This is a genomic window from Stenotrophomonas sp. 22DLJC03, from assembly GCF_056861405.1.
Genome location: NZ_JBSPUG010000002.1, coordinates 597,422 through 1,054,915, shown reverse-complemented (window position 1 = coordinate 1,054,915; position 457,494 = coordinate 597,422). Strand labels below are relative to the sequence as shown.

406 protein-coding genes, 2 tRNA genes and 5 pseudogenes are annotated in these 457,494 nt (G+C 66.4%); 212 read left to right on the top strand and 201 right to left on the bottom strand.

Going from position 1 to position 457,494, the window contains the following annotated elements; genetic code table 11:
* The coding region (locus tag AC13GA_RS10735) for a transposase (RefSeq protein WP_482998086.1) at positions 1-405 on the top strand (405 nt) is incomplete at its 5' end.
* A 55-nt stretch (positions 406-460) separates the two neighbouring features.
* Here AC13GA_RS10735 and AC13GA_RS10730 read toward each other — a convergent pair.
* A complete protein-coding gene (locus tag AC13GA_RS10730; protein ID WP_482998085.1) occupies positions 461-835 on the bottom strand; it encodes a hypothetical protein in 375 nt (124 codons plus the stop codon).
* Between the two features lie 282 nt (positions 836-1,117).
* Here AC13GA_RS10730 and AC13GA_RS10725 point away from each other — a divergent pair, with 282 nt between their 5' ends.
* The 9 genes from AC13GA_RS10725 to AC13GA_RS10685 all read left to right on the top strand — a co-directional run bounded on the left by AC13GA_RS10725 (position 1,118) and on the right by AC13GA_RS10685 (position 11,140).
* Positions 1,118-2,146: an alpha/beta hydrolase gene (locus tag AC13GA_RS10725; protein WP_482998084.1), complete on the top strand. Its 1,029-nt coding sequence runs from the start codon at positions 1,118-1,120 to the stop codon at positions 2,144-2,146.
* A 122-nt stretch (positions 2,147-2,268) separates the two neighbouring features.
* Positions 2,269-3,645, top strand: coding sequence for a YncE family protein (locus AC13GA_RS10720; protein ID WP_482998083.1), 1,377 nt, complete (start codon positions 2,269-2,271; stop codon positions 3,643-3,645).
* A gap of 51 nt (positions 3,646-3,696) precedes the next feature.
* Positions 3,697-4,743, top strand: coding sequence for a heme/hemin ABC transporter substrate-binding protein (locus AC13GA_RS10715; RefSeq protein ID WP_482998082.1), 1,047 nt, complete (start codon positions 3,697-3,699; stop codon positions 4,741-4,743).
* On the top strand, positions 4,740-5,783 hold the full coding sequence (locus AC13GA_RS10710; protein WP_014037165.1) for a FecCD family ABC transporter permease: 1,044 nt from the start codon (positions 4,740-4,742) through the stop codon (positions 5,781-5,783). The genes AC13GA_RS10715 and AC13GA_RS10710 overlap by 4 nt, the downstream gene beginning before the upstream one ends.
* The gene (locus tag AC13GA_RS10705; RefSeq protein WP_482998081.1) at positions 5,780-6,541 is read left to right on the top strand and encodes a heme ABC transporter ATP-binding protein; all 762 of its coding nucleotides are present in this window, start codon (positions 5,780-5,782) and stop codon (positions 6,539-6,541) included. Before AC13GA_RS10710 ends, AC13GA_RS10705 begins: the two co-directional genes overlap by 4 nt.
* A gap of 64 nt (positions 6,542-6,605) precedes the next feature.
* Positions 6,606-7,355, top strand: a complete 750-nt coding sequence (locus tag AC13GA_RS10700; RefSeq protein ID WP_482998080.1) for a hypothetical protein — start codon at positions 6,606-6,608, stop codon at positions 7,353-7,355.
* Positions 7,356-7,758: 403 nt separating this feature from the next.
* A complete protein-coding gene (fusA, locus tag AC13GA_RS10695) occupies positions 7,759-9,795 on the top strand; it encodes an elongation factor G (RefSeq protein WP_253078840.1) in 2,037 nt (678 codons plus the stop codon).
* 206 nt (positions 9,796-10,001) lie between these two features.
* The gene (locus tag AC13GA_RS10690; protein WP_006366874.1) at positions 10,002-10,274 is read left to right on the top strand and encodes a hypothetical protein; all 273 of its coding nucleotides are present in this window, start codon (positions 10,002-10,004) and stop codon (positions 10,272-10,274) included.
* A 110-nt stretch (positions 10,275-10,384) separates the two neighbouring features.
* A complete protein-coding gene (locus tag AC13GA_RS10685; RefSeq protein WP_046982972.1) occupies positions 10,385-11,140 on the top strand; it encodes a SapC family protein in 756 nt (251 codons plus the stop codon).
* On the opposite strand, the gene AC13GA_RS10680 is transcribed toward AC13GA_RS10685, so the two are convergent.
* The 11 genes from AC13GA_RS10680 to AC13GA_RS10630 all read right to left on the bottom strand — a co-directional run bounded on the left by AC13GA_RS10680 (position 11,141) and on the right by AC13GA_RS10630 (position 22,304).
* The gene (locus AC13GA_RS10680; RefSeq protein WP_482998079.1) at positions 11,141-13,468 is read right to left on the bottom strand and encodes an ATP-binding protein; all 2,328 of its coding nucleotides are present in this window, start codon (positions 13,466-13,468) and stop codon (positions 11,141-11,143) included.
* Positions 13,465-14,091, bottom strand: coding sequence for a LuxR C-terminal-related transcriptional regulator (locus tag AC13GA_RS10675; RefSeq protein WP_253078837.1), 627 nt, complete (start codon positions 14,089-14,091; stop codon positions 13,465-13,467). The genes AC13GA_RS10680 and AC13GA_RS10675 overlap by 4 nt, the downstream gene beginning before the upstream one ends.
* Positions 14,092-14,261: 170 nt before the next feature.
* On the bottom strand, positions 14,262-14,795 hold the full coding sequence (locus AC13GA_RS10670) for a lipocalin family protein (protein WP_482998078.1): 534 nt from the start codon (positions 14,793-14,795) through the stop codon (positions 14,262-14,264).
* An 8-nt stretch (positions 14,796-14,803) separates the two neighbouring features.
* Complete coding sequence (locus AC13GA_RS10665) at positions 14,804-15,877, bottom strand: SAM-dependent methyltransferase (RefSeq protein ID WP_482998077.1); 1,074 nt, start codon at positions 15,875-15,877, stop codon at positions 14,804-14,806.
* Positions 15,874-16,659, bottom strand: coding sequence for a DUF1295 domain-containing protein (locus AC13GA_RS10660; RefSeq protein WP_482998076.1), 786 nt, complete (start codon positions 16,657-16,659; stop codon positions 15,874-15,876). The genes AC13GA_RS10665 and AC13GA_RS10660 overlap by 4 nt, the downstream gene beginning before the upstream one ends.
* Complete coding sequence (locus AC13GA_RS10655) at positions 16,656-17,204, bottom strand: DUF2878 domain-containing protein (RefSeq protein ID WP_482998075.1); 549 nt, start codon at positions 17,202-17,204, stop codon at positions 16,656-16,658. The genes AC13GA_RS10660 and AC13GA_RS10655 overlap by 4 nt, the downstream gene beginning before the upstream one ends.
* A gap of 1 nt (position 17,205) precedes the next feature.
* Positions 17,206-18,465 (bottom strand): class I SAM-dependent methyltransferase, encoded by a 1,260-nt coding sequence (locus AC13GA_RS10650; RefSeq protein ID WP_482998074.1) that lies wholly within the window; start codon positions 18,463-18,465, stop codon positions 17,206-17,208.
* Positions 18,462-19,229: a DUF1365 domain-containing protein gene (locus AC13GA_RS10645; protein WP_253078833.1), complete on the bottom strand. Its 768-nt coding sequence runs from the start codon at positions 19,227-19,229 to the stop codon at positions 18,462-18,464. The genes AC13GA_RS10650 and AC13GA_RS10645 overlap by 4 nt, the downstream gene beginning before the upstream one ends.
* Positions 19,226-20,503 (bottom strand): NAD(P)/FAD-dependent oxidoreductase, encoded by a 1,278-nt coding sequence (locus AC13GA_RS10640; RefSeq protein ID WP_482998073.1) that lies wholly within the window; start codon positions 20,501-20,503, stop codon positions 19,226-19,228. The genes AC13GA_RS10645 and AC13GA_RS10640 overlap by 4 nt, the downstream gene beginning before the upstream one ends.
* 1 nt (position 20,504) lies before the next feature.
* The gene (locus tag AC13GA_RS10635; RefSeq protein ID WP_482998072.1) at positions 20,505-21,455 is read right to left on the bottom strand and encodes an acyl-CoA desaturase; all 951 of its coding nucleotides are present in this window, start codon (positions 21,453-21,455) and stop codon (positions 20,505-20,507) included.
* A gap of 81 nt (positions 21,456-21,536) precedes the next feature.
* The gene (locus tag AC13GA_RS10630) at positions 21,537-22,304 is read right to left on the bottom strand and encodes a hypothetical protein (RefSeq protein WP_482998071.1); all 768 of its coding nucleotides are present in this window, start codon (positions 22,302-22,304) and stop codon (positions 21,537-21,539) included.
* Positions 22,305-22,434: 130 nt separating this feature from the next.
* On the opposite strand from AC13GA_RS10630, the gene AC13GA_RS10625 reads away from it, so the two are divergent.
* The 3 genes from AC13GA_RS10625 to AC13GA_RS10615 are packed head-to-tail and all read left to right on the top strand — an operon-like array spanning position 22,435 to position 24,440.
* Positions 22,435-23,058: a sigma-70 family RNA polymerase sigma factor gene (locus AC13GA_RS10625; protein ID WP_482998070.1), complete on the top strand. Its 624-nt coding sequence runs from the start codon at positions 22,435-22,437 to the stop codon at positions 23,056-23,058.
* Positions 23,055-23,735 (top strand): ChrR family anti-sigma-E factor, encoded by a 681-nt coding sequence (locus AC13GA_RS10620; protein ID WP_046982939.1) that lies wholly within the window; start codon positions 23,055-23,057, stop codon positions 23,733-23,735. Before AC13GA_RS10625 ends, AC13GA_RS10620 begins: the two co-directional genes overlap by 4 nt.
* Positions 23,736-23,756: 21 nt before the next feature.
* The gene (locus tag AC13GA_RS10615; RefSeq protein ID WP_482998100.1) at positions 23,757-24,440 is read left to right on the top strand and encodes a Rossmann-fold NAD(P)-binding domain-containing protein; all 684 of its coding nucleotides are present in this window, start codon (positions 23,757-23,759) and stop codon (positions 24,438-24,440) included.
* Positions 24,441-24,469: 29 nt separating this feature from the next.
* On the opposite strand, the gene AC13GA_RS10610 is transcribed toward AC13GA_RS10615, so the two are convergent.
* The 4 genes from AC13GA_RS10610 to AC13GA_RS10595 all read right to left on the bottom strand — a co-directional run bounded on the left by AC13GA_RS10610 (position 24,470) and on the right by AC13GA_RS10595 (position 28,388).
* On the bottom strand, positions 24,470-24,955 hold the full coding sequence (locus tag AC13GA_RS10610) for a TspO/MBR family protein (RefSeq protein WP_482998069.1): 486 nt from the start codon (positions 24,953-24,955) through the stop codon (positions 24,470-24,472).
* A 72-nt stretch (positions 24,956-25,027) separates the two neighbouring features.
* A complete protein-coding gene (locus tag AC13GA_RS10605) occupies positions 25,028-27,223 on the bottom strand; it encodes an AsmA family protein (RefSeq protein WP_482998068.1) in 2,196 nt (731 codons plus the stop codon).
* A 316-nt stretch (positions 27,224-27,539) separates the two neighbouring features.
* On the bottom strand, positions 27,540-28,160 hold the full coding sequence (locus tag AC13GA_RS10600; RefSeq protein WP_482998067.1) for a helix-turn-helix domain-containing protein: 621 nt from the start codon (positions 28,158-28,160) through the stop codon (positions 27,540-27,542).
* A gap of 15 nt (positions 28,161-28,175) precedes the next feature.
* Positions 28,176-28,388, bottom strand: a complete 213-nt coding sequence (locus AC13GA_RS10595) for a hypothetical protein (protein WP_482998066.1) — start codon at positions 28,386-28,388, stop codon at positions 28,176-28,178.
* A gap of 89 nt (positions 28,389-28,477) precedes the next feature.
* Here AC13GA_RS10595 and AC13GA_RS10590 point away from each other — a divergent pair, with 89 nt between their 5' ends.
* The 3 genes from AC13GA_RS10590 to AC13GA_RS10580 all read left to right on the top strand — a co-directional run bounded on the left by AC13GA_RS10590 (position 28,478) and on the right by AC13GA_RS10580 (position 30,717).
* Positions 28,478-28,939, top strand: coding sequence for a DUF6265 family protein (locus AC13GA_RS10590; RefSeq protein WP_295380820.1), 462 nt, complete (start codon positions 28,478-28,480; stop codon positions 28,937-28,939).
* Positions 28,940-29,150: 211 nt separating this feature from the next.
* The gene (locus tag AC13GA_RS10585; protein WP_315974298.1) at positions 29,151-29,273 is read left to right on the top strand and encodes a hypothetical protein; all 123 of its coding nucleotides are present in this window, start codon (positions 29,151-29,153) and stop codon (positions 29,271-29,273) included.
* Between the two features lie 1,009 nt (positions 29,274-30,282).
* Positions 30,283-30,717 carry a hypothetical protein gene (locus AC13GA_RS10580; RefSeq protein ID WP_482998065.1) on the top strand — a complete coding sequence of 145 codons (435 nt, stop codon included), beginning with the start codon at positions 30,283-30,285 and terminating at the stop codon, positions 30,715-30,717.
* 149 nt (positions 30,718-30,866) lie between these two features.
* On the opposite strand, the gene AC13GA_RS10575 is transcribed toward AC13GA_RS10580, so the two are convergent.
* Positions 30,867-31,382: a LysR substrate-binding domain-containing protein gene (locus tag AC13GA_RS10575; RefSeq protein WP_482998099.1), complete on the bottom strand. Its 516-nt coding sequence runs from the start codon at positions 31,380-31,382 to the stop codon at positions 30,867-30,869.
* Positions 31,383-31,506: 124 nt separating this feature from the next.
* Positions 31,507-31,662 (bottom strand): annotated as a pseudogene (locus tag AC13GA_RS10570) (helix-turn-helix domain-containing protein); the annotation flags it as partial.
* 132 nt (positions 31,663-31,794) lie between these two features.
* Between AC13GA_RS10570 and AC13GA_RS10565 the strand changes: the two are divergent.
* The 6 genes from AC13GA_RS10565 (at position 31,795) to AC13GA_RS10540 (ending at position 35,898) form a co-directional block, all read left to right on the top strand.
* Positions 31,795-32,172 (top strand): YybH family protein, encoded by a 378-nt coding sequence (locus AC13GA_RS10565; protein WP_482998064.1) that lies wholly within the window; start codon positions 31,795-31,797, stop codon positions 32,170-32,172.
* 10 nt (positions 32,173-32,182) lie between these two features.
* A complete protein-coding gene (locus AC13GA_RS10560; protein WP_482998063.1) occupies positions 32,183-33,169 on the top strand; it encodes a zinc-binding dehydrogenase in 987 nt (328 codons plus the stop codon).
* 26 nt (positions 33,170-33,195) lie between these two features.
* Entirely contained in the window at positions 33,196-33,684 is a 489-nt protein-coding gene (locus AC13GA_RS10555; RefSeq protein ID WP_482998062.1) for a YybH family protein, read from the top strand.
* 173 nt (positions 33,685-33,857) lie between these two features.
* Positions 33,858-34,613 (top strand): tetratricopeptide repeat protein, encoded by a 756-nt coding sequence (locus AC13GA_RS10550; RefSeq protein ID WP_482998061.1) that lies wholly within the window; start codon positions 33,858-33,860, stop codon positions 34,611-34,613.
* 457 nt (positions 34,614-35,070) lie between these two features.
* Positions 35,071-35,427 carry a hypothetical protein gene (locus AC13GA_RS10545; RefSeq protein ID WP_482998060.1) on the top strand — a complete coding sequence of 119 codons (357 nt, stop codon included), beginning with the start codon at positions 35,071-35,073 and terminating at the stop codon, positions 35,425-35,427.
* A complete protein-coding gene (locus tag AC13GA_RS10540) occupies positions 35,428-35,898 on the top strand; it encodes a hypothetical protein (RefSeq protein WP_482998059.1) in 471 nt (156 codons plus the stop codon).
* A gap of 17 nt (positions 35,899-35,915) precedes the next feature.
* On the opposite strand, the gene AC13GA_RS10535 is transcribed toward AC13GA_RS10540, so the two are convergent.
* The 4 genes from AC13GA_RS10535 to AC13GA_RS10520 form a co-directional block, all read right to left on the bottom strand.
* Positions 35,916-36,647 carry a hypothetical protein gene (locus AC13GA_RS10535; protein WP_482998058.1) on the bottom strand — a complete coding sequence of 244 codons (732 nt, stop codon included), beginning with the start codon at positions 36,645-36,647 and terminating at the stop codon, positions 35,916-35,918.
* A 61-nt stretch (positions 36,648-36,708) separates the two neighbouring features.
* Complete coding sequence (locus AC13GA_RS10530; RefSeq protein ID WP_482998057.1) at positions 36,709-37,806, bottom strand: hypothetical protein; 1,098 nt, start codon at positions 37,804-37,806, stop codon at positions 36,709-36,711.
* 140 nt (positions 37,807-37,946) lie between these two features.
* Positions 37,947-38,423 carry a nuclear transport factor 2 family protein gene (locus tag AC13GA_RS10525; RefSeq protein ID WP_482998056.1) on the bottom strand — a complete coding sequence of 159 codons (477 nt, stop codon included), beginning with the start codon at positions 38,421-38,423 and terminating at the stop codon, positions 37,947-37,949.
* Positions 38,424-38,484: 61 nt separating this feature from the next.
* Complete coding sequence (locus AC13GA_RS10520; protein WP_482998098.1) at positions 38,485-39,054, bottom strand: TetR/AcrR family transcriptional regulator; 570 nt, start codon at positions 39,052-39,054, stop codon at positions 38,485-38,487.
* A gap of 168 nt (positions 39,055-39,222) precedes the next feature.
* Between AC13GA_RS10520 and AC13GA_RS10515 the strand changes: the two genes are divergently transcribed.
* Positions 39,223-40,176, top strand: a complete 954-nt coding sequence (locus AC13GA_RS10515; RefSeq protein WP_482998055.1) for an alpha/beta fold hydrolase — start codon at positions 39,223-39,225, stop codon at positions 40,174-40,176.
* A 44-nt stretch (positions 40,177-40,220) separates the two neighbouring features.
* Here the strand turns inward: AC13GA_RS10515 and AC13GA_RS10510 are convergent, their stop codons facing one another.
* On the bottom strand, positions 40,221-40,850 hold the full coding sequence (locus AC13GA_RS10510) for a cation efflux transmembrane domain-containing protein (RefSeq protein WP_482998054.1): 630 nt from the start codon (positions 40,848-40,850) through the stop codon (positions 40,221-40,223).
* Between AC13GA_RS10510 and AC13GA_RS10505 the strand changes: the two genes are divergently transcribed.
* Positions 40,849-41,340 carry a MerR family transcriptional regulator gene (locus tag AC13GA_RS10505; RefSeq protein WP_482998053.1) on the top strand — a complete coding sequence of 164 codons (492 nt, stop codon included), beginning with the start codon at positions 40,849-40,851 and terminating at the stop codon, positions 41,338-41,340. The genes AC13GA_RS10510 and AC13GA_RS10505 overlap by 2 nt on opposite strands.
* Positions 41,341-41,443: 103 nt before the next feature.
* Here the strand turns inward: AC13GA_RS10505 and AC13GA_RS10500 are convergent, their stop codons facing one another.
* Positions 41,444-42,484, bottom strand: a complete 1,041-nt coding sequence (locus tag AC13GA_RS10500; protein WP_482998052.1) for an alpha/beta hydrolase — start codon at positions 42,482-42,484, stop codon at positions 41,444-41,446.
* Positions 42,485-42,789: 305 nt separating this feature from the next.
* Entirely contained in the window at positions 42,790-45,441 is a 2,652-nt protein-coding gene (locus AC13GA_RS10495) for an excinuclease ABC subunit UvrA (protein ID WP_482998051.1), read from the bottom strand.
* Positions 45,442-45,644: 203 nt separating this feature from the next.
* Between AC13GA_RS10495 and AC13GA_RS10490 the strand changes: the two genes are divergently transcribed.
* Positions 45,645-54,356: a glycoside hydrolase family 94 protein gene (locus AC13GA_RS10490; protein ID WP_482998050.1), complete on the top strand. Its 8,712-nt coding sequence runs from the start codon at positions 45,645-45,647 to the stop codon at positions 54,354-54,356.
* Positions 54,357-54,817: 461 nt separating this feature from the next.
* Here the strand turns inward: AC13GA_RS10490 and AC13GA_RS10485 are convergent, their stop codons facing one another.
* From AC13GA_RS10485 to AC13GA_RS10460, 6 genes are all read right to left on the bottom strand, one after another.
* Positions 54,818-54,976, bottom strand: coding sequence for a hypothetical protein (locus AC13GA_RS10485; RefSeq protein ID WP_169050314.1), 159 nt, complete (start codon positions 54,974-54,976; stop codon positions 54,818-54,820).
* 1,815 nt (positions 54,977-56,791) lie between these two features.
* Positions 56,792-57,121: a hypothetical protein gene (locus tag AC13GA_RS10480; protein ID WP_253077978.1), complete on the bottom strand. Its 330-nt coding sequence runs from the start codon at positions 57,119-57,121 to the stop codon at positions 56,792-56,794.
* Between the two features lie 75 nt (positions 57,122-57,196).
* A complete protein-coding gene (locus AC13GA_RS10475; protein ID WP_482998049.1) occupies positions 57,197-57,490 on the bottom strand; it encodes a hypothetical protein in 294 nt (97 codons plus the stop codon).
* Between the two features lie 46 nt (positions 57,491-57,536).
* Positions 57,537-58,370: a S1 family peptidase gene (locus AC13GA_RS10470; RefSeq protein ID WP_046985534.1), complete on the bottom strand. Its 834-nt coding sequence runs from the start codon at positions 58,368-58,370 to the stop codon at positions 57,537-57,539.
* 131 nt (positions 58,371-58,501) lie between these two features.
* Positions 58,502-59,371: a methylenetetrahydrofolate reductase gene (locus tag AC13GA_RS10465; RefSeq protein WP_136638024.1), complete on the bottom strand. Its 870-nt coding sequence runs from the start codon at positions 59,369-59,371 to the stop codon at positions 58,502-58,504.
* Positions 59,371-60,285, bottom strand: coding sequence for a LysR family transcriptional regulator (locus tag AC13GA_RS10460; RefSeq protein ID WP_482998048.1), 915 nt, complete (start codon positions 60,283-60,285; stop codon positions 59,371-59,373). Before AC13GA_RS10460 ends, AC13GA_RS10465 begins: the two co-directional genes overlap by 1 nt.
* A gap of 176 nt (positions 60,286-60,461) precedes the next feature.
* Here AC13GA_RS10460 and msuE point away from each other — a divergent pair, with 176 nt between their 5' ends.
* From msuE to AC13GA_RS10445, 3 genes are read left to right on the top strand one after another with little or no spacing between them, the layout of a single operon-like run.
* Complete coding sequence (msuE, locus tag AC13GA_RS10455) at positions 60,462-61,043, top strand: FMN reductase (RefSeq protein ID WP_253077983.1); 582 nt, start codon at positions 60,462-60,464, stop codon at positions 61,041-61,043.
* Between the two features lie 58 nt (positions 61,044-61,101).
* The gene (locus tag AC13GA_RS10450; RefSeq protein ID WP_426353446.1) at positions 61,102-62,079 is read left to right on the top strand and encodes a DUF1852 domain-containing protein; all 978 of its coding nucleotides are present in this window, start codon (positions 61,102-61,104) and stop codon (positions 62,077-62,079) included.
* A 40-nt stretch (positions 62,080-62,119) separates the two neighbouring features.
* A complete protein-coding gene (locus AC13GA_RS10445) occupies positions 62,120-63,154 on the top strand; it encodes a methionine synthase (RefSeq protein ID WP_253077984.1) in 1,035 nt (344 codons plus the stop codon).
* Here AC13GA_RS10445 and AC13GA_RS10440 read toward each other — a convergent pair.
* A complete protein-coding gene (locus tag AC13GA_RS10440) occupies positions 63,111-63,668 on the bottom strand; it encodes a hypothetical protein (protein ID WP_253077985.1) in 558 nt (185 codons plus the stop codon). The two genes, AC13GA_RS10445 and AC13GA_RS10440, sit on opposite strands and share 44 nt — an antisense overlap.
* Positions 63,669-63,757: 89 nt before the next feature.
* Positions 63,758-63,970 (bottom strand): hypothetical protein, encoded by a 213-nt coding sequence (locus AC13GA_RS10435; RefSeq protein WP_046985540.1) that lies wholly within the window; start codon positions 63,968-63,970, stop codon positions 63,758-63,760.
* Positions 63,971-64,215: 245 nt separating this feature from the next.
* Here AC13GA_RS10435 and AC13GA_RS10430 point away from each other — a divergent pair, with 245 nt between their 5' ends.
* On the top strand, positions 64,216-65,463 hold the full coding sequence (locus AC13GA_RS10430; protein ID WP_482998047.1) for an arsenic transporter: 1,248 nt from the start codon (positions 64,216-64,218) through the stop codon (positions 65,461-65,463).
* A 37-nt stretch (positions 65,464-65,500) separates the two neighbouring features.
* On the opposite strand, the gene AC13GA_RS10425 is transcribed toward AC13GA_RS10430, so the two are convergent.
* The 5 genes from AC13GA_RS10425 to AC13GA_RS10405 form a co-directional block, all read right to left on the bottom strand.
* Entirely contained in the window at positions 65,501-66,934 is a 1,434-nt protein-coding gene (locus AC13GA_RS10425) for an OprO/OprP family phosphate-selective porin (protein ID WP_482998046.1), read from the bottom strand.
* A gap of 131 nt (positions 66,935-67,065) precedes the next feature.
* Positions 67,066-67,842, bottom strand: a complete 777-nt coding sequence (locus AC13GA_RS10420) for an ABC transporter permease (RefSeq protein WP_006367989.1) — start codon at positions 67,840-67,842, stop codon at positions 67,066-67,068.
* Positions 67,826-68,659, bottom strand: a complete 834-nt coding sequence (locus tag AC13GA_RS10415) for an ABC transporter ATP-binding protein (RefSeq protein WP_482998045.1) — start codon at positions 68,657-68,659, stop codon at positions 67,826-67,828. The genes AC13GA_RS10420 and AC13GA_RS10415 overlap by 17 nt, the downstream gene beginning before the upstream one ends.
* 14 nt (positions 68,660-68,673) lie before the next feature.
* Entirely contained in the window at positions 68,674-69,732 is a 1,059-nt protein-coding gene (locus tag AC13GA_RS10410; RefSeq protein ID WP_482998044.1) for an ABC transporter substrate-binding protein, read from the bottom strand.
* A gap of 76 nt (positions 69,733-69,808) precedes the next feature.
* Positions 69,809-70,930, bottom strand: a complete 1,122-nt coding sequence (locus tag AC13GA_RS10405) for a 4-oxalomesaconate tautomerase (RefSeq protein ID WP_428710492.1) — start codon at positions 70,928-70,930, stop codon at positions 69,809-69,811.
* Between the two features lie 109 nt (positions 70,931-71,039).
* Here AC13GA_RS10405 and AC13GA_RS10400 point away from each other — a divergent pair, with 109 nt between their 5' ends.
* Complete coding sequence (locus AC13GA_RS10400) at positions 71,040-71,942, top strand: LysR family transcriptional regulator (RefSeq protein ID WP_006367996.1); 903 nt, start codon at positions 71,040-71,042, stop codon at positions 71,940-71,942.
* A gap of 50 nt (positions 71,943-71,992) precedes the next feature.
* On the opposite strand, the gene AC13GA_RS10395 is transcribed toward AC13GA_RS10400, so the two are convergent.
* Positions 71,993-73,645 carry an ABC transporter ATP-binding protein gene (locus AC13GA_RS10395; protein ID WP_482998043.1) on the bottom strand — a complete coding sequence of 551 codons (1,653 nt, stop codon included), beginning with the start codon at positions 73,643-73,645 and terminating at the stop codon, positions 71,993-71,995.
* 113 nt (positions 73,646-73,758) lie between these two features.
* On the opposite strand from AC13GA_RS10395, the gene AC13GA_RS10390 reads away from it, so the two are divergent.
* Genes AC13GA_RS10390 through AC13GA_RS10375 form a run of 4 tightly spaced genes read left to right on the top strand, consistent with a single transcriptional unit; the run spans position 73,759 to position 79,695 of the window.
* Complete coding sequence (locus tag AC13GA_RS10390; RefSeq protein ID WP_482998042.1) at positions 73,759-76,149, top strand: TonB-dependent receptor plug domain-containing protein; 2,391 nt, start codon at positions 73,759-73,761, stop codon at positions 76,147-76,149.
* Positions 76,150-76,156: 7 nt separating this feature from the next.
* Positions 76,157-77,620 carry a DUF3526 domain-containing protein gene (locus AC13GA_RS10385; RefSeq protein ID WP_482998041.1) on the top strand — a complete coding sequence of 488 codons (1,464 nt, stop codon included), beginning with the start codon at positions 76,157-76,159 and terminating at the stop codon, positions 77,618-77,620.
* Entirely contained in the window at positions 77,617-78,972 is a 1,356-nt protein-coding gene (locus AC13GA_RS10380; protein WP_482998040.1) for an ABC transporter permease subunit, read from the top strand. The genes AC13GA_RS10385 and AC13GA_RS10380 overlap by 4 nt, the downstream gene beginning before the upstream one ends.
* Positions 78,973-78,984: 12 nt before the next feature.
* Entirely contained in the window at positions 78,985-79,695 is a 711-nt protein-coding gene (locus AC13GA_RS10375) for an ABC transporter ATP-binding protein (protein WP_046985546.1), read from the top strand.
* On the opposite strand, the gene AC13GA_RS10370 is transcribed toward AC13GA_RS10375, so the two are convergent.
* The 3 genes from AC13GA_RS10370 to AC13GA_RS10360 form a co-directional block, all read right to left on the bottom strand.
* Positions 79,692-81,533, bottom strand: a complete 1,842-nt coding sequence (locus AC13GA_RS10370; protein ID WP_482998039.1) for an asparagine synthase-related protein — start codon at positions 81,531-81,533, stop codon at positions 79,692-79,694. The genes AC13GA_RS10375 and AC13GA_RS10370 overlap by 4 nt on opposite strands.
* Positions 81,534-81,546: 13 nt before the next feature.
* A complete protein-coding gene (locus AC13GA_RS10365) occupies positions 81,547-82,248 on the bottom strand; it encodes a lasso peptide biosynthesis B2 protein (RefSeq protein ID WP_482998038.1) in 702 nt (233 codons plus the stop codon).
* A gap of 75 nt (positions 82,249-82,323) precedes the next feature.
* Positions 82,324-82,485: a hypothetical protein gene (locus AC13GA_RS10360; RefSeq protein WP_169050313.1), complete on the bottom strand. Its 162-nt coding sequence runs from the start codon at positions 82,483-82,485 to the stop codon at positions 82,324-82,326.
* A 204-nt stretch (positions 82,486-82,689) separates the two neighbouring features.
* Between AC13GA_RS10360 and AC13GA_RS10355 the strand changes: the two genes are divergently transcribed.
* A complete protein-coding gene (locus AC13GA_RS10355) occupies positions 82,690-83,616 on the top strand; it encodes a hypothetical protein (RefSeq protein WP_482998037.1) in 927 nt (308 codons plus the stop codon).
* A 302-nt stretch (positions 83,617-83,918) separates the two neighbouring features.
* Positions 83,919-84,767 carry an AraC family transcriptional regulator gene (locus AC13GA_RS10350; protein WP_482998036.1) on the top strand — a complete coding sequence of 283 codons (849 nt, stop codon included), beginning with the start codon at positions 83,919-83,921 and terminating at the stop codon, positions 84,765-84,767.
* 49 nt (positions 84,768-84,816) lie between these two features.
* On the opposite strand, the gene AC13GA_RS10345 is transcribed toward AC13GA_RS10350, so the two are convergent.
* Positions 84,817-85,821 carry an extracellular catalytic domain type 1 short-chain-length polyhydroxyalkanoate depolymerase gene (locus AC13GA_RS10345; RefSeq protein WP_482998035.1) on the bottom strand — a complete coding sequence of 335 codons (1,005 nt, stop codon included), beginning with the start codon at positions 85,819-85,821 and terminating at the stop codon, positions 84,817-84,819.
* 198 nt (positions 85,822-86,019) lie between these two features.
* On the opposite strand from AC13GA_RS10345, the gene AC13GA_RS10340 reads away from it, so the two are divergent.
* From AC13GA_RS10340 to AC13GA_RS10325, 4 genes are read left to right on the top strand one after another with little or no spacing between them, the layout of a single operon-like run.
* Positions 86,020-88,218, top strand: a complete 2,199-nt coding sequence (locus AC13GA_RS10340; protein WP_482998034.1) for a TonB-dependent receptor — start codon at positions 86,020-86,022, stop codon at positions 88,216-88,218.
* 32 nt (positions 88,219-88,250) lie between these two features.
* Positions 88,251-89,129, top strand: a complete 879-nt coding sequence (locus AC13GA_RS10335; RefSeq protein ID WP_046985553.1) for an alpha/beta fold hydrolase — start codon at positions 88,251-88,253, stop codon at positions 89,127-89,129.
* A complete protein-coding gene (locus tag AC13GA_RS10330; RefSeq protein ID WP_482998033.1) occupies positions 89,126-89,611 on the top strand; it encodes a MaoC family dehydratase in 486 nt (161 codons plus the stop codon). Before AC13GA_RS10335 ends, AC13GA_RS10330 begins: the two co-directional genes overlap by 4 nt.
* A gap of 36 nt (positions 89,612-89,647) precedes the next feature.
* Positions 89,648-92,983, top strand: coding sequence for a hybrid sensor histidine kinase/response regulator (locus AC13GA_RS10325; RefSeq protein ID WP_482998032.1), 3,336 nt, complete (start codon positions 89,648-89,650; stop codon positions 92,981-92,983).
* Between the two features lie 4 nt (positions 92,984-92,987).
* On the opposite strand, the gene AC13GA_RS10320 is transcribed toward AC13GA_RS10325, so the two are convergent.
* The gene (locus AC13GA_RS10320) at positions 92,988-93,662 is read right to left on the bottom strand and encodes a response regulator transcription factor (RefSeq protein ID WP_046985556.1); all 675 of its coding nucleotides are present in this window, start codon (positions 93,660-93,662) and stop codon (positions 92,988-92,990) included.
* A gap of 129 nt (positions 93,663-93,791) precedes the next feature.
* Here AC13GA_RS10320 and AC13GA_RS10315 point away from each other — a divergent pair, with 129 nt between their 5' ends.
* Both AC13GA_RS10315 and AC13GA_RS10310 read left to right on the top strand, forming a co-directional pair.
* Positions 93,792-95,432: a fatty acid--CoA ligase gene (locus tag AC13GA_RS10315; protein WP_482998031.1), complete on the top strand. Its 1,641-nt coding sequence runs from the start codon at positions 93,792-93,794 to the stop codon at positions 95,430-95,432.
* Between the two features lie 346 nt (positions 95,433-95,778).
* Complete coding sequence (locus AC13GA_RS10310; protein WP_482998030.1) at positions 95,779-96,558, top strand: S1 family peptidase; 780 nt, start codon at positions 95,779-95,781, stop codon at positions 96,556-96,558.
* 53 nt (positions 96,559-96,611) lie between these two features.
* Here the strand turns inward: AC13GA_RS10310 and AC13GA_RS10305 are convergent, their stop codons facing one another.
* From AC13GA_RS10305 to AC13GA_RS10295, 3 genes are all read right to left on the bottom strand, one after another.
* Positions 96,612-96,872 (bottom strand): hypothetical protein, encoded by a 261-nt coding sequence (locus AC13GA_RS10305; RefSeq protein ID WP_478473332.1) that lies wholly within the window; start codon positions 96,870-96,872, stop codon positions 96,612-96,614.
* A complete protein-coding gene (locus AC13GA_RS10300) occupies positions 96,873-97,616 on the bottom strand; it encodes a FadR/GntR family transcriptional regulator (RefSeq protein WP_046985559.1) in 744 nt (247 codons plus the stop codon).
* A gap of 102 nt (positions 97,617-97,718) precedes the next feature.
* On the bottom strand, positions 97,719-100,610 hold the full coding sequence (locus tag AC13GA_RS10295; protein WP_482998029.1) for a TonB-dependent receptor: 2,892 nt from the start codon (positions 100,608-100,610) through the stop codon (positions 97,719-97,721).
* A gap of 313 nt (positions 100,611-100,923) precedes the next feature.
* On the opposite strand from AC13GA_RS10295, the gene AC13GA_RS10290 reads away from it, so the two are divergent.
* Genes AC13GA_RS10290 through AC13GA_RS10265 form a run of 6 tightly spaced genes read left to right on the top strand, consistent with a single transcriptional unit; the run spans position 100,924 to position 108,875 of the window.
* Entirely contained in the window at positions 100,924-102,291 is a 1,368-nt protein-coding gene (locus tag AC13GA_RS10290) for a polysaccharide lyase 6 family protein (protein ID WP_482998028.1), read from the top strand.
* Positions 102,288-104,522 (top strand): oligoalginate lyase, encoded by a 2,235-nt coding sequence (locus AC13GA_RS10285; RefSeq protein WP_482998027.1) that lies wholly within the window; start codon positions 102,288-102,290, stop codon positions 104,520-104,522. The genes AC13GA_RS10290 and AC13GA_RS10285 overlap by 4 nt, the downstream gene beginning before the upstream one ends.
* Complete coding sequence (locus tag AC13GA_RS10280) at positions 104,519-105,823, top strand: MFS transporter (RefSeq protein ID WP_482998026.1); 1,305 nt, start codon at positions 104,519-104,521, stop codon at positions 105,821-105,823. The genes AC13GA_RS10285 and AC13GA_RS10280 overlap by 4 nt, the downstream gene beginning before the upstream one ends.
* 60 nt (positions 105,824-105,883) lie before the next feature.
* Positions 105,884-106,636: an SDR family NAD(P)-dependent oxidoreductase gene (locus AC13GA_RS10275; protein WP_482998025.1), complete on the top strand. Its 753-nt coding sequence runs from the start codon at positions 105,884-105,886 to the stop codon at positions 106,634-106,636.
* Positions 106,637-106,657: 21 nt separating this feature from the next.
* Entirely contained in the window at positions 106,658-107,845 is a 1,188-nt protein-coding gene (locus AC13GA_RS10270) for a GDSL-type esterase/lipase family protein (protein ID WP_482998024.1), read from the top strand.
* Positions 107,846-107,855: 10 nt separating this feature from the next.
* The gene (locus tag AC13GA_RS10265; protein WP_482998023.1) at positions 107,856-108,875 is read left to right on the top strand and encodes a sugar kinase; all 1,020 of its coding nucleotides are present in this window, start codon (positions 107,856-107,858) and stop codon (positions 108,873-108,875) included.
* A gap of 17 nt (positions 108,876-108,892) precedes the next feature.
* Here AC13GA_RS10265 and AC13GA_RS10260 read toward each other — a convergent pair whose 3' ends face one another.
* The 6 genes and pseudogenes from AC13GA_RS10260 to AC13GA_RS10235 form a co-directional block, all read right to left on the bottom strand.
* Entirely contained in the window at positions 108,893-109,753 is an 861-nt protein-coding gene (locus tag AC13GA_RS10260) for a retropepsin-like aspartic protease (RefSeq protein WP_253078008.1), read from the bottom strand.
* 154 nt (positions 109,754-109,907) lie between these two features.
* The gene (locus tag AC13GA_RS10255; RefSeq protein ID WP_482998022.1) at positions 109,908-111,359 is read right to left on the bottom strand and encodes a S41 family peptidase; all 1,452 of its coding nucleotides are present in this window, start codon (positions 111,357-111,359) and stop codon (positions 109,908-109,910) included.
* Between the two features lie 87 nt (positions 111,360-111,446).
* Complete coding sequence (locus AC13GA_RS10250; RefSeq protein WP_136637997.1) at positions 111,447-113,021, bottom strand: S15 peptidase family protein; 1,575 nt, start codon at positions 113,019-113,021, stop codon at positions 111,447-111,449.
* A 155-nt stretch (positions 113,022-113,176) separates the two neighbouring features.
* Positions 113,177-113,416, bottom strand: a pseudogene (locus tag AC13GA_RS10245) (YadA-like family protein); the annotation flags it as partial.
* Positions 113,417-113,707: 291 nt separating this feature from the next.
* Positions 113,708-114,271 (bottom strand): annotated as a pseudogene (locus AC13GA_RS10240) (YadA family autotransporter adhesin); the annotation flags it as partial.
* Between the two features lie 242 nt (positions 114,272-114,513).
* Positions 114,514-117,873 carry a S8 family serine peptidase gene (locus AC13GA_RS10235; RefSeq protein ID WP_337302418.1) on the bottom strand — a complete coding sequence of 1,120 codons (3,360 nt, stop codon included), beginning with the start codon at positions 117,871-117,873 and terminating at the stop codon, positions 114,514-114,516.
* A 520-nt stretch (positions 117,874-118,393) separates the two neighbouring features.
* Here AC13GA_RS10235 and AC13GA_RS10230 point away from each other — a divergent pair.
* The gene (locus AC13GA_RS10230; protein ID WP_482998021.1) at positions 118,394-119,134 is read left to right on the top strand and encodes a DNA/RNA non-specific endonuclease; all 741 of its coding nucleotides are present in this window, start codon (positions 118,394-118,396) and stop codon (positions 119,132-119,134) included.
* Between the two features lie 111 nt (positions 119,135-119,245).
* Positions 119,246-119,941 carry an HAD family hydrolase gene (locus AC13GA_RS10225; protein ID WP_046985571.1) on the top strand — a complete coding sequence of 232 codons (696 nt, stop codon included), beginning with the start codon at positions 119,246-119,248 and terminating at the stop codon, positions 119,939-119,941.
* A 7-nt stretch (positions 119,942-119,948) separates the two neighbouring features.
* Here AC13GA_RS10225 and AC13GA_RS10220 read toward each other — a convergent pair whose 3' ends face one another.
* Genes AC13GA_RS10220 through AC13GA_RS10205 form a run of 4 tightly spaced genes read right to left on the bottom strand, consistent with a single transcriptional unit; the run spans position 119,949 to position 121,996 of the window.
* Positions 119,949-120,179 carry a hypothetical protein gene (locus AC13GA_RS10220; protein WP_046985572.1) on the bottom strand — a complete coding sequence of 77 codons (231 nt, stop codon included), beginning with the start codon at positions 120,177-120,179 and terminating at the stop codon, positions 119,949-119,951.
* On the bottom strand, positions 120,176-120,601 hold the full coding sequence (locus tag AC13GA_RS10215; protein WP_046985573.1) for a VOC family protein: 426 nt from the start codon (positions 120,599-120,601) through the stop codon (positions 120,176-120,178). The genes AC13GA_RS10220 and AC13GA_RS10215 overlap by 4 nt, the downstream gene beginning before the upstream one ends.
* Positions 120,602-120,611: 10 nt before the next feature.
* The gene (locus tag AC13GA_RS10210) at positions 120,612-121,073 is read right to left on the bottom strand and encodes a helix-turn-helix domain-containing protein (protein WP_482998020.1); all 462 of its coding nucleotides are present in this window, start codon (positions 121,071-121,073) and stop codon (positions 120,612-120,614) included.
* A complete protein-coding gene (locus tag AC13GA_RS10205; RefSeq protein ID WP_482998019.1) occupies positions 121,070-121,996 on the bottom strand; it encodes a LysR substrate-binding domain-containing protein in 927 nt (308 codons plus the stop codon). Before AC13GA_RS10205 ends, AC13GA_RS10210 begins: the two co-directional genes overlap by 4 nt.
* A 91-nt stretch (positions 121,997-122,087) precedes the next feature.
* Here AC13GA_RS10205 and AC13GA_RS10200 point away from each other — a divergent pair, with 91 nt between their 5' ends.
* The 4 genes from AC13GA_RS10200 to AC13GA_RS10185 all read left to right on the top strand — a co-directional run bounded on the left by AC13GA_RS10200 (position 122,088) and on the right by AC13GA_RS10185 (position 124,912).
* Positions 122,088-123,128 (top strand): hypothetical protein, encoded by a 1,041-nt coding sequence (locus AC13GA_RS10200; RefSeq protein WP_482998018.1) that lies wholly within the window; start codon positions 122,088-122,090, stop codon positions 123,126-123,128.
* Positions 123,125-124,006 carry a TolB family protein gene (locus AC13GA_RS10195; RefSeq protein WP_426353425.1) on the top strand — a complete coding sequence of 294 codons (882 nt, stop codon included), beginning with the start codon at positions 123,125-123,127 and terminating at the stop codon, positions 124,004-124,006. The genes AC13GA_RS10200 and AC13GA_RS10195 overlap by 4 nt, the downstream gene beginning before the upstream one ends.
* A 62-nt stretch (positions 124,007-124,068) precedes the next feature.
* Positions 124,069-124,611 (top strand): GFA family protein, encoded by a 543-nt coding sequence (locus tag AC13GA_RS10190; RefSeq protein WP_482998017.1) that lies wholly within the window; start codon positions 124,069-124,071, stop codon positions 124,609-124,611.
* Positions 124,604-124,912, top strand: a complete 309-nt coding sequence (locus AC13GA_RS10185) for a DUF6958 family protein (protein WP_006368465.1) — start codon at positions 124,604-124,606, stop codon at positions 124,910-124,912. The genes AC13GA_RS10190 and AC13GA_RS10185 overlap by 8 nt, the downstream gene beginning before the upstream one ends.
* On the opposite strand, the gene AC13GA_RS10180 is transcribed toward AC13GA_RS10185, so the two are convergent.
* Positions 124,913-126,268: a sigma-54 interaction domain-containing protein gene (locus AC13GA_RS10180; protein ID WP_136637986.1), complete on the bottom strand. Its 1,356-nt coding sequence runs from the start codon at positions 126,266-126,268 to the stop codon at positions 124,913-124,915.
* A 396-nt stretch (positions 126,269-126,664) separates the two neighbouring features.
* On the opposite strand from AC13GA_RS10180, the gene AC13GA_RS10175 reads away from it, so the two are divergent.
* The 15 genes from AC13GA_RS10175 (at position 126,665) to AC13GA_RS10105 (ending at position 136,435) form a co-directional block, all read left to right on the top strand.
* Entirely contained in the window at positions 126,665-127,198 is a 534-nt protein-coding gene (locus AC13GA_RS10175) for a hypothetical protein (RefSeq protein ID WP_482998016.1), read from the top strand.
* Complete coding sequence (locus AC13GA_RS10170) at positions 127,195-127,812, top strand: hypothetical protein (RefSeq protein WP_430766120.1); 618 nt, start codon at positions 127,195-127,197, stop codon at positions 127,810-127,812. Before AC13GA_RS10175 ends, AC13GA_RS10170 begins: the two co-directional genes overlap by 4 nt.
* A gap of 43 nt (positions 127,813-127,855) precedes the next feature.
* Positions 127,856-129,172 (top strand): hypothetical protein, encoded by a 1,317-nt coding sequence (locus AC13GA_RS10165; protein WP_012511147.1) that lies wholly within the window; start codon positions 127,856-127,858, stop codon positions 129,170-129,172.
* Between the two features lie 99 nt (positions 129,173-129,271).
* Positions 129,272-129,976, top strand: a complete 705-nt coding sequence (locus tag AC13GA_RS10160) for a C39 family peptidase (RefSeq protein WP_046985579.1) — start codon at positions 129,272-129,274, stop codon at positions 129,974-129,976.
* Positions 129,977-129,989: 13 nt separating this feature from the next.
* Positions 129,990-130,739 (top strand): hypothetical protein, encoded by a 750-nt coding sequence (locus AC13GA_RS10155; RefSeq protein ID WP_482998015.1) that lies wholly within the window; start codon positions 129,990-129,992, stop codon positions 130,737-130,739.
* Positions 130,740-130,785: 46 nt separating this feature from the next.
* Complete coding sequence (locus AC13GA_RS10150) at positions 130,786-132,078, top strand: transporter (protein WP_482998014.1); 1,293 nt, start codon at positions 130,786-130,788, stop codon at positions 132,076-132,078.
* A gap of 301 nt (positions 132,079-132,379) precedes the next feature.
* Positions 132,380-132,670, top strand: a complete 291-nt coding sequence (locus tag AC13GA_RS10145; protein ID WP_005416648.1) for a RebB family R body protein — start codon at positions 132,380-132,382, stop codon at positions 132,668-132,670.
* A 43-nt stretch (positions 132,671-132,713) separates the two neighbouring features.
* Positions 132,714-132,983 (top strand): RebB family R body protein, encoded by a 270-nt coding sequence (locus AC13GA_RS10140; protein WP_046985582.1) that lies wholly within the window; start codon positions 132,714-132,716, stop codon positions 132,981-132,983.
* 26 nt (positions 132,984-133,009) lie between these two features.
* Positions 133,010-133,276, top strand: coding sequence for a RebB family R body protein (locus AC13GA_RS10135; protein WP_006446865.1), 267 nt, complete (start codon positions 133,010-133,012; stop codon positions 133,274-133,276).
* Between the two features lie 60 nt (positions 133,277-133,336).
* The gene (locus AC13GA_RS10130; RefSeq protein ID WP_005416651.1) at positions 133,337-133,609 is read left to right on the top strand and encodes a RebB family R body protein; all 273 of its coding nucleotides are present in this window, start codon (positions 133,337-133,339) and stop codon (positions 133,607-133,609) included.
* Positions 133,610-133,679: 70 nt separating this feature from the next.
* Entirely contained in the window at positions 133,680-133,916 is a 237-nt protein-coding gene (locus AC13GA_RS10125; protein WP_046985584.1) for a RebB family R body protein, read from the top strand.
* The gene (locus AC13GA_RS10120; protein ID WP_482998013.1) at positions 133,913-134,497 is read left to right on the top strand and encodes a RebB family R body protein; all 585 of its coding nucleotides are present in this window, start codon (positions 133,913-133,915) and stop codon (positions 134,495-134,497) included. The genes AC13GA_RS10125 and AC13GA_RS10120 overlap by 4 nt, the downstream gene beginning before the upstream one ends.
* A 47-nt stretch (positions 134,498-134,544) precedes the next feature.
* Positions 134,545-134,892 (top strand): hypothetical protein, encoded by a 348-nt coding sequence (locus AC13GA_RS10115; RefSeq protein WP_014037265.1) that lies wholly within the window; start codon positions 134,545-134,547, stop codon positions 134,890-134,892.
* A gap of 20 nt (positions 134,893-134,912) precedes the next feature.
* A complete protein-coding gene (locus tag AC13GA_RS10110; RefSeq protein ID WP_295377208.1) occupies positions 134,913-135,992 on the top strand; it encodes a hypothetical protein in 1,080 nt (359 codons plus the stop codon).
* Positions 135,989-136,435, top strand: coding sequence for a hypothetical protein (locus AC13GA_RS10105; RefSeq protein ID WP_482998012.1), 447 nt, complete (start codon positions 135,989-135,991; stop codon positions 136,433-136,435). The genes AC13GA_RS10110 and AC13GA_RS10105 overlap by 4 nt, the downstream gene beginning before the upstream one ends.
* A 59-nt stretch (positions 136,436-136,494) precedes the next feature.
* On the opposite strand, the gene AC13GA_RS10100 is transcribed toward AC13GA_RS10105, so the two are convergent.
* Positions 136,495-137,988 carry a helix-turn-helix domain-containing protein gene (locus AC13GA_RS10100; RefSeq protein WP_482998011.1) on the bottom strand — a complete coding sequence of 498 codons (1,494 nt, stop codon included), beginning with the start codon at positions 137,986-137,988 and terminating at the stop codon, positions 136,495-136,497.
* 410 nt (positions 137,989-138,398) lie between these two features.
* On the opposite strand from AC13GA_RS10100, the gene AC13GA_RS10095 reads away from it, so the two are divergent.
* From AC13GA_RS10095 to AC13GA_RS10075, 5 genes are all read left to right on the top strand, one after another.
* Positions 138,399-139,283, top strand: a complete 885-nt coding sequence (locus AC13GA_RS10095; RefSeq protein WP_482998010.1) for an NAD(P)-dependent oxidoreductase — start codon at positions 138,399-138,401, stop codon at positions 139,281-139,283.
* Between the two features lie 101 nt (positions 139,284-139,384).
* A complete protein-coding gene (locus AC13GA_RS10090; RefSeq protein ID WP_482998009.1) occupies positions 139,385-140,524 on the top strand; it encodes an SPFH domain-containing protein in 1,140 nt (379 codons plus the stop codon).
* Between the two features lie 21 nt (positions 140,525-140,545).
* The gene (locus tag AC13GA_RS10085; protein ID WP_046983344.1) at positions 140,546-141,898 is read left to right on the top strand and encodes a membrane protein; all 1,353 of its coding nucleotides are present in this window, start codon (positions 140,546-140,548) and stop codon (positions 141,896-141,898) included.
* Positions 141,895-142,152, top strand: coding sequence for a hypothetical protein (locus tag AC13GA_RS10080; RefSeq protein WP_046983345.1), 258 nt, complete (start codon positions 141,895-141,897; stop codon positions 142,150-142,152). The genes AC13GA_RS10085 and AC13GA_RS10080 overlap by 4 nt, the downstream gene beginning before the upstream one ends.
* 276 nt (positions 142,153-142,428) lie before the next feature.
* Complete coding sequence (locus AC13GA_RS10075; RefSeq protein WP_482998008.1) at positions 142,429-144,093, top strand: tyrosinase family protein; 1,665 nt, start codon at positions 142,429-142,431, stop codon at positions 144,091-144,093.
* Between the two features lie 53 nt (positions 144,094-144,146).
* Here AC13GA_RS10075 and AC13GA_RS10070 read toward each other — a convergent pair whose 3' ends face one another.
* Together AC13GA_RS10070 and AC13GA_RS10065 are read right to left on the bottom strand one after the other, a co-directional pair.
* Positions 144,147-145,043 (bottom strand): tyrosine-protein phosphatase, encoded by an 897-nt coding sequence (locus AC13GA_RS10070; RefSeq protein ID WP_482998007.1) that lies wholly within the window; start codon positions 145,041-145,043, stop codon positions 144,147-144,149.
* A 17-nt stretch (positions 145,044-145,060) separates the two neighbouring features.
* Positions 145,061-147,349, bottom strand: a complete 2,289-nt coding sequence (locus tag AC13GA_RS10065; RefSeq protein WP_482998006.1) for a TonB-dependent receptor — start codon at positions 147,347-147,349, stop codon at positions 145,061-145,063.
* Between the two features lie 123 nt (positions 147,350-147,472).
* Between AC13GA_RS10065 and AC13GA_RS10060 the strand changes: the two genes are divergently transcribed.
* From AC13GA_RS10060 to AC13GA_RS10035, 6 genes and pseudogenes are all read left to right on the top strand, one after another.
* A complete protein-coding gene (locus AC13GA_RS10060; protein WP_482998005.1) occupies positions 147,473-148,117 on the top strand; it encodes a TetR/AcrR family transcriptional regulator in 645 nt (214 codons plus the stop codon).
* Between the two features lie 139 nt (positions 148,118-148,256).
* Positions 148,257-148,538, top strand: a pseudogene (locus tag AC13GA_RS10055) (AprI/Inh family metalloprotease inhibitor); the annotation flags it as partial.
* A gap of 73 nt (positions 148,539-148,611) precedes the next feature.
* Complete coding sequence (locus AC13GA_RS10050; protein ID WP_046983350.1) at positions 148,612-149,571, top strand: cation diffusion facilitator family transporter; 960 nt, start codon at positions 148,612-148,614, stop codon at positions 149,569-149,571.
* 71 nt (positions 149,572-149,642) lie between these two features.
* On the top strand, positions 149,643-150,269 hold the full coding sequence (locus AC13GA_RS10045) for a DNA-3-methyladenine glycosylase (protein ID WP_136638063.1): 627 nt from the start codon (positions 149,643-149,645) through the stop codon (positions 150,267-150,269).
* 116 nt (positions 150,270-150,385) lie between these two features.
* Complete coding sequence (locus tag AC13GA_RS10040; protein ID WP_046983351.1) at positions 150,386-152,095, top strand: sensor domain-containing diguanylate cyclase; 1,710 nt, start codon at positions 150,386-150,388, stop codon at positions 152,093-152,095.
* 103 nt (positions 152,096-152,198) lie between these two features.
* On the top strand, positions 152,199-153,362 hold the full coding sequence (locus AC13GA_RS10035; RefSeq protein ID WP_136637972.1) for a M23 family metallopeptidase: 1,164 nt from the start codon (positions 152,199-152,201) through the stop codon (positions 153,360-153,362).
* 134 nt (positions 153,363-153,496) lie between these two features.
* On the opposite strand, the gene AC13GA_RS10030 is transcribed toward AC13GA_RS10035, so the two are convergent.
* Both AC13GA_RS10030 and AC13GA_RS10025 read right to left on the bottom strand, forming a co-directional pair.
* Positions 153,497-155,440, bottom strand: coding sequence for a MacB family efflux pump subunit (locus AC13GA_RS10030; RefSeq protein ID WP_337302410.1), 1,944 nt, complete (start codon positions 155,438-155,440; stop codon positions 153,497-153,499).
* 2 nt (positions 155,441-155,442) lie between these two features.
* Positions 155,443-156,624 carry an efflux RND transporter periplasmic adaptor subunit gene (locus tag AC13GA_RS10025; RefSeq protein WP_046983354.1) on the bottom strand — a complete coding sequence of 394 codons (1,182 nt, stop codon included), beginning with the start codon at positions 156,622-156,624 and terminating at the stop codon, positions 155,443-155,445.
* 235 nt (positions 156,625-156,859) lie between these two features.
* Between AC13GA_RS10025 and AC13GA_RS10020 the strand changes: the two genes are divergently transcribed.
* The 4 genes from AC13GA_RS10020 (at position 156,860) to AC13GA_RS10005 (ending at position 160,405) form a co-directional block, all read left to right on the top strand.
* Positions 156,860-157,429: a hypothetical protein gene (locus AC13GA_RS10020; protein WP_482998004.1), complete on the top strand. Its 570-nt coding sequence runs from the start codon at positions 156,860-156,862 to the stop codon at positions 157,427-157,429.
* Between the two features lie 53 nt (positions 157,430-157,482).
* Positions 157,483-158,199: a response regulator gene (locus AC13GA_RS10015; protein ID WP_208043489.1), complete on the top strand. Its 717-nt coding sequence runs from the start codon at positions 157,483-157,485 to the stop codon at positions 158,197-158,199.
* Between the two features lie 3 nt (positions 158,200-158,202).
* Positions 158,203-159,279: an ATP-binding protein gene (locus AC13GA_RS10010; RefSeq protein ID WP_482998003.1), complete on the top strand. Its 1,077-nt coding sequence runs from the start codon at positions 158,203-158,205 to the stop codon at positions 159,277-159,279.
* Positions 159,280-159,478: 199 nt separating this feature from the next.
* Positions 159,479-160,405: an ABC transporter six-transmembrane domain-containing protein gene (locus tag AC13GA_RS10005; RefSeq protein ID WP_046983356.1), complete on the top strand. Its 927-nt coding sequence runs from the start codon at positions 159,479-159,481 to the stop codon at positions 160,403-160,405.
* A 94-nt stretch (positions 160,406-160,499) separates the two neighbouring features.
* On the opposite strand, the gene AC13GA_RS10000 is transcribed toward AC13GA_RS10005, so the two are convergent.
* Positions 160,500-161,114: a TetR/AcrR family transcriptional regulator gene (locus AC13GA_RS10000; RefSeq protein WP_482998002.1), complete on the bottom strand. Its 615-nt coding sequence runs from the start codon at positions 161,112-161,114 to the stop codon at positions 160,500-160,502.
* 170 nt (positions 161,115-161,284) lie between these two features.
* Here AC13GA_RS10000 and AC13GA_RS09995 point away from each other — a divergent pair, with 170 nt between their 5' ends.
* The 5 genes from AC13GA_RS09995 to AC13GA_RS09975 all read left to right on the top strand — a co-directional run bounded on the left by AC13GA_RS09995 (position 161,285) and on the right by AC13GA_RS09975 (position 166,729).
* Positions 161,285-162,121: a siderophore-interacting protein gene (locus tag AC13GA_RS09995; RefSeq protein WP_482998001.1), complete on the top strand. Its 837-nt coding sequence runs from the start codon at positions 161,285-161,287 to the stop codon at positions 162,119-162,121.
* Between the two features lie 196 nt (positions 162,122-162,317).
* Positions 162,318-164,495: a TonB-dependent receptor gene (locus AC13GA_RS09990; RefSeq protein ID WP_482998000.1), complete on the top strand. Its 2,178-nt coding sequence runs from the start codon at positions 162,318-162,320 to the stop codon at positions 164,493-164,495.
* Positions 164,496-164,547: 52 nt separating this feature from the next.
* Positions 164,548-164,847: a DUF3649 domain-containing protein gene (locus AC13GA_RS09985; RefSeq protein WP_482997999.1), complete on the top strand. Its 300-nt coding sequence runs from the start codon at positions 164,548-164,550 to the stop codon at positions 164,845-164,847.
* Positions 164,844-166,454, top strand: coding sequence for a PepSY-associated TM helix domain-containing protein (locus tag AC13GA_RS09980; protein WP_447781636.1), 1,611 nt, complete (start codon positions 164,844-164,846; stop codon positions 166,452-166,454). The genes AC13GA_RS09985 and AC13GA_RS09980 overlap by 4 nt, the downstream gene beginning before the upstream one ends.
* Positions 166,451-166,729: a DUF3325 domain-containing protein gene (locus AC13GA_RS09975; RefSeq protein ID WP_046986480.1), complete on the top strand. Its 279-nt coding sequence runs from the start codon at positions 166,451-166,453 to the stop codon at positions 166,727-166,729. The genes AC13GA_RS09980 and AC13GA_RS09975 overlap by 4 nt, the downstream gene beginning before the upstream one ends.
* Before the next feature lie 88 nt (positions 166,730-166,817).
* Here the strand turns inward: AC13GA_RS09975 and AC13GA_RS09970 are convergent, their stop codons facing one another.
* Both AC13GA_RS09970 and AC13GA_RS09965 read right to left on the bottom strand, forming a co-directional pair.
* Positions 166,818-167,930: a DNA glycosylase AlkZ-like family protein gene (locus tag AC13GA_RS09970; RefSeq protein WP_482997998.1), complete on the bottom strand. Its 1,113-nt coding sequence runs from the start codon at positions 167,928-167,930 to the stop codon at positions 166,818-166,820.
* Positions 167,931-167,983: 53 nt separating this feature from the next.
* Positions 167,984-168,598, bottom strand: coding sequence for a TetR/AcrR family transcriptional regulator (locus tag AC13GA_RS09965; RefSeq protein ID WP_046986479.1), 615 nt, complete (start codon positions 168,596-168,598; stop codon positions 167,984-167,986).
* Between the two features lie 239 nt (positions 168,599-168,837).
* Here AC13GA_RS09965 and AC13GA_RS09960 point away from each other — a divergent pair, with 239 nt between their 5' ends.
* Entirely contained in the window at positions 168,838-171,084 is a 2,247-nt protein-coding gene (locus AC13GA_RS09960) for a TonB-dependent receptor (protein ID WP_482997997.1), read from the top strand.
* Between the two features lie 170 nt (positions 171,085-171,254).
* Here AC13GA_RS09960 and AC13GA_RS09955 read toward each other — a convergent pair whose 3' ends face one another.
* A complete protein-coding gene (locus AC13GA_RS09955) occupies positions 171,255-171,920 on the bottom strand; it encodes a TraX family protein (RefSeq protein WP_482997996.1) in 666 nt (221 codons plus the stop codon).
* Positions 171,921-172,034: 114 nt separating this feature from the next.
* Here AC13GA_RS09955 and pip point away from each other — a divergent pair, with 114 nt between their 5' ends.
* The 8 genes from pip (at position 172,035) to AC13GA_RS09915 (ending at position 180,193) form a co-directional block, all read left to right on the top strand.
* Complete coding sequence (gene pip / locus AC13GA_RS09950) at positions 172,035-172,982, top strand: prolyl aminopeptidase (RefSeq protein WP_482997995.1); 948 nt, start codon at positions 172,035-172,037, stop codon at positions 172,980-172,982.
* Between the two features lie 309 nt (positions 172,983-173,291).
* Positions 173,292-173,591 carry an EF-hand domain-containing protein gene (locus AC13GA_RS09945; RefSeq protein WP_253078050.1) on the top strand — a complete coding sequence of 100 codons (300 nt, stop codon included), beginning with the start codon at positions 173,292-173,294 and terminating at the stop codon, positions 173,589-173,591.
* A 293-nt stretch (positions 173,592-173,884) separates the two neighbouring features.
* Complete coding sequence (locus AC13GA_RS09940) at positions 173,885-174,184, top strand: hypothetical protein (RefSeq protein WP_099481573.1); 300 nt, start codon at positions 173,885-173,887, stop codon at positions 174,182-174,184.
* 62 nt (positions 174,185-174,246) lie between these two features.
* The gene (gene mgtA / locus AC13GA_RS09935; RefSeq protein WP_428708856.1) at positions 174,247-177,006 is read left to right on the top strand and encodes a magnesium-translocating P-type ATPase; all 2,760 of its coding nucleotides are present in this window, start codon (positions 174,247-174,249) and stop codon (positions 177,004-177,006) included.
* 31 nt (positions 177,007-177,037) lie between these two features.
* The gene (locus AC13GA_RS09930) at positions 177,038-177,775 is read left to right on the top strand and encodes an MgtC/SapB family protein (protein WP_012511185.1); all 738 of its coding nucleotides are present in this window, start codon (positions 177,038-177,040) and stop codon (positions 177,773-177,775) included.
* A 186-nt stretch (positions 177,776-177,961) separates the two neighbouring features.
* The gene (locus AC13GA_RS09925) at positions 177,962-179,017 is read left to right on the top strand and encodes a sensor histidine kinase (protein WP_046982554.1); all 1,056 of its coding nucleotides are present in this window, start codon (positions 177,962-177,964) and stop codon (positions 179,015-179,017) included.
* Complete coding sequence (locus AC13GA_RS09920; protein ID WP_046982553.1) at positions 179,010-179,651, top strand: response regulator transcription factor; 642 nt, start codon at positions 179,010-179,012, stop codon at positions 179,649-179,651. The genes AC13GA_RS09925 and AC13GA_RS09920 overlap by 8 nt, the downstream gene beginning before the upstream one ends.
* A complete protein-coding gene (locus AC13GA_RS09915; protein ID WP_136637957.1) occupies positions 179,648-180,193 on the top strand; it encodes a DUF1697 domain-containing protein in 546 nt (181 codons plus the stop codon). The genes AC13GA_RS09920 and AC13GA_RS09915 overlap by 4 nt, the downstream gene beginning before the upstream one ends.
* Positions 180,194-180,255: 62 nt before the next feature.
* Here AC13GA_RS09915 and AC13GA_RS09910 read toward each other — a convergent pair whose 3' ends face one another.
* The 3 genes from AC13GA_RS09910 to AC13GA_RS09900 form a co-directional block, all read right to left on the bottom strand.
* Positions 180,256-180,690 carry an EamA family transporter gene (locus tag AC13GA_RS09910; protein ID WP_253078052.1) on the bottom strand — a complete coding sequence of 145 codons (435 nt, stop codon included), beginning with the start codon at positions 180,688-180,690 and terminating at the stop codon, positions 180,256-180,258.
* A gap of 87 nt (positions 180,691-180,777) precedes the next feature.
* Positions 180,778-181,950 (bottom strand): low temperature requirement protein A, encoded by a 1,173-nt coding sequence (locus AC13GA_RS09905; RefSeq protein WP_482997994.1) that lies wholly within the window; start codon positions 181,948-181,950, stop codon positions 180,778-180,780.
* Between the two features lie 9 nt (positions 181,951-181,959).
* The gene (locus tag AC13GA_RS09900; protein ID WP_208043479.1) at positions 181,960-182,226 is read right to left on the bottom strand and encodes a hypothetical protein; all 267 of its coding nucleotides are present in this window, start codon (positions 182,224-182,226) and stop codon (positions 181,960-181,962) included.
* A 203-nt stretch (positions 182,227-182,429) separates the two neighbouring features.
* On the opposite strand from AC13GA_RS09900, the gene AC13GA_RS09895 reads away from it, so the two are divergent.
* The 3 genes from AC13GA_RS09895 (at position 182,430) to AC13GA_RS09885 (ending at position 186,300) form a co-directional block, all read left to right on the top strand.
* The gene (locus AC13GA_RS09895) at positions 182,430-182,954 is read left to right on the top strand and encodes an RNA polymerase sigma factor (protein WP_136637954.1); all 525 of its coding nucleotides are present in this window, start codon (positions 182,430-182,432) and stop codon (positions 182,952-182,954) included.
* On the top strand, positions 182,951-183,802 hold the full coding sequence (locus AC13GA_RS09890) for a FecR family protein (RefSeq protein ID WP_430766098.1): 852 nt from the start codon (positions 182,951-182,953) through the stop codon (positions 183,800-183,802). The genes AC13GA_RS09895 and AC13GA_RS09890 overlap by 4 nt, the downstream gene beginning before the upstream one ends.
* A gap of 71 nt (positions 183,803-183,873) precedes the next feature.
* Positions 183,874-186,300 carry a TonB-dependent receptor gene (locus AC13GA_RS09885; protein WP_482997993.1) on the top strand — a complete coding sequence of 809 codons (2,427 nt, stop codon included), beginning with the start codon at positions 183,874-183,876 and terminating at the stop codon, positions 186,298-186,300.
* Positions 186,301-186,356: 56 nt separating this feature from the next.
* Here the strand turns inward: AC13GA_RS09885 and AC13GA_RS09880 are convergent, their stop codons facing one another.
* Positions 186,357-188,228, bottom strand: a complete 1,872-nt coding sequence (locus tag AC13GA_RS09880; protein WP_482997992.1) for an amidohydrolase — start codon at positions 188,226-188,228, stop codon at positions 186,357-186,359.
* Positions 188,229-188,298: 70 nt separating this feature from the next.
* Between AC13GA_RS09880 and blaL1 the strand changes: the two genes are divergently transcribed.
* A complete protein-coding gene (gene blaL1 / locus AC13GA_RS09875) occupies positions 188,299-189,171 on the top strand; it encodes a L1 family subclass B3 metallo-beta-lactamase (protein ID WP_482997991.1) in 873 nt (290 codons plus the stop codon).
* Between the two features lie 135 nt (positions 189,172-189,306).
* Here blaL1 and AC13GA_RS09870 read toward each other — a convergent pair whose 3' ends face one another.
* Entirely contained in the window at positions 189,307-189,846 is a 540-nt protein-coding gene (locus AC13GA_RS09870) for a DUF411 domain-containing protein (RefSeq protein WP_482997990.1), read from the bottom strand.
* Between the two features lie 477 nt (positions 189,847-190,323).
* On the bottom strand, positions 190,324-192,609 hold the full coding sequence (locus AC13GA_RS09865) for an FdhF/YdeP family oxidoreductase (RefSeq protein WP_295381511.1): 2,286 nt from the start codon (positions 192,607-192,609) through the stop codon (positions 190,324-190,326).
* Between the two features lie 243 nt (positions 192,610-192,852).
* On the opposite strand from AC13GA_RS09865, the gene fdhD reads away from it, so the two are divergent.
* A complete protein-coding gene (fdhD, locus tag AC13GA_RS09860; protein WP_482997989.1) occupies positions 192,853-193,701 on the top strand; it encodes a formate dehydrogenase accessory sulfurtransferase FdhD in 849 nt (282 codons plus the stop codon).
* A 38-nt stretch (positions 193,702-193,739) separates the two neighbouring features.
* Here the strand turns inward: fdhD and AC13GA_RS09855 are convergent, their stop codons facing one another.
* Entirely contained in the window at positions 193,740-194,276 is a 537-nt protein-coding gene (locus AC13GA_RS09855) for a carboxymuconolactone decarboxylase family protein (RefSeq protein WP_430766091.1), read from the bottom strand.
* 106 nt (positions 194,277-194,382) lie between these two features.
* Here AC13GA_RS09855 and AC13GA_RS09850 point away from each other — a divergent pair, with 106 nt between their 5' ends.
* Positions 194,383-195,264, top strand: a complete 882-nt coding sequence (locus tag AC13GA_RS09850; RefSeq protein ID WP_482997988.1) for an AraC family transcriptional regulator — start codon at positions 194,383-194,385, stop codon at positions 195,262-195,264.
* A gap of 91 nt (positions 195,265-195,355) precedes the next feature.
* On the opposite strand, the gene AC13GA_RS09845 is transcribed toward AC13GA_RS09850, so the two are convergent.
* The 8 genes from AC13GA_RS09845 to AC13GA_RS09810 form a co-directional block, all read right to left on the bottom strand.
* Positions 195,356-195,913, bottom strand: coding sequence for a TetR/AcrR family transcriptional regulator (locus AC13GA_RS09845; RefSeq protein ID WP_482997987.1), 558 nt, complete (start codon positions 195,911-195,913; stop codon positions 195,356-195,358).
* A gap of 4 nt (positions 195,914-195,917) precedes the next feature.
* Positions 195,918-197,450, bottom strand: coding sequence for an MFS transporter (locus AC13GA_RS09840; protein ID WP_482997986.1), 1,533 nt, complete (start codon positions 197,448-197,450; stop codon positions 195,918-195,920).
* Between the two features lie 182 nt (positions 197,451-197,632).
* Entirely contained in the window at positions 197,633-198,382 is a 750-nt protein-coding gene (locus AC13GA_RS09835) for a hypothetical protein (protein ID WP_430766088.1), read from the bottom strand.
* Positions 198,382-199,002 (bottom strand): DUF3299 domain-containing protein, encoded by a 621-nt coding sequence (locus AC13GA_RS09830; protein ID WP_482997985.1) that lies wholly within the window; start codon positions 199,000-199,002, stop codon positions 198,382-198,384. Before AC13GA_RS09830 ends, AC13GA_RS09835 begins: the two co-directional genes overlap by 1 nt.
* Positions 198,992-199,519, bottom strand: coding sequence for a DUF3299 domain-containing protein (locus tag AC13GA_RS09825; RefSeq protein ID WP_480982425.1), 528 nt, complete (start codon positions 199,517-199,519; stop codon positions 198,992-198,994). The genes AC13GA_RS09830 and AC13GA_RS09825 overlap by 11 nt, the downstream gene beginning before the upstream one ends.
* A 26-nt stretch (positions 199,520-199,545) precedes the next feature.
* Positions 199,546-200,799 (bottom strand): ABC transporter permease, encoded by a 1,254-nt coding sequence (locus tag AC13GA_RS09820; RefSeq protein WP_482997984.1) that lies wholly within the window; start codon positions 200,797-200,799, stop codon positions 199,546-199,548.
* The gene (locus AC13GA_RS09815) at positions 200,792-201,487 is read right to left on the bottom strand and encodes an ATP-binding cassette domain-containing protein (RefSeq protein ID WP_046982533.1); all 696 of its coding nucleotides are present in this window, start codon (positions 201,485-201,487) and stop codon (positions 200,792-200,794) included. Before AC13GA_RS09815 ends, AC13GA_RS09820 begins: the two co-directional genes overlap by 8 nt.
* Positions 201,484-202,017 (bottom strand): ZrgA family zinc uptake protein, encoded by a 534-nt coding sequence (locus AC13GA_RS09810; RefSeq protein WP_046982532.1) that lies wholly within the window; start codon positions 202,015-202,017, stop codon positions 201,484-201,486. Before AC13GA_RS09810 ends, AC13GA_RS09815 begins: the two co-directional genes overlap by 4 nt.
* A gap of 32 nt (positions 202,018-202,049) precedes the next feature.
* On the opposite strand from AC13GA_RS09810, the gene AC13GA_RS09805 reads away from it, so the two are divergent.
* A complete protein-coding gene (locus AC13GA_RS09805) occupies positions 202,050-202,526 on the top strand; it encodes a MerC domain-containing protein (protein ID WP_136637943.1) in 477 nt (158 codons plus the stop codon).
* A gap of 57 nt (positions 202,527-202,583) precedes the next feature.
* Here the strand turns inward: AC13GA_RS09805 and AC13GA_RS09800 are convergent, their stop codons facing one another.
* Positions 202,584-204,716 (bottom strand): TonB-dependent receptor, encoded by a 2,133-nt coding sequence (locus AC13GA_RS09800; protein ID WP_482997983.1) that lies wholly within the window; start codon positions 204,714-204,716, stop codon positions 202,584-202,586.
* Positions 204,717-204,904: 188 nt separating this feature from the next.
* Here AC13GA_RS09800 and AC13GA_RS09795 point away from each other — a divergent pair, with 188 nt between their 5' ends.
* From AC13GA_RS09795 to AC13GA_RS09775, 5 genes are all read left to right on the top strand, one after another.
* Complete coding sequence (locus AC13GA_RS09795; RefSeq protein WP_482997982.1) at positions 204,905-205,759, top strand: helix-turn-helix domain-containing protein; 855 nt, start codon at positions 204,905-204,907, stop codon at positions 205,757-205,759.
* 111 nt (positions 205,760-205,870) lie between these two features.
* Entirely contained in the window at positions 205,871-206,248 is a 378-nt protein-coding gene (gene copC / locus AC13GA_RS09790; protein ID WP_046982528.1) for a copper homeostasis periplasmic binding protein CopC, read from the top strand.
* 10 nt (positions 206,249-206,258) lie between these two features.
* On the top strand, positions 206,259-207,143 hold the full coding sequence (gene copD / locus AC13GA_RS09785) for a copper homeostasis membrane protein CopD (RefSeq protein WP_482997981.1): 885 nt from the start codon (positions 206,259-206,261) through the stop codon (positions 207,141-207,143).
* Positions 207,144-207,188: 45 nt separating this feature from the next.
* On the top strand, positions 207,189-207,887 hold the full coding sequence (locus tag AC13GA_RS09780) for a heavy metal response regulator transcription factor (protein WP_006370165.1): 699 nt from the start codon (positions 207,189-207,191) through the stop codon (positions 207,885-207,887).
* On the top strand, positions 207,884-209,251 hold the full coding sequence (locus AC13GA_RS09775; RefSeq protein ID WP_482997980.1) for a heavy metal sensor histidine kinase: 1,368 nt from the start codon (positions 207,884-207,886) through the stop codon (positions 209,249-209,251). The genes AC13GA_RS09780 and AC13GA_RS09775 overlap by 4 nt, the downstream gene beginning before the upstream one ends.
* Positions 209,252-209,316: 65 nt before the next feature.
* Here the strand turns inward: AC13GA_RS09775 and AC13GA_RS09770 are convergent, their stop codons facing one another.
* Positions 209,317-210,255: a LysR family transcriptional regulator gene (locus AC13GA_RS09770; protein WP_482997979.1), complete on the bottom strand. Its 939-nt coding sequence runs from the start codon at positions 210,253-210,255 to the stop codon at positions 209,317-209,319.
* 106 nt (positions 210,256-210,361) lie between these two features.
* Between AC13GA_RS09770 and AC13GA_RS09765 the strand changes: the two genes are divergently transcribed.
* Entirely contained in the window at positions 210,362-211,105 is a 744-nt protein-coding gene (locus AC13GA_RS09765) for an SDR family oxidoreductase (protein ID WP_482997978.1), read from the top strand.
* A gap of 68 nt (positions 211,106-211,173) precedes the next feature.
* Here the strand turns inward: AC13GA_RS09765 and AC13GA_RS09760 are convergent, their stop codons facing one another.
* The 3 genes from AC13GA_RS09760 to AC13GA_RS09750 are packed head-to-tail and all read right to left on the bottom strand — an operon-like array spanning position 211,174 to position 216,661.
* Positions 211,174-214,248, bottom strand: a complete 3,075-nt coding sequence (locus AC13GA_RS09760) for an efflux RND transporter permease subunit (RefSeq protein ID WP_482997977.1) — start codon at positions 214,246-214,248, stop codon at positions 211,174-211,176.
* Positions 214,245-215,417, bottom strand: a complete 1,173-nt coding sequence (locus tag AC13GA_RS09755; RefSeq protein WP_426353399.1) for an efflux RND transporter periplasmic adaptor subunit — start codon at positions 215,415-215,417, stop codon at positions 214,245-214,247. Before AC13GA_RS09755 ends, AC13GA_RS09760 begins: the two co-directional genes overlap by 4 nt.
* Positions 215,414-216,661, bottom strand: coding sequence for a TolC family protein (locus tag AC13GA_RS09750; protein ID WP_482997976.1), 1,248 nt, complete (start codon positions 216,659-216,661; stop codon positions 215,414-215,416). The genes AC13GA_RS09755 and AC13GA_RS09750 overlap by 4 nt, the downstream gene beginning before the upstream one ends.
* Positions 216,662-216,723: 62 nt before the next feature.
* On the opposite strand from AC13GA_RS09750, the gene AC13GA_RS09745 reads away from it, so the two are divergent.
* Both AC13GA_RS09745 and AC13GA_RS09740 read left to right on the top strand, forming a co-directional pair.
* Positions 216,724-217,398 (top strand): response regulator, encoded by a 675-nt coding sequence (locus AC13GA_RS09745; protein ID WP_049399744.1) that lies wholly within the window; start codon positions 216,724-216,726, stop codon positions 217,396-217,398.
* Complete coding sequence (locus tag AC13GA_RS09740) at positions 217,391-218,770, top strand: sensor histidine kinase (protein WP_482997975.1); 1,380 nt, start codon at positions 217,391-217,393, stop codon at positions 218,768-218,770. Before AC13GA_RS09745 ends, AC13GA_RS09740 begins: the two co-directional genes overlap by 8 nt.
* A 129-nt stretch (positions 218,771-218,899) precedes the next feature.
* On the opposite strand, the gene AC13GA_RS09735 is transcribed toward AC13GA_RS09740, so the two are convergent.
* The 3 genes from AC13GA_RS09735 to AC13GA_RS09725 form a co-directional block, all read right to left on the bottom strand.
* Positions 218,900-221,245 (bottom strand): GH92 family glycosyl hydrolase, encoded by a 2,346-nt coding sequence (locus tag AC13GA_RS09735; protein WP_482997974.1) that lies wholly within the window; start codon positions 221,243-221,245, stop codon positions 218,900-218,902.
* A 105-nt stretch (positions 221,246-221,350) separates the two neighbouring features.
* Complete coding sequence (locus AC13GA_RS09730; protein ID WP_295381417.1) at positions 221,351-221,674, bottom strand: thioredoxin family protein; 324 nt, start codon at positions 221,672-221,674, stop codon at positions 221,351-221,353.
* Positions 221,675-221,679: 5 nt separating this feature from the next.
* Positions 221,680-222,096, bottom strand: coding sequence for a baeRF12 domain-containing protein (locus tag AC13GA_RS09725; protein ID WP_136637933.1), 417 nt, complete (start codon positions 222,094-222,096; stop codon positions 221,680-221,682).
* A gap of 163 nt (positions 222,097-222,259) precedes the next feature.
* Here AC13GA_RS09725 and AC13GA_RS09720 point away from each other — a divergent pair, with 163 nt between their 5' ends.
* The 3 genes from AC13GA_RS09720 (at position 222,260) to proP (ending at position 224,450) form a co-directional block, all read left to right on the top strand.
* Entirely contained in the window at positions 222,260-222,487 is a 228-nt protein-coding gene (locus tag AC13GA_RS09720; RefSeq protein ID WP_046984635.1) for a hypothetical protein, read from the top strand.
* 85 nt (positions 222,488-222,572) lie between these two features.
* The gene (locus AC13GA_RS09715) at positions 222,573-222,701 is read left to right on the top strand and encodes a hypothetical protein (protein WP_430766074.1); all 129 of its coding nucleotides are present in this window, start codon (positions 222,573-222,575) and stop codon (positions 222,699-222,701) included.
* Positions 222,702-222,962: 261 nt separating this feature from the next.
* On the top strand, positions 222,963-224,450 hold the full coding sequence (proP, locus tag AC13GA_RS09710) for a glycine betaine/L-proline transporter ProP (RefSeq protein ID WP_428708807.1): 1,488 nt from the start codon (positions 222,963-222,965) through the stop codon (positions 224,448-224,450).
* 84 nt (positions 224,451-224,534) lie between these two features.
* Here the strand turns inward: proP and AC13GA_RS09705 are convergent, their stop codons facing one another.
* The 11 genes from AC13GA_RS09705 to AC13GA_RS09655 all read right to left on the bottom strand — a co-directional run bounded on the left by AC13GA_RS09705 (position 224,535) and on the right by AC13GA_RS09655 (position 236,679).
* A complete protein-coding gene (locus AC13GA_RS09705; RefSeq protein ID WP_482997973.1) occupies positions 224,535-225,155 on the bottom strand; it encodes a hypothetical protein in 621 nt (206 codons plus the stop codon).
* A 79-nt stretch (positions 225,156-225,234) separates the two neighbouring features.
* On the bottom strand, positions 225,235-225,855 hold the full coding sequence (locus AC13GA_RS09700; RefSeq protein ID WP_253077735.1) for an ATPase: 621 nt from the start codon (positions 225,853-225,855) through the stop codon (positions 225,235-225,237).
* 3 nt (positions 225,856-225,858) lie between these two features.
* Entirely contained in the window at positions 225,859-226,200 is a 342-nt protein-coding gene (locus AC13GA_RS09695) for a type II toxin-antitoxin system prevent-host-death family antitoxin (RefSeq protein ID WP_012511227.1), read from the bottom strand.
* Positions 226,201-226,270: 70 nt separating this feature from the next.
* Positions 226,271-227,857 carry a PAS domain-containing protein gene (locus tag AC13GA_RS09690; protein ID WP_482997972.1) on the bottom strand — a complete coding sequence of 529 codons (1,587 nt, stop codon included), beginning with the start codon at positions 227,855-227,857 and terminating at the stop codon, positions 226,271-226,273.
* 9 nt (positions 227,858-227,866) lie between these two features.
* A complete protein-coding gene (locus AC13GA_RS09685) occupies positions 227,867-228,271 on the bottom strand; it encodes a response regulator (protein ID WP_046984629.1) in 405 nt (134 codons plus the stop codon).
* A 136-nt stretch (positions 228,272-228,407) separates the two neighbouring features.
* Positions 228,408-229,862, bottom strand: coding sequence for a surface lipoprotein assembly modifier (locus tag AC13GA_RS09680; RefSeq protein WP_482997971.1), 1,455 nt, complete (start codon positions 229,860-229,862; stop codon positions 228,408-228,410).
* 90 nt (positions 229,863-229,952) lie between these two features.
* Positions 229,953-230,717, bottom strand: coding sequence for a Slam-dependent surface lipoprotein (locus AC13GA_RS09675; RefSeq protein WP_482997970.1), 765 nt, complete (start codon positions 230,715-230,717; stop codon positions 229,953-229,955).
* 54 nt (positions 230,718-230,771) lie between these two features.
* A complete protein-coding gene (locus AC13GA_RS09670; RefSeq protein WP_482997969.1) occupies positions 230,772-233,894 on the bottom strand; it encodes a TonB-dependent receptor in 3,123 nt (1,040 codons plus the stop codon).
* A gap of 182 nt (positions 233,895-234,076) precedes the next feature.
* Positions 234,077-235,033 carry a FecR family protein gene (locus AC13GA_RS09665; protein WP_482997968.1) on the bottom strand — a complete coding sequence of 319 codons (957 nt, stop codon included), beginning with the start codon at positions 235,031-235,033 and terminating at the stop codon, positions 234,077-234,079.
* A gap of 82 nt (positions 235,034-235,115) precedes the next feature.
* Positions 235,116-235,619 carry an RNA polymerase sigma factor gene (locus AC13GA_RS09660; RefSeq protein WP_006370408.1) on the bottom strand — a complete coding sequence of 168 codons (504 nt, stop codon included), beginning with the start codon at positions 235,617-235,619 and terminating at the stop codon, positions 235,116-235,118.
* Positions 235,620-235,752: 133 nt separating this feature from the next.
* Entirely contained in the window at positions 235,753-236,679 is a 927-nt protein-coding gene (locus AC13GA_RS09655; RefSeq protein ID WP_426353392.1) for a LysR family transcriptional regulator, read from the bottom strand.
* 150 nt (positions 236,680-236,829) lie between these two features.
* On the opposite strand from AC13GA_RS09655, the gene AC13GA_RS09650 reads away from it, so the two are divergent.
* From AC13GA_RS09650 to AC13GA_RS09635, 4 genes are all read left to right on the top strand, one after another.
* Positions 236,830-237,696, top strand: coding sequence for a pirin family protein (locus AC13GA_RS09650; RefSeq protein ID WP_482997967.1), 867 nt, complete (start codon positions 236,830-236,832; stop codon positions 237,694-237,696).
* Positions 237,697-237,767: 71 nt separating this feature from the next.
* Positions 237,768-238,448 (top strand): hydrolase, encoded by a 681-nt coding sequence (locus AC13GA_RS09645; RefSeq protein WP_482997966.1) that lies wholly within the window; start codon positions 237,768-237,770, stop codon positions 238,446-238,448.
* 56 nt (positions 238,449-238,504) lie between these two features.
* On the top strand, positions 238,505-239,146 hold the full coding sequence (locus AC13GA_RS09640) for a hydrolase (protein ID WP_136637924.1): 642 nt from the start codon (positions 238,505-238,507) through the stop codon (positions 239,144-239,146).
* Positions 239,147-239,230: 84 nt separating this feature from the next.
* Positions 239,231-239,629, top strand: coding sequence for an OsmC family protein (locus AC13GA_RS09635; protein ID WP_482997965.1), 399 nt, complete (start codon positions 239,231-239,233; stop codon positions 239,627-239,629).
* A gap of 98 nt (positions 239,630-239,727) precedes the next feature.
* Here AC13GA_RS09635 and AC13GA_RS09630 read toward each other — a convergent pair whose 3' ends face one another.
* The 6 genes from AC13GA_RS09630 to AC13GA_RS09605 form a co-directional block, all read right to left on the bottom strand.
* Positions 239,728-240,057, bottom strand: coding sequence for a hypothetical protein (locus tag AC13GA_RS09630; protein WP_046986976.1), 330 nt, complete (start codon positions 240,055-240,057; stop codon positions 239,728-239,730).
* Between the two features lie 97 nt (positions 240,058-240,154).
* Positions 240,155-241,900 carry a putative porin gene (locus AC13GA_RS09625; protein WP_046986977.1) on the bottom strand — a complete coding sequence of 582 codons (1,746 nt, stop codon included), beginning with the start codon at positions 241,898-241,900 and terminating at the stop codon, positions 240,155-240,157.
* A 42-nt stretch (positions 241,901-241,942) separates the two neighbouring features.
* Positions 241,943-242,608, bottom strand: coding sequence for a TonB family protein (locus AC13GA_RS09620; protein WP_136637921.1), 666 nt, complete (start codon positions 242,606-242,608; stop codon positions 241,943-241,945).
* Between the two features lie 39 nt (positions 242,609-242,647).
* Positions 242,648-243,061, bottom strand: a complete 414-nt coding sequence (locus tag AC13GA_RS09615; protein WP_005409874.1) for an ExbD/TolR family protein — start codon at positions 243,059-243,061, stop codon at positions 242,648-242,650.
* Positions 243,062-243,071: 10 nt separating this feature from the next.
* Positions 243,072-244,856, bottom strand: coding sequence for a DUF2341 domain-containing protein (locus AC13GA_RS09610; protein ID WP_295377834.1), 1,785 nt, complete (start codon positions 244,854-244,856; stop codon positions 243,072-243,074).
* A gap of 38 nt (positions 244,857-244,894) precedes the next feature.
* Positions 244,895-246,511, bottom strand: coding sequence for a ShlB/FhaC/HecB family hemolysin secretion/activation protein (locus AC13GA_RS09605; protein ID WP_482997964.1), 1,617 nt, complete (start codon positions 246,509-246,511; stop codon positions 244,895-244,897).
* Positions 246,512-246,712: 201 nt separating this feature from the next.
* Between AC13GA_RS09605 and AC13GA_RS09600 the strand changes: the two genes are divergently transcribed.
* Positions 246,713-247,048 (top strand): hypothetical protein, encoded by a 336-nt coding sequence (locus AC13GA_RS09600; RefSeq protein WP_482997963.1) that lies wholly within the window; start codon positions 246,713-246,715, stop codon positions 247,046-247,048.
* 90 nt (positions 247,049-247,138) lie between these two features.
* Here the strand turns inward: AC13GA_RS09600 and AC13GA_RS09595 are convergent, their stop codons facing one another.
* Positions 247,139-247,591: a general secretion pathway protein gene (locus tag AC13GA_RS09595; protein WP_253077748.1), complete on the bottom strand. Its 453-nt coding sequence runs from the start codon at positions 247,589-247,591 to the stop codon at positions 247,139-247,141.
* Between the two features lie 115 nt (positions 247,592-247,706).
* On the opposite strand from AC13GA_RS09595, the gene gspH reads away from it, so the two are divergent.
* Genes gspH through AC13GA_RS09580 form a run of 3 tightly spaced genes read left to right on the top strand, consistent with a single transcriptional unit; the run spans position 247,707 to position 249,123 of the window.
* Positions 247,707-248,153 (top strand): type II secretion system minor pseudopilin GspH, encoded by a 447-nt coding sequence (gspH, locus tag AC13GA_RS09590; protein WP_317233317.1) that lies wholly within the window; start codon positions 247,707-247,709, stop codon positions 248,151-248,153.
* On the top strand, positions 248,150-248,512 hold the full coding sequence (gene gspI / locus AC13GA_RS09585) for a type II secretion system minor pseudopilin GspI (RefSeq protein WP_136637916.1): 363 nt from the start codon (positions 248,150-248,152) through the stop codon (positions 248,510-248,512). The genes gspH and gspI overlap by 4 nt, the downstream gene beginning before the upstream one ends.
* Entirely contained in the window at positions 248,509-249,123 is a 615-nt protein-coding gene (locus AC13GA_RS09580) for a prepilin-type N-terminal cleavage/methylation domain-containing protein (protein WP_253077751.1), read from the top strand. Before gspI ends, AC13GA_RS09580 begins: the two co-directional genes overlap by 4 nt.
* Before the next feature lie 393 nt (positions 249,124-249,516).
* Here the strand turns inward: AC13GA_RS09580 and AC13GA_RS09575 are convergent, their stop codons facing one another.
* From AC13GA_RS09575 to AC13GA_RS09500, 16 genes are all read right to left on the bottom strand, one after another.
* Positions 249,517-261,912, bottom strand: a complete 12,396-nt coding sequence (locus tag AC13GA_RS09575) for a filamentous hemagglutinin family protein (RefSeq protein WP_482997962.1) — start codon at positions 261,910-261,912, stop codon at positions 249,517-249,519.
* A gap of 206 nt (positions 261,913-262,118) precedes the next feature.
* Positions 262,119-263,306, bottom strand: coding sequence for a substrate-binding domain-containing protein (locus tag AC13GA_RS09570; RefSeq protein ID WP_295381370.1), 1,188 nt, complete (start codon positions 263,304-263,306; stop codon positions 262,119-262,121).
* Between the two features lie 98 nt (positions 263,307-263,404).
* Positions 263,405-264,598: a substrate-binding domain-containing protein gene (locus AC13GA_RS09565; RefSeq protein ID WP_049403384.1), complete on the bottom strand. Its 1,194-nt coding sequence runs from the start codon at positions 264,596-264,598 to the stop codon at positions 263,405-263,407.
* A 254-nt stretch (positions 264,599-264,852) separates the two neighbouring features.
* Positions 264,853-266,052, bottom strand: a complete 1,200-nt coding sequence (gene gspF, locus AC13GA_RS09560; protein ID WP_482997961.1) for a type II secretion system inner membrane protein GspF — start codon at positions 266,050-266,052, stop codon at positions 264,853-264,855.
* A gap of 7 nt (positions 266,053-266,059) precedes the next feature.
* Complete coding sequence (gspE, locus tag AC13GA_RS09555) at positions 266,060-267,493, bottom strand: type II secretion system ATPase GspE (protein WP_136637913.1); 1,434 nt, start codon at positions 267,491-267,493, stop codon at positions 266,060-266,062.
* A complete protein-coding gene (gene gspD / locus AC13GA_RS09550) occupies positions 267,490-269,871 on the bottom strand; it encodes a type II secretion system secretin GspD (protein WP_482997960.1) in 2,382 nt (793 codons plus the stop codon). Before gspD ends, gspE begins: the two co-directional genes overlap by 4 nt.
* The gene (gene gspM, locus AC13GA_RS09545; protein WP_136637911.1) at positions 269,868-270,395 is read right to left on the bottom strand and encodes a type II secretion system protein M; all 528 of its coding nucleotides are present in this window, start codon (positions 270,393-270,395) and stop codon (positions 269,868-269,870) included. The genes gspD and gspM overlap by 4 nt, the downstream gene beginning before the upstream one ends.
* Positions 270,392-271,555 (bottom strand): type II secretion system protein GspL, encoded by a 1,164-nt coding sequence (gspL, locus tag AC13GA_RS09540; RefSeq protein ID WP_482997959.1) that lies wholly within the window; start codon positions 271,553-271,555, stop codon positions 270,392-270,394. Before gspL ends, gspM begins: the two co-directional genes overlap by 4 nt.
* Complete coding sequence (gene gspK / locus AC13GA_RS09535; protein ID WP_482997958.1) at positions 271,552-272,457, bottom strand: type II secretion system minor pseudopilin GspK; 906 nt, start codon at positions 272,455-272,457, stop codon at positions 271,552-271,554. Before gspK ends, gspL begins: the two co-directional genes overlap by 4 nt.
* A 9-nt stretch (positions 272,458-272,466) precedes the next feature.
* Positions 272,467-272,904: a type II secretion system major pseudopilin GspG gene (gene gspG, locus AC13GA_RS09530; RefSeq protein WP_482997957.1), complete on the bottom strand. Its 438-nt coding sequence runs from the start codon at positions 272,902-272,904 to the stop codon at positions 272,467-272,469.
* Between the two features lie 57 nt (positions 272,905-272,961).
* The gene (locus AC13GA_RS09525; protein WP_136637907.1) at positions 272,962-273,546 is read right to left on the bottom strand and encodes a hypothetical protein; all 585 of its coding nucleotides are present in this window, start codon (positions 273,544-273,546) and stop codon (positions 272,962-272,964) included.
* A gap of 120 nt (positions 273,547-273,666) precedes the next feature.
* Positions 273,667-274,218: a hypothetical protein gene (locus tag AC13GA_RS09520; RefSeq protein WP_295381342.1), complete on the bottom strand. Its 552-nt coding sequence runs from the start codon at positions 274,216-274,218 to the stop codon at positions 273,667-273,669.
* A gap of 58 nt (positions 274,219-274,276) precedes the next feature.
* Positions 274,277-275,257 (bottom strand): FecR family protein, encoded by a 981-nt coding sequence (locus AC13GA_RS09515; RefSeq protein ID WP_482997956.1) that lies wholly within the window; start codon positions 275,255-275,257, stop codon positions 274,277-274,279.
* Positions 275,258-275,326: 69 nt separating this feature from the next.
* Positions 275,327-275,857, bottom strand: a complete 531-nt coding sequence (locus AC13GA_RS09510) for an RNA polymerase sigma factor (RefSeq protein ID WP_006370838.1) — start codon at positions 275,855-275,857, stop codon at positions 275,327-275,329.
* A 16-nt stretch (positions 275,858-275,873) separates the two neighbouring features.
* Entirely contained in the window at positions 275,874-276,554 is a 681-nt protein-coding gene (locus tag AC13GA_RS09505; RefSeq protein WP_317233316.1) for an STN domain-containing protein, read from the bottom strand.
* 564 nt (positions 276,555-277,118) lie between these two features.
* The gene (locus tag AC13GA_RS09500) at positions 277,119-277,583 is read right to left on the bottom strand and encodes an Lrp/AsnC family transcriptional regulator (protein WP_005409896.1); all 465 of its coding nucleotides are present in this window, start codon (positions 277,581-277,583) and stop codon (positions 277,119-277,121) included.
* A 127-nt stretch (positions 277,584-277,710) separates the two neighbouring features.
* Here AC13GA_RS09500 and AC13GA_RS09495 point away from each other — a divergent pair, with 127 nt between their 5' ends.
* The 6 genes from AC13GA_RS09495 to AC13GA_RS09470 all read left to right on the top strand — a co-directional run bounded on the left by AC13GA_RS09495 (position 277,711) and on the right by AC13GA_RS09470 (position 282,498).
* Entirely contained in the window at positions 277,711-278,442 is a 732-nt protein-coding gene (locus tag AC13GA_RS09495; protein ID WP_136637903.1) for an AzlC family ABC transporter permease, read from the top strand.
* Complete coding sequence (locus AC13GA_RS09490) at positions 278,439-278,753, top strand: AzlD family protein (protein WP_005409898.1); 315 nt, start codon at positions 278,439-278,441, stop codon at positions 278,751-278,753. Before AC13GA_RS09495 ends, AC13GA_RS09490 begins: the two co-directional genes overlap by 4 nt.
* Positions 278,754-278,973: 220 nt before the next feature.
* A complete protein-coding gene (locus tag AC13GA_RS09485) occupies positions 278,974-279,555 on the top strand; it encodes a hypothetical protein (RefSeq protein ID WP_136637902.1) in 582 nt (193 codons plus the stop codon).
* A gap of 380 nt (positions 279,556-279,935) precedes the next feature.
* Positions 279,936-280,409, top strand: coding sequence for a hypothetical protein (locus AC13GA_RS09480; RefSeq protein WP_482997955.1), 474 nt, complete (start codon positions 279,936-279,938; stop codon positions 280,407-280,409).
* 134 nt (positions 280,410-280,543) lie between these two features.
* Positions 280,544-280,972, top strand: a complete 429-nt coding sequence (locus AC13GA_RS09475) for a PAS domain-containing protein (RefSeq protein WP_005409905.1) — start codon at positions 280,544-280,546, stop codon at positions 280,970-280,972.
* Entirely contained in the window at positions 280,969-282,498 is a 1,530-nt protein-coding gene (locus AC13GA_RS09470; protein ID WP_482997954.1) for a diflavin oxidoreductase, read from the top strand. The genes AC13GA_RS09475 and AC13GA_RS09470 overlap by 4 nt, the downstream gene beginning before the upstream one ends.
* 249 nt (positions 282,499-282,747) lie before the next feature.
* Here the strand turns inward: AC13GA_RS09470 and AC13GA_RS09465 are convergent, their stop codons facing one another.
* The 11 genes from AC13GA_RS09465 to moaA form a co-directional block, all read right to left on the bottom strand.
* Entirely contained in the window at positions 282,748-283,416 is a 669-nt protein-coding gene (locus AC13GA_RS09465) for a sulfate/molybdate ABC transporter ATP-binding protein (RefSeq protein ID WP_046986198.1), read from the bottom strand.
* On the bottom strand, positions 283,406-284,089 hold the full coding sequence (gene modB / locus AC13GA_RS09460) for a molybdate ABC transporter permease subunit (RefSeq protein ID WP_253077772.1): 684 nt from the start codon (positions 284,087-284,089) through the stop codon (positions 283,406-283,408). Before modB ends, AC13GA_RS09465 begins: the two co-directional genes overlap by 11 nt.
* A gap of 3 nt (positions 284,090-284,092) precedes the next feature.
* Positions 284,093-284,836 (bottom strand): molybdate ABC transporter substrate-binding protein, encoded by a 744-nt coding sequence (modA, locus tag AC13GA_RS09455; protein ID WP_482997953.1) that lies wholly within the window; start codon positions 284,834-284,836, stop codon positions 284,093-284,095.
* Between the two features lie 22 nt (positions 284,837-284,858).
* The gene (locus AC13GA_RS09450) at positions 284,859-285,635 is read right to left on the bottom strand and encodes a helix-turn-helix domain-containing protein (protein WP_428708757.1); all 777 of its coding nucleotides are present in this window, start codon (positions 285,633-285,635) and stop codon (positions 284,859-284,861) included.
* Positions 285,636-285,703: 68 nt separating this feature from the next.
* The gene (locus AC13GA_RS09445; RefSeq protein WP_482997952.1) at positions 285,704-286,069 is read right to left on the bottom strand and encodes a hypothetical protein; all 366 of its coding nucleotides are present in this window, start codon (positions 286,067-286,069) and stop codon (positions 285,704-285,706) included.
* Positions 286,066-286,614, bottom strand: coding sequence for an NTP transferase domain-containing protein (gene mobA, locus AC13GA_RS09440; RefSeq protein ID WP_046986193.1), 549 nt, complete (start codon positions 286,612-286,614; stop codon positions 286,066-286,068). The genes AC13GA_RS09445 and mobA overlap by 4 nt, the downstream gene beginning before the upstream one ends.
* A gap of 33 nt (positions 286,615-286,647) precedes the next feature.
* The gene (locus AC13GA_RS09435; protein ID WP_482997951.1) at positions 286,648-287,148 is read right to left on the bottom strand and encodes a molybdenum cofactor biosynthesis protein MoaE; all 501 of its coding nucleotides are present in this window, start codon (positions 287,146-287,148) and stop codon (positions 286,648-286,650) included.
* Between the two features lie 3 nt (positions 287,149-287,151).
* Complete coding sequence (locus tag AC13GA_RS09430) at positions 287,152-287,412, bottom strand: MoaD/ThiS family protein (protein ID WP_032128145.1); 261 nt, start codon at positions 287,410-287,412, stop codon at positions 287,152-287,154.
* Complete coding sequence (locus AC13GA_RS09425) at positions 287,412-288,665, bottom strand: molybdopterin molybdotransferase MoeA (protein ID WP_482997950.1); 1,254 nt, start codon at positions 288,663-288,665, stop codon at positions 287,412-287,414. Before AC13GA_RS09425 ends, AC13GA_RS09430 begins: the two co-directional genes overlap by 1 nt.
* Complete coding sequence (gene moaCB, locus AC13GA_RS09420) at positions 288,662-289,660, bottom strand: bifunctional molybdenum cofactor biosynthesis protein MoaC/MoaB (RefSeq protein WP_482998097.1); 999 nt, start codon at positions 289,658-289,660, stop codon at positions 288,662-288,664. The genes AC13GA_RS09425 and moaCB overlap by 4 nt, the downstream gene beginning before the upstream one ends.
* 8 nt (positions 289,661-289,668) lie before the next feature.
* Positions 289,669-290,649, bottom strand: coding sequence for a GTP 3',8-cyclase MoaA (gene moaA, locus AC13GA_RS09415; RefSeq protein ID WP_482997949.1), 981 nt, complete (start codon positions 290,647-290,649; stop codon positions 289,669-289,671).
* A 565-nt stretch (positions 290,650-291,214) separates the two neighbouring features.
* Here moaA and AC13GA_RS09410 point away from each other — a divergent pair.
* Entirely contained in the window at positions 291,215-291,589 is a 375-nt protein-coding gene (locus AC13GA_RS09410) for a hypothetical protein (protein WP_482997948.1), read from the top strand.
* A 94-nt stretch (positions 291,590-291,683) separates the two neighbouring features.
* On the opposite strand, the gene AC13GA_RS09405 is transcribed toward AC13GA_RS09410, so the two are convergent.
* Entirely contained in the window at positions 291,684-292,694 is a 1,011-nt protein-coding gene (locus AC13GA_RS09405; protein ID WP_482997947.1) for an alpha/beta hydrolase family protein, read from the bottom strand.
* 88 nt (positions 292,695-292,782) lie between these two features.
* On the opposite strand from AC13GA_RS09405, the pseudogene AC13GA_RS09400 reads away from it, so the two are divergent.
* Positions 292,783-293,145 (top strand): annotated as a pseudogene (locus AC13GA_RS09400) (alpha/beta fold hydrolase); the annotation flags it as partial.
* A 35-nt stretch (positions 293,146-293,180) separates the two neighbouring features.
* Here AC13GA_RS09400 and AC13GA_RS09395 read toward each other — a convergent pair.
* Positions 293,181-293,975 carry an AraC family transcriptional regulator gene (locus tag AC13GA_RS09395; RefSeq protein ID WP_482998096.1) on the bottom strand — a complete coding sequence of 265 codons (795 nt, stop codon included), beginning with the start codon at positions 293,973-293,975 and terminating at the stop codon, positions 293,181-293,183.
* Between the two features lie 70 nt (positions 293,976-294,045).
* Here AC13GA_RS09395 and AC13GA_RS09390 point away from each other — a divergent pair, with 70 nt between their 5' ends.
* The 10 genes from AC13GA_RS09390 (at position 294,046) to AC13GA_RS09345 (ending at position 302,250) form a co-directional block, all read left to right on the top strand.
* Positions 294,046-296,016: an FUSC family protein gene (locus tag AC13GA_RS09390; protein WP_248298388.1), complete on the top strand. Its 1,971-nt coding sequence runs from the start codon at positions 294,046-294,048 to the stop codon at positions 296,014-296,016.
* A 4-nt stretch (positions 296,017-296,020) separates the two neighbouring features.
* Entirely contained in the window at positions 296,021-296,230 is a 210-nt protein-coding gene (locus AC13GA_RS09385) for a DUF1656 domain-containing protein (protein WP_136637884.1), read from the top strand.
* A gap of 1 nt (position 296,231) precedes the next feature.
* Positions 296,232-297,116 carry an HlyD family secretion protein gene (locus AC13GA_RS09380; RefSeq protein ID WP_136637883.1) on the top strand — a complete coding sequence of 295 codons (885 nt, stop codon included), beginning with the start codon at positions 296,232-296,234 and terminating at the stop codon, positions 297,114-297,116.
* The gene (locus AC13GA_RS09375) at positions 297,113-298,549 is read left to right on the top strand and encodes an efflux transporter outer membrane subunit (RefSeq protein ID WP_482997946.1); all 1,437 of its coding nucleotides are present in this window, start codon (positions 297,113-297,115) and stop codon (positions 298,547-298,549) included. Before AC13GA_RS09380 ends, AC13GA_RS09375 begins: the two co-directional genes overlap by 4 nt.
* 133 nt (positions 298,550-298,682) lie before the next feature.
* Complete coding sequence (locus tag AC13GA_RS09370) at positions 298,683-299,030, top strand: RcnB family protein (protein WP_136637881.1); 348 nt, start codon at positions 298,683-298,685, stop codon at positions 299,028-299,030.
* A gap of 868 nt (positions 299,031-299,898) precedes the next feature.
* Positions 299,899-300,093, top strand: a complete 195-nt coding sequence (locus tag AC13GA_RS09365; protein WP_136637880.1) for a hypothetical protein — start codon at positions 299,899-299,901, stop codon at positions 300,091-300,093.
* Positions 300,086-300,532, top strand: a complete 447-nt coding sequence (locus AC13GA_RS09360; RefSeq protein WP_482997945.1) for a YbbD-related protein — start codon at positions 300,086-300,088, stop codon at positions 300,530-300,532. Before AC13GA_RS09365 ends, AC13GA_RS09360 begins: the two co-directional genes overlap by 8 nt.
* Before the next feature lie 35 nt (positions 300,533-300,567).
* Positions 300,568-301,098 carry a Cif family virulence factor gene (locus tag AC13GA_RS09355; RefSeq protein ID WP_337302757.1) on the top strand — a complete coding sequence of 177 codons (531 nt, stop codon included), beginning with the start codon at positions 300,568-300,570 and terminating at the stop codon, positions 301,096-301,098.
* A gap of 50 nt (positions 301,099-301,148) precedes the next feature.
* Complete coding sequence (locus AC13GA_RS09350) at positions 301,149-301,775, top strand: hypothetical protein (protein ID WP_480982733.1); 627 nt, start codon at positions 301,149-301,151, stop codon at positions 301,773-301,775.
* Between the two features lie 82 nt (positions 301,776-301,857).
* A complete protein-coding gene (locus AC13GA_RS09345) occupies positions 301,858-302,250 on the top strand; it encodes a diacylglycerol kinase (RefSeq protein ID WP_426353368.1) in 393 nt (130 codons plus the stop codon).
* Positions 302,251-302,290: 40 nt separating this feature from the next.
* On the opposite strand, the gene AC13GA_RS09340 is transcribed toward AC13GA_RS09345, so the two are convergent.
* Entirely contained in the window at positions 302,291-303,211 is a 921-nt protein-coding gene (locus AC13GA_RS09340) for a M14 family metallopeptidase (protein WP_046986179.1), read from the bottom strand.
* Positions 303,212-303,356: 145 nt separating this feature from the next.
* Here AC13GA_RS09340 and AC13GA_RS09335 point away from each other — a divergent pair, with 145 nt between their 5' ends.
* From AC13GA_RS09335 to AC13GA_RS09310, 6 genes are all read left to right on the top strand, one after another.
* Entirely contained in the window at positions 303,357-304,010 is a 654-nt protein-coding gene (locus AC13GA_RS09335) for a DUF3348 family protein (protein ID WP_046986178.1), read from the top strand.
* Positions 304,011-304,020: 10 nt separating this feature from the next.
* Positions 304,021-306,285 (top strand): DUF802 domain-containing protein, encoded by a 2,265-nt coding sequence (locus AC13GA_RS09330; RefSeq protein WP_253077802.1) that lies wholly within the window; start codon positions 304,021-304,023, stop codon positions 306,283-306,285.
* The gene (locus AC13GA_RS09325) at positions 306,282-306,920 is read left to right on the top strand and encodes an OmpA family protein (RefSeq protein WP_046986176.1); all 639 of its coding nucleotides are present in this window, start codon (positions 306,282-306,284) and stop codon (positions 306,918-306,920) included. The genes AC13GA_RS09330 and AC13GA_RS09325 overlap by 4 nt, the downstream gene beginning before the upstream one ends.
* Entirely contained in the window at positions 306,850-307,287 is a 438-nt protein-coding gene (locus tag AC13GA_RS09320) for a DUF2894 domain-containing protein (RefSeq protein ID WP_482997944.1), read from the top strand. Before AC13GA_RS09325 ends, AC13GA_RS09320 begins: the two co-directional genes overlap by 71 nt.
* Before the next feature lie 331 nt (positions 307,288-307,618).
* Positions 307,619-309,937 (top strand): TonB-dependent receptor, encoded by a 2,319-nt coding sequence (locus AC13GA_RS09315; RefSeq protein ID WP_482997943.1) that lies wholly within the window; start codon positions 307,619-307,621, stop codon positions 309,935-309,937.
* Between the two features lie 21 nt (positions 309,938-309,958).
* Positions 309,959-311,419: an esterase-like activity of phytase family protein gene (locus AC13GA_RS09310; protein WP_482997942.1), complete on the top strand. Its 1,461-nt coding sequence runs from the start codon at positions 309,959-309,961 to the stop codon at positions 311,417-311,419.
* A gap of 64 nt (positions 311,420-311,483) precedes the next feature.
* Here AC13GA_RS09310 and AC13GA_RS09305 read toward each other — a convergent pair whose 3' ends face one another.
* The 10 genes from AC13GA_RS09305 to AC13GA_RS09260 form a co-directional block, all read right to left on the bottom strand.
* On the bottom strand, positions 311,484-311,930 hold the full coding sequence (locus AC13GA_RS09305) for an REP-associated tyrosine transposase (protein WP_482997941.1): 447 nt from the start codon (positions 311,928-311,930) through the stop codon (positions 311,484-311,486).
* A gap of 149 nt (positions 311,931-312,079) precedes the next feature.
* On the bottom strand, positions 312,080-312,838 hold the full coding sequence (locus AC13GA_RS09300; RefSeq protein WP_482997940.1) for a 2,3-dihydro-2,3-dihydroxybenzoate dehydrogenase: 759 nt from the start codon (positions 312,836-312,838) through the stop codon (positions 312,080-312,082).
* Positions 312,829-316,719, bottom strand: a complete 3,891-nt coding sequence (locus AC13GA_RS09295) for an amino acid adenylation domain-containing protein (protein ID WP_482997939.1) — start codon at positions 316,717-316,719, stop codon at positions 312,829-312,831. Before AC13GA_RS09295 ends, AC13GA_RS09300 begins: the two co-directional genes overlap by 10 nt.
* On the bottom strand, positions 316,716-316,973 hold the full coding sequence (locus tag AC13GA_RS09290; RefSeq protein WP_046986169.1) for a phosphopantetheine-binding protein: 258 nt from the start codon (positions 316,971-316,973) through the stop codon (positions 316,716-316,718). Before AC13GA_RS09290 ends, AC13GA_RS09295 begins: the two co-directional genes overlap by 4 nt.
* The gene (locus AC13GA_RS09285; RefSeq protein ID WP_046986168.1) at positions 316,973-317,605 is read right to left on the bottom strand and encodes an isochorismatase family protein; all 633 of its coding nucleotides are present in this window, start codon (positions 317,603-317,605) and stop codon (positions 316,973-316,975) included. The genes AC13GA_RS09290 and AC13GA_RS09285 overlap by 1 nt, the downstream gene beginning before the upstream one ends.
* A complete protein-coding gene (locus AC13GA_RS09280) occupies positions 317,605-319,257 on the bottom strand; it encodes a (2,3-dihydroxybenzoyl)adenylate synthase (protein WP_482997938.1) in 1,653 nt (550 codons plus the stop codon). Before AC13GA_RS09280 ends, AC13GA_RS09285 begins: the two co-directional genes overlap by 1 nt.
* Positions 319,254-320,447: an isochorismate synthase gene (locus AC13GA_RS09275; RefSeq protein ID WP_482997937.1), complete on the bottom strand. Its 1,194-nt coding sequence runs from the start codon at positions 320,445-320,447 to the stop codon at positions 319,254-319,256. The genes AC13GA_RS09280 and AC13GA_RS09275 overlap by 4 nt, the downstream gene beginning before the upstream one ends.
* Positions 320,444-321,640, bottom strand: a complete 1,197-nt coding sequence (locus AC13GA_RS09270) for an MFS transporter (RefSeq protein ID WP_426355724.1) — start codon at positions 321,638-321,640, stop codon at positions 320,444-320,446. Before AC13GA_RS09270 ends, AC13GA_RS09275 begins: the two co-directional genes overlap by 4 nt.
* Positions 321,641-321,793: 153 nt before the next feature.
* Positions 321,794-322,105, bottom strand: coding sequence for a DUF3817 domain-containing protein (locus tag AC13GA_RS09265; protein ID WP_136638053.1), 312 nt, complete (start codon positions 322,103-322,105; stop codon positions 321,794-321,796).
* Between the two features lie 153 nt (positions 322,106-322,258).
* On the bottom strand, positions 322,259-323,194 hold the full coding sequence (locus AC13GA_RS09260; RefSeq protein WP_136637864.1) for a TIGR03571 family LLM class oxidoreductase: 936 nt from the start codon (positions 323,192-323,194) through the stop codon (positions 322,259-322,261).
* Between the two features lie 66 nt (positions 323,195-323,260).
* Here AC13GA_RS09260 and AC13GA_RS09255 point away from each other — a divergent pair, with 66 nt between their 5' ends.
* The 5 genes from AC13GA_RS09255 to AC13GA_RS09235 all read left to right on the top strand — a co-directional run bounded on the left by AC13GA_RS09255 (position 323,261) and on the right by AC13GA_RS09235 (position 327,225).
* Positions 323,261-323,710: a GNAT family N-acetyltransferase gene (locus tag AC13GA_RS09255; RefSeq protein ID WP_046986162.1), complete on the top strand. Its 450-nt coding sequence runs from the start codon at positions 323,261-323,263 to the stop codon at positions 323,708-323,710.
* Between the two features lie 147 nt (positions 323,711-323,857).
* The gene (locus tag AC13GA_RS09250; RefSeq protein WP_482997936.1) at positions 323,858-325,369 is read left to right on the top strand and encodes a thioredoxin family protein; all 1,512 of its coding nucleotides are present in this window, start codon (positions 323,858-323,860) and stop codon (positions 325,367-325,369) included.
* A gap of 319 nt (positions 325,370-325,688) precedes the next feature.
* Positions 325,689-326,318, top strand: a complete 630-nt coding sequence (locus tag AC13GA_RS09245; RefSeq protein ID WP_482997935.1) for a superoxide dismutase — start codon at positions 325,689-325,691, stop codon at positions 326,316-326,318.
* A complete protein-coding gene (locus tag AC13GA_RS09240; RefSeq protein WP_482997934.1) occupies positions 326,315-326,890 on the top strand; it encodes a flavin reductase family protein in 576 nt (191 codons plus the stop codon). Before AC13GA_RS09245 ends, AC13GA_RS09240 begins: the two co-directional genes overlap by 4 nt.
* A complete protein-coding gene (locus AC13GA_RS09235) occupies positions 326,890-327,225 on the top strand; it encodes a tetratricopeptide repeat protein (protein WP_046986158.1) in 336 nt (111 codons plus the stop codon). The genes AC13GA_RS09240 and AC13GA_RS09235 overlap by 1 nt, the downstream gene beginning before the upstream one ends.
* Positions 327,226-327,230: 5 nt before the next feature.
* On the opposite strand, the gene AC13GA_RS09230 is transcribed toward AC13GA_RS09235, so the two are convergent.
* A complete protein-coding gene (locus AC13GA_RS09230) occupies positions 327,231-328,379 on the bottom strand; it encodes a fatty acid desaturase family protein (RefSeq protein WP_046986157.1) in 1,149 nt (382 codons plus the stop codon).
* 12 nt (positions 328,380-328,391) lie between these two features.
* Positions 328,392-329,462, bottom strand: a complete 1,071-nt coding sequence (locus tag AC13GA_RS09225) for a ferredoxin reductase (protein ID WP_046986156.1) — start codon at positions 329,460-329,462, stop codon at positions 328,392-328,394.
* Positions 329,463-329,554: 92 nt separating this feature from the next.
* Between AC13GA_RS09225 and fabR the strand changes: the two genes are divergently transcribed.
* The 3 genes from fabR (at position 329,555) to AC13GA_RS09210 (ending at position 333,195) form a co-directional block, all read left to right on the top strand.
* A complete protein-coding gene (fabR, locus tag AC13GA_RS09220; RefSeq protein WP_005409961.1) occupies positions 329,555-330,211 on the top strand; it encodes an HTH-type transcriptional repressor FabR in 657 nt (218 codons plus the stop codon).
* Positions 330,212-330,488: 277 nt separating this feature from the next.
* Positions 330,489-332,645, top strand: a complete 2,157-nt coding sequence (locus AC13GA_RS09215) for a TonB-dependent receptor plug domain-containing protein (RefSeq protein WP_046987067.1) — start codon at positions 330,489-330,491, stop codon at positions 332,643-332,645.
* Entirely contained in the window at positions 332,635-333,195 is a 561-nt protein-coding gene (locus AC13GA_RS09210) for a thioredoxin-like domain-containing protein (protein ID WP_136637858.1), read from the top strand. Before AC13GA_RS09215 ends, AC13GA_RS09210 begins: the two co-directional genes overlap by 11 nt.
* Positions 333,196-333,263: 68 nt before the next feature.
* Here AC13GA_RS09210 and mntR read toward each other — a convergent pair whose 3' ends face one another.
* On the bottom strand, positions 333,264-333,734 hold the full coding sequence (gene mntR / locus AC13GA_RS09205; RefSeq protein ID WP_014037494.1) for a manganese-binding transcriptional regulator MntR: 471 nt from the start codon (positions 333,732-333,734) through the stop codon (positions 333,264-333,266).
* 116 nt (positions 333,735-333,850) lie between these two features.
* On the opposite strand from mntR, the gene AC13GA_RS09200 reads away from it, so the two are divergent.
* Entirely contained in the window at positions 333,851-335,182 is a 1,332-nt protein-coding gene (locus tag AC13GA_RS09200) for an Nramp family divalent metal transporter (protein ID WP_482997933.1), read from the top strand.
* Between the two features lie 61 nt (positions 335,183-335,243).
* Here the strand turns inward: AC13GA_RS09200 and AC13GA_RS09195 are convergent, their stop codons facing one another.
* From AC13GA_RS09195 to AC13GA_RS09180, 4 genes are all read right to left on the bottom strand, one after another.
* Positions 335,244-335,570, bottom strand: a complete 327-nt coding sequence (locus tag AC13GA_RS09195; protein WP_180866554.1) for a thioredoxin family protein — start codon at positions 335,568-335,570, stop codon at positions 335,244-335,246.
* On the bottom strand, positions 335,542-336,009 hold the full coding sequence (locus AC13GA_RS09190; RefSeq protein WP_482998095.1) for a flavodoxin: 468 nt from the start codon (positions 336,007-336,009) through the stop codon (positions 335,542-335,544). Before AC13GA_RS09190 ends, AC13GA_RS09195 begins: the two co-directional genes overlap by 29 nt.
* A gap of 25 nt (positions 336,010-336,034) precedes the next feature.
* Positions 336,035-337,075, bottom strand: coding sequence for a ribonucleotide-diphosphate reductase subunit beta (locus tag AC13GA_RS09185; RefSeq protein ID WP_024957408.1), 1,041 nt, complete (start codon positions 337,073-337,075; stop codon positions 336,035-336,037).
* 109 nt (positions 337,076-337,184) lie between these two features.
* A complete protein-coding gene (locus AC13GA_RS09180) occupies positions 337,185-339,548 on the bottom strand; it encodes a ribonucleoside-diphosphate reductase subunit alpha (protein ID WP_482997932.1) in 2,364 nt (787 codons plus the stop codon).
* Between the two features lie 431 nt (positions 339,549-339,979).
* On the opposite strand from AC13GA_RS09180, the gene AC13GA_RS09175 reads away from it, so the two are divergent.
* Positions 339,980-340,957 carry a zinc-binding dehydrogenase gene (locus AC13GA_RS09175; RefSeq protein ID WP_482997931.1) on the top strand — a complete coding sequence of 326 codons (978 nt, stop codon included), beginning with the start codon at positions 339,980-339,982 and terminating at the stop codon, positions 340,955-340,957.
* 249 nt (positions 340,958-341,206) lie between these two features.
* On the top strand, positions 341,207-343,834 hold the full coding sequence (locus AC13GA_RS09170) for a TonB-dependent receptor (protein ID WP_482997930.1): 2,628 nt from the start codon (positions 341,207-341,209) through the stop codon (positions 343,832-343,834).
* 80 nt (positions 343,835-343,914) lie between these two features.
* Here AC13GA_RS09170 and betT read toward each other — a convergent pair whose 3' ends face one another.
* Positions 343,915-345,894, bottom strand: coding sequence for a choline BCCT transporter BetT (gene betT / locus AC13GA_RS09165; protein ID WP_482997929.1), 1,980 nt, complete (start codon positions 345,892-345,894; stop codon positions 343,915-343,917).
* Positions 345,895-346,089: 195 nt separating this feature from the next.
* Positions 346,090-346,470: a VOC family protein gene (locus tag AC13GA_RS09160; protein ID WP_006372781.1), complete on the bottom strand. Its 381-nt coding sequence runs from the start codon at positions 346,468-346,470 to the stop codon at positions 346,090-346,092.
* 145 nt (positions 346,471-346,615) lie between these two features.
* Between AC13GA_RS09160 and AC13GA_RS09155 the strand changes: the two genes are divergently transcribed.
* The 3 genes from AC13GA_RS09155 to AC13GA_RS09145 all read left to right on the top strand — a co-directional run bounded on the left by AC13GA_RS09155 (position 346,616) and on the right by AC13GA_RS09145 (position 351,093).
* A complete protein-coding gene (locus AC13GA_RS09155) occupies positions 346,616-347,134 on the top strand; it encodes a sigma-70 family RNA polymerase sigma factor (RefSeq protein ID WP_136637854.1) in 519 nt (172 codons plus the stop codon).
* On the top strand, positions 347,131-348,075 hold the full coding sequence (locus tag AC13GA_RS09150; RefSeq protein ID WP_136637853.1) for a FecR family protein: 945 nt from the start codon (positions 347,131-347,133) through the stop codon (positions 348,073-348,075). Before AC13GA_RS09155 ends, AC13GA_RS09150 begins: the two co-directional genes overlap by 4 nt.
* 69 nt (positions 348,076-348,144) lie before the next feature.
* A complete protein-coding gene (locus AC13GA_RS09145; protein WP_482997928.1) occupies positions 348,145-351,093 on the top strand; it encodes a TonB-dependent receptor in 2,949 nt (982 codons plus the stop codon).
* 152 nt (positions 351,094-351,245) lie between these two features.
* Here the strand turns inward: AC13GA_RS09145 and AC13GA_RS09140 are convergent, their stop codons facing one another.
* Together AC13GA_RS09140 and AC13GA_RS09135 are read right to left on the bottom strand one after the other, a co-directional pair.
* Complete coding sequence (locus tag AC13GA_RS09140) at positions 351,246-351,569, bottom strand: DMT family transporter (RefSeq protein ID WP_136638069.1); 324 nt, start codon at positions 351,567-351,569, stop codon at positions 351,246-351,248.
* The gene (locus AC13GA_RS09135; RefSeq protein WP_136638070.1) at positions 351,569-351,922 is read right to left on the bottom strand and encodes an SMR family transporter; all 354 of its coding nucleotides are present in this window, start codon (positions 351,920-351,922) and stop codon (positions 351,569-351,571) included. Before AC13GA_RS09135 ends, AC13GA_RS09140 begins: the two co-directional genes overlap by 1 nt.
* A gap of 160 nt (positions 351,923-352,082) precedes the next feature.
* On the opposite strand from AC13GA_RS09135, the gene AC13GA_RS09130 reads away from it, so the two are divergent.
* Positions 352,083-352,934, top strand: a complete 852-nt coding sequence (locus AC13GA_RS09130; protein WP_428708702.1) for a LysR family transcriptional regulator — start codon at positions 352,083-352,085, stop codon at positions 352,932-352,934.
* Positions 352,935-353,002: 68 nt separating this feature from the next.
* Here the strand turns inward: AC13GA_RS09130 and AC13GA_RS09125 are convergent, their stop codons facing one another.
* The gene (locus AC13GA_RS09125) at positions 353,003-353,923 is read right to left on the bottom strand and encodes a M14 family metallopeptidase (RefSeq protein ID WP_136638072.1); all 921 of its coding nucleotides are present in this window, start codon (positions 353,921-353,923) and stop codon (positions 353,003-353,005) included.
* A gap of 131 nt (positions 353,924-354,054) precedes the next feature.
* On the opposite strand from AC13GA_RS09125, the gene AC13GA_RS09120 reads away from it, so the two are divergent.
* The 3 genes from AC13GA_RS09120 (at position 354,055) to AC13GA_RS09110 (ending at position 358,790) form a co-directional block, all read left to right on the top strand.
* On the top strand, positions 354,055-356,136 hold the full coding sequence (locus tag AC13GA_RS09120) for a TonB-dependent receptor family protein (RefSeq protein ID WP_482997927.1): 2,082 nt from the start codon (positions 354,055-354,057) through the stop codon (positions 356,134-356,136).
* Positions 356,137-356,198: 62 nt separating this feature from the next.
* Positions 356,199-357,971, top strand: coding sequence for a chloride channel protein (locus AC13GA_RS09115; protein WP_337302746.1), 1,773 nt, complete (start codon positions 356,199-356,201; stop codon positions 357,969-357,971).
* A gap of 102 nt (positions 357,972-358,073) precedes the next feature.
* On the top strand, positions 358,074-358,790 hold the full coding sequence (locus AC13GA_RS09110; RefSeq protein ID WP_046986984.1) for an MgtC/SapB family protein: 717 nt from the start codon (positions 358,074-358,076) through the stop codon (positions 358,788-358,790).
* Between the two features lie 15 nt (positions 358,791-358,805).
* Here the strand turns inward: AC13GA_RS09110 and AC13GA_RS09105 are convergent, their stop codons facing one another.
* Complete coding sequence (locus AC13GA_RS09105; RefSeq protein ID WP_046986985.1) at positions 358,806-359,213, bottom strand: MerR family transcriptional regulator; 408 nt, start codon at positions 359,211-359,213, stop codon at positions 358,806-358,808.
* A 63-nt stretch (positions 359,214-359,276) separates the two neighbouring features.
* Here AC13GA_RS09105 and AC13GA_RS09100 point away from each other — a divergent pair, with 63 nt between their 5' ends.
* The gene (locus tag AC13GA_RS09100) at positions 359,277-360,104 is read left to right on the top strand and encodes a class I SAM-dependent methyltransferase (RefSeq protein WP_482997926.1); all 828 of its coding nucleotides are present in this window, start codon (positions 359,277-359,279) and stop codon (positions 360,102-360,104) included.
* Between the two features lie 81 nt (positions 360,105-360,185).
* On the opposite strand, the gene AC13GA_RS09095 is transcribed toward AC13GA_RS09100, so the two are convergent.
* The 4 genes from AC13GA_RS09095 to AC13GA_RS09080 form a co-directional block, all read right to left on the bottom strand.
* Positions 360,186-360,449, bottom strand: coding sequence for a DUF6959 family protein (locus tag AC13GA_RS09095; RefSeq protein ID WP_248298412.1), 264 nt, complete (start codon positions 360,447-360,449; stop codon positions 360,186-360,188).
* A gap of 147 nt (positions 360,450-360,596) precedes the next feature.
* Positions 360,597-361,433 carry an OmpA family protein gene (locus tag AC13GA_RS09090; protein WP_253079513.1) on the bottom strand — a complete coding sequence of 279 codons (837 nt, stop codon included), beginning with the start codon at positions 361,431-361,433 and terminating at the stop codon, positions 360,597-360,599.
* A 61-nt stretch (positions 361,434-361,494) separates the two neighbouring features.
* Positions 361,495-366,876 (bottom strand): ESPR-type extended signal peptide-containing protein, encoded by a 5,382-nt coding sequence (locus AC13GA_RS09085; protein ID WP_482997925.1) that lies wholly within the window; start codon positions 366,874-366,876, stop codon positions 361,495-361,497.
* Positions 366,877-367,111: 235 nt separating this feature from the next.
* Positions 367,112-368,092, bottom strand: coding sequence for an AraC family transcriptional regulator (locus AC13GA_RS09080; protein WP_482997924.1), 981 nt, complete (start codon positions 368,090-368,092; stop codon positions 367,112-367,114).
* Between the two features lie 694 nt (positions 368,093-368,786).
* Here AC13GA_RS09080 and AC13GA_RS09075 point away from each other — a divergent pair.
* From AC13GA_RS09075 to AC13GA_RS09015, 13 genes are all read left to right on the top strand, one after another.
* Positions 368,787-368,981 carry a Flp family type IVb pilin gene (locus AC13GA_RS09075; RefSeq protein ID WP_136638080.1) on the top strand — a complete coding sequence of 65 codons (195 nt, stop codon included), beginning with the start codon at positions 368,787-368,789 and terminating at the stop codon, positions 368,979-368,981.
* A gap of 67 nt (positions 368,982-369,048) precedes the next feature.
* Positions 369,049-369,594: an A24 family peptidase gene (locus AC13GA_RS09070; RefSeq protein WP_482997923.1), complete on the top strand. Its 546-nt coding sequence runs from the start codon at positions 369,049-369,051 to the stop codon at positions 369,592-369,594.
* Entirely contained in the window at positions 369,591-370,067 is a 477-nt protein-coding gene (locus AC13GA_RS09065) for a TadE/TadG family type IV pilus assembly protein (protein WP_136638082.1), read from the top strand. Before AC13GA_RS09070 ends, AC13GA_RS09065 begins: the two co-directional genes overlap by 4 nt.
* A gap of 23 nt (positions 370,068-370,090) precedes the next feature.
* Positions 370,091-371,128 carry a Flp pilus assembly protein CpaB gene (gene cpaB / locus AC13GA_RS09060; protein WP_482997922.1) on the top strand — a complete coding sequence of 346 codons (1,038 nt, stop codon included), beginning with the start codon at positions 370,091-370,093 and terminating at the stop codon, positions 371,126-371,128.
* An 18-nt stretch (positions 371,129-371,146) separates the two neighbouring features.
* Positions 371,147-372,505, top strand: coding sequence for a type II and III secretion system protein family protein (locus AC13GA_RS09055; protein WP_136638084.1), 1,359 nt, complete (start codon positions 371,147-371,149; stop codon positions 372,503-372,505).
* 27 nt (positions 372,506-372,532) lie between these two features.
* Complete coding sequence (locus tag AC13GA_RS09050) at positions 372,533-373,789, top strand: CpaE/TadZ family protein (RefSeq protein WP_482997921.1); 1,257 nt, start codon at positions 372,533-372,535, stop codon at positions 373,787-373,789.
* Positions 373,774-375,123 carry a TadA family conjugal transfer-associated ATPase gene (locus tag AC13GA_RS09045; protein ID WP_136638086.1) on the top strand — a complete coding sequence of 450 codons (1,350 nt, stop codon included), beginning with the start codon at positions 373,774-373,776 and terminating at the stop codon, positions 375,121-375,123. Before AC13GA_RS09050 ends, AC13GA_RS09045 begins: the two co-directional genes overlap by 16 nt.
* 2 nt (positions 375,124-375,125) lie before the next feature.
* The gene (locus tag AC13GA_RS09040; RefSeq protein ID WP_136638087.1) at positions 375,126-376,082 is read left to right on the top strand and encodes a type II secretion system F family protein; all 957 of its coding nucleotides are present in this window, start codon (positions 375,126-375,128) and stop codon (positions 376,080-376,082) included.
* Between the two features lie 28 nt (positions 376,083-376,110).
* Positions 376,111-377,046 (top strand): type II secretion system F family protein, encoded by a 936-nt coding sequence (locus tag AC13GA_RS09035; protein ID WP_136638088.1) that lies wholly within the window; start codon positions 376,111-376,113, stop codon positions 377,044-377,046.
* On the top strand, positions 377,046-377,939 hold the full coding sequence (locus AC13GA_RS09030) for a tetratricopeptide repeat protein (RefSeq protein WP_482997920.1): 894 nt from the start codon (positions 377,046-377,048) through the stop codon (positions 377,937-377,939). Before AC13GA_RS09035 ends, AC13GA_RS09030 begins: the two co-directional genes overlap by 1 nt.
* Positions 377,936-378,394, top strand: a complete 459-nt coding sequence (locus tag AC13GA_RS09025) for a DUF3613 domain-containing protein (RefSeq protein WP_482997919.1) — start codon at positions 377,936-377,938, stop codon at positions 378,392-378,394. Before AC13GA_RS09030 ends, AC13GA_RS09025 begins: the two co-directional genes overlap by 4 nt.
* A gap of 8 nt (positions 378,395-378,402) precedes the next feature.
* A complete protein-coding gene (locus tag AC13GA_RS09020) occupies positions 378,403-380,568 on the top strand; it encodes a TadG family pilus assembly protein (RefSeq protein ID WP_136638091.1) in 2,166 nt (721 codons plus the stop codon).
* Positions 380,569-380,667: 99 nt separating this feature from the next.
* The gene (locus AC13GA_RS09015; RefSeq protein WP_482997918.1) at positions 380,668-381,378 is read left to right on the top strand and encodes a DUF2968 domain-containing protein; all 711 of its coding nucleotides are present in this window, start codon (positions 380,668-380,670) and stop codon (positions 381,376-381,378) included.
* Between the two features lie 69 nt (positions 381,379-381,447).
* Here the strand turns inward: AC13GA_RS09015 and AC13GA_RS09010 are convergent, their stop codons facing one another.
* Positions 381,448-381,843, bottom strand: coding sequence for a hypothetical protein (locus AC13GA_RS09010; RefSeq protein WP_482998094.1), 396 nt, complete (start codon positions 381,841-381,843; stop codon positions 381,448-381,450).
* Between the two features lie 185 nt (positions 381,844-382,028).
* Here AC13GA_RS09010 and AC13GA_RS09005 point away from each other — a divergent pair, with 185 nt between their 5' ends.
* Complete coding sequence (locus AC13GA_RS09005; RefSeq protein ID WP_482997917.1) at positions 382,029-382,853, top strand: alpha/beta fold hydrolase; 825 nt, start codon at positions 382,029-382,031, stop codon at positions 382,851-382,853.
* Positions 382,854-382,966: 113 nt separating this feature from the next.
* Here the strand turns inward: AC13GA_RS09005 and AC13GA_RS09000 are convergent, their stop codons facing one another.
* The 7 genes from AC13GA_RS09000 to AC13GA_RS08970 all read right to left on the bottom strand — a co-directional run bounded on the left by AC13GA_RS09000 (position 382,967) and on the right by AC13GA_RS08970 (position 389,746).
* The gene (locus tag AC13GA_RS09000) at positions 382,967-384,616 is read right to left on the bottom strand and encodes an MFS transporter (RefSeq protein WP_482997916.1); all 1,650 of its coding nucleotides are present in this window, start codon (positions 384,614-384,616) and stop codon (positions 382,967-382,969) included.
* Positions 384,610-385,893 carry an alginate export family protein gene (locus AC13GA_RS08995; RefSeq protein WP_482997915.1) on the bottom strand — a complete coding sequence of 428 codons (1,284 nt, stop codon included), beginning with the start codon at positions 385,891-385,893 and terminating at the stop codon, positions 384,610-384,612. Before AC13GA_RS08995 ends, AC13GA_RS09000 begins: the two co-directional genes overlap by 7 nt.
* Positions 385,872-387,719 carry an amidohydrolase gene (locus tag AC13GA_RS08990; protein ID WP_482998093.1) on the bottom strand — a complete coding sequence of 616 codons (1,848 nt, stop codon included), beginning with the start codon at positions 387,717-387,719 and terminating at the stop codon, positions 385,872-385,874. The genes AC13GA_RS08995 and AC13GA_RS08990 overlap by 22 nt, the downstream gene beginning before the upstream one ends.
* A 119-nt stretch (positions 387,720-387,838) precedes the next feature.
* On the bottom strand, positions 387,839-388,264 hold the full coding sequence (locus AC13GA_RS08985) for a DoxX family protein (protein ID WP_482997914.1): 426 nt from the start codon (positions 388,262-388,264) through the stop codon (positions 387,839-387,841).
* 2 nt (positions 388,265-388,266) lie between these two features.
* Positions 388,267-388,923 (bottom strand): hydrolase, encoded by a 657-nt coding sequence (locus tag AC13GA_RS08980; RefSeq protein WP_482997913.1) that lies wholly within the window; start codon positions 388,921-388,923, stop codon positions 388,267-388,269.
* Entirely contained in the window at positions 388,920-389,363 is a 444-nt protein-coding gene (locus AC13GA_RS08975) for a helix-turn-helix transcriptional regulator (protein ID WP_482997912.1), read from the bottom strand. Before AC13GA_RS08975 ends, AC13GA_RS08980 begins: the two co-directional genes overlap by 4 nt.
* Before the next feature lie 50 nt (positions 389,364-389,413).
* Positions 389,414-389,746, bottom strand: coding sequence for a hypothetical protein (locus AC13GA_RS08970; protein WP_482997911.1), 333 nt, complete (start codon positions 389,744-389,746; stop codon positions 389,414-389,416).
* Positions 389,747-389,842: 96 nt separating this feature from the next.
* On the opposite strand from AC13GA_RS08970, the gene AC13GA_RS08965 reads away from it, so the two are divergent.
* The gene (locus AC13GA_RS08965) at positions 389,843-392,872 is read left to right on the top strand and encodes a sensor histidine kinase (RefSeq protein WP_482997910.1); all 3,030 of its coding nucleotides are present in this window, start codon (positions 389,843-389,845) and stop codon (positions 392,870-392,872) included.
* A complete protein-coding gene (locus AC13GA_RS08960; protein WP_049445872.1) occupies positions 392,865-393,518 on the top strand; it encodes a response regulator in 654 nt (217 codons plus the stop codon). The genes AC13GA_RS08965 and AC13GA_RS08960 overlap by 8 nt, the downstream gene beginning before the upstream one ends.
* Before the next feature lie 587 nt (positions 393,519-394,105).
* On the opposite strand, the gene AC13GA_RS08955 is transcribed toward AC13GA_RS08960, so the two are convergent.
* Positions 394,106-395,299, bottom strand: coding sequence for an MFS transporter (locus tag AC13GA_RS08955; protein WP_088480985.1), 1,194 nt, complete (start codon positions 395,297-395,299; stop codon positions 394,106-394,108).
* A gap of 93 nt (positions 395,300-395,392) precedes the next feature.
* Here AC13GA_RS08955 and AC13GA_RS08950 point away from each other — a divergent pair, with 93 nt between their 5' ends.
* Positions 395,393-396,322, top strand: a complete 930-nt coding sequence (locus tag AC13GA_RS08950; RefSeq protein ID WP_049445876.1) for a LysR family transcriptional regulator — start codon at positions 395,393-395,395, stop codon at positions 396,320-396,322.
* Positions 396,323-396,409: 87 nt separating this feature from the next.
* Here the strand turns inward: AC13GA_RS08950 and AC13GA_RS08945 are convergent, their stop codons facing one another.
* A complete protein-coding gene (locus AC13GA_RS08945) occupies positions 396,410-397,867 on the bottom strand; it encodes an amidohydrolase family protein (RefSeq protein ID WP_049445916.1) in 1,458 nt (485 codons plus the stop codon).
* 52 nt (positions 397,868-397,919) lie between these two features.
* The gene (locus AC13GA_RS08940; protein WP_482997909.1) at positions 397,920-398,618 is read right to left on the bottom strand and encodes an ankyrin repeat domain-containing protein; all 699 of its coding nucleotides are present in this window, start codon (positions 398,616-398,618) and stop codon (positions 397,920-397,922) included.
* A gap of 121 nt (positions 398,619-398,739) precedes the next feature.
* Here AC13GA_RS08940 and AC13GA_RS08935 point away from each other — a divergent pair, with 121 nt between their 5' ends.
* Positions 398,740-399,621: a LysR substrate-binding domain-containing protein gene (locus AC13GA_RS08935; protein WP_100434859.1), complete on the top strand. Its 882-nt coding sequence runs from the start codon at positions 398,740-398,742 to the stop codon at positions 399,619-399,621.
* A 166-nt stretch (positions 399,622-399,787) separates the two neighbouring features.
* A complete protein-coding gene (locus AC13GA_RS08930) occupies positions 399,788-400,225 on the top strand; it encodes a DUF3806 domain-containing protein (protein ID WP_136638100.1) in 438 nt (145 codons plus the stop codon).
* A 49-nt stretch (positions 400,226-400,274) separates the two neighbouring features.
* Here the strand turns inward: AC13GA_RS08930 and AC13GA_RS08925 are convergent, their stop codons facing one another.
* Complete coding sequence (locus AC13GA_RS08925) at positions 400,275-401,435, bottom strand: amidohydrolase family protein (protein WP_136638101.1); 1,161 nt, start codon at positions 401,433-401,435, stop codon at positions 400,275-400,277.
* Between the two features lie 183 nt (positions 401,436-401,618).
* Between AC13GA_RS08925 and AC13GA_RS08920 the strand changes: the two genes are divergently transcribed.
* Positions 401,619-402,260: a hypothetical protein gene (locus tag AC13GA_RS08920; protein WP_253079060.1), complete on the top strand. Its 642-nt coding sequence runs from the start codon at positions 401,619-401,621 to the stop codon at positions 402,258-402,260.
* Between the two features lie 221 nt (positions 402,261-402,481).
* Here AC13GA_RS08920 and AC13GA_RS08915 read toward each other — a convergent pair whose 3' ends face one another.
* Together AC13GA_RS08915 and AC13GA_RS08910 are read right to left on the bottom strand one after the other, a co-directional pair.
* Positions 402,482-402,916 carry a hypothetical protein gene (locus AC13GA_RS08915; RefSeq protein WP_482997908.1) on the bottom strand — a complete coding sequence of 145 codons (435 nt, stop codon included), beginning with the start codon at positions 402,914-402,916 and terminating at the stop codon, positions 402,482-402,484.
* A gap of 110 nt (positions 402,917-403,026) precedes the next feature.
* Complete coding sequence (locus tag AC13GA_RS08910; RefSeq protein WP_482997907.1) at positions 403,027-405,753, bottom strand: TonB-dependent receptor plug domain-containing protein; 2,727 nt, start codon at positions 405,751-405,753, stop codon at positions 403,027-403,029.
* Between the two features lie 219 nt (positions 405,754-405,972).
* Between AC13GA_RS08910 and AC13GA_RS08905 the strand changes: the two genes are divergently transcribed.
* Positions 405,973-406,572, top strand: a complete 600-nt coding sequence (locus AC13GA_RS08905) for a GNAT family N-acetyltransferase (RefSeq protein ID WP_253079063.1) — start codon at positions 405,973-405,975, stop codon at positions 406,570-406,572.
* Here the strand turns inward: AC13GA_RS08905 and AC13GA_RS08900 are convergent.
* Positions 406,569-407,348 (bottom strand): CDP-diacylglycerol diphosphatase, encoded by a 780-nt coding sequence (locus tag AC13GA_RS08900; RefSeq protein WP_253079064.1) that lies wholly within the window; start codon positions 407,346-407,348, stop codon positions 406,569-406,571. The genes AC13GA_RS08905 and AC13GA_RS08900 overlap by 4 nt on opposite strands.
* A gap of 68 nt (positions 407,349-407,416) precedes the next feature.
* Positions 407,417-408,076 carry a decarboxylase gene (locus AC13GA_RS08895; RefSeq protein ID WP_482997906.1) on the bottom strand — a complete coding sequence of 220 codons (660 nt, stop codon included), beginning with the start codon at positions 408,074-408,076 and terminating at the stop codon, positions 407,417-407,419.
* 171 nt (positions 408,077-408,247) lie between these two features.
* Between AC13GA_RS08895 and AC13GA_RS08890 the strand changes: the two genes are divergently transcribed.
* Positions 408,248-408,544, top strand: coding sequence for a hypothetical protein (locus AC13GA_RS08890; RefSeq protein ID WP_046986524.1), 297 nt, complete (start codon positions 408,248-408,250; stop codon positions 408,542-408,544).
* Between the two features lie 106 nt (positions 408,545-408,650).
* On the opposite strand, the gene AC13GA_RS08885 is transcribed toward AC13GA_RS08890, so the two are convergent.
* From AC13GA_RS08885 to AC13GA_RS08855, 7 genes are all read right to left on the bottom strand, one after another.
* The gene (locus tag AC13GA_RS08885; RefSeq protein ID WP_136638107.1) at positions 408,651-409,535 is read right to left on the bottom strand and encodes a hypothetical protein; all 885 of its coding nucleotides are present in this window, start codon (positions 409,533-409,535) and stop codon (positions 408,651-408,653) included.
* 132 nt (positions 409,536-409,667) lie between these two features.
* Positions 409,668-411,374: a D-lactate dehydrogenase gene (dld, locus tag AC13GA_RS08880; protein ID WP_136638108.1), complete on the bottom strand. Its 1,707-nt coding sequence runs from the start codon at positions 411,372-411,374 to the stop codon at positions 409,668-409,670.
* A complete protein-coding gene (lldD, locus tag AC13GA_RS08875; RefSeq protein WP_010485059.1) occupies positions 411,371-412,510 on the bottom strand; it encodes an FMN-dependent L-lactate dehydrogenase LldD in 1,140 nt (379 codons plus the stop codon). Before lldD ends, dld begins: the two co-directional genes overlap by 4 nt.
* A 4-nt stretch (positions 412,511-412,514) precedes the next feature.
* Positions 412,515-413,279 (bottom strand): transcriptional regulator LldR, encoded by a 765-nt coding sequence (lldR, locus tag AC13GA_RS08870; RefSeq protein ID WP_012480578.1) that lies wholly within the window; start codon positions 413,277-413,279, stop codon positions 412,515-412,517.
* Positions 413,280-413,332: 53 nt separating this feature from the next.
* Positions 413,333-414,988 (bottom strand): L-lactate permease, encoded by a 1,656-nt coding sequence (gene lldP, locus AC13GA_RS08865; protein WP_482997905.1) that lies wholly within the window; start codon positions 414,986-414,988, stop codon positions 413,333-413,335.
* 280 nt (positions 414,989-415,268) lie between these two features.
* Positions 415,269-415,718, bottom strand: a complete 450-nt coding sequence (locus AC13GA_RS08860) for an MgtC/SapB family protein (RefSeq protein WP_032129616.1) — start codon at positions 415,716-415,718, stop codon at positions 415,269-415,271.
* Positions 415,719-415,847: 129 nt separating this feature from the next.
* Positions 415,848-416,606 carry an SDR family NAD(P)-dependent oxidoreductase gene (locus tag AC13GA_RS08855; protein ID WP_046986517.1) on the bottom strand — a complete coding sequence of 253 codons (759 nt, stop codon included), beginning with the start codon at positions 416,604-416,606 and terminating at the stop codon, positions 415,848-415,850.
* Positions 416,607-417,051: 445 nt separating this feature from the next.
* Between AC13GA_RS08855 and AC13GA_RS08850 the strand changes: the two genes are divergently transcribed.
* On the top strand, positions 417,052-418,005 hold the full coding sequence (locus tag AC13GA_RS08850) for a helix-turn-helix transcriptional regulator (RefSeq protein WP_482997904.1): 954 nt from the start codon (positions 417,052-417,054) through the stop codon (positions 418,003-418,005).
* Positions 418,006-418,127: 122 nt separating this feature from the next.
* Here the strand turns inward: AC13GA_RS08850 and AC13GA_RS08845 are convergent, their stop codons facing one another.
* From AC13GA_RS08845 to AC13GA_RS08835, 3 genes are all read right to left on the bottom strand, one after another.
* Positions 418,128-420,038, bottom strand: coding sequence for a CocE/NonD family hydrolase (locus tag AC13GA_RS08845; protein WP_482997903.1), 1,911 nt, complete (start codon positions 420,036-420,038; stop codon positions 418,128-418,130).
* 202 nt (positions 420,039-420,240) lie between these two features.
* Positions 420,241-420,627 carry a DUF4440 domain-containing protein gene (locus AC13GA_RS08840; RefSeq protein ID WP_482997902.1) on the bottom strand — a complete coding sequence of 129 codons (387 nt, stop codon included), beginning with the start codon at positions 420,625-420,627 and terminating at the stop codon, positions 420,241-420,243.
* Positions 420,627-421,985, bottom strand: coding sequence for an MFS transporter (locus AC13GA_RS08835; RefSeq protein ID WP_482997901.1), 1,359 nt, complete (start codon positions 421,983-421,985; stop codon positions 420,627-420,629). The genes AC13GA_RS08840 and AC13GA_RS08835 overlap by 1 nt, the downstream gene beginning before the upstream one ends.
* 105 nt (positions 421,986-422,090) lie before the next feature.
* Between AC13GA_RS08835 and AC13GA_RS08830 the strand changes: the two genes are divergently transcribed.
* Positions 422,091-422,996, top strand: coding sequence for a LysR family transcriptional regulator (locus AC13GA_RS08830; RefSeq protein WP_136638112.1), 906 nt, complete (start codon positions 422,091-422,093; stop codon positions 422,994-422,996).
* 102 nt (positions 422,997-423,098) lie between these two features.
* Here AC13GA_RS08830 and AC13GA_RS08825 read toward each other — a convergent pair whose 3' ends face one another.
* Positions 423,099-425,894 (bottom strand): beta-glucosidase family protein, encoded by a 2,796-nt coding sequence (locus AC13GA_RS08825; protein ID WP_482997900.1) that lies wholly within the window; start codon positions 425,892-425,894, stop codon positions 423,099-423,101.
* Between the two features lie 338 nt (positions 425,895-426,232).
* Between AC13GA_RS08825 and AC13GA_RS08820 the strand changes: the two genes are divergently transcribed.
* Both AC13GA_RS08820 and AC13GA_RS08815 read left to right on the top strand, forming a co-directional pair.
* A complete protein-coding gene (locus AC13GA_RS08820; protein ID WP_014037567.1) occupies positions 426,233-426,667 on the top strand; it encodes a VOC family protein in 435 nt (144 codons plus the stop codon).
* Positions 426,668-426,957: 290 nt separating this feature from the next.
* Complete coding sequence (locus AC13GA_RS08815; RefSeq protein WP_482997899.1) at positions 426,958-427,662, top strand: helix-turn-helix domain-containing protein; 705 nt, start codon at positions 426,958-426,960, stop codon at positions 427,660-427,662.
* 9 nt (positions 427,663-427,671) lie between these two features.
* On the opposite strand, the gene AC13GA_RS08810 is transcribed toward AC13GA_RS08815, so the two are convergent.
* A complete protein-coding gene (locus AC13GA_RS08810; protein ID WP_482997898.1) occupies positions 427,672-428,562 on the bottom strand; it encodes a sterol desaturase family protein in 891 nt (296 codons plus the stop codon).
* Positions 428,563-428,741: 179 nt separating this feature from the next.
* On the opposite strand from AC13GA_RS08810, the gene AC13GA_RS08805 reads away from it, so the two are divergent.
* The 7 genes from AC13GA_RS08805 (at position 428,742) to AC13GA_RS08775 (ending at position 437,430) form a co-directional block, all read left to right on the top strand.
* On the top strand, positions 428,742-429,647 hold the full coding sequence (locus tag AC13GA_RS08805; protein WP_482997897.1) for a LysR family transcriptional regulator: 906 nt from the start codon (positions 428,742-428,744) through the stop codon (positions 429,645-429,647).
* Positions 429,648-429,739: 92 nt separating this feature from the next.
* Entirely contained in the window at positions 429,740-430,390 is a 651-nt protein-coding gene (locus AC13GA_RS08800; protein ID WP_482997896.1) for a DsbA family oxidoreductase, read from the top strand.
* Between the two features lie 35 nt (positions 430,391-430,425).
* A complete protein-coding gene (locus AC13GA_RS08795; RefSeq protein WP_110712689.1) occupies positions 430,426-431,433 on the top strand; it encodes a cyclase family protein in 1,008 nt (335 codons plus the stop codon).
* A gap of 258 nt (positions 431,434-431,691) precedes the next feature.
* On the top strand, positions 431,692-432,306 hold the full coding sequence (gene imuA / locus AC13GA_RS08790; RefSeq protein ID WP_426355693.1) for a translesion DNA synthesis-associated protein ImuA: 615 nt from the start codon (positions 431,692-431,694) through the stop codon (positions 432,304-432,306).
* Between the two features lie 9 nt (positions 432,307-432,315).
* A complete protein-coding gene (locus AC13GA_RS08785; RefSeq protein WP_482997895.1) occupies positions 432,316-433,725 on the top strand; it encodes a Y-family DNA polymerase in 1,410 nt (469 codons plus the stop codon).
* 6 nt (positions 433,726-433,731) lie between these two features.
* Positions 433,732-436,842, top strand: coding sequence for an error-prone DNA polymerase (locus AC13GA_RS08780; protein WP_482997894.1), 3,111 nt, complete (start codon positions 433,732-433,734; stop codon positions 436,840-436,842).
* Between the two features lie 81 nt (positions 436,843-436,923).
* Entirely contained in the window at positions 436,924-437,430 is a 507-nt protein-coding gene (locus AC13GA_RS08775; RefSeq protein ID WP_046984666.1) for a hypothetical protein, read from the top strand.
* A 67-nt stretch (positions 437,431-437,497) separates the two neighbouring features.
* On the opposite strand, the gene ptsJ is transcribed toward AC13GA_RS08775, so the two are convergent.
* Positions 437,498-438,784 carry a MocR-like B6 salvage transcription factor PtsJ gene (gene ptsJ / locus AC13GA_RS08770; RefSeq protein WP_253079081.1) on the bottom strand — a complete coding sequence of 429 codons (1,287 nt, stop codon included), beginning with the start codon at positions 438,782-438,784 and terminating at the stop codon, positions 437,498-437,500.
* 76 nt (positions 438,785-438,860) lie between these two features.
* Between ptsJ and AC13GA_RS08765 the strand changes: the two genes are divergently transcribed.
* The 9 genes from AC13GA_RS08765 (at position 438,861) to AC13GA_RS08725 (ending at position 446,718) form a co-directional block, all read left to right on the top strand.
* Complete coding sequence (locus tag AC13GA_RS08765; protein ID WP_253079082.1) at positions 438,861-439,634, top strand: YggS family pyridoxal phosphate-dependent enzyme; 774 nt, start codon at positions 438,861-438,863, stop codon at positions 439,632-439,634.
* Positions 439,631-440,332: a glutamine amidotransferase gene (locus AC13GA_RS08760; RefSeq protein WP_430766000.1), complete on the top strand. Its 702-nt coding sequence runs from the start codon at positions 439,631-439,633 to the stop codon at positions 440,330-440,332. Before AC13GA_RS08765 ends, AC13GA_RS08760 begins: the two co-directional genes overlap by 4 nt.
* The gene (locus AC13GA_RS08755) at positions 440,329-440,553 is read left to right on the top strand and encodes a hypothetical protein (RefSeq protein WP_253079084.1); all 225 of its coding nucleotides are present in this window, start codon (positions 440,329-440,331) and stop codon (positions 440,551-440,553) included. The genes AC13GA_RS08760 and AC13GA_RS08755 overlap by 4 nt, the downstream gene beginning before the upstream one ends.
* 69 nt (positions 440,554-440,622) lie before the next feature.
* Positions 440,623-441,129 carry a hypothetical protein gene (locus AC13GA_RS08750; protein WP_482997893.1) on the top strand — a complete coding sequence of 169 codons (507 nt, stop codon included), beginning with the start codon at positions 440,623-440,625 and terminating at the stop codon, positions 441,127-441,129.
* 127 nt (positions 441,130-441,256) lie between these two features.
* Positions 441,257-441,766: an RNA polymerase sigma factor gene (locus AC13GA_RS08745; RefSeq protein ID WP_482997892.1), complete on the top strand. Its 510-nt coding sequence runs from the start codon at positions 441,257-441,259 to the stop codon at positions 441,764-441,766.
* A complete protein-coding gene (locus AC13GA_RS08740) occupies positions 441,763-442,689 on the top strand; it encodes a FecR family protein (RefSeq protein ID WP_482997891.1) in 927 nt (308 codons plus the stop codon). The genes AC13GA_RS08745 and AC13GA_RS08740 overlap by 4 nt, the downstream gene beginning before the upstream one ends.
* Before the next feature lie 64 nt (positions 442,690-442,753).
* Positions 442,754-445,225, top strand: a complete 2,472-nt coding sequence (locus tag AC13GA_RS08735; RefSeq protein ID WP_482997890.1) for a TonB-dependent receptor — start codon at positions 442,754-442,756, stop codon at positions 445,223-445,225.
* Positions 445,212-446,012, top strand: a complete 801-nt coding sequence (locus tag AC13GA_RS08730; protein ID WP_482997889.1) for a ChaN family lipoprotein — start codon at positions 445,212-445,214, stop codon at positions 446,010-446,012. Before AC13GA_RS08735 ends, AC13GA_RS08730 begins: the two co-directional genes overlap by 14 nt.
* Positions 446,005-446,718 carry an energy transducer TonB family protein gene (locus AC13GA_RS08725; protein ID WP_046984676.1) on the top strand — a complete coding sequence of 238 codons (714 nt, stop codon included), beginning with the start codon at positions 446,005-446,007 and terminating at the stop codon, positions 446,716-446,718. Before AC13GA_RS08730 ends, AC13GA_RS08725 begins: the two co-directional genes overlap by 8 nt.
* A gap of 197 nt (positions 446,719-446,915) precedes the next feature.
* Here the strand turns inward: AC13GA_RS08725 and AC13GA_RS08720 are convergent, their stop codons facing one another.
* The 7 genes from AC13GA_RS08720 to AC13GA_RS08690 all read right to left on the bottom strand — a co-directional run bounded on the left by AC13GA_RS08720 (position 446,916) and on the right by AC13GA_RS08690 (position 456,357).
* Complete coding sequence (locus AC13GA_RS08720) at positions 446,916-447,818, bottom strand: cation diffusion facilitator family transporter (protein ID WP_482997888.1); 903 nt, start codon at positions 447,816-447,818, stop codon at positions 446,916-446,918.
* 28 nt (positions 447,819-447,846) lie between these two features.
* Positions 447,847-450,135, bottom strand: a complete 2,289-nt coding sequence (locus tag AC13GA_RS08715; protein ID WP_428710530.1) for an Orn/Lys/Arg family decarboxylase — start codon at positions 450,133-450,135, stop codon at positions 447,847-447,849.
* A gap of 20 nt (positions 450,136-450,155) precedes the next feature.
* The gene (adiC, locus tag AC13GA_RS08710) at positions 450,156-451,508 is read right to left on the bottom strand and encodes an arginine/agmatine antiporter (RefSeq protein WP_426355685.1); all 1,353 of its coding nucleotides are present in this window, start codon (positions 451,506-451,508) and stop codon (positions 450,156-450,158) included.
* A 76-nt stretch (positions 451,509-451,584) separates the two neighbouring features.
* Positions 451,585-453,018, bottom strand: coding sequence for a DcaP family trimeric outer membrane transporter (locus tag AC13GA_RS08705; RefSeq protein ID WP_478473582.1), 1,434 nt, complete (start codon positions 453,016-453,018; stop codon positions 451,585-451,587).
* A 513-nt stretch (positions 453,019-453,531) separates the two neighbouring features.
* The gene (gene dsbG / locus AC13GA_RS08700) at positions 453,532-454,374 is read right to left on the bottom strand and encodes a thiol:disulfide interchange protein DsbG (RefSeq protein ID WP_253079094.1); all 843 of its coding nucleotides are present in this window, start codon (positions 454,372-454,374) and stop codon (positions 453,532-453,534) included.
* 30 nt (positions 454,375-454,404) lie between these two features.
* Positions 454,405-455,208 carry a redoxin family protein gene (locus tag AC13GA_RS08695; protein ID WP_046984682.1) on the bottom strand — a complete coding sequence of 268 codons (804 nt, stop codon included), beginning with the start codon at positions 455,206-455,208 and terminating at the stop codon, positions 454,405-454,407.
* 81 nt (positions 455,209-455,289) lie between these two features.
* Positions 455,290-456,357, bottom strand: coding sequence for a GlxA family transcriptional regulator (locus AC13GA_RS08690; protein ID WP_482997887.1), 1,068 nt, complete (start codon positions 456,355-456,357; stop codon positions 455,290-455,292).
* Between the two features lie 186 nt (positions 456,358-456,543).
* Between AC13GA_RS08690 and AC13GA_RS08685 the strand changes: the two genes are divergently transcribed.
* The 3 genes from AC13GA_RS08685 (at position 456,544) to AC13GA_RS08675 (ending at position 457,246) form a co-directional block, all read left to right on the top strand.
* The gene (locus AC13GA_RS08685; protein WP_046984684.1) at positions 456,544-456,942 is read left to right on the top strand and encodes a heavy metal-responsive transcriptional regulator; all 399 of its coding nucleotides are present in this window, start codon (positions 456,544-456,546) and stop codon (positions 456,940-456,942) included.
* A 103-nt stretch (positions 456,943-457,045) separates the two neighbouring features.
* Positions 457,046-457,121: transfer RNA gene (locus tag AC13GA_RS08680), tRNA-Ala, on the top strand.
* Between the two features lie 49 nt (positions 457,122-457,170).
* Positions 457,171-457,246: transfer RNA gene (locus AC13GA_RS08675), tRNA-Glu, on the top strand.
* Positions 457,247-457,494: the final 248 nt, after the last annotated feature.

The window sequence follows — 457,494 nt, the reverse complement described above, 5'->3', positions numbered from 1 at the left end:
TGCCCTAAAGCTGACCCGCTACGTACCGCCAGCGGCTTGGCAGCGCCGTCTGGGGGAGCTGTGCCAGCGACGTTGATGGCAACCCTGGCCTGCGAGCTCCCGGAGCTGGGCAAGCTCAGCGGGAAAGCCATCTCGGCCTTGGTAGGGGTTGCCCCCATGAACCGCGAAAGCGGCACCTGGAAAGGGAGACGGAGCATTAGCGGTGGCCGCGCCGTTGTACGCGAAGCGCTCTACATGGCGGCGCTGACGGCCAAACGCTATGAGCCTCGGCTCAAGGAATTTTTTGAATCCCTCGTCAAGCAGGGCAAGCCGGGCAAGGTGGCTTTGGTCGCGGTGATGCGCAAGATGCTGGTGATCCTCAACGCCCGCAAAAGGGATGCGGAGGCCCAGATGGCCTCCGCCTGACAAGACAGTTGCTACAGAGACAAAGAGAAGAAGCCGGCGTTCGCCGGCTTCGTCTTTATTTGACGGCGCAGTCACCGAACGACAGATAGTCCGAGCCAGAGCTGAACTGCAGCGTGCAGCTGGCGGTGAAGGCGGCGCCTTCTTCCAGTGCGCTGAGCTTGGCGGCCTGCTGCGCGTCGTCGGTGGTCAGCCGGGCCAGGACATTGCCCTGGTCATCGCCGGCCTCGATCAGCGGCTCGCCCTGCAGGTTGCTGGAAACGCCCAGCGCGACGGCGGTGAAGGTCACCGTCTGGTTGAGTTCTTCCATGCTCAGCGTCGAATAGCCGGCCTCTTCATAGGCCTGGTAGAGCGTCGGCAGATCCTGCGCGGCATGGGCGGCCAGCGGTGCGAGCAGGCCGAGGGAGAGTGCGATCAGGGTGGTGTGCTTCAAGAGAGTCTCACGATCATGGGATCCAATCCCATGGCGGTCATGGCGCGGATGAGCGCGACCGGATCGACGGCAGACTAACTGCCCTCCGTGGCCGCGCTGTAAGCGGGGCGATCCAATGCCCCGGTGGCCAGCAAAATAGGGGAAATGCCGTGCCCAGCGCAACCGGGTCATCGCGCGCGTGATACACAGCGTGACGTTCGATCGATGTGATAATCATTCGCGTTTAAGGTAGACTGCGGTCCCTTGTGAACCGGCGGCCCTGGGCCGCTTCTGCCGCCGCTGATGAAGCATTTCGTCCTGCCTTCGCGCCGTGGTCCGCTGGCCCGCGGACTGGCCGCCTTGATGATGGGTCTGCTCCTGGCCACCCCGTACGCCCACGCCCAGCAGCGCAATCCGCTGCAGAAGATCGGCCACACCGTGCTCGACGAGCCGGCGGCCAGCTATCGCTTCGAACATTTCGTGGTGGACAGCCCCGACCAGCAGCGCCGCTGGCGGGTGAATCTGGCGATTCCGGCCAAGGCCGGCAGGACGCCGTTGCCGGTGCTGTACGCGCTGGACGGCAATGCGGTGGCGATGGTGCTGGACCAGCCGCTGCTGGCCGAGCTGGCCGCGCGCAAGACGCCACCGGTACTGGTACTGATCGGCTACGACAACGACCTGCGCATCGATTCCAAGGCGCGCACACGCGATTACACCGCGTGGATCGATCGCGCAGACGACGAGAGCGGCAGCACCCAGGCGGTCGGCGGTGGCGCTGCGGCCTTCCTTGATGTGATCGAGCGCCGCATCAAGCCCGAAGTCGAGCGTCGCGCACGCATCGACGCGCAGCAGCAAGCGCTGTGGGGCCACTCACTTGGCGGGTTGTTCGTGCTCAATGCGCTGTACACCCGTCCCGCCTCCTTCCAGTCCTACCTGGCGGCCAGTCCGTCGCTATGGTGGAGCCAGGGTGCGGCACTGGGTGATCCGGAACAGCAGTTCGTGCAGAACGCGCATGGCCAGCCGGCGAAGCTCTGGCTGATGCTGGGTGGCGCCGAGCGCGTCGGTGATCGTGGCAAGCGCGACATGAACAATCCGCGCGTGGTCGCGCACCTGCGCCGTATCGGTGGGGCCACCCCGGATGCTGCCATGCAGCTGTCCGAGCGCTTGGGCAAGGTGCCGGGCATGCGCGTGCAGTACCGCGAGTTCCCCGGCCTCGGCCATGGTCCGATGCTGCCCGCGTCGTTCCACGCTGCGCTGCACGAGCTGTATGGCGTGACCGACCGCAGCGCCGATGACGGCGCGCCCAACGGTGGTGACAACGCCGCCGAATGAATCCCTTCGCATGCCAAGGCATGCGACCCCACTACCCAGGCGAGGCTGCCGATGTGCAGCGGCCCAGGCAACCGATGAATCCCGCGTCACGTGGCGCGGCCTACGTGTGCAAGGAGCCTTCCATGTCGTTCCGTCCGTCTTTCCGTCTTACCTCTCTCGCCGCTGGCCTGTTGCTGGCCGTGACCGCCACCGCACAGCCGGTGTTCGATCAGCCGGCCAACGCCACCTTCAAGGGCGAGGTTGTCTCGCGCGGTGAGAACGTGGTTCCCGGCAGCACTGCCGACGTGGTGGGTCGCGGTTTCGTGCCGGGCCAGAAAGTCAGCCTGCTGCGTGGCGACAGCGTGCTGAACACGCAGCCGCTGGTGGTCGATGCTGATGGCAACTTCAAGACCCAGCTGAGCATTCCGGCCGATGCGGTGCCGGGCACCCATCCTGTGGTGGTGCGCGCCAGCCAGCCGGCTGCAGCCACCGTGCTGAAGCTGCGCGTCTCGCCGCAGTTGCCGCTGTCCGGCCAGGCGCAGTTCGCCACCCAGTCCAACAAGCTGGTGCCGGGCCTGTACCAGTCCGCCTACAGCGCCGCCAGCAACGCGGTGTTTGTGACCTCGGCCGTGGGCCGCCCGCCGGTGACCCAGTCGCAGCTGCTGAAGCTGGACCCGAAGTCGCTGAAGGTGACCAAGGCGATCACCCCGGCGCAGGTGCCGGGCAGCACCAATGGCGCGGTCTACGCGGTCTACGGTGTCGGCGTGGATGACACCAACGGCAATGTCTGGGTCACCAACACCCGCCAGAACTCCATCGCGGTCTACCGCCAGAAGGACCTGTCGCTGGTCCACCAGTTCCCGGTCGATGCCGTGCCGCATGCGCGCGACGTGGTGGTTGATGGCACCCACGGCAAGGTGTTTGCCTCGGCCACGGGTGAGGACCACCTGTCGGTGTTCGACGCCAAGACCCTCAAGGAGCTGCCGGCGGTGACGCTGGAGTCCGGCGTGGACGACGGCAAGTTCACCCCGATGAGCCTGGTGCTGGACGAGAAGGGCGGCAAGCTGTTCACCGTCAGCATCGGCACCCCGGAAGCGGCAGTGATCGACGTGGCCAGCGGCAAGGTCGAGAAGGTCATCGACCTGGGCAATTCGATCAGCGCCTCGGGCGTGGCCTTCGACGCAGCGCGCAACCGCCTGTACGTGGCCTCGCAGGGCACTGACAACCTGCTGATCGTCGATGTGGCCGCCGGCAGGGTGCTGCATGACGTGCCGGTGGGCGCCGGTGCGCTGAACGTCGCCTTCGATGATGCCTCCGGCCTGGCCTACGTCAGCAACCGTGGCGCTGGCACGGTCACCGTGGTGAACGGTGACGGCAAGGTGGTCGCCAACCTCGACGGCGGTACGCTGCCGAACCACGTCCGTGCCGATGGAAAGGGCAACGTGTTCGCGGTGAACAAGTCGCGCGGCGCCGAAGACCCGAAGGGTGACCGCATCACCCGCATCACCCCGAAGCAGTAAGTCACACGGCAGGGCGGCGTGCGCGTCGCCCTGCCAGCAAGGAGAACGAGCATGAACATCGCGTCCCGTCTGCGCCTGTGTGCGCTTCCGTTGGCTGTCTCGCTGGCACTGGCTGCCTGTGGCGGTTCATCTACGCCCTCGGACAGCAGCAAGCCGGTTGAGCCCGCCGCCGCAACCGCGCCTGGCGAAGTTGCGTTGCCGGCTGGCTGGCAGCGCGTGGCTGGCACCGATATGCCGGTCGTGCGCGACCAGAAGGCTGTGCTGCCGGCCAAGGTGCATTCCGATGACGGCGCCGACGTCGAGGTGGCCGATACCAGCCGCATCATCGCCGGTGGTGACGACGTGATCGCGGTGATCGAGGCGCTGGGACTGAACAAGCAGGTGTTCGCCGCGCCGACCAACACCACCACCCAGGCTGGCCTGGCTGCCCCGCACCAGTTCCTGTTCAACCGCACCACTGGCGTGGAGGGCGTGCTGAGCCTGCAGGGCTCGCTGTTCCTCGGCAACAGCCTGCGTCGGCACACCGAGCTGGCGAAGAAGCTGCGTGAGGTGGGCGAACCGGCGGTGGTCATCGACGATCTGCAGCCGGCGCCGGACAAGGTGCGCAAGGTCGCCGCCGCACTAGGGCTGGCCGAAGCAGGGCAGGCACTTGCCACGCAGGTGCAGCGCCAGCTCGATGAGGCTGCAGCGATTGGCAAGGGCCTGGGCCATGCGCCACGACTGGTCCATGTATCGGCCACCGGCGCCGGAGGCTCGCCGACTGTTGCGGGTGCCGACAGCGCATCGGCGCAGCTGATCGCACTGGCTGGCGGCATCAACATCGGCACCGAGGCAGGGGTGAAGAACTACTCGCAGCTGAGCAATGAAGGCGTGGTCGCGGCGGCACCGGAGGTGATCCTGGTGACCGAGCATGACCTGCAGCTGTTCGGTGGTGCCGAGGGCCTGTGGAAGGCGTACCCGACGCTGAAGCAGACCCCGGCCGGGCAGGCCAATCGGGTCTGGGTGATGCCGGATGTGCAGCTGAAGTACACCAGTGTCGGTTCCGGTGCTGGCGCGCTGGCGCTGGCCAAGGCGCTGGCGGCGTTGCCGAAGGCATGAGTCCGGCGGATCGGCGCCGCCGTCGCGGGCGGACGATGTTGCTGGTGGCGTTGCTGGCACTGCTGGGAGCGGTGCTGGCCTCGTTCGCCGTGGGCCCGCTGCGGTTGCCGCCGCTGGAAGTGATGCAGGCGCTGGCGGTGAAGCTGGGCCTGCTCGATCCGCAGGCGGTCAGCAGCCGCGACCTCGCCGTGGTCTGGCAGTTGCGTATTCCGCGTGCCCTGTTGGGCGCAATGGTCGGCGCGTCGCTGGCGATGGCCGGTGCCAGCCTGCAGGGCCTGTTCGGCAACCCGCTGGCCGACCCTGGCATTGTCGGTGTCAGCCAGGGCGCTGCGCTGGGTGCGGTGGCCGCCATCGTACTCGGCGCTGCCGGTGCGGCCGGCTGGCTGGTGCCGGTGGCCGCGTTCGCTGGCGGCGCACTGGCAATCGGCCTGACCTACGCATTGGCCCGGCCCGGCAAGGGCACGGGCAACGCCACGCTGCTGCTGGTCGGTATCGCGATGGCCGCGTTCTGCTCGGCACTGATCGGTTTCCTCACGTACATCGCCAGCGAAAGCGAGCTGCAGTCGCTGGTGTTCTGGCAGATGGGCTCGCTGGCGCGCGCCAACTGGGCCGATGTGGCGGCCGTGGTGCCGTTGTTCGCCATCGGTGTGTTCGCGCTGCAGCGATTGGCCACGCCGCTGGACATGCTGGCGCTGGGTGAGCGCCAAGCGCAGCACCTCGGGCTGGATGTCACCCGCACGCGGCGTCGCCTGGTGGCGTTCAGTGCGCTGCTGGTGGGGGCTGCGGTGGCGTTTGCCGGTTCGATCAGTTTCGTTGGCCTGGTGGTGCCGCACGTGGCGCGCCTGCTGGTCGGCCCTGGTCATCGCTGGTTGCTGCCGTTGTCCGGCCTGCTCGGTGCGCTGCTGATCGTGGTGGCCGACACCGCGGCTCGCACGCTGGATCCGCCGGCGGAGATTCCTCTGGGCCTGTTCTCGGCTGCACTGGGTGCACCGTTCTTCCTCTGGCTGGTGCTGCAGCAGCGCCGCAAGGCCGCGCCATGAGCGTGTTGTTGAAACTGCACGAGGTGGTGGTGCGTCGCCAGCAGCGCGAGATCCTGCACGGCATCTCGCTGGCGTTCGAACCGGGTACGGTGACCGCGCTGGTCGGCCCGAACGGCGCGGGCAAGTCCACGTTGTTGGCGGTCGCCGCCGGCGACCTGCGCGCTGACGCGGGCGAAGTCAGCCTGTTGGGTAGGCCGCTGGCCAGCTACAAGGCCGGGCCACTGGCGTGCGAGCGTGCGGTGATGCCGCAGGAGCATGGCGTGCGCTTTGCCTTCAGCGTGGAGGAGGTGGTAGCGATGGGGCGCTTGCCGCACCCGCCCGACCCTGTAGTGGATGATGCGCAGGTGGAAGCCGCGATCGATGCCGCGGAACTGCAGGCGCTGCGCCTGCGTGAGGTGCAGCAGCTGTCGGGCGGTGAATCGGCACGGACCACGTTCGCGCGCGTGCTGGCACAGGACACGCCGTTGCTGCTGCTCGATGAGCCGACTGCAGCGCTGGACCTGCGCCACCAGGAGCGCACCCTGCGCAGCGTGCGCGCCTGCGCCGAGGGCGGTGCGTGCGTGATCGTGGTGCTGCACGACCTGAATCTGGCCGCCGGTTATGCCGACCGCATCGTGCTGCTGGAGCAGGGCAGGGTGGCGGCCGATGGCACGCCGTTGCAGGTGCTCACCGAAGACAACCTGCAGCGGGTTTACCAGCAGGATGTGGTGGTGCTGGAGCATCCGCGGCGCGGAGTGCCGTTGGTCGTGGTGACCTGAGCATCAAACTGCTCTGCCAGGCGACGTATCATGTGCGGTTCGTTCTCTTCAAAGGACTGATGCAATGATCCGTACTGTTTCACATGGCGTGCTGCTCTCGGCAATGGTCGCCTCTGTATGCGCCGTCAGCACCGCGTCCGCATCCTCGGTCTCCCTGATGAAGGCCGCCGAGCAGGCCTCGCGGATCGAGAGCCGGTATTCCACCGGCGGGAGCGCTCCGGTGGTTCCGGTGACGACCCGCTATTTCGCCAATGATGAAGTGCTCATCAGCTGGGATGACCAGCGGGTGCTGATGCTCTGCAGGGAGGCGGTGTACCTGCAGATTCCTGCCGGCAAGGCAGGTGACGTTGCGCTGGCCACCGAACAGCGGCAGATGATTGCCTACCAGGCGCTGATGTCGGGAATGGGTTCGCTTGCGACAGTGGCCGAAGCGGCAGGTGATTCCGTAGTGGTGGCAGACGACGGTAGCGAGCCCCGTCGCGCAGGTGAGAGCAGCTGGGCCTATGGGGTGGAACGCCATGACATCACTACCCAGCGCATGGCCGATGGCGCGCTGCGGATCCGGGCGCGCAAGACCGAGACCGTGAACAAGGCCAAGCCTGCGGAGCCGGACGACATGTTCAGTACCGAAGACGACCAGGCGGCGCGACTGTCGGAGCTGGCGCCGGTCGGCAGCTGGACCGAGGTGGTGGTCCATGGCGGCCCGCGCCAAGCGCAGGTGGATCCGGCGATGTCGCTGAAGGGATGGATCTCGATGGGGGACGACCAGGCTGCGACCGTGGCTGAGGCCCGCAAGCTGCATGAGTGCAAGTAAGGCGGGGTAGGGGTCAGAGCCCTTTGCTGTGGCAAAGGGATCTGACCCCTTTCATTGTCGGCCTCATCGTTCCATTTATGTGCTCAATATTCACTTGCGCGCCAGATTGGCAGGTCTAGAATGCGCCCCATGAACCGGATGCCGCTCCTGAAGTTTTTCACCCTGACCCGCGCAAGCGCGGAACGGGCGTATCTGCCTGGAGCCCCACGAGGCCGTTGAGACGGCCATCGCTGGACCTTCGACAGAGCGCCCTCCGGGGCGCTCTTTTCGTTTCACCCATCACCCGCTGTACCGCAAGGAGAACGTGCCATGCACCAGATCGCCGAGACCGAACGCTAGCCGCGCGCCCTGTCGCCAACCGGGGTGCGCGGCCCTCGAAGTTGGCTTTGCAGGAACCTTTCTCATGAACACCCAAGTCCTTTCCCGCCGTCGCAACCTTGGCATCATTGCCCACATCGACGCCGGCAAGACCACGCTGACCGAACGCCTGCTATGGAAAAGCGGCGAAATCCATCGCGTCGGCGAAGTGCACGACGGCAATGCGACCACCGATTTCTCGGCGATCGAGCGCGAGCGTGGCATCACCATCGGCGCGGCCGCCGTGCAGGCGCAGTGGGCGCCGCGCGACCTGCCGCCGCATCGGCTGACCCTGATCGACACTCCCGGCCACATCGACTTCGCCATTGAAGTCGAGCGTTCGCTGCGCGTGCTCGACGGTGCCGTGGCCGTGTTCTCGGCCGTGGACGGCGTGCAGCCGCAGTCAGAGACGGTGTGGCGCCAGGCGCGTCGCCATCGTGTGCCGCTGATCGCGTTCGTCAACAAGATGGACCGCGTAGGCGCTTCGTTCGAGCGTGTGCTGGAGCAGCTGCAGGACAAGCTGCAGGCGCGGCCGTGGGCGCTCGGTATGCCACTGGGCAGCGAAAGCGATTTCAACGGCTGGGTCGACCTGGTCGATGAGCGCGTGCTGCACTGGCAGGATGGTGCCGTAACCACGGTGACCCCGTGGGACGACGCGGCGCGCACCCTGTGGCAGCCGCAGCGCGACGCGCTGGTTGAGGCCGTGGCCGACCACGACGAACTGCTGGCTGATGCCTGGCTGGAAGGTCGCGCGATCGATGCGGAACTGCTGCGTGCGGCGATCCGACGGGCGACGCTGGCCGGTGCAGGCGTGCCGGTGCTGGCCGGTGCCGCGTTCAAGGACAAGGGCATCGAAACCCTGCTGGATGCGGTGGTCGATTACCTGCCGTCGCCGCTGGATCGTCCTGCCGTGACCGCCGAGAGCGAAGACGGCGACGTGGTGCTGCCGCCGGATCCGGACGGTCCACTGGCCGGCCTGCTGTTCAAGATCACCCACCAGCAGCACGGCGCGCTGAGCTTCGTGCGGCTGTACTCGGGCACCTTGAAGGTCGGCGATGCGGTGGCCAGTTCGCAGCATCCGCAGGGGCGGCGTGTCAGCCGCCTGGTGCGGGTGCAGGCCGACCAGACCCACGACATTGAACAGGCCGTGGCCGGTGACATCGTCGCGGTGCTGGGCTGGAAGGATGCGGTCAGCGGCGAAACGCTGAGCGACCGCGCGCAGCCGCTGCGCCTGGAAAGCATTCAGGCACAGGCACCGGTGCTGGCCTGGCGGCTGGAACCGGCACGCGCGGCCGACCTGATCCGGATGGCGCAGGGCCTGGCCAGCCTGGCCCAGGAAGATCCGTCGTTCCGTGTCGAAACCGATCGCGACACGGCGGAGACCCTGGTCTGGGGCATGGGCGAGCTGCACCTGGAGGTGATGGTCGAGCGCCTGCGCAGCGAATGGAAGGTAGACGTAGGCGTAGGTGCGCCGCGTGTGGCCTACCAGGAGACGCCGATGCGTGCGATGGCCGGGGTTGTGGGCCGGCTGGTCAAGCAGACCGGCGGTCAGGGCCAGTTCGCGCACGTGGTGCTGGATGTGTCGCCGCGCGAAGACGGCCAGGTGGTGTTCAACGATCGCATCGTTGGTGGCGTGGTGCCCCGCAGCTTCATCAGCGCAGTGGAGAAGGGCGTGCGTGCTGCGCTGTCTGAAGGCCCTCAGGGTCATCCGGTGGTCGGTATCGAGGTCAGTCTTGTCGATGGCCAGACCCACGCCAAGGACTCTTCGGAAATGGCGTTCCATCGCGCCGGTGCCGAGGCGATCAAGGCGGCGCTGGCCGAAGGTGGCACGCAACTGCTGGAGCCGGTGATGGCAGTGACAGTGCATTCGCCGTCGGCGTCGGTGGGAGATGTGGTGGGCGACCTCAACCGTCGCCATGGCCGTATTGCCCGCATCGAAGACCAGGAGGGTCGCGCCGAAGTCAGCGGCTTTGCGCCGCTGGCGCAGCTGGTGGGCTACACCACTTCGCTGCGTTCGCTCAGCCAGGGTCGGGCGAGCAGCGAGGCGCACCTGCACGGCTACGAGCCGGTACGCGCTGCGTGAGGAAAGGTGAGGGGAGCCCGTAAGCGGGCTCCCTTTTTTTGTGGGGGTTGATGGCGTTCCGTAACCACGCTGGCGTGGATGAATCCGCATCAGCACGCGAGTATTTGCACTGCATTGCAACAAAACTGCAGAAAAAGCTGGATTAAAGTGATGCCTCACGATAAATTGCGCACCCCCCGTTGCTCGCCGCCGCCCGCACCCCTCTCATGCGTGATGACAAAGACCCCGGAACCCTGGAGCTGACCCTGCCGCGCAAACGCGGCCGTCCGCCCAAGTTCGGGTACGCAATGAGCGACGCACAGCGGGCCGCGCGCTACCGGGCGCGCCGGGCAGGGCAGGCCAACCACGCCGATGTGCGCGCCTGCAGCGACATGGTGTTGCTGGACAAGATCCGCGCTGCGGTCAGCGCCCGCGACACCGAGCTGGCCGGCTTTCTGGTCCACGTTCTCTGGCAACGCTACCCGCTGCAGTTGAAATAGGCCGCCGGTGGGGTGGCCGTTGTCATCGAGCTTGTTGATAATGCGGGATTCAGGTTGTTCCCGCTGGCGCGCCCGGGATGGCAGGCGCGCATGATCGAACGGTTCCCAAGATGACCACCACCAGCGACACCACCACCGAAGCGGCGCCCGCCGGTACCCCCCTGTTCTACACCCGTCCGGTGCCGCTGCAGGCCGATGTGCACGCCGACCTGCGCATCCTGCCGGGCAGGCTCGAGTTTGCCGCTGGCAACAACGCCATTCCGCTGGTGCTTGGCGAGTTCTCGCTGGCCCTGCATCACTTCCCGATCCTGTTCGCCGGCCCGACCGCGGTGCCGATGGCGGCCGTCGGCGTGTCGGAAGAGAACCTGTTCATCAAGGACGGCCTGTGGGAAGACGAGGCCTACATCCCGGCTTACCTGCGTCGCCACCCCTTCATCTTCATCGACACCGGCGCGGATAACGATTTCCTGCTGGGCATCGATGAAGAGAACCCCCGCGTGGTCAAGGGTGGCGACGAAGGCCAGCCGCTGTTCGTCGATGGCAAGGCCACCGAGATGGTGCAGCAGGCGCTGGAGTTCTGCGGCCAGTTCACCCGCGAGCACGAACAGACACAGGCCTTCTCCAAGGCGCTGATCGAGAACGGCCTGCTGGTCGAACGCAACGCCACCGTGCGTACTCCGGACGGTCGCGAGTTCAACCTCAACGGCTTCCAGGTGGTCGATGTCGAGAAATTCGTCGCACTGCCGGAAGCCACTGTGGTCGAATGGCACCGCAGCGGCTGGCTGGCGTTGATCCACCAGCATCTGATGTCGCTGGGTCGCTTCAACGACCTGACCCGTCGCCAGGTCGAGCGCCTGGCGGCCTGATCAGGCCGATGGTGCGGCTTCCGCCCTGCGGGAGCCGTGCCACTGCTGCAATCCCTGCAGCAGTCGCCGCGCCTTGACCCAGTCAGGCGCGGCCTTACGCCCAAGCTCCCACAGGTCGGCCGCGATGCCGGCTTGCGTGGTTGCGCCGCAGATCTGCAGCGTACCCTGCAGGCGATGCGCGTGATGGCGCAGCGCATCCGGGGCGGCGCCGGTAACGGCGCGCTCGATGGCGGCCAGTTCCATGCTGATGTCGGCCACATAGACGGAGTCGATGTGAGCCGTGCTGGCAGGTGCAACGTGGCTCCCCAGCGCTGGCAACGCCAGTACCTGCAGCAGCTTGGCGATCTGCAGCGGCTTGGTCAGCACCGCGTCGAATCCTGCTGAGCGACAACGCGCTGCATGGCGATGGCCCGTGCGTGCCGACAGCGCGATCAGCAGCAAGGGCGTGTGCGCCTGCGCACGCAGCCGGCGCGCGAGCGCATAGCCATCCATGTCGTGGAGCTCGATGTCGAGCAGCACCGTGCCGCGCGGCCGTCGCGCCTGTTCTTCCATTGCACCGCTGGCATCGGCAAGCGCATGCACATCCGCACCCAGGCGCCGCAGCTGGGCGGCCATGAGGCGGCGGTTGAGGCCATGGTCTTCGACCAGCAGCAGATCCAGGCCGGCGAGCGGCTGCTCACTAGTGGCCACGCTTGTAGTCGGCGGGCGGTCCCTGGCGATCCGCACCGGCAGGCGCAGGGTGAAGCGGCTGCCGCGTCCGTGGACGCTGTGGACAGTCAGATCGCCGCCCATCGAGCGGGCCAGTTCACGTGCGATCACCAACCCCAGCCCGCTGCCGCCGCGCTGCAGCCCGTCCTCGCCCTGCTGGAATGGGTGGAACAGGGATGTTGCCTGCGCAGCAGAGATACCAATGCCGCTGTCGATTACATCCAGCAGCAGCTCATGCGGTCGCGTTGGTGGTCGCAGCTGCACGCGCAGGTCGATGCCGCCGACATCGGTGAACTTCAGTGCATTGCAGAGCAGGTTGTCGACAATCTGGCGCAGCGCATCGGGATCCAGCAGGACCAGCGGCGCCGGCGCTGCATTGCAGTCCAGCCTGAGCTCCAGGCCTTTCCTGCGTGCGGGCGGGCGGATCGCATCCAGCGACTGGTTGCACAGCAGTGCGACGTCGCAGGCTTTTGGCTGCGGCGCGAAGCCACCACTGGCGAGGCGCGAAAAATCCAGCGAGCGATCCAGTAGCCCGCGCAGTGAGCGTCCTGCTGCAGCCATCGCCGCGAGTAGTTCGCGGCGGCCCTCCGCAGAATGCGCCTGGTGCAGCGGGGTGATCGAGCTCAACAGCGTCTGCGCGGCATTGCGTACCTCATGGCTGATCATGCCGAACGCGCGTGCACGGTCGCGTTCGCTGCGGCGGAAGCGGTGCCGTAGCGGATTCCAGAGAAGCGGGAGACCGGCCAGCGCGGCGATCAATGCCAACAGCCAGGCCGGCGGCGGCGACCGCACCCGGTCCAGCGCTTGCTCCACCGATGCTGGCAGCGCCTGCTGCGCCCAGAGATGCAGCAGGCCAGCGTGTTCTTCCAGCGTGATGTCGCGCAGGCCCCGGTCGATGCGCTCAAGCAGGTGCCTGTCCTCCCGACGAGCGAGCAGGTGCAGGTCGGTGGAGAAATCGCTGCTGATCGGCTGCAGCAGCAGATCGCCGCTGAAGTAGCGGCGGATCATTGGCCGCAGCGTCGTATCCATGCCGATCGCCGCATCCGCTGTGCCGGCAATGACCGCTTCAAGTGTCGCGTGCCGATTGGAAAGGGAATGCAGGCGAATCTGTGGATGATGCGCGCCCAGCCAGCCGGCGTAGGGGCCGCCCTCAACCACGGCCAGGGTCCGTCCATCCAGCTCCGCCAGGCTGCGTGGCAGCCATTGGCCGGAACGCCCGGCAAGCACCGTCCTGCCGCCACGAAAGGGGGCGGAGGCAATCAGATCCGGGCAGGGCAGCTGCAGATGTGCGGCGCCACCCACCACCAGCACCAGATCGGCATCGCGGCGACACACGGCAGCCACAGATTCTGTAGTGGTGGGGTGGGGCAGGTCGCGGAAACGCAGTTGGGCATGCCGCGCCACCAGGGCTGCATAGCCGTGGGCGAGCGTGGGCAAGGGCGTTGTTTCTGCAAGTGGGGCGGGTACCGGGCGAAGGGAAGGGGCCGTTGCAACCCGTACCTCGCTGCCCGGCCCCCAGCGTTGTGATAGGACATCTTCCGCAGATGCCGCCGGCAGCAGCAGAAGAACCAGCAGCAGGGCCAAGGAGGTGCGCAGGCGCGAGCGGTCCGGCCTGCTCATGGCGGACTCGCGTGTGGGCGCATGGCGTAGATCTCGGCGTCGTTGCGCAGGCCAAGCTTGCGCAGCGCGGCAACCTTCTGGGTGCTGACGGTCTTGACGCTCCGGTGTCGGCGCAGCGCGATCTCGGACACGGTGAGCCCGGTGAGCAGCAGTTCCAACACCTCGCGTTCATTGCGGCTGAGTTCACTGCAGTCGGCAGGCAGGATGAAGTCAGGTGGCAGGCGGCCGAGCCCCTGATGCACGCGCACAATTGCCTCTGACAGCATCGGCAGTGGTTCGGCCTTGCCCACGATGCCGCTGACGCCGGCGTTGATCAGGTGGCTGAGGTTGGTCGCGGGTGAGAGCGTGGCGAAAACGAGCAGCGGAATGCTGGGGAAGGTATCGCGCAGCAGGGGGATCAGCTCGGCGCTAGCGCGGTCGCCGGGGGCCAGGCCCAGGTCGATGATCGCCACATCGACGTGCAGCCGATGCAGGGTGGTGATGAGGTCTTCGCTGAGGGAGTGGCTGGCGACGATGCTGAAGCGGCGGTCGCGGTTGAGGTGCAGGGCGATGCCGCGACGGACGACCTCATGGTCGTCCAGAAGCGCCAAGCGCAGCCGGCGCGGTGCAGGATGTCCATTCATGCGCAGGGAGGTGATCAGCGCCCCATGGGCGTGGTCATCATTTTGGCGTCACTGTCACGCCGGGCATCGGATTTCCGGGATTTTTGCGATTATTCCTAAGAATCGATGTGCTGCGCGCATCGGTTCCGCGAACGTCATTGATGTAGTGGATGGAACTCATCGACACCGGATCAGCGGACCGACTGCGGCACCCGCCTCAACCTGGCAGTGTCGTAACCCATCGCTGCAATGCGCTGCACCGCCTGCAGGTAGTCGCTTTCCGAGACCTGTGGCGTACGCGCCATGTACCAGACGTAGTCGCGCTTGCTGCGGGCCACAATGGTCTGGCGGTAGCCATCATCGAGCCAGGCGATGATATATTCGGCCTGGATCGGCCAGATGAACTGCATGCCCCAGATCGCACCGTTTCCTTCTTTCTCCACCCGGCCGATCGGATGCATCGACTTCTGTGGGGCATCGAAGCTGCCCTTGCGATAGGTGAAGGTAGTCTGGATGCGTCCATCCGGCCGTAGCGCGTAACTTTCCACCGCATCGAAGGCCTCGCGTTCCGGGCGCGATGGAATGTGTGCGATCACATACCAGTCGCCCATGAATCGCGGCACATCCACCGATGGTGGCCGCGGCAGGGGCCGGGTGTCGCTGGAGCTGCAGCCTGCACCGAACAGGCCGGCTGCGAGCAGAGGAAGCAGCGGGAAAATGCGCATGTCACACCTCAGCGTGGGCGGAACAGGTAATGGGCCACCAGCCACTGCTGGCCGTTGTCGTAGCCGAACAGCTCGGCACAGGCCATCCAGAACATCCGCCAGCGCTGCCACCAGATCTTTGCCGCGGCCTGGCCGTAGGTGGCGACCAGTACAGGCATGACCTCTTCGCGGGCGGCGTCCTGGTTGGCCAGCCAATGATCAGCGGTGCGCTGGTAGTGGCTGCCATCCAGCAGCCAGCGCTGTTCCAGCCGCAGGTCGCGCTGGAAATGCAGCAGGGTGTCGGCGGCGGGCATCAGCCCACCCGTGAAGAAGTGGCGGCCCATCCAGTTATCGCCGCCGCTGGTCTCGAACGGATACATCAGCGTGCGGTGGGCGAAGATGTGCACGAACAGCGCGCCATCCGGTTTCAGCCATCGTGCGATGCCTGCCAGCAACCGCTCATAGTTGCGTACGTGTTCGAACATCTCCACCGACACGCAGCGGTCGAACTGTGCCGTTGGCAGTTCAAGCTCGTTGACGTCGCAGGTCAGCACCTCGACGTTGCCCAGGCCGCGTGCCTGGCACTGCGCCATGATGTGCCTGCGCTGGCTGTGCGAGTTGGAGACGGCGGTGATATGCGCCTGCGGAAAGCGTTCGGCCATCCACAGCGTCAGTGAGCCCCAGCCGCAGCCGAGTTCAAGGATCTGCTGGCCGTTGGCAAGGCCGGCGCGTTGGCCGTACAGCGCCAGCATGGCGTCTTCGGCCTGATCCAGCGTTTCGCGGCCAGTGGGGTAGTAGCAGCTGCTGTACTTCAGGCGTTTGCCCAGGCAGGCCTGGAAGAAGGCCGCGGGAACTTCGTAGTGCTGACGGTTGGCCACTTCGGTATGCAGCGCGAGTGGGCTGTCGGCCAGCTCGGCGATGCGCCGGCTGAAGCGTGCCGATTGGCCTTCGATGCCGCCCTCGCTTTCCTCATGCAGGCGTTGCGCGCACAAGCGGCGGATGCCCGCACGCAGCGCCGCATCGGGCACCAGTCCGCGTTCGGCCCAGGCGATCAGCCCGGTTTCCGCATCTTCGACCGGATTCAGTGACGGGATCGCGCTCATGCGGAATGCTCCTTGGAAGAACGGGGGAACCAGGGAAAGAACATCGACGTGCTGCGCTGGTACTCGCGGTAGTCTTCGCCGCGGCTACGCAGAGCCTGCTTCTCGGTGAACGGAATGCCGCTCAGATAGCGCAGGAATACATACATCAGCAGCGGGCCGGACCACGCCAGCCACCACAGTGGTGAGCCCACCGCCAGCAGCACGTAGCTGAACCAGTGCAGCCATTCGAAGAAGTAGTTGGGGTGGCGCGAGTAACGCCAGAGTCCTTGGCGGCAGGTCAAGCCCTTGTTCGCCGGGTCGGCCCGGAACCGGGCCAGCTGCCGGTCGGCCAGCGCCTCGCCGCCGACGCTGATCAGCCAGACGCCCGCGGCGGCAACCACCCACAGCGACAGCCCCGGCCTCGGATTGGCCACCACGGCGACGAAGGGCAGGGCAAACAGAACGATCAGCAGCGCCTGCGCCATGAAAAAGCCGAAGATCTTTCCCTGGTGGCCGTGCCAGTGTTCCCGCAGATAACGGTAGCGGCCGTCCTCTTGTTCGTGACGGACCCGGTGCCAGAGATGCAAGGCCAGGCGGCTGCCCCACAGCCCACCCAACAGACCCAGCGCGAGCCGTGGCATCAGCGCGCCATCGCCCAGCAGTGCCAGCAGCAGCGCCGATGCACCCACGCCTTTGGCCCAGAGCACATCAACCACGCCGATGTTGGTGTGGCGACGCTGCCAGGCCCAGCCCCAGCTCATCACCACTACTGCGTACAGCAGCACCCACCCTGGATTGATCATGACGATGCTCCGGCAAGTGGTGGATGATCTGAAGGCCGGGACCAGCGACGGGCCGCGGCACACAGCAGCGGCAGGGCGATGCTCCAGCCCAGACCGAGGACCAGCAGCCCCTGCCAGGCGGGCGCCCGGAACTGCACCGCATCGAAACCCCGGGAGGCCGAGAGATAGGCCAGTGGCGCGAGCAGCAGGCCGAACAGGATCGGCAGTGCGGGGTGCCGCAGCAGGAAACGCATCGAAGTAGTCAGCGTCATCGCGAACGCGGCCCACAGCGCCATGATCCACGGCGGTGGTGCCCAGCCGAGCGATGCCGCCGCATAGCGCACCATGCCACTGGCCGCTGCGCTGGCATCCACCAGCCAGGCGCAGGCCAGCGCAACCAGCAACAGGCGAAGGTCCACGCCCGGCTTGGGGGATGTCAGCAACTGGCTGGCCACGTAGAGGCTTGCCGCGAACAGCGCTGGCCACTGCCAGCCACGGCCGGCACCGGCCACCGCGCACAGCCAGACCAGCTGGTTGCCGATGAGGTTGGCCCAGAATCGGCGCATTTCAGTGGCCATCGCTCGCCGCCGCCATCGGCCGATGGCCCGGACGCGCCAGCAACAGATGCGACACGCCGATCGAACGCTCCAGGAAGCCCCCCTCGCAGTACGCCAGATAGAACTCCCACAGACGGCAGAAGCGCGCGTCGAAGCCCTGCGCATGCACCGCAGGCAGCTGGGCGAGGAAGCGATGGCGCCATGCACGCAGGGTCAGCGCGTAGGAATGGCCGAAATCCTGCTGTGCGATCAGCTGCAGGTCGCTGGCCCGGGTCTTGGCCGCCATGATCGCGTTGATCGAGGGAATGAAGCTGCCCGGGAATACGTAGCGCTTGATGTAATCAACACTCCGTCGCGCCTGTTCGTAGCGCTGGTCCTCGATGGTGATGGCCTGCAGCAGTGCCACGCCGTCCGGCTTCAGCAGGCGCTGCAGCGTGGCCATGTAGGTATCCAGGTATTCGGCACCAATGGCTTCGATCATCTCGATCGACACCAGCTTGTCGTAGCGGCCCTGCAGGTCCCGGTAGTCCTGCATCAACAGGGTGACGCGCCCCTGCAGGCCGGCAGCCTTAACACGTTCCGTGGCCAGTGCGTGCTGCTCGGCGGAAATGGTGGTGGTGGTGACGTGACAGCCATAGTGCTGGGCCGCATGCACGGCGAAACCACCCCAGCCGGTGCCGATCTCGACTACGTGGTCGCCGGGCTTGAGTTGCAGCTGCTGGCAGATGCTGTCCAGCTTGCGTCGCGACGCCGTCTCCAGCGATTCACTGTCATCTGCGAACAGGGCAGAGGAATACATCATGTCCCGCGACAGGAACAGCGCGAAGAAGTCGTTGCCGAGGTCGTAGTGCGCCGCGATGTTGCGGCGACTGCCTTCACGGCTGTTGCGGCGCAGGCGGTTCCAGCAGCGCAGCAGCCAGCCGCCCACGCGGGCCGGGCCGTGCTCCATGCTGTCGAGCAGATCGCGGTTGCGTACCAGCAGCCGCACCAGTGCCACCAGATCATCACAGTGCCAGTCGCCGTGGATGTAGCTCTCGCCAGCGCCGACGCTGCCCTGTGCAGCCACTTTTCGATAGAACGTCGGATCGTCGATGGTGACCGTGACCTGCAGGTCGCCGCGGGCTTCACCCAGCCAGACCTCACCCAGCGCATCGCGCACGCACAGACGGCCGTCGCGCAGGGGCGCCAGCTGCGCCAGCAGGCGCCTGCGCAGGAAAACGTCGAGCGTGCCCGGCTGTGGCAGGGCTACCGAGGGATTTATCTCGTTCATCGTGGTTTCTCGGCAAGGGAGGGGTGGTCGTGAACCGGGTTACGCTTCAGCCACAGGCGCAGCGCATGCCAATGAATGGCGGCCACCACCTGGGTGGTCATCAACGGATAGCAGGCGAGGACGCGCGCAAGGCCGCGTCCGTCCAGCGGGCGCCGCTGCATGGACTGGGTGGCGTCGAACTGGCGCACGCCGTCACGCCACACCTGCATGTGCACGCGCAGGTCCTCGCCGGGTGCGTTGAACCGCCAGTCATAGCGGCAATCCATCGGCATGAACGGCGAGACGTGGAAGCACTTGTCGAACTGCCAGCGTAGTGACGCGCCCTCATGGAGCGCGGTCGATACCGGCAGCACGTATGCGTGGCGTTCCTTCCACGGGGTATTGGTGATGTCGGCGACGATGCAGTCCAGCGTGCTGCCGTCAGCCTGGTAGCAGTAGTAGAAGCTGACCGGGTTGAACACGTGGCCGGCAAAGCGCAGGTGGGTCAGCAGGCGCACGGGCCCGCAGGGGCGGTGGCCGAGGGTGTTGGCGGCGTGGTCGCGCACGGCATCGGCGAGTGGTTGCGCGGGATCACCGAAGTAGTCGCTGCGCCGGAACTCAGCCATATTGCGTCGGTTGACCGACCATAGCCAGCGTCGTGCGAACACGGTCTCCAGTTCATCAAGATCCAGCAGCAGCTGTGCGACCGGATAGCGGAAGGCATGCGGATGCGGGTGATGGCGCCGATGCATCACCTGTCCGGTATAGAGTGCGCTGGCACTCACGCGGCGACCTCGCCGAACGCCGGCGCCAATCGATGCGGTTCGCAGGCACGCAGTGCGTCGACCACGCGTCGGGCACTGCGGATGCCGTCTTCATGGAAGCCCCAGCCCCAATAGGCGCCGGCGAACCAGGTATGGCGCCGGCCCTGCAGTTCGCCCCAGTGCTGCTGCGCGCGTACTGCGGCATGGTCATGCACCGGGTGCGCGTAGTGCAGCGTACGCAGTACCTTGGCCGGATCGATCGCCTCGCTGCGGTTGAGGGTCACTACCAGCGGAGTGTCACCGGGCAAGCCCTGCAGCAGGTTCATGCAGTAACTGACCGTGCACGGCGCCGCGGGGTCACGCGGCACGTGCGCGTTCCAGGCGGCCCAGGCCTTGCGGTCGTGCGGCAGCAGTGATGCATCGGTGTGCAGCACGGCTTCGTTGGGCTGGTAGCGGATGGCGCCGAGCACCTCGCGCTCGATGGCATCTGCGTCACCCAGCAGCGCCAGCGCCTGGTCGCTGTGGCAGGCGAGGATCACCTCGTCGAAGCCTTCCACGCCGGCCGCACTGTGCACCCGCGCGCCCCAGGGCGTGCGCTCGACCGAATGCACCGGGCACTCCAGTCGTTCGCGCACCTGCCAACGGGCGCGCAAGGCTTCGACATAGCGCGCCGAGCCGCCTTTGACCACCCGCCACGGCGAACGCCCGGTCATCTGCAGCATCTGGTGATTGGCCATGAACTGGGCCAGAAAGCGGGCCGGGAAGTCCATCACGGTGGCGGTTGGCGAAGACCACAGTGCCGAGGCCATCGGCAGCAGGTGTTCTTCGATGAAGGCCTCCCCATAGCGCTGGCTGCGCAGGTACTGGCCGAGCGTGGGACCCTGGTCTTCCGCCAACAGCAGCGGCGCGTCGCGGTAGAAGCGGCGCAGGTCGGCCAGCATGCCCCAGAAGCGTGGCGACAGCAGGTTGCGGCGCTGGCAGAACAGGCCGTCCAGCGAGGTGGCGTTGTATTCCACGCCGCTGCGCTCGCTGTGCATTGAAAAACTCATCGTGGTTGGTTGCGAGGCCACGCCCACCTCATCGAACAAGGCGGTCAGCAGCGGATAGTGCAGCGGGTTGAACACGATGAAGCCGGTATCCACGGCCATGCGCCGGCCGCCCACCTGCACGTCATGGGTGTGGGTATGCCCGCCCAGGTAGTCATTTGCTTCAAACAGCGTGATTTCATGTTCGCCGTGCAGCCACCAGGCGCTGGCCAGGCCCGCAATACCCGAGCCGATGATCGCGATGCGCATGTCAGTACCTCGCCTTGGCCAGTACCCATTCGGGAATCGGCTTGAGTCCTTTGACCAGGCCGACTGCGGACATCGCACGCAGCCCGTACCAGGTCAGATCGATCTCCCACCAGCGGAAGCCCTGCCGGACTGTGCCCGGGAAGAAGTGGTGATTGTTGTGCCAGCCTTCGCCAAAGGTGAGCAGTGCCAGCCAGAGGTTGTTGCGGCTGTCGTCGCGGGTTTCGAAGCGGCGGCGGCCAAACCGGTGCGCCAGTGAGTTGATGGTGACCGTAGCATGGAACAGCACCACGGTAGAGATGAAGAAGCCCCAGACCAGTAGCTGCGGTCCGGAGGTATGCAGGCCGGGTGCCCCGCGTTCAAGCGCGGCACCCAGAGCATAAAGGCCGACAGCCAGCAGCACCGGCACCGCGGTATCGAAGCGGTCCAGCCAGCGAAGTTCCGGAAAGCGGGCGAGATCGGGTACGCGCGAAAGATCGGTGGCGAAGGCTTCACGGGTCAGGAACCAGCCCATGTGGCTGCGCCAGAAACCCCCTTCGCGGGGTGAGTGCGGGTCCAGGGGTTGGTCGGCATGGCGATGGTGGTGGCGGTGATGGGCGGCCCACCACAGCGGCCCGCGCTGCACGCTGGCGGCACCGATCACCGCAAACACGAACTGCACTGGTCGCGACGCCTGGAAGGTGCGGTGCGAGAAGTAGCGGTGGTAGAACGCGGTGATCGCGAACATCCGCACTGCGTAGAGTGCAACGGCCACGATCACTGCGGTCCATGAGATGCCGACCCAGATCACCGCCAGGCAGGCTACGTGCATCAACGCGAATGGCACCGCACGCAGCCAATCAATGCGGCCCGGCTGGCCCGTGCTGGCATCGGTGCCGCTGCCGCTGTCGATCCAGCGCATCAATGTACGCAGGAGACGACGGCTTCGGCGGGGAAGGGGCGCTACAGAGGCCATGACGGATCTCGGCTGGATTCGTGTCTTCCTCTACGCACCAGGGCGCGCAATGGATGCACCGCCGTGCAGATCACGTGGGATTCACCTGGGCGTCACGGCGCAGTCGGCAACGAGTGGCTGCGTCCATGCCCGTTGCCACTCGGTCGCAGCGCTCTCACGAGGCGGGGAAGCAAACCGCACCACCACTTGTGGGTAGCCGCCCCGCGCATCGCGAAGATTGCTGGTACCACGAAATTCCAGCAGCCGCCGGTCTGCGCTCGCATAGACAAGCGACAGGCGGGGTGCGATGCCGCCATACCAGGTGTCCAGGCTGACCTCGATGGACTGGGCATCGATACCCTGCCAGCGTAGCGGTCCGCTGCGCACCACCTGTACCGGGTAGAAGCGTTGCCGCGCCGGAACCAGAAAAGGCAGCGAGACGCGCTCACCACGCATCAAGGCAGGCCAATGCAGGCGCACTGCCGCATCGAATCCGGCGTCGATCACAGCATCTGCCGGCAGGGTGAGGCGACGCTGGCGCCGTGCGGAGGCGGCGGCTTCCTTCCAGCCGACCACGACCGTTCCGCCGTCGGCCACTACCTCCGCCGCCTGGCCGCTGCGCCTGTCCTCCAGGGTGTAGCCGCGCGCCTGTGCCTGCAAGGTGGCGGGCAGGTGCTTGCGTGCGAAGGGGCGTCCATCCGGACATTGGTACAGCACCCAGCGCTCGGAGCCGTCCTGGGCGGAGCGCTGCCAGTGCAGTTCCCGATAGGCGGCAGCCCCTTGCGGCGTGGTGGCAACACCTTCGATGCGCAGCCAAGGGCTGGCCAGTGCGGTGCAGGGCAGGCAGAGCAACAGCCAGATGGTGCGCATGAGGGACAACCTGTAGGGGGGCTCAAGGCTTACGGTGCAGAGGCGCGGCTGGATGCGCAGCCTGGCTGCATCCAAACGCTGCCCCCAGCCGTAGAGACAACAGACCTTCACCTGCCCGCCGCGAATGCAGATGTACCCTGACGCCGCCAGCCCTGCCTTCAACTTCGATAGCGTACGCATTGTGTCCAGTTCCCAGCAGCCGAGCAGCGAGCCGACGAACTGGGCCGGTGACATGGACGGTGTGGCGCGGCTGCGCGACCGCGATTGCTTCATGCGCATCTACGATCATTTCATGCCGCGCCTGTGTGTCTATCTGCGCGGTCTGGGTGCGCCCGAGGCAGTGGCCGAGGAGCTCGCGCAGGAGTGTCTGCTAAGGCTGTGGCTGCGCGCAGCCGACTACGACCCTGCGCAGGCAGCGTTGAGTACCTGGCTGTACCGCATCGCGCGAAACCTGCACATCGACCGGGTACGGCATGAGCGCAGCTGGATGCAGGTGCAGGCTGCGGTGCAGTACGCAGCGACGGCAGACGTGGTCGAGCGCAGCAGCGCCGAGCAGTTCGCCGACCAGGCCCGGCTGCGCCAGCGCATCAACGAGCTGCCTGCGGTGCAGGCGCGACTGGTCCGCATGTCCTATTTCGAGGCCAAGAGCCACGGCGAGATCGCAGAAGCGCTGGGTATGCCGCTGGGCACGGTCAAATCGCATCTGCGGCGCGCGTTCCTGCAACTGCAATCCAAGGTGGGAGGCGCGCTGTGAATCCGCACCACCACCTTCACGAATCCACCCTGATGAGCTATGCCGCGGGCGCGTTGCCGGCGCCGCTGAGCATTGTTGCCGGCACGCACCTGGAGCAGTGCCCGCAGTGCCGCCAGCGGCTGCGCGATGCCGAGGCGATCGGTTCGGCGCTGCTGGAGCAGACACAGCCGCCGCAAGGCGACGGTGATGCGCGTCGGGATGTAATGCGAGAGGCGATGTTGCGGCGCCTGACTACGGAGTCGCCGATCAGTGTTGCAGCGCCGGCGCGTCCAGTACCGCCAGAGCGGCCGGAAGCGGATCCCGATCATCTGCCGGCATCGCTGCATCCTTACTTCGGCACCTCGCTCAGTGGCCTGCGCTGGCGCTGGATGGCGCCGGGGGTGCATTGCATCCGCGCCGAACAGATGCCTTCACTGATCATGCTGAAGATCGCGCCCGGCAAATGCCTTCCCATGCACAGCCATGGCCGCAGTGAGCTGACCCAGATCCTGCGTGGCTCCTACAACGATGCCCTCGGGTTGTTCGCGCCGGGCGACGTGGCGGATCTGGATGAGGACGTGGAGCACCAGCCGGTGACCGCGCCGGGCGTGCCCTGCATCTGCGTATCCGCACTGGACGCACCGCTGGTGTTCAGCGGCTGGCTGGCGCGGAAGATCCAGCGCTTCGTGAAGCTCTAGCGGGGTGCTGCGATGAGCGAGATGAGGGGAATGCGCGTGTTGCTGACCGGTGTCGCGGGGCTGGTGGGGCAGGGCGTGGCCAAGGCCTGCCAGACTTCGCCAAGGGTTGCCAGCCTGACCGCTCTGGTACGGCATCAAGGCAGCCTTGCCGTCGCCGGTGACGAGCTGGTGGTGCCGGACTTCCTGCGCATCAATGAGCAGCGCGATGATCTGGTTGGCTACGACGCCTGCCTGTACTGCGCAGGCGCGCCACCTGTGGGCACTGCCGAGGCTGAGTACCGGCGGGTGACCCTGGATACCACGCTCGCCGTCGCGCGCGCCTGGGCCGCTGCGAACCCCCGCGGTTGCTTCCTGTATGTGTCTGGCGCAGGCGCGGACCCGCAAAGCCGGATCATGCCGCTGCGGATCAAGGGCGAAACCGAGCAAGCATTGCGTGCGTTACCGATCCGGACAGTCATGCTGCGCCCTGGTGGCGTCCGCCCGGTGGCGGGCACCGGTACCCGGCATGCCGTGCTGAAACCGTTGTACTGGGGTGGTGCACCGCTGATGAAACTGGCAGGGGTGATTACCCCTGGGCTGGTGACCAGCAATCTTGCACTGGGCCAGGCGATGATCGCGCTGGCCGGCATGAGCAACCCGCCCGCGACGGTGGAGTGCGCTCAGATCAACCGGATCGCCGCTGGCGAAGGCGACCCGGTGGCCTGATTCCCGCAGGCCTGAGGCAAGCGGAGCGATTACAGTGCAGCGGGATTGGCCTGCCAGACCGAGAAGTTCAGCGCCGAGGCAAACGAAATCCAGGCCAGGTAGGGCAGCAGCATCACCGCGGCACCGCGATGGATGCGCGCGAAGGCAACGATTATCGTGCACACCAGCGTGATCAGTACCAGGATGTCGGCGAAGGCGAGCGCGCCAAACTTCCAGCCGAAGAACAGCCAGCTCCATAGTGCATTGATGGCCAGCTGCAACAGATAGAGCGACAGTGCTGGACGGGCCCCGCGCCAGCCGCGTTCACGCCAGACCAGCCACGCCGCAATGGCCATCATCGCGTAGAGCAGGGTCCACACCGGACCGAACACACGGGCCGGAGGCGCCCAGGAGGGCAGTACGAGGTTGGCATAGAAGCTGGCGGCTGACGTCGAGGCCCAAGCGCCCAGCGCAGCAGCGGCAAACGTGATCGCGATCCAGCCCATCAGGCCAACTCCTTGCGTGCTCCTCTTCATTGCATGAATCTCCTGAATACGTATACCGACGCATACGCACAAGCGCGGCAGATGGATGCGGTACGGGCGCCTTCAGTCCGAAGACCTGGCGGCGCCTGTTCCCTGGCTCGTCGGCAACAGTGAAGGCTGCTGATCGAACCACTCGCGTGCCTTGGCCAGATGCCACTGGCGATGGTCGCCATCCAGCTCGATGCCGGCGCCGAGCAGTCCCCAGCGCAGGTAGAGATCGCCACGCTTGCGCTGTTCCAGCAGATCCAGCCGCGCACGCACCGAAAGACGATCGTTCTCGGCCTGCAGGCCGTCGATCACCAGGTGACCCGGGCGCCAGCGCAGCGTGGCCTGCGCATCGATCTGCCCTGAATCCAGCAGGGACAAGGTCCAGCGCGGGTAGTCGGTGCGTTCGGCAAACAGTGCCAGCAGTGGCCGTGCGTCACTCAAGGTCAGGTCGGTGGTGGCATCCACCTGGAACGGCGATTGCGCATCGATGCGCCCGCGCTTGAAGGCGGCGCGTCCTTTCCACGCCGTAGTGCGCTCGCTGCCCGCCACCTGCACATTGCGCAGTTCCACCGTGGTTCCGGACAGATCGAAGTGGCGCTGGTTGAAGTCGCCGCGTCGAAGCGTGGCATTTACGTCGAGGTCGCCGCCCATGTCCAGGCCCGCAACCTTCGCGCTGGCATTGCGGCCCTGCAGGCGCGCGGTGCCGTGGCCAACGCGGCCGTCGGTGTCGAGCGTGGCGTCACCGCTGAGGCTGCCGGTGCCGCGCAGCAGCCGCACCTGTTGAGAGCCAAGGTAACGGTTGTAGGCGGCCAGGTCCGGGATGGTCGCTTCACTGAAGCGCAGCCGCGCGCGAACGCCCTTGCGCAGTTCCTGCAGGCGGCCGTCGCCGGTAAGGTCCACGGCCAGGTCGCGGCCATCGAACAGCCGCACGTTCCTGGCGTCGCTGGAGCGCGCGGTGAAGCGCGGCAGCCGGATCGCCAGCTGTGCCTGAGTGGGTGTCCCGGCCTTCAGCTCGCCATGCGCGCTGGCTGTGCCGGCCAGACGCACGCCGGCCACTTCGGCCACGGCTGCGGCCGAGGGAATATCCACGGTGCTGCCTTCGATCAGCTCACCATTGCGCAGGCGTAGATCCGCCTTCAGCGTGCCGCCGCCATCCAGCTGCAGCCACGGTTTGCGTACGAACAGGGCAGGGATCCAGTTGAGCGAGGTGAAGGTCCATTCGCCGCGCACAGTGCCGGAGCTGCGTTCCAGCAGCTGGGCAGGGTGCTGGAATGGAATCTCGCGCCCGGTGATGTACAGGTCGGCATCGATGCCGGCGGCCGAGTCCGGGCGTGGCGGCAGGCGTGCCTGCAGCCGCATGTCGTTGGCCACATTGAGCTGCAGGGCCAGCACGCCACGATCTGGCGCGCCGTCGCCGAGGTAGAGCGGAACCTGCCAGAGCGCATGGTCACCAGGTTGCAACTGGCCGTCCAACAGGTGGACCGCCAGTTGCAGGCGACCGGGAACCGGCGAGCTGGAGATGCGGGGCGTCTGCGCGTCCGTATCCATGCGCAGGCCCTGGCTGCGCGCGTCCACATCAAGTTGTGCATGCAGCAACTTCAACTTTGCAAGGCCGGGCGCCTGGTCGCGATAGTGGCGCGGATAGCTGAAGCGCGCGCTCAGATCCATGTTGCCCAGCAGCTGCACGCCGTCATAGCTGGTGTCTGCTTTGCTGAACGAGACCTCGGAATCGAACAGTTCGGACGGGCCGCCGCGCAGCTGCTTGAGGAAGCCAACCGTGCCCTGGCCCTTGCCGATGATCAGCAGCTTGCCGAGACGGGCACTGCGGATGCTGTCGCTGTGGATGGCGTCGAAGCGCAGGGTCCAGCCCTGGTCGCTGCGTGGGGGCGACGGAATGGCGTCCTCGACACGACTGATCTCGGCAGACACGCCTGTGGCCTGCAATCGGGGAACCCTCACTTCGCGGCGGAACAGGGGCAGCACGGCCAAGCGAGCGCTGGCACGCTCGGCGTGCAGCACGTAGACGGTGTGGTTGACGTGGCCGCGCATGTGCACGTTCCAGGCAATGACGTGGCCGGGCAGCAGCGTGATGGCCGGGCCGGTAGTCATCACGAACTTATGCGGCTTGCGGTTGGTGACCTGGTCGAACAGTGGGGTGTTGAGGAAGATGTTGCCGGCCAGCAGGTAGAGCAAGTACACGCCCAGCAGGCTGTAGCCAGCGACGCGCCATCGGCGGAACCGGTGTGGAGTGCGTGCGGGAGTAGGGGGCATGTACTGCTCTAGAGGCCGGAATCTGCTCAACTATTGCGGAACTGATGGCGGTGGCGCGTGAAGCAGGCACGACCGCAGCGCGGTTCTGCTGGTGTCCGCCTTGATTCTCACGCCAGATCTGCAGGAGTCGCATGGAGATCCGAGCTGCCATCGCGGATGACTTCGGTGCCATGTGGGCGATCTTCAAGACCGCCATTTGCCGGCCGCTTCCAGGCCGGGATCTTATGCTGCCGGCGGCGTTCCGACATCGGTAGCTGGGCCTGGTCGATGTATATGTGATGCACAGGTGTCTGTAGGACGACGTGGAGCAGGGGGCTCACAGTGAGCGGCCGCCACTGGTTCCGCGCACGAAGGCGGCGGCCAGCCGCAGCGCATCGTCGCTACCGCGATCGCCCCGCAGCGCGTGGACCAGGCGGGCGGGCGTGACACCCGTCCAGCGCACCAGATCATGCGTGGCATGGGCCTGATCGCTGTAACCGTGGCGCGCAGCGGCGGAAGCGATGGTCATGGTTTCTCCATCCAATGTGCGCAGCAACGCCTGCAGGCGGCGCACACGGGCGTATTCCTTTGGTGTCATGCCCACGGCGGCCAGGAAACGGGATTGCAGGCCGCGCAGGGACATACCAAGCTGCCGTGCCAACTCGGCGATGCGCAGATCGCCCTCCGTCGCATCCAGCTCCGCAACCGCTTGTTCGACGCGCTCGTCCAGGGGGAAGCTAGCACACCGATCCCGCAGGAGCTGCCAGAGAGGCGCGGGTGTATTGGTCGCCGCGCTGGCGCGTGCGGCGGCACTGAAGATCTCGGCGAAGGAGGCATCAAGTGTGTACAGATCTGGCGCCTGGTCGCGAAGTCCAGGCAAGCAGGTGCCGGCAACCAGGGCGCTCGCGGCCGGCTGCAGCCGCACACCAACACAGAACACCGCACCAGCGGCCTGCAAACGGATAGGCCCTGACTACTGTGCCGCGAAACAGAACGGCAGATCGGAACGGATCCGGCCATCTGCGCCATGCAGCTGCAGCGGCACGCCAAGTTCGGCCAGCAACTCGCACCGGCCATCGGGATAGATGACCTGCACGTCATTTCCGGGAGCGTCGTCCTGCAGCCACCAGATGCACTGGACGTGACGGCGGAGGTCGTCGGGGGCCGGGTGTTCGCAGTAGTCCATGCGGCATCGGACGCCATCCTGCGCGTTTTTACAAGCGCCCCAAGTGCCACGCCGCTAAGCTGCGGCCAACCCATCCAGGAGGCCAGGGCATGTTGAAGTCGAAGATGGTTGTGCTGGGCGCAGGATTGGCGTTGGGAAGTGGCGCGGCCGTGGCGGCGCCGGCCGAGTTCGACTGGCTGGCCGGGCATTGGTGTGGCGGCTCCGAGGAGCGCAGGCTTGATGAGGTCTGGCTGCCCGAGGCCGGTGGCGCCTTGCTTGGCATGTCGCGCACGCTGAACCACGGCGACATGGAATCATTCGAGTACATGCGTCTGGTGTCTGCAGGCAAAGCGGCTGGCCTGCACGTGCAACCCAATGGCGTGGCGCCGACGACATTCGTTATTGCCGGGCATGGTGAGGACTGGGTGGTCTTTGAGAATCCGCAGCATGACTTCCCAAATCGCATCGAGTACCGGCGGGATGGCGAGTCATTGCAGGCGAGCATCTCTGGACCGGGCGAGGATGGGAAGCTGCTGCGGATTCCGTTTGACTATCGGCGCTGCGGAGAGTGAGTGGGAAGGCTGTCCAGGGCTGAGGTCCGGGATCTCAGGGCCGGGGAGGCTCCCGCCTGCTGGGCGGCAGTTCTGATTTGAACATAATATACATTATGCGAAATGCTGTATCGGGCGTGATCCGGTTCGTGGGCTCCGCTTGGCAATGGTTCCGACTCTGGCTTGGCTCTTGCCTCCCTGTTGGCTCCCCCAACAAGGATGAGATTGCAGCATGAGCAAGATCGATCCCCATGATCGCATCGAACTGACCGGCCCTTGGGCCGGTTTCGGATTCCAAGCTGGGCACATGTTCACCCCTGAGGGTCATCAGTTGGAGCCTTGCGACATGACCTGATGGTCCCTGACCTGCAACATCGCACGGGAATGGCGTCTGATGATGGCTGAGGCGGCTCCCCGGACCTCAGCTTCACGGGAAGCTTCGACCACGGCGAAATCCAGCGTCATCTACCTAGCCGAAGCTCTCAGAATTCGCCGAGAGCGACGGTTCGGCGTACGTGATCCCGGCTCCGACGCCGAGGCATCCAATGTGGTCTACATGAGTCGTGGGCCGAGACCGCGCCAGCGCGTGTAAGGCGCTTCCGTAGGGGCGCTGCCCCTGCAGTCTGGACGTGATTGGGGGGCGTATGGAGCGCGAACGGCCTGAGTACCTTCCGCCGATTGAGCGAAGGCGCTGGAATTTCCCGTGGCTGATCACCGGATTTTTGACTCTGGTGAGCCTTACAACCATCGGCGTGCTTACGCTTGGCCGGACTAACAGTGCCTGGAGTGAGCGTTTTGAAGGTGTGCGGCGATCTATCGAGGCCACTGAGCAGTCGTCGACGGCGAGGCCTGAGCGGTCGACAGCTGTCAGTTCGACGCCATCGACGCCTCCCGAACGCCTGCAGGCACAGCCACCCCAGAAAGCGCAGGGTCTGCGCTGTATCAATGGGATGTTCTTCCGTCGAATTGAAGGTGGGTGGGAGAACCTTCCCGGCTCTCGGTGTGGCGACCTCCCGGCCAGTGCTGTGCAGTGCTTTGCTGGAAAGCCATACAGACAGATGGATGCTGATGGGGGCTGGGTCCTTTCGCCGCGAGATCGTTACCCGTGATGCGTCACGTTAATCAGAAGCTCGCCGGGTTACGCAGACGATGTGGATGGGCGTGCTCGAGAGCTCGATCTCATTGCCTACAGGACTGTTACAAATAAAGACTTGGAGGTGGCCTCGGTCGTGCTCGCAAGCTGCAAGAAGGATATGGAGTCTTTGCCGAACAGGGCAAAGAACAAAGCGGCTGTATCACTTCACCTTGCTGTCCATCGTGGATGCTCCCTTGGTTGATGTCTTCTACAGGGGAATTCGCCGACTGTGACCGAAATAGACGGGATCACGCATCTTTCCCGCTATATGGTCAATCGAAGAGAGCTGTCCGCCTTGGTGCACTTTGTTCAGGCGAGCGCCCTGCCCCAGTACTTGAAGTGTCTTACTGAGTCGGCAGCTCCCTCGGCGGAGTTCTTCACCGCTTTGGTGGAGCGCTCCTTCGAGGCAATCAAGTCAAATGTGCATGTCCGCTCCCATCTCTCAAAAGCAATGAAGGACATGCTGCTCTGGCGGATCAATGACTCACTGCGCCGCTTGACTGGGGTGCACGGTGAGGTGTCTTCCGTCGAGCTAGGCTATAAGGACGAATTCCTGGAGATCGAATTGGATGAAGATCAATTCACTATCGATCTGCTGAATCAGGATTCACTGCTCCCGGCAGCGGAGCCATTCACCGGGTTCTACCCCGATAAATCTTCCTAACCTCCTGCCCCGCTGATGTCCGCTTCTGGCCAATAGCGGACACGACGAACGGATCGGCCTCAAGTCGTGCCCTCAGAGCTACTAGTGTGCCCGCCCACCTTTGGCCGTTAGACAGGTAGTCGCTGCAACCCCTACTCACATGGGATAGATCAGGCACGTACCTCTCCTTGCTGCAGCCAGTCCTTGCTGAGCAATGAGATCTCGGCCTGGCAGAAGTCCAAATAGGTTCTGATGATTGACGAAGGATGCCGATGCGAGGGATACAGCAGGTGAATCTGCTGCTGGGGCAATGGACACTGAGGCAACAGTTCCACGAGGTCACCCGTGCGAATTGCATCTGCCGCCAGGAAGGGGGGCAGCTCGGTCACGACGTCTCCGGCCAGAGCGCGGCTGCGCAGATGTGCATAGTCGTTCGTGGCGAGGACACTGCGAGGCTCAACGTCGTGCCCCCCGATTAGCCAACGACCCCGTGCATTTGCACCTAAGACCCAAGTGGCGCACGGGAATTGATGAAGATCGTCGATCGATCCCGGAACCCCAAGACGCTCTATCAGTGCTGGAGACGCAACCAGCAAATGGCGATTCGGTGGTGTGCACCTGCAATTGAATGTCCGGGTATTGCAGCTGGAACCGCGACAGCAGCTCCCACCAAGGCTCGAACGCAGGTGGAAGTGACAACCTCAGGCGTCCCTTCAGGCGCGCCTGGTCACTGACCACGGATTGCTGTGCCTCGGCGAGCAGTTCAATCCCGCGCACCGCGTGCTCGTACAAGCGTGCGCCGGCGTCGGTCAGGCGGGTGCCTCGAGCCGACCGCTCCAACAGCTGAACGTTCAACTCGCGCTCAAGCTCCCGAACCCGCCTACTCACGGTAGGCAGAGGCAGCTGGAGTCGCTCGGCTGCAGCCGAAATGCTTCCGGCCTGCACCACTGCGACAAACATCTGCACGGCGTTCAAGTCCACGATCTAGCCTCTCATTTATGGCAGGAGCGATCTCAAATATGAGGATTCTATCTCATTTGTGAAACCCGCAAAGTTGCTCCACGCCACCGATCCCCGGTGAGCCAACTGGAACATCCCATGTCTATTGCAGCAGTTCTCAAGTCCTACGAAACCGCCCTGAATGGCAGAGACACCGACACCATTCTGAGTCTCTATAGCGCCGAACCGGTCTTCATGCCGCAGAACGCGCCTGCTCTAGAGGGGCGTGAGGCCGTACGTGCGGGCTATGAGCTGGTATTCGCCACCATCAAGCTCAATGTGACCTTCGACATCCACGAAGTCGTTCATGTTGGCGAGTGGGCGTGGGTGCGCACGAGCTCGGCCGGCCGCACCCGAATCCTGGCCGCCGGCGTCGAGGTGACTGAGGGCAACAACGAGTTGTTCGTGTTCCGCCTGGAGGCCGGCGAGTGGAAGATCCATCGCTACCTGTTCGCCACCAATCAGCCGCGCTCCTGAGGAATCCGTCATGAAGGCATATGTGATTGAACAGGCCGGCGGCCCAGAGGTTCTGCAGCTGCGCGACATTGGCGCACCCGAGAGCAACAACGATGAGGTGCTCGTCAGGGTCCGCGCATTCGGGTTGAATCGTGCCGAGGTCTATCGACGCCAAGGCAAGATGGGCCCGATCGATAGCCCCGTTGTACCCGGTATCGAGGCCGTGGGTGAAGTCATCCGGGATCCGAGCGGCACCTTCCGCACGGGACAGCGGGTCGCAACGGCGATGGGCGGACTGCAGTTCAGCCGCCCAGGCAGCTATGCCGAACAGGTGAGCGTGCTTGCGCAGAATCTCATCTCACTTGACGGTATCGACCTTGCCTGGGACGAGCTGGCGGCACTGCCCGAGTCCTATCTGACAGCCTGGGGTGCGCTGGATCGCAGCCTCCGGATCCAGAGCGGGCAGACCTTGCTGGTGCGAGGTGCCACGTCGGCAGTCGGCATGGCCAGCGTTGCTTACGCCAAGGCACGTGGACTGAATGTCATTGCCACCACGCGCACGGTGAGCAACGAAGCGCGGCTGAAGGACGCGGGTGCTGACGAGGTCATCGTCGATACCGGAGAGATCGCGGCCCTGGTTCGACGGTCGATCCCGGTCGGCGTGGACGCCGTGCTGGAGGTTGTCGGCGCAGCGACGCTGCGAGACTCGGTCAAAGCGCTTCGCCCCTTTGGCGGAGCATCGGTCATCGGCCTTCTGGGGGGTGCACCGGTACTCGAGTCGTTCCACCTGATGCAGGACCTTCCTGGCGCGGTCCATCTGAACTTCTTCCCGAGTGGACTGCTTGGAACCGCAGCATTGCCGCTGAGCGAATCCCCGCTTCGCTGGATTGCGCAGGAGATCGCCGCCGGCCGGATCCCATCGTTGCGTACCAGGACCTTTGATTTCGACGACGTCCGGCAGGCCCATCGACTGATGGAAAGCAATGCGGCCGTCGGCAAGTTCGTCGTACAGCTTTGACCTCTCACAGATAATGGAGAAATCCCATGCGTACCTATTTCGCCTCACTCGCCGTTCTACTGGCTCTGTCTCCTTTCGCAGCTCTGGCCTCTGGCAAAACTGCCATGCCAAGCCCGGACACCACGGCAATCACCCGCCAGCTTGAGCGCTATGAGCAGGCGCTCAACAGCTCTGACGTCGACGCGGTAATGCGTCTCTACTCGGACAATGCGGTCTTCATGCCGCAGCACAGTCTGCCGGTCGCGGGAGCCGGAGCAATTCGATCTGCCTATCAGCAGATCTTCAAGACCATCCGGTTGAGCATCGACTTCACCATTGATGAAATCCAGCCGCTATCGCGTGACTGGGCATTCGCCCGCACGCGTTCCAACGGAACGGTAAAGGTACTGGCCAAGGATGGATCGGCGGGGGCGGAAGCCAATCAGGAAATCTTCCTGCTGCACCGTGGCAAGGATGGGCAATGGAAATTCGCCCGTTACATCTTCTCCACCACCAATCCTCCGCGTCAGCCGTGAGCCATGAGCATGAACACTTCTCTTCAATCCCTTACCCCGTGGTGACATGCAGCGCTCTGCACCGCAGAGCCCGCCCCATTAACGTGACGCGTCACGCCCGATTGGCACCACCCCATTGGCGCCCCACCCCTCCCCCACTATAGTGCCAACCCCACAAGGACGAGGCGGCACACATGCCCTATATCGGAATCGGACTCCACGTACTGGCGGCCATCTACTTCGCGGTGCACGCCATCCGCTCGGGCCAGAGCCTCTACTGGCTGATCCTGCTGTTCTCGTTCCCGCTACTCGGCAGCGTCGTCTACTTCCTTGCGATCTACTTCCCGGAAGCCCGCAACTCGCGCGGCGCACGGCAGGCAATCCGCTCCGCCAAGCAGCTCATGGACCCGGGCCAGGGCCTGCGTAACGCACGCGCTGAGTTGTCGCGAACGCCCACCGTGCAGAACCGGGTTCGCCTCGGCATGACGCTGCTGGATGCAGGCCAAGCGGAGGAAGCCAGGACCCTGCTTGAGCAGGCGGCCAGCTCGCCACTGGGTGACGACCCCTACATCCTTACCGGTCTGGCGCGCGCCCGCCTCGAGTCCGGGCACGCCGCGCTTGCAGTTGAGACGCTGGACGGCCTGTTCGCCCGTCATCCAGATGCGCGCCGCAAGCCGGAACAGACCCTGCTCTATGCACAGGCACTGGCCGCCGCCCAAGCAACTGGCACCCGCGCCGCGTTCGAGCGCGCCGTCGAATGCGGAAACGATGCGGCCGCCCGCTGCCTGTATGCCGAATGGCTGATGACACAACCGCAGCCCGCCGACCGCGAGCAGGCCCGCAGTCTGTTCGCCAGCATCATCGACGATGCCCAACACTGGTCGCGCCACGCGCGCAGCCACAATGCCGCTTGGCTGGAGCGAACCAAGGCCGCGATGAAGAGCTACTGACGTCTGGCAGCCTTTCAATCCTGTCGCATCCGCCTCGCTCATGACCTCGCCGGGCGGATGCCGACAGTCCGCAGGCCTGCGCCACCGATAGCGCCGAAAGCATTGCAGCGCAAGGCGGCTGCCCCCTCGTGCCGCATGCAACGATTCTGAAAATGTTGAAAGTAGTGACGGCATCGGCCTTACTGCATTGGCAACGCACACAACCGAGCGTATTCCTTCTGATGCCACCAATACATCGGTGGCCGGGGCTCGAAATCCCGGTAACGCGACTGTAGTTTGCGCTTGCCAGCCGGCACCAAGCTTTATGGTGCCGGCTGGCAATCCGTCGGCCGGTTATGGCGGGCGGTGCGTGGGGGCCTTGTGCCCACCGGTCATAGTCGCGTACCGGATTTCGAGCCACGCACCGTCCGCCACCTTTATCGGTGGCGGCTTCTGCATGCACGCAAGGAGCCCAGCCATGACCCAGCCCCACTCCCCTGCCCCACACCCGATCCACGACGTGCCCGCCAACGGCTCCGCACTGGATCCGAACACGCTCATCGCCCTGCTGCACAGCATCGGCTCCGGCGCTGCCTCCGATGGCCAGCCCTGGCCGGAGCGCCATCAGATGCCCGGGCGGCGCATTGCCCTGGCGGACGCCGATTGCTCCTTGGCCGGCCTTCGGGTGGTGCTGGAAATCCTGCTGGCCGCACAGCGTGCCCGCGAGAACGGCGAGTTGGAGCAATACGTTGGCCCGCGCGTCATAGAGGGGCTGATCATGGCTGGGCTGGGACTTACGGCGCACGCCAGCACACGAGTACGGCCGGACGACTGAGTGGCGCGGTACTGCTGGGCGGCCACTGCGCTGTGCCTCGTGGCGGTGGTTGCGGCACAGACGCGGTGGCTGGTGCCCCCACTGCCATCTCCCATCGGGTTCCAAAGCATCAACGACGATCGATTCTCACAACTGCGCCGCCAGGCGATGCAGTTGGTGGAGTCTCGGCCACGACAGGGCTTCCAGTTCGTCGAAGAACATCGGGATGCCTCGTTCCAGATTCACTGCAAAGGCGTTCCGGTGCTGTGGCTGGAGAGGCGCTCGCCGCATGTGCTGTTGCAGGCATCACTGGATGCGAAGCAGCGGGCGCCCGCAGTTCTGCAGATGCGGGCAATCCACCAATGGCAGTTGGAGCCATTGGATTATCTGGAACAGGTGCTGGCTGGTGTGCCGGAGCCTGTTCTGATGGATCGGGTGCTGCAGATTTTCGCCGCCAAGGTGCCTGATGCGTCGCGATGCGGCCCGCAGTAGTCGAGCATGACTCGACTCTACAGAGGTGCGGGTTGCGACTGCTCCGGTTCCTGGATGGATCCTTCCAGCAAGGCCACGTAAGTGTCCAGGCGTGTGCGCATGCTGATCAGCATCCAGCCCAGCAGGTACAGCAGCACCATGGCGAAGATCAACAATGCGCCGACAAGGCTGACGTCGAATGCGCCAGCCCAGTCACCCCATTTCCATCCCCGGAACTGCAGATAGAGCGCAATCAACAGTGGAAACGGCCCAAGCCGCTGCAGGCCGCCATACATCATGCCCATGCGCTCGATCATGTTGGTCCGCAGCGTGCTGACATAGCGAAGGCGTCGCTCGCGCTCGACACGGGGGAAGTCGCGAAGCTCGGTAACCACCGTTTGCCAGTGGGCGAAGTCGCCGTCCATTTCCTTGGCGTGCGAGAGACGTGGCTGGCTGAACTGACGAATGCCTCTGCGGGCGGCCAGGGCGCCTCCAACGACGAACCCACCGATCTCGATGGCCAGGCACGCAACAACCACTTGCAACACCACACTGACGGGTAGCCACCGATCAGGCAACTGGCCACAGAGAATGCCAACGATCGCGGCGGCCAAGCCAACGCGAAACGCCCACGTCTCCACCCTGCCTGCCTTCGGGTAGATGCTGTGCTCAACCAACCCCTGCACCCGCTGGTAAAGCCAGTGGAAAGTCAGTTCCTGCGAATCGGCCTTTGCCGGCGAATCGAGTCCGCCCCCTGCCTGCATGTCCATTGCGTCCCCTGCCCCCGGCTACGATACCGGCCGTAGCATCGTAGCCGACGCGCAGCAGCTTTCAGAAATAGAACCCGATATTGAGGTTCAGCCGCGAATGCCAGCGCGACGGGCCGCCACTGTTGATGCCAATGCCATCGCCGCCGGCAAACCACATGTTGCGGCCTGCAATCCAGTCAACATAGGTGAGCATCACGCCCTTCTGTAGGCTGCAGCCGGTAACGTTCTGCCAGGAGTCGCGCACCCCGCTGCTGTGCCCCACCGGGTGCGTCATGCTGAGGTTGTTGTAGCAGGTCAGGTCGTCCAGCCAGCCGCGCGGGCCAAAGGAATAGGCGACGTTGGCGCTGGGCACATCGGCCTCGGCCGCGATTTCAAACGGGGCCTGGAACGCCGACAGCGCGATGCGCTCGCCGGGCACGTTGTAGCGGTACCGCGCCCATTGCAGCTGGGTGGTCCAGCCATCGCGCTTCCACTGCGCGTGCACGGCGGCGGCCTGATGGTCGTGATGGCGGCGGCTGCGGGTGTTCTGCACTTTTCCTGCGAAGGCCGATGCGCCGACCAGCAGCTCGCCGCCTGCCCAGTCGCGCGATTGCTCGACGCGTACATTGAACCGCTGCCGTTCGCGATACGGCAACGCATCGGTCTGCGCCACATCGAAGGAATAGCGGTCGTAGCGCGCCCCGGTTCCGTATTCGTCACCCGAGAACCAGCCGAGGTGCCAGGTGGTCTTGCCGGCCTGGTGGAGCACCACAACGCCGGGGTCGTAGTCGTCCTCGATGCCCAGGTAGTACCCGGACCCGAACCAGAAACTCTGCGAGACCGTGGGCAGCAGCCCGAAAGGTACCTGCTGGATACCAGCCTTCAGCTGCGTGGCGTCGGTGAACTGCCAGCCTGCGTAGGCATGGTGGATGGCATCGAAGCCGTCGTACCAGCGGTACTGCGCGGAGAAGGAGAAAGGCCCGCTGCCGGCGTCGATGTCGGCGCGAAGCAGCTCCAGCTGCAGGCGGCTGGTGGGCCCGTAATCGAGCCAACCATAGTTGAATCGAACGGCGCCACCGAGATCGAAATGAGGCGCTGTGTTGCGGTCTTCGCTGGCCGCGCGCGCTTCGAGCGATGGCGCGGCCAGTGCTGCTGCGATGATGATGGGAACTGCCTTCACGGTCGCGTCCTGCCTCCTGTTCTGCGAGTGAAAACACTCGATTCCAGCCTTGGTGCGCGTTATGCCTCAACGTGAGGCATGACGTGCTGCGGCGTGCAGGTTACGCAATGGAGGGTGAAGCGAACGTCGGTCAGCCGTGCTCACATGCCCAGATCAGAGAGCCCTGGGTGATCATCCGGGCGACGCCCCAGCGGCCAATGGAACTTGCGCTCGCCTTCTTTGATCGGCATGTCGTTGATGCTCGAGAACCGATGCTCCATCAGGCCATCCGCTCCGAATTCCCAGTTCTCGTTTCCATAGGAACGGAACCAGTTGCCGGAGTCGTCGTGCCACTCATAGGCGTAGCGCACGGCAATACGGTTGCCGCTGAAGGCCCAGAGTTCCTTGATCAAACGGTAGTCCAGTTCCTTCTTCCATTTGCGGGCCAGGAACTGCCGCGCTTCCTCGCGGCCGTGGGTGAACTCGGCGCGGTTGCGCCAGCGGGTATCGAGCGAATAGGCCAGCGCGACCTTGTCGGCATCGCGGGAGTTCCAGCCATCCTCGGCAAGGCGCACTTTCTCGATGGCCGATTCAAGGGTGAACGGCGGCAGCGGCGGACGGGGTGCTTCAGTGGACACGGTGGAGCCTCCAATCAAGTGGATGAACGGGGTGCTTCGACGGGTTTTGATGACTCAGGCGTCAGCGCCTGGCCTGCTCCAACAACACCTTTGCAACATCCCTTGCAGTGTCTGCGGCGGTGTAGTCGCCCATCACGCGCGAAACGGTGATGGCGCCCTCCATGAGAACCAGCAGCTGCCGCGCCAGTGCTTCCGGCTGCTTGATATCCAGTTGCGTGGTGAGCTCCAGCGTGTAATCGAGCAGCTTCTGCTTGTGATGTTTGGCGATGTGGCGAATCGGATCGTCGGGATCGCCAACCTCGCCCGCGGTATTGATGAAGGCGCAGCCGCGATAGCCCTCGGACTGGAACCAGCCCTTGAGCACGGTGAACATGCTGAGGATGCGCGCTTCCGCGGTGTCGGCCTTGTTGCACTCGTGCTGGAACCACTGAAGCCAACGAGTATCGCGCGCGCTCAGCGCAGCTGCGGCTACCTGGTCCTTGTTTTCGAAGTGGCGGTAGATGCTCTTCCGGGCAACGCCGGAGGTTTTCACCAGCAGGTCCATGCCGGTGGCATGGATCCCGTTCTGGTAGATCAGCGCCTCGGCCGTGGCCAGGATCTTCTGTTGGGTATCGGTGGTGATTGTGTTCACGATGCCAAGGTAGAACGCTCGTTCCACCTTGTCAACAGGCAATGGGCGGCGTTTCGGGTGCACACATCCATGCAAGACGATCTATCAAGAAATGCGTACATTCCATCATCCAGACGCCCGATTTAGGTCGCAAAGTACGTCTCACCACCCAACCATGAGACGCCCTGCATGAACACTTTCGCCCGCACCCTGGCCATTGCCGCCCTCGCCCTCCCGGTCCAGGCCGGCCTGTCCGCCCAAGCCGCCGAACCGGCCAAGTCGGCGCCGATCACCAGCATCGCGCGCACCGCCAGCTACATCACCACCGCCGATGGCGTGCAGCTCTACTACAAGGACTGGGGCCCGAAGGACGGCCCGGTCGTCACCTTCAGCCACGGCTGGCCGCTGAACTCGGACAGCTGGGAATCGCAGATGATCTTCCTGGCCAACCACGGCTACCGCGTCATTGCCCATGACCGTCGTGGCCACGGCCGTTCCAGCCAGCCGTGGGACGGCAACGACATGGATCACTACGCCGATGACCTGGCCACGGTGATCAACACGCTCGATCTGCATGACGTGACGTTGGTGGGCTTCTCTACCGGTGGCGGCGAAGTGGCGCGCTACATCGGCCGCCATGGCACCGGCCGGGTGAAGAAGGCCGTGCTGATCAGCTCGGTGCCGCCGCTCATGCTGAAGACCGCCGACAACCCGAACGGCCTGCCGATCGAAGTGTTCGATGGCATCCGCAAGGCGCAGATGGACAACCGCGCACAGCTGTACAAGGACATCCCGTCCGGCCCGTTCTACGGCTTCAACCGCCCAGGCGCGAAGGTATCGCAGGGTCTGATCGATGCATGGTGGGCACAGGGCATGCAGGGTGGCCACAAGAACACCTACGACTCCATTGCCGCGTTCTCGGCCACCGATTTCCGCGCCGACCTGAAGAAGTTCGATGTGCCCACCCTGGTCATCCACGGTGATGACGACCAGATCGTGCCGATCGACATCTCCGGCCGCCAGTCGGCGAAGCTGATCAAGGGCGCCAGGCTGATTGTGTACCCGGGTGCGCCGCACGGCCTGACTGACACGCACAAGGATCGCGTCAACCAGGACCTGCTGACGTTCCTGCAGGAAAAGTGAGTCCCCTGGGGCTCTGGCATCTCGCCGGAGCCCTTTCCATCACCTCACGCTTTCGCAGCCGCACGCCACGCGGGCCACGCTTCGCTGATGACGCCAATCGCGGACTTCAGGAACAGCAGCGCGATGACCACGCCCGCCGCGATATCCGGCCAGCCGCGTCCGGTCAGCGCAACGCCACCGGCAGCCACCAGTACGCCGATATTGGCGGCGACGTCGTTGCGCGAGCACGCAAAGGTGCTTTTCATGTTGATGTTGAGCGCGCGGAACCGCCACAGCAGTGCCAGGCACACCAGATTGGCCACCAGCGCGATGGCTCCGAACCCCAGCATCAAGCCACTGGAAGGCGGAACGCCGTGGGCCAGCTTGCCGACCACCTCCACCACGATGAACACGAAGAAGCCCAGGATCAGCAGCCCCTTGGCGAGGGCTGCGCCGGCCTCCCAGCGCGCTCCCCGCTTCACTGCCCACAGGCTCAGGCCGTATACGATCGCATCGCCCAGCATGTCCACTGCATCGGCCTGCAGGGCGCTGGAGCGCGCCACGATGCCCGCGCCGAACTCGATGAAGAACATCGCCAGGTTGATGATGAGTACCGCCACCAGTACGCGCCGCTGCGCACTGTGGAGGGCCAACGCTTCCAGTTCCCGGCGCTTGTGGCCGCAGCAGTGGTCCATGGATGACTCCCGCCAGGCTGTGGCCGGGCTTGAAAAAGGTTGGGATAGTCGTTATCAACCCTGTAGCCACTACAAGGTCAAGCCCGTGTCCGCCCACCTCACCATCGGCCAGCTGGCCCGCCAGACCGGCACCAAGGCCGAAACCATCCGCTATTACGAAAAGATCGGCCTGCTTCAGCCACCGCTGCGGTCGGACGGCAACTACCGCTATTACAGCGCCCAGGACCAGCGGCGTCTGTCATTCGTGCGCCGCGCCCGCGAGCTTGGCTTCTCCATCGAGCAGATCCGCGAGCTGGTCGCCTTTGGTGAGCAGCGCGAACACGAATGCAGTTCGGTGGACGACGTGGTGAAAGCGCACATCGCGGATATCACGCGCCGGATCCATGACCTGCAGGCGCTGCAGGGCGAACTGAAGCGAATGATCGGCAATTGCCCGGGCGGTCGCGTGGCCGATTGCAGGGTGCTGGAAGCCCTTCAGCCGCAGCCATGACCCTGCTGCCCCATCCACATCAGAACGAAACCTGCGCTCGCACGCCGACGGTGTTGCCGGAATCCGGCCCTGCGCGTTGCCGACCTTGTTGACAGTGCGCGGCTCAGTCGCCCGCGCCGTCATCGTCCAGCGAGCGCGGTGGCTGAGCTGCAGCCGTGGGTATCGCGTTGGCATCGTGCGGCGGCAGCCGCGCAGGCGGCGGCCCGAGGTAGCCGTGGCTGCGTGCCCAGTTGGCGAAAAGGCGCGGCCACTGCGCGACCAATGTCCCGGGCTTGCCCAACCCCCAGCTGTGACCTCCGGCTTCGAACAGGTGCAGCTCCACCGGAATGCCTGCCGCATGCGTGGCCTGGTACATGGCCACGCTGTGGCCGACATCCACGGTGCGATCATCCACGGCCTGGGCCAGGAACACCGGCGGCATGTCCTTGCGCACGTGCTGTTCGACCGAATAGGCCTGCTGTGCGTCGTCCAGACTCGCCAGCTCCCGCTTCGACCGGGTCTGGTCCAGCGGCGCGCGCATTGAAACGACCGGATAGATCATGCCAAGGAAGTCAGGGCGCGCGGACAGCTGGTCGGCTGCATCCACCGGCGGATACAACGGGGCATCGAAGCGCGTGGCAACGATACCGGCGAGATTGCCCCCCGCGGAAAAGCCCAATGCGCCGATGCGCTCCGGATCGACCCCCAGGCTTGCCGCCTGCGCGCGCAGCAGCCGCATGGCGCGCTGGCCATCCTGGAAGGGCGAGACCGGTGCCCACCCATCAGCGGGCAGCCGGTAGTAGACCACGGCGGCCGTGACACCCAGCGACTGCAGCCACTGCGCCGTCGGCTTGGCAGCGCTGCCGATCTGGATGCGGAAGTAACCACCACCGCCGAAGATCACCACGGCTGTCCCGTTCGGTTTCAGTGGTCGGTAGATCTCCATGCGCGCGTTACTGATTCCCGAGACAGCGCCCTTTGCGCTGCCCTCGATACCGATCCGTTCCGGGCCACGTGCGCGTTGCTGCCAGTGGCCCTGCGGCCACAGCGGAACCACCTCGGGTGCCGGTGCGGGCGGCGCTGCCGGCAGCGCGCCCGCGAGCAAGGGATTAAGCAGGAACAGAAGCACTGCCAGCCCGCGCAGTTTCCCCACATGCAGACTCATATCACGCCCTCCCGTCGGCCTTTACGTGGCGAAGTGTGCGTCGAGTTGCGTTGGCGACCTATAGCCGGATGGGACTAGCTGGACCGTGTTTTTCTGTGTGCACTGCAGCATCAAAGTGGACGCCTTTGGCTGGAGAGTCACCAGAGGATTCGCCATTGCACGGTTTCGTCAGACTTCCTTGTTTTCTCGCCTCCTCCCGCTCCGGCAACTGGCTCTCTGCTGGTGATGGAGGCGCTGCTGTCCATGGCAAGCGACTGGCTCGAGGGTCGAGCAGAGCATGGCTCGGCTTTACAGAACCAATGGCTTCACACGCGCTGCCCCAGCTCACGCACAAGGAACGGCGCCGTCCTGCTGCCCTTGGCTCGAGCCACTTGTTGCGGCGTTCCCTTCGCCACGATGGTGCCGCCCGCAGCCCCTGCGCCAGGCCCAACGTCAATCACCCAGTCCGCCTGCACGACCGCGCGCATGTCATGCTCGATCATCACCACCGTATTGCCCGCGTCCACCAGTCGCTGCAGCTGCACCAGCAGCCTGTCCGCGTCCGATGCATGCAGGCCGGTGGTGGGTTCGTCCAGTACGTAGAGCGTGCGCCCGCGCTGGCTGCGCTGTAGCTCGGTCGCCAGCTTGATGCGCTGGGCTTCACCGCCTGAAAGCTCCGTGGCCGGCTGGCCCAGCCGCAGATAGCCCAGGCCGATCTCCTGCAGCAGCTGCAGCGGGCGGGCAATGGCCTCTTCCTCGATGAAGAACGCGTGCGCCTGGTCCACCGTCATCTGCAGGACTTCGGCGATGTTGCGGTCATTCCACAGCACCTTCAGCGTGGCCTCGTTGTAGCGGGCGCCATGGCAGGTGGGGCACGGCGCATAGACGCTGGGCATGAACAGCAGTTCGACGCTGACGAAACCTTCGCCTTCGCAGGTCTCGCATCGGCCCTTGGCCACGTTGAACGAGAAACGGCCGGCATCGAAACGCCGACGGCGCGCGGCGGGCGTAGCGGCGAACAGCTTGCGCACGTGGTCGAACAGCCCGGTATAGGTGGCCAGGTTGGAGCGTGGGGTGCGGCCGATGGGCTTCTGGTCCACCTGCACTACCCGCTGGATGGCGTCCACATCGCCAGCCAACCGGCCTCGGGTCGCTTCGATCACGGTCGGCGCGTCGGTGGGCGCATTCTCGGCGCTGTTGTCCTCGGGCTCATGCCCCAGGTGCAGCAGCACCAGCTCGGGCAGTGCCTGCGCCATCAGGCTGGATTTGCCCGACCCCGAAATGCCGGTCACTGCGGTCAGCAACCCCAGCGGCACCTGCGCATCCACACCCTGCAGGTTGTGGCGGTGGATGCCCTTCAGCTCCAGCCAGCTGCTGGCGCTGCGCTGCCGGCTGGCAGGCGCAGGCACCTGATCGAACAGATACAGGGCCGTGCGCGACTCCTGAACCTTGCGCAGGCCGTCGGGCTCGCCACTGTAGAGGACCTGGCCACCGTGCTCGCCCGCCTCTGGCCCAACATCCACCAGCCACTGCGCGCGGCGCATCAACTCCAGGTCATGTTCAACAACGAACACCGAGTTTCCGCCGTCGCGCAGCCGCTCCAGCGCGTCGTACAGCGCTTGGCTGTCGGCGGGGTGCAGGCCAGCCGAGGGCTCATCGAGCACGTACAGCACACCAAACAGCAAGGAACTGAGCTGGGTGGCCAGCCGCAGGCGCTGCAGTTCGCCAGCGGACAGGGTTGGCGTGGCGCGATCCAGCGAGAGATACCCCAGGCCCAGGTCACGCAGCTGGCGTACCCGCGCCATCACACCGCCTGCAAGCCGCTGTGCGGCCAGTCGCTTCTCTTCGGACAATGCCGAGGTCAGCCGGACGTCGGGGGCGCCCTCGTGGGTCGCTTGGCCACTCGCGGCCCTCCGGGCGCGATCACGTGGTGTTGCGCTCCTGCTGGTGCGAGTGCCCTTGGTGTGCGCGCCGAAATCACCTTGTGCGATGGGCCCGAGCAGATCCGCCAGTTGATCCAGCGGAAGCCGCATGAACTCGCCGATATCCACGCCGGCGAAGGTGACCGAGAGTGCCTCCGGCTTCAGCCGTTTTCCGTGGCAGGACGGGCACAGCTTGCCTTCCATGTAGCGCGAAACACGCTTGCGCATCAGTGCGCTCTGGGTGTTGGCAAAGGTGTGCAGCACGTAGCGGCGCGCACCGGTATAGGTGCCCATGTAGCTGGGTTCCAGCTTGCGCTTCAGTGCGGCACGGGTCTCTGCGGGCGTGAACCCGGCATAGACCGGCACGGTTGGCGTTTCCTCGGTGAACAGGATCCAGTCGCGGTCCTTCTTCGGAAGCTTCTTCCACGGCACATCGATGTCGTAGCCCAGCGTGACCAGGATGTCGCGCAGGTTCTGGCCATGCCATGCCGGCGGCCACGAGGCGATGGCGCGTTCACGGATGCTCAGCGACGGGTCCGGAACCATCAGCGCTTCGGTCACCTCGTACACATGTCCCAGGCCGTGGCAGGAGCTGCAGGCGCCCTGCGGTGTATTGGGCGAGAAGTCCTCGGCGTACAGCATGGGCTGGTTGGCCGGGTACGCCCCGGCGCGCGAGTACATCATGCGCACCAGGCTGGACAGCGTGGTCACGCTGCCCACCGAGGACCGTGCATTGCTGGCGCCGCGCTGCTGCTGCAGGGCAACCGCAGGCGGCAGCCCGTCGATGGCATCCACATCGGGCACGCCCGCCTGGTCGATCAGGCGCCGCGCGTATGGCGCTACGGACTCGAAGTAACGCCGCTGCGCCTCAGCAAAGACCGTACCGAAGGCCAACGACGACTTGCCCGAGCCCGACACCCCGGAGAACACCACCAGTGCATTGCGCGGAATGGAGACATCGACATTCTTGAGGTTGTGCTCGCGCGCGCCGCGCACCTCCACGCAACCGCTGGCTGCGGCAGCGCATGAGGATTCACCGAAAGGGTTGTTGGACATCGTTACGTTCCTGCAGGCAGTGAGCGGTGCGCCTCAAAGCGAACCGAGGGATGCATTTTCGCTGCTGCGAGGTGAATGTGGTGAGGGAGTTCCGTCCTCGGGGCTCAACTCCGGCCTCACGGGCCGACAGCCCAGCCTTCACGGCTACCATGGCACCTGCAATGCAACTATGCAGGACGCGCCCTCCCTCCCCTCGGTAAACCATGACCCACCTTCGCCGTCTGTTTGGCCGCTGGCTGCGCCTGCGTCGTCGCGTGCGTTGGCGTTGGCGTGAGCGCCAGGCTTCAGCACCGGCCATCGAGGCCACCGAGGGCCCCCTGCGTGCGGCGCTGTACAGCGTTGAACAGATGGAGGTGTACGGCCGCGCGCTTGCGCGCCAGCATCGGGTACGGATGCGGCCTGGCGCGGAGCGCCTGCTCGATCGCCTGCAGGCCAACGAGCGTGTGCTGGAAGACGCCAACACGCTGCTCAGCAGCGTGGTGCGTGAGCAGCGGCCGGTCACCCCGGCCGGGGAATGGCTGCTCGACAACTACTACCTGATCGAAGAACAGATCCAGACCGCACGGCGCCACCTGCCACGCGGCTACAGCCGGCAGTTGCCGTCGCTTGCCTCCGGCCCCTCGGCCGGATTGCCGCGTGTGTACGAACTGTCGATGCAGGCCATCGCGCACGGCGACGGCCGCATTGACGCCGACACGCTGGGCCGGTTCATCGCCTCGTACCAGTCGCTCGCGCCGCTGAGCCTGGGCGAACTGTGGGCCGTACCCATCATGCTGCGGCTGGCGCTGCTTGAGAATCTGCGGCGTATGGCCGCCCGGGTGATGCGCGATGGCACGGACCGAAGCCTGGCTGCACAATGGGCTGACAATCTCAATCTCGCGGCCTCCGACACCCCTACTGATGTGGTGTTGGTGGTTGCCGACATGGCACGGTCCGCGCCGCCCCTGACCGGAGCGTTCATCGCCGAGCTGACGCGCTCGCTGCAGGGGCGCGGCGGCGCGTGGGCCATGCCCATCGCCTGGCTGGAACAGTGGGCGGCAGCGGCCGGGCAGCGCGTCGACGAGCTGGTCGCCGCTGAAGGGCAGCAGCAGGCGGCCGATCAGGTATCCATCGGCAACAGCATCGGCAGCCTGCGCTTTCTCTCCACCATGGATTGGCGCACCTTTGTTGAAGACATGAGTGTGGTGGAGCGGCGGCTGCTGGAAGACCCGATGGGCGTCTATGCCCAGATGGATTTCGCCACCCGCGACGCCTATCGCCACGTGGTGGAGAAGATCGCCCGCGGGAGCCGCATGGCAGAGGAGCGCGTTGCAACCATCGCGCTGGACCTGGCACGGGCGGCTACGCCGCCGGATGGGCAACGCACGCACGTTGGCTACTGGCTTGTCGGCGAAGGCCTGCACGCGACCGTTGAAGCGGTGGCCGAGGCAGCACCGCGCCACCGCAAGGCACGGCAACTGGCGCATCGCGTGCCGCTTGCACTGTACCTGCTGCCGATCACCCTGCTGGCGGTGCTGGCCACCGCTGGCCTGTTGGCAACCGGCAGTGGTTCGGCCCCTCTCTGGTTGGCCACGCTGCTTGGGCTGCTGGTATTCAGTGAGCTGGGCATCGTGCTGGTGAACTGGACCGCGACGGTGCTGGTCGCACCCAGGCCGCTGCCCAGGCTCGACTTCGGCGAGGGCATTCCTGCCGCCTGCGCCACCGTGGTCGCGGTTCCCTCGATGCTGTCCAGCATCGAGGGAATCGACATACTGGTCGAAGCGCTGGAGGTCCGCTTCCTGGCCAACCGCGATCCTCAGCTGCGCTTCGTGCTGCTGACGGACTTTCTCGACGCATCGGCAGCCACGACGCCGGTGGACGACACTCTGCTTGCACACGCCGTTGCGCGGATCGAGGAGTTGAACGGGCGTTACGCGCCCGAGCGCGGCGATCGCTTCTACCTGCTGCACCGTCCCAGGCAATGGAACCCGGGTGAAGGCGTGTGGATGGGACACGAGCGCAAGCGTGGCAAGCTGGCGGCGCTCAATGCCCTGCTTCGTCTGGGCGATGCAGCCGCGTTCATGCGCATCGTCGGTGACGCGGCTGCGCTGATCGGTGTCCGCTACGTCATCACGCTGGATTCGGACACGCAACTTCCGCGGGATGCGGCACGCGCGTTTGTCGCCACCCTGGCGCACCCGCTCAACCGCCCGCGCTTCGATTCGACGCTGCAACGCGTGGTGGAGGGTTACGGCATCCTGCAGCCCAGCGTCGGCACCAGCCTGGGCCGGCGCCGCACCTCGCGTTTTGCCCGGATGTTCGGCAGCGAGCCCGGCATCGATCCGTATACGCGCATGGTATCGGACGTCTACCAGGACCTGTTCGACGAAGGCTCGTTCGTGGGCAAGGGCATCTATGACGTCGACGCCTTCGAGCATGCACTGGAGGGGCGCCTGCCCGAGAACCGCATCCTCAGCCACGATCTGCTGGAAGGCTGCTATGCGCGCGCCGGTCTGGTCAGCGATGTGCGACTGTACGAGGACTATCCCGAGCGCTACGCCGCCGACGCCAAGCGTCGTGCACGCTGGATACGCGGCGACTGGCAGTTGCTGCCCTGGTTGATGCCGTGGACCCCGCGTCCGGGCCTGGGATGGGAACGCAACCGGCTCAGTCTGCTGTCACGCGGCAAGCTGCTGGACAATCTGCGCCGCAGCCTGGTGCCGATCGCTGCCCTGGCTTTGCTGTTGGTGGGTTGGCTGTATTCCGCAGACCCCGCCGCATGGACGGCGTGGGTGCTGGCGCTGTGGTTCGCGCCACCGCTGATAGGAATGCTGCGCGATGCCCTGAGCGTGCCCGACGACACGCCGCTGGAGGCGCATTACATCAAGGTCGGGCGCGGTACGCTGCAGTCGTTGCTGCGCGCGTCCACCCAGGTAGCATGCCTGCCCTTCGAAGCATTGCTGGCTGGTGACGCGGTGCTGCGCACGCTCTGGCGCATGGCGGTCACACGCCGCCACCTGCTGCAGTGGAACCCCTCCAGCGAAGTCGAGCGCCGGCTTGGTAGTGACCGCGGCGCGGAATGGCGGGTGATGGCACCGGCCTCTCTGCTGGCACTCGCACTGGTGGCTGTGGTGGCCAGCGTGCGTCCGCAGGCGCTGCCGCTCGCCCTGCCCTTGCTGTTGGCGTGGACCTTCGCGCCGGCGTTGATGGCATGGCTGGGCCGGCCGCCGGCCGCGAGCGTGGCGGAGCTTTCCGTTACGCAGCGGGCGTTCCTGGGCCAGCTGGCGCGGCGCACCTGGTCATTCTTCCAGGCCTGGGTGCGCGAGCAGGATCATTGGCTGCCGCCGGACAACATCCAGGAGCATCCGTCGCTGGTGGTGGCGCGGCGCACCTCGCCGACCAACATCGGCCTGTCGCTGCTGGCAAATCTGTCGGCGTGGGATTTAGGCTATCTGCAGATGGACGCGGTTGCTGAACGTACCGCCCTCACCTTCGATACGCTGGACCAGCTGCCGCGCCATCGCGGTCACTTCCTGAACTGGTACGACACCGAAACCCTGGCGCCGCTGCCGCCGCGCTATGTCTCCACCGTGGACAGCGGCAACCTGGCCGGCCATCTGCTGACACTGCGCCAGGGCCTGATCGCGCTGGTGGACGCGCCAGTGCTGGCACCGCACACGTTCGACGGCCTGGCCGATACGATCGGCGTGCTGGAAGAGGAACGGCAGCGTCATCGCCCCGGCGATGCACCACTGGTCGGGGCGCTCAACCACCTTCGCCAGCGTCTGGCGTCAACGCGCATCGACCGCCCCGTCGGAACGGCGGAAACTCTCGCCCGCTTGCAGGAGCTGGCCGGCTTGGCTGACATCGTGCTGGCACTGTGGCCGGCACCGCCATCGCCCGAGGAAGGCGAACTGCATTGGCCGGCCCTGCTCGCCGCCGAATGCCATGCCGCCCACGCGTCGCTTGCCGACCTCCCTGCCGATGTAATTGCAGACGACGAAGCGCCGGTGCCCAGCCTGCGCCAGCTGGCTGCCCTGTCCGGCAAGGCCGGCGCGGATGCACGCGCGCGCATCCAGCAGATGCATGCCCTGGCGCACCGTGCCGGGCAGTTCTCGATGATGGAATACGGGTTCCTGTTCTACCGCACCCGCAACCTGCTCTCGATCGGTTACAACGTCGACGACCATCGCCTCGACAACAGCTTTTACGACCTGCTGGCGTCCGAAGCACGACTGTGCGCCTTCGTCGCCATCGCCCAAGGCCAGTTGGCGCAGGAGAGCTGGTTTGCGCTCGGCCGGATGCTCACCGAGGTCAACGGCATGCCGACGCTGCTGTCATGGAGTGGCTCGATGTTCGAGTACCTCATGCCGCAGCTGGTGATGCCCAGCTATCCGGACACGCTGCTGGACCAGACCGCGCGGCATGCGGTCGAGGCCCAGATCGTCTACGGCCGCACCCTGAACCTGCCGTGGGGCGTGTCCGAGTCCGGCTACAACGCTGTCGATGCGCGCCTGAACTACCAGTACCGGGCGTTTGGTGTGCCGGGGTTGGGGCTGAAGCGCGGTCTGGGCCAGGACCGTGTCATCGCGCCCTATGCCAGCATGATGGCGCTGATGGTGGCACCGGAAGCGGCGTGCCAGAACCTTCAGGTGCTGGAAGGATTGGGGTTCGCCGGGCGCTTCGGCATGTACGAGGCGATCGACTACACCCCTGCCCGCCTGCCACCCGGGCAGGATCACGTGCTGTTGCGTTCGTTCATGGCCCACCACCAGGGCATGGGCCTGCTGTCGCTGGATTACCTGTTGCGCGACCAGCCGATGCAGCGCCGCTTCCTTGCCGACGCCGAGTTCCAGGCCACCCTGCTGTTGCTGCAGGAGCGTATCCCGCGCATCGGCGTCTTCCATCCGCACGAAGTGGAAGCGCTGGGCGAGCACTCCACCCTGGCCGAGCACGAGACGTCGCTGCGCGTGCTGCGGGACCCGGGTGGCCCGCGCCCGGAAGTGCAACTGCTGTCCAATGGACGCTACCACGGCATGCTGACCCACGCCGGCGGCGGCTACAGCCGCCACGGCGACCTGTCGCTTACCCGCTGGCGCGAGGACGGCACCACCGATGCCTGGGGGTCGTTCTGCTACCTGCGTGACGTCGACAGCGGCGAGTTCTGGTCTGCCGCGTACCAGCCGACGTGCGTGGCGGTGGACAATTACGAGGCGATCTTCTCGGACGCCAAGGCGGAATTCCGTGGTTCGCGCCGCGGCTGCGAGAGCCACCTGCAGGTCGCCATCTCCGCCGAGGACGACATCGAGCTCAGGCGCCTGCGCCTGACCAACCGCAGCCGTCGCCCGCGCACGGTGGAGATCACCACCTATGCCGAAGTGGTGCTGGCACCTGCGGCGGCCGACGATGCGCATCCGGCCTTCAGCAACCTCTTCGTGCAGAGCGAAATCCTGGCGGCCAAGCAGGCGGTGCTGTGCACGCGTCGGCCCCGTTCGCACGACGAGGTGCCGCCGTGGGTGTTCCATCTGGTCGCGGTGCATGACGCGGAGGTGGTGTCTATCTCATACGAAACCGACCGCGCACAATTCCTGGGCCGTGGCAACACACCGCGGACGCCGCAGGCATTGACTTCCGATGCCGAGCTTTCCGGCACCGATGGCTCGGTGCTCGATCCGATCGTGGCCATCCGCGTCCGCGTGGTGCTTGAGCCAGAGCAGACTGTGCAGCTGGACATGGTGTATGGCGTCGGCGCCGACCGCCCCGGTTGCGAGGTGCTGGTGGACAAATACCGTGACCGCCGTCTGGCGGACCGCGTCTTCGATCTGGCCTGGACGCACAGCCAGGTGGTGCGTCGGCAGATCAATGCCAGCCAGGCCGAGGCGGCGCTGTACGAGCGCCTTGCCAGCCACGTGCTGTATGCCGGCCCCCTGCTGCGCGCGGGTGCCGGCGTCCTCCTGCAGAACCAGCGCGGACAATCCGGGCTGTGGAGCCATGCCATCTCGGGCGACCTGCCCATCGTGCTTCTCAAGGTCACCGATGCGGACAATGTGGAACTGGTCAGGCAACTGGTGCAGGCTCACGCCTATTGGCGCCAGAAGGGACTCAACACCGACCTGGTCATCTGGAATGACAGCAAGGCCGGCTATCGGCAGGAACTGCAGGACCAGATCCTGGGCATGGTGGCCGCCAGTTCGGAGACAGGCCTGCTTGATCGCCCCGGCGGCATTTTCGTGCGGCCGGTGCAGAACATGACCCACGAGGACCGCATCCTGTTGCAGGCGGTGGCGCGGGTGGTGATCAGCGACGAGGACGGCACCCTTGCCGCGCAGGTCGGCCGACAACCGCTGCCCCCGCGAAGGATCCCGCCCCTGTTGCCGCAGGCAGTGCAGGAGGAACTGGTGCTCTCGATGGAGTCGGCTCCCGGGTTGCCCATCGTCGCCGACTCGGGCCCCGACGTCGGGTTGCCCCCGGGCGCCGGGCACGATGAAGAGATGGACGACCCGTGGCCTTTCCTTCCCCATCGCGGCACCGGCCAGTTCGACAACGGTACCGGCAGCTTCAGCGAGGACGGTCGCGAGTACGTCGTAGTGCTGCGGGAAGGGACGCCGACGCCAGCGCCCTGGGCAAACGTGATCGCAAACGCCCGCCTGGGCACGGTCGTCAGCGAGAGTGCGCCGGGCTACACGTGGTTCGAGAATGCACACGAATTCCGCTTGACGCCCTGGCTCAATGATCCGGTGTCGGACACGGGCGGCGAGGCGTTCTACCTGCGCGACGAGGAGACCGGTCATGTCTGGTCGCCGATGCCGCTGCCGCGAAGGGGCAGCGGGGCGTACCGGACACGGCACGGATTCGGCTACACGGTCTACGAGCATGTCGAGGACGGCATCGCCAGCGAGCTGTGGGTATTTGTCGACGTCACCGCGCCGCTGAAGTTCTCGGTCCTGCGCTTGCACAACCTGTCGGGCAGTACACGGCGGCTGTCGGCCATCGGCTACGTCGAATGGGTGATGGGTGACCTGCGGGCGAAGTCGCGCATGCACGTGGCGACCGAGCGCGACCACCAGAGCGGGGCGCTGCTGGCGCGCAACGCCTACAACACCGATTTCGGCGGCCGGATGGCCTTCTTCGACACCGATGCAGACGGCTGCGGCTGGACCTGTGATCGCCTGGAGTTCATCGGCCGCAACGGCAGCCTGCAAGCACCTGCGGCGCTGCGGCGCGAACGCCTGGAGGGACGCCTGGGTGCGGGCCTGGATCCCTGCGCGGCGATCCAGGTACCGCTGGAGCTGGCCCCGGGCGATCGCAGTGAAACAACATTCCGCCTTGGCGCGGGGCGCGACCGCGAGGAAGCGCTGGCGCTGGCACGAAGCCGCCAGGGGGCTCAGGAAGCCATCGACGCGCTGGACGCGGTACGCATCCACTGGCGCAATGTGCTGGCCACGGTGCAGGTGCGTACACCGGACCCGGCGTTGGACGCATTGGCCAATGGCTGGCTGGTCTACCAGACACTGGGTTGCCGCTACCTGGCGCGCAGTGGCTACTATCAGTCAGGCGGAGCATTCGGCTTCCGCGACCAGCTGCAGGACGCGCTCGCCCTGGTACACGCCCGCCCGGACCTGACCCGCGATCACCTGCTGCTATGCGCTGCACACCAGTTCACCGAAGGTGATGTGATGCACTGGTGGCACCCACCGCAAGGGCGCGGCGTGCGCACCCGCTGCTCGGACGATTATCTCTGGTTGCCCCAGGGCGCGTGCCGCTATCTGGAAGTCACCGGCGACTCCAGCGTGCTGGACGAAGTGGTCGGTTTCATCGAGGGGCGTGCGGTGACCGCGGAAGAGGAAGGGTATTACGACATGCCCACACCCTCGACGCAGCGCGGCACACTGTACGACCACTGCATCGTTGCGCTCGAGCGTGGTTGCCGGTTGCTCGGCGAGCGCGGCCTTCCGTTGATGGGAACCGGTGATTGGAACGACGGCATGAACCGCGTTGGCGACCAGCAGCGCGGAGAAAGTGTGTGGCTGGGATTCTTCCTGCATGACACGCTTCGTCGCTTCATCATGCTGGCCAATGCCCGCGGCGATGCAGCCCGTGCGCAGTGGTGCCAGGAGCAGGCCGAACGCCTGCGACGGAACCTCGAACACCATGCCTGGGACGGGGCGTGGTATCGCCGCGCCTGGTTCGACAACGGGACCCCGCTGGGCTCGTCACAGAACGAAGAATGCCGCATCGATTCGATCTCGCAGAGCTGGTCGGTGCTGTCAGGCGTCGCCGCGCCCGAGCGCGCCTCGCAGGCGCTGGATTCGCTGTACACGCACCTGGTGCGAAAGGACGCCAAGCTGATCCAGCTGCTCGATCCGCCCTTCGACCAGACCCCGGAGGACCCCGGCTACATTCGTGGATACGTGCCGGGCGTGCGCGAGAATGGCGGCCAGTACACCCACGCGGCCGTGTGGGCGGCGATGGCATTCGCACAGCAGGGCGATGCGGTACGTGCCTGGGAGCTGGCCGGCATGATCAACCCGCTCAGTCACACGCTGGACCCGGAGGCGATCCAGACCTACCGCGTCGAACCCTATGTGCTGGCGGCGGATGTATACGCCGTGCCTCCGCACGTCGGGCGAGGCGGCTGGACATGGTATACCGGGTCGGCCGGCTGGATGTATCGCCTGTTGGTCGAATCCCTGCTCGGCATACGTCGCGAGGGTGATCGTCTGTCGCTTGAACCGTGTCTACCCGATCATTGGCCGTCATTCGAATTGAGCTACCGCTTCGGCCGCAGCTTCTATGAATTCGTGGTGACCCGCAGTGCGCAGGGCCGGCCGACGCTGCATGTGGATGGCGCGCTGCAACCGGATCTCAGCGTGCTGCTCCGCGACGACGGTCATCACTACCGCATCGCGCTTGACCTGGGGGCGGCGCCAGGATGAACGTTCGCCCCGAAATGCAGTTGCCGCCTGATGTACCTGCTCATCTCCAGGCGGCGATGCCAGCTGTTCGAGGCCGCCTGCGATGCTGGCAAAGCGCTGCGGGCGGCAACAACTACCTCGTAGAAACCCTCCGTGCGTAGCGCAGAACCGTTTCCTCATCCTGCATGGCAATCTTCGCCGAAGACAGCCACCTGCTGGCTGCGCCCTGATTCTCGATAGCCCTCGCAAGATCGTCACACAGACAGTTCGCACAAAGGTAGCCTCCAGGGCTCGGCCTGCGGCATCTCTTGCAAGGCAGCAATGTGGTCTCCGAGGGACTTCGGAGCTGATAGGCAATGCGTACCATAAGGGCCTCCGCGTCCGTGCTTCTGTCATTCAACCTGCTCACACCCGTTACTCCTTCCACAGAAAGGGGGCAGCGCAGGCCTGCGCCGCCCTCCTCCAACTACCTGCAGCCGAGATTACTTGTTCGGCTTGTGCGATCCATCCTTGTTGGCATGGCGGTCCTTGGACTCCTTGTCCTGAAGTTGCTGTGCCTGCTGCTGCTTCTGCTTCCCAGCGTCCGGTTCGGCAACCGCGGGCTTGTTCGAGTTCGAGGCGTCACGTTTAAAGTCATTCATGGTCTACTCCATCGCGATGGATTCACCGCATGAGCAGCATGCGCCCACCCCTGTTGTTCACAGGTCGCTTTCAGAGCGGAAAATGAACACCCCGCATGAACACCCCGTCGCCGCCAAAGCTCCAATGCATCCATGTGATGGCAATCCGAGTGGCATGCCTGGCAATGCAGGTCGCCGGACGTGGTTTGATCAACCGTTAACCTGCAGGTGCCACACTGCTGTCTCACGGCTCTTCCCAGGCGCGAAATGCTTCGCCCCTAAGTCCAGCCCCCAGACGGCTCGGCACATGCATCCTCCCAATGCCTTCAGGATCCACACGATCCAACTTCTTCTCGCGCGCAATGATGCAATCGTCCACCTCGAGCAGGTGCGATCAACATGCAAGAACTGTGGGCTGCGGTCCTCAATGACCGAGAACGCGGGGCTCAGAGCGGGCCCGACAGGCATGACACTGACATGCCCAGCTTGCGGGGCTACAGGGCTGATGGATGAAATGGAGATATGGCACCACTGGCTCGAGCAATGCCGGCGCCAATGATCTACCCGTCGCCCGGATGCCTTCCAGCCAGCGACCCCATCGTAAAGGCGTAACCTGCCTGTTCCAGAAGCGCCCTCATGCGCAGCTCAACACCGCGGGGTGAGCGCAGGCCGTTCGGTGCATAAAGGGCATACACGTAGCCAGCACCGTCAATGGTCTCGCGGCGTACAGCGCACTCGTTCGATTCAGCAGCTTCGCACCAGACGGACATCAGCCTCGCGGGACTGATCGACTGCCCGCTGCGAAGACGAAAGAACAGCCAGCGCACCCCTGGCGGTCGAGCTTGATCCAGTCTGGCCATTGCGATTCCCGGATTCCTCTGCATGGATCACTGAGAACTCAGGGTCCAGACAAGTGTGCGCGGCTTTGGAGGAGCACAGTAGATCCGTGCCCTTGGAAGCCTCAAGCATACGCTCAGGCAATGTCAGCTCCGAATGCGACGCCTACCACGCTGACCCGTCGACTTTCCTCGCACATAGAAAAACGTGCATCTCTTCTTCCTGGACAGCCCTGAACGATTCCAACCAACTGAACGCTACCCCTCGATTCCCGATGGCTGCACCAAGTTTCTCAGTCAAGCACCGTGCACACTCCATTCCGCCGTGGCTGGGCGCACAACAGAATCGGCAACACGCCATGGTCGTCGTCTTCTCTGGACGACACTGGAACATGATCTTCGTCATCAGACTCACAGCCTGGGACCGGGAGGACATGCCATTCCCCAATGAATGCGGAAGTAGCCGCGCCGAGCGCGACCTCTTCCTATGCCTTAGTGACGGATGTCACGGCCGGGATCACTCGGTTTCCCATGCCCGGAACTTGACTTGTCATGCTCATTGTCACCCTGCTGCGGTTGACAGTGCCCATCCATCCGTTATTCCGACGTGCGCAGATCCCTCCCGGATGAACGAGCGCCATGAACAGGCCTGGCCTGCGAAGGGGTGTACAGTGATCTCCCTGAAGGAGAACAGCAATGGAACGCACAAGAAGCAGGCACTACGTCGACGTAGACCGTGAACTCACCCACTGGGAAACCGCGTTCAACCTGGGCGCGCTACCCGCAGTCAATTTCCGGCACGAGGTTGCCCCGGTCATTCGGCTGGCGTGTGATATCTATGTCAGGAACCCTCATGGAACACGCTCAGCATGGCTCGAGGATCTGCAGGAACGGCTCGCCAAGCGTTCAAGCCTGCGCGGTAATCCCGGCGCGGCAGAAATCGCCACTGGATGCTGGATGCTTCTGTCCGTAACCGAGCCGTCCAATCGAAATGGCAACCTCAGGCATCGCCCTGTCGACTAGCCACATCATTTCCTTCTCGCATCAACTGGTCGTTCAGTACGTGCACAATGGACATGACTGCGCTTGCCAGTCCGCGGGCGTCGCTGATTGACCCATAGAAGAAGATCTTCGAGCCCTCGACACGGACTTCGGCCAGTGAGAGTTGAGATGCCAGGGCTTCGCACTTCATGACGAACAGCTCCGTCCATCGCGCACCGGGCTCCAGATCCAGCAGAGCGGTAATTGCTTCGTCCGCGGACAAGTCCACATGCTCACGTAGTTGTGGCACATCGAAGCCGATGATTCTGGGAAGCATCGAGGCGCTCAAGCGTCGGCCCTCTGGTTGATCATCCTGAGTATCCGCCAAGTGGTGCCTGCCAGGTAGGCCCTCGGAGTGAACGGTTCATCCCCCTCGTCCATGCACCAATGTCCTGGCTTGGCGCTTGACGAGACGCGTCACGGCCAGATCATGCTCAGCCTGCGGCCTCCAGCCCATTGCCCGCTGCGTCCAGTCGCCACGAAGCCAGGTGGCGGCACTACTTGCCAGTAACACTTCGCCCGGCTTCATGGCGGCGATGCCGCGCGTGACAAGAATGGCGGGAAGCAGCCAGACGCAGGTCGGCGTCTGCGAGGCGAGTTGCTGCGGCATGTTCACGGCCAGTCCCCTTGGTAAGTGGCGGTGCGGCGTCATCGCCATGGCGCTCACTATTCGCACTCACGCGCCCTGCAGCCAGTGGCAGCTGTCAGTCATTGGGGGTTGCTGGGCGGTAACCGGGCGCACCGAGGGTGCTCTCGATCCAATCCACATAACGCGATACCCGGACGTTGTGCACCACCTGGCCATAGAAGCCGGCTTCAAGGGCATGCTCGGGAACAGCGGTGATCCAGGAGCCCAGGCCAACCAGTTGCCAGACGCCGTGATCCTCGATCACCAGTGGACCGCCGCTATCGCCGCTGCCCAACACGCCTTCAAGTGGCAGACCTTGCGGCGGGGCATCGAACCGATACCAGAGATAACGATCATTGCCACCGGTAATCGCGTTGTATGCCCGACGCAGCGTGGTGCGGTGCGGTCCGCCCGGTACCAGTCCCATCGCACCGTTGCCGGTGGCGCCCTTTCCGATCAAAGCGGCGACCTGCGCGACCTCGGCACTGCCGCGATACAGCACGACGGGCTGCACATCGTTCACGGGCGCTGCGAGCCGGATCAGTGCAATGTCATCCGATGTGGCCAGGAACGCGTGTATCTTCGCCGGGCTCCCTGTCGCCAGCGCCTCCTTGCCCAATGCGTCGGGCATTCTCCTGTAGCCGGGATGCACGACCACGCGCTCCACGCTGTAGTCCTTGCCATTGATGGCGATGGTCTGCCCCATCCCCTCCATCGGTGCGGCATGCGCTGCCGTCAGCACCCACTGCGACGCGATCAGAACGCCCTGCCCTTCGCCCGGCATGTCGGCCAGGGCAGGAAACTCGGTTCCATCGATCCGGTATCGGGCATCGTCCACATCGTGACGGATGACCACCGCTCCAGCAGCGAACGGCAGCGCGGCAAGCGCCAGGAACAGCCAGCGAACCATGGGAGCCTCGTCCTTGCGGTCAGTTGCTGCAAGCCTAGTTGAACACGTGGATGCTCAGCAGGCCATGTGACCAAGGCCCCGTACTGGACGACGAACACAGGGAAACTGGTTGCGGAACCATGTGCACGGCATCAGCGGCCGGTGACAGAGGCACGCCGCCGGTACTGCTCAATCCACTCCAGCGACGGCACAATGCCACCAAAAGGGAACAGATGCGGGCTGACCTGGCCATGGGTGTTCTCCAACCCATTTACCAGCCTATCAACGAAAACCTCTGGTCCTGCCGTTCCCAGCAGCCGGCCGATCGAGATGCCGTACCGGGCCAGCATCGATGCGCTGGCCCCCACGCCGCACATCGCGGCGTAGCGCAGCAGCCGCGCGATACTCGCTGGCCCCGGCACGCCGACCAGCACCGGAGCGGTGATGCCGCGGGCACGCAGCGCATCCAGCCAGGCCAGAACGACACCGGCATCGAAGCCGAACTGGGAGATGATCAGCGGCGCCATGCCCCGCGCCTCGATGGCCTGGCACTTGCGTTCCAGCACGCGCCACCGATCCTCGGCGTTCATCACCGGATGCCCTTCCGGATGCCCGCCCATGGCAACAACCTTGATGCCGCAACGCTCAAGAAGGCCGGTTTCGATGATCGAAGTACTGTCGGCATACGGCCCGGCGGGAGTGGAAAGATCACCCGCGATCAGCAGGCACTTCGCTACCCCGGCTTCGCTGGCGGCACGCTCCATGAACCGCTCAAGCGCTGCACGCGACCCGATGCGGCGGGCAGAGAGATGCGGCATCGGCTCGAAGCCAAGCTCGCGCACCGTGCGTGCCGCCGCCAGCCGGGCATCGTCGTCCTCGCTCGCCAGATAGGGGATCGAGATCGTCGTTCCGGGGGCGATGCGGGCCGCCTCGGCGCGCAGTGCCGGCATGGTCTTCGCGCTCACTTCCAGCGAAAACGCGTTGATGAAGGCCTCCGCGCGGTCAGGCGTGCGTGCAGACATCAAGCGCCCCCGCGCGCGTTGTTGGCAACCGGCGTGCTGTTACGAGCCAGTTCGACGAAGGCTTGCAGGTAGTCGATACCCGTATCGGCCTCACGCGCGCCCAGGTAGATCTGCTTGGGGATGCCTTTCGCACCCAGGCGCACCGGCACCACGTCCATGCGCGCGGCATACTCCTCCACCAGCCAGCGCGGCATGGCAGCCACGCCGCGACCGCTGGCCACCATCTGCATCATGATGTCGGTGGTTTCGATGGTCTTGTGGCGCCGCGGCGTGATGCCCGCCGGCAGCAGGAACTGGTTGTAGATGTCCAGACGCTCGAACGGCACCGGGTAGCTGATCAGCACTTCCTGGCCAAGCTGGCGTGGTTTTACGTGATCCACCTTGGCCAGGGCGTGGTTCCTGGCCACCACCAGAACCTGCTCGTAGTCGAACACCGGCACGAACTTCAGCCCCGGCTTCAGCAGCGGGTCCGGCGTGACCAGCAGGTCGATCTCGTAGCCGAACAGCGCGCCGATGCCGCCGAACTGGAACTTCTGCTTGACGTCCACATCCACGTCCGGCCACGCGGCCAGGTACGGCGAGACGATCTTCAGCAACCACTGGTAGCAGGGATGGCATTCCATGCCGATGCGCAGTGCACCGCGCTCGCCCTGGGCGAACTGGCCCAGCCGCTCTTCGGCCAGGTCCAGCTGCGGCAGCACCCGATTGGCCACCGCCAGCAGGTATTGCCCGGCCTGGGTCAGGCGCAGGCTGCGGCCTTCGCGCAGCCAGACATCGGTGCCCAGCTGCTGCTCCAGCTTCTTCATGCTGTGGCTGAGCGCCGACTGGGTCAGGTTGAGTACACCGGCCGCGGCGGTGAGCGAGCCCTGCTGCTCGACCTGCTGCACGATGCTGAGGTGGATCCGTTCCAGCATGACGATGAATACCGCTCATGGATTGGTGAAGTAATACCATTTTACGTCATGGAAGGGCGTGACTAGGATCGGGTCATGCCTTCGGTTGCCTGCCAGCCCGGTCACCTCGCCGGCCAGCAGGACTGCGCCCCCGCAGATCGCCCGAAGGAGCTCCCTCCCCTGCTGAAAGCGAACAGATGACCCGCCCCCTCCGTATCGTCGCCGTTTCCGGCGGGCTGCAGCGCCCCTCCAGGGCTGCGATCCTGGCTGAGCACCTGCTGGACCTGATCGGCGAGGACGTTGCCTGCGAGCCGCACCTGATCGAGCTGGGCGAACTGGCGCCGCAGCTGGCCGGTGCGCTATGGCGCTCGCAGCTGCCCGAGGGTGTCGAGCGGCAGCTGGTGGCCGTTGAACAGGCAGACGTACTGGTGGTTGCCACGCCGGTCTACCGCGGCTCGTACACCGGCCTGTTCAAGCACTTCTTCGACTTCATCCACCAGGATGCGCTGGTCGACACCCCCATCCTGCTGGCCGCCACCGGCGGCAGCGAGCGCCACGCACTGGTGATCGACCACCAGCTGCGGCCGCTCTTCAGCTTCTTCCAGGCCCGCACCCTGCCCCTGGGCGTGTACGCCACCGACCGTGATTTCGCTGATGGCCGCGTGCACAACGACGCCCTGATCCAGCGCGCACGGCTGGCGGTGCAGCGGGCGATGCCCCTGCTTGCCCTGTCCCATCGCGCAGCGCCTGCCACTGCCGAGGCCGCTGCAGCCCTTTGAATGCCGAATGCCAGCGACCCGCATTCGGATGTCACCCCCGCAACCCGGAACGCCGCCCATGACGACCGAGAACTTCACCTTCAGCATCACGCGCATCCCCTTCAACGAGGACTACCAGCCCGCTGACGGTACGCGCATCACCACCAACTTCGCCAACCTGGCTCGCGGCGAGTCCCGCCGGGAAAACCTGCGCAACACGATCAGCATGATCAACAACCGCTTCAACGATCTGGCGCACTGGGACAACCCGAGTGCAGACCGTTACGCTGTTGAGCTGGACATCATCTCGGTGGAGATGCACATCGATGGCGGTGATGGCAGCGATCCGTTCCCGCTGATCGAAGTGCTGCGCCCGACCATTGTCGACACGCGTACCGGCGCTCGCACCGCGGGCATCGTCGGCAACAACTTCTCGTCCTATGTGCGTGACTACGATTTCAGCGTGGTGCTGCCGGCCAGCAACGAGGGCAAGGCCACCTTCGGCATTCCGGAAGGCTTCGGCGACCTGCACGGCAAGCTGTTCCAGCACTTCCTGGAATCGGAGGCCTACCGTGCCAACTTCAGCAAGGGGCCGGTGATCTGCATCAGCGTCTCCAGCAGCAAGACCTACCATCGTACCGAGAACCACCATCCGATCCTGGGCGTGGAGTACCGCCAGGGCGAGTTCTCCCCCACCGACCAGTACTTCGACAAGATGGGCCTGCAGGTGCGCTACTTCATGCCGCCGGGCAGCGTCGCGCCGCTGGCGTTCTACTTCCAGGGCGACCTGCTGGGGGATTACTCGAACCTGGAACTGATCGGCACCATCAGCACGATGGAGGCGTTCCAGAAGATCTATCGCCCGGAGATCTACAACGCCAATTCCGTGGCCGGCAAGGTCTACCAGCCCAGCCTGAAGCACCAGGACTATTCGTCCACCCGCATCGTCTACGACCGCGAAGAGCGCAGCCAGCTGGCGGTCAAACAGGGCAAGTTCACCGAAGAACACTTCATCAAGCCGTACCGCGCCGTGCTTGAGCAGTGGGCTGCCCGCTGATCCATCGATTTCCCATTCGCCCCTCAGGACACAAGACGCAATGTCGACGAAGAAACTGCTCCCCACCTCCACCGCCGGCAGCCTGCCCAAGCCCTCCTGGTTGGCAGAGCCCGAAAAGCTCTGGTCGCCCTGGAAGCTGCAGGACGAAGGCCTGACCGAAGGCAAGCAGGATGCCCTGCGCCTGTCCCTGCAGGAGCAGCAGCACGCCGGCATCGATATCGTCAGCGACGGTGAGCAGACCCGCCAGCACTTCGTCACGACCTTCATCGAGCACCTGAACGGCGTCGATTTCGAGAAACGCGAAACCGTGCGCATCCGCAACCGTTACGACGCCAGCGTACCAACCGTGGTCGGCGCCGTGAGCCGCCCGAAGCCGGTGTTCGTGGAGGATGCGAAGTTCCTGCGCCGGCAGACCACGCAACCGATCAAGTGGGCCCTGCCCGGCCCGATGACCATGATCGACACCCTGTACGACGCGCACTACAAGAGCCGCGAGAAGCTGGCCTGGGAATTCGCGAAGATCCTCAACGAGGAAGCGAAGGAGCTGGAAGCCGCTGGCGTCGACATCATCCAGTTCGACGAGCCCGCCTTCAACGTGTTCTTCGACGAAGTGAACGACTGGGGCGTGGCCGCGCTGGAACGTGCAATCGAAGGGCTGAAGTGCGAGACCGCCGTGCACATCTGTTATGGCTACGGCATCAAGGCCAACACCGACTGGAAGCAGACCCTGGGATCGGAATGGCGCCAGTACGAGGAGTCTTTCCCGAAGCTGCAGACCTCCAACCTCGACATCATCTCGCTGGAATGCCACAACTCGCACGTACCGATCGATCTGATCGAGCTGGTGCGCGGCAAGAAGGTGATGGTCGGCGCCATCGACGTGGCCTCCAGCAAGGTGGAGACGGCTGAGGAAGTGGCCAACACCCTGCGCAAGGCGCTGCAGTTCGTGGATGCCGACAAGCTCTACCCGAGTACCAACTGTGGCATGGCACCACTGGCGCGCGAGGTGGCACGGGGCAAGCTTCAGGCGCTCAGCGCAGGGGCGAAGATCGTGCGCGAGGAGCTCTCGGCGTAGCCCCGGCCGGGAACACCCTCCCATCCGGGCGTCGGGTTGACGGAGCCTGGCCTGGTATCGGCCAGGCTCCACCCCGCCCCGGCACCTCGGCCTTGGTCAGCATCACTGAGGGCCTCGACGCCAGCGCCTCCTTGATCCGGCCCATCTCGTGCGACCCAGCCTCGGCCAGGCGCCGCGCCTGCTGCCGCTGCTGCCGCGTGGACGTCATTGGAAGTGGAGTAACGGCATCTACCAGCCGCGCCACCGCATCGCGCAACCGCAACTGCGGGCAGAGCCGGGCGGCGCACCAGCGCTCGGCGTAGCGCTTGGCCTGCCGAGCATTCGCGGCGGCCACCACCTTGGGCTGGGGTGATTTCCGCACGTCCAGGAGCAGGCGGAAACCCAACACGGCATGCGGCACGATGATGGCCACGGAACGGCCGTTCCACCACAGATCCCAGCGGTCACCGCTTTGCACCCAGCCAGAGGGCCGGGTGGCCGTCATGAAATCTGCAGGGTCGGAAGGCGAATGCATGGCCGGAAGAATACGATTGGCCGTCGCACGGACTGAGATTGCGGGTGGCCGAAGCAACGCCGCAGCTTCAGCTCCCAGCTACGGCCTCTTCACCACTGCGGCCCTAGCAGCTTCGCCACCTCGGTTTCGAGCTTCTTTGCGGCTTCGGCCTGCGAGGCCACCTTGATGCACAGCCCGGACTGCGCGGGACCCGGAGTCAACTGGTAGCGGTTGATGGTGCCGCCGCCGTCGCCATCCAGCTCCACCCGGGCCACCAGGGTTCGGCCGTTGGCATTGAAGATCCAGTCCCGGTACTCGGACATCGTTGATTCCACGCGTGACACCTTGAGTGGCCTTCACTCTAAGCGGAGCGACGGTGAAGAGCGCCCGAAGAAAACGTTCGCGGAGCGTGGGTGCCGGGCGCACGCGGCAAGCAGCCGAGCATGGGCTCGGCTCTACAGCTCGGGTGCACCTCACGGAGTATGATGCGGCCTTCCCCGAACTGCCGTGATTGCAGCGGGCGCGTTCCTGCGAGGTACGCGTCGGCGCCGTTGAGATACCCCGCCCGATGCTCGCTTCCTACTCCTCTTTCCTCATCTGGGTGGCCGTGGCCGTTGCCACCGTAGGCCTGCTGTTCCGGCCATTCCGCGTTCCTGAGTACGTGTGGGCACTGGGGGCTGCGCTTCTGCTTCCACTGCTGGGAGCGGTGTCGTTCGGCACGACCTTGCACGCGGTGGCCGAGGGGCGCGATGTCTATCTGTTCCTGGCCGGCATGATGGTGCTGGCCGAGCTGGCCCGCCGCGAAGGCCTGTTCGACTGGCTGGCGTTGTACGCGGTCCGCCATGCGGGTGGCTCGGGGCGACGCCTGTTCGACCTCGTGTTCCTGGTCGGCACGCTGGTGACCGTGTTCCTTTCCAACGATGCCACGGCGGTGGTGCTGACCCCGGCGGTCTACGCCGCCTGCAAGGCCGCCCGCGCCAACCCCCTGCCCTATCTGTTCGTCTGTGCGTTCATCGCCAATGCGGCCAGCTTCGTGCTGCCCATTTCCAACCCGGCCAACCTGGTGGTGTACGGCCAGCACATGCCCCCCTTGATGCAGTGGCTGGCACAGTTCGCGTTGCCGTCACTGGCCGCGATCGGCGCCACCTATCTCGTGCTGCGCTGGGTGCATCGGCGCGAGATCGCGCAGCCGCTGGTGGCGGCACCGGCACATCGCCCGCTGACCGAAGGCGGGCGGCTCAGCGCACTGGGCGTGCTGTTCACCGGCACCGTGCTGCTGGTGACCTCCGCACTGAACGGCCCGCTCGGCCTGGCCACGTTCTGCGCAGGCACGCTGAGTGTGGCAGTGGTGGCGATGCGCCAGCGGCGCAGTCCGTTGCCGCTGCTGCGCCATGTGTCATGGGGCGTACTGCCGCTGGTGGCCGGCCTGTTCGTGCTGGTGGAAGCGGTGGCCCAGACCGGTGTCATCCAGACGGCGGCCAGCGCGCTGCAGGCCGTGGCGCAGGCATCGCCACACCGGGCCAGCTGGCTGGCCGGTGGCGCGGCGGCATTGCTGAGCAACGTGGCCAACAATCTGCCGGTCGGCCTGGCCGCAGGCTCGCTGGGCCAGATGGCCGATCTGCCGGCACAGACCCGCGCCGCATTGCTGGTCGGCGTGGACCTGGGCCCCAACCTGTCGGTGACCGGCTCGTTGGCCACGATGCTGTGGCTGGTGGCGCTGCGCCGCGAGGGCGAGCATGTCAGCGCGCTCGACTTCCTGCGCGTCGGCGCGCTGGTGATGCCGCCTGCGCTGATCGGGGCGCTGTTGCTGCTCTGATCCGCGCAGGCGGCACACGGGAATCGGCACGCAGGCGCTAGAAGGCCACCTGCAGGCGGGTATTGAAGGTGGTCCCTTCGTCCCTGCCCTGCCCGGTGCCACTGCGATTGTGGGTCTGCCATCGGATCGCTTCGAACATCACGCGGCTGAAATCGTTGAGATACCAGTTCGCGCCCAGCGTCCACGCATGCCCCGTTCCGCCGGTGGGCAGCTCGGCATAGTCCACGTCCTCATAGCGGCCCTTCAACTCCCACGCGCCGGCACCGCCGCGGGTGACCGGATCGGCCACCTTCACCCGGCCCCATGTACCGGCCTTGCCCGAATAGGCCGGCATCGCACCGGCCAGGAACCAGCCGGCCGAGATCGCCCAGGCCTGATGGTCCAGATCGTAACGGCCGCTGGCGTCGGCGCCGCGCAGGTTGCGCGTGCCCCATTCGCCGGTCGCCCAGGCCGGGCCAAAGAAGCCGGCAAGCTCTGCGCCGTAGGCGGTGCTGCGATCAGCCCCCGACAAGGTGCCCGGCGCGATCTTCACCAGGTCGTTGAAGTGCCCTGCGATGGCCGAGCTGCGAACGACGCCACTCGGGCCTGCGGCGATCTCCTCGTGGAAGGCCCAGGCGCCCAGGTGTACGGTGGCGCGGTCGCTGGCCACGGGATTCCAGTGCACGCGCGTGGCCCAGGTCTGGCTGTCGTTGTCGGTGCCTGCATTGTTGAGGTCATTGCCGGCCACCGACAGGCTGGCATGCCAACCCTTGCCGTAAACACGTTCAGTCAGGCCCACGCCGAACAGGCCGCGTTGCGGCAGCATCAACGTGCCCACGACGTTGCGGTCCTGGAACGGCGTGTTGGATGTGCTGCTGGAGCCGTCGATGCCGCGGTCGTTGAGGCGGTTGCCGACGGTGAGGTCGGCTGGCAACCCGAACAAGGTGTGATCCAGCGTGGCATAGACCGACTTCCAAGCCACTGCGTTGTCGGCGAAGTCGCCCTCCACCGCCCAGCCGAGGATGCCGTAGCGCCCTTCCGCACCCAGGCGCACCGAACGGATCTCGGTACCGGAGATGTTGCGATCGCCCACGGTGGAGCCGTCGGTACTGGAGGCATCGACGAACAGGCGTCCACGTGGGCGGAAAGCCACAGTGCCGTCAGCACTGCTGAATTCCGGGGCGCCCTTGGACCACGACATCTTGGGCAGCCTGGACTGGCTGGACTCCAGTGCGGCGACCCGCGCCTCCACTGCAGGCTCGGGCGGGGCGGGCCGCATGGCCGCAATGCCCTGCTCGCCCTCCACTGCCCGCAGGCGCGCTTCCAGGTGTTGGATCTGCAGTGCCTGCTGCTGCACCAGGCGTGACAGTTCTGCCTGGCTGAGGGGCACCGGCGGGGATGACACGGCCTGTGCACCTGCAGGGCCGCTGGCCAGCAGCAAGCCGAGCGCGACCGATAGCGCTGCGCGTGGCAGCACACTGGAATGTTTCATGGCTCTCTCTCTCCGGCCAGCCGGCCCCCTGGTCTGGCGCTGGCCTGTTGCGGTGATGCGGGGGAATGACGGGGAGGTGCGCGCCGCCGGATCAGGCCGGCGGCGCGACAGGCAGGCTCAGGCGGCCGTGCTCAGCTGGTGGCCTGTGCCTGGGCGTTGGGACGCCAGGTGATCAGCTTGTTCTCGACCACGTCCAGCAGTGCGTCGATGACCAGCACGAAGGCGGCCAGGATGATGATGCCGGCAAACACACCTACGGCATTGAAGTTGCCCTCGGCCTGAGCGATCAGGTAGCCGAGGCCGGCCGAAGCACCGAGGTATTCGCCGATGATGGCGCCGACGACGGCGAAGCCGACCGATGTGCGCAGCGAGGACAGGATCCAGCTGGCGGCCGCCGGGAAGTACACGTGGCGCAACAGGTCGCTGCGTCCGGCACCAAGGATGCGCGCATTGGCCAGCACCACCGGATTGACCTCGCGCACGCCCTGCATGGCGTTGAAGAACGTGGTGAAGAACACCAGGGTTACGGCCAGTGCGACTTTTGACCACAGACCAAGGCCCAGCCACAGCACGAAGATCGGCGCCAGCACCACGCGCGGGATCGCATTGAAGCCCTTGATGAAGGGATCCAGGATGCGTGCCGAGCGCCGGCTCAGGCCCAGCCAAACACCGCCGGCCACACCCAGCCCGGTGCCGATGATGTAGCCCAGCGCGGTCTCGGTCAGGGTGATGTAGACATGCTGGTAGAACGAGGTGTCGGACAGCCAGGTCCAGGCCTGCTGCACGATGGCCGTTGGCGACGGGAAGAAGAACGGATCGATCACGCCGAGCGCGATGCCGCCCTCCCAGCCACCGAACACGGCGACCACCAGGGCCAGTTGGATGAACTTGTCAGTCTTGGCGTGCATAGCTCTTCTCCACTTCACCGCGCAGGCAGGCCCAGATGTCGCGGTACAGGTCAGTGAAACGGTCATCCAGCTTGATCTCTGCGACGTTGCGCGGGCGTTCCAGATCCACATCGAAGCTGCGCACGACCCGGCTGGCCGGCCCGGACGACAGCACCACCACGCGGTCCCCCAGGGCAATGGCTTCTTCGAGGTCGTGGGTAATCAGGATCACCGAGCGCCGATCCTCCTGCCACAGGCGCAGCAGCTCGTTCTGCATCAGGTGGCGGGTGTGGATGTCCAGTGCCGAGAACGGTTCATCCATCAGGATCACCTTCGGCTCCACGATCAGTGCCTGCGCCATCTGCACGCGCTTGCGCTGGCCACCGGACAACTGGTGCGGATAGCGATGCTCGAATCCGGTCAGGCCAACCTTGGCCAGCCAGGCATTGGCCTTGGCATTGCGTTCGGCTTCGGCGACGCCGCGGAAGCGCAGGCCCAGTTCGACGTTCTGGAATGCGGTCTTCCACGGCAGCAGTGCATCCTGCTGGAACAGGTAGCCCACCGATTCCTGCACGCCGCTGACCGCGCGGCCGTCGATGCTGACCTGCCCGGAAGAAGGCTTCAACAGGCCGGCCACGGAATTGAGGATGGTGCTCTTGCCGCAGCCGGTGGGCCCGACAATGGCGAGGAATTCGCCATTGCCCACCTGGATGTCGACATCACGGACGGCAGTGAATTCACCGAAGGACATGGTCACCTTGTTGATGGCGACCATGGTCTGTGCGGGCTCCAGCTGCGGCGCGCCGTTGAACTGGCGCACGGTGGCATTGAGGGCCATGGGTATACCTCCGCTTACGGTTGGGTTGCCGGCGCCGCAGCGTTGGCTCGCTCGACGAAGGCATTGGTGTAGGTCCTGGAGAGATTGATGTTGGCGTTGGCCACATCCGTGTTGAACTCGCGCAGTACCTTCAGCGGTGTTTCCAGGTCGGCGGGGGTGAATCGGCCATCGCGGGTGAAGATCGCGCGCGCATTCTCCACGGCGCGTGCATAGGTGGCGCGGTCTCCAGACACGTAGCTGTCCGGCAGTGCTGCAACGATGTCCTCGGCGCTGCTGTCGGCGATGAACTTCAGTGCCATCTGCTCGGCGCGGGCGATCTTCTCCGCCGCCTCGGGGCGCTTGTCGAGGAAGCTCTGGTTGGCGTACATCACCGAGGTCGGATACAGGCCGCCATAGACCTGGCGGGCACCGTCGTCGCTACGGGCGTCGATGATGATCCTGCCGACCTTGCGCTCGATGATCAGCGTGGCGGCAGGGTCGTAGTTCACCAGCAGGTCGATCTTGCCCTGCTCCAGTGCGGCAACGGCTGCGGCGCCGGAGCCGACGCCGATCAGCGAGATGCTGTCGACCGGAATATCGTGTTGCGCAAGGAAATGGCGAACGAAGAAGTCCGACGACGAGCCGGGCGCGGTGATGCCCACCTTCTGGCCCTTGATGGTCTCCGGGCGTGCTGGATCGAAGGTTGCATTCTCGCGTCCCGCCATCACCAGGCCGGAATTGCGCGAGAGCAGCACGAAGGCCACCACGTCCTTGCCCTTGGCCTGCATCTGGATGGTGTGGTCGTAGAAGCCGACCGCCACGTCAGTGGAATTGGCCACCAGCGCCTGCAATACCTTGGAACCGCCCTGGGCGAAGTTCTCGGTCTTCACTTCGAGGCCGACGTCCTTGAAATAGCCCTTGGCGTCGGCGATGAAGAACGGCAGGTTGTTGAGGTTGTAGGAGCCGACGCTGATGCGCACCGGTGCGTTGTCAGCGCTGCCTGTGGTCGCACCTTCGGCGCGGCCGCTGTTGCTGCACCCGGCCGCGGCCAGGCCGGCCGCGCACAGCGCGACCATCAGGAACTGCTTGTACATCATCCCTCCCAGGAGTGAAGCATCTACGTTGTGGTGGCGGGACAGGCACGCCTGTGCCGACCCAGCCGGTTTCAGATCATGCCGCTGACGTCCATTGGCGGTCTTGGGTGGTACTGGCCGTGGCGTGCGCGGGCGAGGTTGCATACACCCGACCGTCGAACAGTCGGCGTGCGGTGCGGACCACGCTGGCAATCACCGGCGTATCGTCCGAACTGCCACTGAGACCCACCTCCAGGGCCCCGCTCGGATGTTCGAGGGTAATGCTGCCGGGAACGGACAGGCATCCGACCAAAGTGTGGGCCAGCGTGCCCGGCGTGACGGCGGCGGTGGCCAGGCCGACCGCACCGGTGATTGCCAGCGCGGTGTGGCATTGGTGCGGCATGAAATAGCGCACCTGCAGGTCGCCCCCATGTTGTGGCGCCGACAGCAGCACCGGCTTGGGGATGACCGTGTTGCCGGCGTTGGCGATGCCCATGCGGGCCCCCGCCTCGATGCGCAGCGCTTCCAGCCGGCGCATGAACGCCGCGTCCGCGTTCAGTTCGGCGGGCGAAGCATCACCACGTACGCCCAGGTCTTCGGCACGCACCAGCATCATCGGCATGGCGCAGTCCACCAGGCTGACCGGCACGCCATTGATGGATTCCTGCGCGTGCCCGCTGGGCAGCAGCTTGCCGGTGCGGGCGCCCGCGGCATCAAGGAAGGAGAGCCTGACCGGCGCGGCCGAGCCCGGCGCGCCGGCAATGCGCGTATCGCCGCGGTAGACCACGTTGCCGCCCGGCGTTTCCACCGTCGCGATGATCAGCTTGCCGGTGTTGACGTTGTGGATGCGCACCTCGGTCTGCGGATCCTGAGCCTGCACCAGCCCCCGCTCAATGGCATACGGGCCCACTGCCGCCAGCATGTTGCCGCAGTTGGGGGACGTGTCCACCACCTGCTGCTCCACCCGTACCTGGGCGAACAGATAATCCACGTCGGCGTCCGTCCTGCTCGAGCGGTCGATGATCGCCACCTTGCTGGTCAGCGCGTTGCCACCGCCGATGCCGTCGATCTGCAGCGGATGGCCCGAGCCCATCACTTCCACCAGCAGGCGATCGCGTTCGGCGGTGTCCGCCGGCAGGTCGCTGGCCAGGAAGAACGGGCCCTTGGAGGTGCCGCCGCGCATGAGCACGCACGGAATGCTGAGCAGATCGTTGGTCATACGTGTGCTAGATTGATGCGTATAGGGGATGAATGACCCCTCTGTGATTCGATACTGGCATGACCTCAATTGATCTGTGAATTGCTGATTTTTGGATGATTGATACCCAATGAGCATCAATTGCGAAATCCTGGATCTGCGCGCATTCCAGCTGGTGTCGGAGACACGCAGCTTCCACCGCGCCGCTGAAATCCTGCACGTCTCCCAGCCGGCGCTCAGCCGACGGATACAGAAGCTGGAGCAGGCCGTGGGTTCGCCGCTGCTGGAGCGCACCACGCGCAGCGTCAGCACCACCGCCGTCGGCGAGAACCTGCTGCCGCTGGTGCGTCGCATGCTGGAGGAATTCGACGGATCACTGTTCTCACTGCGGGGCCGGGAGGACACGCGGGGCGCTACCGTCACCATCGCCTGCCTGCCTACGGCGGCGTTCTACTTCCTGCCCAGTGTGATGGCGCGCTTCCACGAAGCGCACCCCAACGTGCGCTTCCGGATCCTGGATATCCCGGCGACCGAGGGCCTGCAGGCGGTGGAACGTGGCGAAGTCGAGTTCGGCATCAACTTCATGGGCGCCAACGATCCGAATCTCGATTTCGACGTACTGGCCGAAGACCCGTTTGTGCTCGCTTGCCGACGTGACCACCCGCTGGCCCGCAAGCGCAGGGTGGACTGGGCCGACCTGGCAGAGCATCAGCTGATCACCGTGCATCGCACCAGCGGCAATCGCACGCTGCTGGACGGCGCCCTGGCGCGCGAGAACCTCAAACTGAGCTGGCACTACGAAGTGACGCACCTGTCCACGTCGCTGGGCATGGTCGAGGCAGGTATCGGCGTATCGGTGCTGCCGAAGATGGCCACGCCCGATGGTGATCATCCGAGTCTGGTGACGCGTTCGATCGGCAACCCGGTGGTGTCGCGCACGATCGGCATCGTGCGCCGGCGGGGCGCCCTGCTCTCGCCCACTGCCGAGCGGTTCCTGCGGATGTTGATGAGCCAGTGGCGCGGCGATGCCTGAGCACGACGGCGGCCCTTGAACCCGCAGGAGACCCGCATGCCGCCGCTGGCTCAGCGATCACTCTCCAGCTCGATCACCCGGTCAGTCGGGCTCACGATGCCGCGCCGATGGGTGATGGCCACCACGGTTACATCGTTCGAAAGTGCGCGGATGTGGTCCATGATCTCGCGCTCGGTGGCTTCATCCAGCGCGGAGCTTGCCTCGTCCAGGAACAGGATCGCTGGCTCGCCATACAGTGCACGGGCTATCGCGATGCGCTGGCGCTCGCCGCCGGACAACTTCAGGCCACGCTCGCCCACCGTCGTTTCAAGGCCCTCGGGCAGCGCCTCGATCAGCGGCAGGATCGAGGCCTTGCGTGCGGCATGCCGCAGCCGATCATCGTCACGCGCGCGCCCCAGCAGGATGTTGTCGGCCAGGCTTTCGTTGAGCAGGATGACATCCTGCGGAACCACTGCGACGGCGGCATGCCACGCCGCACGGTCGATCCGGGACAGGTCAACACCATCGACCAGGATCCGGCCACGCTGGGGATCGATCGATTTCAGGGCAAGCTTGAACAGCGTCGACTTCCCTGCCCCGGTTGGCCCGATCAGGAAATTGATGCCGCCACGTCCGGCCTCGAAGGAGACATCGCTTACCCCGCGACCGTTGCCATAGCGGTAGCTGACCCGCTCGAACGCCAGCCCGCCGCTTTCACCCGCAAAGCGCTGGGCATCGGCTGCCTGTCGCTCCTCGGGCGCTGCCCAGAGGGTGGAAAGCGGGGCCAGCATGCTCCACGAGCGCGCGACGTCATCGATCGAACGGGCGATCATCTCGAACGGCATGTTGAGCTGGAGCAGCAGCAGGTTGAACAGGACGATGTCGCCGACGCTCAGGCCGCCGCTCTGGTAGCGCGGCAGCAACAGGTGGAAGGTAACGATGAACTCGACCGCCAGGCCGATGCCCAGCAGCGCAATGAAGCCGATCCGCTGCAGTACATAGGCGCGCCAGCTGTCGCGCACCTCCTGGGCCTTCTGCTCGAAGCGCTGCACCATCCAGGCGCTGCCGCCGAACTGGCGCAGCGTCTCCATGGCATTCATGGCATTGCCGACGAAGCGCGCGTTCTGCTGCCCGGCCTCGACCGCCGTTTCGCGATGGATGCGGGCACGCCGGGTAGCAATCGCGGAAACGGTGACAGCCACCGTGCCGTAGACCAGCACGATCAGCACCACCTGCAGGTTGATCAGCGCGCCCAGCGTGATCAGGGTCAGCACAATCTGCAGCGCACTGGGAATGAAGGCCACCAACCCCAGCTGCACCACGATCTTCAGCGCGCCACGGCCTTTCTCCCCTGCTACTTGCAGCTCGGCGGCGTTGTAGTCCAGGAAGAAGCTGTTGGTCTTCTTCAGCAGACGGGCGAAGTAGCGGGTACTGGTGATGAAGCCGAGGTTCTCGCCGCTGAGGAACGACAGGTACTGCACCGTGTTCTGCAGGGCGCTGGCCGCGCCCAGGATGATGGCGTAGAGCAGGAATCCCCCCGCCAGGGCGCTGGCCCCGTCGATGGGCAACCGGTCGATCAGGCGCGAGAAAAGGTACGGCGCAGCAACGCTGGCCAGGCTGGACAGCAGGACACTGCCGGCGATGAGCAGCAGCAGCCTGCGGTCAGCCTTCCAGTACGCGCCCAGGATCTCAGCGACGGGTGGCGGAACAGCAGTCTTCTTCATCGGCCTTGTTCCGGCGTGGATTCAACCCTTGAATGATATGCTATAACATATCTATTCAGGAGCGGCGTAGCCACGTCGCAGGCCACTTTCGGATGGGATCGATGGATCGGGGAATGACGAACGTATCCGCTGCCGCGCCACGCGCACTCATGGCCCTCAGCATTGCCGCTGCACTGCTGGCCAGCCTGCCCGCACTGGCCCAGAACTCCGGCAATGACCGCGGTTCGAAAGCGGCAGGCGCAGCGCCCCAGGCACCGACTGCGACCCTGGACCAGGTGCTGGTGGTCGGCAGCAACATCCGCGATGCCATTGGCGGCGGCGCATCCCCGATCATCGTGATCGACAAGGAGGCCATCGACCGCACCGGCGTGGCTACCGTGCAGCAGCTGTTCGAGAAACTGCCGCAGAACTTCGGCGGTGGCGCCAATGGTGCCAACGTCGCCAACCTTGGCGTCGACCGCGATACCGGCAACAACTTCGGCCAGGGCACCGCCATCAACCTGCGCGGCCTGGGAACCGGCACCACGTTGACCCTGATCAACGGCCATCGCGTGACCTCGTCGAACCGCTACCAGTACGTGGATGTCTCGCTGATACCGTTGAGCGCGGTGGAACGCGTTGAGATCCTCACCGATGGTGCCTCGGCCATCTATGGCACCGATGCGGTCGGCGGTGTGGTCAACATCGTCCTGCGCCGCGACTTCACCGGGTATGAAACTGCTGTGCGCTATGGCGCCGTCACCGCCGGCGGCATGGAAGAGTACCAGGCATCGCAGTCGGCAGGCTGGTCATGGGATGGCGGCCATGTGCTGGCCAGCTACGAGTTCCTGAAGCAGAGCAACCTGCCGGCAGTCGACAAGGATTTCTCGAAGAACGTGCGGGTCAAGCCGTACGACCTCTACCCGGGATCCAAGCGCCACAGCCTGTATGTGGACGGTGTGCAGCAGCTCAGCGATGTGCTGACCCTGAACATGACCGGCTCGTTCGCCAAGCGCGAGATGGATGCCACCATTTCCGGCACCGCCGACGAAACCCGGTTGTTCCCGCACACGCGGCAGTTCGACCTGTTCGCCGGACTCACGCTGGATCTTCCGCGCGGGTGGCAGGCGCGCCTGGATTCGGGGTTCGGCAGGAGCGATGTGTCCTACCAGCGCACGACCATCACCGGCAGCTCGGCCAGTACCGCACCGCCCACCAATACCAACTCCGAATCGCGCTACCTGGACCTGGTCGCCGACGGCGAGCTGTTCACCCTGCCCGCCGGTGGGGTCCGCGCGGCATTCGGCGCGGGTTACCGCCGCGACGGCTATGAACTGATCGATCACCGCGGCCTGGAAAAGCCACTCGACCTGCAGCGCACCGTGAGGTCCGCCTTTGCCGAGCTCAACGTTCCGCTGCTGAAGGATCTGCCGGGCGTGCGCAGCCTGTCCCTGACCGCGGCAGCGCGCTACGACGACTACAGCGATTTCGGTTCCACGCTGAATCCCAAGTTCGGCCTGCTGTGGGAGGCGACCCAGGGGCTTTCGTTCCGCACCAGCTATGGCCGTTCCTACCGGGCGCCGGTGTACCAGGACATGCAGCTGAACAACACCGTGGTGGTGGCGAATGTGCCCAACCCAGGCGCGCCCGGTGGCAATACGATCCTGATGATGCTGTCCAACGGCAATCCGGATCTGGGGCCTGAGCGTGCCAAGACCTGGACCGGCGGCTTCTCGTTCGCGCCGCCGTCCGTGCCCGGCCTCAAGATCGACGCGAACTACTACCACATTGAATACGCTGACCGCATCGGCAGTGGTTTCGGCGGCAGCTTCCCGTCGCTGTTCCAGCAGTCAACCGCACCTTATGCAGACATCCTGACCACCAATCCCACGCAACAGCAGATCCAGCAGGCACGCCAGCTGGGCGTGTCTGGCCTGGGCCTGTTCGTCTCGCGCGTGGGGCCGTACGCGTTGCCGCCCGGCATGGACGAAACCAACAGCCAGGTGATCCTCGACAACCGCTTCCGCAACAACGCCTTTACCCAGCAGCGTGGTGTCGACTTCAGCGGATCCTATGGGTTCGACGCCGGCCAGATCCACATCGCGACGAGCCTGGCCGGGCAGTACATCATCGAATCAAAGCGTCGTGTGACCAGTACGTCACCCGAGGTGGATGCGGTGAATTCGGTGTACTACCCGGTGGACCTGAAGATGCGTGGCGGTGTCGCGCTGAGCCGGCAGCAGGCCGCGGCGGGGATCTTCGTGAACTACGTGGACAGTTACCGCGACCTCGCCAATGTCGCCCGGCCCCACGTCAGCTCCTGGACGACGGTCGATCTGAACCTCGCCTACCACTTCGGTGCATCGGCGGACCCGCAGCGTGGCACCTCGCTTGCGTTCAACGTGCAGAACCTGTTCGACCGGGATCCGCCGTTCGTCGTCAACAGCATCAATACCGGCTACGACCCCACCAATGCGACAGCGCTGGGCCGCTTCCTGTCCATGTCGCTGACCCACCGCTGGTAGGCCCCGCATGCGCGCCGACTCCCCTGCCCAGTCGCGGTTCGTAGTCGCCATCCAGCAGGCGTTCGCTGTCGCGGCAACCCAGCTCACGCTGATGTGGCGAGAGCGGCGCGTGCTGTGGCTCGCCCTCGCCCTCTTGTTCATTGCAGGTGCGTCGGTGCTCAGCGGTGCTGCACGCCTTACCCTGCAGGCGCAGGAGCGCCAGGCAATGAGCGAGGAAGAGGCGCGGCTCTGGGACAGCCAGGGCACGATCGACCCGCATAGCGCAGCACATGTGGGGCGTGCCATTGCTGCCCCGGTGCGGCCCCTGGCTGCACTGGACCCGGGGCTGACGGATTACCTGGGAACCTCGGTGTTCATCGAGGGCCACGCACAGAGCCCGGCCAGGCACCGCGCCGTGGATGGCGGCACCGCACTCAGCCGCTTCGAGGGTTTCTCTGCGGCGTGGGCGCTGCAGGTCGTGGCGCCGCTGCTGATCATCCTGGCCGGGTTCGCCACACTGTCCGGCGATGTGGCCCGCGAGACGCTGCGCCAGGAACTCGGTACCGGCGCCTCGGCCGGCGTGCTGATCTCTGGACGCTTGATTGCCCTGGCGGCCGCCTCGCTGCTGCTGGTGATGGCCATGCTGCTGATCAGTCTTCCGGGGCTGTCCATCCAGTACGGCGGCGCCACGGATCTTGCCGCCCTGCTCGCACTGGCTACCGCCTACCTGCTCTATCTGCTGGTGTTCTGTGCACTAACCGTGGGGGTGTCCGCACTTGCCGGCTCGGCACGAACGTCACTGGTCGTGCTGCTGGGCTTCTGGGTGGTGTCCACGCTGCTGCTGCCGAGGGTGGCGCCTGCGGTCGCCGAATCCCTGTACCCGACCCCTTCGGCACCGACGTTCAGGACCGGCGTGACCGAGGAAGCGGAGAACGGCGCGGATGGCCATGACCCGGCCGACAAACGCCTTGATGCCCTGCGCGCAGCGTTGATGGCACGCTACCGGGTCGACAGCGTTGACGACCTGCCGCTGAACTTCCGCGGCGTGGCGCTTGAGTTTGCCGAGGCCAACTCGACGCGCGTCTACAATCGCCATTTCGAACGCCTGCATGCCACCTACCAGCAGCAGGACGCCATCCAGCGCCTGTTTGGCCTTGCCTCGCCGACACTGGCGCTGCAGTCCTGGTCGCGCGCCATCGCCGGCACGGATTTCCCGGCGCATCTGGTATTCCTGCGCGGCGTGGAGGACTACCGCTATCGGTTGATCCAGGCACTCAACCAGGAAGTAAAGCTGCACAAGGCACCACAGGGCGGGAAGCACGTGGCCGACATCGCCGGCATCACCCGGTCGGTGCAGTACCGGCCACCACAGCAGATCCTGGCTGGCATCGCTGCCGCGCAAGGCGTGAATCTCGCCATTCTGCTGGCCTGGCTGCTGCTGGGTTGCGCGGTGGTCGCCCTCTCGGCGCGGCGGCTGGGGAGATCGCCATGAGCGTTGCGTCGATTGCACGCTACGAGATCCGCCGATTGCTGCGTGATCTAGCGCTGCCGGTGCTGCTTGTCCTGCTGCTCGGGCTGGGTGCCTACGCCGCGTGGAACGGCCGCGCATGGGTGGACCAGCGTGAGGCGGCCATCGCCCTGATCAAGCAGGAAGAGCAACAGACGAAGGAGCGCAGCCGGGCATTCGTCGGCAAGGCGCCCTCGGTGCTGCCCCGCGCCCAGCCGGTGCTTCCGCCCGGCGCCATGGCAGCGCTGTCGATCGGCCAGGCAGACGCCTATCCGTACACCGCCGATGTGGTCGCGCTGGGCGATCCGACCCAGCTGCTCAAGCACGTCTGGGCCGACATCGGCAATCCGGCAGCACGGGCTGCGGGACGGTTCGACCTGGCGTTCGTGATCGTCTTCCTGCTGCCGCTGGTCATTCTCGTCGTCACCCATGATCTGTGGTCCCGCGAGCGCGAGCGTGGCATCGCTGCGCTGGTGCTGTCGCAGCCGGTGTCAGCAACACGGCTTCTGGTGGTCAAGTTGCTGGCCCGTGGCCTGGCGGTGCTGCTGCCCGCACTGGCCATCATCCTCGCGGTGGCGATCGGGGCCGGCGCGCACAGTCCTGCGGGCCTGGCCGTGCTGGCGCTGACCGTCCTCCTCTACGGCGCGTTCTGGCTGGCCCTTGCACTGCTGATCGGTTGCCTTGCCCGGCGCACCACCGAGGCGGCCATCGCCGCTGGCGCGCTATGGCTGCTGATCGTGGTCATGGCACCGTCGCTGACCCTGGCCACGGTGAACCTGATCGCGCCGCCGCCGTCACAGATGCAGTTCGCCACCGAAGTGAAAGCGATGCAGTCCGATATCGCCAAGCGCCAGCAGCGTGAGCATGCGAACTCGGTGCCACTGGCTTCTTCGTCATCGCTCATCCCCGATACAGTGCGCCAGGCGTATGCCGACCGCGTTGCGGCTGACCGGGAACTGGCCCACCTGATTGCTTCGCATGCTCAGGCCGAGGCCGCACACCGCCAGCTTCTGGACCGGCTGCGGCTGCTGCTGCCGGCCGTGGCAACGCAGGACGCACTTGACCGAATCGCAGGCTCGGATGCCGACCGCGCGCTCGACTTCCAGCATCAGGTCCACACCTTCTGGCAGGCACGAAGGCTGTTGCACAAGGCCTATCTGGACCGTGACGCGCCGCAGGCCCTTGAAGAGTACGACGCACTGCCCCGCTTCCAGTACCGCGAGCCCGTGGGCGTCGTCCGGTCCGGTGTCATGGCCGATCTTGCTGCCTTGATCATCGCCACCCTGCTTGTCCTGCTTGCGGCCGGAGCACTGCGCAGCCGGCTGGCAACGCCCTGAGGAGACGTCCACATGCTGTCTGCAAAAAGCCTGGTCATGGAACACGGTGCACATCGGGCGCTGGATGATGTCAGCTTCGAGGTGCGGCCCGGCGAGATCTTCTGCCTGCTGGGCGCCAACGGCGCCGGCAAGTCGACGACCATCAAGCTGTTCCTTGGCTTTCTGAAACCCACCTCCGGTGCGGCCGAAGTGGACGGTCTCAGTGCGCAGCAGCGGCCGCAGGAGGTACGCCGACGGCTGCTGTACATCCCCGAGACCGTGGCGCTGTACGACGAGCTGACCGGCTACGAGAATCTGGACTATTTCGCCCGCCTGGCCGGTGTCGAGGAACGCTCGCCTGCGCGACTGAAGGACGCACTCAGGTCCGCCGGCCTGGCGACCGACGCATTCGGGCGACGCGTGGGTCTCTATTCCAAGGGCATGCGGCAGAAGGTCGGCATCGCACTGGCCATCGTCAAGGAAGCCAGGGCACTGCTTCTCGATGAACCCACCTCGGGCCTGGATCCTGCGGCGTCAGCCGAGTTCCATGAGCTGATCGTGCGGCAGCGCGATAGCGGCACGGCGATCCTGATGGCCACCCACGATCTGTTCCGCGCCCGTGAAGTCGCGACCACGATTGGCCTGATGCAGGCCGGGCGCCTGCGCAGGACGCTGGATGCCAGCGCGATCACCGCGAACGATCTTGAGAATCTCTATCTGGAAGAGATGAGCCGGAGCGCCTAGGCGGCTCCGGCAACCGGCTCGCCTGCGTGGCCGGACCAGCGCCGCAGCCACGCCTCGATGTTGATCTGAGGGCCGAAGATGCCCAGCACCTGCGACGAGTGATCCGGACTGACCTGCTGGATACCCGTATCGGCCAGCGCGCTGTCGAGATAGCCGCGCTTGGCCAGCATGCCGTCAACCAGCAGATTCCTGATGAACCGCTGGTGCCCCTGGGTGACCGCCACGGAGTGATCATCCAGATAGGATTTTACCTTCCGCGACAGCAGCGCATCCGGCAACAGTCCCTTCATTGCACGCCGCGCGATGGTGCGGTCTTCTGCGTCCGCGATGAGCAGGTGCAGCGGGATGCGCGCGAACAGTTCAACAAGCGGCTGAGCACTGATCGGCGATACACCATGCCAGTGGCCGGCGCCTTCGAACGGATCAAGGACGCTGGTCGGGAATACCATCCGGCCGATATGGGCCAGCTTGTAGGGTGATACGAGATGGCCCTGCGCCTGCGCATGCCGCAACCAGGCCGGCTGCATGCCATCCTGTTCGGCGCGGTCCACCCGCACCCATGGGCAGGGCTTGCCCCAACGGCCATTGATGCTGCCCGGCCGCTTCAGCAGGCCATGCACGGCCGCGTCCTTCAGTACACCGTACAGAGAATCGCCGGACTGCGCGGTTTCGAACGCCACGCGAAAGAACGTCCGGTCGATGCCACGTCGCCAGGCGTAGTCGATCGCAGCGGCGTTGCCCTTGAAGCGCAGGAACACCGCGTCGCCGCCGACGCCGGTGAACTGCACGGTGTTGCCGTCGAAGTCCACGTCACGGCGATGGAGCAGATAGCCGGAGCAATGCGCCGGCCGGGCCGTGCGCGGGAAGGCCATGATCTCTTCCAACGCGCAGTGTGGCTGCCGCCGGTACTCGATGAATTCGCAGTTCTTGCCCGACGATTCACGGACCCCTGCCACGGCCATGCGTGCGAACAGCCGTTCATCGGCACCGATGCCGTCATCGTAATGATGGATGCAGGTCACCTCGGGCGCCGAGGGCGCGTGCAGCAGGCCGGCCAGGATGATCGAGGAGTCCAGTCCGCCCGACAGCTGCAGCTGGATGCGCCGGTGCTGGCTGGCCAGCGCGCCGATACAGCCCAGCAGCGTCGAACGGGCCAGTTGCACGGCCTCCTCAATGTCCTCGATCGGTTCATCGCGGGCCATCCGCACCACGTCCCACTGGCACTGCCGGCCCACCGGTTCGCCGTTCCGGATCGAAATCGCCTCACCGGCTTCGACGGCAGTGACTTCCTCAAAGCCGGTCTGCAGGCCATCACGAAACGGATACAGCAGCGAATAGGACAGGAACGACCAGTCGACGTTGAAATCGCGCAAGCCCAGCAACAGGCAGTCTTCCATGTTGGAGAAGACCACCGTCAGCTGGCCCACTGTGGTCATGTAGCATGGGATCTCCGCAGTGGGATCGCGCAGCACGAACCAGCTCGCTGTCTCTGGCTGGTAGCCGAACGCCACGTATCGCCCCCAATACTGCTGGACGATGCTCCGGCCAAGGCTGCTGCAGGCAGTGTCGGCCGAGCCCGCATCGAGGCGCACGCGGCCGGGCACGGTGCCTTCGCTGAAATCCTTGTGGAACAACGCACCGAGTACCACCAGCGCATCCGATCGACTGGATTCGAAATAGCCGGGGTTGTCACTCTGCGCATAGATCGCAGCACCGCTATCGTTCAACACACAACCAATGCCAGGCAGTGCGGCCTCGATGCGTTGCACGGCCTGTTGCGCCTGGGCCGTTGCGGCGTCAGAGAAGGTGTTCCAGAACACGGCGATGTATCGGTACATGCGTCAGGTTTGGTTACAGCACAAGGATGGGAACCATCCGGCGCAGGTTGAAGGGAATGTCGGTCAGCACCTGATCGCCATGCTGCAGCCAGCAATGCGCGGCGAACGGCTGGGTTCTGACCGCGAACACCCAGCGCGGAACGATGCCGTACTTCGACAGGAACTCGCGCATCGCCAGGCAGTAGAGAAAGCACTCATCGGTCTTCCTGAAGGCCAAGGGTCGAAGCCAGTCGAACACCCGAACCCGCGACGCCAGTTCTTCGATGCTCACGTGCGTGCGGTGGTCGTGATCCGTTCGACGGCACGCGGCAGACACCGTGGCACTGAAAGGAAGGAATGTTCTGCTGCAGGCGGCATAGGCACACGAGACAATGAAACGACGCAGGTCCCGCGCCATGATCGGTGGACGGCCACGAGGCGCGCCCTCGCGCACCCAATGCCGTGGCAGCGTAATGGCAGGGCTGGCGGCGGATTTGCCCTGCAGCGGGTCTGCTGTGATCAAACGGCGGTCGATCAGGGCCTGCAGAAGCGTGGGAATGCTTGCGCCATCGGACCGCAGCGGCCAATCGAGAATGAGGTTGCCAAGGCCTGCGGCGCCGCGTCTTTCAAGGGAAAGATACCTGCCCGTGGCCTGATCCAGGATCACCATGGCATCGCCGGTGACGCAGACGTGGGCGTGCTTTGACAGGAAGTAAGGGGCGGCAGCCTGCTCCATCATGCGCTCCTGCGTCGGAACCGGAGAAGCGGTGCATGCAGGGCATGCACCGCAGATGCGACGTTGTGCGGCAGATCAGGGCGACGTGGTCGGGAACACGCCATCCCACAACGTGCCGTGGTTGTGCGCCTTGGTTTCCGAAACCACCGAGCCCAGCTCGATCAGTTCACCACCCACGCCCTGTTCTTCAGGGTTCTGCTGTCCTGCCACTACACCCAGCTCAATCAGCTCGTTCATGAACATCTCCTCTAGTCAGTGGATGTATCCACGCGTTGCATTGGATCGCGTTGCATTGGATACGGAGCAGCCAAGCCGCCATCGCCGCATATTGCACAGCGATTGCCGCCAAGGCACTCAAATGTTACGATATAACATATTATTTTGGCGTGATGAACGACGCCACCTGCCCGTTGTCGATACGACCCATGAGAGGCAAGAGGGATGAACACCGAGATCAGTGACGACAGCCTGGATCCCACGCTTCTGTTGAAGGGAGTGTTTCCTCTGCCGAAGTTCATCCGCTTCGCCAGGGAGCGCTGCCCACCGGCAAGCTTCGACGAGGCCGCGCTCGTGGAGGATTGGCGGACGGCCCGCGCCGAGGTGCTGCGGCTGCAGCGGGAGGAAGGCGATGCGGCAGACGCGATCGGTATCCATGCGCTGCCGGAAGAAATGCTGCCGCTGGCTGAGCAGGCGCTGCGACAACCCTCGATGCACCGGATGACGAGTGTCCTGCCGCGCCGTTGGCAGATGGTCGAGATCGATCGACTGGTGATCTTCCAGGAATGCATCAATCTTCGCCACATCGACCAGTTGGCGGCTGCAGTGACTGCCTCACCCACCGCGCAGGAGATCATGCAGCTTGTCGCTCGCAGCGGCAGCCATGCACATCCGGAAGTGCGGTTCACCCAGTCCGATGGCAGCTACACCTTCGCGTCCACCTCGAACGACCTGCGCTTCCTCGACGTGGCGACCCTCGATCCGGCTGGCATCGCCAACTATGAACCATTCGGCGCAGCCAGCCACGCCGTCGTCATCTATCTGGGTTTCAGCGACAACCTGATCAGTGCGACGCGCTTTGGCAGCCGTATCATCCTGACCAACGGTTCCCATCGCTTGTACCTGCTGCGCAAGCTCGGCTTCCGGCATGCACCCTGCCTCGTGACCGATGCCACCGACAGCGATCTCAGCGAGGTTCTGCTGCCGGCAGCGGTCAAGCAGGATCGCGCGTTCTATCTGTCTTCGCCGCGGCCGCCGCTGTTCAAGGATTATGTCGACCCGCGCCTGACCTGCGTGGTACCGGTTACCCGCAAGCACTACGCCCTGCGGGCCAAGCTCGATCTGCAGAGGATCACGGTTCCGGCGTTGTAGCTCGCGCCCACGTGGTGATTGCCTGGCCCGGCTGAAGATATGGCCGGATTGGTGAATCACCTGGCGGAACTGTCGAATGACGCCCTTCGGCTTGCCGCCTACGCTACCGATCCTCGAACAGAGAGGATGCCAACGTGAGCGAGAAAGCACTGGCTGCCGAAGCAGGAAGGACGGATCCACCCATCATCCATGTCCTGATGGGGCTGATCTGTGTCTGGCACAGGCGCGAACCGGGATCGGCACGCGATGACGAGTAAGCGCCACCGTGCTGCCCGGCGTGGCTTTGGGGCGTAGGTACCGGCGTGGAGATTTCGATTGCGGGGCTGAGCGAGGTTGGGCCCGACTACCCGGACCGTGTCGATCTTCCGGTGATGGTGCTTGGGCTGGACCCCATTCCAGATGCCTGGCAGATGCCCTTCCATGCGCATCGGAAGGCGCAGCTGCTGGTCACCACGCGTGGCTTGATCATGCTGGAGACCGCGGCTGGCCTGTGGGTGGTTCCGCCACAGGGCGCGATCTGGATCCCCGGTGGGTTGTCCCATCGCGCCAGCAGCAGTGGACGGCCGCACGGCTTCGTGGTGTTCGTGGAACCCGGGGCGGCTCCGGAACTGCCAACGCAATGCGCTGCGATGGCGATCACTCCGTTCATGCAGGCCCTGCTGGAGCGCGCGTCCAACCTTCCCCAGCAGTATGCGTCCGGCAGCGCGCAGGACCGCCTGATGGGCGTGTTCCTGGATGAGCTGATTGCTGCGCCGCCGGAGTGGCTCCATCTACCCATGCCATCCGATGCAAGGTTGCGCCGGCTGGCCAATGCGATGCTGGACACGCCAGCCGAACGAGCAACGCTTGGGGTCTGGGCGAGCCGGATCGGCATGAGCGAGCGCAACATGTCGCGCCTGTTCTCCGGCGAAACCGGCCTGAGCGTGAGACGATGGCGCAGGCAGCTGCATGTGGTGGTCGCGCTGCCGCTGCTGGCCAAGGGCCGGACGGTGCAGGCCATCGCCGATGACCTGGGCTACGACAGTGCCGGGGCGTTCGTGACCATGTTCCGCAAAACCGTGGGCGCGCCCCCCAAACGCTTCCTGGCGGAACGAGGCACTCGGCAGCAGGCATCGGACGCCGACGATCAGCGGCCACAGGAGCCACGCTGACGGATGCGGGAGCGCATGGCTCCCGCACCGGCGAGGACTGCCCTTCCCTTCAGCGCTGGTAGTCCTTCAGGAACAACCACGTGATCAGCGTGGCATCCGGTCCCATCGGGTCGGTGAACGGCAGGCCGGACTGGCTGCCGCTCCAGGCATGCCCCATGCCCTCCACCACGTAGTGCTGCACCAGCGTCCTGCCACCATAGGCATAGGTATCCACGGTGTAAGCGCGCCCACCCGGCACCTGCCCCTGGTAGGTGCTGGTCGGCAGGTACTTCACCGAATCGTTGTCCAGGCCATCGTCGGCCAGGTCATTGGTCTGCAGGAACTGGCGCACGGCCTGCTGCCCGTTCACCGGATTGACAGTGAGATCGGCGCTGCCATGGAACACCAGCACCGGGATCGGACGCGGCGATGGCGAGCCCGAACACTGCCAGGCCAGCCGCCCATTGCTGTCCGGCGAGTAGATGCTGCCGGCCAGCAACGCGTAGGCACTACCGGAAATCGTGGTCGCGCCCTTGAACATGCCGCCGGAATGGATGGCACCGGCGGCGAACACATCCGAGTAGCAGGCCAGCATGATCGAGGTCATCGCACCGCCCGCGGAAATGCCGGTGACGTAGACCCGATGTGGATCGATGCTGTAACCGGACTTCACCTTGTCCACAATGTCAGCCAGGATCGAGGCCTCACCGCTGTCGCGCGCCTGGTTGATCGGCAATTGCCAGTTCCAGCAGCGTGCCGGGTTGGAGGTGACGTTCTGCCGGGGGTAGACCACGATGAACCCCTCACTGTCGGCAACGTCATTGAAGCCGGACGCCTCGCCCATCAGGTTCGGCCCGGTCACGCAGCCATGCAGCACCAGCAGCAGCGGCAGTGGCCGGGTTTCGTCGTAGCCGGCCGGCACCCACACCTGGTACTCGCGGGCGCCGAACAGATTGCCGTACAGGCCGATGTCCCAATGCCCGGCGGGGCCTGCGGCGTAGGCACTGCCCGCCGTTGCCAGCCAGCTGCACAGCAGCAGTGCGAGTGCCTTGATTGAATCGATTCCGGATTTCATGGCCAGATCCTCATGCGTGGTTCGTGGATGAAGGAGTACCGGTAGCGCTTGCAGGTGGGGGCGCGCCCAGTATCCGCATCCCGGTGCCGCTGCCGACTGGACCTAGGTCCACTCGCCGGCGCCCGGTGACACCGCTAGCCTTGGCTGCAGGGGTGGCAGAGGGCCATCCGCAATGGACATGCCCTGGGGGAGGAACGGATGAATCGGAATGGTCTGAGTCTGATGATCGGTGCGCTGCTGGCCACCGGGCCGGTACTGGCACAGGAGGCGCCACAGCCGGCGCCAGCGACAGGCAGGACGGCTTCACCCACCAATCTGGACAGCATCAAGGTCACCGCACGCAAGCGCGAGGAAACCCTGCAGGAAGTACCGGTGGCGGTCACCGCGTTTACCTCCGAAGCGCTGGACAGGATGAACGTCCAGGATCTCAGCGACCTCGATGCACAGGTGCCCAACCTGACCATCTACGCCGCACGCGGCGCCAGCAGCACGGTTACCGCCTACATCCGTGGCGTCGGCCAGTCCGATCCCACCTGGGGCGCGGATCCGGGCGTCGGCATCTATCTGGACGATGTCTACATCGCACGTCCGCAGGGCGCGCTGCTGGATGTGTTCGACGTCTCGCGCATCGAGGTGCTGCGCGGCCCGCAGGGCACGCTGTACGGCAAGAACACCATCGGCGGTGCGATCAAGTACATCTCGCGCGGTCTGCCGACCCAGACCGAAGGGTTCGCCCAGATCACCGTGGGAAACTACAGCCAGCTCGATGCCAAGGCGGCCATCGGTGGTCCGATCGGCGGTGCCGACAGCGGCCTGCGTGCCCGCGTGGCAGTTGCCAGCATGAACAACGATGGCTTCGGCGAGAACACCTTCAATGGCCAGCCGGTCAGCGACAAGCAGATCAATGCGGCGCGCCTGAACCTGGGCGCGTATGCGGGCGATGATTTCGACGTGCAGTTCGCGCTGGACTGGATCGATGACCAGTCCGGCATGCGCGGTTCGAAGATGCTGGCGCCCAACCCGTTCCTGCGCGCCTACCCGCCGATGGACAGCCGCTACGATATCCGCTCGGGCATGCGCAACCTCAACAGTGTGGAAACCAAGGGTGCCTCGGCCACGGTCAACTGGCGTCCCAACGAAGACATCGCCGTGAAGTACGTGGTGGCCAAGCGCGAATCGGACAGCGAGGCCAACATCGACTTCGACACCACCCCGGTCAAGCTGGCCGACGTCGGCGGCACCTACAGCGACAACCAGGTCAGCAACGAGGTGCAGCTGAACTACGATGCCGGCGGCCGCGTGCGCGGTGTGGTCGGCCTGTACCAGTTCAGCGGCGAAGCCGGTGGGCAGATCCAGAACAACTACTTCAGCGCGCAGTTCGCCGACAACCAGGGCAAGGTGCTGACCGACAGCATCGCGCTGTATGCGGACTGGACCTTCGACCTGACCAGCAAGCTGAAACTGGATGTGGGCGCTCGCTACACCGACGAGGACAAGCGCGCGATCGTGCTGAACCGCCTCTACGCCGACCCCGGCTTCAGCCGGCCGGTGGCGGTGACCGCGGACTTCGACAAGAAGACCAACTTCAAGAACGCCTCCCCCAAGGTCTCGCTGGACTACCAGATCACCCCGGACATCATGGTCTACGGTCTGGCCACGCGTGGCTTCAAGTCCGGCGGCTACAACATCCGTGCCAACGCCGTGGCGGTGCCGCGCTCAGCTGAGCCCTTCGACGACGAGACCGTGGACAGCTACGAGGTTGGCAGCAAGATGGCCTTCCTTGACCAGCGCCTGTTCCTGAATCTTTCGGCCTTCTACAACAAGTACAAGGACATCCAGCTGTCGGTGTTCACCGGCCTGGATACCAATGGTGATGGCATCGACGATTCCTTCTTCGGCGATTTCACCAATGCCGGCGCGGGTACCGTCAAGGGCCTGGAGGTCGAGTACCAGTACCTGCCCAGCCAGCACTGGCTGATCTCCGGCAACCTCGCCTGGCTGGACACCAAGTACGACGAGTACATGGACCGTGGCATGAATGTGGCCAAGCAGATGAAGTTCACCAATGCGCCGGAGTTCTCGGGCGCGTTCAACGTGGAGTACCGCACCGAGCTGGCCAAGGGCAGCAACCTGTCGGCACGGGTGAGCTACAGCTACCAGAGCGAAGTCTGGCCGACCACCGACCTGAGCCCGGTGATCCGCCAGCAGGGCTACGGGCTGGTCAATGCCGGCGTGATCTGGCGGCTGGATGATGCGTGGACCTTCTCGCTGCAGGGCACCAACCTGGCCGACAAGGAATACCGCACCACTGGCTACAACATTCCATCAGTGGGCACGCTGATTGGTTTCTACGGTCCACCACGCCAATATAGTCTCAGCGTCCGTTACGATTTCTAGAGCATCCGTTACGATTTCCAGGAAGCCCCTGCATGATGCAGTCTTACGTAGATCTGTATTGGAACAGCGACGATGGCCTGCGCCTGCACGCGCGTGACCATGCACCCGATGCAGGGCAGGCGCCCCGCGGCACGGTGGTGTGCATTCCCGGCCTGACACGCAATGGCGCCGACTTCGACGTGCTTGCCGGTTCGCTTGCCGCCGTGGGCTGGCGGGTGATCGCAGTCGATCTCCGCGGTCGCGCCGGTTCGGAGCGTGCGCATGATCCGTCCAGCTACAACCCGCGCACCTATGCCGACGACATGGTCGCGCTGCTGCGCGCGCAGAACATCGACAAGGCAGTGTTCATCGGCACCTCACTGGGCGTGCTGGTCACCATCACCCTCGCCTCGCGCGCGCCCGAGCGGATCGCTGGTGCAGTGCTCAACGATGCCGGCCCCAAGGTGCCGCGCGAGGCGCTGGCACGGATTGGCAAATACGCCGGCAAGCCGGTGCCGCCGATGGATCTGGAGCAGGCCACGGCGTACGTAGCGTCGATCGGCAAGGCCGCCTTCCCGCGTTTCAGCAGTGATGACTGGCGGGCAATGGCGGTGCGCACCTTCCGCCCACGCAGCGATGGCCTGCTGGAGCTGGACTATGACCCGGCGGTGATCCGTACCACGCGGCCGTGGCTGCTGTGGTTGCTGCGGCCGGTGCTGTGGCGTGCGGTTCGCGGGCTGACCGCACGGGTGCCGGTACTGGTAGTCCGGGGTGCGCTGTCGGACATCCTGCCGGCCGATGTCGCGCGGCAGATGGCCGCGACCTCGGAAAGCGCCCGCCTGGTCGAAGTGCCGGATGTCGGTCATGCGCCGATGCTGTCCGAACCCGAGGCGCGAGACGCGATCCTGGCGCTGCTGGAGCGTCTGCGGTGAGTGCCGGCGCTCCGATCGACGCGCTACCCACTGCCTTGCATGCGCTGCGGCAATGGGCAGCCAGCGAGCGCCTGGGCGCCTGCACACCCATCACGCAATGGCGCATCGACACTTTCGCCGACGCCACCGGTGACCACAACTGGATCCACGTCGATCCGCTGCGGGCACGGGCCGAGCTGCCCGGCGGGCAGACCATCGCGCATGGCTTCCTGCTGCTTTCGCTCACCGTGGAAGACGATGTTGCAGCCCTGGCCGGCTTTTCCGGCATCGCCCACGTGCTCAACTACGGCTTGAACAAGGTCCGCTTCCTGGCGCCAGTGCCCAGCGGCTCCGAGGTGCGGGTGCGCTCGCAGCTGGTGGCACTGGAGGCGCGGCAACCCGGGCAATGGCTGCTTACCCAGCGCAAGGCTGTCGAACGCGTTGCCGATGGCGAGCTGGCACTGGTCGCTGAGCATCTGTCACTGATCGTGCTCACCCCCTAGCACCACCCTGCCCGGTCCTCTGCCTACACTGGAGCGATGTTGACGCCCTCCGTCGTTCTGTTCGCCTGTATTGCGTGGACCGTACTGCTGTTTGGCGTGGCCCTCTGGGGCGAGCGCCGGGGGCATCGGCTTTCGAAGGCGTGGCCGCTCATCTATGCGCTGTCGCTGGCAGTGCACTGCACCGCGTGGACCTATTACGGCGCGGCGTCGCAGGGCCTGCAATGGGGCTTCCCGATTCCACCGACCCTGGCGGGCATGGCGCTGATATTTGCCTTCGGCCTGCCGTTCCTGCTCCGCCTGGGGCGGCTGGCCAAACAGCACAACAGTGCCACCATCGCCGACCTGGTGGTCGCGCGGCTGCGTGCGGATCGGGGACTCGGGTTCACCATCACCCTGGTCGCGCTGTTCGGCATCATTCCCTACATCGCCCTGCAGCTGAAGGCTGTCAGCCAGGGCCTGGGCGCCCTGCTCGGTGATCGCTTCGCGCCTGCCGGCGCGCAGCTGGACATGTCGTTCTGGTTCGCGTTGACGATGGCCGCGTTCACGCTGCTGTTCGGCGCACGCAAGGCTTCGGCCACCGAGCCCAATCGCGGCATCGTGGTCGCGCTGGGGCTGGAGTCGCTATTGAAGCTGGTGGCGCTGCTGGCCATCGGCCTCTACGCGGCGCTGTCGGTGCGCCAGGCGGGCACGCCGCTGCTGGAAAAGATGGCACAACTTCCACCACCGGCCATCATGCCGGACTACCTCACCATGGTCGCGCTGGGAGCAATCTCCGCGTTCACCCTGCCCCACCAGTTTCATGTCGGCGTGGTCGAGCTGCGCCAGACCTCGGACCTGAAGACGGCGCGCTGGCTGTTCCCGGTCTACCTGCTGCTGATCGGGCTGCCGTCGGTGCCGATGGCGCTGGCCGGTGCCGCGCAGCTGCCCGCATCGGTGTCGCCCGACCTGTACGTGCTGGCGCTGCCGCAGGCCGGTGGCCACCACCTGCTGGCCTTGCTGGCTTACCTGGGCAGCCTGAGCGCCGCCACCGGCATGATGATCCTGTCCGGGCTGACCCTGTCGATCATGCTCGGCAACCATGGTTTCGGTTCGAGGCTGCTGGAAGGCATTGCCGGTGGCGCGGCGGCAGCTGACCTGCGTCCGCGCGTGCTCGCCTTCCGCCGTGCCGGCATCCTGGCCGTGTTCCTGATGTCGTGGCTGTACAGCCGCGCGATGAGCGACACCGAGGCACTCAGCGATTTCGGCCTGATGTCATTCACTGCCCTCTCGCAGCTGGCACCGGCGGTGCTGCTTGCGGTGTATCGCCCACGCACGCCCTCCCCGGCCATCATTGCCGGCATCGTGCTGGGTTCGCTGGCCTGGTTGTGGCTGGTGCTGTTGCCGATGGTGATCCCCGCCGCGCCGGCGTCGACCGCCCCCGACGGACTGCATTGGTTGGCCGTGGTCTCGCTGCGCCCGCAGCCGGGCCATATCGCCATCAGCATGGGCGCCAGCCTGGCGGTGAACCTGCTGACGGTTGCGCTGGTGTCGCGCGCGGTGCGCCCTTCGTTGCCGCGACGACGGGATGCGGTGGCGGCCGCCTCGCTGCGCAAGACGGCCGGGCGCTTCCTCGGCCAGGAACGTGCCCGGCAACTGATGGACGGGCATGCCGGGCAATTGCTGGATGACGACCGGGTCATCACCATCGAACGCGAACTGACCGCTGTGGTCGGTGCGGGCATGGCGAGGCTGCTGGTGGAGGCCGCTCGCGACGGCGGTGCAGCGCCACTGGATGCGGTGACCCGTGCAGTCGGCGAAGCCACCCAGGTGCTGCGCTTCAACCAGCGCCTGCTGGAGGCGGCGCTGGAGAACATGAGCCAGGGCATCAGCGTGGTCGACGCGCAGCTGCAGTTGGTGGCTTGGAACAGTCAGTACGCTGCGTTGTTCAAGTTTCCGCCCGAGCTGCTACAGGTAGGACAGCCAGTGGTCAACCTTACGGCTTGGGCGCTGGACGAACTGAAGATCGGCGAAGGCCCCGGTGACTCCCGCGACAAGGCCTTGCAGCGCCGCGTGGCACACATGCAGCGCGGCACGCCGCATCTGTCCGAACGGATTTTCCCCGACAACACCATCGTCGAGATCCGTGGCAATCCAATGCCGGGCGGCGGTTACGTGGCCACCTTCACCGACGTCACTGCGTTCCGCCGGGCCGAGGAAGCACTCAAGCGCAGCAACGAAACCCTGGAGCGCCGCGTGCAGGACCGCACCGCACGGCTGGAACAGGCGGTGCACGAAGCCGAGCGCGCGAACGTTGCCAAGACACGCTTCCTGACTGCGGTCGGTCACGACCTTATCCAGCCACTGCATGCGGCGCAGTTGCTGACCGATGCGATGTCGCAGCACATCGAATCGGAGTTCCTCGACAGCTTCCTGCGCCAGATCCGCGGTGCGCTTGATTCCACCGATGACCTGCTATCCGGACTTCTGGATATCTCCCGGCTGGAAGGCGGTGGTCTGGTGGCCGATCCACGCGCGTTCGCGCTGTCGACCGTGCTCGATCCGCTCGCGCAGGAGTTCGCGGTGCTGGCGGCGGCGCGCGGGCTGCAGTTCCGCTACCTGCGGACCCGTGCCTGGGTCCACACCGATCCGCTGCTGCTGCGCCGGGTGCTGCAGAATTTCCTGGCCAATGCCATCCGTTACACGCGCCATGGTGGCGTGCTGCTGGGCGTGCGCCGCCATGGCCATGCACTGTTGGTTGGCGTGCATGACAGTGGCCCCGGCATCGCGCCCGAGCAGCAGGCGATCGTGTTCGAGGAATTCCATCGCGGCGACCGCAGCAACGGCCAGGGACTGGGACTGGGCCTGACCATCGCGCAGCGCATCGCCGAACTGCTCCATGCGCCGCTGCAGTTGCGCAGCGTGCTCGATCACGGCTCGACGTTCTCGATCAGCGTGGTGCGGGCAGCACCGCCGGCTGCCCCGCCCACGGAGCCCGCCGCAGCGGGTACCAGCACCGTCAAGGGCATCCGCGTGCTGGTGGTCGACAACGACGCGGACGCGCTGGAGGCGATGCGGCAGATGCTGCTGGCCTGGGGCTGCGAAGTGGTCGCGGTGCGTGCCGCCAGCGAGGTCGGCGCGTCAGCGCATGCGGCCGCGTTGTGGCTGTTCGACTACCACCTGGATGATGGCGATACCGGCGTAGCGCTCTGGCAGCGGCTGCAAGCCGAGCATGGGCAGCGGCCAACGGTCATTCTCAGCGCCGATACCGGCAGCGACACGCGCGAGGCGGTGCGTGCGGCAGGACTTTCACTGTTGAACAAGCCCTTCAAGCCACTGGCGCTGCGCTGGGCGATCAACCATCTGCTGGCAGCACCTGGCACAGCAACATCCTGAGAGATCAGGTGTCCTGGGTACCTTCAATCTGCCGGGACGGATCGGCCAGTCCCATTTCGTGCAGCACGCGGATCGCCTGTGCACGGTTGCGGACTCCCAGTCGCTCCATGATACGCGTCATGTGCGCCTTGACGGTGCGCAGCTGTACACCCAACCGGTCGGCGATCTGCTTGTTGAGCAGTCCTTCGGCCACCAGGCTCAGCACCTTGTACTGATGTGCGGACAGGCTGGCCAGGCGCGCGGCCAGGTCGGCATCCTTGCTGAAGGGCGCCACCCGCGCCACTGGCTCACGCAGCAGTGCAGGAATCCAGCGTTCGCCCTCCAGTACCGACCGCAGCGCGGACTGCAGCTCGTTCAGTCCGGAACTTTTGGGCAGGTAGCCGGCCGCGCCCAGGTCAACTGCGCGGCGGATCACCTGCGGCTCTTCGTTGGCCGAGACGATGATGATCGCCAGTCCCGGCTGCAATGCACGGATGGTCGCAAGGCCGGCAAGCCCATGGTTGCCGGGCATGTGCAGGTCCAGCAGCATCAGGTCGATCTGCTGGTGTTCCAGGACCTCGAGCACGCTGTCCAGCGAGTCGGCCTCGCTGATCTGCAGATCGGCGACCGCCTCTTCGGCCGCGCGATGCAGTGCCGCGCGGAACAAGGGATGGTCATCGGCGATGAGCAGGGTCGGCATGGCAAGGCGAGAGTAGCAAATCGTCTGCCGTTGGACAGGGGTACCTAGGTACGCTGGCGCGCTCAGGCGGGATTGCTAGTGTGGACGAATGAAGACCGGCCACTGACAGGCCGCCCACGAGGTCACCCCATGCCATTCGCTCCCGATGCCTCTGCCTATCCGCTGCTGATCAAGCAACTGCTGCACACGCCGCTTGCGGTGAATCCTGACCAGGAGATCGTCTATGGCGATTCGGTCCGCTTCGACTACCGCACCCTGCAGGCGCGCATCGGCCAGTTGGCCGGATTGCTGACTTCGTTGGGGGTGAAGCACGGCGATACGGTTGCGGTGATGGACTGGGACAGCAACCGCTATCTGGAAGCGTACTTCGCCGTGCCGATGATCGGCGCGATGCTGATGATGGTGAACGTGCGCCTGGCGCCCGAGCAGATCGCCTATACGCTGAACCACAGCGGTGCACGGGTGATCCTCGCCAACCGTGAGTTCCTGGCGATACTGGAAGGCATCGACGGACAATTGCCGGACCTGCGCACGCGCATCCTGCTGGACGATGCCGGCGGCCCGTTGCCAGACGGTTTCGTGACCGAGTACGAGGCCGGTCTGCGGGCTGCCACTGCGACCACCCATTTCCCGGACTTCGACGAAAACACCCGCGCAACGGTGTTCTACACGACCGGCACCACCGGCCTGCCAAAAGGTGTCTACTTCAGCCATCGGCAGCTGGTCCTGCACTCGCTGACGGGGATGGCGGCGCTGGGCAGCGCGGCCAACCAGGGACGCCTGCACCGCGGCGATGTCTACATGCCGATCACCCCCATGTTCCACGTGCACGCCTGGGGCCTGCCGTATGTGGCGACGCTGCTGGGCATCAAGCAGGTCTACCCCGGCCGCTATCTGCCAGCCAACCTGCTGGCATTGATCGCCCGCGAGAAAGTGACCTTCTCGCACTGCGTGCCGACCATCCTGCACATGCTGCTGGAGCACCCGCTCGCCGCGGACACTGATCTGGGCAACTGGAAGGTGATCATCGGCGGCGCGGCCCTGCCGCGGGCATTGGCGCAGCGGGCACTGGCACGCGGCATCGACATCTTCGGTGGCTACGGCATGTCCGAGACCTGCCCGCTTCTGACCTTGGCGCAGATCGATGCGGATGCCGTGACCGATACGGATGAGGTTCTTTCGCTGCGCACCAAAGCCGGCATTCCGGTACCGCTGGTGGACCTGCGCATTGTCGATCCGGACATGAACGATGTCGCCCACGATGGCATCGCCACCGGCGAGGTCGTGGTGCGGGCACCCTGGCTCACCCAGGGCTACCTGCACAATCCGGACGCATCGGCGGAATTGTGGGCAGGCGGCTACCTGCACACCGGGGACATCGGCAACATCGACAGCGGCGGCTACCTGCGCGTGACCGACCGCATCAAGGATGTGATCAAGACCGGTGGCGAGTGGATTTCATCGCTTGCGCTGGAGGACATCATCGCGCTGCATCCGGCGGTCAACGAAGTCGCGGTGATCGGTATCGCCGACACGAAATGGGGCGAGCGGCCGTTGCCGCTGGTGGTCAGGCAGCCGGGCAGTGAAGTAAGCGAGGCAGAGATCATCGAACTGATCGCAGCCCGTAGCCGCGCCGGGGATATCTCACGTTATGCGATTCCGGAGCGGGTCAGTTTCGTGGATTCGATCGAGCGCACCAGCGTGGGCAAGATCAATAAGAAGAAGCTGCGGGGGCTGCATGATGTGGGGTCTGATCCAAGCATCATCTGATCGAAGCGCATTCACTGGAACGCGGGCGACGTCCGTTGCCGTGCAAGGCGGGTCGATGCCGGAAGTCGTCCATTGTCCGGTCGACTCCACTTTCGCCAATCGATCGCAGTTGACGCCCGACGCTCTCGCCCTGACTGACCATTGCCGGAAAGTAACCACCTGTATACTGTCGCTGACTGGCGAGCAGATGGATGAGCTCGGAGATTGAACCTTCATGATGTTCCCCCGTTCTCCGAATACTCCTCCACGCATCAGCCACCTATGCATATTGATCGCCATGGACAATAGATTCGAAGTTCGCGGCATTCTCTTGATGCCGTGCACATTGGGCCTAAACGAATGACACATGCTGCCGATAAAGAATTGCGACTGCGCCCATTATGGACCCAGCGCTTCCTTGATCAATAGAGTGAAAGTGGTGAGCAAAATCAGCATTCTGTATGGAAGCATACTGTCAGCGTCCCTGCTGGCGCCTGTCCATAGCCACGCACAGGAGTCAGGACCGGAGGCAGCATTCCAACGGGCCGTCCACATCAAGATCGCCCTGCCGGAGCGCTCAGGCGAGGTGTCTGGAACCGGGGCCTGGCTGGATGGCAACACTGTAATCACTGCGTCACATCTCTTCCCGGACGATCTTCGGGAAAATGAACGCTTGACCATCGAGATTGTGACCCCGCTTGGCAACCTGCCAGCCAAGGTGGTAACGGCCTCGCACCCTTCCGAACTTGATCTCGCTGTACTTGCAGTTGACCCCAGCGCGAACGCAAGTGCCCGCAGGAGCGCAGCCCCCCTCAAGCTATGCTCGACGCCTCTGCAACCAGGACAGAAAGTCAGCGTCGCTGCTGCAAATCAATCCGGCCTGGCTGTTGTAATTCCCACCCATGGCTCGTTTGATAGATCAAGCATTTATCGCGGCGTCGTGACATCACACTCAGTTACGACGTATCTGGCTCCTGGAACAAGCGGCGCGTCAGTATTTGACGAGGCGACCGGGTGCTTGGCTGGCATTGTCAGCAAGCAGGAAAAGCACGAAGACACTACCAATGGCGTCTTCCATCAGGTATTTACAACCGGATTGGTATCGGTGGCTGATATCGCGCCCGTCATCGCGGAAATCAGGAAATAGTTCTGCCGGGCGAAGAGGTACGAAATCTTTCAGAGATTTCGCACCTCTCCACTTCAATACAACTGCACCTTCAACACCGAAGGCGCATTTGCCGGTGAACTGAACGTCACCGTGCCACCCAACTGGCTGATGCCCGCATACCGCAGGTCCACCGTATCAACCATTAGCGTCAAGCGGCTGCTGGTTGGAATTTTCCAGCTGCTCGCTTCCAGGCGCAGGCCCGCCATCTTCCGCCGGCTCGGCGTGGCGCCACGCAGCGTGTACGGCTTGTGGCTGATCAGCTGGTCGTTGCCGGTCCCGCGAAGAATCGCCACTCAAATCCGCGTCGTCGCCATGAACCGCTCGCGATCCTGCTGCGTGCGGCGGCGGATCTCCTCCAGCGCCTGGCTCTCGGTGGCCTGCAGCATCGCTTCGAACAGGCGCTGGAAGTGATGGCGCATCGCATTGCGTGCCGCCACCGGATCACGGGCGCGCAGCGCTTCGAAGATGGCCATGTGCTCGTCGGCTCGGCTGGCGCCATCGTCATGGCAGACCCGCGAATAGACCTCGGTGACGCGCGGCAGCTCGCTGCGCATGCGCCAGATCTGCTGCACGAAGTACTCCACCACCGGATTGCCTGACAGGCGGGCAATGGTCAGATGGAAACGGCGATCGTACTCGCCGGCTTCCTCGTCGCTCAGGTCGCGACGGCACAGCGCTTCGGCCAGCACCTGCAGTTCGGCGATGCCGGCATCATCCAGGTTGCTGGCGGCCAGCGCGGCAGCCTCGGCCTCGAATACCGCGCGGGCAGCGGTGAGGTCGAAGGCACTGACATCCGGCAACCCACCCGGGACCTGCGTCGGCCGCGGCTTCACATGCACGCCGGAGCCGATGCGGATGGCGATCCAACCCTGTGCTTCCAGTGCGATCTCGGCCTCGCGGATGGTCACCCGGCTGACGCCGAACCGTTCGGCCAGCTCACGTTCGCCCGGCAGGCGCGAGCCCGGCGGAAATTCGCCGTCCTCGATCAGCTTGCGGAGCTTGGCGGCGATGGTCTGGTAAAGGCGGTTGGCGGACATGCGGCTGACCCTTGGCGATTCCCTCCGGGTCCCTGCCCTGCCACCGCGGCCGGCAAGGGTCCGGTTGGAGCGACGGCGCGACCACTGGCCGCGCCGCCCTGTTCAGAACTTGTATCGTACACCGAAATACGCACGCCGCCCGTAGGTCACCACTTCGCGGAAGTTCCCATAAAGCGGCTGGTAGGCCACGCGCGGCTCGTTGGTCAGGTTCATCAGTTCCAGCGACAGCGACAACTGCTTGTTTACCCGGTAGCGCAGGCGCAGGTCGACGCTGGTGTTGTCGTCGTAGTAGCGGTTCTGCTGAGCGGTATTGCCAGTGAAGTCCTGGTAATAGTGCGAGCGGAACTTGCCGATGGCCTGGATGTTGAAGCGCCCAACGTCCCAGTAGATCGAACCGGACAGCACGTGCCGCGAGAAACCGCTCAGACCCGCCGGTGGCACGATGGCCGGAATGATCGTGCCATCACTGGCCAGCTGCTCGCCCAGCCGCGAATCCTGGGTCTGGTAGTCGGCATCGGCGTAGTTGTAGCTGACCTTGAAGCCCAGCCCGTCGAACGGCTTGGGCAGGTACGACAGTCGATGGGTAGCGCTCAGCTCGAAGCCGGTCAGCGTGCTGTCTTCGTCGGTGGTCACCTGCTGCCGCACCGGCACGGTCACGCTCTGGCTGTCGATGGTGTAGGTCTCCGGCACGAGCGCAGTGGCCGTGCCGCCGTTGAACTGCTTCCAGTACACCGCGCCGGCCAGCATCGTGTCCGGGTTCGGGTACCACTCCAGGGAAAGGTCGCCGTTCCAGGACATCAGCGGCTGTGCCGCCGGGTTGCCACTGGCACTGATGTCGTCCAGCGCATCGGCCAGGTTGCCGTAGGTGGCGTCGCTGCTGACGTTGATGGTGCGCCCCGCTCCCAGTGCCGAAATGTCCGGACGGGACATCGCGCGGTAGGCGCCGACCCGCAGCAGGACATCCGGCCGCAGCTCGAACGCCGCGTTGAGGCTGGGCAGCAGCTTGTCGTTGCCCGCCTTGAACACCTGGGTGCTGTAGTCGCCGGTGGGCTGCAGACGGATCGTACCGTCTCCGTTGTCTTCAATGCGCAGGCCGGTACGTACCCCTTCGGAACGCACATCGGTCTTCACCCAGCGCAGGCCCAGGTTGCCGGTCACCGGCAGCCCGAACAACGAGCTGCTGAACTCGCCCATCAGGTAGAGCGCGCGGGTCTTCTCGGTGATATCGACATTGTTCGGATCCTGGAAGCCCGGATCGAGGCCGCTGTCCAGGCTGCCACGGAACGACTGGTACAGGCAGTTCGGATCGAAGTACGCCCAGGACGAAATCGTGTTGCCGCTGGCCGCATCCATGAAGTCATCCTGCGGGAACGGCGCGCGGCAGGCCTGGTTGGCGGCGATGATCTTCGCCTTGTCGGCCGCCACGCGCTGGTCGTAGTCGGTCACCAGGGTGTTGTCTCGCAGGCGGTAGTCGGCCTGGCTGGCGCGCACGCCGCCCTTGATGCGAGTGAAGAAGCCCGACTCCGGCATGAAGCTGGCATCGAAGCGGCCGGCCTTGATCTTGTGGTCGTTCTCCGTTGCGCTGGAGGTGACGCGCGCCGCGCCGGTGTAGGCGTCCCAGTTGTTGGGGTCGAAGTTCGGCGCCAGGGCAACACTGGGCACTTCGCCATGCCAGTCCCAGTCGTAGTCCACGTACCCGGTGGCGCCACTGCTGATGCCGGGAACGATGGCATTGTTGACGTCGCGCTGGTTGGCGCGCAGCCGGGTCATGCGCTCGCTGTCGAGACGATTGGTGTGCGAGTAGGAAAGATCGGTGGACAGTTCCCACGCCGCGCTTGGCCGCAGGATCAGATTCAGGCCGCCACCGGTGTATTCCTCACCGCGCCAATAGCGGTTGGAGGTGGAATCGACCGAAGTGCTGCCATGCAGGTGGCGCACGATACCCTCGTCGTCCACCTCGCGCTGGGTAATGCCGCGGCGCGCATTGGACAGGCTCAGGTCACTGCGGTTCTCGTACCAGTTGCGCTGGGTGTGCTCAAAGTCGACATTCAATTCGACCACGTCATTGGGCCGCCACTGCAGTGCGGCGAACTCGCTCTGCCGATCGTTGCGCTCCTGCTTGAGGCGGTAGATGCGGCTGCTCGGCACCAGGTAATACGGCGCACCGTTGGCGATGGCTTGTGCACTGACTTCGCCACAGTTGGCATTGGCCACGTTCTGCGTGCCATCGCAGGCATACCAGGTGGAACCGCTGGTGATGCCTTCTTCCGGATCGGTACCTTCCAGGCGCTGGAAGCCCAGCGATATACCCAGCTTCTGCCCATTGCCGAACTCGAACTGGTCGATGTAGCTGGCGGTGCCGCGGTAGCCGATGCCGTCGTCGTCGCGGTACTTCTTGTCATACTCGGCCCAGCTGCCACGCATATCGATCTGCGCCGAGCGCTTGCCGTACTCCAATGGCCGTACCGTTTCCAGGCCGATGGTGCCGGCCACGCCACCTTCGATGATGTCGGCGCGCTGGGTCTTGTAGATGGCCACCGTGTTGATCAGCTCGGCCGGGAACATGTTGAAGTTGACCGAGCGGTCGCCACTGCCGTTGGTGATCTCGCGACCGTTGAAGTTGGTGCTGCTGAGGAAGGCGCCGAGGCCACGGATCGAGATCTCCGAGGCACCGGTCTTGTCGCGGGTCGAGGCGGCACCGGTCAGGGTCTCGATGGCATCGGCCAGCGACGGCGCCGGCAGGTCGCCGATGTCGTCGGCGGAGAGCACATCGGCAATGACGGTGTCGTCGCGCTTCTTGTTGATCGAACTCTGCATGGACTCGCGGATGCCGGTGACCTGCACCTGGTCCAGCGTGGTGGGATCCTGCCCCGCCCCGTCCTTGCCTGACTGCGCCTGGGCAGTGGGTATGCCCGCCAATGCGGCGAGCAGCGCCACGATCAGCGGTGTGGGGGACAACGAGATGCTGTGCACTGCTCCGGCGGGTCGCCGCATGGTTTCCTCCTCCCAAAGGATCGCCTGCACGGCAGGCGTGGGATGCAGCTTCGGCACGGCGACATGAAAATGTCAACCAACTGGTATGCAATTGTTCAAATGCCTTTGTCTCATACCACTTGTCCGCCATTTAATGTGCTTGTGCAGCATGACTTTGCGCCAAAGCTGGCTTACAAAGGACGCCGAAGTGGTATGCACGCCCACCCTGAAACGACGGCACGGCCGCCTCTGGAAGGACTTCATGCGCATTCGCTCGCTCGTGCGACACCCGCTCAATAATTCATCACTGTTTTGCCTGGCCACTGGTCTGGCAATGTGCCTGACCACTTCAGCGGCAAGTGCAGCCAGCTGGCTCGTCCACGATGTCGCTGAGTTCGCTACGGCCGCCTCGGCGCTGCAGCCCGGTGATGAGATCGTGTTGGCTGACGGCATCTGGACCGACGCCCGGTTGCTGCTGAAGGGCCAGGGCACGGCAGCCGCGCCGATCGTGTTGCGCGCGCAGACGGCCGGCAAGGTCGTCCTCAGCGGACGCTCGGACCTGCGCCTGGCGGGTAGCTACCTGCAGGTGTCCAATCTGGTGTTCCGCAACGGCTACGCACCCGGCGACGCGGTGGTGGCGTTCCGCGAATCCAGCAAGGCGGTCGCCAGCAGCAGCCGCGTCACCGGCCTGGTGATCGACGACTACACCAACCCCGATGCCAGCGACCAGGACTACTGGGTTTCCTTCTATGGCAGCCACAACCGCCTCGACCACAGCCAGCTGCGCGGCAAGACCAATGCCGGGCCGACCGTGGTGGTGGTGCGCGATGCCACCCAGGGCCTGGACAACCAGCACCGTATCGACCACAACTGGTTCGGGCCGCGCCCGACGCTGGGCGTCAACGGTGGCGAAACGATCCGCGTCGGCACCAGCGACACCTCGTTGAGCGATTCCAACAGTACGGTGGAGAACAACTGGTTCGAAGGCTGCGACGGCGAGACCGAGATCATCAGCAACAAGTCCGGCGGCAATACCTACCGCGGCAACGTGTTCTACCGCTCGGCTGGCGCGCTCACGCTGCGCCATGGCAACGGCAACCGCGTGATCGACAATGTCTTCCTCGGCAATGACAAGGCCGGCACCGGTGGCGTGCGCATCATCAATGCCGACCAGACCGTCAGCAACAATTACTTCGAACGACTGGCCGGCTCCAGCAACCGTTCCGCGCTGGCGGTGATGGACGCGCAGGCCGATCCGCCGCTGTCCGGCTATGCGCCGGTGGTGAATGCCACGATCAGCCGCAATACCTTCGTGGATGTGGCGAAGATCAGTTTCGGCGTGGGCCATGACGAGGCCAAGGGCATCGTGGTGGCCGCCAGCAACAGTCGCTTCACCGGCAACCTGATCGTCAACCGCACCAGCAGGAACCCGCCCAACGCCGCCAGTTCGCTGGCCGGCATCAGCTTCAGCGGCAACGTGCAGTCACCGCAGGCCAGCCCGGTGTTTCCCGGCGGTGTCGAAGGCCGCACGATCACCCTGCAGCAGTCCGCCAACGATTTATGGGTACCCGCGCCCGCCCTGCCCACTGCCGGCGCCGATCCCGGCCTGGCGATGACGGCGCGCACAGCAACCGGGGTGGACTGGTATCCCAAGGTGGGCGAGGTTGCCCTGTCACGCACCAGCACCGGAGTTGATCGATGAGGTTGCAACCGTTGTCCGTTTCCCTGGTCCTGGCCTTGACCGTTCCGTTCGCCCTGCTTCCCGCTGCGCCGCTGCTGGCGGCACCTTCGGCATCAGCGCGCCAGGCCGATGCCTCACCAGTGCTGGTGACTGCCGCGCAATGGCAGCAGATGGCCAGCGAAGGCAGCCGTTACCCGTGGTTTGCCAAGGAACAGGCACGCTCGCAGAAGACTCTGCAGCAGATGATGAAAGCCGGTATCGACGTGCCGGTGCCCAGGGACAAAGGCGGTGGCCGCACCCATGAACAGCACAAGCGCAACTACCAGGCGCTGCTTGCGGCCGGCACGCTGTACCGGCTGACCGGCGACAAGGCCTATGTTGATTACGCGCGCGACATGCTGCTGCAGTACGCGAAGCTCTACCCCACGCTTGGGCCGCACCCGGAAGGCCGCGGGCAGATTCCCGGCCGCGTGTTCTGGCAGGTACTGAACGATTCGGTGTGGCTGGTCAACGCCATCCAGGGTTACGACGCGATCCGTGATGCATTGTCCACCGAGGATCGCAACACCATCGAATCGAAGGTGTTGCGACCGATGGCGGAGTTCCTGGTGAGCGAGCCGAAGAACTACGACCAGATCCACAACCATGCGACCTGGGCGGTGGCTGCGACCGGCATGACCGGCTACGTGCTGCGCGACCCGGAGCTGGTGGAGAAATCCCTGCGTGGCAGCCAGAAGAACGACCAGTTTGGCTTCCTGCGCCAGATCGACCTGCTGTTCTCGCCCGATGGCTATTACGAGGAAGGCCCCTACTACCAGCGCTATGCGTTGGCGCCGTTCCTGCTGTTCGCCAACGCCATCGAGCGCAACGAGCCGCAGCGGAAGATCTTCCAGCGTCGCGATGGCGTACTGCTGAAGGCAGTGGACGTGTTGGTGCAGACCAGCTACGGCGGCCTGTTCTTCCCGATCAACGACGCCATCCTCGACAAAGGCATCGATACCGAGGAGCTGGTGGCTGGCATCGGCATCGCCTATGCACGCACCGGCGACGATCGTCTGCTGTCGGTGGCACAGCAGCAGAAGCGCCTGCTGCTGTCCCCCGAAGGCCTGCAAGTGGCGCAGGCACTGGCCGCCAACAAGTCCAAGCCCTTCGACTATCGACCGATGCTGCTGCGCGACGGGCCCGACGGCGATCGCGGCGGCCTGGCGATCCTGCGCATGAACGGCGAACGCGGCCAGGCGCTGGTGCAGAAGGACACCATGCAGGGCATGGGCCATGGCCACTTCGACAAGCTCAACTGGCTGTTCTACGACAAAGGCAACCCGGTGGTGACCGACTACGGCGCCGCCCGCTTCCTCAACGTGGAAGCCAAGCGCGGCGGCATCTACCTGGCCGAGAACCGCAGCTGGGCCAAGCAGACCGTGGCCCACAACACCCTGGTGGTGGACGAGCAGAGCCACTTCAAGGGCGACTGGAAGCGCGGCGAGGAACATGCGCCGCAGGTGCGTTTCTTCCAGGCCGACACCGATACCCAGATCGCCTCGGCAACGATGCGCGACGCCTACCCTGGCGTGGTCTTCACCCGTACCCAGGCACTGCTGCGCCACCCGGACCTTGCCCTTCCGGTGATACTGGACCTGATGCAGGTACACGGTGACAAGACCGCGCGCTACGACCTGCCGCTGCACTTCAACGGGCATATCGTCAGCACCGGCTTCGAGGCCGAGCATTTCCCCGCACAGCGCCCGGTACTGGGTGCGGACAACGGTTACCAGCACCTGTGGCTGGATGCCCGCAGCAAGCTAGGCAACGAACCGCGCACGCTGGCGTGGCTGCTTGACGGCCGCTTCTACACCTATCGTTTCGGCAGCAGCGCACCATCGCAGGCACTGCTGGTGGAAAGCGGCGCCAACGATCCCGAATTCAACCTGCGCCGTGAACCTGCACTGCTGCAGCGCGTGGAAGGACAGAAGGATGTGACTTTCTTCAGCGTGCTGGAACCCCACGGCGAGTACAACGGCGCCGCCGAGTACGTGCACGGTGCCGACAGCCGCATCCGCGAGGTGGTGCGCACCCGTGGCAGCGACGCAGAAGTGATCGAGCTGCGCCTGGCCAGCGGTGCACGCATCGCGCTGGGCGTGGCCGACGACAGCAGCGCCAAGGGCGAGCACAGCGTGACCGTAGACGGCCATGCCTACCGCTGGAGCGGCAGCCACGCGCGCATCGACCGCAGCAAGGGCGATGGAAAATGAACGGCCCTGCGGTGGTGACCAATCTGCGCAAGGTGCCGGTACGGTCGGCCGTACGCTGGCTGATCGTTGGCCTGATCGCCGTGGCTACGGTCATCAACTACATCGACCGCAATGCGCTGGCGGTGATGTGGCCGGAAATCGCCAAGGAAGTAGGCGCGACCAAGGACGACTATGCCCTGCTGGTAACGGTGTTCATGCTGTTCTACGCCGCCGGCCAGTTCCTGTTCGGGCGCCTGTTCGACATGATCGGCACTCGGCTGGGTTTCGCCCTGTCGATCAGCGTGTGGTCGATCTCCATCGCGCTGCACTCGATCACCCATTCGATGCTGTCCTTCAGCCTGGTGAGGGCAATGCTCGGCATCAGCGAGGCAGGCGCGTGGCCCGGCGCGGTGAAGGCCAATGCCGAGTGGTTCCCGGCGCGCGAACGCGCGTTGGCGCAAGGCGTGTTCAACGCGGGTGCGTCGATCGGCGCGATCGTCTCCGCACCGGCCATCGCCGGCCTGTACCTGTGGCTGGGCTGGCGCGGCACCTTCGTGCTGGTTGGTGCCATCGGCTTCCTGTGGTTGCTGCCGTGGCTGTTCGTGTACCGAGCCGGGCCAGACAAGCATCCGTGGGTGAGCGATGCCGAGCGCCGGCTGATCCAGGAAGACCAGGCCGGGCAGCAGACAGAGGCGGCGCCAAAAGCCAGCGTACGCGAGCTGCTGGCCCATCGCCAGAGCTGGGGCATGCTCGCCTGTCGGTTCCTGCTGGACCCGATCTGGTGGTTGTTCGTGTCCTGGCTGCCGATCTACCTAGCTGAAACGTTCGGCTTCGACATCAAGCAGATCGGCCTGTTCGCCTGGGTGCCGTTTGTCGGCGCAATGCTGGGCAGCCTCAGCGGCGGCTGGCTGTCGGGTCGCATGATCCGCGCCGGGCACAGCGTGGACCGTGCACGCAAGCTGGCCATCACGCTGGGCTGCGTGATCATGGCCCCCGCCCTGCTGGGCGCGGTGCTGGCCAACCAGCCACTGCTGGCCGTGCTCGCGATCGCCGCCGTGCTGTTCGGCTTCCAGGTGGCCATCGGCAACATCCAGACCCTGCCCGGCGATCTGTTCGACGGTCGCTCGGTGGGCACGCTGGCCGGCCTGGGTGGCCTGGCGGCGGTCGCCGGCACCTTGATCACCACCTGGCTGGTGCCGGTGCTGACCCGCCACTCCTATGCCCCGATCTTCATCCTCGTCGCCGCGCTGGTGCCGCTGTCGCTGGCTGCACTGTGGTGGTGGACCGGGCCGATCCACAAGCTCGACCGTCGCGGCGGCTGAGCCTGGGTCTCCTTCTCTTCCAAGTACATCCATTCCCCCGCAAACCAAGGAGTTTTCCGCATGTCGTTCCAGGACAAGGTGGCCATTGTCACCGGCGGTGGCCGCGATATCGGCCGCGCCGTCTCGATCAAGCTGGCCGCTGCAGGCGCCCGTGTCTGCCTCAATTACGCCAATGACGAAGCCAGTGCACTGGAAACGCTGGCGATCATCGAGGCGGCCGGCGGCCAGGCTATCGCCCATCGCGCCGACGTCACCGATGCCGCTGCCGTGGCCGGCCTGGTCGCTTCGGCACAGGCGGCGTTCGGCGAGCGCATTGACCTGCTGGTGAACGTGGCCGGTGGCATGGTGCAGCGTCGACCGCTGGCCGAGATCGACCCGGCGTTCTTCCACACCGTGATGGACCTGAACCTGACCTCGACCTACCTGACCACGCACGCGGTGGTGCCGCACATGCGCGAAGGCGCGGCCATCGTCAATTTCGCCTCGCAGGCCGGCCGTGATGGTGGTGGCCCTGGCGCGTCGATCTATGCCACCGCCAAGGCGGCGGTGATGACGTTCACCCGCGCCATGGCCAAGGAGCTGGGTCCGAAGGGCATCCGCGTGAACGCGCTGTGCTGCGGCATGATCGCCACCCGCTTCCATGACCAGTTCACCAAGCCGGAAGTGCGCACTTCGGTGGCGGGCGCCACTCCGCTGCGCCGCCAGGGCCTGCCGGAAGAAGCGGCGGATGCGGCGGTCTACCTGGCCTCGGATGCGGCGGCCTTCATCACCGGCGCGAACCTGGACGTCAACGGCGGCACCTACTTCTCCTGATACCTGACCGGACTCCTGCCCATGCAGCGCTGGACACTTCTACTTTCATTGACACTCTGTTCCGCCATGACCGCCCCCGCCGCATGGGCGGCGCCGGTCTGGGTCACCGCATGGACCGCGTCACCGGCGCCCGACCGCAAGGACGGAACACCCGAGGCGCCGGTACAGTTCGCCGCACAGACCGTACGCCAGGACATCCGCGTCGGCAGCCGCGGGGACGCACTGCGGCTGCGCATCAGCAACGAACTCGGCACGGCGCCGTTACGGGTCGAGGACCTGCGCGTAGGAGTGAAGAACGGCAAGTCCGCTCCTCTGCCGGTAACGGTGGATGGCCGCGCTGTCATCGAGGTGCCGGTGGGTGCCGCGCTACTGAGCGACCCGGTACCGATGCCGGTGGCGCCGCTGCAGGAGATCAGCGTGACGGCCTACTTCCCGCAGCCTACCCATCCCGCCGTGCGCCGCACCGAAGTGCGGGTAGCGGACGGCAGGCAGACATCGGTTGCCGACAGCGTGCGGCTGAGCTACCAGCAGAACGTGTTCTCGGCAGTGATGGTGCAGCGCACTGATCGTCCCCAGGTGATCGTGGCACTTGGCGATTCCATCACGGAAGGTGCCACCGCCCGTCGCGGCACCTTCAACCAGTGGCCGGAACGCCTGGCGCAGCGGCTGCAGCAGGCCTGTCCGGACCGCTTCGTGGTGCTCAACCAGGGCATCAGCGGCAACAAGCTGCTCGACCATGGCCGCAGCCACAGCGCCCTGTCACGTTTGGATCGCGATGTGATCGCGGTGGCCGATGCCGATCAGGTGATCCTGTTCGAAGGCATCAACGATATCCGCCATGGCGGCGGTACGCAGCCGGTGCCGGGCCGCACTGCGGCAGACATGCTGCTGGGTTACCAGCAGGCGGCGACGCGATTGCAGGCACATGGCATCCGCGCCTGGTTGGGTACGTTGACGCCATTCGGCGGCTCCGAGCGCTATGAGCCCGTGTCCGCAGCGACCCGCACAACGATCAACCAGTGGGCACGCGGCGGGAAGACCGGGTTCGATGGCATCATCGATTTCGATGCCGCGCTGCGTGACCCGAAGGCCGCGGAATCGTTGCCCAACGACATCACTCGCGACCACCTGCACCCCAATGACGAAGGCTACCGGCGCATGGCCGATGCCATCGACCTGGGCATGCTGGGCTGCCCGTCCCCGCGCTGAGAGAGAACCGATGAGTCGCATCGTGTGTTTCGGTGAATTGCTGTTGCGCCTGGGTGCACCGGGCCATGAACTACTGCTGCAATCACCTCAGCTGCAGGTTCATGTGGGCGGAGCTGAGGCGAACGTGGCCGTGTCACTGTCATGCTTCGGGCATGACGTCGAGATGATCAGTACTGTTCCCGACAATGCACTGGGGCGGCATGCGGTGGCTGAACTACGCCGGCATCGAGTGGGTACGTGCGGCGTGCATCAGGTTCAACGTGATCGCATGGGCCTGTATTTCCTGGCCACCGGCGCACTGCAGCGCGCCAGTGAGGTGGTCTATGACCGGGCGGGTTCGGCATTCGCCAACGGTACCCTTGCCGACCATGACTGGCCGACGCTGCTGCGTGATACGCAGTGGCTGCACCTTTCCGGCGTCAGTCCGGCCCTGGGCGCCAATGTTGCAGAATCCGTATTGAGCGCTGCACGGGCCGCACGCAAGGCAGGCGTGCGTGTGTCTTTCGACGGCAACTACCGCCCTTCGCTCTGGCAGCGCTGGGGTGGCAACGCTGCCGCCATCCTGCGGGAGCTGTTCGCCGAAGCGGATATCATCTTTGCCGATCATCGCGATATCGAACTGGTGCTTGGGCTGCGCTTTGCCCAGGACGATGTGGTTGCCCGCGTTGAAGCCGCCGCAGCTGCCGCCTTCGCCAGCTTCCCGCAACTGCAGTGGCTGGCCTGTACCCAGCGCGAGCTGGTCAGCGCCGATCATCACGTACTGGGTGCGCTGCTGCTCGGGCGCGACGGCACCCGCGCACAGGCACCATCGCGACCACTGCCCGGCATCGTTGACCGGATTGGTGGCGGCGATGCATTTGCGGCCGGCATCCTGCATGGCCTGGTGTCCGGGTTTGATGCAGAGAGCACCGTCCGTTTCGGTCTGGCCGCAGGCACATTGAAGCACTCCATTCCCGGGGACTTCAGTCCCGTGCGCGAGGCCGAAGTCTGGGCGCTGCTGGAGAGCGAGCAGTTCGACGTCCGGCGCTGATCGGACCGGTTGCCCGATTACTCTGCAGTCCGCGCCGCAGTGCCCTGATTGAGCCGAAGGTAGACGCTGCCGGTGCGGGTATCGAGCAGGAGATTGAACTGCTGCAGCGCCTCACTGCCAAGGATTCCTTCACCGCCGGAGCCATCGTCATCAAGGGTGATCGAGGCCTTGGCATCTTTCAGCTGCAGGCTTGAAATGGTCGCCACAGGCACGCGCACGTCCACCGCCCTGATCCTGCGGCCCGCGCTGCCGCTGAACTGTGATGTTCCCAACCGCTCCGGGAACGCCGCCTGCAGATCATGGGTAGCACCGAATGCATAGGCCAGATCGATGCTGCCATTGCTGCCCGTGTCCAGTGCAAGCCAGGGCATGAAGGTACGACTGCCGTTGCTGAGCGCGACCTGGATGGCCGGGGTATTGTCGATCCAGCGCACGTTGGCCCTGACATACCCGACGAGTTCGGGTAGATCGTCATGCACGCGCAGCACGCTGCGGTCGTAGTCGATCTCCAGAACCCTTCCCAGGAAGAAGGTCCAGCCCAGCACCGCATCGAAGGGTCTCCCCTGGTAGTCGATCACTACGGCTCCCATCGGTCGCCGCATGGCGCCGATCTGGACGGAGTTATGCGTGCTGTAGTCGAGAAAAGTCACTCCGTCGGAGCCGGTATTCTCGCTCTGGTCGTCAATGACCAGCCTTGCATCCTGTTGAACGTGCCTGGCAACCGCAAGCGCCGATGCGCCGGTATCGACGAGGAAGCGAAGCGGGCGCGAACCGTTGATTGCGCCTTCGACGTAGATCCGATGGTCTTTGCCCAGCTCGAAGGGGATCTCGGTGACCGCAGCGCTGGCCGTGAGCGGCCCCAGCAGGATCATCACCATGCATCGGAATGCTGCGCGGGGAATTGCATGCATTGAAAGGCTCCTTCCCAAAGCGTGGCGCAGCGGGCGCTGTGCTCATCGCGACTTGGATGCAGATGCCGATGAAAAGGTTTAACGCTCTCGTGCAATTGATTACCGAGCCGCCAGGCCCGGATCATTTGCCCGATATCCATGCTTCCAGTGCCGCAGTGTCTCTCATATCGCCCTCATACCGGCGATGGGGAACATGCGGTTGATTCGAACCACGCACCCGTCCCCGAAAAACCTTCATCGGCACCGAGATCCTGGCCAGCCCGCTGGGCAACCGTTCCGGCCGTACATCCATGTAAAGGCTGTCGGCCGAGGTCTCCACGCCTACCTGCTCTGCACCCAGCTGCTTCCACAGGTCCAGTGCATCCAGGCAGGCCGAGCCACAGGAGGCGTCGGCCAGCACCACCACCCTGCCGCTGCGCGTTGATCCGGCACGGACCGGCTTCGATGCCTCACCCGCCGGGATGCTGGAAGGGTCATGCCACAGCGCCTCCCCTCTCTCAGCCGCCTGTGTCATTCCCGCCGTCACGGTTTCCAGCATGCGCAGCAGCTCGGGCGATGCGTCGGGCGCCTGCTTCAACTTCTGCAGGAACCCGCGGAGCTGGGCGATGTTGGCATCGGACGTCCGCCATTCGACCCAGCTGTGGTCAGGCAGCGCATCCACGGCATCGCGGCCCCAGATCAACCGCGCCAGCTCGATGCTCCAATGCGAAGCACCGCCACTGTTGCCACGTACGTCGAGCACCACCAGCGGCGCCTGCTGAAGCGCTTCGGCTTTCAGCGAAAGCTGCTCAAGCAGGCCGGTCAGTTCCCTGAAGTTCTGCTCGGTCGGGTCGGCGTTGAAGCTGCTGGTAGTGATCCAGTAACCGCCATCGGGCATCGTGTGCCAATCATTGGCCGGGCGGAAACTGCGGCGGGTGTCGGCCAGGCGCTGCTTGCGGGTTTCCAGGTCGAGCGGCTTCCACTGCAGCGCATAGGCCTTCTCATGCCCACCCGCTCCGAAAATGCAGGAGTGCAGCGTAGTCACGAACGGATTGCCCTGGTCCAGCATCACTTCACCGCCGGTCAGGATGCGGCTGGCCTGCAGATTCCAGCGCCCGCTGAAGTCACCCACCCGGCGTGCAGCCAGTGTCTGTGCATCAATGCCATCACACGACAGCAATCGCGCGCCCAGTGGCGGATGGCCCGGGCCACCCTCCACGGTCATGACCACCTGCCTGTCGCCGTCGAAGCCGGTCAGGAAGCCGGGCCAACGTGTCGGCAGCCCGGGCGCACCGGCAAGTGCATTGAGGCTGACATGGCCATCATTGAACGCCGCCGCATAGCCCTTCATCGCCCACCAGTACCCGGCGAAACTGCCGACACGGCCCGTACGTGAGCGTGCAAGCGCCAACGCATCGTCCAGCTGTGCAACGAAACCGGGATTCTGCCGGTCAACCATGCCTGGATGACTGCCGCGCATGGCCGCGTCGGCGGCATCCAGATCCTTCATCAGTGTGGCCGACCAGTCGGTCGGTGCATCCTGCGCGCCCGGAGCGGCAAGCAGCGCACCCATCAGCAGCCCCGTGATCGTCATCGATTCAACCCTGCCCTGGATCAATCTGCAGTCTGGCAGCTTTCCGGCCTGCTATGCCGAGCCCGCCGCAACGGGCGCGGCACCCCATCAATGCAACGGCACCTTCAGTACCGAAGGTGCATTGGCCGGCGAACTGAAGGTCACCGCACCACCGAGCTGGCTGATGCCCGCATAGCGCAGATCCACCGTATCGACCACCAGGGTCAGGCGGCTGCCGGCCGGAATGTTCCAGCTGCTCGCCTCCAGGCGCAGGTCGAGCGTCTTCGGCTGGCCCGGCGTGGCACCGCGTAGCGTGTAGGGCTTGTGGCTGATCAGCTGGCCATTGCCCAGCACATCTTCCGCGTACAGGTACGCATACAGCGTGGTGTTGGCGCGGCTGGGGGTGACGGTTACGCGCACTTCGGGGGCACCATCCAGGCGCTGTGCGCTCCAGTAGATCGGCCCCTGCCAGACACCGGCGGCATTGCGTCCGACGAACGGCACGTAGGCCCCCGGTGGCAGATTGATCATCTGCAGCGCGCCAGACGCCATCACGATGCCGGAGTTGGCGGCCGTCAGCAGGCCACTGCCGATGCGATAGTTCCAGCCCGTGGTACGCCCGTTCTCTGCCAGGCCACCGGTGGGCAGCAGCAGCCCGCCCGGTGCGGTCAGTCCGTAGCTGACGGCGCCACTGTTGGTGGCCTGCCAGTCCGGATAGCGGCTCCAGCTGCCCTTCTGCGACTTCAGTTGCACCGCCGCCTGGCGCTCGATCCCATTGGGCGTGCCTTTCAGGTAGTGATCGAACCACGCCCCCACCTGGTCATAGACCTCATTGGGAATTCCCAGCGCACCGAAGGCCTCGTTGAGTGCGTGGTCGCCGTGGCGCAGCTGCAGCTGCTTGGGCCCCTTCAGGCGATTGAAGAAATCCACCAGCTGGCCCGGCGGGAACAGGCTGTCGTTGAACGCGTTGGCCAGGAAAATGGCTGGCTGGTTTGCGTTGATCTCGTCGATGCTGGCGCCGGGGCTGCGCTGAGCCGCAACCGGCAACAGCGAATCCACCGCACCCTGGTAGTTGCCGAGCAGCACGCTGCGGTTGATGGTGGCCAGCTCCGCACCTGGGCGCCCCGTGGCCAGCCCGGCCGCCACCAGCAGGGCGATGCCCTGTGCGCTGGGGGTGTCGTTGCTGTACAGCGACGCCTGCAGGTCAGCCCAACCGCTCAGGGCCGCTACCGCCTTGATCCGCGGGTCGCGCGCCGCCGCCAGCAGGCTGGTGCCGGCGCCGTAGGAGATGCCGGAGACGCCGATCCGCGCCGGATCAGCCTGGGTGTTATCCAGCGCCCAGTCGATCAGGGCGCTGACATCTTCGACCGTGGCCGGTCCGGCAATGTCGATGGCGCCGCCCGATTCCCAGAAGCCGCGCGAACTGTAGCTGATGACCACGTAGCCACGTCGCGCCAATGACTGGGCCACGCCCACATATTCCACGCTCGGAACTGCCCAGCTGCTGGGCATCACCAGCAGCGGATAGCGGCCGCTGCCCGCGTCCTGCGGTTCGATGACGAAGGCCCCGAGAGGCGTTCCATCCCAGCTGGGAATGGTGCGGTGGGTAGTCTTGACCGTGGCCGCCCAGGCGGTGGGCGCCAGCCCTGTCAGCAGGATCAACAGCAGCAATATCTTGCGCATCGTCGTCTGTCCCCGTCGTTGGTGGTGCAACGGGTCGGACCGTACCAGTGCGAATGGTGACTGGCACCTTGCGACGCAACATGACGTTCGCGGCATGTTGCGCGCGGTTGCAGGCTGAACAGGGGGCGATACCTGCCCCCTGCCCGACCGTGCGCTTACAGATCCACGCCGAAGCCCATGCCGGCCGACTTCTCGCCGTTGCTGAAGGCACCGCCCAGGGAGAACGAGGCGCGCTCGCCGATGCGCTTGCCGTAACCGACCGACAGCGCCTGCTCACCGCCCTGGAAGCCGGCGCCGACGGCGATGCGGCCGCGCGGACTCTGCGAACCAGCGGCGTTGATGGCCATGTTCAACATCGCCGAACTCATCGCACCCATGCGGTCGATGCGCTGGTCCTGGTGGCGCAGGCGACGCTCCATCTCCTGCCGCAGGCCGTTGTTGTCCAGCGAGAACTGGGCCAGGCGCTGATCGGTGTAGGCATTGGCAGTGGTTACCGCCTGCGCGGACTTGGTATCGGTGTAGGTGTTGGCCGATGAAAGCGTGCTGGCGCTGCTGGCGTCCGTGTAGGCCTTGGAGGTGGTCACCGCAGCTGCAGCCTTCGCATCTGCGTAGCCATTGGCTGAAGAGAGCGTTGCCGCGCTGCTCGCATCGGTATACGCGTTGACCGAATTGACCGTGGCGGTGGCGCGGGCATCGGCATAGCTGTTGGCCGACGACAGCGTACTGGCGTTGGCGGTGTTCATCTGGTTGAGGTTGACCGCATCGGTGCCCTGGGTGGCGGCAGCAACGTTGGTCAACTGGCGTTCGTTGCCGGCACTGCCAACGGATACGGAATTGGCACGGTCAGCCACTGATCCATTACCGAGTGCGACGCTGTCGTTGGCGGTGGCCACCGCGCCGTTGCCAACGGCGCTGCTGTTGGCGCCGCTGGCTTCGGACAGGCTGCCCACGGCCGTGCTGTTCTCGCCGGTGGCATTGCTGCCGGCACCCGATGCCGTGGCGAACGAGCCGGTGGCGGAGCTGCCCGAGCCGCTGGCGCTGCTGAAGTCGCCGCTGGCGGTCGAACTGTCGCCGATCGCACTGCTGTTGGCACCCGTGGCCGATGCGCCTACGCCCACTGCAGCGCTCTGGTTGCCCGAGGCACTGCTGGCAGCGCCGATGGCGGTGCTTCCGGTGCCGCTGGCACTGGCACCGGTACCCACAGCGGCCGAGAGATCGCCGCTGGCATCGGCACCATTGCCGCAGGCCATCGAGGCGGCACCGCCGGCACTGGCGCCGCCGTTGGACACGCCGCCGAAACCATCGTCCAGCTGGCAGGTATCGCCGGCCCACGCCGGCGCGGTTGCCATGGCCAGCGCCACGGCAAGGATGTGCTTGTGCATCGTCTTCACGGTACCCCCAAGGTCCATCAAGGAAGGTTCCCGGCCAGCGCCGGAAACAGTTGGATCCGGGCCGGCCCCTGCGCAGGGCCGGTCCGGGTGCCCGCGTCGCCCTACGGCGTCACGGTCAACGCCACGCGTACGGCGGTCTTCGGCGTGATCGGGTCGTTGCTGCCCACGCAGACGAAGCCGGAGTAGCTGCCGGGTGCAAGCCCGGCGGCGCTGATCGATACCTGCGTGGCCTGGTTGCCACCGGCCACGATGCGGCCCAGGGCACGGGTCGGTGCGCCGATCCAGGTGGCACCGCAGGAATTGCTGCCGCCGAGGCCGAACGCCAGGCCAGGTGCACCACTGGTGGCCGACCACGCACCGCTGCCATCAGGGTTGATGATCGCGCTTCGGTAGACGTTGTCGCCGCTGGTGGCATTGAACCAGAACCAGCTGGTTGCCAGCGGCGCACGCACCGAAACCACCAACCAGTAGCGCCCTGCCGCCAGGTTCACGTTCTGTCCCGCTGCCGCCAGGTCCAGGTTGATGCTGGCAAAGCCGGACGTGCTTACACCAACACCGGTTGCCGATGAGGTGTATGACCACACCGCCAGTTGCGGGCTGGATTCCGGATTGCCTTCCGGATTGCCGGCGACATCGCGGTAGATCGACCAGTTGATGTTGGTCGAAGTGGCCAGGCTGCCACCGTTGACGAAACCATCGGCGACGATGCGCCTGATGCCGGTTGCCTCGCCGAGGGTGAAGTCATCTGCAGACAGCTGCGCGCGTGCGCCGACCGTGGCAGCGTCGGTGAAACGCGTGGAGCGGCGGCCATTGGCATTGTTCGGTGCCTGTGCGACCAGGGTGCGCGTACCCAACCCGGTGTTGTCGATCTGCCATTCCAGCGGCGAGCCTCCCGTGTTGGCGATCTGCAGGTTCAACAGGCCGTTGCCACCGGCCGGCAGGCTCAGCGTGTTCGACGGCGGCGTGGCTGCGATCTGCGGCGGCGGTACCGAAACCGCAATCGGCAAGCGCAGCAGCGGCTGACTGGTATCGCCGCCCTGCGGTGCCAGAGTCAGCCTGGCGAAGCGCCAGCTGCCATCGTTGGGTACCGATCCGGTGGTAACGATCACCCGCACCGCCTTGCTCTCGCCCGGCGCAAGGGTGAAGACCGACGGCGAGACAACGGCGGTCAAGCCCTGCACCTTCGCCGTCCAGGTCTGCCGGGTCGGCAGCACGTTGCGGAACACGCGGGTGAAGGTGCAACTGTCGGTGCAGGTGCGCTTGCCCATGCTGGCGATGTTGAGCGAAGCCACGTTGCCACCGTTGCCTGGATCGGCAGCGAAGAAGTTGGCCTTGGTTTCATTCAGCACCAACCCCGCGCGCAGCGCCTGGTCGACCTGGATACGACCGGCACCCATCGCAAACGCATCGGCCGGTGTCACGCCGTCCTCCTTCAGCACTTCCTGGCGTGCGGTCATCATCAATGCCGAACGTACTTCCTGCACGGTCCAGCCCGGACGGGCCTGGCGCAACAGGGCAGCGGCGCCGGCATGGTGCGGCGAGGCCATCGAGGTTCCGTCCATCAGGCCAACGGCATTTTCCGAACCGGTCACTTCATTGCCAGCGACCACGGCGAGCACGCGCACGCCCGGCGCAGTGACGTCTGGCTTCACCAGATCGAAGATGCCGGCGGGACCACGCGAGCTGAAATCGCCCAGTACGTCCGGCGTGTTGCTGACCTTGGTCGCCGGATAGGCGATGCCAGCGGTGGCGGTGTTGCCGACGCTGCTGGCAAAGGTCCGCAGCGCGTCGGCGTCGGCCTGATCGATGGCGAAGGCCGGAATCGAGGCCCCGGCAACGTTCGGCAGGATCGGCGTCGGCTGGTTGTTGCCGATCAGTACCGCGATCGCACCCGCGGCGGCGGCATTGTTGACCTTGTCGCTGAAGTTGCACGAGCCGCGACGGATCACCGCAATCGCACCCTGGAAGGTGCTGGCCGGGAAGGCCGTACAACCATCGTTGGCGCTGTCGATGCCGGCACTGACGCGTAGCGGCGTGGTCGCTGCAATCGGCGTACTGAACGGTACGCCACCCGAACCTTCGGTCAGCAGAATGACGCCCAGTGCGGGCGGTACGCTGCCCGGGCCACTGACCGCCGCATACAGTTCGATGTCACCACGGCCATGGGTGGCGGCGGCCGTGCTGCCGGTCCACGGTTCCAGATGGCCCATCGTGTTCGGGCCCGGACCGGAGTTGCCGGCCGAGGTCGCGACGTAGATGCCTGCGTCCGACGCGTTGAGGAACGCCAGCGACACCGCTTCACCCCACGGTGCAGTGCCGCCGGCAATGGAGTAGTTGATGACATCGACCACGCCATCGGCCAGCGCCTGGTTCACCGCCGCCAGTGTCGACGTATTCGGGCACAGGCCGCGGCCTGTGGAGATCTCGGTGTAGCAGGTGTCGTAGGCGATGATGTTGGCGCGCGGCGCAACACCGGAAATATGGATCTGGTTGCCGCGGTACGACGCCATGTGCGGATTGCCAGCCGCAGTCGATGCGGTGTGGCTGCCATGACCATTGGTATCGCCGAAACCGGGTTCCTCGCGGACATCGGCCACGCCGCACTGGTTACCCGGTGCGGCGCAGACAAAGTCGTAGCCGCCGATCAGCTTGCTGTTGCAGCGGCCCTCATCGGCGCCACCAGGCGCACAGGTGCCCAGGTAATTGCCCGCGCCCAGCGGGTTGATGTGCTCGTAGCCGTCTTCGGCGCGGGCAGTGAACGCAGGACTACCGAAATTGATACCCGAATCGATGACGCCGATGACGATGCCCTCGCCACGGAATGGCGTGGGTGAGGCGCTCCACAGTGCCGACGCGCCGATCAGGCCCGGTCCGACGTCGGTGTCCTGCTCATACTCGCGGTACTCTTCCACCAACTGCACGTCCGGCAATGCACGTACGCGCTCGGCTTCCTGCGGATTCATCTGCAGCACCGATGCATTGATCGCGTGCTGCATGCGGCGCTCCACCTTCACGCTGCGACCGAGTGCCGAGTTGATGCGCGCTTCGTGCTGGCTCTGGCGGTCAGCCAGAAACCGTACGTAGTCACGTGAGCGGGCACCCTGCACCGCGATACGGTCGGTGGCAACGCTGCCGGTGGCTGCCGCTGCGCGCGCGGCACTGGCGGAGGGACGTTTGCGTTCCGGTGCGGGAAGACCCTGGATGTCACCCTTGTAGGTGGCCAATGGCTCTTCGCGGTACACCACGATGTAGCGGTGCGAGAGCTCGCCCAGTCCGCTTCCTGGCCCGGCGGCAGCGGGCGCAGCAGGACCACCGGCGCGCGCATCCAGCGAGGGGTTGCCCGTCTTTGACGGCGTGGACGGGGCCATGCCGCCTACACTCACCGCCGCCGCAGCCAATGCCGCACCTGCGACCAGGCCTAGTGCGATCCACTTGTTTCGTTTGATCCATGCATTGCGCATCGAATACCCCTTCCATTGAAAGCCCGAGATGCACGCCGGCGTCAGCGCCGGCGCTGTGATGTCTGGTGCTTCAATTGCAGGTGCGACGCGTAGTCCCCGACGCCGTGCACCCCGCTACCCCCCGGTAGCGGAATCGACACTACCTTAAAATTTGACGTGGTGCACAGTTTTTGATGACACGGCGATGACGCCCTTCGATACGCACTGGTATGGGTGATGCCATGAGCAGCAGTGCGGCGCTGCACCGCTGAAATGCCCTAGCACGCGCGCGTTTCATCCACGTGCCACGAAATCTGACACAGGTCCGGTGCATGCGCGCGGTCACAGCTTCGCCCTTTCGTCGTTGACCGAAAGGCGACAGCTTGTGACGCTTACGACACCGCACGGCCTCCGCGGCCCTGTCATCGCGGTTACGCCCCACGCATTCCGCACTACCCGACTCCGCAGTGTCCTCACATGACCTCGCCCCGGCACGGTCGTGGCGGACGGCTGCGCCCTGAACTTCTGCTGGAGAACCGCAATGCGCCTTGCAAGCTTCTTCTTCGTGTTCCTCCTCAGCGCCTTCGCCGGCGCTGCCCAGGCCCAGGTCGTTACTCTCAACAAGGGCGGCTTCGTGCTGACCTACGACTGCAGCATCCACAGCGCAACCCGCTACGAGTACACGCTCACCGCCGACACCGGCTCCGCCGCGCGCCCTTCCAGTTTCTACAAGGACCCGGACCTGCCGGCCGGTTGCCTCGGCCAGAACAGCACTGCGTCGTATGCCAGCATCCGCAGCGGCTATGACCGCGGCCATCTGGTGACCTCCAACCACATGGACTACGACGCGACCTACATCCGACGCGCCAACTACATGACCAACATCGTCCCGCAGGTGTCCAGCTTCAACCAGGGCATCTGGGTGAAGGCCGAGAACGTGGCCGAATGCTACCGCGACATCGCGCCGGTGGATGTCTATGGCGGCGTGGTCTATGGCGATGCCTCCAATGACTACTTCCTGGCCAGCCACGGTATTCCCACGCCGGAGTTCTTCTGGAAGACCGTCATCACCCGTGACCCGAACACCGGTACCGCCAAGGCGATCAGCTGGATCATCCCCAATGAGGCCAACCTCGGCAGCCTGGACAACTATCTGGTGACCATCGCCGACCTGGAAGAGCTGCTCGGCGCCAGCTACGTGGCCATCAATGCGCCGGCTTCGCTCAAGAACATGCTGCCGGCCACCACCTGGCCGCAGCCGACGGGCTGTGATCTGGGCTGATCATCCTGTTGGAAGGACGCGGGGTGCTCGGCATGGCCACGGGTGCCCCGCTTGCGCGGCTGTGGGAAAATGACGGGTGATTGCCCCGCTGCATTGCCCCAGGAGTTGTAGATGTCCCGTTTCCCCTTCGATGCCGTGCTGTTCGACTGCGATGGCGTACTGGTTGATTCCGAGCCGCTGGTAGCCCGCGTGCTCTCGGAGATGCTGACCGAGCGCGGCTGGCCGCTGACCCCGGCGCAGGCCGGTGAGGTGTTCCTGGGCCAGTCCGTGGCCCACCTGGCCGGACTGATCGAAGAACGCACCGGCAAGCCGTTCACCGAAGAATGGCTGGAAGCATTCCGCCAGCAGCGCAACCGGGCACTGGAACGCGACCTGGTTGCAATCCAGGGTGCACCCGAGGCGGTGCGTGCGATCGCCGTCGCCACCGGCGGAAGGATTGCCTGTGCGTCCGGTGCGGACCTGCACAAGGTGAAGCTGCAACTGGGCAAGGTTGGCATCCTCGACGCCTTCGGTGCCCACGTGTTCAGCGGCCAGGACATGCCGCACACCAAACCCCATCCGGATGTCTATCTGGCCGCCGCCGCTGCGCTGGGCGTGGACCCGAAACGCTGCGCGGTGATCGAGGACACCGTTACCGGTGCAACGGCCGGTGTGGCCGCCGGCGCCACCGTGTTCGGCTTCAGCGAAGGCGGTCCGCACCACAGTACGCCGGAGGCCCTGCGTGCCGCGGGTGCGCAGGTGATCTTCCAGCGCATGGAAGACCTGCCCGCCCTGCTTGCCGCCCACGCGGTCGACGCAGTCGCCTGATCCGTTCTCAGCCCGCAGCGCCCAGCGAGGCGCTGCGGCGCTTGCCTGCGTAATGCAGGGCAAACAGATACAGGCCGGTCAACAGCTGCAGGAACAAGGGTGGCAGCGGCGCATAGGTAATCCACGCCGGTGGCTCGCCCTGCCCCATCGCGCGCGCCACGAAATTGGCGATCACCGCCAGCGTGAAAACGATCGATGTCCAGCGGTGCACAGGCCGTGCCCAGTGGCCGCGATTCATTGCTGGCGCCTCGCCTCGGAGTGCGCTTCGATCATTTTCCAGCCATTGCCGGATGGATCACGGAATCCCGCATCCACCGCACCATAGCGTTCAATAGGCTCCTGGGTGAACTCGACACCCTTCGCCTGCCATTCCACATGGCGTGCCCGGCAGTCCTCAACCGCCAGCACCAGCGGCGGCATCGCGCCCTTGGCCACCAGCTGCTGCAGCGCCAGAGCCGTGGCCGCGTCATGGGTAGGCGGACCCGGCACGAACAGACCCAGCTGGAAACCGTCCTGGCCGGGGCTGCGTATGGTAAGCCAGCGATAGCTGCCATTGCGTACGTCGGTGTGCACCTCAAAGCCAAGCGTGTCGACGTAGAACGCAAGCGCTTCGTCCTGGTCGCGCACATACAGGCCGACCGTGTTCACAGTGTTTGTCATGGGACCTCCCTCAGGTGGGATCCACGTTAGCAACGGCCTGGCGGCGGCGCTTCTCCAAAACTGCGATGTTGAGGTCCGGGCGCTGCGCGGCACGTGCGTGGCATTCCGGCACAGTGGCGGGTATCGATTGGCCGGCGCGCTCGCGCTCCCGCACATTGCCCGGACTATCGCCGGTGATGTCACGGAAGATGCGGCCGAACGTACCCAGGCTGGACCAGCCGGTCCGGGCGGCGATCTCGGTCACCGGCAGATTGGTGTCGCGCAGCAGGGCCACCGCCCGTTCGATCCGGCGGCTGAGCAGGTAGCGGTGTGGCGGCAGCCCGAAGGCCTGCTTGAACGAGCGCGCGAAGTGCGCCGACGATACCGCACTGACCTCGGCCAGGCGCGCGACTGACCACTCTTCGTGGCTGGCGCGGTCCATCCGGTCCTTGGCACGCAGCAGGCGTCGCAGTAGTTCGGGGCTCTGGTTCACGGCGTCACCGCTTGGGCCAGATGATGGCGTGCCGCACGCCGTGCCTCAGCCGCCTGCTCGCCAAGCCAATCTCGGAACGCGCCGACCTTGATGCTGCCGCTGCGCGCAGTCGGTGCCACGAACCAGAAACTGCGGCCGTCACTGGCCACGCCTGGATGAGCCTGTACCAGTCGCCCGCTGTCCAGCTCTGCCTGGAACAGGATCGGCGAACCAATGGCGATCCCCTGCCCCGCAATCGCGGCACCGATGTCCAGGTGCTCGACAGCAAATGGTGCAACAAAATTCTCCCGCGCCGGCGGTGCAATCTGTCCATGAGCGGAGAACCACACTGCCCACCAGTCTGGCCGCCCGAGCAGCGCGACATCCAGCCCGCCACGACCCAGGTCACGTGCGGCCGGCAGTAGCGACGGTGCGCAAAGCGGTGTGAATATGCTGGGAAACAGGGGCGTGGCCCGCAAGCCGGGCCAGTCGCCATGCCCGTTGCGGATGGCCGCGTCGAAACGACCCGCCGCCAGGTCCTGCGGTTCCGCCGACAGATCCAGCTCCAGCACGAGCTGCCGGTGGCGCGCGCGGAAGCTGCCAAGGCGCGGCGTCAACCAACTGGTGCCCAGCGTTGGCAATACGGACAGGCGCAGTCGCGAGGCATCCATGTCCGCAGCGCGCATGAAACTGGCACGAAGTGCGTCGAATGCCCGGGTGGCTTCCTGCGCGACGCTGGCACCGGCATCCGTCAGTTCCACATGCTGTGCGTGGCGCAGGAACAGGCAGGTACCGGTCTGGGCCTCCAGCCGCCGCACATGGTAGCTCACCGATGCCGCAGTGGTGTCGAGCTCTTCGGCGGCACGCGCGAAGCTGCCCAGCCGCGCCGCAGCCTCGAAGGCGCGGATGGCGGCAAGCGATGGCAGCTGGCGTTGGGTGACCATAAGTGTGACTTAGCCTGAGCCTCGATATCTGCGTGGTCAATCCCCCGCGCACCCGCAACGATGGAGGCACCTTCGGTAGGGGATCACGCACATGGATCGACGGCAGTTCCTGGCTACCCTGACCGCTGCGGCGGCGTCCAGCGCCCTGCCCTCCGGGTGGGCCCTGCCCAGCCACAGCGAAGACTGGAAATGGCTGCTGGGCAACTGGCAGGTCCGGCATCAACGCCTGAAGGAGCGCCTGGCAGGCGATACCCGTTGGGAGTCCTTCACCGGCTCAAGCGCGGTATGGCTGACCCTGGGCGGACTCGGCACCATCGATGACAACGTCATGGCGCTGCCTTCGGGCCCCTACAGGGGCCTGGGCGTGCGTGCGTTTGATCCGGTGTCTTCCACGTGGTCGATCTGGTGGATCGATGGCCGCAACCCTGCCCATATCGAAGCCCCCGTGCGCGGCGCTTTCGAGGGCGATGCCGGCAGCTTCCGCGGCACCGACCGGGTCGACGGGCGCCCGATCGACGTGTGGTTCCGCTGGCATGACATCCACGGCGAGGAGCCGTGGTGGGAACAGGCGTTCTCCGACGATGCCGGTGCGCATTGGGAAGTGAACTGGCGCAACTGGTTCCGCCGCACTGCTGCGACCCCCTCTCCACTTCCGAGGCTGCCGGATGCACCGGGTGATTTTGATTTCCTGGTGGGCCATTGGAACGTGCGCCATCGTCGCCTGCGCGCTCGGCTGACAGGCAGCGATGCTTGGGACGCGTTCAACGGCACCCTGCACAACTGGCCGGTACTGGGAGGCTTCGGCAACGTCGGTGACAATCTGATGGACGTACCTGGAGCGCCGCTGCGCGGCATGGGCATCCGCGCCTGGAATGCGGCTGAGCGGCACTGGCTGAGCTGGTGGCTGGATGGCCGGGAGCCGACGCGGATCGGCGCGCCACTGCGCGGTGGTTTCGAGGCCGGAGTCGGCCGCTTCTTCGGCGAAGACCAGCACGACGGGCGAGCGATCCAGACGCGGGTGATCTGGTCACGCATCACACCGCGTTCGGCACGCTGGGAACAGGCGGCCTCGACTGATGGTGGGCGCAGTTGGGAAACCAACTGGGTCAGCGATTTCGAGCGACAGGCATGAAGGCGCTGCTGGCCGTGATGCTGCTGGTTTCTGCGTCGCCTCCCGCGTCTCCATCAAGGGTGCTGCAGATCGTCGGCCCCGGCCAACGCTTTGCCCCGGGCGTTGCCTCCACGCAGTACGACGAGATTCGACTGACCTTGAGCCCGGACGGAAAAACCGCACTGTGGTTCAGCCGCAACCGGCCCGGAGGTCCGGGTGGGTATGACATCTGGGTCTCGCGCCACGACGGGCAGCGCTGGCGACCGGCGACGCCGGTCTCGTTCAACACGCCGGGACGTGAGTTCGATCCCGCGTTCTCCGCCAATGGCCGTGTGGTGTACTTCTGTTCGGATCGTGCAGGCGGCCAGGGCGGCGACGATCTGTATCGGGTCAGCATGGGTAGCGAGGGTCGATTCGGGGAGCCGGTCAATCTTGGCCCCGCAGTGAACAGCGCGGCCGATGAGTTCGCGCCAATGCTCTCGCCGGACGCAGGCACACTGCTGTTCTCCAGCGATCGTGCAGGCGGTGCGGGCGGCCATGACCTCTACGTCGCAGCGATGGTCCGTGGCGTGGCGCAGCCCGCGCGGCCGCTGCCCGGCGACCTCAACACCGCGGCACAGGAGTTCGATGCCACCTTCCTTGGCGACGGCCGAACGGTAGTGTTTGCCCGCGCTCTGGACTTCGGCAATGCACCGGTGCGCCAGTTCATTGCCTACGCTCGTGGGGGCCGTTATGACGCGGGCCATGCGTTGCCGGCCCCCTTGAACGAGGCCTCCGGCGACAGTTACGGCGCAATGCTCGATGGCTCGCAACCCGGCTCGTTGACCTATTCGGCGCGGCGCGCGGACGGCACAGGGCTGGATCTGTACCGCATCCGCTACCAGATGAAGCGCCCTTGACGGTGGATGTTGTCGATTTTCGCAGCCCCGGTTCGTCGAGAGAATGAACACCCCAGGAGAAAATGCAGATGCCCTCCCATCAGTCCCTCGCCTGCGCCTGCGGCCAGGTCCGCCTGACCGCCACGGGCCAACCCATTGCCACCGTCGAATGCTGCTGCGACAGCTGCCGCAAGGTCGGCGCCATGCTGCAGTCGATGCCTCGAGCACCGGACGTACTGGGCCCGCATGGCCAGACGCTTTTCGTAATGCATCGCAAGGATCGCGTCAGCATCGATGCAGGACATCCCTTGCTGCGCGCGTTGCGGTTGTCCAGCAGGGGCGGCAGCCGCCGCGTCCTGGCGAGCTGCTGCAATACGCCGCTTTTCCTGGAGTTCAGCGGCGGCCATTGGCTGAGTCTGTATGGCCTGTTGTGGCCGGCATCGACAAGACCCGCCGTGGAGATGCGGACGATGGTCAGTGATCTTCCTGATGCGTCTGTCCTTCCCGACGATGTGCCGAACCTGAAAACCCGGTCACTGCGGTTCTATGCCCGGTTGATGAAGGCGTGGATCGCCATGGGCTTCCGCAGCCCACGCATCGAGGTCGCCGGAGACAGCCATGTCTGAGCCCGAGCGGATCGAGATCGAAAGCATCACCACGCCCGGTCACATCCAGCGCGTGGATCGCGCCAAGTATCTCGCCATGCGCCACGCCTTGCTCTTGAGCTTGCCTGCGCAACCGCCGGGCCTGACGGTTGCGCAGGCGAAACAGGCGCTGTTGCCGCACCTGCCCGCCTCCCTGTTCCCGGCAGGGGCCACCGCCGGTTGGTGGTTGAAGGCGGTGCAGCTGGACCTGGAAGCCAAGGGCGTGATCGAGCGCGTCGCGGGCAAGCCGTTGCGCCTGTTCAAGCACCTGCCGGCCGGCTGATCAGCGCTGCGCAGGCAGTTCCAGCCGGTGCTTGCGGCACAGCCGATACACCGTGACCCGCGAGATCTGCATCTGCCGCGCGCATTCGGAGACGTTGTAGCCGGTCTGGCGCAGGGTCTGCAGCAGCACATCGCGCTCGGCCTGGCCGCGTGCGTCGTGCAGCATTGCACCCGGCAAGCTCGGGGCCGGTGCGCCCAGTTCCAGATCGCGCTCGCTGATCAGCTCGCCCTCGGCCATGATCGCCGCCCGCTGCACGCGATTGAGCAGTTCGCGTACGTTGCCGGGCCAGTCGAAGCGCCGCAGGGCCTGCAACGCTGCCGGGGCGAAGCCACGTGCGCGCACCGCATGGCGCAGGCGGAAGCAGCGCAGGAAGTGCTCGGCCAACAGCTGCACGTCGCCTCCGCGCTCGCGCAGCGGCGGCATCGGCAGCCGCAACACGTTGAGCCGGTAGTAAAGATCACTGCGGAACCGCCCCTGCGCCACCGCCTGCTCCAGCTCGACATGGGTCGCGGCAAGCACCCGCACATCGGCGCGCAGGGGCTGGCTGCTGCCGACACGCTCGAAGGTGCCCTCCTGCAGCACCCGCAGCAGGCTGGTCTGTGCTTCGGCGGGCAGGTCGCCCACCTCATCGAGGAAGACGGTGCCACCATGGGCCGACTCGAACACGCCAATCTGGCGCTTGTCGGCACCGGTGAAGGAACCGCGCTCGTGCCCGAACAGTTCCGATTGCACCAGGTTGGCCGGGATCGCACCGCAGTTGACCGCAATGAACCGCTTGCCGGCGCGACCTGACAGCGCGTGCAGTGCATGCGCTGCCAGCTCCTTGCCGGTGCCGGTCTCGCCGGTGACCAGCACCGGCAACTCCACCGGTGCGAACTTGTGCAGGACGGTACGCACCGCGTGCAGTGCCGGGCTCTCGCCGATCAGTGCACGTGGCGTGCTGCCATTGCACGCTTCATCCGGCGGCGGGTCGTCAGCATCGAACTGCTGGCGCATTGCGCTGACCATGTCCTGCAACCCGAACGGCAACGTAAAACGTGCCAGGCAGCGCTGCAGCAACGGCAACCACGCGGGCGGAACGGCACCTGGACTCGGCGGCATTACCGCCAGCCAGGGCAGGTGCTGATGTTGCTCGATCCAGGGCAGCAGCAGTTGCAGCGCGGCTGCATCCAGGTGCCGTAGATCAAGCACGGCGAGCAGACGATCGCGTCCGCGCAGGCCGATCGCCATGGCCGGATCAGGATGGATGCTGCGCACATACCAGCCTGCCGCAGCCAGCGCACTGCGCTCGCTGGCCGACGGCTCACCAAACCACAGCACGCAACGTGATGTAGAAGCTTCCGGGACCGCTGCCATGCTTCCCCCAGCATCCGGACACCGTCGGCGGACTGTCAGCCAATCACCGGCGTGCCACCCTCCGCCGAGACCTCTACGGCCACCGCGGCGGCCTTTGTTAGGCGGATCCTAGCGCTTCGCTAAACGGCAGCGCAATGAGCGCCGCGTCAAGGAATGCTCGGCTGAAGCCGCACCGTTGCAGTCCGCACCGACACCTGTAACAACAATGCGACAGTCCACCGGGCGCCTTGCCCTGCGGCGCTTGGCACGGCGCAATCGCAACATTTCTTCGACTTGCCTGTAACACCCTGGCAGCAGCGAAGCCTGACACCGGGTGCACCCCGTGTTGCCTGGTGGGCGTTCTGCAGTTGGCACGGTTGATGCGTGGTTCCGCCGCACCCATCGCGGGAGATCGGCATGGACGGTGTCACCCCAGTTCTTCGCAGACTCGCCCCTTCAGTGGCCGTCCTGCTGTTGCTGCTGCCTGGAATTGCGGCCGCATCGGGCGCCCGCCAAGGGGTGAAGCCGCAACCGGGCGAAATCGTCCTGTTGCGCGACGTATCGGCACGTCCGGCCTATCGCATGGCGCCACCGGGGATGGCGTTGATTGCCGACCCGAAGCCGCAGCGCGAGATTGCCGCAGCGCTCGGCAGCGGTGGCTCCTCGACTGGCATGGACGAGCTCAGCGACGACGACTATGCCGGGATGGGTGCAGGTCACACGGCCATGGTCGCGGCGCCTGGCGGCACAACGGTAGAGCGCGTGACCCAACAGGCCCTGGGCGGCACCCTGGGGCGTGGCGGCGATGGCATGGTCGGCAGCAACCTGGGGGGGGGCATGAGTGGGCCGCTCGGCGCGGTCGGCAGCAGTACCCGCGGTATCGCCGATACCGTGCGCGGCGCACTGGCCCAGTTCCCGCTGCAGGGCACTGCCCCGGCAGGTGGAAAATGAAACGCCTGCGCTGGCTGCTGCTGTTGCTCGGCGCGACGCCGCTGGGCGCACTGGCCGATGACTACAGCGGCATGCTCGCCTACCTCGACGTCGCCCGCATCGACGGCAACGCACTGGCCGGCGCCAGCGGTGCCATCGCCGTGAACCAGGCCGCCGGCGACCTCAACCTGCAGGCCAATCTGCGCGGCATTGCCCACGGCGGACTCGCCGACGTAGCCATCAGCGCCCAGCAGCTGCAGCGCGGCAACCGGGTGCTGTCGGCGCCGATGGAGGCGTCCGCGCTCATCGGCGGCAACGCGTTGGCCGGTGCCAGCGGCATCGCTTCGATCAACCAGGCCAGCGGCATCGCCAACACGACGCTCAACGTCGTCAGCGCGACGCTGGCTCGACAGGGCATACGCGAATCCGACGACACGGCCCTGGCCGCCGAAGGTTCCGCGTTGGCAGGGGGGCGGGACGACGCCGGTCGCGGCGTTGCGACGGGGACCCGCAGCGCCGGTGTAGCCAGCACCGCACTGCGGGGATTCGACGGGGTCCTGCAACTCAATCAGATCGCGGGCAGCGGCAACGAGACAGCCAACGTGCTTGGCCTGGTCGTGCAGGACCGCCCGTGACAACCACCCAACCGATGCACCACCTGATGAGAGAGAGGGCACCATGAAAGCGACCGTCAAACAGACCATGCTCGCCATGGCGATTGCCACTGCCTCGACCGCCGCTGCGGCCAATGGCTGGGACAACCAGAACGCCAATGCGAACATCAACCACAACCACACCGTCAGCGAAACCCGCAACGACACCCACAACCATACCGACAACGACGTACGCAACCGCACCGTCAACGTCAATGTGCAGAAGCACAGCAACATCCAGGCCGACGAACGCAAGGAAAAGAACAACCACGGCGTCGACGTGAACCTGGAGAAGGACCTGCGCCTGAGCACCGACATCAACTTCTCCGGTGACCCGAACATCACCGGCGACATCGATCTCGACTCCGCCGCCATCGCGGTGATCGACAACCGGCAGTCGATCAGCAACAACGCCACCAGCAACAGCCTGGTCACCAATAGTGCCTCCATCGGCGACAGTGTCGGTGCCGGCGCTTCGGGCAACCTCGGCTTCAACGTGGTGTCCGGCGACAACAACGCCCAAGACAACGCCGCGTCGCTGTCCGCGGCCGATGCATCCTTCAGCTTCGGCATGGCCGATGCCGAAGTTTTCGTGAACCAGGCCGGTTTCGGCAACGCCACCATGAACTCCGGCGTCACCAACGCCGCGGGCCTCGGCGGCAACGCCTTCGGTGGTGCTTCGGGCAACATCGGCGTGAACATCGCCTCGGGCAACAACAACGAGCAGAAGAACGCGCTCGCGGCCTCGGTGGCGACCACCGCTGTGGCGCAGTCGAGCATCAGCTCCAACCAGGTCTCCACCGGCAACACGGTCAGCAACGCCGGCTTCGTGCAGTCCTACACGGACACCGTGCAGGTCGGCATGCGTGGCGGCGTCAGCGGCCTGACCCTGGCCTATGGCGCGGGCACCTACCGCGGCACCGGCAACGCCTACCAGATGGCCAACTACTACCTGGATACGTGGAATGGCGAGCTGCCGCACCCGGGTGGCAACAGCACCGGCCACATCGACCTGGACAACGAGATCCAGAACGCCACGATGAACCCCAACCGGCCGGGGGTGGGCGGCCTGGGCTTCGATACGCGTGAGAGCGGTACCAGCCAGTTCGTCGAACTGGGCGTGGCCGATCTGTACGCCAGCCTCAGCGGCACGGTCAGCACCACGCGCTGGGTGAACGTCAACGCGACCAACACCTCGGCGTTGTCCGGCAGTGCCTTCTCTGGCGCCTCCGGCAACATCGGCGTGAACGTGGCGGCGGGTACCGGCAACCTCCAGGCCAACAGCCTGGCCCTGGCTGTCGCCCAGCCCAGCACCGGCGGCGGTGGTGGCAGCGGCGAGTAAGCGCAACACCCCGGCCGTCCGCCAATGGCCGGGTTCCCGGGAGCCCCTGTTCCTCCTCCCCCTTGGGACAGGGGCTCCCCCCTGCTGCCGGAGAACGTGATGATCCGTTGCCGCCTCTCGATGCGCCTGCTGGCGATGCTGTTGCTGCTGGGTACCGCCTCCGCGTGGGCGGGCGAGGTGCGCTTCAGCGGCGTACTGCCCAATGGCGCGTTGCTGCAGCAGAAGGTGGAGAGCATGCAGGAGCGGCGCTACCGCAACGTGGTGCGCCAGCACACCGACTACAGCTGCGGGGCCGCCGCGCTGGCCACCATCCTGCGCCACGCCTACCACCTGGATACCGACGAGGCGACGGTGATCGAGGGGATGATGGGGGTCTCCGATCCCGCACTGGTGGCCGAGCGCGGTTTTTCGCTGCTCGACATCAAGCGCTACGTGGAATCGCTGGGCATGCGCGGCCGCGGCTACCGTATCGACGAATCCCGTCTGCGCACCTTGCGCGTCCCCGGCCTGGTGCTGATGGACGTGCGCGGCTTCCGCCATTTCGTGGTGCTCAAGCAGGTCCGCAACGGCATCGTCGAGGTGGCCGACCCGATCCTGGGCAACCGCAGCCTGGCGCTGCCTGAATTCCTTGCGGCCTGGCCATCACGCGCAGTGTTCGTGGTGATCGGCAGCGACTTCGACCGCAACACCGCCCTGCTGCAACCCAGCGAACGGCCCAGTGCGCGCGCGCTGTATGCGCGGCAGGGGCCGATCACCGATGCCGAACTGGTCGACTTCGGCTTCAGCCATGCCGACCTGTTCTGAAGGAGGTTCGACCATGTTCCGCCAACCGCTGATGATGGCCCTGCTGCTGGCCTTCCCTGCCCTGCCCCTGCAGGCGGCAGAGGGCACGCCCGGTCGCGGCCTGAAGGAAATTCCGGACCCGGAACTGAGCCTGATGCGAGGCCGCTACACCGTGGGCGGCAACAACGTGGCCTGGTTCGGGGTGACCATGGTTTCGCAGTGGCAGGCCGGCAACGGCGCCACCCTGCAGGGCGCATTGACCCTGGCCATGGACTTCCGCGGCGGCGGTGCGCCGAAGCTGAGCTTCCAGCCCAGCGTGCATGTGACCGCTGCTGATGCGCCACTGCCGGACACCCGCGGCCGCAGCATCGACAGCAGCGGCCTGGCCAACGCCAGCGGCCTGGTGCAGAGCGTACAGGTGGCCGGCGATGGCAACGTCGCCCGCAATGTCACCACGCTGAGCGTGCGTGATGGCGAGGTGCCTTCTGCAGCGAGCGAGGGTGCGCGTTCGGTCAGCGCGCAGCAGTCCGGCGCAACCGCGACCGCGGTGCTCGATGGCAACCAGGCCCGCCTGCTCCTGCAGGTGGATGGCCAGGGCCTGGTGCAACAGTGGATCCGCAATGGCAGCGTCGGCCAGGGCATTGCCCTGGCCGGTGATGGCCAGATCGCCTGCAACCAGCTGCGGCTGGAGCTGGTTCGCAACACCGTGGGCGGCAACCTGCCGTTGAGCCAGAACGTGGCCCAGGCGATTGCGTTGAACCGCGGCATGGGGCCGGGCCAGTAGCGCGGCGCGGCATTGGGGGAAGCGCTTCACAACGCAGGACACGAACATGCACACCCTTCTGAGGATCACCCCACTGGCGCTGGCGGCGCTGGCGGGCACCGCGCTCGCCGCACCGCCCACAGGGGACGACGGCGCCGACGTGCGGGCGCTGGCCAACCAGTTGGAACAGCTGAAGGCCAACTACGCACAGGAAGTGCGGCGGCTGCGCGAACTGGATATGCAGGTGCAGGCGATGCAGGCACGATTGAGTGGCCGGGTGGGCCCAGCCACAGCGACGCCCGCCGCGCCGCTGGCCGCGGCAGCCGCCGCAGCCGTTCCACCCAGCAGCGAAGGCTACGCCAGCACCGCCGCCGAGGCGCAGCAGGCCAAGCAGGAGTCGAGGCGCAGCGTGGATGATGTCAAGCAGCAGCAATCCGCGCTGTTCTCGCGGCGCTTCACCATCGAGAACAGCCTTACCTACGCCCGCTACGACCGCAAGCAGCTCACCCTCAACGGCTTCCTTGCCCTGGACGCGATCTTCCTCGGCAACATCGCCATCGAGAACGTCGAATCCGATTCGTTGACCTACAACGTTGCGGCTCGCTGGGGCGTCAGCCCCAACCTGACGCTGAATCTGGATGTGCCTTACCTGGCGCGACGCACGGTCTACCAGAAGGGTGGTGCCGGTGGCGCAGCGGCGGCCATCGCGCAGGAGGAAACCAACGGCAACGGCCTGGGTGATATCGGTCTGAGTGCGAACTACCGCCTGTTCGGCGAGCGCGGCTGGCGCCCGGAAACCGTGCTCACTGCCGGCGTGACCGCGCCGACCGGGCGAGCGCCCTACGGCCTGGACTGGAAGGTCATCGAGCGCGACGACGATGACTACATCCGTTTCGCCGTGCCACGCGAGCAACCCACTGGCAATGGCGTGTGGCAGGCCAATGTCGGCCTGTCGATGGTCAAGACCGCCGATCCGGCGATCCTGTTCGCCAACATCGGCTACGTGCACTCGATTCCGCGCGGGTTCAACGACATCGACAGCAATCCGGACACGGTCAATCCCGGCGACGTGAAGCTGGGCGGCTCGGTGTACTTCGGCGCGGGCGTGGCGTTCGCGTTCAACGAGCGCACCAGCCTCAGCCTGTCCTTCAGTGACCGCATCAGCGCCCGTGCCTCCACCCGATTCGAGGGCGGCAAGTGGATGAAGGTGATCGGCAGTGACGCCAACGCAGCGTCACTGAATCTGGGCGTGACCTATGCGCTGAACCAGCACACCACCCTGGTGACTCTGCTTGGCATCGGCCTGACCCCGGATGCGCCGGACTTCACCCTGGCGTTCAAGATCCCGTACATGCTCTGACCCGCCCGATTCGGCGACGACGTGGCCGCTGCCCGTCGCCGCCGAATCGCGGCAGCCGCGTGCGTTGCCCTGTGTGTCCTCCCGGGCAACGCGCCAGCGCTAGCGATGACGGCGTTGATCATCGATTCCGCCGTATTCCCGCCGCACCTTCACGGTGATCCGCCCGCATTCTCCGTCGATTCCGCCAATCCGGCGGCGACGCCATTTCCTACTCTGGCCCCACGGTGAAGCCCAGGCCGCTGCAGGCAACGCACCGTGACACTGGATACCACGCACTTCCACCTTTTCGCAGGAGCAGGACATGGCATTTCCAACCGCGGTAAACGACCAGATCACCGATTCGGTCACCCAGGCCAACACCAAGGTGCTGGGCGACGCGCCCGCCGTGGCAGTGGGCAATCTGTACCAGGCCACCGCCCAGGCACTGGCCAATGCCGCGCACAACGCCACCAACGCACAGCAGCAGTCCTACGTGACCGCGCAGTCGGCCACCACCATGGGTGTGGCCACGCTGTACTCGATCGATACCGCCACCACGGCGGTAGCGAGCAAGGAAATCCTCAGCACCCGCGTCCGCGGCCTGGGTTCCTGATCTGTCGTTCCGTAGCTGACCCGCCAACCTCAAGGAGATAGACATGGCATTCCCAACCGCTGTAAACGACCAGATCACCGATTCAGTCACCCAGGTCAATACCAAAGTGCTGGGCGACGGCCCCGCCGTGGCCATGGGCAACCTCTACCAGGCCACCGCGCAGGCGCTGGCCAACGCCGCCCACAACGCCACCAACGCCCAACAGCAGTCCTATGTGACGGCGCAGGCAGCCACCACCATGGGCGTGGCCACCCTGTACGCGATCGATACTGCCACCACCGGCGTGGCCACCAAGCAGATCCTCGGCGCGTGATGCGCCGGAAGGCAAGGAGCTGAGCCATGGCATTTCCCACGGCCGTCAACGACCAGATCACCGACTCGGTCAGCCAGGCCAACCTGCAGGTGCTGGGCGTGGCGCCTGCCACGGCAATGGGCACGCTGTACCAGGCCACCGCGCAGGCGCTGGCCAATGCCGCCCACAACGCGACGCTCGCCCAGCAGCAGATGTATGTCACGGCACAGGCCGCAACCACGATGGGCGTCGCGCTGCTCTACGCCGTCGATACCGGCGCCACCGGCGCCGCCACCCGGAAGATTCTCGGCTGATTCCATTGAGTGCCGGCAATCTCCGTTCCTGTAGTGCTGTCCACCCTAGGAGCTTCCACCATGGCATTTCCCACCGCCGTCAACAGCCAGATCACCGATTCGGTCTCGCAGGTCAACACCAAGGTGCTTGGTGATGCGCCGGCCATCGCAATGGGCAACCTGTTCGTGGCCACCAGCCAGGCCCTGTCCAACGCGGCGCACAACGCCACCAACAACCAGCAGCAGTCCTACGTGACCATGCAGGCGTCGACCACCCAGGGGGTGTCCACGCTGTATGCGATCGACACCGCCTCCAACGGCGTGGCCACCCGCGAAATCCTGGGTCTGCGCTGACGTGTCGGCCCGGCGTGACGCCAACCGCCGCGCCCCCGCTCAGGGCGGCGTCACGTCGGGCCCCTGATCGATGGCCGGATCGCCTGCCACCGGCTACCTGCTGGCTGCAACCAGCACTGGCTCCGGGATGGCGATCGCCCTCGCCCCCTCGTTCGCGATGTCCGCCACGTACCTGGCGATGGCCGACAGTCTTGGCCTGGCAATGCAGAACGCGGTGGCCAACCAGCAACGCGGCCAGGTGACCGCCGGGGCAAGCCTGGCCCAGGTCCTGGCCCTGATCATCCAGAAGGGAGCCGTTCCGTCATGAGCAGTGAGAACACCGTCAACAGCCAGATCGTCGACAGCGTCAGCGCCGCCTCGACCCTGCTGGTGGCCCAGGGGCCGGCGCAGTCCTTCAGCATGCTGGACATGGTGATGCTGGAGACGTTGGGCACCGCCATGCACAACGCCGTCGCGCGCCAGCAGGGTGCGGGCATGGTCAGCAACGCAGCGGTCACCGCGACCTGCGCGAAGATGATCAATGCCCCCTGGCCGGTGCCGCCGCCCGCTCCGGAACCTCCTCCGCCGCCACCGCCGCAGGTCATCCCCCTGCCCGGCCCGGTGCCGGCGCCCCCTTCGCCTGCGGCAGTGATCGCCGCGGCCACCGCAGAAGGAAAGACCGCCATCAGCGTCCTGCAGGCACAGACCCACGGTGCCACTGCCGACGCTGCGGCCGCTACCAGCAGCCTGCATGCACTCGAAACGCTCGCAGGCAATGCGGCAGCGCCCGCGCCCGGTCCTGCGCCCGACCCCTCGTCCGGTCCGGATCCGGCCGCAGGTCCCGCCCAGGATTTCGCGCCAGACTCCCCCTCTTCCCCGGCCACAGGCAACACTGACGCCGGGGCCTGACACCACACAGGCCGCCTGCGGCCGCACCCGCCCATCAAGGAGCCCGTATGGACCCGAGCAACGTCAACGCCCAGGTCATCGATGTGATCAACCAGGTGCAGACGGCCACCATGTCCGCGACCGTGGTGAAGACCAGTGGCGCCGGCAAGGCCTACCAGTCGGTAGCCCAGTCTGCAGCGATCGCCGTGCAGGATGCCGCCGACGCCCTGCGCAATGTCTCAACCATCGCGACCACCGCAGCCGGCGTGGCAATGGCCCAGTACCTGGCGACGGGGGACGAAAAGTATGCGAGGGTGCTCACGCAGGCGCAGACCATGATGCAGGGGGCCACCGACGACTTCACCCGGGTCGGCAGTGCCGCTGCGACCGTCCTCAAGGATTTTCCGGCCCAGTGAGGCCGCCAGGAGAGCCACGCATGAGCGTTTTCATTGCCGGTCGTTCCATCCCCCAGGCCAACCAGATCAGTCAATCCTGCAGGCATGTCCTTCAGTTCATCGACGGCGGCGAGCACTGGCTGAAGTGGGCCATGGAATCGCATGAGCACCGTTACGCCTTCTCCGACGAGGGTACGATGCTCGATGGGGTGCAGCAGGGTCTGCACGGTTCGCGCATGACATGGTTGCCGCGCATCGGGTTGCAGATCGGCCCGATCAAGCTGCTCAGTCTGGGTACCAGTGAACTCGGTGCCCTGCGCGACATCGAGTTTGGCGATGAGACGCGCCTGTCGCATAGCGAGGCACAGGGAGTACTGGCAAGACATCGGCTGCTGACCAATACCGAACTCGGCGCCTCGCGTGCGTTCCTGGCCTCGATTGGCGCAGCCGACGCTCCGCTGCTGCAGCAACTGGATTTTCGTGAATCGGTGGCGCTCCACCAGCTAGCCGGTGAGGTGGGAATGTCCGCCGCAGGGCGCGAGGACCTGGCCGACGCCGCCAGCTTCGCGCTGCTGCACGCGCGCAGGCCCATCGAGTTTGCCGACTACTTCCGCTTCTACCAGCGGGTGAGCGCAGGTGGCGGCGGCCGCGAGCATCGGCTGACGCGTGCCACCCGGGCGTTGCAGCAGGTGCTGCCGATCCTGTTCGGCTTCCTGGACGGGCCGCAGCTGCCACAGCTGCCGTCGCCGGAGCAGGTGCGCGAGGCAATCGCCGCAAGCCTGGCCGCGAACCGGCAGATCGGCTACGCCCGCATCTCGCTGGCCGCCCAGCAGATGGCCGCATGCTTCGACAACGATCCCGACTTGCTGCTGGACGACAGCCGGCTGCGCGAGGCCGCGCGTTGGCAGTTGCGCGATGCGCAGGAGTTCCTCAACGAGCATCCGGTCTCCCGTGGCCAGCTCGGCCAGGATGGTGCCAGCGTGCAGTTCGCGATCGATGGCTCCAGGGCGCAGGCGCTGGTGCAGGTGGAGGACAATGTGATCACCCTGCAGGACTACCGCCGAACCCGCCGCTACCTGGGCGATGAAGCACAGGTTGGCTATCAGGCGGATACGGTGTGAACCCGCTTCCGGCGCCGGGTGGCGATGGCGTGCAGGCAGCGACGGAGGCCCTCGCTTCGGCGGCAGGCACGGCCGTTGCTGCCGGACGCATGGCGGCCCGGCAACAAGCGCAGAAGATCCTGGCCGATGCCCAGGCGGCATTGCGCCACATCCTGGGGGAACGCAGCGACGGTGTTCTCCCCTCATCCCCAGCAGGAGCACCGACGATGACCTTCCCGACCCCGCTTCCCGGTAAGCCTACTCCCGCCCATCCGGCGGGCAAAACCCCGATGGAAATCGCCCAGGAGCTGGCGGACGCCGCGATGGCTGCCAGTGAAGAAGGCATCCGCGCCGCGATGGAGGTTTCGCAACGCGCGGTCGAGGCCGCCGCCGAAGCGGCACGCCGCGCGGACGAAGCCGCCGAGCAGGCCGTGCAGCGCGCTGCTGAAGCAAACACACGGTAACGCCTGATCTGCCATCCCAGCACCCCGGGCAGGCCCGCGCCTGCACCGGGGCGTTTGCTTTACTGATCCGGCGTTCGCCGGTAGCTGCGCGGGCTGACCCCCACCGCGCGTCGGAAGCTCTTTTCGAAGTGGCTCAGGTCACCGAAGCCAACCTGCAGTGCGACATCGGTAATGCGCAGGCGTTGCCCATCCCGCAGCAGCTGCTTGGCATGCTCGATGCGCAGTTGCTGCAGCAGCAGCTTGAACGTCGTACCCAGCTCGCTGCGAAACAGGAATCCCAGGTGAGACTGGCTGACATGGGCCTGGCGGGCGAGGTCGCCCAGTGTGAGCGGCTCGGCAGCGTGGTCCTTCAGATAGGCCAGGGCACGCTTCAGGCCATCGTGCAGGCCTTCATGCGCAGCCCTCGGCGCATCCTGCTGCCCAGGCTCAGGAGCGGCAGCTTCCTCGATCCCGGGCGGTAGTTTCGGCGCGCGCCCGGCATCGATGGCGACATTGCCCGCTGCCAGATCCGGCGCGTGACGTGCCAGATCGTCGCGACGGATGCAGCGGCCACCGGTCATCACCGCCAACCGCACTACCACCCGCTCCATCTCCAGCAGGTTGCCGGGCCAGTCATGCGCACACAACACTTCCAGCACATCGTCACCCAGCACATGGGGATTGAACCCATGCAGCTCCAGTGAACGTGCCGCCAGCGCGGCGATGTCCTCCACCCGTTCGCGCAGCGGCGGAATATCCACGGTCAGGAACTCCAGTCCGGCCAGCAGGGCGCGCGAGAACTGCTTCTCCCTCACCCGTTGTTCAAGGTCCGCGCTGGTCGAGGCGATCACCCGTGTCGGACCGGTCGCCTGCGCATCGGCATGCGCGGCGGGCAGCCCACGCATGCGATGTGACAGCTGGCCCTGCAGCGACACCGGCAGCTCGTCGACTTCATGGAAGTACAGCGTTCCGCCCTGCGCGCGCGCGAACCAGTCGCAGGCCTCGCCCTGTGGATGGACACAGTTCACCTCGACAAACGGGCCTTGCCGGTATCGGCCACCACTGTGCAGGGCGGCGGCCAGTTCCATTTTCTCGGTACCGAACTCGCCACGCAGCAATACCGGCAGCGGACTGGCCGCCGCGCGTTCGACGAACTCGTCCATCTGCTTCAGCGCCTCACCGGCGCCGACCAGCAGCAGCGGTCGGCTCAGCGCCTGTTCGGCCCAGGCCTTGGCCTCGTAGCGCTTGATCAGGTGTGCACAGCGCTGGGCAAACTGCTCACCCAGCGCCAGGGCACTGCCGTCCAGCCGGCCCTCTTCACCTTCCAGATGCAGCTCACCCAGTACCTCGCTGCCATAGCGGATCGGCAAGCGCTGGCGGGCAGCGGTCTTGTCGTCCGTTACCGCCACCGCAGTCACGTCCGTATGGCCAGCACTGGAACCGCGCAGATGGACGCTGCCGCCACGCAATGCATGGTGTTGCGAGAACTCCTTCACGAACGCGCCCAACAGGTCTGGCAAGGACCGGTGGGGTCGATAGGCGCGCTGCAACATCTCACTGACTTGCCTGTGCATTGAAACTCCCCTTTCGAATGGCAACCCGCTGCCGTTGCAGCGGGTGATCGCGCAATGGGTACCGTGCGGCTTCATTGCGTGATGCTGCGACGCCCCCGCCGCGCCTCGCGCCAGCCGCAGCACACACAGGTGAACCTGCACACTGTCCGCCCCCATGCCCCCAGGAGGTTGCCGTCGGTAGGTCGACGATGCGGACGTCGGACGGATCCCGGCGCCTCAAGTGCAGATACGCGCATTCGGCCTCGGGATTATCGAAAGCGAGTTTCGAGAAAATCGTGATGATAATCACGTGAATATCGGTGATTATCTTTGCCAGCAATGCAACGCGGGGGAATGTCGACCTGCACGGCCTGCGCGCCCTTTGCCGATCTGCGGCATGATCGACGCCTTGCCATGATCGGGAGCCCCCCATGCCATTGGGATTCATCGGCCTGGGCGTGATGGGCACGCCGAGGGCGGGCCACCTCGCGCGGGCCGGGCACGCCGTGCTGGGCTGGTCCCGCTCCGGCCGAAACCACGAGGCGGCACGCACCGCCGGCGTGCAGCCCATCACGCAACGGCAGGACGTGTTCGACGCGTGCGGGACGATCCTGCTCATGCTGGCCAACGACGAGGCCATCGACAGCGTGCTGGATCGGAACACGCCGACCTTCCCTGCCCGCGTCAAAGGCCGCCTGGTGATCAACATGGGCACCAGCTCGGCAGCCTATTCCCAAGCGTTGGGCGAACAGATCCGCGCGGCAGGCGGGCGCTACGTGGAAGCGCCGGTCTCCGGCTCGCGGGTGCAGGCGGAAGCCGCGCAACTGGTCATCATGCTGGCCGGCGACGCAGCTGACGTGGCAGAAGCCTCGCACCTGCTTGCGCCCCTCGGCCGGCAGTGCGTCGCGTGCGGCCAGGTGCCAGCGGCGTTACGCATGAAGCTGGCAGTGAATCTGTATCTGATCACGCTGGTCACCGCACTGGGCGAGGCCGTCCACTTCGCCGAGGTCCACGGCATTGCCCTGGAGCGCTTCGCCGAAGTACTCAACGCCGGGCCGATGGCCAGCGAGGTATCGAGGATCAAGCTGGACAAGATGATCCGCGAGGACTTCGCGGTCCAGGCCTCGATCACCGATGTTCTGAAAAACAGCGGCCTGGTGGCCGGTGCCGCGCACGAGGCGGGCATGCAAGCGCCCCTGATCGACGCCAGCGATGCATTGTTCGCGCGGGCGCAGCGGATGGGGCTGGGAGGGCTGGACATGGCCGCGGTACTCCAGGCGATCCGGGGCGGCCCACAGGCCACCAGCGGAGCCTGAACTGGAATCATCTTCCGGCACCACAGCAGTCCCTGCCCGCTGCTATATTCAGTCCAGCTCGGCAGGCATGGTGCCTGTCCTCGAATCACAGGGAGTTGGACATGGGTCTTGTACAGGCGGTCAAGGGTGCGGTAGGCGGTGTGCTGGCCGACCAGTGGAAGGACTTCTACACCGTGCCGGCGGGCCTGCCGTCCACGGCGGCCCTGTTCGCGGCGGTGCCGCAGAGCACCAACGCCGGGCGCGGCTCGAATACCAGCGGCTCGTCCAACATCATCAGCAACGGCTCGAAGATCGTGGTGCCGGAAGGCTACGGCCTGCTGCTGTTCCAGGACGGCGCGATCACCGCCTTCGTCGCCGAGCCCGGTGGCTACGAATGGCGCTCGGACGATCTGAACTCGCAGTCGATCTTCGCCGGCGACGGCCTGGTCAGCACCTTCATCAAGCAGAGCTGGGAGCGCTTCAAGTTCGGCGGCCAGCCGGGCTCGCAGCAGGCGGCTTACTTCGTGTCGCTGAAGGAACTGCCTGACAACCGCTTCGGCACCCAGTCGGAAATCTACTGGGACGACAGCTTCCTCAACACCCAGGTGGGTGCGGTCACGCGTGGCTCGTACACGCTGAAGATCGTCGATCCGATCCTGTTCGTGAAGAACTTCGTGCCCGCCAGCTACCTGCAGCCGGGCCAGGTGTTCGACTTCACCGATCTGGACAACGCCGCCGCCAGCCAGCTGTTCAATGAAGTGGTCGGTTCGCTGGCTCCCGCCTTCAGCCTGTACACGAACGATCCGAGCAAGGGCAACCGCATCACCAAGCTGCAGCAGGATTCGTTGGGCTTCGCGCAGAGCCTGTCGGCGGCAGTTGAGCAGGGTTACCAGTGGAAGTCCGATCGCGGCCTGGCCATCGTCAAGACCGCCATCGTCTCCATCGAGTACGACGCCAACACCCGCGAGCTGCTGAAGACCGTGCAGCGCGCCGATGCGCTGTCCGGTTCGCGCGGCAATTCCAACCTGCAGGCCAGCGTTGCCCAGGGCATCCAGTCGGCCGGCGAGAACGGCGGCGCGGCAGGCCTGGTCGGTGTCGGCATGGCTTCGGGCATGTTTGGTGTCGGTGGCATGCAGCAGCCGACCGCGCCGGCTGCCGATGATCCGGTGGCCAAGCTGAAGAAGGCCAAGGAAATGCTCGACCTGGGCCTGATCACCCAGAGCGACTACGACGCGCTCAAGGCCAAGGCACTGGGCCTGTAACCGGCAGGACGTACAACCACCATGTCCGATCCCCGAAACGGCCCACCGCCGCTGCCCGGATCCGCGCCCTCGACGCCGCCGCCCTTGCCGGCGGCGTCGTTGGATGGGCCGGGTTCGCCGCAGGACGTCCCTCCCCTGCCCGGCAGCTTCCCGCTGGACACCTCGAAACTGCCGCAGGCCATCCGTGATGAAGTGGAAGCACCCGATCCTGTGGCCATCGACACCTCGGCCAGCGAGCTGAAGGACGGCCTCAACCGCTGCCCCAGGTGCGGCGCCACCGACATCCGGCCCAAGGCCGGTACCGATATCCTGGTCTGCCTCTACTGCCGTCACGAATGGCATGGCGCGCGGGTCGAGGAGGAATTCGGGCTGGGCGAAGCCATCGACCAGCTGCGCGGTACCGTCATCGCCTCAGGCGCCCGTGACATCGATGCCGACACCTCGGCGTTGATGACGTTCAAGTGCACCGGCTGCGGCGCTGAAGTCACGGTCAACACCGAAAGTACGATGACGGCGCGCTGCCACTGGTGCCGCCATGTGTTCGGCGTCAACGAGCAGATCGCCAACGGCGCGGTGCCCGATGCCGTCCTGCCCTTCCACATCAAGAAGGACGATGCGGTCGCACGCATCCGCCAGTTCGTCGACAAGCGCCGGATGTTCGCGCTGAAGGCGTTCAAGGATCAGTTCACCCCGGAGAACGTGGTGGGCGTGTTCCTTCCGTACATGATCGTCGACAGCAATGTCAGCGCTGCCGTGACCGGCAAGGGCGAGATCAAGACCCGCGAATACACGGTCGGCAGCGAGAAGAACAAGCGCACCCTCTACGACGCCGACGTCTACCAGGTCGAGCGCCAGGTGGATTTCACCGTCGATGACCTGCCGCTGGAATCCTCGGCCGAACGCGGCAACCTGGACACCCGCGCCAACACCAACAACATCATCAACACCATCCTGCCGTTCGATACCAAGAACGCGGTCAAGTGGAACGCCTCGTACCTGGCCGGCTTCACCTCGGAGAAGCGCAACCTGGACGTGGAGAAGCTACGCCCACGCCTGGAAGATCAGCTGCTGTCGATCGCGCGCGCGCAGGTGGAGGGCTCGGTGAAGCGCTACAACCGCGGCGTACGCTGGGAGCAGGAGCAGCTGGAGGTGCATGGCACCCGCTGGGTGTCGATGTACCTGCCGGTGTGGCTGTATTCGTACCACCAGCCCGGCAAGAACGGCGGCATGCTGCACTACATCGCAGTGAACGGCCGCACCGGCGAAACCATGGGCAGCGTGCCCGTGCAACAGTGGAAGATGCTGTTGGCGGCACTGGCCACCGGCACCGTCATTGAAGCCCTCGCAATTGCCTTCCTGGTGGCATCGACATGAGTGATGACAGTGGTCTCTGGCTGTTGGCGGCAGGCCCGGCCGGCGCAACCGCGCTGTACTGGGCGCTGTACCGCTATTACCGCAACACCGACAAATCGCATTCCTTCGAACACGAAACCGAGATCGAAGCCCAGCCGGTGACCGGCTCGGACCAGCAGGTGGGCCGGGTCACCGGCACCGAGGAGAAGCGCATCCGCGGTGACAACGTGTACGAGTACCGGAAACGGGTGGTAAGAGTGAAGCCCGATCAGTAGAGCCAGGCCATGCCTGGCTGATCGACAACGCAGCGACGACGACGGTGAACAGCTTCAGCCGGGCAGATGTGTACGCGCCTGCGACTGTGGCCTGCTTCGCAGATCAGCTCTGTTTGCCATGCCTATACTACCGCCGCTTCCACCCCGGCCATCGTTGCACCTGCCGGTGGAAGCGGCGGGGCTGGATGTCCCCGTCGGACCGGCCGCCACGCTGCCGCCGGTCCTGCCAGTGATTTGTAACCCAATGCGGTTCAACCAATCACCAGGGGGAAGGCTATGCGCTACACACGTCGTGATTTTCTTGCCACCACCGCCAGCGCTTCATTGGCATCACTGGTCGCGTCCGGTGCCTGGGCCAGCGGCGCCGCACCGGCCGACAAGGCCGCACAGGCACGCTACCACCGCTACAACGTCACCAGCCCCGAAGGCCAGCGCATGCTGGCCAGCTACGCACGCGGCATCAAGGCCATGCTGGCATTGCCGGCGGATGATCCACGCAACTGGTTCCGCAACGCCTTCGTGCACCTGATGGACTGCCCGCACGGCAACTGGTGGTTCTACGTCTGGCACCGTGGCTATGTCGGCTACTTCGAGCAGACCATCCGCACGCTCAGCGGCGATCCGCAGTTCGCCATGCCCTACTGGGACTGGACCGAGCTGCCACGGATTCCCCCGGCGATGTTCGACGGCGTGCTGACACCCACTGACAGCGCCTATGCGCCGTATACACGCAACCTGGCGGTCTTCACCCGGTTCATGCAGCCAGCCCTGCAGCGTTACTGGGAAACGCTGGATGCAGGCCAACGCGATCAGCTCAAGCTCCGTGGCTATCTCACTGCGGACGATGTTTGGAACGATGTGACCGGCTACAGCGCCGCGGAGAAGACCGGTATCTCGGGCAATGCGGCCTATGCGATCACCTGCGGCGCCCGTTATCTCTGGCGCGAGAATCCCGGCTTCGATGCAAAGACCGCTTCGGCCGTGTCTCCCGATACCATTCACGCGGGGCTTTCGCCGGTCGAGTTCTACAACGATGATGTGAGTCGCAGCTTCACCAGCTCGCGTACGGCCTCACACGTGGTGCAACCCGACGGCGCCACGAAATTCTCGGTACTCGAAGGCTTCCCGCACAACAAGGTGCACAACTGCATCGGTGGCGTCGGCGCGGTCGATCCCGGCCCCTATGGCAACATGACCAACTTCCTGTCGCCGCTCGATCCGATCTTCTACCTGCACCACGCCAACATGGACCGCCTGTGGGACGTGTGGAACCAGCTGCAGCAATCCCGCGGCAAGCCGATCATGCCCATCAACGTCGACCAGCGGCGTCAGTTCATGAACGAACCGTTCCGGTTCTTCGTCAATTCACAGGGCAAGCCCGTTGGCGAGCGTCCTGCCAGCGCCTTCTTCTCCACCACGGCCTTCGACTACGACTACGTCTATGGGGGCCGCAACGACCTGCTGACGGCGGCCGCACTGCCCGCAGCTGCCGGTGCGGTGCGGGTGGTGCGCGGCATACGTTCCGATGGCACTGTCCGCGTGGCTGTCCCCAATGAGGCGGTGCGCGCGCACCTGGCCGCATCGGGCCCACGACAGTTGATTGCGGAAGTGACTCTGGAGCGACCACGCGGCTTGAACAACACCCGCGAGTTCGACGTGCTGATCAACGCACCCGCCGGTACCTCGTCCGTGGATGCCGACAGCCCGTACTACGCCGGCACCGTATCGTTCTTCGGGCCCACCATGGCCGGGATGGATCACAGCCATCCCACCACGTTCGCGGTGCCGCTGCCTCAGAAACTGGGGGCCCTGCAGGCACTCAATGCAGCCAATGGTGGAACGACCACGCTCGAGATCCGTCTGGTTGCATCGTCCGGCCAGGCACCGCAGACGTTCCCGGTGCTCGACGCCGCCATTCTGGTTGCGCCGCTGCAGCCGTGATGACGCACTGCAGGTGCCGGCACTGTCCGGCACCTGCCTTGGGCATGCAGTTTTCAGCCTGCCTGCCCCAGCCGTACCTTCAACTGCTGGATCTCCTGTTCGCTGACCCCGATCGACTTCAGGTAACCCTCTGCTCCACCATACTGGCTGTGCAGTGCCGCCAGGAACTGCTCCATGTTGTCCGGCGCGGTACCGGACATGCCGGCCATCCTGCGACCGATCTCCGGATTCTGCTTGATCAACGCCATGATCTGCGCGTTCATCGCGCTGTCCTTCGGCTGCCCTTCCAGGTAGTGCGCCGAGATCGCGTAGTTGTGCACGATCTCGGCCTTGGGCACGCCCGCCAGGTCCAGCAGCAGGCCGGCGATGATACCGGTGCGGTCCTTGCCTGCGGTGCAATGGAACAGCACCGCGCCATCCTGCTGCGCGGCGATACGCTGGAACACCTGCTTGAACTGCGGCTGGCTGTGGCCCAACCACTGCACATAGGCCTCGCCCAGCGTATCCGGGAAGCTGGCCATCATCTTCTGCAGGTCCATCTTCTCCGTGCCCATCAGCGAAATGCGCTGATAGTCGAAGCGATCGTCGCGGGCCAGCAGATCCGGTGACTGTGCTTCCTCATCGGCGGTGCGCAGATCGATGTCGAGCTTCACACCGGCGGCAACGAGGGCATCACGGTCGGCATCGGTCAGGCGGCCAAGGTCGGCGGTGCGCACGAAGGCATCGGCTGGAATCGGCCCTTTGCTGCCCTGCAGGCCAGCGAAGGTACGCACATTCCAGGCACCCTGCAGCGGGATCACCCGCTGCGCATCGGCGGCGGCGGGCTTTGTGTTGGCGGTAGCCACCTGTTTGGCAGCGACGGCCTGCGGCGTATCAGCGGCAACCGCTGCGGCAGCCATCGGTAGAGCCAGCATCAGGGCCAGAGCGAGTTCGGTACGAGCGATCTTCATTGGAATCTCCAGTCGAATCAGAAGTTGACGGCCACATCCAGGCCGAAGGTGCGCGGGTCGTTGAAGATGCCGCTCTGGCCCAGCGCTGCGCTGTTGATCTTGTAGAACAGATGCTGTTCATCCAGAAGATTGCGCGCCCACAGCGAGAACGACATCGTGGTGCCGGTGCTGTTGACCGGTACATCCACCAGCGCCACCCGAGCGTTCACCACGAACGAGCTGTCGGTGAGCATCTGGTCGTACTCGCTCGTGTAGTAGCCATCGGACCAGTTGCCGTCCACATGGAACTTCAGTGCCGAGAAATTGGGGAACGGCACCAGGTAGTCGGCAGACAGGCTGCCGGCGTTCTTCGGCGCCAGCAGCGGCTGGACCGTTACCTGCACCCCCGCACCGAATGGGTCCGTCGCGGTCTGCGCGTCGATCTTCGTATAGGCGTAGTTGAGGCCGAGCGTGAGGTTGTCCACCGGCATCACATTGAACTCCAGCTCCGCGCCGCGCGATTTGCCATCGCTCAATGCATTGGTGGTGACCATGGTAGTGCGGGTCTCACCACTGTTCGGGTCGAACGGCAGCGAGAAGTCCATCTGCTTGTGGGCGATGGTCGAATCGAACACGGCGAGGTTCAGGCGGGCGCGGTTGTCCCAGAACTGCGATTTGAAGCCCAGCTCATAGGCCGTCACTTCTTCAGGACCGAACGCGCTGTAGTTGGTCGAGCGCGAGTTGGCACCGCCGGCCTTGAATCCCGTGCTGTACTTGGCATAAAGCATCGCGTGCCCGCCAAGGTCGTAGACGATGTTGACCATCGGGTCGAAGCGGCTCCAGCGGTCCTTGAACGCGAGGTTGGTCGCCGCACCATTGACGATGTACAGGCTGCCCTTCTTGTCATCGCGGGTATAGCGGCCACCGGCGGTCAGGTGCAGGCGCTGCAGCGCCTCCGGGGTCCACGTGGCTTGGCCGAACACACCCAGACTGTCGGTCCACGCTTTGCTGGCGCGGTCGATGCGTACCCGCGAGAGATCCAACGGGTTGGTCGCCGCATTCACCGTGTAGCTGTTGCCGCCTGGGCCCCAGACCAGCATGTTCGGGGTCTGCGCATTGTCACCGGCGGTCTCGTGGTAGTAGAACGCACCGCCGAGGAACTGCACCTGCGAGGTATTGCCGATCAGCTGGAACTCCTGGCTGTACTGGTGCTGGTAGACCTGCGCCAGGCTGTAACGCCCGAAGGGTGTGCCTGCGCCACCATAGGCCGAGATTGCATCGACCAGGCCCATGTCGGACTGGCCCTGGGTGAGTTCGCGGTATGAACTGATCGACTTCAGTTCCAGGTTGTCGTTCAGCGTCCACGACAGGTTCAACAGATGGCCACTGGTCCGCCCGATGTTGTCTTCCTGCGGGCCGCCGAGGATGGCGCTGTCGCGGCGATCCTGGCTGGCGCCGGCCTTCTGCAGTGGGCTCAGGTAGGCGCCCGGCACCAGCACCTGGGTGTGGTACGGCGTGGTGGCATCGTAGGAACGATCGAACGCGTACAGCAGCGAGAAGTCATCACTCGGCTGCCACAGCGCACTCAAGCGCGCGCCACGCTTGTCGTAGCTGTTGAAGTCACGCTCGCCACGCATCGGATTGTCGGTGGTGCCGCCACGCCTGGCCTGCACTGCATCGACCTTGAAGCTGACATCGCCCACCTTGGGCAGGTCCAGGTGCAGCGCGCTGTTGTAGCCGCTGAAGTTGGACACACCGGCACTTACGCTGCCGCCGAATTCGCCGGTCGGTTGCTTGGTCACGATGCTCACTGCGCCGCCTTCGGTGTTGCGGCCGAACAGCGTGCCCTGCGGCCCCTTCAGCACTTCGATGCGCTCCACGTCGTAGAGCATGCTGCCCAGGCCCTGCGCACGGCCCATGAACACTCCATCGACATAGATACCGACGCCGGCGTCGCGGGCCGGCTGGTTTGCGTCACCGGAGGCGCCAATGCCACGGATACCGATGTTCAGCGCCGAACTGCGGGTGGCAAACGGCGTGACCCGCAGCGAAGGAATGGAACCATCAGACAGGCTGCCCAGCGAAATCGCGCTGCGGTCCTTCAGCGCTTCAGCATCGACCACCGACACCGAGATCGGCGTCTCCTGCAGGTTGGTGGCGCGTTTCTGCGCGGTCACCATCACCTGGTCGAGGGCGACGACAGTGCGCGCGACCTCGGCGGAGGTGGCAGCATCGGCGCTGGGATTGTCTTCTGCATGGGCCAGCACCGGCAGCGCGGCGGCGATGGCGAGGGTGAGCAACGGACGGTGCAGCGGGAGGTAGCGCATCGGACTCATTCGCGGAAGGAGGAGGCCGGCGCAGTCTGGAAGGCGGCAATTACAAATGAATGACCGTTCATTCACACCTTTTATGACGTACTATCCCGCCCCTGGACGCTCCTACCTCTCGCAATGACGCCGAAAGCCGCCGTAGCCGTATCCGCCAACGACCCTGCTGCCGCGCATGCCGAAGCCCAGCGCCGGCGCATCCTTGATGCCGCCCAGAAGTGCTTCATCACCCGCGGATTCCATGCCGGCTCGATCGGCGACATCGCCGCCGAAGCTGAGATCAGCCAAGGGCTGATGTACCGCTACTTCGCCAACAAGCGGGCCTTGATCCTGGCCCTGATCGAGCGCCAGCTGCGCCACGACCAGGCCTCGATCAGCGAGATGCCGGCAGCATCGGACCTGGTGGACGGCCTGCTGGAGTGCTACCAGCAATGGGCACGCGGCGAAGTGCTGCCGATCCACGGCAACGCCATCGCCAGCGTGGCGCTGTATGCGGAGATCAATGCCGAGGCGCATCGCGACCCGATGCTTGCCGAGGTACTGCGTACCCATGACAAGCAGACCAGCGCTGCCATCCACGCGTGGTTGCGGCAGCGCGACGTCAGCCTGGGCCGCGTCGTGGACGAAGAGCGGATTGCCAGCCGAACCCTGCTGCTGCGGCTTCTGGTGGAAGGACTGGCGATGCGTGCCGTGCGCGATCCGGACTTGCCTGCGGCACGGGTTCGCACTCTGTTGGCCGACGCCATCGGGCGGGTGATGGCGGACTGAGGCGTACCGCCGATCCTCACACGATCCCACACCTCGTCGGCAACGCTCGCAGACCGAGGTCTCGTTCAGTTCCCACGACGATAGCGACCAGTGGCGGCGCGACAACCGCCGCCATCGCAATCGCGACGTCCGCGACGACGACCTGTTCGGCCGCTGGACCCTGGGCCAGGAAAACGGCAGCACCTGTACCATCGAACTGCGGAACAGTGAATGGTTCGGCGGCTACAGCGCCTATGTTCCGGCTGGCTGTCCGGATGGCTTCTTCCCGGCCAATCGATGGGTGCTGTCCGGCGATGAGCTGCTGCTGACCGACTCCAGCAATACCGTGTTCGGCCGCTTTCACACATCAGGTGGCGGCCGCTGGTCGGGCGCGCTGAAATCGGACGGCACGCGGCTGTATCTCCACCCCACAGGACGCTGATGCGCCAGCCCTGCACGCAGTGGGCACGGCCGCGCGCGGAAGATGATCCCCTCTGTCTTTTCACGCCCGCGCGATGTCTGCTCCCACCGGCTCCCGCCTCGTCATCTACGCCGCCCTGGCCGGCAACCTGGCCATCGCTGTAGCCAAGTTCATCGCTGCGGGCATCTCCGGCAGCTCGGCCATGCTCAGCGAGGGTGTGCATTCGCTGGTCGACACCGCCAATGAGCTGCTGCTGCTCTACGGCCTGCATCGCGCCAGCAAGTCGCCGGACCCGGTGCACCCGTTCGGCTACGGGCGCGAACTGTACTTCTGGAGCTTCATCGTTGCCCTGCTGGTGTTCGCTGCCGGCGCTGGCGTCTCCGCCTACGAGGGCATTCAGCATATCCGCCGACCGGAACCCGCCACCAACCATGCGCTGAGCTACAGCGTTCTCGGTATTTCCATGCTGTTCGAAGGTGCATCGTGGTGGGTGGCGCTGCGTGAGTTCCGCCGGACCAAGGGCACGCTCGGGTACTTCGAAGCCTTCCGCCGCAGCAAGGATCCTTCCACATTCACCGTGCTGCTGGAGGACAGCGCCGCGCTGCTCGGCCTTGGCTTTGCGCTGATCGGTCTGGTCGCCGCCCAGTTGCTGGACCTGCCCGTTCTCGATGGTGTGGCGTCCCTGTGTATTGCTGGCGTGCTGGCGGCTACAGCCTTCCTACTCGCACGCGAAACCAAAGGGCTGCTGGTAGGTGAGCCTGCCCATCCCGCGGTCGCGGAGCGGATCATGGCCGTGGCCGAAGCCGATCCGGACCTGCGCCGTGCCAACGGCGTGACCACCATGCAGATGGGACCAGAGCAGGTCGTGGCCATGCTCAGTGCAGAGTTCGAGGATGACCGCCGTACGCCGCAGATCGAGGCCTGCATCACCCGTATCGAGACCGCCGTGAAACGCGAGTACCCGGAGCTGGTAGCTCTGTTCATCAAGCCGCAGACACCGGAGGTTCATGCCGCCCGTCGTGCGGCGTTGGCAGCATCTCCCCGGCAGGATTGACGCAGCGTCCGCAACGGCTTCACCTGATCGCCGCCACACTGCAGACTCCTCCTGCAGAGCTTGCCACCGCCGTGCTGGACTGGTTGCCCGATCACTGGAAGATCCTTCCCCGCCGCTTCTACCAGCGCCCGTCCACCGACGTTGCCCCTGAGCTGCTCAACAAGCTGCTGGTCCGCGACGATGGCCGCGCGGCGCGCATCGTCGAGGTCGAGGCCTATGCCGGCAGTGTGGATCCAGCCGCGCACTCCTATCGTGGGCAGACCCCACGCACGGCCAGCATGTTTGGTGAGGCCGGCCATCTCTATGTCTACTTCACCTACGGCATGCACTGGGGCAGCAACGTTGTCTGCGGTGAAATCGGCGAAGGTGTCGCCGTCCTGCTGCGCGCCGCCGAGCCATTGGCGGGGCTGGAGCGGATGCACGAACTGCGCCCGGCGGCCAGGCGTGATCACGATCTGGCCAGCGGCCCCGGCAAGCTCTCGCAGGCTTTCGGACTGGACCGCGGCTTCGATGGCGCGGATCTGGTGACCGGGAACCAAGGGATCATCATTGCCAGCGACGGCACCGCACCGCCGCTCGACCCGGTCGTCGGGCCCCGCATCGGTATCACACGTGCGGTGGACTTTCCCTGGCGCTGGCACGTTCGCGACCACCGTCACGTTTCGGTACGCCCCTCGCGCGCGCTTCGCAAACGCTGACCGAGGCGCGTCACATCGGCATCACCCGACGCTGGCGATACATAACGCGCTACGCACTAGCGTAGTGCCTGACAGCCGCCGAAGCCGCCCTCGCCACCCCAGCCCTGAAACGCGCCATGGACGAAGCCGAACGACTGCTTGAACTCGACCGTCTGCATCTGCTCGACACTCCGCCAGAGCCGGTTTTCGATGCGATCGTCGCCGCCGCGCGTGCCGCCACCGGCATGACCATGGCACTGATCTCGGTGGTAGCCGACGAGCGCCAGTGGTTCAAGGCCAACATCGGGCTGGAAGGTGTCAGTGAGACCGCACGCGAGATTTCTTTCTGCACGCATGCGATCCAGCAGGATGAGCTGTTCGAAGTTCCGGACGCGCGCCAGGATCCGCGATTCTCCACCAACCCGCTGGTGACCGGCGGCCCACGCATCCGCCACTACGCCGGCATCTCGCTGGGCTCGGCGCACGGCGCTCGCATTGGAACACTGTGCCTGCTCGATCCGATGCCGGGCGTACTGTCGCCCTCACAGCGCGAACTGATGGTGCATCTGGCGCGGGTCACCACCCAGGTACTGGAACAGCGCAGCACCTTGATGGCCCAGGTCGGCCAGGCCAAGGCTCTGCACCGCGAGTTGAAACGCAGTGAGGATTTCCTGGAACGCACCAACCGCGCAGCGCGGGTAGGCGGCTGGGAGATGGACCTGGTCAATAACGAAGTGCGCTGGACGCGCGAAACCAAACAGATCCATGGCGTGCGCAGCAACTTCGAGCCCACGCTCGACACCGCGCTTTCGTTCTACCGCGAGGACAGCCGCAGCATCATCCGCACAGCGGTACAGCGCTGCATCGAGGAAGGCACGTCGTGGGAGGTTCAATTGCCGATGACGACCGCCGATGGACGCGCCATCTGGACGAGGGTCGTCGGTGGCCGGCAGCAGGTTGATGGTCACCCTCGGCTGGTCGGCGCCATCCAGGACATCACCGAGGAGCGCGCCGCACTGGATGCGCTGGAAGCTAGCGAAACCCGCTACCGGCGTCTGTTCCACTACAGCCTGGGTTTGATCTGTACGCATACGCTGGATGGCACGCTGACGTCGGTGAACCCGGCGGCAGTGCAGTCGTTGGGTTTCGACGAAGGCCAGATGATCGGGCGCAGCCTGTGTGACCTGATGCCGCCGGAGAAGCGCGCCGCCTTCAAGGCCTATCTCGAGCGCATCACGGTCAACCACACCGATGCCGGCGTCATCGAACTGATCGCTGCCGATGGAACCCGGCACTATTGGGCCTACCACAACGTGCTCGACAGCGAAGCCAATCCACCCTACGTGCTCGGCCATGCACAGGACGTCACCGCATTGCGGATGCAGGAACAGCAGTTGCGTGAAATGTCCTTCAAGGACCCGCTCACCCAGAGCTACAACCGCCGCTTCCTGCCCCGCCTGGACGAACTGGGCGAGCGGCCATGGGCCTGCCTGATGTTCGATCTTGATCATTTCAAGCAGATCAACGACAGCCAGGGCCATGCGCGAGGTGACACGGTGCTGGTGGAGTTCGCCGCCTTCCTGCGCTCTCCGCTGGGTGCGGCGGAGAACGTGGTACGGATGGGGGGCGACGAGTTCATGGTGGTGCTGACCGGCCCGGAACCGGGGAGGCTGACCGCACTGGAACAGTGGTATGCGGAGCACGCCGGGCAGTCACCCACGCCCTTCTCGCTGGGCGCGACCCACCATGCACCTGGCGAGACGGTGGCCGACACCCTGCAGCGCGCCGACAGCCGGCTGTACCGCGAGCGGGCACGTGTGCGCAGGCATCCCCGGCCGTCGGCCTGATATCGGCCGCAGCTGCCGGCTTGCCGAACCTGCCCGTACGTCTGTGGCCCCGGTGTAGCGCTATGCTCGTCAGCGGGCACCAACGGCCCCCTGGGGAACCCGCATGACCCGCAGCATCCGCTTCGTCCTGCTACTGCTGTTGCTGCTTCCTTCGCTCGCACTGGCGGCGCCAGCCCCTGCACCGGTCGAAGCGAGGGTGCCCTTCGCGCCAGCGCCCTTCATCGGCAGCGACGGCCTGCGCCATCTGGCCTATGAACTGCACATCACCAATTTCTACGGCGATACCGGCGCGCTGCAGCCGCAGTCGCTGCAGGTGTTCGCCGACAACGCTGCAACATCGCTGCTGACGCTGGACGGCCCCGCCCTGCGCGGCTGGGTTCGGCCGATGCCGGCCGAGGATGTGGCCCTCAGCATTGCGCCCGGCAAGCGGCTGGTGGTTTTCCTGTGGCTGTCATTGCCACCCGGCGCGCCCGTTCCACACACCCTCCGTCACCACATGCTGCTGGGCACCGAGCACCACGGCAACGTGCTGCTGGATGGCGCCAGCGTGCAGGTCAATCCTGCGCCAGTGCTGGCCGTGGGACCGCCGCTGCAGGGTGGCCGCTGGCTCGCGCATGAAGGACCGGGCGCGGCGCAGTCGCACCATTGGGGCAGCCTGGTTGCGGTCAATGGTGAGCTGACCATTCCACAGCGCTTCGCCCTCGATCTGGTCGGCGTGAACGCACAAGGCCGCGCGTTGCGGCCCGGTACAAAGGATCTGCAGCACACCCGCCACTCGGACTGGGTGGGCTATGCGGCACCGGTGCTGGCCGTGGCCGATGGCATCGTCCGCGCCACCCGCGACGGACAGCCGGAGCATGCCCCACTGACCGCACAACCGGAGCCATCGTCACTGACCGCCGACGGCTTGTTCGGCAACTACGTGGTGGTGGAAATCGCGCCGGATGTCTTCGCCAGCTACGCCCACCTGCGCGCAGGCAGCGTCAAGGTCAGACCCGGGCAACGCATCCAACGGGGACAGGTGCTGGCGCAGCTGGGACAGTCGGGCAATTCCGCTGCGCCACACCTGCATTTCCAGCTTTCCAACAAGCCCACGTTCGAAGGGTCCGAAGGCATTCCCTATGTCTTCCAGTCCTTCGACGATTTCGGCCCTGAAAGCGAGGCACAACTGTTCGGCCAAGGTGACGCCTGGAAACCCGGCGTGACCGTGCCGCGCGACAACCAGTTGCCGCTGAACGACATCGTCATTGCCTTTCCGCCGCGCTGACACACCGACTCTGCTGCCGGGAATGCTCCTGCCCACGCTCGGCTTGCTGCGCGCAGCGCAGGGTTCATAGTGGCCTGACCGGAGAGCAGCCGAGCATGGGCTCGGCTCTACAAGTGCACGCACCGGGCCTGCGCCTACTCCGCCGCCAGCGCCTGGATCGGGTCCAGCTGCGCGGCGCTGCGTGCCGGGAAGTAGCCGAAGCCCAGCCCGATCGCCGATGAGCACGCCAATGCAGCCAGCACCGGTCCCGGCGTGAACAGGAACGGCACGCCCAGCGACAGCAGGCTGGACAGCGCTCCCGCACCGAACGCGAACAGTACGCCCAGCACACCACCGAGCAGGCAGATCAGCACCGCTTCGATCAGGAACTGGCGCAGGATGTCACCCTGCCGCGCACCCACTGCCAGACGCACGCCGATCTCGCGCACGCGCTCCTTCACCGACACCAGCATGATGTTCATCACCCCAACTCCACCCACCACCAGCGCCACCGCGGCAATGGCGGAGACCAGGGCCGCCATGGTCTGGCTGGACTTCATCACCGCCTTGCGGATCTGATCGGCGTTGTAGATGAAGAAATCCCGCCGCCCATGCAACCGTTGCAGTTCGGCAGCCAGCGAGGCTTCGGCGGCGGTGGTCGGCACGTTGTCGCGCACCCGCACGGTGATGCTCTCCAGCCGTTGGCTGCCCAGCAGCCGCGAGGCCGCCGAGGTATACGGCACGTAGACCGTGGGCGTCGCACCGCCGGCAAAGGCGCTGGCGCCGACCACACCGATCACCTCTACCGGCATGCCGCCCAACAGCACCGTACTGCCGATCGGGTTGCCGGTGAACAGCGCCTTGGCCGCCTTCTGATCGACCACGCCCACGGCACGATGCGCATCTACTTCAGCATCGGTGAAGAAGCGCCCAGCCTTCAGCTGCAGCCCGCGCACGCGCGGCAAGTCCGCGCCCACGCCCTGCACCTGGGTGTTGGCACGACGGCTGCCCTGCAGTGCTGCCACCGAACCCGTCAGATTGGGGCTGACGCTGTCCACGTAGCTGAGCGCGGCCAGATGGTCGGCATCCCCCACCACCAGCGTTTCGATCTCCGCCGAGCGCGGGTCACCGAAATCGGCGCCGGGGAATATCTCCAGTGTGCTGGCGCCCAGTTCATTGATCTGTGATTCCACCTGCGCCTGCGCGCCCTTGCCTAGCGCGACCACGGTCACCACGGCGGCCACGCCGATGATGATGCCGAGCATCGTCAACAAGGTCCGCAGTCGATGGGCCAGCATCGAACGCACCGCCATCCGGGCGGCCTCGCGTACCGCGTCCAGGCGCGCCCGGCGCTCGGCAGTCAGGGACGGACCGCGTTCGGCGATGGACGCAGCGGGCGTCAACACCGGCGCCCTGTCACCACGATCGGCGACCACACGTCCGTCGGCAATCTCGATCACCCGGCCGGCATGCGCGGCAATTGCAGCGTCATGGGTCACCAGGATCACCGTATGGCCTTGCCCATGCAGGCGCTTCAGTTCGGCCATCACCTGCTGGCCACTGGCGTGATCGAGCGCGCCGGTCGGCTCGTCGGCCAGTACGATGGCGCCGCCGTTCATCAGCGAACGCGCGATCGACACGCGCTGCTGCTGGCCGCCGGACAGCTGGCTCGGCCGGTTTGCGGTGCGTTCGCCCAAGCCCAGCGTTTCCAGCAGCCCGCGGGCACGCGCGGTACGCGTCTCTGCATCCACGCCCGCATAGACCGCCGGCAATGCCACGTTCTCGGTGGCGCTCAGGTTCTCCATCAGGTTGTAGCGCTGGAAGATGAAGCCGAAGTGCTCGCGGCGCAGCCGGGCCATCGCATCCGGCGCCATCTGCTCGGTGGCCTCGCCGTTCACGCGATAGCTGCCTTCGGTTGGCCGGTCCAGGCAGCCGAGGATGTTCATCAACGTTGATTTTCCCGAACCGGACGGGCCGATGATGGCGATGAACTCACCGGCGTCGATACGCAGCGAGACATCCTTCAGCACCACCACTTCACCGGCGGCCGAGCGATAGGCGCGCGATACGCCATGCAGTTCCAGCAGAGCATCGGCCATGCTCAGATCCCCAACAGGCTGGCAGCTTCCGGCTCAGCGCCGCTTGGCGCCTGGCCGACCACCACGTTCTCGCCTGCCTTCAGCCCGGACAGGATCTGCACCGCCGTCGCGGTGCGCAAACCCGTGCTGACCTCACGCTCGGTGACGCGGCCCTTTGCATCGACCACCTGCACCGTGCCGCGGTTGCTGTCCTTGCCTTCGGATTCGGTCAATGCGGTCAACGGCACCTGCAGTGCGTTGGCAGCGCGTGCCAGTTGCAGGGTGACCTTCACCGTCATCGACGGTTTCAGCTTCAGGCCCGGATTGGCCACATCGAACAGGCCGGCGTAGTACACCGCCTTGGGCGTCTGCGCCGAGCCACCCGCACTGCTGCCGGCCATATCGGCAATCGTCGACGGCGCAGGCTCCAGCTGCTGCAGATGGGATTCGTAGCGGCGGCCACTCGGGCCCAGTGTCGAAAACCACAGCGGCTGGCCGGGCGCGACCAGCTCCACATCGGCCTCCGCGATCTCGGCGCGCACGGTCATCGTATCCATCTGCGCCAGCATCACGATGGTCGGCGTGGTCTGCATCGAGTTCAACGTCTGCCCGGCCTTGGTCACGATAGCGACGATGTACCCGTCGCTGGGCGAGACGATGCGGGAATAGCCGAGGTTGATACGTGCGGTTTCGACCTGGGTCACGGCCTGGTCGATCTGCGCCTGCAGCGCGGCCATCTCCGAGCGCGCCGTATCACGTGCCACCCGCGCGGCCTCGAAACCTTCCTGTGACACCAGGCGTGACGCCACCAGCTGCGACTGCCGCTCGTAGACACGGCTGGACTGGGCGTAACGGGCCTGGCTGGCCGCATGCTGGGCACGCAACGTGTTGGTGGCCGCTTCAGCGCTGCGCAGGGCGATGCGCTGCGGCTGCGAGTCGACCTCGGCAATCAGGTCGCCGGCCTGTACGCGCTGGCCCAGCACCACATGCAGGCGCTTGACCTGGCCGGACACCTGCGCGCCCACCGCCACCAGCTCCTTCGGGTTGACCCGGCCCACCGCCTGCACGGTCTTTTCCAGATCCGCCACTCTTGCCGGCGCGGTGATCAACGCGGCATCATCGCTGTCTGCGAAGGCCCACCAGCCTGCGGCACCCGCAATGAGAGCCACGGCTGCGGCGATGGTCCAGATCCTGCGGTTGTTCATCGAAACGCCCGGCTGCGGGCGGCCACCCAGTGCGACCGCTGAGGCCGCAGTCTGCAAGCCAGGGGTGGACGTTTCTTGGAGCCACTGTGGAGATTGCATGGAGATCCGGCAGCCGTTCAGGCACGCCGCCGCCGGCTGAACCAGGCGATCCGTGTCCACGCAATCTCGACACAATCTCGACCGAGTCTCCATCAATGGCGGCTAGCCTCGGCAACTTGCCGACTGCCTGCCCACCGTGCTCCGTCCCCATCCAGACCTGCCGTCGATCGATGTGCGCCGCGCCTACCTGGCCTGGTGCGCACCTTCGCCGTGGCTGCTCGCCCTGGTACTGGCATCGACCACGGCTTGGATGCTGGCCAGTCCCCATGTGCTAGCGCCCCTGCTGGCAGGCTTCGGTGCTACCGCCCTGCTGTGGTTCCGCAGCGATGGGCCAGGCCACGCGAGCCGCCTCGGATCGCCCGCTTCGCTGGCGCTGATCGGCTTGGCAATCTGGTCGGAGCCGACGCCAACCGCCGCCGGTGCCACGCTGCATCTGCTGCTCGCCCTCGCCACCCTGCTGGTCGCCACCCAGATGACGCTCCGCCTGCGCGCCATCCTGCACATGGCCACCCGCCTGCAGGCACGGGTGGATGCGGCCGACATGGCATCACGCTGGGCCCGTTTGTCGGCAGCGGTATCCGCCCTGGCTTCGCGGGATCTGCGCGAAGGGCGGCCGCTGGCGCCGTCGTTGCGTCGCACGCTGGTGCTGGCCACGCTGGCCTGGGCCGCCAACGAGGAAGCACAGGCCATGGAACGCCGACGATGACCTCTCCACTGACATCGCCCTCACCTGCTCACTTTCCAAAGCCGCATCACGCAATGAAACCCGATACCCGCATGCGCCAGGCGCCCCTGGTCCTGATTGCCGAAGACGAAGGCGAGATCGCCGACATCCTTGGTGCGTACCTGGCGCGTTCCGGCCTGCGCAGCGTCCGCGCGGTCGATGGCGAGGCGGCCCTGGCCAGTCATCGCCAGCTACGCCCGGATCTGGTGCTGCTGGATGTGCAGATGCCGAGAATGGATGGATGGCAGGTGCTGAGCGAACTGCGCAGGCGTGGCAATACGCCGGTGATCATGCTCACCGCACTCGACCAGGACGTGGACAAGTTGACCGGCCTGCGCGTCGGCGCCGACGACTATGTAGCCAAGCCATTCAATCCGGCCGAGATCGTCGCCCGTATCCAGGCGGTGCTGCGGCGGAGTGCCAGAGAACCCAGCGATGCGCCCAGCGGGGTGATCCGCCAGGGACCGTTCGAGATCGACCTGCGCAGCCATGAGGTGACCGTGCGCACAGATGAGCAACTGCACGCACTGACCTTCACGCTCACCGAGTTCCGCCTGCTGGTACACATGGCGCGCGCACCGCGCCAGGTGCACAGCCGGCTGGATCTGCTGCACAACTGCCTGCCCGAGGGCGATGCGCAGGAACGGACGGTGGACAGCCACGTCAGCAAACTGCGCCGCAAGCTGGAAGACGTCGGCGTCATCGGCATTCCGGCCACCATCCGTGGCGTTGGCTACCGTTTCCTGGACTGAATGATGAACCCCAAAGGCAAGAGCATCGGCCGCCAGATCACGCTGTCCATCACGGTCGCCTCGCTGTGCTCGACGGTGCTGTCGATCAGCGGCTTCTACCTGTTCTACTACCTGATGGAAGTGTTCTATCCGCGTTGGTACGACGAGCCGGAAACCATCATGCCATCGGGGCTGGAGTGGCTGTGGATCGGCTTGACCGCCTCCGTTGTCGTCATCTTCGCCACGCTGGTCGCCTCGCGCCTGACCCGCCGCATCATCACGCCATTGAACTCGGTGGCCGAAAGCCTGCGCCGGGTCGCCAGTGGTGATCTGGAGGCACGTGCACGCGGCGGCGACACCTCGATGACCGAAGCGGCCACGCTGGTCAGCGATTTCAACTCCATGGCCGAGCGGCTCAGCCGGATGTCCGAGAACCGGGTGTTCTGGAACGCCGCGATCGCGCACGAACTGCGCACGCCGATGACCATCCTGCGCGGCCGCCTGCAGGGCATTGCCGAAGGGGTATTCGAGCCGGGCCCGGAACAGTTCAACAGCATGCTCACCCAGCTGGAAGGCCTGACCCGGATCATCGAGGACCTGCGCGTGGTCAGCCTGGCCGAGAGTGGTCATCTGGATCTTCGTCTGCAGCGCAGCGATGTCAGCGTACAGGTGGCGGCAGTGGTGGAAGCGATGTCCGAAGCGCTGACCGAAAGTGGCTTCTCGGTAACCCTGGATGTGCGCCCGTCACTGGCCGACTGCGATCCCGCACGCATCCGCCAGGCCGTGCTGGCACTGCTGGAGAACGCGCGGCGGCATGCCATTCCGTGTCCGCTGCGGGTGGCCGTCACCCTGGCCGAGGGCCATTGCACCGTAGCGGTGGAGGATGGCGGCCCCGGCGTGCCGGACGAGCTGCGCGACAGCATCTTCGAGGCCTTCCAGCGCACCGATGTCTCGCGTTCGCGGCAGAGCGGTGGCTCCGGGCTAGGCCTGGCGGTAGTACGTGCGATTGCCGTGGCCCATCACGGAACCGCGCAGTGCCGGGCTACCGAACGTGGCGGCAGTTCGTTCGAGATCCGCTGGCCGGTACATGCACGTCGTTGAGGGCGCAACGTTGCGGCAGACGCTGCTCTGGTAGCGGCCCACCTTGGTGGGCATTCGCATCACTGAACGGCGCCGATTTCTCCACGCAATCTCCATCGTCCCTCCATGCCCGCTCCAAAGGGCTGCCGATACTGGGCGTGACCAGGGAGGCGGCAGGTATCCACCCCCTGCCCTGTCTCCACCTTGCCCAGGCATCCCCATGAAACACCCTCACGATCCGGCGGCAGCCGCCGGTAGCATCGGCCAGCAAAACGCGGCCGCCACCCTCAAGGCCATCCTGCGCACCTACCCGTGGCAGCTCACCGGCACGTTCTCGCTGGTGGCGCTGGAGAACGCGCTGCTGCTGGCGTATCCGCTGTTTGCCGGCTTCGCGGTGGACGCAATCATCCGCGGCGACATCGGCCACGCCATCTCGTACGCCGGCGTCGTGCTGTTGTTCTGGCTGGTCGGTGCCGCCCGCCGTGCGGTCGATACCCGTACCTTCACCCGCATCTATGCCGACCTGGCGGTGAATGTGGTGCAGGCACAGCGCAGGCTGGGCCACGCCACCTCCACCTCGGCCGCACGCGTGGTGCTGGCCCGCGAGTTCGTCGACTTCTTCGAGAAGCACGTGCCGATCATCGCCACCGCGCTGGTATCGATGTTCGGTGCGGCGGTGATGCTTCTGGTGATCGAACCGCTGGTGGGCGCCGCGAGCCTGATCGCACTGCTTGGCGCAGTGTTGCTGATGCCGTCGTTCGCACGCCGCAACGAGCAGCTGCATGGGCGCCTGAACAACCGGCTGGAACATGAAATCCGACTGGTTGACCGGGTCAGCCCCTCGGTGCTGCGTCGCCACTACACCACGCTGTCGCGGCTGCGTATCCTGCTATCTGATCGCGAAGCTGGAGCCTTCGTGGTGGTGGGCGCCGCGGCGGCGGTGTTGTTCGCGGTGACCATCGGTCGACTCGCCACCACCGACGGTGTGACGCCGGGTCATGTGTACGCGGTGATGACCTACCTGTGGACGTTCGTCGGCAGCCTAGACGATGCACCGTCGATGGTGGATCAGCTGGCGCGCTTGAAGGACATCGGCCGCCGCGTCAGCCCGGGGATGAACGATGCGGAGCGCAAAGATGCCGCTTGACCGGTAAATGCCCACCTTGGTGGGCAACGATGTATCGCGGCGCCAACCAAGGTTGGCGACTACCGAGGCAACGGTGCCAACCAGGATTGGGGGGTTACCCAGAGGCTGCCGTGCGTCCGCACATCGCCAACGCACCGATGATCAATGCCTCCATGCTGCGGTCGAACTCGGCCTGCTGTGCCTTCCTATCCAGTGGCCGCCGCGACGTATCGACCACCGCATTCCGCGAGTACACGGTGTCGGCCAACGCCACGGCGTGATACGCCACGGTCGACAGCAACCACGCTGCCTGCTCCAGCGGGAGGCCATGTGCACGACTGAACTCGGCATGATGGCGCTGGATGCGGGCCAGCATCTCCGGCGTCTTCGCGCCGTGGCTGACCAGGAATGGCGCCAGGCCCGGATTGGCATCCACCAGCGCCCGCAGTGAACGCTGGAATGCGCGCAGGTCCTCCTCGATGCTGCGCCGGCCAGCGGCATCCAGCGCCGGCGCCTGCCAACGCTCGAAGATCGCCTCGGCCACCAGCTCGCGCAGCGCCGCCAGATTCGCCACATGCTTGTACAGCGCGATGTGGCTCACCCCGAGCGCCGCCGCCACGCCCACGAAGCTCAGCCCCGGCAGCGTCATTGCAATGCCGGCGTCGGCGATGCGTTCGCGGGTGATGGTGGGCGGTCGCCCACGGGTGGCGGTCTTTTTCGGTGCAGCCATGCGGTAACGGCTCCTGCGCGATGCGCGGGCAAGGGCTGCCATGGTGGTCCGCAGCGACGCAGTGGTCAACGCATCCTGCGCCCCCCTGGACAGCTCCGGGTTGCGACGCGATCAATTTAGTTTACTATGATGTAACTAATTCGCATTCGTAGTGTCCAGGATCGTTGTCGATGTCCGCGTCTCCTCCTTCAATCACCCCGGCTGGTCCGCTGCGCGGTGCCGACCATGATCGCGGCCTGCAGGCGCTGCAGGTCCAGGTGGTCGCGGTTGTACAGCCATGCGCCAGCCTGCTGCGCCTCGTGGTCCAGTTGCCGGAGCAGGCAGCCCTCGCGCCGTGGCAGCGCGCAAACACTGCCGTGCGCATCCAGCTCGGCGCCGCCTTCGGCGATGTGTCACGGATCTACACCGTGCGCTGCGTCGACGCGCACACGCGCCGATTCACGCTGGATGTGGTGCTGCACGAAGCACCAGGACCGATGCTGGCCTGGGCGCGTGCGCTGCGCCCCGGTGATGCCTTCGATCTGACCGGCCCGCGCCCGCATCTGCAGGTGCCGCAGCGTGAAGGTGCCAGCGCTCTCCTGTTCGCTGATCAGAGCGCCATCCCCGCCCTGTCTGCGTTGCTGCAGCAATGGCCGGCCGGTCTGCATGCGCAGGCCTGGATCGCCTCGAATGATCCCTTCCCGGTAGACGAGCTGCCCCGCATCAATGGTGTCTGCGTGCAGCGCCTGGCCACCGGTGATGCGCCCTTGCTGCAGCAGGCACGCAGACTGCACCCGGACGCCAACAACACCGTCTGGGCGGCCGGCGAACGCGAGGAAATGCGCGCCCTGCGCCGCCACTTCATCGAAGCGGTCGGCCTGGCACGCACCGACGTCGCCGTTGCCGGCTACTGGAAACGTGGCGAGACCACCACCGACACCGACCAGCGCCGCCGCCGCAACTACGAGCGCGTGCTGGCCCGCGGCGGTGGCCTGCAGGACCTCGACGACCTCGCCGACGATATCTGATCCACCCTGCAGCACCCGCGCTCCGCGCTTCGCTCCACCCAGCCACAGATCGCCCACGCACCTCGCGTGCAGCACTGCCCCAGCGGCAGCGCCGTGCCCTCTGCCAGCCACTCCACAGCCCGCGTCGTCCTGCCCGTGCAGGTCATCGACGGCGCCGTGCTGGCCGATCGCACGACCCACCACGACGAGAACCGCCATGTCCCTCCCCGCCCGAACCCTGCCCCTCCCGCGCCGTACCGCGCTGTCCCTGGCCGCGCGCGCGGCAATGCTGCCTGCGCTGCTGATCGCCACTGCCGCCCACGCCAACGACGCGCCCGATGGCGCCCGCCAGCTGCCCACGGTGAACGTACGCGCCGACAAGACCGCGCCTACCGATGCCTACGCCGGTGGTCAGGTGACGCGCGGCAGCCGTGTCGGCCTGCTCGGCGACCTCGATTTCATGGACACACCGTTCAACACCACCCGCTACACCGCCGAATTCATCGAGAACATCCAGGCACCGGATCTGGTACGGGTGATCGCGCTGACCGACCCGAGCGTCTACAACAGCGGTTCCAGTGGTGGCATCACCGATTACTTCAACATCCGTGGCTTCGGCGTGGCCTCCTCGGACATCGGCTTCGGCGGGCTGTACGGGCTGATTCCCTACTACCGGGTCACCCCGGAACTGGCCGAGAACATCGAGGTGCTGAAGGGCCCGTCCGCGCTGCTCAACGGCATGCCGCCGGGCGGCTCGGTCGGCGGCAGCGTCAACCTTGTACCGAAGCGTGCCGGCGACACGCCGTTGACCCGCTTCACCGCCAGCTACGGCGGCGACGCACAGTTCGGTGGCCATCTGGATATCGGCCGCCGCTTCGGCGCGGACAAGCAGTTCGGCATGCGCCTCAATGCCGTGCACCGCGATGGCGACACCGCCACCGACCACCAGCAGCACAAGGCGCAGCTGGCATCGCTCGGCCTGGACTGGCGCGGCGAGCGCTCGCAGGTATCGCTGGACCTGTTCAGCAGCCGCGACCACGTGGATGGCCTCAACCGTGGTGTCTCGCTGGCACCTGGCCTGGCCGTGCCGCGCCCGCCGAAGGCCAGCACGCTGTTCGCACCGGGCTGGACCTTCAGCACCGTCAAAGACCAGGCCGCCGCGCTGCGCTGGTCGTTCGACATCAATGATCACCTGCAGGCGCACGCCAGCTACGGCCACGGCCATACCGATTTCGATTCCGTCGCCAGCGGCACCACGCTGATCACCAATGCCGCCGGCGACTTCCGCAACAACTTCGCCCACCAGCGTTTCATCTACAGCAAGGACACCGCCGAAGCCGGGGTGTCGGCACGCTTCCGCACGGGCCCGGTCGATCATGCACTGGCCATCAGCGCCGCCTGGTACCACCACGATTACAAGTTCGGCTTCCAACGCAACCTGCTGGCCCGCGACTGGGTGACCAATATCTACAATCCGCAATGGGGCCCGGCCATCGACCGCAGCTTCAGCAATGCGTCGCTGCCGAAGATCGGCGAAGTCCGCACCACCAGTTTCGGTATCGCCGACACGCTGTCCTTCATCGATGACCGCGTGCAGCTGACCCTTGGCATCCGCCGCCAGACCGTGCTCAGCGATATCATCGACGGCAGCACTGGCAAGCGCACGTCGCGCTACGACACCAGCGCCAACACTCCGGCCGGCGCGCTGCTGTTCAAGGCCAGTGACCGCCTGTCGCTGTACGCCAACTACATCGAAGGGCTCAGCCAGGGCAGCACCGCACCGGTCAGCGCAGCCAACGCCGGCGAAGTGTTCCCACCGTACAAGACCCGCCAGCGCGAGGTCGGCGCCAAGTTCGACTTCGGTCGCCTGGCCAGTGCGCTTAGCTTGTACGAGATCGAGAAGCCCGGCTCCTACACCGACCCGGCCACCAACGTGTTCTCGTTCGGCGGCCAGCAGCGCAACCGTGGCGTGGAATGGACCGTGTTCGGCCAGGCCACCGGACAGCTGCGCGTGCTGGGCGGAATCGGCTGGCTGCAGCCGAAGCTGACCCGTACCCAGGGCGGCATCAACCAGGGTCGCCTGGCCACCGCCACCCCGCAGTGGCAGGGCAAGCTGGGCCTGGAATGGGATGTGCAGGCCGTGCCGGGCCTCACCCTCACCGGCAATGCAGTCAGCCTGTCCAAGGGCTACATCAATGCCGACAACAGCCAATGGGTGGCCGGCCGCACCGTGTTCGACCTCGGTGCCCGCTATGCACTGCAGGCCGCCGGTCACCCGTTGGTGCTGCGCGCCACCGTGCAGAACCTCACCAACAAGGCGTACTGGGCAGGCAGCCTCGGCTCCGGGCTGGGCACGCCGCGCACCGCCGTGCTGTCGGCCACCGTCGATTTCTGATGCCTGATGCACGGGCGCCACGCCATCGCGCGTGGCGCCCCGGAGAAGTGATGTGAGCGTTTCCCGTACCACCGTCGTGCTGGCCTGGCTGCCGCTGGCCTCGCGCATCCTCGCCGCGTTGTTCGGCGGCTATGTGCTGGCCGCGCTGTGCAGCATCGCCGCACTGGCGCTGCCCAACGATGGCCGCCAGGCCGTGTTCACCGGCATGCTGGCCAGCTTCCTGTTGTATGCGGGCGCCGTAGTCTGGGTGTTCGCGGTGCGCTCGGCCTGGCGCGCATGGCTGGGCCTGATCGTCGCCGCGTTGCCACTGTGGCTGGTTGCACAGACGGTCGGCAACGGAGGCACTGCATGAGCAAGGTCGATCGCACCCCGAAGCCACGCGGCATCCGCCAGACCATGTCCGACCTGCATATCTGGGTCGGGCTGCTGGCCGGCTGGATCCTGTACGCGATGTTCCTCACAGGCACCGCCAGCTACTTCCGCGACGAGCTCTCGCGCTATACCCGCCCGGAAATCGCCACGCCGTCCATATTGCCGGATGCCGCTATCGTCACGAAGCGCACCGTCGCCACGATCATGGCCGACACGCCAGCGGCCAGCCAGATCAACCTCGGCCTGCCGAGCACGCGCATGCCATGGGTGTCGGCGATGTGGGCCAGCCCGGGTGGGCGTGGCCGGCATGGCTTCGACTCGGGCCTGTTCGATGCCAACACCGGCGCGCCGCTGCAGGCACGCGACACCGGCGGCGGCGACTTCTTCTATGCATTCCATTTCAACCTGCATTACATGCCTGCGATGTGGGGTCGCTGGATCGTCGGCCTGTGCGCGATGTTCATGCTGGTGGCCATCGTCAGCGGCGTGATCACCCACAAGAAGATCTTCGCTGACTTCTTCACCTTCCGCTGGGGCAAGGGCCAGCGCTCGTGGCTGGATGGTCACGCGGCACTCTCGGTGCTCGGCCTGCCGTTCCATTTCATGATCACCTGGAGCGGGTTGGTGATGCTGGCGGTGCTGTACATGCCGTGGGGCCTGGCCAAGCTGCCGGACAAGCGCCAGCAGGCCGAGGTGGTCAGCGAGATGCGCCTGTTCCTGCCACCGCAGAAAGCCGCGGGCCAGCCTGCCCCGCTCACCGACGTCGGCGCACTGGTGCAACAGGCCGAGCAGCGCTGGGGAACCGGATCGGTGGGCAGCGTGCAGGTGCAGAACCCCGGCGACCAGAACGCACTCGTGGCCGTGGTGCGTGCGCAGTCCAGCCGTGTTTCCACCACACCGAACTATCTGCTGTTCGACGGCAGCGGCGGGCAGTTGCTGCAGGTCAAGGAGCACTCGGGCGTCGCCGCCGATACACAGGGCGTGCTGTATGGCCTGCACCTGGGCCGCTTCGCCGATGCCGCCCTGCGCTGGCTGTACTTCATCGTCAGCCTGGCCGGCACCGCCATGGTCGGCACCGGGCTGGTGCTATGGACGGTCAAGCGCCGTGCGCAGCTGCCCGATCCGCAGCGCCCCTACTTCGGCTTCCGCCTGGTCGAGCGTCTCAACATCGCCACCGTCGCCGGCCTGTCGGTGGCGATGGCGGCCTATCTGTGGGCGAACCGCCTGTTGCCCACTGCCATGGACGGTCGCGCGGCGTGGGAGGTGCATGTGTTCTTCCTGGCTTGGGCGGCCATGTTCGTGCACGCCACGCTGCGGACACCCAAGCGAGCGTGGATCGAACAGTTCCTGCTGGCGGCGTTGCTGCTTGCACTGCTGCCGGTGCTGACGGCGATGACTACGGCACATCCGTTGTGGCGCACGCTGGCCGCAGGCGATTGGGCGTTTGCCGGGACCGACCTGACCCTGCTGGCATTGGCCGCCCTGCACACGCTGCTGGCCTGGCGCACCTGGCGGCATGCACCGAAGGTGAAGCGCACACGGCCGTCTGCAGCGTCACGCAATGCGGTTTCCGAGGCCAGCGCATGATCCACGTCATTCTGTTCGTGCTGTCACTGGCCGCGTTCGGTTGTCTGGCGCTGGCGATGGAGCGCCATCAGCGCGATGTGCTGCGCCGTGTGTTGAGCGCGCAGGCGACCGAGAAACTGCGCGCGGTCGGCTGGGCGCTGCTGGTGTTCAGTGCCGTGTTCGCCATGCGCGGGCTGGGAGTGGGTTTCGGTCTGGCCGCGTTGTCCGGGCACACCAGCGTGGCCGCAGGTGTTGTGGTGGTGGCGATGGTGGCGCATGGGCGGCGGGATCGGTAGATGCCCACCTTGGTGGGCACCGGTGAAAGCGACGCCAACCAAGGTTGGCGACTACCTAGACCGACAGGCATCAATGCGTCGCTCGGCTCTACAGAAAAGCTGCCATGCGCTGCAGTTCGTCTTCAAGCGCGGAACGAAACACGCGGTCGCGGACCAGCGACTTGCCGGCATAGCCCACGCTGGTCGCCAGCTCACCGTCGCGCACGCTGAGATTGGCCCAGCCCACCACCTGATCGTGCCATAGCATCGGCAACGCGTAGTAGCCGTATTGGCGCTTCGGCGCAGGCGTGTAGGCCTCGAACTTGTAGACCCAGCCCCACAGCAGCTCGAAGCGGCGGCGGTCCCACACCACCGGGTCGAACGGCGCCAGCAGGCGCACCTGTTCGTCCGGCGCATGCCGGCGCGAGCGCGGGTTCTCGTCCGCCGGCCAGTACCAGGTGGTGCCGTCCAGCGTGCAGCTGGCCAGCTGGTGCTTGGCCAGCATCAACGCCTGCCGGATCTGCTCGGCCAGATGCGGTGCGCCATAGCCCAGTAGGCGCACCAGATAGGTCAGGCTGGCCGACGGCAGTGGCGCGTACTTGCGCACCACCAGATCAATCAGGGCCGCGGCGCGTTCAATCTGTGCCTGCTCGCTGGCATCGGCTTCCGTGTGGTTGGCCACGGCGTAGATGCGGGTGCCGCTGTCGCGCCGCTGCACGCGCAGCAGGCCACGGTAATGCATGCCATCCAGCAGGTGCGTGCTGGCATTGCTGGTGCCGCCCCAGTAGTTGGTCACCCGCCCATGCGCGAACGCCTGATCCACCTCCCGCGGGTGCACGCTGCCGCGCTCGCGCACGAAGGCCAGCACGTCGGCCGCGCGGCGATGGGTCTCGGCGTCCCACTCGCGCTTGGACACGCGCGGGTGCATCAGCGCCAAATGCTCGCGTGGCAGGAAGCCGTAGTTCACCAGGCAATCTTCTTCCACCGGCAGACGCGTATAACGCCGCTCCAGATCACCGGCGCGATAGTCCTTCACCCGGTGGCGCAGGGTCAGGTCCTGCGCACGTGCCGGCGCGCGGATCGGGTCGGCCTGCACGAAGCCCAGGCGCCGGATCGCGGTCATCAGCGTGGTGGGTTTGAACAGCGTGCGCGCCACCGCATGGCGGCGCAGATCATCGAGAGTGGGCGTGGCAGGCATGGCCGCATTGTAGATCCACGCCATGCCTGGATGCTGCCTTGGCCAACCGTGCAACGGCATCCACGCATGGAGTGGATCTACCGAAGCTCCAATACCTCCAGCGAACCTATCACCAGCGCACGCATGCCCTGCTTGAATTCGGCGATCACTTCCTCGTCCTGCACGCGGCGGCCGGTCAACACTTCGGTTTCGTCATCCACCAGCCCGTACACCGTATCCGCACCGGCAATGCAGTAGAACGCTATCGTGGCCAGCAACCAGCGCGCCTTGTCCAGCGGCAGGCCGAACACCTCGGCCACATGCGCCTGGTGCGAGGCGATCTTCTCCAGCATCGGCGTGGTCGCCACCGAACGGCGCAGCAGGTAAGGCGGCAACCCCGGGTGCGCTTTCACCACCTCGCACAGTGATTCCACGAACCCCAGCAGGTAGGCCTGCAACCCACCCGGCGCATCGGCAGACGCACGCGGAATCTGCCAGCGCTGGAACACCGTATCGGCAACCAGCCGCTTCAAGGCCTCCAGATTGGCCACGCGCTTGTAGAGCGCGGCCTGGGTCACCGCCAGCTCGGCGGCCACATTGGCCATGGTCAGGTTCGGCAGGCCCAGCGTGATGCCGATGTCGGCCAGCCGATCGGGGGTGATGGTAGGCGGGCGGCCACGGGCCGGCGCCGGGATCTCAGGTTGCATGCTCATACCGTAGCGAGGGTGCCAGCAAAGGGACCCTCTTGTCCGCATCATATGGTTTAGTTTAATTTACTCAACTAATCCGGAACGCGCGTGGTTCGCAACCCCGTCGCCGTCCGCAATCGAGCCCATGGCTCACTTTCCGCCAGGTCCCCACCCAGCCGACAACCCTGCGCTGCGCCCTCCCCCGTGCTTGCCGTCGGCAGCGCGCCAGGCGCGTTCGCACCTGCGATTCACAGGAATCTGGCATGACCGTGTACGACCTTTCCTCTCTGCTGCAGCGCGCAGCTGCTGATCCGACCCGCCTGGTGATGCTCCCGCCGGGCATGGCCCGGCGCTACCAGAGCACCCCCAATGCGCGTAGCGGCCAGACGCAGGCGCTGGGCATCCGGGTGTCGGTCCTGGCACTGGGCCTGCTGGCCTCGTTCGCCGCGCTGGCCGAGTCGACGCCGTCCACCCTGCCTTCGGTGCAGGTGCAGGAACAGCGCCGGGTGACCGGCGACTATGCCGGCGGACAGGTGGCCTCTGGCAGCCGCGTCGGCCTGCTCGGCGACAAGGACTTCAGGGATACGCCGTTCAGTACGGTCAGCTACACCGAAGCCTTCATCCGCGACCGCCAGGCCAAGGACCTCACCGACGTCATCGCCGCCACCGACCCCACGGTGTTCAGTAACGGCGTCACCGGTTCCTGGAGCGAGAACTACGCCATCCGCGGCTTCGCCTCCAGCAGCAGCGACACCACCTTCAACGGCCTCAGCGGCATCGCGCCGTACTACCGCACCTCACCGGAAATGTTCGAGCGCATCGAGGTGTTGAAGGGCCCGTCCGCCCTGCTCAACGGCATGCCGCCGGGCGGCTCGGTCGGTGGCAGCGTCAACCTGGTGCCCAAGCGTGCGGATGACCAGCCATTGCTGCGGATCAGCGCCAACTTCGCCTCCGATGCGCAGTTCGGCACCCATGTGGATGTGGGCCGCCGTCTGGGCGCCGACAAGCAGTTCGGCATCCGCTTCAACGGCGCTTACCGTGATGGCGACGGTGCAGTGGGCAAGCAGAGCAAGAAGGTGCAGCTGGGCTCGCTGGCACTGGATTGGCGCGGCGAGCGCGCCCGCCTGTCGGCCGATCTGTACAGCGCCGACGACCGCGTCGACGGCCCGGCCCGTGGTGTCGGCCTGGCACCGGGCGTCGCCATTCCCCGCCCGCCGCGAGGCGACACACTGATCAACCCGGACTGGGCCTACGTGGACAGCCAGGACAAGGGCGCGATGCTGCGTGGCGAGCTGGATATCATCGACAACCTGATGGCCTACCTGGCCTACGGCACCAGCAAGACCGACTACCGCTACAACGGATCGATCAGCGCGCAGATCCTCAACCCAGCCGGTGACTTCACTACCGTGATCGGCCAGCTGGCGTTCGACATCAAGAAGCAGTCCGGTGATGCTGGCCTGCGCGGCAGCTTCCGTACCGGCAGCGTCGGCCACCAGTGGGCCGCCAACGTGACCCATTACCAGCACACCCAGAACGACTACGGCCGCCGCAGCGTGCCGGGCTGGGACTGGACCACCAACCTGTACAACCCGGTGTGGGGCCCGGCCGCGCCGTTCGTGGCGCCGCATATCTCGCACACCGAGCTGCGGCTGGACAGCCTCGGCTTCGCCGACACCTTGTCCTTCGCCGATGACCGCGCGCAACTGACGCTGGGCGTGCGTCGCCAGCAGGTGGTCAGCGAGACCTTCAACGTGGCCAGCGGTGCGCGCACCTCACGCTATGACGAGAGCGCCACCACCCCTGCCGCCGCGTTGCTGGTGAAGGCCACCGATAAGCTTTCGATCTACACCAACTACATCGAAGGCCTCAGCCAGGGCGCCACCGCGCCGATGACCGCTGCCAACGCCGGCGATGTGTTCGCACCGTTCCGTACCAAGCAGAAGGAGCTGGGCCTGAAGCTGGACCTGGGCAGCTTCGCGCACACCTTCAGCGTGTACGAGATCAAGCGCCCGAGCAGCTACACCGACCCGGTCACGAATATCTTCTCGTTCGGTGGCGAGCAGCGGAACCGGGGCATGGAATGGGGCTTCTTCGGTTCACCGCTGGACGGCGTGCGCCTGCTGGGCGGCTTGGCCTACGTGCAGCCCAAGCTGACCCGCACCGCCGGCGGCGTCAATGAGGGTCGCATCGCCACGGCGGTTGCACAGCGGCAAGCCAAGCTGGGCGTGGAATGGGATGTGCCGGCGCTGGAGGGCTTGACCCTGACTGGCAATGCCACCGCGATGTCGAAGCAGTACATCAGTGCCGACAACAGTCTGTCGGTGCCAGGGCGCACGTTGCTTGATGTGGGTGCGCGCTACAGCACCACCGTGGCCGGACGACCGCTTGCCCTGAGAGCGAGCGTGAACAACGTGACCAACAAGGCGTATTGGGGCATGCCGTTGCTTTCCAGCCTGGCGCTGGGGGCACCGAGAACGGTGTTGTTGTCGGCCACGATGGATTTCTGAAAGGCATCCATGGGCGGCGTGGGCCTACTGTAGAGCCGAGCCATGCTCGGCTCCGTTTCCTTTGATGAGCCGAGCATGGGCTCGGCTCTACAGAATGCCAGGCAATCCGCCAGAAGCATCCACGTATGGCGTGGATCTACCGACACAAGGCACGACCACCCATGCATTGATCAAGAAAGCACGCGCGCCACCACCGCCAGTACCAGCAGATGCCCCACGTAGTACCCATAGAACATCCAGCGCCAGCGTGGCAGTTGCCACTGCACCCGTGCGGCCAGCAGCACCACGGGAACTGCCAGCACGGCCCAGCCGTTCCGGTTGGCCCAGCACACTGCCACCAAGGCAATCAGCAGCGTCCACCACGCGCGATGGCGGAACGCGATCCAGGCCAGCAGGACACTGCCGACTCCGGCCCACTGGTAGTCCACCAGCATCGGCAGTACACCCGCCGCCAACAACAGCAACAGGGGCCGGTTGTTGGCCAGCGCGTGCACCGCCACGGCAGCCAGGGCGAACGTGAGTAGGATGTTGAGCGGCAGCCAGGAGCCAAAGACCAAGGCATGCAGCGGTTGGGCGATGACGCCCCACAGGGCTAGGCGACGCATCGACTTGCGAAGGTCGGCGCCCGGTTGGGCCAGGTTGCAGGCCATCACCAGTGCGAACAGCGGAAAGGCGATGCGCCCCAGTTCAGTGACCACCGGCACGTAGCCACCGAACACCACCTTGGCCACGTGGTCGCCGGTCATGGCCAGCAATGCGATCCACTTCAGCAGCTCGCGGGCGCCACTGCCGAGGCTGATGCTGAACGTGGACGTCCTTGTCGTGGTCGCGTGCATCCCAGAAGCTTATGCGCATCGGCAAGCCCATTTCCAGCGTCGCGCAAGCAACACCCCCTGCCTCGGTCGGCGCGAGGCGCTATGCTGGCCGCCCCTGCTTGTGAGACACCCGCCATGCGCACTCTGTACCCAACCATCGAGCCGTACCGCGAGTTCACTCTGCCGGTAAGCGATCTGCACACGCTGCACATCGAAGAGTGCGGCACGCCGGAGGGCATTCCGGTGGTGTACCTGCATGGCGGACCGGGTGCGGGTATTTCGCCCACCCATCGCCGTTTCTTCGACCCGGCGCGCTACCGCATCGTGCTGATCGACCAGCGCGGCAGCGGTCGCTCCACGCCGTTCGGCGAGCTGCGCGACAACACCACGCAGGAACTGGTGGCCGACATCGAGAAGGTGCGCGAGCACCTCGGCATCGAGCGTTGGCTGGTCTATGGCGGTTCCTGGGGCTCGACCCTCTCGCTGGCCTACGCGCAGGCACATCCCGAGCGTGCCACCGGCCTGATCCTGCGTGGCGTATTCCTTGGCCGCGAGATGGAGAACCGCTGGTTCGCGGAAACCAACGGTGGTGCGCGCTGGATCTTCCCGGAGCGCTGGGATCGCTACGAGGCCTACATTCCAGAAGGCGAGCGTGGCGACATGATTGCGGCCTACTGGACGCGCATGGACAGTGCCGATGAGGCCACCCGCATCGCAGCCGCGCAGGCCTGGCTGGGCTGGGAAGACAACGCCGCCACCCTGCAGCACGACGTGGATGCTGTTTCCACGGATGACCCGCTGGACACTCTGGCCAAGGCCCGCATCGAAGCGCATTACTTCCGCAACGGTATCTTCCTGGAACCGAACCAGCTGTTGCGCGATATAGATCGCATCCGCCATCTGCCCGGCGTGATCGTGCAGGGCCGCTATGACATTATCTGCCCGCCGCGCAGCGCCTGGGACCTGGCCAAGGCCTGGCCGGAAGCAAAGCTGGAGATGGTGACTTCCGGCCACAGCGCGAATGAGCCGGCAACGGTCGATGCGCTGGTGCGCGCCACGGACGCGTTTGCCGACCGGAACTGAAGAGAGGGGGTAGCGCCGGCCGCTGGCCGGCATCCCACTGTTCGAGGGCAGAGTCGACTGTCAGTCGACTGCTCTCGGCGGGAAGCCTAGAACCCCGCGCTGCGCGCGATAGTCGACTAACAGTCGACTCTACCCATCCGTCTCCCCGCAGCCGCCTCTGGGCCGTCGATCACGGCAGCCCGGTGAATGGCGGCTCACCGCCACCGGCCAGGCAGGCGGATTCTTCGCAGCTCGCTTACAGGCAGGCGCCGATGATCCGGCCGTGGCCACGGACAACCCTGGCCTACCTCCCTACTTCTGGAGCCTGCCATGACCGGTGTTCGCTATCTCCCCGTCGCTCTCGCACTTTGCGCGGGCCTGCTTCTCGGTGCGTGTTCCAAGACCCAGGAAGCCAGCAAGGCCACCGCGGCCGAGGACGTAACCGAAGTGAAGCTGATTCCAGCCTATGAATCGCTGGACAAGGACAAGGACGGCATCGTCACCCTGGCCGAGGTGGATGCAGTGGCGCCCGACTGGGCCGAACGCCTGCACGCCTGCGATACCGATCGCAACAAGACGTTGAGCCGCGGCGAGTACGACGTGTGCAAGCAGACCAGCACCGCGCATTGATCCCTTTATGCGCCATCGATTGGCGCGATGCGTGGCCGGCTATACCAAGGTATAGCCGGGCTAACCCACGAGCCTCTAGGACTGCCCCATTCAGGGGCGGACAATAGCGCCACTGGCCAGGGCAACCCTGGCCAGCTCCCTCCCTTCATGGAGACGCAGATGGACCCCGACCCTGCCGGGCGCACCGCGCCCCGGATGCCCGTTTGTTGCCTGTTCCTGGCGCCTGCCCGCCGGTCCCTGCCTGCCTGAGTGACGGGGGACCGCCAGGCGCCGCTTGCCTGGAGATCGCCCCCATGTCCTACAAGATCCTCTACATCACCCTGCGCCGCCTGATCGGCGAGCGCGATGTTGCCGCCCTGCGCAGCCAGCTGCTGCAGCACGGCCCGGTCACGTTTGCCCGTTCGCTGTCGCTCGGTTCGCCGCGCGTGGTCGCCGACGCACTGTCGCTGCTGCCGATCAGCGAGCGCATCAACGTGCTGCGCCATCTGCCCTACCCCCTTCGCGATGCGATGAAGCCGCTGTGCATCGGTGGCAGCCAGCGCCTGCATATGCAGCCGTGGTCACCGGCGGTGCTGGCAATGCGCCACGCCTGAACCGTTGCATCCGTTCCGTTCGTGTTCCGGCCGCGGCCGGCTCTGACATTCAAGGAGTTCCCATGAGCCTGCTCAACGCCTGGTTCAATGCCTTCCTGCGCAGCCGTCGCGCAGGCAACCTGTTCGGCCGTCGCGCCATGCCCGAAGCCGGCTTCGGCCCGGGCAGCGCCGAAGCCGCACCTTTCGCGCTCACCACCGGCCTGGTCACCCTGTCGCAGCTGGACGAGCCGCGCCTGCTTGCCGCGCTCGACTCGCACGTCGATGGCCTCAGCCCACACGAGGCCGAGGAGCGGCTGGCCACGCTCGGACCCAACGAGGTCGATCACGAAAAGCCGCTCCCGTGGTGGCGCCATCTGTGGCAGTGCTACCGCAATCCGTTCAACCTGCTGCTGACCGTGCTGGCGGCGGTGTCCTGGCTGACCGAGGACATCAAGGCCACCGTGGTGATCGGTGCGATGGTGCTGCTGTCCACGCTGATCCGCTTCGTGCAGGAAGGCCGCTCCAACCGTGCCGCCGAACGGTTGAAGGCGCTGGTCGGCAACACCGCACGCGTGCTGCGCCGCAATCCGGGCACCGAGGCGGCGGACGTTGCCGACCAGTACTTCGGTGCGCACCTGCACAGCCGTCGCCCGGCACGGTTGCTGGACCTGCCGATCCGTGAGCTGGTGCCCGGTGATCACATCGTGCTGTCGGCTGGTGACATGATTCCTGCCGACTGCCGCGTGTTGACCGCCAAGGACCTGTTCGTCGCGCAGGCAGCGATGACCGGCGAGTCGCTGCCGGTGGAGAAGTTCGCGCACCCGGGCGATGGCCTGGCCGGCTTGCTGGAGCAGCACAACCTGCTGTTCATGGGCACCAATGTGGTCTCCGGTACCGCCACCGCCGTGGTGCTGGCCACCGGCAACCGTACCTACTTCGGCACCCTGGCCCAGCGCAGCACCGCCACCGACCGCGCACCGACTGCGTTCCAGGCCGGCGTCAACAGTGTCAGCTGGCTGCTGATCCGCTTCGCGCTGGTGATGGTGCCATTCGTGCTGCTGATCAACGGCTGGACCAAGGGCGATTGGACCGAGGCGTTCCTGTTCGCGCTGTCGGTGGCGGTGGGCCTGACCCCGGAAATGCTGCCGATGATCGTCACCTCCACCCTGGCCAAGGGCGCGGTGCTGCTGTCGCGGCGCAAGGTGATCGTCAAGCGCCTGGATGCGATCCAGAACTTCGGTGCGATGGAGGTGCTGTGCACCGACAAGACCGGCACCCTCACCCAGGACAAGATCGCGCTGGAACGGCACACCGACGTGTTCGGTCACGATTCGGAGGATGTGCTGAAGTTCGCCTACCTCAACAGCCATTTCCAGACCGGCCTGATCAACCTGCTCGACCGCGCGGTGCTGGAGCATGTTGAGCTGCAGAGTTCGCTGCGGCTGTCACAGGACTACCACAAGGTGGATGAGATTCCGTTCGACTTCGAGCGCCGCCGCATGTCGGTGGTGGTGTCCGAACGCGAGGACCACCACGAGCTGATCTGCAAGGGTGCGGTGGAAGAGATGCTGGCGGTATGCAGCACGGTGCGCGAGAACGGCGAGGACAAGTCGTTGGATGAGCAGCGCCTGGCACGCGTGCGGCAGACCACCGAGGAACTGAACGAACAGGGCCTGCGTGTGGTGGCAGTGGCGATGAAGGAAACTGCTGCCAGCCAGACCGTGTATTCGCAGGCCGACGAATGCGGACTGACCCTGGTCGGCTACGTGGCCTTCCTCGATCCGCCCAAGGAGTCGGCCGCGCAGGCATTGCAGGCGCTGGCCGCGCATGGCGTGGAGGTGAAGGTATTCACCGGTGACAACGAACTGGTGACCGCCCGCGTCTGCGCGCAGGTCGGGCTGGAGGCAGACACCATTCTGACCGGTCCGCAGATCGAGCGCATGGATGACGGCGCGCTGTCGCGGGCGTTGCACCACCACCGCGTGTTCGCTCGCCTGACCCCGCTGCACAAGGAGCGCCTGGTGCGCGAGCTGCGTGCGCAGGGCAAGGTGGTCGGTTTCCTCGGCGATGGCATCAACGATGCACCGGCGCTGCGTGCGGCGGACATCGGCATCAGCGTGGACAGTGCGGTGGACATCGCCAAGGAGGCGGCCGACATCATCCTGCTGGAAAAGAACCTGATGGTGCTGGAGGAAGGTGTGATCCAGGGCCGGCGCACCTTCAACAACATGCTGAAGTACATCCGCATGACTGCCAGCTCCAACTTCGGCAACGTGTTCTCGGTGCTGGTGGCCTCGGCCTTCCTGCCGTTCCTGCCGATGCTGCCACTGCAGCTGCTGGTACAGAACCTGCTGTACGACATCTCGCAGATCGCCATTCCGTTCGACAACGTGGACGAGGAGCTGGTGCGCAAGCCGCTGAAGTGGAACCCCGCAGACATTGGCCGCTTCATGGTGTTCTTCGGGCCGATCAGCTCGATCTTCGACCTGAGCTGCTTCGCGCTGATGTGGTACGTGTTCGATGCGCGCACACCGGCCGACCAGGGCCTGTTCCAGTCCGGCTGGTTCGTGGTCGGCCTGCTGACCCAGACGCTGATTGTGCACATGATCCGTACACCGAAGGTGCCGTTCCTGCAGAGCATCGCCGCGCCGCCGCTGCTGGTGATGACCGGCCTGATCATGGCCATCGGCGTGGCCCTGCCGATGAGTCCGCTGGCTGGCTACTTCAAGCTGCAGGCCCTGCCGACCGGCTACTGGCCGTTCCTGGTGGCGATCCTGTTCGGCTACGCGGTGCTGACCACCCTGCTGAAGAAGATCTACATCCGTCGCTACGGCTGGCAGTAAGCGCCCGCCGCCTGGTCCAGGGAGAAGCACAATGGACATCAATCCGAACCTGCCGGCGTTCAACGCCGGCGCGACCCTGAGCTCGTTGATCAGCCTCTCGGTGGCCTTCGTGCTTGGCACCGTCATCGGCTTGGAGCGACAGCTGCGCCAACGCACCGCCGGTCTGCGCACCAATACACTGGTGGCGGTGGGTGCGGCAGTGTTCGTGGACCTGGCCGTGCGCTTCCACGACCTGTACGGCGGCCCGCCGTCGCCACTGCACGTGGTGGCCTATGTGATCTCCGGTGTCGGCTTCCTCGGCGCCGGCGCGATCATGAAGGACGGCGCGCAGGTGTCCGGCCTGAACACCGCGGCCACCCTCTGGGGCTCGGCGGCGGTTGGCGCCTGTGCGGGTATCAAGCTGCTGCCCGAAGCGGTACTGGCGGCCGTGTTCGTGCTGGCCGCCAACACCCTGCTGCGGCCGGTGGTGAACCGCATCCAGCGGCAGCCGTTGCCGGAAGCGTTCAGCGAAGCAACCTATGCGATCAACGTGGTCTGCCAACGTGAGCAGCAGGCCGAGGTGCTGGACCAGCTGTTGCTGCTGCTGGAACAGGCGCACTACCCGGTACGCGCGGTGGACCAGCGCCCGTTCGGCGAGCGTGACGTGGAGATAGAAGCCGTACTGTATGCCACCACGGTGGATGCCGGTGAACTGGATGCGGTGCTGGCCACGCTGGCGACCACCCCCGGCGTGCTGCAGGGGTTCTGGAACGCCAGCCTGGAGGAGTAGCCGCTCGGTAGTGCCGGCCGCTGGCCGGCAACACCGTCTACCACTTTGGTAGGTGCCGACCTTGGTCGGCACAATCCTGGAGATGCCGGCCAGCGGCCGGCACTACCGGGCATCGCTTTGGTGGGTGCCCGCATCCACCCAAGGCGGCTTTGCTATCCTTCCCCCCCACGCCAGGGAGACGTCCCGATGCCATCGCTGTCGCCCCGCCGCCCGCTGGTGCTGCTGGCCCTGATCGTTGTGATGGCGGCGATCTTCCTGGTCGATACCGTCACCGACTACGCCGTGGCTGCGGCCTGCTTCTATGCAGCGGTCATCCTCGCCGCATCACGAGTGCTGAGTGCGCGCGGGCTGATCAGCCTGGCCATCGCCTGCATCGCACTCACCGCCCTGAGCTTCTTCCTCACCCGCTTCGGCACCTATCGCATCGGCCTGGTCAATTCGGTGATCGGCATGCTGGTGATCGGCATCACCACCTACCTCGCGTTGAAGATGGAAGCGGCCAAGGCCGCAGTGCAGGAAGCGCAGGGCCGGTTGCTGCGGGTGGCGCGCGCGTCGACCGTGGGCGAGCTGACCACCTCCATCGCACATGAAGTCAACCAGCCGCTGGCGGCCATTGCCAGCAGCGCCGAGGCCTGCCAGCGCTGGCTGGCACAGGACCCACCGAACGTGGACAAGGCCCGGCAGACCGTGTCCCGCATCCTGGACGATGCACATCGCGCCGGTGACGTGATCGCCCGCATTCGCGGCCTGACCCAAGGTGCGGCACCGGAACGACGCGCCTTCGACCTGAACCAGGCGGTGGAGGAAATGCTGGCGCTGTCGCGCAGCGAGCTGGACCAGCACGGCGTGGCCGTCGCCCTGCTGCTCGATGCCGACCTACCGCTGGTACAGGCCGATCGCGTGCAGGTGCAGCAGGTGATCGGCAACCTGATCCTCAATGCGGTGGACGCAATGGAGGCCGTGCCCGCCGCTGATCGACGCCTGTCCCTGTTGACCCAACGCGACGGACAGCGGATCAGCCTCAGCGTGCGCGACCGCGGTGTCGGCCTGCCAATCGACCATCCTGAGCGCGTGTTCGATGCCTTCTGGACCACCAAATCACACGGGCTGGGGCTCGGTCTCAGCCTGAGCCGTTCGATGATCGAGGCCAACGAAGGCAGGATCCGAGCCGAGCGCCCCAGCGGCGGGGGTGCCTGCTTTGTGTTTGACCTGCCCATCGCCACGGAACTTCCTCATGCGTAAGCCCGCTGCACCCGCCGCCGATCCAGCGCCCATCGTCTATGTGATCGACGACGATCCGTCGGTGCGCGCCGCACTGGAAGACCTGCTCGCCTCGATGGGCCTGCAGGTACGGGCCTTCGCCTCCACCCAGGCATTCCTCGAGCACGAACTGGAAGATGCACCGGCCTGCCTGGTGCTGGATGTGCGCATGCCCGGCCAGAGTGGGCTGGAGTTCCATCGCACGATGGGCAGCCACGGCCTGCAGCTGCCGGTGGTGTTCATCACCGGCCACGGCGACATCGCGATGGGTGTCAACGCGATCAAGGACGGTGCCATCGAGTTCCTGACCAAGCCGTTCCGTGACCAGGAGCTGCTGGATGCAATCCACAAGGGGATCGACATCGACCGCCAGCGCCGCCGTGACGGCGAGGCACTGGACGCCCTGCAGCAGCGCTGGAATACCCTCAACCCCGGCGAACGCGAGGTGGTCGACGGCGTGGTGCGCGGCCGCCTCAACAAGCAGATCGCAGGTGATCTCGGGGTGAGCGAGATCACCGTGAAGGTGCGCCGCGCACAGGTGATGCGCAAGATGGGCGCGCGTACGCTGGTCGACCTGGTGCGCATGTACGACCGCTTGCAGGCGGGCACCCCATGAGCGTGCATGTCGCGCTGCTACGCGCAGTCAACGTCGGCGGCACCGGCAAGCTGCCGATGGTTGAACTGGTGGCGATGTGCGAGGACGCAGGCTTCACCGACGTCCGCACCTATATCGCCAGCGGCAACGTGGTGTTCCGCAGCGGACTTGACGAAGCCGGCGTGCGGAAAGCCCTTGGCCAACGGCTGCAGGCCTATGCCGGAAAACCGGTGGGTGTGCTGGTGCGCTCGGCAGCCGAGATCGCGGCGGTTGCCGCCGGCAATCCGTTCCCGCACGCCGCCGGCAATCGTGTGGTCGCGCTGTTCGTGGATGAGGCACTGCCCACGGATCCCTTGACCGGGGTGACCGGCCTGCGCGATGAGCAGCTGGTGCTGGGTACACGCGAGATCTTCGTCCACTATGGCGACGGCATGGCCGACTCACGCCTGCGGATTCCCTATGCCCAGCAAGGCACCGCCCGCAACCTCAACACGGTCGGCAAACTTGCGGCAATGGCCGCCGCGCTTGGCCAGGCCACCCCAGGCGGTAGAGGGAGACGGTAGAGTCGACTCTACCGTGTGCTTCGCCCTGCATCCTGCACTTCCGTGTGATGGGTTGAATCCCGCTACTTCTTCGTCGCCAGCACGATCACCCCGGCAACCACCAGGCCGATGCCGCTCCACTCCCGCAGGCTCGGTCGTTCGCCCAGCAGCAGGTAAGCCAGCACGATCACCAGCACCACGCTGAACTTGTCGACCACCGCCACCTTGGCCAGTTGACCACTCTGCAGCGCGCGGAAGTAGAACAGCCACGAGGCGCCGGTGGCCAGTGCCGACAGCACCAGGAACAGCTGCGTGCGCCCCGGCAGCAGCAATGGATTCGACCACTTGCCGCTGATCACCACCAGCGGCAGGATCACCGCCGCCACCACCAGGGTGCGGATGGCCATGGCCAGATCCGAGTCGACGCCCTTGACCCCAACCTTGGCGAACAGCGCGGTCAGAGCGGCGAAACAAGCTGACAACCCGGCCCAGACGAGCCATTGCGGAACGTTCTGCATGTTGCGCCACTCCCGGCTCCAAGAGCACCCACCGCCAACGCTACTCCCATTGCCCGCCTGCGCAAGCAGTGCGAGCCGCCGTGTGGATCAGGCGCGTTGCAGACGGTGCTTCAACCGCGTATCCATCAACCCCACCGCCAGCAGCACCGCACTGGTCAGCCAACCGGCGGCCAGCAGATGGGTCTGCGGCAACACCACGCCCAGCAGGACCAGTGCCACCGCACCGATCAGATGCGAGTACGGTGCGCGCCCGTATACCACGCGCTTGTACAGCGCGCTGCCCAGCAGGTAGATCAATGGCCCTGCAACCAGCACGGCCGCATACACCGGCGTCACCGCAGCGTGCGGGTGGTCCATGACCAGGTCATTGCCCACCGCCGTAGCGATGATCCCGGCGATCAGCAGCGCGTGCACATAGTGGAAGTTGGCCCCCATCCGCCCGGGGTCTTCAGCATGGCTGATGGCCTCGGTGGCGTCGCGGCTGGAGATGCCGAAATACAGCCACCACATGGCGATCGTGCCGGCGAAGGTGGCAAGCACCGCCGACACCACCGCCCCACTCCACTGTTCGACCTCGCTGAGCACACCACCGGTGGCCAGCAACGTCTCGCCCAGTGCGACGATGACGAACAGCTGGCAGCGCTCGGCCAGGTGCCCGCCCTCGATGGTCCACTCGCGGGTGTGCGAACGACCCAGCCCCGGGAACGCGAAGCCGAACATCGGTGAGACGTATTCGCACGCCACCGCCACCGCCCACAGCGCCAGCCGCGTATTGCCCTCGGCTGCCGCACCTGCCAGCCAGAAGCAGGCCGATACGCTCACCCACGCCAGCATGCGGCGGAAGTTCGGCGCCAGCGGGTGTGTGTGGCCGACCTCGAACAGCACAAAGGCGGTACGCCCGACCTGCATGGTGGCGTAGGCCCCGGCGAACACCCAGGCACGGTCGGCGAACGCCTCGGGAATGGACGACGACATCAGCAAGGCCAACAGCATGGTGGCAAACAGCAGGCCACGAATGCGCGGTGTCTCCGGATCGAACCAGTTGCTGACCCAGCAGGCGTACTGCCAGCCCAGCCACACCGCAAACCACAGCACCAGGGTCTGCAGCACGCCGGCCAGGTCCAGGTGGTGCAACAGGTGGTGGCTCAGCTGGGTGACCGCGAACACGTAGACCAGGTCGAAGAACAGTTCTTCGTAGGTCACGCGGGCGTGGTGGCCGTCGCGCTGGCGCAGGGCCGGCAATCGCAGTCGTGTACTCATGGTTTTCCTTCAGCGCGCCAGGCGCCAGTAGAGCAGGCCGGCCAGCAGGGCCGGCACCGCGAACACCAGCAGCAGGATCGGCAGTTCTTCGCGCATCCCGTAGCCGGCCTTGCTGACACCCACCCACAGGTTGGCCACCGTCACCAACAGCCAGGTGGCAATGAACGCGATCAGGGCCGTGGGCAGCTGTGAGGTGCCTACGCTCCACAGCCGTCCGAACAACAGGAACACTCCCAACAGCACAATGCCGCCCAACATCACCAGAAGCACATGCATGGTCCACCTCCTTGAGCCTGCAGGCAGGCTAGCCGTGGGCGATTCTGCGCTCCAGCCGATGATCGTGGATTCACTTTCCAGGCGCGGCGAACAATCGCCCTGGCGATCGCGGCATGGCAAACGCGAACAGTTCCCATTAGTATTGCGTCATTACGCAGGGATGACCTCCCGGCACCCGCCTTTCACCCTTGCTGCCCGTCCGGATGTCCCAGCCGACACTTCCCCGCCCACCTGCGCTGCCGCTGGTGACCTCGCTGGTGCGCCACTACGAGGAACTGGTGGACTACCTGCATCGCCGGTTCCGCTCGCCCGGGCTGGCCCGCGAAGTGGTGCACGATATCTGTGTACGCCTGCTGGAACGTCCGGCCGTGCATGACGCCCGCCAACCGATCGCGCTGCTGCGCAGGATCGCCCACGACGCAGCGGTCGACCGCTGTCGCGCCGAGGACCTGCGCCGGCACTGGGTGGAGCCCCGCGCCGAGCTTCCCGAAGGCGCCTGCGAGCGCCCCGGACCCGAGCGCCAGGCGCAGGGCCAGCAGGCGCTGCAGCGGCTGACCGCCAGCATCGAGCGCATGCCCTGCCGGCGGCAGCAGGTGTTCATCCTGCACAAGATCCACGAGCTGCCCCAGACCGAAGTGGCGCAGCGGATGGGCATCGGCCTGAAGGCGGTGGAACGTCACCTGCGCCTGGCCATGGCCGACTGTCGGCTGCACGGTGCGCTGCGGTGAGCCCTGCATCACCCGATCCGGTACCGCCGTCGCCGCCCGCCGAACCGTCCGCCGAGGACACGCTCGATCAGCACCGGGAGGCACTGAAGGAGCGTTTCCCGTTGCCAGGCCCGGAGCAGCTGCAGCGGCGGCGCGGCGGATCTGGCGCGAAACGGGTACTGCCGGTGCTGTTGCTGGCGGCCGCCGTGCTGCTGCTGGCCGACCCGGCCTGGCAGGTGCGTGACTACCAGACCGCCGTCGGCGAGCGCCGCGACATCGAGCTGCCGGACGGCAGCCGCGTGCTGCTCGACGCGGGAACCCACCTGCAGGTCCGTCGCCACCTGCGTTCGCGGCGGGTGCTGCTGGCGCAGGGCCATGCGCGCTTCGAGGTGCAGCATTCGGCGTGGCGCCGCTTCCAGGTCGATGCCGGGCCGGTACAGGTACGCAACTACGGCACGGTGTTCGATGTTGACCGCCAGGGCGATCTCAGCGAGGTCACGCTTTGGCGCGGCGAGGTCGGTGTCAGCGTGGATGGCGGCGGCACCGAGCAGCGGCTGAAGCCGGGGCAGCGCCTGCTGGCCCAGCCGGGGTCCCTGTCTCCGCCGGAAGCAGTGGATCCGGACCGGGCCGACTGGACCACCGGCCGGCTGCAGTTCGACCGCATGCCGCTGGCCGAGGTGCTGCGCATCCTGCAGCGCTATCACGATCGTCCGATCGTGCTGGACGACCCGGCACTGGGACCACTGCAGGTGTCGGGCGTGTTCGATGCCGACCGTGCCGAGACGGCGGTCGCCCTGTTGCCGGAGATCCTGCCGGTCCAGGTGCATACCGCCGCCGACGGCAGCCTGCATCTGCGTGCCCGCGATTGATTGCCACGCCGAGGGTGGGTTGCGCGCCGTCCCATCCGGCAAGTGCTTGAACCCTTCCGAAGGACCCCCGCATGATCCGCCCTGTTCCGCCTGCCGCGCTGCGCCGGCTGGCCCCCACCCTGCTTGCCGCCTGCCTGTGTGCGGCGCTGCCCGCCACCGCGCAGACCGCTGCGTCCGCACCTGTCGAACTACACCTGCCGGCCGGCCCGCTGCAGGCTTCGCTCACGACACTGGCGCGGCAGAGTGGCATCCAGCTGCTGTTCGCGGCCGATAGCGTAAGTGGCCGCAACGCGCCTGCCCTCGACGGCCGCTACACCCCGCACGACGCCCTGCAGCGCCTGCTGGCCGGGCAAGACCTGGCGATGCAGGAGCGCTCGCCGGGGGTGTTCGTGGTGAGTGCCGCGCCGGCATCCTCCAAGGCCCGCGCTCCGGCCCGGGCCTCGTCATCGGCAGCGTCCCCGGGCACGACCACTTCGCTGGCCCGCGTCACGGTATCGGCCTCGACCGCGCGTATGCCGCAGGGCGAGACCGCGATGCCCAACACCATCACCGTGCTGACCCGCGAGGACATCGCGCAGCAGCTGGCGCTGGGCTCGGATGTCTCGCGCGTGCTGTCGGCGCAGATCCCGGCGTTTGCCCCGGCGCGCGAGAAGATGTCCAACTACGGCGAAACCATGCGTGGCCGCGGCATCCTGTACATGGTCGACGGCGTGCCGCAGTCGACGCCGCTGCGCGATGGCTCACGTGATTCGCACACCATCGATCCGGCGATGATCGAACGCATCGAGGTCATCCACGGCGCCAACGCACTGCAGGGCATCGGCGGTACCGGCGGCATCGTCAACATCATCACCCGCAGCGCGCCCAGCGAGCCGGGCGCCTTCCTGCTCGACACCAACGTCACCTACAGTTCGGCCCTGCCCAGCCGCCACGATGACAATGGCCAGCGCGGCTCGGCACTGGTCGGCGTACGCGGTGAGCGGTTCGATCTGGTGGCCGGCCTGGCCTATGAGAAGCAGGGCCTGTACCACGACGGCGAGGGCCGTTCGATCGGTACCAACGCGCAGGGCGAACTGATGGACTCGACCTCGTCGAACGTGTTCGCCAAGCTGGGCTGGAACATTGCCGAGGGCCACCGCCTGCAACTGATGGCCAACCGCTACGAGCTGCGCGGGCTGGACAACTACCTGGCGGTGAACGGTGACTACCGCACCGGTCGCCCGACCATTTCGGTCCCCGGCGATACCCCGCTCGATCCGCCGATGAACCGCTCGCGCTCGCTGACGCTGGACTACAGCGCCGCCGACCTGCTCGGTGGCCACTTCCAGGCGCAGGCCTTCGCGGTGGACTTCGAAGGCCGTTATGGTGCCAGCCAGTGGGATCCGTGGGGCAACACCGGCGCGAACGCCGCCTGGGACCAGACCCAGAACGAATCGGACAAGCGTGGCTTCAAGCTGACCCAGAGCTGGACCCGCATCGCCGATACCACGCTGGACGTAACCCTGGGCCTGGACGGCCTGCGCGACCGCACCCACCAGGTACTGCTGGCCAGTGGCATGAACTGGGTGCCGCAGACCACCTACCAGAGCCTGTCGCCGCTGCTGCAGCTGCACTGGTGGCCAACCGACCACCTGATGCTCTCCGGCGGCCTGCGCTACGAAAAGGGCGAGCTGGAAGTAGGCGACTACACCACCCTGCCCCGCTACGGCGCGCGCAAGGTGGCAGGCGGCAAGCCGACCATGAGCGAGACCCTGCCCAACTTCGGCGCGGTCTGGTACATCAACGATCGCCTCAACGCCTACGCCTCGTATTCGGAAGGCTACACCGTGGCCGACGTCGGCCGCGTGCTACGTGCGATCAACCGCGACGGCCAGCGCGTGGACAATCTGATTGACCTGTCACCGGTGGTTTCGGACAACCGCGAGATCGGGCTGGAGTACGACGATGGCCGTTTCAGTGGCGATATTGCGTACTACACCTCCGAATCCAAGCTGGGCTCGGTGCTGATCTACGATCCGGGCATCGACGCCTATGCGGTGCAGCGCCAGGCCACCCGCGTGGAAGGTTTTGAAAGCAACCTGCGCCTGCGCTTGGGCGACAGCCGGCTGGGCCTGGGTTATGCACGCGCCAATGGCCGCTACGATGCCGACGTCGACGGCCGCCTCGACAGCGACCTGGCCGGCGTCAACATCGCGCCGAACCGGCTGACCGCGTTCTGGGAACAGAGCTGGACACCACAGCTGAGCACCCGCCTGCAGGCCAGCCACGCCTTCGACCGCGACTTCGATCTGCGTGGCGCGCAGGTGGCGGAGTTCAAGGGTTACACCACGATGGACCTGGTGGCCCGCTATGTACTGGACAAGCACAGCTTCACCCTGGGCGTGCAGAACCTGGCGAACAAGCAGTACATCAGCTACTACTCGCAGACCACGCCGTCGAACCCGAGCTATTTCTCGGGCCGTGGCCGAGTGCTGACGCTGGGGTGGCAGTACCAGTAGTAAGCCTGCACAGGGCCCGGGGCGCAGCTGCCCCGGGCCGTGCTTCAAGCCTCGGATCACGCGGCGTAGCGTCGCTCACCCTGCAGCCAGGTCTCCATCACCTTCAGCTCGAGGACTCTTGCCGGATCGATCGTCAGCGGATCGCGATCAAGAATGACCATGTCCGCATACTTTCCGTACTCCAGGCTTCCGACAATGTCGTCCACCCGGCATTGCCATGCCGCATCGATGGTCACTGCGCGCAGCGCCTGTTCGACACTGATGCACTCTTCAGGGTTCAACACTTCGCCGCCATCACGCATGCGCCGGTTCATTGCGTTGTCGATGTAGCGCAACGGTTCGATGGTGGTGACGTTGAAGTCCGAGTGCAGCGAGATGCGAAGCCCGCCCGCCAGCGCCGACCGGCATGGATCGTACAGATCGGCGCGCTGCGGACCCAGGATGTTGTCGCGGAACGCCTTTCCCCAGTAGTACACGTGCCCGATCAGGAACGAAGGCGACACCTGCAGCTCGGCAAGCTGTGTGATCTGGTCCCCATGCAGCACGCTGCAATGCTCGATGCGGTGGCGATGATCGGCACGTGGCGTGTTGGCCAGTACGGTCTTGTAGACCTTCAGGGTGGTATCGATGGCCGCATCGCCATTGGCATGGATGCCGACCTGCCAACCGAGGTCGTGGGCGCGCTGTACCCCAGCTATCAACTCGGCTTCGGTGTAGTTCAATGACCCACGCTTGTCCGAACCCAGATAGTTCTCGCGCTGATAGCCTGTCTGTGCCTGGTTGGAGCCATCGGACCAGAATTTGATACCGGTCAGGCGGAATCGATCATTGCCATCGCCCGGCCTGAGGCCGCGCTTGATCCAATCGTCCATCAGATCGGAGGTGAGGAATCCCGAGTAGCGGATGGGTGGATTCTTCGCCATCACTCCATTGAGCACGTCCAGGTCCGTCGTGCCGCCGGTGCCAATGCCTGCGTCATGCAGGCTGGTGCAGCCAGCCTTGGTCGCGTCCGCGAACAACTGCTGGATCAGCTCGGTATAGCGTTCCGGGCTGGGCATCGGCATTGCCGCCATGAACGGTTTCATCGCAGGAGATTCCTGCATGCGCCCCGTGAGCTTTCCGTGCGCTCGATCGTAGCGCCCCTGGTCGGGATCGGGCGTTGCATCGGTGACGCCTGCTGCTGCGAATCCTTTCGTGTTGCTGTAGGCGATATGCCCATTGGACTCCAGCACGAACACCGGATTGTGGGCCGCCACATCGTCCAGCGCCTGCATCGTGATGCCCTGGCCGGGCATCAGCGAGGGGTCGATGCCCTGCGCAACCACCCATTCGCCGGGTTTGCTCGCACTCGCGGCGGCACCGATCTTCGACAGCGCCTCGGCCAACGTGCGGGTACTGAACGGCGTCACATCCACCCAATCGGACAGCATCGCCATCGCCGAGTGCATATGCGGGTCGATGAAGCCTGGCAGCAGCGCCCGGCCGTGCAGGTCGACCACGTCGGTCTGGCGCCCTCGATGCAACATGACTTCCTCGCGGCTGCCCGTGGCCAGAATGCGCCCCTGGCGAACCGCGATGGCCTGCACCTTGCCCTTTGGCCCGAGCGTATGGATCGGACCGCCATGGAAGATCCTATCTGCCGGCCCTGCCAGATTCGGCGGCGGCGTAGCAGAGAACGCTGCCAGCGGTACGGCCGACCCGACCAGCGCCGCCGCACCCAATCCGACCATCCCGCCCAGAAACTCGCGACGTGCCTGCAGGAATGCTGCGGCTCCTGGATTGCACACAATGCACATGCGCCTGCTCCTTCCTTGTGGTCGCTGCAGGCTACCCTGCGCGATGCGAACACGTTGCGAACTGCATCGCCCTTTCACGGCAGTTGTCGCGCCAATATTCCGGCACCCGCAACGCCGGCTTATGGCAGGCATGAGGAATCATAGAAACGGCACCGGAAAGCGCCGTGCTAGCCTCGATCCACCTTCCCGATATACCTTTCACATGCGCCCGCACATGCTCGCCCTCTCGCTTGCAGCAGTACTCCCGATCGCCTGCGCCAGCGCCGCCGAGGCACCACTGCCGCAGTTGCGGGCCTACACCGTGGATGCTTCCTGGCTGCAGCCGATGGCACCGCTGCAGATTGCTGACCACACCTGGCAGATCGGCACCGAGAACCTGACCGCACTGCTGGTGCAGACCGCCGAGGGCGCAGTGCTGCTGGACGGCGGCATGCCACAGATGGCCGGCCACCTGCTGGACAACATGAAGGCGCGCGGCGTGGCCCCGCAGGACCTGCGTCTGATCCTGCTCAGCCATGCGCATGCCGACCATGCAGGCCCAGTGGCGGAACTGAAGCGCCGCAGCGGCGCGCACGTGGTCGCCAACGCGGAATCGGCAGTGCTGCTGGCGCGTGGCGGCAGCGATGACCTGCACTTCGGCGATGGCATCACCTACCCGCCTGCCAATGCAGACCGCATCGTGATGGATGGCGAGGTGGTCGAGGTGGGCGGCATCGAATTCACCGCGCACTTCATGCCGGGACACACCCCGGGCAGCACCGCCTGGACCTGGACCGATACCCGCGAGGGCAAGCCGGTGCGTATCGCCTATGCCGACAGCCTGAGTGCGCCGGGCTACCAGCTGAAGGGCAACCCCCGTTATCCGCGCCTGGTCGAGGACTACACGCGCAGCTTCGCGACGGTGCGGGCGTTGCCCTGCGACGTGTTGCTGACCCCTCATCCGGGCGCGAGCAACTGGGACTACGCCGCGGGTGCCAGGGCCGGTGCCAAGGCACTGACCTGCAAGGCCTACGCGGATGCGGCAGAACAGAAGTTCGACGCACAGCTGGCCAAGGAAACAGCCGGCGCCCGCTGATTCTGTCGAGCTTGCTCGACCGAAGCAGAGCAGTCGAGCATGGCTCGACGCCACAAAGAGCAAGCCGAGCGTGGGCTCGGCTCTACACAGGACGCGTGGAATGGTGCCGGTCAGGACGACCGGCACCGGCGACTGTCAGCCGCGCTGCCCGTGCTGGGCAAACGGCTCGGTGGTGCCATCGTTGCGCACCAGTTCAACGGTGTACGGCTGCACGTAGCCATCCGGCATTTCCATGCCCGGCGAACCGGCCGGCATTCCCGGCAACACCAGCCCACGCGCCGCCGGACGTTCGGCCAGCAGTCGCTTGATGTCTTCGGCCGGGATATGGCCTTCAACCACGTAACCACCGATCTCGGCAGTGTGGCAGGAGGCCTTGCCGACCGGCACACCCAGCCGGACCTTGATCGGGTTCATGTCATCGGTATCGCGCACATCCACCTGGAAGCCTTCGGCCTTCAGGTGGTCGACCCAGATGCCGCAGCAGCCGCAGCTGGCGGTCTTGTGCACGATGGCGATGGGTAGTGCCGGATCCACCTGCGACGGGCTGGCCTTGATCGGTGCCGCCGGGGCTTGGCTGGCAACCGGTGCGGCAGGCGATTCTTCAGCTGCACGTGCGCAGGCGGTGCTGGCCAGCACGGTGCCCAGCAGCAGGCCGAGGGAGAGAGAACGGTTCATGGTGTTGATTCCTTTGCAGATGCGGGCAACGCGGCCCGCTGCCTGCGCACCGAAGGCACAGGCAGAGTCGAGAGTGAGTCGAGCAGCTACGGCAGGCGCTTGAGGCCTGCAGGGAATCACACGATGGGAGGGCGTAGCGGATCCGGCAACGGCGGCGGTGCGCGTTGCTGGGTACTGGCTGGCAAAGGCGCCTCACGCCAGGGTGACGCTGGCGTTCCGCTCAGGGTGGCCAGCATGCCGAGGCTGGCCGGCGGGCATTCGCACTCATTGCTCTGGCAGACCGTTGATGCTGCCTCGTCGCAGCATCCGGGCATGGCAGCGGAATGCGGTGCGGCGCAATGGTCCGCGCTGGACTGCGCCGCGTACGAGGATGAGGCAACCGCAAGCGCCGGTGCATTCAGCACCAGGGCAAGGAGAAGCATCCATCTCAGCAGCAGGCCAGGCAGGTTCACCCGTTGATGATAGCCGATGAACGCATCACGCAATCGCCGCTGCCATCGCCTGCATCCGCACCGGAATCGACTTGGCCGCCGGGGTGCCGCTGACCCGATCGTAATAGTCCAGCGGTAGCAGCGGGTTCAACTCGGGGTAGTAACCGGCCAACGCGCCGCGCGGCATCGGGTAGTCCAGCACGGTCAGGCCCTCGATGCGTCGGTTCACGCCGTCGCCGCTGATCGTCTCCAGGCTGACCAGTGCTTCCTTCTCCAGCCCGCGTGCCAGCCGGTCCTCGATGTTCATGAACAACACCATGCGGTCGTTGTAGACGCCGCGATAGCGGTCGTTGTAGCTGTAGATGGTGGTGTTGTACTGGTCGTGCGAGCGCACTGTGGCCAACCGCAGCATCTCGGGGTCATCCACGGGCGCGTCCACGTCCAGCCCCGGCATCACCAGGATGTTGGCCTTGCCGTTGGGCGTGGGCCACACGCGACGGCGCGGTGGAATGTCCAGATGGAAGCCGTGCGGCTGCTGGATGCGCTCGTTGAAGCCGGTGTAGATATCCGGGTACACCGCCGCGATCAGCTCGCGGATGGGTGCGTAGTCATGCATGCACCCGGCCCAGTCGACCTTGCTGTGCGGCAGTGTTGCCATCGCCATGCGGCAGACGATCTCGACCTCCGGGAGCACGTCCGTGCTGACCGGCTCGAGCACGCCGCGCGAAGCGGTCACGTTCGACATCGCGTCTTCGATGGTGACGAACTGCTCGCCGGCAGGCGTAACGATGCGCTCCGAACGCGCGACTACCGGCAGGATCAAGGAATCGCGGCCATGCACCAGGTGACCCCGATTGAGTTTGGTGGCGATGCCGACCGTCAACTCCAGGCCACGCATGGCCTCATACGCGCGCGGTGTATCGGGCACGGCGTGGATGAAGTTGCCCCCCATACCGATGAACACCTTGGCGCTGCCGTCCAGCATCGCCTCGATCGATTCGACCACGTGATGACCGTGCTCGCGCGGCGGATCGAAGCCGAACACCTGCTGCACGCGGTCCAGATAGGCTGGCTTGGGTTTCTCGTCGATGCCGACGGTACGGTCGCCCTGCACGTTGGAATGGCCACGGATCGGCCCGATGCCTGCGCCGGGCTTGCCGAAGTTGCCACGCAGCAACAGCAGATTGGCCACCTGCTGCAGCAGGGTCGAACCATACTGATGCTGGGTCAGGCCCATGCCGTAGCAGATCACCGTGGCCTTGGAGCGGATGTAGATCTCGGCGCAGCGGCGGATCTGCGCCTGCGTGATGCCGGAGACCTGCACGATCTCGTCCCAGTCCTGCGCCATCACATCTTTGCGCAGTGCGTCCAGGCCCACCGTGTGCTCGGCCAGGAAATCGTGGTCAAGCACGCGCTCGCCCTGCGCTTCGCGCTCGAACATTACCTTCATCATGCCCTTGATCAGGGCCAGGTCGCCGCCGATGCGGATGTGCACGAACTCGCTGGTGATCTCGGTCGAACCGAACGTGGCCATCTGCACCATGTCCTGCGGCTCGGCGAAGCGGATCAGCGCGCGCTCTGGCATCGGATTGACCGCCACGATCGGGATGCCGCGTTTGCGCGCCTCGACCAGGTTGCTCATCATCCGCGGCGAATTGGTGCCGGTGTTCTGGCCGATCACGAAGATCGCCTCGGCGTGCTCGAAATCCTGCAGCACGATGGTGCCCTTGCCCACGCCGATGGCCGGCGGCAGGCCGCGGCTGGTCGGCTCGTGGCACATGTTCGAGCAGTCCGGGAAATTGTTGGTGCCGAACTCGCGCACGAAGATCGAATACAGGAACGCGGCTTCGTTGGGTGTACGGCCGGAGGTGTAGAACTCGGCCTGGTGCGGGCTGTCCAGCGCCTGCAGATGACGGCCGATCAAGGCAAACGCCTCGTCCCAGCTGCAGGGAACGTAATGATCGGTGGACGCGTCGTAGCGCATCGGCTCGGTCAGCCGGCCCTGCATTTCCAGCCAGTAGTCGGTCTGCGCCATCAGCTCGGTGACCGTGTGCTGGGCGAACAGCTCGCGGCCGGCACGGAACTGGGTGGCTTCCCAGGCCAGCGCCTTGGCACCGTTCTCGCAGAATTCCAGCTTCTTGCGTTCGTCGGCATCGGGGAACGCACAACTGGGGCATTTGAAGCCACCGGGCTGGTTCATCGCCAGCAGCGCCTTCGAGCCCTTGCCGATCACACTCTGCTGCAGCAGCACCTTGGCGGTGGCACCGGCGGCACCCCAGCCACCGGCCGGCTGGTTGTAGGGCTTGTAACGCGGCGGCTTCTGCTCGGACATGTTCGGGAACCTGGCGGGAGGAACACAACAATCAACGGCGCAAGACGGGCCGGATGCGGCTTCTGCAGTGCGGCCAGCCCCGCAGTCAAGCACGGACAAGGCCACTTCGCCAGAGGCAGGCGCTGTTTTCGGCGCAGCCTGCCATTACAACGGTTACACCCGCGTCAGCGCCCGGCCACTGCGCTATTCTCAAAGCCGTGGGTGGTCCACCACCTGCGTATTTCCCTTGCCCGGACGCGCTGCATGCCTGAATCGACCCCGCCGCACACCCCGCCTGCCGGCACGGCCCAGCGCCCGTTGCAGCGCTGGCGCAGCGGGGGTCACCAGCAGCAGGTCGACGTGGTGGCCGAGGAAGTGCCGGTTGCACTGCGCTACAACGGCGCCGCCTTCGCGGTGATGATGGCCACGCCCTGCGACCTGGAAGACTTCGCGCTTGGTTTCTCGCTCAGCGAGGGGCTGATCACTGCGCCCTCGCAACTGCTGTCGATCGAGGTCCTCCCGCAGCTGGAGGGCATCGAGCTGCAGATGACCGTTTCTGAAGACGCACCCGGTGCCGATCTGGATCCGACCAATAGCCGCCTGCTGCCCGGTCGCGGTGGCTGCGGCCTGTGCGGCACGCGCCAGCTGGAGGATGTGCTTCGCCCGCTGCCGCAGATCCGTGAGCGCCGCACCTATCCGCATGCCGCATTGCAGCGGGCACTGGCCACGCTGGCGCAGCATCAGCCGATGAATGCGGTGAGTGGATCGACGCACGCTGCGGCCTGGGCCGATGCCAGCGGGCGGATCGGCTGGGTGCGCGAGGATGTGGGCCGTCACAACGCGTTGGACAAACTGGTCGGCGCCCTGCATCACAACGAGCACGCCATCGACGGTGGGTTGCTGGTGATTTCCAGTCGCGCCAGCTATGAGATGGTCAGCAAGGCGATACGTGCGGGTGCCAGCGTGCTGGCAGCAGTGTCGGCGCCGACCGCGCTGGCGATCGACCTGGCCCGCAGTGCCGGACTGTGCCTGGTCGGGTTCGCGCGGGAGAGCGGGTTCAATGTGTATACCCATCCCGAACGGCTGCAGGCGGACGACAGCCACGATAACTGAGAACGGCCGGGAGCAAGACGCCCCCGGCCTGATGGACCTCAGCGCAGCGCCACCTTGGGGAAGTCCACCGGCACATCGAACGCCACGTTGATGTAGTTGGTGAACAGGTTAAGCGCCACATGGGCGAGGATCTCGACGATCCGCTCGTCATCGAAGCCGGCTGCGCGCAGCGCCTGCACATCACCGTCGGTGATCTGTGCACGCTGTTCAACCACCTTCAGCGCGAAGTCGAGCGCCGCCGAGGTGGCCGGATCACTGGACTGGCCGATCTGCGCGGCAGCCATCTGTTCGCTGCTGGCGCCGGCCTTTCGACCCAGCGCCGTGTGCGCCGCCAGGCAGTACTCGCAGGCGTTGCGGTTGGCGATGGCGACGGCGATCTGCTCGCCCAGCAACGGCGACAGCCGACCGCCGCCCAGCGCGCCGAACGAACCCCACATGCTCTGCAGGGCGGCCGGCGAGTTGGCCACGGCGCGGAACATGGCTGGGGTGGCGCCGAAAGCGGCGTGGACCTGGCCCAGCAGGGCCTGGCGCTCGGCAGTGGTGGCGGAGGCATCGATCAGGGGGACACGGGACATGGTGGATCTCCTTGGGAAAGCGCCCGGGATTGGACGACCTGCTCATCCTAGGTAGACTCGACGGACGCATTGGTCGTAATCAGCCGCATCTGTTGTCCATTCGTCCATGAGCATGCCCGCCGACACCTCCGCACCCGACCGCCTGTCCTCCCTTCTGGAACGCTTCCGAGTGCAGGCCGCGCTGTTCCACAGCGGTCCGCTGTGCGGGCGCCATGTCTTCGAGCCGCAGCCCGGTCGGGCGTTCCTGCACATCCTGCGCCAGGGTGAAATGGAGGTCCGTCATCCCGACGGCGATATCGCGCTTCCCCGCTTGAAGATCGACGCGCCCAGCCTGCTGCTGTATCCGCAACCGCTGCACCATGTGTTCTTCAATGCGCCGCTGGATGGCCCCGACTTCACCTGCGCCACGCTCGACTTCGATGGCGGCGCGCGCAATCCCATCGTGCAATCGCTGCCGCCGGTGATGGTGGTGCCGCTGTCCGCGATCAGCGAACTGGACGACACCCTGCATCTGCTGTTCACCGAGGCCGACCGCCAACGCTGCGGTTCTCGGCTGCTGACCAACCGCCTGTTCGAGGTGGCGTTGATCCAGATCCTGCGCTGGGTGGTGGATCATCCCGATGCGGCCGGGGTCAGCCACGGGCTGATGCGCGGGCTGTCCGATGCGCGGCTGGCACGTACGCTGGTGGCAATGCACCAGGCGCCACAGGACGAGTGGACGCTGCCGCGCATGGCCGACACCGCCGGCATGTCGCGCAGTGCGTTCGCAGCGGTGTTCAAGGAGGTGATGCAGGCGACGCCGGCCAGTTATCTGCTGGATTGGCGGCTGAGCCTGGCCTGCGCGCAGCTGCGTGCGGGCGTGGCGGTCAAGCAGGTGGCAATCGAAGTCGGGTTTGCCGATACCGCGTCATTGTCGAAGGCGTTCCGCAAGCGGTTGGGAGCGTCGCCGCGGGCATGGCTGGCCGCGAGCGCAGCGCAGGCTGGGTAGAGTCGACTATCGCGCGAAGCGCGGGATTTTCGTGAGCAGCCGACCAGCGGTCGGCTCTACCAAGAGCGATATCCGCGCGTCGGTCGACGGCTCAGCTGGACAGTCCATCGTTCTTTGCCAGCAGCCCGGCGATCCGCTCCGCTACCTGGGCGCGCACACTTTCATCCAGCTGCCCTTCGTACATCGCTTCGTAGATCCACAGGCCATCGGCCGCCAGCCGCGCTACGAAATTGTCGAGCGCGGCCGGATCCTGTTCCGCGGCCGACGGCGGCAACGGCGCCCAGCGCCGCACTGCCGGTCCCCACGGACGCTCGTCGGCGTCCGGGTCAGCCGATTCAAGCATGAACATCAACTCGGCACGAGTAGCGCTCTGCGCCGACACACGCACGAAGATCTGGTAGCGCTCCAGCGCCGTGGCCTCACCTGCGGTCTTGCCCAGCAGCGATTCCATCGATGCTTCCCAGGCCTGCACCAGATGCTCGTCGATGCCGCGCAGCAGCGCTTCGCGCGACGGGAAGTGGTACAGCAGGCCGCCACGGGTCAGCTTGGCCTCGGCGGCCACCGACTCGAAGGTCACCGCGCGCACGCCGTCACGATTGATCACGTTGACGGCGGCGTCGAGGATGCGGTCGCGCTTGCTGGTTCTCATCGCGTCATTTTACGCGATCGGCCGCACCCTCGCGGCCACCGACGCGCCCCCGCAACAGGCGCGCGATGATCGCCGCGCCCACTGCCAGCACCACCGTGATCACCAGCAGCACGATCTGGTAGCCACGGTCATATGCGGCCGCAGCCAGCGCGAACCACTCGCCCTGCCCGCTTTCGCGTGCGGCATGCAGCGCCTGGGTGAAGCCGTCGCGGGCAAGCTCGGGCATGTCCGCCGAGACCGGCAGGAAGGCGCCGTACATTGCCGCACTCAGGCTGCCCAGCATCGCCACCGCCAGCAGGCCACCAAACTCGTAGGACACCTCTTCCACCGACGAGGCCATGCCCGCGCGGTGTGCCGGCACATTGTTGAGGATGGCGGTGGATGCCACCGAGATGGCCGAGCCCATGCCGAAACCGGTGATCGCCATGCCCGCCACCACCCAGCCGAGGCCGTGCGGGAAACCGAACGCCACAACACCGACACCCACGGCGCCAGCCGCCAGACCACCGCAGATCAGCGGGCGCAGGCCCACGCGGTGCAGGATGCTGCCACCCAGCAGCGCACTGGGCAGGCTGCCCAGCGCCGCCACCGATACCAGCAGGCCTGCCTGCAGCGGTGTGAAGCCTGCCACCAGCTGGAAACGCTGGGTGGTAACCAGCTGCAGGCCAGCCATCGCGAACAGGGTGAATACCGCCGACAGCGTGCCGGCCAGGAACGCCGGATTGCGGAAAATCGCGAAGTCCAGCAACGGGTACGGCAACTGCCGCTGGCGACGTGCAAACGCCGCGCCGCTGATGACGGCCAGCAACAGTGCACCGGCACCCAGCGCATACGACGGCGGCGTGGCGATCAGCGACTTGATGGCCAGCACCAGGCCGGACAGCGCCGCCAATGCCAGCAACGAAGACACCAGATCCCACGGCCGCGAGGTATCGCGCTGGCCTTCCGGAGCCAGCAGCAGGGTAGCGGCGAAGGCCACCACCACCACCGGCACGTTGATCAGGAACACCGAGCCCCACCAGAAGTGCTGCAGCAACCAACCACCAATGATCGGGCCGAGCGCCGCACCGACGATGGCCACCGAACCCCAGATCGCGATGGCGATGTTGCGTTCGCGCTCTTCGTGGAAGCTCAGGCCGATCAACGCCAGCGTGGCCGGCATCATCGCGGCCGCGCCGATCGCCAGGAACGCTCGCGCGGCAATCAGCTGCGCCGCTGTACCCGCGAAGGCCGCCGCCAGCGAGGCGATACCGAACACCACCAGGCCGATCAGGAACATGCGGCGGTGACCGATGCGATCACCAAGCGTACCGGCGCCCAGAAGCAGGCCGGCCATCACCAGCGGATAGGCGTTGATGATCCACAGCGCCTGGCCGGCACTGGCCGAGAGTTCCTCGGTGAGGGTGGGCAGTGCGGTGTACAGCACGGAGTTGTCGAGGGTGACCAGCAGCAGGCCGGCGGCGACAGTGAACAACAGTGCCCAGCGACGGGCACGCGACAGGGCCGGAGCGCCGGCCAAGGGCTGGGACAAAGCCATGGGGAAACCTGATGGGGGTGGAGTACCGTCATAACTATACAGGATGTCCTGTATAGTTATGACAAGGCCGCCAGACGTTCAGATTTCGTCCCGGGTAATGTTCATGTTCCGGAGAACGGTAGCGCCGGGCCGTGTCCGGCGAACGGGGTACCCGCAACAAGGCCGCCGGGTATGGCCCCGCGCTACCGGCAGTCTTCCGGCAACGCGGCAATCGCCGACACCACCGCTGCCTGCATGCCCTGCCCCACGGCCATGTCCAGCTCCCCGCCCGTTGCCCCATGTTGGCGCCGCAGCTCGTCCTCGCACAGGCCGCGCACCCGCGCACGCGCATTGGCGCGCAGGCTGCTGCAACGCCAATCGGTGCCCCCCAGCGGCAGCACCGAATACACCACGCTGTTGCAGGCGTTGCCTGCCCGTTGCTGCAGCGACAGGCCGCCGAAATCACGCGGTTCGCTGCTGCGCTGCGGGTCGAAATAGCTGTCCGGGAAGGTGCGCGCGTACTGTTCGATGTCCACCTGCATGCTGCGCCCGCCGGCCAACGGCATCTGCAGCGGCTGGCCACAGCGCGTAGCGTCTGCACGATGCTGGATGTACTGGTAGATCGGCCGGTCCAGCGAGGGATCCTGCTCGGTCACAGCGCTGACCGCGGCCAGCACCGGCAGCGATGCACGAGTGGCCATGCGCGCCAGCAGCCCCGTCTGTGCCGGCTGGCAGCGGTCACGCAACGTGGCCGCCAGCAGGAACAGCACATCATTGCGAAAGGCGTGGTCTTCGCCCAGGCGTTGTTCGATGCGCTGGCTGGCATCGGCTGCCGGTGCCGGAAACGCTACCGCCGGAGGCTCTGGGACTACGGCGGGCCGCTGCCAGCACACCGCCAGCACCACGCCTGCTGCCGCCAACACCACCGCAGCGATGATCCAGCGCGCGCGCATCAATTGTGGATCGCCGTCAGCGTCGCCGCTGCCGCGTCGTAGGACGCGCTGGCGATATCCGCATCGAAACGCTTGACCTGCAGGCGACCGGCCAACCGGTACGGGTCCCATAGATCGCCCAGCGCGATCGGCGTGGCCAGGGTCACATGGATGATCTGGTTCGGCGGCGGTGGCGGCACATGGATGCAGGCCCCGTAGAACGGCACGAACAACAGTTCATCGACCAGTCCTGCGTCGTTGGTGCCCAGCGGCACCACGTAGCCATCCAGGTCAACGGCGCGGCCATCGGCGGCATCGACCACCTGCGAAGAGCCGAACTGCTTGGCGCGATCCGGGCTGGAATGATCGATCTCCTGCCCAGGTGGCGTGCCCGAGCCGGTGTCGTCGATCAGCCCGCCCACACCGTCCATGCCATTGCGTGACAGGCCGATCTGCGGCGGCGGCCGCTGGTAGGTGACTTCGTCGGGCCGCAGTGCATCCCAGCGGTCGATGGGCGCTTCGGTCGTGGCCGGCCGCGCCGCTGCCGGTGCCGCGGTGACGGTCGTGCCGCCCCCACCCGCCTGCGTACACCCCAGCAAGCCCAGGCAGCACGCCAATCCGATCAGGATGCTACGGTTCATACGGCCTCAGCTGCGCATCGCGCATGGTGTAGGCGGAGCCGGCCAGATCATCGTCCAGCCGTTCGGCGCGCAGGGTACCGGCCAGGAAGAACGGCGAATACATGTCCGGCATCTCGATCGGGCGCGGCAGCACCACGTGCACGATCTGGTTCGGCGGTGGCGGCGGCACATGGATGCAGGCGCCGTAGTACGGCACGAACAGGAATTCGGTCAGCCGCCCGTCCTGCGCGTTGGCCAGCGGCACCACGTAGCCCGGCAAGCGCACCGGCCGCTGCAGTACGGTCTCCACGGTGCGGAACGTACCGAACTGCGGCATGCGCCGGTTGCCGTTGTGCTCGACCTCCGGGCCCTCGCCGCGCTCCAGCGCCGCCAGTTCTTCCTTCGGCATCATCTGCAACCAGTCCAGTTCCTGTTCCTCGGCAGCTGCCGGGGCATCGCGATCGACCACCGGTGACGGTGGCAGCGCCTGCACGCCGGTATCGACCGGGCGTTCGCAGGCGGTCAGCACCAGTAACATTGCCAACAGTGGCAACCAGCGCATGCTCAGCCCCCGGGTGACAGGCCATCGGCCAGCGTGCGCCGATAGGCCAGCAGCGCCGGCACCAGGCCGGCCACCGCGCTGATCGCCAGCACACCCGCGACCCACGCCAGTTCGCGGCCATCCGGCCAGATGTGGGTGATCGATAGGCCAAAGTTGGCCAGCGCCCAGCCACGCCCGGCCAGGCTGGCCACCACCAGTGCGGCCAGTGCGAGCACGCAGGCAAGCGCGCTGGTCGCCACCGCCTCCACCACCAGCAAGCTGGCGATATAGCCCGGGCGTGCACCGATGGCACGCAGCACCGCCATCTCGCGCCGTCGCTCCTGCAGGGTCGAGACCAGCAGCGCCACCAGCGAGACCATGCCCAGCAGCACCACCATCGCACTGATCAGCTGCAGTGCCCGCTCGGCGGTGCCCAGTGATTGCCACAGCTGCTGCAGGGTTACGCCGGGCAGGATCGCCAGCATCGCTTCGTCCGGATACTCGTTGATCCTGCGCTGTACCGAGAACGTGGCAATGCGCGAGTTCAGCCCGAGCATGAAAGCGGTGATGCTGGTCGGGGTCAGGTCCAGGTGGCGCGCCTGCTCGGCGCTGACGCTCTGGCTGCGCAGCTGCACGCCGGAGCGCCAGTCGACATGGATCGCCTCGATGGCCGGCAGCGAGACCAGCACCGAGGAATCAACCGGCGTGCCGGTGCGCTGCAGGATGCCAGCCACACGGAACGGCTTGTCGGCATGCGTGGCCAACGTGACCGCGCCGGTGCCATGGGCCAGCACGATCTCGTCGCCGAGGCCGACCTTCTGCGCGCGCGCCACCTCTGCGCCGATCACGGCGTCGTACAGGTCGTCGAACGGCCGCCCCTGTGCAAACGCCAGCGCATGCCCCGCGCTGTAGCGGTAGTGCTCGAAGTAGCCGCCACTGGTGCCGATCACCCGGTAGCCGCGCCACGAATCGCCCAGCGACAATGGCACCGCCCACTTCACCTGCGGCAGCGAGGACAGCTCCTGGTAGGACTGCCAGGACACGTTGTTGGTCGGGTCACCGATGTGGAACACCGAATACAGCAGCAGGTTCACCGGCCCGGAGCGGGCACCGACGATCAGGTCAGTGCCTGAGACGGTGCTGGCGAAACCTTCGTGCGCCTGCATGCGTACGCGCTCAACACCGAGCAGCAGCACCACGCTGAGGGTGATCACCAGCACGGTGAGGCTGACGCTCAATGCGCGGCTGCGCAGGCTGGCCCAGGCAAGTTCAAGCATGGGTGCCACCTGCGTGATTGATCTGCGACAACGCGATGGTGCGGTCGAACAAGGGCTGCAGGCTTTCATCGTGGCTGACCACCAGAACCGTGGTACCGGCGGCCCGGCACTGTGCGGACATCAGCTGCAGGAAGGCGGTCGCGGCTTGGCGATCCAGCGCCGAGGTCGGCTCGTCGGCCAGCAGCACTGCGGGGCGGCCTATCAAGGCGCGTGCGGCGGCCACGCGTTGCTGCTGGCCGACACTCAGGGTACCGGCCGCACGCTTGGACAACGCCGGATCCAGCTGCAGCGCTTCCAGCAGACGCAGGATCTCGTCGTCCAGCGGCCCGCTGATGCGCTCACTACGCACCGGAGAAAAGCGCAGGCCCAGCGCGATGTTGTCGCGCACGCTGAGGAACGGCAGCAGGTTGAACTGCTGGAAGATCACGCCCAGCTGATCGGCACGGAAGCGATCACGCGCGGCACCCCGCATCATCTGCAGCGCGTGACCCGCCACTTCGACCCGCCCCCTGCCGGGAAGCAGGACGCCGGCCAGCAGGCCGAGCAAGGTGCTCTTGCCGCCACCGCTCACTCCACGCAACAGCACGCTGCTGCCCTGCTCTATCAGCAGCTGCGGGATATCCAGCACAAGGCGTGTTGCGTAGCCGAACTGCACATCCTCCAGGGCGATCACCGCTGGCGTGCTCACGGCGCCAGCACCACGCGCAGGTTGTCGGCACTCAGCACGCTGCGGTCCTGGCCGTTGGCGGTCGCACTGTTGACGATGACTTCGTGCAACCCGGGGAACAGCACCGGCAGGCGCACGACCAGGGCGCGCAGTGCACTCGGATTCGTGCAGCGATACTGCAGGTTGGCAGTGAAACCGGCGTGGCGATGTTGCCCGGCCGCTGGCACAGCGGCGGTCGCAGCGAAGCCTTCGGCACTGGCTTCACTGCTGGCCAGGCGGCAGTTGGCGGCGGTGGGCAGGGTGACCCAGCTGCCGCCCTTCAGCAATGCCGTGGCGCGCGACAGTGCCGCCTGCTCGGTCGCGTTGGCGGGCGGTCGCTCGAAATCAAGAATGCCGATACCCGGCGCCTGCAGGGCGAACTCCAGCGTTCCCTGGTCGAGTGCGAGATCGACGGTGGCCTGGCCGTGCACGTGCGGTGCATGCTGGCGGACATCGTGTGCCTGCGCCGCGTTGGCAGCCAGCAGCAGGAAAAGAGCAGCAGGAAGCTTCATAGGGGAGACTCCAATTGTTACTATGTAACATAATGGACCACATCCCCCCGACCCCCGCAAGGGCTCTGGCCCAGCCGCCAACTTCGGCACGCTGGCATCCCCGTTTCGATCTGGCCGGTGCCTGGCTGTCGCTGGCCTGCGCCGCCCATTGCATCGCCCTGCCACTGCTGCTGGCCTTCGTGCCGGCGGCAATGATGGCGCTGCGCTCGTTCCAGCACCCCGGCCACGGCGTGATGACGCTGCTGTTGATGATGTCGCGCTGGGAATGGTTGTTCGCATTGATGGCCTCGACACTGGCGCTGGCCAGTACCACGGCCGGGCTGTACCGGCATTGGCGCTGGCTGCCGGTGCGGCTGGCCGTGGTTGGCGCGATCCTGCTGGTGTCAGCGTCGCTGTACCTGCCGTTGAAGGAATCGCTGCTCTGGCATGGCGTGGCCACCGCCTGCGGTGGCGTGCTGCTGGCATGCGCGCACATCGGCAACCGGCGGGCATTGCACGTCCACCGGTAGCGCCGGCCACTGGCCGGCGCCCCGCAGATGCCGGCCAGCGGCCGGCACTACCTTTGCTCAGAAGCGGTAACCCACTTCCGCGCCGAAGATGCGCGGGCTGTCGACCGGGCCGTAGTAGTTGCCGTCGCGGCCGAAGGCCAGGTTGTCGAAGATCAGGCCATTGATGCGGCGCTTGTTGGTCAGGTTCTGCACGAACACCCGCGCGCTCCACGGCCCGGTCTCGTAGCCCAGCTGCGCACCGAGCACGGCCACTGCGGGCTGGAACGCGCGGTTGCGTTCATCCAGCGCACTGGAGCCGGTGAACTGCGATTCCAGCCGTGCATGGATGCCCGAGTCGAACTGATAGCGCGCCGCCAGATAGCCAGTGTAGTGAGGGGTCAGCTTGACCCGCTTGCCATCCAGGTTCTGGTCCACGCTGACCCACAGCTTGGTGTACTTCGCATCGACGTAGCCCACATTCGCCATCAGGGTGAAGCCCGGCAGCACTTCGAACACGCCCTCCAGCTCGGCACCACGCGAACGGATCGAGGCATCCGAACCTACGTAGTCCGACGAGATCGGGCGGCCGTTGGCATCGGTGGCCACCTGGATCTCCTGCCAGTTGTCCGAGGTGATGTGGAACAGCGCACCACCGATGTGGCCACGACCGCCGGCCAGGTTCATCTTGAAGCCCAGCTCATGGCTCCACATGCGTTCGGACTCGTAGCGCAGCACCTTGTCGTTGACCACATCGCTCTGCGCCGCAGCCAGATTGAAGCCACCCGGAATGTAGCCCTTGGCCGAGGCCGCGTAGAAGGAAAGGTCGTCAGTGGCGTCGTAGCGCAGCGACACCCGCGGCAGCGTGGCCGAGAAGGTATGCGCCAGCGCGGCATCGCGGTACAGCACGCGGCCACCGGCGCCCAGATCCAGCGCACCGGCACGCTGTTCGGTGGAGCGCCGTGCCTGCTCATGGCGCACGCCGGCGCTGGCGGTCAGCTTCGGCAATGCCGGGAAGGTATAGCTGGCGGTGGCGAAGACGCTGTAGTCCTCGCCCTTGGAGGTCTGCCGCGGCGCCAGGTTGTAGCTGTCCAGCCCATGCAGCGCCGGGCCGACGAAGGTGCCGAGGATCGAATCCTTGCTGTTGCGGTAGGTCGACACACCGGCCATCCAGGTCAGCGCCTGGTCGCTGGGCGAGCTGAAGCGCGCCTCGGCCGTCCATTCCTTCTTCCTGTCGTAGATGCGACCAGCCAATGCCGGGCTGTTGGTCATGTCGAAGTCGTAGCCGGCCGAGGTCACCTCCTCGTCCCGCCAGGAAGCGGCCACGTCCAGCGTGCCGGCCTGCAACTGCCATTGCGCACTGAGGCCGGCCACCGTTTCGTCCTTTTCGGTGCGCTTGGGCGCGTCGTTGATGTAGGTGAAGTCACCTGCACGGCGGCCGCCATTGAGCGATGTGCCGTAGGTGCGGTTGTAGAGGCCGGTATCCAGCGGCAGGTATTCATACTCGAACATGCCCGGCGCGCGGGTGCGCAGGTGATAGGCCAGCGCGTTCACCGAAACGTAGTCGCTCGGCCGCCAGCGCAGCTTGCCCTGGAGGTAGCCTTCGCCGACCTCGCCGCGCGCACCGGAAGGCGTGAGGTTCTTCAGGTAGGCGTCCTCATCGGAGCCCATGAACGCCACCGAGCCGGACAGGCTGCCCGTCTTGTTCAGCGGCCCTGCCAGGAAGCCATCGAGAGCGGTGCCATTGCCGTTGCCGAACCAGGTGCTGCGCAGGTTGACCTCGCCTTCGCGCTTGTCCGCAGGACCACGCGTACGCACCAGCACCAGGCCGGATTCGCTGTTGGCGCCATACAACGTGCCCTGCGGGCCGCGCAGCACCTCCACCGACTCGACCTGGTTGAGCACGGCATTGCTCAGTTCGCGGAACGGAATGCCGTCGATGTAGACCGAGGCGCGGTTGACCAGGAATGGATTGGACTCGATGCCGCGGATCGAGATGAACATGTTGCTGAGCTGGCCCATCGCATTGAACTTGACGTTCGGCGCGAGCTTGTCGAGGTCACGGAACTCGGTGACGCCCGCTTCCTTCAGCGCCTGCCGATCGAGCACCGTCACCGACAGATCGCTCTTCAGGTAAGGGGTATCGCGCTTGGAACCGGTGACGCGGACACCGTCGAGCGTGGTCGGGTCGGCCTGCTGGGCAAGGGCGGGCAAGGCAGGAACGAGCAGGGATGCTGCGATGAGCGCGGCAGCAGGCGTGGACGACTTCAAAGCGGGAACCTCGACGGATGGAGTGGCGGACGCGCGGGCGGCGGCAGCGCGGGACAAGAGTGTTATCCTGTAACATTCGCGCCCCGCCGCCACTCCATTTCCGGCAGCGCCGCTCCATTCCCGGATCCGTGATGCCCGCCCTCACCGACCAGTTGCTGCAGGAAACCCGGTCGCAGGCCCCTGCTGCCTACGCCAGCGATGACGGGGCGGTGGTGCTGCTGCGCCATCGCTTCGAGGTCAGCGAAGGCGAGATGGGCCATCCGCCCCAGCTTCGCCTGGGCCTGGCCGTGGGCGGCGGCGGACGGCTGCAGCAGCGCACCCTCAACGGCCTGCTGCAGGCGCCGTGGCGGCCCGGCCAGTTCAATCTGGTGCTGCCGGGAGACACCGGCACCTATGCCAGCCCCGCAGTCGATCTGCTCGGCATCGCCATCGATACCCGCCTGCATCCGCAGGATCCGCAGCGGTTGCAACACCTGCAGCCGCTGGCGGCGCGGCTGCACCACGACCCGGTGATCACTTCGGTACTGCAGGCGTTGTGGTGCAGCGCGCAGGCCGATGTCTGCCTGCCAGGCTTCCTGGAGCATGGCGCCCAGGTCCTGCTCCACCGCCTGGGCCAGCTTGCCGGGCTTGCCTGCACGGAACGCGGCAGGGACACGGCACTGTCCACGCGGCGGCTGCAGCAGCTGGAGGCCTACATCGATGCACAGCACGGCCAGCCTCTTGAAGTCGCACAGTTGGCCGCTGCGGTGCAGATGGACCCGTCCACGTTCGGTCGTGCGCTGCGCGCCGCCACCGGTCTGCCGCCCTATGCGTTCCTGACCCGACGCCGCATGCAATGGGCGCGCGGGGCACTGGCCCAGGGATGCAGCGTCACCGAGGTTGCGCTGGCCAGTGGCTACGCCAATCCCAGCAAGTTCAGCGCAGCCTTCCGGCGTGTGGTCGGTTGTTCGCCTTCGGCCTGGATCGCGCAGTCACGGGCCCGGTAGCGCCGGCCGCGGGCCGGCAGCCAACATTACAGACCGGTAATGTTCGCGTCAGGGCAGCGAAAGGCGCGCTGCACCACCCTGAGCGCAACTTCCCGACAGGCGTTCCCGCACATGACCCGCGCCCTGCTCCGCCCCACCTCGCTCGCCCTGCTGCTGTCCGGCCTTGCGGTCGCACCGCTGGCGCTGGCCCATCCCAGCCTGGTGCGTGCGACGCCGGCCGCCGACGCCACCGTGGCCCCGGCCAGCCAGATCGAACTGCAGTTCAGTGAAAAGGTGATGCCGCGTGCCACCCGCATCGAACTGAGCATGGACCATGGCCGCATGAAGATGGCGATGCCGACCACTGCGCAGGAGATCTCCGAGGACGGCCACACCCTGCGCGCGCGCTTCGCCAAGCCGCTGCCTGCCGGCACTTACGCCCTGCAGTGGCGCGCGGTCGGCCAGGACAGCCATCCGATCACCGGCAACTACCGCTTCACCGTGAAGTAAGGCCGCTGCTGTGGCCGAGCTTTCGCCGTATGCGCTGCGGTTTTCGCTGTATGCCGTGTTGATGCTGCTGTTCGGGCGGATGCTGTTCGTCCGGCCCGGGCTGCCGCACGGCGTCTCGCTGACGCTCACCGTGATCGCGTTGGTACTGGTCATCACCGACGCGGTGACCCGGTTGTCCGGCGTGCTTGGCATATCGCCGGCCGACATCGACGGCGAGACCGCGCGCTGGTTTCTTGCCGGTACGCCAGTGGGGGAAGCGGGCCTGCTGCGCCTCCTGGCCGTACTGGCAATGTTGCCGCTGCTGGCCATCAACCGCCCCGTACAGGGCCTGCGCCGCCTCGCACTGCTGGCACTGTCTGCCAGCGCATTGGCCAGCCTTTCCTGGAATGGCCATGCCGCCGCCGGCGACGGGTTCGGCGGCACACTTCGGCTCGGCGCCGGCATGCTGCATCTGCTGGCCGCCGGCGCCTGGGTCGGGGCGATCGCCGCCATCCTGCAACGGGCGCTGCGGCGGCAAGGACCGGGGCTGCACGAGCGCACCCACGAACTGTGGCAGGCCGCGCACGGATTCGCGGTACCCGGCACGATCATCGTCGCCACCTTGGCGATGACCGGGACCTACACCTATGTCGATCTTGGCGGTTCCGTGCAGAACCTCACCGGCACCGCACATGGGCGCTGGCTGATGATCAAGCTGGGGCTGGTGGGTGGCATGCTGGGGCTGGCCGCGCTGCATCGCTGGCGGCTGGTACCGGCGCTGGCCGTTTCCATCCGCGGCGGCTGGCAACCCAGGCCACTGCGTTCGCTGCGCCACAGCCTGGCCTGCGAAGCGGTGCTGGCGCTGCTGGTGCTGGCCTGCGTTGCGGTACTCGGCACCCTGGACCCGGTGGCATGAACCTCCGCTGCCGACCCACCCGCAAGCTGCGATGATGGCCGCACCATGAAACTGCTGATCGTCGAAGACGAACCCAAGACCGGCAACTACCTGCGCCAGGGCCTGATCGAGGCCGGCTATGTGGTCGACCTCGCCAGCAACGGCATCGACGGCCTGCACCTGGCCGAGAGCGGCGAGTACCAGCTGGTCATCCTCGATGTGATGCTGCCCGGCCTGGATGGCTGGACCGTGCTGTCGCGGCTGCGTGGAGCCGGCTGGCCGCTGCCGGTGCTGTTCCTGACCGCGCGCAGCAGCATCGCCGACCGTGTGCAGGGCCTGGAGCTGGGCGCCGATGACTACCTGGCCAAGCCCTTCGCTTTCGCCGAGCTGCTGGCGCGCGTGCGCACGCTGCTGCGCCGTGGCCAGGCGGTGCCGCAGGTGGAACGCATCGTCATTGCCGACCTGGTGGTGGATACCCAGCGCCGCCGGGTGGAGCGTGGCGGCCAGCGCATCGCGCTCAGCCAGAAGGAGTACACCCTGCTGGAGCTGCTGGCACGCCGCCGTGGCGAAGTGCTGCCGCGCTCGCTGATCGCCTCGCAGGTGTGGGACATGAACTTCGACAGCGACACCAATGTCATCGATGTGGCGATCCGCCGCCTGCGCGCCAAGATCGACGATGATTTCGCCGACAAGCTGATCATTACCGTGCGCGGCATGGGCTATGTGCTGGAGGCGCCGGACGACGGCGCGGCGCGCAACGGATGAGCCTGCGCCGCTCCATCGCGGTGCGGCTGACGCTGCTGTTCGCCACCGTGGCAACGCTGGTGCTGGCGGCACTGGGCGTGGCGATCTATGTCAGTGCCCGTCACGACCTGGTCGCACAGGATTTCACCGAGCTTGAGAACAAGGTCGCGTTGATCAGCGACCTGGCCGGCAATGGGCCTGCGTCCGTTCGCGGGCAGCGACTGGCAGAGGCGCTGAGCCACCATCCCGACATCGCCTTTCATATTGTGGATGCGCGCGGCACCGTGCTGTTTTCCACCGCGCCGGCGCTGCTGCGCGAACACGCCCGCAGCCAGCCTATCGATAGTGCCTTCCGGCGGCACGACTGGATCCTTGCCGACGGAACGTGCATGCATGCGCTGCACCTGCGCCAGACCCTGGCCGACGGCAGCCAGCTGCTGATCCTGCTGGCCATCGACGATGCCCGCCACGCCGACTTCCTGCAGCGCTTCCGCCACCTGCTGGCGATCGCCATCATCGGTGCCGCCGTGGCCAGCAGCCTGCTGGGTGGCTATGTGGTGCGGCGAACGCTGCGGCCGCTGCGGACGCTGGCCGATGAAGCCCGTCAGATCACCGCAGGGCGCCTGCAACGGCGGTTGAACGCCCGCAGCGCGCCGGCTGAGCTGGAACAGCTGGCGCAGACCCTCAACGGCATGCTGGCGCGCTTGCAGCAGGACTTCGCACGCATGACCGAATTCTCCGGTGATCTGGCCCACGAGCTGCGCACGCCGATCACCAACATGCTGACCCAGGTACAGGTGGTGCTGGCCCACCCGCGCAGCAACGAGGCCTACCGCGAGACGCTGGCCTCGTGCACCGAAGAACTGCAGCAGTTGGCGCAGACCGTGGGTGACCTGCTGTATCTGGCGCAGGCCGAGGCGCCGGGTGCACTGCCGTCGCGCGAGCCGGTGGCGCTGGATGCGGTGGTGGATTCGCTGCTGGAGTTTTACGAACTGCTGGCTGAGGACCGGCAATTGACCCTGCGCCGCGACGGCGTGGCGAGCGTGGAAGGCAACCGTTTGATGCTGCACCGGGCGATCGCCAATCTGCTGTCCAACGCGTTGAAGCACGCAGCCGTGGGCAGCCAGGTGCGGGTGGAGCTGGTCGAGGGCGATGGCATGTGCAGGGTCAGCGTGCACAACCTCGGCCCGCCGATCGCCGAAGCAGCACTGCCGCGCCTGTTCGATCGCTTCTATCGCGGCGAGCGTGGCCGCCACGAAGGTGCTGGACTTGGCCTGGCGATCACCCGCGCAATTGCACAGGCGCATGGCGGAACGGTAAGCGTGACCTCCGATGAAACCGGCACCGTGTTCGAGCTGGTGCTGCCGAGCGCCGCAGCCCCGTAATACCGGCCGCTGGCCGGCAGCCTTGGCACACCCAGCGTATTGCAGTTGCCGGCCAGCGGCCGGCACTACCCAGCATGGCCAGCGGTTGGTAGTGCCGGCCGCTGGCCGGCAACCCCGGCCGGGTCGAACATCCCGGCTACCCAATCGATGAACACCCGCAGCCGCGGCGACGGCGTGCGGTTGCGCGGGTAGACCAGATTCAACGGGCTCGGCGTCGGCGGTGCGTCCGGCAACAGCTCGACCAGCTGCCCGCGCGCAATGTAGGGGTCCATCCGGTAGCGCGGCGCCTGGATGATGCCCAGCCCTGCCAGGGCTGCACCAAGGAAGGCATCGGCGCCGGAGACGCGCACACGCGCGGGCAGCGGGACATAGCGGACCTGGCCAGCCTGCTGGAACTCCAGTGGGATCAGCTGGCCGGTGGCACTGGAGCGGTAACCGACCATCTGGTGGCCCTGCCCCAGCGATTCGATGCTGTCGGGCAAACCGTGCGCCTGCACATACCCTGGCGAGGCCACGGTAACTTCGCGCAGCAGCGTCAACCGCCGCGCTGCCAGATCGCTGTCGGCCAGAGTGCCGACACGCAGCGCCGCATCCACACCCTCGCGCAGAAGATCGACATAGCGATCGCCCTCGCTGACCTCCAGTTCGATCTCCGGGTAGCGCTGCAGGAAGTCCGGCAGGTGCGGAAACAACAGATGCCTGCCCAGCGTGCCGTGTACCTCGATGCGCAGCGGACCGCGTGGCGGCACGTCACGGAACGCGGCCTCGGCATCGTCCATGTCGGCGATCAACCGCAGGCAGCGACCGTAAAAGGCCTCGCCTTCCAGGGTCGGCACCACCAGCCGCGTGGTCCGGTGCAACAGGCGCACGCCCAGCCGATTCTCCAGCGCCTTGATCGCATCGGTCACCGTGGCCCGGGGCAGGCCGAGGTCCTCGGAGGCACGGGTGAAGCTGCGGCGCTCGACGATACGGACGAAGGCGCGCATGGCCGTGAAACGGTCCATTGTTCGGCTACCCGGATGATGTTGGCGGATTATGCATGATTATCCGGATCGATGAGATGGCGAAGATGGCACTGCGCCAGTCCGGCGCGCCCTGCTGGAACCGACCATGCCCACCTCCTCCGCCCGCCGTGTCGCCCTGGTCACCGGTGGTTCCCGTGGCATCGGCGCTGCCATTTCGCGCCGTCTGGCCGCCGACGGCCATGCCGTGGCGATCAACTACGCCGGCCGCCGCAATGATGCCGAGGCACTGGCAGCCGAACTCACGGCCACTGGTGCGCAGGCCATCGCGCTGCAGGCCGATGTGGCCGACCCGCAGGCGGTGCGCCAGCTGTTCGACGCCATCGAGACCCGCTTCGGCGGCATCGACGTGGTGGTGAACAGTGCTGGCGTACTGCAGCTGGCGCCGCTGGCCGCCAGCGACGACGCACTGTTCGAACGGGTCATCGGCATCAACCTGAAGGGCGCCTTCAACGTGCTGCGCGAGAGCGCGCGACGGGTGCGTGACGGCGGCCGCCTGATCAGCCTGTCCACCAGCGTGGTCGGCATCAAGCTGGAGAACTACAGCGTGTACGCGGCCAGCAAGGCCGCGGTGGAGACGATGGGCGCGATCCTCAGCAAGGAGCTGCGCGGGCGCAACATCACCGTGAACGCGGTGGCGCCCGGCCCGACCGCCACCGACCTGTTCCTGGATGGCAAGGCACCGGAGCTGATCGAGCGGCTGGCAAAGATGAATCCCCTGGAGCGACTGGGCACGTCGGAGGACATCGCCGGAGCGGTGGCCTTCCTGGCCGGTGCCGATGGCGGGTGGATCAACGGCCAGGTGCTGCGCGCCAATGGCGGGATGGTGTGACCACGCGCCAACCCCGGTAGTCGCCCACCTTGGTGGGCGCTTCACCGCGTGCCAACCAAGGTTGGCATCTACCGGGCCATGGCGCGGCGCCGGTGCACCCAGTAGTACAGCGTCGGCAGTACCAGCAGGGTCAGCAGCATCGCCGACAGCAGGCCACCGATCACCACCACCGCCAGCGGCTTCTGGGTCTCGGCACCGATCGCATGCGAGGTCGCCATCGGCAGCAGGCCGAACATCGCCAGCAGCGCGGTCATCAGCACCGTGCGCAGGCGCTGTAGCGAGCCCTGCACCACCGACTGCAGCAGGTCCATGCCCTGCTCGCGCAGCTGGGCGAATCGACTGAGCATCACCACCCCGTTCAGCACCGCTTGTCCGAACAACGCAATGAATCCGATCGCCGCCGACACCGATAGAGGAATGCCGGTCAACCACAGGGCCAGGATGCCGCCGATCATCGCCAGCGGTACGTTGGCCAGGATCAGCGCCGCGCTGCTGATGTCCTTGAAGGCATCGAACAGCAGTACGAAGATGAGCAGCACCGACAGCGGAATCACCCAGCCCAGCCGCTTCATCGCACGCTGCTGGTTCTCGAACTCGCCGGACCATTCCAACCGGTAGCCTTCCGGCAGCTGCACGCTGGCATCCACGCGCTTGCGCATGTCGGCCACCACGCTGCCCATGTCACGCCCTGCGATGAAGATGCTGACCGCCTTCACCCGCTGCGCGTTCTCGCGCGAGATGTTGATCGCGCCGCTGGCCATGCGGAAGTCGGCCACGTCGGACAGCGTCACCGTGTGGCCATCGCCGATACCCACTGGCACCGTGCGCAGCCTTTGCAGGTCGCGGTCGGCATCGTCCAGGCGCAGCGAGATCGGGAACTTGCGATCGCCCTCCCACAGCTCGCCGACCTGGCGCCCGCCCAGCGCGGTCTCGATCACTTCGTCGATGTCGCGCACATTCAGGCCATAGCGTGCTGCACGGTCGCGGTCGATCTCGATCTGCAGCTGCGGCAACGAACCATCGCGGTCGATGAAGGCGCTCTCCACGCCCTCCACCCCGCGCACCTGGCCCAGGATGGCCTGGGCGTACTGGTTGAGCACGTCCAGATCCGAGCCGCTGACCTTGATGACCACCTGGCCCTTGATCTGCGAGATGCTCTCCAGGATGTTGTCGCGCACCGGCTGCGAGATCGAGAACTCCGGCCCCGGAATGCGCTGCTCCAGCGTGCGCTGCAGGTCGCTCACCAGCTGCCGCTTGTCCACGCCCTTCGGCCATTCCTTCTCCGGCTTCAACGCCACCAGCGCCTCGATCTGGTTGGCACCCTTGGCATCGGACCCGTCTTCCGGGCGCCCCAGCTTGGCCACCACCGTCGACACCTGCGGGAAGCTGCCGACCAGCTCACGGATGCGCCGCGACTGTTGCTGCGCTTCGGCCAGGCTGGTGCTGGGGTCGAGTGTGGCGGTCAGCCAGATCGACCCTTCGTCCAGCTCGGGCAGGAACTCCGAGCCCAGGCGAGTGCCCAGTGCCAACGTACCCACCAGCAACGCAACTGCGGTCAGCACCACCGCACGTGGCCGGGCCAGTGCGCGCTCCAGGATCGGCCGGTACCAGTCGGTCAGGCGGTCCATCAGCGGGTTGCCATCGCGCATGCGGTCCCGTCGCAGCCACCAGTAGCAGAACAGCGGCACCACGGTCAGCGCCAGGATCAACGCACCGATCAGCGCAGAGGTCACCGAGTACGCCATCGGCGCGAACATGCGGCCTTCCTGGCGCTGCAGGGTGAAGATCGGGATGTGCGCGGCGATGATGATCAGCATCGAGAAGAACGTCGGTCGGCCCACTTCCGATGCGGCCGAAAGAATGGTCGAGAACCGCGTCTTCCGATCAGCCGTAGGTGGCAGCTTCGACAATCGCGAGACGATGTGCTCGGTGACGATCACCGCGCCATCGATGATGATGCCGAAGTCCATCGCACCCAAGGACAGCAGGTTGGCCGGCACGCCCCACAGGTGCAGGCCGAGGAAGGTCGACAGCAGCGCCAGCGGCATCATCGCCGCCACGATCAGCGCGGCGCGGGCGTTGTACAGGAACAGCCACAGCACCAGGAACACCAGCACCGCACCTTCCAGCAGGTTGCGGAAGACCGTCTTCAGCGTGGTCGTGACCAGCCACGAGCGGTCGTAGAACGGCTCGATGCTGACCCCAGCCGGCAGCTGGTTCGCCTCGATCTCGGCGATGCGCGCATGCAGAGCGTCGAGCACGTCGGACGGATTCTCGCCCTTGCGCATCAGCACCATGCCGAACACCGCATCGTCATTGTCGTCCTGGCCGACCAGGCCCTGCCGTGGCAGGCCGGTATCGGCGATGCCGGCGAGGTCGCGCACCAGGATCGGCGTGCCCCCACGCTGCGCCACCACCACGTTGCCGATGTCGGCCGGCGAACGCATCAGGCCCACGCCGCGGATCAGGAACTGCTGCTGCCCGCGCTCCACGTAGCCGCCGCCGGCGTTGGAGCTGCCCTTTTCCAGTGCCTCAGCGAACTCACCCAGGCTGATGCCGCGGTCACGCAGCTTGTCCAGGTCCGGCTTGACCTGGAAGGTGCGCGCGAAGCCACCGAAGCTGATCACATCGGCCACGCCCGGCACGGTGCGCAAGCTGCGCTCCATCGTCCATTCCTGCACGGTGCGCAGCTGGGTCGGCGTCATGTGCGGGCCCTTGAGCACGTAGCGGTAGATCTCGCCCACCGCAGAGCTCATCGCCTCCAGCTCCGGGGTCACCCCTTCTGGCAGCTCCACACCCTGCAAGCGCTCCAGCACCTGCTGGCGCGCGAAATAGTCGTCGGCCTTGTCGTCGAAGGTCAGGATGATCATCGACAGGCCGAACTGGGTATGCGAGAACACCCGCACCGAATGCGGGATGCCGGACAGCGCCACTTCCAGCGGCATTGTCACTTCGCGCTCCACCTCTTCGGCGGCACGGCCCGGGTGCAGCGACACCACCGTTACCTGGGTGTCCGACACATCCGGGAAGGCTTCCACCGGCAGTACGCGGAACGCGGCAATGCCAGCGCCGATGAACAGCAGCAGTGCCAGCATCACCATCAATGGCTGGCGCAGGCAGTAGGCAATCAGGCGATCGATCATGGCGCAGCGTGCCCGCTACCGGTGCTGACGGCTGCCGGCGCGCTGTCGACCAGCTGCTGCAGCAGCAGGCCGCCTTCGACCACCACCCGGCTGCCGGCGGCGAGGCCCTCACGTACCCACAGCCGGCCGTCACCCAGCTCCTCCGCGTGCACGGCGCGACGCACGAAGCGGCCCTTGCCCTCTTCCACGAACACCACCTGCTTGCCGTCGATCAGCAGCACCGCCGCATCGGGCAACGAGACACCGCCCTCGGCCGGCAACGCCACCTGGGCGCGCACATATTGTCCGGCCTTGAAGCCGCGTGCACGATTGTCCAGCTCGGCGCGTGCCTGCACCACGCGGCGTTCGCTATCGACGAAGTCATCCACGTGCTGGAGGGTCGCCTGCAGTGGTTGCCCATCGGCGCCGGGCACGCTCACCTGCATGCCCGCCTTCAAGCGTCCGGCGAGGCTTTCGGGGATGTCCAGCAACAGCCACAGGCGGTCCGGATCGCCGATCACTGCCAACGGCTGTTCACTGTCCGGGCTGACCGACATTCCCGGGCTCATTCGCCGCTCCACCAGCACGCCATCGATGGGCGCGCGCAGCGGCAGGCGCTGATCGACGCGCTGGCCGTTGCCATAGGCCTTGGCGAAGGCAGTCGTGCGCGCATGATCGGCCTGGCTGCCAGCGAAGTTGGCCTCGGCCTCGTCCAGTTCACGACCCGACGCCACTCCCGCCGCATGCAGTTCGCGGGTACGGTCCAGTTCCTTGCGTGCCTGCTGCAGCTCGGCGCGGCCACGCGCACCTTCAGCCTGGGCCTGGCCGAACTCGGGCGAGGTGATCCAGGCGATCACCTGGCCAGCCTTCACCTTCTGCCCCGGCTGTGCCTCGATGCGCGCCACCTGCCCCGGCAGCGGCGTGTGGAGTGCGCTGGAGCGCGTCTCATCCCAGACCACCCGGCCCGGCAACTGCAGGCTGGCGCTTGCGCCGACACTCACCGCCTCGCTGCGCAGCACGTCCAGCTGGCGGCTGTCGGCGGGAAACTGGATCTGGCCGGCGCTGACCTGCGGCGCATCCTCAAGATAGGATGCTGGCTCTCGACCGCAGCCGCCCAGCAGGGCCAGCGCCAGTAAGGCCGGCAGCACGGCGTGTCGCGCCTGCGGGCGATAAGTGACGGTGGACTTCATCGGGACTCTCCTTCAGCAACGGATGCGGCCGCTTCCCAGCGCGCCAGGGCAATGGCATGGTCGGCACGCGCTTCAATCAGCGCGGCCTCGAACTCGCGCCAGCTGCGGCGCGCATCCAGCAGATCGGTCAGGCTGGCAGCACCACGCCGGTAGGCCAGCTCGATGCCCTGCACGGCCTTGCGTGCGGCGTCTGACTGCAGCCCCTCGTACTCGGTGCGACGCTGTGCGGCGGACTGCGCACTGGCCTGCAGCTGGTCCAGTTCGGCGCGTGCTTCGCGCTGCAGCACCTGAATTTCCAGTGCGGCGCTGTCGCGGTCGGCCTCGGCACGCTGGATCGCGCCGCGCGCCCGCGACGGCCCACCCAGCGGAATGGTCAACGACACACCCCAGGTGACACCGCTGATGTCGGTCGGCTCACGCTCTGCTTCCACACCCAGTTGAACGTCGCGGTGGCGCTCGCTGCGTGCCAGTGCCACGCCGGCATCGGCGGCAGCCAGGCGCGAACGCGCGGCACGCAGATCGGCACGCTGCTGCGGATCGAACGCGCGCTCATCGGCCCTGCCCGCGGGGTCTGGCCACGGATCATCGGCGCTGAGGTCATGGCTGTCGTCACGTCCAAGCAGCATCCCCAGCACATTCCGCGCGTCACGCAGATCCAATGCTGCCTCGCGCGCCGCGTCTGCCACAGCCAGGTCGTCCACCGCCAGCCGCGCGCGATCCACCGACGCCATCACCCCTGTCGCAACCTGCTTGTCCGCCGCCGCCATCTGCTCGGCCGAGCTCTGCCGGTTGGCGTCGGCAATCTGCGCCCGCTCCTGTGCGCCCTTCAGGCCGAAATAGGCTTCATGCAGCGCCACCTGCTGGCGGCGCCGGGTATCGAGCATCTCCAGCCCGGCCACTTCCAGCAGCGCGTCGGCCTGTCGGATGCGCAATGCACGCTTGCCACCGCGTTCCCAGGTCCAGCCCAGGCCCACGGTGCTGTCCACGCGCCTGTCCTGCCAGCGCCCCGGGCCGATGCCATGCTTGGGGCTGATCTTGCTGGTGCCGATCGACAACTCGGTGGCCGGCCGCAACGCCGCCATCTGCGCATCACCCTGTACCCCGCGCAGTTCCAGTGCCGCCGCGCGCAGGTCCGGGTTGTGCGCTTCCATTGCACGCTGCGCTTCTGCAAGGGACAGCGCCGAAGCCGCAGGCGCGCACAATAGAGCGGCCAGCACGGCCGCATGACGAGGGGAGAAATTCATGCACGTCACGGTAAGGTGATGCACTTGCGCCAAACTTGCCCGAACCTTGCACGAAGCTTGCAATGCGAATCCTGCTGATCGAAGACGATGCTGCCCTGGCCGATGGACTGATCCGCGCCCTGCAGGGCGCCGGCCATCTGTGCGACCACCTTTCGCGCGGGCTGCACGCACCTGCGGCGCTGGCCAGTGCACCCTATGACGTGATGGTGCTGGACCTTTCATTGCCGGACGTGGATGGCCTCGACCTGCTGTCGCGCCTGCGCAACGATGGCGCCACCCTGCCGGTGCTGATTCTCACTGCGCGCGATGGCGTGGAGGACCGCATCCTCGGCCTCGACCGTGGCGGTGACGACTATCTGGCAAAACCATTCGCGCTGGGTGAGCTGGAAGCGCGCCTGCGTGCATTGTCGCGCCGCCGCAGTGACGCACCAGCACAGAAGCGATTGGGCCGGCTGTGCTTCGACAGCATCCGCAACGAAGTGCAGGTGGACGGCCAGCGCATCGAGCTGACCGCACGCGAGCTGTCGCTGGTCGAGGCATTGATGCAGCACCCGGGGCGCACCGTGACCAAGCAGCGCCTGTTCGATGCGTTGTACAGCTGGGATCACGAGGCCAACCTGTCGGTGATCGAGGTGCACGTCAGCCGCCTGCGCCGCAAGCTGGAGCAGGCCCACGCCGGCGTCGGCATCCGCATGTTGCGCGGCCTCGGCTACCGGTTGGAGGCCATGGGTGACTGAGCGCGTGCACAGCCTGCGCGGCCTGCTGCTGCGGCGTCTGTGGCTGCCTCTGCTGGTGCTGCTGCTGTGCAGTGCGGTGGGTTCATTCGCCTTGGCGCGCTTCTATGCCGGCCAGGTCTACGACCGCTGGCTGCTGGATTCAGCGATGTCGTTGTCCGAACTGGTGACGGTGCAGGACGGCCGCGCATCCATCGAAATCACCCCGGCGGTATCACGCATGTTCACCTGGGACACCGCCGACGAAGTGCATGGCGAGGTGGTCGATGCGGATGGCGGGCGCCTGTATGGCGACCTGCCCGAGGCACTACCTCGCCCCATGGCCGCCGCTGGGAATGACGACGCGGTGTACTACGACGCGCGGCTACGCGGGCAGGCCGTGCGCATGGTTGAAGTGGTGGTCAGCGCCGGCCCGGGCCATGACATCCGGCTGCGCGTGGCCGAGACACTGCGCAAGCGCCATCGGCTGGAGCGCAAGCTGTTGCTGACCAGCGTTCCGTTCCAGGCCGCAATCCTGGCACTGGCGGCGTGGCTGGCCTGGTCCGGTACAGGCGCTGCCGCACGCCATGCCAACCTGGTCGCGCGGAAGTTGGCCAGTCCGCGGCCGGATCCTTTGGCACCGCTGGATCCTGCGCAGGAAGCGCCGCGCGAACTGTGGCCGGCGGTGGAGGCTTACAACGCGCTGCTGCAGCGGCTGGACGCGATGCAGGCCGCGCAGCGCCGCTTCGTCAGCAACGCTGCACATCAGCTGCGCACACCGTTGGCAGCGATGCAGGTGGAGCTGGAGAGTTCATTGCGCCAGCATGATCCGCAGGCCCAGCAGCTGGCATTGTCCGGCACGCTGGCCGGGCTGGCCCGCTTGCAGCATCTGGTCAACCAGCTGTTGATGCTCAGCCGCTCCGAAGATCCGCATGGCAGCGCACTGCCGCTGCAGCCTGTGGACCTGGCCGCGTTGGCGCGCGGCGTGGTGGAGCGCTATGCCGACCGTGCATTGACTGCAGGCGTCGATCTTGGCTATGACGGGCCCGACGATGGCCTGCAGGTACAGGGCGATCCGCAGCTGCTGCGCGAGGCACTGGGCAACCTTCTGGACAACGCGCTGCGCTATGGCGGCGTGCGCGGCGTGATCACCCTGGGTCTGCAGCACGATGCCGGTGGCGTGCGGGTGTGGGTGGACGATAACGGCGCCGGCATCGCCGAAGCCGAGCGCGCGCGCGTCACGGAACGCTTCTACCGAGCCAGCACAGAAGGCGACGGCTGCGGGCTGGGGCTGGCGATCGTGGCCGAGATCGCGCAGCGGCATGATGCGGCGCTGGTGATCGATACCGCCCTGATCGGTGGCGCGCGGGTGGGGCTGCGGTTTCGTTCCCGCTGACGTCCTGCGTACCAACCAAGGTTGGCACCTACCAGTCACGCCATCCGGTAGACGCCCACCTTGGTGGGCGCCGTTGACCTTCCGCGTGCCGACCAAGGTCGGCACCTACCAATCGTCATCTACTCATCGTCATCTGCTCATCGAATACGGCGCCTGCGCGCCCTGCCCCGGCCACGCCTTGTTCGGCTCGGCCTGCATGCTGAAACGCAGCTCGCCGCCGGCCAGGATCTCGTCATGGCGCAGGAAGGTGCGCTGCAACGGCTTGCCGTTGAGGCTCACGCTGCCGACGTAGGTGTGCTTGTCGTCCAGACCATCAGCCACGATGGTGAATGTCTTGCCGTTGGGCAGGCGCATCGCGGTTTTCGGCAGGAACGGACGGCCCAGGATGTACTCGCCACTGCCCGGCGCTACGGGATAGAAACCCAGCGCGGTAAACACGTACCACGCCGACATCTGACCGACATCATCGTTGCCTGCCAGGCCATCAGGACGGTCGGCGTACTGGGTGTCCATGATCTGCTTCAGGCGGGCCTGGGTGCGCCACGGCTGGCCGGCGTACGAATACAGGTAGGCGACGTGGTGGCTGGGCTCGTTGCCATGCGCATACCAGCCGATCAGGCCGGTGATGTCTTCCATGTGCTCGAAGATGGACGGATCCACCTTGGCGTTGAACACCTCGTCAAGGCGCGCGAGCAGCTTGTCACTGCCGCCGTGCGCTGCGGCCAGTCCGGCCACGTCCTGCGGCACGTACCAGGAGTATTGCCAGGCGTTGCCTTCGGTGTAGTCAGTGCCGTAGCCGCTGGCGCTGGGATCGAATGGGGTGCGGAAGCTGCCATCACGCTTGCGCGCGCGCATGAAGCCGGTGTCCTTGTCGAAAGCATTGCGCCAGTTGCCGGCGCGCTTGTCGAAGGTAGCGGCAACATCAGCCTTGCCCATGGCCTGCGCCATGCGTGCGATGGTCCAATCATCGAAGGCGTACTCCAGCGTCTTGCTGGCGGCCTCGCCTTCCTCGTCGATCGGCACGTAGCCCAGTTCGCGGTACTGCGCGATGCCATCGTACGGGCCGTAGTTGGCGGTCTCGACCATCGCCTTCAGCGCCTTGTCGGCGTCGAAGCCACGGATGCCCTTCACGTAGGCGTCGGCGATCACCGGCACGGCGTGGTAGCCGATCATGCACCAGTCTTCCAGGCCATGGAACGACCACACCGGCAGCATGCCGTAGGGGCTGTGCTCATGGTGTGCCAGCATGGAATTGACGAAATCGCTGTTGCGCTTCTCAGGCTGCACCAGGGTCAGCAACGGATGCAGCGCGCGATAGGTATCCCACAACGAGAAGGTGGAGTAGTTGGTATAGCCCTTGGCCTGGTGCACGGCATTGTCCGAGCCGCGGTACTGGCCATCTGCATCCATGAACAGTGTCGGCCCCAGCAGGGTGTGGTACAGCGCGGTGTAGGCGCTGCGGCGGGCATGCTCGGGGGCTTCGATATCCAGCACCGACAGCGCCTGCGTCCACTCCTGCTTGGCCTGCGCACGCACGCCATCGAAATCGAAATCGGCCACTTCCGCGTCGAGGTTGGCGATGGCGCCGGCCTCACTGACCGGAGAAATAGCTACCTTCACCACCAGCGGCGCGTCCAGCTTGCCGAAGGCGAAGGTGCCGACCAGCTGCCTGCCTTCGATCTGGGCGCGCTGCGCGGGATCCTTCTCGCCCGGTGGCGGGAAGCCCTTGTAGGCGATGTCCTTCTCGGTGTTGTGCAGTTCGTGTCCAGCCAGCGACCGCGAGAAGCGCATCGCGAAGAACACCTGGCGGCCGGGCGCCCATCCACGCGTTTCGCGGAAGCCGGTCACCGTGCCATCGGCACGCACCCGCACCCGCGACCACAGTACCTTGCCCGGGTAGTCGTACATGCTGGTGCGCATGTCCAGCAGCACCTTGGCTTCGGCGCCCTTGGGGAAGGCATAGCGGTGCACGCCCACGCGCGCACTGGTGGTCAGCTCGGCGCGTACCTTGTAATCGTCCAGGGTGACCGCGTAGTAGCCCGGCTCGGCCTTCTCGTCGTCGTGACGGAAGCGCGAGGCGTAGCCGCTGCGCGGCTTCTCGGGATCGCCACGCTCCAGGCCCGGATTGCCGGTGAACGGCATCAGCAGGATGTCGCCCAGATCCGAATGGCCGGTGCCGGAAAAATGGGTGTGCGAGAAGCCGACGATGCTGCTGTCGTCGTAGCGATAGCCGGCCGCCCAGCCGTAGGCCTTCTCGCGCGGCTGGATGCGCGTATCCGGGCTGAGCTGGACCATGCCGAACGGCACCGTGGCACCGGGATAGGTGTGGCCTTCGCCACCGGTGCCGATGAACGGGTCGACCGAGGCATAGGCCTTGTCGGCGGCCGTTCTGGCAGGAGCGGCCGACGCCAGGCCGGAGGCGAGCATCGCCGTGGCGGCGACGGCGATCAGGAGACGACGGTCCAGCGTGGGCATCGGCGTTTGGATCGATTCAGATGGTTGCCGGATGCTAGCACCGGGTTTGCTGCGCTGCATGTTGCAGTGCGGGCGTCCATCGGCCGTCTCAACGCTACATAGGCGTCAGTCCGGCAGTACGCCCTGCAACGTTGCTAGATCTGTGCTGTCGACCGGGCGCACCACCCGCGCCACTTCCAGGCCATCGCGCAACAGCATCACCGTCGGCCACAGCTTCACCTTGAACGCGCGGCCCAATGGCTTGCCCTTGCCATCTTCGATCTTCCGGTGCGGAAGATCGTTCGCCTCGACGAAGGCTCGCAACGCCGGCTGTGCAGCCTGGCAATGACCGCACCAGGCCGTCCCGAATTCCAGCAGCTGCCAGCCCGCCTGCGCCTCCACCTCCGCAGAGGTGGGCTCGGTCAGCAGGTGATCACGCATGAACGGCATGAGCGCTACGCCGCCAGTACCTTCTGGATGTCTTCCAGCGGCGCGTTGGTCAGATCCTTGGCGATGTCGCCCAGCAATCGCGCCTGGACTTCCTTGTGCAGCAGCGGGCGGATGCGGCCCAGCGTGGTCGGGTCGGCGATCAACACCAGGTGCGCATACCGGTTCTTCAACGCATCTTCGTTGAGCTGTTCGGCCACCTGCTTGGCAAACGTCGCTTCATTGAGCTGCGAGATCGACATGTCCTTGGGCACAGCACCGGCCGGGCCCTGCCCGGACACGCCCTGCTCGCTGATGTCCTGCAGGCGCAGCTCGCCTTCCTGCTTCAACGCAAGCTGGTGCGCGCTACCCACGTTGGTGAACACCCTTGCCGAACCACCATCGGCCACCACGATCAACGTTCCTTCGGGAATCGTACGCGCCATTGCACCCTCCATCAGTCAGAAAAAGTTGCTGTGTGCTCCACCCTATGCACATCGATGTCACCGGCGCGCCTACAGGATGTGATCCGGTCATCGCAATCTGCAATCCCCCCTAAATTTGTCCAGCGGCCTGCCGCTATGGCCTCCATCATCGCGAGGAACCTCTGTGCACGCTGGCTCACTGTTCCACGTCTACTTCGCCACCAGCCTGGCCATCCTCGGCTGCGCAGGGTGTATCCATCAGTTCCTGCAGGGCCAACCGCTGTTCTCACTCGCCATCATGTTCTCGGTGTTGACGGTGGTTGGTGCCGCACTGATTACGCGGCGGCTGGCGTTGCCGGGTGCGGTGGCGGTGGTCTGCACTGTGCTTGGATTGATGGCAAAGTCGGCCTGAGCCATCTGAACAGGCGACGTGGAACACAGCGTGCAGATCAGCCCGCTTCGCTGTACGCTCACGCCGATGCCGCTATCATGAACGGATGATCGACACGACCCACTACGTGACGGGCGCACCTGTTACGTGGAAAGCACTGCCGACCGGCGTTTCGCTTGCCACGATTGCTCCCGCCCTGAATTTCCATCGCCTCGCGCTGGATCCCGGCGGCTGACGCCCGCAGGCCCCCTGCCTGCATCCCCCACGCTGCTGTGACACCCGGCCGCTGACTGCGCTGCCGGTGTGATCCCGTTGCTGCGTTTCCGCCCCTGCGGCGGTGCTTTGCCGTGCGCGTGGCGTTGTGCCTGCACACATTCCCCGGCCCCCCACGCCGCGCTCCGATGCCCCTGCGCCACTTGCGCCTGCATCGCCGTTTCCGATTTCCGGGACACATCACATCGCCCATCCCCTATTCCATACCTACAAGGGAGCCCCCATGCAGGACACGCCTGATTCCCATGCCCATTTTGGCTGGTTCAAACGCCGCCGCCACCTCAAGGTCGATGAGATCACCGTCGTCGACAAGCCCATGCTCAAGCGTGCCGTCGGTGCCGCCGCACTCGGCAACGCGATGGAATGGTTCGACTTCGGTGTCTACGGCTATCTGGCCGTCACCATCGGCCAGGTGTTCTTCCCGTCCAGCAATCCCACCGCACAGGTAATCGCCGCGTTCGCCACCTTCACCGTGGCGTTCCTGGTGCGCCCGCTGGGCGGCCTGGTGTTCGGCCCGCTCGGCGACCGCTACGGGCGCCAGAAAGTGCTGGCGTTCACCATGATCCTGATGGCGCTGGGCACGTTCTCGATCGGCCTGATTCCCTCCTATGAGCGCATCGGCATCTGGGCGCCGGTGCTGTTGCTGCTGGCGCGCGTGGTGCAGGGCTTTTCCACCGGTGGCGAATATGGCGGCGCGGCCACCTTCATCGCCGAGTATTCCACCGACCGCAACCGCGGGTTGATGGGCAGCTGGCTGGAGTTCGGCACGCTGGGCGGCTACATCGCCGGCGCCGGTACGGTCACCGCACTGCACATGCTGTTGAGCAACGCACAGATGCTGGACTGGGGCTGGCGCATTCCGTTTCTGGTGGCTGGCCCGCTGGGCCTGCTCGGCCTGTACATGCGCATGAAACTGGAAGAAACCCCGGCGTTCCGCGCCTTTGCCGAGGAAGCCGAGAAGCGCGAGCACGAGCGTCCGGGGCTGGGTGCACTGTTCCAGGTGCACGGCCGCCAGCTGCTGGTGTGCATGGGCCTGGTACTGGTGTTCAACGTCACCGACTACATGCTGCTGACCTACATGCCCAGCTACCTCAGCGTGACCATGGGCTACGCAGAGAGCAAGGGCCTGCTGCTGATCATCATCGTGATGCTGGTGATGATGCCGCTGAACATCGTCGGTGGATTGTTCAGTGACAAACTCGGCCGCCGGCCGATGATCATCGGCGCCTGCATCGCGCTGCTGGTGCTGGCCATTCCGTGCCTGCTGCTGGTCGGCAGCGGCAACGACTGGATGATCTTCCTCGGCCTGATGCTGCTGGGCCTGGCCTTGGTGTGCTTCACCAGCTCGATGCCGTCCACCCTGCCAGCGCTGTTCTACACACCGGTGCGCTACAGCGCGCTGTCGATCGCCTTCAACGTCTCGGTATCGCTGTTCGGTGGCACCACGCCGCTGGTGACCGCGTGGCTGGTGGAACGTACCGGCGACCCGCTGGTGCCGGCCTATTACCTGATGGGCGCGGCGGTGATCGGCCTGATCACGATGCTGTTCGTGAAGGAAACCGCCGGCCTGCCGCTGCGCGGCTCACCGCCGGCCGTCGGCAGCGACAGGGAAGCCGCGGCATTGTTGAAGAGCGATGTGCCGGTCACAGTGGACCCAACCTTGCCGCCGTTGCCGGAGGCTGCAGAGCCTGAGCAGGTGAAACCGGCCTGAGGCCGGGCGCAGAACGCGATCCTCGCTTGGCGTGGATCTTCGGGGCCAGTGGCGCCGGGTACGTACACCCGGCGCTACCTGGCGCTACTTCTTGATGCGGGTCAGCTTCCCCGGCGTCCAACGCAGCGTCCAGGTGTAGTTTCCGTCCGGCGGACAGACGTGGCGGTTCGGGCTCTTCCATTCGCAGACCGTCGCCCCGGCACTGACGGTGAAATCGACAATGATGCGATCACCCTGGATGCGGATCGCGCGGATGGCGCCTGGAATCTGTTCAGCCGCGTCGTCACCATAGCCATACCTGCGGATGGCGGCATAGTCCTCTGCCTCCACCGGCGACAGGCTGTTCGGGTTCTCCTGGCCGCGTGGATCGTTCGCCGTCAGCTCCGTCATCACCGCTACCACATTGCTTTGCGCGAAGCTGCCACCGGTGTAGGTAGATGTGTAGAAGTACACAACCTCGGAACGGCCATCACCATCGAGATCGGCAACAGCCGTCCACGCCGGGCGGAAGTCCGATTCGATATCGCCGCCTGGAATAAGTCGCAGACTGGCTTCGGCGGCGTGGAAGGCCTGCACCAGGCTGGGCGGCGATGGTCGCTTGGCGGCGGGCGACGCGGCCATCGCCGGCATGCAGGACAGCGCCAGCGCCAGCGCTGCAAGCGTCAGGCGGATCGGGGTCGAGCGGAGCGTTGCGGATCCCTGCATGACATCCTCCTTGAATGTGCGAACAGCGTAGCGAAATCGTACCGGCCCTGTTGTGATCCTCGGCCAGGAAGTACCGGTCCTACCCGTCCAACTCCATCGCACGCATCACGATCGGCTTGGCCCAGTCAGGCGTATGCAGCAGTTCGGCCACCGAGACCGGGTATTGCAGCTGGCCGCGCTCCATCGCCAGCACCGGCAGCGGCTCGACGCAGCCCTCGGCGTCAGCCGGTGCGCTGTTGTCGTAGACATGCAGCTCGGCCAGGTGTGGCAGCAGCTCCAGCAGGTTCTCGCGTGCCGAATCGAAGCGGGCGTGGATCTTCTCCACCGGGATGTCATGGCCGCCGGCAGCTACCCGTGCGGCAACGCGGGCGATATGCAGCTCGACCGTGGCCAGGCCACAGAACCAGATCGCGACGTGATGGTGTTCGCAGGCCTCACGCAGCAGGCGTGGAATGGTGTTGCCACCCAGCGTGGTCTCGAAGGCGAAGTCCGTGCCGTCGGCCATGGCCTGGCGCAACCGGCGGGTACCTTCCTGCCAGGCCTCGGCATTGGCCTCGGGCAGCGGCCAGCCGGCCTCGACCAGGCGGCGGGTGAACGAATCGGGATTGAACCAGCCCAGGCCCTCCGCTTCCAGCCAGGTTCCCAACAACGAACTCTTGCCGGCGCCGTTGACGCCGGCCAGCACCAGGATCCGCCCCATCGGTCAGAGCGGACGGCCGAGGGTGACCTTGCGGCCGCGACGGATCGGCTGGCCCAGCACCTTGCCCAGCCCTTCCCCGCGCTGTAGGCCGGCCAGGGTCTGGTCGAACTCGCTGCGCAGGCGCAGCAGCTCCTCGCTGCGCTCACCCGCATCACCGCCGGCGGCCTTGGCCAGCAGCTCCTGATACGTGCGGATATCCACGATCACCGCTTCGGGATGATTATGGTTGGTGATGACCAGTGCCTGCTTCTCGCGCACGGTGCGCATCAGGCTCGGCCAGCCCCGGGTCTTCACCGACGAGGCCGGGGCCTTCTCAAGGCCAGGCAGATCCAGCGGCAGGGTCATGGCACGGCTCCAGACAGAAGTGGACTATGGCCACTATACCCAATTTGGCCAAATTGGGGATTAATGGCATTCACCTGCCTGTTCCAGCCTGGGGAGCGTCGGTCTGCAGCAGGCTGTCGCGCTCGCGCAGCGGGAAGCGGATCCAGGCGTCCAGGCCCTGTGCGCCAAAGCGCAGCTCGCCACTGCCGGCCAGTTCATAGGGCACGCGCTGCTCGATCAGGGATCGGCCAAGGCCCCGCTGCCGGGGCAACTCCCAGTCCTCCACCTCGGCATGGCGCTCGCACCAGTGCAGACCCAGCCACGGCTGCCCTTCCTGCACCTGCAGGTGCCAGGACACGTCGATATGCCCATCCTCATGGGTCAGCGCACCATGCCGCAGCGCATTGGTGGCCAACTCATGGATGGCCAGCGACAACACTTCAGCGGCCTTCGGTGGCAGTAGCACGTCCTCGCCCTGCAGGCGGTAGACCGCAGCAGGCGGGGATTGCGCCGCGATCTCCTCATCCAGCATGCCGCGCAGGCACACCCCCGCGTTGGCACCACGGGTCAGCAGGCTCTGCGTGCGCGCCAGTGACATCAGCCGCCCGCACAGGCGTTCGGCATACTCATCCACGCTGCCGACCGACTCGCGGGTACGCCAGGCGATGGCATGGATGGTCGACATGATGTTGCGCACCCGGTGCTGCAGTTCGGCCAACAGCACCGATTGGCGCTCGGTCGCACGCTTGAGATCATCGATGTCCACGGCAATGGCGAACACGCCGCTGACCTCACCGTCGGCGTCACGCAACGGAGCGGCCGCGACCCGCGTCCAGCGTGCGCGGCCATCATCGTGCAGGTACTGGAATTCCAGCCCCGGCACCACGGTCTCGCCGCGCATCGCCCGCGCAATGGCGAAGTCGTCCGGTGCGATGGTGGTGCCATCGGGATGGCAGCCGTGCCAGCGATGCTGGTTGTCCGCGTCCCTGGAAGGCACTTTGCCGGTGGGCAGGTAGGCGCGCATCTGATCATTGGAGAGCAGCATGCGACCCTGCAGATCGACGATGCACAGGCCCACCGGCAGCATCCTGAAGGCCAGTTCCAGGCGCCGGTCACTCTCGCGCCGCCGCAGCTCCTCGCGCTCACGTGCGGCCAGCGCCATGTGTGCCGCGGTGGTCTCGAACATGGTCACCAGCACCCCGTTGATCCGCCCCTCTTCGCCACGGATGGGGCTGTAGGTGATGGTGAACCAGACGTCTTCCAGGCACCCATGGCGGACCAGCGGGTACAGTTTGTCTTCGAAGGTGAGCGTCTCGCCCTGCCATACACGGGTATAGAGCGGACCGTTGATGTGCCAGACCTCGGGCCAGCATTCCCGGGTCGGCTGCCCAAGCCCGCCAGGGTGCTTGTCGGCCAGGATCTCGGCGTAACCATCGTTGTAGAGCTGCACCAGCTGTTCGCCCCACAACACGATCATCGGGAAGCCGTGGGCCAGCATCAGATCTACGGTGGCGCGCAGGTGCGGCGGCCATTGCTCGATCGCGCCCAACGGGCTGCGTGACCAGTCATGGCGGGCGATACGCGCGGCCATGCCATCGTGGCGCGCGTGCGGGCGCGGCGTGGGTGGCATTCCGCCACGCAGCTCGGCGGCGTGAATGCCTTCAGGACGGCGCGACATGCCGCGCAATCAGGCGATGCCCGCAGGGACCTGCGGCGTCGCCACCAGCCCGGCCAGCTGCTGCACCAGGGCTTCGATGTGATAAGGCTTGGTACAGCGCGGCGCGCTGGCGAAGCGGCTGGGCAGGTTGTCGTCGTAGCCGGAGGTCAGCAGGAACGGGGTACCGGCCTCGGCCAGGCGGTCGGCCAACGGATAGACCTGTTCGCCACCGAGGTTGATGTCCAGAAGGGCCACGTCGATCGGATGGGCATCGACCAGCTGCCCCAGCGCCTGCAGGTTGCCCGCCGGCCCCACCACCTGTGCGCCTTTCAGCTCCAGATAGTCGACCAGGAACATCGCGATGGCGAATTCATCCTCCGCCACCAGTACACGCAGCCCTTTCAGGCCCTCTGGTTTGTTGCCCGCTTCCAGCACGACCGGCGCTCCTCGATACACGCGGCCCACCTCTGCCGCAACGCCCGCAGGATGCGCGAACCGGGCTACAAGGGCGCGTGATGATGGATGAAGGTCGCGGCCACGGCGCGTTCACCGCGGCATTGCAGCGGCGCGTTCAGAAGGCCCGCTCCCACTTCAGGCTGAGCAGGCTGCGGTCGTGGCTGTACAGCCAGTCGACATTGCTGTCGATGCGGGCATAACGCAGGCTCAGGCTGGGCACCAGCCCGGCCACGGCCAGGCGCTCGCTGCGGACGATGGCGATCAGGTTCTGTTCGTCGTCCTGCCTGCGCGCCTCCAGCAATGGACTCCAGGTGTCGTAGTCGCGATGGCGCAGCGACACGAATACGGTGGCCGTGGTGCCGATCCACTGCCGTGCCGCGCCCAGCCGCAGGCCGCGCTGGCGGTAGCCGTTGGCTGGGTCGGCTGCGCTGCTGTCGGTGACATCCAGCCCGGCGAAAACCGTCCAGCGCGGGTTGAGCGCGCGGAACCAGGTGGCATACAACGATGCCAGCTCGCCGTCGTAGTTGCTGGCCAGGCCCTGCTGTCGATACCGCTGGCGCTTCCAGTCGGCCTCCAGCTTGAGCAGGCTGCGTGCATCCAGGGCGTACTGCCATTCCCCGTGCACGCCACTGCCGCCCTGCAGCGCATGGTTGCCCAGGCCCTGGTAGTCATAGCTGGGGGCAAGCAGCACGGTCTGCCGTGCACTACGCCAGCTGTAACCCGCCTGCACGTTGGCATTGAGCTCGTTGTACGCACTTTGCCCGCGCCATGTCTGTCCGAAGGCGAGACCGCGCACGTACAGCCCATGATGCCCGCCGAGCACCCAGCGCCGTTCCAGGCTGGCGTCGTAGTCGAGGCCCGCCGCGCGCTGGGCGTCGGGCAGTTTCCGTTCGATGATGCAGGCGTCGCCCACGCCGAACAGGCAGGTGCGACTGGCCGAGCTGCGGTTGATGTTGTCACTCCATGCCGGGCCGGCGGACAGCGCGCCTTTCCAGCGCTGGCGCGCCTGCAGGGCACTCAGGTAGCCGTCCACGCGAGCGCGGACGCCGGCCGTGGCCGGATCATCGGCATTGATGCCCGCAGCGATGGCCCTGAACAACGCGACCGCATCGCGATCGCGCTGGTCTTCTGCGTAGACACGCGCCAGTTCAAGGCGCGCCGGCAGGAAATCCGGCTGCGCCACCAGCAGTGCTTCGTACTCCTTCGCCGCGCGGCGATGGTCGCCCGCCACCCGCGCCAGCGCCCCCTGCGCATAGTGGCGCAGCAGTGGGTCATGGCCGGGCAGTTCGATGTACTCCTCGAGGAACGCAGCGGCGGCCTGCCATTGCTGATGCTGCAGTGACAGGTAGAGAGCCTGGCCAAGATCATCGACGGTGCGCTCCACGCGCAGCGTCTGGCCGTCGATGGTGATGGTCGGCCGCTCCGACTCGGCCTGCTGCAGGCGATGCTGGTCCTGCTGCTGGTGACGCAGGTCGGTGCCCTGTTCGAGCACGCGGCGAAGATCGTCCTGCTGGGCGCGCACATCGGCGGCCGCCAGCAGCAGAACGACAAGGAAGATGGAGTGGCGCATGGTCGATCCGTGGTGGTGCATGCAGCGGGCCGAAGCAGGGACTGGCGGATCGCGGCTTGCCCCTGCCCTGCCCCGTCAGGGGCGTGGCAATCAGTTCTTGCTGCCGCCGAAGGCGGTGTCGTACTGGCTGTTGCCACTGAAGGTGGCGATACCGGCCAGGGCGGCCGCGTTGGCGCCGAAGAACTGGCCCTGGGTGGTGCCAGCAACGCTGCCGTTGGCAGTGGCCGAACCGGCGAACGACGCATTGGCGCTGTTGATGTTGGCGTTGACGTTGATCGCCAGGCCGCCACCGGTCAGGCCGCCGAGCAGCTTGCCGCTGCCGAAGTCCGCACGGAAGGTTCCCGACAGCAGGTTGCTGCCGTTGAACTTGTTCAGGCCCGCAACGCTGTAGGTGGCCACACCGGCCGGAAGCGTGGTGCCGGCACGGTCACCGACGAAGTAGACCTGGCGGTTGTTGAAGCCACCAGCGGCGCCATCCTTGGACCACTCGCCGAACCACACATCGCCGCTGCCAACCTTGACGAAGTTGAAGTGGCCCATGCCGGCATGGCTGCCCGGTGCGCCGGTGATCGGCATGGCCAGCGTGCGCACAGCGGTGCCATTGACGGTGGTGGTGCCCGAGTACAGGCTCAGGCCCTGGAAATCGACCGGCTTGGCGTTGGAGACGGTGCCGACGCCGATACCGGCCTTGCCTGCCTTGTGCGGGCCACCGTTGACCTGCGATTCGCCGACGGCGACGTAGAGCTCGGCGTCGGTCACCGGGCTGGCCGCACCGACGATGTCAGCGGCATGCGCGGCGCCGGCCAGGGCAAAGGTGGCAGCAACGGCGAGAACCGAACGGGAGAACATTTTCATGGTATTGCTCCTTGGGTTGTGGGAACTACGGGTACAACGCTTGAAAGCGGGAGGTCAGAAGCGCGCGGTGAAGCCGAGCTTGAGGGTGCGGCCCGGCGCCGGCAGCGTGGAGCGCGTGGCCGGGTCGACGTAGTAGCGATTGCCGAGGTTGCTGCCCACCAGCTCGACGCTGGCGTGCTCGTTGAAGCGCCAGCGCGCGTATGCATCGACGGTGGTGATGTTGCCCCAGGTGAACGGCACGTTCTGCCACAGCAGGCTGCTGCCACCGGCCAGCAACCGGTCGCGATAGGCCTGTAGATCGGGGTTTTCGTGGCGCTGGTAGTGCACGATGCGGCTGCCCAGTTCCAACCGTTCATCGAACAGGCGCGTACCGAGCGACAGGTTCACCGACAACTTCGGAATCGCCTGGGTCAGCAGGTAGCCACTGACGAAACCGTCCTGCACGCAGTTCGGCACCAGGCCACGGTTGGCATCCAGCAGCACTGCCGTGCTTTCGTCGCACACCTCGTTTTCCAGCGTGCGCGAAATACCCAGGTCGGTGAAGAAGCGCCGGTTGTCGAAGCGTGCCTGCAGCTCGATGCCGCGGATGGTCTGCTTGTCGATATTGTCGAACAGGAAGTAGGCGTCGCGCTCGATCACGTTGCGGGTCTTGTGCACGTAATAGGCCAGCTTGACGTCGGCATCGGCCGTGTTGCCGAACAGGCCCGACAGGTCGTGCACGTAGCCCAGCTCGTAGTTGTAGGCATGCTCGGGCTTGAGCGTGTACAGCGGGTTGAGGCTGCTGGAGAAAGCGATGGTGCTTTCGAACATGCTGGGGAAGCGCACTGCTTCGCTGTAGCGCAGGTAGACGCGCGCGGCCTTGGACAGGTTCACGGTGGCCGAGAAAGTAGGCAACCACGCGTGATCGCGGCGGCGGTCATTGCGCCCGTCCACCGGCCGCGACTGCATGGTGTTGCCGATATTGCAGACCAGGTCGCTGCCGGGGTAGATCGGCAGCACGCCGGGTATGACCGCCACCTGGCCGTTGAGACAGGGGTTGGTCGCACGGGCATAGTTGCCGTTGCCATCGGGCAACCACGGAAGCCGATGTTCCACCGCCTGCGGCGTCTCGTAGTACGCCAGCAGACCATGCAGTGCATCGTCAACCACCGAACCCATGCCGATGCTCTCCCAGAACTCGCGTTCGGCCTCCAGTGCATCGATCTGCGCTTGCAGGCTGGCCGGCCGCTCGGGCAGCTCATTCGTCCGGTAGGTCGCCTCCTTGCTGCCCACGCCCTTGGTCAGCAGCTCCGGATGCGCCTGCAGGAAATCATCGAAGGCCCAGTAGCGGCTGTAGCGCACGCCGGCGTTGAAAGCAAGGAAGTCGACCGGACGCCATTCCAGATTGAGGTAGCCCTCGCCTTCCTGGCGACGGCCAGCGCGCGGGTAGATGCGCCAGCCATCGGACGGGCCGAAATACGGGTCACGCGAACCCAGCTTCTCGTACTGCCAGTTGCCGCCCACGGTCAGGTCCAGCGTGGAATGCAGGGCGAAGCGGTTGCTCAGGGTCAGGCCGGTTCGGTCGTTGCTCGCATTCGCCAGCGCGGTGTTGCGCAGGATCGGGCTGGCCCCGGCATTCCAGTCCGGATTGCCGGGAGCGAAGTTCGGGAAGCCGCCTGCGGTGTAGGTATCGCTGTCCGTCTCAGTGCGCCACAGGTTGGCGTAGAGGTCCAGCCAGCGGCTGCCGGCCGGCTGGAAGCGGTACTCCAGGTTCCAGGCATCGGACGCAACCCGACTTAGCGGCCACTGGATTCGTCCGTAGTCCGGCGCGGACAGTATCCGCGACGGCATGATCTCGCCATAGTGCGACAGCGTGCGCCGCCAGGTGGCCTTCAGCTGCTGCTCGTCATTGATCTGCCAAGTTCCCTTGACCAGCCACGACTCCTGTTCGCTGGAGGTGTTGGGCACCTCATCGCCGGGCTTGAAATAGCGCGCCAGCGTGGTGATGTAGTCGATGCCCTGGTACTCGTACTGCTCGCGCCGGTCCTGGTCGTAGTAGGCGCTGCCGTTGCTCCCGGAGAAGTAGTTGCCGCGCTTGCGCCAGGCGTAGGCGGCCATCAGGTCGACGTTGTCGCCACGCACGCCCAGCGCCAGGCGCCAGGCCTGGTCCTCGCCATCGAAGGGGTTGTTGCCACTACGCGACTTCACCGGCACCACCAGGGTGCGGTCGTCATAGGGCGAGTTCGGCGAGCCCTGCGGGAAGCCCGTTACGGTTCGGTAGTCCTCGCCGGTGTGCAGGCGAGGCAGGCGTGGCGCCACCGCATTGCTGCTGCCTTCGATCTTCAGCTCCCCGCCGAAGCGTTCGCCGGCAGCAACAATGTCGTCAACGTCGATGGTCTTGATCACCAGCGCGCCACCGATCCCGCTGTGCACATCGCGCACCAGCCCTGGCCCCTTGATGACCTGGATGCCACCGATCAGGTTGGGATCGATGTAGTTGCGGTTGCTGACGCCGTTGTAGCCGCGCCAGACCGTAAGCGCCTGTTCGCCACCGTCGATGCTGACCGGCACCCGCCCCGGCCCCTGGATGCCACGGATGTTGACGTCCAGCGCACCGCTGTTGCGGGCGTCTCCACTGAACACACCGACCAGATCCTTGACCACGTCGGCCGGATTGGAACCGCGATAGCGCTCCACCCGGTCTCGCCCCGAATACGCCGTGGTCAGGTCCAGCGCGAACACATCATCGTAGCCGCGCCGATCGCGGGCCTCGCCCCCTTCCGACTGCAGGCGACCGGCCACGTCCAGTGTTTCGGTCACCCGTACCCCTTCCCCCTCACCCGCCTCCGCTGCGGCACGCAGGCTCCAGGTGCCGTCCATGCCGCGCTGCGCACGTACGCCGCTCCCGCGCAGCAGCTGCTGCAGGGCCTGCATCTGGCTGTACTCGCCCTGCACCGCACGGGAGCGTCGGCCCTCCACCAGGTCACTGCGGAACACCACCTGCACATCGGCCTGGCGGCCAAAGGCACGCACGGCGTCGGCCAGGGGTTGTTCCGGAATGGTGTACTGGCGCAACGGCGCGACGACCGCCGGTTGCGCCTGCACGACCGGGACCCAGGCCAGCGGCAGCAATGCAGTAGAGATGGCCAGAGCCAGGACGGTGGCGCGGCGATGACAGGCAGATGCCGTGGACGGCATGGACAGGAACTCCTCAAGCGTGGCTGGACCACGGGCACATCCGGTGCCGGTGGTGTGTCTGGCTTGAGAAGAAACGGTGTTTCGCTCTGGCTATACCTCTATAGACAGCCGCGTGTGGCGACTGCCCACGGTTTTTTCATGTTTTTTTCATGCCGCGTATCCCGCCATGAACCGGCTGCACCTCACCACAGCACCAACGCGCCACCGGGCAAGCGCTGCACGCGCAGTCCCGCCTGTGCGGCCACGGCATCAATAGCGGTCTCCGGCTGCTGCAGGTGGAACAGGCCACTGACCCGCACGTTCGCGCCCTGCCCGCCCAGTACCCATACCGGTGCACGCCGATAGCGCGCCAGATCGGCGATGGCCTGCGCGGCCGGCAGATTGTCGATCGCGACCTCACCACGCCGCCACGGCGCCATGGCCTCGGCATCTTCCAGCCGCACCGGCTGCAGCCAGCGGCCGTCACGGAACGTCCGCGACTGCCCCGCATGCAGGCGCTGTACGCTGCCATCGCCCGGACGCACGTCGACCGCACCCTCGCTGACCTGGGTGGTGACCGTGGTGTCCTTCATCGACACGCTGAAGGCGGTGCCGATATCACGGACCCGGCCGCCCCCGGCCTCGACCTGGAACGGACGAGCCTCGTGCGCCACCTGGAACCAGGCCTGCCCGCGCAGCAGGCGCAGGCGACGCTGCTGGCCGTCGAACTCGAGCGCCAGCGCGGTGCCCGCATCGAGCACGGCGGTGCTGCCGTCTTCCAGCTGCACCACGCGTGGCGCATCGCCACTACGCAGGTCACTGCGTGCCAGCAGCAGCGCGTGCGGCGCAGCGGCAACCATCAGCACCACTGCGGCTGCACTGGCCAGCAGCCAAGGCAGGCGGCGACGCGGTGCGATCGGCCGCAACCCCTGGCGGTCGGCGGTCAGTTCAGGCAGCGCCGCCAGCACTTCGGGCCCGGCGGCATCCAACCCCTGCCAGAAGGCTTGCTGCTGGCGCCAGGCCAGCGCATGGCGGGGGTCGGCCTGCAGCCAGCGCTGCAGAATTCGTTGCTGGCGTTCCGGCAGCGGGCCTGCACTGCACCGGATCACCCAGCGCAACGCCTGCCTGGCCTGACGCGGCGAGGGTTCGGACGTGGTCATGGTTGTGGCCTGCCGCACCGCGAACGGGTGCGCTTTCCTGTTGTGACAACGGCGGGCGCGATCTGCCCACGGCAATCGCCGGTCATCGGCGCGTTCCCTGTTGATGCTGCTGGATCAGCAGCGCCGCGCGCAGCACATGCTTGCCGACCAGGCTCTTGGAAATGCCGAGCCGAGTGGCGATTTCCCGCTCGCTCAGGCCCAGGTAGCGGTTGAGCACGAAGCACTCGCGTACCTGCGCCGGCAGCGCGAGGATGGTCTGGGTGATCTCGCGCAGTTGTGCCTGGTCCAACGCCTGCGCCTCGCCATCGTGGCCGGCCTCGGCCATGTCGGCGGCGTACTCGGCCATCGCGCGCCGCTCGCGGGCGTCGGCCTGGCTGCGGTTGAGCGCATGGTGATAGGCCATCCGGTACAGATAGCCACGCGGCTCCAGGATCGGTGGATCACCGGGCACGCTGCTGGCCTTCAGGTACAGGTTCTGCAGGGTGTCCTCGGTACTGGCCGGGTCGAGATAGCGCGCGATGAAGCGAGACAACGCACGGCGCTCGCGGATCAACAGCTCGACCAGCGCCAGGGCATTGGGAGACATAGGTGCCAAGGCCGGACCGGGGAATGATGGGCGTGATGGCGACGGTCCGGACGTGGATTGTGGGCCGCGCGGCCGCAGGCGGCAAGCAAAGCCTTTTAGAGCCACGCCATGCGTGCATGCGTGGATGAAGGGCCTACGGTTCGTCCAGCGCCTCGAAGCGTTCGGCGAGGTAATCGATCAACGCTCGCACCGCCGGCAACAAGCCACGTCGCGACGGAAACACCGCGTGCACGATGCCGTGCTTCGGCACCCACTCCGTCAACACCGGCACCAGCGCGCCACTGTCCAGCTCATCGGTGATCATCATCCGCGGCAGCATCAGCAACCCGACCCCGGCCACCGCCGCCGCACGCAGCGCGATCATGTCATCGCTGACCAGGCGCGGGCGATGGTGCACGCTGGCCAGCACATCGTCGGGCCCGGTGTACTCCCATACGTGCTGCTGGCTGGCCGAAGCGAGGTCCACCGTCGGCATCACCGCAAGATCGGCCGGCACCTGCGGTGTGCCCAACTGTTCCAGCAGTGTCGGGCTGGCGCTGGTACACCAGACCCGGCGTGCCAGCACGCGCACCACCAGGTCGCTGTCCTCCAGCGGCGGCGGCCGCACCCTTATCGCCACATCCACGCCCTCGCCCACCACATCCACGCGGCGATTGGTGGCATCCAACTGCACCGTCACCTGCGGATACAGGGCGAGGAAGTCAGCCAGCATCACGCCGATGCGCGCATGCAGGATCGCGATCGGGCACGCCAGGCGGATGGTGCCGCGCGGCTCGGCGCGTGACATCGCGATGGCTTCTTCTGCGGCCTCGGCCTCGACCAGCATCGCCTTGCAGTGGCGGTAGTAGTCCTGGCCGACTTCGGTGACTGAAAAGCGCCGGGTCGAACGCTGGATCAGCCGCACGCCCAACCGTTCCTCCAGCAGCGCGATGCGACGGCTCAGTTTCGACTTCGGCATCGCCAGCGCCCGACCGGCCTGCGAGAAGCCGCCGTGCTCGACCACCATGGCGAAGTAGAACAGGTCGTTGAGGTCACAACGGCGGATGTCTGCGATGAACACGGGGCGATCTCCTGCGGCCCACGGCCTGCCGCCATTGTTCACCAGATAGGACTATGACGGCAAATATTGGCGTCTACCGGCCCAATTGTCGCGGCGATATCGTCTTCGCAACGAAGAACAGCCGCCGGCAGCCCCGGCCAGGAGATCGCCATGAAGCGTGTCACCGGTACCTACAGTGCCCCCCGCCCGCACTGGGTGGGCGACGGATTCCCCGCCCGCTCGATGTTTTCCTACAACACCCACGGCCAGCACCTGAGCCCGTTCCTGCTGCTGGACTATGCCGGCCCCTACAACTTCGCCCCCAGCGATACCCCGCGTGGCGTCGGCCAGCATCCGCATCGCGGTTTCGAGACCGTCACCATCGTCTATGAGGGCGAGGTCGCCCACCGCGACTCGACTGGAGCCGGCGGCACCATCGGCCCGGGCGACGTGCAGTGGATGACCGCCGCATCGGGCATCCTCCACGAAGAGTTCCACACACCGGAATTCAGCAAGCGCGGCGGCACCCTGGACATGGTCCAGCTGTGGGTGAACCTGCCGGCCCGAGACAAGATGGGCGCACCGGGCTACCAGACCCTGCTCGATGCGCATATCCCTTCGGTGGAGCTGCCCGATGGCGCCGGCCGCGTCCGTGTCATCGCCGGCCGCTTCGACGGCCACGCCGGCCCGGCCCTTACCCACACGCCGATGGATGTCTGGGACATCCGCCTGCAGCAGGGCCACCACGCCGAACTGCCGGTGGCCGACGGCCGCACGCTGGCGCTGGTGGTGCTGAAGGGCACGGTCCGGATCAACGGCGGCCAGCGGGTCGGCGAAGCACAGCTGGTCACCTTCGACCGCAGCGGCGAGGACGTGTTCGTCGACGCCGACAGCAACGCCACCCTGCTGCTGCTCAGTGGCGAGCCGATCGACGAGCCGGTGGTGGGCTACGGCCCGTTCGTGATGAACAGCCAGGCCGAGATCGCGCAGGCGGTCAACGACTTCAACAGCGGCCGATTCGGCCAGATCGCGCACTGAGCGCTTCCGCGCGGCGGGCGATGACCCGCCGCGCCAACGGGCCATCGCCCACCTTCTCCAGGAGACTGACCATGAGTACCCCCGCCAACTTCAACGGTGCCCGCCCGGTGATCGATCCGGACAACGCCGCGATGCTGCTGATCGACCACCAGAGCGGCCTGTTCCAGACCATCGGTGACATGCCATTCACCAGCGTGCGCGCCCACGCCACTGCGCTGGCGAAGATGGCCACGCTGGCCAGGATCCCGGTGATCACCACCGCCTCGGTTCCACAAGGCCCGAACGGCCCGCTGATCCCCGAGATCCACGAGGCGGCCCCGCATGCGCAGTACGTGGCGCGCAAGGGAGAGATCAACGCCTGGGACAACCCGGAGTTCGTTGCTGCGGTGAAGGCCACCGGCCGCAGGCAGCTGATCATCGCCGGCACCATCACCAGCGTGTGCATGGCCTTCCCGTCCATCGCCGCGGTGGCCGATGGCTACCAGGTGTTCGCGGTGATCGATGCCTCGGGCACCTATTCGAAGATGGCCGAAGAGATCACCCTGGCCCGCGTGGCGCAGGCCGGCGTGGTCCCGATGGATACCGCCGCGGTGGCCTCGGAGATCCAGCGCACCTGGAACCGCGACGATGCCCAGCAGTGGGCCGAGGTCTACACGAACATCTTCCCGAACTACCAGCTGCTGATCGAAAGCTACCTGAAGGCGCAGGACGTGCAGAAGAACCACGAGCAGCTGGATTCACAGCGCAGCTGAGCTGCCCCCCCGGGGTGCCGGCCAGCCGCCGGCCCCCTCCCAACCGGAGACCCACCATGTCCAGTGAACCGATCCGCGATCCGGCCAGCGACCACTTGCTGACCCCGCAGAATTCCGCCTTCATCATCATCGACTACCAGCCGGTGCAGGTGAACTCCATCGCCTCGATGGACCGCCAGCTGCTGGTCAACAACATCGTCGGCACCGCCAAGGCCGCAGTGGCTTACGGACTGCCAATCGTGCATTCGACGGTCAACGTCAAGACCGGCCTGAACAAGCCGCCGATTCCGCAGCTGCGCAAGGTGCTGGGTGACTACCCCACCTACGACCGCACCACCATCAATTCCTGGGAAGACATCGAGTTCCGCAGGGCGGTGGAAGCCACCGGCCGCCGCAAGCTGATCATGACCGCGCTGTGGACCGAGGCCTGCCTGACTTTTCCGGCCTTGGATGCGTTGAAGGAAGGCTACGAGGTGTATGTGGTGGTCGACGCGGTGGGTGGCACTTCGCTGGCGGCACACGATGCCGCGCTGCGCCGCATCGAACAGGCCGGTGGCCAGCTGATCAGCGTGCCGCAGCTGTTCTGCGAGCTGCAGCGCGACTGGGCCCGTTCGGAAACGGTGCCGGCCTTCATGAACCTCTTCATTGAAACCGGTGGTACGGCGGGCATCCAGTTCTCGTACGATCGTACCGAGTGATCGGGTGGCGGCGCTGGCCCTGGCTGGCGCCTCCTTTGTGAGCAGTCGAGCACGGCTCGACGCTACAGACAGATGGAGAACATGATGGCCTACGCACGCATTGTTTCGACCAGCGACAACTACCTGCACCACATCAGCAATGGCAGCTTCGATGTAGATGCCGACGAGCCGGCATCTCTGGGTGGTCAGGGCAAGGGCTTCGCGCCGTTCGATCTGTACCTGGCCTCACTGGCGGCCTGCACCGCCATTACCCTGCGCATGTATGCGCAACGCAAGGGCTGGGAGCTGGGCGAGTTCCATGCCGAGCTGCGTTCGGAACGCGATGCGGATGGACGCCTCCATGTACATCGCGTGCTGCACGCCAGCGCTGAGCTGAGCGATGCACAGTGGCAGCGTCTGCTGGAAGTGGTGGAGAAGACCCCGGTGACCCTGGTGATGCGCGAGGGCGCACGGATCACCAGCGAGCGCGGGGCGGCGGTCTGATCGCCGCGCTCGCCGGGCATGGCCCGGCGCTACCGGAGCAGCCCGGCGCCATCGGGTAGCGCCGGGCCATGCCCGGCGGCCCGGATCCCCCCGCGTGCTCAGCGCCGCGAATGCAGCACGGTGCGCTGGCGCATGGCGTTGAACTCCTGCTCCACCTGCTGGATGTCCTCGGCCTGGAAACCGGCCGCATCCAGCAGCTGGTCGGCGGCAGCCGCCGCCAGCGGGTCATCGTCGCGCTGGCGCCAGCAGCGCGCCGGCAGGAAGTAGCCCACTTCGCTGCGCCCGCGCATGATCACCACCGGCCGGCCTGAGTACAGCAGGAACTCGGCCAGGTGCTGGCGCAGGCCCTCCACTGAAACATAGGCCGGTCCAACACCCAGCATCTGGCTGGACGGTTCGGGACTTTCGAACAGCTTGCGACGGCTCATCCATTCCTCCTTTGTGCAACGCGTGGTCTCCTTTCCTTAGACGGGTGCATCGCTGCGCCCCCGCCACGCTTCGCGTGATGCCCATCACGCCATCCGCTTAGAAGCCGGTGTTGAACTCCAGCTGGAACACGTCGATCGACAGCGGCGCGCCGGACACTTCCTTGGCCGCCATCCACTTGCCGCTGATCCAGCTGCGCGCGTCGAGCGCGTAGGCACCGCCCACGTAGTAGCCGCGGGCATTGGTGCCACCCAGGTGGAAGTTCGGATCGTTGTAGGCGTCGGGCAGCGCGTCGGCCTCGATATGCTTATAGCCCAGCAGTGCCTGCCACTGGCCCTTCTCCTTCAGCTCGGTAGCACCGAAGGTGGCCTGCAGCATCCAGGCGGTGTCGCCGCTGCGGAAGGTATCGATGCTGGCAGTACCGCCGGCGCCGTAGTTGTTGACGATGCCGCTGTTGGCTCGGCGGAACATCGCCTGCTTGTCGTAAGCCAGGTTGCGGATGAAGTCGCCTTCCAGGCGCATGCCGATGTCCTGCGCCAGCTGCGTATCCCAGCGCAGGTTCATTGTGGCCAGGCGGAATTCCGACGCCAGGCCGACATACTGCGGGGTTGGCGTGTTGGCCGGATCCAGCGGATTGCGGGCGATGTCGCGGATCAGCATCAGGGTGTTGCCCTTCTGCATGAACACCGGGCGCGACCAGTCGGTGTCGCAGCCCACCGCACCCGCATACAGCGCACACGGTGAGGACAGGCGACCACTGATGTTCTTGAAATCGTAGTAGCCCAGCGCGGCGCGCAGCGCATTGTCGTCGTTGAAGTGCCAGTTCACACCCACCTGCGCACCGGACAGCCACTTGTTCTCGTTCGGGGTCTTGACCCGGCTCTGGCTGGGCGAGCTGTCGGAGGTGTATTCCAACGGCACCACCGCCAGATTGGCGAACAGACCGACGTCGCCGCCATCGAGGTCGTACTTCAGATTGGCGGCCAGGCCGTCGAAGTTGAGGTCGTTGGAGAACAGCGTGTCACTGGTCCAGAACGGGTTGCCGAAGCGGCCACCGCGCACGGTCACCCAGTCGGCCGGGCTGTAGGCCAGCCAGGCCTGGTCAAGCCATACATCCTTCTTGCTCAGGCCGCCACCCAGCTGCTCGGTGGTCGACACCGGGCCATTGCTGCTGCCACTGGCCAGGCGTACGCCGGCGGTAGTGTGCTGGCCGATGGTCGCTTCGATGCCGAGACGGGCACGGATGCGCCACAGGTTGCGGCGGTCCTGGCGGGTGTTGAGCAGCGGTGGCAGCTGCAGGTTGGTGTTGGTGTTCGTATCGAAGCCGTTGCCGGAATTGATCGACGCCCAGTTGCTCACGATGTCGCTGTTGCGCTCGGAGTAGAAGCGCGACTCGCTGCGTACGCGCATGTCACCGGTGACCTTGATGCGCTTGGTCCATTCGGCCACTTCGTTGGGTGCCGCCCAGCCTTCCGCCTTGGCCTGCGCCATCACGTCCTGGCGCACCTCGTCACGAATGCCGTCGCGTACGCTCTGCGGCACGTAGGGCACGCGCACGTCGCCGGCTTCCAGGGCCACGCCACCGCTGGCGGGCGTGCTGCCGCTGGCTGCGGTGCGTTGTGCGGCCACCGCTTCGGCTTCGGCCTGCACCAACAACGCCTGGCCGTCTTCGGGCTTCAGTGCACCACTGGCGATCAGGCCCTTGATCAGCTTGACCATGGTGGTTTCGGCGGCCATCGCACCGGCCGGTGCGGCCAGGCTGAGCAGCACGGCGCAGCACAGCAGCGCCCGTCGGGCCGGCCGCGGGCGGCGGGAGTCGGTTCGTGCGCGGACGTGGTCGTTCATCACGGTTCTCATCGAAAGAAGGGGAATCATGGAAGTCGGGAATCAGGCCCCGGGCCGGCGGCCCTGGATCAGGACGCGGGCGGGGAAATCGAGTGACGGCGGCGGTGCCTGGTCGACCTTGCCGATGCGTCGCAGCGCGTCGAGCACGGCCGCGTCGGCCTCCTCGTTACCGCTGCCACGCACCAGCTCGACCTTCTCCAGCCGACCGTCCGTGGCCAGCCACACATTCACCTGCAGCTGGAACGCCAGGCGCTTGACCTTGTCGTCGCGCGAGATCGCTTGCTGCATCAGGTAGCCGAGGTAGCGACCGTAGGTGGCATTGCCGGCGCCGCCACGGCCGACGCCCGACGAGCCACCGCCACTGCCGGACTGGATGCCGAAGTTGTCACCGCCAGCCTGGGCATCGGCATTCATCGTCACCGGGTCAGCGTTGTCCGGGGTCGGCGTCGGCTCTTCAGCGGGCGTCGGCTGATCCAGCGGCTCCGGCTCGGGCATCGTTTCTTCCGGCGGCGTTTCCGGCTCTGGCGGCTTTTCCGGCGGCGGGGGTGGCGGCGGAGGCGGCGGTGGCAGTGCCAGCATCGGCGGCTGCACCACCGGCCGACGGGTGCTGGCGGTGTCCTTGAACAGCAGCCACCACACCGCGATGCCTAGCACCAGCAAGGCGGCCAGCACCAGCGCGACGGTCACCAGCAACTGGCGACCGCGCATGCCGGGCTCCGGCCGAGGGGGTTGATGGGCCGTCATGCCTCAGCCCTGCGCCTTGCCGGTGACCAGGCCGACCTGGGCCAGCTCCAGCCGCCGCAGCAGGTCCAGCACCTCGACCACGCGGGCGTACTGCACCTGCGCATCACCGCGTACGATCACCGGAAAATCTGGCGTGGTCGCGCGTTCGGTACGCAGCCGGTCTTCCAGCTCGGCCATCGTCACCGGGTAGGCATCCAGGAACACCTGGCCACTGGGGTCGATGGTGATCGCCTTGGTCTTCGGCTTTTCCAGGGCCACGCTGTTGCTGGCCTTCGGCAGGTTGACCTCGATGCCGGGAATGGAGGCGTTGCTGGTCAGGATGAAGATCACCAGCACCACCAGCAGCACGTCCACGAAGGGCGTCACGTTGATGCCCTTCTCGCGCTTCTTGATGCCGAACTTCGCCTTCTGGCCCATGGCGCGCCCCTCAGCCCTGGACCGCGGCCGGGCCGCGCCCGTCCTGCTCTTCGGCCAGTCGCGCGGCGAACTCGTCGATGAACACCGCCATGTCTGCGCCGATCGCCTCGGCGCGTGCGCCCAGGTAGTTGTAGCCGAACAGCGCCGGGATCGCGACGCCGAGGCCGGCTGCGGTACACAGCAGCGCTGCAGCCATGCCCGGCGCCACCGAGTTGATGTCCACCGCGCCGGCCATCGCCGCCACCACGAACACCAGCATGATGCCGATCACGGTGCCGAACAGGCCCACGTAGGGCGCACCTTCGATGGTTGTCGACAGCCAGTTCATGCGCCGTGCCATCGCTTCCTGCTCGCGCACCATCACCGCATCCATCGAGGCACGGATCGCGGCGATGGTGGCGCCGCTCAGGTAGCCACTGTTGCCATCACGCTGGTGGCGCTGCTGCATTTCATCGATGGCCACCTGGTAGATGCGCCACAGCGAGCCGTCATGCATCGCGGTCGGCGCCTTGCCCTGGCGGTCCATCTCGGACAGAGTGCGCAGCGGCACACCGGACAACTTGCCGAAGCTTTCGGTGAATACCGCGTTGGCCTTGCTGGTGCGGCCGAAGTGGCGGCTCTTGGCGATCATGATCGCCCATGACATCAGCATCATCAGGCCGAGGATGGCGACCACCACCCAGGCATCGAACGGCATCGCCTTGAGAATGAAGCCGAAGTGGCTCTGGCCGGCCGACTGCTCATCGGCGCCGTAGCTGATCAGGCGCGAGTCGGCACCCTGCGCAGTGGCATCGGCCAGCAGCAGCGCCGCCGGACGTGCCACACGCGAGATGCGCAGTTCATCCAGTGCGCCTTCGAAGTTGGCCAGAGGCTGTACCGCGCCCGGTGCATCGGCGCCCACTACCGGGGCGGTACCCAGCGCCGGCAGCTCGCCGCTCAGCTGGGCCACCACACGGCCGTTGAGGTACAGCTGCAACGCGCCCTTCTCCGCCGTCAGCGCGACGTGCGCCCACTGCCCTTCCGGAATTGGTTGCGCAGGCGTACTGCGCTGGCCGTTGAGCTGCACGAACGGCACCCGGTTCTCGATACCCAGCACCAGCTCGGAGGCGCCATCGCGACGGGCAAAGATTGCCTGCGCCGCATTGTTGCTGCCCGGCTTGATCCAGGCCGAGAGGGTCAACGGCGCGCCAGCTTCCTGTGCCAGCGAGGCGCTGGCCGGCAACGGCAACGGGCCTGCGCCCAGCTGCACGCCACGGCCGATCACCGAACCTTCGGACGGCGGCACCACAGCACCGGCATTGTTGCCGTAGGCGGTGGTGTCGCGTGCCGGCGCATTGGCTTCGGCGAAGTGGTAGACCAGCGTGTAGTCCGGGTCGAATACCTGCTGACCGTTGCCGCTGGCCGGGGCCTTCTCGTTGCCGTAGTACATCCAGATCGTCTGCGGCGCCGCGGCGCTGACCGCTGGCACGTCCACCCAGACCAGGGCCAGGCCCAGCTTGGGATCGAACTGCTCGATCTGGTGGGCCAGCACAGTGCGGCCATCACCCGAGACGAAACGCAGGTCATTGCCCGCATCCTGGGTGCCGTCGAAACCGAAGTTGCCGGTATGCAGGCGCAGCAGCAGCGGCGTACGGCCCGGGTCACCGGCCAGGCCCGCACCCTGCGGGCCGGCGTCGACGGTAATCGGCTTGCGGTACTTCCATTCGGCCTGCCACCAATTGGCATCGGCCGCAGCGGCGGGCAACGCAACCAGCGCGGCCAGCAGCAGCAACACTCGGGAAAGCAAACGGTCCATGCGAAGGGTCTCCGGAGAACGCATGTTCAAGGAAAGGATCAGTAACTGGTGCTGATGTTGAAATGCAGGCGCGGGTCGTCCTTGCGCGTGACCGGGCCATCGGCATAGGGCCAGGCGTAGTCCAGGCGCAGTTGCAGGTGTTCGCCCAGGCGCAGCTGCGCACCCAGGCCGACCGACGCCAGGTTGTACTTGTCACGCTGCTCGGGCAGCGGCTGGCGCAGGCGCAGGTAGGCCGCGTCGGCAAAGCTGTAGACGCGCAGATCGGTGCCGCTCCACAGCGACCATGCCGGGGTACGCCACTCCAGGCTGGCCAGGCCGCCGTAGTCGCCGATCGCCTCGGCCGAGAGATAGCCGCGCACGGTGTACATGCCACCGGCGGCGAACTGCTCAGCCGACACCAGCGGCGCATCGGTTACCTGCAGCGAGCCGCGCGCGTACCACTGCCAATCGCTGCCGAAGGTGTGGGTGTTGGCCACATCGGCCTTGAAGGCCACGAAACTCGGATCGGCCCAGTAGCGCTTCTGCCCGAAGCCGATGGCATCGCTGCCATAGCCGAACAGGCGACGGGTGCCGGCGACCAACTGGGTATTGATGCTCAGCTGGTCCTGCTCACCCTGGCGCACTCCGACGAATGCCAGGGTGATCGGCGCGTACTTCAGCGGCGTTTTCAGGCTCTCCTTGCCCATCTGCGTGTCTTCCTCTGTGTCCTTGAAGTCCACACCGAGGCTGAGCTGGCGCCACCACTGGCTGCTGCCGGTCAGTCGATAGTTGAGCTTGACGCCGATCGAATGGCCGTTGCCGATCACGTTGGTACCGGTGCCGGTACCGACCTGTCCGCCTGCGTTCAGTACGCGGCTGTCGGACTTGTAGCCGGATGCTTCCAGGCTCCACGGCGTGCCTTCGAACGGCATCATGTACGAGGCCGAAAACACCTTGGCCTGCTTGGTATCTTCCGGAGCCACATACACGCCGATGTTGGCGCTGTGCCCGCGCTGCCACAGATTGTCGTAGGCCAGTGATGCACTCAGGCGCAGCTTCTCGGTGTCGGCGCTGTGGTCGTTGTTGAGCGCCACGCTGGCCCGCCACGGCGACTTCTCCTCGACCTGCAGGTCCACATCCATCGTGCCCGGCACCTGGCCCTCTCGCACCAGCGGCATCACCTGGCGACGTCCGCCTTCATTCAGCGCGGTCAGTTCCTTCTGCGCCTGGTCGAAGTCCGGCACCTTGCCCTCGGCCAGTGCCGGCACGCGCTCACGGATGCGTTCGGGCGATTCGTTCTTCGTGCCTACGACCCGCAGCTGGCCGATCGGCGTCTGCTGCACTTTCAGCAGTACCACACCAGCACTGACCTGTTGTTCGGGCAGCTCGACATAGACCGACTGGTAGCCCGCCTGCTGATACAGCGCATTCACCGCGTCGCGTGCCTTTTCGACATCGGCCAGGGTCTTGCCCGGGCCGAGGAACGGCTCCACCGCGCGTTCAATCTGGCGCGGATCGAGCACGGTGTTGCCACGCACGATGTACTCATTGATGTTCACGCTGGGCGCAGGTGCCGCCTCCTGCGCAAACAGCGGCAGCGGCAGGGTTGCCAGGGCCAGCACCAGCGGATGCAGGCGCAGCGGAAGGCGGACGGCTCGGTACGGAACAGGAGTCATCGAAAGCATCGCGTCGTATCGAAGGAAGTGGCCATGGAGCGGCGCGTGGGTCTACCAACAGGACGTGTAGGTCGCGTCAAAGCCGCCAACAGTTTTGTGACAGCACTGTCATCTTTTGACGGTCCGCCAACGCGCGCAGGCGGACACTGCGCACGCCATACGTCTGCATTGCAGAGCCCTTGCTGCTGCGGGAGATCGGAAATGAGCGGACTGTTGATCACATGGCGTCGTCCGGCGCTCGCCTTCGTCGTGTTGCTGGTGTTGCCCTCGGTGCAGGCCGGCGAACAAAAAACACAGGAGGACGCTGCACCGTGTATTGAAGTACAGGTCAACGGCGAACGGATTCCCGCCTGGGAGTGCCTGCAGCGCAAGCTGGCGCCACCGGCGAAATCTGCGAAGTCACCGCCGTTGCCCGAAGCCGAACGGCTGATGCGGCAGCCCGGCAACCAGCTGATGCAGTACAACCTGGAAGGCACGCGACAGCGCATGGGCGATGCCTTTGGTCGTTCGGTGGTACCGCAGCGTCCGGCGCGCTGATCCTGCACAGCTGTAGAGCCGAGCCCACGCTCGGCTGCTTCTGCGTGGCATCGCCGATGAATGCAAAGACAGCCGAGCGTGGGCTCGGCTCTACAGGGAGTTGGCGGGCACGATGCCATCGGTCGGCACCGGTGGCAGCTCCGGCACCGGCAGGCTGCGCGACTGGCCTGCCTGCTGCAGCTCCACAGCGCTGGCACTGATGCCAGCCAATACCGTGGATGGACCCAGCCGCTGACCGGGGGCATAGGCTTCCGCCGGGCGGCCATCCACCGAGAGCAGGGCCAGTGGCGCGTGGTCACCGGCCATCACGCCCAGCACGACCACTTCTGTCTGCACCGCACCGGGCGAAAGCAGCCGCACCAGCGGCAGACTCGCCGCTGCGTCGAACACGGGCCGCACAGGCACATTCGGCTGTGCCTCACTGGCGGCCACCGAGGGTATTTGGCCGACAAGGGTCACGCCCCAATAGGCCACCACCGCCAGCAGCAGCGTCGCCGCCAGCAGGGTCAACACCCGATTGCGATCCCAGCGCCTGCCATCCATGTTCCGCACCATTGCCACGTTCGTGTCCGACCACGCTAGCAGCCGTCGCTGACGCTTTTGTTTCATCATCCGCGCGTACGCTGGCAGGCATCGGCAAGGACAGGAGGCGATGTCGATGCAACGCATTCCGCACGGCTTCACCCTGATCGAACTGATGGTGGTGCTGGTGATCATCGGCATCTGCACGGCCGGGATCGGCCTGGGCCTGGGCAGCCTGCTCGACCCCGGCCGGCAGCTGCGGCAGGAAGGCGAGCGGCTGGCGCAGCGCCTGCAGGTGGCACGCGACGAGGCCCGCATCGACGGCCGCAGCATCCGCTGGCAGGCCGACGCCAGCGGCTATCGCTTCAGCCGCCGTGAGGGCAACCAATGGGTGACCGTACAGCGCGACGACCTGTTGCGACCGCAGCGGTGGCAGGCAACGGGTATCGCGGTGCAGCCCGCCAATGCCATCGAACTAAGCCCGGAATGGATCGGTACCGCCTGGGAGCTGGGGCTGTCGCTGGAGGGCCGCACACTGCGCCTTCGTGATGATGGCAGCGGACAATTGCAGGTCGTGCAATGAAGCGGAACATGCGCGGATTCACCTTGATCGAAGTGCTGATCGCACTGGCGATCGTTTCGATTGCGCTGGCGGCGGTGATGCGCTCGGTGGCGGTGGCCACCGACGATCAGTCACGGCTGCGTGATCGCCGCTTGGCACTGATGTGCGCGCAGGACCGCTGGCAGGAGCTTCGTTTGGCCGGGCAGGCACCCCAGGATGCACGGCAACGCTGCGTGCAGGGACGCGGAACCTTCCTGGTGCTGCAGCACCTGGGCACGGGCAGCGACGGCCAGCCGCAGCTGGAACTGAGCGTGGTCGCCGAGGATGCACCGCGGCAGTCGCTGGCGCGGATGCAGCTGCCGTGGACGGCCGCGCCATGAAGCGCGCCGTGGGCGGTTTCACCCTGATTGAGGTGATGATCGCGATCACCATCATGGGCGTGCTGGCACTGATCTGCTGGCGCGCGCTCGACAGCGTGGCCAGCAGCGACCAGCGCCTGCGACAGGCGGATGCCGAGACCACCACCGCACTGCGCGTGCTGCAGCAGTTCCAGCGTGATATCGAGATGCGTGCGGATGATGCGCTGATGAATGGCGCGGTGCGTCCGGCTGATCGTCCGCAGCGATTGCTGCCTCCGTCGCTGGTGAGCGAGCGGCACCCGGATGGAAGCTTCGCGCTGGAGATCACCCGCAGCGTGGGCAGTGATGGGCTGCACTGGCAGCGCGTGCGCTGGTGGCGTCAGGGCAGCACACTGTGGCGGGCCAGCGGCGCGGCCACGGACCGGTATCCATTGCCGGCGCCGGAACAGTCGAAGGGCATCGCGGTGGCGCGCGATGTGCAGCGGTTCGAGGTGCGCGCGTGGCAGCCCGGCGAGGGATGGGCCGTGTTGCCGAGCAAGGGCGAGGTGCTGCCAGCCACCGGACTGGAGCTGCGGCTGGGCCTGCGCGATGGGCGTGGGCCGTTGAGTTACCGGCGGGTGCTGGAGTTGTAGGATTCGTTCGTGGCACCGCATCCACGCATGGCGTAGATCTACTGCAGAGCCTGCTCCGCTGGTGGCTGGGATCTACTGCTGAGCCTGCTCTGGTGATGGCGGGGATCTACCCCCGAGCCTCCTCTGGTGGGTGCCGACCGTTGGTCGGCACTGATGCTGGCCCAGGCATCCACGCATGGCGTGGGTCTACTACCCTCCTGCCGCCGGGTGCTCTCCTGCACCCGGCGGCGCTGTGTCGGTGGTCCTCACCGCTGATGGCCGCTCCCTGCCCTCCGTGCCGTCCTGGCTGGGGCCGCCACCGCTCCCTGGCGGCTGGCCCGATGCTGCAGCCCGATGCGGTGCATCGGGCAATGCGTGCCGACCAAGGTCGGCACCTACCGGGGCATGCAATGCCTATCGGCGCTGCGTGCCATCGTCGTGGCTTGCCTGCGGGAACTGGAAGGCGCTGTTGGCGTCGTAGCCGCTGTTGGCGGTCGTGCCGCGCGCCGGCGGCGCAATGCTGCTGGTGCCACTGCCGAAACCGAGGATCTGCACGCTGATCACCGACGGCTGGTTACGCCGTGCGTCGTCCTGGCTCTTGCGCATCACGTCCTGTGCGGCCTGGCTGGCACTGTTCGCTGCCGCACTGGCCGACGCCAGCGCATTGACGTTCACCGTGGCCAACACCGGCAGGCCCTTGCTCTCACCCTGCACCTGGATGTTGGCCGCGTTGAGCATCTGCAGCGCGGCAAGGTTGATGTTGCCCGAGACGCGAATACCGGCCTCGCCTGCATCGATGGTGCCCAGCGGCGCGATCAGGTCTACGTCGCCCGGCGGCACTTCGGCGATGGGGTTCAAGGTGGCGATGCCTGCGCCACTGGCGGGAGCCTGCGGCGACAGGATCACATTGCCCCAGCCGTCATAGACGCGACGCGGCGGCGTGTACAACAAGGTGGTCTGCGAACCGCGACCGGCATTGATGTCACCCTGCTCCGACCAGGCCAGGATGTCACCGCCGAACGTCGTCATCACCCGCGACAGGCCGAGCAGCACGCTGTCCTGGCTGAACAGCCGGATGTCACCCTGCCCTTGGGTCACCAGCCCGGCACTGGCCGGTGGCACCACGCCCTGTACACCCACCACGATCTGTCCGCCCGGTGCCATCAGCTCGATGTTGCCACCGGCTTCGGTACGTACGCCGGCGCCGCCATACATCAGGATATCGCCGGTGCGTTGGATCGTCGCACCTGCTGCATCCTTGTCCGGCATCAGCGTGGCGATGGCCTCACGGCCCCGCAGGTAAGAACCAACACGTGGTCCATTCCGATCGTTGTACTCGCGGCCACCTTCGCGCAGTTCGGCGTAGTAGACCTGGCGCAGGAAGATCCGTTGCTGTTCGCTCGGCAACCGGTCGAACGCAGCCAGCACCTCGGCGCCGTCGACGGCCAGGCCGAAGCGCTGCTGCAGCCACTGCTTCAACTCCTTGTCATAGATCTTCACCGCCTTGCCGGGCTGCGATGCCAGCGACTGCGCCGGATCGGCCAGGTTGGCCGGGTCCAGGTAGCGCGTGCGCAGTGCATCGAAGTCAATGCCCTGATTGCCGGCAGTCACTGCGATGCTGGCACCGGGACGGGCATCGCCCTGGACGACGCCACCCAGGCTCACGATGCTTCCGGCCTCTTCCTGGCGCAGCTGCCGGCCCGCACTCACTTCAACGTTGCCAGGGCCGGCCACCGTCAGGTTGCTGCGGATGATGTCCCGGCCCGCCTCGATCCCGCTGATATCGGTACCGCTGGTGTTGAGCGCTGTGACGTTCGCATTGATCACGTCGCGACCGGCGCGCAGCTGTACGGCCGAGCCCGCTTCGTACCAGTCGAACAGTGTCCGGCTCTCCTCGCCGATGTTCCGCCTCAATTGCCTGCGCCCGCCGCTGCCCAACCCGATGATGTCACCGGCAACGGCATAGAAGCGGCTGGGCGACGTGGGCCGGGACGTCAGCGCACCCGTGGTCGGAGTACTGGGGCCGAACGCGAACAAGGGCAGGTTCGCCGACGGATCCGCTCCCTGCACCCCATCGTCGGAGAGATTGTGGCCGACCCGGGTCAGGCTGGCGCCCCGCTGGGCCATGAATGCAGGATCAAACGGACCAGGCAAGCGGGCGTCGCTACCGGAACGTGCAATGCCGGTGGCGTTGATCGCGGCATGGATCGAGCCTCCGGCCAGAACATCGAGCTGGCCGCTGGCCGAAGGCGCGAGCAGGATCACATCGCCCGTAGTCGCCCCCGGTCCGAGACCTCGAAGCGAGGCGCTGATGATGTCACCACTCGCTGCCACCGCGCTGAACCTGGACGGATACAGCCAGTAATTGATGCTGGCCGGAACGGATTGCTCGCGCAGCGCGATGCCTTCAGCGAACATGTTGCTACCGGTTGCATGCAGACTTCCGGCCAGGCTGGGTGCGAGATTTCCGCCTACCGAGAACAGGTCCAGTGCCGTGCCTCGGGTCCAGAGCGAGAACCACGTCGTGCCAGCTGCATGCTGGCCATCGCCCAGAACCACGTCGTTGTAGTTGGCCGTCGGCACACGCCCTGCATCTGCGGCGCCACCGAGAACAATGTCACCACGGGCCTGCAGCCGGGCAGTGGAATCACCCAGAATGAGCAGGGGCCCCGCCATCGCCACCGGGGCGTCCGCCACGAACGGATCCATCAGGCCCAGCGTTCCGTAGCTGCTCTGTATCGCGCTGAGGCCACCGATGCGTGCCGCCTGCAGCAGGGTGCTGCCGCGCAGGTTGGTCACCGCGCCATTGAGATCCAGATCCTGCAGGAAACTCTCCGGCTGCTGCGCGCTGGCGCGCAGGCCAGGATTCAACGCACCGCCACTGCGCAGGGTCAGGTCGCCGCCACCGGTCAGATGCAGCTCACCGTTGCTGAAGCGCCCGGTCGACCCGACCGCAGCAACAATCGCGCTGGAATGAGGCGCGGTCAACAGACCCAGGGCATTGCCCATCGGGTCGAGCACGCCCGCGTGGCGGCCCGCTTCCAGTGAAAGATTGCCGCCTCCCAACGTGCCGAAGCCGGTGAACCCGACCATGCGGGGAGCTGCGTCCGCTTCGGCGCCCACGGTGCTGTACGTGCCGAAGTTGATCCACCAGCTCGTGGGTGTTGCCTGGACGCCTTCGGTGGTGCCCGAACCCTGCCGCCACAACCAACCACCCACGGCTGCGCTTGAATGCCCGGCCTGGTCGCGCTGCGCCGTACCCGATTCGGACCGGGCGGTCCAGGCGTCGCCGATGATGTCGCGCCCAGCTTCAACCCTGACATCGCCGCCATGGTCGGGATACCACGCACGGTAACTGGCCAGCGCCGCATCATAGTTGCCCGACACCTGGTTCCTGCCCAACAGCGAGGTGTGCCAGGGCGCAGCCGCACGCGCCGTGTTGAACTGCGCATCGCGGCCATCACCCAGCGCCGTCGGCGCACCTGCGGTGTACACACCGAAGCCGGACTTCATGCGCACGTCCTGCGCGGCCAGCAGCGTCAGGTCTCCCTTGCCGGTTCGCAGCACGCTCCAGGCGGGAGCGCCCAGGCGCTTGCCGTAGGTGGTCACCTCGGTCAGCGTGCCACCGCCATAGCAGTAGCCCATTGCCGCGCAGATCTCTTCCTCCGACATGCCCATCTCGGCGCCCAGTTCCGTAGCCGGGCGGCCGACCCAGGATTCATCGCCCCACCATGCCAGCGAGCCTTCCTTGTCCACCAGTCGCGGGGCGGGGCCGCAATTGGGTCCGGACTCACAGACTTCGTTCTCGGTCAAACCCAGCTCCCGGGCCAGATCAGCCACGGGCTTCCCGACCCACGATTCGTCACCCCACAGATTCAGCGAGCCGTCCAGGGTGATCACGCGATCACCCTTCCATTCCGTCGTCGTGGTCACCGTCCCGATGGTGCTGTAGTGGCTGTCGGCCAGCACGATGCTGCCGTCACTTCCCCAGCTGCGGGTACGCGGATCGGCAGCGGTCGTATCGGCACCGGCCACTGCAGTCAGATCCCACGAGGTGGTCCCTTCGGGCAGCATCGCCGCCAGCGCCCAGTTGCGTCCCTGGCGCCCGCTGGCGTCGGCAGGCCGCAGTTTCACCGGCGCATCGCCGGCCAGCTCCACCTTGGTCATCGACGGGATGATCGCGCCGGCATGCAGGTCCAGCGCGCCTGACAGCTTCATCGCCATCGGCAGCGCGACGCCGGCCGGCCACACCTGTGCGGCCACCGGCGCCGGCGCGCGCAGCCGGAAGCCGGCGCCCAGGCGCGCACCCGCCTGCAACGTCAATGCCTGGGCCAGCACGGTTCCAGCCGCTACCACCTCGCCACCCGCCGTCGTCACTGCTGCGCCCAGCACGGTGCCGGCCGGCAGCAGCAGCGGTCCCGACAACCGCATTTCCGCGGGCAGCACGGTTCCGGCCGGCAGGGTCACGGCCTCGAAGGGCAGTGCATAGTTCAGCGTCGCGCCAGCACGGAATTCGGTGCCGCGCTGCAGCTGTACACCTTCGCCGGGCACGATCAGGTCGCCACCGAACGCCGTGTTGGGCGTACCGGCACTGCGCCCTTCCAGCAGCACCCAGCCGTCCTCATCGGGATTGGCAGGCGGCGGCGCGAATCCATCGTTGATGCTGCCGTAGACGTTGATATCGCCTTCGGCGCGCAGCACCAGCGCTGCCGATTCACCAAAGCCACGGCGCGCTGGATCGGTCCGGTTCGACTGCGGTCCGTAGCGGTAGCCGGACAGATCGATATCGCCGGCCACGACCAGATCGCCACGCGGGTTGTCACTGCTGGTCCGCGCCACGATCTGCACGCCGGGGCGCAGGCGATAGCTGCCCAGTGCGGCAGTACGCTGCTGCAGTACCGTATTGGTCAGCGCGGCGTTCATCCACTGGCTGTTGTCCGGGTCCACAACCGTGTCCAGCCAGTGTTGGTTGATCACCTGCGGACGATGGCCATGCACGTCCGGAGCGCTGGCCAATGGCGCCGAATCATAGCTGCGGAAGGCGTTGACCTGGACGTCGGCGGCACCGGCGATACGGATGCCGCTGGCCACGTCGATCGCGGCGTCGTTGCTGCCCACGCGTGGCACGTTGAGCTTGACGCTGCCGCGTGCGCGGCCATCGTTCTGGCCCGGGCTGCTACCCGTGGCCACCGAGGTGCCGGCGCGCAGGTCCATCGATGAGATCGCGCCCAGCTGCAGGCTGCCACTGGCCGAGGTCAGTTCGATCATCGCCCGGTTCGCGCTGTCGATGATCTTGCCGTAACTATCGACGCGCAAGGCGCTGCCATGCGCGTCCAATGCTCCGTCGATACGCAACACATCGCGGGCGGACAGGCGGATGCTGCCGACCTGTTCGCCACTGGCATCAATGCGGCCATTGACGAGCAGGCTGCCACCATCGACGCTGATATCAACGTTGCGCGCCTTCACTTCATCGCCGATCACCAGGTCGTCTTCGCTCAACTGGAACGTCCGGCCACCGGTAATGCCACCGGCGGTAAGCCGGGTGTTCAGGCCGGAGAAGTCCTGCAACTGGCGTGCACGCACTACCAGCTCGCCGCCGTCGTAGGGCACTTCAGTGCCACCGGCGTCGTAGCGGCCGCTGGCTCCGCCAAGCAACGTACCTGCCAGATCTACACGGCCGCCCTGCGGGCCCAGCGCAGCGACCGTCAAGCGGCCGCCGCGGTTGTTGCGGGCGGAAAGATCGATGCGCGACGCCGCGTCGGCAACGATGTCACCGTCACGGCTCGACAGCGCTACGTCGCCGCCCCAACTGTACTTGTCCACGTCGAACAGGCTTACCTTCCGCCCCGCCATGTCCAGCATTGCATTGCTGCCAAGCGCCATGCCCTGGCGGGCATTGGCTTCGAACCGGCCGGACGCCAGCGCCACCCGGCTGTCGATCACAACGCGTTCGGCCGTGATGGACAACTCCGCACCCAACGCATCGCTGCCCGCGGTTGCCGCAGCACCGCGCACCTGCACCGTACCGCCATTGCGGATTGCCAGCTGCGCGCCCGCGCTGCCGGTCAGCAGCGGGGTAACGATATCCAGCGCGCCGCCGCTGAACTGCCAGCCGCTGCCTGCCACGTAGTCGCCCTGGCGCTGGAAGACATCCAGGCTGCCCTTGCCGGAGAACAACATGCGATCCGACGCTGCCAGGGTAACGCCGGCGAAGCCAAGCACCTGGCGATCCGCGGCCACCGACGAACTGGGCCGGGTGAAGGGCGCACGCCCCAGTTCCAGCACCCGCGTATTGATTTCCAGCTGCCCTTGGCCAAGCCGACCCACCATCGCCTCGCCGGCCGGCTGGGTCTGCTCACCGCCGGGCAACGTGGTGCCGGCCAGCGTACCGTCCCAGATCAGCGTATCGGCGAAGATGCGGGCGCGGTCGGTCGCAGTGCCGTAACCATGAATGGCAGGGGCACCCAGCACCAGACTGCGTAGACTGCTGCGGCCGGTCGCACTGTCACGCGTATCCAGGTCCACGCTGCCGAACACATTGATGGCATCGCGCGCGGTCAGGCTCAGCGCCTCCAGCGCCGGCGCGCCGGTGGCGGTGTTTCCACGCAGCAATCGCTGCAGGACCTCCTGGTTCATGGTCATGCCCGCCGGCAGGCCGCCGGCTGCCGCTGCCACCGCAATGGCTTCGGCGCTGCCGAGATTGAGCGCCGACATGCCCAGGCCGAGCTGGCGCGTGCCGTAGCTCACCGCGTCGCCAATGCTCAGCGCGCCGTCGGTGACCACGTTGATGCTGCCTGCCGACAGCAACCGGGTCTGGCCATTGCAGTCCACCACGCATCCGCCGATGTCGATCGCCACCGGACCGCCGGCACTGCCGCCCTGCGCACTGAGCGCCGTCAAGCGCTGGTTGGACACGGCAAGCAGGCCGCCCGACACCAGATAGGGCGCCGTGGGCTGTGCCACGCGCGAGGTATTTGCCCCGGTCAAGGTATCGATCGAAGCGCCCTGCTCCACCAGGATTCCCTTGCCTCCGAACGCGGCCGACAGCAGCACTTCCTGCGCCGTCAGGTTGACGCCGTTGCGCACCACGATGTGCTGCGCCCTGCCCTCCAGCGAATGGGTCGTCGCGTCACGCCGCAGCACGCCGCCGATCAGCATCGTCTCCGGGCGGAACGCATTGAGCGCCGAGTCGAAGACGGTGGCGCCGCTACCGCTGCCGGCACTACCGCCCTGGGTGGCAATCTCCAGCGTTGCCTCATTGGAGGCGAGCAGATTGACTGAAAGCGTGCCCCCGCGTCCGTCATTGCTGCCGGCGTTGAAGCGTGACACGCCCTGGAAGATCGCGGCTGGCACGCTCGAACGTCCGGCGCCATCGCCCAACACCAGGTTGAGGTTGCCGGCGTCGGTTGGCCGCCAGCGCAGCGCTTCACCACGCCGCTCAGCCACGCCCTGTACGAAAGTGCTGTAGGAGGTCTCGTTGTAGCTGGCATGGCGGCGCACCACATCCGCCGGCGTCAGCACCAGATCGGTGAGCAGCGATGAGACTCCACCGCCCAGGCTCTGCGCCTGGTGTCCACTGACGCGCCAGGAACCCGTGCCGGTCGCCACTGCCTGGCGGCTGCCGACGGCGCTTTCGGCGCCGACTTCGACGCGGAATGCGCCCTTCTGCAGTGCGTAGCTTGCCGGCAGCAGCGTGTAGGTTCCGGCCGGGAGGCCGGGAACCCCGGCAGGAATGACAATCTGCTGGCCGATGCGCGGATCGGCGCTGCCGTCAGCGACCGCCTGCGGCGCCTGCGTGCCCGAGCGTCCCGGCATGATCGCGTAGACCGCATTGTCACTGCCGCTGAAGCGGTAGCGCGGGTTCGCATCCGCCAGCGCGTGCCTCAGGATGTCCACCGAGCCGCCGCGCCCCGCCACGAATGCGGCACCGGACAGCTCGCCTCCGCCGGAGACGTCCAGCACGCTGCCCGCCACGCCATTGAAAGCGTTGGCGACGATGTCGATACCGATCGGGATGTTGGTCGAGCCGGGGCCCAGCACATCGAAGTCGGCACCGTTACGGCGCCAGCCCACACCATCCACGGTGCCGCCAAACGGCAGCTGCAGGCCGGCACCGCTCACCGACGTCACGCTGCCTGCAAGCAGGTCGACGCGGCTGGCCGCATCGGCGTTGAATTCCCTGCCACCCAGCTGTACATGGCCCCACGGCGCCTGCACATTGCCGCCCTGCACCACCGTCGCCGCCACCAGCTCCAGGCTTCCGAACGCAGAGTCCGGTGCCGGTTGCGCGCCGCCTGCAATGCCATGGATGCGCAGTACGGCGTCGGGGTTCTGCCAGGACAGGCCTGAAGGACCGATGTCGGGGACGCCCGCCACGATGCGTCCCTTGGCCCGGGCCGCCGGATACATACGTGCGGCGCTGATATCGATCGAACCCGGGCTTGCCAGCGTGGAGACGAGTGAACTGCTGGCGACCGGGGCCAGCACGCGGATGTCACCGCGGCTGCGCAGCGCGACCTGGTCAAATCCCGCCAGCCAGGTGACGTCTCGCAGATCGATCAGATCGGCGCTCACGTCCAGGCGATGCTGCCGGCCGCTGTCGAACGCTGCCTCCAGTGGGCGCAACGTGCCTTCCCCGGCCGGCTGCCACCAGCGCCCCTGCGCAAGGCGGACATATGGCGCGGCCAGTTGCAGGCGGCCGCCCTCGCTGTTGCCCGGGACGAGGCCGAGGTAACGCTCATTCAAGCCCTGGATGCGCAGGCTCTGGTCCATGCGCAGATTGACATCTCCCAGGGCGCGGATGTCGCCGAACAGGGCCAGATGATCGAAACCACCGGCCTCGACCTGCTCCACCGACAATGCCGCATGGCCGTACTCAAGGCGTGCAGGCAGGTCCGCCGCCTGCGCGGCGTGCTGGGTCAGCGCGATAACCCGCGGCGCCAGCACGTCCTTGCCTTCTGCCGTTCTGCTGTAGGTGCCGCCACCAAAGGCAACGCCGAGGGTGCCACCGCGCGCGCCGTCGCCGCCCGCTGCTGCGTCCAGGTCGCCCTGCAGGTACAGCGCATTGCCGGCGCGCAGCACGATGCTGCCGCCGTCGCTGTCCACCCGGGTGCGCCCGCTGCCATCAATGTCCAGCAGCGCCGAAGCACCGGACGCGTCCAGCCGCGCACCGCGCTCCACCACCACGAAGGTATCGGGCGGCAAGTGGCGTACGTTGTCCTGGTCTTCCCAGTCCAACGCCCCCCCGATCTCGATCGTTCCGCCCTTGCGCACCTGTCCGCGCAATGTCCCGCGCGCGTCGGGCAGGGAAACGCTATCGCCGCTCACGTCCAGCAGGGCGCCCTCGGCAATCGTCCAGCGACGTTCGCGGCGTTGATCGCCACGCACACCGGTCGGATCGAATGCCTCGTCCAGGCGGATACGGCCGCCGGCCGCCTTCAGACTGCCAGCCACGTCCAGGTTGCCGGCGCTGAACAGTTCGATCGTCTGGCCGGCATCGACCTCGATCCTTGCGCCCTTGCCAACGAGCAGATCGGCCGTGGACAGCAGATGCCCTGCGCGCAGTGCCAAGCTCGCGCCGCCGCGCTGCGATACACGCCCGCTGGCCGGATCCGCCTCATACAGCGACGGCGTCCAGGCCTGAACGCCCTGCTCGCGGGCCAGTGCCTGCTGTGCGCCCTCGGCCAGGCGCAGCGCCGGTCGTTCCACCTGCAGCTGGGTACCTTCTTCAACCGTCAAACCGTTGTGCCCGGCGATGTCATAGCCGGCGAAGCCACTCCTGAACAGTGCTGACTGCAGTCGCAACGACGCCGCCGATGCATCTGTGCCAGGCGCGCCGATAGACACCGCACCGCCTGTTGCCAGCGAGAAATTGCCGCTTCCATTGCCGTGCGCGCTGAAGCGTGCGCCATCGCCGATACGGATCCGCCCGCTGCCGTCGGTGGCAACCTCGGTGCTGGCCGCGAGCAGGCTGACACTGCCGCCCTTGCCTACGCGCCCTTTGCCACTGGCATCGATCGCGCCGCCGGCATCGACAAGAATCGCTGCCCCTTCACCCACATGGATGTCGTGACTGCTGTTGAAGCGCATCTGTCCACCGTCGATCCACGCCTGCGCGGGGTCGCCATCCGGCGCAGCAAGCGCGTTGCTCCAACTGCCGCCGAGATCGATCCGTGCGCCCGCCGCAACATCCACCACGCCGCGTCCGGACCTCAGCAGGGCCGTGGGCCCGCCGAGCGCCGGAAGCAGGTTGCCGGCCTCCACCTGCCCGCCGGCAATCTGCACCGTCCCACCGAAGCTGACGCGGCTTGCAGTGAGCCCAAGCCGACCGCCCTCCTGCAACCTGAGCGTGCCATCCAGGTCGATACGGCCCGCAGAAGCGAGGTCCACCTGCCCCCAACGCTGAGCGCTCAGGACCTCACTGTCCAACCACACGGTATTGCGCTGTGTTTCCCCGATCGGCGCCTGCAACGTCCATGACCGGGTGTCGGCCTGGAGCGCTCCGATGCGGATCTGCGAATCGAACACTGCACTTCGGCCGTTGTTGTCGAAACGCCCGAGCCAGAGCTGCGCGTTGCGGGCCGCCGCCGTCTGTGCCTGCGCGTACCCGTCCTGCCCCTGGTCGGGGCGGCGCGTCTGCTGCAGTCCCTGAAAGGCCACCGTATCCACCTGGCCCTGCAGGACAGCCGTGGGCGCCGAGATCAGCAGACGGCCGGCATCGCGTCCCACGGTATAGCCATTGTCGAAACGCTGGGTGGGTGCCACCAGCGGATTGCGGAACGATTCGGTGACCCCCCAACGCTCCTGCTTCACTTCATAGCCCTGGTACAGACCGTCGTACAGCATCTCGGCCGGTGCATCATCAAGCCGGTACAACTGCCCGTCGCGGCCACGCAGCCAGCTCTGCTGCACCACGCCAGACTGCACATCCAGGCTGCCACCGGCCAGATTGATGCGCGAACCGACGTGGCTGACGACTTCCTTGCCTGCCAGCTGGACGGTTCCACCCTGCGCTGCCCATTCGCTGATCGAATGCCCCTGATTGTCCAGGTAGCCCCCGACTTCCAGCAGGCCGCCGCCGGCATACCAGCGCGTACCTTCATAGCCGCCGGTACCGGCGGCGACTTCGATCAACTGGCGGCGGTCGATCCACACCTCGCTACTGATCAGCTTGCCGCTGTCACGGTTGTCCGGTGAATCGCGCAGCTCGTTACCCTGCACCTTCACCTTGACGTTGTTGCTTTCCATCGCCACCTGCACGCCCACCGCACCGGAGACGTCCACGCGCGCGCCATCATCCAGATAGCTGCGTCGGCTGGCGTCGGCGATTACCTGGCCGCCGGTGGCTACCGCCAGCGCGCCGGCCTGGAAGTTCACATCGCCGCCGGAGACGACTTCGATGCGCGATTGCTCGCGGCGGTCCTGCAGGCGCGAGAGATTGTCGAAGGTGCCACTGTTGCTGCCACCGCGAAGCTTGTCCTGCTCGGCCGATTCCCTGATGAGGGCATCGCGCTGGCTGTCCAGCGCCGTGCTCTTGCCATCGTCTTCCAGCAGTACTGCAGTGGTCGAGCCGGAGGCCAGGGTCACACTGCCCGCCGCATCGGACGCCGAATTCAGCAGGTGTACGGTGCCGCGCTGATTCAGCGTGGTGGTCGCAACCGCAACGCCGGCCTGTTCGACCGTGCGGCCGGCCAGGGTGATGTCGCCCTCGCGTGCCTGGATCAGACCGCTGTTGCGAACGCTGCCGGCCGTGCTGTCAGCGACGAAGCGCGGTGCGATCTCGTTGCCACGGGTGGTCGATGCAGTGTTCTGCGCCGTGCCCACGCCACGGCGGATCACGAAACTGTCGCCGGCGGCAAGCTGGGTCTGACCTTTGCGCGTCTCGATCTGGCCCGCGTTCTCCACGCTGTGCCCAGCCAGCAGCACATAGCCACCGCCCCGCGTTGCCGTGGTCGGTTCGTGCGTGGTGATGCGTGCACCGCGTTCGACCATGACTTTGCCTACGGCGTCGGTCAGCGCCGAGGTGTTCGCCTCGGCACTGTACAGACCCTGCTCACGGAACTGCGCGTCGCTGATGCGCGCGGCCGCCGCCACCAGGTTGCGGACATTGACCTGGCTGTTGTTGCCGAACACCACACCGTTGCGGTTGGCCACGAACACCGTGCCATTGGCCTTCAGCTGGCCAAGGATCTGGCTGGGCCTTGCGGCGGGATCATTGACCCGGTTCAACACGGCCCAGTCGGGGTTCTGCAGGAAATTCAGTGTGGTGTTGCCACCAATGTTGAAGGTTTCCCAGTTCAGGATCGCCCGGTCGGCGGTCTGCTCGATGTTGACCAGCACCCGCCCGTCGGCGGCCTGCGACTGGATCGCCTCGCGGGCGTTGATCCAGCCGCGGGTCAGCGGATTCTCGTCGACCTTCAGGCCATCCTTGCCCAGCCCATCGGCGATCACGAAGCCCGCCTCGCGGCGCGCCTGCCGTGCCTGTTCCTGCAGGCGCTGCTGCAGGGCGATGGCCTGCGCGGCCGTACCAAGGTTGTCGATCGACTGCTGCAGCTTCTGCCGTGCCGCATCCTGCTGCTGCGCGGGTAGCTGGAACTGGATCGGCACGCCATTGGGCATGCGCCCGCTCTGTGCCGCCGCGCCCTGCGCCGCACCGCGCTCGGCGAACCAGCCGGGGCTGAACGCCTGTTGGGCCTGAGTGGCCGGAGCCACCACGCTGCCCAGGGCCACGGCGACGGCCCAGGCCATCGGGTGGCTGCGCCACAGGGCAGCAGGGAAACGGGCGGTGGGCGAATGCGGGTGCGACATCGGGGACCTCGTCAACCTGATGGGCCGCGTCGGCGGCGGCGTGTGTACGGATGGGCCTGCGCGAGGCACGCCCTGCACCTCATAGACGGTGGCGGCGGCGTGAAGACGACAGGCGCATCACGGTCATGCAGCGGACATACGCAGAAGGCGCCGGCATTGCTGCCGGCGCCCTTGTGCACTTCCTGCAACTACCAAAGCAATTGCAGTTACAGCGGACGGCCGATGCCCGAGCAGGTGCCGGGATTGTTCAAAGCAGCGGGGTTGCTCGCGGCCACGAAACGCATACGGATCGCATCACGCCAGGCCTTGTTAAGCGGAATGAAATTGTGCGCGCCGATGGCGGCATCGTTCGGGCCCTGCTCGACGCCGTTGACCACGACACTGCCGTAGAGTCGCGAAAGCGCTCCGCGGACTCTTGCGGCCAACAGTACATCCTTGTAGCACTGCCCAAACAGGAGATTGGTGGTACCCACGATTGGATATCCTGAGCTCGGGTTGCCGAACCACGGCACCCAGTTCGCTGGGTTCTCGGCAGCGGCACCGGCCGGCGGTGGCACGTTGTCCAGTGTCGCTTGAGTACTCACGTCCTTTGGAGAGAAGCCCTTGACCTGTGCAACTCGAGTAGCATCCGAGAGATCAAGAGACAGGTCTGGACCTGTGTATCCCATTGTTCCGACGGTCGTAAAAATGGCGGCGTACACCGCCGCGTCACCGGACGCCGGAGCTGCAACAAAGTTCTCGGGAACACTAGTGAACAGATTGGCGAAGGTCGACTGCACCGAAAACGCCGGCACGCCGTTGGTCAGCTTCAGCGTGGTGCCTGAGACATCGGCCGGCTGGCAGGCGCTGGTCAGGAAACGGGCCAGCAATTCAGTGGCGCCGCTGCTCTCGCCACGGTAGACAACCCGAATGGTGCCGGTGCGGGCGCTGTCGATGGTCGACCAGTTGGTGATCTTGCCGGAGAATATCCCGCAGATCCGGGTGACCGACAGGTCAATTGCTGAACCAGGCTTGTTGAAGGGAATAATCACCGGAGCCAGCGCAACCGGAATCTGGATCAATGCCCCATAACGGGTGGGATCACCAGCCCGGTTGAAGGTGCTGTTGTAGCTGTACAACTCGGTGCTGCTCAGTACCGCATCGCTGCCAGCAAAGTGGACAGTCCCCGTCGTCGAAAACAGTGATGGCTCATTGCTCAGGAATGCCCGCTTGCCGACGCCCGAGCTGGTAGGGACGTAGCTGAACGAGGTCGGAAGAATGCTGTCCGGACTGCCTTGGTACAGAGCTGCGGGCATTGTCGCGCCACCGCCCTGGACAAGAATTTGGGCATCTGCTTCTAGCGTTCCGACCAACACGCAACTGGCGAGCCAGAAAGCCTTCAATAGCAAGTTCATGAGATTGGCAACTCCATGCCTTGTCTGGATACGGTCGTTCATACCGCAGTGCGCCGGCCTGACGGCCGGCGCACGCGGAGAACACTTCTATGTCGCAGTTACAGCGGACGGCCGATGCCCGAGCAGGTGCTCGGATTGTTCACCGCACCGGCGTTGGTGGCGGTGGCGAAGCGAGCACGGACCGCATCGCGCCAGGCCTTGGTCAGCGGGATGAACTTGTGCGCGCGGATGGCGACGTCGTTCGGGCCCTGCTCGACACCGTTGACCACGGTGCTGCCGTAATGGCGGGTCAGGAAGCCGCGCACGTTGGCGCCGACGGTGGCGTTCTTGTAGCACTGGCCGAACACGAAGTTGGTGTAGCCAGCGATCGGATAGCCCGCGCTCGGGTTGCCGAACACCGGCACCCAGTTCGCCGGGTTCTCGGCAGCGGCACCGGTCGGCGGCGCAGCGGTTTCCAGCGTGGCCTGCACGCTCACTTCATCCGGCGAGAAGCCCTTGACCTTGGCGACCTTGGTGGCGTCGGTCAGGCTCGGGATGACGTCCGGGCCGACATAGCCAACGCGGCCGTCAACGGCATAGACGGCGTTGTACAGCGCGGTGCCACCGGTGGCCGGTGCGGCGATGAAGTTCGACGGCACGGTGGTGAACAGGTTGGCGAAGGTCGACTGCACCGAGAACGCCGGCACGCCGTTGGTCAACTTCAGGTTGCTGCCCGACACGTCAGCCGGCTGGCAGGCGCTGGTCAGGAAGCGGGTCAGCAGTTCGCTGGTGCCGCTGCTTTCGCCACGGTAGACGACCTGGATGTCACCGGTACGGCCCAGGCCCGCCAGCTGGCTCCAGCTGGTGATCTTGCCGGAGAAGATGCCGCAGATCTGGGTCACCGACAGGTCAACGGCCGAACCGGCCTTGTTGAACGGAATCGTGACCGAGGTGGCCACCGACGGAATCTGCACCAGGGCGCCGTAGCGGTTGGCATCGCCGGACACGTTGTAAGTGCTGTTGTAGGTGTTCAGTTCGGTGCTGCTCAGCACCGAATCGCTACCGGCGAAGTGCACGGTGCCGGTGGTGGAGAACAGCGCCGAGTTGTTTTCCAGGAAGGCCTTCTTGCCGGTACCCGAGCCGGTCACGGCGTAGCTGAAGTTGGCCGGCAGGATGCTGTCAGCCGAACCCTTGTAGAGGTCGGCCGGCAGCGAGGCACCGCCACCGGTGACGGCGGTCTGCGCCGAAGCGGCACCGGCGGTGGCCAGCAGCGCGGTAGCAACCAGCGCGGCCAGGGTCTTGTACTTGTTCATGATCTTCTCCTGAAGGGTTTACTGCGAAGGGAAACACCAAGGGAGGAACGGTCACTACACGCCTGCTGCCGCCGAGGGCCTCCCAGCCCACTCTGCGGCGACGTGTCCATGCTGGTCTGCGCCGATGACAGGCCGCTTAAGAAACCTGTGGAAGATCGAAAAAAGGTGTGGAGGATTGTGTGGAGAATCGAAAGCGTCCCGCGCTGCGCGCTCGCCGGGCATGGCCCGGTGCTACCCGTGATGGGCGTCGCGCATCACTGCACCAATTGGTTCATTTCCATGATCGGCATCAGCACCGCCAGCACGATCGTCAACACCACGCCGCCCATCACCAGGATCATCGTCGGCTCCAGCAACGCAGTCAGTGCCATCGCGCGACGCTCGATCTCGCGCGAGATCGTCTGCGCGGCGCGATCCAGCAGAGGCGCCAGCGAACCGGTCTTCTCGCCACTGGCCACCAGGTGCACCAGGATCGGCGGATACACCTTCTGCACCTTCAGCGCAGAGCCAAGCGCGGCACCTTCGCGCACTCGCGCGGACACATCATCTGCACAACGCGCCAGCAACGCATTGCCCAGGGTCTGCCGGGCAGCTTCAAGCGCACGCAGCAGCGGCACGCCAGCATCCAGCAGGATCGCCAATGTCGAGGCGAAGCGCGCACTGTTCACGCCCAGCACGAAGCGCCCGACCATCGGCACCCGCAGCAGCATCGCGTCCCATCGCAGGCGCAGCTCGGGCTTGCGCAGGGCCAACCGCCAGGCCACCACCAGCGCAGCGATGCCCAGCCCCGCCCACACGCCCCAGCTGCGTACGAACGCGCTGGCGGCCAGCATCACTTGCGTGAGCATCGGCAGCGTCTGCCGCGCCTGTACGAACGCAGTCACGACCTGCGGCACCACGTAGCTGAGCAGGAAGATCACGATCGCCACCGATACCAGGCTGATCGCCGCTGGATAGATGAAGGCGGTCAGTACCTTGGCCTGCAGCGCATTGCGTTCTTCGATGTAGTCGGCCAGGCGCTCCATCACCCGTGCCAGATCGCCGGAGTCTTCGCCTGCTCCTACCAGCGCCCGATAGATCGGCGGAAAATCGCGTGGCCGCGCTGCCAGCGCCACGGTCAGGCGCTGGCCGGCGCGCACGTCGGCGCGTACCGCGGTGAGCGCCTGCGCAACATGGGGGCGTTCGGCCTGCTCGATCACCGCACTCAATGCGCCTTCCAACGGCAGGCTGGCTGCCAGCAGGCTGGCCAGCTGGCGCGTAGCCCAGGCCAGCTCGCTGGCAGACAGCCGGCGAGCGCCCCAGCCACTGCCGGCAATGCGCGCGGCGCTTACCTGCACAGGGGTCAGCCCGCGCCCGCGCAACAGCTGGCGCGCACCGCGCGGGCTGTCGGCATCCAACTGCCCCTTCTCGATGCGGCCCTGCGCGTTGGCAGCCTGGTAGTCGAACAGTGCCATGCAGGCCTCAATCGTCGCCGGTAACGCGCAGGATCTCTTCCAGCGTGGTCACCCCGCTGTCGACCCAGCGCTGGCCATCCTGCCGCAACGTGCGCATGCCGGCACGCCGTGCCGCCTCGCGCAGCGGGGGCTCACCCTGCCCTTCATGGATCAACGCGCGTACCCGGTCATCGACCACGAACAGTTCGTGGATACCTGTTCGCCCGCGATAGCCGCTGTTGGCGCAGGCCGCGCAGCCCACTGCAAGCCACACGGTACGGCCCTCGTCGTCCACCTCGGCGCGCCGGCACTGCGTGCACAGCCGCCGCACCAGCCGCTGCGCCAGCACGCCGCGCAGCGACGAGGCCAGCAGGAACGGTTCCACGCCCATGTCGGCCAGGCGGGTCACCGCCGAGATCGCGTCGTTGGTGTGCAGGGAGGCCAGTACGCCATGGCCGGTCAGCGACGACTGCACGGCAATCTGCGCGGTCTCGAGATCGCGGATCTCACCGATCATGATGGTGTCCGGATCCTGGCGCAGGATCGCACGCAACGCGGTACCGAAACTCATGCCGATGCGCGCGTTGACCTGGATCTGGCCGATACCAGCGAAGTCGTACTCCACCGGGTCTTCCACGGTGAGGATGTTGCTGGTGCTGCTGTCGAGCTGGCCCAGCGCCGCGTACAGCGAGGTGGTCTTGCCGCTGCCGGTCGGCCCGGTGACCAGCACGATGCCGTGCGGCTGCCGGATCAATCCGGTGAACGTGGCCAGGGTGTCATCGGCCATGCCCAGGCGCTGCAGCTGCAGGCGCCCGGCATCCTTCTCCAGCAGTCGCAGCACGGCGCGCTCGCCATGCCCGGTCGGCACGGTGGAGACGCGGATGTCCAGCGGCCGCCCACCCACGCGGATCGCGATGCGCCCGTCCTGCGGCAGGCGCTTCTCGGCAATGTCCAGGTGCGCCATGATCTTGATGCGCGATACCAGCGCCGCGTGCAGTGCGCGCCGCGGCTGCACCATGTCGCGCAGGGTGCCGTCCACCCGGTAGCGCACCACCGAGTGGGTCTCGAACGGCTCGATGTGCAGATCGCTGGCGCCATCGCGTGCGGCCTGTGCCAGCAGCGCGTTGATCATGCGGATCACCGGTGCATCGTCCTGCGCATCCAGCAGATCGGTGACCTCCGGCATGTCCTGCATCAGCCGGTCCAGATCCACTTCACTTTCAGCAGCCCCGACCACGGCAGCGGCATCGCCGCCATCACGGTACTGCTCACCCAACCGCTGCTGCCAGGTCGCAGCATCCAGCGCCTGGAACGGCAGCGGACCATGCCGGCGCCGCAGTTCTGCCACGGCCCACGCCGCAGTTTCGGCGGTGCCCAGCAACACGGGTTCGCCGCTGGCCTCGGACAGCATCACGCCATGGCTGCGCACCCAGGCATACGGCAGCGGTGCGGCGGCGCTCACGGCCCGATCACCAGTTCCGGCGTGTAGCCCAGCCCGCGCAGCTGCTGCAGTGCCGGGTCCAGCGTCGCCGGATCGCGTGGCAATCGCACGCGCAGGCGTTGCCCGCTCTCGCCGGGCGCCGCTTCGGCATAGGCCTGCAGGCCCAGTGCACGCACCTGCGCCACGCCCTGGCTGGCACGCGCCGGGTCCAGCCCCTGTGCGAACTGCACCAGCTGGGCATCGCCCTCACCGGCCGGATACAACGCCGCCAGGCTGGTGTTCTGCAGCGGCTGGCCCTGTCCATCGCGCGCATTGCCCTGGCCGAGCACAGACAGGTCCTGAGGTGGCAGCTGCGGCGCCGACAGCGCCGGCAATGCCCAGCTCTGCACCGGCTGCGCGCCGGCCTGTGCATTGCGCATGTAGTCGTAGCGGTCGCGGGTCAGGCGCTGGCCGGCAGCCGGGTCACGCACCACGTGCGGGCGCAGGAACACCATCAGGTTGGTCTTGGCGCGCTTGCGGGTGTCACTGCGGAACAGTGCGCCCAGCACTGGAATCTTGCCCAGGCCCGGCACCGCATCACGGCCATGACTGACGCTGTCTTCCAGCAGCCCACCGAGCACCATGATCTGGCCATCGTCCAGCAGCACGCTGGTATCCAGGGCGCGTTTGTTGGTGATGATGCCGGCCGTGCTGTTCGCACTCTGCGCGTCGATGCTGCTGACTTCCTGGTAGATGTCCAGCTTTACCGTGCCGCCCTCGGAGATCTGCGGGCGCACCCGCAGCTTCAGGCCCACGTCCTCGCGCACGATGGTCTGGAACGGGTTGTTGCTGCCGCCACCACCGTCGGTCACGTAGCGGCCGCTGACAAACGGTACGGTCTGGCCGACCATGATGCTGGCCGCTTCGTTGTCCAGCGTCATCAGGTTCGGCGTGGACAGGATGTTGACACCGCCCTTGCTCTGCAGCGCGTTGGCCAGCGCCTTCATGTTGAGGATCTGACCGACGCCGGGCAGGTTGATGGTGCCGTCGATCACGCCGATCTTCAGGCCGTCCTTGGGCAGCACGTCCAGAGTGGTGCGCGCGGCGGTGTTCAGGCCGCTGCCGCCGGTTGTACCACCGAAATGGGTGCCGCCGAAGGTGCGGCCATTACCCAACATCCACTGCACGCCCAGCTCGGCCGCGTCGGTCTGGTTGACTTCCACGATCAGGCTTTCCACCAGCACCTGTGCACGGCGCTGGTCGAGCTGGTCGATCACCCGCCGCAGGTTGCGGTACACCGGCTCGGGCGCCGAGATCAGCAGCGTGTTGGTCGCCACGTCGGCCTGCACCGAGATGCCGTTCTGGCTGAAACCGGTACTGCCAGCGTCGATTGGATCACGGCGATTCGGATCCAGCCGTTGTGATTCCAGTGCATTGCCACCGGTCTTGGCCTGCTGGGGCTGCGATGGCTGCGCCGGCGTGGCGCGGTTGGCGTCGCCGGGCAGCGGCGTGACGCCTTCGTTGCTGCCCATTGCCGGTGCATCGCTCTGCCCGGCCACCACACCGCGCAGCACACCGGCCAGCTGGTTGGCCTGGGCATTGCGCAGGTAGACCACATGCAGATTGCCGGACTCGTCCTGCGCCTTGTCCAGCTTCTCCACCAGCTGCCGCGCCAGGCGGGTACGGCCGGGGCTGCTGGAGCGCAGCAGCACGCTGTTGCTGCGCGGGTCGGCCATCACCACCACCTTCTGGCTGGGTTCGGCACCCTGCGCATCCAGCAGCGGCGCGACCATCGCCGCCACGTCGACAGCGATGCCCTGCTGCAGCTTGACCACGTCGGTGTCCATGCCTGCCGGTGTGTCCACGCTGGAAATCACCCGCGCGATGCGTTCCAGGTTGTCGGCGTAGTCGGTGATCACCAGGGTGTTGTTGCCCGGGTTGGCAGTGATCGGATTGTCCGGGCTGATCATCGGCCGCAGCACCGCTACCAGCGCGGCGGCATTCTCGTAGCGCAGCGCGAAGGTGCGCGTGGCCACCTCGCCGCCGGCCCCGCCGGCGCCCACACGGCCACCGAGCAGCTTGGCGTCGGCCTGCGGCACCACCCGGCTGACACCGCCGCTCTCGACCACAGCAAAGCCACGCATGCGCAGTGCGCCCAGCAGCAACTGGTACGCCTGGGTACGGCTGACCGGGCCATCAGAGACCACGGTCATCTTGCCGGTCACCCGCGGGTCGACCAGGAACTGGCGACCGGTGAAGCGCGCCGCCATGCGCAGTACACCACCGATATCGGTCTCCACCAGATTCAACTGCACCGGCTCATCCCGGGCGTCCTGCGCCAGCACCGGCGCCGGAACGTGGGCCATGCCCACCACCAGGGCCAGCGCGGTGCTGCAGGCAAGGCTGCGCATCACCCTCATGGATGGTCACCCACGGTGGGTACCATCACGATGTCTCCGGAAATCCGTGCCGCCGGCATGTTCGCGTCCCCTGTGCGTGTCAATTGCAGCTGCTGCAGTTCGATGGCCGGATCGGCCAGCACGGGCAGCAGCCAGTTCCACAGCGCGTCAGCGGGCACCGCCTGCACCTGCAGGTGCCAGCGCCCGTCGCGTGCGTCGATATGCAGTCCGTCGGCGAGGCCGGCGGTCTTGATCTGTCCGCGCAGCCCAGCCAGCGTCGGCTGATGCCCCTGCGCCAGTTGCTGGCGTTCGCGGGCATGCAGCAGCGGCGCCAATACGCGCGCCTGCGCCTGCAGCCGTGGCAGTTCGGCCTGCCAATGCGTGCGCTGCTTCAGCAGTGGCTCCAGCCACAACATCCACAGACCCGCCGCCAGCAGCGCCACCACCATCACCCACAGCATCAGCCGGTCGCGCGGCGGCAGGCGCTGCCAGCGCTGCTGCAGGCCGGCCAGACCTTCGCCCAGGCGCAGCGTCCTGGCAGTCACTGCCCGCCCCCGCTCACGCGCAGGCGTCCGCCCGCGTCCCGCACCAGTTGCAGACCCTGCGCCTGTACGGCCTGCTGCCATTGCTCCAGCCGTTGTGCGTCATCGGCCAATATCCGTGCGTTGTCATCCAGCTCCAGTTCCAGCTGGCCCGGCGTGTAATGCAGACCACGCACCTGACCCCCCAGCTCGGGCACTGCCTGCAGAATGGTGGCGACCTGCCGCTGCACCGGTGGCAACGGCGGCGCCGACAACGGCACCGCCAGCGCGCGCCGCGCCTGTAGTACCGGGTCCACCACATCGGTGATCTCCGGGAAGCGCGCACTGAACTGCCGCGCCATGTCCTGCTGCAGCGCCTCGCCCTCGCTGCGCCAGCGCGAGACCTGCAGCTGCAGGCCCAGCGCCGCCAGCACCAGCGCCGCCACTGCCAGGCCGATTGCCAACCGCGGTGCCTGCCTGCTGCGACCCGGCAGTGGCAACGACCACGCTGGCAGGGGGCCGCACGCCTGCAGTTCATGCGCGACCACGGTTGCCGGCAGACTCTCCGGCCACGCCGACGGCACGCTGTCGATCCATTGCACGGCCTGCACCCCGGATTGCTGCAGGCGCGCCGCGAGCGACTGCAGCACCGCCCCCACGTCGCGCCCACCGCACCACTGCACAAAGCCACGATCGCGCCCGCTGCGCACCAGCAGGTGCTCGCCGCAGGCCTGCAGCGTGGCCTGGGCCTCCTTCCACGGCAGCAGCAGCGGCGTCGGGTACAGCGCCTGCAGCTGCAGGCCGCACGACGCCAGCAGATGCTGCGCCTGCATGATCGCCTGCTGCCCGAGCCAGGCCACCGGCACGCTGCCATCGGCCGCCTGGGCACCATGCGCCAGCGCGACCTCCTGCAGGTCATCCAGCAGCATCGCCTCCACTTCACCCTGCAGCGCGGCCTGCAGCCTGCGGCCCGACAGCGGCGGCAGCTGCAGCTCCAGCAGGATCAGATCCTGCGGGTCGAGGCAGGCCAACACCCCTGCCTGCGGATGACGCTGACCCAGCACGGCCAATGCGTCGCGGCCCTTGGCCAGCACCACACCCTTGTGCAACTGCGCCCACTCAACCGCACTGTCGGCATGCAGGCGCTCCAGCGCCGGCAGGCGCACCCTCAGCTGCACGCTCATGCACCGATCCTCGTCCACACACGCTGCACGCGCACACTGTCGTCGCGGTACTCGCGCCAGATCAGCGCGCGGAAGTCGACCACACTGCCATCGGCCTGCACCTGGCCGACGGCGAGGAACCACTCGCTATGGATGCCAAGCGGTACCAACGCCATCTGCGCGTTGCTCAGTTGAAGCCGATTGGCGATGTCGCCGCGGTTGAGCAGCCAATGGCCACCATCGCGCTCACCAAGCAGCGCCTGCAGACGCCCGGGCTCGACACTGGGTACGACCGCCTGCAGGACGCTGAGATCGCTGGTGTTGGCGTTGACCAGAGTCTGCGCAGGCAGCACCACGGTGCGCCGTGCCAACGCCTGCACGGCCATTGGATCGGAACCCGCGAAGGCCTGCTCGATCAGTGATTCACGCGGCAGCGGGGCCTGCGCCTGGACATCGCCATCGCGCAGGCGCGCCTGGATGTGGTCCGCCGCCGACGCACAGGCACCCTGCCCCAGGCCCTGCCCGGAGCACAACGCGATGAACGCGCGCCGCGCTTCCGGGTCCGGCTTGCCGTAGGCCAGCAGGTTGCGCAGGTTGAACATGGACTGCGCATCGACCAGCTGCAGCTGCACTGGCAACGGCGCCTGCAGCTGCAATGGCCGCGCCCAGCGCCCGTTGCTGACCGTGGTCAACTGTTCCCGCACGTCCTCACGCAACTGCTGCGCGGCACGCTCCAGCGTGGCATCCACGGCCATGCGCACCTGTGCGCGCAGCTGGTCGCCACGCAGCGCGCGCAGCTGCGCCGACTGCCGGGTCAGCAGCGCGGTGGCGATCACGGCCACCAACGCCACCACCAGCATCGCCACGATCACCGCCATGCCGCGCTGGCGGGCGCACGAAACCGAACACTTCCGGGCTGCCATCGGCGCGCCTCAGAGCTGCCAGGAACCGATGTCCGCGTTCCCGGCGTCACCGCCGGGCTTGCTGTCCGCGCCCAGCGAGAACACATCGATGTCGCCATGGGTGCCGGGAATCTGGTACTGGTACGGGTGACCCCACGGATCATTCGGCAGCCGGTCCAGGTACGGCGTGACCGGCATCGTGCCGCTGCCCTGTGGCGGCTTCACCAGTGCCTGCAGGCCCTGCTCGGCACTGGGGTAGCGGCCATTGTCCAGCTTGAACAGCTTCAAGGCCTGCATCAGCGCGGCGATATCCTGGCGCGCCGCAACCACGCGCGCCTGGTCCGGGCGATCCATCAAACGCGGCACGATCAATGCGGCAAGGATGCCGATGATCACTACCACCACCATGATCTCGATCAGGCTGAAACCCTGCTGCCGAGCCCTGCGACTACCCACCTGCCTTGCCATTGTTCCGCCCTCATCATCCTGGAAGAGACCGCTGCGCCATGGTCAGCGGTGCATGTGTCAGTACGATAAACATCCGCCTGCTATTCGCTGCGGCTGTGCCTGCAGCGGTGCAGCACGTACCGCTGGCGCACACGCCGCTTCAAGCAACGGAGATGGAAGGCTGCCCAGCGTGCCGTCGATACAGGCCCGCAGCAGTGGATGTGCGCAGGCCTGCAACAGGCGTACGCACTGCATCGGCGACCAGGCCGTGCCGTGGTCGAGGCCGATGAACTGCCGGTAGGCCTGGTGGTAGCGCAGGTCGTCGTACACGCGCTGCGCGCTGTTCAGGCCGCGCATCACCACCAGCAATGCCGCGCGTTGCAGCACGCGTACATCACCGGCCTCAAGCGGCAGCAGCGCCGCCGCACATTCGGGCCAGGGCCGCAGTTGTGGGTCGAGCGCCCTGCGCAATGCCAGCAGCGGATGCGACGAACTGTCCAGTGCAGCCCAGCGCGCGGCGTCGGCCCAGGCGTCGCTGGACAGCACCCAGACCCATGAATGCCCGTAGCGCTGCACGTTCAATGGTGCATGCCGCGCCTGTTCCAGCGACTGGCTCAGGTGGCGATCCAGTTCCAGCATGTTGATCCTGCGACTGTCTGCCATCAGCGCCGCCTGTGCTCCGCGACGCGTGGTGCGTCGTACTCTGGAGAAGACGTCGACAAGGCAGGTGAAGCGACAACGCGAATGCATCTCTGTGCACTGGGTGGCGCTTCATCCGCAGCTTCACAGCAACGTCATCCGCCTGCAGGTTTCGCCGTCCAGCCGTGGTGCGTCGCCACCGCATCTCCGCGCCAGCACCGCCACGTCGCTGCGCTGCGCGAACGCTGCCAGCACATCGGTCATGCCTGCGTCATCCAGCCATGACGCCATCGCGACACGCAGCGCTGGCAGCTGCCAGCCGTCCATCACGCCATGGCCGCCGGCCACGAACCAGTGCCACAGGCGCTGCTGCTGAACCTGCTCGTGCAGCTGCGGAAGATCATCGATGCCATGCATGTGCGCCAGCAGCAGCGCACGGGCGATCGCCGCCGGCGGCAACACGCCACTTTCGGGCAACGGCACAGCCTGCTGTTGCAGGCGCAGCAGCATCGCCAACGGGTGGGACTGCGGATCGAACTCCAGCAGCACTGCTTGTTGTTGCCAGTGCGCATCGGACACCACGCACACCCAGGGCGATCCATAGCGATGCACCATCAACGGCCGCCGCTGCGTGGTTTCCAGCAACGCCGACAGGTTGCGACGCAGATCCAGCACACCGATGGTCTCGTTGCGCATCCTTGGCTTCTCCTTGCTTGCAACAGCCCCGCGCGGCGCGCACGGGCAGCGTCTTCATCTAACCAAGGACGGCAATGCCACCCGGAAAGCGACGCAGATCCAGTGACATCGTCAGTCGCAGCTGCTCCAGCGCTGCATCGGGATCATCGATGCGGAAGCGGCCGCTGACTGGCGCGCGGGCCAATGCTGATTCGCCCAGTATTACCTTGCCACGGCGATAGCGGTTGATCTCGTCCACCACCTCGTGCAGCGGCGCGCGGCGAAACACCAGCATGCCTTCGGTCCAGGCGCTCACGTCCGAGGCCACGGCCTCAGCCACCACGCCACTGAGGCGCTCGTCGTACTGGGTCTGCTGGCCCGCCTGCAGCTGCAGCCGGCCCTGCGGATGCTCGATGCGGGCGCTGCCATGCAGGCAGGTCACCCGCACCTGGCCATGGGTGTTGCGTACGTCGAGGCGCACCGCACCTTCATCAGCGATCACGCAGCCCGGTCCAGCGAACAATGCAAGGCGCAGGCCAGGCTGGGTTTCGATCGCGGCCTGGCCTTGTACGAGCTCGAAGCCTTCGCCCTGCGCGTCCGCACGACGGCGCAGGCTGCTCTGGGTGTCCAGCTCGATCTTCAGCTGTGGCGAAGGCGCGATCTGCAGCCGCTCACCGGTGCCGGTATGGAAGTCGGCCGCCATCGCCGTCACCGATGGCCACAGCCCCAGCGGTGGGCGGATCGCCGCCACCACTACCAGACTCGCCGGGGCGGCAATCGCTGCACCGAGGAAGGCACGACGGCTCCAGCGCTGCGCCGGACTCGCGGCAATTGGCTGGCGCGCAGCGGCGGGCAGCTGCTCGCCGGCCAGGCGCACCTGCTCCCATTGCCGGCGCGCACGGCCGAATGCTTCACGATGGAGAGGATCGGCCTCGCACCACGCCCGGAACCTGCGCCCGTCGGCGGCGGTGGCTTCGCCCGAGGTCAGGCGCACCACCCACGCGTGGGCCTGACGCTCGACGGCATCCAGCGGGCGTTGCGGGCGATCGTCAGGATCCATGGGGGCTCATGCCGGACCCGCACGCTGCGGGGTTCTGCTCGGCGTCAAAGTGTAGACGGATGCCGCCGCTCAGAACCGCACCTGGCGCCCCTGCCCACTGCGCTCGGCCAGGTAGTCCTGGGCCGCCTTCAGTTCACGCTGCACCAGCCGCAGCGACACGCCGAGGTGATCGGCCACATCACGCTGCTGCAGGCCATCAACGCGGATCGCCAGCAGGATGCGGCGGCGGCGCTCAGGCATGCGCTGCAGCAGGCCGACCATGTCCTCCAGCGCGAACTCGAGCTCGGCGGCCTGTGCCGGGCCCGGGCCTGGATCGGCCATGTCCATCAATGTATCCACTTCTTCCAGGCTCAGCAGGCGATGATCGGCCCGCTGGCGATCGATCACCGTGTTCATCGCCATGCGCAACAGGTAGGCCGCCGGGTTCTGCACCGCGTCCAGACGATCCCGGCGCGCGCTCAGCCGCATCCAGGTGTCCTGCAGCGCGTCACCGGCCAGTTCTTCCGAGCCGAGCTTGCGCACCAGCCGGCGCTTCAGCTCGTCGTAGGCCCCCAGAAGGTGGTCCATCAGGTCTACTGCCCCAGCCGTACCGTTGCTCATGTTCGAATCCTTGAAGTCATGGAAGGGGCGAGCGCCGGCCACAGTCGTGGTCGGTACCGGAAGGTCGGATCTGCAGCGTTACCGGCTGCGGCAGCGCAGCGGCCTCGGCCGCCAGCACCAGGCCCTGCAACGCCTGCAACAGGCGTGCATCGCGGCGGGCGCTGCCACTGCCTGAGAGCATCTCGGGCGCATGCACCTGGCCCTCGCTGTCGACGTGGAAGCGCAGCGTCGCGGCATAGCGGCCGGGCGCGATCTCGGGGTCGTCACAGAACGCCGCACGCAGGCGCTGCTGCAGCCCGCCGTAGCGACGCCGACGCTCGGCCTCGGGAAGGCCGGTGCCAACACCGGGTTCGGCGACCGAGGGCGTGCCCCGGCGCAGCACCACGCGCTGCTCACCGATCATCTCGGCCTCGATGCCCGTGTCCTGCAGCAGCGCCTGCAACGCGGGGAGTGGCGGCAGGTTGGCCCTCAGCGCGTGGCTGCTGCGCCCGGCGGCAAGGTCACCCGGGTACATCACCGACCACCCACTGATGACACTGAAGCGTTCGACCGCCTGTTCCAGCGGCTGCGCAGGGATGTCGTAGGCATGAACACCATCCTGCCCGGCAGCGGCAAAGGACAGCAGCAGCCATGCGGCGATGGCCACCTTCCAAGTTCTGACCGCATGGTGTCCATTCAGCCCCCTGACGTAGAACACATGACCCTCGGCAGCGACAGCAGCTGCAGTGGACGCGCGCCACGACCGGAACCCCGGCCCGCGCGCGACCAGCAAGCGGGCTCAAACCGTACCGGTGCCAGATGTCATTGCGATGACTGCTGCCTCCGACCAACGTCGGGCCGGGCTCCAAGAAGCCAGTCACGCATCAGGCATCAATGAATTGAACAGACATTTTCATCTGCTTCATCTGCTCCTGGGGTCAGAGCCCGTTGCGCAGCAACGGGATCCGACCCCGAAAGATCGCGGGGAACTGTCGAAGGCGGGGTGGGTCCGGTTGCAGGGGTGTCCGCGGCATGGATGCCGCGGCCAAGCCCCCATGGGTGAGGGCGCTTTGCTTGCGAAGCACTGCTTCGCAAGCGCCCGAACGCCCAGCCGCCAGCGGTTGGGCCGGCCTGGGGGTTTACGGCGTCCCCTGCAACCGGACCCGCCCCGCCATCCCACGGAATACACGCTGTTGCTTCGGCTGTTGCTTCTGAGGTTGCCGGCCAGCGACCGGCACTACCGCGGGTGCCGGGTGCAACCCGGCCGGGAACCACCCATTCCTCAAAGCGGCAGCTGGGTGGTCTGCTTGATCCGCTGCATCGGAATCTCGGTCTTGGTGTTCTGCACCCCGGCAATCCGGTTCAGGTGCTGCATCTGGAACTGCCGGTAGGCATCAAGATCGGCCACCGCCACCCGCAGCAGGAAGTCGCAGTCACCCGCCATCAGATGGCATTCAAGCACTTCCGGGAAAGACTTGATGCTGTTGATGAAGTGATTGGTGGTGTCCTCGTCCTGTCCGCGCAGCCACACCCGCACGAACACCGTAAAACCACGGCCCACCTTGGCCTCGTTCAACAAGGCCACGTAGCGGTCGATGTAGCCGCCCTCCTCCAGCAATCGCACCCGGCGCAGGCAGGCCGAGGGCGAAAGGCCCACCTGCCGTGCCAGCTCCAGGTTCTGCAGGCGGCCGTCACGCTGCAGGGCGTCGAGGATGCGGCGATCGAGGTTGTCGAGCTGGTACTGCATTGGATTTCACCTTTGGCGACCTTGGCCGCATGGAATCTCAATATTCCCGAATCGGATGGCATCAACGCAACCCGATTTCGCGATTGGGCCGCTAGCATGGGCCACCCCCACCTCGTTGTGCCGTTCCATGGACGCCCGTACCACCCTCCCCCTGCCCGACACCTGCGATACCGCGCCGCGTGCCGAATTCCTGCGCGGCCTTCGCGCTGCCGTGCCGGTGATGATCGGCTTCATTCCGTTCGCCCTGGTGCTCGGCGCCCAGGCCGCACAGAAGGGCCTGAGCGCACTGGAAGTGCCGCTGATGACCGGCCTCAACTTCGCCGGTGGCTCGGAATTCGCCGCCGTCGAACTGTGGAGCTCGCCGCCGCACATCGCGCTGATCGTGGCGATCACCGCGCTGGTCAACAGCCGCCACCTGCTGATGGGCGCCAGCCTGGCCCCGTTGCTGCAGCACCTGCCGCGCCGCCGCGTGCTGCCGGCCCTGTTCTTCATGTGCGACGAAAGCTGGGCGATGGGCGTGGCCGACGCCCGCCGCCGTGCGCTCGGCTTCAGCCTTTCCTACTACCTGGGCGTCTCGGCCGGCCTGTACACGGTCTGGGTGGCCTGTACGGCACTCGGCGCGATCGTCGGCCCGATGCTGGGCGACATCCACGCTTATGGTTTCGACATGGCCTTCCCCGCCGTGTTCCTGGTGCTGCTGCGCGGCATGTGGCAGGGCATGAAAGCGGCGCGTCCGTGGCTGGTCAGCCTGGTGGTGGCCGCGGCCACCTACCTGCTGATCCCGGGCGCATGGTACGTGGCCAGCGGCGCATTGGCCGGCCTGGCGGCAGCCTGGCTGCTGGCGGAGGACGCGGCATGATCTTCAACGGACTGATCCACTGGACCTCGGTGCTGACCATCGTGCTGATGGCCGCTGCCACCTACCTGACCCGCATCGTCGGCTTCCTCGCGCTGCGCAACCGCACGTTGAGCAAGCGCGCGGTGACAGTGATGGAAGCCGCGCCGGGCTGCGTGCTGATCTCGGTGATCGCCCCGGACTTCGTCGCCGACAAGCCGGCTGACCTCGCCGCGCTGGCGATCACCCTGCTGGCCGCCACGCGGTTGTCGATGCTGCCGACAGTACTGATCGGCGTGGTCTCAGCGGGTGTGCTGCGCTATCTGATGGGCTGACGCAGAAGCGCCTCCACCACGTGGTGCGGCTGGAGACACAAGTGTCGCCATTGGCACGACCTGTGCATTTGTCTGGCGCGTCAAATGTGGCTCCGAACCAACTACTGGAGGTATTTGAAACAATTCCGATTGCCTGATCGAGCCTGAGCCGATACGGATTGACTGCCGAAACAGCAGGTTGAGCTGATCGGTCAATCGAAGTCCAACATGGAGGATACCAATGAGCAATCTACGATTTATCGTGGCAGCTGTCGGTATCACCCTCACCTCTACTGGCTGCGGGCCAATGGAGTGGCAGTTGAGCGCATCGTGCGAAGAAACCAAGAAGTGCCGGATGGAAGGCAGGATTGGAGGCAAGATCGGCGGAGGCGAACGCGACGGCCTACCTTGGTTCGAGCGGATTCTGCTGGCGTCGACATCAGAAGTACCAGACGCCGCGCAGTTCGAAATCGACGTCTCGGGTTCATCCATAGCCTTCCCGGCCAATGGGTCTGTAACCCTGCTGCTGTTTGATGGCCGGCAAGGAGCCACCATCGCCGCCAAGCAGTTCCAATGGCATCGAACAGGAACCATCCTCCGGCTTGTCGATCCGGATGGAGTGAACGCATGGGCCGCAGCTTCGTCCGGTCCTGCGACCGAGTTGAGGTACGACCTCGCAACATTCGATGTAAATGCAGCCCCCGGACCAAACACCATCGCGGCGGCCTCACGATACGGCGGAGCCACCAAGGCGGCCTCAGTCTCGGACTTTCAAGTCTGTACGAAGTATCCATCGCCGTATCAATGCGGGCTGACCCCCTGATGCAGCGCCGTCAGTCCAGGCGTGCCCAACCGGGCCTCCCCCTCGGGCTCTATGCTGGGCTGGCGGCAATCCTTCTGGCCACAAGTGCGTGCCAATCCATCCAGCTGCCTCCCCGAAACCTGGTCAGTACCGATGGAGGGTATGCCACCCTGCTGCGAGGCCCTTCCTCACATCTGAAGATCAGCACAGTGTCGATGCTTCCCGGCCCGGAAAGCTCGGAGTTCCCCAATCGGTCCATCGAGTGCGGGTGGTCATCCGTCGCAACTCGAGTTCTCTGGGCAGATCGAGCGCTTTCGGCCATGCAGGCGTCACGGCTCTGCGATGCCGCCGCACGATCCGCTGGACTGCCGCTCCAGGCCAATGGGCAGGAACGGACGCCTATGCGCTATCAGTTGACGATCGTAAGTGACGGAGGCGGCATCTGGCGACAGCTGCCGGGACCAGAGCCGCCGGGCCAGATGGTCAGCTTCTGGTTTCCCTCCGGTCCCGACACCGACTCGCTGCGCAGGCGCGTGATCGCCACCACCGCCCATGAGTTCCAGCATATCGCCACCGCATTGGCAGGACAGCATCGGCGCGGCGGGCAGCGGGAGCAAGACGCCTATCTGGCAGGCGCATGCGCCCAGCTGATGATCGAAGGCGCCGTTGCACGTGCGGATCTGCCTGGCGGACACGATCCGCGAGCTGATCCGTTTCTGCCATCGGCAGCCAGGCGCTCCGCGCATGCAGGCAGTACGACCGGGGGAGCGCTGCTGCAGTTCTTCGGTGACGCGGACACCTTGCACATCAATGAGGGAGGCCGCCACCTGATGCGGCATTGCCACGAGACGATCGGCTTTTCCCTGCAGCAGTGAACGCTCCCTGCGACACCCGGTCGCAGGCCATCCCGCCACCCGCTTGATCAATGTCAAACCGCCCGCCGCCGCGCGGGCGTATCTCTATGCGGGAACCCAATACGCCGGCGTCACCGGCATCCAAAGGACCTGCGATGAGCTACACCCCCGACAACGCCCAGCTGCTGAATGCCATGCAGAACGTCATGGTGATCTCCACCACCGACCTGCAGGGCAACATCACCTACGCCAACGACCTGTTCTGCACGCTCACCGGGTTCGCGCGCGAGGAACTTATCGGCCAGCCGCACAGCATCGTGCGCCATCCTGATGTGCCCAAGGCGGTCTACAAGGACATGTGGGACACCATCAAAGCCGGCAAAACCTGGACCGGCATCGTGCCCAACCTTGGCAAGGGTGGCGTGCTCTACGTGGTCGACACCACCGTGCAGCCGCTGTTCGACGCCGACGGCAACATCACCTCGTACATCAGCATCCGCCGCGTGGTGAACGACCTGATGCAGAACTACGACCTGGTCGAGTTCAGCAAGGAAAAGTTCGACGACTTCTACGAGGCCGCGTGAACGCTCTCCCGACCAGTACGCCCTTCAGCCGCCTGCTGGTGGGTTTCGCGTCCGAGTCGGGCAATGCCCGCGCCCTGGCCCAGCGCCTGGGCGCGGACCTGCAGCCGCACGCGCCGCAGGTGCTCCCGTTCAACGATATCGACGTGGCCAGCCTCGGCCACGGCGATGTGCTGCTGGCGATCTCCAGCTCGTTCGGTGACGGCGAACCGCCGGCCAACGGCGAACAGTTCTTTGAAACCCTGCGCCAGACTCCGACACTGAGCGGCCTGCGCTATGCGGTGTTCGGCCTCGGTGACACCGGCTACCCCAGCTTCTGCGGCTTCACCAAGGCGCTGGATGCCGCGCTGAGCGATCGCCAGGCGCAGCCGCTGCTGCACCGCGTGGATGCCGACCTGGGCTACGAGCAGTTCTTCCAGCAATGGCGGCCGGTGCTGGGCCAGGTGCTGGATGGCGACGCGAACGCTGGCCAGGACCTGCACCTGCAGGTCACTGCCTATGGCGAAGACAATGCCTTTGCCGCCCCCATTCTCGAACGCCGCCGCTTGAACAGCAGCGATCCGGCTGCCTGGCACCTGCAACTGGACATTGCCGGCAGTGGCATGGCCTACCGCGCCGGCGACACCCTGCACGTGGTACCCGAGAACGACCCTGCCCTGCTGCAGGCATTGACCACCTGGTACGGCGACACCGCCGCTGTGGCTGCGCTGCATGATCGGGAGCTGCGCCTGCTGAGCAAGGGCGTGCTGCGCGAACTGGCCAAGCTCGGTGGCAGCGACGTACTGAAGGGCCTGTTGAAGGTCAGCCAGAAGCGCGAGCTGGAAGCCTACCTGCACGGCCTGGACCTGCTGGACATACTGCAGGACCACGCCACCCCGGACAGCATCCCGCTGGCCCGCCTTCGCGAGCTGCTGTCACCACGCCTGCCGCGTTCCTATTCCATCGCCTCGCACCCGTATCACGACCAGCTGAGCCTGTGCGTGCGCGAAGTGCGCTACACCCTGCGCGGTCGCGAGCGCTTCGGCACTGCCACCGGCAGTCTGCTGCACGGCGGCGATACCGCTCGGGTGTACTGCCGTTCCAATCCCGGCTTCCATCTGACCGACGCGGGCGATGCACCGCTGCTGCTGGTCGGCACCGGCACCGGCATCGCACCGTTGATGGGCCTGATGCAGGAACTGCAGGCCAACGCCTGCGAACGCGAGGTGCACCTCGTGTTCGGCGAGAAGCACAGCCAGCACGATTACCTGTACCGCGAACAGCTGCAGGACTGGCGCGCGCGCGGTGTGCTGGCCGGCCTGCATACCGCGTTCTCGCGCGATGGCGCCGAAAAGGTCTATGTGCAGCATGTGCTGCAGCAGCGCGCCGACGAAGTGCGCGATGTGCTGGCCCGTGGCGGGCATCTGTACCTGTGCGGCAACAAGAGCCACCTGGAAGGTGCGGTGCGCGAGGCCATCGATGCGATCGGTGGCGAGGGGCACTGGGACACGCTGCGATGTGAAGGCCGCACGCACTGCGAGCTGTATTGATCCATTCCACTGGATTGCCCGAACGCTGGATTGGTAGAGCCGGCCGCTGGCCGGCTGCTCCGGAATTCGTGGTTGCCGGCCAGCGGCCGGCACTACCATCAGCTGTAGACAACCATCGCCTGTGCGTCGCGGAACCTCTGGACCGGTAGAGCCGGCCGCTGGCCGGCTGCTCCGGATTCCATGGTTGCCGGTCAGCGGCCGGCACTACCATCAGATGTAGCCAACCATCGCCAGTGCGTCCATCACGGGTCAATCGCCGACGATACGGCCGTCGACGACGCGTGCCACCTGCTGGCCGAACATGGCCACATCCTGGGGATCGTGGCTGATCAGCAGCAGCGGAATGCCGGTTTTGTCCAGTACCGTCTCAAGCTCCTGCCGCAGGTGCTGGCGAAGATCATGGTCCAGCGCGGAGAACGGCTCATCGAGCAGCAGTGCCTGCGGCTGCGTCACCAAGGCGCGTGCAAGCGCGGTACGCTGGCGCTGTCCACCGGATACCTGCGAGGGCAGCAGATCGCCCACCGTATCGATGCGGAATGCGTGCAACCACTGCTCCACCGCATCGAAGCGCTGGCCAGTCCGCGGATTCAACCACCCCTTCTGCAATCCGAACGCCACGTTCTGGCGCACGCTCAGGTGCGGGAACAACGCGTAATCCTGGAAGACATAACCCAACCGGCGGCGCTGCGGCGGCAGATCCACGCCGGTGGCCGCATCGAACAGGGTCTGTCCCTGCAGGCGCACATGGCCCTGCCCCGGCCGCAACAGCCCGGCCACCGCCTTCAGGGTCAGGCTCTTGCCGGCGCCCGAGGGGCCGAACAGCACCACCTGCCGCTGCGTGCACTGCAGCGATACGTCCAACACGAAATCCTGGCCGGCCGCCTGCAGACGGCGCCGCACCTGCAGGTCAAGCCACATCACGCAACTCCCGGCGCCCCCCGCCCACCAGCCGTGCGGCCAGCAGCAGGATCACGATGCAGACCACCGAGGTCAGGATCACCAGCACATTGGCCTTGCCATCCTGCCCAGCCTGCACCGCCTCGTAGATGGCGATCGACAGCGTCTGCGTGCGGCCCGGAATGCTGCCGGCCACCATCAGCGTGGCGCCGAACTCACCCATCGCGCGCGCGAATGCCAGCAGCAGGCCGGCGAGGATGCCACGCCAGGCCAGTGGCAGCGTGATGCGGAAGAACACCGCCGCTTCGGATACCCCGAGCGTGCGCGCGGCCTGCTCCAGTTGTCCGTCCACTTCCTCGAACGCCGCACGTGCCGGCTTGAACACCAGCGGCAGCGAGGCCACTGCGGCGGCGATCACTGCAGCCTGCCAGGTGAACACCAGGTTGATGCCGAACCACGACTGCAGCCATGCACCGATTGGCCCATTACGGCCGATCAGCACCAGCAGGTAGTAACCCAGCACGGTCGGCGGCAGCACCATCGGCAGGGTCAACACCGAATCCAGAAGCTCGCGACCGGGAAAGCGCCGACGCGCCAGCAGCGCGCCCAGACCAACGCCCAGCACCAGATTGATCGCGGTGGCCCAGCCGGCCACCTTCAGCGACAACCCGAGCGCGCTCCAGTCGAGATCCATGCCTCAGGGCTTGCCGAACCCGTGCCTGGCCAGGATCGCCTGGCCCTGCGTCGAACGCACGAAGGTGGCGAATCGTTTGGCCTCGGCCGGCTGCGCGCTGGCCCTGGTCACCGCCAGCGGATAGGCGATGCGCCCCGCCACCGGCACCGCGAAGGCACGGCGCACCCGGTCAGGCATCGCCTGCGCATCGGTGGCATAGACGAAGCCGGCATCCACTTCACCGCGCGCCACGTAGTCCAGCGACTGGCGTACGTTCTGCGTGGTGATGGTCTTGCCCTGAACCGACGGCCACAGGCCCGCCGCCTCCAGCGCGCCCTTGGCATAGCGCCCGACCGGCACGCTGTCCGGGTTGCCCAGTGCGATGCGTTGCACGCCGGCACCGGCCAGGTCCTTGAGGGTGCGCGGTGCCGCCTTGGCCTGCGGTGGCACCACCACCCAAAGCGCGTTCACCGCGAACACCTGGCGGGTCCCGGCGGCGAGCAGACCCTGCTGCTGCGCCTGGTCCATCGTGGTTTCATCGGCCGAGGCGAATACATCCACCGGTGCACCGCGGCTGATCTGCTGCAGCAGTACGCCAGACGCAGCGAAGTTGAAATCGACCTTGGTGCCCGGGTGCGCCTTCTCGTAGGCCGCGCCTAGTTCACGGAAGCTCTCGGTCAGGCTCGACGCCGCCGACACCGTCAGGTCGGCCGCCCAGGCCGGTACTGCAGCCAGCATTCCCAGCAACAACAGCCCCGTTCGCTTCATGGTCGGCCCCTTGGTTGTCTGATCAGTCCAGTCCGGATTCCCGGGTCAAGGCCAGTTCCGCCAGCCGCTCGGGTTGCAGCAACAGCATCTCACGTTGGTTCACCGCAATCACACCCTCGTCGCTCAACCGGCGCAGCACCCGGCTCACCGTCTCCGGCGCCATCCGCAGGTAGTTGGCGATCTCGGTACGGGCCATGCTCAGATTGAAACGGGTGGCGGAGAATCCGCGCCGTGCATAGCGCTCGGAAAGATCCAGCAGGAACGCCGCCATGCGCTCCTCGGTGCGATGGTTGGCGGCCAGCGTCGCGACCTTGCCGATCTCGGCACTGAGCAGGCTGAACAGCCGCGCCTGCAACCCCGGCATGCGGGTGGCCAGCAGGCTCAATCGCGGGAAGGAGATGCGGCACAGATAGACCGTGTCCAGCGCCACTGCATTGCAGGGAAAGCGCGCACCATGGATGGCATTGAGCCCGATCACTTCACCGGGCAGGCTGAAGCCCAGCACCTGCTCGTTGCCCTGGCTGTCATCGACAAAGGTCTTGACCATGCCGGCACGCACTGCTGCGATCGAGTCGAACGGATCGCCGGCACGGAACAGGTAGTCACCGGCCTGGAACGGCCCCACGTGATCGACCAGCACATGCAGCTCGCCCAGCGCGGTCTTGTCGTAGCCCTGCGAGATGCAGGCATCGGAGAACGCGCAGGTGCTGCAGAAATGCAGCGCATCACCGTCATCGGCCGCCGCAGGATTGGGCGTGGCCGGTCGCGGCGGAGAGGGAGCAGAAGGATTCAGGGGCATTGCGGCGACGCAGGAACGAAGGCGTCCATCATACGACAGCGTGCCAGCCGGCCCTGCGCAACCGGCGCCTACTCCGACGCAGGCCCCGAACGCCGCTGCGGGCCACGCTGGCGCATGCTGTCGCGCACGTCCACGTCGAACTGCAGCTGCAGCATGCTTTCGTCGTCCAACGCGATACCGAAGCCCAGGCCATCACGGCAGGGCAGCCGCCCCGCCAATGCTGCAACCGCTTCGCGTGGCAATACCAACCGGCAGAACGTGCCGCCATCAAGCAGCACGGCCTGATCACCGGCGTGCAGAGAAAGCGCTACGCCCCAGCCACCGCTACCGCCAAACCGGGTCAGGTTCTCCACCGACTCACCGGCCAGCAGTCGCGCCAGCTCTTCTTCATCCACTCGCAGGCGCATCGATTGCTGTTGCAGCTGGACCTTCATGGTGTGATGGACTCCCACTCCGACGGGGTGTTGCAATTGAGCAGCAACGCCTGATCGCCTGGCGCCAGTGGCAACCGGGTCACGCCCAGGCGTTCCTGCAGAGAGCGCAGCGAACGACGCGCCGTCGGATCTTCAATCAGCTCCTGAAGCGCGCGGCGGCAATGATCATCGATCTGCAACCGCATCGGCAATGGTTCGTCGGCAAACACCGCGCAGGCGGTGTCTTCTGCCAGGCACAGTCGCTGCAGCAGTGCGGCGTTCAATCGTGGCGTGTCCACCGGCACCACCCATGCCGGCCCGTCAGGCATCTGCATCGCGACACTGTAGAGCCCGCCCAGCGGGCCGCATCGGGGCACACGATCAGGGATGCCGCCGAAGGCCGGATAGTTGCCGCTGACCCAGACCTCACGCGCGCCGACCTGCTTCAACAGGCCCTGCATGTGTTCCAGCAGGGTGCTGCCCTGCCAGGGCAGCAACGCCTTGTCGCGCCCCATCCGGCTGGACAGGCCACCGGCCAGTACGATGCCGTCGATGGTTCCATTCATGGTCGAGCCACGCCATGCGTGGCGACATCGGCATCAATGGGGATGATCGTGCGCATGGCCATGGGCATGTGCGGGTTCGCTCTCCACATGGCAGAGGCTGCAACCCTCGCTCCACTCGCTGTCGCCGTCCTCATAATGCTCCTGCTTCCAGATAGGGCACTGGTGCTTCACCACCTCGATCAATTGGCGGCAGGCACGGAACGCTTCGTCTCTGTGCGGGCTGCCCGCCGCCACCACCACCGCCACATCGCCAATGCCGAGCCGGCCCTTGGCATGTGCCACATACAGCTTCAGCTTCGGGCCAAACGTAGCCTGGACCTCTGCCGCCAAGCGCGTGAACTCGTTCAAAACCAACGGTTCGAACAGGTCGTAGGTGATCCCGGTCACCGGCCGGCCGATGTTGACGTCACGCACCTTGCCGATGAACACGTCGATGCCGCCGAAGCCCGGATCGGACACCGCGGCGATGCCCTCGGCCGGATCGATCGCCGCCCGCGCGCGGTCCACCACCTTCGCGATGATCTTCCCGCTCATCGCTCAGCCCCCGCTCACCGGCGGCAGGATCGCCACCCGACCATCGTCGGGCAGCGCCTCGTGGTCACGCAGTACGCGTTGCTGATCGGCGAACGCCGAGTAGTCCAGCAGGCCGGCGCGGAAGCCCGGCCAGCGCGCAGGCAGCAGCTCGCGCAGCGCCTGGCGCAGATCGGCCACGGTGCCACCGGCCACATCCACCGCGATCTCGCGGCTGGCATCCAGATCGGAAAACGCACCGAACAACTGCAGATTCACCTGTTTCATCATGACTCCTGGCTCACCAGCTGCACCGGGTCATGGTGACCCCAGCCCTGTACCCGCACCGGCGTGCCAGCGGTGGCCAGGTCGCCCTCGGCCTCCAGCACCACCCAGGCGTTGGCCTGCAGCATGGACATCAAACGGAACGACTCCTGCCCGGACAGCACGCGAGCACTCAGGCGCCCCTGACCGTCCACTTCCACCCGCGCACGCGCGTGGAAGCGCAGGCCCGGCGGCTTGCGCACGTCGGCCTGCAGCGGCAGCTGCAACACGGGTTCAGGTGCCAGCCCCAGCAGGCGGCGCAGCACCGGCTCGACGAAGAAGCGCTGGCCCACGGCGGCCGACACCGGGTTGCCCGGCAGGCCGAAATACAGCGCGCCATTGGGCAGCACCGCGAACAGCAACGGCTTGCCCGGGCGAATCGCCACCTTGTGGAAGACGATGCGCGCACCGCGGCCACGCAGTGCATCGGGAACGAAATCGTAGCGGCCGGCCGACACCGCGCCGGTGCTGATCAGCAGCTGCGCGCCAGCGGCCAGCGCTTCATCCAGCACCGCATTGAACGCGGCCACGTCATCACCCACCGTGCCCTGCCACACCACTTCGGCACCGGCGGCCTGCAGGCGGCCGACCAGGTACGGCCGGTTGCTGTCACGAATCTGACCGGATTCCAGCGTCTGTGCCGCCTCGGTCACCAACTCCTTGCCGGTGGCAATGACAGCGACCTTCGGCCGTGCCACCACCGCCACCTGGCCCACGCCAATGGCGTGCAGCAGGGTGCGTGCATTTATATCCAGTACCTGCCCGGCCTGCAGCACACGCTCGCCGTCGCTCACATCCTGGCCGCGCAGGCGTACGTTCTGGCCCGGCTTCACCGTGCTCTTCAGTGCGATGCAGGTCGGGCGGCCGTCCTCGCTGGCGAGGACGTCCACGTTCTCGACCGGTACCACCGTATCCAGCCCAACCGGCATGCGCGCACCGGTCATGATTTCCCAGGCACCCTCGCCGCCTTCGGCACCGGCATCGCCGGCCGCCTGCCAACCCTGCACCACGAATTCGGTACCGGCCTCGAACGTCGCGCCGTTGGCGCGCAGCGCGAAGCCGTCCATCGCCGAGTTGTCGAACGGTGGCAGCGACTGCCCGCTGATGATGTCACTGGCCAGAGTGCGGCCAGCGGCCTCATGCAGCGGCAGGCGCTCGGCCGGCAGCGGCATGGCCGCGTCCAGCAGGTGCTGCAAGGCTTCGCCGTAGGGAATCATGAGTGGCCATCTCCCTCGACCATCGCCAGGGCATGGCCCAGTACCGGCGCCAGGATATCCAGGCACTGCGCGGCGGCCTTCGGGCTGCCCGGCAATGCAAACACCAGCATGTTGCCCAGCTGCACCACCTCGGCACGGCTCAGCCAGGCCATCGGCGTGTGCTGCGCGCTCAGCGCCCGCACCATCTGCGCCAGGCCATGCACCGGCCGCACGTTCAAGGAACGCAGCGCCTCCGGGGTCAGGTCACGCGGGCCCAGCCCGGTGCCGCCGGTGCACAGGCACAGGCGCACGCCCTCGGCCGCCAAGGCCTGCAGGCGGCCCGCCAACGGCTCGATGCCATCAGGCAACACTTCGGCGGCCACAACCTCGCCGCCCAGCTTTTTCACGCCGGTCACCAGGGTCGGACCAGAAATGTCTTCATAGGTGCCGTCGCTGGCGCGATCACTCAGCGTGATCACCGCGCAGGCCGCGCCCTCCAGACCCTTCGGCGCACGCGGCTTGAAGCGCGCGCGCTCGGCCTCGTCCATGCCGTCGGGATGCAGCCAGACACCGCGCTTTCCGCCTTCCTTGAACAGCAGGCGGATACCTTCGATGCGCAGGGCCGGTTCCACTGGCTTGCTCAGGTCGTACAGGGTCAGCAGCGCCGCGTTGATGCCAGCCAGTGCCTCCATCTCCACGCCGGTGCGCGCCTCGCTGGCACATTCGCACCACACGCGGATCGCCTGCCGTTCCGGCACCGGCGCGCAGAACACCTGCACCAGTTCCAGCGGCAGCGGGTGGCACAGCGGCATCAGCATCGAGGCCATCTTGGCGCCCTGCAGGCCGGCAATCTCGGCCATCACCAGCGCATCGCCCTTGGGCAGGCGGCGCTCGACAATCAGCGGATAGGCCACTGGACCGGCATGCAGCTCGCCCACCGCCACCGCACGGCGGCGGCTGATGCGCTTGTTGCGGACATCGGCCATGTGGAAGGCTGCGTTCAATTCCCCACTCATCGTGTTGCTCATCCTCCGATCGAGGCCAGGTGCGGGGTCAGCCCGGTCTGGCCCTGGTGCAGTCCATGCCCGGCCGCTTTCAGGCCAAGCTGGGTGTTGATGCGTGCCAGCAGCGCGTCGTGGTCCTCGTCGCGCTGCAGCAGCGGGCGCAGCGGCACGCCGAACTCGCCGAACAGGCACAGCCGCAGGTCGCCCTTGGCGGTCACCCGCAGGCGGTTGCAGCCCTTGCAGAAGTCACGCGAATACGGGGCGATGATGCCGATGCTGCCGCGATGGTTGGGGTGGCCGAACTCGCGCGCCGGGCCGGCATCGGCCGCGCGCGGGCGCTCGTGCCAGCCCGCGGCCAGCAGCTGCTCGATCACCAGGTCGGCGCGCAGGTGGTGGCGCTGGAAATAGGCTTCATTGTCGCCGGTGCGCATCAGCTCGATGAAGCGCACGCTGAAGGGGCGGTCACGCAGGTAGTCCATCCACTGCGGCAGCTCGTCGTCGTTCAGGCCACGCAGCAGCACCGCGTTGAGCTTGATCGCCGGCAGGCCCAACGCCTGCGCCAGCGCCAGGCCCTGCTGGATCTCCGGCAGGCGGTCATGGCCGGTGATGGTCTTGAAGCGTTCGCGCTGCAGGCTGTCCATGCTCACGTTCAGCGCAGTCAGGCCCGCCCGGTGCCAGCCCGGCAGGCGCCGCGGCAGCAGCGTGCCATTGGTAGTGATGGCCACCTTGCGGATGCCCGGCACCGCCGCCACGGTGGCGATGATCTCTTCCAGATCCTTGCGCAGGCTGGGCTCGCCGCCGGTCAGGCGGATCTTGCTCATGCCCAGCGCGGCGAACGCACGCACCAGGCGCGCGATTTCATCCACCTGCAGGAAGCGCGGGCGGCCATCGGCCTGGTAGCCGTCGGGCAGGCAGTAACTGCAACGGAAGTTGCAGGCTTCAGTCAACGACAGGCGCAGGTACGGAAAGCTGCGTCCGAAACCGTCGGTGAGTTGGCTCATGGCTGTTCCACCTCCTGGTACCACCCTGCAGCCTTCCCCCTGAACGGGTTGTCGACCCCAGAGCGCAGAGTGCGCTGGGGCGGTGAAAGCGTCAACCCGGGAGGTACGCAGCCTGAATTGGCGCCGCCTGTCGCGATACGCCCGCCCCACCCGTCCCGTTCGCCGTGACAACCTCGACACATGTCGCAGATTGCACGTTGCGGGCGGATCACTACGCCAGCCAGCACTGGCAGGGCTTAACAGCGTAGGACAATGTCAAAAGCCTCTCCAATCGAGTGATGTTTGCAACTCTTCTGATTGGCATTGCACAGCGCCAGGGGCTCAGATGGCGTGCCACCGGAAAAGGGTGGCCGGGTTTCGAATCCCGAGTTGGTCCTGAGTGATTGCGCTTGCCAGTCGGCGTCCACATTCCGTGGCGCCGGCTGGCAATCCGTCTGCCGGCTATGGCGGGCGGTGCGTGGGGGCGTTCGCGCCCACCGGCTTGGGACCAACTCGGATTCGAACCACGTACCGCCCGCCACTTTTCGGGGTGGCGGCTACCGATTGCCCTGCACGGAGCCTTGCCATGAACGAATCGGACTTCCCGCATCTGCACGCCTACCGCAGCACCGCCTGCGACGACGGTTCGCCACAAGCCGCGCCGCCAGTGGACAGGAACACCTTCATTGCCAATCTCCACCGCATCGGCTCCGGTGCGGCGGCCGACGGACAACCTTGGCCGGAGCGTCACCAACTGCCCGGCCGCTGCCTGGCCCTGGCCGACGCCGATTGCGCGTTGACCGGGTTGCGGGTGGTGCTGGAAATGCTGCTGGCGGCCGAACGCACCCGGCAGAACGGCGACCCCGGGCAGTACGTGGGCGACCGGGTGATGGAGGGGTTGGTACTGGCCAGCCAGTCGTTGTGCACGCAGGCGGTGGGGCGGTTGCAGGTGGACGTGTGACGTCGTGCGACGCTCCGGTCGACGGGCAGAAGTGTCAGGCTGCCTCGTCCCCCGTTCATCTACTGTCCGTGAGGGAGCCGCCACCATCACCCGCTCAGGGCTGCTTCGTCACCCACGCCCAGACACGTGTCCAAATCTCCGGTGCGATCGAGATGCGCTTGCCCGGACGCGCGGGATCAGTCACCCGCATCCCGTGGTCGGCCTCCGGATAGACCCAGTAGTCAAGGTTGCTACGACCACGGGACAGGAACGCCACCATCGCAAAATCGGTGTTGATGATTGGGGCCTTGTCATCGTCACCGCCCTGCACCAACAGCAGCGGAATCTTCAGTGCCAGCATGTCGTCCACCACGGCATGCGCACCGAACCCGGACCAGCGCCGGTTGGTCTCGCCCATGAACTGTTGCTCCAGGCCGAGCGGATTGGCATGGATAGCCTTGATGGCCGCGAAGACCTCCTCGACGGCGGCCTGCGCTTCGGCGCGGGTGATCTCGCCCCGTTCGGCACGCAGCCGTTGCTCGATGATGAAGTCGTGGTACTGCGGCAAGGCCAGTCCGCCCCATCCCATGGCCTTGTCCGCGTGTGCCTGGCCTGCCACAGCAAAGACATACTGCGCTCCCTCGGATCCGCCCATGATCACGACCTGATCGACCCTGGCCCCCAGCGTGCGGCGTGCGGCTGCAATGGCCTTCACCGTGCGCGCGATCAGATTGTCGCGCGCAAGCCACGCTCGATAGATGGGCCCATCCAGCTGCACAGGTCTTCCTGTTGCCTCGTCCAGCCGCATATCAGCAGAGAACGGGATCCCGGGCTTGTCCACCACCAGGAAGTGCGCGCGGTCGCGAAATGCGAAGAGATCGCGGGGAAAAGTGGTTCCCTGGCTGCCGTCGCTGAAACGCTGGAAGTGCGGGAGGGCACCTGAGCCTGGCAGCCATACCACGAGCGGTCCCTTTTCCTCCGGGTTGACGTTGTCGATGTGCCAGCCAATGTCACCCAGGGCCGGGTCATGTACCACATGGCTATCGAACTGCGCAGGCGTTGCCGCCTCCAGCGCAGCCGCCGGCATTGCCAGCACAGCCAGAACCACCGCCAGGATCAACTGCATGTCTTCCCCCTGATCTGCTTATGGAACATTCCCGCAAATTGCACACTGGGTTGCCAGGCCACAAGTGCAGAACGTATCCATGCATACCACGATGGGGCAGCGCCACGCGTTCAAGCAGGCCGACAGTGCACGCGTGCAGGCAGCTGCCGCCGGTGATGGCCGCCGACTACGCGGTGCTGACCGGACAACTGGATGCGCCCGGTGCGGAGACCCCACGCTCAATGCCGGACGTGCCGGTGGTGCTGCTGACTGCAACGAAGCTCGCGGCTGAACCGCTGTTCTTCGAAGAAACCGCAGCGGGCAAAGCACTCTGGAAGGCACAGCACGCCCTGCTCTTCTCGGGTTCACGCGCGGTACGCATCGCTATCTGTCGACCGGACACACCCTCCAGCGCGGGGACCCTGCTGCGGTCGTGGCCGCGATTCAATTGGTCATCGGCATCCTGAAGTAGTTGTTCCAGGCAATGGCTTTCCGGATTGTCTCCGGCTACTGCCCCCGCAGGCGCACCGCAAAATACCGTGTCGGGGAAAGACCAAGCGCCTTCTTGAACATCGTGATGAAGGCTGTCACCGACTCATAGCCCAGCGTCTCGGAAACGCGTTGCACTGGTGCACCGCCGGCGAGTTCACGAATGGCGATGAGCAGATGCAGCTGCTGCCGCCAGCGCCCGAAGGACAATCCCGTTTCCCGTTCGATGAGCCGGGTCAACGTGCGCTCGCCCAGGGCCAGGCGCATGGCCCACTGACTGATGGTGCTGCGGTCTGCCGGATCAGCCGACAGCGCCGCAGCCAACGCCCGCACCTTCGGGTGATTACTGACCGGTAGCGAGAGGTGCTCGGCCGGCATCTGCACCAGTTCGTCCAGCAGCACCCGCGCCAGCCGATCGGCGTGACTGCCATGCGGATAGTCCAGTGGCGCGTCGGCCAGGTGCAGGATCATCTCGCGCAGCATCGGGGAGATCGCCAGCGTCACGCACTGCGCTGGCAGTTCGACGACGCCGGGCTCGACGAACAGGTAGCACAGGCGCGCGTTGGCGGTGGCGCGGTTGCTGTGCGGCATGCCACCCGGAATCCAGACGCCACACTGGGGCGGCACGATCCACAGCGCATTGGCCACTTCGCAGGTCACCGCCCCATGCAGCGCAAGAATGAGCTGGCCCTTGCGGTGCTCATGCACGGGAATTTCCGCGTCGTGCTCGGCCACCTGGAGGCGGCTGGCGACCGCCGGGCGATCGGTCTCGTCCGGGTCCAGGTCAAAGCCAGGGAGCGAAATGCGAGCCATTCTCACATTGACCGGTTTTAGCGATTGGTTGTCATTGTAGCGAAATTCGCCATGGCGGCCGATCACTAGCATGAGCCGCATGCACTCTCCCACCCCGTTCCTCCCCCACGTGCTCCAGGCATTTGCACGGTTGAAGAGCCCTGCCCTCAGGACCGACCAGGAGGCGGTACTGTTCTCGCTCAAATGCCTGCTCGCCGCGTCGCTGGGGTTGTATGTCTCTCTGCGAATCGGCCTGAACCGCCCGTTCTGGGTGATCGGCACGGTCTATCTGGTGTCGCAGCCACTGTCCGGCGCAACCCTCAGCCGAGGTCTGTTCCGCCTGCTCGGTACCGTGGGTGGGGCCATCGCCACCGTCGCGCTGGTGCCACGCTTCGCCAATGCCCCGTTGGTGCTGAGCGCCGCGCTCGCCACCTGGATGGCACTGTGCCTGTATCTGGCGATGCTCGACCGCACGCCACGTGCGTACGCGTTCCTGCTGGCCGGCTATACCACCAGCCTGATTGGTTTTCCTGCGGTGATGGTGCCGGGAGATGTGTTCACCATTGCCATCACGCGGGTGCAGGAAATCTCCATCGGCATCCTGGCCGCAACGCTGGTACATGGGCTGGTGCTGCCGCGCCGGGTCTCGATGCGCGTGCACGCGCGGGTTGCTGCCGTGCTCGATGATGCGGAACGATGGACGCGCGACATGCGCGCCGGTGCATCGAACACGGTGCTGGCAACGGACCGTTCGAAAGTGGCTGCCGACCTGCTCGAGCTGCATGTGCTGTCGATCCACCTGCCCTTCGACAGCGCCCACGGCGTGGCCCAGGTACAGATCCTGCGCGCCCTGCATGACCGGATGCTGGACGTACTGATGCTGTCCAGCGCGGTGGAAGATTCCGTCGCCCGGCTGCGTTCACCGCAGGCCGGCGCAATGGATGCAACGGGCTGGCGCGATCTGCTGCAGGCCAGCCTCACCGCGCAACGGGCCGAACTCGACCTTGCCCACGCCGACTGCCGCGTGCTGCAGGCACAACTGCACACTGCGCGCCCCGACTGGCGCCTGCAGGTGCCTGACCGTCTTTCGCGGAATGCGCAGGGCGCAATGATTCACCGGGACCACAGGATCGCCGCGCGCAGCGCGCTGGGGGCGTTCGTGGGCATCCTGCTAAGCTGCGTGCTGTGGATCATTACGGGCTGGTCTGACGGCGCCACGGCGGTGTCCATCATCGGCACTGCATGCGTTCTGTTCGGCACCCTCGAAGCGCCGGCACCGCATGTCATGCGCTACCTGGTGGGATCGTGCATCGGCGTTGCCGTCGGCCTGCTCTACGGTCTGCTGATCTTCCCCACGCTGTCCGATATTGTCGGCCTGATTGTCGCGCTGGCGCCGGTGCTGCTGCTGTGCGGATCGTTCCTGGCCCGGCCGCCCTTCATCATGGCCGCCCTGGGCGTGGTGCTGACCTTCCCGCTCATCGCAGGCCTGGGCGCGACCAATACGGTCAACATCGTCGGCGCACTCAACAGCAGCGTTGCGTTGTTTGTGGGTACGGCGGTGGCACTGTGCAGCATGCAGCTGTTCCAGACCGCCGATGCGGGCCGCAACCGCGCACGGCTGGAGCATTCGATCCGTCGGGACATCGCACGACACGCCGCCGGACAAGGCGGTGTGACCCGCGCCTGGCTCAGCCGCGTGCTGGATCGAGTCGGGCTGCTCGCTCCCAGGTTGCAGGGCCATTCCAGCGCAGCACACGACCTGCGAGCGTTGTTTGCGGACGTTCGTGCGGCACGTGCATCCAACCAACTCCGCGCACTGGACAAGTGCCTGCACAACCCGCAGGTCCGGGCGCTTCATGCGGCGCTGATCGAACGCGTCGCTGCACATTTCAGGGTTCGCGCCCACTCGGCACGCAGTGTCGACATCCATCTTCTGGAACTGCTGGACCGCATGCGCGAGGCAGCGGCGGCCAGCAGCGGGGCTGATCAGGGGCATCTGTCGCACCTGCTCTGCGGGTTGCGCCGCGACCTGCTGGCATCCCCGCTTACCCATCGGCACTGACCACATGTTTTCTGATTTTTCCATTGATGGCGTGCTCATTCCCGGCCTGCTCGCCGTAGCCGTCGCCGCGCTGGCGTTGTCGGTGCTGGCCTCACGCCTGCTCGCCAGCCTCGGTCTGTACCGGTTGTTCGCCTGGCGGCCATTGGTGGGCCTGTCCCTGTTCGTGATCCTGGCAGAGCTGATGATCCGGCTCACGCCCCTGTTCGAGAAATGAAATGAAACACACGCTTGCTGTCATCGGGCGCTGGAGTGCAACGCTGATTGTGTTTGCGATCGCCGTCGTCGCCTCCCTGTCCATCTGGAAACGTTACGAAACGCGCCCGTGGACACGGGATGGACGGGTAAGCGCCGATGTGGTGCGCGTTGCGTCGGACATAGGTGGACTGGTCACCCAGGTACTGGTGCACGACAACCAGCAGGTCAGCGCAGGTCAACTGCTGCTGGTGCTGGATCAACCGCGCTTCGCTGCCACGCTTGAGAAGGCCGACGCAGCGGTCAGCAGCGCACGCGCCACGCTGGCGCTGGCCCGCCGCGAATCGTCGCGGGACAACGCACTTGGCAACCTGGTCGCGTCGGAAATCCGCGAACGCAATGCCGCCAAGGTCGATACCGAGCTGGCCGCCCTGGCGCAGGCACGTGCCGAACAGCGCGTTGCCCAGCTCAACGTGCAACGCACCGAGGTGCGCGCGACCACCGATGGCATCATCACCAACCTCGACCTGCACGCGGGCGACTACCTGCAACCCGGTGCGCAGGCGCTGGCGCTGATCGACACCCGCAGCCTGCGTATCGAGGGCTACTTCGAGGAAACCAAACTGGGCTGCATCACCGAAGGCGATGCCGCCGTGGCCCGCCTGATGGGCGACGACCACGACGTCCGCGGACACGTGGACACCATCGCCGCTGGTATTGCCGACGATCAGCGCTCGAACACGCACAACCTGCTGCCGGCCGTGGCGCCGACCTACACTTGGGTGAGACTGGCACAGCGCATCCCGGTACGCATCCGTATCGATGATGCTCCGTCGGATACGCGTCTGATCGTCGGCCGCACTGCGAACGTGACCATCACGCCCTCGGCACAGGGAGCCTGCAAGTGAGCTTGCGAACAGTACGTGGTGGGCTGCTTGCCCTGCTGCTGCCGATGACGGCCTGCGTGTCCGGCCCCGACTATCACCTGCCTGCGAGTGCGGTCGCTGCCTCCCCCCGGGCGTCGCGGACGTTTATCTCGGCGCAGGAGGAATCGTTCAGCCACGACGCGCCACCGGATCGATGGTGGCAACTGTATGGTGACCCCCGGCTTGACGCCTACGTACGCGAAGCACTGGCGGCCAATACCGACCTCCGCGCCGCCGATGCCAACCTTCGGCGCGCCAGCGCAACCGTGCTGGAGTACAGTGCGCGCGGTTCCGTGCAGGCCGAAGTGGATGCATCGGGCACGCTCACCCATGCCGGTGGTTACAGCCAGGCGTCGGCCGCACCGCAGTCCTATGCGCTGGGCGTTAACCTCTCCTTCCCGCTGGATCTTGCAGGCGGCATCCGCCGCGGCATCGAAGCCGCCAACGCGGACGCGGAGGCCGTCGCTGCGGCACGGGACCAGGTCCGCGTGGTCGTCGCTGCTGCCGTCACCCGTGCCTATCTCCAGGTGTGCACCAGCAATCACACGCTCACTGCAACCCAGCAGGTGCTGGCGATACAGCACGCCACGCTGGAGGCAACCCGTCGCCTGGCTGCAGGCGGGCGCGGAACGGGCTTCGATGTCAGCCGTGCCGGTGCCGCCGTCAACCGCAGCGCGGCGGGGGTACCGCACCTGCTGGCGGAACGCCAGGCCGCACTGTTCGAACTGGCCACACTGATGGGCAGGCTCCCGGCGGACTATCCCAAGGAGGCCGAAGCTTGCCCTCGGCCCCCTGAGCTGGAGCAGGCGCTGCCGGTCGGTGACGGCTGGCAGCTGCTCCAGCGGCGCCCTGACATACGCGCAGCCGAACGCAGCCTGGCCGCCGCAACTGCAATGATCGGCGCCGAGACCGCGAGCCTCTATCCGCAGATCATCCTGGGCGCTTCTTCGGGCGTGGCTGGCGCGCCGGCGCATCTGCTGTCGGCCGACGGCTTCGGTGCGAGCATCGGTCCCGTGCTGTCATGGCACTGGCCCAACCGCCGCGTAGCCAAGGCCCGCATCGCAGCGGCCGGTGCCAATGCAGATACCGCTCTCGCATCCTTTGACGGCATCGTGCTGCAGGCACTGCGCCAGACCGAGACCGCGCTTTCTGCCTGCGCGCAGGAGCTCGACCGCGAGCGCAGCCTGGCGCAGGCGCGTGGGGACGCAGCGCGGGCCGCCGGGCAGGCACAGCAACTCTACCGTTTCGGCAGGATCGATTTTCTCGATGTGCTTTCGGCCCAGGCCGCGCTGGCAGATGCGGAGTCCGCGTTGGCCGCCTCGCGCGCGCAGCGCATTGACCGCCAGATGGATCTTTTCCTGTCCTTGGGTGGTGGCTGGGCTGCGGGCGACGCGGCCAATGGCGCGGTCCGCTGAGGTCGTCTTCGCAGCAGCAGCCGCAACGCGATCTGTTCATGAATGCCATGCCCACGCCCGTATTCATTCACACGGCCTGCCGTACATTCGCGCTCACAGCGCCGCATAACGCGGCCATGACGGAGGCATCCCGATGACATCCATACGTCTGCTTGCCATTGCCGTGAGCACGGCCGCTGCACTCGCCGCGGCTCCCGCCTTCGCCGATCCACCGCACCACGCGCGCGGCAACGGCCCGCCACCGCATGCAGGCGGCCCACACAACCGTGATGCGCCGCCGCCGGGCTGGCAGAACAAAGCCTGGCGACGTGGTGAGCGCCTGCCTTGGGCCGAAGTGGATCGCCGTTACTGGGTGGACGACTATGCGCGTTATCACCTGCGTGAGCCGGGCCGCGACCGGCGCTGGGTGCGCCAGTCCGACAACGAGTACTTGTTGGTGGAGATCGCCACCGGGCTGATCGTCGACGCCCTGCATCGCTGAAGCGACCTGCAGCGTCCCCACACGGAGCGATTTGCCTCGATGCAGACACCTTACGACCGGGGTCGCCCCAGTCGGCGGTGTTTGCGTCCACGGCGCCCCGCCTGCCTCCGCGGCCGCCCGGCATGCATGCCCTCCCGCAGTGCGACATACCCGCACATTAGCGCTCCCGCACATCAGCGCTCTGGCAAAGAGCCCCATCACCACCAGTATTTCGAATCCCCGAACACCAAAGATCTGGCGGATGGAAACCTCCAGTGAGCACAGCCTGCCGCAGCGCAGGCCCTGCTCGTTGAAGCCGTAGATGAGCACCAGCACGCCCATCAACGTACACCACGCCATCAGGGCCAGGCTTGCGATGAAGATGAAAGGACGATGGATACGCATGCGCTTGCTGCGGTCTTCTACGGTGATGTCACGCGCGACTTTACGAGTACGTAATCGGAAGCATTCCATCTCCACCGACCAGGCTTCGGTATCCAGGCCCAACCGGTTCTCATACCACCATCGCTGCGCACAGCGGCCACTACATCCACTGCTGGCATAGCGGGCAAAGGGAACACCGGCGTGCTCCACCACGTCAGGTTGCCCCAGCGCCCGGAGTACCTCGACCCTGCTCGCCTCGACCGGGACCGAGGCAAGCGCGCGGGAATGCCACACTGAGATCGCCGAGCAACCGGCAACGTACGCCACGGACAGGCCGGTAAGCCCCCAAATCGGCGTCCTCATTGGCAGATCCCCTCCCGCGCCGCGCGCCCGCGCGTCATCCGCGCAGATACTCTTCAACGTCAAACCGGCCTGTTGTGGCGCCCGGCATCCGTGCTAGCGTGCGCCGACCGATGATTCAGGATGAACACAGGGACGCCCGTCGATGGCAGGCAAGAGCCGGAAGGACAGGATCGCGCAGGAGATCGGTCTGTTCATGCAGCAGTACGCGCGCAAGGCGCAGCGCCATACCGAACCCAATGACCGGCCGTACGATCGGAAACTGGAAGCGCGGCTCAAGCGCTTGCCGCCGGAAGAACTGGGTAGGCTGCTTTCCGCAGAGGAGGACGACGATGACTAGCCCCGGTGGAATGGCCAGGCGCGCCATTGTCGTGACATTCTATAGCGCGCTATGCGCCTGCGGCCTAGTGATGGAAAGTTCGTTCGAGACCCTACAGGAGGCGCTTGACTCCGACATGGTGAACAAAGGGTGGATTCCCGGCTGGGTGCCCCACGAGGCGACCGACCTGCGCGAGGTGCACGACCTCGACTCCAACACCAGCGCGCTGGCCTTCACCAAGCCCCCTGCGTTGCCGCTGCAGCTGCCTGCGGATTGCCAGGCGACCCCATTCGACAACAGTGATCCTGTTGCGTTCAATCGATACTGGTGGCCTGGCGACGCGACACTCAGCGCGTCGTACCACGTCTTTCGCTGCACGCCCGAATCCGGAAAATCGGTCTTCGTCGCCATGAACAGGACCGGAGACCGCGTGCTTTTCTGGCGAACCTACGCGCGGTGATGCGCCAGCGCCACCTCACTCTTCCTCAGGATCCTATGATGCCCAACGCACGTGCACGCTTCGCCGCCCTCGCCCTTCTGCTCCCGGCGTGGCTGCCGGTCTACGCCGCGCAGAACGCCCGTGCAGACGTCAAGGCGATCGAGCAGGTGGTCGAATCATTCCGCACCTCGCTGATCAACAAGGACAAGCCGACCTACATGGGCCTGTTCTTCTCGGACAAGGCGGAAGACATCGGCTGGCAGGTCGTTTCCGAGGACGTGCGCCTGCAGGACATCCGCAAGACCAGGCCCGATGCGATCAAGGCACGGCAGATTCCCGCCAACAACTTCATCGCGCTGATCGACGGGGCCGTTGCCTCGCCGAAACCGACGGAGGAGAAATTCTCCAACACGAAGATCGAGACCGATGGTGATGTGGCCTCGGTGTCGTTTAACTACAGTTTCCACGACGATGGTGTGAAGACGAACTGGGGCAAGGAAATGTGGCAGCTGGTCCGCACCGAGCGGGGTTGGAAGATCTTCTCGGTGATCTACTCGATGCGCGATTCACGCAGCCCGGCCGAATGAGTGATCTGGCAGACTTGTGCACACCGTCCGTCCACGCCAGCCAGACCCCGATGACCCGGATTGCCGACCTCAACGCCGACCAGCTCGCCCACCACGCGCTCAACATCTTCATCGCCCAAGGCCGCCATGTGGAAGGCGCCCGCGTGATCTACCGGGCGTTGCAGCTGGATCCAGACCATCCCGGCGCCCTGCGCTGCCTGACCGATTTCCTGGCCCACGAGGGCACCGAACCGTTCGCAGCGGCCACGCTGGAGCACGCTCTGTCCGGCGCGGTCGCGCTGAATGACGATGCGCGCCGGATGCTGGATGACCTGCGTTTCCTCGACATCTGGTCCTGGGGATTCTCACGGCACGTCTCCGGCGAAGCCAACCTCAACGGCGATGCCTTCCAGCAGCGCGAGGACTTCGTCTTCGATGGGCCGGCCTATGCGGCCTTCCTCAACACGGTCACCGAGCCGGCCGGATCGCTGCAGGGTGCCTACCAGGCGGCCGTCCGCATCTGCGGGCTGATGTCCGGCCTGCTGCGCCATGCGGAGAAGGACAATCCGGCATTCGATGACGTGCTGCGATCCTCCGCCTTCGTCGAGACCGAGGCGTACCCGGCATGGCTGGCCTCGCCGACCGACGATCTGGATGCGCTTGATCAGGCCATCCAGGCGCAGCGCCAGGGCGGTTGAAGGAAAATCCAACGGGCGTCCGACGCTTTCCCGACGCGCGCCTGCACATGCTGCCAAGAGATCACTTCATGGCAGGACCGGCATGCAGCCACCTTCCCCCAAGAACAGCGGCAAATATCCGCATGGCAAGACCGGCCTGCGCCGCATCTTCCACACGCTGCTCCATTCGCGCGACGGCTTCATCGCTACCTTCCGTGGCGAAGCAGCCTTCCGGCAGCTATTGCTGCTGCACGCACTACTGATGACAGCGGCCTTCGTGCTGGACATCAGCACGATCGAACGGGCCGTGGTGCTGGCCGTCTGCTTCATCAGCCTGCTGGTGGAACTGCTCAACTCGGCCATCGAAGCGGTGGTCGACCGCATCTCGCTGGAGCACCACCCGCTTTCCAAGAACGCCAAGGACATGGGCAGCGCCGCCCAGACCACCGCGCTGCTGATGGTCGGCACGGTGTGGGGCGTGATCCTGCTGGGCTAGCCCCCGCCCAACCCGCCGGGTATGACCCTGCGCTGATGCGTTACTGCGCCGCCAGAGCGAAATCCAGACCCGCGCACACCGCCGCCACCTGGGCGTCATTGCATTCCTGCGGGTTGGTGCGCGGGCTGTCCGGGTAGACCTCGGTGGTGGTGGCAAAGCGTGCATCGGTGAAACCGGCGCAGGCGCCGATCGAGCGCGACTCGCCCCAGACCACGCCCGGCGACTGCAGCGGCAGGCCAACCAGGTTGCCTTCGGCGTCGGCCGGGGCGATGTGGGTGACCGGGGCGACGGCAGCGATCAGCGCCTTCTGGAACTCGGCCTGCGGATCTTCACTGTTGCCGATCACGTAGAAGCCATCCGGAATGGTGTCGCGCTCAAACGACTTGCCGTCGCGGGCACAGCGCGCCGGATCGAACTCGTGCAGGTCGCTGTCGGTGGTCTCGTGCAGGTCCAGGTGCACCAGCAGGTTCGGCTTGCGCTCGGCCACCCAGCGCATCAGCGCGGCGGCTTCCTCGATCTGGCCGCCGTCACGGAAGCTGCGGTTCGGGTCGATCGCATCCGGATTCCAGCGCTGGATGCGCTCGTAGCCCCACGGGCTGACGCACGGCGCCACGATCAGGTTCAGCCGGCCCAGGTAACGCTCGGCCTGCTGTTCCAGGAACTGCAGGGCGCCATGCACGCCGCTGGTCTCGTAGCCATGCACGCCGCCGGTGATCAGCGCGGTCGGCAGCGCCGGATTCCAGTTGTGGTTGACCACGGCGAACAGCGGGTAATGGTCCGGGGCGTAGTCGAGTTGGCCGTACTGGATCACGTCGAAGCTGTCGTCCAGGCGCTCAAGGGCGGCCACCACGTCGTCGTGGTAGCTGCGCTGACGCTGCTGGCGGGCCCGCCACTGTGCGCGTTCCGCGTCGCCCCAGGGCTGTCCGGGGGTGCCGATCGGGTAGAACTGCGCAACAGTCATTGGGTACTCCAAGGGTCGAACGGAATGGGTGCAGCCGGTCATTCTAAGCCTTGTCGCGCCTGCGGGTCCCCTCCCCCCGCCCCGCCTTCATCCAGGCCGGGTCATCTGGCTGTAAAATCAACGGTTTTTGGCCCCTCACCCCTTGATGGCGAAAGCAGCGCAGCCGGTCCTGGGTGGACCGGAATTCCTCCGCCTGCTCGCCCGTCTCAGCGACGGCGCGATGCCGGCCAGCAGTCCCGCCCTGACCGATCGCCTCGGCCAGTGGGTGGACTGGAGCCGTGCCGTGGCCCTGTCCGGAGCGCTGGGCGGACGCCTGCCCGAGCCCGGCGAGGCCGCCGAAGCAGTCGAGGATGTACTGGCCGACTGCGCCCAGGCCCACGCCAGCCTGCTGGCCTCGATCAGTGAGGATGCCGAGGCCGAGCGTCTGCTGGACCTGGCCGAAGCTGCCGCTGCGCCCAACTTTGCCTCGCTGCGCCAGCGCTACCGGGTGCTGCAGCAGGCAATCCAGACCGCCACCGGGGGCCTGCGTGGGCGCCTGCGCGACCAACTCGTGCAGGTTTCGCCTGAGCTGGCGCGACTGGCCGAGGTCGATGCGGTGATGGAACAGACCCTCACCCCGCGCGAGCACAGCCTGCTGGCCACCGCGCCGGCGGTGCTCGGCGCCCGTTTTGAACGCGTGCACGGCCAGCCCGGCTGGCGCGCGGCCTTCCGCCATGACATGCGCACCCTGCTGCTTGCCGAGCTGCAGCTGCGCTTCCACCCGATCGAAGGGCTGCAAGACGCCCTGCGCTCCCACTGACCGGAACACCATGTCCAGAACTGCTTTCCATGTCGTTGTTTTCCTTGTCGGCCTGCTGGCCGTGTGCTGGATCGGCATTGGCTACGTTTCGGTGCATCCGCTGGGTGCAGCGGTGGCGGCAATCATCGCGGCCTGCTACATCGCCGGTGGCGTGGAGCTGTACCGCTACCGCCAGGCCAGCAACGGCCTGCGCAGCGCACTGAGTGACCTGTCCAGCGCGAAGGAAAGCCTTGCCCCCTGGCTGGAGCGCGTGCCGATGGGCCTGCGCAACGCCGTGCGCCTGCGCGTGGAAGGCGAGCGCACCGCCCTGCCCGCGCCGGTGCTGACCCCGTACCTGGTTGGCCTGCTGGTGCTGCTGGGCATGCTCGGCACCCTGCTGGGCATGATGGACACGCTGCGTGGCACCGGCCTGGCCCTGCAGAGCGCAACCGACATGGCCGCCATCCGCGGCTCGCTGGCGTCGCCGGTGCAGGGACTGGCGGTGGCATTCGGCACCTCTATCGCTGGTGTGGCCAGCTCGGCCATGCTCGGCCTTCTGGCCGCGCTGCTGCGCCGTGACCGCCTGCAGGCCGTACAGCAGCTGGATCGCGCCATTGCCGGCGACCTGCACCCGTACTCGCAGGCCTGGCAGCGCGCCGAATCGTTGCGCCTGCTGCAGGCACAGTCCGCCGCGCTGCCTGCGCTGGTCGACCGCCTGCAGGCGATGACCAGCACCTTTGAACAGCATAGTTCGGCCGCCAATGAGCGCCTGCTGGCCGGCCAGGCCGAGTTCCTGACCCAGAGCCAAGCGCTGCAGGAACGCCTGGCCGTCTCGCTGCAGCAGTCGCTGCGCGAAGGTGCCGAAGCCAGTGCCGCCGCGATTGGTGGTGCGCTGCAGCCGATGGCCGAGACCACGCTGGCTGGCCTGGCGCACCATGGTGAAGCGCTGCACGCCCGTGTCGAACAGGCCGTGCAGCAGCAGTTGTCTGGCCTGAGCGTCGGTTTCGAACGCAGCCGCGTGGCGACGGAAGCCAGCTGGGCCAAGGTAGTGAGCGAGCAGACCCAGGCACAACAGGCACTGGTGAGCGATCTTCGCCAGCACCTGCAGGCCTTCAGCGACGGCCAAGGCACGCAGGCCGAAGCACTGGTCACGCGCATCGGCGAGCGCCTACAGGCCGATGCCAACGGCAACGCCGAGGCCTGGCGCGCCGCCGCCGAACAGCAGCAGGCATTGAATACTGCGCTGGTCGAACGCCAGCAGCAGGCGTTGCTGGCCGCCAGCGAGCATCTGGACGCGCGTGCGCAGGCGCTGCTGCAGGCACTTGAACAGCACCACAGCGCCAGCCAGTCGCTGCTGCAGGATCATGAAGAGCAGCGCTCGCAGCAGTGGCAGGCCGCGCAGGCCGCCGCTGCGACCGCGCACGCCGAACTGCAGGCCAGCCTGGACAGCCGCGAGCAGCAGCGCCAGGCGCGCTGGGACGCGGTCAGCGCCGAACTGCAGCAGGCCCACGCCGCGCTGCAGACCCAGCTACAGGCCGGCGACGAACAGCGCCTGCAGCGCTGGAGCGATGCCCTGCAGCACGTTTCCACGGAGCTGGCCGAACGCCTGCAGGCCAACGGCGAACGCCTGGCCGCCCAGCAGCAGCAGGTCTGCGACACGCTGGCAGCAACCGCGCAGCAGATCGGCGAGAACGGTCGCGCGCAGGCCAGCGCCACACTGGCCGAAGTGTCCACCCTGCTGCAGACCGCCGCCGCTGCGCCGAAGGCTGCTGCCGACGTCATCACCGAGCTGCGCAGCACGCTCTCCGAGAGCCTGGTGCGCGACAACGCGATGCTGGAAGAGCGCGGCCGCCTGCTGGCCACCGTGCAGACCCTGCTGGATGCGATCAATCACGCCTCGCACGAGCAGCGCACCGCGGTGGACGCGCTGGTCGGCGGTTCGGCCGAGCTGCTGGAACGCGTCGGCAACCGTTTCACCGACCGTATCGCCGCCGAGACCGGCAAGCTGGATGGCATTGCCGCAGCACTCAGCGGCAGCGCGGGCGACGTTGGCCAGTTGGCCGGCACCTTCGGCGAAGCGGTCGCGCAGTTCGGCAGCGCCTCCACCGAGCTGTCCGGCCGCCTGGAACAGATCGGCGGCGCACTGGATGCCTCGCTGGCCCGCAGCGATGAGCAGCTGGCCTACTACGTAGCGCAGGCGCGCGAGGTGGTCGACCTCAGTCTGCTGTCGCAGAAGCAGGTAATGGAAGAACTGCAGCAGCTGGCCGCGCGCCGCGGCAAGGCCGGCAACGCATGAGCGACGAGCTGGAGGTCGACGGCGGTTCGCACGCCCCGATCTGGGCCGCCTTTGGCGACCTGATGTCGGTGCTGCTGGGCGCGTTCGTGCTGATCCTGGTCGGTGTGGTCGCGGTGCAGCTGGAGCTGTCGCAGCGGCTGGACCAGGAAGTGAAGCAGCGCCAGGCCGAAGCCAAGCGCCTGCAGACCCTGGAACAGGCGCTGGCCGGCCCGTTGGCCGCCGGTCGCGTGACCCTGGTCGATGGCCGCATCGGCATCAGCGGCAGCGTGTTGTTCGCGCTGAACTCCGACCAGCTGCAGCCGGAAGGCCAGGAGCTGCTGCGCAGCCTGGCCGCACCGCTGGCTGCTTACCTGGGCACTCGCGAAGAGATCCTGATGGTCAGCGGCTTCACCGATGACGCGCCGGTGCGCGAAGGCAACCGGCGTTTCGCCGACAACTGGGAGCTGTCGGCGCAGCGGTCGCTGACCGTGACCCGCACCCTGATCGCCGATGGCGTACCGGCCGACGCCGTATTCGCCGCTGCCTTCGGCAGCGAGCAACCGGTCAGCTCCAATGCCAGCGAAGATGGCCGCGCGCGCAACCGCCGCGTGGAAATCGCACCGATTCCCAAGCCCAAGGCCGCGGATGCCAAGTAAGCCGCCAGCATTGGATGCGCTGCGCGCGCTGGTGCGCGATCTCGATGCGGGATCGCGTTCGCTGCCGCATTACCCGCAGGTGCCGATGCTGCAGCAGGTGCAGCGCGAGTGGTCGGAGCTGCGCAGCGAACTGCAGGTACGCCGTTCGCTCCGCACCGAGGCCCCGGCCGATGGCGGCCCGTTGAACTCGGCGGTGCTGGTGCAACGCATGCTGGACACGATGCAGTCGACCAGTCCCGGTTACCTGCGCCACTTCATCGACTACGTGGACACCCTGTCCTGGCTGCAGGCGCTGCAGGATGGCGCCGCCAGCGGCGGTGATACTGCAAAGCCAAAGCGCACGCGCAAGTCGCGCAACACGGGTTGATCGCGCATTGATGCCGACCTCGTTCGGCGCTCCTGACCCGACAAGCCTGACCTGCCCCGGCAGATGCCAACCTTGTTTGGCGCTCCTGCGACAGAGCAGCGCAGCGTCTGTTCGACGCCGCGCATGCCAACCAAGGTTGGCATCTACCAATGCATGCATCGGCATGCCACGCGCATAGCGGTGTCACCAGACAGTCATCTGTTTAGCGCACCATTTTCACGCTGACCCACGGCATCCGCAGCGCCCGCCGGTCGCATCGGCTGTCTCCCCTTTTGAAATCCATGAGCTCCGCGCCCATGCGGTCGCTCGTGCCTGCATGAGTGTCCGTAACATGACGAAGACTTTGTTGGCCGCTGCGCTGTCCCTGGCGCTCGCTCCCGCGGCCTGGGCGCAGGATGCTGCCCCGACCTCCAGCACGCCCTCCGCCACCAACCTCGATGCGGTTTCGGTGATCGGCAGCGGTGAAGCGCGCCAGGTGCAGCGCATCACCCGCGAGAACCTCGACATCCTGCCGCCGGGCACCAGCCTGCAGAAGACCCTGAACCTGCTGCCGGGCGTCAACGCGCAGTCGGCCGATGCGCTGGGCACCAACGAACAGTCGATGACCCTGAGCCTGCGCGGCTTCAACTCCACTCGCCTCGGCTACACGCTGGACGGCGTGCCGCTGGGCGACGGTGCGTACAACAACTACAACGGCCTGACCATCAACCGTGCGCTGATCAGCGAGAACATGGCCGGCGCCGAACTGGCGGTGGGCATCGGCAGCCTCGGCACGCCGTCCACCAGCAACCTCGGCGGCACCATTTCCTACACCTCCGACCGCCCAGCGCAGGAGCTGGGGGGCCGCGTGGTGCAGACCTTCGGCAGCGATGCCAACCGCCGCACTTTCGTGCGCGTCGACAGCGGCGAGTACAACGGCTTCTCCGGCTACGTTTCCGGCATGAACGCCGTCTCTGATCTGTGGAACGACCAGACCGCCTACAACACGTCCACCACCAAGCAGTTCAATGCCAAGGGCGTGTGGAACTTCGGCCGCGGCCAGATCACCGGTTTCGTCGATACCTCGCGCACCACCCAGGCGGACTACTTCTACCTGTCCAAGGACGAGATGTCGCGCGGCCTTGGTTGGGACTGGGGTGGCTATGCGCCGGACTGGAACAAGGCGGTGGCCAAGGCCTACTGCAATATCGCCAGCCTCAACGCGAAGAAGTGCGACAACAGCGGCCCGGACAAGGACGCCGATGGTGCATTCACTGCCGGGCAGATCCTGCGCGATGACAACCTCTACTACCTGGCCGGCGACTTCTTCCTGGCCGATGGCTTCAGCCTGCGTGCCCTGGCCTACCACCACGATGACCGCGGCGAAGGCCACAACTGGAACAGCGGCGCCTGGTCGAACAAGGGCACGGCGCAGGAGATTCCGATCATCTTCCGCAACACCATCTACACCATCGACCGCGATGGCGGCACGCTGTCGTTCGACTGGGAGCTGGGTGCACATCGCATCGAAGGCGGCGTCTGGTACGAACGCAACACCAGCAGCGCCGAGCGCTACCAGACCGCCGTGGACGGCCCGCGTGATCTGAGCGGCATGAACACCCTGCCCTCCGATGTCGGCGTGTTCGCCCAGCGCACGCGCTGGAAGACCCACCAGTTCTTCCTGAAGGACACCTGGCGCCTGCTTGATGACCGCCTGACCCTGGAGTTCGGCGCCAAGAGCCCGTACGCCACCTCTGATGCACAGGCACTGCCAGGCGACGCGAAGACGCCGATCTCGCCGACCTCGAACAACCAGTTCGCCACCGGTTCGTTGAAGGCCAGCAAGAATTTCCTGCCCAGCGTTGGTGCCAACTTCCGCCTGGCCGAGCACCACGAGGTCTTCGCCAGCTACGCCGAGAACATCGCCATGTACCAGGGCGGCTTCAAGCTGGGCCCGCAGGCGGTCAGCCAGGCCACCTGGAATGCACAGGGCAACCTGAAGCCGGAAGAGTCGCGCTCGCTGGAAGCCGGCTACCGCTTCGTCACCGATACCCTGCAGGCCTCGATCGCAGCCTACAGCGTGCGCTTCGACAACCGCCTGCTGCAGTACAATCCCTGCGATTCGCGGCAGCCGGTCGGCCCGACCTGCGGCAACCGCTTCTACAACGTCGGCGGCGTCGACAGCCGCGGTGCCGAGCTGACCGTGCTGTGGACCCCGAACGAGCACTTCAGCTGGTACACCTCGGCCTCGCTGAACCGTTCGACCTACGCCTCCAACTACGTGCAGGCCGGTGTCGAGCAGCAGATCAAGGGCAAGATCCAGACCGATACACCGAAGCAGCTGCTGGCCACCGAGATCACCTGGCGTGACAACGGCTGGTTCGCCAGCCTGCGCGGCAAGTACACCGGCGAACGCTTCTACACCTACACCAACGACCAGGGCTTCGGCGGCTTCACCGTGTTCGACCTGGCCGGCGGCTACGACTTCGGCCAGATTGGCTTCGCCAAGGGCATGCGCCTGTCGTTCAACGTGACCAACCTGACCAACAAGCGCTACGCCAGCAACCTGGATTCGAGCGTATTCGCGCCGAGCGACCCGGCCGGCAAGCTGTACGTGTTCCATGCTTCGGCACCGCGCCAGGTGTTCGGTACGATCGACCTTCGCTTCTGATCGACCACCCGGAGTCCACCGATGCTCGCGACCGCCCTGCTGCTGGCCACCCTCTCCGCCGGCGGATACTCTGCTCCACACGAGGCCGCTGGCGCACCGCCACGCACCCTGCAGTTGGGCGGTCGTACTTACGTGGATAAAGGCCTGGTCGCCGCCGGGCGGCTGCCGGCAGGCACGGTGGACTTCCTCGGCGACACTCTGGGCTCGTTCTCGTCGCTGGCGGTACAGCCTGGCACCTGGAAGCGCACCGCCAGCGGCTACGAAGGCGTGCTGTGGACACTGCCCGACCGCGGCCGCAACGATCCCGAGGCCGGCCTGTTCTACGACTACACTGGACGCGTGGAGCGCATGCAGCTGCGCATCGACGTTACGCGAGGCAAGCCCGGTGCGCTCGGTATGCTGTCGATGGTCCCGGACAAGGGCGTGGTGCTGAAGGACTTCAACGAGCAGCCGTTCACCGGTGCCGACCCGGGTGAGCACACGATCACCCAACGCGATGTGGTGCTGCCCTCGCCGGCCAGCGGCGCGGGCGCCGGCAAGGTCTCGCTGGATGCGGAGTCGCTGCAGTTCACCGCCGATGGCCATTTCTACATCGGCGACGAGTACACCGCCAACGTCTACTACTTCGATGCGCAGGGTCAGCTGCAGGGCGTGATCGTGGCGCCCCCTGCGATCAGGCCGCAGCGCGAGGGCAAGCCGGCGTTCGGTTCGCTGGCGCCACCGCAGACCGGCCGCCGCAACAACCAGGGCGTGGAAGGCATGGGCCTGTCACCCGACGGCACCCGCCTGTTCGTCGCCCTGCAGAGCGCCACACTGCAGGACAGCGCGCAGGGCAACGCGGCGGGCCGTATCAACACCCGCGTACTGGTCTACGACGTGACGGCCTCGCCGACGCCACAGCAACCTATCGGCCATTACGTGATGGCCCTGCCCGCCTACGCGCAAGACGGCAAGGGCAAACTGGACCGCACCGCCGCGCAGAGCGAGCTCCGCGTGCTGGACGACCATCGCTTCCTGTTGCTGGCCCGGGATGGCAATGGCCTGGGCAAGGACGTCGACGACCCGATCGTCTACAAGTCGGTGTTGCTGGTGGATGTGGCCGATGCCAGCAATCTGGCCGGCAGCACCTACGAAACCGGCACGACCTCGGTACTGGCTGATCCCACCGGTACCACGTTGAAGGCAGGCATCGTGCCCGCACGCAGCGACGAACTGCTGAACCTGCTCGACCGCCCGCAGCTCGCGCGTGCCGGGCTGGATCTGAACACGATGCGCGGCCCACATGCCGGGCTGCTCTCGGAAAAGTGGGAAGCCATGGACGTGCTGCCGGCGCTGGACCCGCAGCATCCGAACGACGTGCTGTTGTTGATCGGCAACGACAACGACTTCATCGCCCGTCACTGCCGCATGCAGGGCCAGCCCTGCGATAGCCCGTACGACAACGACAACCGCGTGCTGGTGTACCGACTGACCCTTCCCTGACCGCAACGGGTAGTGCCGCAACCGTCTCGCTCGAAAGCCTGGTAGTGCCGGCCGCTGGCCGGCATCACGCCCAGACCGACCACGCATGCAGATACTCGCCAATCTGCTCGGCAATACCGGCGCGTACCGGGTTCCCCTGGATGTATAGGGCTGGCCGCGCCAGCGACTCCTCAGCCCTCACGGCGTGGTCGAAGTAGCCAGGCTGCCACACCGTACTTCGACGACCCGCCAGGCGATTCAGGGCAAGCGCGCTCGACGACTTCATTCGGCGCGCAATGTCTGGAAGGTGAGCTGCACGCAGCTCGAACATCCAGTGGACGTGATCCGGCATGACGACCCATGCGAGTGACTGCACCAGCCCCCGCCGCTCGATGTAATGAAACGGGTCGATTACACATGCCACTGCAGCTTCGCTTTCAAGGAGCCGGCGGCGCTGATGTGTGGTCGTTGTCAGAACGTAGACCTGACCGACAATGGAACGCCGGCCCAGGCGGAGGCGGTGGCTGCTCATGCCTCATCGTGGAGCGATCATTGGGTGTTGAACGTCAGGCCATGCCTCGATGGATGTTCGGAGATGTCTGAAGTTGAATGAGGTTGCCGGCCAGCGGACGGCACTACCGGGGCCATGGGTTGCCGGCCAGCGGCCGGCATTAGCAGGAATCACCCGCGCAGGGTGGCGCCGCCGTCGACGTACAGGTCACTCATCGCCACGTGTCCGGCCTGCTCGGAGAGCAGGAACATCACCGAATGGGCGACGTCTTCCGGGCTCGCCAGCTTGCGCAGTGGAATGCCGGCCTTGTAGGTCTCCAGGCTGCCGGCGATCACGCGCTCGGCGCCGTGCTTGTCCTGCCACATGCCGGTCTGCATCGGGGTCAGCGTTGAGCCCGGGGCGACGATGTTGCAGCGGATGCCGAGCGGTGCCAGCTCCAACCCAAGGCAGCGGGTGAACATCGTAGCGGCTGCCTTGGATGCCGCGTAGGCGGCCATGCCGTGCCGAGGCACGCCCGCCGCGTTCGAGCTGACGGTGACGATCGCACCCTGCCGACGTGGTGACATCACCCGCGCCAGCGCACGCCCGACATGGAACACGCCATCCGCATTGACTGCGAAAACCCGGCGCCAATCGTCATCGGTGGTGCCGGTCACCTCGCCCACGTGCAGCACCCCGGCCACGCTGGCGGCGAGGCCGATCGGCCCGATGCTGGCTTCTACACGATCCACCAGCGCATCCACCGCCGCACTGTCGGTCACATCAAGGGCAAACGCCTGCACACGTGCATCCGCGACCACGGGCGCATCGCGATCGGTCGCCACCACCGTGCAGCCGGCCTCGACCAACAGCCGTACCAGTGCCTCTCCGATGCCGCCGGATGCACCGGTCACCAACGCCACGCGGCCTTCAAAACCGGTCAACTGCATGTTGCGATCTCCTGTTGCTCATCCCAATGGCGCAGGCGCGCCGACAACCATGGCGCCAGCTGCGCCACCGCATCGCGGCCGGTCAGCTCAGCATGCAGGAACGGCAGTTCAAGTGCCTGCACCTTGAGTGCGTGTGCACGCCACAACGCCGATTGCAGCTGCGGCCGTGCCTGATGGTCTCGACCCGCGCGCACATGCACCAGCGTGCCCACGAACGGCCGATGATGATGCTCGCGTATCAAGCGATTGGTGCCGGTCACCGCACGCACTACACCATCCAGCACCACGTCCGGCAGGCTGCCCAGCGCGCTGCCGCCACGACGCAGGAAACCAAGGATGCGCTCACGGCTGTCCAGCTCCGGATGCGCATCCGGATCGTGCCCGGCAATGGCCAGCAGCGCACGCAGCGCCGCAATCGGATCGGGTTCCGGCTCGGCGCGCCAGCATTCGCTGGGGTAGGCATCCAGCAGCACCAGCTCGCCGACTTCGCGACCGATCTCATGCAGGCGCACCGCCATCGCCTGGGCGAGGATGCCCCCCACCGACCAGCCCAGCAGATGCACCGGCCCCTTCGGATGCAATGCGACCACCCGCTGTACGTAGTCGTTGGCCATCGCCTCGATGCTGCTCGGCAGCGGCTGCCGCGCGTCCAGTGCCGGCGACTGCAGGCCGTACACCGGGCGGGCCGGCTGCAGTGCCCGGGCCAGGGTGCGGTAGTTCCAGGCGATGCCACCGGCCGGGTGCAGTACGAACAGAGGCGTGGGTCCGGCGGCTTCGGTCGCGGCCAGCGCGATTACCGGCCCCAGCGCGTGATCAGCCAGCGCGGGCGGCTCGGCAATGCGTATCGCCAGCGCGGCCACGGTGGGCTGCGCAAACAAGGCACCCAAGCCGAGGTCACAGCGCCAGCGCTGCTCGATCGCCAGCAGCAGGTGCACCGCCGACAGCGAGTCGCCGCCGAGACTGAAGAAGTCCGCATCCACCGCCACTGGCGCTTCACGCCCGAGTGCCTGGGCAAACAGCACCGCCAGCTCCTGTTCCAGCGGCGTGCGCGGTGCCAATCCAGCGACGTCATGCTGTGGTGGTTTCGGCAACGCGTTGCGGTCGAGCTTGCCGTTGGCGGTCACCGGCCAGTGCTCCACGCCGACGAAGGCCGACGGCACCATGTAGTCCGGCACGCGCGTGGCCAGATGGCTGCGCAGCGTCGTCGCCTCGGCAAGGGCGGAAGGCACATAGGCCACCAGCCGGGCGTCGCCAGGAGCGTCCTGGCGCAGCAGCACCTCCACCCGATCCATGCCCGGCAGCTCGCGCAATGCCGCCTCGATCTCGCCCAGTTCGATGCGCAGGCCGCGCAGTTTTACCTGATGGTCGCTGCGGCCCAGGTATTCGACTGCGCCGTCGCTCCGCCAGCGCGCCACGTCGCCGGTGCGGTAGATGCGCTCCCCTGGCAGGAAGGGATCGGCCAGGAAGCGCTCGGCGGTCAGATCATCGCGGCCGAGGTAGCCACGCGCCAGCTGCACGCCCCCCAGATACAGGTCGCCCGGCACACCCACCGGCAGCGGCTGCATCCGCGCGTCCAGCACGTACAGGCGGGTATTCCAGACCGGGAAGCCGATCGGTACCGGCCGTGAGCGATCCTGCGCCGAAGCCGGCCAGTAGCTCACGTCCACTGCCGCTTCGGTCGGGCCATACAGGTTGTGCAGTTCGGCCTGCACGCGCGCATGGAAACGATCACGCAACGACGCGTCCAGCGCTTCGCCACTGGTGAACACGAGGCGCAGCTGCAGGCCTTCGGAGGCCGGCGCGGCAAGGAACGCATCGAGCATCGACGGCACGAAATGTGCGGTGGTGATGCCATGCGCGCGGATCAGCCGCGCCAGCTCGGTCGGATCGCGATGCACATCCGGGCCCGCCACCACCAGCGTCGCGCCGCACAGCAGCGGCAGGAAAAACTCCCAGACCGAGACGTCGAACGTGGCCGGAGTCTTCTGCAGAACACGGTCATCGGCACGGATGCCGTAGTGTTCGCGCATCCACAGCAGACGGTTGACGATGGCGCGGTGTTCGACCACCACGCCCTTGGGCTCGCCGGTCGAACCGGAGGTATAGATCACATAGGCCGCATCGCCGGGTGCAGGATCGGCCCACGGTGCAGCGAAGCTCAGCGTGGTCCACTGCTCTGGCGCAAGCACTGGCACGCCGGCCATGCGCGCCGATACGTCCGTCGCAGCCAGAACGCACACCGGCTGCGCCGAGGCGAGAATACGTGCCAGCCGCTCGTCGGGATGGGCAAGGTCCAGCGGAAGATAGGCCGCACCCGCGCGCAGCACCGCCAGCAACGCGAGCACCAGCTCCAGCGAGCGCGGCAACGCCACCGCCACCACGCTGCCGGGGCCGACATCCATCGCCCGCAACTGCGCCGCCAGCGCGAAACTGCGCGCTTCCAGCGTTGCGTAGTCCAGGGCAGTGTCGCCGAACACCAGCGCCGGCGCGTGCGGATCCCGATCCATGCCCTGCTGCAGTAGCTCAACCAACGTGGTCTGCGGCAGTGCATGCGCGGTGGCATTGAAACCGTGCACCACCTGCTTCGCTTCTTCGACGGTGGCCAGCGGCACCGCCGCGATGTCTTCAGCCTCCAGCGCCGTCGACACGAAATGCAGCAACCGCGCCGCGTGCGCCTCGACATCCTCGCGGCTGTACAGCGCGGGATTGGCCTCGATCTCCAGATCCAGCAGGTGCTGGCCGTCGCCACGGAAGCCCAGCGTCAGGTCATCCACCGGACCGGTGCACAGCACCTCCAGCGCCGCCTGCACGCCAGTCAGCACCAGCGGCTTGTAGAACGGCTGCACATTCACCAGCGGACCGTGCAGGCGCTGCTGCGCACCCACCAGGCCCAGGTCCCGGCGCAGTTGCTCGCCACGGTAACGGCCGTGCTTGCGCCCCTGGCTGAGCTGACGGCCCAGCCCGCGGGTAAAGGCCTCGACGCTGCCCTCGGCGGCCGCCACGCGCAGCGGCAACACATTCATCACCATCGCCGGCACCCGCGCCGACGCGTTGCCGAGCCGCCCCATGTAAGGCACGCCCAGCACCACTTCATCGGCAGCGCTCATCCGCCGCAGGTACTCGGCCGACAACGCGGCCAGCACGTCCGGCCAGGGCTGCAGCCAACGAACCGACGCCTGCAGCAGCTGTTCCCGGAATGCCGCATCGAGCGGCTGTACCCAGCGCAGCGCGTCCTCACTGGCAGCGAGCGTACCGGCCAGGCCGACGCCCGCCGGTGCGCCCTGCATGTGCGCGCGCCACCACTGCCCGGCCTGCGCCCGGCCCGGATCGGCACGATAAGCGGCATCATCAGCCAGCACGCCCGCCAGCCCTGGTAGTGACTCACCGGCACGACCGGCATACAACGCGCACACCCGGTCAGTGAACAGCGCCATGCCGTAACCATCGGCCGCCAGATGATGCGCGCGCAGGTACCAGACCCAGCGCTGGCCACCCAGATCGAACAGCACCTGCTGGCTGATCCGGTCGCGGGTGGGGTCGACCGGGCTCAACCGGTCAGCGCGCATCAGGCTGCGTACCGCAGCTGCGGGATCCGCCTCGGCGGAAACATCACGCACCGAAAGCAGCGGCACATGTGCCGGGTCATGCCACTGCAGCGGCTGGCCATCGGCACCTTCGACAAAGCGCAGTGCAAAGGCCTGGGCCTCACCCGCAGCCTGGTCCGCCGCTGCGACGAACGCGGCCACGTCCAGCGGACCCTCGATCCACACCGCATGGGCAGTGTTGAACGACGGATTGTCCGGTGCCAGCCGCTGCGCGAACCACAGTCCGGCCTGGGCCTCGGTCAATGCCACCGGCGTGGCCAGCGCGACGGCGTTCATGCGTTCTGCGCGGCCTGCAGCGTCTGCACCACGTTCCACCACTGGCGCAGCGTCGTGTGTTCGGCCAACTGCGAGAACTCCAGCGGCAGGCCAGTGTTGCCCCAGGCCAGGACCAGGCCGAGCATGCGCATCGAATCCAGGTCCAGGTCGATCAGGTTGTCGTCGTCACCGATCTCGGCCGGCGTGCACTCCAGCACACGCGCCACATCGGCGCGCATCCGCTCCAGATCCAGCACCTCACCCGTGGCAGCCATCACAGCACCTCCAGCAGCTGGTCGGTGGTCATCGGCACCCCGCTGGTGCGCGCGATCCAGTGCAGCGCCTGATCGTGATCGGCACGCGAGAAGTCCGCCACCGCATCGGCGGCGATGAAGGCCTCGATATCACGCTGGAACGCCTCCACCACGGTCGCGGTGCAGCCGATATGGGCGTACACGCCGGTCACCAGCAGCTGGTCGCGCCCACGTACCCGCATCAGCGTCTCCAGGTTGCTGCGCTGGAACGCGCTGTAGCGGTGCTTCACCAGCACGTGCTCATCTGGCTGCGGTGCCAGTGCTTCGATGATCGGTTCGTGGTCGGCGCTGCGGCGCATGCCGGGCCCCCACAGGTCGGCCTGCAGGCCACGGTCGCGACGGTCCTGGTCACCATGCTGGGCGGTGTAGAACACCGGAATGCCGTGTGCGCGGCAATGCGCCAGCAGGCGCACGATATTGTCCACCGCCGGCCGCAGCGGCGCACTGCCAGCGTCGAACGCCGCCAGGAAGTAACGCTGCATGTCATGCACCAGCAGCGCGACACGATCACGCTGCGGGCGCCACGGGCCACGGGCCTGCGGCAGTTCGGCGGCGGTCGGCAAAGGGTAATCGGTGATACGGGGCAGCGCCATCAGCGCGTTCCTCCTGTCTGTTGCAGATGACGCGCACGCAGTTGCGCGCGCAGTTCGCGGCGGCTGATCTTGCCGACCGCAGTGGTATCGAAGCTGTCAACGAACACGACCTGGTCGGGCACCTTGAACGCCGCCAGACCGCGACCGCGCATCCAGGACTTCAGAGCCGGCGCCTTGAACGGCTCGCCCTGCGGAATCACGAAGGCGCAGCTGCGCTCGCCCAGATACTCATCGGGAATGGAGACCACGGCGGCGTCGAACACGCCGGGGTGCGCCAGCAGGTGATCTTCAATCTCTTCGGCGGAGATCTTCTCGCCGGCACGGTTGATGTGGTCACCGGCGCGGCCCTGCACCACCAGATAGCCTCCGGGCAGCTGCTGCACACGGTCGCCGGTGCGATAGAAACCGTCGTCGGTGAACGAGCGCGCGTTGGCCACCGCATCGTTATGGTAGCCACGGATGGTGTACGGGCCACGGGTGAGCAGATGCCCCACCTCACCTTCGGCTACCGGCTGGTCATGGTCATCGACGACGCGCACTTCGTCATCCGGGCTGATCGGGCGGCCCTGGCAGGCCACGATCAGTTCCTCCGGATCATCCAGGCGGGTGTAGTTGACCAGTCCCTCGGCCATGCCGAACACCTGCTGCAAGGTGCAGCGCAAGCCATCGATCACGCGCCGTGCGGCTTCCGGCACCAGTTTGGCGCCGCCTACCTGCAGTACCTGCAGGCTGGACAGGTCATGCTTGCTGCTGGCGGCCGCCTGCGCCCACAGCAGCGCCAGCGGCGGCACCAGGCCACAGCACGTCACGCGCTCGCGGGCGATCAGCGGGAACGCTGCATCCGGGCCGGGGCCGGGGCTGAGCACCACGCGGGCGCCGGCATACAGCGCACCGAAGAAGCCGGGCGAACTCATCGGGAAGTTGTGCGCGGCCGGCAGCGCGACCAGATACACGCTGTCGCGGTCGATGCCGCAGATGTCATTGCTGGCGCGGAACGAATAGATGTAGTCGTCGTGCGTGCGCGGGATCAGCTTGGACAGGCCGGTGCTGCCACCGGAGATCTGCAGGAACGCCACCGACTGCGGATCCGGGTCGGCCGGCAGCTGGCTGCGGTCGCCCTGCAGCGACTCCAGCGCGGTGAACTCCGCTGCATCGCCATCGATGACCACGTGGCGCACCGCAGGTACGTCGGCCTGCAGCGCCCGCGCGAGTCCGCGATGATCGAAGCCGTCGTGCAGGTCGGCAGTGATGTAGGCACTGGCCTCGGCCTTGTTCGCGAAGTGCACCAGCTCGGTGATGCGATGCGCAGGCAGTGCGTACACCGGCACCAGTCCGGCCCGGAACAGGCCACAGATCGTAGTGATGAAGCCAGCGGTGTTGCCCAGCTGCACCAGCACCCGCTCACCGGGCTGCAGGCCGAGTGCCAGCAGGCCGGCACCGATGCGACCGGCTTCGTGCCACAGCTGCGCATAGCTCAGGCGGACGTCACCAGCCACCACCGCGATGTCATCCGCATAGCGTTCCGCGCGCTCGCGCAGGAACGCCGGGAAGGTCTCGCCATGCCAGTGACCGGCCTCGCGATAGCGCGCCATCAGTTCATCAGGCCATACCTGCTGCAGTGGCAGGCGGGAAGAATCAGCGGAGGTATTCATGCGGCAGGCTCGATGGCGGGCGCCGATTCATGGACACCCAGCGCGTTCAACAGGGCAGCGAACTTGGCTGCGGTTTCAGCCACTTCAGCCTCGGGCCGCGAATCGGCAACGATGCCGGCGCCTGCGTACAGGCGCAGCTGCGTGCCCTGCAGTCGCGCGCAGCGGATCGCCACGTACCAGTCGCCATCTCCCTGCGCGTCCAGCCAGCCGACTGCACCGGCATAGAAGCCGCGCGGCACCGGTTCCAGCTCGCGGATGCGCTGCAGTGCCGCCAACCGTGGCGTACCGCAGACCGCTGGCGTGGGGTGCAGCTGTGCCAGCAACTCGGCTGCAGACGTCTGCGGATCCTTCAGGGTGGCGTGGATGCGGGTTCCCAGATGCCACATGCTGGCAGTCGCATGCAGCGCCGGCCGCGGCTGTGCATCGATGTGGCTGCAGTACGGCGCCAGGCCATCGACGATGGCTTCGACCACGTGGCGATGCTCGTCATGGTCCTTGCGCGAGGCCAGCAGCGCCTGCGCGGCACGCTCGTCCTCGGTGGCATCGGCGCTGCGGCGTGCGGACCCGGCCAGCGGGTGCGACAGCAGCTGCACACCACGCTTGCGCAGCAACAGCTCCGGCGTTGCGCCAACCAGCCAGGCCGGGGCCCGCCCCAGTTCGACCGGCAGCGGCACCGCATAGGTGGCCACCGAGGGGTCCGCACCCAGCCGTGCCAGCAGTACATCCGGCGAAAGCGCTTGCCGGGTGCGGGCCAGCAGGCTGCGCGCCAGCACCACTTTATGCAGATCCTGTTCGGGCGCGCGCAGGGCCTGCACCGCAGTGGCCACGGCGGCGGCATAGTCCACCGCTGCGGGCTCTGCACGCAGCTCACCCTCCAGCGGCGGCGCCGCCTGCGGCTGCAACGGCAATGGCGGCAGCAGCCGCTCGGGCTGGTACAGCGCATCATCAGCACGCGGCTCGAACGGCACCGCGCCGACCAGCAGGCCGGGGCCGCCACGCTGCTGGGCGAAGAAATCCGCAACACGCTCAGCCAGGGTTGCCAGCGCACCACTCGGCAGCGCGGCCCGGCAACCGCGCGCATGCACATGCTGACCCGCATGCTGCAACAGGAACAGTGCGGCGTCGTCGATGGTATCCAGGGCCGGCGGCGCAGCCTCCGGCCACGCGCCCTGCATCAGGGAATCGTTCATGAGGTCTCCTTCATCCGATACGCGGCGGCCAACGCGCACAGCAACAGCAGCAGCGCACCCACCAGCAGATAAGGCAGGCTGGGCCCACCGCGATACAACAGCGTGCCGAGCATCGGTCCGGCCACCATGCCCAGCCCCTGCGCGGCAGCAACGGTGCCGGCGGCAGCACCCTGCTCGTGTGCTTCCACCGCGTCGGCAGCCAGCGCCTGGAACGAGGGGAACACGAAACCCATGCCGAACGCGGCCAGCGCATAGGCTGCCGGCAACTGCCAGGCCTGCTGAACGCCGGCCACCGAAGCGAAGCCGATGCCGGAAATCAACGCACCCAGGATGATCCAGCGCCGCGGATGCACCTCCAGCTTCATCACCAGCGCCTGCGCCAGGATCAGGCCGACGCCGACCGCAGTGAGCGCGATACCCGCCATGCGTGCGCCCGCCGCTGCATCCAGGCCGAGGCGATCGATCGCGAAGAAGCCGACCGTCACCTGCGCGATGGTCACCGAGACCATCGCAATGAACGCCGCCAGCTGTGGCAGGCGCAGGCGCGGGTCGAGACGGCTCATCGGATGGCGGCGTTGTGCAGAGGCGCTCTCCACTGGCGGTGTGGCCGGCAGCCGCCAGGCCAGCAATGCCAGCGCAAGCAGCGGCAACAATGCGGCCACATACAGCGCCAGTGACAGATTCGTATAGGCCAGCCAGCCAGCGGCCGCCGGCCCCAGCACCATCCCCAGCGCGTTGGCGCTGCCCAGGCGAGCGAGGAATTTGGCACGTTGGCCGGTCGGTGCCTTGTCGGCGATCAGCGCGGCAGCGGTAGGGGGCACGGCGGCGTAGAACAGGCCGATCAGGCCACGCGCGCCGACCAGCACCAGCACCGATACCAACACAGGCGGCACTGCCTGCAGGGCAACGTCGATGAACACCGCCAGCGCGATGTAGACCAGGGTGTAGGCGCTCATCGCCAGCATCAGCACGCGCTTGCGGCCGACGCGGTCGCTGAGCTGGCCCCAGGGGCGCGCGGCCAGCATCCACAACACGCCGGCGGCGGTGACTGACAGGCCGGCATGCCACTCGGACAAACCGAGCATGCGAACCACCGGGCCGATCACGGCGACGAAGGACATCATCGCCATGGTGCCGATCAGGGCAGCCAACACCAGCGCCGGCAAGCCGGGAACGACGGGACGTGCGTGCATGGAACACCAGCCGTAACAGGAAAGGATGGCCGGGCGCGCCTACACGCCCCACCCGGCACCGACCCTGCTCAGGACCAGATGCCACCCTTAAATGATAACGGCTCGTATTTGCATTTGATACCCATTCTCTTGAATGGGCATGCAACAGTGGGTTCAGCGCATTGCACGCAGGCCCAGCAGACCACGGCGCTTGAACCACCACTCCAGCGGCAGCGTGACCAGCGGCGGGATCGCTGCCAGCAAGGCCAGCGCGCTCGCCCACCATGGCCAGCGCAGGTGCACTGCCGCAAACAGGGTGACTGCCACATAGACCAGGAACGCCACGCCGTGCAGCGGCCCAAACAGCTTCACCAGCGCCACATTGGCCATCGGGCCGTACTTCATCCACATGCCGATGAGCAGGCCGGCCCAGGTCACAGCCTCGATGAAAGCGACTGCGGCGAACAGGCGTCCGGTCGGGTGCATGGGGGAACGTTCGGTCACGCGGAGCTCCGGCATCGGGATATCAAATGCGAATGATACGCAGATGCGGACGTTCCGGACACCGGCGGGTAGCGCCGGGCCATGCCCGTCGCGCGCAGCGGGGCAGCGATATGGCGTGTCCACCCAGGTGGACACCTACCGGAGCGTCTGCGGCAACACCTGCTCACCAATCTCGCGCAGCACTTCATCCATTGCCCGCCCGTTCTCGACCAGATTGAACATCACGTGCGCCACACCCTGCGCATGCACACGCAGCAGATAATCACGCAGGCCATCGCGGCCAACCTTCAGGCCCAACGGCAAGGGCTCGGGCGGCGCCTGCGGATCCGCCTGCAGGTCCAGCAGCATCGACTGCACGAAGGGTTTTGCCGATCCACCACGCTGCGCCAGCGCTTGCTGCCACAGGCCGATGCGCCCTTCCTGAGCGACCTCCTCGCGGTGATAGGTAGCCCAACCTTCGGCTTCGCGCGCGATCCACTGCAGGCTCTGCCGCGCGGTGCCCACCACCAGCATCGGAATGCGCGCGGACGGTGCCGGCAGCACCTCGAAGCCGCCGGTGGCATCCAGGACCTCAGCGCGCTCGTCGGTGTCGAGGGACAACGCGGCACGCAGTAGCGACCAGCGCTCACGGAACGTCGCCGCCCTGCCCTCCAGATCCTCACCGAACGCGGCGAATTCCTCCGGGCGGTCACCCGAACCCAGGCCGAGCACGAAACGCCCGTCGCTGATCCGGTCCAGGCTCAACGCGGACTTCGCGACCTGCAACGGCTGCCGCAGCGGCAACACAATGGCCGCGCTGCCGACCACGATGCGCTCGGTCGCTGCGGCAAGCATGCCCAGCCACAGGAACGGATCGTCCAGCGCGCTCGCTGTCGCATCCGGGCCCTGCGGCACCATCAACGGCACATCGCGCGCCCAAAGCGCGGCAAAGCCGAGATCGTCGGCCAGCCGCGCGATGCGCCGCGCTTCGCGTGGATCGGCCAGTCCATGTGCGGCGACAGGCGTCATCAGGCCCAGGCTGAGCCCTTGTTGCGGAAACAACGAAGCGTACGCGGGATTGAAATCACTCATGCCCTCAGCTTAGCGTGCAGGCATGCGGCTGCGATGACGCGCCGCCCACCAAGGAAAGAACGCTGCATGCCGAAGATCCGCCCCGCCCACATCGACGACGTGCCTGCGATCAGTGCGCTGTGCATGGCCGCCTTCAACGAAGCCGTGGCGCCTTCGCTCAGCGCGGCCGGCATCGCCACATTCGGCAGCGTCGCCGCCGCCGATGCGTTCGCCGCGCGCCTGCAAGGTGACAACCACATCCTGGTGGCCGAGCAGGATGCGCGCGTGGTCGGCGTTGTTGAACTGAAAGAAGGCCGCCATCTGGCCATGCTGTTCGTCGACCCCGCCTGCCAGGGCCGGGGCATCGGCCATGCCTTGTTCGAGGCAGTGCTGCTGCGGGTGCGCGAGCCGGTGCTGACCGTGCGCGCCTCGCTCAACGCCGTGCCAGTCTATGAGCGCTACGGCTTCGTGCTGGACGGCGAGGTCGGCGAGTTCAACGGACTGGTGTACCAGCAGATGCTGCGGGCAGCGCCCTGACGGCATCCGCCGGGCACGGTCCGTCGCTACCTGGCAGTGCAATAAAGGCGTCATGCCCTCGCGCATGCCCGTCATAAGCAAACTGCATCAGTCAGCGGCCCGGTCGTTCCTACAATGGTCCATCACCCTGTCCTTCGAGATGTGCCGATGCGCGTCGCGCTTTCCATGTTGCTGCTGGCTTCGGCGCTGAGCGCCTGCTCCCCGGCCCCGGTGTCCACCGCCAACTCCGCCGAGGCGCCCGCGCCGGCCACTGCCATTGCCTGGCGCCAGGGCGACGTCGACGACGCCTTTGCCGAAGCCGCCGACAGCGGCAAGCCGGTGCTGCTGTACTGGGGTGCGGTCTGGTGCCCGCCATGCAACCAGCTCAAGGCCGGCCTGTTCAAGGACCCGGCCTTCATCGCGTTGACCAGCAAGTTCGTTCCCGTCTACCTGGATGGCGACGAGGAAGGTGCGCAGGCCTGGGGCGAACGCTTCGGCGTGCGCGGCTACCCGACCCTGATCGTGCTCGACCCACAACGCAACGAGATCACCCGCGTCGCCGGTGGCAACGATGCCGCCCAACTGACCCGCGCCCTGACAGTGGCGGCGGGCCGCCGCAGTGCGGTTGCCGCCACGCTGGCCACCGCCCTGGCCACACCGGACAGGTTGGCGGCGGAAGACTGGCAGGTGCTGGGCGACTACGGTTGGGAGGTGGATGCCAACCGCCTGGCCGGTGAGCGCAAGAGTGAAGACGTTCTTCGCCAGCTGTCCAGGTCCGCACCGGATGCGGCCCTGCAACACCGCTTCGCGCTGCTGGCGCTGGCCACCACCGACACGCCCAGCGCGGCACCCACCGAAGTGCGCGAGCTGCTGCAGGCAGTATTGGCACAGCCTGTCGAAGTGCGCCGCAACCGCGAGCTGCTGGGCTATGCAGGCGCCAAGCTGGTGAAGCAGGCCAGCGCAGGGCCGGCCACGTCCACCACCCTGGGCCAGCAATTGCTGGTGGCATTGGAACGCGCCGACGCCGAGCGTGGTGACCGCGCCGACGATGCCCTGTCGCGGGCCCTGACCGAAGTTTCGCTGGTCCGCCAGCAGCAGCCGAAGGGCGCGCTTCCGGCGGCGCTGGTGGAGCGGGTCAAGCAACGCGCGGCCGCCGCCGATGCCGCCGCCACCGATGCCCATGCGCGCCAGGCCACGATCAGCAGCGCAGTCTATGCACTGCGCGAGGTCGGCGATGATGCCGGTGCCGAGGCGCTGCTGCTGGCCGAGCTGAAGCGCAGCGAGCAGCCGTACTACTACATGCCCGAGCTGGCTGAACTGGCGGAGCAGCGCGGCGACACCGCCGGCGCGCTGGAGTGGCTGAAGCGTGCCTACGATGGCGCGCAGGGCCCGGCGACCCGTGTGCAGTGGGGCGTGCTGTACGTGGAAGGCCTGCTGCGGCTGGCCCCGGACGATGCGCCACGCATCGAGCAGGCGACCGCCTCATTGATCGCCGAGCTGGAGGCGCAGCCTTCGGGCTACCACCAGCGCACCCGCCAGCGCTTCGAGCGCCTGGCCGGGCAGTTGAAGGCGTGGAGCGGCAAGCACCAGGGCGCGGAGACACTGGCGCGACTGCAGCAGCGGATGCAGCAGGCGTGCGGCGAGCAGGTGGATGGTGCATGCAAGGATTGGTTGAGTTGAGTTGGTGAAAGCGCTGGCGGCTGGTTCACCTGCCGGCGCTTTTGTAGATACGTGTGGGAGGAGGCTCGGAAAGCGGGTTCTGGTAGTGCCGGCCGCTGGCCGGCAACCCGACCTTCACTGATTGCCGGCCAGCGGCCGGCACTACCACGTCGCTCCTGCGCTTGCCTTTGACGCCGTCTCCGCACCTGCAACACGGAATGAATCAAGGCGCCGTCAGCGCACCCATTTCAATCCCGCCCCTTGACCTAAACCAATGTTGAGGTGCGATAACGATCTCCCCACGGCCAGCCACCTGGCCTTCCCCACGGAGATTGCTTCGATGTCGTACTCGCTTCCCCCGCTCCCCTATGACTACGACGCCCTCGAGCCGCACTTCGATGCGCGCACGATGGAGATCCACCACAGCAAGCACCATCAGACCTACGTCAACAACCTCAATGCCGCCCTCGAGCAGGCCGGCCTTGCCGAACAGCCGGTCGAGGCGCTGATCGCCAACATCGATGCCGTGCCCGAGGCGCAGCGTGGCGCGGTCCGCAACAACGGAGGTGGCCATGCCAACCACAGCCTGTTCTGGACCGTACTCAGCGCCAACGGTGGTGCACCCGATGATGAACTGGCCGCCGCCATCGACCGCGACCTCGGCGGCTTCGACGCCTTCAAGGATGCCTTCACCAAGGCCGCGCAGACCCGCTTCGGCAGTGGCTGGGCCTGGCTGACCAGCGATCGCGACGGCCGCCTGAAGGTTGAAAGCAGCGCCAACCAGGACAGCCCGCTGATGGGCGCTACGGTCGGCCTGTCCGGCAATACCCCGATCCTGGCGCTGGACGTCTGGGAGCACGCCTACTATCTGCACTACCAGAACCGTCGCCCGGACTACATCGGTGCGTTCTTCAACATCATCAACTGGGCCGAAGTCGGCCGGCGCTACCGCCAGGCCCGGGCCTCATGAGCGTCGAGACACTGCCGTACGCCGGGCCGTGGGCGGGGGTCTTCCCCGCCCCGGCCCCGGTGCCGTCGGTCGAGATGCCGCCGCGGGCACTGCGTCGGCTGCTCGGCCACTTTCCTACCGGCGTGGCCATCGTCTGCGCGCGCGATGCGCAGGGCAAGTCCATCGGCCTGACCATCAATTCGTTCGTGCCGGTGTCATTGCAGCCGCCACTGGTGCTGTGGAACCTGGCGTTGCACGCGCAGAGCCTGTCCGCCTTCCAGCGCGCCACCCGCTTTGCGATCAGCGTGCTGGCGGCTGACCAGGAAGCACTGGCCCGGCGCTTTGCCGATCCGCAGGTACGCAACCGCTTCGACGGTCTGGCATTGCTGGATGAAGAAGAGGACGCCCCACCGCGCATCGCCGGTGCGGTAGCGCACCTCACCTGTACCCGCCACGCGCAGTGGCCGGTCGGCGATCACCTGCTGCTGGCTGGCCGCATCATCGAGGTACACGAGAATGGTGGTGCGCCGCTGCTGTTCCATCGGGGCCGCTTCCAGCCGGGACCGGCCGAGCTGCTGGTGGAGGTGCGCTGATGAACATCGAGGCTCTGGAATGCATGCTCGCCACCGGCAAGGACGGCGCGCTGCTGCGCTTCGGCCTGGGCAAGGGCTGGCTGGATGCCGGCAACCCGGTGCGTGCGGCGACTCATCTGGGCCGCTGCGTGGTGCTTGATCCGCAGTACTCGGCGGCCTGGAAGCTGCTTGGCAAAGCCTGGCTGGCCAGTGGCCAACCGCAGGCGGCGCGCGAAGCATGGCAACGCGGCTTGAGCGTGGCCGGCAGCAAGGGCGACCAGCAGGCACGCAAGGAAATGCAGGTGTTCCTGCGCCGCCTGGACCGCGATCAAGCGGCCCTGGCAAAAACGGGCTGAGTTGATCAGCCCGCGTTGGCCGATGCCGGTGCGGACATGATGTCCGACATCGGCAGGCGGCGCGGCTTGCTCGGGAACGCGTGGCGCAGGATGCGCCAGACCACCTGGCCGAACTGGCGCGGCAGCGAACCGTTGTTGTAGTGCTGGCCGTAACGGCGGCAGATGTCCTTCACTTCCTTGGCGATAGCCGCATAGCGGTTGGCCGGCAGGTCGGGGTAGAAGTGGTGCTCGATCTGGTGGCTGAGGTTGCCCGAGAGCACGTTGATCAGGAAGCCGCCGCTGATATTGGAAGAACCGCGCAGCTGGCGCAGGTACCAATGGCCGCGCGACTCATTGCGCAGGCACTCCTTCGGGAAGGTTTCCGACTCGGCGGTGAAGTGGCCGCAGAAGATGATCACGTAGGTCCAGATGTTGCGCAGGCCGTTGGCCACCATGTTGCCCAGCATCACGGTGAGGAAGAACGGGCCGGCCAGCAGCGGGAAGAACACGTAGTCCTTCAGCACCTGACGGGCCATTTTCCGCGCCACCGGGCGGGTCTGCATCCACATCGCACGGCCACTGATGCGGCCCTTCAGCCAACGACCCAGGCGCAGGTCCTGCGCGGCCACGCCCCACTGGAACAGCAGCGCGAAGATCGGCGCGATGATCGGCTGCAGCAGGTAGAACGGCTTCCAGCGCTGTTCCGGGAAGATGCGCAGCAGGCCGTAGCCGATGTCATCGTCCATGCCACGCACGTTGGTGTAGGTGTGGTGGCGGAAATTGTGGGTCTTGCGCCAGTTGTCGGCGGTGGCAACGATGTCCCACTCGTAGGTGTTGCCGTTAAGCTTGGGGTCGCCGGTCCAGTCGAACTGGCCGTGCATGACGTTGTGGCCCAGCTCCATGTTCTCCAGGATCTTCGACAGCGCCAGCAGCAGCGTGCCAGTGATCGCGGCCGGCCACAGCAGCGGCATCCAGAACAACGGCGAGAACGCCGCCAGGAACAGCAGGCCACGGCCACCCACGCCAAACCAGCGCACTGCGGCGGCCACGCGGCGGATGTAGCGGGTATCGGAAGCGCCAAGGCTGCCGATCACGCGGTCGCGGATCGCATCGAGTTCCTGGCCGAAGGCTTGCATCTCGGTGGTGCTCAGAGCACGGTCGGTAGCGCGGGTCATGGCAACGGGTCCTCAGAGATCCAGGGTCAGGTCGGTGGTCGGCGCGCTCACGCAGATCCGCACCGGCTGCGCCGATTCAGACTGCAGGTCGCCGGTGCGCAGGTGGCGGGTGGCACCACTGACGCGATCACAACTACAACTGTTGCAGATACCCATGCGGCAGCCATGCTTGGGCTTGATGCCGTGGGCTTCGAGGCTTTCCAGCAGCGAGCGGCCACGCGGCACGCTCAGCTGGCGGCCACTGCGCGCAAGGGTCAGCGACACCTCGCCTTCGCTGCTGGCATCGCGCAGCGGCGCCGGCGGAGTGAAGGCTTCGGCCTGGAAACCGGCCACCTGGTGCGCCAGGCGTTCACGCGCGGCGGCAACGAAGCCATCAGGGCCGCAGGCCAGCACATGGCGCTGCACCAACGGCGTGTCATCGCCGGCCACCTGCAGTTCATGGGTATCGATACGCGCGGCCGGCGCTTCACCCTCGCGGGTGGTCAGCAGATGCACGCGCAGGTTCGGATGCGCTGCGGCCAGCGCCTGCAGTTCATCACGGAACTGCAGATGGGCAGCGGTGCGCTCCCAGTAGAACAGGTCCACCGGCGCCGCCAGCGGGCGCTGGCAGGCCTCGCGCAACAGGCTGCGCATCGGCGTGATGCCACTGCCGGCCGCCAGCAGCAGCACCGGCGCCGCGGCCGGCATATGGAACTCGCCGAAGGCGGCATCGAGGCGGAACAGTTCGCCCGGCTGCGCATGGTTGACCAGATGCTGGCTGACCCGGCCACCGTCGATCGCCTTGACGGTGATCGCCAGCTCGCGCCGACCCAGTGCGGTGGGGCTGTAGCTGCGCTGCCACAGGCGCCCTTCAATCTCGACGCCCAGGGTGACGTGCTGGCCGGCACGCATGCCGGCCCAGTGCCGGTTGGTGCGCAGGACCAGGGTCGCCGCGCCCTCGCCGGCCGGCTCGCGCCGGACCAGGCGGGCCATCGGCTCGCGCAGGGTCCACAGGGGATTGAGCTGGCCCGCCCAGAAATCGAACAGCGACGGCGAGACCCAGCGGTATGGAGAGAACAGGGACGGACGGACGACAGCGCTCATGGGCGCACTATACGGGCGCACATACACCTGTGTATACATGTGTATATTGAACCGGATTGGGTATGATTCAGCCTCGCCCCACCGGAACCCCCATGGCCGCCGCCACCGCTTTGTCGACGCCCGAAGATGCCAACAGCCCGGCCCGCCGTACGGTGAGCCGTGAGGATCTGCTGGCCGCCGCCCTGAAGTTGATCGGGCCGCACCGCAGCCTGTCCACGCTCAGCCTGCGCGAAGTGGCACGTGAAGCCGGCATTGCCCCGAACAGCTTCTACCGGCAGTTCCGCGACATGGACGAGCTGGCCGTGGCGCTGATCGACGCGGCTGGCCGTTCGCTGCGCACCATCATCGGCGAGGCCCGGCAGCGCGCCACCTCCACCGCCACCAGCGTGGTGCGGGTCTCGGTGGAGACCTTCATGGAGCAGCTGCGCGCCGACGACAAGCTGCTGCATGTGCTGCTGCGCGAAGGCGCGGTCGGCTCGGACGACTTCAAGCACGCGGTCGAACGCGAGCTGCACTACTTCGAGGAAGAGCTGCAGCACGATCTGGTGCGCCTGGCCGCATTGGATGGCGCGGTGCTGCACGCCCCGGAGCTGGTGGCCAAGGCCATCACCCGGCTGGTGTTCGCGATGGGCGCCACCGCCATGGACCTGCCGCCGGAGAAGGATCCGGAGCTGGTCGAACAGATCTCCACGATGATCCGCATGATCATCGTCGGCGCCCGCACCCCGGCCGCATTCCGCCGCGGCTGACGTTAGGGCTCCGGGGTCGGATCCCTTTCCTCAGGAAAGGACTCTGACCCCAGCCACCCCGCCCCACGCAGCAACGCCATCCCCCGCGCATGACCACCGGCAGGGTTGCAGGCGTTGAATGTAATGTTATAACACCTCCATGATCCCTCTGGACTTGTGCGGCGCACCGGTTTGCTGCGACTTCGTTATATAGCACTTGCTATATCTATAAGCCACTGCTTTCATATGCACCAGCCAGGTCGCCCTCGCCGCCCTCCCTCCCCAAGGACGACGCGTCATGCCCGCTTCCCTCATCCTCCGCCGCTTGCCACTGGCCGCCGCCATTTCCCTGCCCCTGCCCCTGCCCGCGCTGGCGGCCACTCCGAAGCCGACCGAGCTGGACCGCGTGCAGGTCAAAGTCAGCACCGCCACCCGCAGCGAACGCCTGCTGTCGGACGTGCCGATCCGCACCGAGGTGCTGCGCAAGGAAGACATCGCGCTGCGCGCGGCTACCGACTTCTCGCGCGCCGCCGAGCTGATCAACGGCCTGCGCGTGGAGAGCAACTGCCAGAACTGCAACACCAGCGAAGTACAGCTGCTGGGCCTGCCCGGCGCCTACAACCAGCTGTTGTTCGATGGCATTCCGCTGCTGTCCACGCTGGGCAGCGTGTACGGCCTGGAACAGATTCCGGCCGGCTTCGTCGACCGCATCGAAGTGGTCAAGGGCGGCGGCTCGGCACTCTATGGGCCGGGCGCGGTGGCCGGTGTGATCAACCTGATTCCCCCGCTGCCGGCGCGCAGCGGTGGCCATGTGCAGGCCGGTGTGGATGTGCTGAAGGGCACACCGCAGAAGAATGCCGACGTGCGACTGGACCTGGTGGCCAAGGAAGCAGACGCCGGCCTATCGGTGATTGCCCAGCGCAACTGGAACAGCGGCATCGACTACAACGGTGATGGCTATACCGAAATCACCCGCAAGAACCTCAAGGTCGGCGGGCTGCAGGCCTGGTACGCGCCCACGCCGGGCACGCGGCTGCGCCTGGACCTGCAGGTAACCGATGAAACCCGCCGCGGCGGCAACCGCCTGGACCAGCCCGAGTATCTGGCCAACATCGCCGAATCGCTGGATACGAAGTACCGCCGAGGCAGCGTGTCGTGGGACCAGGAGATCAATGCCGACCTCGATTTCCGCCTGGCCTACGCCTTCGCCGACATCGACCGCGACAGTTTCTATGGCGGTCTAGGTGACGTCGTCACCGATCCGTCGGTGCCCGGCTATGACCCGTCGCAGCTGGACCCGAACGTGACCGGCAGCGCGGCCTCGCGTTCGTGGCGCCAGTACGGCCGCACCCACAACCCGCTGCACTACATCGACAGCCAGTTGAACTGGCGCTTGGGCGCGCACGCGCTGGCCTTTGGCGTGCAGTACAAGCACGAGGCGCTGCGCGACGACAACCGCACCGGTGACGGCCAGCGCCTTGCGGTTCTGGAGGACGCTACCTTCCACAACCTGGGGGCCTTCATCCAGGACGAATGGAGCCTGCGCGACAACGTCGACCTGGTATTGGGTGCGCGCGTGGACAAGAGCTCGGAGCTGGACAACGCGGTGTTCTCGCCGCGCATCGCGCTGGCCTGGCAGGCCACGCCGAACCTGAAATGGCGGGCAGGCATTGCCACCGGCTTCCGTGCGCCGGAGATCTTCGTCGAGGACGTGCATGTCGATACCCTTGGCGGGGAACAGGTGCGCGTGCGCAATACCGACGGCTTGAAGGAAGAGCGTGCGTTGACCACGCTGTTCGGCTTCGACTGGCGCTCGGACCCGGCGAATCCGGTCTGGAGCTGGGATGCCACTGCCTCCTATGCGCGCATCCGCGACACCTTCGCGCTGGGCGAGATCCAGCGCGGCGATGACGGACAATTGAGCCAGCTGCGCTACAACGCTTCCGGCTCCAACGTGCTGGGCGCGGAAACCAACCTCGGCTGGCAGCCATCGCCACAGTGGCGCCTGACCGCAGGCGCCTCATGGTACCGCTCGCGCTTCCGCGAACCGCAGCGCATCTTCGATGACACCGGCGACGGTGGCGACACCGTCATCGAAAGCCGCGACTACCTGAAGACGCCGCGCTGGACCGGCCTGGCCCAGCTCAGCTGGATGCCGGCCGAACCGTGGGAAACCTTCGTCGCGCTGCGCCACACCGGCCCGATGTCGGTGCTGAACAACCGGCTGGGCGAACTGCACCGCACGCGCTCGTTCCTGGTCACCGACCTCGGGGCGCGTTGGCACCGTCACCTGGGCGCGCAGGCGCAGCAGGAAGTGTCGGTAGCCGCAGGCGTCAAGAACGTATTCGACCAGCGCCAGAAGGATCTGGAAGTGGGCGCGCTGCGTGACAGCGACTATGTCTACGGGCCGCGTTTCGCGCGCTCGTGGTACGTCAACCTGCGCTATGCGTTCTGATCCACTACGAGCGCTGTTGCTGGCCTGTGCCGTGCTGCTGGCCACACCGGCGATAGCCGCGGACCTGCATGCTCAGGTCTCGGCCTCGTTGATGCGGCCGGAACAGCGATCATTGCGGCCGATGCAGTGGTCACCGCCGCCGAAACTGGTGGCGCTGTACTTCGGTGCCGACTGGTGCGCGCCCTGCCATGCCTTCGTACCGACCCTTCGCAGCGTGCGTGACGCGTTGCGCGAGGCCGGCGCCGATACCGAAGTGGTCTACGTCAGCCTGGATGAGAGCGACAGCGCGCTGCGCCGCTACATGCACGCGCAGGACATGCCGTGGCCGGTGCTGGACCCGCGCCGCGCCGCGCGCATGCCGGCACTGCAGGCATTGGCCGGGCTGGCACCGCCGAATCTGGTGCTGATCGATGCCGACGGCAAAGTGCTGGCCAATGGCTGGCACGGGCGACGCTATCAAGGCCTGCAGCCTGTGTTGAAAGAATGGACGAACCGGGCGTGCGCGCAGCAGCAGGCCCATTGTCCCAACGCCGGCACCCAATCGCGGTAGCGCCGGACCATGCCCGGCGAAATGCGTGACGCCACATTACGGCCGCCAGGCATGGCCCGGCGCTGCCGTTACGGCGCCCCGCCCTCGGCCTTGCGCACGAACGCCTCGAACAACGCCAACGTCTGCTCGCTGACATGGTGTTCGATACCCTCGGCGTCGCGTCGGGCGGTATCCGGGTCCACGCCCAGCGCCAGCAGGAAACGCTCCACGGTCTGATGACGCTGGCGACTGGCATGCGCCAGCGCCTCGCCTTCCGGGGTCAGGAACACGCCACGATACGGACGCTGCACCACCCAGCCATCGCGGGCCAGGCGCCGCAGCATCTTCGCCACGGTGGGCTGGGCCACTCCCAAGCGGGTGGCGATGTCGACCTGGCGGGCCTCGCCGCCGTCGGCCAGCAGGTCCGAAATCAGCTCGACATAGTCCTCCACCAGCTCCATACGGTGCGCCTCACGCACTTGCCGGAAGCTTTCGACCTGGCGCTCGGCCTCGATCAAGGGGGTGCTTTTCAGCGATGTCGAATCATCGGTCTTGCCCACGCCTGCGCCTGTCCTTCCGGTAGTTCCGGTGTTGAACCTGAATTCTGGACCAGTAACGCGATAAAGACGATTGTTTCACATTGCTAATGACTATAGCAGGAGCTATATTCGAATCCATGAGCACCCTGGCACCCCGCGACCCTTCGGCCTCCACTGCGGCCAGCCTGGGTGCGCTCAACGCCTCGGTGGCGGTGCCCGACAAGGGCCACTGGTGGTTCCGCCTGCTGGCCTTCCTCGGCCCGGGCTACATGATCTCGGTCGGCTACATGGACCCCGGCAACTGGGCCACCGACCTCGCCGGCGGTTCGCGCTTCGGCTACCTGCTGCTGTCGGTCATCCTCATTTCCAACCTGATGGCGGTGATCCTGCAGGCGCTGTCGGCGCGGCTGGGCATCGCCACCGGCATGGACCTGGCGCAGGCCTGCCGCGCGCGTTACCCGAAGCCGGTGAACCTGGCGCTGTGGGCGCTATGCGAGGCGGCGATCATCGCCTGCGATCTGGCCGAGGTGATCGGCACCGCGATCGCACTGAAGCTGCTGTTCGACCTGCCGCTGCTGTGGGGCGCGGTGATCACGGCCTTGGACACGCTGCTGGTGCTGCTGCTGATGAACCGCGGCTTCCGTGCACTGGAAGCCTTCGTGATCGCGCTGCTGATGGTGATCTTCGCCTGCTTCGTGGTGCAGATCGCGATGGCCGCGCCGCCGGTGATGGCAATGCTGGGCGGCTTCATTCCGCGCGCGCAGGTGGTGACCGATCCGCATGCGCTGTACATCGCCATCGGCATCATTGGTGCCACGGTGATGCCGCATAACCTGTATCTGCATTCGTCGATCGTGCAGACCCGCGCCTACCCACGCACCGATGAGGGCCGCCGCAGTGCGCTTCGCTGGGCGGTTACCGACAGCACCATTGCACTTACTCTGGCCCTCTTCATCAATGCCAGCATCCTGATCCTGGCAGCGGCGGTGTTCCATGCCAATGGCCGTTTCGACGTGGAAGACATCGAGCAGGCGCACCAGTTGCTGGCACCGATGCTGGGCGTCGGCCTGGCCTCGACATTGTTCGCGGTGGCACTGCTCGCCTCCGGCCTGAACTCCACGGTGACCGCGACACTGGCCGGGCAGATCGTGATGGAAGGATTCCTGCGCCTGCGCCTGCCACCGTGGCTGCGGCGGCTGATCACCCGCGCACTGGCGATCATTCCGGTGGTGGTGGTCATCATGCTGTTCGGCGACCAGGGCGCGGTGAAGCTGCTGGTGCTGAGCCAGGTGGTGCTGTCCATGCAGCTGCCCTTCGCGATCATCCCGCTGGTACGCATCGTGACCGACAAAGTGACGATGGGCGCGCTGGTGGCCCCGCGCTGGCTGGGCAGCATCGCCTGGGTGATCGCGCTGGTGATCGTGGTGCTGAACGTGAAACTGCTGGTGGATACCTTCGCCGGCGGGTGACGCCAATGCCGGGGTCGGATCCCTTGCCGGAGGCAAGGGATCCGACCCCGCCATCTCTGCGTCATAGATGCAACGCGATCGCGGCCTCAATCTGTTGCGGCGACTGGAACCCGGCCAGGCGGGTGCGCTCATCGCCGTCGCGGAACAGGGACAGCGTCGGCGTCTGACGCAACCCCAGTTCCCTGAAGAACGCTTCACCCAGCACTTCCAGCTGCACGCGCAGCAGGGTGGTGCCCTGCCCTGCACTGCTGGTCGCCACGCGATGCAGCGACATTTCCAGCATCCGGCACCCTGGGCACTGGTCCTTGTGGAAATCCACCAGCACCCGCGGGTGCTCGGCCAGCAGCTGCTGGAACTGCTCAGGCGTGGTGGCGTCGATGATCTGCATCGGTGTTGCTCCAGTAGTGGGCCAGGACCGCATCGGTCCAGGCCTCGATGGCCCCGGCATGGCGTTCGCCATGCGGCATCTGTTCGATCTCCAGCGGCGGGTAGTCGCTGTGGAAATAGCGGATCAGCCGGTGCACGGCGCCGCAGTAATACTCCTGTCCCCACTGCGTCTCGCCGGTGCCGAACACCGCCAGCTGCCGTGGCCGCTCGCCGCGGTCGGCGATGCCGGCCACCCAGGCCTTCATCTCCGCCGGCGTGCGGCCGGCGTTGTCGGTCCAGCAACCCAGCAGCACCAGGTCGGCCTCATCAGCGGCCAATGGCGGTGCCTGACGCAGGTCGTCGGCCTCCTGCCAGTGCACCGCGTGGCCTGCAGCACGGCAACGCTCGGCAATCTGCCGGCCGAGCTCGCGGGTGTTGCCACTCAGCGAGGCCACCACCAGCAGAATGCTCAGCGCTTCACCCGGCTCAGAGGTCGTCGAAGCCGTTGTCGACGTTGGTCTTCTTGTAACTTGCATTGCGCATCTCGAAGAAGTCGGTCTTGGTTTCGGTGAAGTTGTCGGCGTAGGCCTTGATCCACGGCATCACGTTGTCGGTGGTGTCGCTGTACAGGCGCTCGATGCCGAGCATGCCGGCCATCTTGTTGGCGCGGTACTTCACGTAGCGCACCATCTCGTCCACGTCGATGCCGTCGATACCGTCCAGCACCTCCGACGACCACTGCGTCTCCAGCTCGATGGCATGCTCGAATGACTGGTGCACGTAGGCGGTCAACTCGTTGGTCTGCAGCTCCGGGTTCTCGCCGATGATGGCGCGGATCAGCTCGCTGATGAACTTGGTGTGGGCGAGCTCGTCACGGTTGATGAAGCTGATGATCTTGCCGGTACCGTTCATGCGGTTCTGCCGCACCATGTTGTAGAAGTACGCAAACCCGGAATAGAAGTTGATGCCTTCCAGGATCGAGGACTGGATCAGCGACTTCAGCAGGGTTTCGGCAGTCTTCTCGCGCATGAAGTCGTCATACGCGCCCATGATCGGGGCATTCCGCTTGATGATGGTCGGGTGGGTGCGGGCGATCTCGAAGATGCGGTTCTGGTTCGGCAGGTCGGTGATCGAGGCCAGCACGTAGCTGTAGCTCTCGTTGTGGATCACCTCCTGCTGGCCAATGATCGCCGCATTCGCATGCGCAGCCGGGTCAGTGATGTACTCGGCCACGTTGTAGATGAAGCGGGTCTGCGGCGAATCGAGCGTGGCCAGCAGGCCGATGATCGAGTCGTAGGCATTCTTCTCACGCGCGTTGAGCTCGCCGTACTGGCGGGCATCCAGCTTCATGTCGACCTCATCGGGAATCCAGAAGTTGGTCGACAGCTCCTTGTAGGCCCGATAGAACGACGGGTACGGAATGTCGTTCCAGTTGAGGATGCCGCTGGTGCGGCCATTGATGATGCCGGTGCTGCGGTTGGGGTGGCGCGGTTCTAGGATCTTGATGCGGTCGAGGGGAGTTGCCATGGTTTTCTGCCTTCGTTCTCTTTCTATCGTGTTGACGGCCAGCGGCCGGCGCTACCGTAGATCGCGGGGTTGCCAGCCAGCGGCCGGCACTACCGTGGGTCGCCGGCGGTCAGCTGGAGCACCACTCGCATTCGCTGATGTCGATGTCGTTGGAGCGCACGTAGTAGGTGGTCTTCAGGCCTTCGCGCCAGGCGCTCAGGTGCAGCTCCAGCAGCGTGCTGGCGCGGATGGTGCTGGGCACGTACAGGTTGAAGCTGATCGACTGATCGACATGGCGCTGGCGGCGCGCGTTCTGGCGAACACTGGCGAACTGGTCGACCTTGTAGGCACCCTTCTCGTAGTACGGCCAGGTCTCCAGCGACAGGCCCGGTGCGGCCACCGGACGCCGGAAGTCCTTCTTTTCCTCGTAGTAGAACGCGCTGTAGATCGGGTCGATCGAGGCGGTGGAACCCGCGATCTGTGCCGTACTCATGTTCGGCGCCACCGCCAACAGCCAGCCGTTGCGCAGGCCGTGCGTGGCGACCTCGCGGGCGAGGCTGTCCCAGGCCGCGCCGCTGTAGTCGCGGTCACTGAAGTAGCGTCCGTTGTGCCAATCGCTGCCGGCGAACATCGGGTAGCTGCCCTTCTCCTTCGCCAGCTGCGCGCTGGCCTGGATGGTCAGGAAGTTGATGCGCTCGTACAGGCGGTCGGCCAGCTCTTCGGCATCCTGCGACTCCCACTGGATCGACTGCTGCGCCAGCAGGTGGTGCCAGCCGAACGTACCCAGGCCGATGGCGCGGTACTTGCGGTTGGTGATCGTGGCCTGCGGCACCGGCAGTGCGTTGAGGTCGATCACGTTGTCGAGCATGCGCACCTGGATCGGGATCAGGCGTTCCAGCACGTCGGTGGCCAACAGGTCATCCGGTGCACTGATCGCACGGCCGAGGTTGATCGAAGACAGGTTGCAGACCACGAAGTCACCGGCACGACGCGTCGTGACGATCTGGTCGCCGCTGACGATCTCCTGGATCATCCGCGTCGGGCTCATGTTCTGCAGGATCTCAGTGCACAGGTTGCTGGAATAGATCATGCCCGCGTGCTTGTTCGGATTCCTGCGGTTGACCTCATCGCGGTAGAACAGGAACGGGTTGCCGGTCTCCAGCTGGCTGAGCATGATCCGCTTGAACAGATCGATCGCCTTCACCGTGCGGCGGCTGATGCGCTCGTCGGCCACCAGCTCGGCATAGCGGTCACGGAAGCTGCCCGAGCCACGCTTCTCGTCGTAGAAGTCCTGCAGGTACCAGCCCTTGGCCTGCTTCACCTCGTGCGGGTCGAACAGGTACCAGTCGGCGCGACGCTCGACCGCTTCCATGAACAGGTCGGGCACGCAGACCGAGGTGAACACATCGTGCGCGCGCAGGCGCTGGTCACCGTTGTTGAGGCGCAGGTCCATGAAGGCTTCGATGTCGCGGTGCCAGATGTCCAGGTACACCGCCACCGCGCCCTTGCGCTGGCCAAGCTGGTCGACCGACACCGCCGTGTTGTTGAGCTGCTTGATCCACGGCACCACGCCGCCGGAGGAGTTGGCCACGCCACGGATCGGCGCACCGCTGCTGCGTACGTAGCCCAGGTAGGCGCCGACGCCGCCGCCGTGCTTGGACACGCGGGCGATATCGGTATTGGAGTCATAGATGCCCTGCAGGCTGTCGTCCACCGTGTCGATGAAGCAGCTCGACAGCTGCCCGCCCACCTTGCCGGCATTGGCCAACGTCGGCGTAGCTACCGTCATGTACAGATTGGACAGCGCCCAATACGCCTCGCCGACCAACTGCATGCGCCGCTCACGCGGCTTTTCCTCCTGCATCAGGTACAGGGCAATGGTCAGCCAACGCTCCTGCGGCAGTTCGTAGACCTCGCGGCTGCGGTCGCTGGCCAGGTAGCGCGTGGCCAGCAGGTACAGGCCGTTGTAGGCGAACAGGCGGTCGCGTTCCGGGTCGATCATCTCGCCGGCCTGCTGCAGCTCTTCCTTGGAATAGCAGCGCAGGATGTCATTGCTGTAGATGCCGCGGTCGGCCAGGCTTTCCTGCAGGCCCACGTAGGAACCGTACTTCAGGCTGACATCGTAGAAGCGGTTGCGGCTGGCGCGCTTGTACAGCCGGCGCAGGTACAGGCGTGCAGCGAACTGTTCCCACTGCGGCGCGACAAGGTCGACGCGCGATTCCGCTTCGCGGATCAGCAGATCCACCAGATCATCGGCGCTGATGCTGGGCTTGCGCTCGACCATCGCCTGCACCACGCGGCGGTAGTCGCTCACATCCAGCTGCGGGAGCTCGGCATGCACGGCATCGATGCTGCGCTGCAGGCGATCGGCCTCGAACGGCAGGCGACGGTTGCCGGCCTCCTTGGTGATCCAGGTCGGCACGCGCTCGCCACCGGCGCGCAAGGCGTCGCCAGCGCCGGCCAGATCGGCCACGCGGAAGGTACTGTCGGTCATGGTGGTGGAACTCCAGGCTCGTACGCGCGTTGGCGGTCGATACCATGGCGGCCCTGCACGCGATACCGGCGCACAGGGCGAACGGGTGGATTGCCAAGGCACGGGAACGTAGGTCGTCGGCATCTGCCTGCGCCTGCGGCCGGTATCCGGGCCGTGGGGGCGACCTGCGTCCGCACGGTGGCGGCCGCGTCGACACGGCAAGCCTTCAGGGGCGGGCCGCGGGACGTTTGCTGCATGTCCGGCGGCGGCGGCTGACCGGGAGTGACGGCCACAACATAGTGGGGATATCCGAACTCGTCAACACAAGATGCAGTAATCAGTACATGTCGCGACGATCAGTCGCAGGATGCCGTGTTGCACCTGCGGCGCCTTGTCGACGGCGCCTGCGTCCCCAGTTCGGTACAACTTCAACTTTCCCCGGAACACCGCCCATGCGCGCTGCCCAGTACCCCTCCTTCGGCGACCCGGCCGACGTCCTTGCCATTGTCGATGCCGCCCTGCCCGAGCCCGGCCCCGGCGAGGTGCGCATCCGCACCGTGCTGGCCTCGATCCACAACCACGACCTGCTGACCGTGCGTGGCCTCTACGGCTACAAGCCGACGCTGCCGGCGATCGCTGGCAGTGAAGCACTGGGCGTGGTCGATGCACTCGGTGATGGCGTCGACGGCCTGCAGATCGGCCAGCGGGTGGCCGCCGCCTCGGTGCACGGCACCTGGGCCGAAGCGTTCATTGCACCGGCACGCATGGTGATTCCGATGCCGGAGGCGATCCCCGACGAAATGGCCGCACAGCTGATCGCGATGCCGCTGAGCGCGCTGATGCTGCTGGAGTTCCTGCACGTCGAGGCGGGCCAGTGGATCGTGCAGAACACCGCCAACGGCGCGGTGGGCAAGTCGCTGGCGATGCTGGCGCGGGCGCGTGGCGTGCATGTGGCCAATCTGGTGCGCAATGCCGATGCAGTCGCGCAGCTGCAGGCGCTGGGCATCGATCATGTGTTCGACACCTCGGTAGACGGCTGGAAGGATCGCGTGCGTGAGGCTACCGGCGAAGCGCAGGCCGCGGCCGCGGTGGACTCCATCGGCGGCGACGCAAGCGGCGATCTGGTCGACCTGCTCGGCCACCACGGCACCCTGGTGTCGTTCGGGGTGATGAGCGGCGAGCCGATGCGCATTCCCGCCGGTGGCCTGATCTACAAGGAAGCCACGGTGAAGGGTTTCTGGGGCAGCAAGGTCAGCCAGGCAATGGCGGTGGAGGACAAGCGCCGGCTGGTTGGCGAACTGCTGAAGCGTGCGGCGAGCGGCGAACTGACCCTGCCGGTGGAGCAGATCTTCGCGCTGGACGACATCACCCAGGCAGCGAAGGCCGGCGCGGGTTCGGGCCGTAACGGCAAGGTGTTGCTGCGGCCTTGATGGGCTGGACAGCCGGGGTCAGATCCCTTTCCGTTGGAAAGGGATCTGCCCCCTGGGAGGAGTGCGGACCAACGGTCCGCCCCCACCAAAGAGCGGTCCTCACCCACCGAAGCGCAGACCGCCCCATCGAGGGTGCAGACTTTCGTTAAGAACCTGTGATGTATAACTGAATGCGCTTTCGTCATTGGAAGGCGCACGGGGCTGCGTGCGGTACTGATGGCTCCTCCCCCGTTCGGCGTTGTCGCTTCCATGTACCGCACCACCCTGAACCTGCTTGCCAGCGCCATCGCGCTGGGCCTCATCGCCGGCGCTGCCGGCGCCGCTGAAACCGCCGACTCCGGCAAGGACAGCACCACCCTAGGCACCGTGCTTGTGACCGGCTCCAACATCAAGCGCAGCGATACCGCTGGGCCCAACCCCGTGCAGATCGTCAGCCGCGAACAGATCGAGCAGACCGGCCGCTCCACCCTCACCGACGTGCTGCGCAACCTGTCGGCCAACGCCGGCAACAGCTTCGACGAGCAGTACACCGGCAGCTTCGCCGCGGGCTCGGCGTCGATCGGCCTGCGCGGCCTGTCGCCGAAGAACACGCTGGTGCTGGTCAACGGCTATCGCGTCTCCAACTTCGGCTTTGCACTCAATACCCAGGACACCTTCGTCGACCTCAACGCACTGCCGATCAGCGCGGTCGAGCGCATCGAAGTGCTGAAGGATGGCGCTTCGGCAGTGTACGGCTCAGATGCCATCGCTGGCGTCATCAACATCATCCTGCGAAAGAACTTCCAGGGCGTAGAAGTCGGCGGTGGTTTCGGTACCGCCACCCAGGGTGGACTGGACGAGCGCAAGGCCAACCTGCTGGCCGGCTTCGGTGATCTGGAACAGCAGGGCTGGAATGTGCTGTTCGGGCTGGACCTGCTCAAGCGCGACCGCCTCGATGGCGATGACCGCGCCTATACCCGCAGTGGTGACTTCCGCGACAAGCCCGGTGGCCGCCTGGCCGGCTGGTCCACTGCCGGTGGTAACTGGCTGTCCAACCCACGCGCGCCGCAGCCGTTCGCCAACTGCCCCGACGGCAGCCAACTGCGCCCGTACAGCGATTTCGGCAGCACCCTGCCCGGCCAGGCCTGCGCCTTCAACGCGCAACCGTTCAAGACCCTGCAGCCCGGCGCCGAGCGCCTGCAGGCGTCGCTGAGCGCGACCTACCGCTTCAACGACAGCGTCGAGGCCTTCGCCGACGTGCTGTACAGCCACAACAAGGCCGACCAGATCTTCAGCGCGCCGCTGACCGTCGGCCCGGGTCTGCGCGCCTACAACCCGGCCACCGGCACCCTGATCGACGTTCCGGCGGTGCTGCCGGTCGGTCATCCGAACAATCCGGGCAACACGCCGCTGCCGTTCGAGTACACCTTCTTCGATCTCGGCCCGCGACTGAAGGACAACACCCAGGTGTTCTACCGTGCCCTGGCCGGCGTGCGCGGCAGCGGCGAGCGCTGGGACTGGGAAGTGGCAGCGCTGACCTCGCAGAGTGCACAGCGCGAGTACGTCGACAACTTCGTCAACCGCTACGCGTTCGAGCAGATCCTGCGCGATGGCAGCTACAACTTCCTCAACCCGTCCAGCACACCAGGGGCGCTGGATGCACTGCGCCTGCAGACCAAGCGCCCGGGCTGGTACAAGCTGCACGCGTTGAACGTGAAGGCCTCGACCTCGCTGTGGGAGCTGCCGGCCGGTGCAGTCGGCTTCGCCTGGGGCGCCGAGTTCCGCAAGGAATCGCTGGATGCGCGTACCAGTGCGCAGGTGCTGTCGGGCACCGAACTGCGCCCGGCCATCAACGTGGTCAACGGCGAGCGCCAGGTCAGTGCCGCCTACGCCGAACTGAGCGTGCCGTTGCACCGCACGCTGGAACTGCAGCTGGCCGGTCGCGGCGACCGCTACGATGATTTCGGCAAGGCGTTCTCGCCGAAGGTGGCGCTGCGCTGGCAGCCGCTGGACAGCCTGCTGCTGCGCGGCTCGTTCTCGCGTGGCTTCCGTGCGCCGTCGCTGCCGGAAATCGCGCCGGGCCAGACCGTCAGCTACGGCTCGGTGATCGATCCGCTGGATCCGCTGCAGCCCGGCGGCAGCCGTGGCGTGACCAACATCCGCACCGGCAACCCGGACCTGAAGGCCGAACGCTCGCGCAATTTCAACGTGGGCGCGGTGTGGTCGCCGGATGGCGATACCAGCATCGGCCTGGACTGGTACCGCATCGAGCAGGACAACCTGGTCAAGCCGGACAGCGCGCAGTTCATCGTCGACAACCCGACGCTGTTCCCCGGGCGCGTGCAGCGCGATGCACAGGGGCGCATCCAGTTCATAACCAACCAGTACGCCAACCAGGGTGAGCTGACCACCTCGGGCCTGGACCTGGACGCCAACCACACCTTCCGCACCGATGGCTGGGGCAACTTCACCGTGGCCGGCAGCTGGACCCACCTGCTCAGCTTCAAGCAACCGCTGGTGGCCGGCCAGGCGCCGTACGAAGGGGCCGGCAACAACCGCCACGGCGCGCTGCCGCGTACGCGCGGCACGACCTCGCTGAACTGGGCGGTGGGCGACTGGAGCAGTACGCTGAGCCTGCAGTACGTGAGCGGCTACGACCAGCGCGTAGCGACGGCGACCAGCAACCCGGGCCTGCGCGACCGCATCAAGCCGTATCACCAGCTGGACCTGTACGTGGCCTACGAAGGTATTGCCAACACCACGTTGTCGCTGTCGGTGCTGAACCTGACCGACAAGGACCCGCCGTTCGATCCGGCCGGCGGCTCCAATGGCTTCGACATCAGCCAGTACAACCTGCGCGGGCAGTTCGTCTCGCTCGGCGCTCGCTACCGGTTCTGAAGCGGTAACGGGGCGGCGGTGATGCGCCGCCCCGTTCGCGTTGCCGGCCAGCGGCCGGCACTACCACCGCACCCACCGCATCAGCGGCTCAGATGCAGGAACTGCAGGTGCCGTTCGTACTGGCTGATGATGTCGTTGATGATCTGCTTGCGGCTGTAGCCCACCAGATCGTAATCCTGGCTGCCTTCGTACAGATGCACTTCGGCGCGGTAATAGCGCTGGTTGCGCAGCTGCTGTGCGGCGAAGGACGGGGTCAGGTAGCCACTGAGGATTACCCGGTACTGGAAATCCTGCTGCTCGCCGTGATTCACCGACAGCTCCATGTCACCGGCCTCGAAGCGCGTGGCCACATCCCAACCCTGCCCTCGCAGCTGCTCGGCCACCGCCTCCATCGCCGGCTTCACGGTGTCGTCCATGAAGCGGTAGACCTGGTCGCGCACCGGGAAATGCATGGCCTGGGTCAGGCGCTGGCGCCAGCCCTGGTGGTGGCGGTCGTCGCCGATCAGCGGCGAAGGCCGGTATTGCTGCGCGCGTTTGCGATGCGACTCATCGCTGAAGGCGCGGGTCAGGCCCCACATCATCAGCAACAGCACCGCCGAGAACGGCAGCGACGCCAGCACCACCGCCGATTTCAATGCATCGATGCTGCCGGCCAACAGCAGGCCAGCGGTCAGCACCGCGATCACCGTGCCCCAGAACACGCGCAGCCAGCGTGGGCCATCGTCCTCGGGCGCACCGCCATGCGAGGACAGCGTGGACAACACCACCGCCCCCGAATCCGCCGACGTCACGAAGAAGATGAAGCTGATCAGCACGGTCACCGCGATCACCGCCTTGCTCCACGGATACCCATCCAGCAGGGCATACAGCACGGTGGGTGGGTCATCCACCGCCAGCTGTGCCAACTGCTGCTGGCCATGGTGCAGCACCTGGTCCAGTGCACTGTTGCCGAAGATCGACAGCCACGCCAAGGTGAAGCCGAGCGGGATCAGCAGCACGCCGAACACGAACTCGCGGATGGTGCGGCCACGCGAGATGCGGGCGATGAACAGGCCGACGAACGGCGCCCAGCCGATCCACCAGGCCCAGTAGAACACCGTCCAGCCGCCCAGCCATTCGGGACGGCCGCCATAGGCGTACACATCGAAACTCTTGCCCACCACGCTACCGAGGTAGTCGCCCAGGTTCTGCATCAGCGTGCTGAGCAGGTACTGGGTGGGGCCGGCGCTCAGCATGAACAGCACCAGCGCGATCGCCAGCAGCATGTTGATGTTGGCCATCCAGCGCACGCCCTTTTCCACCCCGGAAACGGCCACCGCCACCGCTGCGCCCATCATGGCGACCACCAGGATGATCTGCACCAGGTTGGAGTGCGGGATGTTGAACAGGTGCGACAGGCCTGCGTTGAGGTGCAGCACGCCGAAGCCCATGTCGGCGCCGATGCCGAACACGGTGGCGACAATGCCCAGCGCGTCCACGGTGTAGCCGATCGGGCCATTGATGCGCTTGCCGATCAGCGGGTAGAGGGCCGAACGCAGTGCCAGCGGCAGATTGTGCCGGTAGGCGAAGTAGGCCATCGCCATCGCCGCCAGCGCGAACACGCCCCAGCCATGCAGGCCCCAGTGCAGGAACAGCAGCTGCATGGCCTGGCGCGCACCGGCCTCACCGGCCGCCGGATCGCCTTGCGGCGGCTGCATGTAATGGGTCAGAGGTTCGGAGACGCAGAAGAAGAACAGCGTAATGCTGATGCCGGCGGCAAACAGCATGCCGGCCCAGGAGAGATAGCTGAACTCCGGCTCGTCATGGTCCGCGCCGAGCTTGATGCCGCCATACTTGGACAGCGCCACGCCGACCACGAACACCAGGTACAGGGTCATTGCCAGCAGGTAGTACCAGCCGACATTGAGGGCGGCCCAGTCCTGCGCCTTGACCAGAAGGCGGCCCGCACCGAGCGGGAACAGGCTGACGAACAGCGCGAACGCCACGACAACGATCGCCGCGAAGGCGAACACAGGTCGAAGGGTGCGCACCGGGGATTGTTGCGGCTCCAGTACTTCCATGGGGCGGCGTTCTCCGGTAGATCAAAGGGTTAGCCGACCGATTGTGGCTGAACCGCAGTGGACAGAGCATGAAGTTGCAGCCTGCGGTCACAGGCCCGGTCCACCATTCCGTGCTATCACGCGCGCGCCGAAGCGCGCCTGCAAGCGCAGCCGCGCGCGGACCGCGTGCATCGCGGCCACGCGCGTACTGTCCAATCACGACATCACATGCACCGCGCACAGCTTGTTGCCATCCGGATCGCGCAGGTAGGCCAGGAACAGCTGCCGCCCGGCCATGTTGCGGATACCGGCCGGGTCTTCGATGGCGGTGCCACCGTGGCTTACACCTGCGTCCTGCCAGCCACGCACGGCATCGGCACTGTCCAGGGTGAAGCCGATGGTGCCGCCATTGGCGTGGCAGGCCGGTTCGCCATCGATCGGTGCGGTGACGATGAACATGCGGCCATCCTTGAAGTACACCAGCCGGCCCTTGTCATCGAAGACGCCCGGTCGTGCGCCCAAGGCGGTGAACAATGCATCGTAAAAACGATGGGCGACGTCCATGTCGTTGGTTCCAACGGTGATGTGGCTGAACATGCGGGCACTCCCTGCGGAAAGACCGCAGTGTCGGCGAGCCCGGCGGTCATCGCAAACGCCCTGGCCATTGCGCCCTGCGCAGGGTTTGTCGTACACCGCTCGATCACACTATAATGGGAATCATTCTCATTAATGATCGATGCCGATGGCCGTGCCCGCCGCCTCCAGCACCGCGCTGGCGGGGTTCTACCGCGAACACCATGGCTGGCTGCTGGGCTGGCTGCGGCGCCGCACCCACAACGCCGATTGCGCCGCCGACCTGACCCAGGACACTTTCGTGCGCCTGCTCAGCCGTCGCGTCGATCCGACCGAACTGCGCCTGCCGCGTGCCTATCTCAGCACCATCGCGCACGCGCTGCTGGTCAACCACTGGCAGCGCGCGGATCTGGAGCGCGCCTACCTGACGGCCTTGGCCGCGCAGCCAGAGCCGGTGCATCCATCGGCCGAAGAACGCACGCAGGCACTGCAACTGCTGCATGCCATCGCCGACATGCTGTCCGGCCTGGCCGAGCGGCCACGCCGTGCGTTCCTGATGGCACGACTGTCCGGCCTGGGCTATGCGGAGATCGGCCAACAGCTGGGCGTGTCCGAACGCATGGTCAAGAAATACATGGCGCAGGCGATGCTGCATTGCCTGCGCCTGTCCGGCGGCGCAACAGCATGAGCACCGCGCTGGCCAGCCCAGCACTGGAGCAAGCCGCCGAATGGTTCGCGCTGCGCGAGCAGGGCTGGAGTGATGACGAGCAGTACCGCTGGCGCGCATGGCTGCAGGCTGATGCCGGCCACGCCGATGCGTGGCGTCGGGTCGAGTCGGTCTGGCAGTCCTTTGCCCCCCTGTCAGCAGCAGCCGCTGCCACAGCGCTGGATGCCGCAGGCCGTCGCCGCCGGCAGGCTCTGCGCGGCCTCGGAGGTGCACTTGGCATCGGCGCGGTCTCGCTGCTGGGCCTGCATGGCCTGCAGGCACAACGTGGCCTGCAGACACAACGCACCGCCGCCGGACATACCGGGCACTGGATACTGGCAGACGGCAGCCAGCTGTGGCTCAACGCCGACAGTGAAGTCACGATCGACATCGGCAGCGACCGCCGCGCCCTGCATCTGCTGCGTGGCGAACTGCTGCTGCAGACCGGCCATCACCCCGCCTTCGCCGACATGCCCTTGAGCGTGCATGTGCCGGGCGCACGCCTGCAGCCGATCGGCACCCGCTTCGCGGTCGGTCGCGAGGCGCAGGGCAGCCGCTTGGATGTATTTGAAGGTGCCGTGCGCTGCCTGCCGCTGTTCGGCGCGGCGCTGAACATACGTGCTGGCGGTGCCGTGCAGATCGGCCCGATGGGTGGACTCTCCCCGGTGGCTGCGGATCCGTTGCGCGGTGACTGGCAGGAGGGACGCCTGCAGGTGCAGGACACACCCATGATACGGATCATCGATGAGCTGGCCCGTCACCATCAGGGCTATCTCGGTTGTGATCCGGCGCTTGCTGCATTGAAAGCCACGGCGGTGCTGCCGCGACTCGACAGCATGCAGGCACTGCAACTGTTGGCCCGCGCCCTGCCGATCCGCATCGAGCAGCGCTGGCCGTGGTGGACCGTCGTGCGTCCGCTTTGAAATCGCGGTTCCCTTTCTGTGCGCTCACCGGGCAATACAAGGGAACCCATTGCGGATGTTGCCGCCCCCATGAAACTGCCCTGCCCCTCCCCTCGCCCCCTGGCCATCGCGCTGTGCCTGGCCCTGGCCTCCCCGTGCCTGCTGCCGGCCGCCGCCCATGCACAGGACACTGCGGCCGCCATTCGCTGGCAGATCCCGGCTGGCCCGCTCGACCAGGCCCTGACCGCATTCGGCCAGCAGTCGGGCCTGTCTATCGCTGCCGATTCGCGCCTGACCCGCGGCCGCCACAGCAAAGGCGTGCAGACCACGCTCGGCACGGACGCCGCATTGGCGCAGATGCTGGCCGGCACCGGCCTGGCCTTCCAGCGTGATGCCAGCGGCGTGGTGCTGCAGGCGGCGCCTGCCGCTGAAGCCGGCGTACGCCAGATCGGCACCCTGCGCGTGGCCGGCCAGGCCAGCGAAGGCGCTTCGCCGTGGGGGCTCGCCGATGCCGATGCGGTCTACCGCGACAGCGGCTCGCGCGTGCATCTGGACCGCCAGCAGCTGGAACGCTTCCGCGGCCAGTCGATCGGCGACGTGCTTGCCGGTGCGGTGGGCGTGCACACCGCTGACATTCGCAACGGCGGTGCGCTGGACGTCAACATCCGTGGCCTGCAAGGCCAGAACCGGGTGCCGGTGATCATCGACGGCGGCCAGCAGGCCATCGATGTTTATCGCGGCTACGCCGGCGTGCAGCAGCGCAGCTACCTCGACCCGGACCTGATCAGCGCGATCAGCATCGAGAAGGGGCCAAGCCTGGCCGCCAACGCCGCCAGCGCGATCGGCGGGGTGGTCTACATGGAAACATTAAACGTCGATGACATCCTCGATGATGGCCAGACCTGGGGCCTGCGCGTGCGCGGCGGCGTGGCCGACAACAGCATCGACCGCACCCGCACCTTCAAGCAGATCGCGCGTGGCAGCGACAACCGCAACAGCCTGCGCGACCCGCGCGACTGGAATGGCAGCGCGGCGTTCGCCCAGCGCGGCGAAGACTGGCAGCTGGTCGTGGCCTATGCGCGGCGCCGCCAAGGCAACTTCTTCGCCGGCAGCAACGGTGCGCATCGCTATGACAACCAGCACCTGTCCAGCGGCGACACCGGCATGTCCAGCCAGGCGGTGTCCAAGCTCTTCCATCCGGGCGATGAAGTGCTCAACACGCATACCGACAACGAATCGGCGTTGCTGAAATTCACCTGGACACCCAACCCCGACCAGCGCCTAGAGCTGAGCCACCGCTACTTCAATTCGAGTTTCGGCGAGATCATGCCGTCGGCGATCGGACGCGTGGGTGAGTCCAACGAATGGGTGACCTACGTGGACAAGGCCAACACCATGTTCCAGTTCGAGCCGGGGAAAATGCGGGTCAATGCCACCTCGCTGCGCCACCGCTACCGGCCCGAGGCACATCCGTGGCTGGACCTGAGCAGCACGCTGTGGCTCACCACCGCCACCAGCCGCATGTTCAACAGCAACATCGCCAACACGCCGCTGTTCAAGGATGTGCCCTCGGACCAGATGCCCGACACGCTGGGCGAGACCTACGGCCCGGGCCTGCAGTCGGACGTGAAGACCCAGCGTTGGGGCGTGGACAGCAGCAACACCACTCGCTTCAGCAACAGCCTGGGCGATTGGACGCTGCGCTATGGCGCCGCCTTCCAGCATGAAGACACCGCGCCGAATTCGCCGGTGCTGCCGGTGGATTTCAACAACAACCGCTACCTGCGCTCGGGCACGCGCCGCGAAGCCAGCGTCGTCGCCTCGCTGCAGTGGCAGCCGTGGGGCTGGCTGTCGCTGACTGCCGGCGGCCGCTTCACCGACTACCGCACCCGCGACCGCAACCGCGTCGCCTTCGTCAGCGAATCGCGTGACCTGCGCTACACCTTCGCGCGCCTGAGCAAGGGCGGCCAGCTGCTGCCGGGCTGGTACAAGGAGTGGTACCCGGATGCCCAGGGCAACTACACCTATGACTCGCTGCGCGCCACGCCCTATGGCGACAGCACGCTGGGCCAGGCCTACGATTTCGACGGATTCATTCCTGATCCGCGCGGCGCCAACGGTTTCTATACCAAGCAGATTCCCACCGCCTGGGGCTACAAGCCGGCGATCCGCCGTTCCGGCCACGGCTTCGCGCCGTATGCAGAGGCGCGCTTCAACCTCGACCAGGACATGTTCTTCTACGTGAAGTACGCGCAGGGCTGGAAGATGCCCAGCCTGTTCGAGTCGACGCTGGGCAACAGCACCTCGGCACCGGTGGCCGACCTGAAGCCGGAGAAGAACCGCTCGTGGGACATCGGCTTCAGCCTGCTCAAGCAGGACCTGTGGCGCGACGGTGACCGCCTGGCGTTCAAGGTGGCGTGGTTCAAGAACGATATCGACAACGCCATCACCCGCCGCTTCGATTCCAGCAACTGGGCCTTCTACGTCGACAACGTCGACAACTACACAGTGTCCGGTTACGAGCTGCAGTCCGGCTATGACGCCGGCATCGCCTACCTGGACCTGTCGGCCAGCTACTACCAGCGCGCGCGCACCTGCGATGCGGCTACCGCCAAGCGCCTGCGCGAAGGTCCGTATGCGAAGTGGAGCAAGCTGGACGCCACCCCGGACTGCGTGGACGGCGGCTTCGGCACCTCGTTCGTCAACGCGCAGAATCCGCCGAAATACTCGATCCACAGCACGCTGGGCTTCCGCCTGTTCGACCGCCGCTTGGATACCGGCTTCCGCCGCACCTACAACAGCGGCCCCACCCATGAACTGGACAAGCCCTGGAACACCACCGGTTCAACCGGCCTGCAGAACATCTACCTGCCGACCGCGATCTATGACTTCTATGCGCGCTGGCAGTTCACCCCGCGCAGCGAAGTGGAGCTGGTGGTCAGCAACCTGCGCAACACCTACTACATGGACACGCTGGCGATGAGCCTGATGCCGGGCCCGGGCCGCACCACGCGGCTGAACTTCACCGCACGTTTTTAACTGCTACAGAAACAGCAACGCCCCGGAGAGATCATTCCCGGGGCGCTTGCTTGCGGCGGCTCACGTTCTGGCAGGTACCAACCTGGGTTGGCACACCGACTCAGCACCGGTAGGTGCCAACCTTGGTTGGCACAGCGACGCGTTACTTCGCGTTACTTCGCGGTACTCAGCAGCAGCACCGCGACGGTGACCAATGCGATGCCGACCCAACCGATTGGACGCAGGCGGTTGCCGAACAACAGGCGGCCGCAGGTGGCGGTACCGATCACGCCGATCGCTCCCCACATTGCATAGGCGGTGGCAAGGTCCATGTAGCGCACCGCCTGGCCGAGCAGGGCGAAGGCGATCCAGACGAGGACGATCGCACCGACGCCCCAGCGCCAACGACGGAAACCTTCCGACTTGGCGACCATCATGTTGGCGGCGACGTCGATCAGCGCAGAACAGATCACGAAAAACAGGGCCAGGGTGTTCATCAGTGCGCCTCCCCAAGGGTGACGCAGACGATGCCGACCACTGCCAGCACCAGGCCGGCCAGCTGCTGCAGCGACAGGCTTTCACCGAAGACGGTGAGGCCGACCACGGTCAACAGGGTCAGGCCGAGGCCTTCCCACACTGCGTAGGCCACGCCCACGGCGATGCGGCGCACCGATTGCGCGAGGAAGAAGTAGGACAGCGCCAGCGCGCCGGCCATGATCAGATAACCGGTCCAGCCGCCATCGCGGGCGGCATGGGCCATGAACGAGGTGCCGACCACTTCGGCGATGATCGCCACGGTCAGGCAGGCCCAGGCGACCAGCGCGCCACGGGCGGGAACAGTACGGGACATGTGAAACTCCTTGCCGGGCGGGGACCGCGCCACCTTTTCAATAGATCCACGCCGTGCGTGGAGGGTCCGGAACGCCCCGCAGACGGGGGCGATGGAAGCCAGTATCATCGCTTTTTACGGTGGTATCAAAATAGATCCCATCGACAGGAGCGATGGATCAATGCCCTACTCCCCCGAATCCCTGCAGGCTTTCGTGGAAGCCGCAGCCCTGGGCTCGTTCTCGGCAGCGGCGCGACGCCTGCGCAAGACCCAGTCAACGGTCAGCACCGCCATCGCCCACCTGGAGGCCGATCTGGGCGTGAGCCTGTTCGATCGCAGCGGGCGCTACCCGCAGCTGACCGAGGCCGGGCGCCAGGTACTTGGGCACGCGCAGGAAATCCTGGCTGCCGATGCCCGCCTGCAACAGTTGAGCGTGCGCCTGGCCGCGCCGGTCGAGCCGCGCCTGACCGTGGTGTTCTCCGATGTCTATCAGCTCGATCCCGAGCAGCGGATCCTGCAGCGCTTCGCCGAAGCGTTCCCGGAGATCGAGCTGGAATGGCTGGATGCCGAGGGCGAGGATGTGCTGGAGCTGGTCGGCAGTGGTCGCGCCGGGCTGGGCCTGCTGCCCAGGCAGGAACGCTATCCCGATGGGCTGGTGGCCCGACCGTTGGCGCACCACAGCGAGTTGTCAGTGTACGTAGCGCGCGAGCACCCACTGGCCAGCGCCGGCCGTCGCACCGCCGCACAACTGGCGCGGCATAGACAGGTGCGCCTGAGCGCGGAAGTCGACCAATCCCGCGTGGTCACCGGCCTGGCCTGGACCGCCACCGACTACCTGATGGTGATGGAGATGGCCGAGGACGGCCTCGGCTGGGCCGAGCTGCCGCGGGCGCTGGTGCAGCGCTATGACCGTGGCCGGCTGGTGGAACTGGTGCTGCCCGGCTGGCCACGGCGCATCCACAGCGACCTGCTGTGGCGCCGTGATACGCCGCCGGGACCGGCCGCACTATGGTGGGCCGACGCATTGGGGTGAGGTAGTGCCGGCCGCTGGCCGGCAATCCCAGTGTCCCGTGGTTACTCGCCAGCGGCCGGCACTAGCGATCAACGATGGGCGAGCGCGTAATCCAGCGCCGAGCACACCGCTGCCACCTGCGCGTCATTGCACTGCTGCGGGGTCGCCCGCGGGCTGTCCGGGTAGACCTCGGTGGTGGTGGTGTACTTCGCGCCAGTGATGCCTGCACACAACGCCAGCTTCACCAGCGGGTACTCGATCACGCCGTGCGCCACCACCGCTGAACCGATGATCTCGCCCTTGTCGTCGGCCGGCGCGATGTGGGTGACCTTCTCCACCGCAGCGATCACCGCCTGCTGGAAGGCCGCCTGCGGGTTCTCGCTGTCGTCCACCAGGTAGAAGCCATCGGGAATCAAGCCCGGCTCGAACGGCTTGCCGTCACGCGCGGCCAGCGCCGGGCGGAACTCGCTTTCGTCGCTGTCGGTGGTCTCGTGCAGGTCGATGTGCAGCACGAACTGACCCTTGATCGGTGCGATCAGCTCGATCAACGCGGTCGACTCGCGGGCCGGGCCGTCGACACGGAAGTTGCGGTTCGGATCGATCGCATCGAAGTTCCAGCGGTTGATGCGCTCGAAGCCCCACGGATTCACGCACGGCGCCACCAGCAGGTTGGCCTTGCCGGCGTAGTCGGCGGCGTGCTTTTCGAGGAATTCCAGCGCGCCCATCACACCGCTGGTCTCGTAGCCGTGCACGCCACCGGTGACCAGGGCAGCCGGCAGCGCCGGGTTCCAGTCGCGGCTGCGCAGGGCGAACAGGGTGTAGGTCTCGCCAGCGTAGTCGAGCTGGCCATAGGCCACCTTGTCAAAGCGTGAGGCCAACGCCTCGATGCGCGGCAGCACCTCCTCGTCATAGCGACGCAGGCGCTGCTGGCGGCCACGCCACAGCTCCCGTTCCGCCGCTCCCCACGGCTGGCCAGGGGTTCCGACGGGATAGAAAGCGGCTTGGGACATGGCGGATCTCAGCGAGTCAGGAAGCAATCAGAGACTCTATCACCGGTGCCTCGGCATGAACTGCAGACGCATTCCAATAGCGAATGGAATCAGCAATAATTCTCATTTACGACCTTCCACAGCCCGCACCGATGCCCATCCACGCCCTGCAACCGGCCCACCTGCCCCTGGCCGCAGCCCTCGCCCTGTGCCTGCTCCCGGCCACCCACGCCTTCGCCCAGGACGGCGCCACCACGCTGGACAGCATCCAGGTCTCCGGCAGCTGGCTGGGCACCGGCCTGCATGACAGCGTCAAGAGCTTTGCCGGCGCACGCACGGTGGTCGACCGCCAGCGCATCGAGGCCAGTGGCGCGGCCAGCATCGGCGATGCCATGCGCCGCATCCCGGGCGTGCAGGTCACCGACAACTCCGGCACTGCCGGCAGCTCGGTGTCGCTGAACATCGGCGTGCGTGGCCTGACCGGGCGCTACTCGCCGCGCTCGACCGTACTGCTCGATGGCGTGCCGCTGGCGGTGGCGCCGTATGGCCAGCCACAGCTGTCGTTCGCACCGACCAGCCTGTCCAACATCGAATCGATCGACGTGGTGCGCGGTGGCGGCGCGGTGCGCTATGGCCCGCAGAACGTGGGCGGCATCATCAACTTCAGCACCCGCGCCATTCCCACCGAGGCCGGCCTGCACGGCGAAGCCGGCATGCGCTACACCGCCTACGACCACGGCGGCGGCGACAGCACCCAATACAACGCCTTCCTCGGCGGCACCGGCGACAACGGCCTGGGCGCGGCCCTGCTGTACTCCGGCCAGGACGGCCGTGGCTGGCGCCAGGGCAGCGATGACCGCTTCAACGACCTGGCGCTGAAGTTCGCCTATGCCATCGACGAACAGCAGGAACTGCGCGCCAAGCTCTCCTACTACGATGTTCGCTCGCTCACCCCGGGCGGCCTGACCCGCACCCAGTACGAAGCCGACCCGTTCCAGAACACGCGCCCCACCGATTTCTGGAAAGGCCACCGCACCGGCATCGACCTGGGCTACACCAACACGCTGTCGGCCAACAGCGAGTTCGAGGTGTTGGCCTATTACAACGAAAGCACCCGCGCCAGCTCGCTGATCAACGCCGCCAATACCCAGCTGACCGTGCAGCCGCGCGATTACCGTGTGCTCGGCATCGAGCCGCGCTATACCCAGCGCCTGCACTGGGGCGCCAGCGTGCACGACATCACCGCCGGCTACCGCTTCCTGCGTGAGCGCGGCAACGACCGCAGCTACACCGTCACCCGCCGTACCGGCGTGGCCAGCGCCACCAACCGTTTCGACAACGCCACCGACGCACATTCCTTCTACATCGACGACCGCATCGCGATCGGCCAGTGGCGGATCACCCCGGGCGTGCGCATGGAGTGGATCGACATGGACCGCCGCCAGGCCGGGGGTGCGGCAACCTTCAGCAGCCGCAACGACAAGGCCCTGCCCTCGCTCAACATCGCCTACCTGCTGACCCCGCAGCTGACCGTGTTCGGCAACTACACCACCTCGTTCGGGCCGGTGCAGAACATCCAGCTCAATTCGCAGACCGCCAGCAACCCGCTGAACCCGGAAATCGCCAGGACCACCGAACTCGGTGCGCGCTGGCAGGACGGTGCGCTGCGCGCGGAAGTGACCGTGTTCAAGATGCGCTTCGACAACCAGATCCTGCAGGTGCCGGGGATCACCCCGCCGACGTTCCAGAACATCGGCGCCACCGACCACAAGGGCGTGGAGAGCGCGCTGGAGTACCGCTTCGCCGAGGACAGCGCTCTGGCCGGGCTGGAGCTGTATGCCAACTACACCTGGACCAAGGCGATCCAGCAGTCCGGTGACAACCGCGGCCTGGACGTCCCGTTCTACTCGCGCGACACCGACAGCGTCGGCGCCCGCTACGCGCTGGCCGGCTGGACCTTCAACGTCTCCAGCACCCACCAGAGCGGCCAGTTCTCCGACGCCGCCAACACCTGGGCCGAGAGCGCCGATGCGCGCGTGGGCCGCGTGCCGGGCGTGCGCCTGTGGAACGCGCAGGTGGCCTGGCAGGTGCCGGGACTGGGTGACAGCGAGATCGCGCTGGGCGTGAACAACCTGGCCGACAAGCGCTGGTATACCCGCAACGTCGATGGCAACGCCGGTCGCATGGTGGCCGCGCCGCGCACGTTCTACGTGCAGGGCCGCTACCGCTTCTGAGCCGGTAACCGCCCGATGCAGTGACGGTGGCGATCACGGTGGCGGCGTATCATGCCGCCACCATGTCACCGTCTGCTTTGCCATCGCGCCTGCATCTGGCCTTCCAGGGCCTGCGCCTGCGGCTGCGCGGCAGCGACCTGTGGTTCATCGCGCTGGCCCTGCTGGTCGGCCTGATCGCCGGCTACCTGACCCTGCTGCAGTCCGGCATCGCACGCTGGCTGCAGGGCACCCTGTACGGGCTGGACGAAGGCATGCGCCTGAGCTCCCTGCCCTCGCTGACCTGGACTGCGCTGCTGGTACTGCCGCTGGGTGGCCTGCTGGTGGGGCTGGTCAGCCTGGCCGCGACCCGGCTCAAGCGGCCCCTGCTTGATGCGGTGGAAGCCAACGCCCTGCATGGCGGACGCATGTCGATGCGCGACAACCTGATCGTACTGACCCAGACTCTGCTGTCCAACGGCTGCGGTGCCTCGGTCGGACTGGAAGCGTCGTACACGCAGATGGGCGCTGGCAGCGGCTCGCAGCTGGGGCGGGTGATGCGCCTGCGCCGCAACGATGTGCGCATCCTGGTCGGGGCCGGTGCCGCCGGTGCCATCGCCGCCGCCTTTGGTGCGCCGCTGGCCGGCGCGTTCTATGCCTTCGAGATCGTCATCGGCGCCTACACCCCGGCCGCGCTGGCCCCAGTGGCGGTCGCTGCATTGGCTGGCGCATTCGTCGCCGACCAGGCCGGCATCGAGGCCTATCTGCTGCCCGCCGCCTCGACCATTGATGTGCGCGCCGCCGACTACGCCATCTATGGCCTGCTGGGGTGCTGCTGCGCGATGGTCGGCATCGCGGTGATGCGGCTGATCGCTTCGATCGAAGGCACGGTCAAGCGCAGTCCGTTGCCGCTGTGGGGCCGGCCGGTGGTCGGTGGCCTGCTGCTGATCCCGCTGGCGCTGGCCAGCCCACAGGTGCTGTCGTCCGGCCATGGCGCGCTGCATCTGGACCTGACCACGCACCTGCCACTGATCTGGATCGGCGGCCTGCTGACGCTGAAGTGCCTTGCCTCGGGCATCTCGCTCGGGTTCGGCTTCCGCGGCGGCCTGTTCTTCGCCTCGCTGTTCATGGGCACCCTGGTCGGCGCCCTGTTCGCCGGCCTGCTCGCCATGGCCACCGGCGTGCCGGTGATCGACGCCACCTCGGCCGCGCTGGCCGGCATGGCCGCACTGGCCGCTGCGGTGGTCGGCGCACCGATGACCATGGCCATGCTGGTGCTGGAAGGCACCCACGACTTCCTGCTGACCAGCGTGGTGATGAGCGCGGTGCTGGTCTCCAGCACGCTGGTGCGGCAGTGGTTCGGATATTCGTTCTCGACCTGGCGCATGCACCTGCGCGGCGAGACCATCAAAAGCGCGCGCGACGTGGGCTGGGTGCAGAACCTCAACGCCGGCCGGCTGATGCGCAAGGGCGTGGCCACCGCGCCGGCCAATCTCGACGCCGCCGCCTTCCGCCAGCGCTTCCCGCTGGGCTCGGGCAGCCGGGTGATCCTGATCGACAGCGAAGGCCACTACGCCGGCATCGTGCAGATTCCGCGCGTGTACGGCGACGGCGTGAAGCCGGAAACCGCCATTGGCGAACTGGCCGAGAACCGCGACGTGTCACTGCTGCCGAGCGCGGACGTGGTGACCGTGATGCAGCGCTTCGACCACACCCAGGCCGACGAACTGGCCGTGGTCGGCACCGACGGCCAGGTGCAGGGCGTGGTCTCCGAAGCCTTCGTGCGCAAGCGCTACGCCGAGGAACTGGACAAGCGCCAGCGCGAACTGATGGGCGAGCGGGTCGAGGACACCGACTGATCTTCAAAAAAGGGACGGAGGGGATCAAGTCGTTTCTGGCACATCTGGATATCCACGCGTTGGCGTGGAAAGACTGTCACTTCGGCGGGGTAGACTGCGGCCATGCGCTTCATTGAAACCTTCCAGGCCGGTCCCTTCGCCGACACCGTGGTCAGCCTGCTGGCCGCCTTCGTGCTCGGCACGCTGATCGGCGCCGAGCGCCAGTACCGGCAACGCACGGCCGGCCTGCGTACCAACGTGCTGGTAGCTGTCGGCGCGGCTGCCTTCGTCGACCTGGGCATGCGCATCGCCGGCAGTGCCGAGGCGGTGCGGGTGATCTCCTACGTGGTCTCCGGGGTCGGCTTCCTCGGTGCCGGCGTGATCATGAAGGAAGGCATGAACGTGCGCGGGCTGAACACCGCTGCCACGTTGTGGTGCTCGGCGGCGGTCGGCAGCTGCACCGGTGCGGACATGTTGGCCGAGGGCGTCCTACTGACCGTGCTGATCATCGCCGGCAATACCCTGTTGCGGCCGCTGGTCAATGCGATCAACCGCATCCCGATCAACGAGACCGCCACCGAGGCCACCTATGAGGTGCGCCTGAGCGTGGATGCAGAAGCCGTGCCGCGCGTGCGCGAGCGCCTGGTCGATGCGCTGGAAGCTGCGCAGTATCCGGTCGGTGATGTGCAGGTGGTCGAGCATGCCGATGCGCCCACCGATGTGATCGCGGTGCTGGTCAGTACCGCCGTGAGTGCCGATGAGCTGGACGTGGTGCTGGCACGGATGGAACAGGTACCGGGCGTGCTGCATGCCACCTGGGAAGTCAGTACCCGCGATTGAGCGGGCACGGGCAACTCACCCACCCGCCAGGCGCTGCTGGGCCCGCAACAACTTCCGGAATGAACCGCACTGGCGTGCATCCTGCGCTTCCGGGCAGGCCGCAGCGCGTTGCAGGTGCCGACGCACCCGCTGCAGCTGGCTGATCTGCTGCTGCAGTACCTCGGCCTGCGCCAGCAGGGCCTCACGATCCAGCGTGATGCATCCACGCTGAGGTGGCAGCGACACCCCGATCTGCTGCAGTGACAGCCCGGCAGCCTGACCGAGACCGATCAGCGCCAGCCGTTCCAGCACCTGCTCGTCGTACTGCCGGCGCAGGCCACGGCGGCCCAGCGACTGCAACAGCCCGAGCTGTTCGTAGTAACGCAGGGTCGAGGCCGGCACGCCACTGCGCTTGACCACTTCGCCGATATCCAGTTCACGCATGGGCTTGACCTCAAGTCGCCTTCAAGCATCAACCTATGGGCAACTTCCCGGCAGGACAAGGCCATGGCCAGCACATCCCCCGTTGATCAGAATGCGCTCTGGAATGGCCCCGGTGGCCAGATCTGGGTCGCCCAGCAGGCCATCCTCGATGGCCTGTTCCAGCCGATGGCCGACCTGCTGGTGGCCGAACTTCCGGAAATCGTCACGCAACTGCTCGATATCGGCTGTGGCACCGGCGCCAGCCTGCTGGCCGCCGCAGCGGCTCGCCCTGCCGCGCACAGCACCGGCCTGGACATCTCCGCGCCGATGTTGGCTCTGGCCCGGCAGCGCGCTGAAACAGCGGGATTGGACGCGGACTTCATCGTCGCCGACGCGCAGCAGCATCCGCTGCCCTCCGCGCACTTCGACTGGATCCAGTCGCGGCTGGGCGTGATGTTCTTCGAGGACAGCCAGGCCGCCTTCGCCAACCTGCATCGTGCCGCAACGCCAGGCGCGGGCCTGCGTTTCATCGCCTGGCGCAGTGCCGACGAGAACCCGTTCATGACCACGGCCGAACGCGCCATTGGTGATGAACTCGAGCTGCCACCCCGTGCGCCTGGCTCGCCGGGCCAGTTCGCCTTTGCCGATGGTGACCGGGTACAGCGGCTTCTGCAGGCGGCCGGCTGGAAGGACGTCGAAGTGGTTGCGGTCGACCTGCCCTGTTCGATCGCCCGCGACGAGCTGCCGACCTATGTCGGCCAACTTGGCCCGCTGGGACTGGCCCTGCGTGCGATGCCGGAAGACCGCGCCGACGCACTTCGAAGCAAGGCGCTGGCCGCGTTCGCCCCCTTCATCGAAGGCGACCGGGTACGCGTAGATGCCGCCTGCTGGCTGGTCCGCGCCCGCGCCTAGAGATAGGGGACGGAGGGTATTAAGTCGTTCTTGCCCCTGCGGTGCCGGAAACGACTTAATCCCCTCCGTCCCCTTTTCCTTCTACAGCGCCTCGCCGGCGTCGGCCAGGCGTGATTCGATCAAGGAATACCACTGCTGCAGAACGTCGATGAGCATGTCCAGCTCGGCGTCGGTGCGTTGGGCGCGGCCACTGCGCAGGCAGGCCTGGGCTTCCTGCAGCTGGGCGAGGAAGCCGGCCACGGTATCGGCCTGCAGGATCAACCCCGGCAGGCGACGCCCGGGAATGCGCACCACGGCATGGTTACCGAGCTGGCCATACACACTGAGTGTGGTTTCCGTCTTCATGGAAAGAGGCAGGAATTGGGCGTTCATCGTGCACCGTATGCAAACCTGAGCCGCCGGCAGGCGGGGACAACGGGGGAGACGTGGCCACGTCCTGCCGGCGGTCAGGGGGGACTCGGGATGCCGGGGCCCTGCCCCGGCGCAGGATTCTCAGCGTGGCTGTGCCACGCCCGCGATCTGCACGCGGCGGTTCGGGGCCAGGCACGCGATCAGCTCGCGACGATTGCGCTGGTCGCACTGCACGACCGGCTCCGCCGCGCCACGTCCTTCGGCACTGATGCTGGCAGCCGGCACTCCACCCTGCACAAGCGCCATGCGTACCGCTTCGGCACGTCGCTGCGACAGGTTCTGGTTGTAGCTGGCACTGCCAATGCGATCGGTGTAGCCGGTCACTCGGATCGACTGCACCTGGCTGGCTTCGCGCACCTGTGCCAGCACGCCCTGCACTGCTTGCTGCCCCTCGGCGCTGAGCACCGCGCTGTCGAAACCGAACAGCGCGTCGGCGGACAGGCGCAGCGGCTGCTCCGGCAACGGCGCCGGTGCGGGCGGGGCCGGCGGCCGCGGCGGCTCCAGCACCGCCGCACACGATTCAGGCTTCCAGTAGCCGCCCTGGGCGATGCCCTTGTTGTCGAATCGCACCTGGAACTGGCAGGTGAAGTACTCCGCACCCTGCGCAGTGCGGAAGTTGAACAGGTAGTTCCACTCGCGCACGCCCCACATGCCTTCGTTGAAGTGCGGCGTACCCAGCAACGTGTACAACTGGCGCTTGCTCATGCCCGGTGCGAAACGGCGCAGGTCGGCGACGTCGGGATATATCCCTTCCTTCAGCGAGGCCTTCGAGGCCTCCGGGAAGTGCACGGCGGTGGCTTCGGCAGGACCCTCGGCGGCCGGCGCATGGCTGCGGCAGGCGGCCAGCAGGCCCATCCCCAGGATCAGGCCCAGCGCGGCGGCCAGCTGACCGGCGCAGGCGATGCGATGCTGTTTCATGTCATTCCCCCTATGGACGTTTCCGCGATGCCGGGCCGCGGTTGCGGCCCGGCGGCGGGGATCACCACTGGATGCCGGCACCGACGGCCACTCCGGCCTCGCCACGGCTGTTGGTCGAACCGCTGAACTTGTAGATCCAGCGGCCACCTTCCGAAACACCGGAGATACCGACCGCAACACCGGATTCGCCGTTGTAGCTGCCGGCCGCGACCGATGCCATGCTTCGACCCGCCTCACTGGGCTGCGGCAGTGCCGCGGTGGCCATCGCCGAGGCGATACCGGCCGAGGCACGGTTGTCGGTCTTGCGCAGGTCGCGCTCGAAGCCGCCCATGCGCTCGTCGGTGTATGCCTTCGACCAGTCCAGGGTCTGCGCCATGCCCGACTTCAGCTGGTCGACGTTGACTGCGTCGGTGCCGGCGGTGCCGGCGGCGACGTTGCGCACCGTGGTCGGCCCGCTGTTGGTGTTGCCCAGCGTGACGCTGTTGTAGTTGGTCGCGCCGTTCACCGTGGTGTCGTAGCGGATCGTACCCTGCTGCGAGGCCTGCAGCTGACGCACGTTGACCGCATCGGTGGCCTGCGAGCCATCGGCCACGTTGACCACCTGGCGTTCGGCACCGCTGGCCCCCACCGAAACGGTGTTGGCCCGGTTCGCCACCGAACCCGCACCCAGTGCCACCGAGTTGTCGGCCTGTGCCTGCGAGCCATTGCCCAACGCGGTGGAGTTGGCGCCGGCGGCGGTGGCGCCTGCACCACCCGCTGCGGAATTGGCTCCGCTGGCGGAAGGATCGGCCAGGTTGTTGGTGTTGTTGGCGCGGAAGCTGCCGGCCACGTTGGTGATGTTCTGGATCTTCTGGTCGGTGTACTTCTTCGACTCGTCGATGGCGTAGTTCACGCCGTTTTTCAGCTGGCCGACGTTGGTTGCGTCGTACGTATCGGAACCGTCAGCGACATGGGTGATCTTGCGCTCGCTGCCGGTGCTGCCGACCGAGACCTCACCGGCCGAGTTGCTGGCACCGGCCTGCCCGTACGCACCGGTGTAGCCACTCTGTGCACCGACGCTGGCCACCGAGCCGGCACCCAGGGCGACACTGTTGCCGGCACTGGCGCTGGCACCGTTGCCGACCGCTACGCTGTTGGCGCCCGCTGCACTGGCCTGCGGGCCGACTGCCACCGCTTCCGCACCTGCTGCCGTAGCGGCCGCTGCGGTCGAGTTCACCGCCAGGTAGGCACTGCCACCGCCACCGTTGGTGATGCGCTGGTTGAGGACCTTCAGCGAGCCGTCCACTGCGGTGAATGCAGCGGTGACATTGTTGTAGTCGCCGCTGGTGAAGGTCCCGTCGGTGGCGATGCTGGAGATGCTGAACTTCGGCGCGGTCCACACGTTGGTGGTGCCGTTGTAGGCGGTGGTGCCACCGAAGTAGTTGGCGACGGTGCTGTTCGTGCTGAACAGCTGGTCGCCGGTGATGGCATCACTGCTGCCGGCCAGGATGCTGCCGGCGGCGACGTTGGTGATCTTTACCGTGCCGGTGCCGGTACCCGTCAGCGTCACGCTGTTGAGCACGTTGCCACTGCCATCGACGTCGTACTTCACGGCAAGCTTGTCGATCTCATCGGTCTGGTCGGCAACATTGGCCAGCGAGTTGCTGACCGCGTCGAAGGCGGTGCCGACGTCGTTGTAGCTGCCCTTGGTCACGGTGCCGTTGGCGGCGACGTTGTTGATCGAGTAGGTCGGTGCAGTCAGCACACCGCTGGCGTTGACCGCTGCGCCACCACCGAGGTGGGTAGCCACGGCCTGGTTGGCAGCGAACAGCTGGGCACCGTTGATGGCCTCGCTGCTGGTGGCACTGACCTGGCCCGGCCCGAGGTTGCGCAGCGTGGTGGCGGTGCCGGCCTGGCCCAGCGTGGCGCTGGCATAGTTGACGCTGCCGTCGCCGTTGAGGTCATAGCGCAGGGCTCCCTGCTCCGATGCCTGCAGCTGGCCGACGTTCACCGCATCGGTGGCGGCTGTACCCGCGGCCAGGTTGGTGACCTGGCGCTCGGCTCCGGCCGCGCCGATCGACACCGAGTTGGCACGGTCGGCCAGGCTGCCGGCGCCCACCGCGATGCTGTTGGCGGCGGTGGCGCGGGCATTGGTGCCGACGGCGATCGAGTCGGTGCCGCTGGCCAGGGCTTCGGTGCCGGTCGAGTTCACCCGCAGGTACTTGGTGCCGCCGTTGCGGATGTCGGTGATCTGCGTGTTGAGGTTGACCAGCGAGCCGTCCACCGCGGCGAATGCATCGGTGGCGTTCTCATACAAGCCCTTGGCAATGGCGCCGCCGGTGGAGATGGTGCTGATCTCGAACAGTGGTGCAGTGAAGGCACCACTGGCCGGATCGAAGGCCGCGCGACCACCGAAGAAGCCGGCGATGGCGGCGTTGGTCGCCGCAAGCTGGCCGCCATTGACCGCTTCCAGGCTGCCGGCAGTGACCGCACCAGCGGTCAGGTTGCCGATGGTGGTGGTGCCGGTGCCGGCACCGAGCGTGACCCGGCGATAGTTCGGATTGCCGGCACCGTCCAGGTCGTAGGTCACCGCAGCGGCCGCCACATCATCGATCAGGCTGATCGCGCCCTTCAACTGCGCCACGTTGACCGCATCAGTGTTGACGCTACCGGCGGCGACGTTGGTGATCTGCCGTTCGCCGCCACCGGCGGTGCCCACCGACACTTCACCGGCCGAAACCTGCGGAGCGGTGAGCCCGTACGCGCTGTAGCTGGCCTGGGCGCCGCGCAGCGCGGCCGAGCGGTAGCCCAGTGCGACCGAGTTCGCCTGGTTCGAGGTGGCCTCGGCACCGAGCAGGGTCTGCCCGTTGGCCGTGCCCACCGCACTGTCGCCGACGATCACCGAATGCCCCATGCGTGCCGCGTAGTCAGCGGTCGGCACACCGGTCGGGTTGCTCGGATCATTGGTGCCGGCACCCGGGAAGGCCACGTTGGCATCGACCTTCGGCAGCTCGTGGCGGGCATTGGCGCCGATCACCACCTCCTTCGAGCCGTTGGCGAAGGCGCCGTCGCCCATCAGCACCTGGTAGTCCTGCGCCGCATTGACTGCCCAGCACGAGATGTCGGCCAGGGCGATATCCAGGCACTTGGCCGCCCATGCCGGCGAATCCTTCGGCAGCAGCAGGCCCAGCAGGCCGCCGGGGTTGCCGTTGTTGATGTTGTAGATGTAGCTGTCGGAGGTGACGCCACCAATCAGGGTCAGGTGCGAGCTGCCGCCGGTGACGGCGCCACCCAGGCCATTGAGGGTGCTGCCGACCGGCGACAGGTTGACCAACGGCAGGCCGAGCACGTTGACCGTCGAGTAGGTCTGCATCACGTTGGCGTTGCTGAGCTTGAGGTTGCCGTTGCTCAGGTAGCCGTTGCCACCGAACAGGCTGGTGGTGGTCGGGCCGATCAGCTGGCCGACGTTGCCAACCAGGCCGCCGGTGCCGATGATCAAACCCGCATTCGGGTCGGCCGGTGCCGGCGCCTTCGGACTGGTCGGCGGAATCGCCGAGGGCTTGGTCAGGCCGAGGCCGCTCAGCGTGCCACCGACCAGGCCACCCACGGCACTGCCGAGATTGCCGATGGTGCCATTGAGGTTGCCGTTGAGCAGGTTGCCCACGGCACCGCCGACGTTGCCCAACGTGTTGCCCAGCAGGCCGCCGAGGCCACCGGTGCTGCCGCCGGTCGCGCCGTTGAGCACACCGCCAACGGTACTGCCCACCGCGCCAACCGTGTTGTTGAGCGTACCGCCCACTGCGCCGCCCACCGCACCCACCGCGCCAGCGGCGCCGTTGACGGTTCCACCAACTGCGCCGACGGCACCGTTGAGCGTGCCGCCCACCGTACTGCCGACAGAACCAACAGTGCCGTTGAGCGCACCGCCGACTGCTCCACCAACGGAGCCAACCGTGCCGTTCAGTGCGCCACCCACGGCACTACCGACTGCGCCGACGGTACCGACCGCTCCGTTGAGCGTGCCACCCACCGCGCTGCCAACAGTGCCAACGGTGCCGTTGAGCGCACCGCCTACGGCACCACCGACTGCGCCGACGGTACCGACCGCGCCGTTGAGCGTGCCGCCCACCGCGCTGCCGACCGTGCCAGCGGTGCCGTTCAGTGCACCGCCCACGGCACCACCGACTGCACCGACGGTGCCGACCGCGCCGTTGAGCGTGCCGCCCACCGCGCCGCCGACCGTGCCAACGGTGCCGTTCAGTGCGCCACCCACGGCACTACCGACTGCACCGACGGTACCGACCGCGCCGTTGAGCGTGCCGCCCACCGCGCTGCCAACTGTACCAACGGTGCCGTTGAGCGCACCGCCAACTGCACTGCCGACGGTGCCGACGGTGCCATTCAGTGCGCCGCCAACCACGCCACCAACGGTGCCGACGGTGCCGTTAAGTGCCCCCGCCACCGCGCTGCCGGCCGTGCCGACCACACCGTTGAGCGCGCCGCCCACACCCAGCGCACTGTTCTGTGCCGCGACCGTTGCCTGGCCGGCCAGCTTCAGATTGCGGTCGGCCACCACTTCCTGCCCATCCGGCGCCTGCAGGCGCACGTTGCCGGCGACGCCGGTATCAAAGGCTGCAGTAATCGCACGGTCATGGGTTTCGCCCGGCAGCTCTTCCTTGGCCGGCAGCGTGACCGCTGCCGTCGCTTTGACCTGGCCTTGGCCATTGATCTGGCGCCCAGCCAGCTTCAGCTGCGAATCGACCTTGCCATCGACCGAGGTCTTCAGCCCAGGCAACGAACCCGCCGAGGTACTGCTGATGCCGGCCGCCGCCGTGGCGCCGGTATCGATCGAGGCCACCTGCGCACCGGCGACGCCAACGTTGGCTTTCGCCCGCGCATCCGCAGCCACGCCGAGCGGCGCATGCGCGGACGGCGCAACCTGTGCCGCCAGCGATGCATCAACCTTCGCTGCATTGGAGGTTGCATGACCCAGCCCGATATTAGCGCGGACATCGGCAGCCAGCGCCGGAACAGCAACCTGCTTCGGCGTGGTGTTCGCCGCCAGATTCACCTGCACGCTGGCCGGCAACACATCGCGCACCACCGGCAGCGAGGCAGTGCTCAGCTGCAGGCCGACACGTGCATCGGCGCTGATCGCGGGGCTGCTCTGCGCCTGGCGCGAGGCGGCGGCCAATGCCACTTCGGCATCGACCTTCACCGGCATCGGCTGCGCATACTTCGCGGCCAATGCCTGCAGGTCGCGCAGCGATTGATTGGTTTCTGATGCTCCTGCGTGGCCGCTGGCCAGCGCACACAGCAGTGCCAGCGCTAGCACAGAGGGCATCAGCAGGACACTGCGCGGATCGCGCGCGGCACCGCCGCCGCTATCGCCGGTGGCCAGTTCCGAGGCCACAACCAGAGCATTGAGCTGGCGGTTCCATACACGCCGGTAGATGCGGTTCATGAGCATTTCCCCCGTAGGCGAACAACTGGAATGTCAGTGGACTTGCCGTTAGGCAGGTGACTGACATTTCAGCGCTTGCAACGGTGGCTGCGCACTTCATTCCGGCACGGCAATCGCGCATTCCGGCAAATCCACGGTCGGAATCGGCAGCCGGTTATGCAGAAGCGGCAACCATATCGGCAAGCGGATATGCAATTCCGGCAGAAACGACGTGGAAACCCTTGTGCCGCCAGGGTCAGGCCGGCTGGCCGATCTGCGCCGGTGCGCGCATCAAGGTATCGCGCGGCAGTTCGCCGAAGACCTTGCGGTAATTGTCGGCGAAGCGCGACAGGTCCCACAGGCCGCAGCTGAGCGCGATGGCCTTCACCGAGCGACGGCTGGAATCGGCCATCGACAGGCTGCGGCAGGCCGCGCACAAGCGCAGCATCGACAGGTAACGATTGGGCGAGGTACCGAACAGGTCCTCGAAGGCATAGCGCAGGCCGCGCTCGCTGACGCCAGCGGCATCACAGATTTCATTCATGTAGATATTGCGGCGCAGGTTGAGCCGCATGAAGTTCTCCGCACGCTGCGCAATCAGATAGTGCGTCCGGCGCGCACGGCTGCATCCCGGGCGGTCTGCCGCACCGGCGCCCAGCAGGGCCTGCACGTGCCCATGCAGAAGGCGTTCGGTTTCATCCGGCTGCAGTGCAATGCCCTGCCCCAACTGCTGGTGAAGTTGCTGGTAATACCCCACCAGCGGCGCTGAATCACTGGCCAGGTTGAACAAGGACAGCGCCTGGCCTGCGGGCGGCGTGCTGCGCAGGCTCAGCTCGGTCAGCTTGCGCTGCACGCGTACCAACGGCACCAGCATCAGGGTCATATGGGTGCCGGGGCTCAGTGTGAACTCACTGATACCCTCGGGCATGACGGTCAACGCCATTCCCGGCGTGAGTGGCACTCCGTGGCACCAGCTCAGCGTTTCATCGGTGGCGTGGATATACCCCAGCATCGCCCAGTCCGGAGGCAGCATGAAGCGCCCACGGCAATGGAAACCACAGCTGATGCTGCAGAACAGGGCTTCCTCGTGCACGCGCGAAGCGAAGGCCGCCCGTGGTCCGTTGCCATCGAGCAGAAGCAATTCGACATCACACACACGAAGCACGCCGCTCAGCGTCGCCAGGTCGATCGACCGCAGGCCGCTGTCGTCACTGTCTCCTACCCCACCATCGACCATGACAGTGTCGTCCCCCCCGTTGATCCGTCATGCGATGCGGCCCCCACTGCCTGACAGGGCGCACACCGTTACAGGAACCGCTGCCGGTGCCGGGAGAGGAACGGTCAATGCCGCACAGCCCACCCGGAAAAACTCCATAGCTTGAATGCGAGTATGCCCGATAATCTTCGCGGGTAAACCCACGGAATGCATTGAAGAAAACCGATACACAAGTGAAGAGTTTGTTGTCGTGTTTGGCACGGTTTTCGCATGCGAAAGTTTAGAGGAATCACATTATCTGCACGTGGATGAACCGTTTTGCCAACGAACGGATATTCGTCACAGAAACAATCTGAAAGTTTAAGGTCCGAGTGTTTTCTGCCGAATTTGCATATAGGTTCCGGTTGCAGCGGGCCGCCATTCAGGCAAAGTCGATATCAAGGTGATCCGGTCCTTATAAAGAGGCCGCATCCAGGGGGAACGCATGAACATGCGCGCATCGCACGATACTTCGACCACCGGCCTGGCGCCGTGCGGTCGTAGCCGCGCAGTCGGCGCCCTCCCTGGAAACGATCACCCTGCTTGAGCACAGTGGGCCCGTCCCGCTATGCCTCCTCCGCCAGGATCGGCGGAGGTCCACGGACGATCCCGGCGGAGCCGGGCCACCGCCCAACGCAGGTGTCCTGTTGTAGACAGGTAGAGGGAGACAAACGTCATGAACGCATCGATCCGCAGGTTCCTGAAGGAAGAAGACGGCGTTACCGCACTCGAGTACGGGCTGCTGGCCGCTGTGATTGCCGGCATCCTGATCGCGGTCGGCAACAAGGAGATCAAGGGGTTCTTCGAGACGCTGTTCAAGAATCTCTCTGATCTTGCTACCAAGGCATCAGGCTCCACGCCCGCAACCTGAGCGGCGTTCCAGGTTGGACCAGGGACAGCAACTGCCTACCGTCCACTGACGGACAATGGAGTGTGCGATGACACTGCTGGGACTGTTGGCCATCGGCGTGTGCCTGCGGATCGCGATCAGCGACCTGTATGCCCGCCGGGTGCCCAACACCTGGCTGCTGTCGGCGTGCGCGATCACGGTTGTCCTGATCATCGCCGGCCAGTTCAACGCGCCGCGCCTGCCGTGGGGTTCCCACGTCGCCGGCGCGGCGCTGGGCCTGGTAGCGCTGCTGCCGTTCCATGCAGTGCGCTGGATGGGCGCGGGCGACGTCAAGTTCTTCTCGGTACTGGGCCTGATGCTGGGCTGGCAGGCATTGCTGCCGATCTGGATCGCGGCCAGCCTCGCTGCTGGCGTCCATGCGGCGATCGTCCTGGTGTCGCGCCGACTGAGTTCATTGTTGCCGTTCGGGCTGCAGGCCCAGGTAGACCGCGCCAGTTCGCACTGGCAATCACATCCTGCGCTCCGTGACATGCAGAGCGCCCGGCAGGGACGCCACGGCATTCCCTATGCAGCCTACCTGGCGATTTCCGCCATCGGCTGGATCCTCATCAGCGCCTACGGAGGTGTGTCATGAACTCCCGCAGCCCCCGCCGGCAGCGTGGCGTCGCCAGCATCGAGTTCGCACTGATGCTGATGCTTGGACTGTTGCCGCTGCTGATGTTCACCTTTTCCGGCGTGATGATCATGGCTGCGCAGCAGACCCTGGCCACCGCCTCGGCCGAGGGTGCGCGCGCATCGTTGCGCTATGGCAATGCCAATGAGCGCCGTACAGCAGCATGTGTCGCGGCGCGCAACTCGATGCAATGGCTGTTGAAGTTCTCGGCGCAGACCGTCGACTGCAGCAATGGCGGCAGCAACGCCGTGGTGGTGTCGCCGCAGGCGCCCTGCGCGGGCTTGGCCACGGCCCAGTGCATGACCGTGACCGTCAGCTACGACTACGCCAGCCATCCCTTCCTGCCCGGCACCGCCACGCTCTACAAGTGGGTGATGCAGGCCCCCATCCGCAGCGTCGCGGTCGCACAGCTCGACCTCGGCAGCGGTAACTGACGATCGGTACAGGAGACGGTTTCATGCTCAAGTTGACCCGCATCGCCGCCGTTGCCCTGATCGGGCTGGCCGTGCTGCTGGCCCTGGTCGCCTTCATGATCGGGCGCAAGCCCGACGCCCCGGCCTCAGCGGCTCCGGTCGCGCAGAGCGAGGCCCAGACGTTCACGGTGGTGGAAGCGGTGGCGCGCCTGCCGGCCGGCGAACCGATCACCGCCAACGGGCTGCGCCTTGCGCAGCGCACCGCGCCGGTCGCCGGTACCGCCACCAGCATCGCTACCGTCGTCGGCAAGGTGCCGGTGCAGGATATCGCCGAAGGCACCGCCATCAGCAGCAGCGCACTGGCGCAGGGATTCTCGCTGCAGCTGCGCCCGGGCGAGCGCGCCCTTGCGGTGCCGGTCGATGAACTGGTCGGCGCTGGCAACCGCATCCTGCCCGGCGACTTCGTCGACGTCTTCCTCAACCTGCGCAATGCCCAGCCCAACGCCAGCGGCCCGGGCGAGGCTGCACAGACGCGCCTGCTGCTGTCCCGCCTGCGCGTACTCAGCTATGGCCAGCAGGATATTGCCCCGGCCACCAGCGATGCTGTCGCCAGCAACGACGGCGACAACCGCAACGACCCGCGTGCCGCCGACATCACCGGAAGCGGCAGCAGCCACACCACGGGCAACGAAGCCACCCAACCGGCACGCAGTGCGGTGCTGGCAGTCCCGGTGGCCGATGCCAATCGCCTGCTGCTGGGTGCGCAGCAGGGCAAGCTGTTCCTGGCCCTGCGCAATCCGGCTGATACCGGCCTGCCCGACCTCGCCCTGTTCCCGCAGTCGCGCGGGGTGATCGATCCGTTGCGCGGCCTGGATGCGGAACAGCAGCTTGCACTGCAACGACCGGAGAACCATGCCTTCGCCGGCATCGATGACGATGCGCTGGCTGGCCGCGGCACCGCTCCGGCGCGCGCCAATCCACAGGCGCCGGCACGCGCACCTGCGACGCGCCACAGGACCCAGCGCGCGCCTGGCATCGAAATCATCCGCGGGGACAGCTCTGCTCCCCGTGGTTCCCTTTGACCTGCATCGAGCGCATCCATGACCGAACGTCGCCGCAGTCCACGCCTCTCCCCCCGCCAGCGCTGGCTGGCCCTGCTGCTGGTGCTGCTGGCACCGGCAACAAGCGTGGCGGCCGACGATCTGGTGCTGCAGGCACGTGAGCAACGGCCGTGGACGCTGCCGGCCGACCTGGAGCGGGTCGCCATCGCCGACCCCGGCGTGGCCGATATCGTGATGCTGCGCGGCCAGCGCCAGGCACTGCTGGTCGGCAAGGCACCAGGCATCACGACCCTGCTGCTGTGGCACCGCAGGCAGGCCGAACCGCAGCGCCTGCAGGTGCGGGTGCAGAGCGCCGTGCAGGGTGCGGCCGACGCCGGCTCGGGCGGGCTGGTGTTCACCCAGCAGGACAACCAGGGCCTGCTGCAGGGAAGTACCGACAGCGTGCTCTCGCACATGCAGGAACAGCGCACCGCGGCGATGGCGCTGGGCAAGGACGGCACGCTTGCTGATACATCGACGGTCAGCAGCGGCGGCGTGGTCCAGGTCGAGGTCAAGGTCGTCGAATTCAACAAGACGGCGCTGAAGCAGATCGGCATCAGTTTCCAGAACCGCAATGGCAACTTCGCCTACGGCTTCGCCCGTCCAGGCGGCCAGCTGCCGGGCAACACCGGCATCCTGCCCGGGATGAAGGAAGGCAACTCCGGCAACGAAGCCGAGTCGCCCATTTCCTCTGCATTCCGCCTGGTGTTCGGCTCGACCAAGGGCCTGTGGAACGCCGATGTCGACCTGCTGCAGAGCAACGGCATGGCGCGTGTCCTGGCCGAACCGACGCTGGTCGCGCTGTCCGGCCAGAGTGCCAGCTTCCTGGCAGGTGGCGAACTGCCGATCCTGGAACCGCAGGGGCTGGGCACCACCACCATCACCTACAAGCCATTCGGCATCGGCCTGACCGTGACCCCGACGGTGTTGGCACCCAATCGCATCGCGCTGAAGGTGGCTCCGGAAGCCAGCGACCTGGACTACAGCAACGCCATCGCCCTCAACGGTGTGCAGATCCCTTCGATCACTACCCGGCGCGCAGACACTACCGTCGAGCTCGGCGACGGCGAGAGCTTCGTGATCGGCGGCCTGGTCAGCTCCAACGTGGTGTCCAGCGTCGGCAAGATCCCGTTGCTGGGCGACCTGCCGATCATCGGCTCGTTCTTCCGCAACTTCGACTACAAACGACAGGACAAGGAACTGGTGATCATCGTCACGCCGCGGCTGGTGAAGCCGCTGGCGCGCAACACCGAACTACCGCTGCCCGGCGAACGCGAGGCCAAGCCGAACCTTCCGGAATGGGGTTCGTGGCTGCTCGGCCCGATCAGCCAGGACCCGGTGCCCGGCTTCTCGCGTTGACTCCATGATGCCTGCGATACCACGACCATGCCCTACGCCACCGCCCAGCCGCTGCATCCACAAGGACCACCGATGAACCTGGTCCTGTACGGCATGGATCGCGAACTGCTGCCCCGGCTGGCCGCCAAGTTGCCGCCGGCCACCACCCTGCATTGGCAGGACAGCAGCATGCCGACTTCCGCGCAGGACCTGCAACGCGGACCGGAAAGCCTGGTGCTTCTCGATTTCCGTCCCGAGCACGCGGCCGCCTCCAGCGTGCTTGCACAGCAATTGCAGCAGACCGAGCCGGAGCTGATGCTGGTCGCGGTCGGTTCCACCAGTGCCGGCCAGGTGGAAGGTGTGGTGATGGCGCTGCGCGTGGGCCTGCGTGACGTGCTGGACCTGGACAGCGACAACATCGGCATCGAAGCAGCGCTGCGCCGCGCACTGTCGCCACGACCGGCTCCTTCGGCGCAGCTGGCACACAAGGCACGCCTGATCGTGCTGCTGGGGGTGCGCGCCGGCGTCGGCACCAGCACTCTTGCGGCGCATCTGTCGGTGCTGGCGCAGCAGACCCGCGCGCTGGCCCAGGGCGACGCGCTGCAGCAGGACGGCCTGCTGCTGGAACTGGCGCAGCCCTCGGGCGACCTTGCGCTGTACCTCAATCTCGACAGCCGCTTCCACTACGAGGATGCGCTGCGCAATGCCAGCCGCATCGACGCTACCCTTGCCCGCACCGCGATGGCGCGTCATGAGTCCGGGCTGGTGCTGCTGGACCGTGCAGGTGGCAGTGATGCGGTGCCACCCTCGGACCCGGGCGCATTGCTGCAGCGGCTGCGCGGCGTGTTCGCCAGCGTGCTGTGCGATGCCGGCGGCTGCCCGCTGCGGCAGTTGCCACCGCTGCTGCTGGACCAGGCCGACGAGATCTGGCTGGTCACCGACGCCTCGATCGCCACGCTGGTGTCACTGGACCAGGCACTGAAGCACCTCGCTGGCCAGCGCGAACGCGAGAAGCGCCTGCAGCTGCTTATCAACCGCCACGACGACAGCAGCGGCATGAGCCCGGAGCAGATCGCGCGCCGCTTCGAGGTGCCGCTGCTGGCAACGTTGCCCGAACGACCGCGCGTACGCCTGGCGGCCAGCCAGGGCCATCTGCTGCTGCAGGATGCGCCGCGCGACCCCTACCTGCGTGCCCTCGCCCCGCTCGTCCCGCGATTGGATCCGGCTGCGTGCCCGGTCCAGGCGCAGGGCCTGCGGGAAAGACTCTCCCTTGCTCTGGGTGGATCGCAATGGAAGACAAGGTAACTCCGTTCCCGCATGCCGCTGCCCGCCCGGTGCTGCCCGAGAGCGCCGCCGGCCATCTGCCGTTCGCACAGACCGAGCAGTACCAGAAGGTGCTGTCGGCTGCGCACGAGCACCTGCTCAACAGCATCGAGGACGAGCGCATCGACATCGATTCCTGGGCCCCGGACACCATCGCCCGCTGGGTGCAGGTGCAGACCGTGGGCTTCATCCAGGAATGGCGCATCCCGATCAACGAGGAAGAGATGCAGGTGGTTGCCGAAGGCCTGGTCAAGGAGCTGACCGGGTTTGGCCCGCTGGACGACCTGCTGCACGATCCATCCATCGAAGACATCCTGATCAACGGCTTCAAGGATGTGCACGTCTCGCAGGGCGGCCAGCTCAAGCGCGCCACCCAGCGCTTCACCGACGATACCCACCTGCTGCGCATCCTGCGCCGCATCCTCGCTCCGCTGGGGCGCCGCCTGGATGATTCCAACCCGATGGTCGATGCGCGACTGCCCAACGGCGGCCGCCTCAACGCGATCATCTCGCCGCTGGCGGTGGACGGACCGATGGTGTCCATCCGCAAGTTCCGCAAGGACCCGTTCACCCCCGATGAGCTGCTGGCCAAAGGCACCTTCGATGCACCCATGCAGGCGCTGCTGAAGGCGATGGTGCTGGGCCGCTGCAACATCCTGGTCTCCGGTGGCACCAGTTCCGGCAAGACCTCGCTGCTGAACGCACTGGCCAGCTACGTGCCGGCCAACGAACGCGTGATCACAGTTGAGGACACCGCCGAACTATCACTCAACCATCCGCACGTCGTACGCCTGGAAAGCCGGATCGGTGGTGCCGAGGGCCAGGGTGCGGTCAGCATCCGCGACCTGGTGCGCAACAGCCTGCGCATGCGTCCCGATCGCATCGTCGTCGGCGAGGTGCGTGGCGCCGAGGTACTGGAAATGTTGCAGGCGATGAATACCGGCCACGACGGATCGATGGCCACCATCCACGCCAACTCGCCGCGTGACTGCCTGTACCGCATCGAGATGCTTGCCGGTTTCGCTGGCTTCCAGGGCAGTGAGGACAGCCTGCGGCGGCAGATCGCCAGCGCCATCGACTTCATCGTGCAGATCTCGCGCCTCGGCAGTGGCCGCCGCGTGCTGGTCTCGATCACAGAAATCACCGGCGTCAGCGACAACCTGATCACCACCCAGGAAATGTTCCGCCACGAGCTGCAGATCGACGGCAACGGCAGGGAAATCGATCGCTGGATCGGGTTGGGCTTCCATCCGCATTCGCACAAGCTGGAGCCATTCCGCCAGCAGCTGCGCGAATCCCTGTACGGGGACTTCTGAGCATGGGCACTGGGCTGCTGCTGGGCGTACTGAGCATCATCTCGGTGCTGCTGGCTCTGGCGGTCTGGCTGTGGGGCACAGCCAGCAGCCGCGAGCAGCGCCAGGCATCGATGCAGCACGCCGAACAGCGCCTTGCGCGTGGCAGCGCCGGTGCTGGCGCCCCCGCTGGCGCCTCCGTTGCAGCGGCCAACGATCCGCCGCGACCGGCCAGCAGCGGGCGACGCGTGCTGCCATTGGACGGCCTGCTGCAGCGCGCCGGCCTGCAGACGGGCTGGAAGCTTCCCATCATGCTGCTGGTGCCGGGGCTGGTGCTTTCTGTGGTGGCGATGCTGCGGCTCGGCACCGCATGGATGTTTCCGCTGACCCTGCTGCTGTACCTTCTGGGTTGCTGGCTGTGGGTGATGCGGCGGACATCGAAGCTGCGCGCGCAGCTGCTGCATCAGCTGCCGGATTTCCTCGACAACCTTGTGCGACTGACCGCGCTGGGCAACAGCCTGCAGGCGGCGTTCCAGGTGGCATCGATGCAGACCAGCGCACCGCTGCGTGGCCTGCTGGATACCACGGTGCGCTATGCGCGCAGCGGCATGGACCTGGACCGCGCGCTCGCACTGGCGGCGCAGCCGTATCGCATGGATGTGCTGAAGGTTCTGTCGGTGGTGGTCGGGGTCAGCGTGCGCATTGGTGGCCGCTCCGACCAGATCCTGCAGCGCATGGGTGATTTCATGCGCGACCTGGAACAGGCGCAGCAGGAACTGGCCGCGACCACCTCCGAGACGCGCATGTCAGCGTGGGTGCTGGGCCTGCTGCCACCGGCCAGCGCCGTGCTGATGGCAATCTCCAGCCCCGAGTTTTTCCAGCCGGTCCTGCACGATCCACTCGGTCACAAGATCCTGCTGATCGCACTGGGGCTGGAGCTGTTCGGAGCATTCCTGCTGTATCGCCTGGCCAAATCACTATGAACCGCCGCAGCCACCCCGGAGATGCCCGATGAGCGCGAGCGCCTGGTTCGCCCTCTCCCTGCTGCTGCTTGCGGCTGGCATCGCCCTGCTCGGCATTGCCGGCTGGGTGCGCAGCCATCGCGAACACCGCACCTCGGCCACGTTGAAGACCGCCCTGCAACCGCGCGAAGAGGCGCGTGACAACGAGACCACACAACGCGATTCACTGGGCTGGCTGGAGCGATTCGGCCGCGCGCTCAGTGGCGGTCGCCTGGAAGCTGCGCTGCTGGCCAATGAAGATCGCCTGCTGCTGGACCTGGCCAGCTGGAACACGCGTCGCGGCACCGCAATCTATCTCGGCCTGCGCTTGCTTCTGGCGCTGCTCGTGCTGGCATTGGCGCTGGCCTTCAGTGATGCCACGGGACTGGCCAGGATCATGGTCGTGATCGGTGCGCTGGCCGCCGGCCTGTTGCTGCCAAAGTTCGTTCTCTCTTCCTGGGTGAAGCGGCGGCGGCGGGCCGTCGACAACGAGTTGCCTCTGCTGATCGACCTGCTGCGGCTGTTGCAGGGCGTGGGATTCAGCATGGACCAGAGCCTGCAGACGCTGGGCGACAAGTTGCGTGACGCGCTGCCGGTACTCGGTGGCGAACTACAGGAAGCCAACGTGGCCTACACCCACGGCCGCACCCGCGCGCAGTCGCTGCGCCGCTTGAGCGAAGTCTATGCCGACGACGACCTGAGCAGCCTGATGCAGCTGATCCTGCAGGTGCATGCGCACGGCGGTGCGGTACAGGAGCCGCTGCGGCAGTTCAGCGTCCGCCTGCGCGAACAGCGCCGCAATACCTTGAAGGAAAAGGTCGGCAAGCTCTCGGTCAAGATGACCGTGGTGATGATGCTGACCCTGCTGCCAGCGCTGATGCTGGTCCTTGCCGGCCCCGCGCTGGTCGCGCTGGCCACAACCATGTCCAAGATGGGATCGCCCTGATGCCTGCCCTGCGCAACACCTGCCTGCTGTTTGCTCTCGTCGCCGTCGCCGGCGGCTGCTCATCGACCACGCCGAAGTATCTGCGTGCGCCCAGCCTGGCCGCGCCCGAACCGGCACCGCAGGACAGCCGCAACGCCTACCTGGAGCTGATCGAGCGCATGCAGCAGCAGGGGGCGTGGTATGCCTCGCTGGCGCATGTCGATGCCTTCCGCCAGCGCTACGGGGACCCGCCGGCGTTGCGCCTGCTGCAGGCCGATGCATTGCGCGAGACTGGACAGGCCGACGCGGCGATCGCCCTGTATCGCGACCTGTCCAGCGGTCCGCAGGCGGCTGCGGCGGCACATGGCCTCGGCCTGATCGCTGCGCGCCGCGATGACGATGCCGGCAGCGAGCAGGCGTTGGCGCAGGCCACCCAGCTGCAGCCATTGAATACCAGCTACCTGGGTGACCTCGGCTATGCACGGCTGCGCGCGGGCCGCTTCGAGCAGGCGCGCGAACCGCTGGCCAAGGCGCTGGAGTTGTCACCAGGCAACGCCAAGGCCACCGCCAACCTGGCGCTGTGGGCGGTGCTTCGTGGCGATACCGCCACCGCCGAGCGTCTTGCCCAGCAGGCCAACCTCAACGAAGAAACCCGCAACAGCATCCAACAGCAGGCCGCACAGATCCGCGCCCGCCTGCAGCAACGTCATGCCGCTGCCGCTGCTGCGGCAACGGTCACGCCACCCGCCCCAGCGACGGCGATGGCGGCGGCCAGCAGCAATACAACAGGCAGCACACGACTGGCAGCCGAACCGCGCCGCGATGCCCGTGATGCGCGCGATCCGCAGCGCCTGCCGCCCTCGATGCTGGAACGCTTCAGCGCCTCCGACCGCCCGAACGGGAACACACCATGACCGCGACACCCCTGTCCCGACGCCTGCTGTCCGTATTGACCTGCCTGCTGGTTGCGGGAGCCGTGCAAGCGCAGCAACAACCGTTGACCGGGCAGATGCTCGGCGGTGGCAGTCCATCCACCCCGGCAGCGCAGCCACTGCAGTCCGAGCCACTGCCTACGGTCGACCTGGCAGCGCCCGCCACACCGACGCCGGTAACCGCTACCACGGCGGTTGTCGCCGCCGACGGCATCGCTCCAGCACCGCGCCCGGTACGCAGCCAGATCGGTGATACCGCACGCAACCTGTTCCGCCTGCAGGCATCAGGACAGCAGGCCGGGCAGCATCTACCGATCCTCGGCGACCAGGCCACCCTGAGCTATGCCCGCTACATCAAGAGCTTTGAACACGAGATCCCGGACTTCTTTGAAACCGATGTCGCCAAGTCCAAGGGAACATCCTCATCCGGACGCTGAGGTAGGCCATGAAACGCCCACGCCAGTTCAGTTTCAGCCGCCCGCGTGGTGGCATGTCGATCACCATGATGCTGGTCATGCTGGCATTGCTGGCGATGCTGGGTCTGATCGAAATCGGCTATCTGTTCTGGGCCAAGCGTGACGCGCAGAAGGTCGCCGACCTGGCCGCACTGGCCGGCGCGCAACGACTGGAGCTGTGTACCTCGGACAACAGCGACAACAGTGCGGCGCGGCAGAGTGCGCTGACCCAGAACAAGTTTGCGGGGAGCCTGGAGATCCGTTGTGGGAACTGGAACGTGACCCGGGCCACCGAGGGGCACTTCAGCCCGGTCGTCGATGCGGCGAATCAGCGCAACGCCGTTCGTGTCATCACCCGCCGCGCGGTGCTTCCCTTCTTCGGGCAGAACAGCAGCCTGCCGACCGTGACCGCCCAGGCCGTGGCGCGCCGTGCAGAACCTACGGCGGTTTTCAGTGTCGGCTCGCAACTGCTGCGCATCAACGGCAACACGCCACTGGGAAATGTCCTGAAACTGGTGGGTGCCGACCTCGACAAGACCACCCTGCTCGGTTACGACGGCCTTGCACAGGCGCATATCACCCCGAATGGACTGCTCCAGGCACTGGGCATTCCGATCGACGTCAACATGGGCGTGGCGGAGTTCAACAACCTGCTGGCCGGCCGCAAGGTCAAGCTGGGCAAGATCCTTCAGGCCACCGTTGACCTGCTGACCCAACAGGGCGTTGCCCACGTGGACCTGAGTGCACTGGAGAATGCCCTGGTCGTGAAGGGCATCGACCTCAAGCAGCTGGAGGTGAAACTCGGTTCCGATGACAGCGGCGGCGGCTTGTTCGCACGCGTGGTCGCGCCGGATGGAACGATTTCCAGCGCGCTGCAGGCCGATGTCAATGTGCTGGACCTGATCGGCACCAGCATCAGCATCGCCAATGGTGGCCGTGCAGTCTCGGTCGATGAACTCAACCTGCTGGGCCTGGTCAATGCGAAAGCCGCCGTGGTGGAGCCGCCGTCAATCGCCATCGGTGGCATTGGCTCGCGCGCCTACAACGCGCAGATCCGCGTCTTCCTCGACATCGATACCAACAACATCCCCGTTGCAGGCGGAGTGCTTTCACTGTTGGGCATCCGCCTGAAGCTGCCGGTCCATGCAGACGTGACCAATGCAATGGCGACCCTGACCAGCCTCCAATGTGGCAGCACACCTCCCACGGCGACGATCAAGGTCGAGTCCTCCGTGCTGCGCGCATGCGTCGGCAAGGTGGCCGACAGCGAGCGGTTCTCCAAGCAGAATGTCTGTGGCGACACCCTGCAGAAGGAACAGATGCTGACACTGCTCGGCGCCCCGCTGATCAATGACAGCATCAAGGTCAATACGCTGACCGACACTCAAAGCCTCACCCTCCCCGCCGGCGCGACCGGTTCAACCCAGGTCAACTCGCTGGAGGTGGGCACCGCCGTGTCCGACCTGGTCAGCGAACTGCTGCGCGTACTCTCCGGCGTGCTCGATCCACGCGACGACGGCATGAGCCAGGGCTCGACCGCAGCGCAGTTGGCCGATCGCTACCTGAAAGCCGCCAACGTTGGTCGCAATCGCTATGACGTCGATGCGTCCATCAAGCTGCTTGAACTTGGCGACCAGACACGGGGGCTGAAACCCTTGGGCGCGTGGGTTGTACCCAAGGGTGTTCCAAAACCCTGCCTGGTGGGCCTGCTCACATGCTGGGAGGATGGTTCCGTCTGGAAGGGCTATCGCACGGCCGTGACTGGCGAAGGGCTGGGCGTGCTGCCGGCACTGCTGGGTAGCCTGCTCGGCGGACTGACCGTCAACCGGTGCGCAAGCCTGCTGATTTCCTTGAGCGATCAGGCCTACAACAACTGCATGACGCAGAACCTCGCGTCCTACCTGCAGACCGCCCAAGACGGCTTCCTGGACCAGTTCGCCGGCGAGGGCGTTACCGCCCCCGGCAATGGCCCGGTCAGTTGTTCGGGCCTCCTCTGCTTGCTGCTGAAGCCCGCCCTGGATGTCCTGAAGCCGCTGCTCAACAGTGTCGGCTCGCTGCTGCGCTCGCTGCTGGCCCAGGTGCTGGGCCTGGAACTAGGCCGTACGGATGTGCATGTGCAGTCCATCCAGTGCACGCCCGCGCAACTGGTCTACTGACCCGTGACGGGCGCCCTTGGCGGCGCCCGCGCCCATGCTAGACTCCCGGCGGGGAACCACCTTCATCTCAACCCACACTCATCCGTGGATGGTCTAGACATGCGAGAAACTTCAGGGGGCGCGGTCTTCGCCCGGCACGCGCGCAGCGCGGCAATGCTGGCCGTGGCCATGGTGCTGGTGGCACCGGCGGCGATGGCTGCACGAGGCGACCGCGAAGCTGCCGCAGAGCCGGCCGCGCGCACTGCACCGGTGGTACGCAACACCGTTGACGAACTCAAGCAGCTGATGGATGCGCGCCAGCTGACCGAGCTGCGCACCACCTACAACGGCAACTATGGCGCCAGCCTGCTGTTCAACGCCAACACCCTGACCTACTACGTCGCCCTGTTCCAGGAAAAGAATTTCTGGCGGGTGATCAAGACCGACGCCGTCGACAACGCCGAGCGTGTTTACCGAACCTTCGCGCAGCAGTCCGAGCAGCTGGCACAGGTCTATATCGACACTACCCGCCTGGAAGCCGGCAAGCGCTATACCGAGCGCCTGGTGGCCTACAACGAGGAGCGCCTGCGCACCCTGCAGCAGGAAATGGAACAGCAGCAGGCACAGTCCGCCCAGGTCAGCGCTGCCCTGCAGCAGGCCCAGCAGCAGGCGGTCAGCCTGAGCAGCGACGTGCAGAGCACCAACAGCCAGCTGGATGCACTGCAGCGCCGCATCCAGATCCTGCAGGCCGAACAGGGCAACCCGGAACTGAGCCTGCCCAAGCCGGACAGCGTGCCCTCGCCGGCACCGGCGGCCAACGACGGACGCTGAGGTCCAGGACCTGGCATTTGCTGACAACGGCGCCCAAGGGCGCCGTTGTCGTTTCTGGCACTCCTGGATTCAGCGACACGCGTCATGCACCGCGTCATCCAGCTGCCGCCGCTGTACGAAGTCCAGGCGCTTGGCCTTGGCGAGCGCCTGCCCGCGTTGCTGCCGCGCACGCTCACAGGCTGTGGGATCGGTGCTGATGGGTATCAGCGCGGCGTGCGCCCGGCCCGACCGCACGCTGCGAGGTCGGGCCGGGACTGCACTGGCCGCCTTGGCTGCCTTCGGCAACGGACCACGCGACAGCGACGCCTCTGCCGGCACCTCCCATCGCCATTCCGCACGCCCCTGGCACGGCGTCTGCTGGTAGACCGGATGCGGTCCATCCACGCACTTGTAGACATTGGTCTGCGCATGCACCACTGCGGCCAACAGGAGGCACAACAGGGGGCTGCATCGCACTCTCGGCATCGCGGGCTCCTCGACCAGGCTGCGGCCATCGTCGACATGCCGACCACGTTGCGCCAGAGCGATATGCGTCAGGGCCGGGCAATCCAGCACAGCCGTGCAAGCCGCCCGGCGTGCGCTGCGCTGTACTGCCGAAGGCACCGGCATCCACGCCAGCGCCTTCCCTCCCTTCAGCCAAGGAAACCACAATGAGCAACTTCGTCACCGTCGCCGACGGCGCGCGCATCTTCTACAAGGATTGGGGTACCGGACAGCCGATCGTGTTCGCTCACGGCTGGCCACTGTCTTCCGATGCCTGGGACCCGCAGATGCTGTTCATGGGCCAGAACGGCTTCCGCGTGATCGCTCACGACCGTCGCAGCCACGGCCGCTCCAGCCAGACCTGGGACGGCAACAACATGGACACCTACGCCGATGACCTGGCCGCCGTGCTCGAGGCGCTGGACCTGAAGGACGCGATCCTGGTCGGCCACTCCACCGGTGGCGGCGAAGTGGCCCATTACATCGGGCGCCACGGCAGCAAGCGCGTGGCCAAGGTGGTGCTGGTCGGCGCCGTGCCGCCGCTGATGCTGAAGACCGATGCCAACCCGGCCGGTACCCCGCTGGAGGTCTTCGACGGCATCCGCAAGGGCACCAGCGGTGACCGCTCGCAGTTCTTCAAGGACCTGACTACGCCGTTCTTCGGCGCCAACCGCGACGGCAACAGCGTTACCCAGGGCATGCGTGATTCGTTCTGGCTGCAGGGCATGCTCGGTGGCGTCAAGGGCCAGTACGACTGCGTGCACGAATTCTCGGAAGTGGATTACACCGAAGACCTGAAGAAGATCGACGTGCCGGCGCTGGTCGTGCACGGTGATGACGACCAGATCGTGCCATTCGATGCCTCGGCCAAGCTGTCCTCGCAGATCATCAAGGACGCCGAGTTGAAGGTGTACGCGGGTGCGCCGCACGGCCTGACCGTCACCCACGCCGACCGGTTCAACGCCGATCTGCTGGCGTTCGCACGCGGGTGATGTACCGCGGCGGCACCATGACGATGCCGCCGCTTCTGCGGTCGCAAAAAGGGGACGGAGGGGATTAAGTCGCTTGTGTACAAACGACTTAATCCCCTCCGTCCCCTTTTTTGTCAGATATCGCTGTGGTGGTGCGGGACCCCGGTCTTCGGCAACGGATCATGGCCGCCCACGAAATGGCGCACCACCGGCGCACGTTCGCCACGATGCAGCCCGCGCAGCACTTCCTGGATCGCCTTGTCATCGGCGGTGATGCGTTCGTGCTGGCGCAGGTGCTCCAGCCACGATGGGGTCACGAAATACTCAAGGTGGATGCCTGGGCTGGCCACGTCCTCCACTACTCCCCAGACCACGGCGCCATCACGACGCCGGATCGTTCCCAGCGCGCGCATCTGCGCCTGGAACTCGGCGCGGTCAGCATCGTCAATCCGGTACTCGAGGGTGACCAGTACCGGGCCGCAATCGTTCGATACCGGCACCGACAGTTCCGGTGCCGGCCAGTGCCCGGCCGGACTTAGGTTCAGATCCTCGGTGCCAGCGATGCGCACGCGCCACACCAGCAATCCGCCGATCACTGCGCCGGCGGCAGCCACCAGCAACGCCAGCTCCGGCGAGGTGCGCTGCGCCAGCGCGCCCCAGCTCAGGCCACCGGCCGCCATACCAGCGGAGAACACCATGATGTACAGCGCCAGTGCACGCGCCCGTACCCACGCTGGCACTGCGGTCTGCGCGGCAATCTGCAGCGACGACAGCACGGTGATCCAGGCAAAGCCATTGATCAGCATCACCAAGGGCAGCACGTACCAGCTGCGGGTCAGCGCCAGCCCGACCAGGCTGAGCGCCAGCGACAGCGTGGCCAGCAGCACCAGCAGGTCGCGATCCATCTGCGCGCGCAGCTTCGGCAGCAACAACGCACCACCCACGGCACCGATCCCGATGCAGCCGAGCAGCATGCCGTACTGCCCCGCCCCACCCTGCATCTGGCCGCGTACCACCACCGGCAGCAGTGCATTCATCGCCGCAGCAAAGAAGAAGAAGCCGACCGACTTGATCAACACCGCCTGCAGGCGCCCGGCGCGGCTGGCATAGCGCAGGCCCGCCTTCAGACCGGCACCGAAGCCTTCCGGCGGCAGGCTGGACTGTTTCGGGTCGCGATTCCACCCCCACACCACGAACAGCATCGCAGCGAAGGTGATGGCGTTGAAACCGAACGCCCAGACGGCGCCGAGCTGGGCGACGATCACGCCGCCGATGGCCGGGCCGATCGAGCGTGCGATGTTGATGCCGATCGAGTTCAGCGCCACCGCCGAGGCCAGCATCGGCTGCGGCACCAGTTCGGACACGATCGCGGCCTGCGCCGGCATCGCCATGGCCGCACCGCAGCCCATGCAGAAGGTCAACAGCACCAGCAGCTGCGGGGTCAGCAGGTCCATCGCGGTCAGCGTCGCCATCACGGCGGCGACCAGCAGCATCCAGCCCTGGGTCGCCAACAGGTACTTGCGGCGATCAACGATGTCGGCCAGCGTGCCTGCGGCCAGCGCCAGCAGCACGATCGGCACGGTGGTGGCCGACTGCACCAGGGCCACCATCAACGGCGAACCGGTACGCTCGGCCATCACCCAGGCGGCGGCCACGTCGTTGACCCAGGTGCCGATGTTGCTGGCCAGGATCGCCAACCAGATCGAACGGAACATCCGGATCTTCAGCGGGGACCAGGCACCTGCGGCCTGTGCGGGGGGTTGCGACGCGGTTGCGTTCACCATTGCCATGCTCCAACGATCGAGGCGAACAGCGTGTCCTGGCCTCCGGCCTGCTTCAGTGCAGGACCGGCATCGACCCAGGCCAGCTGCAGCTGCCATTGCCAGTGTTCGCTGGCCTCCCAGCGTGTTTCGGATTTGTATTGATTACCGATGCGGCGCGCGCCACCAGCGCTGCCTGGCAACGCCACCAGCGGTGCGGGCGTGGTGTAGACCGCATCGGCACGACGATGCTTCCAGGCCATCTGTACGCCCAGTTCCGTCGTCACCGCGTCGTGCAGGCGTAGGGTCAGGGTCGGCTGGAGGTCCATCAGGTTGGCCGGGGCCAGCAGGCTGGCCTCGCTGAAGTAGGCCGACTTCGGGAACAAGGCGTTGAAGGTTCCCAGGCGGCCGTCATGCAGGTTGCCATCGCCACTGGCGATGTCTGCCTTCAACCCCAGCCGCGGCTGCAGCGGCAGGTTCGTCCAGCGCCACCCCGTATCGGTAGCCAGCGTCCAGGCGCGGATATCGAGGGTGCCGGCGGTCGTCCGAAGGTCACCGCCCTGCGCCACCAGCTCGCTGTTCCAGTCCAGTGCACTGGCCTGGCCGAACCAGCGCGCGCCCAGAGTCTGCCGACGTTCGGTACCGCTGCCTGCGGCGAAGCGCGCGCCTTCGCGGCGGTAGTCCAGCAGGTACAGATCCCACTGTCCCGCGCCCTGTCCCCGCACCGTGGTGGCATAGGCACCCCACAGGTGGGCACCGTGCTCGCCGCGATCATCAAAGGCACCCGGTCGGTTTTCCACTGGCCACAATGCCATCAGATCAAGCGTACCGAGGCGACCTTTCCAACCCACACGCGCACCGTCGAACCCCAGGCGGATGTTCGGCCCGTCGCGCACCGACAGCAGCCGTGAACTTCCATAGCCTGCTTCCTGGCGGCCGAGTTGCAGGCGGAAGCCACCTCGCTGCCAGCGCCAGTACGCCTGCTGCACATCCAGCGCGCTGCGGTCGGTACGGCCAGGGCCGCCGGCTTTGCCATTCTCCCCATGCACACCCAGCTGCAGCTTCGCCTGCCAGGTGTCTTCCACATAGGTGGCCGAGGCCAGCGCACGCAGCAGGCCATAGCCGTCCTCCGTGCCACCGATACCGAGCCGGGTCGGGTCGTAGTACAGCCCACGCACGCGCAGCGACGCATCCCATTGCAGTTGGCCGTCACCGGCGTCACTGCAGCTCCCCCCCTCGCAGGCCAGCGCCAGCGATGGCACGGCCAGCAGCGCCAGGCTCAGAACGCGAAGCACGAGCATCCCATCGCACCCCAGAACGCGGTCAGGTCATCGGTGGGCGCCGCGTGCCGTGCAGCATGACCATGAGCACCGTGAGTGCTGCAGGCTACGCCGTGATGGTGGCGATGGGCGGCGGCCAACCCGGTGGCGGTACCGCCGACGTGGTAGCCACCGAACCTGTTGACCGGCGACCAGTTGGGCATCGCCGGCGGCAGCTGCGGCGCAAGCCCTGCATAGTCGGCGTCGGCATGCACGATGCGGCCACCGACCACGGTCAACACGCTGGTGATGTCGGCGATCTGCGCATCATCGACACGGAAGAAGTCGGCCGAGAGCAGGATGAAATCGGCCAACTGGCCGACCTTCAGCGTGCCCTTGACTGCTTCGTCGCCGGAGAACCAGGCACTGCCCTGGGTCCACAGGCGCAGTGCCTGCTCGCGTTCGAGCAGGTTCTCATCGCCATACAGGGCCAGGCCGCCGACGGTGCGCCCGGTCACCAGCCAGGACAACGCCACCCACGGGTTGTAGCTGGCCACACGGGTGGCGTCGGTACCGGCACCGACCGGCAGGCCCTCGGCCAGCATGCGCTTGACTGGCGGCGTATGCCGCGCCGCCTGCACGCCGTAGCGCTCGACGAAGGCTTCGCCCTGATAGGCCATGCGATGCTGCACGGCGATGCCGCCGCCCAGCGCACGGATGCGCTCGATGTTGCGCGGGGTGATGGTTTCGGCGTGATCGATGAACCAGTGCAGGCCATCGAAAGGCACCTCGCGATTGACCTGTTCGTACACATCGAGGATGCGGGTGATGCTCTCGTCGTACGTCGCATGGATGCGGAACGGCCAACGCTTCTCGACCAGCAGCTTCACCACGTCGTGCAGTTCCGGTCCCAGCTCCGGCGGCAGTTCTGGACGCGGCTCGTTGAACAACTCGAAGTCGGCCGCGGAGAACACCAGCATCTCGCCGGCACCGTTGTGGCGCAGCAGGTCATCACCCTGCCGCGGCTGCAGCATCTCGCTCCAGCCGCGGAAATCATCCACTTCCTTGCCCTTGTTCTGGGTGAACAGGTTGTAGGCGACGCGCACGGTCAGCTGGCCATCGCGGTGCAGCTGCTCGATGACCTGGTAGTCCTCGGGGTAGTTCTGGAAACCACCGCCGGCGTCGATCACCGAGGTGATGCCGAGCCGGTTCAGTTCACGCATGAAGTGACGCGTCGAATTGGCCTGGTACTCGATCGGCAGGCGCGGCCCCTTGGCCAGCGTCGCATACAGGATCAGCGCATTCGGCTTGGCCAGCAGCAGCCCGGTCGGGTTGCCCAGCGAATCGCGCACGATCTGCCCGCCCGGCGGATCCGGCGTGTCCTTGGTGTAGCCGCAGGCGCGCAGCGCGGCGCGGTTGAGCAGCGCACGGTCGTACAGGTGCAGCAGGAATACCGGCGTATCCGGCGCGATGTCGTTGAGCTCCTGCAGCGTGGGCAGGCGCTTCTCGTTGAACTGGGTGGCGGTGAAGCCACCGACCACGCGCACCCACTGCGGTGCAGGCGTGCGGTCGACCTGCGCCTTCAGCATGTCCAAGGCATCGCCCAGCGAACGCAGGCCATCCCAGCGCAGTTCCAGGTTGTAGTTCAGGCCACCACGTATCAGGTGGGTATGGCTGTCGTTGAGGCCGGGCAGCAGGCGCCGGCCCTGGGCGTCGATCAGGGTCGCTTCATTGCCCCAGCCACGCATGATCTCTTCATCGCTGCCGACGGCGACGATGCGTCCTTCCTGCACGGCCAGTGCCTGCGCATGCGGCTGCTGCGGGTCGAGGGTGGTGATACGGGCATTGCGGATGACCAGCGTACTCATGCGACGCTCCTTGGAAGTGGAATCGAGTGCGGCAGCGGCACGGCCGGCCAGGCCGAGCGCTACGGCAGCGCCGCTGGCCAGCACCACGTTGCGGCGGCCTTGATCGAGTGGATCGTGACTCATGCGAGGTCTCCGGGAAGGCGGTGGACGTCCAGTGCCCAGGTGCCGGGCCCGGCCAGCGCGATGGCCAGCAGTACCGTGGTCCACATCAACGGGTACTCACTGCCGCCGCGCATCCAGAACCAGCCCCTGGGCAGGGCCAGCAGGACGGTGAAGCCGATGAAAGCGGCCGCCGCAAGCGCAGCGATACGGGTCTGCCATCCCAGCAGCACGGCCAGCCCGGACAGCACCTGCAGCAGGGCCAGCAGCAGCGGCAGCGGTGCTACCGCCGGCAGCCCGAAGCCGCGCAGCTCGGTAGCGAAGTCGGACAGCCCCGGCCCACCGAACCAGCCGAACAGCTTGCCCAGCGCGTGTGGCAGCAGGAAGCCTCCTGCCGCCACGCGCAGCATCAACAGGGCCAGGTCGAGGCCATGGCCAGCCAGCATGCTCAGTGCCCGCCCTCCTGTGCGCCGAACATGCTCTTGGCGTACTGGATGCCGATGCCATAGCCGCCGGCGTGGTCGCGGGCAATGCCGGTGGTCAGCTCGTAGGTCTCACCCCGTGCCCAGTCACGCTGCAGCTCAAGCAGGTACTGCACGCTGGTCATCGGCACCGCACCGGCCTGCACCATGCGGGTGATCGCACGCTCGTGGGCTTCTTCGCTGACATCGCCGCAGGCATCGGTGATCACGTAGACCTCGAAGCCCTGCGCCAACGCCGACAGCGCCGGCCCGACAATGCAGACGCTGGTCCACAGGCCAGCAACAACCAGGCGACGCTTGCCGATGCGGTTGATCTCATCGATCACCGGTTGGTCTTCCCAAGTGTTCATCGAGGTGCGGTCGAACACCGTCTGGCCCGGGAAGATCTCCGGCAGTTCCGGGAACATCGGGCCGGAGAACGACGCTTCGGCCACCGTGGTCAGCACGACCGGCACATTGAAGCCCTTGGCGCCCTTGCTGATCAGCGACACGTTGTTGCGCAGCGCCGAAATGTCGATGGTGTGGGTGGCGAACGCCATCTGCGACTGGAAGTCGATCAGCACCAGGGCATGGTCGGTGGGCGACAGCAGGGCCGGGGCGGGCGTAGCGGTGGCAAGGCTCATGGGTGGACTCCGTTGGAAACATGATCAGGGGGAAGCAACAGGGCGGCATCACCAGCCAGGTACTGGCCGGGGCTGCAGCCGGTCTCGGCGCGGAAGCTGCGGACGAAATGGCTCTGGTCGAAGAAGCCCAGCTGCTGCGCCAGGCACGCCATCGGCAGCTGCGCGCCGGGCAGCAGTTGCCGCGCGCGTTCGATGCGGCGACGACGCACATAACGCAATGGGCTGGCGCCGGTACCGGTGCGGAACAGGCGCACGAGGTGGAAGCGGCTGACACAGGCGGCCTGCGCCAGCTCTGTCACCCGCAGCGGCTGTGACAGGTGTTCATCGACATAGCGCAAGGCGCGCTGCAATGCGGCGGCCTGCTGCGGTGCCAGCGCCACGGCGGGCGGAACGGGCGGAACAACGGTGGCCATGGGGGACGCCGCGAAGGGGTGGCCCATGGTGCGTGTGCGCCGGGCGATGCCCTACCCCCGTCGGTCGAAGGCAGCGCCTACCCGAATGGGGGAGGTCGATGGCCGAGCCGGCGACGACCGAACAGCCGCGCATCCAGTGAATAGGCACCCGGGCCCAGCGCCAGCAAGGCCAGCGGCAACACCACCAGTGGCCACGGCAGTGCCTGTGCATACAGGCCCAGTGTTGCCGGCACTACCGCCAGCGGCGTCAATACGCCCAGCGCGAGCATCGCCACCGCCAGTAGGCACAGCGCCGACAGCCAGCCCGTGTGCGCGCCCGGTGTGCACAGCGCAGCGGCCACGCACAGCCGCAGCCACAGCAGGCCGATGCCCGGACCGCGGTCGGGGAACATCACGAACAGGCGCTGCATGGCCGGGCTCCAGAGGACATGCCGGCGTGATAGCCGACGGCGGCGCCCGCCGCGTACCCCGTTCGGGTCACCCCGGGCTGCCCCACACCTGTCAAAATGCGCGCCATGCGTGGCCGCCCCTCCCCGTTGCAACGTCACCTGCGGACGCTGCTGACCTGCCTGCTGCTGTTGACCGCCCTGCCCGCCCTTGCCGTGCAGCGCCCACCGGTGAGCGGCGGGTTACCCGATTACGAGCACACGGCCTGGCGCGTCGGCCAGGGCGCCCCTGGTGACATCTGGGACATCACCCAGGACCGGGACGGCCTGTTGTGGCTGGCCACCGGCTCGGGCCTGTACCGCTTCGATGGCCGTCGCTTCGAACGGCAGGCGGCGCCCGTCGGCAGCCACTTCCCGTCCACCAACATGGTCACGCTGGCGCAGGGCCGCGATGGTGCCCTGTGGATCGGCTACTTCCAGGCCGGCATCAGCCAGCTCGCGCGCGGCCAGCTGCACAACTACGGCCGCGACCAGGGCGTGCCGGTGGGTGTGGTCCCGCATTTCAGCCAGGACCGTGACGGCCGGCTGTGGGCCGCGATCAATGGTGGACTACGCGAGTTCAATGGCCAACGATGGCAGCCGCTGCCCATTGGCATGGGGGTGCCGGAACATCGCGTGCAATGGCTGCTGCACGACAGCCGCGGCACCTTCTGGGTACTGGCCGACCTGAAGGTCTGGATGCGCGCGGCCGGCCAGACCGCGTTCGAAGACACCGGCATCGCCGTCTCGCAGATGGCGACGCTGGCCGAAAGTCCGCAGGGTGAAGTGTGGCTGGCCGACCGCGTGCGCGGCACCTCGCCGCTGGCCAACGCACAGGGCCTGCTGCCGGACAGCGAGCGCGAGGCACGGCGGTTGCCAGAGTTGGTGGCTGCGCGCCTGCAGTTCACTGCCGATGGCACGCTGTGGGCCACCATGAGCCCGCACGGCGGCGTGGCCCGCATCACCTTCGACGGCAGCCGCGCCGTGCGCATGGAGCGCTTCGATTCACCGCATGGCCTGACCGCCACCTCGGCGGTACCGATCATCGTCGATCGCGAAGGCAATCTCTGGGTCGGCACCAATCTCGGCCTCAACCGCTTCCGCGCACGCAGCGTGCATACCCTGGCGGTGGGCCCAAGTGATCCCTACCGCTCACTGGTACAGGCCAGCGATGGGCATGTGTATGGCTATGGCGAAGACCTCAAGCCTTACGACCTCAGGCGCACCCTGCTCGATGGCAGTGCCACGCAGCTGCAGGCCGCCGCGCGCCAGGCACCCACCCCGATCTGGCAGTTCGACTGGGTCAACCTGGCACGCACGGTGGCTGGCCACACCACGCTGATTCCGCTGCCCGAGCCCTTCACCGGGCAACCACTGCATGCCCTGCTGTTCCCCGACGACGAGCAGGCCTGGGTCTGCACCGGCGAACGGGGGGTGCTGCACTACCAGCACGACCAGTGGCAACGCGAACGCCGCCTGCCCGAGCAGGCCTGCTCGTCACTGGCGCTGGACGCCCATGGCCAGTTGCTGCTCGGCTATGCAGATGGCCGGCTGCGCCGCATGGGGGCGACGCGCATCGAAACCTTCGACGCCGGCCACGGCCTGTCGGTCGGGCCGATCACGGCGCTACTCGATCATCAGGACCTGCTGCTGGTTGCTGGCGAGGTCGGGTTGGCCGTGCGCCTGGGCAATGGCCGGTTCGTCCAGGTGAGCACCGACATGGCCGGCGTCATGGAAGGCATCACCGGCATGGTCGCCGATGCAAAGGGCTACCTCTGGCTCAATGGCAGTCGTGGCCTGGTCCGGCTGGGGAGCGATCAGCTGCGGCGCGCCCTGCGCAACGGGCAGCCGGTGACACCGCGCCTGTTCGATGCAGTGGATGGCATGCCGGGCATCGCCCTGCAGAGCGGACCGATCGCCACCGCCGCACTGGCCAACGATGGCCTGTTGTGGCTGGCCACCAACCAGGGCCTTGCCTGGCTGGACACCACGCGCTCGCATATCAACACCATGGCGCCCAGCGTGCGCATCGGCGAAGTGCTGTATGGCAGTGAGCACGAGCCACTGCGCGATGGCCTGCGCCTTCCGGCCGGCACCAGCCAATTGCAGATCGATTACGTGGCGCTGTCGCTGGCACGCCCGGAGCGCAACCGCTACCGCTATCGCCTGTCCGGGGTCGACGACGGCTGGCAGGATGCCGGCAGCAGCACCCGCGCGTATTACACCAACCTCGCACCGGGCAATTACCGGTTCGAGGTGGAAGCCGCCAACGAAGACGGCATCTGGAGCACCGCGCCGGCCAGCCGCAGCTTCCGCATCGCCCCCACCTTCATGCAGACCGTGTGGTTCAAGCTGCTGTGCGCGGCCGCGATCCTCGCGCTGCTGGTGATGGCGGTGCGCATCCGCAGCGGGCAGCTGGCGGTGCTGTTCCGCGCGCGTCTGCAGGAACGCCATGGCGAACGCGAACGCATTGCCCGCGACCTGCACGACACCCTGCTGCAAGGCAGCCAAGGCCTGATCCTGCGTCTGCACGCGATCAGCCATTCACCCCAGACCCCGGAGCCGGTACGCGGCCAGCTGGAATCGGCGATGCAACTGGCCGAGCGCAACCTGGCCGAGGGCCGCGAGCGGGTCAATGCCCTGCGTGAGGGACCGTTCGCCGGCCGTGACCTCGCTTCGGCACTGGCCGATGTGCACGCCGAATACGCCGGTCACGGCACCAACCCACTGCGCCTGACCGTGGAAGGTGCGACGCCACTGCTGCAGGCCGATGCGGCCGAAGAAGTGTTCCTGATAGGGCGTGAGGCGATACGCAACGCGTTGCGTCATGCCAACGCCAGCGCCATTGAAGTAGAGCTGTCGTATGGCGCGCGGTGCTTCCTGCTGCACGTGCGCGATGATGGCGTCGGCATCGCCAACGAGAATGCCGGGCATGGCCATTGGGGCCTGCAGGGCATGCGTGAGCGCGCGCAGCGCCTCGGTGCGGAACTGCAACTGTGGACCCGCCCCGGGCTGGGAACCGAAGTCGCGCTGGCAGTTCCCACCCGGCGCCTGTATCAACGCCGCCCATCACGTTGGCGCTGGCCCTGGAGTAGAACGAGCCATGACTGAAACCCCTGCCCCGATCGGCGTACTGGTGGTCGACGACCACCCGCTGCTGCGTGACGGCCTGGCCGCCCTGCTGGGCGCCCATTCCGACCTGCGCCTGCTCGGTGAAGCCGCCGATGGCGAGGAAGCCATCGCACGCTACCAGCAGCTGCAGCCGGACGTGGTGCTGATGGACCTGCAGATGCCACGCCTGGATGGTGTGGAAGCCATCGTGCGGATCCGCGCGATGGATCCGCGTGCGCGCATCATCGTGCTGACCACCTACCGCGGTGACGTACGTGCGGTGCGGGCGCTGCAGGCTGGCGCCAGCGCCTACCTGCTGAAGGACATGCTGCGCCACGAGCTGGTCGATACGATCCGCATGGTCGCTGGCGGCCGGCGCGCACCGATTCCGCCGGCGGTGGCGGCCAGCATCGCCGCGCATGTGGTGGAAGACCGGTTGTCGCCGCGCGAGACTGAAGTGCTACGGCACGTGGCCGGTGGCCTGTCGAACAAGCGCATCGGCGAGCGTATGCAGATTTCCGAGCAGACGGTGAAGGCGCACATGAAGAGCCTGATGGACAAGCTGGGCGTGGGCGATCGCACGCATGCGGTGACCCAGGCGCTGCGGCGCGGGATCATCAGCCTGGACGACAGCGGTCACGATTGAAGGGTTGTTCGGCAGGGCTTGCAGCCCTGCACCCGCAGTAGTGCCGGCCGCTGGCCGGCAACCTCAACAGCAACGGCAACAACAACAGCATGGATTCCGTGGGATGGCGGGGCGGTGTCGGACTGCGGGGACGCTGCAAGTACGTCCCTGTAAGCTTGGCAGCCGCATCCATGCGGCTGACACCCCGCACTCCGACACCGCCCCACCTCTGACAGATTCCGATGGCGGTTGGTAGGTGTCGACCTTGGTCGACACTTCTGTCAGATATCGAAATCAATCAGGGGTCAGATCCGTTCCAACAGACCGCAGGAACCTGTCGAAGGCGGGGTGGGTCCGGTTGCGGAGGCGTGAGCGCCATGGATGGCGCGACCGAGCCTCCATGGGTGAGGGCGCTTTGCTTGCGAAGCATTGCTTCGCAAGCGCCCGAACGCCCAGCCGCCAGCGGCTGGGCCGGACCGCGGAGCGGGATTCACGGCGCCCCCCGCAACCGGACCCACCCCGCCCACCTACAGGAACCCCGCCGTTGCTGTAGCCGTTGCTGTTGCCCCCAGCAGGTGCAGGGCTGCAAGCCCTGCCGAACACCACCCTTACTTCAATCGCAGCAGCAGGCTGCCGCCCGCACACACCACCGCCAGCCAGGCGACGCCGTGCCACCCCCATTGCGCCAGCGCCAGGCTGCCCAGCGCACCACCGGCGGCCATGCCGATGAACATGCCGGTGAACAGCAGCGCATTGAGGCGGCTGCGTGCCGGCGGCACCAGGCCGTAGACCAGGGTCTGGTGCGCCACCAGTGCCGACTGGAAACCGAAGTCGAACAGCAGTGCACTCACCACCAGCAGCGGCAGCAGCGCGGCGGCCGGCAACCAGGCTTCAGCCAGCAGCAGACCGAAGCCCAGCAGCGCCACTGCGATCGCCAGCCGCGCCACTGCATGGCAACCCAGTCGATCAGCGAAGCGGCCGGCGAACGGTGCGGCCAATGCGCCGGCCGCACCGGCGATACCGAACGCACCCGCCGCCGCACTGCCCAGGCCCAGACGTGCATGCAGCATCAGCGCCAGGGTCGACCAGAACGCGCTGAAGCCCACTGCCAGCAACGACTGGCTGGCCACCGCACGGCGCAGCTGCGGCTGCTCGCGCCACAACGCCAGCAACGAACCCAACAATGCCGGATAGCGTAGCGTGCTGGTCGGTGCGAAACGCGGCAGCGCACGCGCCATCACCGCACCCATCGCCGCCACCGATACCGCGGCCAGCACGAACTGCGTGCGCCACCCCCATGCTTCAGCCACCACGCCACTGACCACGCGCGACAACAGGATGCCGAGCAGCAGGCCGGTCATTACCCGGCCGACGATCTGGCCGCGCTGTGCATCCGGCGCCAGCACCGCAGCGGCCGGCACGATGTCCTGTGCCAGCGTGGCCATCAGCCCGACCAGCAGGCTGGCCATCAGCAGGCCCGGCAGGTGCCCGGCCATCGCTGCGGCGCCCAGTGCCAGTGCCAGCAACGCGGACTTCAACAGGATCAGGTTGCGGCGGTCGAAGCGGTCGCCCAACGGCGCCAACAGCAGGATGCCCAGTGCATAGCCAAGCTGGGTCAGGGTCGGCACCAGGCCAGCGGCGCGTTCGCCTGCGCCGAGGTCCTGGGCAATCAGGCCCAACATCGGCTGGCTGTAGTAGAGCGAGGCGACCGAAAAGCCTGCACCGGCGGCCATCGCCAGCACCAGCGGGGTGGAGGGTGCGCTCGCGGGTGTGGCGGCGGCGGACAGCGAGGGGGTAGACATGGGGGAGTCCGGTGGAGGAAGTGGGCGTATCCTGCCCGTATTCGCCCAGCGTCTGTAGTAGGCTCTTGCACATAAACTTCATACGTGAAACGCATGAACGACCTCGCCACCGGCGCCGATCGCCTGGATCTGCTGCGCACCTTCCTGCGCATCGTCGATGCCGGCAGCCTGTCTGCTGCGGCCGTGCAGCTGGGCACCACCCAGCCGACGGTCAGTCGCCGCCTGCAGGCACTGGAACGGCAGCTCGGCCTGCGCCTGCTGCAGCGTTCCACTCACGGCCTGCAGCTGACCGAGGATGGCCTGCGCTGCCAGCGCCATGCGCAACGCGTGGTCGACGAATGGGAGTCGCTGCAGGCCGAACTCCACGGCGAACCAGAAACGCTGCGCGGACGCCTGCGGGTGATGGTGCCGCACGCATTCGGCCAGGCGCAGCTGCTGCCGACCATGCTTGCGTTCCTCGCCCAGCACCCGCAGCTGAGCCTGGAGTGGATCCTGGAAGATCGACGCCCGGATTTCATCGCGGAAGGCATTGACTGTGCGGTGCGGGTGGGCCCCGTCGACGAACCGCGCATGGTCGCACTGCCGCTCGCCGAGGTACCACGCATCGTCGTAGCGGCGCCCTCACTGGTGGACGCCACAGCGGTCGGTACGCCCGAACAGGCACAGTCACTGCCGTGGATCTCGCTGGTCACCTACTACCGCGAACGCCTGCTGCTGCATGACGCGCAGGGGCGCGCGCATACCCTTTCAATCAGCCCGCGCCTGCTCAGCGACAACCTGTTCGTGGTGCAACAAGCCGCATGTGCCGGGCTCGGCGCAGCGGTGGTCTCGGCCTGGCTGGTGGCCGAGGACCTCGCACAAGGGCGGCTGGTGCAGCTGCTACCGGACTGGCAGGCGCCGGCACTGCCGGTACACGTGGTATTTCCCGCCGCGCGCCAGCAGCCGCCACGGCTGCGCGCCTTCATCGATGCGATGAAGGCAGCGCTGCCGCAATTGCATGGAATGCGGCCGGCACCACGCTAGGTCACCGGCCGCATCACCCACGCGTGGCGTGGATCTGCCGAGGGTACGGATAGATCCACGCGATGCGTGGATTCCTTCCCCCCGCAATCAGTTGGCTTTGGCCGCCTCGGCATCCCACGTCGCAACCTTGGCCTTGGTGTCAGCCAGCATCTTGTCCAGCGCGGCGCGGTCATACACGTTGCCACGCAGGATCACGCTGTCGATCTTTTCGGTGGCGGCAATGTCATGCAGCGGGTTGGCGGTCAGCAGCACCAGATCGGCCGCCTTGCCCTGTGCAACACCACCGTAACGGTCCATCTGGCCGAACCAGGCCGGGCCGGAACGGGTTGCGGCCGACAGCGCCTGCGGTGCGCTCAGGCCCTCCTTCACGAACAGCTGCAGCTCCTGGTGCAGGGCGATGCCCGGGAAGTTGAACGAGTTGAGGAAGCCTGCATCAGTGCCGGCGATGATCGTCACGCCGGCCTCCTGCAGCATCGGCAGCACTGCGGCCACCTGGTGGTACTGCGCGTGGCGCGCTTCGATCTGCGCCGGCGTGGCCTTCGCCGCGCGGTCCACGCGCCACTGGTAGGTCGCGCGCAGGCCAGGGCCGATGTAGGCCAGGTACGGATCTGTGGCGTGGTCATCCTGATCAAGGAAGTCGAGGATGCGGCCACCGTTGAGGGTCGGGGTCACGAATACGCCACGCTTGGCGAAATCGCGGTAGGCATGCATCGCAGTGTCACGGTCGAAGCTGGCGTCGAGGCGGCGGTTGGCTTCGGCGCGATCGATGCGGCCGGCACCGAAGTCGGCGGCGATCTTCGCTTCGTCCTTGCTGCCGGCCTTGAATGCGTAGTCCAGATGCTCGATCGAAGCCAGGCCGGCATCGACCGCCTGCTCCACGGTCAGCGCCATCGGAATGTGACCCGAGGCCTTGAAGCCGGCCTTGCGCGCAGCACTGGCCGAGTACAGGAACAGCTCCGGCTTCAGCGTGCTGTCGGTGATCTTCACGAAATCGACCTTGTCGTGCTGCAGGCGGGCGATCGCCTTGTCGGCGTCGGCCTCGCTGCCCACTTCGATCGTGCCCTTCCAGACCGGCTTGATGCCTTCGATCTTCGCGCCCGAACTGAGCAGGCGTGGGCCGAACAGCGTGCCCTTGGCGATTTCGCCACGCCACTGCAGCACCTGCTCGGGCAGATCGCCGGAACAGTCGCGCACGGTGGTGATGCCGTGCGCGATGTACAGCGGCAGCAGTGCCTTGTTCTCTTCAATCAGCGCCGGGCCACCACCGAAGTGCACGTGCATGTCCCACAGGCCCGGGATCAGGTACTTGCCCTCGGCATCGATCTGGCGGGCCGCGCTCCACTGGCTGCGCAGCCGCGCGTCCGGGCCGACGGCGACGATGTCCTCGCCACGGATCACCACGCTCTGCCCGGCCAGGGTGCTGGCGTGCTCGACATCGACCACGGTGGCATTGCGGATCAGCAGGTCGGCGCGCTCGGCGGCAGACGCCGACAGAGGTGCTACCGCAAGGAGGATGGCAAGCGATAACGGACGGGAACGGAACATGGACAGCATCCTGGTGGGCACGCGCAGCGTGCGGAGTGGAAGGGAACGGTCTTCAGCGTGCCGCGCCATGCTGGCGCAGCAGGGTCTCGATTTCGGTGTAGCCGCGCTTGCGCGCGTGCGCCAGCGGCGTCACACCGTCGCCGTCGGCCAGCTCGGGGTCGGCGCCGGCATCCAGCAACAGCTGCACGATCTGCACGTGGCGCGCGCCACCGTCGCCTAGCAGGATCGCTTCCAGCAGCGCGGTCCAGTGCAGGCGGTTGACATGATCCACCGCAACACCGGCGCGCAGCAGCGTGCGCACCGTTGCCACGTGGCCGCGCTCGGCGGCAGGAATCAGTGCGGTGCCGCCATAGCGGTTGGTGCTGCCCAGATCGGCGCCATGCGCCAGGGTCATCGCCAGGATCTCATCCAGTCCACGCGCGCCGGCGTACAGGTAGGCGCTGTCCTGCATGGCGTCCTTGGCATTGACGTCGGCGCCGGCTTCGATCAGTTCACGCGCGGCGTCTACATTGTTGCCATGCGTGGCAAGCAGCAGCGGGGTACGGCCCTGGTCATCACGCGCCTCCAGATCGGCACCGTCTTCCAGCGCCCCACGCACTGCCTCGGCATCACCGCGGGCGGCGGCATCGCGCAGGCGGGCATCGGCCGAGCCCACGGTGGCAGAACAGGCTGGAATGACCATCGCCAGCAGGCACAGCAGCAACAGGCGACCCACCGGAGCAGGCCAGCGATGGCAACGATGGATTCGCATCTTCGGTTCTCCTGTGCGGCGAGCCCAGCGGGCGATGCCGGTACAACCGGGGCGCGGTGCTTGCTGCCCCCTCCCCTGCATGGTAGAAGTCGCCACGTGCATCCAGAAGTGAAATGTTCAAATGCAAGACAGTGCCAAATCGAATAGAACGCTGTTCGAACTGGACCTGCTGCGGGCGCTGGTGATGGTGGCCGACTGCGGCAGCTTTACCACGGCGGCCACACGCCTGCATTCGACGCAGTCCACGGTCAGCCAGAAGGTGCGCCGGCTGGAGGAACTGGCCGGGCATCGCCTGCTCGAACGTGGCCACCGCGACGTGCACCCCACCGACGCCGGTCACACCCTGCTTGGCTACGCGCGGCGCATGCTCGACCTGAACGAAGAAATGGCACAGGCGCTGGCCGGCGCTACCGTGGAAACCGCGGTGCGCATCGGTGTCCCCGAGGACTTCGTCAACGCACAGACCACGCGCATGCTGGCCGCCTTCAGCCGCCGCCACCCACAGGTGAAACTGGAGATCAGCAGCGGCCTCAGCCGCGACCTGGCCCACGGCTTCGACCACGGCGAACTGGACCTGGTGCTGGTCAAGCAACGCCGCAACACCCGCCAGGCAGTGCACTGCCGACGCGAGCCGATGCACTGGATCGACAGCCTGCGCAGCAGCTGCCTGCTGCAGGACCCACTGCCGCTGGTGACCTTCCCGCCGCGCGGGCTGTACCGCGACGAGATGATCCACGCCGTGGAGGCGCTGGGCCTGCGCTGGCGCATCGCCTTCACCAGTTCCTCGCTCAGCGGCATCCAGGGTGCGGTGGCCGACGGCATCGGCATCAGCCTGCTGCCACGCCGCGCGGTCACCCGCGATCACCGCATCATCGATGGCGAACGCGAGCTGCCGGTAATCGACAATTACGAGATCGGCCTGCTGCATCGTGCCGACGCAGATGATGCTGTGCGCGCGCTGGCCAGCGAACTGTGGCGGCAGGTGCAACGCGAACCGGATTGATCACCGCACCTGAGGTAGTGCCGGCCGCTGGCCGGCAACCTCGACAGCCACATTGTCCGGCGTGGATCTCGCGCATTGATCATCGAAATCTGATCAATTCCAGCGCTCAAAGGCAATTGGCCTCCCGTTACAGTACCGCTGTTTCCGTGCCCCACGGCGCTCTGCCATGTCCGACGAAATCCCCACCCGCTTCGATCCCCTGCCCGCTGCACTGCAGACGCATCTGCAGCACCAGCGCTCGCTGATCGCCGCGCGCGTGGCCGCCGGCTTTCCCACCCTGCCGGTGCAATGGCCGCTGCCGGCCGCCACGCTGCAGCGCGTGGTCGATGCCGAGCTGATCGACCGTGATGACTGCGATGGCTGGGAAGCGCTGGGCGTGGCGTTCGGTGACACCCTGGCACAGCGCGTGCCGGGCCTGGCCTGGATGCAGGTCACCGATGCGTGGGGCATCGACGCGGTGCTGCGCTATGCCGACAGCAGCCTGCAGATCGGCGCCAGCACGCTGCTGCTCAAGCGCGTCGAGCAGGGCGAGATCATCGACATCGCCCATCTGCTGGTGTGGCTTGAGGAATTCGTCGCCACCCGCGCCGACGATTACGTCTGAAAAACTGCCGAGCATGGCTCGGCGCTACAAGGGCTCGCGCGGCGTGGATCTACAGCCAGCGGCCGTCGACCACCACGCGGCGCTCCACCGGCACCCCGGCCACGGCGGCCGGGCCGTGGTCGGCACGCACCGCCACGAAAGTGGCCGGATGCCCTTCCGCAAGACCGTACTGCGGCAGCCCGATCACCTGCGCGGCCTGGCTGGTGACCATGTCCAGCGCCAGCATCAGGTCGGCATCGGTATGGAAGCCGGAGCGATAGCCCAGCAGCATCGCGCGTTGCAGCAGGTCGCCATTGCCATACGGCCACCAGCAGTCACGAATGTTGTCGTTGCCGGCGAACACGCGCACGCCGGCGTCATGCAGCGCGCGCAGCGGCGGGAACGGATGATCACCCGGCGCGTTGCTCATGATCGCTACGCCGGCCGTGGCCAATGCTTCGCCCACCTGCAGCGCGCGCGCCAGCGGCACTTCACCCAGCGAATAGGCATGGCTGACCGCAACACGCCCCTGCAAGCCAGCGGCCCGGGTCCGCGCAGCGATGCGCAGCAGCTGAGCCAGGCCGGTTTCGCCGGGCTCATGCAGATGGATGTCCAGTTGCACGCCGTAGCGCTCGGCCAGGCCGAACAGCAGCGCCAGCTGGCCTTCGGCATCGCCATCGAGTGTGGTCGGATCGATGCCGCCCAGCACGTCCACACCCGCTGCAAGGGCCTGCTCAAGCACCGCTGCGGTACCAGCGCAGGACATCACGCCCGCCTGCGGGAACGCCACCAGCTGGATGCACATGATGTCGGCGCAGCGCAGCGCGGCCTCTCGCACCGCTTCCAGGTGGCCCAGGCCGGTGCTGCCATCGATATCGACATGACAGCGCATCGCCACTGTGCCGAAGCCGCTGCACTGGCGGATCAGCGCCTCCGCGCGATCGACCATCGGCGCCGCACCTGCCACTGCCGCCTTTTCCACCGCCAGCCGCTCACGCAGGCTGTTCACCGGCTGATGCGGGTGCCAACGGTCGCCGACGAAGCTTTTGTCCAGGTGGATGTGGCCGTCGACCAGCCCGGGCAGCACCGCGAAGCCCTTCAGATCGACGCATTCCGCCCCATCGTCGGGCCTGGCATCGCCATTGAGCCCGCTGATACGGCCATCACGGATATGGAAGTGCAGCGATGCACCGTTGCGGTCGACGCCGCCGTGGATGAACTGCAGGGTCATCGGGAACTCCCGGAAAGGCAAGACTGGCGCCATCGTGCGCCTCGACACAGCCATCGGCCAACGAAATATCTGGATGGCACGCATTCACCAGAACGATGATTCCCCCTGCGACAACCGGTCGCAGCCACGCCGTGCACACCCCTGAACGGGTAACATGGGCGCCTGTTTCCGCTGTGATGCCGCATGGGCCCGTCCGACCGCCACGATCGTCTCCGCCGCTGGCAGGCCGCGTCCCTGCTTGCCGCCGCCCCGATCGCCAGCCTGTCCGCCACCGATGCTGCGGCTGCCGCGCCGTTGCATTCGCCGCCGGGCCAGCAGCGGATCGCCCCGGCTGCACTGGTCGAGCGCCTGCACCAGCGCGTGCTGTCCGGGCAGAGCGCCACCGCCACGCTGGAACACTGGTGCGCCGAACATGGGCTGGCCGAACAAGCCCGGGTCCGCGCGGTGCGCGTGCACGGCCAGGACAAGCCTGCCCCCGCAGACGTGCTGCAGGCGCTGGGCGTGAAGCCGGGTACCGACCTGCGCTATCGCCGCGTGCAGCTGGTCTGCGGCAGCCGCGTGCTGTCCGAGGCCGACAACTGGTATCTACCGGAGCATCTCAGCCCGGCCATGAACCAGGTGCTGGACAGCACCGACGAACCGTTCGGTCGCGTGGTCGGCCCGCTCGGCTTCCAGCGCCAGACCTTGGCTGACCAGACTTTCTGGCCGCCGCGGGGCGAAGGCGATCACGGCGTGATCCTGGAAGTGCGTGCCCTGCTGCGCGACCGCCAGCAGCAGCCTTTCAGCTACGTCATCGAGTCGTACCTGCAGCAGGCGCTTCCGTAACGCGCCGTGGCGCCGGGCATCCGCCGACGCTACGGGCCCGTGATGCCGTTGGCAGCCGGATCCACCGAGAACACGAAGCGCCCACCACGCTGCTCCCTGCCCCGTGTCATCGGCGCGGTGGTCAGACTGTAGACCGGGGCCGCCTTGTCCATGCCGATCGCCTCGGACCAGGCACTGAAATCCTCATCGGTACGGCTTCGGATCTCGCCGACACACAGGCTTTAGCCACAGGCGAACGACACCAGCGAGCCGTCGCTGCCGATGAGCCGGGTCGCGGCCGTCCTGTACAGCCGGGTCAGGTCCTGCACTTCCGGGTGGCCGGCGGCATCCCGCTCGAACTGGCTGATCGCCTGCGCGAAAGCCTTGTCGGAACCCAGCAGCGCCTCGCTCTTCTGCACGGACACGGCCCCCTCGCTCAGCAGCATGCGCTCGCCCTCGAGGAAGTGCCCCTCCGGTTGCGCGAGCCCAGGGGCAGCCGTCGTGGCACTCGATGCCGTTGCCGCGCGCGATGGCCCAGCATGCTCCGCTGGTTGCGCGTGAGACTGCGCAGGCGCGGCATTGGCCACCTCCGCGGCTTCCTCCACGCTGGACGCCTGCCTGCCACTGCAACCCGCAATAGCCACCACTGCAATCACGCTCCACACCCTGACATCCATGCGCATCGCCCTCCATGTAGCGCCACAGCATGCCACGCGCGCAGCGGCAACACGGGTGCACTGCACAAAGAAAAGCCCGGCAGTGCCGGGCCTTTCGTTCATCCGTCGGATCAGCGGAACCGGTAGTCCAGCTGCACCCAGTACTGGCGGCCGTACGGGTCGTAGTTGCCGACCGGGTAGAACGGCCAGCCGCCTCCGTTCTTGTCCGCCGGCGGGCGGCTGTCACGCAGGTTGTTGACGATCACGCCCACCGACAGGTTCTCGCCGAACTGGCGGAACACGCTGGCGTTGTAGGTCATGTACGGCGCGATGCGGCCACTGCCATCGGTCTTCGGCAGCGAACCGAAGCGGTTGCCATACAGCGTGGTGGTCCAGTCACCCTGGTTCCAGGTGATGCTGCCGTTGGCCTTGCTGCGCCACTGGTAGTCATCCAGCGAATTGCGGATGTCACGCTCCGGATCGTCGGAGAACTGCCGGTACGTGTGCTCCAGCACCACGGTGTAGGCCAGGCGCGTGGTGAAGCGGCCGTAGCGGCCGGCATCGAAGCGCCAGTTGCCCTTCAAGTCCAGGCCACGCACCGATTCAGAGGCCGCATTGATCGGATTGATCAGCACACGTGTCACCTGGTCCGGTTGCACGGTTGCATTGGACGGGTTGCGGATCACCCGCGACAGCGCGTCCTGGCACAACGGCGAACCGATGTCGCGCGCTTCACCGCCCAGCGTGCGGCCGAGCCGGCAATCGGCTTCATCACGCAGGATGCGGCTGGTATCGAGGCTGGTCACTTCGTTGTCGATGCGGATGTCGTAGTAGTCCGCGCTGAAATCCAGCCCGGCCAGCGGCGACCAGACCACGCCGAAACCATACGACTTCGCAGACTCCGGCTGCAGCTGTGCGTTGGCACGGTTGCTGTAGTCGATCGACAGGCCGTTGTAGTCGCAATTGTCGTACGACTGGCCCGCCGTGCGGCAGCGCCAGTAGTCAGTCATGCCCGGGTTGTAGCCACGGGTCTCGGTGGCGAACACGTAGTTCATGTCCGGCGCACGGAAGCTGGTCGCCGCCGTGCCACGAATCAGCAGGCTCTCGATCGGCCGGAACTCGACGCCGAAACTCCAGGTCGCCTTGCCGATGTGCTCGCCACCGGCGCGGTACTGGTCATAGCGACCGGCCAGGGTGGTGGTCAGCGACTGCAGCAACGGCAGCTGCAGTTCCACGCCGGCCGCATAGCGGTCACGCTCGCCACCGGCACCGATGCCGGCGCTGGTGTTCCAGAACTCGCCGGTGCCCAGGCGCGGGTCCGGGCGATTGCGGTAGCCCTGGCTGCCGGCTTCAACCACCGCCGCCAATGCAGCGTCGCCACCGGGCAGCGCGAACAGGCGCCCGTTGACACTGGCACTGAAGGTCTGCAGCCACGCCGCATTGCGGCTTTCCTGGTAGCCCGACAGACCCTCGTATTCGTTCGGGGTCAACGGCTGGAACAGGCGCGCCGGGTCGGGCGCATAGACCTCCACGCCATTGCGCACGCCCAGCTTCGGGCCGAGCAGGTACTCGTTGATGCCAGCCAGCAGTACCGGGCGGCGGGTGCGGTTCTCGTAACGCGAGCGGCTGTAGACCGCCTCATAGTCCCAGCCACTGTCGCCGATCTGGCCACGCGCGCCGACGTTGAACGACCATGAGTTTTCCAGGAAGCGGTTCGCGTTGCGCGGCAGGCCACCGATTTCTTCCGGCGCGAACCGGCGGTACCAGCTCTCCAGGTTGCCGGTGGACTGGTTGTAGAAGTAATTACGCGCCGAGGTCCAGGTGGGCGCGCGGGTGTTGTTGTAGATCCGTGCACTGCCTACGGCCAGATCGGCAAACAGATCGGTGGTCTCGTTGACGTGGAAGGTCAGCAGGCCATAACCGTTGAGGTTGCGCTTCTGGGTCTGCACGGTCCAGTAGCTGGCGGCGGCCTCGTTGCTGCCGCAGTACCAACCCTGCCTCGGGTTGTTGGCACGGAACACGCTGCCACCGTAGATCCCCGACGCCCCATCGCAGCCATTGACGCCGGGGTCGATGTTGCGGCCGGTGGCGGCATTGCGGCGATAGGCGATCGCGGTCGCCTGCGGTGCCTTGCCAGCCGGATCATCGTCCAGCGAATCCATGAAGTCGCGCTGGCGCGCGTGGATCGCCTTGCGCACATCGAACTCGAAGCCGAACAGCGCATCCCAACGCTCGCCGGAACTGCCGCCGACCACCTGCGCACGCTGGTTGTCGCCACCGCCCTGCTCGGTGCCACCGGCGCGCACGTTCACGTCCACGCCCTGGAAGCGGTCCTTGAGGATGATGTTGACCACGCCGGCGATGGCGTCGGAGCCGTATATCGCCGATGCGCCAGCGGCCAGCACCTCGATACGCTCGATCAGCGCGCTGGGAATGTTGGCCAGGTTGACCACGTTCACCGACCCTTCGTAGGCCAGCGGGTAGTCGGCCTGGCGGCGGCCGTTGACCAGCACCAGCGTGCGGTTCGGGCCCAGCCCGCGCAGGTTGATGGTGTTGGCGGCCGGCGTGAACGTATTGCCGAAGTCCTCGCCCTGCACGTTACCGGTGTTTTCGGTCAGCGCGCTCAACGCATCGAAGGCATTGCGGTAGCCCTGCGCATCGATCTGCTCGCGGCTGATCACCGTCACCGGCGACGGGCCCTCGACGCTGGCGCGCGGAATGCGCGAGCCGGTGACCTTCACTTCCTGCAGTGTGGTGGGTGCGCTTTCCTGCGCGAAGGCCGGCAGCGAGACCATCATCAGGGACGACAGTGCGAGCACCAGCGGACGCGGGCGCAGCGCCTTGTGGGAGGCGGACATGGGCTTCCTGGGGAGTTGGGCGGGTGGTGGTACGGGGGCAGCGGCCTGTACGGCGCATAACGATCCCGTAACGAAAGTGTCCTGAATGGGCGGTTTCAACGGAAATGACCAGGCCTGATGGCCTTATGCCTGAACCGAATCAGACCCGCAGTGCCATCCACCACACTTTTGCAATGTTTTGAATGGTGCAGGGCTGCAGGCACGGCCATCGTTGCTGGGATGATGACCCCGTACCCGACCTTCCCCCTCCCCCCGCTGCGCCCGGTGCTGCGCCGCCATCTGCTGCAACTGCAGGTGGCCCCGGTCACCCTGCGCCCGTTCCAACGCACCGATCTGCCACGCTGGCGCCTGTTCGATGACCGCCGGCGGCGCGGCCGCCGCGATCCGTCCGTCATCGATGAGGAAGCGCGCTTCCTCGCCCACATGCATCGCTCACGCCTGGAACAGGACAACGACCAGCTGCTGCTGGGGGTGTTCGATGACGACCACGGCAACGTGCTGGACCAGCTGCACGTCCGCCTGCAATCACTACACGCGCGCAGCGCCGAGCTGCTGTCGCTGCAGCATTGGCACCCGCATGCCGACGCGGCACTGCAGGCGCTGTGTCCTTTCCTGTTCGAGGACGTCGGCCTGCATCGCCTGTTCGTGATGCTGCCACCGGACTGCAGTGATCCGTTCGCCACCGCGCTGCGGGCCTTCGGCTTCGAGCAGGAAGGCCTGCTGCGCGACCATCATCTGGATATGGAAGGCTGGCAGGACCGTCAGCTGCTGGCACTGACCGCGCCAATGTGGCGGAGCCAGCACAGGGTGCTGGACTAGCGCACCCGCTCCAGCGCGTTGCCGGCACCGGTCAGCACCGAGCAGGCATGGTCCTGCAACTCTTCGCCGCTGGCCTCGTTGCCGGTGCCGGCGTCCACGCGGGTGGCCAGCAGGATGAAGCCCGGGCCGCCCTGCACTGCGTCCCGGCCCACCACGACCAGGCTCCACTGGCCCACGTCGTCCACGCCTGCGAGGTCGTAGGCCAGCAGATTGAGCGGATTGGCGGTCAGTTCCGCACCCGGCAGCAGGCGTGCCTGGTATTGATGGCCACGCAGCGGCACCGGCAGCGGTGCCCACCGGCTGCCCATCGCGCCGGCGTGGGCATCCAGTGCCTGCAGTACATCGGCACGCAGGCAGTCCACATGGATATGCAGCTGATGCTGCGAGCGGCCATGCGGTGAATTCAACGCCAGGCTGGCAACGTTGCGTGGCAGCGGTTGGCCCAGCGCCCGTTCGGTGTGGGTGCGGGCCAGCCAGGCCGCGCCGAAGTAGTTGGGTGCGCCGCGCTGGTACAGGCTGCGGCTTTCGATACCGCTGACCTTGTCCAGCGGCATCAGCAGGAACTGATAGTCGCCGTGCGCGTCCTTGACCAGCACATCGCGGCGGTCCGCCGCCGTTTCCACCCGCAGGCAGTCGCCACGCGGCCCTTCGGTGCCACGACAGTCACGCTCGATCAACCGCCACAGCGCATCGGAGTGGGCCGGTGGCGGCGGAGGCGCACTGGCACAGGCGGACAACAGCAGCAGGGACGGCAGCAGCAAGGGACGCAGGGACACGGCAACGGCTCACGAAACAGGCGCGGCAGATGGCGCCGCGCTGCATTCTAGCCAGTGCAGTGCTGCAATCAGTAGGTGCCGAACGGCACTTCAACCACGAACGGGGCCGCGCCCTCGCCCGCCTGCAGGGTATAGCGGTCCAGCGCGCCATCGTCATCGGCGTGCGGCTGGCGCTGGAACTGCAGCGGGTAGCGGCTGTCACCCAGGCGCACGGCGCTGCCATCGGCTTCCAGCGCGGCGCCTTCGGGGGTCAACAATCCGCCCAGGTCGCTGTAGGCACCGGGCACATCGGCAAAGCTGTAGTCGACCAGTTCGTCCACCCGCTGCATTGCATAGACGTGCGGCACATAGGGCCGTGCAGGGCTGCGACCATTGCTCAGGTCGGTCACCCAGGCCTGCGGCAGGTGGTACTGCTCACGCAGCGCGGCCACGCCCAGCGACGGACTGGCCACCTGCAGGCAGCACACTGTGCGCCTGCCTTCGCGGTCGAGGATGGCGAAACGGTCGCCGCGGGTCGCGGCCTGCGGCAGCATGGCGAAGGCGAGGTTGCGCTGGGCCGGCGCGTAGCCGGATTCGGTCTGCAGATTGCGCCAGGCACCAAACATCGGTGCTTCGGCCGCCGCCTCTGGCACCGGTTCGGCGGCGGAGGCGGCAAGCGCTGCGCCCAGCACGGACAGCGCCAGTGCCGTCATCGTTCTGCCCTTGTCGCGGAAACTGCCTGCCGTCATACCGTGTCCAGCACCTGCACCGGAACGGCCCGGCCTGCCCGCCGGCGTTCTGCCAGCCATCCCTCCCACTATGCAATGGCCGCGCTGTGCCGGCAATGACCGGGACGCTGACGTCTTTCGCACGCCGGGTGCTATCGTTCCCGCCATCATCCCCTGCGCAGGAGCGCTCGCATGTCTGCATTCCGTCTGTCCCTGTTGCTGCCGGCCTCCGCCCTGCTGCTGTCGGCCTGTGTCAGCACGCCTGGCCCGGAAGTCAAGGGCAGCGGCCGCTGCGACGCCAGCCAGCTCGGCTGGGCGATCGGCCAACCGGCCAATGAGCCCAACATCCGCCGCCTGTCCAGCGAGAGCGGTGCCGGTCTGGTCAACCCGATCGGCCCCAGCACCATCACCACCAAGGACATCCGTCCGGACCGCCTGCGCGTGTTCGTGGACAAGGACAACATCATCACGTCCACGCGCTGCGAGTAAGCGCCTCAGCAGGTTTCTGTAGAGCCGAGCCCACGCTCGGCTGCTCTCCGGTCAGGCCGCACGGAAAGCCAGCCGAGCGTAGGCTGGGTTCTACAGGGTCCAGGGTTCAGGGTTCGGTATAGCCGGCACAGTCCGGCAGCGCCTGGTCAGGATGGAACATCCCCTCCGCGAAGCGGAACAGCCGCGTGTAGCTGCACGCCGGATCCTGCTCGGTGCGCAGATCCTTCTTCTTCAGCGGCCCCTTCGCCAGCGAATCCTCGAAGCGTGAGACACCGGCAGGAAACCGTGTCGCCACGGTCTGGTAGCGCAGCACCGGCATGCCCTCGGCAGCCGTGTCCAGCGCCAGCTTCGCCGAGAAGCCGTATTCGTCGTGGCAGGCACCTGCGCGCTGCTTGATGTCCTGCTCGCTGAAACAGGCGCGGATCATCGCGTTGCCCAGCCATGGCACGGTCAGCACGTCGTCGTCCACCTGGATGTCGTCCTGCAGGTGGCGCACGCGTGCCAACTGCAACGTAGATGCATCGGCACCGCCGCCGGAATACATGCTGCTGAACGAGACGATGCCGCCCACCAGCACGTTCTGGCGGTCGCGCTGCTGCGGGTCGGTCACCGACGCGTCGCTGCCAACACCCGGAGCCAGTCGCACGATCCACGGCCACAGCTTCAGATCACTTTCCTGCGGCACGTCGATGCTGACGTGGTAGGTGTGCGGCGTGCCCTGGCCCGGCACCTTCTCAAGCACTTCCAGCGCAGCCGGCCGATCACCATCCTCGGCAACCGGCTGCACACGCACGCACCAGCTGCCGTCCCGCGTGCAGTCATAGAGCCCCGCCGGTCCCTTCTCATTGGCGATCAGCACCTGCCCCAGCGGCTCCATCACATTGCCGACGGCATCGCGCTGATGCGGCAGGATCGAGCCCTGCGCCAACGCCAGCGCGGGAGTAGCCAGCAGTGTGGCGCACAGGGTCGCGCGGGCAACGATGGTGGGCATGGAGGATATTCCTGCTCGTGGAATCCAGATGGTAACCGCTGCTCCGGTAGAGTCGAGCTTGCACGACTGCTGTCTGTCGGGAAGAGCAGCCGAGCATAGGCTCGGCTCTACAGTAAAGCCACGTTGTATCCGTCAATGCCCACTACAGTCGCAGCCACCCCAGCCCTTCGCTTTCGAGGTCTGTCCGATGCCGGGATTGAAGGTGTTGCTCGGGTCCAGCTGCTTGTAGAACCCCGCCAGCGCCGGCTTGGCCGGGTACAGGTGGCCGACGTTGTGCTCGGCCGGATACTCGGCACCGCGCTGGTCCAGCAGCGCCCACATCGCATGCTCGATGGCCATCGGATCTTCACCCTTGCGCGCGATGTAGTCCTGGTGGAACACGTGGCACAGGAAGTGCCCGTAATACAGCTTGTGCAGCAGGCGGCCGTCTATATCGGCCGGCAACTGCTCGAACCAGTCGGCATCATCCCGGCGCAGGGCAATATCCAGCGCCACGATGTCCTGCACCTGATCGCGATGCACTTCGCGGTAGCGCACCGCGGCACCGGCCACGGCGAAGCGATGCAGGAACGCCTTGCGTCCCTCTTCGGCCGTGCAGTGGAAGTAACCGCCCTCATGGTCGGCGAAGAAGCCGCGCAGCCAGGCCTCGGTTTCCGCTGCGTCCTGCGCGGAGACCTTCAGCAACAGATGATGCTCGTAACGCTGGCGGAACTCGCCCATGCGCTTGGGCAGGTGCGAGGGCAACAGACCGGTCAGCAATTGCATCATGCGGTCGGTGATACCGCGCAGGCCCAGCCGTTCGAACCAGCCATCAACCCGGCTCTTCAGTGCGAATGCGGCCGGAACGCGCGCGGTACCGAGCTTGTCGATCAGCAGGAAACTGTCCTTGCCGTAGCGCTCGCCGATGTCATAGGCATCGCGGTGGATGTACTCGCCGGCAATCGGCAGGCGCTCGAACCCGGTCAGCAGCTGGCGCCGGATCGCGGTGAGGCTGTCGGTGCGGTTACTTCCGATATAGAAGACCTCGGCGGACTCCTTCTCGAAGGTATCCAGGCGCACCGCGAACACCGCAAGCTTGCCGGCCGAACCGGCAGCTTCGAAGTGGCGGCTGGGATCGGCGTTGAAGCGCGCCGGGGTATCGGCATCGACCCGCCGCACTTCGTCGGCGTAGCGTGGATCGGAGGCGGCGCGGCCGTCGCCGTCACCCACGTCGGCAGCAGCATAGTCGCCGGCCTGCAGGCGCTGCAGGATCTGCTCGGGTGTATCACCCAGCGCGATACCCAGATGATTGACCAGCTGCAACTGGCCCTGCGCATCGACCTGCGCATACAGCGCCAGCTCGGTGTAGGCCGGGCCACGGCGCACCAGCGCGCCACCGGAGTTGTTGCAGATGCCGCCCAGCACCGAGGCGCCGATGCAGGACGAACCGATCACCGAATGCGGTTCGCGGCCCAGTGGCGCCAGCGTCTGCTCCAGCCGGTCCAGCGTGGCGCCGGGCAGGCACAGCACCTGCCGGCCTTCGTTCAACAGCTGGATGCCGGTCAGGCGCAGCGTGCTGACCAGCACGATCGGCCGCCCGTAGTCGTTGCCATCCGGGGTTGAGCCACCCGTCAGGCCGGTGTTGGCTGCCTGCAGGATGATCGCCGCTCCGCCCTGCACCGCCGCCTGCAGCACACGCCACAGTTCCAGCAGCGTGCCCGGGCGCACCACCGCCAGCACCGGGCCATCACCGAAACGATAGCCACGGCGGAAACGGCGCGTGGCCTTGTCGCCGGTCAGTACGTGGCCGCTGCCGACTGCGTCGCGCAACTGCGCCAGCATGGCATCGTGACCACTCATGGCAGGCTGACCAGCGAATCGCGGCCGATATCGGCGATGCGGCGCGCGCCGGTCAGGGTCATCGCCACGCGCATTTCCTTGGCGATCAGGTCCAGCAGGTTGGCCACGCCGGCCTCGCCCTGCGCGGCCAGCGCGTAGACGAAGGCACGGCCCAGCAGCACGGTGTCGGCACCGAGCGCCAGCATGCGCACCACGTCCAGGCCGGTACGGATGCCGGAATCAGCGAGGATCTTCAGGTCGCCCTGCACCGCATCGGCGATGGCCGGCAGTGCGCGTGCGGTGGACAGCACGCCATCGAGCTGGCGGCCACCGTGGTTGGAGACCACGATGCCATCGGCGCCGAACTTGACCGCATCACGCGCGTCATCCGGGTCAAGGATGCCCTTGATCACCATCGGGCCCTTCCAGAACTCGCGGATCCACTCCAGGTCCTTCCACGAAATCGAGGGATCGAAGTTGCTGCCCAGCCAGCCGATATAGTCCTCCAGCCCGGTCGGGTTGCCACGGTAGGTGGAGATGTTTCCCAGGTCGTGCGGGCGGCCGAACAGGCCCACGTCCCACGCCCAGTGCGGGTGGGTGATGGCCTGGCCGATACGGCGCAGCGAGGCGTTCGGGCCGCTCATGCCCGAGTGCGCGTCACGATAGCGCGCGCCCGGCACCGGCATGTCGACAGTGAATACCAAGGTGGTTACACCCGCCGCCTGCGCGCGCTCCAGCGCGTTACGCATGAAGCCACGGTCGCGCAGCACATACAGCTGGAACCACATCGGTCGCTGGATCGCCGGTGCCACTTCCTCGATCGGGCACACCGACACGGTGGACAGGGTGAACGGGATGCCGCGGCTGTCGGCCGCGCGCGCCGCCTGTACTTCACCGCGTCGGGCATACATGCCGGTCAGGCCGACAGGCGCCAGCGCCACCGGCATCGCCAGCTTTTCGCCGAACAACTCGGTTTCCAGGCTCAGGTCGGACATGTTGCGCAGGATGCGCTGGCGCAGCGCGATGTCGGACAGGTCGGAAACATTGCGCTTCAGCGTGTGCTCGGCATACGCGCCGCCATCGATGTAGTGGAACAGGAACGGCGGCAGCCGGCGTTGCGCTGCGGCACGGTAATCGGTGGAGGCGGAGATGATCATGGGGTCAACCGTGTGGGGAAGGTAGACGCGAGGCCCGCGCACGCCGGGCTTCGTTGTCATCGAGGGTGCGCAGCGTGGTGTGCACGAACTCGAGGTGGGCATGCGCGGCGGCGCGCGCGCGTTCGGGATCACCTGCCAGCACCGCATCCATCATCTCGCGGTGCTGGTCGGACAGCGGCGAGAAGGTCCTCGCCGAGGTGTAGAGCTTTTCGCGGCTCTGCGAGATGTTGGTCTGCAGCAGCTCGAACAGGCCGCGCATCACCTGCAGCAGTACCAGGTTGTGCGAGGCCTCGGCGATGGACAGGTGGAAGGCCGCGTCAGCCTCCGCTTCACCGGTGGGGTCGTCCTTGCCGTGCGCGTCCATCATGGTCTGGAAGGCCTGCGCGATACGCGTGCGGTCCTCGTCGGTGGCACGCAGCGCTGCATGCCAGGCGGTGGCACCTTCCAGCGCGTGGCGGATCTCCAGCACGTCGAAACGGTATTCCGGGTCGCCCTGGAACAGCGGCAGGTACGGCGCCAGCGGTTCATCCAGCGCCTGCCGTGCGCGTGCCGCGGGTTCGGCCACGTAGGTGCCGCCACCAACCCGTGCGGTCAGCAGGCCCTGGCTGGCCAGCTGCGCGATGGCCTCGCGCAACGCCGTGCGCGAGACCCCCAGCTGCACCGCCAGGGTACGCTCGGCCGGAAGCCGGTCACCCGGTTGCAGCCGTTGTTCCTGCACCAGGCCGCGCAGCTGCGCGGCCACCTTGTCCGAAATACGTTGCGTGCTCATGGCGCCATTGTGGCCCGAAGCGCGTAACAGAGGGTCAGACCACGCGGCATGGCTCAGGGAATCATCCAGGTCAGCCAGTAGGCCTGGGCCAGGGTGATCAGGCCAACCATCGTAGTGAAGATCAGGCTGTGCTTGACCGTGAAACGGAACAGGTCCGATTCCTTGCCGGCCAGGCCGACCGCCGCGCAGGCAATGGCGATCGACTGCGGCGAGATCATCTTGCCGGTGACACCGCCGGTGGTATTGGCGGCCACCAGCAGCACGTCGGATACGCCGATCTGCTGCGCGGTGGTGGCCTGCAGTGCAGAGAACAGCGCATTGGACGAGGTATCCGAACCGGTCAGGAACACGCCCAGCCAACCCAGGAACGGCGAGAAGAACGGGAATGCGTCGCCGGTGTGCGCCAATGCCAGCGCCAGCGTTGCCGACAGGCCCGAATAGTTGGCGATGAAGGCAAAGGCCAGCACCATGCCGATCGAGTAGATCGGCATGCGCAGCTCACGCACGGTTTCGCCGAAGGTCTGCAGCGCCGAACGGGCTGGCATGCGCAGCGCGATGATCGCGATCACCGCGGCCAGGATGATCGAGGTACCGGTGGCCGAGAACCAATCAAACTTGTAGATCGCCTCGTAGCTGAGCGGTGCATCCACGATCGGCGGCATCTTCTGCACCATCTGGTCCAGGCCCGGCACCGGGATCTTCAGCACCCAGCTTTCCAGCGGGCCGCCCGCCGCGAACAGCGACTTGAACGGTTTGATGCTCCACAGCGTGACCATCGCGGTGAGGATCAGGAACGGCGACCATGCCTTGGCGATCTGGCCGACGCTGTGCCGCGGCGCCTCCATTGCCTGTGCGGCCTCGGCGCTGGTTTCGGTATCGAAGCGGAAGATCCGTACCGGCTTCCAGCGGCGCAGGAACAGGGTCAGGCAGACCAGCGACGCCAGCGAGGCGGTGATGTCCGGCAGCTCCGGGCCGATGAAGTTGGAGGTCAGGTACTGGGCGATGGCGAACGAACCGCCGGCCACCAGCACCGCCGGCCAGGTTTCCTTGATGCCGCGCCAGCCGTCCATGATCGCCATGATCCAGAACAGCACTATGATGGTCAGGAACGGCAGCTGGCGGCCGGCCATCTGGCCGATCTCGAATGCATCCAGGCCGGTGACCTGCCCGGCCACGATGATCGGGATGCCCATTGCACCGAACGCCACCGGCGCGGTGTTGACGATCAGGCAAAGGCCGGCGGCATACAGTGGCTTGAAGCCCAGCCCGACCAGCAGCGCGGCGGTGATTGCCACCGGCGCACCAAACCCGGCTGCACCTTCCAGGAAGGCGCCGAAGGCAAAGCCGACCATCAGCATCTGCAATCGCTGGTCCTCGGTGACCGACAGGATCGAGGCACGGATGATGTCGAACTGGCCGGTCTTGACCGAAACCTTGTACAGGAACACCGCGCCGATGATGATCCAGGCGATCGGCCACAGGCCGTAGACGAAGCCGAAGCCGGCCGCGCCCAGCGCCTGCGCCACCGGCATACGATAGAACAGCAGCGCCACGGCAAGCGCGATGGCCACCGTGATGGTGCCGGCGATCCAGCCCTTCATGCGCAGCACCGCCAGGGCGATGAAGAAGAACGCGATCGGCAGCAGCGCGATCAGGCTGGACAACCACAGGTTGCCGGCGGGGTCGTACAGGTGTTGCCAGGGCTGCATGAAGGCTCTCGACTGGGGCGGGATGTGCTCCACCGCAGGCGGTGGGTCGCCGTGGCCGATACTTATTGGTCGTACCAATAAGTCATATCAGCGAACCACGTGGAGCGGATTTAACCGCCACTCCGGCGAAGTGCCTATTAGACCATAGGGCTAGATGCCATATTGGTCTTACCATTCGCACAACATCAGGGTCAGAGCCCCTTCGGGGATCCGACCCTGCCAGGCACCCGGGATCGGATCCCCGAAGGGGCTCTGGTCCATCCCCAGACCACCTCGCCAGTCAGATCTTCTTCTCCAGCCGCCGCATCACCGCCAGCACCAGCACGCACAGCACGCTCACTCCAATGGCAATCACATACTTGCCGATACCCACCGCAATCCCGATGGCCGCGGCCATGATCAGCGAGCTGGCAGTGGTCAGGCCGCTGACCTGGTCCTCGCGTGAGCCGCGCAGGATGGTGCCGGCGGCGACGAAGCCCACACAGGCAACCACTGCTTCAATCAGGCGCACCGGGTCGACCTGCAGCAGGTCACGGTAGCGCTCCTGCTGGAAGTGCTCGGCCACCGAATCACCGAGGCCGACGATCAGTGCGGCCGCACCGGCAATCAACATGTGGGTGCGCAGGCCGGCGGCGTGCTTGCCCATTTCGCGCTCGACGCCGAGTACCCCGCCGAACAGCATCGCTGCGGCCACGCGCAGCAGGATCGAGACATCCTGGGTGAGTTCCATGGGCAAGCTCCGGGAGTTTTCCGGAGCGTTGCGCAGCAGCCGTGGCACAGCGGTGAAGGCCACACCACAGCCCGTTCACCCGGTATCGCCGGGCCATGCCCGGCGTCACCGTCGCCTGCGATCACCGCATCATTGCGCCAGATAGCCACCATCGATGGCGTAGTACGCGCCGGTCGCGAACGAGGCATCGTCGCTGGCCAGCCAGGCAACCAGCGCCGCCACTTCCTCGGCCGTGCCCAGCCGTTTCAACGCATGGCGCCCTTCCAGCGTCGCGCGCACCTTGGCATCCATCTTGTCCAGCAGCGGCGTGCTGATGAAACCCGGGCCGACCGCGTTGACACGGATGCCGTCGGCGGCATGTTCCCAGGCAGCGGTCTGGGTCAGCCCCACCACGCCGTGCTTGGCCGCCACGTACGCAGTGGAACCGGCATAGCCCACCTGGCCCAGGATCGAGGCCATGTTGATGATGCTGCCACCGGAACCTGCCGCACGCATGGCCTGGATCTGCGCACGCTGGCACAGGAATACGCTGGTCAGGTTGACGTCGATCACGCGCTGCCATCCCTCCACCGGATAGTCACCACTGCTGGCAGCCGGCCCACTGATGCCCGCATTGTTGACCGCGATGTGCACACCGCCCAGTTCCTTCACCGTGCGCTGCACCGCCGCTTCGACGGCCGCATCATCGGTCACGTCCAGCGCGATGCCGATCGCCTGCACGCCGCTGCCCTGCAATTGCGCCACCGTGGCATCAACTGCCTCCTGCTTCAGGTCCCATACCGAAATACGCGCACCGGATGCGGCAAGGGTCTGCGCGACCGCCAGACCGATGCCGGATACACCGCCGGTCACGATCGCGGTCTTGCCGGTGAGCTGGTAATCAATCATCTGTGCTCTCCATCTGTGGGGGATCAGTGCGGCCTGTCGCCGTTAACCCCTCACGCTACGCCTCCGCCTGTGATGGCCCAGCAGACAGCGTGTCCGCAGGCGATCGTTCCATCGATAAAACCTCAACCCAAGTTGATGTATGGAATTACGTACGGATATGCAGGCAAAACGCCGCCGTATGTTCTACGAAGCATTCAACTTGGCCGTATTGATCAATGGTTTTGACCATCTCGAAATCAAATGTGGGTGAATCGCGGCGACAATGGGAAACGCTTCCAGTTTCTTTGACACATTCATTCCAATCTGGCGTTTCCCCAGCCCTTCCAGATACCGCCTCCGACGCGTCGCAGCGTGTCCACGCAGGTATCGATCGGAAATGCATCTGCATTGCAGAGCGCATGGGTCAGGTGCTGCCAGTGTCCACCTCCAATGCAAGTGCCGAGCAATGTCCCGATACTTCACCTTTGCCGATTACCGCCGCTTCGGCCACCGCCACGGCTTCGACTACCGCGCCGATCCGGAACACCTGCGCGATGACCAGTGGGCCGGCCACGGCGAGGTCAACGAACAGTTCCTGCGCGGTGGCATGAGCCTGATCGCCTCCGACGTCCATAATCGTTTCCCGTATGTGGCAACCGCCCAGCAGAGTCCCGGCCTGGCCATCCGCGTGATGTTGCAGGGCCAGGTCGATGTACGTGTTCCGCGCCGCCCCGGATTTACCCTGCGCGCCGGCACCGCCATGACTGCCCACCACCGCGAGCAGGTCGAAATGACCGGTGCACATCCGGGTGAGACACGAATGCGCGGGGTCAGCGTCATGGTGCCGGCCAAGATCGATCCGGACCTGTTCCAGCTGCCGCAGCTGGAGACTGCGCTCAGCACTCACCTGGAGTGCCGTCATTGGGCGATTCCGCACACCCTGTTGCCGGTGCTGGGACAGTTGTTCGACAGCCCCTGGCAGGACGGCATCGACGCGTTGTGGCGCGAAGGCGTGGCCCTGCAGCTGCTGGCCGTTGGCCTGCAAGCCGAAGATCTGCAGTCCGACCAGGTGCGCGCATTGCGCGCGGGCCAGCGCGAGCGACTGGAACGCGTACGCGCCTACCTGCATGACGATCCGAGCCACACCCACAGCCTTGTCGAACTGGCCCAGCTGGCCTGCATGAGCCCGAGCTCGCTGCGCCGCCACTTTGCCCAGCAATATGGCTGCTCGGTGTTCGACTACCTGCACGAGCAGCGCATGCGCCACGCCGAACAAGGCCTGCGCGAGGACGGTTGGACCGTCGAGCAGGCTGCGGCCGCCAGTGGTTACCGCCACCCCAGCAACTTCGCTGCCGCGTTCCGCAAGCGTTTCGGACTGGTACCCAGCCGCTGGCGCACCGGTCCGTCGAAGGTAGGCTGAAGGCCCGTGCCCTGGCAGGTGTCGACCTTGGTCGACACGCTTTCACACCACCGCGGATGCCGGCCAGCGGCCGGCCCTACCGCAGCCGCCAGGCATCGCGCACCCGGCGTACCTCATCAACCTCAATACACCGGCAGATCGATGTAGCTCGCCTGCGCCGCGCTGTGCCAGACCCGCTGCGTGGCCTTCTGGTAATCGCCCGGCTTGGCCAGGTAGATGTTCGGCACGTAGGTCTGCGGATTGCGGTCATACAGCGGGAACAGGCTGGACTGCACCTGCACCATCACCCGGTGCCCCTTCTGGAAGGTGTGGTTGGCATTGGGCAGGTCGAAGCGATACGGCAGCACTTCGTTGGCGGCCAGCGGCTTCGGATCGCTGAAGCTCTCGCGGTAGCGGCCGCGGAAGATCGCCAGCGACACCGGCAGCTCGTAACCGCCCATCTCCGGCGTCGACGCTTCCTGGTCCGGATACACGTCGATCAGCTTCACCACCCAGTCGCTGTCGGTGCCACTGGTCGACGCCTGCAGATGCACCACCGGTGCGCCGCCGATGCGCAGCGGCGCGGTCAGCGGTTCGGTGATGAAGGTCAGCACGTCCGGGCGACCATCGACGAAACGCTGATCCTTGACCAGCCAGGTGGTCCACATGTCGCGGTCACCGAAACGCACCGGGCGCGGCACGAACGGCACCGGCTTGGCCGGGTCGGACACGTATTCCTCGAAGTCACCCTCGCCCGCCGCCGGCGCCTGGAACGCCAGCTTGCCGCCGGCACGCAGGTACAGCGGTTTGCTGCCGGCGGCACAGCCCTTGTCGCAGCTGCGCGGCCAACCCTTGAGGCGATCCCAATGGTTCTCGCCGGTGTTGTAGATCAGCACCGGCGGAGTGTCCGCCTTCGGCGCACCGTCCACCAGGTACTGGTCGAAGAACGGCTTGAGCACGTCACGGCGGAACTGCAACGCGGTATCGCCATCGAACTTCAACGCACCCAGCTCGCTGCCGCTGTAGTTCACCTGACTGTGCCGCCACGGGCCCATCACCAGGTAGTTGCGGTTGTTGCCGCTGTCGCGCCCTTCCATCGCCTGGTAGGCGTGGTTGGCACCCCACATGTCTTCCTGGTCCCACAGGCCCTGCAGCCACATGGTCGGCACCTTCAACTGTGTCTTCGCCATCACCGCGTCCAGCGCCTGGCCCTGCCAGAAGCCATCGTAGGCCGGGTGCTCGACCAGCTTCTTCCACCAGGTCAGCTGGTCCACGCCGGTGAAACGCGCGTAGTCCCCGGCCGAACCGATGCGCAGGAAGGTGCTGTAGTCGTCGTAGCCGAGACTGGGCAACGGCGTGCCCTTGCCGCGCTTCTCGGTCTGCATCGCGAAGTAGTTGAAGTTGACCTGGCGGAACGCGCCGTAGTTGAGCCAGTCATCGCCCATCCAGCCATCGACCATCGGGCTCTGCGGCGCAACCACCTTCAGCGCCGGGTGCGGGTCGGTCAGCGCCATCACCACGGTGAAGCCCTCGTACGACGAGCCGAGCATGCCGACCTTGCCATTGCTCTCCGGCACGTTCTTCACCAGCCAGTCGATGGTGTCCCAGGCATCGGTGGAGTGGTCCACCTTGGTGTTGTTCAACGGCCCGCGCAGCGGCCGGGTCATCACGTAATCGCCTTCGGAGCCGTACTTGCCACGGATGTCCTGGAACACGCGGATATAGCCGCCGTCGACGAACACCTCGTCGCCCTGCGGCAGCAGGTCGCGCATGCGCGGCGAATCACTGCGGCTGGCGCGACCGGCAGCGTCGTAGGGCGTGCGGGTGAGCAGGATTGGCGCATTGCGCGCACCCTTGGGCACCACGATCACCGTATACAGCTTGGTGCCATCACGCATCGGCACCATCACCACGCGCTTGTCGTAGTCACGACCGACATCGGGGGCAACGAAGGGCTTGCCGCTGATGTCCGGGGTCATCGGCGGGGTTTCGGTGGCCAGCACGGTGCTGGACAGGCAAAGGGCAATGGCTACAGCGACGGCACGCACACGCATGGACAACCCCTCCCGGCAGGAAAGCATCAAGCCTACTCCTGCCTGGAGCCGTGAAGTGTGGGCGGGCTTTGCATTCTGCGGTGGATGCAGGCAGGACTGATGGCACATGTGCCCCTCACTGCCGCTGCGCTCGCCGGGCATGGCCCGGCGCTACCCACCGCGCGGGTCATAGAGCAGCGCCGGGCCATGCCCGCCGGATCCATCAACCCGCTTGAACCTCCTGCAGCGCCAGCCAGCGCCAGCGCCCTGCTTCCTGGCGCAGCACCGCCAGCGATTCCCGCCATACGGGTTTGCTGCCATCGATCGAATGCCCTTCGCGATAGCGCAGCACCGCCAGCGGTGAAGGCGCTTCCACCGGCTGCACGGCGTCGATGGAAATCTGCAGCCCTGGACGCGCGCCATGGCCGCCCGCGAACAGCGCCTGCACGGCATTCCGGTCCAGCCTGCGACCCGCGATGCCGACCATGCTGAAGTCCGCGCAGAAATGCGCCATCAGATCCTCCAGCGCGTCGCTGCCGACGTCGGCACGGAACCAGGTCTGCAGCTTGTCGTGCAGGAGGTGGACTTCTTGTTCTGCGGTGGTAGCCATCAGGTGTTCTCCGGTTGTGAAAGAGTGAGCAACTGCGGTCGGCGCAGCAGCGCCATCGGCAACAGTGTCAGTACCGCGGCCAGACCCAGCGCCACGCCGGTGGCGTGGGCCGGCAGCCATTGCATGGCCAGTGCCAGCAGCAGCGCAATGGCAGCAGTACCGAGGCAGAAGCTGAGCTGGCGATTGAGATTCCAGAGGGCACTTGCGTCACCCAGCGCCTCACCCTCCACACCATGGAAGGCCAGCGTCTGCGCCGTACTGCTGCACAGGCTGCCGCCGGCGCCCATCAGCGCGAACAGCAGCCCGGCCAAGGCGACGTGCGGCTGCGGCAGCAGCGCCATCAACAGCAGGCCGCTGGCCTGCAGGACCATGCCCGCACGCAACACCCTGGCTGCGCCGAAACGGGCCAGCAGGCGCTTGCTGGCTGTGATCGCAATGGCCGAGGCCAGCGCCCACGGCAGCATCAACCCACCGATGCGTGCCGCGCTGTAACCCGCCTGGTGCAACTGCAGGGTGCTGACCAGCTGGCTGCCGATGAACACACCGGGTACGGCCAGATAGACCAGCATCGCCAGCCGCAGCCCGCGATGGGACAGCAGCGACCAGCGCAGCAGTGGCTGCGCCTGCCTGCGTGCGTGGCGCAGGTGGGCCGCCGCCAGCAGCAATGCGATCAGCAGCAGTACGGCACCCGCGGCCCGATGGCCGGGTTCGCCCAGCCAGGTCAGCGCCAGCAGCAGCGCGCCCAGCGCCAGCATCGCGGTAGACAGCGCATAGGCCTGCAGGCGAGGTGCGCTACGCGCGTCATCGGCGGGCATCCACGCCAGCACCAGCCCGATTGCCGCCACCGCCAGCGGCAGGCTGGCCCACAGCACACCGCGCCAGGACAACCACTGCACCAGCAGCCCACCGAGCGCGGGCGCCAGTGCCGGCACCAGCAGCGCCACCAGCAGGATGCGGCGGGTCAGCGCGCCACGTTGGTCGGGCGTGCAGTGCCGGTACGCTGCCGCCTGTGCCACCGGAATCAGCAGGCCACCGGCCAGGCCCTGCAGCAGCCTCCACCCGAGCAGCCAGCCGATATCCGGCGCAGCCCCGGCCAATACGGCGGAGGCGGCGAACAGCAGCAACGCCGCCAGCAGCAAGCGGCGTTCACCACAGCGCGCGGCCAGCCAGGGCGCCAGCGGAATCACCACGCTCAGGCCCAGCATGTAGGCGGTGCCCACCCAGGCAAGCGTGCCGATGTCAACGTGCAGCTCCGCCGCCAGCGCCGGATAGGCCACCGTGGCGATGAACATGTTGACCAGATCCAGGGCGAACACCAGCAGGAAGATCGCCTCATGGCGCAGGCGGGGGGACGGCATCGGTGGCGCTCCAGCAGGGAAGCGGCCAGCATGCCGCCAGTGCTTTGTTGTAAAAACACGACGGCAGCTGCAACACTGTCAAACCTGTTTTGACAATGGATCACCATGGTCAGCCTCGATCGCTTCGATATCTTCCGTGCCGTGGTCGAGGCCGGCAGCCTGACCGCCGCCGCCGACCGCCTGGGCCTGAGCCGCGCAGTGGTCAGCTTCAACCTGAAGCGGCTGGAACAGGAGCTGGGCGTGACCCTGTTGCTGCGCAGTACGCGCCACCTGGCCCTGACCGAGGCCGGCGAACAGTTCCTCCAACACTGCGTGCAGGCGCTGGATGCCGCGCAGGCGGCGATCGATGCCGCGCGCCGCGACCAGCACCAGCTGCAGGGCGTGCTGCGCCTGACCACTACGCCGGAGTACGCCCAGCTACGCTTGATTCCTGCGTTGGAGGCGTTCCGTGCGCGGCATCCGGCCCTGCAGCTGCACCTGTCGACCTCACCGGCACCGGCCGACCTGATTCCCGAACGCTTCGACCTGGCGATCCGCCTCGGCCGCCTGCCGGACTCAGGGCTGCATGCCAGCGAACTGGAACGCCATCCACTATCCGCGGTGGCGGCTCCGTCCCTGCTGGCCCGCCTGTCCTCTGTCGATGCTGCCGACGACCCCGTGCAGCTGGGCACCCTGCCCCGGCTCGGCTATCCGCGCCTGGCCGACGTGCCGGTGGTCGCGCCCGACGGCAGCGACGCACTGTTTGCCACCAACCCGGGTAATGCGGTGGTGCGCGTGGATGGCGCCAGCAGCCTGCGCGCCTTCGCCGTGGCCGGTGCCGGCGTCACCGTGCTGCCACGCTGGTTGATCGAGGACGATCTGGCCCAGGACCGGCTGCGTCCGGTGCTGCGTCAGCATCGATTCCCGCTGCAGAGCGTGTACGCGGTCTACCCACACAGCACGCAACCCTCGCCGAAGGTGCGGCAGCTGATCGACTTCCTGCGCGGGTGGTTCACCGGCACGCCCGGGTGATGACGGCGCCCGTCGGGCATGGCCCGGCGAGCGCAGCGGCAGTCCGCAAACAGACACGGCCCCTTGCGGGGCCGTCTCATCAACCATCAGGACTGCGCCAGATCAGCGCAGCACCTGCTCCACCAGTTGTACATCCACGCTCTGCAGCGGGGCGGCGGCATTGCGCGACAGCTGCACCTGGTAGGTGCCGCCATCGATCTTCCACTGCCGCGCCTGCGCATCGTAGTGGGCCAGGGTCTTCGGCTCGGCTTCGATGCGGATGCGGCGCTGTTCGCCCGGCTGCAGGATCACCTTGTCGTAGCCGATCAGGCGGATCGGCGTGGTGCTGCCGGCCGGCAGCTTCAGGTACAGCTGGGCCACGTCGGCACCGGCGCGCTTGCCGGTGTTGCGGATGTCGACGCTGGCGACCAGGCGCGAGCCTTCCACGCTCACCTTCAGGTTTTCATAGGCGAACGAGGTGTAGGACAGGCCGTGGCCGAACGCGAAGGTCGGGGTCAGGCCCTTGGCCGCCATCCACTTGTAGCCGACGTTGGCACCTTCGATATCGAAATCGAACACATCACCGAACGGCTTGGCCGGCTTGAAGCCGAGGCCGTCGATGTGCGGGCGCGGCAACTGCGATTCATCCGTCACCCAGGTCACCGGCAGGCGGCCGGACGGATTGACCTGGCCGGTCAGCAGTGCGGCAATGCCTTCGCCACCGCGGATACCCGGGTACCAGGCCTGCAGCATCGCCGGCACCTGCGCCAGCCACGGCGTGCGCACCGGGCCGTTGGTTTCCAGCACCAGCACGGTCTTCGGGTTTGCCTTGGCCACCGCCGAGATCAGTGCATCCTGGTTGTCCGGCAGCTGCATGTCCGGCAGGTCCACCGATTCGGCGGCCCACTGGGTGGCGAACACGATGGCCACGTCGGCCTGCGCAGCAGCCTTGGCCGCAGCGGCGGCATTGGTGCCGTCCACATACTCGATGGTCGCGTCCGGACGCGCCGCACGCAGCGATTCCAGCGGCGAGGACGGGTGGAAGATCACCGGGCCCGGCCAGGTGGTCGGCAGCACGCCCGGCACCGCGTTGGTGCCCTTGGCGGTCACGCCCACCATCGACGAACCACCGCCACCGATCACGCCCTTGTCGGCGTGGCCGCCGATGATGACGATGCGCTTCACGCTGTCGGCCAGCGGCAGCAGGTTGCCTTCATTGCGCAGCAGCACGCTGCCTTCTTCCACCGTGCGCTGGGCGACGGCGAAGCCAGCCTCGGCGTCCACCTTCTGGTGCTGCGGCGGGTTGTCGAAGTTGCCGTGCAGGAACATCGTGCGCAGGATGCGCGCCACCATGTCGTTCAGGCGCTCCATCGGCACCACGCCACCGTGCACGGCCAGGCGCAGCGGTTCGTCGAAGAACACGGCCGCGTCGAACACTTCACCGGCCGACTGCTGGTCCAGGCCGGCCAGCGCCGCCTTCGAACCGCTGTGTACGCCGCCCCAGTCGGACATCACGAAACCGGGGAACTTCCATTCCTGCTTCAGCACCTGGTTCATCAGGTAGCCGTTCTCGCAGCCGTAGGTGCCGTTGATCTTGTTGTACGAGCACATCGCCACGCCCGGTCGCCCGGCTTCCAGCGCGATCTCGAAGGCCAGCAGGTCCGACTCGTGCATGGCCTGTTCGCCGATGCGTACGTCGTGGAAGTTGCGGCGGGTCTCCATGTCGTTCAGCGCGAAATGCTTCATCGACGAGATCACGTGCTGGCTCTGCACGCCCTGGATCAGCGCGCCGACCATCGAGCCGGCCAGCAGCGGATCTTCACCGGCATATTCGAAGTTGCGGCCGTTGCGCGGGTCGCGCTGCAGGTTGACGCTGCCGGACAGCAGGATGTTGAAGCGCTGCTGCCACGCTTCGCGGCCCATGGTTGCACCACCGGCAAAGGCAACCGCACGGTTCCAGGTGGAGGCGGTGGACGGGCCCGACGGCATTGCCGTGGCGAAATCACCCGGGCGGATGCCACCCGGATTGGTCACGCCGACGCCAGCATCGGCCGACTGCTGCGACGGAATGCCCAGGCGCGCTACTTCCGGCACGAAGCCGGCCGAACCCACCGCACCTTCCGGCAGCTTGCCGCCATCCTTGCCCAGCCCGAAGTAGCTGTGCAGCATCTGGAACTTCTCGTCTTCGGTCATCACCTTCAGCAGCAGCGCAGCGCGCGCGTCGGCGGTGAGCGCAGTGTCCATCCATGGCCGTTCACCCCCCTTGTCTGCGGCATAGGCCAGGGTCAGCAACGTGGCACGCAGGGCGCTGCCTTCCACCTTGAACGGCGCGCTGCTGGCGCCTTGGAAACCATCGCTGAAGTAGCTGGCATCGGCCTCCAACGCGACACGCGCCGGATCGAAGCCTGCGGCCTTGGCCGATTCACCGGCCACCGCGCCGAGCAGCACCGCCGGTGCGCCCAGCCGCGAACGCGTGACCAGTGCCGGAAGCTGTGCGGCGCCTGCACCAGCATCGGTGTAGACGGCTACGGTGTGGCGGCCATCGTCCAGGCGCAGGTAGTTCAGGCCCGGCTGGTCGGGACCGGATTCGGCCGCGATCGGCAGCCGGGTCAGTACCGCCTGCCCGTGCTGGGTCTGGCCGTCATCCTTGCCGGTGGAAATGAAGCGGTACTCATAGCCCAGCCCATCGGCCAGCAGCTGCAGCGGATCGACCTGGCCGATGCCACGCTGCACCTGGCGCACGCTCACCGCGTCCACCTGCAGGGTCTTCAGCTGGGCGGCCAGGGCCGGCATCGCCTCGGCGGTCGGGGCCTGTTCCAGGGTCAACACAGTGAACGCGGCTGGGTCGGCCCAGGCCGGGGCGGCCAGTGCGGCAGACAGGGCCAGGGACAGTGCAAGCGGCTTTGTAAACGTTTTCATCGGCAGGCGTAATTCCGTTGCCAAGGCAATCGGTCCAGGGAAAGTGCCGCCGAAGGGTGCAGCGTTCATGCCGCGCAGGGGTTGCCAGGCAACGTCCCGCAGGCCGAAGGACGGGCCGGTCTGCGCCTGGGACCCTCCTCCCGGCGTGACAACCTGCCTGTCCGGGCCGCGCAGGGCGACCCAATCATGTGAAGATTGTGCGAGGGCGTTCACACCTGTCAACAGGACCTAAGTCACAGGGCGACCGCGACGGTCGGTTATCAGGCCATCACCGGCAGTCATCAGCGCGCCGCGCGGGGCTGCCGATAATGGGTTGTCACCGGCCCTGAACCCCGCCCATGAACATACACCGCGACTTCGATCACCTCTGGCGCGACCGCTGTGATACCTCCAGCCAGCGCAGTCCCCGCGTGCTGATCCGGGTATTCGTTGCCCCGGGCGAGCTGGAGCGCAGCGTGGCCTTCTACGAGCAGCTGCAGGGCGTGGTGGCCGATGCGGGCTTTCCGTTTCCCGATGCCGGCCTGCGCCTGGCGATGGTCGGTGCATTCCTGCTGATCGAAGGGTGCGATGAGGCGCTGGCGCCGTTCACTTCGACCACGGGGACGCTGCTGGTCGACGACGTTCGGCCCTATCACGACAAGCTGGTGGCGGCCGGCGCCGAGATCATCTTTCCGTTGCAGGTGGTGCCCACCGGGGCGGCATTCAACGCGGTGCATCCTGATGGCACCGTGGTCGAGTACGTGCATCACCGGCCCGACCCGCACGGGCGGTGAGGGTACGCACGGCCGGGCTGCGCCTGGCCCCCGCAGAGGCAACGGCCGAAGCAACAGCAGAAGCGAAAGCTGGGCTCCTGTGGGGTGGCGGGGTGGGTCCGGTTGCGGGGAACGGCGCAAGTACGTCCATGTAGCCTCGGTCGCGCCATCCATGGCGCTCACGCCCCCGCAACCGGACCCACCCCGCCTTCGACAATTCCCTGCACAGCCTGCTGTAGAGCCGAGCCCATGCTCGGCTGCTCTTCGTTCAACTGTCGGAATATTCGATTTCGATGGAGATTCATCCACGTATGACGTGGATCTACAATCCCTCCATGTCCTCTCCCGCCCTGCCCTGGAATGGCACGCTGCTGCTGGATGCTCACGTGGCTGTGCTGCAAGGCCACGCTGGTGGCAGCGATACGCACGCGCACTACGCCCATCAACTGTTGCTGAGCGAAGCCGCTCCCTGGCAGGTCGAGATCGACGGCGTACGGCAGCAGGGCCAACGGCTGTGGCTGCCGTCATTCCAGCCGCACGCAATCCTGTCGGCGCCGGAAGCGGGCTGCACGGTGTTCCTGGAACCGGCGCATGCCGATCCCAACCAGATCCGGCAGCACCTGCTCGCGCTGCCGGGCAACGCGCTGGAGCTGCACGACTGGATGCCAAGGCTGAGTCGCCCGCAGCCGTTGGACCGCCGCGTGCAGGCCGCGCTGTCCCGTATCGCCGAGCACCTGCCCGGTCCGGTGCCGGCTGCTGATATCGCCGAAGCGGCGCACCTGTCGACCAGCCAGCTGCACCGGCGTTTCCAGTCAGAGCTGGCGGTGACCCTTCGCGGCTGGGTACTGTGGCAACGGCTGCGCAGTGCGCTGGCGCATCATCTGCGCGGGCACAGCCTGACCGACAGCGCGCATGCCGCCGGTTTCGCCGACCTGCCCCACCTCTCGCGCAGCCTGCGCCGCATGTTCGGCATCGGTGCCGCGCAGCTTCAGGGCCTGCAGCTGCACGCGACCTGACACGCTCGATCACCCACGCCTGCGCAGGCCTTCCGGCAGCTCCGGCACCTCGCCATGCGGCAGTTCACGGAACGGTGCCATCAGCTGCCCGGGATAATCGTGCGGATAGTCCGGCTGGCTGCCGATGCCCAGGTCAGGCCGGCCCAGGCGATAGCCCGGTGCATCGAAGGCGGTCCCCAGCACGTGGTCCCACACGGTCAGGAACAAACCGAAATTGACATCGCCGGCAGTGCCGTAGCGCATGTGGTGGAAGCGATGCAGTGGTGCCCATGCCATCACCCGACCCAGCACGCCGGGACGCATGTCCACGTTGGAATGCTGCAGCAGCAGCTGGATGGCAATGGCGAACGCCAGCACCGCGGCTACCGGCATCGGCAGGCCCAGCACCAGCAGCGGCAGCACACCACCCACCGCTTCGGCCGCCTGGTGCAGCGGGTGTTTCATCAGACCGTTGAAACCATACATGCGGGTCACGCTGTGATGCACCGCATGCAGCCGCCACAGCCAGCCAATGCGATGGCTGGCGTAGTGCACCAGAGTGATGCCAAGGTCGGCGCAGACGATGGCCATCAGCACCTGCAGCGCGAACGGCCACTGCAGCGGCCACAGCTGCCACGGAATGAGCGCTGCCAGCAGCGGAACCGCAGCGATCGACAGCAGGTTCAGGCTTTCGTTGACCAGCGCATGCAGGGTGTCACGCAGGCTGTCGCCCTGGTCGTGGTTGAACGCGGGGTCATACGGCCAGGCACGTTCGGCAGCGAACGAAACCGCGATGGCAACCGCGAGCAGGGCCAGCAACCACAACGGGTCACCGTGGCAGTGGCCGACCCAGACGATGGCGGCGGCAACGAAACCCAGCAGGAACAGCGGGGCATACAGGCGGAGCATCCAGTGCTTCATGGGCAATCCGGAAAGTAAGGGGCCTGCATGCTTGCGCGGCATGCAGGTGGCCGGCTTGAACAAACGGCGCAACCCGTGGGTCCGCCGCTGCTGGATGCCCATCGTGGTCGGCACCGCGTTTGCCACATCCACCCACGGCGCGGCTCTACAATGGCGCCCTCATCGCGCCCGGGACCGGCATGGATTCCTTCAACCTGATGCGTGCCTTCCGCCGCATCGTCGAACGCGGCGGGCTGGCCCGTGCCGCCGAAGACCTGGGCATGTCGCCCGCCGGGCTGAGCAAGCAGCTGCGCACGCTGGAAGCGCACCTGGGCGTGGTACTGCTGCAGCGGACCACGCGGCGCATGAGCCTGACCGAAACCGGCCACGCCTATTACCGCGAATGCTGCCGCCTGCTCGACGAACTGGAGGCGCTGGAACGCGGCATCGCTGAACAGCGCGGCGACGTGGCCGGGCGCCTGCGCGTCAATGCGCCGCAGTCGTTCGCGTTGAGCACGCTGTCACCGCTGCTGCCACGCTTCCTGCAGCAGCATCCGCAGCTGTCGCTGGACCTTGTGATGGAAGACCGCCTGCTCGATGCGGTCGGCGAAGGTTTCGATGTGTCGCTGCGGCTGCGTGCCGAGCTGGACGACTCGCGGCTGGTGGCGCGCCGGCTGGCCTCGCTGCAGCAGGTGCTGTGCGCGGCCCCGTTTTACCTTCAGCAGCATCCGGCACCGCAGGCGGTGGACGAGCTGCAGGCGCACAGCGTGCTGGCCTACAGCCTGTCCGACTCGCCCGGCAGTTGGCCGCTGCTCGGCCCCGATGGCCAGGTGACGATCACCCTGCCGGCGCGCGTCACCGTCAACAACAGCCTGCTGCTGCGCGATCTGCTGGTAGCCGGCATGGGCATCGGCGCCCTGCCCTCGTTCCTGGCGGCACCGGCACTGGCCCGTGGCGAACTACAGCAGGTGCTGCCCAACCACCGCTATCCACCGCGCTTCGTGCATGCGGTCTATCCCACCTCGCGCCACCTGCAGCCCAAGGTGCGTGCCTTCATCGATTTCCTGCACGCCGAACTGCCAGGCTGCGCCGGCCTGGATTCGTAACCGCCAGCGAAAACTGAGCTGCCCGCGGCGTACTGTTTCAGACGTGCCGCGCTGCCTAATCTGCCGCCTCCCCTCTCACCGATGGCAGGCAGATGTCTCCCGTTCCTTCCCCCGCTACCGCCGCGCCGGTGGTCGATTTCTTCCACGACGTGGTCTGCGGCTGGTGCTTCGTGCTGGCCCCGCGCCTGCAGCAGGTCTCCGCCGAACTCGGCATCCAGGTGCGCCACCGCAGCTTCGTGCTGCAGGACTCGCGCGCGCAGATGGTCGAGGTGTTCGGCTCGATGGAGCGCGCCAAGGCGATCATCCTGCGCCACTGGACCGACTGCGCCGCGCATGAAGATACCGCGCGCATCGATATCGAAGGCATGCGCGCACAGGACTTCGAGTATCCGTCCGGCTGGCTCGGTGCACTGGCCTGCCAGGCCGCCGGCGTGCTCGGCGGCAACGACGCCCATGGCGCGATGTTCGATGCCGTGCAGTGGGCGCACCTGCACCAGCACCGCAACATCGGCGACGCCGAAGTACTGCTGGATATCGCCGAAGCACTGGGCCACCCGCGTGGCGCCTTCGCTGACCACATGCGCAGCGACGCAGCAGCCCGGCGTGTGCAGGCCGACCGTGCCGAAGCCGCGACCCTCGGCATCCGCTCCATTCCCACCGTGATCGGCGGCAACGGCCTGCGCCTGCAGACCCTGCCGCTGCCGCAACTGCGCCAGGCCCTGGCGCACCTGGTCGCGGCCTGAACCGCACCATCCCCCACCCTGCAAGGAGACTCCCCATGACCCCACGTACCCTGGCCACCGCGCTGGCCCTGCTGCTGGCCGGCACCGCCGCGTCCACCACCGTGTCCGCGCACGAACGCGTTCCCTCCGGCCAGCAGGTCGGCACCAGCCCCTGGGGGCCGAAGGACGAGATCGGCCGCCTCAACCTGATCACCGAGGCCTCGCGTGCAGCGATCCTGTCGCGGGTCAGCGGCGGCAAGGCCTATGACCTGGCCACCGAATACTACGTCGGCATGCCCAGCTGGCAGGATGCCGGCGACCCGCACTACCAGTTCTGGATGACCCACACCCCGCGCGGCACGGTGATGGATGATCCGATGGGCGTGGGTGAAACCATGAACCTCACCCGCAGCTACACCGGCACCGCGTTCTCGATGTACAGCCACACCGGCACCCACATCGATGCGCTGAACCATTTCGGCATCCACGGAAAGATCTGGAACGGCTTCGAGGCCGACAAGCACCTCGGTGACCGTGGCTGGAACGTCACCGGCATCGAGAAATTCCCACCGCTGATCGCGCGTGGCGTGCTGATTGACGTGGCCGGCGCCAAGGGCGTGGACATGCTGCCGGACAGCTACCGCGTCACCCGCCAGGACCTGAAGGATGCGCTGGCACGCCAGCAGGTGAAGCTGCAGCAGGGCGACGTGGTGCTGATCCGCACCGGCCGCATGCGCCTGTTCGAACAGCCCAAGGCCTACATGGCCAACCCGCCGGGCATGGGCCTGGACGCCGCGCGCTTCCTGGTCGAGGACAGCGGCGCGATGATCGTCGGCGCCGACAACCTCAGCTTCGAAACCTTCCCCTCGGAGGTGTCCGACGACTACGTGCCGCTGCACACCTACCTGCTGGCCCAGCAGGGCGCGCCGATCATCGAGCTGGTGGCGCTGGACGAACTGGCCCGCGACAAGGTCTATGAGTTCGCCTTCATCGGCGGCCCGCTGAAGATCCGCGGCGGCGATGCCGCGCCGCTGCGCCCGGTGGCGTTGCCGGTCCGCCCGTAACCGGGGCCTGTGGGTGCCGACCTTGGTCGGCATTCCGTCCCATACCCGGAGGGTGCCGACCTTGGTCGGCACTCCTTTACCCCTTCAGCAACCTGAAACCCGGTCCGCCAATTTCATTAGTAATTCTACTCACAAGGCGAGTAGCATGTCCGGTCTCAGCCCCTGATACCGGCCCGTCGATACTCGCGCCATGCCTGCCGTTTCCGCCCGTTCCTGCCGCTTCAAGCCAACCCGGCGCCTCTCTTGGAGGATCGGCTGATGGGTGCCGTCGTCGCCCTCGACCGGCTGCTGGACGGGCGCCAGCTGTGGCGCGGCCCGGCCCGCCAGGGCCCGGCCAGCGACCACCTGGCCAGCGGCCACCCGGCACTGGACGCACGCCTCCCCGGCGGCGGCTGGCCGGCCAGCGGGCTGTGTGAGGTGCTGCAGGCAGCGCCCGGTGTCGGCGAGCTGGCGCTGGTCTGGCCGGCACTGGCCAGGCTGAGCCAGCGCGAACGCCCGATCGTGCTGGTCGCCCCGCCCTATCGCCCGCATGCCCCGGCCTGGGCCGCCGCCGGACTGGACCTGGCCCAGCTGCAGATCATCCACGCCGCACCGAAACAGGCGCTGTGGGCCGCCGAACAGTGCCTGCGCTCTGCGGCCTGCGCGGCGGTGCTGTGCTGGCCGCACCAGGCCGACGATCGCGCCCTGCGCCGGCTGCAGGTGGCTGCCGACAGCGGCCAGTGCCTGGGCTTCGTGTTCCGCGAGGCGCAGGCAGCGCGCAACCCCTCCCCGGCCAGCCTGCGCCTGCAGCTCGACCACAGCCAGGTACGGGTGCTGAAGTGCCGTGGCGGCCTGCCACCCGCGCAGCCGTTGCCACTGGCCATCACCCACTGAGGCCGCGCTATGCATTGGGCCTGCCTGTTGTTGCCGCAGCTGGCGCTGGACAGCGTGCTGCGCCTGCAGCCGGACCCGCAGCGGCCACTGGTGCTGCTGCAGGGGCCGGCACAGCGTCGCGTGCTGCGTGCGGTCAGCCCGGCCGCCCGTGCGGTGGGACTGCGCCCGGGCATGCTGCTGTCGGCCGCGCAGGTACTGGTGCAGGACATGCACCTGCACGACTACGACCCCACCGCCGAACAGCACACCCGGCAGCTGCTGGCCAGCTGGGCCTATGCCTACAGCTCGCAGGTCAGCCTCGATTTTCCGCATGCGCTGGTCATGGAGATCGGTGCCAGCCGCGCCCTGTTCGGCGACTGGCTGACAATCGAAAAGCGCCTGCGCAACGAACTGCATGAACTCGGTTTCCGCCATCGCCTGGTGGCTGCACCCACCGCGCATGCTGCACGCGTGCTGGCCAACGTCCACGACGGCCTCGGCATCGATGCGCAGCAGCTGCCGGCGGCGCTGGCACAACTGCCATTGCCGCGCTGCGGCCTGCCCAGCGAAGCGGTGACCGTGCTCGGCCGTTCCGGCCTGCGCACGTTGGGTGCGGTGCTCGAACTGCCGCGTGACAGTCTGGCCCGGCGCTTCGCCCCCGAGGTGCTGCAGCAGCTGGACGCATTGCGTGGCCTGCCCACTGCGCCACTGCGTTACTACCAGCCACCGGATCGTTTCGATGCGCGCATCGAATTCGAATACGAGATCGAATCCAGCCAGGCCCTGCTGTTCCCGCTGCGCCGGCTGCTGTTGGATCTGGCTGCGTTCCTCTGTTCGCGCGATGGCGGCGTGCAGCGCTTCGACCTGCATTTCGAGCACGACCTGCTGCCGGCCAGCGTACTGACCATCGGCCTGCTGGCGCCCGAGCGTGATCCCGCGCTGCTGTTCGAGATCGCACGCAACCGCATGGAAGCCTTCGCCCTGCCGGCCGGCAGCCGCGCACTGCGCCTGCAGGCCGAGCAGTTGCCACCGTTCGTGCCCGCCGCGCGTGACCTGTTCGACACCCGGCCGGCACAGGCAATGCCCTGGAACCAGCTGCGCGAGCGCCTGCGTGCGCGGCTGGGCGATGACGCCGTGCAGCCGCTGGCGGTGCAGGCCGACCATCGCCCCGAACGCGCCAGTGGCACCCAGCCTGCGGTCAAGCCTCCGTCGTACTGGCCGCTGCGTCCGGGCTGGCTGCTGGACACGCCGCAACCGCTGCGTGATCCCCGCCTGCGCATCGTCACCGGGCCGGAGCGGATCGAATCGGGCTGGTGGGACCAGGCCGATGCGCGGCGCGATTACTACGTGGTGGAAACCGCGCATGGCCAGCGCGGCTGGGCTTTCCGTGAGCGCAATGATCCGCATGCGCCGTGGATGCTGCACGGCTGGTTCGGCTGAGCCGTCATGCACAACGAACTGCCCGGCTACGCCGAACTGCACTGCCTGTCGGCCTTCAGTTTCCAGCGTGGCGCCTCGATCGCCGAAGAACTGTTCGCGCGCGCCGCTGGCCAGGGCTACCGCGCATTGGCGATCACCGACGAATGCTCGCTGGCCGGCATCGTGCGCGCCTGGCAGGCCGCCAAGACGCATGGCGTGGCGCTGATCGTCGGCGCCGAATTCCAGGTCGAGGACGGGCCGAAGCTGGCCCTGCTGTGCTCCGACCAGGCCGCCTACGCCGGCTTGTGCCAGTTGATCACCACCTGCCGGCGGCGCGCGGCCAAGGGCGAATACCGCTGCCTGCGCGAGGACCTGCTCGGCCTGCCCGACGGCCTGCTGTGCCTGTGGCTGGACCGGCAACCGGCGGCCACCGATCTGGAACTGCTGCGCGCCGGCTTCGATGATCGGCTGTGGTTGGCGGTGGAACTGCACCACGAACACGACGACGCGCGCCGCCTGCAGCTGCTGCAGGCCTTCGGCGAACGCCACTGCCTGCCGCTGGTCGCCAGTGGTGATGTGCACATGCACGTGCGCCGCCGCCGCGCCCTGCAGGACACCCTGACCGCGATCCGCCACCGCTGCAGCGTGGCCGAAGCCGGCTGGCGCCTGTTCCCCAACGGCGAGCGCCACCTGCGTCCGCGTACCGCACTGGCCCAACTGTATCCGCCCGAACAGCTGGCCGAGACCCTGCGCATCGCCGAGCGTTGCCACTTCACGCTGGAGCAGTTGCAGTACACCTATCCACGCGAACTGGTGCCGGAGGGCCACGATCCGGACAGCTGGCTGCGCGTGCTGGTCGAGCGTGGCATCCCGTGGCGCTGGAAAGGCGGCATCGAACCAGCGCAACGCACGCAGATCGAGCACGAACTGGCGTTGATCAGGCAGAAGAACTACGCCTCCTACTTCCTCACCGTGCAGGACATCGTGCGCTTCGCGCGCAGCCAGGACATCCTCTGCCAGGGCCGCGGCTCGGCGGCCAACTCGGCAGTGTGCTTCGTGCTGGGCGTGACCGAGATCGACCCGGCGCGCAGCAACCTGCTGTTCGAGCGCTTCATCTCCGCCGAGCGCGACGAGCCACCGGATATCGACATCGACTTCGAGCACGAGCGCCGCGAGGAAGTACTGCAGTACGTGTTCAACCGCTACGGACGCGAGCGCGCTGCGTTGACCGCGGTGGCGATCAGCTACCGCGGTCGCAGCGCGATCCGCGACGTGGCCCGTGCGCTCGGCCTGCCGATGGACCAGGTCAACGAACTGGGCGCGGCGATGGACCACTGGGGTGGCCACGTACCGCTGCCGGAAACCCTGCGCGAGCGCGGCTTCGATCCGGAAACCCCGCTGATGCGGCGGCTGCTGGCGCTGACGGCCGAGCTGATCGACTTCCCGCGCCACCTGTCGCAGCACCCGGGCGGCTTCGTGATCTCCGAGCACCCGCTGTCGACCCTGGTACCGGTGGAAAACGCGGCGATGGCCGACCGCACCGTCATCCAATGGGACAAGGACGATCTGGATGCCACCGGCCTGATGAAGGTCGACTGCCTGGCTCTGGGCATGCTCACCGCCATCCGCAAGTGCCTGGCGATGCTGAAACAGCATGGCCTGCACGAAGGGCGCATGGATGCGATCCCTGCCAAGGATACGAAGACCTACGACATGATCTGCGCCGCCGACACCATCGGCGTGTTCCAGATCGAATCGCGTGCGCAGATGGCGATGCTGCCACGTCTGCAACCGCGCAGCTTCTACGATCTGGTGATTGAAGTGGCGATCGTGCGCCCCGGCCCGATCCAGGGCGACATGGTGCACCCCTATCTGGAACGGCGGAGGATCCTGCGCGAGCAAGGCCCGGATGCACTGAACGACCCTGACAATCCGCTCTATCCAGCGCAACTGGAGCGCGTGTTCGCACGCACGTTGGGCATACCACTGTTCCAGGAGCAGGTGATGCAGCTGGCAGTGGAAGCAGCAGGTTACACACCTGGCCAAGCCGATGCCCTACGCCGCTCGATGGCGGCATGGAAGCGTCGTGGCGGCCTGGAACCGCATCGCGAGAAGTTGCTGGCCGGCATGTTGAAGAATGGCTTCAGCCGTGAGTACGGCGAACACCTCTTCGAGCAGATCAAGGGCTTCGGTGATTACGGTTTCCCGGAAAGCCATGCTGCCAGCTTCGCCCTGCTGACCTATAACAGCTGCTGGCTGAAGTGCCATCACCCCGCCGCGTTCACTGCCAGCCTGATCAACAGCCAGCCACTGGGCTTCTACAGTCCCGACCAGCTGCTGCAGGACGCGCGCCGACACGGCATTCGCGTGCTGCCAGTGGACGTGCGCCACAGCGACTGGGACTGCACCCTGGATTTCAGCAAGGGGCCGGCCGCGATCCGGCTCGGCCTGCGCCTGGTCGATGGCTGCAACGAGCCCGCCGTGCAGGCCATCATGCGCGAACGTGCGCGGCGCCCGTTCGACGATGTGGGCGACCTGTGCCAGCGCACCGCCCTGGACCGCCGCCAGCAGGGCCTGCTGGCCGATGCCGGTGCGCTGCGTGGGCTCAGCGGCCATCGCCATCGTGCACGCTGGGATATCTCCGGCGTGGAAAACCGGCTGCCGCTGTTCGACCAGGCCCGCGCCACCGCCGAAGCCCGCGTTCCGCTGCCCCTGCCCAGCGCCTGGGAAGACATGCAGGCCGATTACCGCAGCACCGGCACCACGCTTGGCCGCCACCCGATCTCGTTCCTGCGTGCACAGCTGCGCGGCCGTGGCTGTCTGGATGCCGCACAGCTGGCGGGCCACGGCCATGGTCGGCGCGTGCGCATCGCCGGCCTGGTGCGCATGCGCCAGCGCCCGCAGACCGCCAGTGGCGTCACCTTCCTCACCCTTGAAGACGAGACCGGCATGGTCAACGCCGTGGTCTGGCGGCACCTGGCCGATCGCCAGCACCGGGTGCTGGTCGATACCCAGCTGATGCAGATCGATGGCCGCCTGGAACGCGTTGATGGCGTGCAGCACGTCATCGTGCAGCGCATGCACTGCCTGGATGAACTGCTGCAGGGACTGCGCAGCCACAGCCGCGATTTCCACTGACGATACACAACGTCACACAACGAACTGGCCATTGCCGGTCCGCATCCGCTATCGTCGGCACATCCAAGGAAGGACGACGCCATGCCCCGCGCACTGCTGCTGACCACGCTGGTGGTCTCGACCCTCGCCCTGCTTGTTTCCGGCTGGACCGCCTGGAACCTGCATCGCAGCCAATCGCCACAGCGCATCATCGAGGCACGCGGGCTGATCATCCACGATGCAAGCGGCCAACCGCGGGTAATCCTCGGCGCACCGGTTCCCGATCCGCTCAGCCAGGGCCGCACCCAGGGGCCGCGCGCCACCGCCCTGTCCGGCCTGATCCTGCTCGGCCCCGACGGCTCCGAACGCGGCGGCTACGGCACCAGCGACCGCGGCGGCGAAGCGCTGCTGACCCTGGACGATGCCACCGGCACCACCGAAGTGTTCAAGGTGGTGGCCAATCCGGACCGTGGCGCCAGCCTGATGGTCAAGCACCAGAACAACACTGGCGCCATGCTCACCTCCTGGCAGGGCAAGCCGGAACTGATGTTCGTCGATGACAGCGGCCAGTCCTACTACGTGCGCCCGGGTGCCAACGCCGCGCCCTGATCTGCTTTTGTAACGTCGAGCCATGCTCGACTGCTTTACGCGCACGGCAGTCGAGCATGGCTCGACGCTACAAACCACACACCGCCGCCAGATCATCGGCCAGCTGCCGCAACTGCGCCGACCCCAGCGCCGCGCAGGTAATGCGCAGACCATGGCCCGGTGCCGCCACCGCGAATACTTCGCCTGCACGCACATGCCATCCGCGCGAAGCCAGCGCCAGCACCTGCGGATGGCTGTCCGCCAGCAACGGCAGCCACAGGTTCAATCCTTCCATCGGCTGCGGTGTCGGCACGCCACGTGCACGCAGCAGTTCCTGCAGCGACTGCAACCGCTGCTGGTAGCGCTCACCTGCCGACGCGATCTTCGCCTGCTGCGTCGCCGATGCCAGCACCGAAGTCGCCGCATCCTGCAGCAGGTGGCTGACCCAGCCGGTACCGGACGCCAACCGCAACCGTAACCGCGACGCGGTCTCTTCATCGCAGGCCAACCACGCCAGCCGCAGATCGGGACCGAGTGGCTTGGACAACGAGCGCAGCACAGCCCAGCGACGACCATCCAGCGGCAGCACCGAGTGATAGGCCTGCTGCGAGAGCAGCGCGTAGTGATCATCGATCAGCACCGCCACCTGCGGATAGGCCGCCAGCAGCTGGCGCAACGCCCGCGCCCGCTTCGCATCCAGGCTGGCCCCGGTCGGGTTGTGTGCCCGCGGGGTCAGCAGCACCGCGCGTGCACCGGCCCCCAGCGCCTGCCGCAGCGATTCGATCTGCATGCCGTGCGCGTCCATCGCCACCGGCAACGGCGCGTGACCCACCGCGTTGAGCACGTTGAGGCTGCCGAGGAAACACGGATCCTCCACCGCGATGCGATCGCCCGGCAGCAGCCACGCCGCCAGCAGGCGCTCGATGCCATCGACCGCGCCATGGGTCAGCTCCAGCGCATAGCCTTCGGGGCAGTCCGCATCCAGCGAGGCCCGTGCCAGCGCCTGTAACCTCGGGTCGACCGTGCCCACGCCGTACAAGCGCGGCGCCGCCGGGGCCAGGCGCAGGTTCGGCAACAGGCGAGGATCCGGGTTGCCGCCGGCCAGGTCCTGCAGCGCCAGCCCCGGCGTACTGCCCTCGCGCGCCAGCGTCGGCGGCAATCCGCGCACCACCGTGCCACGGCGGCCCGCCGTGCTGGCCAGGCCCGCCGCATCCAGGCGCTTGTAGGCAGCGGCCACGGTGTTGCGGTTCACGCCCAGCTGCTCGGCCAATTCACGCACCGGCGGCAGCACGCTGCCGGCCGGCAGGCGGCCCTTGCCGATGCCGTCGCGGATGCTGTCGAAGATCGACTCGGCGCTATGCCCGGTGATTTTCATTTTGTCCTATGCCAAAATATCTCTTGTCCTGTGCCAGTGTATCCCACCCTGGCCACCCTGCATTGGAGGTGCCCGCATGCCCCTTGCCGCTGCCGACTGGCCCGTCGCCCAGTCCGTTGAACAGATCGCCGACAACCTGGTCACGGTGCGCCAACGCATCGCCGATGCCTGCGCGCGCGTCGGCCGGGATCCGGCCAGCGTGCGCCTGCTTCCGGTCAGCAAGACCGTCGATGACGCCCGCATCCGCATGGCGGTGGCCGCCGGCTGCCAGGAACTGGGCGAGAACAAGGTGCAGGAAGCACAGCGCAAGGCCGAAACAATGGCCGACCTTGGCGTGCACTGGTCGGTGATCGGCCATCTGCAGACCAACAAGGCGCGCTACGTGGCGCGCTTTGCCAGCGAGTTCCAGGCGCTGGACAGCCTGCGCGTGGCCGAGGCCCTGCAGCAGCGCCTGCAGCTGGAAGACCGCACGCTGGATGTGTTCGTGCAGGTCAACACCTCGGCCGAGCCGAGCAAGTACGGACTGGAACCCGACGCGGTCGAGGCCTTCGTGCAGCAGCTGCCGGCCTTCGATCGCCTGCGCGTGCGCGGCCTGATGACCCTGGCCATCTTCACCCCCGACGTCGAGCGCGTGCGCGCCTGCTTTGTGCGCCTGCGCGAACTGCGCGACCAACTGCAACACACCGCCCCGCCCGGTCTCGACCTGTCGCAGCTGTCGATGGGCATGTCCGGCGATTTCGAAGTCGCCATCGAGGAAGGCGCCACCGTGGTTCGTGTCGGCCAAGCCATCTTCGGCGCCCGCGCCACCCCGGACAGCTTCTACTGGCCGAACAGCGGAGCCCCGGCATGAAGCACGCAGTCGTTCTGCAACACGTCGCCTTCGAAGACCTCGGCACCCTGCAGCCGCTGCTGCTGACGCAGCGTTGGCAGCTGCAGGTGCTCCAGGCCGGCGTCGATGCGCTCGATCCGGTCGACTCTGCCGACCTGCTGGTAGTGCTTGGTGGACCGATCAGTGTCAACGATGTGGATACCTATCCGTTCCTGGCCGAGAGTATCACTGTGCTGCAGCGTCGCCTGCAGCAGCAGCGGCCGACCCTGGGCATCTGCCTCGGCGCGCAGTTGATGGCCCACGCGCTTGGTGCCAGCGTCGCTCCCAGTGGTGGCAAAGAGATCGGTTTTGCACCGCTGCTGCTGACCGATGAAGGCCAGCGTTCCCCGCTGCAGGCCCTGCAGGGCATTCCGGTACTGCATTGGCATGGCGAGGCGTTCGAACTTCCGGCCGGTGCACGCCGCCTGGCCAGCACGCCGGCCTGCCGTCACCAGGCCTTCGCCATCGGCAGCCACGCACTGGCCCTGCAATGCCATCCAGAACTGGACGCCCGCCAGTTCGAGCGCTGGCTGATCGGCCACACCCTGGAGCTGGCCCAGGCCGGCATCGATCCGAACGATCTGCGCGCGCAGGCACGCCGCTACGGTGCACCACTGGCCGCTGCCGCCACCGCGATGTTCGACCATTGGCTGCAGGACCTGCCGGAGATACCGCGATGAACTACCGATTGCAGATCCACCGCGATGGCGCCCACTGGGGCCACTTCGACTGCAGCGGCCCCGATGCATTGCAACGCATGGACGCCATCGCCGCACAGCTGCCTGCGGATCAGGGCTTCCAGTTGAAGCGGCAGAAAGGTGTCGGCGAAGAACGCATCCTGTCCAGCAATGCTGACGGCCTGCGCGTGCTGTCTTCACAGATCCAGTACCGCGATCTCTGACCCGACGATGGTAGTGCCGGCCAGCGGCCGGCACTACCCGACGGCATTCCGGCATGCCAATCTTCCGCCATGTTGACCCTGCAACGCGGCAGCCACCACGGGCTGCTCATCGCCCCGCGCTGGCCCTCTACCCATATCCAGATCGAAACAGAGGTGCTGCAGCGCCTGCTCGATGCACAGTCGCTGCTACCTGCCGAACTGCGCCTGCTGCTCACCCGCGGCTTCGAACCCAGCCACAGCCACCTCGGCGGCTTCCGCCGCCTGGTGCGACGGTTCGGCATCACCCTCTTCCGCGCCTGCTACCCGCAGCGCCACGATGAGGTCGACGCTATCTTCGGGGCCAATGGTCACGACATCGATGGCTGCCATGTCGATGTCTCACTGGTACTGCGCGGCAAGCGGCTACGACTGCTGCCCCTGGGCGTATTTACTCCGCTGCGCTGGCAACGCCGTCGCGTCGCCCGCCATGCCGAGGCGGTCACGCGGGTGAAGCGCAGCCTGCAGCACTGCGGATTCGTGCTGCATCACAACCCGACCGAATCGTTGCAGATCCACTGCGATTACCCACCACGGTAACCCCACCGGCGGCCGTGCGTCGTTCACCGCCCGCACTCGTTGATGCAAATGATTCTCTTTTGCTGTAAGGTGCAGCCGCTGCCCTTGCCGCCGCGGGCTGTTCCCTTTCCCAGTTGTCGCCCGCCCCGTGTCCACGCCTGTCGAACCGACGGATGTCGCGCATCTGTGCGCGGCCCATTACCGGCCGCTGCACGCCCATGTCCGCCGCAAACTCCCGCAACGCAGCGACGCCGATGACGTCGTCCAGGAAACCTGGCTGCGTGTCGTCAAGGTCGCCACCAGCGGCCTGCTGAACAATGGCCGCGCCTATCTGTACCGCGTTGCCCACAACCTGATCGCCGACCACTACCGGCAACGCCAGCGCCGTCGCGAAGAGGCGCTGGATGACGCGCAGCTGCACGCCATCGCCGATCCTGCACCGCTGCCGGAGCAACGCCTGCTCGACGCCGAACGGCTGCGCCATCTCGATGCAATCATCGCCGCGCTGCCGCCGCGATCACGCCAGGTGTTCCTGCTGGCCCGGGTGGAGCAGTTGGCACTGGCCGACATCGGCCGCCAGCTCGGCATCAGCCGGCAGACCGCGCATGGCCATCTGCTGCGTGCTCTGGTCGCCCTGCAGCAGGTACCGGGCGCATGAGCCAGGACGCGATCGCGCGCGAAGCCGCACGCTGGTGGCTGGACGGGCACGACGGTGACCGCGACGAGAGCGCGTTCGAACAGTGGTACCAGGCCGATCCGCGACATGCCGCGCAGTACCAGCATCTGCAGCAGCTGTGGCAGGCCGGTGCAGCGTTGCCGAGCTTGCAGCGGCACCAGCAACGCAGGCAACGCCGCCGCCGCCGCGAAGCCGGCATTGCGGTCCTTTTGCTGTGCGCGCTCGGTCTGTACAGCCGCCACGCCTCGCCGCCTGCTGCTCAGGTACTGCGCACCGCCGCTGGCGAGATCCGTGATGAAGCCCTGCCGGACGGCTCGCATGTGCTGTTGTCGCCGGGCAGCGAAGTGCATGTGCGCGTCGACGCACAGCGCCGTCAGCTGCAGCTGCAGCGAGGGCAAGCCTGGTTCAAGGTCGCCGCCGATGCCGAGCGGCCATTCCAGGTACACACCCCACAGGGCACCGTCACCGCACTGGGAACCGCATTTGATCTGGCCGTGCAGGGCGGCAGCAGCGTGGTCACAGTCACCGAACACAGCGTCCGCGTGGAAAGCGGCGCCAGCAGCGTGCAGGCCAGCGAGGGTCAGCAGCTGCGCTTCAATGGAAACACACCGGCGATCGCGACAGACGCAGACAGCAGTGTCCTGGCCTGGCGCGAACGGCGCCTGCACTGGGTGTCGGCCCCCCTGGCTGAAGTCGCCCAGGGTCTGGATCGTTGGCATGGCGGGCACACATGGGTCGTCGGCGAGCGCCTGCGCCAGCAGCCGGTCACCCTGCTCGGCAGGGCCGATGGTGCGGCCAGCAACCGCGACCAGCTGGCCACCCAGCTGCAGGTGCGCGTGCTGCACTTCGGTGCAGGCATACAGGTGTGGCTGCCGCCGCGCAGGGAACAGCGTGATGCACCCTGACATCCGGTCCGCGGCCGCGTCTACCCAGGATGACGACGCTCTGCGTCACCTCCTGGAGCCCCCGATGCTGTGCCACCGCCCCCTTGTCCTCGCCCTGTCGCTGGCCTGTGCCAGCGCGATTCCACTGCTGCCTGCCAGTGCGCAGGCGCAGGCGGCCACCCGCCGCTACGATCTGCCCGCACAGCCACTGGCTGCCGCACTGGATGCCTACAGCCGCCTGAGCGGCGTCGATCTGGTGATCGGTGCGGCGCTGCCCGCCGGCCATGCCGCCCCTGCCCTGTGCGGTGATTTCGACGACGCCCAGGCATTGTCCCATCTGCTCACAGGCAGCGGCCTGCGCCCGCGCTTCATCGATGCACGCCGCGCCACCCTGGAACCGGCACCCGCCGAACGGGGTGATGGCAGCCGCCGCACCGGGCCGCTGCGGGTGCAGGGCGATACCGCGCACGGCCATGCACCGGGCGCCGGCGCCAGCCAGTACGTACCGGCCACCCGTGATGGTTTCGCGCCCACGGTCGGCAGCGAGCGTGTGGCGATGGCCGAACGCCAGGAAGGCAACAGCCTGCTGCGTTCGATGCCCGGCACCCACAGCTTCCATTCGCGCAGCCAACCTGGCCTGCAGGTCAACATCCGCGGCATGACCGGCGCCGGCCGGGTCAACACCATGATCGACGGAGTCACCCAGACCTTCCGCAACAACGCCGGGCATGGCTCGGGTGGCCCGTTCGCCTATGTCGACCCGTTCCTGCTGGCCGGCGTGGACGTGCAGCGCGGCGCGGTTGCCGGCGGTGATGGCGCCGGTACGCTGGCCGGCAGTGCCAATTTCCGCACGCTGGATATCGAGGATCTGCTCGGCGAAGGCCGCGACTGGGGCCTGCGTGCGGGCTATCGCCATGGCAACAACGGCTATGGCAGCGGCCGCACCTTCGCCGGTGCGTGGCGCCACAGCGAGGACGGCGGTGACCGCCAGTTCGGCCTGCTGGCCGCTGCCAGCAGCAGCCGCAGCAACGAGTACGCCACCGCACGCGGGCAGAAGAACAGTGCCGACCCCGGCAGCCAGCAGCCCAGCAGCTGGCTGTTGAAAGCGCGCCTGCAGCCGAGTGACCAGCATCGGCTCGACCTGAGCCACATGCATTACGAAAACGACTTCTACCACAACTACCCGTGGCAGATTTCCGCGCGCAACCAGCGGGCCAGCTACCACTACACGCCCTATTCGCCGTGGATCGACCTGCGCGCGACCTTCGCCAGCAACAAGACCCGGCTGTTCTATCCGCCGGTGGAGGATTCCAGCTACATCGGCCGCCGCACACACAGCAGCCTGAGCAGCTGGACCGTAGACAACACCAGCCACTTCGACATCGGTGCGCTGCGGGCGCGCTGGAATACCGGCATCAAGCACCAGTCGGACATCTACGTCGCCGACACTCCCACCCTGCGCGGCGCCAATCCGCAGGGCCGCAGCCAGCTCGACAGCGTCTTCAGTACGCTGGAACTGCAGTACGACATCTATGCCCTGACCGCCGGCCTGCGCCAGGACCGCTACGGCATCCGCGGCCATATTCCGGTGTGCTCGGATGTGCCGGGCCAATGCACGGAGATCAATGGCGGCGACATCGACGTGCGTCGCACCGAGCGTGCACTCAGCCCCAGCCTGGCGGTCTCGCTGCAGGCCACCGACTGGCTGCAGCTGTTCGCCGAAGCCTCGCGCACCTCGCGGCCGCCGCGGGTGCAGGAGATGTTCTTCGAGAAGATTCCGCTGGAGGGCATGAGCGATGCCGACGGCGTAGGTGCCAATCCGTTCCTGCACCGCGAGCGCTCGCGCAACCTGCAGTTCGGCGCCAACCTCAGCACCGACTCACTGCTCGTGGAGGGTGACCTGGCACAGCTGCGGATCACCCGCTTCGACAACCGCATCCGCGACTACATCAAGCCGCAGTACCTGCTGATCGTGCATCCGCCGGAAGTGGAACCGTTCGTGGTGCCGATCGACAGCGATCCGCAGCTCAACGCCTGGACCGATGCACTGGACGTGGACGACTTCAGCACCACCACGCGCTGGATGAACCACCCAGGCATCGTGCGCATGCGCGGCATCGAGCTTGAGGCGCACTACGCCAGCGAGCACTACCACGCCACGCTCAGCTGGACCCGCTCGCGCACCAGCGCGCCGGCCATCGAGTTCGTCAACCTGGAAGACATCACCGCGCTGCCCGACCGCTACTGGACGCTGGACGTGGGTGGCCGCTGGTGGCAGCAGCGCGTGCAGGCCGGCCTGCGTGCCGAGTACTCCGGGCCGACCGAGGAAGGCTACGACTTCTTCCAGACCCGCAAGACCGGCGGCACCGGCGTGCTGCTGGACTTCTACGCCAGCTTCAAGCCCCAGGCCAACACCACCCTGTGGCTGAACATCGAAAACCTGCAGAACAAGGCCTATGACAACAATGCCTCGATCGACAGCATCTTCAGCCCGATCCTTGACCGCGGCAACGGCCGTGGCCGCACCGTTTCGATGGGCGTCAATGTGGCGTTCTAGCCGTCGCTGGCTGCCCGTGTGCCTGCTCGCGCTGGCGACAGTGACCAGCGCGCAGCCGATGCCCGGCACGGTGATCGACCTGGCCAGTGGCCAGCCCCTGGACGAGGCCGCGTTCGTGAAGCGCGCGGCCGCGGCCCAACGGATGCTGCTGGGCGAGCGCCATGACCTGTCCGGCGACCATGCCGCCCAGCGCTGGTTGCTGCAGGTCCTGCAGCAGCAGCGGCCGCAGGCTGCCCTGGTGCTGGAGATGATCGCCAGTGAGCGCCAGCCACGCCTGCAGCGGGTGCAGCGCTGGCTGGCCAAGGACAACCACGCCGACGGCACGCGCCTGCAGGAGTTGCTTGACTGGGATGCGCGCTGGCCGTGGACGGCCTATGGCGGGCTGGTACAGGACGCCACCGCTGCGGGTACGGCCCTGTTCGGTGGCAACCTGTCGCGCGCCCAGGTCAACACGCTGCTGGCTTCGACCAAGGCAGTCCGGTTCCCGGTTGCCACTGCACGGCAACGCCTTTCGGCGGTGGTGCTGGCCCAGCATGCAGAGGCCGCGCCGATGCTGGACGGCATGCTGGCCGTGCAGCAGGCCCGCGACAGCCGCATGGCGCAGGTGCTGACCCGTGCACCAGCACCGGCGCTGCTGGTTGCCGGCCGCTGGCATGTACTGCGCGGGACCGGCGTGCCGGGCTACCTGCCGCCAGAGGCGCCGTCCCTGGTGATCGCACTCGCGTCACCCGGCGAATCCGTCGACGCCGCCGATGCCGATCTGCTGTGGGTGCTGGACGATGAGTGAGCGCGGCCAACACTGGCAGGCCATCGCGATTACCATCGGCCTTCACCTGCTGCCCTTGCTGCTGCTGGTGCATTGGGTCGCCACGCCGCCCATGCTGCCGCCACCGGAACAGGACGTGCGCATCAGCCTGCGCCTGCTGGCACCGGCCACTCCGCCACAGCCCGTAGAGGAACGCCAGGCCGATACGCCCAGCCAGGCACAACAGGCACGCGCGTCACAAGCCACGAAGTCGCCTCCGCCGCCCACGCCCACCGCCGCACGCGAAGGCGAACTGGCTGCCAGTGAAACCGGCGGTCGTGGCCGGCAACCGCTGCCGGTCGCCCCGCCTGCGGCCGCGACCGATGCAAGTCCCGCACCGGCATCGATCACGGCCGCGCCGCCCGCTCCGGACGCGCCACCGGCAGACTTCCAGGCCGGCGCCGCCAGCGACCAGTGGGAAGCCCGCCTGATGGCGCGGCTGGAGCGTTACCGCTATTACCCCGCCGCCGCGCGCTCGCGTCGCCAGCAGGGTACGGCGTGGGTCAGGGCCAGCATCGACCGTGAGGGCCGCCTGCTGGCGCTGCGGCTGGAGCAGTCCAGTGGCCAGCCGATGCTGAATGACGCCGCGCTGCAGACCTTCCGTCGTGCGCAGCCGCTACCGCCCATTCCCGCCGAGCTGAAGGCGCCGCAGGAACTGGTGGTGCCGGTGGAGTACTACCTGCGCTAGACGATCCAAGCCTCCGCTTTGATGTCGGGGATTGCGAGGCAGTCTGCAACCTCAACTCTGGTTGAGGTCAAATGGAACTGGCGCAACAGAGTAGTCCGCCATGCGCAACGATTGCGTCCACTTGCAGAGCCGAGCCCATGCTCGGCTGCCGTTCGCGTGGAGCAGCCGAGCATGGGCCCGGCTCTACAGTTCCGGGGTCACGTCCACGCCGGGTCGGCAGTAAAATCAATGGTCAGCCAGAACGTGCTGGCACGGGCATCCAATCGCACCGCGATCTCATCGCGCATCGCGTCGACATCACCGACCGAACCCAATGGCGTGGCCGGGTCGGCCAGCACATGGATCTCGATGAAGCGCATCCGCCCCATCTTCGCCACGTGGCTGGTGAAGCCGGTATAGCCACGTTCGGCCACGAAGGCCTGCATCACCTGCTGCACGCGACCGTCCAGATCATCCGGCGCTACCTGCAGCACTTCGCGCATGGCCTTCCATGCACTGCGTGCCGGCACCGGCAGCACCGCCAGGCTCATCAAGGCCAGCACGATCGAATCCAGGTACGGCACCCAGTGGTGCCACTCACCGCCATGCAGCGCCAGTGCCAGCACGAAGGCCAGTACCACCGCCAGGCTCATCAACCCACCCAACAGCCAGCCACGCACGTCCAGCCACAGCAGCGCCGAGCGCAGATGCCGCGCCCGCTGCGCGACGAACGCCGCCATCGCCAGGTTGCTGGCACTCAGCAGCGCTGCCCACCACAGCGCGGGCCCGAATTTCACTTCGTGCCCGCCCGTGGTCAGGCCGATCACGGCGTTGGCCAGCGCGTACACGCAGGCCAGCGACAGGATCACGCCGCCCAGCGCCTCGACCATCGGCTCCAGGTGCCAATAGCCGTACTGGAAGCGTGGGCTCTGTTCCCGCGCCACCAGCCGCAACACCGACAACGACACCAGGGTCAGGGCAACGTCGACCAGGCTGTACACGCCGTCGAACAGGATGGCCTGCGATCCCACCAGCAGGCCACCACTGAAACCGACCGCACTCACCGCAAGGGTGACTCCGATCGAGAACGTCAGGATGCGTTGCTCGCGCGCGGTATCCATCGTTCGCCGAACGGACGACCGTTGCCGGTCAGGCCTTCAGCACCTCCACCTTGTACGAAACCGCATCACCCTCCTGCTCGATGATGAGCCCGTGCACATCCGATTCGAAGCCGGGGAAGCGCGCGTTCTGTTCGCGGGCGATGCGCAGCGACTGGATGATCGGCTCGTCGCTGTCACCGAAGCGCTCGCCCGGCATGATGGTAGGGATGCCCGGCGGGTACGGTACGAGCATGGTCGCGGCAATGCGGCCGCTGATCTGCTCGATGTCGACCCGCTCGATCTCGCCCTTCACCAGGTGGTTGTAGGCATCGGCCGGGGTCATCACCGGCGTCGGCAGATCCACGTACATCTCGCGCATCACCTTGGCCACCGCGAACTCCTGGTTGAACGCATGCAGCGCATCGCACAGGTCGCGCAGGCCCCAGCCGGCGTAAGCCACCGGGTAATCGGCGGCCAACGTCGGCAGCGCCTGGCTGAGCGGCGCGTTTCGGTCGTACAGTTCCTTGAACGCCATCAGTTCGGTGACCAGGGTGCTCCACTTGCCCTTGGTGATGCCCATCGAGAACAGGAACAGCACCGAGTACAGGTTGGTCTTCTCCACGGTGATGCCGCGGCCCCACAGGAACTTGCTCAGCACCGCCGCCGGGATGCCCAGCTTGCCCATGCTGCCGTCCATCGCCAGGCCCGGGGTCAGCAGGGTCACCTTGATCGGGTCGATCAGCACGTAGTCGTCGACCAGGTTCTCGAAACCGTGCCAGTGCGCGTCCGGCTGCAGGTACCACTCCTCGCGCTTGGCCACCAGCGGTGCCGGCGTATCGCCCTTGTCCAGGCTGCGCTCGACCTGGGTCGGCTGCCACACGCTGAACCACCAGTCGTCGCGACCGAGGTCATCGCGCACGTGCAGCATCGCGCGGCGGAAGGCGATGGCCTCGTCGTGCATTTCCTGTACCAGCGAACGACCCGCATCGCCTTCCATCATCTTCGAGGCAACATCACACGCCGCGATCACGCCGTAATGCGGGCTGGTCGAGGTATGCATCATGAACGATTCGTTGAAGCGTTCAGCGTCCAGGTCGCGGCTGGCCGAATTGCGCACGTGGATCATCGAGGCCTGCGAGAACGCAGCCAACAGCTTGTGCGTGGAATGAGTGGTGAAGATGATCGCATCCTGCTCGCGCGGCTTGCCCTTGGCCATGCCGTAGTGGTTCTCGTAGAACGGATGGAACGCGGCATAGGCGTACCAGGCCTCGTCGAAATGCAGGAAGTCGACCGCGCTGCCGATCTCCTCCGCGATTTTCTCGGCGTTGTAGCACAGGCCGTCGTAGGTCGAGTTGGTCACCACCGCGATACGCGGCTTGGAACCGGCCTGGTAGGCCTGGCTGGCCAGCGGATTGGCCGCGATGCTCTGCTGCAGGGATTCCGGGGTGAATTGGTCCAGGCTGATCGGGCCGATGATGCCGTGCGCATTGCGGCTGGGCGTGAAATACACCGGTACCGCGCCGGTCATGATCAGCGAATGCAGCAGCGACTTGTGGCAGTTGCGGTCGACGAACACCACGTCGCCACGGGCCACGGTACCGTGCCACACGATCTTGTTGGCCGTCGACGTACCGTTGGTGACGAAGAAGGTGTGGTCGGCGCCGAAGTTGCGCGCGGCCTCGTCCTCGGCCTCCTTGATCGGGCCGGTGTGGTCCAGCAGCGAGCCCAGCTCCGGCACCGAAATCGACAGATCGCTGCGCAGCGTGTTCTCACCGTAGAACTGGTGGAAGGCGCGCCCGACCGGTGACTTGGTGAAGGCCACGCCACCGGCATGGCCAGGCGTATGCCAGGAATAGTTCGACTCCGCCGCGTGGTGGATCAGCGCCTTGAAGAACGGCGGCAGCAGGTTCTGCATGTAGTCTTCGGCCGCACGCATCACCTGACGCGAGATGAAGCTCTTGGTGTCTTCGAACAGGAAGATGAAGCCATGGATGTACTTGAGCAGCTTGCTCGGCACCTTCTCGATGGTACGGCGCTCGCCGTACAGGAATACCGGCAGGTTGGCCCGGCGCGCACTCTGCTCGCGCAGGAAGGCGGTCAGGCGCTGGAACTCGCCATCGACCTCCTCGCTGCCGTCGATCGAGATCAGCACCGCCGAAGCAGCCACATAGGTGCGGGCGCCGGCACGGGCGTCATCCAGGTTCAGCCCGCACAGCACGCGCTGGTCATTGCTGCGCAGCTCTTCCACCAGCGCACGGATGAGGATGCCGCCGATGCGCGGCGAGTCGTAGTCACCGTCAATGACGATGACCGGATAATCCAGAGACTTGAAATACACGTTGATTCTCCTTGTCTAACTCAGGAACGCTGGGCGCCGGACGAAATTGCCGCCGCCTCGCGGGAACGCTGCCGCTGTTGGCGACGCTCCTCGCTGAAGAAGGGATAGAACACGGTGATGAACAGCACGAACAGGAAGGCGTACTGCACGATCGTTCCCGACGAGCCGTAGATCGCCCACAGGCAGTACACGACCGTCAGGCTGGTCAGGGTCCAGAACGCACCGGTGTGCACCAGCGTGTGCGACCGCTCCACCACGAAGTAGCAGGCCACGCACGAATAGATGTACGGCAGCAGCGTCAGCACCACCGCCGCCGAAGTGATCACGTCGAACTGGGCCGAGGCGGTCTTCGAGGTGGAGGTCACCAGCACCGCCAGGGTCATCAGCACCGCTACGATCAGCACGCCCTTGACCGGCACGTCATCCTTGTTGGTCTTGCTGAAGATGCTCGGGAACAGGCCATCGTCGGAGGCCGCCTTGGCGCTCTGCGCGGTCAGCAGGATCCAGCCGCCCAGTGAACCGGCAGCGCCGATGAAGGCGCACAGGCTGACCAGCGCACCACCCCAGCCACCGACGGCCTTGGCCGCCGCCAGTGCGAACGGAGCATCGGAGGTCTGCAGCTCGCCGTTGGGCACCATGCCCATGATCACCGAAGAACTGGCGATGTAGGCGATGGCAGCCAGGAACACACCCGCCAGGGTGGCGCGGGCCACGTTCTTTTCCGGATTCTCCACCACGCCGGCGGTGACCGAAGCGGATTCGACGCCAATGAAGGCCCACAGGGTCAGTGCCGCCGCACTGGAGATCGCGCCGAAGTTGGATTCACCGGACACGTTGTAGGCGCCCTTGAAGATGTCGGCATCGAAGAAGAACCAGCCGAAGATGGCGATACCCAGGATCGGCACCAGTGCGAAGCTGGTGGTGACCGTCTGCACGCGGCTGACGAACGCCGGGCCGATCATGTTGGCGAAGCTCAGCGCCCACACCAGCACCAGCACCGCGATGCAGCGCACCAGCGGCTCGGACAGGATCGGGAAGAAGTAGCTGAAGTAGCCGACCGCCGCGATCGGGATGGCGACGTTGCCGATCCAGTTGGCGAACCAGTAGATGGTGTTGGTCTGGAAGCCCATGTAGGGCCCGAACCAGTCACGCGCATAGGCGTAGGGGCCGCCCGCCTTGGGTGCCAGCTTGCCCAGCTTGGCGAACACGAAGGCCAGCAGCAGCGCGCCCGCGGTGGTGATCAGCCAGCCCCAGATAGAGGCGGTACCAATCTTGGCCAGGCTGGATGGCAACAGGAACACGCCTGAGCCCATCATGTTGCCGGCGACGAGGAAGGTGGCTCCGACCACCCCGATTTTCTTTGCTTCTGCCATGACAATCTCCTGTACTGGCATGAGCCCGGTACAACCGGGCGTGGGGACGGTTACGCTGGCGTACGACCGCTGGCGCCTATTTGATGAAGTTGTATTGCAGGCTGCCCTGCACCCGGACCGTGTCGCCGCGCGCGCCGCCCTGTTGTTCCAGACGTCCGTACAGCAGCTCCATGCCCATCGTCCACGACGGCGCCGGGCTCCAGATCAGATTGAACACGCCGTAACGGCTCTGCCGGAACGCGTCGGCCGCCAGTGCGGCATTACGCTCCAGGGTCAGCTGGCCGAAGATCAGGTTCGAACGCCACAACTCGGACCAGTAGTGGGTGTAACCCACAAAGCCGCCGTGCAGATCCAGTGCATCGAGGTGGCCATCGGCACCGACCACCGCGTCCAGTCCGGAGCCGGTCAGGTCAGCGGTGTAGCGGCTGAGGCCGCGCCCACCCAAAGCGCCGAACAGCAGCAGGTCGCGTTCGCCTACCGATGCCGAGCCGCTCAGCTGCAGGCCACCGGCCATGCGCCGGTCGCGCTCATCGTCACCGTCGTAGGCCAGGCTACGTGCCACCGCGCCCAGCTGCAGGTGGCCCCAATCGCGCTCCATGCGCGCGGTCACCGTCACATCCGGCAGCCGGTTCACGGCGGCGCGCTCATCGCTGGCACCGGCAAGTTCGGTCTTCGGATCTTCTGCAGCGACGGTCAGGGTGTTGCCCTTGCCCATCGCAAAGCTGTGATGGATGCCTGCCACCAGCAGGTAACCGGCGCCGCCGGGCCCTGCAAAGTCCAGCGTATCGGGCAGGCTGTCCGGATCCATGAAACTGGAATAGCCATAGCCGGCGTAGGTATTGCCGAGCTGGCCATAGGCATGGCGCAGGCGGAATTCGTAGCCATCGCTGCTGCCGAAGAAATCATTCTCCAGGTAGAAGCGCAGGTTGCCATGCGTGGTCGGGCGCCGTGCCTCGAAGCTGAAACGGGTCTGCTTGGCGTGGATGTTGAAGTTGGAGACATCGCGATGATTGCCGCCCACCGGCATCGACGAGGGGATGAACTGATCCTCGTCACCTGCTCCACGCGAATCGGCGATGGCATCGAGTTTGGCGTAGCCGCCGATACGGATCACCGTGTCGGTACCTGGAATAGCGAAGAAGCCCTTCAGATCGGGATCGGTCGGACCAGCGGCACTGTCGGGACGCGACGCAGCGGTGGACGGATCGGCCACCGATTCGCGCAGTGGCAGCACCGGCGGCGCCACGCCCGGCACCTGGGTAGGGTGCAGCAGGTTGGCGGTACCGGTGGGTGCGATCACGGGAGCTGGCAGCGATGCGCTGGCGGGTACAGCAGCCCCATCGTGCCGCTCGAGACGGTCCAAGCGCTGCTGCATGCCTTCAAGTGCCTGCCGCATGGCCGCGATCTCACGGCGCAGGGCCTGCGCGTCCTCCCGGTCATCCTGCTGCGCATACGCCGGTGTGATCACCAACGCGGTCAAACAGGCCAGACTCACTACCGCCAAGCGCATTGCATCCTCCCTGGAAAAACACTCGCAGCGCGATGGCGGGACGCACGCATGCGCCGCTCCGGCCTCACGTTACCGTTGTTGGAAATGCGGATACTGCGTTGACGACACCAGTCAGCCTGCACATCGCAGGCCACAGGACGATGACACTGTCCTGCCCACACCAATGTCGACGCCAACAAGGCCGCGCTGCCAGAGAGGTGGCGGCCGCAGCGGTCTGGGTAACAAGCACGGGGTGAGGTTGTCGTGAATGGCTGAGCCGGCCGACCCTGATCAGGGCGTGGCGAGCGCGGCATCCATCGCGCATTGACGCTGTATTCCATGCGTCACAGGCTAATTCACCTGTCGTTTTTGGCCTTGATTGGAATCAAGGCGCGAGGCTTGATGTCAGTCACTATTCAGACGTGATGACGAACAAGTCATGCGCAGGCCGCAATGTCGGTTTTGATCACGAAAAGCAACAGGCCCGCATGCTGCCATGCGGGCCCGTGGGTCATTCACGATGAGAGTCGCGGCTCAGCGCGGGCCCAGCACCGTCTGCAGGTCGGCACCCTGCGGCAGGCCGGCGCGACGCTGCACCTGGCCCTGCGCATCCTGGAACAGGATGCCTGGCGTGCCCTGGAAGCCCATCTCGATCATCAGCACCTGGTTCGCGTCGAGCTTGCCAGCGATCTCGCGACTGATGTTCGGCAGCGCTTTGATGCCACCGCGATCGAACTCATGCTCATTCTGCAGCAGCGCTGCACTCGGATCACGCGCAGCAAGGATGGCGGCCGCCTTGGCCGGACTGTCTTCGCGGATCACACCGACCATGATGTGACGCAGCTGGACCTTGCCCGCATCGACCCACGGACGCGCCGCTTCCCAGAACTTGTGGCAGTACGGGCAGTTGGCATCGCTGAAGGTGTAGACCACCCGCGGCGCGTCGGCCTTGCCATCGCGCACCCACGCGCTGGCCTCCAGCTTGGTCCACATTTTGGCCGACATCGGCTGCGCAACCAGTTTCTCAACGGCCTCGGCGGCCACGTCGTTGCCCTCGGCATCGAACAGGCTGCCAACCAGTACATGCTTGCCATCGGCAGTGACGTAAGCCGCGGCCGGCTGCTGGCCACCGACCACGCCGGCAAAGCCACGCAGGCCACCGGGGGCGTCGAATTCGGCAACAACCTCGAAGCCATGCTTCTCGATGCCCTTCAGCACAGCGGGGCGGTCGCCCTTGGCGGCGGAGGCCGCAGCACTTGCTGCCGGTGCCGCGGCAGCCTTGCCCGGCGGTGTCTGTGCCTGGCTGCAGGCGGCCAATGCCAGCATGACCGGCAGCAACAGCACCGCAGGGACGGTGCGCAGGGAAGTCGACAACATGGGAACTCCGTAGTGAGATGCCCGCGCAGGCTACCGCAGCCGGCGCAGTTTGTGTTCAAGACCGGCTGCGGTCAGTTCGCCGAGGTGCAGTTCGCGCAGGCGTCCTTCGGCATCGAAAAAGAGGGTCGACGGGTAGGCCTGCACGCCGAGCACGGTGGATGCTGCAGCGTCATCGTCGAGCAACACGTTGCCGAGCATGAGCCGCTCGCCGGCGATGAAACCCTGGACCTCGCCCAGGGTTTCGCCCTGGTTGAGGAATACGAACTGCACATCCGCGTGTGCCTGCTGTGCCGCCGCCAGCACCGGCATCTCGCGCCGGCAGGGCCCGCACCAGGTCGCCCAGAGATTCAGTACCAGCGGTTTACCCTTGAACTGCTGCAGATCAACCTTCCCGCCCTGCAGATCAGCCACCTGCAACGTCGGCAGCGGCATCTGCCGTTCCTGCCAGGCTGACAGCAGCTGGCTGCCACCTGCCCATAGCAACATACCAATCAACGCGCCGACCAGTACCGGCGCGCGCAGTGGGCGCCAACGCCGCAATCGCCACAGCCCCCACGCCAGCCCGGCAACAAGCACTACCGGCAGGTGGTAGCCGCCGTCTGCGATCTGCAGAATGCTCCAGGGTGCCTCGCGATACAAGGCAAGGTTCAAGGCAACGAAACTGATGCGGCCAAAGAGCAGGCCGATCAGCAACATGTCCAGCACCATGCTTGCCGCCGAGGGTAACGGCCCCCCGTCCTTCCGACGTGGCCATAAATGGGCCACGGCCATCGCCAGCAACACGCACGCGAGAATCAATACCACCGGCATCGGCACCGGTCCAACACTCGACATCAGCCCACCTGCCTCATTCGTTCACTGGCTGCATGGTCGAAGGGTCACGCCCACGTTGCAAGCGCGACATCTGATCATGCGCTAGGCCGCACTGCGTCCCAACTGCAGTGCCGAGGGGACCTGCAGACCGCGCAGGCTGCCCGCCACCGATGGCATCAACGGCCGTTCACGCCGCTTGCTGTTGACATGGCGGCGATAATTGGCCGGCGTCATGCCGACAATGCGCAGGAACAGGCGTCGGAAAGCACTCTGATCCGCGTAGCCCACGCCCCAGGCCACTTCATCGATGCCTGCCCCCTGCTGGAGCAGGGTCTGCGCCTTGGCGATGCGCAGCCGCTGGCAGTACTCGATGGGGCGCAGCCCCGTGGCCCGCAGGAAGCGTCGCTGCAGCGTCCGCGGCTCAAGCCCGGCAATCTCGCAGATCGCGGCGAGAGTAGCGCCGCGTGCCGCTGTGGTATGCAACCAACGCTGCGCTTTCAGCACATCGCGATCGCCATGGGCGAAGTTGGCGCTGAAACGCTCCAGATCCTGCTGGATCGTCGCCGACACGGTGATTCCCAACTGCTGTGCCACCGCGCTGGCCACGCCCTGCCCGTGCAACCGGTACAGCAGGCGCAGCGCCAGGAAGCGCCAGGCCTGCGAACCGCCAACGGTCAACAGGTCGCCGTCATCGACCAGTGCGCGTTCACTCGGCACCCAGCTGGCAGCCTGTGCCTGCAGCCCGGGATGCCGCGCCAGATCAGGTCCACTGACGGTGCGCCCGGCCAGCAATCCGGCGCGTGCCAGTACGCTTACGCCATCACTGGCGGCCGCCAGAAGGCTGCCGCCGTCGTAATGAGCCCGCAGCCAGTCCAGCAGGATCTCGTCGGCACGCAGGCAGGCTCCGGGGCTGATCTGGCCCGGCACCGCGATCACTGCGGGAATGGCGGCATCGAGCATTTCCGCACCGGCGATGCGATGCACGCCGGTCTGACTGGCCGGCACGATCCAGCGGGTAACCAACACGCGCTTGAACGGCCGGCGCTGCTGCTGGGCCAGGCGATTGGCCACGTGCGCCATCTCTGCCAGCACCGAGGCGGCCGAGGGATCGCCTCCCGGGTACTCGACCACCGCGACCTCGACGAATCCTTCGTTCCTGAATCCTTCCACACACCACCTCCTCGGTTCGTTGCGGGCCATCGAATGGCCGGTTCAGGCGAAGGGTAGGAACTGGTCCAGCGGCAGGGCTATGAAGAAAGTTGCAAAGTGCGCTGAATACGCGGCTCGGCAGAAAGTCTTGACTCTTGACCAGACTCAAGGCTTCACAATGCGCGGCAGCATCCGCAGGAATCCGCCATGAACATTGGACAACTGGCCCGCCAGGCTGGCGTGCCCATCGATACGGTCCGCTACTACGAGCGCCAGCATCTGCTGCCCACGGCCGCACGTTCGGCCGGTGGCTACCGCATCTTCGGTGAGCGGGACCTGCGCCGGCTGCGCTTCATCCGCCGGGCCAAATCACTGGGCTTCAGCCTGGAAGAAATCGGCGAGCTGCTCGCGCTCAGTGATCGCCACCAGCAGGACATGGGCAGCGTCCGCGACACGGCCCAGGCACGCCTGCTGGATATCGCGCAGCGGATGGCCGAACTGCAGCGCATGCACAACGCGCTGTCACAACTGGTCGATGCCTGCCCGGGGCACGGCACGCTGGATCAATGCCCGATCCTGGCCGCGCTGACCGACGACACTGCATGAGCCCAGGCGAGCGAGATCCACCTCGCAATCGACGTGAAGAAAAGTGCAACAAATGCTTGCCAACCCCCTGGGGCAAGGCTATTATTTCGCTCCTCAGCGACGTGGGGCCATAGCTCAGCTGGGAGAGCGCCTGCATGGCATGCAGGAGGTCAGCGGTTCGATCCCGCTTGGCTCCACCACTTTCGACATTAGGCCGTCGAAGGTTCTACAACTTGAAGTTTTTCGTGCGTCCCCATCGTCTAGAGGCCTAGGACATCACCCTTTCACGGTGGCGACCGGGGTTCGAATCCCCGTGGGGACGCCACTCATCATGAACAACGAGGACCCGGCCGATAACCGGGTCTTTTTTGTTCACCGCCCACCGGCATTCAGGTTGTGGCGTTGCGGTTCCCCTGCCCTCATGGCTGCGGTTGATCCGGAACGAAAAAAGCTTAAAAAAAAGCTTCCACAAATGTGAACACGCAGGTATGATGGGCGGCTCGGTAACACGGGGCCATAGCTCAGCTGGGAGAGCGCCTGCATGGCATGCAGGAGGTCAGCGGTTCGATCCCG

What these genes read in the sequence shown, in the direction of transcription:
- AC13GA_RS10025 (WP_046983354.1), bottom strand. Translation starts at nt 156,624, where the DNA reads ATGAACAACCGCAGGATCTGGACCATCGCCGCAGCCGTGGCTCTCATT.
- AC13GA_RS09360 (WP_482997945.1), top strand. Translation starts at nt 300,086, where the DNA reads ATGACTAGCCCCGGTGGAATGGCCAGGCGCGCCATTGTCGTGACATTC.
- mobA (WP_046986193.1), bottom strand. Translation starts at nt 286,614, where the DNA reads ATGAATGGAACCATCGACGGCATCGTACTGGCCGGTGGCCTGTCCAGC.
- AC13GA_RS09115 (WP_337302746.1), top strand. Translation starts at nt 356,199, where the DNA reads ATGTCACCGTCTGCTTTGCCATCGCGCCTGCATCTGGCCTTCCAGGGC.
- AC13GA_RS10665 (WP_482998077.1), bottom strand. Translation starts at nt 15,877, where the DNA reads ATGAGCGCGATCCCGTCACTGAATCCGGTCGAAGATGCGGAAACCGGG.
- AC13GA_RS10510 (WP_482998054.1), bottom strand. Translation starts at nt 40,850, where the DNA reads ATGGACCACTGCTGCGGCCACAAGCGCCGGGAACTGGAAGCGTTGGCC.
- AC13GA_RS09155 (WP_136637854.1), top strand. Translation starts at nt 346,616, where the DNA reads ATGGCCGTGCCCGCCGCCTCCAGCACCGCGCTGGCGGGGTTCTACCGC.
- fdhD (WP_482997989.1), top strand. Translation starts at nt 192,853, where the DNA reads ATGCCTGAATCGACCCCGCCGCACACCCCGCCTGCCGGCACGGCCCAG.
- AC13GA_RS09640 (WP_136637924.1), top strand. Translation starts at nt 238,505, where the DNA reads ATGTCCAGTGAACCGATCCGCGATCCGGCCAGCGACCACTTGCTGACC.
- AC13GA_RS10465 (WP_136638024.1), bottom strand. Translation starts at nt 59,371, where the DNA reads ATGTCTGCACGCACGCCTGACCGCGCGGAGGCCTTCATCAACGCGTTT.
- AC13GA_RS10545 (WP_482998060.1), top strand. Translation starts at nt 35,071, where the DNA reads ATGACCCAGCCCCACTCCCCTGCCCCACACCCGATCCACGACGTGCCC.
- AC13GA_RS10710 (WP_014037165.1), top strand. Translation starts at nt 4,740, where the DNA reads ATGAGTCCGGCGGATCGGCGCCGCCGTCGCGGGCGGACGATGTTGCTG.
- AC13GA_RS10505 (WP_482998053.1), top strand. Translation starts at nt 40,849, where the DNA reads ATGGATGACTCCCGCCAGGCTGTGGCCGGGCTTGAAAAAGGTTGGGAT.
- AC13GA_RS10595 (WP_482998066.1), bottom strand. Translation starts at nt 28,388, where the DNA reads ATGGACTACTGCGAACACCCGGCCCCCGACGACCTCCGCCGTCACGTC.
- AC13GA_RS10380 (WP_482998040.1), top strand. Translation starts at nt 77,617, where the DNA reads ATGAGCGTTGCGTCGATTGCACGCTACGAGATCCGCCGATTGCTGCGT.
- AC13GA_RS09730 (WP_295381417.1), bottom strand. Translation starts at nt 221,674, where the DNA reads ATGCCGTTCATGCGTGATCACCTGCTGACCGAGCCCACCTCTGCGGAG.
- AC13GA_RS09305 (WP_482997941.1), bottom strand. Translation starts at nt 311,930, where the DNA reads ATGAGCAGCCACCGCCTCCGCCTGGGCCGGCGTTCCATTGTCGGTCAG.
- AC13GA_RS09145 (WP_482997928.1), top strand. Translation starts at nt 348,145, where the DNA reads ATGAAACTGCCCTGCCCCTCCCCTCGCCCCCTGGCCATCGCGCTGTGC.
- AC13GA_RS09120 (WP_482997927.1), top strand. Translation starts at nt 354,055, where the DNA reads ATGCCCATCCACGCCCTGCAACCGGCCCACCTGCCCCTGGCCGCAGCC.
- AC13GA_RS10415 (WP_482998045.1), bottom strand. Translation starts at nt 68,659, where the DNA reads ATGGCCCTCAATGCCACCGTGCGCCAGTTCAACGGCGCGCCGCAGCTG.
- AC13GA_RS09350 (WP_480982733.1), top strand. Translation starts at nt 301,149, where the DNA reads ATGACCCGGATTGCCGACCTCAACGCCGACCAGCTCGCCCACCACGCG.
- AC13GA_RS08845 (WP_482997903.1), bottom strand. Translation starts at nt 420,038, where the DNA reads ATGCGTGTGCGTGCCGTCGCTGTAGCCATTGCCCTTTGCCTGTCCAGC.
- AC13GA_RS10395 (WP_482998043.1), bottom strand. Translation starts at nt 73,645, where the DNA reads ATGAAGAAGACTGCTGTTCCGCCACCCGTCGCTGAGATCCTGGGCGCG.
- AC13GA_RS10365 (WP_482998038.1), bottom strand. Translation starts at nt 82,248, where the DNA reads ATGGAGCAGGCTGCCGCCCCTTACTTCCTGTCAAAGCACGCCCACGTC.
- AC13GA_RS09005 (WP_482997917.1), top strand. Translation starts at nt 382,029, where the DNA reads ATGAGCAACTTCGTCACCGTCGCCGACGGCGCGCGCATCTTCTACAAG.
- moaCB (WP_482998097.1), bottom strand. Translation starts at nt 289,660, where the DNA reads ATGAGTGGGGAATTGAACGCAGCCTTCCACATGGCCGATGTCCGCAAC.
- AC13GA_RS09955 (WP_482997996.1), bottom strand. Translation starts at nt 171,920, where the DNA reads ATGCACGCGACCACGACAAGGACGTCCACGTTCAGCATCAGCCTCGGC.
- AC13GA_RS10585 (WP_315974298.1), top strand. Translation starts at nt 29,151, where the DNA reads ATGAGCAAGATCGATCCCCATGATCGCATCGAACTGACCGGCCCTTGG.
- AC13GA_RS09690 (WP_482997972.1), bottom strand. Translation starts at nt 227,857, where the DNA reads ATGTCGCGCCGTCCTGAAGGCATTCACGCCGCCGAGCTGCGTGGCGGA.
- AC13GA_RS08820 (WP_014037567.1), top strand. Translation starts at nt 426,233, where the DNA reads ATGAACATACACCGCGACTTCGATCACCTCTGGCGCGACCGCTGTGAT.
- AC13GA_RS09520 (WP_295381342.1), bottom strand. Translation starts at nt 274,218, where the DNA reads ATGCGCAACGAGACCATCGGTGTGCTGGATCTGCGTCGCAACCTGTCG.
- AC13GA_RS10655 (WP_482998075.1), bottom strand. Translation starts at nt 17,204, where the DNA reads ATGCGCCGATTCTGGGCCAACCTCATCGGCAACCAGCTGGTCTGGCTG.
- AC13GA_RS09085 (WP_482997925.1), bottom strand. Translation starts at nt 366,876, where the DNA reads ATGAACCGCATCTACCGGCGTGTATGGAACCGCCAGCTCAATGCTCTG.
- AC13GA_RS08775 (WP_046984666.1), top strand. Translation starts at nt 436,924, where the DNA reads ATGCCCCGCGCACTGCTGCTGACCACGCTGGTGGTCTCGACCCTCGCC.
- AC13GA_RS08930 (WP_136638100.1), top strand. Translation starts at nt 399,788, where the DNA reads ATGTCCGACGAAATCCCCACCCGCTTCGATCCCCTGCCCGCTGCACTG.
- AC13GA_RS10720 (WP_482998083.1), top strand. Translation starts at nt 2,269, where the DNA reads ATGTCGTTCCGTCCGTCTTTCCGTCTTACCTCTCTCGCCGCTGGCCTG.
- AC13GA_RS09795 (WP_482997982.1), top strand. Translation starts at nt 204,905, where the DNA reads ATGCCCGCCCTCACCGACCAGTTGCTGCAGGAAACCCGGTCGCAGGCC.
- AC13GA_RS10405 (WP_428710492.1), bottom strand. Translation starts at nt 70,930, where the DNA reads ATGACCAACGATCTGCTCAGCATTCCGTGCGTGCTCATGCGCGGCGGC.
- AC13GA_RS08765 (WP_253079082.1), top strand. Translation starts at nt 438,861, where the DNA reads ATGCCCCTTGCCGCTGCCGACTGGCCCGTCGCCCAGTCCGTTGAACAG.
- AC13GA_RS10435 (WP_046985540.1), bottom strand. Translation starts at nt 63,970, where the DNA reads ATGTCCGAGTACCGGGACTGGATCTTCAATGCCAACGGCCGAACCCTG.
- AC13GA_RS09835 (WP_430766088.1), bottom strand. Translation starts at nt 198,382, where the DNA reads ATGCGCGCGCGCTGGATCATCGCTGCGGTGGTGTTGGCGGCAGCAGGC.
- AC13GA_RS10275 (WP_482998025.1), top strand. Translation starts at nt 105,884, where the DNA reads ATGTCGTTCCAGGACAAGGTGGCCATTGTCACCGGCGGTGGCCGCGAT.
- AC13GA_RS10310 (WP_482998030.1), top strand. Translation starts at nt 95,779, where the DNA reads ATGCTGCCGATAAAGAATTGCGACTGCGCCCATTATGGACCCAGCGCT.
- AC13GA_RS10370 (WP_482998039.1), bottom strand. Translation starts at nt 81,533, where the DNA reads ATGTACCGATACATCGCCGTGTTCTGGAACACCTTCTCTGACGCCGCA.
- AC13GA_RS09905 (WP_482997994.1), bottom strand. Translation starts at nt 181,950, where the DNA reads ATGAGTACACGACTGCGATTGCCGGCCCTGCGCCAGCGCGACGGCCAC.
- AC13GA_RS09510 (WP_006370838.1), bottom strand. Translation starts at nt 275,857, where the DNA reads ATGAGCAACGGTACGGCTGGGGCAGTAGACCTGATGGACCACCTTCTG.
- modA (WP_482997953.1), bottom strand. Translation starts at nt 284,836, where the DNA reads ATGAAGCGAACGGGGCTGTTGTTGCTGGGAATGCTGGCTGCAGTACCG.
- AC13GA_RS08810 (WP_482997898.1), bottom strand. Translation starts at nt 428,562, where the DNA reads ATGAAGCACTGGATGCTCCGCCTGTATGCCCCGCTGTTCCTGCTGGGT.
- AC13GA_RS09150 (WP_136637853.1), top strand. Translation starts at nt 347,131, where the DNA reads ATGAGCACCGCGCTGGCCAGCCCAGCACTGGAGCAAGCCGCCGAATGG.
- AC13GA_RS08995 (WP_482997915.1), bottom strand. Translation starts at nt 385,893, where the DNA reads ATGCTCGTGCTTCGCGTTCTGAGCCTGGCGCTGCTGGCCGTGCCATCG.
- AC13GA_RS09215 (WP_046987067.1), top strand. Translation starts at nt 330,489, where the DNA reads ATGCCCGCTTCCCTCATCCTCCGCCGCTTGCCACTGGCCGCCGCCATT.
- AC13GA_RS10000 (WP_482998002.1), bottom strand. Translation starts at nt 161,114, where the DNA reads ATGGCTGCACCGAAAAAGACCGCCACCCGTGGGCGACCGCCCACCATC.
- copC (WP_046982528.1), top strand. Translation starts at nt 205,871, where the DNA reads ATGACCCGCGCCCTGCTCCGCCCCACCTCGCTCGCCCTGCTGCTGTCC.
- AC13GA_RS09300 (WP_482997940.1), bottom strand. Translation starts at nt 312,838, where the DNA reads ATGCAGTTGACCGGTTTTGAAGGCCGCGTGGCGTTGGTGACCGGTGCA.
- AC13GA_RS10040 (WP_046983351.1), top strand. Translation starts at nt 150,386, where the DNA reads ATGGACGAAGCCGAACGACTGCTTGAACTCGACCGTCTGCATCTGCTC.
- AC13GA_RS08965 (WP_482997910.1), top strand. Translation starts at nt 389,843, where the DNA reads ATGCGCGCCATGCGTGGCCGCCCCTCCCCGTTGCAACGTCACCTGCGG.
- AC13GA_RS10320 (WP_046985556.1), bottom strand. Translation starts at nt 93,662, where the DNA reads ATGCCGACCCTGCTCATCGCCGATGACCATCCCTTGTTCCGCGCGGCA.
- AC13GA_RS09650 (WP_482997967.1), top strand. Translation starts at nt 236,830, where the DNA reads ATGAAGCGTGTCACCGGTACCTACAGTGCCCCCCGCCCGCACTGGGTG.
- AC13GA_RS09705 (WP_482997973.1), bottom strand. Translation starts at nt 225,155, where the DNA reads ATGCAGGGATCCGCAACGCTCCGCTCGACCCCGATCCGCCTGACGCTT.
- AC13GA_RS09335 (WP_046986178.1), top strand. Translation starts at nt 303,357, where the DNA reads ATGGCGAAAGCAGCGCAGCCGGTCCTGGGTGGACCGGAATTCCTCCGC.
- AC13GA_RS09370 (WP_136637881.1), top strand. Translation starts at nt 298,683, where the DNA reads ATGACATCCATACGTCTGCTTGCCATTGCCGTGAGCACGGCCGCTGCA.
- AC13GA_RS08935 (WP_100434859.1), top strand. Translation starts at nt 398,740, where the DNA reads ATGCAAGACAGTGCCAAATCGAATAGAACGCTGTTCGAACTGGACCTG.
- AC13GA_RS09715 (WP_430766074.1), top strand. Translation starts at nt 222,573, where the DNA reads ATGATCGACACGACCCACTACGTGACGGGCGCACCTGTTACGTGGAAA.
- AC13GA_RS09405 (WP_482997947.1), bottom strand. Translation starts at nt 292,694, where the DNA reads ATGCAGTTGATCCTGGCGGTGGTTCTGGCTGTGCTGGCAATGCCGGCG.
- AC13GA_RS09125 (WP_136638072.1), bottom strand. Translation starts at nt 353,923, where the DNA reads ATGTCCCAAGCCGCTTTCTATCCCGTCGGAACCCCTGGCCAGCCGTGG.
- AC13GA_RS09325 (WP_046986176.1), top strand. Translation starts at nt 306,282, where the DNA reads ATGAGCGACGAGCTGGAGGTCGACGGCGGTTCGCACGCCCCGATCTGG.
- AC13GA_RS09140 (WP_136638069.1), bottom strand. Translation starts at nt 351,569, where the DNA reads ATGAACACCCTGGCCCTGTTTTTCGTGATCTGTTCTGCGCTGATCGAC.
- AC13GA_RS09910 (WP_253078052.1), bottom strand. Translation starts at nt 180,690, where the DNA reads ATGCAGAACGTTCCGCAATGGCTCGTCTGGGCCGGGTTGTCAGCTTGT.
- AC13GA_RS10650 (WP_482998074.1), bottom strand. Translation starts at nt 18,465, where the DNA reads ATGAACGAGATAAATCCCTCGGTAGCCCTGCCACAGCCGGGCACGCTC.
- AC13GA_RS09595 (WP_253077748.1), bottom strand. Translation starts at nt 247,591, where the DNA reads ATGGATGGCAGGCGCTGGGATCGCAATCGGGTGTTGACCCTGCTGGCG.
- gspI (WP_136637916.1), top strand. Translation starts at nt 248,150, where the DNA reads ATGAAGCGGAACATGCGCGGATTCACCTTGATCGAAGTGCTGATCGCA.
- AC13GA_RS09290 (WP_046986169.1), bottom strand. Translation starts at nt 316,973, where the DNA reads ATGGCTGCCACGGGTGAGGTGCTGGATCTGGAGCGGATGCGCGCCGAT.
- AC13GA_RS10550 (WP_482998061.1), top strand. Translation starts at nt 33,858, where the DNA reads ATGCCCTATATCGGAATCGGACTCCACGTACTGGCGGCCATCTACTTC.
- AC13GA_RS09625 (WP_046986977.1), bottom strand. Translation starts at nt 241,900, where the DNA reads ATGAACGACCACGTCCGCGCACGAACCGACTCCCGCCGCCCGCGGCCG.
- AC13GA_RS08685 (WP_046984684.1), top strand. Translation starts at nt 456,544, where the DNA reads ATGAACATTGGACAACTGGCCCGCCAGGCTGGCGTGCCCATCGATACG.
- AC13GA_RS09600 (WP_482997963.1), top strand. Translation starts at nt 246,713, where the DNA reads ATGAGCGGACTGTTGATCACATGGCGTCGTCCGGCGCTCGCCTTCGTC.
- AC13GA_RS08780 (WP_482997894.1), top strand. Translation starts at nt 433,732, where the DNA reads ATGCACAACGAACTGCCCGGCTACGCCGAACTGCACTGCCTGTCGGCC.
- AC13GA_RS09495 (WP_136637903.1), top strand. Translation starts at nt 277,711, where the DNA reads ATGGACGCCCGTACCACCCTCCCCCTGCCCGACACCTGCGATACCGCG.
- AC13GA_RS09435 (WP_482997951.1), bottom strand. Translation starts at nt 287,148, where the DNA reads ATGAGCGGGAAGATCATCGCGAAGGTGGTGGACCGCGCGCGGGCGGCG.
- AC13GA_RS10700 (WP_482998080.1), top strand. Translation starts at nt 6,606, where the DNA reads ATGATCCGTACTGTTTCACATGGCGTGCTGCTCTCGGCAATGGTCGCC.
- AC13GA_RS10255 (WP_482998022.1), bottom strand. Translation starts at nt 111,359, where the DNA reads ATGACGATCACGGGGCTGCTGATGGGTGCGCTGCTTGCCGCTCCGGGC.
- AC13GA_RS09430 (WP_032128145.1), bottom strand. Translation starts at nt 287,412, where the DNA reads ATGAAACAGGTGAATCTGCAGTTGTTCGGTGCGTTTTCCGATCTGGAT.
- AC13GA_RS09965 (WP_046986479.1), bottom strand. Translation starts at nt 168,598, where the DNA reads ATGAGCATGCAACCTGAGATCCCGGCGCCGGCCCGTGGCCGCCCGCCT.
- AC13GA_RS08890 (WP_046986524.1), top strand. Translation starts at nt 408,248, where the DNA reads ATGTCTGCATTCCGTCTGTCCCTGTTGCTGCCGGCCTCCGCCCTGCTG.
- AC13GA_RS10345 (WP_482998035.1), bottom strand. Translation starts at nt 85,821, where the DNA reads ATGAAATCCGGAATCGATTCAATCAAGGCACTCGCACTGCTGCTGTGC.
- AC13GA_RS09160 (WP_006372781.1), bottom strand. Translation starts at nt 346,470, where the DNA reads ATGTTCAGCCACATCACCGTTGGAACCAACGACATGGACGTCGCCCAT.
- AC13GA_RS10315 (WP_482998031.1), top strand. Translation starts at nt 93,792, where the DNA reads ATGCCATTCGCTCCCGATGCCTCTGCCTATCCGCTGCTGATCAAGCAA.
- msuE (WP_253077983.1), top strand. Translation starts at nt 60,462, where the DNA reads ATGACCCGCCCCCTCCGTATCGTCGCCGTTTCCGGCGGGCTGCAGCGC.
- AC13GA_RS09635 (WP_482997965.1), top strand. Translation starts at nt 239,231, where the DNA reads ATGGCCTACGCACGCATTGTTTCGACCAGCGACAACTACCTGCACCAC.
- AC13GA_RS09450 (WP_428708757.1), bottom strand. Translation starts at nt 285,635, where the DNA reads ATGCCCCTGAATCCTTCTGCTCCCTCTCCGCCGCGACCGGCCACGCCC.
- AC13GA_RS08815 (WP_482997899.1), top strand. Translation starts at nt 426,958, where the DNA reads ATGACGTGGATCTACAATCCCTCCATGTCCTCTCCCGCCCTGCCCTGG.
- AC13GA_RS10165 (WP_012511147.1), top strand. Translation starts at nt 127,856, where the DNA reads ATGAAAGCGACCGTCAAACAGACCATGCTCGCCATGGCGATTGCCACT.
- AC13GA_RS09170 (WP_482997930.1), top strand. Translation starts at nt 341,207, where the DNA reads ATGTACCGCACCACCCTGAACCTGCTTGCCAGCGCCATCGCGCTGGGC.
- AC13GA_RS09135 (WP_136638070.1), bottom strand. Translation starts at nt 351,922, where the DNA reads ATGTCCCGTACTGTTCCCGCCCGTGGCGCGCTGGTCGCCTGGGCCTGC.
- AC13GA_RS09040 (WP_136638087.1), top strand. Translation starts at nt 375,126, where the DNA reads ATGGGCACTGGGCTGCTGCTGGGCGTACTGAGCATCATCTCGGTGCTG.
- AC13GA_RS10220 (WP_046985572.1), bottom strand. Translation starts at nt 120,179, where the DNA reads ATGAATCGCGGCCACTGGGCACGGCCTGTGCACCGCTGGACATCGATC.
- AC13GA_RS09025 (WP_482997919.1), top strand. Translation starts at nt 377,936, where the DNA reads ATGACCGCGACACCCCTGTCCCGACGCCTGCTGTCCGTATTGACCTGC.
- AC13GA_RS10430 (WP_482998047.1), top strand. Translation starts at nt 64,216, where the DNA reads ATGCTCGCTTCCTACTCCTCTTTCCTCATCTGGGTGGCCGTGGCCGTT.
- AC13GA_RS10075 (WP_482998008.1), top strand. Translation starts at nt 142,429, where the DNA reads ATGCGCTACACACGTCGTGATTTTCTTGCCACCACCGCCAGCGCTTCA.
- AC13GA_RS09975 (WP_046986480.1), top strand. Translation starts at nt 166,451, where the DNA reads ATGATCCACGTCATTCTGTTCGTGCTGTCACTGGCCGCGTTCGGTTGT.
- AC13GA_RS09090 (WP_253079513.1), bottom strand. Translation starts at nt 361,433, where the DNA reads ATGAAACAGCATCGCATCGCCTGCGCCGGTCAGCTGGCCGCCGCGCTG.
- AC13GA_RS10280 (WP_482998026.1), top strand. Translation starts at nt 104,519, where the DNA reads ATGAACGGCCCTGCGGTGGTGACCAATCTGCGCAAGGTGCCGGTACGG.
- AC13GA_RS10535 (WP_482998058.1), bottom strand. Translation starts at nt 36,647, where the DNA reads ATGGACATGCAGGCAGGGGGCGGACTCGATTCGCCGGCAAAGGCCGAT.
- AC13GA_RS09780 (WP_006370165.1), top strand. Translation starts at nt 207,189, where the DNA reads ATGAAACTGCTGATCGTCGAAGACGAACCCAAGACCGGCAACTACCTG.
- AC13GA_RS09995 (WP_482998001.1), top strand. Translation starts at nt 161,285, where the DNA reads ATGTCCGCGTCTCCTCCTTCAATCACCCCGGCTGGTCCGCTGCGCGGT.
- AC13GA_RS08940 (WP_482997909.1), bottom strand. Translation starts at nt 398,618, where the DNA reads ATGCGAATCCATCGTTGCCATCGCTGGCCTGCTCCGGTGGGTCGCCTG.
- AC13GA_RS09020 (WP_136638091.1), top strand. Translation starts at nt 378,403, where the DNA reads ATGAAACGCCCACGCCAGTTCAGTTTCAGCCGCCCGCGTGGTGGCATG.
- AC13GA_RS08980 (WP_482997913.1), bottom strand. Translation starts at nt 388,923, where the DNA reads ATGAGCCTTGCCACCGCTACGCCCGCCCCGGCCCTGCTGTCGCCCACC.
- AC13GA_RS10015 (WP_208043489.1), top strand. Translation starts at nt 157,483, where the DNA reads ATGAAACCCGATACCCGCATGCGCCAGGCGCCCCTGGTCCTGATTGCC.
- AC13GA_RS10475 (WP_482998049.1), bottom strand. Translation starts at nt 57,490, where the DNA reads ATGGCGATGACGCCGCACCGCCACTTACCAAGGGGACTGGCCGTGAAC.
- AC13GA_RS10390 (WP_482998042.1), top strand. Translation starts at nt 73,759, where the DNA reads ATGACGAACGTATCCGCTGCCGCGCCACGCGCACTCATGGCCCTCAGC.
- AC13GA_RS09250 (WP_482997936.1), top strand. Translation starts at nt 323,858, where the DNA reads ATGCGCGTCGCGCTTTCCATGTTGCTGCTGGCTTCGGCGCTGAGCGCC.
- proP (WP_428708807.1), top strand. Translation starts at nt 222,963, where the DNA reads ATGCAGGACACGCCTGATTCCCATGCCCATTTTGGCTGGTTCAAACGC.
- AC13GA_RS10630 (WP_482998071.1), bottom strand. Translation starts at nt 22,304, where the DNA reads ATGCGCACCATCTGGCTGTTGCTCTGCCTGCCCTGCACCGCACTGGCC.
- AC13GA_RS09525 (WP_136637907.1), bottom strand. Translation starts at nt 273,546, where the DNA reads ATGGCAGACAGTCGCAGGATCAACATGCTGGAACTGGATCGCCACCTG.
- AC13GA_RS10660 (WP_482998076.1), bottom strand. Translation starts at nt 16,659, where the DNA reads ATGATCAATCCAGGGTGGGTGCTGCTGTACGCAGTAGTGGTGATGAGC.
- AC13GA_RS08755 (WP_253079084.1), top strand. Translation starts at nt 440,329, where the DNA reads ATGAACTACCGATTGCAGATCCACCGCGATGGCGCCCACTGGGGCCAC.
- AC13GA_RS09925 (WP_046982554.1), top strand. Translation starts at nt 177,962, where the DNA reads ATGCCATCGCTGTCGCCCCGCCGCCCGCTGGTGCTGCTGGCCCTGATC.
- AC13GA_RS10050 (WP_046983350.1), top strand. Translation starts at nt 148,612, where the DNA reads ATGTCTGCTCCCACCGGCTCCCGCCTCGTCATCTACGCCGCCCTGGCC.
- AC13GA_RS09670 (WP_482997969.1), bottom strand. Translation starts at nt 233,894, where the DNA reads ATGCCGTCCACGGCATCTGCCTGTCATCGCCGCGCCACCGTCCTGGCT.
- AC13GA_RS09755 (WP_426353399.1), bottom strand. Translation starts at nt 215,417, where the DNA reads ATGAAGTCCACCGTCACTTATCGCCCGCAGGCGCGACACGCCGTGCTG.
- AC13GA_RS09970 (WP_482997998.1), bottom strand. Translation starts at nt 167,930, where the DNA reads ATGGCGTGGATCTACAATGCGGCCATGCCTGCCACGCCCACTCTCGAT.
- AC13GA_RS10270 (WP_482998024.1), top strand. Translation starts at nt 106,658, where the DNA reads ATGCAGCGCTGGACACTTCTACTTTCATTGACACTCTGTTCCGCCATG.
- AC13GA_RS09295 (WP_482997939.1), bottom strand. Translation starts at nt 316,719, where the DNA reads ATGAACGCCGTCGCGCTGGCCACGCCGGTGGCATTGACCGAGGCCCAG.
- AC13GA_RS08945 (WP_049445916.1), bottom strand. Translation starts at nt 397,867, where the DNA reads ATGTTCCGTTCCCGTCCGTTATCGCTTGCCATCCTCCTTGCGGTAGCA.
- AC13GA_RS10515 (WP_482998055.1), top strand. Translation starts at nt 39,223, where the DNA reads ATGAACACTTTCGCCCGCACCCTGGCCATTGCCGCCCTCGCCCTCCCG.
- AC13GA_RS10590 (WP_295380820.1), top strand. Translation starts at nt 28,478, where the DNA reads ATGTTGAAGTCGAAGATGGTTGTGCTGGGCGCAGGATTGGCGTTGGGA.
- AC13GA_RS09445 (WP_482997952.1), bottom strand. Translation starts at nt 286,069, where the DNA reads ATGAAGGTCCAGCTGCAACAGCAATCGATGCGCCTGCGAGTGGATGAA.
- AC13GA_RS09410 (WP_482997948.1), top strand. Translation starts at nt 291,215, where the DNA reads ATGAACGAATCGGACTTCCCGCATCTGCACGCCTACCGCAGCACCGCC.
- AC13GA_RS10425 (WP_482998046.1), bottom strand. Translation starts at nt 66,934, where the DNA reads ATGAAACATTCCAGTGTGCTGCCACGCGCAGCGCTATCGGTCGCGCTC.
- AC13GA_RS08725 (WP_046984676.1), top strand. Translation starts at nt 446,005, where the DNA reads ATGAGTGAGCGCGGCCAACACTGGCAGGCCATCGCGATTACCATCGGC.
- gspD (WP_482997960.1), bottom strand. Translation starts at nt 269,871, where the DNA reads ATGAGGGTGATGCGCAGCCTTGCCTGCAGCACCGCGCTGGCCCTGGTG.
- AC13GA_RS09570 (WP_295381370.1), bottom strand. Translation starts at nt 263,306, where the DNA reads ATGAACTTGCTATTGAAGGCTTTCTGGCTCGCCAGTTGCGTGTTGGTC.
- AC13GA_RS08805 (WP_482997897.1), top strand. Translation starts at nt 428,742, where the DNA reads ATGGATTCCTTCAACCTGATGCGTGCCTTCCGCCGCATCGTCGAACGC.
- AC13GA_RS09280 (WP_482997938.1), bottom strand. Translation starts at nt 319,257, where the DNA reads ATGAATACCTCCGCTGATTCTTCCCGCCTGCCACTGCAGCAGGTATGG.
- AC13GA_RS09615 (WP_005409874.1), bottom strand. Translation starts at nt 243,061, where the DNA reads ATGGGCCAGAAGGCGAAGTTCGGCATCAAGAAGCGCGAGAAGGGCATC.
- AC13GA_RS08760 (WP_430766000.1), top strand. Translation starts at nt 439,631, where the DNA reads ATGAAGCACGCAGTCGTTCTGCAACACGTCGCCTTCGAAGACCTCGGC.
- AC13GA_RS09265 (WP_136638053.1), bottom strand. Translation starts at nt 322,105, where the DNA reads ATGCACCCGACCGGACGCCTGTTCGCCGCAGTCGCTTTCATCGAGGCT.
- AC13GA_RS09055 (WP_136638084.1), top strand. Translation starts at nt 371,147, where the DNA reads ATGACCGAACGTCGCCGCAGTCCACGCCTCTCCCCCCGCCAGCGCTGG.
- AC13GA_RS10495 (WP_482998051.1), bottom strand. Translation starts at nt 45,441, where the DNA reads ATGTCCAACAACCCTTTCGGTGAATCCTCATGCGCTGCCGCAGCCAGC.
- AC13GA_RS09365 (WP_136637880.1), top strand. Translation starts at nt 299,899, where the DNA reads ATGGCAGGCAAGAGCCGGAAGGACAGGATCGCGCAGGAGATCGGTCTG.
- AC13GA_RS10340 (WP_482998034.1), top strand. Translation starts at nt 86,020, where the DNA reads ATGAATCGGAATGGTCTGAGTCTGATGATCGGTGCGCTGCTGGCCACC.
- AC13GA_RS10670 (WP_482998078.1), bottom strand. Translation starts at nt 14,795, where the DNA reads ATGCGCATTTTCCCGCTGCTTCCTCTGCTCGCAGCCGGCCTGTTCGGT.
- AC13GA_RS08830 (WP_136638112.1), top strand. Translation starts at nt 422,091, where the DNA reads ATGGTCAGCCTCGATCGCTTCGATATCTTCCGTGCCGTGGTCGAGGCC.
- AC13GA_RS09575 (WP_482997962.1), bottom strand. Translation starts at nt 261,912, where the DNA reads ATGTCGCACCCGCATTCGCCCACCGCCCGTTTCCCTGCTGCCCTGTGG.
- AC13GA_RS10150 (WP_482998014.1), top strand. Translation starts at nt 130,786, where the DNA reads ATGCACACCCTTCTGAGGATCACCCCACTGGCGCTGGCGGCGCTGGCG.
- AC13GA_RS08990 (WP_482998093.1), bottom strand. Translation starts at nt 387,719, where the DNA reads ATGAGTACGCTGGTCATCCGCAATGCCCGTATCACCACCCTCGACCCG.
- AC13GA_RS09195 (WP_180866554.1), bottom strand. Translation starts at nt 335,570, where the DNA reads ATGCAGATCATCGACGCCACCACGCCTGAGCAGTTCCAGCAGCTGCTG.
- AC13GA_RS10375 (WP_046985546.1), top strand. Translation starts at nt 78,985, where the DNA reads ATGCTGTCTGCAAAAAGCCTGGTCATGGAACACGGTGCACATCGGGCG.
- AC13GA_RS10485 (WP_169050314.1), bottom strand. Translation starts at nt 54,976, where the DNA reads ATGAATGACTTTAAACGTGACGCCTCGAACTCGAACAAGCCCGCGGTT.
- AC13GA_RS10450 (WP_426353446.1), top strand. Translation starts at nt 61,102, where the DNA reads ATGACGACCGAGAACTTCACCTTCAGCATCACGCGCATCCCCTTCAAC.
- AC13GA_RS10685 (WP_046982972.1), top strand. Translation starts at nt 10,385, where the DNA reads ATGACCACCACCAGCGACACCACCACCGAAGCGGCGCCCGCCGGTACC.
- AC13GA_RS10555 (WP_482998062.1), top strand. Translation starts at nt 33,196, where the DNA reads ATGCGTACCTATTTCGCCTCACTCGCCGTTCTACTGGCTCTGTCTCCT.
- AC13GA_RS09200 (WP_482997933.1), top strand. Translation starts at nt 333,851, where the DNA reads ATGAGCACCCTGGCACCCCGCGACCCTTCGGCCTCCACTGCGGCCAGC.
- AC13GA_RS08825 (WP_482997900.1), bottom strand. Translation starts at nt 425,894, where the DNA reads ATGAAAACGTTTACAAAGCCGCTTGCACTGTCCCTGGCCCTGTCTGCC.
- AC13GA_RS09930 (WP_012511185.1), top strand. Translation starts at nt 177,038, where the DNA reads ATGGACATCAATCCGAACCTGCCGGCGTTCAACGCCGGCGCGACCCTG.
- AC13GA_RS10065 (WP_482998006.1), bottom strand. Translation starts at nt 147,349, where the DNA reads ATGCGCTACCTCCCGCTGCACCGTCCGTTGCTCACCCTCGCCATCGCC.
- AC13GA_RS09475 (WP_005409905.1), top strand. Translation starts at nt 280,544, where the DNA reads ATGAGCTACACCCCCGACAACGCCCAGCTGCTGAATGCCATGCAGAAC.
- AC13GA_RS09105 (WP_046986985.1), bottom strand. Translation starts at nt 359,213, where the DNA reads ATGCGTGAACTGGATATCGGCGAAGTGGTCAAGCGCAGTGGCGTGCCG.
- gspH (WP_317233317.1), top strand. Translation starts at nt 247,707, where the DNA reads ATGCAACGCATTCCGCACGGCTTCACCCTGATCGAACTGATGGTGGTG.
- AC13GA_RS08730 (WP_482997889.1), top strand. Translation starts at nt 445,212, where the DNA reads ATGTGGCGTTCTAGCCGTCGCTGGCTGCCCGTGTGCCTGCTCGCGCTG.
- AC13GA_RS09490 (WP_005409898.1), top strand. Translation starts at nt 278,439, where the DNA reads ATGATCTTCAACGGACTGATCCACTGGACCTCGGTGCTGACCATCGTG.
- AC13GA_RS10610 (WP_482998069.1), bottom strand. Translation starts at nt 24,955, where the DNA reads ATGAAGAGGAGCACGCAAGGAGTTGGCCTGATGGGCTGGATCGCGATC.
- AC13GA_RS10195 (WP_426353425.1), top strand. Translation starts at nt 123,125, where the DNA reads ATGAAGGCGCTGCTGGCCGTGATGCTGCTGGTTTCTGCGTCGCCTCCC.
- AC13GA_RS10160 (WP_046985579.1), top strand. Translation starts at nt 129,272, where the DNA reads ATGATCCGTTGCCGCCTCTCGATGCGCCTGCTGGCGATGCTGTTGCTG.
- AC13GA_RS09580 (WP_253077751.1), top strand. Translation starts at nt 248,509, where the DNA reads ATGAAGCGCGCCGTGGGCGGTTTCACCCTGATTGAGGTGATGATCGCG.
- AC13GA_RS09240 (WP_482997934.1), top strand. Translation starts at nt 326,315, where the DNA reads ATGAGCGTCGAGACACTGCCGTACGCCGGGCCGTGGGCGGGGGTCTTC.
- AC13GA_RS10640 (WP_482998073.1), bottom strand. Translation starts at nt 20,503, where the DNA reads ATGCGCATCGCGATCATCGGCTCGGGTATTGCGGGCCTGGCCAGCGCC.
- gspG (WP_482997957.1), bottom strand. Translation starts at nt 272,904, where the DNA reads ATGGCAAGGCAGGTGGGTAGTCGCAGGGCTCGGCAGCAGGGTTTCAGC.
- AC13GA_RS08835 (WP_482997901.1), bottom strand. Translation starts at nt 421,985, where the DNA reads ATGCCGTCCCCCCGCCTGCGCCATGAGGCGATCTTCCTGCTGGTGTTC.
- AC13GA_RS09480 (WP_482997955.1), top strand. Translation starts at nt 279,936, where the DNA reads ATGCGCTATCAGTTGACGATCGTAAGTGACGGAGGCGGCATCTGGCGA.
- AC13GA_RS10030 (WP_337302410.1), bottom strand. Translation starts at nt 155,440, where the DNA reads ATGGCCGATGCTCTGCTGGAACTGCATGGCGTATCGCGCGCCTATCGC.
- AC13GA_RS09915 (WP_136637957.1), top strand. Translation starts at nt 179,648, where the DNA reads ATGAGCGTGCATGTCGCGCTGCTACGCGCAGTCAACGTCGGCGGCACC.
- AC13GA_RS09210 (WP_136637858.1), top strand. Translation starts at nt 332,635, where the DNA reads ATGCGTTCTGATCCACTACGAGCGCTGTTGCTGGCCTGTGCCGTGCTG.
- AC13GA_RS10560 (WP_482998063.1), top strand. Translation starts at nt 32,183, where the DNA reads ATGAAGGCATATGTGATTGAACAGGCCGGCGGCCCAGAGGTTCTGCAG.
- AC13GA_RS10010 (WP_482998003.1), top strand. Translation starts at nt 158,203, where the DNA reads ATGAACCCCAAAGGCAAGAGCATCGGCCGCCAGATCACGCTGTCCATC.
- AC13GA_RS09260 (WP_136637864.1), bottom strand. Translation starts at nt 323,194, where the DNA reads ATGAGTGATTTCAATCCCGCGTACGCTTCGTTGTTTCCGCAACAAGGG.
- AC13GA_RS09805 (WP_136637943.1), top strand. Translation starts at nt 202,050, where the DNA reads ATGGACCACATCCCCCCGACCCCCGCAAGGGCTCTGGCCCAGCCGCCA.
- AC13GA_RS10180 (WP_136637986.1), bottom strand. Translation starts at nt 126,268, where the DNA reads ATGGCAGCGGTCCCGGAAGCTTCTACATCACGTTGCGTGCTGTGGTTT.
- AC13GA_RS09855 (WP_430766091.1), bottom strand. Translation starts at nt 194,276, where the DNA reads ATGTCCCGTGTCCCCCTGATCGATGCCTCCGCCACCACTGCCGAGCGC.
- dld (WP_136638108.1), bottom strand. Translation starts at nt 411,374, where the DNA reads ATGAGTGGTCACGATGCCATGCTGGCGCAGTTGCGCGACGCAGTCGGC.
- AC13GA_RS09000 (WP_482997916.1), bottom strand. Translation starts at nt 384,616, where the DNA reads ATGGTGAACGCAACCGCGTCGCAACCCCCCGCACAGGCCGCAGGTGCC.
- AC13GA_RS08740 (WP_482997891.1), top strand. Translation starts at nt 441,763, where the DNA reads ATGAGCCAGGACGCGATCGCGCGCGAAGCCGCACGCTGGTGGCTGGAC.
- AC13GA_RS09285 (WP_046986168.1), bottom strand. Translation starts at nt 317,605, where the DNA reads ATGGCGCTGCCCCGTATCACCGATTACCCTTTGCCGACCGCCGCCGAA.
- AC13GA_RS10615 (WP_482998100.1), top strand. Translation starts at nt 23,757, where the DNA reads ATGAGGGGAATGCGCGTGTTGCTGACCGGTGTCGCGGGGCTGGTGGGG.
- AC13GA_RS10005 (WP_046983356.1), top strand. Translation starts at nt 159,479, where the DNA reads ATGAAACACCCTCACGATCCGGCGGCAGCCGCCGGTAGCATCGGCCAG.
- AC13GA_RS08750 (WP_482997893.1), top strand. Translation starts at nt 440,623, where the DNA reads ATGTTGACCCTGCAACGCGGCAGCCACCACGGGCTGCTCATCGCCCCG.
- AC13GA_RS09390 (WP_248298388.1), top strand. Translation starts at nt 294,046, where the DNA reads ATGAGCCGCATGCACTCTCCCACCCCGTTCCTCCCCCACGTGCTCCAG.
- AC13GA_RS10125 (WP_046985584.1), top strand. Translation starts at nt 133,680, where the DNA reads ATGGCCGGATCGCCTGCCACCGGCTACCTGCTGGCTGCAACCAGCACT.
- gspF (WP_482997961.1), bottom strand. Translation starts at nt 266,052, where the DNA reads ATGGCACTGTTCGACTACCAGGCTGCCAACGCGCAGGGCCGCATCGAG.
- AC13GA_RS09465 (WP_046986198.1), bottom strand. Translation starts at nt 283,416, where the DNA reads ATGTGGCTTGACCTGCAGGTGCGGCGCCGTCTGCAGGCGGCCGGCCAG.
- AC13GA_RS10460 (WP_482998048.1), bottom strand. Translation starts at nt 60,285, where the DNA reads ATGCTGGAACGGATCCACCTCAGCATCGTGCAGCAGGTCGAGCAGCAG.
- AC13GA_RS09180 (WP_482997932.1), bottom strand. Translation starts at nt 339,548, where the DNA reads ATGACCGACAGTACCTTCCGCGTGGCCGATCTGGCCGGCGCTGGCGAC.
- AC13GA_RS10385 (WP_482998041.1), top strand. Translation starts at nt 76,157, where the DNA reads ATGCGCGCCGACTCCCCTGCCCAGTCGCGGTTCGTAGTCGCCATCCAG.
- AC13GA_RS09610 (WP_295377834.1), bottom strand. Translation starts at nt 244,856, where the DNA reads ATGGACCGTTTGCTTTCCCGAGTGTTGCTGCTGCTGGCCGCGCTGGTT.
- AC13GA_RS09850 (WP_482997988.1), top strand. Translation starts at nt 194,383, where the DNA reads ATGAGCATGCCCGCCGACACCTCCGCACCCGACCGCCTGTCCTCCCTT.
- AC13GA_RS10625 (WP_482998070.1), top strand. Translation starts at nt 22,435, where the DNA reads ATGTACCCTGACGCCGCCAGCCCTGCCTTCAACTTCGATAGCGTACGC.
- AC13GA_RS09760 (WP_482997977.1), bottom strand. Translation starts at nt 214,248, where the DNA reads ATGATCGATCGCCTGATTGCCTACTGCCTGCGCCAGCCATTGATGGTG.
- AC13GA_RS10500 (WP_482998052.1), bottom strand. Translation starts at nt 42,484, where the DNA reads ATGAGTCTGCATGTGGGGAAACTGCGCGGGCTGGCAGTGCTTCTGTTC.
- AC13GA_RS10265 (WP_482998023.1), top strand. Translation starts at nt 107,856, where the DNA reads ATGAGTCGCATCGTGTGTTTCGGTGAATTGCTGTTGCGCCTGGGTGCA.
- AC13GA_RS08695 (WP_046984682.1), bottom strand. Translation starts at nt 455,208, where the DNA reads ATGTCGAGTGTTGGACCGGTGCCGATGCCGGTGGTATTGATTCTCGCG.
- AC13GA_RS09100 (WP_482997926.1), top strand. Translation starts at nt 359,277, where the DNA reads ATGGCCAGCACATCCCCCGTTGATCAGAATGCGCTCTGGAATGGCCCC.
- AC13GA_RS09380 (WP_136637883.1), top strand. Translation starts at nt 296,232, where the DNA reads ATGAAACACACGCTTGCTGTCATCGGGCGCTGGAGTGCAACGCTGATT.
- AC13GA_RS10440 (WP_253077985.1), bottom strand. Translation starts at nt 63,668, where the DNA reads ATGCATTCGCCTTCCGACCCTGCAGATTTCATGACGGCCACCCGGCCC.
- ptsJ (WP_253079081.1), bottom strand. Translation starts at nt 438,784, where the DNA reads ATGAAAATCACCGGGCATAGCGCCGAGTCGATCTTCGACAGCATCCGC.
- gspL (WP_482997959.1), bottom strand. Translation starts at nt 271,555, where the DNA reads ATGAGCGTGCAGCTGAGGGTGCGCCTGCCGGCGCTGGAGCGCCTGCAT.
- AC13GA_RS10225 (WP_046985571.1), top strand. Translation starts at nt 119,246, where the DNA reads ATGTCCCGTTTCCCCTTCGATGCCGTGCTGTTCGACTGCGATGGCGTA.
- AC13GA_RS09315 (WP_482997943.1), top strand. Translation starts at nt 307,619, where the DNA reads ATGACGAAGACTTTGTTGGCCGCTGCGCTGTCCCTGGCGCTCGCTCCC.
- AC13GA_RS09385 (WP_136637884.1), top strand. Translation starts at nt 296,021, where the DNA reads ATGTTTTCTGATTTTTCCATTGATGGCGTGCTCATTCCCGGCCTGCTC.
- AC13GA_RS09675 (WP_482997970.1), bottom strand. Translation starts at nt 230,717, where the DNA reads ATGAAAATGTTCTCCCGTTCGGTTCTCGCCGTTGCTGCCACCTTTGCC.
- AC13GA_RS09065 (WP_136638082.1), top strand. Translation starts at nt 369,591, where the DNA reads ATGAACTCCCGCAGCCCCCGCCGGCAGCGTGGCGTCGCCAGCATCGAG.
- AC13GA_RS10070 (WP_482998007.1), bottom strand. Translation starts at nt 145,043, where the DNA reads ATGAAGATCGCTCGTACCGAACTCGCTCTGGCCCTGATGCTGGCTCTA.
- AC13GA_RS10120 (WP_482998013.1), top strand. Translation starts at nt 133,913, where the DNA reads ATGAGCAGTGAGAACACCGTCAACAGCCAGATCGTCGACAGCGTCAGC.
- AC13GA_RS10135 (WP_006446865.1), top strand. Translation starts at nt 133,010, where the DNA reads ATGGCATTTCCCACGGCCGTCAACGACCAGATCACCGACTCGGTCAGC.
- AC13GA_RS10170 (WP_430766120.1), top strand. Translation starts at nt 127,195, where the DNA reads ATGAAACGCCTGCGCTGGCTGCTGCTGTTGCTCGGCGCGACGCCGCTG.
- fusA (WP_253078840.1), top strand. Translation starts at nt 7,759, where the DNA reads ATGAACACCCAAGTCCTTTCCCGCCGTCGCAACCTTGGCATCATTGCC.
- AC13GA_RS10445 (WP_253077984.1), top strand. Translation starts at nt 62,120, where the DNA reads ATGTCGACGAAGAAACTGCTCCCCACCTCCACCGCCGGCAGCCTGCCC.
- gspK (WP_482997958.1), bottom strand. Translation starts at nt 272,457, where the DNA reads ATGGCAGCCCGGAAGTGTTCGGTTTCGTGCGCCCGCCAGCGCGGCATG.
- AC13GA_RS09660 (WP_006370408.1), bottom strand. Translation starts at nt 235,619, where the DNA reads ATGTCTCCCAATGCCCTGGCGCTGGTCGAGCTGTTGATCCGCGAGCGC.
- AC13GA_RS09895 (WP_136637954.1), top strand. Translation starts at nt 182,430, where the DNA reads ATGTCCCAGCCGACACTTCCCCGCCCACCTGCGCTGCCGCTGGTGACC.
- AC13GA_RS09885 (WP_482997993.1), top strand. Translation starts at nt 183,874, where the DNA reads ATGATCCGCCCTGTTCCGCCTGCCGCGCTGCGCCGGCTGGCCCCCACC.
- AC13GA_RS10060 (WP_482998005.1), top strand. Translation starts at nt 147,473, where the DNA reads ATGACGCCGAAAGCCGCCGTAGCCGTATCCGCCAACGACCCTGCTGCC.
- AC13GA_RS10400 (WP_006367996.1), top strand. Translation starts at nt 71,040, where the DNA reads ATGAGCATCAATTGCGAAATCCTGGATCTGCGCGCATTCCAGCTGGTG.
- AC13GA_RS10205 (WP_482998019.1), bottom strand. Translation starts at nt 121,996, where the DNA reads ATGGTCACCCAACGCCAGCTGCCATCGCTTGCCGCCATCCGCGCCTTC.
- AC13GA_RS09980 (WP_447781636.1), top strand. Translation starts at nt 164,844, where the DNA reads ATGAGCAAGGTCGATCGCACCCCGAAGCCACGCGGCATCCGCCAGACC.
- AC13GA_RS10215 (WP_046985573.1), bottom strand. Translation starts at nt 120,601, where the DNA reads ATGACAAACACTGTGAACACGGTCGGCCTGTATGTGCGCGACCAGGAC.
- AC13GA_RS09175 (WP_482997931.1), top strand. Translation starts at nt 339,980, where the DNA reads ATGCGCGCTGCCCAGTACCCCTCCTTCGGCGACCCGGCCGACGTCCTT.
- AC13GA_RS08860 (WP_032129616.1), bottom strand. Translation starts at nt 415,718, where the DNA reads ATGGAACTCACCCAGGATGTCTCGATCCTGCTGCGCGTGGCCGCAGCG.
- AC13GA_RS08905 (WP_253079063.1), top strand. Translation starts at nt 405,973, where the DNA reads ATGATGACCCCGTACCCGACCTTCCCCCTCCCCCCGCTGCGCCCGGTG.
- AC13GA_RS08855 (WP_046986517.1), bottom strand. Translation starts at nt 416,606, where the DNA reads ATGATTGATTACCAGCTCACCGGCAAGACCGCGATCGTGACCGGCGGT.
- AC13GA_RS09830 (WP_482997985.1), bottom strand. Translation starts at nt 199,002, where the DNA reads ATGAACCGTAGCATCCTGATCGGATTGGCGTGCTGCCTGGGCTTGCTG.
- AC13GA_RS08895 (WP_482997906.1), bottom strand. Translation starts at nt 408,076, where the DNA reads ATGACGGCAGGCAGTTTCCGCGACAAGGGCAGAACGATGACGGCACTG.
- AC13GA_RS08785 (WP_482997895.1), top strand. Translation starts at nt 432,316, where the DNA reads ATGCATTGGGCCTGCCTGTTGTTGCCGCAGCTGGCGCTGGACAGCGTG.
- AC13GA_RS09255 (WP_046986162.1), top strand. Translation starts at nt 323,261, where the DNA reads ATGCCGAAGATCCGCCCCGCCCACATCGACGACGTGCCTGCGATCAGT.
- AC13GA_RS10290 (WP_482998028.1), top strand. Translation starts at nt 100,924, where the DNA reads ATGTGCCTGACCACTTCAGCGGCAAGTGCAGCCAGCTGGCTCGTCCAC.
- AC13GA_RS09275 (WP_482997937.1), bottom strand. Translation starts at nt 320,447, where the DNA reads ATGAACGATTCCCTGATGCAGGGCGCGTGGCCGGAGGCTGCGCCGCCG.
- AC13GA_RS10325 (WP_482998032.1), top strand. Translation starts at nt 89,648, where the DNA reads ATGTTGACGCCCTCCGTCGTTCTGTTCGCCTGTATTGCGTGGACCGTA.
- AC13GA_RS09330 (WP_253077802.1), top strand. Translation starts at nt 304,021, where the DNA reads ATGTCCAGAACTGCTTTCCATGTCGTTGTTTTCCTTGTCGGCCTGCTG.
- AC13GA_RS10140 (WP_046985582.1), top strand. Translation starts at nt 132,714, where the DNA reads ATGGCATTCCCAACCGCTGTAAACGACCAGATCACCGATTCAGTCACC.
- AC13GA_RS09695 (WP_012511227.1), bottom strand. Translation starts at nt 226,200, where the DNA reads ATGACCCTGCCGCTGGATCTGCCTGGCCTTGAGAAGGCCCCGGCCTCG.
- AC13GA_RS09645 (WP_482997966.1), top strand. Translation starts at nt 237,768, where the DNA reads ATGAGTACCCCCGCCAACTTCAACGGTGCCCGCCCGGTGATCGATCCG.
- AC13GA_RS08885 (WP_136638107.1), bottom strand. Translation starts at nt 409,535, where the DNA reads ATGCCCACCATCGTTGCCCGCGCGACCCTGTGCGCCACACTGCTGGCT.
- AC13GA_RS09770 (WP_482997979.1), bottom strand. Translation starts at nt 210,255, where the DNA reads ATGGACCGTTTCACGGCCATGCGCGCCTTCGTCCGTATCGTCGAGCGC.
- AC13GA_RS09030 (WP_482997920.1), top strand. Translation starts at nt 377,046, where the DNA reads ATGCCTGCCCTGCGCAACACCTGCCTGCTGTTTGCTCTCGTCGCCGTC.
- lldR (WP_012480578.1), bottom strand. Translation starts at nt 413,279, where the DNA reads ATGAGCACGCAACGTATTTCGGACAAGGTGGCCGCGCAGCTGCGCGGC.
- AC13GA_RS08720 (WP_482997888.1), bottom strand. Translation starts at nt 447,818, where the DNA reads ATGGATACCGCGCGCGAGCAACGCATCCTGACGTTCTCGATCGGAGTC.
- AC13GA_RS10420 (WP_006367989.1), bottom strand. Translation starts at nt 67,842, where the DNA reads ATGCACGCCAAGACTGACAAGTTCATCCAACTGGCCCTGGTGGTCGCC.
- AC13GA_RS09070 (WP_482997923.1), top strand. Translation starts at nt 369,049, where the DNA reads ATGACACTGCTGGGACTGTTGGCCATCGGCGTGTGCCTGCGGATCGCG.
- AC13GA_RS08910 (WP_482997907.1), bottom strand. Translation starts at nt 405,753, where the DNA reads ATGTCCGCCTCCCACAAGGCGCTGCGCCCGCGTCCGCTGGTGCTCGCA.
- AC13GA_RS08735 (WP_482997890.1), top strand. Translation starts at nt 442,754, where the DNA reads ATGCTGTGCCACCGCCCCCTTGTCCTCGCCCTGTCGCTGGCCTGTGCC.
- AC13GA_RS10200 (WP_482998018.1), top strand. Translation starts at nt 122,088, where the DNA reads ATGGATCGACGGCAGTTCCTGGCTACCCTGACCGCTGCGGCGGCGTCC.
- AC13GA_RS09235 (WP_046986158.1), top strand. Translation starts at nt 326,890, where the DNA reads ATGAACATCGAGGCTCTGGAATGCATGCTCGCCACCGGCAAGGACGGC.
- blaL1 (WP_482997991.1), top strand. Translation starts at nt 188,299, where the DNA reads ATGCGCCCGCACATGCTCGCCCTCTCGCTTGCAGCAGTACTCCCGATC.
- AC13GA_RS09620 (WP_136637921.1), bottom strand. Translation starts at nt 242,608, where the DNA reads ATGCGCGGTCGCCAGTTGCTGGTGACCGTCGCGCTGGTGCTGGCCGCC.
- AC13GA_RS08840 (WP_482997902.1), bottom strand. Translation starts at nt 420,627, where the DNA reads ATGGCTACCACCGCAGAACAAGAAGTCCACCTCCTGCACGACAAGCTG.
- AC13GA_RS09680 (WP_482997971.1), bottom strand. Translation starts at nt 229,862, where the DNA reads ATGCGCCACTCCATCTTCCTTGTCGTTCTGCTGCTGGCGGCCGCCGAT.
- AC13GA_RS08915 (WP_482997908.1), bottom strand. Translation starts at nt 402,916, where the DNA reads ATGGATGTCAGGGTGTGGAGCGTGATTGCAGTGGTGGCTATTGCGGGT.
- AC13GA_RS10690 (WP_006366874.1), top strand. Translation starts at nt 10,002, where the DNA reads ATGCGTGATGACAAAGACCCCGGAACCCTGGAGCTGACCCTGCCGCGC.
- AC13GA_RS09185 (WP_024957408.1), bottom strand. Translation starts at nt 337,075, where the DNA reads ATGGCAACTCCCCTCGACCGCATCAAGATCCTAGAACCGCGCCACCCC.
- moaA (WP_482997949.1), bottom strand. Translation starts at nt 290,649, where the DNA reads ATGAGCCAACTCACCGACGGTTTCGGACGCAGCTTTCCGTACCTGCGC.
- AC13GA_RS09725 (WP_136637933.1), bottom strand. Translation starts at nt 222,096, where the DNA reads ATGGCGCGTACGATTCCCGAAGGAACGTTGATCGTGGTGGCCGATGGT.
- AC13GA_RS10360 (WP_169050313.1), bottom strand. Translation starts at nt 82,485, where the DNA reads ATGAACGAGCTGATTGAGCTGGGTGTAGTGGCAGGACAGCAGAACCCT.
- AC13GA_RS10285 (WP_482998027.1), top strand. Translation starts at nt 102,288, where the DNA reads ATGAGGTTGCAACCGTTGTCCGTTTCCCTGGTCCTGGCCTTGACCGTT.
- AC13GA_RS09230 (WP_046986157.1), bottom strand. Translation starts at nt 328,379, where the DNA reads ATGACCCGCGCTACCGACCGTGCTCTGAGCACCACCGAGATGCAAGCC.
- AC13GA_RS09075 (WP_136638080.1), top strand. Translation starts at nt 368,787, where the DNA reads ATGAACGCATCGATCCGCAGGTTCCTGAAGGAAGAAGACGGCGTTACC.
- AC13GA_RS09130 (WP_428708702.1), top strand. Translation starts at nt 352,083, where the DNA reads ATGCCCTACTCCCCCGAATCCCTGCAGGCTTTCGTGGAAGCCGCAGCC.
- AC13GA_RS10175 (WP_482998016.1), top strand. Translation starts at nt 126,665, where the DNA reads ATGGACGGTGTCACCCCAGTTCTTCGCAGACTCGCCCCTTCAGTGGCC.
- AC13GA_RS09015 (WP_482997918.1), top strand. Translation starts at nt 380,668, where the DNA reads ATGCGAGAAACTTCAGGGGGCGCGGTCTTCGCCCGGCACGCGCGCAGC.
- AC13GA_RS09340 (WP_046986179.1), bottom strand. Translation starts at nt 303,211, where the DNA reads ATGACTGTTGCGCAGTTCTACCCGATCGGCACCCCCGGACAGCCCTGG.
- dsbG (WP_253079094.1), bottom strand. Translation starts at nt 454,374, where the DNA reads ATGTTGTCGACTTCCCTGCGCACCGTCCCTGCGGTGCTGTTGCTGCCG.
- lldP (WP_482997905.1), bottom strand. Translation starts at nt 414,988, where the DNA reads ATGCAGCCCTGGCAACACCTGTACGACCCCGCCGGCAACCTGTGGTTG.
- mgtA (WP_428708856.1), top strand. Translation starts at nt 174,247, where the DNA reads ATGAGCCTGCTCAACGCCTGGTTCAATGCCTTCCTGCGCAGCCGTCGC.
- AC13GA_RS10490 (WP_482998050.1), top strand. Translation starts at nt 45,645, where the DNA reads ATGACCCACCTTCGCCGTCTGTTTGGCCGCTGGCTGCGCCTGCGTCGT.
- AC13GA_RS10235 (WP_337302418.1), bottom strand. Translation starts at nt 117,873, where the DNA reads ATGCGCAATGCATGGATCAAACGAAACAAGTGGATCGCACTAGGCCTG.
- AC13GA_RS09035 (WP_136638088.1), top strand. Translation starts at nt 376,111, where the DNA reads ATGAGCGCGAGCGCCTGGTTCGCCCTCTCCCTGCTGCTGCTTGCGGCT.
- fabR (WP_005409961.1), top strand. Translation starts at nt 329,555, where the DNA reads ATGGCCGCCGCCACCGCTTTGTCGACGCCCGAAGATGCCAACAGCCCG.
- AC13GA_RS10095 (WP_482998010.1), top strand. Translation starts at nt 138,399, where the DNA reads ATGCCATTGGGATTCATCGGCCTGGGCGTGATGGGCACGCCGAGGGCG.
- AC13GA_RS09810 (WP_046982532.1), bottom strand. Translation starts at nt 202,017, where the DNA reads ATGAAGCTTCCTGCTGCTCTTTTCCTGCTGCTGGCTGCCAACGCGGCG.
- AC13GA_RS10230 (WP_482998021.1), top strand. Translation starts at nt 118,394, where the DNA reads ATGCGCCTTGCAAGCTTCTTCTTCGTGTTCCTCCTCAGCGCCTTCGCC.
- AC13GA_RS09095 (WP_248298412.1), bottom strand. Translation starts at nt 360,449, where the DNA reads ATGAAGACGGAAACCACACTCAGTGTGTATGGCCAGCTCGGTAACCAT.
- AC13GA_RS10680 (WP_482998079.1), bottom strand. Translation starts at nt 13,468, where the DNA reads ATGAGCAGGCCGGACCGCTCGCGCCTGCGCACCTCCTTGGCCCTGCTG.
- AC13GA_RS09345 (WP_426353368.1), top strand. Translation starts at nt 301,858, where the DNA reads ATGCAGCCACCTTCCCCCAAGAACAGCGGCAAATATCCGCATGGCAAG.
- AC13GA_RS10470 (WP_046985534.1), bottom strand. Translation starts at nt 58,370, where the DNA reads ATGGTTCGCTGGCTGTTCCTGGCGCTTGCCGCGCTGCCGTTCGCTGCT.
- AC13GA_RS09870 (WP_482997990.1), bottom strand. Translation starts at nt 189,846, where the DNA reads ATGAACCGTTCTCTCTCCCTCGGCCTGCTGCTGGGCACCGTGCTGGCC.
- AC13GA_RS09425 (WP_482997950.1), bottom strand. Translation starts at nt 288,665, where the DNA reads ATGATTCCCTACGGCGAAGCCTTGCAGCACCTGCTGGACGCGGCCATG.
- AC13GA_RS10605 (WP_482998068.1), bottom strand. Translation starts at nt 27,223, where the DNA reads ATGCCCCCTACTCCCGCACGCACTCCACACCGGTTCCGCCGATGGCGC.
- AC13GA_RS10115 (WP_014037265.1), top strand. Translation starts at nt 134,545, where the DNA reads ATGGACCCGAGCAACGTCAACGCCCAGGTCATCGATGTGATCAACCAG.
- AC13GA_RS10355 (WP_482998037.1), top strand. Translation starts at nt 82,690, where the DNA reads ATGAACACCGAGATCAGTGACGACAGCCTGGATCCCACGCTTCTGTTG.
- AC13GA_RS10090 (WP_482998009.1), top strand. Translation starts at nt 139,385, where the DNA reads ATGGGTCTTGTACAGGCGGTCAAGGGTGCGGTAGGCGGTGTGCTGGCC.
- AC13GA_RS10295 (WP_482998029.1), bottom strand. Translation starts at nt 100,610, where the DNA reads ATGCGGCGACCCGCCGGAGCAGTGCACAGCATCTCGTTGTCCCCCACA.
- AC13GA_RS08950 (WP_049445876.1), top strand. Translation starts at nt 395,393, where the DNA reads ATGAACGACCTCGCCACCGGCGCCGATCGCCTGGATCTGCTGCGCACC.
- AC13GA_RS08850 (WP_482997904.1), top strand. Translation starts at nt 417,052, where the DNA reads ATGTCCCGATACTTCACCTTTGCCGATTACCGCCGCTTCGGCCACCGC.
- AC13GA_RS09010 (WP_482998094.1), bottom strand. Translation starts at nt 381,843, where the DNA reads ATGCCGAGAGTGCGATGCAGCCCCCTGTTGTGCCTCCTGTTGGCCGCA.
- AC13GA_RS09395 (WP_482998096.1), bottom strand. Translation starts at nt 293,975, where the DNA reads ATGGCTCGCATTTCGCTCCCTGGCTTTGACCTGGACCCGGACGAGACC.
- AC13GA_RS10725 (WP_482998084.1), top strand. Translation starts at nt 1,118, where the DNA reads ATGAAGCATTTCGTCCTGCCTTCGCGCCGTGGTCCGCTGGCCCGCGGA.
- AC13GA_RS10035 (WP_136637972.1), top strand. Translation starts at nt 152,199, where the DNA reads ATGACCCGCAGCATCCGCTTCGTCCTGCTACTGCTGTTGCTGCTTCCT.
- AC13GA_RS10100 (WP_482998011.1), bottom strand. Translation starts at nt 137,988, where the DNA reads ATGCACAGGCAAGTCAGTGAGATGTTGCAGCGCGCCTATCGACCCCAC.
- AC13GA_RS10250 (WP_136637997.1), bottom strand. Translation starts at nt 113,021, where the DNA reads ATGCGCAAGATATTGCTGCTGTTGATCCTGCTGACAGGGCTGGCGCCC.
- AC13GA_RS09245 (WP_482997935.1), top strand. Translation starts at nt 325,689, where the DNA reads ATGTCGTACTCGCTTCCCCCGCTCCCCTATGACTACGACGCCCTCGAG.
- AC13GA_RS08795 (WP_110712689.1), top strand. Translation starts at nt 430,426, where the DNA reads ATGACCCCACGTACCCTGGCCACCGCGCTGGCCCTGCTGCTGGCCGGC.
- AC13GA_RS09900 (WP_208043479.1), bottom strand. Translation starts at nt 182,226, where the DNA reads ATGCATGTGCTTCTGGTGATGTTGGGCGGCATTGTGCTGTTGGGAGTG.
- AC13GA_RS09080 (WP_482997924.1), bottom strand. Translation starts at nt 368,092, where the DNA reads ATGGTCGATGGTGGGGTAGGAGACAGTGACGACAGCGGCCTGCGGTCG.
- AC13GA_RS08970 (WP_482997911.1), bottom strand. Translation starts at nt 389,746, where the DNA reads ATGCAGCGCCTGTTCGTGATGTTCCCCGACCGCGGTCCGGGCATCGGC.
- AC13GA_RS09310 (WP_482997942.1), top strand. Translation starts at nt 309,959, where the DNA reads ATGCTCGCGACCGCCCTGCTGCTGGCCACCCTCTCCGCCGGCGGATAC.
- AC13GA_RS09700 (WP_253077735.1), bottom strand. Translation starts at nt 225,855, where the DNA reads ATGGGGCGGATCCTGGTGCTGGCCGGCGTCAACGGCGCCGGCAAGAGT.
- AC13GA_RS10715 (WP_482998082.1), top strand. Translation starts at nt 3,697, where the DNA reads ATGAACATCGCGTCCCGTCTGCGCCTGTGTGCGCTTCCGTTGGCTGTC.
- AC13GA_RS10190 (WP_482998017.1), top strand. Translation starts at nt 124,069, where the DNA reads ATGCAGATGCCCTCCCATCAGTCCCTCGCCTGCGCCTGCGGCCAGGTC.
- AC13GA_RS10705 (WP_482998081.1), top strand. Translation starts at nt 5,780, where the DNA reads ATGAGCGTGTTGTTGAAACTGCACGAGGTGGTGGTGCGTCGCCAGCAG.
- AC13GA_RS09050 (WP_482997921.1), top strand. Translation starts at nt 372,533, where the DNA reads ATGCCCTACGCCACCGCCCAGCCGCTGCATCCACAAGGACCACCGATG.
- AC13GA_RS10145 (WP_005416648.1), top strand. Translation starts at nt 132,380, where the DNA reads ATGGCATTTCCAACCGCGGTAAACGACCAGATCACCGATTCGGTCACC.
- AC13GA_RS08955 (WP_088480985.1), bottom strand. Translation starts at nt 395,299, where the DNA reads ATGTCTACCCCCTCGCTGTCCGCCGCCGCCACACCCGCGAGCGCACCC.
- AC13GA_RS10155 (WP_482998015.1), top strand. Translation starts at nt 129,990, where the DNA reads ATGTTCCGCCAACCGCTGATGATGGCCCTGCTGCTGGCCTTCCCTGCC.
- AC13GA_RS09045 (WP_136638086.1), top strand. Translation starts at nt 373,774, where the DNA reads ATGGAAGACAAGGTAACTCCGTTCCCGCATGCCGCTGCCCGCCCGGTG.
- AC13GA_RS10335 (WP_046985553.1), top strand. Translation starts at nt 88,251, where the DNA reads ATGATGCAGTCTTACGTAGATCTGTATTGGAACAGCGACGATGGCCTG.
- AC13GA_RS09605 (WP_482997964.1), bottom strand. Translation starts at nt 246,511, where the DNA reads ATGACTCCTGTTCCGTACCGAGCCGTCCGCCTTCCGCTGCGCCTGCAT.
- AC13GA_RS09565 (WP_049403384.1), bottom strand. Translation starts at nt 264,598, where the DNA reads ATGAACAAGTACAAGACCCTGGCCGCGCTGGTTGCTACCGCGCTGCTG.
- AC13GA_RS09945 (WP_253078050.1), top strand. Translation starts at nt 173,292, where the DNA reads ATGACCGGTGTTCGCTATCTCCCCGTCGCTCTCGCACTTTGCGCGGGC.
- AC13GA_RS10110 (WP_295377208.1), top strand. Translation starts at nt 134,913, where the DNA reads ATGAGCGTTTTCATTGCCGGTCGTTCCATCCCCCAGGCCAACCAGATC.
- AC13GA_RS09750 (WP_482997976.1), bottom strand. Translation starts at nt 216,661, where the DNA reads ATGAATTTCTCCCCTCGTCATGCGGCCGTGCTGGCCGCTCTATTGTGC.
- AC13GA_RS09485 (WP_136637902.1), top strand. Translation starts at nt 278,974, where the DNA reads ATGAGCAATCTACGATTTATCGTGGCAGCTGTCGGTATCACCCTCACC.
- AC13GA_RS08960 (WP_049445872.1), top strand. Translation starts at nt 392,865, where the DNA reads ATGACTGAAACCCCTGCCCCGATCGGCGTACTGGTGGTCGACGACCAC.
- AC13GA_RS09820 (WP_482997984.1), bottom strand. Translation starts at nt 200,799, where the DNA reads ATGCTTGAACTTGCCTGGGCCAGCCTGCGCAGCCGCGCATTGAGCGTC.
- AC13GA_RS08920 (WP_253079060.1), top strand. Translation starts at nt 401,619, where the DNA reads ATGGGCCCGTCCGACCGCCACGATCGTCTCCGCCGCTGGCAGGCCGCG.
- AC13GA_RS08800 (WP_482997896.1), top strand. Translation starts at nt 429,740, where the DNA reads ATGTCTCCCGTTCCTTCCCCCGCTACCGCCGCGCCGGTGGTCGATTTC.
- AC13GA_RS09355 (WP_337302757.1), top strand. Translation starts at nt 300,568, where the DNA reads ATGATGCCCAACGCACGTGCACGCTTCGCCGCCCTCGCCCTTCTGCTC.
- betT (WP_482997929.1), bottom strand. Translation starts at nt 345,894, where the DNA reads ATGGAAGTACTGGAGCCGCAACAATCCCCGGTGCGCACCCTTCGACCT.
- AC13GA_RS10565 (WP_482998064.1), top strand. Translation starts at nt 31,795, where the DNA reads ATGTCTATTGCAGCAGTTCTCAAGTCCTACGAAACCGCCCTGAATGGC.
- AC13GA_RS09515 (WP_482997956.1), bottom strand. Translation starts at nt 275,257, where the DNA reads ATGGATCCTGACGATCGCCCGCAACGCCCGCTGGATGCCGTCGAGCGT.
- AC13GA_RS09990 (WP_482998000.1), top strand. Translation starts at nt 162,318, where the DNA reads ATGTCCCTCCCCGCCCGAACCCTGCCCCTCCCGCGCCGTACCGCGCTG.
- AC13GA_RS10260 (WP_253078008.1), bottom strand. Translation starts at nt 109,753, where the DNA reads ATGGTGATGATCCTGCTGGGGCCGCTCACGGCCAGCGCTGCGGTCACC.
- AC13GA_RS09775 (WP_482997980.1), top strand. Translation starts at nt 207,884, where the DNA reads ATGAGCCTGCGCCGCTCCATCGCGGTGCGGCTGACGCTGCTGTTCGCC.
- AC13GA_RS08705 (WP_478473582.1), bottom strand. Translation starts at nt 453,018, where the DNA reads ATGCGCTTGGCGGTAGTGAGTCTGGCCTGTTTGACCGCGTTGGTGATC.
- modB (WP_253077772.1), bottom strand. Translation starts at nt 284,089, where the DNA reads ATGGATCTCGACTGGAGCGCGCTCGGGTTGTCGCTGAAGGTGGCCGGC.
- AC13GA_RS10185 (WP_006368465.1), top strand. Translation starts at nt 124,604, where the DNA reads ATGTCTGAGCCCGAGCGGATCGAGATCGAAAGCATCACCACGCCCGGT.
- AC13GA_RS08975 (WP_482997912.1), bottom strand. Translation starts at nt 389,363, where the DNA reads ATGGGCCACCCCTTCGCGGCGTCCCCCATGGCCACCGTTGTTCCGCCC.
- AC13GA_RS10080 (WP_046983345.1), top strand. Translation starts at nt 141,895, where the DNA reads ATGAGTGATGACAGTGGTCTCTGGCTGTTGGCGGCAGGCCCGGCCGGC.
- AC13GA_RS09845 (WP_482997987.1), bottom strand. Translation starts at nt 195,913, where the DNA reads ATGAGAACCAGCAAGCGCGACCGCATCCTCGACGCCGCCGTCAACGTG.
- AC13GA_RS09110 (WP_046986984.1), top strand. Translation starts at nt 358,074, where the DNA reads ATGCGCTTCATTGAAACCTTCCAGGCCGGTCCCTTCGCCGACACCGTG.
- AC13GA_RS09500 (WP_005409896.1), bottom strand. Translation starts at nt 277,583, where the DNA reads ATGCAGTACCAGCTCGACAACCTCGATCGCCGCATCCTCGACGCCCTG.
- AC13GA_RS09940 (WP_099481573.1), top strand. Translation starts at nt 173,885, where the DNA reads ATGTCCTACAAGATCCTCTACATCACCCTGCGCCGCCTGATCGGCGAG.
- pip (WP_482997995.1), top strand. Translation starts at nt 172,035, where the DNA reads ATGCGCACTCTGTACCCAACCATCGAGCCGTACCGCGAGTTCACTCTG.
- AC13GA_RS09745 (WP_049399744.1), top strand. Translation starts at nt 216,724, where the DNA reads ATGCGAATCCTGCTGATCGAAGACGATGCTGCCCTGGCCGATGGACTG.
- AC13GA_RS10635 (WP_482998072.1), bottom strand. Translation starts at nt 21,455, where the DNA reads ATGGCCTCTGTAGCGCCCCTTCCCCGCCGAAGCCGTCGTCTCCTGCGT.
- AC13GA_RS09225 (WP_046986156.1), bottom strand. Translation starts at nt 329,462, where the DNA reads ATGAGCGCTGTCGTCCGTCCGTCCCTGTTCTCTCCATACCGCTGGGTC.
- AC13GA_RS10130 (WP_005416651.1), top strand. Translation starts at nt 133,337, where the DNA reads ATGGCATTTCCCACCGCCGTCAACAGCCAGATCACCGATTCGGTCTCG.
- adiC (WP_426355685.1), bottom strand. Translation starts at nt 451,508, where the DNA reads ATGGCAGAAGCAAAGAAAATCGGGGTGGTCGGAGCCACCTTCCTCGTC.
- AC13GA_RS08925 (WP_136638101.1), bottom strand. Translation starts at nt 401,435, where the DNA reads ATGACCCTGCAGTTCATCCACGGCGGCGTCGACCGCAACGGTGCATCG.
- AC13GA_RS10410 (WP_482998044.1), bottom strand. Translation starts at nt 69,732, where the DNA reads ATGTACAAGCAGTTCCTGATGGTCGCGCTGTGCGCGGCCGGCCTGGCC.
- imuA (WP_426355693.1), top strand. Translation starts at nt 431,692, where the DNA reads ATGGGTGCCGTCGTCGCCCTCGACCGGCTGCTGGACGGGCGCCAGCTG.
- AC13GA_RS10300 (WP_046985559.1), bottom strand. Translation starts at nt 97,616, where the DNA reads ATGTCCGCCAACCGCCTTTACCAGACCATCGCCGCCAAGCTCCGCAAG.
- AC13GA_RS09320 (WP_482997944.1), top strand. Translation starts at nt 306,850, where the DNA reads ATGGCCGCGCGCGCAACCGCCGCGTGGAAATCGCACCGATTCCCAAGC.
- AC13GA_RS10085 (WP_046983344.1), top strand. Translation starts at nt 140,546, where the DNA reads ATGTCCGATCCCCGAAACGGCCCACCGCCGCTGCCCGGATCCGCGCCC.
- AC13GA_RS09630 (WP_046986976.1), bottom strand. Translation starts at nt 240,057, where the DNA reads ATGAGCCGTCGCAAGCTGTTCGAAAGTCCCGAACCGTCCAGCCAGATG.
- AC13GA_RS09960 (WP_482997997.1), top strand. Translation starts at nt 168,838, where the DNA reads ATGACCGTGTACGACCTTTCCTCTCTGCTGCAGCGCGCAGCTGCTGAT.
- AC13GA_RS08985 (WP_482997914.1), bottom strand. Translation starts at nt 388,264, where the DNA reads ATGCTGGCTGGCCATGGCCTCGACCTGGCCCTGTTGATGCTGCGCGTG.
- AC13GA_RS09825 (WP_480982425.1), bottom strand. Translation starts at nt 199,519, where the DNA reads ATGTTACTGGTGCTGACCGCCTGCGAACGCCCGGTCGATACCGGCGTG.
- AC13GA_RS09765 (WP_482997978.1), top strand. Translation starts at nt 210,362, where the DNA reads ATGCCCACCTCCTCCGCCCGCCGTGTCGCCCTGGTCACCGGTGGTTCC.
- AC13GA_RS09665 (WP_482997968.1), bottom strand. Translation starts at nt 235,033, where the DNA reads ATGACCACGTCCGAACCCTCGCCGCGTCAGGCCAGGCAGGCGTTGCGC.
- AC13GA_RS09920 (WP_046982553.1), top strand. Translation starts at nt 179,010, where the DNA reads ATGCGTAAGCCCGCTGCACCCGCCGCCGATCCAGCGCCCATCGTCTAT.
- AC13GA_RS09840 (WP_482997986.1), bottom strand. Translation starts at nt 197,450, where the DNA reads ATGGCTTTGTCCCAGCCCTTGGCCGGCGCTCCGGCCCTGTCGCGTGCC.
- AC13GA_RS10675 (WP_253078837.1), bottom strand. Translation starts at nt 14,091, where the DNA reads ATGAATGGACATCCTGCACCGCGCCGGCTGCGCTTGGCGCTTCTGGAC.
- AC13GA_RS09880 (WP_482997992.1), bottom strand. Translation starts at nt 188,228, where the DNA reads ATGCCTGCCATAAGCCGGCGTTGCGGGTGCCGGAATATTGGCGCGACA.
- AC13GA_RS09735 (WP_482997974.1), bottom strand. Translation starts at nt 221,245, where the DNA reads ATGCCCACGCTGGACCGTCGTCTCCTGATCGCCGTCGCCGCCACGGCG.
- AC13GA_RS09865 (WP_295381511.1), bottom strand. Translation starts at nt 192,609, where the DNA reads ATGTCCGAGCAGAAGCCGCCGCGTTACAAGCCCTACAACCAGCCGGCC.
- AC13GA_RS09270 (WP_426355724.1), bottom strand. Translation starts at nt 321,640, where the DNA reads ATGCACGCACGTCCCGTCGTTCCCGGCTTGCCGGCGCTGGTGTTGGCT.
- cpaB (WP_482997922.1), top strand. Translation starts at nt 370,091, where the DNA reads ATGCTCAAGTTGACCCGCATCGCCGCCGTTGCCCTGATCGGGCTGGCC.
- lldD (WP_010485059.1), bottom strand. Translation starts at nt 412,510, where the DNA reads ATGATCATCTCCGCCTCCACCGATTACCGTGCCGCAGCGCAACGCCGG.